This window comes from Pseudomonas cavernae, from assembly GCF_003595175.1.
Classification (GTDB): domain Bacteria; phylum Pseudomonadota; class Gammaproteobacteria; order Pseudomonadales; family Pseudomonadaceae; genus Aquipseudomonas; species Aquipseudomonas cavernae.
Genome location: NZ_CP032419.1, coordinates 734103 through 1188347 on the forward strand (window position 1 = coordinate 734103; position 454245 = coordinate 1188347).

Annotated in this window: 401 protein-coding genes, 7 tRNA genes, 3 rRNA genes, 1 other RNA gene, 8 pseudogenes and 1 riboswitch (2 of these 421 running past the window's edge); of the genes and pseudogenes, 220 read left to right on the top strand and 200 right to left on the bottom strand. The window is 64.0% G+C overall.

The window, feature by feature from the left end:
• From D3880_RS03425 to D3880_RS03450, 6 genes are all read left to right on the top strand, one after another.
• Positions 1-404 carry the 3' portion of a LuxR C-terminal-related transcriptional regulator gene (locus D3880_RS03425; RefSeq protein WP_119892128.1) on the top strand. The gene continues 433 nt to the left of window position 1, outside the view, so 404 of the gene's 837 nt are visible here — the last part of the coding sequence; its start codon lies off the left edge, out of view; its stop codon occupies positions 402-404.
• Positions 405-722: 318 nt separating this feature from the next.
• Entirely contained in the window at positions 723-1853 is a 1131-nt protein-coding gene (locus D3880_RS03430) for an ABC transporter ATP-binding protein (RefSeq protein ID WP_420800844.1), read from the top strand.
• 74 nt (positions 1854-1927) lie between these two features.
• Complete coding sequence (locus D3880_RS03435; protein ID WP_119892130.1) at positions 1928-3073, top strand: ABC transporter substrate-binding protein; 1146 nt, start codon at positions 1928-1930, stop codon at positions 3071-3073.
• 152 nt (positions 3074-3225) lie between these two features.
• Positions 3226-4137, top strand: coding sequence for an ABC transporter permease (locus D3880_RS03440; RefSeq protein WP_119892131.1), 912 nt, complete (start codon positions 3226-3228; stop codon positions 4135-4137).
• A gap of 1 nt (position 4138) precedes the next feature.
• The gene (locus D3880_RS03445; protein WP_119892132.1) at positions 4139-4954 is read left to right on the top strand and encodes an ABC transporter permease; all 816 of its coding nucleotides are present in this window, start codon (positions 4139-4141) and stop codon (positions 4952-4954) included.
• Between the two features lie 11 nt (positions 4955-4965).
• Positions 4966-6438, top strand: coding sequence for an aldehyde dehydrogenase family protein (locus D3880_RS03450; protein ID WP_119892133.1), 1473 nt, complete (start codon positions 4966-4968; stop codon positions 6436-6438).
• Between the two features lie 308 nt (positions 6439-6746).
• Here D3880_RS03450 and D3880_RS03455 read toward each other — a convergent pair whose 3' ends face one another.
• The 4 genes from D3880_RS03455 to D3880_RS03470 all read right to left on the bottom strand — a co-directional run bounded on the left by D3880_RS03455 (position 6747) and on the right by D3880_RS03470 (position 10520).
• Complete coding sequence (locus D3880_RS03455; RefSeq protein WP_119892134.1) at positions 6747-7115, bottom strand: VOC family protein; 369 nt, start codon at positions 7113-7115, stop codon at positions 6747-6749.
• Between the two features lie 126 nt (positions 7116-7241).
• Complete coding sequence (locus D3880_RS03460) at positions 7242-8480, bottom strand: TIGR03862 family flavoprotein (RefSeq protein WP_119892135.1); 1239 nt, start codon at positions 8478-8480, stop codon at positions 7242-7244.
• A gap of 370 nt (positions 8481-8850) precedes the next feature.
• Positions 8851-9585, bottom strand: coding sequence for a DUF429 domain-containing protein (locus tag D3880_RS03465; RefSeq protein WP_119892136.1), 735 nt, complete (start codon positions 9583-9585; stop codon positions 8851-8853).
• 2 nt (positions 9586-9587) lie between these two features.
• The gene (locus D3880_RS03470; RefSeq protein ID WP_119892137.1) at positions 9588-10520 is read right to left on the bottom strand and encodes a histone deacetylase family protein; all 933 of its coding nucleotides are present in this window, start codon (positions 10518-10520) and stop codon (positions 9588-9590) included.
• A gap of 69 nt (positions 10521-10589) precedes the next feature.
• Here D3880_RS03470 and D3880_RS03475 point away from each other — a divergent pair, with 69 nt between their 5' ends.
• Genes D3880_RS03475 through D3880_RS03490 form a run of 4 tightly spaced genes read left to right on the top strand, consistent with a single transcriptional unit; the run spans position 10590 to position 14222 of the window.
• Positions 10590-11150: a GNAT family N-acetyltransferase gene (locus D3880_RS03475; protein WP_119892138.1), complete on the top strand. Its 561-nt coding sequence runs from the start codon at positions 10590-10592 to the stop codon at positions 11148-11150.
• Positions 11147-12772 (top strand): SagB/ThcOx family dehydrogenase, encoded by a 1626-nt coding sequence (locus D3880_RS03480; RefSeq protein WP_119892139.1) that lies wholly within the window; start codon positions 11147-11149, stop codon positions 12770-12772. The genes D3880_RS03475 and D3880_RS03480 overlap by 4 nt, the downstream gene beginning before the upstream one ends.
• Positions 12769-13638 carry an acyl-CoA thioesterase II gene (tesB, locus tag D3880_RS03485; protein WP_119892140.1) on the top strand — a complete coding sequence of 290 codons (870 nt, stop codon included), beginning with the start codon at positions 12769-12771 and terminating at the stop codon, positions 13636-13638. The genes D3880_RS03480 and tesB overlap by 4 nt, the downstream gene beginning before the upstream one ends.
• Before the next feature lie 32 nt (positions 13639-13670).
• Positions 13671-14222: an HAD family hydrolase gene (locus D3880_RS03490; protein WP_119895651.1), complete on the top strand. Its 552-nt coding sequence runs from the start codon at positions 13671-13673 to the stop codon at positions 14220-14222.
• An 87-nt stretch (positions 14223-14309) separates the two neighbouring features.
• Here D3880_RS03490 and D3880_RS03495 read toward each other — a convergent pair whose 3' ends face one another.
• From D3880_RS03495 to D3880_RS03520, 6 genes are all read right to left on the bottom strand, one after another.
• Positions 14310-15143 (bottom strand): nucleoside-binding protein, encoded by an 834-nt coding sequence (locus D3880_RS03495; RefSeq protein WP_119892141.1) that lies wholly within the window; start codon positions 15141-15143, stop codon positions 14310-14312.
• Between the two features lie 330 nt (positions 15144-15473).
• Positions 15474-16427, bottom strand: coding sequence for a LysR family transcriptional regulator (locus tag D3880_RS03500; RefSeq protein WP_119892142.1), 954 nt, complete (start codon positions 16425-16427; stop codon positions 15474-15476).
• A complete protein-coding gene (locus D3880_RS03505) occupies positions 16424-17032 on the bottom strand; it encodes an IMPACT family protein (RefSeq protein WP_119892143.1) in 609 nt (202 codons plus the stop codon). The genes D3880_RS03500 and D3880_RS03505 overlap by 4 nt, the downstream gene beginning before the upstream one ends.
• Positions 17032-17700 carry a TetR/AcrR family transcriptional regulator gene (locus D3880_RS03510; protein ID WP_119892144.1) on the bottom strand — a complete coding sequence of 223 codons (669 nt, stop codon included), beginning with the start codon at positions 17698-17700 and terminating at the stop codon, positions 17032-17034. The genes D3880_RS03505 and D3880_RS03510 overlap by 1 nt, the downstream gene beginning before the upstream one ends.
• A 164-nt stretch (positions 17701-17864) precedes the next feature.
• Positions 17865-19844: an alkyl/aryl-sulfatase gene (locus D3880_RS03515; protein WP_119892145.1), complete on the bottom strand. Its 1980-nt coding sequence runs from the start codon at positions 19842-19844 to the stop codon at positions 17865-17867.
• A gap of 175 nt (positions 19845-20019) precedes the next feature.
• A complete protein-coding gene (locus D3880_RS03520; protein ID WP_119892146.1) occupies positions 20020-21222 on the bottom strand; it encodes an oxygenase MpaB family protein in 1203 nt (400 codons plus the stop codon).
• A 166-nt stretch (positions 21223-21388) separates the two neighbouring features.
• On the opposite strand from D3880_RS03520, the gene D3880_RS03525 reads away from it, so the two are divergent.
• Entirely contained in the window at positions 21389-22036 is a 648-nt protein-coding gene (locus D3880_RS03525; RefSeq protein WP_162934929.1) for a TetR/AcrR family transcriptional regulator, read from the top strand.
• A 177-nt stretch (positions 22037-22213) separates the two neighbouring features.
• On the opposite strand, the gene D3880_RS03530 is transcribed toward D3880_RS03525, so the two are convergent.
• From D3880_RS03530 to D3880_RS03540, 3 genes are all read right to left on the bottom strand, one after another.
• Positions 22214-23518, bottom strand: a complete 1305-nt coding sequence (locus D3880_RS03530) for an NTP/NDP exchange transporter (protein ID WP_119892148.1) — start codon at positions 23516-23518, stop codon at positions 22214-22216.
• A 305-nt stretch (positions 23519-23823) separates the two neighbouring features.
• Positions 23824-24756, bottom strand: a complete 933-nt coding sequence (locus tag D3880_RS03535) for an aldo/keto reductase (RefSeq protein WP_119892149.1) — start codon at positions 24754-24756, stop codon at positions 23824-23826.
• A 214-nt stretch (positions 24757-24970) separates the two neighbouring features.
• A complete protein-coding gene (locus D3880_RS03540) occupies positions 24971-25891 on the bottom strand; it encodes a LysR family transcriptional regulator (RefSeq protein WP_119892150.1) in 921 nt (306 codons plus the stop codon).
• A 170-nt stretch (positions 25892-26061) separates the two neighbouring features.
• On the opposite strand from D3880_RS03540, the gene aptA reads away from it, so the two are divergent.
• From aptA to D3880_RS03555, 3 genes are all read left to right on the top strand, one after another.
• The gene (gene aptA, locus D3880_RS03545; RefSeq protein ID WP_119892151.1) at positions 26062-27408 is read left to right on the top strand and encodes an omega-aminotransferase AptA; all 1347 of its coding nucleotides are present in this window, start codon (positions 26062-26064) and stop codon (positions 27406-27408) included.
• 164 nt (positions 27409-27572) lie between these two features.
• Positions 27573-29069, top strand: coding sequence for a CoA-acylating methylmalonate-semialdehyde dehydrogenase (locus D3880_RS03550; protein WP_119892152.1), 1497 nt, complete (start codon positions 27573-27575; stop codon positions 29067-29069).
• A gap of 215 nt (positions 29070-29284) precedes the next feature.
• Positions 29285-30067: a gamma-glutamyl-gamma-aminobutyrate hydrolase family protein gene (locus D3880_RS03555; protein WP_119892153.1), complete on the top strand. Its 783-nt coding sequence runs from the start codon at positions 29285-29287 to the stop codon at positions 30065-30067.
• A gap of 105 nt (positions 30068-30172) precedes the next feature.
• Here D3880_RS03555 and D3880_RS03560 read toward each other — a convergent pair whose 3' ends face one another.
• From D3880_RS03560 to D3880_RS03580, 5 genes are all read right to left on the bottom strand, one after another.
• Positions 30173-31003 (bottom strand): DUF2971 domain-containing protein, encoded by an 831-nt coding sequence (locus D3880_RS03560; RefSeq protein ID WP_119892154.1) that lies wholly within the window; start codon positions 31001-31003, stop codon positions 30173-30175.
• 58 nt (positions 31004-31061) lie between these two features.
• A complete protein-coding gene (locus D3880_RS03565; protein ID WP_119892155.1) occupies positions 31062-31610 on the bottom strand; it encodes an REP-associated tyrosine transposase in 549 nt (182 codons plus the stop codon).
• A 169-nt stretch (positions 31611-31779) separates the two neighbouring features.
• A complete protein-coding gene (fabV, locus tag D3880_RS03570) occupies positions 31780-32994 on the bottom strand; it encodes an enoyl-ACP reductase FabV (RefSeq protein WP_119892156.1) in 1215 nt (404 codons plus the stop codon).
• A gap of 401 nt (positions 32995-33395) precedes the next feature.
• Positions 33396-34199, bottom strand: coding sequence for an NYN domain-containing protein (locus D3880_RS03575; protein ID WP_119892157.1), 804 nt, complete (start codon positions 34197-34199; stop codon positions 33396-33398).
• Positions 34200-34428: 229 nt separating this feature from the next.
• Complete coding sequence (locus D3880_RS03580; protein WP_119892158.1) at positions 34429-34797, bottom strand: nuclear transport factor 2 family protein; 369 nt, start codon at positions 34795-34797, stop codon at positions 34429-34431.
• A gap of 501 nt (positions 34798-35298) precedes the next feature.
• Between D3880_RS03580 and D3880_RS03585 the strand changes: the two genes are divergently transcribed.
• Complete coding sequence (locus D3880_RS03585; RefSeq protein WP_119892159.1) at positions 35299-36114, top strand: gamma-glutamyl-gamma-aminobutyrate hydrolase family protein; 816 nt, start codon at positions 35299-35301, stop codon at positions 36112-36114.
• Between the two features lie 180 nt (positions 36115-36294).
• Here D3880_RS03585 and D3880_RS03590 read toward each other — a convergent pair whose 3' ends face one another.
• The 3 genes from D3880_RS03590 to D3880_RS03600 all read right to left on the bottom strand — a co-directional run bounded on the left by D3880_RS03590 (position 36295) and on the right by D3880_RS03600 (position 37824).
• A complete protein-coding gene (locus tag D3880_RS03590) occupies positions 36295-36639 on the bottom strand; it encodes a zinc ribbon domain-containing protein YjdM (protein WP_119892160.1) in 345 nt (114 codons plus the stop codon).
• Between the two features lie 70 nt (positions 36640-36709).
• The gene (locus D3880_RS03595; protein ID WP_177412154.1) at positions 36710-37090 is read right to left on the bottom strand and encodes a hypothetical protein; all 381 of its coding nucleotides are present in this window, start codon (positions 37088-37090) and stop codon (positions 36710-36712) included.
• A 248-nt stretch (positions 37091-37338) separates the two neighbouring features.
• The gene (locus D3880_RS03600) at positions 37339-37824 is read right to left on the bottom strand and encodes an LEA/WHy family protein (RefSeq protein ID WP_119892161.1); all 486 of its coding nucleotides are present in this window, start codon (positions 37822-37824) and stop codon (positions 37339-37341) included.
• Between the two features lie 568 nt (positions 37825-38392).
• Here D3880_RS03600 and D3880_RS03605 point away from each other — a divergent pair.
• Positions 38393-40009, top strand: coding sequence for a multiheme c-type cytochrome (locus D3880_RS03605; RefSeq protein ID WP_119892162.1), 1617 nt, complete (start codon positions 38393-38395; stop codon positions 40007-40009).
• 146 nt (positions 40010-40155) lie between these two features.
• On the opposite strand, the gene D3880_RS03610 is transcribed toward D3880_RS03605, so the two are convergent.
• The 4 genes and pseudogenes from D3880_RS03610 to D3880_RS03625 all read right to left on the bottom strand — a co-directional run bounded on the left by D3880_RS03610 (position 40156) and on the right by D3880_RS03625 (position 43127).
• Positions 40156-40926 (bottom strand): phytanoyl-CoA dioxygenase family protein, encoded by a 771-nt coding sequence (locus tag D3880_RS03610; protein ID WP_119892163.1) that lies wholly within the window; start codon positions 40924-40926, stop codon positions 40156-40158.
• 392 nt (positions 40927-41318) lie between these two features.
• Positions 41319-41729 (bottom strand): DUF4332 domain-containing protein, encoded by a 411-nt coding sequence (locus tag D3880_RS03615; RefSeq protein ID WP_119892164.1) that lies wholly within the window; start codon positions 41727-41729, stop codon positions 41319-41321.
• A 314-nt stretch (positions 41730-42043) separates the two neighbouring features.
• Positions 42044-42277: pseudogene (locus D3880_RS03620) on the bottom strand (helix-turn-helix domain-containing protein); the annotation flags it as partial.
• A gap of 289 nt (positions 42278-42566) precedes the next feature.
• Positions 42567-43127 (bottom strand): hypothetical protein, encoded by a 561-nt coding sequence (locus D3880_RS03625; RefSeq protein WP_119892165.1) that lies wholly within the window; start codon positions 43125-43127, stop codon positions 42567-42569.
• Between the two features lie 445 nt (positions 43128-43572).
• Here D3880_RS03625 and D3880_RS03630 point away from each other — a divergent pair, with 445 nt between their 5' ends.
• Positions 43573-45018 carry a high affinity choline transporter 1 gene (locus tag D3880_RS03630; protein WP_119892166.1) on the top strand — a complete coding sequence of 482 codons (1446 nt, stop codon included), beginning with the start codon at positions 43573-43575 and terminating at the stop codon, positions 45016-45018.
• Between the two features lie 204 nt (positions 45019-45222).
• On the opposite strand, the gene D3880_RS23170 is transcribed toward D3880_RS03630, so the two are convergent.
• Both D3880_RS23170 and D3880_RS03635 read right to left on the bottom strand, forming a co-directional pair.
• The gene (locus D3880_RS23170; protein WP_274381174.1) at positions 45223-45354 is read right to left on the bottom strand and encodes a hypothetical protein; all 132 of its coding nucleotides are present in this window, start codon (positions 45352-45354) and stop codon (positions 45223-45225) included.
• Positions 45355-45399: 45 nt separating this feature from the next.
• Entirely contained in the window at positions 45400-46221 is an 822-nt protein-coding gene (locus D3880_RS03635; RefSeq protein WP_119892167.1) for an outer membrane protein OmpK, read from the bottom strand.
• Positions 46222-46655: 434 nt separating this feature from the next.
• On the opposite strand from D3880_RS03635, the gene D3880_RS03640 reads away from it, so the two are divergent.
• From D3880_RS03640 to D3880_RS03650, 3 genes are all read left to right on the top strand, one after another.
• On the top strand, positions 46656-48059 hold the full coding sequence (locus tag D3880_RS03640) for a sodium:proton antiporter (protein WP_119892168.1): 1404 nt from the start codon (positions 46656-46658) through the stop codon (positions 48057-48059).
• Positions 48060-48263: 204 nt separating this feature from the next.
• On the top strand, positions 48264-49706 hold the full coding sequence (locus tag D3880_RS03645) for a mechanosensitive ion channel family protein (RefSeq protein WP_119892169.1): 1443 nt from the start codon (positions 48264-48266) through the stop codon (positions 49704-49706).
• A 273-nt stretch (positions 49707-49979) separates the two neighbouring features.
• Positions 49980-51041, top strand: coding sequence for an NAD(P)H-dependent flavin oxidoreductase (locus D3880_RS03650; protein WP_119892170.1), 1062 nt, complete (start codon positions 49980-49982; stop codon positions 51039-51041).
• Between the two features lie 358 nt (positions 51042-51399).
• On the opposite strand, the gene D3880_RS03655 is transcribed toward D3880_RS03650, so the two are convergent.
• Entirely contained in the window at positions 51400-51672 is a 273-nt protein-coding gene (locus D3880_RS03655) for an Ada metal-binding domain-containing protein (protein WP_119892171.1), read from the bottom strand.
• Positions 51669-52742 carry a bifunctional DNA-binding transcriptional regulator/O6-methylguanine-DNA methyltransferase Ada gene (gene ada, locus D3880_RS03660; protein WP_119892172.1) on the bottom strand — a complete coding sequence of 358 codons (1074 nt, stop codon included), beginning with the start codon at positions 52740-52742 and terminating at the stop codon, positions 51669-51671. The genes D3880_RS03655 and ada overlap by 4 nt, the downstream gene beginning before the upstream one ends.
• A 323-nt stretch (positions 52743-53065) precedes the next feature.
• On the opposite strand from ada, the gene D3880_RS03665 reads away from it, so the two are divergent.
• Both D3880_RS03665 and D3880_RS03670 read left to right on the top strand, forming a co-directional pair.
• Positions 53066-54265 carry an acyl-CoA dehydrogenase family protein gene (locus D3880_RS03665; RefSeq protein ID WP_119892173.1) on the top strand — a complete coding sequence of 400 codons (1200 nt, stop codon included), beginning with the start codon at positions 53066-53068 and terminating at the stop codon, positions 54263-54265.
• A gap of 10 nt (positions 54266-54275) precedes the next feature.
• Complete coding sequence (locus D3880_RS03670) at positions 54276-55400, top strand: acyl-CoA dehydrogenase family protein (RefSeq protein WP_119892174.1); 1125 nt, start codon at positions 54276-54278, stop codon at positions 55398-55400.
• A gap of 221 nt (positions 55401-55621) precedes the next feature.
• Here the strand turns inward: D3880_RS03670 and D3880_RS03675 are convergent, their stop codons facing one another.
• Entirely contained in the window at positions 55622-56530 is a 909-nt protein-coding gene (locus D3880_RS03675) for a LysR family transcriptional regulator (protein WP_119892175.1), read from the bottom strand.
• Positions 56531-56625: 95 nt separating this feature from the next.
• Between D3880_RS03675 and D3880_RS03680 the strand changes: the two genes are divergently transcribed.
• The 3 genes from D3880_RS03680 to ycaC all read left to right on the top strand — a co-directional run bounded on the left by D3880_RS03680 (position 56626) and on the right by ycaC (position 58973).
• Positions 56626-57492, top strand: coding sequence for a pirin family protein (locus D3880_RS03680; RefSeq protein WP_119892176.1), 867 nt, complete (start codon positions 56626-56628; stop codon positions 57490-57492).
• A gap of 107 nt (positions 57493-57599) precedes the next feature.
• Positions 57600-58289, top strand: a complete 690-nt coding sequence (locus D3880_RS03685) for a hydrolase (RefSeq protein ID WP_119892177.1) — start codon at positions 57600-57602, stop codon at positions 58287-58289.
• Between the two features lie 57 nt (positions 58290-58346).
• Positions 58347-58973, top strand: a complete 627-nt coding sequence (ycaC, locus tag D3880_RS03690; protein WP_119892178.1) for an isochorismate family cysteine hydrolase YcaC — start codon at positions 58347-58349, stop codon at positions 58971-58973.
• 259 nt (positions 58974-59232) lie between these two features.
• On the opposite strand, the gene D3880_RS03695 is transcribed toward ycaC, so the two are convergent.
• The 9 genes from D3880_RS03695 to D3880_RS03740 form a co-directional block, all read right to left on the bottom strand.
• The gene (locus tag D3880_RS03695) at positions 59233-61566 is read right to left on the bottom strand and encodes an FdhF/YdeP family oxidoreductase (protein ID WP_119892179.1); all 2334 of its coding nucleotides are present in this window, start codon (positions 61564-61566) and stop codon (positions 59233-59235) included.
• Positions 61563-62396 carry a formate dehydrogenase accessory sulfurtransferase FdhD gene (gene fdhD / locus D3880_RS03700; protein WP_119892180.1) on the bottom strand — a complete coding sequence of 278 codons (834 nt, stop codon included), beginning with the start codon at positions 62394-62396 and terminating at the stop codon, positions 61563-61565. Before fdhD ends, D3880_RS03695 begins: the two co-directional genes overlap by 4 nt.
• Positions 62397-62489: 93 nt before the next feature.
• Positions 62490-63383 carry a LysR family transcriptional regulator gene (locus D3880_RS03705; RefSeq protein WP_119892181.1) on the bottom strand — a complete coding sequence of 298 codons (894 nt, stop codon included), beginning with the start codon at positions 63381-63383 and terminating at the stop codon, positions 62490-62492.
• Between the two features lie 395 nt (positions 63384-63778).
• Entirely contained in the window at positions 63779-64930 is a 1152-nt protein-coding gene (locus tag D3880_RS03715) for an acyl-CoA dehydrogenase family protein (protein ID WP_119892183.1), read from the bottom strand.
• Positions 64931-65026: 96 nt separating this feature from the next.
• Complete coding sequence (locus D3880_RS03720) at positions 65027-65998, bottom strand: IS110 family RNA-guided transposase (RefSeq protein ID WP_119891558.1); 972 nt, start codon at positions 65996-65998, stop codon at positions 65027-65029.
• 337 nt (positions 65999-66335) lie between these two features.
• Entirely contained in the window at positions 66336-67424 is a 1089-nt protein-coding gene (locus D3880_RS03725; protein ID WP_119892184.1) for an enoyl-CoA hydratase/isomerase family protein, read from the bottom strand.
• Positions 67425-67426: 2 nt separating this feature from the next.
• Positions 67427-68317, bottom strand: a complete 891-nt coding sequence (mmsB, locus tag D3880_RS03730) for a 3-hydroxyisobutyrate dehydrogenase (RefSeq protein WP_119892185.1) — start codon at positions 68315-68317, stop codon at positions 67427-67429.
• Between the two features lie 134 nt (positions 68318-68451).
• Complete coding sequence (locus D3880_RS03735) at positions 68452-69225, bottom strand: enoyl-CoA hydratase (RefSeq protein ID WP_119892186.1); 774 nt, start codon at positions 69223-69225, stop codon at positions 68452-68454.
• Between the two features lie 200 nt (positions 69226-69425).
• Positions 69426-70949, bottom strand: a complete 1524-nt coding sequence (locus D3880_RS03740) for a CoA-acylating methylmalonate-semialdehyde dehydrogenase (RefSeq protein WP_119892187.1) — start codon at positions 70947-70949, stop codon at positions 69426-69428.
• A 143-nt stretch (positions 70950-71092) separates the two neighbouring features.
• Between D3880_RS03740 and D3880_RS03745 the strand changes: the two genes are divergently transcribed.
• Complete coding sequence (locus D3880_RS03745) at positions 71093-71992, top strand: LysR family transcriptional regulator (protein ID WP_119892188.1); 900 nt, start codon at positions 71093-71095, stop codon at positions 71990-71992.
• A 433-nt stretch (positions 71993-72425) separates the two neighbouring features.
• Here the strand turns inward: D3880_RS03745 and D3880_RS03755 are convergent, their stop codons facing one another.
• Together D3880_RS03755 and D3880_RS03760 are read right to left on the bottom strand one after the other, a co-directional pair.
• A complete protein-coding gene (locus D3880_RS03755; protein WP_119892189.1) occupies positions 72426-73514 on the bottom strand; it encodes a polyamine ABC transporter substrate-binding protein in 1089 nt (362 codons plus the stop codon).
• Positions 73515-73569: 55 nt separating this feature from the next.
• Positions 73570-74871 carry an NAD(P)/FAD-dependent oxidoreductase gene (locus D3880_RS03760; RefSeq protein WP_119892190.1) on the bottom strand — a complete coding sequence of 434 codons (1302 nt, stop codon included), beginning with the start codon at positions 74869-74871 and terminating at the stop codon, positions 73570-73572.
• 192 nt (positions 74872-75063) lie between these two features.
• On the opposite strand from D3880_RS03760, the gene D3880_RS03765 reads away from it, so the two are divergent.
• Entirely contained in the window at positions 75064-75984 is a 921-nt protein-coding gene (locus tag D3880_RS03765; RefSeq protein WP_119892191.1) for a LysR substrate-binding domain-containing protein, read from the top strand.
• Between the two features lie 10 nt (positions 75985-75994).
• On the opposite strand, the gene D3880_RS03770 is transcribed toward D3880_RS03765, so the two are convergent.
• Complete coding sequence (locus D3880_RS03770; RefSeq protein ID WP_119892192.1) at positions 75995-76387, bottom strand: GFA family protein; 393 nt, start codon at positions 76385-76387, stop codon at positions 75995-75997.
• Between the two features lie 499 nt (positions 76388-76886).
• Between D3880_RS03770 and D3880_RS22860 the strand changes: the two are divergent.
• Positions 76887-77135: pseudogene (locus tag D3880_RS22860) on the top strand (site-specific integrase); the annotation flags it as partial.
• A gap of 13 nt (positions 77136-77148) precedes the next feature.
• On the opposite strand, the gene D3880_RS03780 reads toward D3880_RS22860, so the two are convergent.
• From D3880_RS03780 to D3880_RS03800, 5 genes are read right to left on the bottom strand one after another with little or no spacing between them, the layout of a single operon-like run.
• Complete coding sequence (locus D3880_RS03780) at positions 77149-77613, bottom strand: methyltransferase family protein (protein ID WP_119892194.1); 465 nt, start codon at positions 77611-77613, stop codon at positions 77149-77151.
• Positions 77614-77617: 4 nt separating this feature from the next.
• Positions 77618-78271, bottom strand: coding sequence for a DsbA family protein (locus D3880_RS03785; protein ID WP_119892195.1), 654 nt, complete (start codon positions 78269-78271; stop codon positions 77618-77620).
• A complete protein-coding gene (locus D3880_RS03790) occupies positions 78268-78702 on the bottom strand; it encodes a disulfide bond formation protein B (RefSeq protein WP_119892196.1) in 435 nt (144 codons plus the stop codon). The genes D3880_RS03785 and D3880_RS03790 overlap by 4 nt, the downstream gene beginning before the upstream one ends.
• Positions 78702-79139, bottom strand: coding sequence for a copper chaperone PCu(A)C (locus D3880_RS03795; RefSeq protein ID WP_119892197.1), 438 nt, complete (start codon positions 79137-79139; stop codon positions 78702-78704). The genes D3880_RS03790 and D3880_RS03795 overlap by 1 nt, the downstream gene beginning before the upstream one ends.
• Before the next feature lie 22 nt (positions 79140-79161).
• Positions 79162-79965 (bottom strand): cation efflux transmembrane domain-containing protein, encoded by an 804-nt coding sequence (locus D3880_RS03800; protein WP_119895652.1) that lies wholly within the window; start codon positions 79963-79965, stop codon positions 79162-79164.
• Positions 79966-80033: 68 nt separating this feature from the next.
• Here D3880_RS03800 and D3880_RS03805 point away from each other — a divergent pair, with 68 nt between their 5' ends.
• Complete coding sequence (locus tag D3880_RS03805) at positions 80034-80441, top strand: MerR family transcriptional regulator (RefSeq protein ID WP_119892198.1); 408 nt, start codon at positions 80034-80036, stop codon at positions 80439-80441.
• Positions 80442-80627: 186 nt separating this feature from the next.
• Here D3880_RS03805 and D3880_RS03810 read toward each other — a convergent pair whose 3' ends face one another.
• Both D3880_RS03810 and D3880_RS03815 read right to left on the bottom strand, forming a co-directional pair.
• Positions 80628-83108 (bottom strand): putative bifunctional diguanylate cyclase/phosphodiesterase, encoded by a 2481-nt coding sequence (locus D3880_RS03810; RefSeq protein WP_238474398.1) that lies wholly within the window; start codon positions 83106-83108, stop codon positions 80628-80630.
• Between the two features lie 1325 nt (positions 83109-84433).
• Positions 84434-84919, bottom strand: a complete 486-nt coding sequence (locus tag D3880_RS03815; RefSeq protein ID WP_119892199.1) for an adenosine-specific kinase — start codon at positions 84917-84919, stop codon at positions 84434-84436.
• A gap of 433 nt (positions 84920-85352) precedes the next feature.
• Between D3880_RS03815 and D3880_RS03820 the strand changes: the two genes are divergently transcribed.
• The 4 genes from D3880_RS03820 (at position 85353) to D3880_RS03835 (ending at position 91025) form a co-directional block, all read left to right on the top strand.
• On the top strand, positions 85353-86021 hold the full coding sequence (locus D3880_RS03820) for an ABC transporter ATP-binding protein (RefSeq protein ID WP_119892200.1): 669 nt from the start codon (positions 85353-85355) through the stop codon (positions 86019-86021).
• Position 86022: 1 nt separating this feature from the next.
• Positions 86023-88500: an ABC transporter permease gene (locus D3880_RS03825; protein ID WP_119892201.1), complete on the top strand. Its 2478-nt coding sequence runs from the start codon at positions 86023-86025 to the stop codon at positions 88498-88500.
• Positions 88490-89566 (top strand): lipocalin-like domain-containing protein, encoded by a 1077-nt coding sequence (locus D3880_RS03830; RefSeq protein ID WP_119892202.1) that lies wholly within the window; start codon positions 88490-88492, stop codon positions 89564-89566. The genes D3880_RS03825 and D3880_RS03830 overlap by 11 nt, the downstream gene beginning before the upstream one ends.
• Positions 89567-89915: 349 nt before the next feature.
• A complete protein-coding gene (locus tag D3880_RS03835) occupies positions 89916-91025 on the top strand; it encodes a hypothetical protein (RefSeq protein WP_119892203.1) in 1110 nt (369 codons plus the stop codon).
• A gap of 284 nt (positions 91026-91309) precedes the next feature.
• Here the strand turns inward: D3880_RS03835 and D3880_RS03840 are convergent, their stop codons facing one another.
• The 6 genes from D3880_RS03840 to D3880_RS03870 form a co-directional block, all read right to left on the bottom strand.
• Positions 91310-93202, bottom strand: a complete 1893-nt coding sequence (locus tag D3880_RS03840) for an ABCB family ABC transporter ATP-binding protein/permease (protein ID WP_119892204.1) — start codon at positions 93200-93202, stop codon at positions 91310-91312.
• 532 nt (positions 93203-93734) lie between these two features.
• Positions 93735-94094, bottom strand: a complete 360-nt coding sequence (locus D3880_RS03845; RefSeq protein ID WP_119892205.1) for a cupin domain-containing protein — start codon at positions 94092-94094, stop codon at positions 93735-93737.
• A gap of 247 nt (positions 94095-94341) precedes the next feature.
• A complete protein-coding gene (locus D3880_RS03855) occupies positions 94342-95832 on the bottom strand; it encodes an aldehyde dehydrogenase (RefSeq protein ID WP_119892207.1) in 1491 nt (496 codons plus the stop codon).
• Between the two features lie 25 nt (positions 95833-95857).
• Positions 95858-96616, bottom strand: a complete 759-nt coding sequence (locus tag D3880_RS03860) for a gamma-glutamyl-gamma-aminobutyrate hydrolase family protein (protein WP_119892208.1) — start codon at positions 96614-96616, stop codon at positions 95858-95860.
• A gap of 139 nt (positions 96617-96755) precedes the next feature.
• Positions 96756-98069 carry an NAD(P)/FAD-dependent oxidoreductase gene (locus D3880_RS03865; protein WP_119892209.1) on the bottom strand — a complete coding sequence of 438 codons (1314 nt, stop codon included), beginning with the start codon at positions 98067-98069 and terminating at the stop codon, positions 96756-96758.
• A 100-nt stretch (positions 98070-98169) separates the two neighbouring features.
• Positions 98170-99534 (bottom strand): glutamine synthetase family protein, encoded by a 1365-nt coding sequence (locus D3880_RS03870; RefSeq protein WP_119892210.1) that lies wholly within the window; start codon positions 99532-99534, stop codon positions 98170-98172.
• Between the two features lie 552 nt (positions 99535-100086).
• Here D3880_RS03870 and D3880_RS03875 point away from each other — a divergent pair.
• The 16 genes and pseudogenes from D3880_RS03875 (at position 100087) to D3880_RS03935 (ending at position 113407) form a co-directional block, all read left to right on the top strand.
• Positions 100087-100554, top strand: a complete 468-nt coding sequence (locus D3880_RS03875; RefSeq protein WP_119892211.1) for an Lrp/AsnC family transcriptional regulator — start codon at positions 100087-100089, stop codon at positions 100552-100554.
• 386 nt (positions 100555-100940) lie between these two features.
• A complete protein-coding gene (locus tag D3880_RS03880) occupies positions 100941-102374 on the top strand; it encodes an APC family permease (RefSeq protein ID WP_119892212.1) in 1434 nt (477 codons plus the stop codon).
• Between the two features lie 32 nt (positions 102375-102406).
• Positions 102407-103246: a polysaccharide deacetylase family protein gene (locus D3880_RS03885; protein WP_119892213.1), complete on the top strand. Its 840-nt coding sequence runs from the start codon at positions 102407-102409 to the stop codon at positions 103244-103246.
• Positions 103243-104295, top strand: coding sequence for a C45 family autoproteolytic acyltransferase/hydrolase (locus D3880_RS03890; protein ID WP_218567591.1), 1053 nt, complete (start codon positions 103243-103245; stop codon positions 104293-104295). Before D3880_RS03885 ends, D3880_RS03890 begins: the two co-directional genes overlap by 4 nt.
• A 30-nt stretch (positions 104296-104325) precedes the next feature.
• Positions 104326-104742, top strand: coding sequence for a VOC family protein (locus D3880_RS22905; RefSeq protein ID WP_218567592.1), 417 nt, complete (start codon positions 104326-104328; stop codon positions 104740-104742).
• Positions 104743-104767: 25 nt separating this feature from the next.
• Positions 104768-105583 (top strand): SDR family NAD(P)-dependent oxidoreductase, encoded by an 816-nt coding sequence (locus D3880_RS03895; protein ID WP_119892214.1) that lies wholly within the window; start codon positions 104768-104770, stop codon positions 105581-105583.
• Positions 105584-105616: 33 nt separating this feature from the next.
• Positions 105617-106648, top strand: a complete 1032-nt coding sequence (locus tag D3880_RS03900) for an aromatic ring-hydroxylating oxygenase subunit alpha (RefSeq protein ID WP_119892215.1) — start codon at positions 105617-105619, stop codon at positions 106646-106648.
• Entirely contained in the window at positions 106645-107607 is a 963-nt protein-coding gene (locus D3880_RS03905) for a PDR/VanB family oxidoreductase (RefSeq protein ID WP_218567593.1), read from the top strand. The genes D3880_RS03900 and D3880_RS03905 overlap by 4 nt, the downstream gene beginning before the upstream one ends.
• 47 nt (positions 107608-107654) lie before the next feature.
• Entirely contained in the window at positions 107655-108548 is an 894-nt protein-coding gene (locus D3880_RS03910) for a cation diffusion facilitator family transporter (RefSeq protein WP_119892216.1), read from the top strand.
• 225 nt (positions 108549-108773) lie between these two features.
• The gene (locus D3880_RS03915) at positions 108774-109505 is read left to right on the top strand and encodes a TorF family putative porin (RefSeq protein WP_119892217.1); all 732 of its coding nucleotides are present in this window, start codon (positions 108774-108776) and stop codon (positions 109503-109505) included.
• A 476-nt stretch (positions 109506-109981) separates the two neighbouring features.
• A pseudogene (locus D3880_RS23010) lies at positions 109982-110230 on the top strand (PAS domain-containing protein); the annotation flags it as partial.
• 111 nt (positions 110231-110341) lie between these two features.
• Positions 110342-110521 (top strand): annotated as a pseudogene (locus D3880_RS23015) (methyl-accepting chemotaxis protein); the annotation flags it as partial.
• A 299-nt stretch (positions 110522-110820) separates the two neighbouring features.
• Positions 110821-111486, top strand: coding sequence for an eCIS core domain-containing protein (locus D3880_RS03925; RefSeq protein ID WP_238474399.1), 666 nt, complete (start codon positions 110821-110823; stop codon positions 111484-111486).
• A gap of 242 nt (positions 111487-111728) precedes the next feature.
• Complete coding sequence (locus tag D3880_RS22605) at positions 111729-112091, top strand: hypothetical protein (RefSeq protein WP_162934930.1); 363 nt, start codon at positions 111729-111731, stop codon at positions 112089-112091.
• An 88-nt stretch (positions 112092-112179) separates the two neighbouring features.
• Positions 112180-112626 carry a hypothetical protein gene (locus D3880_RS03930; protein WP_119892219.1) on the top strand — a complete coding sequence of 149 codons (447 nt, stop codon included), beginning with the start codon at positions 112180-112182 and terminating at the stop codon, positions 112624-112626.
• A 16-nt stretch (positions 112627-112642) separates the two neighbouring features.
• Positions 112643-113407, top strand: coding sequence for an alpha/beta hydrolase (locus D3880_RS03935; protein WP_119892220.1), 765 nt, complete (start codon positions 112643-112645; stop codon positions 113405-113407).
• 216 nt (positions 113408-113623) lie between these two features.
• Here the strand turns inward: D3880_RS03935 and D3880_RS03940 are convergent, their stop codons facing one another.
• Entirely contained in the window at positions 113624-113971 is a 348-nt protein-coding gene (locus D3880_RS03940) for a BON domain-containing protein (RefSeq protein ID WP_119892221.1), read from the bottom strand.
• Positions 113972-114755: 784 nt separating this feature from the next.
• Between D3880_RS03940 and D3880_RS03945 the strand changes: the two genes are divergently transcribed.
• Positions 114756-115472, top strand: coding sequence for a response regulator transcription factor (locus tag D3880_RS03945; protein ID WP_119892222.1), 717 nt, complete (start codon positions 114756-114758; stop codon positions 115470-115472).
• 293 nt (positions 115473-115765) lie between these two features.
• Here the strand turns inward: D3880_RS03945 and D3880_RS03950 are convergent, their stop codons facing one another.
• From D3880_RS03950 to D3880_RS03965, 4 genes and pseudogenes are all read right to left on the bottom strand, one after another.
• Positions 115766-122062: a beta strand repeat-containing protein gene (locus tag D3880_RS03950; RefSeq protein WP_119892223.1), complete on the bottom strand. Its 6297-nt coding sequence runs from the start codon at positions 122060-122062 to the stop codon at positions 115766-115768.
• A gap of 653 nt (positions 122063-122715) precedes the next feature.
• A complete protein-coding gene (locus D3880_RS03955; RefSeq protein WP_119892224.1) occupies positions 122716-123609 on the bottom strand; it encodes a polysaccharide deacetylase family protein in 894 nt (297 codons plus the stop codon).
• On the bottom strand, positions 123609-124481 hold the full coding sequence (locus D3880_RS03960) for a GNAT family N-acetyltransferase (protein ID WP_119892225.1): 873 nt from the start codon (positions 124479-124481) through the stop codon (positions 123609-123611). Before D3880_RS03960 ends, D3880_RS03955 begins: the two co-directional genes overlap by 1 nt.
• Positions 124482-124681: 200 nt before the next feature.
• Positions 124682-125082: pseudogene (locus tag D3880_RS03965) on the bottom strand (hypothetical protein).
• A gap of 444 nt (positions 125083-125526) precedes the next feature.
• Between D3880_RS03965 and D3880_RS03970 the strand changes: the two are divergent.
• From D3880_RS03970 to D3880_RS04000, 10 genes are all read left to right on the top strand, one after another.
• Positions 125527-125706 (top strand): hypothetical protein, encoded by a 180-nt coding sequence (locus tag D3880_RS03970; RefSeq protein WP_119892226.1) that lies wholly within the window; start codon positions 125527-125529, stop codon positions 125704-125706.
• Positions 125707-125994: 288 nt separating this feature from the next.
• On the top strand, positions 125995-126507 hold the full coding sequence (mobI, locus tag D3880_RS03975) for a conjugative transfer protein MobI(A/C) (RefSeq protein WP_119892227.1): 513 nt from the start codon (positions 125995-125997) through the stop codon (positions 126505-126507).
• Positions 126508-127209: 702 nt separating this feature from the next.
• Positions 127210-127362 carry a hypothetical protein gene (locus D3880_RS22610; RefSeq protein WP_162934931.1) on the top strand — a complete coding sequence of 51 codons (153 nt, stop codon included), beginning with the start codon at positions 127210-127212 and terminating at the stop codon, positions 127360-127362.
• A gap of 196 nt (positions 127363-127558) precedes the next feature.
• Positions 127559-127924: a hypothetical protein gene (locus D3880_RS03985; protein WP_162934932.1), complete on the top strand. Its 366-nt coding sequence runs from the start codon at positions 127559-127561 to the stop codon at positions 127922-127924.
• 371 nt (positions 127925-128295) lie between these two features.
• The gene (locus D3880_RS23020) at positions 128296-128484 is read left to right on the top strand and encodes a hypothetical protein (RefSeq protein WP_238474400.1); all 189 of its coding nucleotides are present in this window, start codon (positions 128296-128298) and stop codon (positions 128482-128484) included.
• Positions 128445-129371 (top strand): hypothetical protein, encoded by a 927-nt coding sequence (locus D3880_RS03990; RefSeq protein ID WP_238474401.1) that lies wholly within the window; start codon positions 128445-128447, stop codon positions 129369-129371. Before D3880_RS23020 ends, D3880_RS03990 begins: the two co-directional genes overlap by 40 nt.
• A gap of 178 nt (positions 129372-129549) precedes the next feature.
• The gene (locus D3880_RS22615; RefSeq protein WP_162934933.1) at positions 129550-129813 is read left to right on the top strand and encodes a hypothetical protein; all 264 of its coding nucleotides are present in this window, start codon (positions 129550-129552) and stop codon (positions 129811-129813) included.
• Positions 129814-130096: 283 nt separating this feature from the next.
• Positions 130097-130999, top strand: coding sequence for a hypothetical protein (locus D3880_RS03995; protein ID WP_119892230.1), 903 nt, complete (start codon positions 130097-130099; stop codon positions 130997-130999).
• Positions 130999-131460 (top strand): hypothetical protein, encoded by a 462-nt coding sequence (locus D3880_RS22620; protein WP_162934934.1) that lies wholly within the window; start codon positions 130999-131001, stop codon positions 131458-131460. Before D3880_RS03995 ends, D3880_RS22620 begins: the two co-directional genes overlap by 1 nt.
• 2 nt (positions 131461-131462) lie before the next feature.
• Complete coding sequence (locus D3880_RS04000; RefSeq protein ID WP_218567594.1) at positions 131463-133493, top strand: hypothetical protein; 2031 nt, start codon at positions 131463-131465, stop codon at positions 133491-133493.
• 829 nt (positions 133494-134322) lie between these two features.
• Here D3880_RS04000 and D3880_RS04010 read toward each other — a convergent pair.
• The 3 genes from D3880_RS04010 to D3880_RS04020 form a co-directional block, all read right to left on the bottom strand.
• On the bottom strand, positions 134323-135153 hold the full coding sequence (locus D3880_RS04010; RefSeq protein WP_218567595.1) for an MBL fold metallo-hydrolase: 831 nt from the start codon (positions 135151-135153) through the stop codon (positions 134323-134325).
• A gap of 114 nt (positions 135154-135267) precedes the next feature.
• Positions 135268-136182, bottom strand: coding sequence for a M24 family metallopeptidase (locus tag D3880_RS04015; RefSeq protein ID WP_119892233.1), 915 nt, complete (start codon positions 136180-136182; stop codon positions 135268-135270).
• A gap of 406 nt (positions 136183-136588) precedes the next feature.
• On the bottom strand, positions 136589-137923 hold the full coding sequence (locus D3880_RS04020) for a spinster family MFS transporter (protein WP_119892234.1): 1335 nt from the start codon (positions 137921-137923) through the stop codon (positions 136589-136591).
• Between the two features lie 309 nt (positions 137924-138232).
• Here D3880_RS04020 and D3880_RS04025 point away from each other — a divergent pair, with 309 nt between their 5' ends.
• The 11 genes from D3880_RS04025 (at position 138233) to D3880_RS04075 (ending at position 151549) form a co-directional block, all read left to right on the top strand.
• A complete protein-coding gene (locus D3880_RS04025) occupies positions 138233-138745 on the top strand; it encodes a 2,4'-dihydroxyacetophenone dioxygenase family protein (protein ID WP_119892235.1) in 513 nt (170 codons plus the stop codon).
• A 114-nt stretch (positions 138746-138859) separates the two neighbouring features.
• On the top strand, positions 138860-140728 hold the full coding sequence (locus D3880_RS04030) for a DUF1302 domain-containing protein (RefSeq protein ID WP_119892236.1): 1869 nt from the start codon (positions 138860-138862) through the stop codon (positions 140726-140728).
• A 12-nt stretch (positions 140729-140740) separates the two neighbouring features.
• A complete protein-coding gene (locus D3880_RS04035; RefSeq protein WP_119892237.1) occupies positions 140741-142108 on the top strand; it encodes a DUF1329 domain-containing protein in 1368 nt (455 codons plus the stop codon).
• Between the two features lie 233 nt (positions 142109-142341).
• Complete coding sequence (locus D3880_RS04040) at positions 142342-142902, top strand: carboxymuconolactone decarboxylase family protein (protein ID WP_119892238.1); 561 nt, start codon at positions 142342-142344, stop codon at positions 142900-142902.
• 53 nt (positions 142903-142955) lie between these two features.
• Positions 142956-143951 carry an aldo/keto reductase gene (locus D3880_RS04045; protein ID WP_238474436.1) on the top strand — a complete coding sequence of 332 codons (996 nt, stop codon included), beginning with the start codon at positions 142956-142958 and terminating at the stop codon, positions 143949-143951.
• A 32-nt stretch (positions 143952-143983) separates the two neighbouring features.
• On the top strand, positions 143984-144511 hold the full coding sequence (locus D3880_RS04050) for a VOC family protein (RefSeq protein ID WP_119892239.1): 528 nt from the start codon (positions 143984-143986) through the stop codon (positions 144509-144511).
• A 74-nt stretch (positions 144512-144585) separates the two neighbouring features.
• Positions 144586-145560 (top strand): quinone oxidoreductase family protein, encoded by a 975-nt coding sequence (locus D3880_RS04055; protein ID WP_119892240.1) that lies wholly within the window; start codon positions 144586-144588, stop codon positions 145558-145560.
• Between the two features lie 65 nt (positions 145561-145625).
• Positions 145626-146402, top strand: a complete 777-nt coding sequence (locus tag D3880_RS04060; protein WP_119892241.1) for an SDR family NAD(P)-dependent oxidoreductase — start codon at positions 145626-145628, stop codon at positions 146400-146402.
• A 364-nt stretch (positions 146403-146766) separates the two neighbouring features.
• On the top strand, positions 146767-147831 hold the full coding sequence (locus D3880_RS04065) for an AraC family transcriptional regulator (protein WP_119892242.1): 1065 nt from the start codon (positions 146767-146769) through the stop codon (positions 147829-147831).
• A gap of 897 nt (positions 147832-148728) precedes the next feature.
• Positions 148729-149556 (top strand): SDR family NAD(P)-dependent oxidoreductase, encoded by an 828-nt coding sequence (locus D3880_RS04070; RefSeq protein ID WP_119892243.1) that lies wholly within the window; start codon positions 148729-148731, stop codon positions 149554-149556.
• Positions 149557-149722: 166 nt separating this feature from the next.
• The gene (locus D3880_RS04075; protein WP_218567597.1) at positions 149723-151549 is read left to right on the top strand and encodes an FAD-dependent oxidoreductase; all 1827 of its coding nucleotides are present in this window, start codon (positions 149723-149725) and stop codon (positions 151547-151549) included.
• 426 nt (positions 151550-151975) lie between these two features.
• Here D3880_RS04075 and D3880_RS04080 read toward each other — a convergent pair whose 3' ends face one another.
• The 7 genes from D3880_RS04080 to ssrA form a co-directional block, all read right to left on the bottom strand.
• Positions 151976-152485: a ProQ/FinO family protein gene (locus D3880_RS04080; protein WP_119892244.1), complete on the bottom strand. Its 510-nt coding sequence runs from the start codon at positions 152483-152485 to the stop codon at positions 151976-151978.
• A 382-nt stretch (positions 152486-152867) separates the two neighbouring features.
• Positions 152868-153266, bottom strand: a complete 399-nt coding sequence (locus D3880_RS23025; protein WP_119892245.1) for a hypothetical protein — start codon at positions 153264-153266, stop codon at positions 152868-152870.
• A gap of 514 nt (positions 153267-153780) precedes the next feature.
• On the bottom strand, positions 153781-154677 hold the full coding sequence (gene trfA, locus D3880_RS04090) for a plasmid replication initiator TrfA (protein WP_119892246.1): 897 nt from the start codon (positions 154675-154677) through the stop codon (positions 153781-153783).
• A gap of 1 nt (position 154678) precedes the next feature.
• A complete protein-coding gene (locus tag D3880_RS04095; protein WP_119892247.1) occupies positions 154679-154894 on the bottom strand; it encodes a helix-turn-helix transcriptional regulator in 216 nt (71 codons plus the stop codon).
• Between the two features lie 88 nt (positions 154895-154982).
• A complete protein-coding gene (locus D3880_RS04100; RefSeq protein WP_162934937.1) occupies positions 154983-155711 on the bottom strand; it encodes a hypothetical protein in 729 nt (242 codons plus the stop codon).
• 57 nt (positions 155712-155768) lie between these two features.
• On the bottom strand, positions 155769-157007 hold the full coding sequence (locus tag D3880_RS04105) for a tyrosine-type recombinase/integrase (protein WP_119892249.1): 1239 nt from the start codon (positions 157005-157007) through the stop codon (positions 155769-155771).
• 166 nt (positions 157008-157173) lie between these two features.
• Positions 157174-157531: a transfer-messenger RNA gene (gene ssrA, locus D3880_RS04110) on the bottom strand.
• A 138-nt stretch (positions 157532-157669) separates the two neighbouring features.
• Between ssrA and D3880_RS04115 the strand changes: the two genes are divergently transcribed.
• Positions 157670-160582 carry an ATP-binding protein gene (locus D3880_RS04115; RefSeq protein WP_119892250.1) on the top strand — a complete coding sequence of 971 codons (2913 nt, stop codon included), beginning with the start codon at positions 157670-157672 and terminating at the stop codon, positions 160580-160582.
• A gap of 10 nt (positions 160583-160592) precedes the next feature.
• Here the strand turns inward: D3880_RS04115 and D3880_RS04120 are convergent, their stop codons facing one another.
• The 5 genes from D3880_RS04120 to D3880_RS04140 all read right to left on the bottom strand — a co-directional run bounded on the left by D3880_RS04120 (position 160593) and on the right by D3880_RS04140 (position 167267).
• Positions 160593-160838 carry a hypothetical protein gene (locus D3880_RS04120; RefSeq protein ID WP_119892251.1) on the bottom strand — a complete coding sequence of 82 codons (246 nt, stop codon included), beginning with the start codon at positions 160836-160838 and terminating at the stop codon, positions 160593-160595.
• Positions 160839-160895: 57 nt separating this feature from the next.
• Positions 160896-161165 carry a hypothetical protein gene (locus D3880_RS04125; protein ID WP_119892252.1) on the bottom strand — a complete coding sequence of 90 codons (270 nt, stop codon included), beginning with the start codon at positions 161163-161165 and terminating at the stop codon, positions 160896-160898.
• 161 nt (positions 161166-161326) lie between these two features.
• The gene (locus D3880_RS04130) at positions 161327-164140 is read right to left on the bottom strand and encodes an FAD-binding and (Fe-S)-binding domain-containing protein (RefSeq protein ID WP_119892253.1); all 2814 of its coding nucleotides are present in this window, start codon (positions 164138-164140) and stop codon (positions 161327-161329) included.
• 162 nt (positions 164141-164302) lie between these two features.
• Positions 164303-165448 (bottom strand): FMN-dependent L-lactate dehydrogenase LldD, encoded by a 1146-nt coding sequence (gene lldD / locus D3880_RS04135; protein WP_119892254.1) that lies wholly within the window; start codon positions 165446-165448, stop codon positions 164303-164305.
• 130 nt (positions 165449-165578) lie between these two features.
• Positions 165579-167267 carry a lactate permease LctP family transporter gene (locus D3880_RS04140; RefSeq protein WP_119892255.1) on the bottom strand — a complete coding sequence of 563 codons (1689 nt, stop codon included), beginning with the start codon at positions 167265-167267 and terminating at the stop codon, positions 165579-165581.
• Between the two features lie 304 nt (positions 167268-167571).
• Between D3880_RS04140 and D3880_RS04145 the strand changes: the two genes are divergently transcribed.
• A complete protein-coding gene (locus D3880_RS04145) occupies positions 167572-168342 on the top strand; it encodes a GntR family transcriptional regulator (protein WP_119892256.1) in 771 nt (256 codons plus the stop codon).
• On the opposite strand, the gene smpB is transcribed toward D3880_RS04145, so the two are convergent.
• Entirely contained in the window at positions 168343-168825 is a 483-nt protein-coding gene (smpB, locus tag D3880_RS04150) for an SsrA-binding protein SmpB (protein ID WP_119892257.1), read from the bottom strand.
• Between the two features lie 174 nt (positions 168826-168999).
• On the opposite strand from smpB, the gene D3880_RS04155 reads away from it, so the two are divergent.
• Together D3880_RS04155 and D3880_RS04160 are read left to right on the top strand one after the other, a co-directional pair.
• Positions 169000-169434 (top strand): type II toxin-antitoxin system RatA family toxin, encoded by a 435-nt coding sequence (locus tag D3880_RS04155; protein ID WP_119892258.1) that lies wholly within the window; start codon positions 169000-169002, stop codon positions 169432-169434.
• A gap of 3 nt (positions 169435-169437) precedes the next feature.
• Positions 169438-169749: an RnfH family protein gene (locus D3880_RS04160; protein ID WP_119892259.1), complete on the top strand. Its 312-nt coding sequence runs from the start codon at positions 169438-169440 to the stop codon at positions 169747-169749.
• A 59-nt stretch (positions 169750-169808) separates the two neighbouring features.
• Here the strand turns inward: D3880_RS04160 and D3880_RS04165 are convergent, their stop codons facing one another.
• A complete protein-coding gene (locus tag D3880_RS04165) occupies positions 169809-170336 on the bottom strand; it encodes an outer membrane protein assembly factor BamE (protein WP_119892260.1) in 528 nt (175 codons plus the stop codon).
• A 97-nt stretch (positions 170337-170433) separates the two neighbouring features.
• Here D3880_RS04165 and fur point away from each other — a divergent pair, with 97 nt between their 5' ends.
• The gene (gene fur, locus D3880_RS04170) at positions 170434-170838 is read left to right on the top strand and encodes a ferric iron uptake transcriptional regulator (protein WP_119892261.1); all 405 of its coding nucleotides are present in this window, start codon (positions 170434-170436) and stop codon (positions 170836-170838) included.
• Positions 170839-170911: 73 nt separating this feature from the next.
• On the opposite strand, the gene recN is transcribed toward fur, so the two are convergent.
• The gene (recN, locus tag D3880_RS04175; protein ID WP_119892262.1) at positions 170912-172585 is read right to left on the bottom strand and encodes a DNA repair protein RecN; all 1674 of its coding nucleotides are present in this window, start codon (positions 172583-172585) and stop codon (positions 170912-170914) included.
• Between the two features lie 157 nt (positions 172586-172742).
• On the opposite strand from recN, the gene grpE reads away from it, so the two are divergent.
• From grpE to D3880_RS04215, 8 genes are all read left to right on the top strand, one after another.
• Positions 172743-173312: a nucleotide exchange factor GrpE gene (gene grpE / locus D3880_RS04180; protein ID WP_119892263.1), complete on the top strand. Its 570-nt coding sequence runs from the start codon at positions 172743-172745 to the stop codon at positions 173310-173312.
• A gap of 99 nt (positions 173313-173411) precedes the next feature.
• Complete coding sequence (dnaK, locus tag D3880_RS04185; protein ID WP_119892264.1) at positions 173412-175328, top strand: molecular chaperone DnaK; 1917 nt, start codon at positions 173412-173414, stop codon at positions 175326-175328.
• A 114-nt stretch (positions 175329-175442) separates the two neighbouring features.
• On the top strand, positions 175443-176570 hold the full coding sequence (dnaJ, locus tag D3880_RS04190) for a molecular chaperone DnaJ (protein ID WP_119892265.1): 1128 nt from the start codon (positions 175443-175445) through the stop codon (positions 176568-176570).
• An 18-nt stretch (positions 176571-176588) separates the two neighbouring features.
• Positions 176589-177392, top strand: a complete 804-nt coding sequence (gene dapB / locus D3880_RS04195) for a 4-hydroxy-tetrahydrodipicolinate reductase (protein WP_119892266.1) — start codon at positions 176589-176591, stop codon at positions 177390-177392.
• A 184-nt stretch (positions 177393-177576) separates the two neighbouring features.
• Positions 177577-178713 carry a glutamine-hydrolyzing carbamoyl-phosphate synthase small subunit gene (carA, locus tag D3880_RS04200; RefSeq protein ID WP_119892267.1) on the top strand — a complete coding sequence of 379 codons (1137 nt, stop codon included), beginning with the start codon at positions 177577-177579 and terminating at the stop codon, positions 178711-178713.
• Positions 178714-178748: 35 nt separating this feature from the next.
• Entirely contained in the window at positions 178749-181970 is a 3222-nt protein-coding gene (gene carB, locus D3880_RS04205; RefSeq protein WP_119892268.1) for a carbamoyl-phosphate synthase large subunit, read from the top strand.
• Entirely contained in the window at positions 181967-182443 is a 477-nt protein-coding gene (greA, locus tag D3880_RS04210; RefSeq protein ID WP_119892269.1) for a transcription elongation factor GreA, read from the top strand. Before carB ends, greA begins: the two co-directional genes overlap by 4 nt.
• Positions 182421-182855: a DUF4149 domain-containing protein gene (locus tag D3880_RS04215; protein WP_119892270.1), complete on the top strand. Its 435-nt coding sequence runs from the start codon at positions 182421-182423 to the stop codon at positions 182853-182855. Before greA ends, D3880_RS04215 begins: the two co-directional genes overlap by 23 nt.
• A 17-nt stretch (positions 182856-182872) precedes the next feature.
• On the opposite strand, the gene yhbY is transcribed toward D3880_RS04215, so the two are convergent.
• Positions 182873-183187 (bottom strand): ribosome assembly RNA-binding protein YhbY, encoded by a 315-nt coding sequence (gene yhbY, locus D3880_RS04220; RefSeq protein WP_119892271.1) that lies wholly within the window; start codon positions 183185-183187, stop codon positions 182873-182875.
• Positions 183188-183275: 88 nt separating this feature from the next.
• Here yhbY and rlmE point away from each other — a divergent pair.
• The 18 genes and pseudogenes from rlmE to D3880_RS23030 all read left to right on the top strand — a co-directional run bounded on the left by rlmE (position 183276) and on the right by D3880_RS23030 (position 200770).
• Positions 183276-183904 (top strand): annotated as a pseudogene (gene rlmE / locus D3880_RS04225) (23S rRNA (uridine(2552)-2'-O)-methyltransferase RlmE).
• A gap of 174 nt (positions 183905-184078) precedes the next feature.
• Positions 184079-185995: an ATP-dependent zinc metalloprotease FtsH gene (gene ftsH / locus D3880_RS04230; RefSeq protein WP_162935039.1), complete on the top strand. Its 1917-nt coding sequence runs from the start codon at positions 184079-184081 to the stop codon at positions 185993-185995.
• Between the two features lie 8 nt (positions 185996-186003).
• Positions 186004-186855, top strand: coding sequence for a dihydropteroate synthase (gene folP / locus D3880_RS04235; protein WP_119895659.1), 852 nt, complete (start codon positions 186004-186006; stop codon positions 186853-186855).
• Positions 186856-186871: 16 nt separating this feature from the next.
• Positions 186872-188209 (top strand): phosphoglucosamine mutase, encoded by a 1338-nt coding sequence (glmM, locus tag D3880_RS04240; RefSeq protein ID WP_119895660.1) that lies wholly within the window; start codon positions 186872-186874, stop codon positions 188207-188209.
• A 64-nt stretch (positions 188210-188273) separates the two neighbouring features.
• Complete coding sequence (gene tpiA / locus D3880_RS04245) at positions 188274-189029, top strand: triose-phosphate isomerase (RefSeq protein WP_119892273.1); 756 nt, start codon at positions 188274-188276, stop codon at positions 189027-189029.
• Positions 188992-189420: a preprotein translocase subunit SecG gene (gene secG, locus D3880_RS04250; RefSeq protein ID WP_177412155.1), complete on the top strand. Its 429-nt coding sequence runs from the start codon at positions 188992-188994 to the stop codon at positions 189418-189420. Before tpiA ends, secG begins: the two co-directional genes overlap by 38 nt.
• Positions 189421-189429: 9 nt before the next feature.
• Positions 189430-189515, top strand: a tRNA-Leu gene (locus D3880_RS04255).
• Between the two features lie 96 nt (positions 189516-189611).
• A tRNA-Met gene (locus tag D3880_RS04260) sits at positions 189612-189688 on the top strand.
• A gap of 129 nt (positions 189689-189817) precedes the next feature.
• The gene (rimP, locus tag D3880_RS04265; protein ID WP_119892275.1) at positions 189818-190276 is read left to right on the top strand and encodes a ribosome maturation factor RimP; all 459 of its coding nucleotides are present in this window, start codon (positions 189818-189820) and stop codon (positions 190274-190276) included.
• Positions 190277-190323: 47 nt separating this feature from the next.
• A complete protein-coding gene (gene nusA / locus D3880_RS04270; protein ID WP_119892276.1) occupies positions 190324-191805 on the top strand; it encodes a transcription termination factor NusA in 1482 nt (493 codons plus the stop codon).
• A gap of 25 nt (positions 191806-191830) precedes the next feature.
• On the top strand, positions 191831-194323 hold the full coding sequence (gene infB / locus D3880_RS04275) for a translation initiation factor IF-2 (protein WP_119892277.1): 2493 nt from the start codon (positions 191831-191833) through the stop codon (positions 194321-194323).
• 107 nt (positions 194324-194430) lie between these two features.
• Positions 194431-194826, top strand: a complete 396-nt coding sequence (rbfA, locus tag D3880_RS04280; protein WP_119892278.1) for a 30S ribosome-binding factor RbfA — start codon at positions 194431-194433, stop codon at positions 194824-194826.
• A 3-nt stretch (positions 194827-194829) separates the two neighbouring features.
• A complete protein-coding gene (truB, locus tag D3880_RS04285) occupies positions 194830-195747 on the top strand; it encodes a tRNA pseudouridine(55) synthase TruB (protein WP_119892279.1) in 918 nt (305 codons plus the stop codon).
• 123 nt (positions 195748-195870) lie between these two features.
• Entirely contained in the window at positions 195871-196140 is a 270-nt protein-coding gene (rpsO, locus tag D3880_RS04290) for a 30S ribosomal protein S15 (RefSeq protein ID WP_119892280.1), read from the top strand.
• Positions 196141-196323: 183 nt separating this feature from the next.
• Positions 196324-198429, top strand: coding sequence for a polyribonucleotide nucleotidyltransferase (pnp, locus tag D3880_RS04295; RefSeq protein WP_119892281.1), 2106 nt, complete (start codon positions 196324-196326; stop codon positions 198427-198429).
• Between the two features lie 98 nt (positions 198430-198527).
• A complete protein-coding gene (locus D3880_RS04300; RefSeq protein ID WP_119892282.1) occupies positions 198528-199952 on the top strand; it encodes a tetratricopeptide repeat protein in 1425 nt (474 codons plus the stop codon).
• Positions 199953-200175: 223 nt separating this feature from the next.
• Positions 200176-200538, top strand: coding sequence for a BON domain-containing protein (locus tag D3880_RS04305; RefSeq protein ID WP_119892283.1), 363 nt, complete (start codon positions 200176-200178; stop codon positions 200536-200538).
• A gap of 112 nt (positions 200539-200650) precedes the next feature.
• Positions 200651-200770 carry a CsbD family protein gene (locus D3880_RS23030; protein ID WP_238474402.1) on the top strand — a complete coding sequence of 40 codons (120 nt, stop codon included), beginning with the start codon at positions 200651-200653 and terminating at the stop codon, positions 200768-200770.
• A 59-nt stretch (positions 200771-200829) separates the two neighbouring features.
• On the opposite strand, the gene D3880_RS04310 is transcribed toward D3880_RS23030, so the two are convergent.
• The 19 genes from D3880_RS04310 to dksA form a co-directional block, all read right to left on the bottom strand.
• Positions 200830-202284 (bottom strand): rhomboid family intramembrane serine protease, encoded by a 1455-nt coding sequence (locus tag D3880_RS04310; protein WP_119892284.1) that lies wholly within the window; start codon positions 202282-202284, stop codon positions 200830-200832.
• Positions 202285-202324: 40 nt separating this feature from the next.
• Complete coding sequence (locus D3880_RS04315) at positions 202325-202621, bottom strand: DUF2845 domain-containing protein (protein WP_119892285.1); 297 nt, start codon at positions 202619-202621, stop codon at positions 202325-202327.
• 38 nt (positions 202622-202659) lie between these two features.
• Positions 202660-202965 carry a DUF2845 domain-containing protein gene (locus tag D3880_RS04320; RefSeq protein WP_119892286.1) on the bottom strand — a complete coding sequence of 102 codons (306 nt, stop codon included), beginning with the start codon at positions 202963-202965 and terminating at the stop codon, positions 202660-202662.
• An 89-nt stretch (positions 202966-203054) separates the two neighbouring features.
• Positions 203055-206114 (bottom strand): DUF748 domain-containing protein, encoded by a 3060-nt coding sequence (locus D3880_RS04325; RefSeq protein WP_119892287.1) that lies wholly within the window; start codon positions 206112-206114, stop codon positions 203055-203057.
• Positions 206115-206190: 76 nt separating this feature from the next.
• Positions 206191-207207 (bottom strand): class I SAM-dependent rRNA methyltransferase, encoded by a 1017-nt coding sequence (locus D3880_RS04330; RefSeq protein WP_119892288.1) that lies wholly within the window; start codon positions 207205-207207, stop codon positions 206191-206193.
• Between the two features lie 83 nt (positions 207208-207290).
• Complete coding sequence (locus tag D3880_RS04335; protein WP_119892289.1) at positions 207291-208469, bottom strand: acetyl-CoA C-acetyltransferase; 1179 nt, start codon at positions 208467-208469, stop codon at positions 207291-207293.
• Positions 208470-208579: 110 nt separating this feature from the next.
• Entirely contained in the window at positions 208580-209458 is an 879-nt protein-coding gene (locus D3880_RS04340; RefSeq protein WP_119892290.1) for an oxygenase MpaB family protein, read from the bottom strand.
• A gap of 54 nt (positions 209459-209512) precedes the next feature.
• On the bottom strand, positions 209513-211450 hold the full coding sequence (acs, locus tag D3880_RS04345; protein WP_119892291.1) for an acetate--CoA ligase: 1938 nt from the start codon (positions 211448-211450) through the stop codon (positions 209513-209515).
• A 157-nt stretch (positions 211451-211607) separates the two neighbouring features.
• The gene (pgi, locus tag D3880_RS04350; RefSeq protein WP_119892292.1) at positions 211608-213272 is read right to left on the bottom strand and encodes a glucose-6-phosphate isomerase; all 1665 of its coding nucleotides are present in this window, start codon (positions 213270-213272) and stop codon (positions 211608-211610) included.
• Positions 213273-213357: 85 nt separating this feature from the next.
• On the bottom strand, positions 213358-213738 hold the full coding sequence (gene panD / locus D3880_RS04355; protein WP_119892293.1) for an aspartate 1-decarboxylase: 381 nt from the start codon (positions 213736-213738) through the stop codon (positions 213358-213360).
• An 84-nt stretch (positions 213739-213822) separates the two neighbouring features.
• A complete protein-coding gene (gene panC / locus D3880_RS04360; RefSeq protein ID WP_119892294.1) occupies positions 213823-214683 on the bottom strand; it encodes a pantoate--beta-alanine ligase in 861 nt (286 codons plus the stop codon).
• Positions 214680-215480, bottom strand: coding sequence for a 3-methyl-2-oxobutanoate hydroxymethyltransferase (gene panB, locus D3880_RS04365; RefSeq protein ID WP_119892295.1), 801 nt, complete (start codon positions 215478-215480; stop codon positions 214680-214682). Before panB ends, panC begins: the two co-directional genes overlap by 4 nt.
• A 135-nt stretch (positions 215481-215615) precedes the next feature.
• Positions 215616-216095 carry a 2-amino-4-hydroxy-6-hydroxymethyldihydropteridine diphosphokinase gene (gene folK / locus D3880_RS04370; RefSeq protein WP_119892296.1) on the bottom strand — a complete coding sequence of 160 codons (480 nt, stop codon included), beginning with the start codon at positions 216093-216095 and terminating at the stop codon, positions 215616-215618.
• Between the two features lies 1 nt (position 216096).
• On the bottom strand, positions 216097-217503 hold the full coding sequence (locus tag D3880_RS04375) for a polynucleotide adenylyltransferase PcnB (RefSeq protein ID WP_119892297.1): 1407 nt from the start codon (positions 217501-217503) through the stop codon (positions 216097-216099).
• 677 nt (positions 217504-218180) lie between these two features.
• Positions 218181-219617 carry a sigma-54-dependent transcriptional regulator gene (locus D3880_RS04380; RefSeq protein WP_119892298.1) on the bottom strand — a complete coding sequence of 479 codons (1437 nt, stop codon included), beginning with the start codon at positions 219615-219617 and terminating at the stop codon, positions 218181-218183.
• Between the two features lie 4 nt (positions 219618-219621).
• Positions 219622-222594: a sensor histidine kinase gene (locus tag D3880_RS04385; protein WP_119892299.1), complete on the bottom strand. Its 2973-nt coding sequence runs from the start codon at positions 222592-222594 to the stop codon at positions 219622-219624.
• Positions 222578-222754: a hypothetical protein gene (locus D3880_RS04390; RefSeq protein WP_010796831.1), complete on the bottom strand. Its 177-nt coding sequence runs from the start codon at positions 222752-222754 to the stop codon at positions 222578-222580. Before D3880_RS04390 ends, D3880_RS04385 begins: the two co-directional genes overlap by 17 nt.
• A gap of 83 nt (positions 222755-222837) precedes the next feature.
• A complete protein-coding gene (gluQRS, locus tag D3880_RS04395) occupies positions 222838-223725 on the bottom strand; it encodes a tRNA glutamyl-Q(34) synthetase GluQRS (RefSeq protein WP_119892300.1) in 888 nt (295 codons plus the stop codon).
• 45 nt (positions 223726-223770) lie between these two features.
• Positions 223771-224214, bottom strand: a complete 444-nt coding sequence (gene dksA / locus D3880_RS04400) for an RNA polymerase-binding protein DksA (RefSeq protein WP_119892301.1) — start codon at positions 224212-224214, stop codon at positions 223771-223773.
• A gap of 195 nt (positions 224215-224409) precedes the next feature.
• Between dksA and D3880_RS04405 the strand changes: the two genes are divergently transcribed.
• Both D3880_RS04405 and sfsA read left to right on the top strand, forming a co-directional pair.
• On the top strand, positions 224410-225591 hold the full coding sequence (locus D3880_RS04405) for a pyridoxal phosphate-dependent aminotransferase (protein WP_119892302.1): 1182 nt from the start codon (positions 224410-224412) through the stop codon (positions 225589-225591).
• Entirely contained in the window at positions 225581-226288 is a 708-nt protein-coding gene (gene sfsA, locus D3880_RS04410; RefSeq protein ID WP_119892303.1) for a DNA/RNA nuclease SfsA, read from the top strand. The genes D3880_RS04405 and sfsA overlap by 11 nt, the downstream gene beginning before the upstream one ends.
• A 54-nt stretch (positions 226289-226342) precedes the next feature.
• On the opposite strand, the gene D3880_RS04415 is transcribed toward sfsA, so the two are convergent.
• Positions 226343-226660 carry a Rieske (2Fe-2S) protein gene (locus tag D3880_RS04415; protein WP_119892304.1) on the bottom strand — a complete coding sequence of 106 codons (318 nt, stop codon included), beginning with the start codon at positions 226658-226660 and terminating at the stop codon, positions 226343-226345.
• Between the two features lie 81 nt (positions 226661-226741).
• The gene (locus tag D3880_RS04420) at positions 226742-228973 is read right to left on the bottom strand and encodes a TonB-dependent hemoglobin/transferrin/lactoferrin family receptor (protein WP_119892305.1); all 2232 of its coding nucleotides are present in this window, start codon (positions 228971-228973) and stop codon (positions 226742-226744) included.
• A gap of 218 nt (positions 228974-229191) precedes the next feature.
• Here D3880_RS04420 and D3880_RS04425 point away from each other — a divergent pair, with 218 nt between their 5' ends.
• From D3880_RS04425 to D3880_RS04450, 6 genes are all read left to right on the top strand, one after another.
• Complete coding sequence (locus D3880_RS04425) at positions 229192-229893, top strand: energy transducer TonB (protein WP_119892306.1); 702 nt, start codon at positions 229192-229194, stop codon at positions 229891-229893.
• 16 nt (positions 229894-229909) lie between these two features.
• Complete coding sequence (locus tag D3880_RS04430) at positions 229910-230986, top strand: hemin-degrading factor (RefSeq protein ID WP_119892307.1); 1077 nt, start codon at positions 229910-229912, stop codon at positions 230984-230986.
• A gap of 116 nt (positions 230987-231102) precedes the next feature.
• Positions 231103-232002, top strand: a complete 900-nt coding sequence (locus tag D3880_RS04435; protein ID WP_119892308.1) for a heme/hemin ABC transporter substrate-binding protein — start codon at positions 231103-231105, stop codon at positions 232000-232002.
• Positions 232003-232052: 50 nt separating this feature from the next.
• On the top strand, positions 232053-233036 hold the full coding sequence (locus D3880_RS04440) for a FecCD family ABC transporter permease (protein WP_162935040.1): 984 nt from the start codon (positions 232053-232055) through the stop codon (positions 233034-233036).
• Positions 233036-233803, top strand: coding sequence for a heme ABC transporter ATP-binding protein (locus tag D3880_RS04445; RefSeq protein WP_119892310.1), 768 nt, complete (start codon positions 233036-233038; stop codon positions 233801-233803). Before D3880_RS04440 ends, D3880_RS04445 begins: the two co-directional genes overlap by 1 nt.
• A gap of 42 nt (positions 233804-233845) precedes the next feature.
• Positions 233846-234724, top strand: coding sequence for a ChaN family lipoprotein (locus D3880_RS04450; protein WP_119892311.1), 879 nt, complete (start codon positions 233846-233848; stop codon positions 234722-234724).
• 281 nt (positions 234725-235005) lie between these two features.
• On the opposite strand, the gene D3880_RS04455 is transcribed toward D3880_RS04450, so the two are convergent.
• The 3 genes from D3880_RS04455 to D3880_RS04465 all read right to left on the bottom strand — a co-directional run bounded on the left by D3880_RS04455 (position 235006) and on the right by D3880_RS04465 (position 237881).
• On the bottom strand, positions 235006-235794 hold the full coding sequence (locus D3880_RS04455) for a Crp/Fnr family transcriptional regulator (RefSeq protein WP_119892312.1): 789 nt from the start codon (positions 235792-235794) through the stop codon (positions 235006-235008).
• A gap of 106 nt (positions 235795-235900) precedes the next feature.
• The gene (locus tag D3880_RS04460; RefSeq protein WP_119892313.1) at positions 235901-236173 is read right to left on the bottom strand and encodes a TfoX/Sxy family protein; all 273 of its coding nucleotides are present in this window, start codon (positions 236171-236173) and stop codon (positions 235901-235903) included.
• Positions 236174-236318: 145 nt separating this feature from the next.
• Positions 236319-237881, bottom strand: coding sequence for a bifunctional aminoglycoside phosphotransferase/ATP-binding protein (locus tag D3880_RS04465; protein ID WP_119892314.1), 1563 nt, complete (start codon positions 237879-237881; stop codon positions 236319-236321).
• Positions 237882-237997: 116 nt separating this feature from the next.
• Between D3880_RS04465 and mrcB the strand changes: the two genes are divergently transcribed.
• Genes mrcB through D3880_RS04480 form a run of 3 tightly spaced genes read left to right on the top strand, consistent with a single transcriptional unit; the run spans position 237998 to position 241453 of the window.
• On the top strand, positions 237998-240325 hold the full coding sequence (gene mrcB, locus D3880_RS04470) for a penicillin-binding protein 1B (protein WP_119892315.1): 2328 nt from the start codon (positions 237998-238000) through the stop codon (positions 240323-240325).
• 46 nt (positions 240326-240371) lie between these two features.
• On the top strand, positions 240372-241124 hold the full coding sequence (locus D3880_RS04475) for a tetratricopeptide repeat protein (RefSeq protein ID WP_119892316.1): 753 nt from the start codon (positions 240372-240374) through the stop codon (positions 241122-241124).
• The gene (locus tag D3880_RS04480) at positions 241124-241453 is read left to right on the top strand and encodes a YqcC family protein (RefSeq protein WP_119892317.1); all 330 of its coding nucleotides are present in this window, start codon (positions 241124-241126) and stop codon (positions 241451-241453) included. The genes D3880_RS04475 and D3880_RS04480 overlap by 1 nt, the downstream gene beginning before the upstream one ends.
• A gap of 16 nt (positions 241454-241469) precedes the next feature.
• On the opposite strand, the gene D3880_RS04485 is transcribed toward D3880_RS04480, so the two are convergent.
• On the bottom strand, positions 241470-241901 hold the full coding sequence (locus D3880_RS04485) for a DUF4124 domain-containing protein (protein WP_119892318.1): 432 nt from the start codon (positions 241899-241901) through the stop codon (positions 241470-241472).
• 415 nt (positions 241902-242316) lie between these two features.
• Between D3880_RS04485 and D3880_RS04490 the strand changes: the two genes are divergently transcribed.
• The 14 genes from D3880_RS04490 (at position 242317) to D3880_RS04560 (ending at position 257629) form a co-directional block, all read left to right on the top strand.
• Complete coding sequence (locus D3880_RS04490) at positions 242317-244041, top strand: acetolactate synthase 3 large subunit (protein ID WP_119892319.1); 1725 nt, start codon at positions 242317-242319, stop codon at positions 244039-244041.
• 2 nt (positions 244042-244043) lie between these two features.
• Positions 244044-244535, top strand: coding sequence for an acetolactate synthase small subunit (gene ilvN, locus D3880_RS04495; protein ID WP_119892320.1), 492 nt, complete (start codon positions 244044-244046; stop codon positions 244533-244535).
• Positions 244536-244580: 45 nt separating this feature from the next.
• Positions 244581-245597, top strand: a complete 1017-nt coding sequence (gene ilvC / locus D3880_RS04500) for a ketol-acid reductoisomerase (protein WP_119892321.1) — start codon at positions 244581-244583, stop codon at positions 245595-245597.
• Between the two features lie 150 nt (positions 245598-245747).
• Positions 245748-246563 carry a CDP-diacylglycerol--serine O-phosphatidyltransferase gene (pssA, locus tag D3880_RS04505; protein WP_119892322.1) on the top strand — a complete coding sequence of 272 codons (816 nt, stop codon included), beginning with the start codon at positions 245748-245750 and terminating at the stop codon, positions 246561-246563.
• Between the two features lie 62 nt (positions 246564-246625).
• Positions 246626-247630, top strand: coding sequence for a protein-methionine-sulfoxide reductase catalytic subunit MsrP (msrP, locus tag D3880_RS04510; RefSeq protein WP_119892323.1), 1005 nt, complete (start codon positions 246626-246628; stop codon positions 247628-247630).
• Positions 247630-248256: a protein-methionine-sulfoxide reductase heme-binding subunit MsrQ gene (msrQ, locus tag D3880_RS04515; protein WP_119892324.1), complete on the top strand. Its 627-nt coding sequence runs from the start codon at positions 247630-247632 to the stop codon at positions 248254-248256. Before msrP ends, msrQ begins: the two co-directional genes overlap by 1 nt.
• A 477-nt stretch (positions 248257-248733) precedes the next feature.
• A 16S ribosomal RNA gene (locus D3880_RS04525) occupies positions 248734-250270 on the top strand.
• Positions 250271-250363: 93 nt separating this feature from the next.
• Positions 250364-250440, top strand: a tRNA-Ile gene (locus tag D3880_RS04530).
• 30 nt (positions 250441-250470) lie between these two features.
• Positions 250471-250546 (top strand) — tRNA-Ala (locus D3880_RS04535).
• Positions 250547-250781: 235 nt separating this feature from the next.
• Positions 250782-253672: ribosomal RNA gene (locus tag D3880_RS04540) — 23S ribosomal RNA — on the top strand.
• A 149-nt stretch (positions 253673-253821) separates the two neighbouring features.
• Positions 253822-253937: ribosomal RNA gene (gene rrf, locus D3880_RS04545) — 5S ribosomal RNA — on the top strand.
• Together the 16S, 23S and 5S rRNA genes with 2 tRNA genes alongside form the textbook arrangement of a ribosomal RNA operon.
• 132 nt (positions 253938-254069) lie before the next feature.
• The gene (locus tag D3880_RS04550; RefSeq protein ID WP_119892325.1) at positions 254070-254729 is read left to right on the top strand and encodes a paraquat-inducible protein A; all 660 of its coding nucleotides are present in this window, start codon (positions 254070-254072) and stop codon (positions 254727-254729) included.
• Entirely contained in the window at positions 254716-255336 is a 621-nt protein-coding gene (locus D3880_RS04555; RefSeq protein ID WP_119892326.1) for a paraquat-inducible protein A, read from the top strand. Before D3880_RS04550 ends, D3880_RS04555 begins: the two co-directional genes overlap by 14 nt.
• A complete protein-coding gene (locus D3880_RS04560; RefSeq protein ID WP_119892327.1) occupies positions 255329-257629 on the top strand; it encodes a PqiB family protein in 2301 nt (766 codons plus the stop codon). The genes D3880_RS04555 and D3880_RS04560 overlap by 8 nt, the downstream gene beginning before the upstream one ends.
• Before the next feature lie 98 nt (positions 257630-257727).
• Here the strand turns inward: D3880_RS04560 and mksF are convergent, their stop codons facing one another.
• The 3 genes from mksF to mksB all read right to left on the bottom strand — a co-directional run bounded on the left by mksF (position 257728) and on the right by mksB (position 262618).
• Entirely contained in the window at positions 257728-260562 is a 2835-nt protein-coding gene (mksF, locus tag D3880_RS04565; protein WP_119892328.1) for an Mks condensin complex protein MksF, read from the bottom strand.
• The gene (gene mksE / locus D3880_RS04570) at positions 260559-261266 is read right to left on the bottom strand and encodes an Mks condensin complex protein MksE (protein WP_119892329.1); all 708 of its coding nucleotides are present in this window, start codon (positions 261264-261266) and stop codon (positions 260559-260561) included. The genes mksF and mksE overlap by 4 nt, the downstream gene beginning before the upstream one ends.
• Positions 261267-261376: 110 nt before the next feature.
• Positions 261377-262618, bottom strand: coding sequence for an Mks condensin complex protein MksB (gene mksB / locus D3880_RS04575; RefSeq protein WP_119892330.1), 1242 nt, complete (start codon positions 262616-262618; stop codon positions 261377-261379).
• A gap of 278 nt (positions 262619-262896) precedes the next feature.
• Here mksB and D3880_RS04580 point away from each other — a divergent pair, with 278 nt between their 5' ends.
• The 6 genes from D3880_RS04580 to rimI all read left to right on the top strand — a co-directional run bounded on the left by D3880_RS04580 (position 262897) and on the right by rimI (position 269454).
• Complete coding sequence (locus D3880_RS04580; RefSeq protein WP_119892331.1) at positions 262897-263949, top strand: DUF6160 family protein; 1053 nt, start codon at positions 262897-262899, stop codon at positions 263947-263949.
• A 2-nt stretch (positions 263950-263951) separates the two neighbouring features.
• A complete protein-coding gene (locus tag D3880_RS04585) occupies positions 263952-265148 on the top strand; it encodes a hypothetical protein (RefSeq protein WP_119892332.1) in 1197 nt (398 codons plus the stop codon).
• Entirely contained in the window at positions 265135-265743 is a 609-nt protein-coding gene (locus D3880_RS04590) for a DUF6160 family protein (RefSeq protein ID WP_119892333.1), read from the top strand. The genes D3880_RS04585 and D3880_RS04590 overlap by 14 nt, the downstream gene beginning before the upstream one ends.
• Positions 265744-265754: 11 nt before the next feature.
• Positions 265755-268106, top strand: a complete 2352-nt coding sequence (locus D3880_RS04595; protein WP_119895661.1) for a DUF6160 family protein — start codon at positions 265755-265757, stop codon at positions 268104-268106.
• A gap of 96 nt (positions 268107-268202) precedes the next feature.
• On the top strand, positions 268203-269009 hold the full coding sequence (locus D3880_RS04600; protein ID WP_119892334.1) for an energy transducer TonB: 807 nt from the start codon (positions 268203-268205) through the stop codon (positions 269007-269009).
• Positions 269002-269454 carry a ribosomal protein S18-alanine N-acetyltransferase gene (gene rimI, locus D3880_RS04605; RefSeq protein ID WP_119892335.1) on the top strand — a complete coding sequence of 151 codons (453 nt, stop codon included), beginning with the start codon at positions 269002-269004 and terminating at the stop codon, positions 269452-269454. Before D3880_RS04600 ends, rimI begins: the two co-directional genes overlap by 8 nt.
• A 27-nt stretch (positions 269455-269481) precedes the next feature.
• Here rimI and D3880_RS04610 read toward each other — a convergent pair whose 3' ends face one another.
• Positions 269482-269892 carry a serine kinase/phosphatase gene (locus D3880_RS04610; protein WP_119892336.1) on the bottom strand — a complete coding sequence of 137 codons (411 nt, stop codon included), beginning with the start codon at positions 269890-269892 and terminating at the stop codon, positions 269482-269484.
• A 154-nt stretch (positions 269893-270046) separates the two neighbouring features.
• On the opposite strand from D3880_RS04610, the gene D3880_RS04615 reads away from it, so the two are divergent.
• The 3 genes and pseudogenes from D3880_RS04615 (at position 270047) to D3880_RS04625 (ending at position 273032) form a co-directional block, all read left to right on the top strand.
• Complete coding sequence (locus D3880_RS04615) at positions 270047-271393, top strand: flavin monoamine oxidase family protein (RefSeq protein WP_119892337.1); 1347 nt, start codon at positions 270047-270049, stop codon at positions 271391-271393.
• Positions 271394-271479: 86 nt separating this feature from the next.
• On the top strand, positions 271480-272124 hold the full coding sequence (gene can, locus D3880_RS04620) for a carbonate dehydratase (RefSeq protein WP_119892338.1): 645 nt from the start codon (positions 271480-271482) through the stop codon (positions 272122-272124).
• Between the two features lie 3 nt (positions 272125-272127).
• Positions 272128-273032 (top strand): annotated as a pseudogene (locus D3880_RS04625) (DMT family transporter).
• Positions 273033-273049: 17 nt separating this feature from the next.
• On the opposite strand, the gene D3880_RS22865 reads toward D3880_RS04625, so the two are convergent.
• The 11 genes from D3880_RS22865 to D3880_RS04680 form a co-directional block, all read right to left on the bottom strand.
• Complete coding sequence (locus D3880_RS22865; protein ID WP_177412156.1) at positions 273050-273382, bottom strand: hypothetical protein; 333 nt, start codon at positions 273380-273382, stop codon at positions 273050-273052.
• A gap of 135 nt (positions 273383-273517) precedes the next feature.
• Positions 273518-273594 (bottom strand) — tRNA-Met (locus D3880_RS04635).
• A gap of 80 nt (positions 273595-273674) precedes the next feature.
• Positions 273675-274775: a redox-regulated ATPase YchF gene (ychF, locus tag D3880_RS04640; protein WP_119892339.1), complete on the bottom strand. Its 1101-nt coding sequence runs from the start codon at positions 274773-274775 to the stop codon at positions 273675-273677.
• 43 nt (positions 274776-274818) lie between these two features.
• Positions 274819-275403 (bottom strand): aminoacyl-tRNA hydrolase, encoded by a 585-nt coding sequence (gene pth / locus D3880_RS04645; RefSeq protein ID WP_119892340.1) that lies wholly within the window; start codon positions 275401-275403, stop codon positions 274819-274821.
• A gap of 30 nt (positions 275404-275433) precedes the next feature.
• On the bottom strand, positions 275434-276036 hold the full coding sequence (locus tag D3880_RS04650) for a 50S ribosomal protein L25/general stress protein Ctc (protein WP_119892341.1): 603 nt from the start codon (positions 276034-276036) through the stop codon (positions 275434-275436).
• Positions 276037-276158: 122 nt separating this feature from the next.
• Positions 276159-277100, bottom strand: coding sequence for a ribose-phosphate pyrophosphokinase (locus D3880_RS04655; protein ID WP_119892342.1), 942 nt, complete (start codon positions 277098-277100; stop codon positions 276159-276161).
• Between the two features lie 46 nt (positions 277101-277146).
• Positions 277147-277221: transfer RNA gene (locus tag D3880_RS04660), tRNA-Gln, on the bottom strand.
• 53 nt (positions 277222-277274) lie between these two features.
• A tRNA-Gln gene (locus D3880_RS04665) sits at positions 277275-277349 on the bottom strand.
• Positions 277350-277371: 22 nt separating this feature from the next.
• Positions 277372-278229 carry a 4-(cytidine 5'-diphospho)-2-C-methyl-D-erythritol kinase gene (gene ispE, locus D3880_RS04670; RefSeq protein ID WP_119892343.1) on the bottom strand — a complete coding sequence of 286 codons (858 nt, stop codon included), beginning with the start codon at positions 278227-278229 and terminating at the stop codon, positions 277372-277374.
• 1 nt (position 278230) lies between these two features.
• Positions 278231-278848, bottom strand: a complete 618-nt coding sequence (gene lolB / locus D3880_RS04675) for a lipoprotein insertase outer membrane protein LolB (protein WP_119892344.1) — start codon at positions 278846-278848, stop codon at positions 278231-278233.
• 4 nt (positions 278849-278852) lie between these two features.
• Positions 278853-280583, bottom strand: coding sequence for a tetratricopeptide repeat protein (locus D3880_RS04680; RefSeq protein WP_119892345.1), 1731 nt, complete (start codon positions 280581-280583; stop codon positions 278853-278855).
• A gap of 190 nt (positions 280584-280773) precedes the next feature.
• Between D3880_RS04680 and hemA the strand changes: the two genes are divergently transcribed.
• From hemA to D3880_RS04710, 6 genes are all read left to right on the top strand, one after another.
• Positions 280774-282042 (top strand): glutamyl-tRNA reductase, encoded by a 1269-nt coding sequence (gene hemA / locus D3880_RS04685; protein ID WP_119892346.1) that lies wholly within the window; start codon positions 280774-280776, stop codon positions 282040-282042.
• Complete coding sequence (prfA, locus tag D3880_RS04690; RefSeq protein ID WP_119892347.1) at positions 282039-283121, top strand: peptide chain release factor 1; 1083 nt, start codon at positions 282039-282041, stop codon at positions 283119-283121. The genes hemA and prfA overlap by 4 nt, the downstream gene beginning before the upstream one ends.
• Positions 283122-283205: 84 nt before the next feature.
• A complete protein-coding gene (gene prmC / locus D3880_RS04695) occupies positions 283206-284030 on the top strand; it encodes a peptide chain release factor N(5)-glutamine methyltransferase (protein ID WP_119892348.1) in 825 nt (274 codons plus the stop codon).
• Between the two features lie 17 nt (positions 284031-284047).
• A complete protein-coding gene (locus D3880_RS04700) occupies positions 284048-284803 on the top strand; it encodes a molybdopterin-synthase adenylyltransferase MoeB (protein ID WP_119895662.1) in 756 nt (251 codons plus the stop codon).
• On the top strand, positions 284796-285590 hold the full coding sequence (murI, locus tag D3880_RS04705) for a glutamate racemase (protein ID WP_119892349.1): 795 nt from the start codon (positions 284796-284798) through the stop codon (positions 285588-285590). Before D3880_RS04700 ends, murI begins: the two co-directional genes overlap by 8 nt.
• A gap of 110 nt (positions 285591-285700) precedes the next feature.
• Positions 285701-286216 (top strand): acyloxyacyl hydrolase, encoded by a 516-nt coding sequence (locus tag D3880_RS04710; RefSeq protein ID WP_119895663.1) that lies wholly within the window; start codon positions 285701-285703, stop codon positions 286214-286216.
• Positions 286217-286520: 304 nt separating this feature from the next.
• Here the strand turns inward: D3880_RS04710 and D3880_RS04715 are convergent, their stop codons facing one another.
• Both D3880_RS04715 and D3880_RS04720 read right to left on the bottom strand, forming a co-directional pair.
• Positions 286521-286838, bottom strand: coding sequence for a YkgJ family cysteine cluster protein (locus D3880_RS04715; RefSeq protein ID WP_119892350.1), 318 nt, complete (start codon positions 286836-286838; stop codon positions 286521-286523).
• A gap of 148 nt (positions 286839-286986) precedes the next feature.
• Complete coding sequence (locus D3880_RS04720) at positions 286987-287973, bottom strand: NAD(P)/FAD-dependent oxidoreductase (RefSeq protein WP_119892351.1); 987 nt, start codon at positions 287971-287973, stop codon at positions 286987-286989.
• A 191-nt stretch (positions 287974-288164) separates the two neighbouring features.
• Here D3880_RS04720 and D3880_RS04725 point away from each other — a divergent pair, with 191 nt between their 5' ends.
• The 3 genes from D3880_RS04725 (at position 288165) to D3880_RS04735 (ending at position 291653) form a co-directional block, all read left to right on the top strand.
• Complete coding sequence (locus D3880_RS04725; RefSeq protein WP_119892352.1) at positions 288165-289067, top strand: TIGR01777 family oxidoreductase; 903 nt, start codon at positions 288165-288167, stop codon at positions 289065-289067.
• A gap of 12 nt (positions 289068-289079) precedes the next feature.
• On the top strand, positions 289080-290108 hold the full coding sequence (gene hemH / locus D3880_RS04730) for a ferrochelatase (protein ID WP_119892353.1): 1029 nt from the start codon (positions 289080-289082) through the stop codon (positions 290106-290108).
• Positions 290109-290255: 147 nt separating this feature from the next.
• The gene (locus tag D3880_RS04735) at positions 290256-291653 is read left to right on the top strand and encodes a spinster family MFS transporter (protein ID WP_119892354.1); all 1398 of its coding nucleotides are present in this window, start codon (positions 290256-290258) and stop codon (positions 291651-291653) included.
• A gap of 53 nt (positions 291654-291706) precedes the next feature.
• On the opposite strand, the gene D3880_RS04740 is transcribed toward D3880_RS04735, so the two are convergent.
• Together D3880_RS04740 and upp are read right to left on the bottom strand one after the other, a co-directional pair.
• A complete protein-coding gene (locus tag D3880_RS04740; protein ID WP_119892355.1) occupies positions 291707-292984 on the bottom strand; it encodes a uracil-xanthine permease family protein in 1278 nt (425 codons plus the stop codon).
• Between the two features lie 3 nt (positions 292985-292987).
• Positions 292988-293626: a uracil phosphoribosyltransferase gene (gene upp, locus D3880_RS04745; protein WP_119892356.1), complete on the bottom strand. Its 639-nt coding sequence runs from the start codon at positions 293624-293626 to the stop codon at positions 292988-292990.
• Positions 293627-293900: 274 nt separating this feature from the next.
• Between upp and D3880_RS04750 the strand changes: the two genes are divergently transcribed.
• Together D3880_RS04750 and D3880_RS04755 are read left to right on the top strand one after the other, a co-directional pair.
• The gene (locus tag D3880_RS04750) at positions 293901-294458 is read left to right on the top strand and encodes a hypoxanthine-guanine phosphoribosyltransferase (protein ID WP_119892357.1); all 558 of its coding nucleotides are present in this window, start codon (positions 293901-293903) and stop codon (positions 294456-294458) included.
• Between the two features lie 3 nt (positions 294459-294461).
• Positions 294462-294935 (top strand): WbuC family cupin fold metalloprotein, encoded by a 474-nt coding sequence (locus D3880_RS04755; protein WP_119892358.1) that lies wholly within the window; start codon positions 294462-294464, stop codon positions 294933-294935.
• On the opposite strand, the gene dauA is transcribed toward D3880_RS04755, so the two are convergent.
• Complete coding sequence (gene dauA / locus D3880_RS04760) at positions 294902-296650, bottom strand: C4-dicarboxylic acid transporter DauA (protein WP_119892359.1); 1749 nt, start codon at positions 296648-296650, stop codon at positions 294902-294904. The two genes, D3880_RS04755 and dauA, sit on opposite strands and share 34 nt — an antisense overlap.
• Positions 296651-296778: 128 nt before the next feature.
• On the opposite strand from dauA, the gene D3880_RS04765 reads away from it, so the two are divergent.
• From D3880_RS04765 to D3880_RS04775, 3 genes are all read left to right on the top strand, one after another.
• On the top strand, positions 296779-297267 hold the full coding sequence (locus D3880_RS04765) for a hypothetical protein (protein ID WP_119892360.1): 489 nt from the start codon (positions 296779-296781) through the stop codon (positions 297265-297267).
• Positions 297268-297333: 66 nt separating this feature from the next.
• Positions 297334-297621 (top strand): PA4642 family protein, encoded by a 288-nt coding sequence (locus tag D3880_RS04770; RefSeq protein ID WP_119892361.1) that lies wholly within the window; start codon positions 297334-297336, stop codon positions 297619-297621.
• A gap of 98 nt (positions 297622-297719) precedes the next feature.
• Positions 297720-298124: a VOC family protein gene (locus tag D3880_RS04775; RefSeq protein ID WP_119892362.1), complete on the top strand. Its 405-nt coding sequence runs from the start codon at positions 297720-297722 to the stop codon at positions 298122-298124.
• 60 nt (positions 298125-298184) lie between these two features.
• Here D3880_RS04775 and mqo read toward each other — a convergent pair whose 3' ends face one another.
• The gene (mqo, locus tag D3880_RS04780; protein ID WP_119892363.1) at positions 298185-299699 is read right to left on the bottom strand and encodes a malate dehydrogenase (quinone); all 1515 of its coding nucleotides are present in this window, start codon (positions 299697-299699) and stop codon (positions 298185-298187) included.
• 316 nt (positions 299700-300015) lie between these two features.
• Complete coding sequence (locus D3880_RS04785) at positions 300016-300249, bottom strand: hypothetical protein (RefSeq protein ID WP_119892364.1); 234 nt, start codon at positions 300247-300249, stop codon at positions 300016-300018.
• Between the two features lie 175 nt (positions 300250-300424).
• On the opposite strand from D3880_RS04785, the gene D3880_RS04790 reads away from it, so the two are divergent.
• Positions 300425-301009, top strand: a complete 585-nt coding sequence (locus tag D3880_RS04790) for a YajG family lipoprotein (RefSeq protein ID WP_119892365.1) — start codon at positions 300425-300427, stop codon at positions 301007-301009.
• A gap of 55 nt (positions 301010-301064) precedes the next feature.
• Here D3880_RS04790 and D3880_RS04795 read toward each other — a convergent pair whose 3' ends face one another.
• Positions 301065-301271: a hypothetical protein gene (locus D3880_RS04795; RefSeq protein WP_119892366.1), complete on the bottom strand. Its 207-nt coding sequence runs from the start codon at positions 301269-301271 to the stop codon at positions 301065-301067.
• A gap of 219 nt (positions 301272-301490) precedes the next feature.
• Here D3880_RS04795 and D3880_RS04800 point away from each other — a divergent pair, with 219 nt between their 5' ends.
• Positions 301491-301775, top strand: coding sequence for a hypothetical protein (locus D3880_RS04800; RefSeq protein ID WP_119892367.1), 285 nt, complete (start codon positions 301491-301493; stop codon positions 301773-301775).
• A 220-nt stretch (positions 301776-301995) separates the two neighbouring features.
• On the opposite strand, the gene D3880_RS04805 is transcribed toward D3880_RS04800, so the two are convergent.
• Positions 301996-303159: a 1-acyl-sn-glycerol-3-phosphate acyltransferase gene (locus D3880_RS04805; protein ID WP_119892368.1), complete on the bottom strand. Its 1164-nt coding sequence runs from the start codon at positions 303157-303159 to the stop codon at positions 301996-301998.
• 110 nt (positions 303160-303269) lie between these two features.
• Between D3880_RS04805 and D3880_RS04810 the strand changes: the two genes are divergently transcribed.
• The 5 genes from D3880_RS04810 (at position 303270) to D3880_RS04830 (ending at position 306537) form a co-directional block, all read left to right on the top strand.
• Positions 303270-303452: a CPXCG motif-containing cysteine-rich protein gene (locus D3880_RS04810; protein ID WP_119892369.1), complete on the top strand. Its 183-nt coding sequence runs from the start codon at positions 303270-303272 to the stop codon at positions 303450-303452.
• Positions 303452-303712 carry a putative signal transducing protein gene (locus D3880_RS04815; RefSeq protein WP_119892370.1) on the top strand — a complete coding sequence of 87 codons (261 nt, stop codon included), beginning with the start codon at positions 303452-303454 and terminating at the stop codon, positions 303710-303712. The genes D3880_RS04810 and D3880_RS04815 overlap by 1 nt, the downstream gene beginning before the upstream one ends.
• Positions 303713-303762: 50 nt before the next feature.
• The gene (locus D3880_RS04820; RefSeq protein WP_119892371.1) at positions 303763-304380 is read left to right on the top strand and encodes an SOS response-associated peptidase; all 618 of its coding nucleotides are present in this window, start codon (positions 303763-303765) and stop codon (positions 304378-304380) included.
• Positions 304381-304664: 284 nt separating this feature from the next.
• Positions 304665-305486 (top strand): M48 family metallopeptidase, encoded by an 822-nt coding sequence (locus D3880_RS04825; RefSeq protein WP_119892372.1) that lies wholly within the window; start codon positions 304665-304667, stop codon positions 305484-305486.
• A gap of 64 nt (positions 305487-305550) precedes the next feature.
• On the top strand, positions 305551-306537 hold the full coding sequence (locus tag D3880_RS04830) for an NAD-dependent epimerase/dehydratase family protein (RefSeq protein WP_119892373.1): 987 nt from the start codon (positions 305551-305553) through the stop codon (positions 306535-306537).
• Between the two features lie 209 nt (positions 306538-306746).
• On the opposite strand, the gene D3880_RS04835 is transcribed toward D3880_RS04830, so the two are convergent.
• From D3880_RS04835 to D3880_RS04855, 5 genes are all read right to left on the bottom strand, one after another.
• Entirely contained in the window at positions 306747-307190 is a 444-nt protein-coding gene (locus tag D3880_RS04835) for a ketosteroid isomerase-related protein (RefSeq protein ID WP_119892374.1), read from the bottom strand.
• A 114-nt stretch (positions 307191-307304) separates the two neighbouring features.
• Entirely contained in the window at positions 307305-307886 is a 582-nt protein-coding gene (locus tag D3880_RS04840; RefSeq protein WP_177412190.1) for a TMEM165/GDT1 family protein, read from the bottom strand.
• A gap of 80 nt (positions 307887-307966) precedes the next feature.
• A riboswitch (yybP-ykoY riboswitch) is annotated at positions 307967-308098 on the bottom strand.
• 38 nt (positions 308099-308136) lie between these two features.
• On the bottom strand, positions 308137-309540 hold the full coding sequence (locus D3880_RS04845; RefSeq protein ID WP_238474437.1) for an amino acid permease: 1404 nt from the start codon (positions 309538-309540) through the stop codon (positions 308137-308139).
• Between the two features lie 266 nt (positions 309541-309806).
• Entirely contained in the window at positions 309807-310808 is a 1002-nt protein-coding gene (locus D3880_RS04850) for a class I SAM-dependent methyltransferase (protein ID WP_119892376.1), read from the bottom strand.
• A 288-nt stretch (positions 310809-311096) separates the two neighbouring features.
• On the bottom strand, positions 311097-312056 hold the full coding sequence (locus tag D3880_RS04855) for a 2-hydroxyacid dehydrogenase (RefSeq protein WP_119892377.1): 960 nt from the start codon (positions 312054-312056) through the stop codon (positions 311097-311099).
• A 153-nt stretch (positions 312057-312209) separates the two neighbouring features.
• Here D3880_RS04855 and D3880_RS04860 point away from each other — a divergent pair, with 153 nt between their 5' ends.
• Together D3880_RS04860 and D3880_RS04865 are read left to right on the top strand one after the other, a co-directional pair.
• Positions 312210-313787: a sensor domain-containing diguanylate cyclase gene (locus tag D3880_RS04860; RefSeq protein WP_119892378.1), complete on the top strand. Its 1578-nt coding sequence runs from the start codon at positions 312210-312212 to the stop codon at positions 313785-313787.
• Positions 313788-313892: 105 nt separating this feature from the next.
• Positions 313893-314522 (top strand): LysE family translocator, encoded by a 630-nt coding sequence (locus D3880_RS04865; RefSeq protein ID WP_119892379.1) that lies wholly within the window; start codon positions 313893-313895, stop codon positions 314520-314522.
• A gap of 425 nt (positions 314523-314947) precedes the next feature.
• Here the strand turns inward: D3880_RS04865 and mapR are convergent, their stop codons facing one another.
• Positions 314948-316357, bottom strand: a complete 1410-nt coding sequence (mapR, locus tag D3880_RS04870; protein WP_119892380.1) for a GntR family transcriptional regulator MpaR — start codon at positions 316355-316357, stop codon at positions 314948-314950.
• Between the two features lie 64 nt (positions 316358-316421).
• Complete coding sequence (gene ccoG, locus D3880_RS04875) at positions 316422-317837, bottom strand: cytochrome c oxidase accessory protein CcoG (RefSeq protein WP_119892381.1); 1416 nt, start codon at positions 317835-317837, stop codon at positions 316422-316424.
• A 394-nt stretch (positions 317838-318231) separates the two neighbouring features.
• Here ccoG and D3880_RS04880 point away from each other — a divergent pair, with 394 nt between their 5' ends.
• Both D3880_RS04880 and D3880_RS04885 read left to right on the top strand, forming a co-directional pair.
• Positions 318232-319902 carry a nitrite/sulfite reductase gene (locus tag D3880_RS04880; protein ID WP_119892382.1) on the top strand — a complete coding sequence of 557 codons (1671 nt, stop codon included), beginning with the start codon at positions 318232-318234 and terminating at the stop codon, positions 319900-319902.
• Complete coding sequence (locus D3880_RS04885; RefSeq protein WP_119892383.1) at positions 319899-320411, top strand: DUF934 domain-containing protein; 513 nt, start codon at positions 319899-319901, stop codon at positions 320409-320411. The genes D3880_RS04880 and D3880_RS04885 overlap by 4 nt, the downstream gene beginning before the upstream one ends.
• 327 nt (positions 320412-320738) lie before the next feature.
• Here the strand turns inward: D3880_RS04885 and D3880_RS04890 are convergent, their stop codons facing one another.
• Positions 320739-321914, bottom strand: a complete 1176-nt coding sequence (locus D3880_RS04890) for a thiolase family protein (protein ID WP_119892384.1) — start codon at positions 321912-321914, stop codon at positions 320739-320741.
• Between the two features lie 181 nt (positions 321915-322095).
• On the opposite strand from D3880_RS04890, the gene D3880_RS04895 reads away from it, so the two are divergent.
• From D3880_RS04895 to D3880_RS04910, 4 genes are all read left to right on the top strand, one after another.
• Positions 322096-323778, top strand: coding sequence for a fatty acid--CoA ligase (locus D3880_RS04895; RefSeq protein ID WP_119892385.1), 1683 nt, complete (start codon positions 322096-322098; stop codon positions 323776-323778).
• A 228-nt stretch (positions 323779-324006) separates the two neighbouring features.
• Positions 324007-325938 (top strand): DUF1302 domain-containing protein, encoded by a 1932-nt coding sequence (locus tag D3880_RS04900; RefSeq protein WP_119892386.1) that lies wholly within the window; start codon positions 324007-324009, stop codon positions 325936-325938.
• Between the two features lie 31 nt (positions 325939-325969).
• Positions 325970-327337, top strand: a complete 1368-nt coding sequence (locus D3880_RS04905; protein WP_119892387.1) for a DUF1329 domain-containing protein — start codon at positions 325970-325972, stop codon at positions 327335-327337.
• Between the two features lie 137 nt (positions 327338-327474).
• On the top strand, positions 327475-330204 hold the full coding sequence (locus D3880_RS04910) for a winged helix-turn-helix domain-containing protein (RefSeq protein ID WP_119892388.1): 2730 nt from the start codon (positions 327475-327477) through the stop codon (positions 330202-330204).
• Positions 330205-330420: 216 nt separating this feature from the next.
• On the opposite strand, the gene D3880_RS04915 is transcribed toward D3880_RS04910, so the two are convergent.
• A complete protein-coding gene (locus D3880_RS04915) occupies positions 330421-331335 on the bottom strand; it encodes a hypothetical protein (RefSeq protein WP_238474403.1) in 915 nt (304 codons plus the stop codon).
• 211 nt (positions 331336-331546) lie between these two features.
• Between D3880_RS04915 and D3880_RS04920 the strand changes: the two genes are divergently transcribed.
• Positions 331547-332488 carry an alpha/beta fold hydrolase gene (locus D3880_RS04920; protein ID WP_119892389.1) on the top strand — a complete coding sequence of 314 codons (942 nt, stop codon included), beginning with the start codon at positions 331547-331549 and terminating at the stop codon, positions 332486-332488.
• A gap of 68 nt (positions 332489-332556) precedes the next feature.
• On the opposite strand, the gene cls is transcribed toward D3880_RS04920, so the two are convergent.
• The 3 genes from cls to D3880_RS04935 all read right to left on the bottom strand — a co-directional run bounded on the left by cls (position 332557) and on the right by D3880_RS04935 (position 335758).
• Positions 332557-333951, bottom strand: a complete 1395-nt coding sequence (gene cls / locus D3880_RS04925) for a cardiolipin synthase (RefSeq protein WP_119892390.1) — start codon at positions 333949-333951, stop codon at positions 332557-332559.
• A 370-nt stretch (positions 333952-334321) separates the two neighbouring features.
• Positions 334322-334747 carry an organic hydroperoxide resistance protein gene (locus tag D3880_RS04930; RefSeq protein WP_119892391.1) on the bottom strand — a complete coding sequence of 142 codons (426 nt, stop codon included), beginning with the start codon at positions 334745-334747 and terminating at the stop codon, positions 334322-334324.
• 588 nt (positions 334748-335335) lie between these two features.
• Positions 335336-335758 carry a MerR family DNA-binding protein gene (locus tag D3880_RS04935; protein WP_119892392.1) on the bottom strand — a complete coding sequence of 141 codons (423 nt, stop codon included), beginning with the start codon at positions 335756-335758 and terminating at the stop codon, positions 335336-335338.
• 206 nt (positions 335759-335964) lie between these two features.
• Here D3880_RS04935 and D3880_RS04940 point away from each other — a divergent pair, with 206 nt between their 5' ends.
• Positions 335965-336591, top strand: a complete 627-nt coding sequence (locus D3880_RS04940; RefSeq protein ID WP_119892393.1) for a cation efflux transmembrane domain-containing protein — start codon at positions 335965-335967, stop codon at positions 336589-336591.
• A 54-nt stretch (positions 336592-336645) separates the two neighbouring features.
• On the opposite strand, the gene D3880_RS04945 is transcribed toward D3880_RS04940, so the two are convergent.
• The gene (locus D3880_RS04945) at positions 336646-337485 is read right to left on the bottom strand and encodes a metal-dependent hydrolase (RefSeq protein ID WP_119892394.1); all 840 of its coding nucleotides are present in this window, start codon (positions 337483-337485) and stop codon (positions 336646-336648) included.
• Positions 337486-337962: 477 nt separating this feature from the next.
• Between D3880_RS04945 and D3880_RS04950 the strand changes: the two genes are divergently transcribed.
• Entirely contained in the window at positions 337963-338934 is a 972-nt protein-coding gene (locus tag D3880_RS04950; protein ID WP_119892103.1) for an IS110 family RNA-guided transposase, read from the top strand.
• Positions 338935-339025: 91 nt separating this feature from the next.
• Here the strand turns inward: D3880_RS04950 and D3880_RS04955 are convergent, their stop codons facing one another.
• The gene (locus tag D3880_RS04955; protein ID WP_119892395.1) at positions 339026-339889 is read right to left on the bottom strand and encodes a metal-dependent hydrolase; all 864 of its coding nucleotides are present in this window, start codon (positions 339887-339889) and stop codon (positions 339026-339028) included.
• A 126-nt stretch (positions 339890-340015) separates the two neighbouring features.
• On the opposite strand from D3880_RS04955, the gene D3880_RS04960 reads away from it, so the two are divergent.
• Positions 340016-341035, top strand: coding sequence for an AraC family transcriptional regulator (locus tag D3880_RS04960; protein WP_119892396.1), 1020 nt, complete (start codon positions 340016-340018; stop codon positions 341033-341035).
• A 178-nt stretch (positions 341036-341213) separates the two neighbouring features.
• On the opposite strand, the gene D3880_RS04965 is transcribed toward D3880_RS04960, so the two are convergent.
• The gene (locus D3880_RS04965) at positions 341214-341660 is read right to left on the bottom strand and encodes a 3'-5' exonuclease family protein (RefSeq protein WP_119892397.1); all 447 of its coding nucleotides are present in this window, start codon (positions 341658-341660) and stop codon (positions 341214-341216) included.
• A gap of 178 nt (positions 341661-341838) precedes the next feature.
• On the opposite strand from D3880_RS04965, the pseudogene D3880_RS04970 reads away from it, so the two are divergent.
• A pseudogene (locus D3880_RS04970) lies at positions 341839-341904 on the top strand (MBL fold metallo-hydrolase); the annotation flags it as partial.
• An 857-nt stretch (positions 341905-342761) separates the two neighbouring features.
• Positions 342762-343493 (top strand): replication initiation protein, encoded by a 732-nt coding sequence (locus D3880_RS04980; RefSeq protein ID WP_238474438.1) that lies wholly within the window; start codon positions 342762-342764, stop codon positions 343491-343493.
• Positions 343494-343760: 267 nt separating this feature from the next.
• Here the strand turns inward: D3880_RS04980 and D3880_RS22630 are convergent, their stop codons facing one another.
• Positions 343761-344474, bottom strand: a complete 714-nt coding sequence (locus tag D3880_RS22630; protein WP_162934938.1) for a hypothetical protein — start codon at positions 344472-344474, stop codon at positions 343761-343763.
• An 853-nt stretch (positions 344475-345327) separates the two neighbouring features.
• Between D3880_RS22630 and D3880_RS04990 the strand changes: the two genes are divergently transcribed.
• The 3 genes from D3880_RS04990 (at position 345328) to D3880_RS05000 (ending at position 350520) form a co-directional block, all read left to right on the top strand.
• Entirely contained in the window at positions 345328-345927 is a 600-nt protein-coding gene (locus D3880_RS04990; RefSeq protein ID WP_119892401.1) for a type II secretion system protein N, read from the top strand.
• Positions 345928-346045: 118 nt separating this feature from the next.
• Positions 346046-347692 (top strand): DUF6531 domain-containing protein, encoded by a 1647-nt coding sequence (locus D3880_RS04995; protein ID WP_119892402.1) that lies wholly within the window; start codon positions 346046-346048, stop codon positions 347690-347692.
• Between the two features lie 17 nt (positions 347693-347709).
• A complete protein-coding gene (locus D3880_RS05000) occupies positions 347710-350520 on the top strand; it encodes an RHS repeat-associated core domain-containing protein (protein ID WP_119892403.1) in 2811 nt (936 codons plus the stop codon).
• Between the two features lie 799 nt (positions 350521-351319).
• Here D3880_RS05000 and D3880_RS05005 read toward each other — a convergent pair.
• Positions 351320-352315 carry a tyrosine-type recombinase/integrase gene (locus tag D3880_RS05005; RefSeq protein ID WP_238474404.1) on the bottom strand — a complete coding sequence of 332 codons (996 nt, stop codon included), beginning with the start codon at positions 352313-352315 and terminating at the stop codon, positions 351320-351322.
• 167 nt (positions 352316-352482) lie between these two features.
• Between D3880_RS05005 and D3880_RS05010 the strand changes: the two genes are divergently transcribed.
• Both D3880_RS05010 and D3880_RS05015 read left to right on the top strand, forming a co-directional pair.
• Positions 352483-353127 carry an MBL fold metallo-hydrolase gene (locus D3880_RS05010; protein ID WP_119892405.1) on the top strand — a complete coding sequence of 215 codons (645 nt, stop codon included), beginning with the start codon at positions 352483-352485 and terminating at the stop codon, positions 353125-353127.
• Between the two features lie 85 nt (positions 353128-353212).
• Positions 353213-353899, top strand: coding sequence for a YiaD family glycine zipper/OmpA-like lipoprotein (locus D3880_RS05015; protein WP_119892406.1), 687 nt, complete (start codon positions 353213-353215; stop codon positions 353897-353899).
• A 117-nt stretch (positions 353900-354016) separates the two neighbouring features.
• Here D3880_RS05015 and D3880_RS05020 read toward each other — a convergent pair whose 3' ends face one another.
• From D3880_RS05020 to D3880_RS05035, 4 genes are all read right to left on the bottom strand, one after another.
• Entirely contained in the window at positions 354017-354931 is a 915-nt protein-coding gene (locus D3880_RS05020) for an acyltransferase (RefSeq protein ID WP_119892407.1), read from the bottom strand.
• A 142-nt stretch (positions 354932-355073) separates the two neighbouring features.
• Positions 355074-357188 carry a phosphate acetyltransferase gene (pta, locus tag D3880_RS05025; RefSeq protein ID WP_119892408.1) on the bottom strand — a complete coding sequence of 705 codons (2115 nt, stop codon included), beginning with the start codon at positions 357186-357188 and terminating at the stop codon, positions 355074-355076.
• Between the two features lie 117 nt (positions 357189-357305).
• Positions 357306-358493, bottom strand: coding sequence for an acetate kinase (locus D3880_RS05030; RefSeq protein ID WP_119892409.1), 1188 nt, complete (start codon positions 358491-358493; stop codon positions 357306-357308).
• Positions 358494-358498: 5 nt separating this feature from the next.
• Positions 358499-358831 carry a DUF3565 domain-containing protein gene (locus tag D3880_RS05035; protein ID WP_119895665.1) on the bottom strand — a complete coding sequence of 111 codons (333 nt, stop codon included), beginning with the start codon at positions 358829-358831 and terminating at the stop codon, positions 358499-358501.
• Here D3880_RS05035 and D3880_RS05040 point away from each other — a divergent pair.
• The 5 genes from D3880_RS05040 (at position 358800) to D3880_RS05060 (ending at position 362626) form a co-directional block, all read left to right on the top strand.
• Positions 358800-359285 (top strand): FKBP-type peptidyl-prolyl cis-trans isomerase, encoded by a 486-nt coding sequence (locus tag D3880_RS05040; RefSeq protein ID WP_119892410.1) that lies wholly within the window; start codon positions 358800-358802, stop codon positions 359283-359285. The genes D3880_RS05035 and D3880_RS05040 overlap by 32 nt on opposite strands.
• A 72-nt stretch (positions 359286-359357) precedes the next feature.
• On the top strand, positions 359358-359840 hold the full coding sequence (locus tag D3880_RS05045) for a glutathione peroxidase (RefSeq protein WP_119892411.1): 483 nt from the start codon (positions 359358-359360) through the stop codon (positions 359838-359840).
• 135 nt (positions 359841-359975) lie between these two features.
• On the top strand, positions 359976-360713 hold the full coding sequence (locus tag D3880_RS05050) for a nitroreductase family protein (protein WP_119892412.1): 738 nt from the start codon (positions 359976-359978) through the stop codon (positions 360711-360713).
• A 158-nt stretch (positions 360714-360871) separates the two neighbouring features.
• Positions 360872-361462: a TetR/AcrR family transcriptional regulator gene (locus D3880_RS05055; RefSeq protein ID WP_238474405.1), complete on the top strand. Its 591-nt coding sequence runs from the start codon at positions 360872-360874 to the stop codon at positions 361460-361462.
• A gap of 57 nt (positions 361463-361519) precedes the next feature.
• The gene (locus D3880_RS05060) at positions 361520-362626 is read left to right on the top strand and encodes an NADH:flavin oxidoreductase (protein WP_119892414.1); all 1107 of its coding nucleotides are present in this window, start codon (positions 361520-361522) and stop codon (positions 362624-362626) included.
• Positions 362627-362944: 318 nt separating this feature from the next.
• On the opposite strand, the gene D3880_RS05065 is transcribed toward D3880_RS05060, so the two are convergent.
• Complete coding sequence (locus D3880_RS05065; RefSeq protein ID WP_420800845.1) at positions 362945-364129, bottom strand: glycosyltransferase family 4 protein; 1185 nt, start codon at positions 364127-364129, stop codon at positions 362945-362947.
• Between the two features lie 399 nt (positions 364130-364528).
• Between D3880_RS05065 and D3880_RS05070 the strand changes: the two genes are divergently transcribed.
• Entirely contained in the window at positions 364529-366316 is a 1788-nt protein-coding gene (locus D3880_RS05070; RefSeq protein ID WP_162934939.1) for an ATP-binding cassette domain-containing protein, read from the top strand.
• Positions 366317-366622: 306 nt separating this feature from the next.
• Here D3880_RS05070 and D3880_RS05075 read toward each other — a convergent pair whose 3' ends face one another.
• Complete coding sequence (locus tag D3880_RS05075; protein ID WP_119892417.1) at positions 366623-367723, bottom strand: CapA family protein; 1101 nt, start codon at positions 367721-367723, stop codon at positions 366623-366625.
• 344 nt (positions 367724-368067) lie between these two features.
• Positions 368068-369405 (bottom strand): amidohydrolase, encoded by a 1338-nt coding sequence (locus tag D3880_RS05080; RefSeq protein WP_119892418.1) that lies wholly within the window; start codon positions 369403-369405, stop codon positions 368068-368070.
• 90 nt (positions 369406-369495) lie between these two features.
• Here D3880_RS05080 and D3880_RS05085 point away from each other — a divergent pair, with 90 nt between their 5' ends.
• From D3880_RS05085 to D3880_RS05095, 3 genes are all read left to right on the top strand, one after another.
• Positions 369496-370431: a LysR family transcriptional regulator gene (locus D3880_RS05085; RefSeq protein WP_119892419.1), complete on the top strand. Its 936-nt coding sequence runs from the start codon at positions 369496-369498 to the stop codon at positions 370429-370431.
• 71 nt (positions 370432-370502) lie between these two features.
• Positions 370503-371213 (top strand): lipoate--protein ligase family protein, encoded by a 711-nt coding sequence (locus tag D3880_RS05090; protein ID WP_119892420.1) that lies wholly within the window; start codon positions 370503-370505, stop codon positions 371211-371213.
• A 116-nt stretch (positions 371214-371329) separates the two neighbouring features.
• A complete protein-coding gene (locus D3880_RS05095) occupies positions 371330-371947 on the top strand; it encodes an eCIS core domain-containing protein (protein WP_238474406.1) in 618 nt (205 codons plus the stop codon).
• A gap of 181 nt (positions 371948-372128) precedes the next feature.
• Here the strand turns inward: D3880_RS05095 and lpdA are convergent, their stop codons facing one another.
• The 4 genes from lpdA to D3880_RS05115 are packed head-to-tail and all read right to left on the bottom strand — an operon-like array spanning position 372129 to position 377101.
• The gene (gene lpdA, locus D3880_RS05100; protein WP_119892421.1) at positions 372129-373529 is read right to left on the bottom strand and encodes a dihydrolipoyl dehydrogenase; all 1401 of its coding nucleotides are present in this window, start codon (positions 373527-373529) and stop codon (positions 372129-372131) included.
• A 6-nt stretch (positions 373530-373535) separates the two neighbouring features.
• Entirely contained in the window at positions 373536-374819 is a 1284-nt protein-coding gene (locus D3880_RS05105; protein WP_119892422.1) for a dihydrolipoamide acetyltransferase family protein, read from the bottom strand.
• Positions 374820-375872 carry an alpha-ketoacid dehydrogenase subunit beta gene (locus D3880_RS05110; RefSeq protein ID WP_119892423.1) on the bottom strand — a complete coding sequence of 351 codons (1053 nt, stop codon included), beginning with the start codon at positions 375870-375872 and terminating at the stop codon, positions 374820-374822. It abuts the gene before it with no gap.
• On the bottom strand, positions 375869-377101 hold the full coding sequence (locus D3880_RS05115) for a 3-methyl-2-oxobutanoate dehydrogenase (2-methylpropanoyl-transferring) subunit alpha (protein ID WP_119892424.1): 1233 nt from the start codon (positions 377099-377101) through the stop codon (positions 375869-375871). The genes D3880_RS05110 and D3880_RS05115 overlap by 4 nt, the downstream gene beginning before the upstream one ends.
• Positions 377102-377402: 301 nt before the next feature.
• Between D3880_RS05115 and D3880_RS05120 the strand changes: the two genes are divergently transcribed.
• Both D3880_RS05120 and D3880_RS05125 read left to right on the top strand, forming a co-directional pair.
• Complete coding sequence (locus tag D3880_RS05120) at positions 377403-377864, top strand: Lrp/AsnC family transcriptional regulator (protein ID WP_119892425.1); 462 nt, start codon at positions 377403-377405, stop codon at positions 377862-377864.
• Positions 377865-378026: 162 nt separating this feature from the next.
• Positions 378027-379463, top strand: coding sequence for an IS1182 family transposase (locus D3880_RS05125; RefSeq protein ID WP_119892426.1), 1437 nt, complete (start codon positions 378027-378029; stop codon positions 379461-379463).
• A 330-nt stretch (positions 379464-379793) separates the two neighbouring features.
• On the opposite strand, the gene D3880_RS22910 is transcribed toward D3880_RS05125, so the two are convergent.
• The 7 genes from D3880_RS22910 to D3880_RS05155 all read right to left on the bottom strand — a co-directional run bounded on the left by D3880_RS22910 (position 379794) and on the right by D3880_RS05155 (position 386846).
• Positions 379794-380309, bottom strand: coding sequence for a hypothetical protein (locus D3880_RS22910; RefSeq protein ID WP_218567598.1), 516 nt, complete (start codon positions 380307-380309; stop codon positions 379794-379796).
• Between the two features lie 66 nt (positions 380310-380375).
• The gene (locus D3880_RS22915; protein ID WP_218567599.1) at positions 380376-381314 is read right to left on the bottom strand and encodes a TIR domain-containing protein; all 939 of its coding nucleotides are present in this window, start codon (positions 381312-381314) and stop codon (positions 380376-380378) included.
• Positions 381315-381712: 398 nt separating this feature from the next.
• Positions 381713-382837, bottom strand: coding sequence for an agmatine deiminase family protein (locus tag D3880_RS05135; RefSeq protein WP_119892427.1), 1125 nt, complete (start codon positions 382835-382837; stop codon positions 381713-381715).
• 111 nt (positions 382838-382948) lie between these two features.
• On the bottom strand, positions 382949-383680 hold the full coding sequence (locus D3880_RS05140; protein ID WP_119892428.1) for a TorF family putative porin: 732 nt from the start codon (positions 383678-383680) through the stop codon (positions 382949-382951).
• Between the two features lie 103 nt (positions 383681-383783).
• Entirely contained in the window at positions 383784-384878 is a 1095-nt protein-coding gene (locus D3880_RS05145; protein WP_119892429.1) for an extracellular solute-binding protein, read from the bottom strand.
• 2 nt (positions 384879-384880) lie between these two features.
• Positions 384881-385789 (bottom strand): N-carbamoylputrescine amidase, encoded by a 909-nt coding sequence (gene aguB / locus D3880_RS05150; RefSeq protein WP_119892430.1) that lies wholly within the window; start codon positions 385787-385789, stop codon positions 384881-384883.
• 4 nt (positions 385790-385793) lie between these two features.
• Positions 385794-386846 (bottom strand): agmatine deiminase family protein, encoded by a 1053-nt coding sequence (locus D3880_RS05155; protein WP_119892431.1) that lies wholly within the window; start codon positions 386844-386846, stop codon positions 385794-385796.
• Between the two features lie 134 nt (positions 386847-386980).
• On the opposite strand from D3880_RS05155, the gene D3880_RS05160 reads away from it, so the two are divergent.
• Positions 386981-387877: a LysR substrate-binding domain-containing protein gene (locus D3880_RS05160; protein WP_119892432.1), complete on the top strand. Its 897-nt coding sequence runs from the start codon at positions 386981-386983 to the stop codon at positions 387875-387877.
• A 141-nt stretch (positions 387878-388018) separates the two neighbouring features.
• Here D3880_RS05160 and D3880_RS05165 read toward each other — a convergent pair whose 3' ends face one another.
• Positions 388019-388570, bottom strand: coding sequence for a carboxymuconolactone decarboxylase family protein (locus D3880_RS05165; protein ID WP_119892433.1), 552 nt, complete (start codon positions 388568-388570; stop codon positions 388019-388021).
• A 73-nt stretch (positions 388571-388643) separates the two neighbouring features.
• Here D3880_RS05165 and D3880_RS05170 point away from each other — a divergent pair, with 73 nt between their 5' ends.
• Both D3880_RS05170 and D3880_RS22635 read left to right on the top strand, forming a co-directional pair.
• On the top strand, positions 388644-388979 hold the full coding sequence (locus D3880_RS05170; RefSeq protein WP_238474407.1) for a winged helix-turn-helix transcriptional regulator: 336 nt from the start codon (positions 388644-388646) through the stop codon (positions 388977-388979).
• A gap of 178 nt (positions 388980-389157) precedes the next feature.
• The gene (locus tag D3880_RS22635) at positions 389158-389337 is read left to right on the top strand and encodes a hypothetical protein (protein ID WP_162934940.1); all 180 of its coding nucleotides are present in this window, start codon (positions 389158-389160) and stop codon (positions 389335-389337) included.
• A gap of 19 nt (positions 389338-389356) precedes the next feature.
• Here the strand turns inward: D3880_RS22635 and D3880_RS05180 are convergent, their stop codons facing one another.
• The 3 genes from D3880_RS05180 to D3880_RS05190 form a co-directional block, all read right to left on the bottom strand.
• Entirely contained in the window at positions 389357-389674 is a 318-nt protein-coding gene (locus D3880_RS05180) for a hypothetical protein (protein ID WP_119892435.1), read from the bottom strand.
• A 177-nt stretch (positions 389675-389851) separates the two neighbouring features.
• Positions 389852-390631 (bottom strand): sulfate transporter CysZ, encoded by a 780-nt coding sequence (cysZ, locus tag D3880_RS05185; protein ID WP_119892436.1) that lies wholly within the window; start codon positions 390629-390631, stop codon positions 389852-389854.
• 61 nt (positions 390632-390692) lie between these two features.
• A complete protein-coding gene (locus tag D3880_RS05190; RefSeq protein ID WP_119892437.1) occupies positions 390693-392651 on the bottom strand; it encodes a sensor domain-containing diguanylate cyclase in 1959 nt (652 codons plus the stop codon).
• A 286-nt stretch (positions 392652-392937) separates the two neighbouring features.
• Here D3880_RS05190 and D3880_RS05195 point away from each other — a divergent pair, with 286 nt between their 5' ends.
• Both D3880_RS05195 and trxB read left to right on the top strand, forming a co-directional pair.
• Positions 392938-393537, top strand: coding sequence for a peroxiredoxin (locus tag D3880_RS05195; protein WP_119892438.1), 600 nt, complete (start codon positions 392938-392940; stop codon positions 393535-393537).
• A gap of 126 nt (positions 393538-393663) precedes the next feature.
• Entirely contained in the window at positions 393664-394611 is a 948-nt protein-coding gene (trxB, locus tag D3880_RS05200; RefSeq protein WP_119892439.1) for a thioredoxin-disulfide reductase, read from the top strand.
• A 278-nt stretch (positions 394612-394889) separates the two neighbouring features.
• Here the strand turns inward: trxB and D3880_RS05205 are convergent, their stop codons facing one another.
• The 6 genes from D3880_RS05205 to D3880_RS05230 all read right to left on the bottom strand — a co-directional run bounded on the left by D3880_RS05205 (position 394890) and on the right by D3880_RS05230 (position 398173).
• Positions 394890-395231, bottom strand: a complete 342-nt coding sequence (locus D3880_RS05205) for a HopJ type III effector protein (protein ID WP_119892440.1) — start codon at positions 395229-395231, stop codon at positions 394890-394892.
• Positions 395228-395539, bottom strand: a complete 312-nt coding sequence (locus tag D3880_RS05210) for a DUF1244 domain-containing protein (protein WP_119892441.1) — start codon at positions 395537-395539, stop codon at positions 395228-395230. The genes D3880_RS05205 and D3880_RS05210 overlap by 4 nt, the downstream gene beginning before the upstream one ends.
• A gap of 223 nt (positions 395540-395762) precedes the next feature.
• Entirely contained in the window at positions 395763-396134 is a 372-nt protein-coding gene (gene folX, locus D3880_RS05215; RefSeq protein ID WP_119892442.1) for a dihydroneopterin triphosphate 2'-epimerase, read from the bottom strand.
• Positions 396135-396136: 2 nt separating this feature from the next.
• Positions 396137-396697, bottom strand: coding sequence for a GTP cyclohydrolase I FolE (gene folE, locus D3880_RS05220; protein ID WP_218567600.1), 561 nt, complete (start codon positions 396695-396697; stop codon positions 396137-396139).
• 34 nt (positions 396698-396731) lie between these two features.
• Entirely contained in the window at positions 396732-397439 is a 708-nt protein-coding gene (gene folM, locus D3880_RS05225; protein WP_119892444.1) for a dihydromonapterin reductase, read from the bottom strand.
• A 125-nt stretch (positions 397440-397564) separates the two neighbouring features.
• Positions 397565-398173, bottom strand: coding sequence for a hypothetical protein (locus D3880_RS05230; protein WP_119892445.1), 609 nt, complete (start codon positions 398171-398173; stop codon positions 397565-397567).
• A 393-nt stretch (positions 398174-398566) separates the two neighbouring features.
• On the opposite strand from D3880_RS05230, the gene D3880_RS05235 reads away from it, so the two are divergent.
• Positions 398567-399019, top strand: coding sequence for a flavodoxin (locus D3880_RS05235; RefSeq protein ID WP_119895668.1), 453 nt, complete (start codon positions 398567-398569; stop codon positions 399017-399019).
• A complete protein-coding gene (locus D3880_RS05240) occupies positions 399019-399486 on the top strand; it encodes a cupin domain-containing protein (protein WP_119892446.1) in 468 nt (155 codons plus the stop codon). Before D3880_RS05235 ends, D3880_RS05240 begins: the two co-directional genes overlap by 1 nt.
• 67 nt (positions 399487-399553) lie before the next feature.
• On the opposite strand, the gene D3880_RS05245 is transcribed toward D3880_RS05240, so the two are convergent.
• On the bottom strand, positions 399554-400447 hold the full coding sequence (locus D3880_RS05245; RefSeq protein ID WP_119892447.1) for a LysR family transcriptional regulator: 894 nt from the start codon (positions 400445-400447) through the stop codon (positions 399554-399556).
• 228 nt (positions 400448-400675) lie between these two features.
• Here D3880_RS05245 and D3880_RS05250 point away from each other — a divergent pair, with 228 nt between their 5' ends.
• The 12 genes from D3880_RS05250 to D3880_RS05300 all read left to right on the top strand — a co-directional run bounded on the left by D3880_RS05250 (position 400676) and on the right by D3880_RS05300 (position 417054).
• Entirely contained in the window at positions 400676-401059 is a 384-nt protein-coding gene (locus D3880_RS05250; RefSeq protein ID WP_119892448.1) for a CidA/LrgA family protein, read from the top strand.
• Positions 401049-401735, top strand: coding sequence for an LrgB family protein (locus D3880_RS05255; RefSeq protein ID WP_119892449.1), 687 nt, complete (start codon positions 401049-401051; stop codon positions 401733-401735). Before D3880_RS05250 ends, D3880_RS05255 begins: the two co-directional genes overlap by 11 nt.
• Before the next feature lie 102 nt (positions 401736-401837).
• On the top strand, positions 401838-402620 hold the full coding sequence (locus tag D3880_RS05260; protein WP_119892450.1) for a class II aldolase/adducin family protein: 783 nt from the start codon (positions 401838-401840) through the stop codon (positions 402618-402620).
• Positions 402617-403516 (top strand): alpha/beta fold hydrolase, encoded by a 900-nt coding sequence (locus D3880_RS05265; RefSeq protein ID WP_119892451.1) that lies wholly within the window; start codon positions 402617-402619, stop codon positions 403514-403516. The genes D3880_RS05260 and D3880_RS05265 overlap by 4 nt, the downstream gene beginning before the upstream one ends.
• A 297-nt stretch (positions 403517-403813) precedes the next feature.
• Entirely contained in the window at positions 403814-404731 is a 918-nt protein-coding gene (locus D3880_RS05270) for an SDR family oxidoreductase (RefSeq protein WP_119892452.1), read from the top strand.
• 83 nt (positions 404732-404814) lie between these two features.
• Positions 404815-405585 carry a crotonase/enoyl-CoA hydratase family protein gene (locus D3880_RS05275; RefSeq protein ID WP_119892453.1) on the top strand — a complete coding sequence of 257 codons (771 nt, stop codon included), beginning with the start codon at positions 404815-404817 and terminating at the stop codon, positions 405583-405585.
• A gap of 824 nt (positions 405586-406409) precedes the next feature.
• Complete coding sequence (locus D3880_RS05280; RefSeq protein WP_119892454.1) at positions 406410-408239, top strand: DUF1302 domain-containing protein; 1830 nt, start codon at positions 406410-406412, stop codon at positions 408237-408239.
• A 19-nt stretch (positions 408240-408258) separates the two neighbouring features.
• Positions 408259-409632 carry a DUF1329 domain-containing protein gene (locus tag D3880_RS05285; protein WP_119892455.1) on the top strand — a complete coding sequence of 458 codons (1374 nt, stop codon included), beginning with the start codon at positions 408259-408261 and terminating at the stop codon, positions 409630-409632.
• A 142-nt stretch (positions 409633-409774) separates the two neighbouring features.
• Entirely contained in the window at positions 409775-412381 is a 2607-nt protein-coding gene (locus tag D3880_RS05290; RefSeq protein WP_119892456.1) for a LuxR C-terminal-related transcriptional regulator, read from the top strand.
• Between the two features lie 319 nt (positions 412382-412700).
• A complete protein-coding gene (locus D3880_RS22640) occupies positions 412701-412898 on the top strand; it encodes a hypothetical protein (protein ID WP_162934941.1) in 198 nt (65 codons plus the stop codon).
• Positions 412899-412962: 64 nt separating this feature from the next.
• Positions 412963-414330: a DUF1329 domain-containing protein gene (locus tag D3880_RS05295; protein WP_119892457.1), complete on the top strand. Its 1368-nt coding sequence runs from the start codon at positions 412963-412965 to the stop codon at positions 414328-414330.
• A 129-nt stretch (positions 414331-414459) separates the two neighbouring features.
• Entirely contained in the window at positions 414460-417054 is a 2595-nt protein-coding gene (locus D3880_RS05300) for a LuxR C-terminal-related transcriptional regulator (RefSeq protein WP_119892458.1), read from the top strand.
• Here the strand turns inward: D3880_RS05300 and D3880_RS05305 are convergent.
• Positions 417029-417829: a SirB1 family protein gene (locus tag D3880_RS05305; RefSeq protein ID WP_119892459.1), complete on the bottom strand. Its 801-nt coding sequence runs from the start codon at positions 417827-417829 to the stop codon at positions 417029-417031. The two genes, D3880_RS05300 and D3880_RS05305, sit on opposite strands and share 26 nt — an antisense overlap.
• Positions 417830-417951: 122 nt before the next feature.
• On the opposite strand from D3880_RS05305, the gene D3880_RS05310 reads away from it, so the two are divergent.
• The 4 genes from D3880_RS05310 (at position 417952) to D3880_RS05325 (ending at position 422564) form a co-directional block, all read left to right on the top strand.
• Complete coding sequence (locus D3880_RS05310) at positions 417952-418974, top strand: Leu/Phe/Val dehydrogenase (RefSeq protein ID WP_119892460.1); 1023 nt, start codon at positions 417952-417954, stop codon at positions 418972-418974.
• A gap of 218 nt (positions 418975-419192) precedes the next feature.
• Complete coding sequence (pdhA, locus tag D3880_RS05315) at positions 419193-420359, top strand: pyruvate dehydrogenase (acetyl-transferring) E1 component subunit alpha (protein ID WP_119892461.1); 1167 nt, start codon at positions 419193-419195, stop codon at positions 420357-420359.
• Positions 420352-421374 (top strand): alpha-ketoacid dehydrogenase subunit beta, encoded by a 1023-nt coding sequence (locus D3880_RS05320; RefSeq protein WP_119892462.1) that lies wholly within the window; start codon positions 420352-420354, stop codon positions 421372-421374. Before pdhA ends, D3880_RS05320 begins: the two co-directional genes overlap by 8 nt.
• Positions 421375-421454: 80 nt before the next feature.
• The gene (locus tag D3880_RS05325) at positions 421455-422564 is read left to right on the top strand and encodes a dihydrolipoamide acetyltransferase family protein (protein WP_119892463.1); all 1110 of its coding nucleotides are present in this window, start codon (positions 421455-421457) and stop codon (positions 422562-422564) included.
• Between the two features lie 189 nt (positions 422565-422753).
• Here D3880_RS05325 and D3880_RS05330 read toward each other — a convergent pair whose 3' ends face one another.
• The 4 genes from D3880_RS05330 to D3880_RS05345 form a co-directional block, all read right to left on the bottom strand.
• Positions 422754-423017 carry a YebG family protein gene (locus tag D3880_RS05330; protein ID WP_119892464.1) on the bottom strand — a complete coding sequence of 88 codons (264 nt, stop codon included), beginning with the start codon at positions 423015-423017 and terminating at the stop codon, positions 422754-422756.
• 183 nt (positions 423018-423200) lie between these two features.
• Positions 423201-424892, bottom strand: coding sequence for a GMC family oxidoreductase (locus D3880_RS05335; protein ID WP_119892465.1), 1692 nt, complete (start codon positions 424890-424892; stop codon positions 423201-423203).
• A 451-nt stretch (positions 424893-425343) separates the two neighbouring features.
• Complete coding sequence (locus D3880_RS05340) at positions 425344-425970, bottom strand: helix-turn-helix transcriptional regulator (RefSeq protein WP_119892466.1); 627 nt, start codon at positions 425968-425970, stop codon at positions 425344-425346.
• A 49-nt stretch (positions 425971-426019) separates the two neighbouring features.
• Positions 426020-426652: a hypothetical protein gene (locus D3880_RS05345; protein ID WP_119892467.1), complete on the bottom strand. Its 633-nt coding sequence runs from the start codon at positions 426650-426652 to the stop codon at positions 426020-426022.
• 354 nt (positions 426653-427006) lie between these two features.
• Between D3880_RS05345 and D3880_RS05350 the strand changes: the two genes are divergently transcribed.
• On the top strand, positions 427007-427474 hold the full coding sequence (locus D3880_RS05350) for an aminoacyl-tRNA deacylase (RefSeq protein ID WP_119892468.1): 468 nt from the start codon (positions 427007-427009) through the stop codon (positions 427472-427474).
• A gap of 358 nt (positions 427475-427832) precedes the next feature.
• Positions 427833-428333 (top strand): phosphate-starvation-inducible protein PsiE, encoded by a 501-nt coding sequence (locus tag D3880_RS05360; protein ID WP_119892469.1) that lies wholly within the window; start codon positions 427833-427835, stop codon positions 428331-428333.
• A 214-nt stretch (positions 428334-428547) separates the two neighbouring features.
• Here the strand turns inward: D3880_RS05360 and D3880_RS05370 are convergent, their stop codons facing one another.
• Positions 428548-428820, bottom strand: a complete 273-nt coding sequence (locus D3880_RS05370) for a DUF3509 domain-containing protein (protein WP_119892470.1) — start codon at positions 428818-428820, stop codon at positions 428548-428550.
• A 257-nt stretch (positions 428821-429077) separates the two neighbouring features.
• Here D3880_RS05370 and D3880_RS05375 point away from each other — a divergent pair, with 257 nt between their 5' ends.
• The 7 genes from D3880_RS05375 (at position 429078) to D3880_RS05405 (ending at position 435830) form a co-directional block, all read left to right on the top strand.
• On the top strand, positions 429078-431255 hold the full coding sequence (locus D3880_RS05375) for a TonB-dependent siderophore receptor (RefSeq protein WP_238474408.1): 2178 nt from the start codon (positions 429078-429080) through the stop codon (positions 431253-431255).
• A gap of 337 nt (positions 431256-431592) precedes the next feature.
• Positions 431593-431889, top strand: a complete 297-nt coding sequence (locus D3880_RS05380; protein WP_119892471.1) for a DUF3649 domain-containing protein — start codon at positions 431593-431595, stop codon at positions 431887-431889.
• Positions 431886-433409: a PepSY-associated TM helix domain-containing protein gene (locus D3880_RS05385; RefSeq protein WP_119892472.1), complete on the top strand. Its 1524-nt coding sequence runs from the start codon at positions 431886-431888 to the stop codon at positions 433407-433409. Before D3880_RS05380 ends, D3880_RS05385 begins: the two co-directional genes overlap by 4 nt.
• Positions 433409-433726, top strand: a complete 318-nt coding sequence (locus tag D3880_RS05390) for a DUF3325 domain-containing protein (protein ID WP_119892473.1) — start codon at positions 433409-433411, stop codon at positions 433724-433726. The genes D3880_RS05385 and D3880_RS05390 overlap by 1 nt, the downstream gene beginning before the upstream one ends.
• 189 nt (positions 433727-433915) lie before the next feature.
• Positions 433916-434200 (top strand): DUF3509 domain-containing protein, encoded by a 285-nt coding sequence (locus D3880_RS05395; protein WP_119892474.1) that lies wholly within the window; start codon positions 433916-433918, stop codon positions 434198-434200.
• 278 nt (positions 434201-434478) lie between these two features.
• On the top strand, positions 434479-434871 hold the full coding sequence (locus D3880_RS05400) for a PA2779 family protein (RefSeq protein ID WP_238474409.1): 393 nt from the start codon (positions 434479-434481) through the stop codon (positions 434869-434871).
• A 26-nt stretch (positions 434872-434897) separates the two neighbouring features.
• Positions 434898-435830, top strand: coding sequence for a PA2778 family cysteine peptidase (locus D3880_RS05405; protein ID WP_119895670.1), 933 nt, complete (start codon positions 434898-434900; stop codon positions 435828-435830).
• A gap of 302 nt (positions 435831-436132) precedes the next feature.
• On the opposite strand, the gene D3880_RS05410 is transcribed toward D3880_RS05405, so the two are convergent.
• Both D3880_RS05410 and D3880_RS05415 read right to left on the bottom strand, forming a co-directional pair.
• Positions 436133-437725: an AMP-binding protein gene (locus D3880_RS05410; protein WP_119892475.1), complete on the bottom strand. Its 1593-nt coding sequence runs from the start codon at positions 437723-437725 to the stop codon at positions 436133-436135.
• 344 nt (positions 437726-438069) lie between these two features.
• A complete protein-coding gene (locus D3880_RS05415) occupies positions 438070-438945 on the bottom strand; it encodes a helix-turn-helix domain-containing protein (RefSeq protein ID WP_119892476.1) in 876 nt (291 codons plus the stop codon).
• Between the two features lie 146 nt (positions 438946-439091).
• Between D3880_RS05415 and D3880_RS05420 the strand changes: the two genes are divergently transcribed.
• Positions 439092-439988 carry a DMT family transporter gene (locus D3880_RS05420; protein WP_119892477.1) on the top strand — a complete coding sequence of 299 codons (897 nt, stop codon included), beginning with the start codon at positions 439092-439094 and terminating at the stop codon, positions 439986-439988.
• Positions 439989-440180: 192 nt separating this feature from the next.
• On the opposite strand, the gene D3880_RS05425 is transcribed toward D3880_RS05420, so the two are convergent.
• From D3880_RS05425 to D3880_RS05500, 18 genes are all read right to left on the bottom strand, one after another.
• Positions 440181-441158, bottom strand: a complete 978-nt coding sequence (locus D3880_RS05425) for a 2-hydroxyacid dehydrogenase (RefSeq protein WP_119892478.1) — start codon at positions 441156-441158, stop codon at positions 440181-440183.
• A gap of 113 nt (positions 441159-441271) precedes the next feature.
• Positions 441272-441658, bottom strand: a complete 387-nt coding sequence (locus D3880_RS05430; protein ID WP_119892479.1) for a hypothetical protein — start codon at positions 441656-441658, stop codon at positions 441272-441274.
• Positions 441655-441783, bottom strand: coding sequence for an HIT family protein (locus tag D3880_RS23175; RefSeq protein ID WP_274381175.1), 129 nt, complete (start codon positions 441781-441783; stop codon positions 441655-441657). Before D3880_RS23175 ends, D3880_RS05430 begins: the two co-directional genes overlap by 4 nt.
• 178 nt (positions 441784-441961) lie before the next feature.
• Positions 441962-442615 (bottom strand): glutathione S-transferase family protein, encoded by a 654-nt coding sequence (locus D3880_RS05435; protein WP_119892480.1) that lies wholly within the window; start codon positions 442613-442615, stop codon positions 441962-441964.
• Positions 442616-442894: 279 nt separating this feature from the next.
• A complete protein-coding gene (locus tag D3880_RS05440; RefSeq protein WP_119895672.1) occupies positions 442895-443275 on the bottom strand; it encodes a VOC family protein in 381 nt (126 codons plus the stop codon).
• A gap of 154 nt (positions 443276-443429) precedes the next feature.
• Positions 443430-443864 (bottom strand): GFA family protein, encoded by a 435-nt coding sequence (locus D3880_RS05445; RefSeq protein WP_119892481.1) that lies wholly within the window; start codon positions 443862-443864, stop codon positions 443430-443432.
• A gap of 307 nt (positions 443865-444171) precedes the next feature.
• Positions 444172-444501 carry a hypothetical protein gene (locus D3880_RS05450; protein ID WP_119892482.1) on the bottom strand — a complete coding sequence of 110 codons (330 nt, stop codon included), beginning with the start codon at positions 444499-444501 and terminating at the stop codon, positions 444172-444174.
• Positions 444502-444722: 221 nt separating this feature from the next.
• Positions 444723-445034 (bottom strand): GFA family protein, encoded by a 312-nt coding sequence (locus D3880_RS05455; RefSeq protein WP_119892483.1) that lies wholly within the window; start codon positions 445032-445034, stop codon positions 444723-444725.
• A gap of 186 nt (positions 445035-445220) precedes the next feature.
• Positions 445221-446237, bottom strand: coding sequence for a 1-aminocyclopropane-1-carboxylate deaminase (locus tag D3880_RS05460; protein WP_218567608.1), 1017 nt, complete (start codon positions 446235-446237; stop codon positions 445221-445223).
• A gap of 175 nt (positions 446238-446412) precedes the next feature.
• A complete protein-coding gene (locus D3880_RS05465) occupies positions 446413-446730 on the bottom strand; it encodes a YybH family protein (RefSeq protein ID WP_420800846.1) in 318 nt (105 codons plus the stop codon).
• A 733-nt stretch (positions 446731-447463) separates the two neighbouring features.
• A complete protein-coding gene (locus D3880_RS22645; protein WP_162934942.1) occupies positions 447464-447835 on the bottom strand; it encodes a hypothetical protein in 372 nt (123 codons plus the stop codon).
• Between the two features lie 97 nt (positions 447836-447932).
• The gene (locus D3880_RS05475; protein WP_119892487.1) at positions 447933-448379 is read right to left on the bottom strand and encodes an SRPBCC family protein; all 447 of its coding nucleotides are present in this window, start codon (positions 448377-448379) and stop codon (positions 447933-447935) included.
• A gap of 177 nt (positions 448380-448556) precedes the next feature.
• On the bottom strand, positions 448557-448910 hold the full coding sequence (locus D3880_RS22650) for a hypothetical protein (protein ID WP_162934943.1): 354 nt from the start codon (positions 448908-448910) through the stop codon (positions 448557-448559).
• Between the two features lie 246 nt (positions 448911-449156).
• Positions 449157-449987, bottom strand: coding sequence for an SDR family oxidoreductase (locus D3880_RS05480; RefSeq protein WP_119892488.1), 831 nt, complete (start codon positions 449985-449987; stop codon positions 449157-449159).
• A gap of 350 nt (positions 449988-450337) precedes the next feature.
• Positions 450338-450802, bottom strand: coding sequence for a multidrug transporter (locus tag D3880_RS05485; RefSeq protein WP_119892489.1), 465 nt, complete (start codon positions 450800-450802; stop codon positions 450338-450340).
• 377 nt (positions 450803-451179) lie between these two features.
• On the bottom strand, positions 451180-452628 hold the full coding sequence (locus tag D3880_RS05490) for a mannose-1-phosphate guanylyltransferase/mannose-6-phosphate isomerase (RefSeq protein WP_119892490.1): 1449 nt from the start codon (positions 452626-452628) through the stop codon (positions 451180-451182).
• 137 nt (positions 452629-452765) lie between these two features.
• Positions 452766-453425, bottom strand: coding sequence for an alginate O-acetyltransferase AlgF (locus D3880_RS05495; RefSeq protein ID WP_119892491.1), 660 nt, complete (start codon positions 453423-453425; stop codon positions 452766-452768).
• A gap of 25 nt (positions 453426-453450) precedes the next feature.
• Positions 453451-454245, bottom strand: partial view of an alginate O-acetyltransferase gene (locus tag D3880_RS05500; RefSeq protein ID WP_119892492.1) — the 3' portion only. The gene runs 354 nt beyond the window's last position; only the last 795 of its 1149 coding nucleotides appear in the window; its start codon lies off the right edge, out of view; it ends in the stop codon at positions 453451-453453.

Genomic DNA, 454245 nt, shown 5'->3' on the forward strand with positions numbered 1-454245 from the left:
CCAGCCCGACCTACAGCCGCGATGAACTGCAGCTGCTCGACTGCGCTCAGCAGGTGGTCGAGGAAGTGGTGCAGGAGGCCTGGCAGCAGCGCCGCGATCAGCAGCCGCGCCCGGCGCAGGACCTGGATCACCAGATTCGCGCCGCCTTCGAGCAGTTCGGCGCGCACAGCCTCACCGCGCGTGAGCAGGAAATCGTCCAGTTGTTGCTGCGCGGCCACTCCAGCGCCTCGGTGGCCGAGCAACTGGCAATCAGCCCCGGCACGGTGAAGATCCACCGCAAGAACATCTACGCCAAGCTCGGCATCGGCAGCCAGGCCGAGCTACTCGGGCTGTTCATCCGCGAGCTGTCGGGATCGGCGGTGGAGGGCGAGTCGCCGTTGCCCGCGGGGGCGCTGTCCCAGTAGCGCGCCCTAGGGCGCTTTTCCTCGGCTATGCCCCCGTTACGTGTTGGGGCGTCGTAGCCCGGACGCAACCCGGGTACAGCATCCCTTGCCCGTGGGCTGTCAGCTCATGCCGAACCTGTAGGAGCGAATTCATTCGCGAAAGGGCTGGCATCGTCTTTATCCCTGGTTCGCGGATAAATCCGCTCCTACAAAAAGCACTAACCCATGCAACACGTGGCAGGGGCATAGCCTTTGCCTCGGCCCGCGCCTATCCCCCGAGGGATATATACAGGGCAAAACCGCGATTGCTAGTTTGAGCCCCACTAGCACTAATAAAGAGTGGGGCCTGCGGTGAACGATTCCAGCCAAGCGTTCGATATCGAGTTTCGCCAGGTGGTCAAGCGCTATGGCGCCGTGGCGGCGGTCAACGGCCTGAGTTTCAAGGTCAGGCGCGGCGCCTTCCACTCCTTTCTCGGCAGCTCCGGCTGCGGCAAGACCACCACCCTGCGGATGATCGCCGGCTTCGACCAGCCCAGCGAGGGCGAAGTGTTGCTGGCCGGCCAGCCGATGGCCGGGGTACCGGCCTACCAGCGTCCGGTGAACATGGTGTTCCAGAGTTACGCGCTGTTTCCCCATCTCTCGGTGCTGGAGAACATCGCCTACGGCCTGCGCTACCGCAGCTCGCGCCCGGACCGCGCCGAGCAGCGCCGCTTGGCCGAGCAGGCGCTGGAGATGGTGCGTCTGACCGGCTTCGGCGCGCGCAAGCCGCACGAGCTGTCCGGCGGCCAGCAGCAGCGCGTGGCGCTGGCGCGGGCACTGGTCAACAAACCGACTGTGTTGCTGCTCGATGAGCCGCTGGCGGCGCTGGACCGCAAGCTGCGCAAGGAGATGCAATCCGAGTTGCTGCGCCTGCAGCGCGAGGTCGGCATCACCTTCGTGCTGGTCACCCACGACCAGGAAGAGGCGCTGTCGATGAGCGACAGCATCAGCATCATGCAGGACGGCCTGATCATCCAGACCGCCAGCCCCGAGCAACTCTACGAGACTCCGGCCAGCCGCTACGTGGCGGACTTCATCGGCGAATCCAACCTGTTCGACGGCACCGTGCGCCGCATCGAGGGCGACCGCGTGGTGCTGCAGACCGCCCAGGGCCTGGAGCTGGCCAGTCCGCCGACCCCCAGCGGGCCGCCGCTCAAGGCCAGCGAGGCGGGCTGCATCGCGGTGCGCCCGGAACAGATCAGCATCGGCGCCGAGAGTGCGCCGTTGGCCCGCGAGATCAGCCTGCGCGGGCACGTCGAGGATCGCATCTACCTCGGCAACCTCACCGAATACCGGGTGCGCACCGAACCGTTCGGCATCGTCTGCGTGCGCGTGCCCTGTCATGGCGCGCAGGAGCGCGGCGCGTTCGAGCATGGCGCACCGGTGCGGGTGGGCTGGGACCAGGCCAGTGGCCTGGCGATGACGTTGTAGGCGCAGGGCCGCGATTTCCGCGCGGTTTCCGAGTAGGCAGAACAACAGCAACAGCTAACAGGCGGGAGAGTGCGATGGACGAACGTAAGAGCTTCATCAAGACGATGCGCAGCTGGCAGAACGGCTCCATCACCCGGCGCGAGTTTCTCGGTCGCACCGGCCTGGGCCTGGCCGCCGCGGTGGTCGCCAGCAATATGCCCGGTCTGCTGACCAGTAAGGCCTTCGCCGGCGAGAAGGGCTCGATCGGCGATCGCGTGGTGCTGGCCACCTGGCCGAACTACCACAACCCGGAGAACTTCACGGCCTTCGCCAAAGCCACCGGCGCCCAGGTCCAGGTCAACGTGTTCGGCTCCAACGAGGAGATGCTCGCCAAGCTGCAGGCCGGCGGCAGCGGCTGGGACGTGTTCGTGCCGACCAACTACACCATCAGCACCTATGCCGAGCTGGGCCTGATCGAGCCGCTGGACCTGGCCAAGCTGCCGAACTTCGACCCGGCCTCCTTCGAGAAACGCTTCATGGAGCAGGGCGTGATCAACGGCAAGGTCTATGCCGTGCCGAAGGATTGGGGCACCACCGGCTTCGTTTACGACGGCCAGAAGCTCAGCGCCAAGCCGAGCAGTTGGAAGGAGTTCTGGGAGCTGAGCCAGGGCACGGCGACCGGGCGGGTGATGGTTCACGATTACCAGCTGACCGTGATCGGCAACGCCCTGAAGTCCTTCGGCTACAGCTTCAACTCGCTGGATGCGAAGGAGTTGGCCGATGCCGAGAAGCTGCTGCTGGAGGTCAAGCCGCACCTGTTCGCGATCAACTCCGACTACCAGCCGTCGATGCGCAACGGCGATGCCTGGATGGCCATGTGCTGGACCGGCGACGCCAAGCAACTGCGCCGCGACATCCCGAGCATGCAGTACGTGCTGGGCCGCGAGGGCGGCGAGTTGTGGAGCGACTTCTTCGCCATTCCGAAGAGCGCCGAGCGCCGCGAGGCGGCCTATGCCTTCATCAACTTCCTGCTCGACCCGCAGGTGAATAAGCTGGAAGTCGAGGCCCACGGCTACCCGAGCGGCGACAAGCGGGTGGATGCCTTGCTGCCCAAGGCCATGCTCGATGACCCGATCATGTACCCGGCCGCCGAGGTGCTCAGCACCCTCGAGTTCGGCGCCGCGGCGACCCTCACCAGCCCGGCCCGCGCCGAGCTGATGGCGCGCTTCAAGGCGGCGTAGCGCCCGGCCGATTCGCTGGTTTCCCGCTCCCCGTGGGGAGCGGGCCAGGGAGAGGGGGAAGTCTTCGGACCCTCTCCCCAACCCGCTCCCTAGGAGGGCGAGGGGGCTGCTGGTGCGAGGCTTTCTGATCCATGCGGAGTAAGGATTCACCTATGCATATTGCCGTTAGCGCCCCGCTCCAGGCGGCGAGCGCCGCTGGGCCAGGCGTTGCCGGACAGAGCCTCGGCCGGCGCGTCACCTGGCTGTTGCTGTTGCCCTCGACCCTGTGGTTCCTGCTGCTGTTGCTGCTGCCGCTGTTGATCATCCTGGTGTTCAGCCTCGGCGAGCGCAGTGCGGTCGGCGGCTACAGCGCCGCGCTGACCCTGGACAATTACCTGAACCTCGGTGCGCGGGCCAAGGCCTTCTCCAATACCCTGGTGCTGGCGCCGGTGGGCACCCTGATCTGCCTGCTCGCGGCCTACCCGCTGGCCTATTTCCTGGCGGTGAAGGTCAAGCGCAACAAGTCGCTGCTGCTGACCCTGGTGATAGTGCCGTTCTGGACCAGCTTCCTGATCCGCACCTACGCCTGGATCTTCATCCTCAGCGGCAAGGGCATTCCGGCGCTGCTGGCCAGCGTCGGCCTGGACGACGTGCGTCTGATCAACACGCCGACCGCGGTGCTGATCGGCATCGTCTACGGCTACCTGCCGCTGATGGTGTTCCCCATCTACGTCAGCCTGGAGAAGCTCGACAAGCGCCTGCTGGAAGCCTCCGGCGATCTCGGCGCGGGCGCCTTCGAGACCTTCCGGCGCATCACCCTGCCGCTGTCGGCGCCGGGGGTGATCACCGGGGTGATGCTGGTGTTCATCCTGCTGATGGGCGAGTTCCTGATCCCGGCGATCCTCGGCGGCGGCAAGGTGTTCTTCGTCGGCAACGCGCTGGTCGACCTGTTCCTGCAATCGCGCAACTGGCCGTTCGGCAGCGCGGTGGCCATGACCCTGGTGGCGATGATGCTGGCGATCATCGCCCTCTACCTGAAGCTGGTGGAGCGCCTGGGCGGCAAGCAGTCGGACGGAGGGCTCTGAGATGTGGCTGAGAAGTTATTCGACTTCGGTCTACCTGTTCCTCTACGCGCCGATCGCGCTGATCATGCTGTTCAGCTTCAACGCCGGCCAGCATGCGGCGGCCTTCGAGTGCTGTTCGACGCAGTGGTTCGGCCGGGCGTTCGGCAACCCCTTCATCATGGAGGCGCTCGCCACCAGCCTGCTGATCGCGCTGAGTTCGGCGGTGATCGCCACGCTGTTCGGCACCCTCGCGGTGTTCGGCCTGCAGCGGGTCGGCAAACGCGTGCGCCTGCTGTTCGAGGCGCTGATCTACAGCGCCATCATCATCCCCGGCATCGTCATCGGCATCGCCACCCTGATCGCCTTCATCAGCCTGTTCGACCTGCTCAATCCGCTGCTGGCGGCGCTGGATCTGGGCATCCCGCGGCTGAACATGGGCTTCGCCACTGTGGTCGCGGCCCATTCGCTGTTCACCATGGCGTTGGTGATGGTGATCGTCCGCACCCGCGTCGAGGCGCTGGATCGCGCCCTGCTGGAGGCCTCGGCCGATCTCTATGCGCCGCCGCTGGAGACCTTCTGGCGGGTCACCTTGCCGCAGATCGCCCCGGCGGTGCTGGCCGGCTTCCTGCTGGCGTTCACCTTCAGCTTCGATGACTTCATCGTCGCCTTCTTCGTCGCCGGCTCCGAGACCACCCTGCCGATCTACATCTTCTCCTCGATCCGCCGTGGTGTGACGCCGGAGATCAATGCCATCTCCACGCTAATCATCTGCGTCTCGCTGGCACTGCTGTTCACCTCCCGTTACCTGCAAAACCGCCGTGCCGGCGTACATCCCTGATGGAGGGCTTTATGCGCGATCAGTTGTATATCAATGGCGAGTGGGTCAGCCCGGATCTGGGTGGTTACTTCGAGGTGCTCGACCCGGCCAGCGAGCAAGTCATCCAGCGTGTGCCAGCCGGCACCGAAGAGGACATCGACCATGCCGTACGCGCCGCCCGGCGGGCCTTCGAGCATGGCTGGGGGCAGACCAGCGGAGCCGAGCGGGCGGGCTGGCTGGAGGCGCTGGCGGATGAACTGGAGGCTGGCCAGGAGGCGCTGGCCCTGCTCGAGGTGCGCGACAACGGCAAGCCGCTGGCGGAAGCGCAGTGGGATATCGGCGATGCGATTGGCTGCTTTCGTTATTACGCCGAGCTGGCGCGGGAACTGGACAGCCGCCAGGACGAGGTGCTGGTGCTGCCGGATCAGCGTTTCCGCTGCCGGATCCGCCGTGAGCCGGTCGGCGTGGCGGGGCAGATCATCCCGTGGAACTACCCCTTGCTGATGGCCGCGTGGAAAGTCGCCCCGGCGCTGGCGGCGGGTGCCACCGTGGTGTTGAAGCCCTCCGAGCTGACGCCGCTGACGGCGCTGGAGCTGGCCGCGGCGGCCGACCGCATCGGCCTGCCGGCGGGGGTGCTGAACCTGGTGACCGGCCTCGGCGCCGAGGCCGGCGGCCCGCTCAGCCAGCACCCGATGGTGGACAAGCTGGCCTTCACCGGCAGCGTGCCGACCGGCGCGAAGATCATGTCGGCCGCCGCCGCGGACATCAAAAACATCAGCCTGGAGCTGGGCGGCAAGTCGGCCTTCATCGTCTTCGACGATGCCGATGTCGAGGCGGCCGTGGAGTGGATTCTGTTCGGCATCTTCTGGAACCAGGGCCAGGTCTGCAGCGCCACCTCACGCCTGCTGGTGCAGGAGGGCATCGCCACGCGGCTGCTCGAGCGGTTGGTCGAAGCCACCCGCAACATCCGCATCGGTCACGGCCTGGAGCCGGGCGTGCAACTCGGTCCGCTGATCAGCCAGGGCCAGCTGGACAAGGTCATCGGCTTCATCGAGCAGGCCAAGGCCAGCGGCGCGCGGCTGCTCACCGGCGGTCGGCGTCCGGCGCAGCTGGACAGGGGTTATTTCATCGAGCCGACGATCTTCGATGAGCCGGCGGAGAACAGCAGCATCTGGCGCGAGGAGGTGTTCGGCCCGCTGCTCTGCGTCAAACGCTTCAAGCGTGAGGAAGAGGCCGTGCGCCTGGCCAACGCCAGCCGCTTCGGCCTGGCCGGCGCGGTGATGAGCGGCGATCCAGCACGCGCGGCGCGGGTGGCCAACGCCCTGCGCGCCGGCATCGTCTGGGTCAACTGTTCGCAGCCGACCTTCAGCCAGGCGCCGTGGGGCGGCATGAAGCAGAGCGGCATCGGCCGCGAGCTGGGACGCTGGGGACTGGAGAATTACCTGGAAGTGAAACAGGTGACCGAGTACGTCGGCCGCGAACCCTGGGGCTGGTATCTGAAGTGAGGCAGTGGTCGGTGGTTGGGCAGCGCAGGTCCGTAGGCTGGTGCTGAACGAAGTGATGCCCAACAAGGAGTCGCAGGTGACTCCCAACGTTCGATCTCGAAACTGACTGGTTTCTCGCCGGCGCGGGAATGACTGGTGCAGGGCTGCCGATCCTTACCTCTGCGCTTAGAGCCTGCCTACGATCTGCTGCGCGTCGGTCAAACTGCGTTGAAAACGGCTTCGGAATGCTCATTTACAACGCGTAAACTCCGCTTCCTCAGCCGTTTTCGCCTTGTTTGACTCTAGCTCGCGAGATCGTAAACAGCCTCTTAAGTGTTCTGCGCGATGCGCCAGAGCACGCCGCTCGGGTCGATCAGCACGCAGTCGCGCATGCCCCAGGGCTGCTCCTGCGGCGGCACCAGGCGCACGCCATAGCGCTCGGCGAGGCGGGCCTCCTGGATCTGCTGCCACCAGGCGTCCAGGTCCTCGACCAGCAGATGCAGCATGCAGTTGTCGGCCCATTCGCGGACGTAATAGTTCTGCAGCAGGAAGGCGCAATGCTCGCCGTGACTGAAATAGGCCAGCTGCTCATCGGCCCAGCCGGGTTTGAAACCCAGGTCCTGGTAGAACTGCCGGCTGAGTTGGAAATCCTTGGCCGGCACGAAGGCCTTGAGTTCGACGCTGCGTAGTGGGTTCATCCTTGTCTCCTTTTTCAGCGCGGGCGCGGCATGGGTATCCGATTGTAGGTTGGGTTGAGGCGCTTGCGACGAAGCCCAACGGACGGCATTGACTCCAACGCCGTTGTCGATTCCCGCTCGTTGGGCTTACCTAGGTTTCAGCCACTCCAGCATGCCCAGCCCGGCCGTGCGGCCGCTGGCGAAGCAGGCGGTGAGCAGGTAGCCGCCGGTGGGCGCTTCCCAGTCGAGCATTTCGCCGGCGCAGAACACCCCGGGAAGCTGGCGCAGCATCAGGTGCTGGTCCAGCGCGGCGAAGGGCACGCCGCCGGCGCTGCTGATCGCCTCGTCCAGCGGCCGTGCCTTCAGCAAGGTCAGCGGCAGGGCCTTGATCGCGGCCGCCAGCTGCGCGGGATCGGCGTAGGCCTCGGCGCTGCTCAACTCGCGCAGCAGGCCGGCGCGCACGCCGTCGAGGCCGAGTTGGCCGCGCAGGTGGTTGCTGATCGACTTGCTGCCGCGCGGCTTGCGCAGGGCGGCTTCGACCTGCGCCGGGCTTTTCTGCGGCAGCAGATCGAGATAAATCGTCGCGCGGCCTTCGGCCGCGATCCGTTCGCGGATCGGCGCCGACAGTGAGTAGATCAGGCTGCCTTCGACGCCGCCGGTGGTGATGACAAACTCGCCCAGTCGTGCGGGCTCCTGATCCAGGCGGATGGCGCTGGACTTGACCGGCGCGCCGGCGAACTTCTCGGCGAACAGCGGGCTCCAGCCGCTCACCTCGAAGCCGCAGTTGCTCGGCTGCAGCGCCGCCACGGCGATGCCGCGTTGTTCCAGCAGCGGCACCCAGGTGCCGTCCGAACCGAGGCGTGCCCAACTGCCGCCGCCGAGGGCGAGCAGGGTGGAGTCGCTGCGCACGGCGATTTCCCCTGCGACCGTGGCGATGCGCAGGCTGCCATCGGCGTTCCAGCCCAGCCAGCGGCTGCGGGTGTGCAGGTTCACGCCATGCTCGCGCAGGCGCTTGAGCCAGGCGCGCAGCAGCGGCGCGGCCTTCATATCTGTGGGGAACACTCGCCCGGAGCTGCCGACGAAGGTGTTTATGCCCAGGCCGTGAATCCAGGCACACAGTCTATCGGCCCCGAACTTGGCCAGCAGCGGCTCGATCTGTTCGCGGCGCTCGCCGTAGCGGGAGAGGAAGGCCTGCTTGGGCTCGGAATGGGTGATATTCATCCCGCCCACTCCGGCCAGCAGGAACTTGCGCCCGACCGAGGGCATGGCGTCGTAGAGGTCGACCCTGACCCCGGCCAGCGCCAGCACCTCGGCGGCCATCAGCCCGGCGGGGCCGCCGCCGATGATGGTGGCGCGAGGGGCGGCAGGGGCGGCGGACTCGTTCATGGCGTAGGGCTGGCAGGTAATGGGGATGGCGCATTCTACCCGAGGCCGGTGGCTGTGCTGGTTGGGAATGCATGAACCCTGAAGGCTGAATGCATTCGCCCTTAGAACCTGTCTACGATCTGCTGCGCGTCGGTCAAACTGCGTTGAAAACGGCTTCGGAATGCTCATTTACAACGCGTAAACTCCGCTTCCTCAGCCGTTTTCGCCTTGTTTGACTCTAGCTCGCGAGATCGTAAACAGGTTCTTACAGAAGGCTATGTCCCAGTTACGTGTTGCGCAGCGCTTTTGTAGGGTGAGTTAGCCGCGAAGCGGAGTAACCCACCAGCGGCGCCAACGTTGGACGCCAGCGTCCGTCTACGGCTAACCCGCCCTACGAATCTAGAGCGAGGGGTTGAATTGACTCCAGGGTCGCCATCGGTCCTTCGCGCCAAACACCCTCGCTGTCGCGGAGCAGCGGTGCGCCCAGGGAGCGAACCGCCAGGCCGGCAACCTTCCCGTCGGCGGCCGCGGCGATCAGCGCGCAGAGACAGGCGTCGAGATGATCGTGACTTGGCGATTCCGGCAAGTTGCGCACGCCCAGCCGTTCCAGAATGGCCTTGCGCGCCTGCCGTCCTTGCGGCTTTGCCTTGTTCATCAGGCCGGGCGCCAAGCGTTTCCAGGCGTCACCCGGGTAGGCTTCGCTGACGCCGCCGGCGAAGTTGTCCGGGCTGACAGGCAGGTCGGCGTCAGCCAAGGCGCAGAACAGTTCGACGGACGAGCGCACGAAACCTGCAAAGGGGAGGTCGACCGGTGGCCTGTCGGGGGTCTTGCCCGCCGCGCCGCAGAGCCGTTCGCATTGGCGCATCCGTTCTCCGGGGTTGGCCAGGGCCTGCGGGCCATCCAGCATGGCCGAGCGGGCGGCTGCGAGTTCGGGTAAGAGCGCAGTGACGTCCAGTGGCGCAGGCGGCGCATCCCATTCCCAGTGCCAGAACTCGGCGACCAGGCTGCCATCTGCTTGTGCATGGAGCCCGCAGACATCGATGGGCCGGCGGCCCTTCGCGTAACGGTCGGTGAGGTCGGCGCCGAGATAATCCGCATATGGGTTGCCGGCGAAAGTGCTGTTCATCGCTATGCCCTCGCTATTGCGCGATGCTCCTCCTGCCACAGCCGCTGCGCGCTGTGATGCAGCAGGCCATGGCGTCGCGCCAGCGCCGCGCGGTCCTGGTCATAGCCGCCGCCGATCAGGCCGACCACCGGGATCTCGCGCTCGCGGCAGTGGCGCAGCACGGCCTCGTCGCGCGCCTCCACGCCGGCGTCGCTGAGGTTGAGGTGGCCGAGGGCGTCGCTCTGGTGCACGTCGACGCCGGCGTCGTAGAGCACCAGGTCCGGCTGATAGAGCGGCAGCAGGTAGTTGAGGCTGTCGTCGACCACCTTGAGGTAGGCGGCGTCACCCATGCCCATCGGCAGCGGGATGTCCCAGTCGCTCGTGGCCTTGCGCGCCGGGAAGTTGTTCTCGCAATGCAGCGACACGGTGACCGCGTCCGGCGTGTGTTCGAGGATGCGCGCGGTGCCGTCGCCCTGGTGCACGTCGCAGTCGAAGATCAGCACGCGACCGACCTTGCCGGCTTCCAGCAGGTAGCGGGCGATCACGGCCAGGTCGTTGAAGATGCAGAAACCCGAGGCGTGGTCGTAATGGGCGTGGTGGGTGCCGCCGGCCAGATGGCAGGCCAGTCCGTGTTCGAGCGCCAGTTCGGCGGCCAGCAGCGAGCCGCCCACCGCGCGCACGGTGCGCCGCGCCAGCGCTTCGCTCCAGGGCAGGCCTAGGCGGCGTTGCTCGCCGGCGTTGAGATCGCCGTCGAGGAAACGTTCGATATAGGCCGGGCAGTGGGCGAGGGCGAGCACCTCGCGCGGGCAGGGCTGGGGGCGCAGCAGATCGGCATCCGTGGTCAGGCCGCTGTCTACCAGGTGGTCGCGCAGCAGGCGGAATTTCTCCATCGGGAAGCGATGGTCGGCCGGGAAGGGCGGGCTGTAATCGTCGTGATAGACCAGCGGCAGGGGCATGGTTCGGCTCTCGCGGCAGCGTGGCAGGCAGTATGCTGTGGCGGTATTGGCCTGCTCAAGGAATCCGCGGTGGAAGCGATCGAACTGCACAGCCCGCGTCTGCGCCTGCGCGCCTGGCGTGACGCCGACCTGCCGGCCTTCGCCGCGCTGAATGCCGATCCGGCGGTGATGCGCCACTTTCCCGCCTGCTTGAGTCGCGACGAAAGCGACGCGCTGGCGGCACGCATCCGTGCGCACTTCGCCGCGCATGGCTTCGGCGCTTGGGCGCTGGAACGGCGCGACAGCGGCGCCTTCATCGGCTTCACCGGGTTGGCGCAGGTCGGCTTCGCGGCGCCTTTCAGCCCGGCGGTGGAGATCGGCTGGCGCCTGGCGCGGGCGCACTGGGGCCAGGGTTTCGCCCGCGAGGCGGCGCGGGCGGCGCTGGCCTGCGCCTTCGAGCGGCTGGGGTTGGACGAGGTGGTGGCGTTCACCACGCCGAGCAATCTGCCATCGCAGCGGGTGATGCAGGCCATCGGCATGCGCCACGATCCGGCCGACGACTTCGAGCACCCGCAGCTGCCGCCCGGCCATCCGCTGCGCCGGCATGTGCTGTACCGGCTGAGCCGTGAGCAATGGCGGGAGGGGCTATGAAGGCCAGCGACGCGGTGCGCGCCTATCACCAACTGAGCAAGCACCAGCCCGAGCGCTTCGCCCCCGGCCCCGGCCAGCTGGACTGGGCGAGCCAGCCGGTGGCCTTTCGGCGCTACAGCGGCACGCGGCTGCTCGAGCTGTGGCAGCGGCCGCTGGAGGAGTCGCCGGTCTATGACGCGGTGTTCGCCGGCCCGCTCGGTGCACCGGCGCCGCTGGATCGCGCCAGCCTGTCGCAATTGCTCTACGACAGCCTCGCCATCTCCGCCTGGAAGGCGGCGGGCGGCAGCCGCTGGGCGCTGCGGGTCAATCCGTCGTCCGGCAACCTGCACCCGACCGAGGCCTATCTGCTGCTGCCGCCGGGGGCTGTGGAAGACGCCGGCCTGCTCGCCCACTACACGGCCGATGCCCATGCCCTGGAGGTGCGCGCCGAGTTGCCGCCGGCGCTGGGTCAACAGCTGCAAGCGGCGCTGCCGGCCGGCGGCTGCCTGCTCGCCCTGGCCAGCATCCCCTGGCGCGAGGCGTGGAAATACGGCGAGCGCGCCTACCGCTACTGCCAGCACGACCTCGGCCACGCCCTGGCTTGCCTGGCCATCGCCGCCAGCGCCCTGGGCTGGCAGGTGCGCCTGTTACGCGGGATCGCCGAGCGCGAACTGGACACGCTGTTCGGTCTGGATCGCGACGGCTTCCACGAAGCCGAGGCGGTCGATGCGTTGCTGTGGATCGGCCCGCCGCAGGAGCGCGAGCCGCGCCTGCCGGCCAGCCTGCTGCGCGGCCTGGCGGCGCTGGCGTTGCACGGCACGCCGAATCGGCTGTCGCGCCAGTACCGCGACTGGCCGGAGCTGGCGCGGATTCAAGAACTCTGTCGCGCGCCGGCGCTGGCGCCATTGCCCTGGCAAACGCCGGCGGCGCCCGTGCGCGCGGACAATCCTGGCCTGCCGCTGCGCCCGCTGCTGCACCGGCGGCGCAGCGCCCAGGCCATGGATGGTAAGGCGGGCATTCACGCCGAACTGCTGTTCGCCTGGCTGCGCCGGCTGCTGCCGGCGCATTCGCCGGTGCCCTTGGCGCTGACCGGCGAGCCGCCACGGGTCGATCTGCTGCTGTTCGTCCACCGCGTCCAAGGTCTGGCGCCGGGGCTGTACTGGCTGGCGCGCGACACCGATGAGGCGCAGCCGGGCCTGCGCGCGGATTTCCTCTGGCAGCGCCTGGACGGCGAGCTGCCGCTCTATCGCCTGCTCGAGGGCGATGCCCGCGGCCTGGCCGGTTTCCTGTCCTGTGGTCAGGACATCGCCGGCGACGGCTGCGTCGCCCTGGCCATGCTGGCGCGCTTCGACCAGGCGCTGGCCGAAGGCGCCTGGCTCTATCCTCGGCTTTACTGGGAATGCGGGCAGATCGGCCAGCTGCTCTACCTGGAAGCTGAGGCGGCGGGGCTGTCCGCCACCGGCATCGGCTGCTTCTTCGATGATGCGGTGCATGAATTGCTGGCGCTTGCCGACAGCCGCTGGCAAAGCCTTTACCATTTCACCCTCGGCCGCGCGGTGTGGGACGATCGCCTGACGTCCCTGCCGGCCTATGCAGAATTACGCAGACCGCCCGCGAGCGGGAGCAGAGGAGAGGCTGTATGAGTCGAGTGCTGGATGATCTGGTGTCGTTGTTGAGTCTGGAGGCCATCGAGGAAAACCTGTTCCGCGGCATGAGCCAGGACCTGGGCTATCCGCAGCTGTTCGGCGGCCAAGTGCTGGGCCAGGCGCTGTCCGCCGCCAGCCAGACGGTGGAGCCCGCCCGTCATGTGCACTCGCTGCACGGCTATTTCCTGCGTCCCGGCGACGCCAGCCTGCCGGTGGTCTACAGCGTCGATCGCGTGCGCGACGGCGGCAGCTTCAGCACCCGCCGGGTCACCGCGATCCAGAAGGGCAAGCCGATCTTCTTCAGCAGCGCCTCGTTCCAATACGCCGAAGAGGGCTATGAGCACCAGATCGCCATGCCGCAGGTGCCGGGCCCGGAGAACCTGCCGTCGGAACTCGACCTGCTGCGCCAGCGCTCGCACCTGATCGCCGAGCGGATGCGCGACCAGATGCTCTGCGACCGCCCCATCGAGGTGCGCATGGTTGGCCAGCACGACCCCTACGATCCCCAGCCGGGCGAGCCGATCACCCATATGTGGTTCCGCGCCGACGGCAGCCTGCCGGAGAGCCCGGCGCTGCACAAATACATCCTCGCCTACGCCTCGGACATGAACTTTCTAGGCACCGCGCTGCAGCCGCATGGGGTGTCCTTCACCCAGAAGTTCATGCAGGTGGCGAGTCTCGACCATGCGCTGTGGTTCCACCGCGAGGTGCGTGCCGACGAGTGGCTGCTGTACAGCGTCGATAGCCCGTGGAGCGGCAATGCGCGTGGTTTCGTGCGCGGCAGCGTGTTCAATCGCGACGGCCAGCTGGTCGCCTCGACGGCCCAGGAAGGGCTGATCCGCAAGCGCGAGGACTGGCTGTGAAGCTGCACGCGGCCCGCCACTGGGTGTTCGACATGGACGGCACCCTGACCGTGGCGGTCCACGACTTCGCGGCGATCCGCCGGGCCCTGGGCATTCCGCCGGAGCACGACATCCTCCACCACCTGGCGGCCCTGCCGGAGGCGGAAGCGGCGGCCAAGCACGCCTGGCTGCTCGAGCACGAACGCGAGCTGGCCATCGGCTCGCAGGCCGCGCCGGGCGCGGTGGCGCTGGTGCGCGAACTGCACGAGCGCGGCTGCAAGCTCGGCATCCTCACCCGCAACGCCCATGAACTGGCGCTGTTGACCCTCGGGGCCATCGGCCTCGGCGACTGCTTCCTCAGCGCCGACGTGGTCGGCCGCGACGAGGCTCCGCCCAAGCCGGACCCCGGTGGCTTGCTGCACCTGGCCGAGCAGTGGAAGGTGGCGCCGAGCGAGCTGGTGATGGTCGGCGACTACCGCTTCGACCTCGACTGCGCGCGCGCGGCCGGCGCCTGCGGGGTGCTGGTCAACCTGGCGGAGAATCCCTGGCCGGAGTTGGCCGATGCCTTTGCCCGCGATTGTGGGGAATTGTTGGCGATGTTGTAGGGCTGCCGTCCCGCAACCCCCGGCCGCGGCCGGTAGAGGATCGGCTGGTGAGCGCAGCGATACCCACCACCCGGGCCATGCGCCTGCTCAGAAGGTGAGTTCCAGGTTCAGCGTCGGCGTCGAGGTGCGGCTGCCGCGCCCGCCGTCGACACCGAACTTGTTGTGCCAGTACTCGTAGCCGACGCCGAAATACAGGTTCGGCTTGGCGTTCTTGCCCGGCCGTGCGGCGACCATCAGCGCAGCGCGCATCAGGGTTTCCGGGGCGGTGTCCTTGTCGAAGTAGTCCTCGCCCTTGTCACCGACGTAGTTGACGAAGCCCTGGAACTTGGCCGCATGGTTGGCCACCTCGAACGGCCGCATCCAGGCCAGGCTGAGCATGTAGGTGGCGTCGAAGGTGTGGTCCGGGTGCTTGGCGCCGGGGATGCCGGAGTGGTTCTTCTCCTTGTAGTACATCAGGCTCAGGTCGGCGAAACCGACGGTGTTGAACTTCAGGGTCGGGCCGATCACCAGCGCGCGCTTCTTCGCCGAAGCCAGGTTGTTGTTGCGGCTGGCGTCGAAGCCCAGGGTCAGGGCGTAGTCCTTGACCAGCGCGTTGCTGAACGCCTGGTCGAACACCCGCGAGGCGAAGATCTGGTTGCGGTACACGCCGTAGACCTCACTGCCGCCGTGGTCGGTGCCCTTGCGCGGGTCGTTGCTGTCGGACAGCAGCACGTCGAGGTGGAAGTAGTTGCTGCCGTACTGGTAGCCGCTGGCATGGGTGAAGCTATAGATGCGCTTGGCGATGTTGTTGGGGTTGTTCGGGTTGGTGAACTCCTCGCCGTAGCGGAAGCCGACGCTGTTGTTCATCCACTCCAGGGCCGAAGCCTCCCCAGCGCCGACCAGGGCGAGCAGCAGGGCGGTGCCTTTCACTGTGTTGTTCATGCGGGCGGTGTTCCTTTCTTATTGGACTTGTAGGAGAGGTTGCAACGCTGGCTTCAGCCTCGATGGCCGCAGTATCGACACAATCCTCTGAGCACCAAAAGAACAGAATATCGAGCATGCCGATGCCGAAACGGCATCAGTGCTTTGACTGAAAAGTCAGGATTTTCAGCGGCTTGTCTAACTCGCGCGATTCAGGCCGCCGGAGCACTGTGGGGCGCATGGGCAGGTTGGATTGAGGCACGCAACGCCGAAGCCCAACGGACGATCGCAAGCGCAGCACCGTGGCCGAGCCGGGCGCCGCCGTTGGGCTTCGCTGCGCTCAGCGCCAACCTACGCACCAACCTGCGGGGCGAGGTCTTCGCGTTCCTGGCGCTCGCGCAGGCGGATTTCCTCGTCGAGCTGGCGGGCGAAGGCATCCACCGCCACCGGCAGGTGGCGGCCGTTGCGCACGTAGAGGCCGAGGTCGCTGAACACGCCGCCGCTTTCGCTCAGCGGGATGTGCTTCAGCTCGCCGTTGGCGAGGTCGGCCTCGATGCCGATGCGGGTCTGGAAGGCCACGCCGAGGCCGCGCTTGGCCAACTGGCAGGCCAGTTCCAGCGAGCTGCTCTCCAGGATCGGCCTGGCGGGCTGGCGCAGGCGGCGCAGCAGCGGGGCGAGCAGGTGGTGGATCGACAGTTCGCTCTTGGCCAGGATCAGGCCGTGCTCGGCGCAGCTGGCGAGGCTCGCTTCGTGGCGGGTCGCCAGGGGGTGGCCGGGGGCGACGATGGCGCCGAGGCGAAAGTGGCCGACGCTGAGCTGTTGCAACTCGGCGCTGCGCGGCAGAGCGAAGGCCAGGCCGAGGTCGGCGCCGCCGTCCAGCACCGCGTCGGGGATCGACTGCGAGCCGAGCAGGGTGACGCCGAAAGTCACCTGCGGGTAGCGCTCGCGCATGCTCTTGAGCACGCAGGGCAGCAGGTCGGCGGTGACGCCCTCCACCGTGGCGATCTCCACGTGGCCGGTGCGCAGGCCCTGCATGGCGTCCAGTTCCGAGCGCAGCCGCTCGGCATCCTGCAGCACCACGGTGACGTGGCTGGCGAATAGTTCGCCGGCCGCGGTCAGGCGCAGGCCGCCGGGCAGGCGCTCGAACAGCGGTGTGCCGAGTTCGTCCTCGAGCTTGAGGATCTGCCGGTTGACTGCCGAGGAGGCGACGTTCAGGCGCCGCGCCGCCTCGCGGATCGAGTTGCAGCGGCGGACCATGTCGAAATAGTGGATGGCCGGCGAGTGGATGCGCAGCTTGCGGCTCATGGGGCGTTGTCCTCTGGCGCGTCCAGCGCCTGTAACTGGCAGCGGCCGCGGCTGAGGTCGGCGAGCAGGCGTTGCAGCGGCTCGCGTTGCTCGGCGGGCAGGGCCAGGGTCAGGCGGGCGCCCGTGGCGTCGTAGGTCTCGCCTTCCGGCTGCGCCGCGAACTCGTCCAGGCGTGCCTTGAGCAGCGGCAACTCGGCGAAGCCCAGGTGACAGGTGAAGCGTTGCAGGCGCAGCAGCGGCGTGCACGCCCCACCCTGCAGGCACTTGGCCGCGCTGCCGCCATAGGCGCGTGCCAGGCCGCCGGTACCGAGCTGGATGCCGCCGTACCAGCGGATCACCAGCACCGCCACCTGGTCAAAGGCCTGGCCCTCGATGGCTGCGAGTATCGGCCGGCCGGCGCTGCCGCCGGGTTCGCCGTCGTCGCTGAAGCGGTATTGGCTGCCGACCCTCCAGGCCCAGCAGTTGTGCGAGGCGCCGGCCTCGCGGTGGGCGGCGATGAACGCCTGCGCCGCGGCCGCGCTGGCGACCGGCGCGGCGAGGGCGAGGAAGCGGCTCTTGCGGATCTCCTCGCGGTATTCGCAAGGGGCGACGAGGGTGAAGGCCATCAGGCGGCCGGCGGCGTCAGCCCGCAGCCCTTGAGGATGATATGGATGAGGTTGCGCGCGGCGTCCTCGAAATCGTCCTTGGTCAGGCGCTTGCGCCCGCTGACCCGGCAGATCTGCGCGGCGAAGTCGGCGTAGTGCTGGGTGCTGCCCCAGAGTAGGAAGATCAGGTGCATGGGGTCGATGGCGTCCATCTTGCCGGCGGCGATCCAGGCCTCGAACACCGCGGCGCGGCCGCGGAACCAGTCCTGGTAGTCCTGGTTGAAGTGCTGCTCGAGGCAGGCGCCGCCGCTGATCACCTCCATCGCGAAGATCTTCGAGGCCAGCGGTTGGCGCCGCGAGAACTCCAGCTTGGCGCGGATGTAGCGGGCCAGCGCGGCGCTCGGGTCGTCGTCGACGGTGAGGGTGTTGAAGGTGCTGTCCCAGAGTTCGAGGATGTTGCTCAGCACCGCGACATACAGGCCCAGCTTGTTGCTGAAGTAGTAGTGCAGGTTGGCTTTCGGCAGGCCGGCGCGCAGGGCGATGGCGTTCATGCTGGTGCCTTTGAAGCCATGCCGGGCGAACTCTTCCTCGGCCGCGGCGATGATGGCCTCTTCGTTCTTCTGCCGAATCCGCCCGGCCGGTTTGCCGGTGGCATGGGGGCTGTGTGCGGGCACTTGCAGGGTGGTCAAGACGAGCGGACTCCGGGGGGCATTGTGCTAGCACTGATACCCCATCTAGCGGTGCCGAAACAAGGGCGCAGCGCAGAAAAACGCGCGGCGCCGGCCGGTGAAGGCGGGCGCCGCGTGCTTGACAGGTTGCCGGTGCGCCTCAGGCACACACGGCACGAGTCGGCTTAAGGGGTGACGATGTTGAACTGCGGGTCGAAGCTGTCGAGCAGGCCGAGGAACTCGCCGAGCTTCTTGCCGTTGCCTTCGAGCTTGATGGCGCCCTGCTTGATGGCGGTGGGGAAGTCCAGCTGGCGGGCGCTGATTTGGTCCAGGGTGCTCTTGTCCAGCTTGACGGTGACATCGGCCTTGCCGTTGCGGCCCTCGATGTGGGTCAGCACGCCATTGCGCAGGCTCAGCGCATAGGACTTGTCGATGTCGCCGAAGTCCCAGTTCAGGGTCATGTCGTGGCCCTGGGCCTTGTCGCTGTCCAGGCGCACCGCCAGGTAGTCGAAGAACAGCCCGGCTTCCATGGCACGCACCAGGTCGATGCGCCCGGTCTGGGTGCCAGCCTTCGGCACACCGTTGCGCAGCTCCATCGTCGCGGTCAGGTACATGTTGCGCCACAGGGCGTTTTCGGTCTGGTAGCCGAGCTGCTCGAGGGCATCGGCCTGCAGGTTCTTGGCCGCCTGGTCGTCCGGTTGGGCGAATACCAGGTGGTTGCCGAGGGTCGCCGCCCAGCGGTAGTCGCCCTTGTCGATGGCGGTCTTGATCAGCTTCTTCACCGCGTCGGCGCCGCCGAGGGCCTCGACGTAGTGCGCGCCGGCATCGCTCGGGGTCAGCGGGTTGAGGTTGGCCGGGTTGGCGTCGTACCAGCCCAGGTAGCGCTGGTACACGGCGCGCGAGTTGTGGCTGAGCGAGCCGTAGTAGCTGCGCAGGTACCACTTGTTCTCCAGCTCGCCGGGCAGCTTGTCCATCTTCGCGGCGATCTCGGTGGGCGTCAGGCCCTTGTTCGCCAGGTTCAGCGTGCGGTTGTTGAGGAAGGCGTACATGTCGCGCTGGTCGGCGAGGAAGGTACGGATGCGCTCGCCGCCCCATACCGGCCAGTTGTGCGAGACGAACATCACGTCGGACTTGTCGGCGTAGCGCGTCAGGCTGGCGTCGATGTACTGCGACCAGGCCTTGGCGTCACGCACCAGGGCGCCGCGCGGGGTGAGGATGTTGTGCATCATCTGCGTGGTGTTCTCGGACATGCACAGCGCGCGCATTTCCGGGAAGAAGAAGTTCATCTCCGACGGCGCTTCGGTGCCCGGGGTGAGCTGGAACTCGACCTCGAGGCCGGCGATGGTGTGGGTTTCGTACTCCTTCTGGATCAGGTCGGTAGGCGCGATCAGCGTCAGGGTGCCGCCGACCGGCACGCTCTTGCCCATGCCCGCTTCGACCTGGCCCTGCTCGCCGCGCGGCAGCAGGCTGCCGAACTGGAACTGTGCGCGGCGCAGCATGGCGTTGCCGGCGAACACGTTTTCGCTGGCGACGTGCTCCATGAAGCCGGAGGGCGCGTAGATCCTCACCTTGCCGGCCTTGACGTCGGCCTCGTCGACCACGCCGCGCACGCCGCCGAAGTGGTCGGCATGGCTGTGGCTGTAGGCCACCGCCACCACCGGCTTCTTCGGCCGGTGCTGGAAATACAGCTCCATGCCGGCCTTGGCGGTCTCGCTGACGGCCAGCGGGTCGATGACGAACAGGCCGTCGTCGCCCTCGATGATGGTCATGTTCGACACGTCCATGCCGCGGATCTGGTAGATCTTCGGCGCCACCTCGAACAGGCCGGCGTACTTGTTCAGCTGGGCCAGGCGCCACAGGCTCGGGTTGACGCTGGCGGCGGCCTTGTCGTTGTCGAGGAACTGGTAGGCGTCGATGTCCCAGACCACCTTGCCCTCGGCGTTCTTGACCTGCCCGGTGAACGGTGCGATCAGCCCGCGGGTGGCGGTTTCGTAATCGAGGCGGTCGGAGAACGGCAGGGTCTTGAGCACTTCGGCGTTCTTCGCCGCGGTGATGGCGCTGGCCGGCTTGCTCGATTCGGCGGCCAGCAGCGGCTGGCTGAGGGTAGCGGCGATCAGGCTGGCCAGCAGGGTGCGGCGGTGGCGGGCAAAGCTAGACAGGGACATGGAGACTCCAAGGTTTTGTTGTTATCGCAAGCGACCTGAGAGCATAGACGGCTGCATGCGCTCCCCGGTTAGCGCCAAGGGCCAAAAAATATGCATGGTCGCCTGGCGTGGCCGGCCGAGCCGGGGCAGTTGTTACGCGGGGTTTCGCCGCCGGCCGGCCTGGCGCCTGGGCACTTTAACCCGGCAGGGTTTCCGCCGCTGGCGCGGCCAGATTGTTCTGGTAGGCGGTGGCGCCATCCACTGCGCGGTCGGCCTGGTCGAAGGCCAATAGGGTCTGTTCGATCTTCTGTCGGCGCAGCTCCGGGTTGCGCCGCTCAAGCTGGCGTTGCGCGCGATTCTTTTCGGTCAGGGCCGGCAGCATGGCTGCAGTCCAGTTCGGCTCGGCGCCCAGTTGGTCGGCGAGTTCGTCGCCATGGAACAGCCGGCAGACGCTGTGCATCAGCAGCACCGCGTCTGCCTCGGCCATCTGCAGGGCTGGCTGCAGGCGCTGGCCGAGGGCTTGCAGCATCTTGCCGGTGAGTTGCCGCGAATGTTGGTCCGGGGCGGCGATGCCGGCATCGATCAGGGCCAGCAGTTCGGCGCCGGACTGCTGGTCGTGGGCCAGGCGGTACAGGCGCGGGTCGACCCCGAGCAGGTGGGCGATCAACTGCCAGAGGTGATAGAGGTCGGCGAATTCCTCGGCATCGAAGTCGATACCAACCTTTTGCAGGGCGTTGAACGGCACATAGGTGAAGTCCAGCCAGGTGCGGGCCAAGTCGATCTGGTTGATCGGCATGCCCAGTGTCGCCCGCGGCCAGCCCTTGTTCAGCAGGCCGCCGCGCACCCGTGCGTGCAGCAGGCGCACCTGCAGGCTGTGGACGTAGCCGCGGCCACCTCGCGCCAGGCCGCCGGGGCGGGCGATTTGGTGGTTCCATACCGCGGTTTCCACCAGCCGGCGCTCGGCGCGGCTGTCCAGGCTGCCGGTGGCCATCAACACCTTGGCGATGGCCGGCGAGGCGTAAGTGTGGGCCAGCGAGCCGGGGCCGAGGGAGATGGTCAACCACTCCAGGCCGACCGACAGGTAGGCCTCGGCGCCCTTGCGGATGCGCCCGGCGTCGACCCATTCCGGCACGCTTTCAGCGTGTTCCAGAAGGGCACGCAGCGCCGGCGGCGCCTGTTCCAGGCTGGCCAGGCCATGGGCGATGCCCTGGCCGGCAGCGCGGTTCGCCTGCGCCAGGCCGCGCTGCTCGGCGACCACCGCGTCGGCCAGCGGGTCGCCGAGCATGGCCATCGCCAGTAGCAGCTCGAGCTTGTCGGCGCCGAAGCGCTCGAGGATGGCGCAGCGGTTGAGTACGGGGTGCGGGGCGCGGTCCAGCAGCTCGGTAGTGGTTACAGACATGGCGATGGCTCCGGGATGATGAGTTGTTGTTATGACGATCGCGGATAAAGTAAACGATACCGTTTCATTTGTCCCGATCCGCGCCCTAAATGCAAGCGCGCTCGCTGGTGCCCGTTCGGCGGAAATGCCACCATTCGCCGCACTTCAGTTCAGCCGGATATTTGCGATGGCAACAGAGACAGGCGCCGAACAAGCCGCGCCGCGCCGCAGCGGAAGGCCCTCGCTGGAAGAAGCCGAGCGCCTGACCGACCGGGTGCTCGACGCGGCGACCCGGCTGTTCATGGAGCAGGGCTTCGGCGCCACCAGCGTCGAGGCCATCGCCGCCGCGGCCGGCATTTCCAAGCGCACGTTCTACAGCCGCTACCCCGGCAAACCGCAGGTGTTCGAGGCGGTGATCCTGCGCTACGTGCGCCGTTACGTGCGCCCGGCCGAGGACGTCGCCCCCGCCGACCTGCCGCTGGAGGAGCGCCTGTACCGGGTGGCCACCCAGCTGCTGGGGTGGATTCTCGAGCCGGACGTGATCGCCCTGTACCGCCTGACCATCGCCGAGGTGGCGCGTTTTCCCGAGTTGGCGCGCAGCGTCGCCGACTTCGCCATCGCCGATGCGGTGCAGGCGCTGGAAGGTGTGTTCGCTGCGGCGGGCAGCGCAGAAGACGCTCATTTCGTCGCCGAGCAGTTCATGCAGGCGGTGGCGGCGTTCCCGTTCTTCGGTGCCGTGCAGGGGCGCGAGACGCCCGGCCTGGATGCCGCCAAGGAAGAGCGGGTGCGCCGCGCCATTGCCCTGTTCCTGCGCGGCTGGCAGCCGGGGCGCTAAGAGCCTGTTCAAGGTCTCGCCCGTGAGTATTTGTTGCCGGCGTAATGGTGGATAAGCACAGCGTTATCCACCCTACCCAGCCTGCCAGTCCGCGTAGGGTGGAAAACTGCGAAGCATTTTCCACCGATGGCCAAGGCCGGCTCTCGGATCGCGAGGCTTTGAACAGGTTCCAAGTCGCTAGGCCGGGCCGGTTTTCCGCCCGTTGCGGACATTGCGCGGCTGTCCGCCAGGGCCGCCCAGATACCAGCCCAGTCCGCCCCAGACCGCCGCGCACACCGCGCCGGCCAATGCCGCCAGCAGCACGCCGGCGTCGAGGCCGTCGAGCAGCGCCTTGGCCCAGGCGCTGAGGGCGTCGCCGGCGCGGTAGATCACCGTGTCGATGAAGTTCTTGGCCTTGTACTTGGTCTGCGCATCCAGCGGCGCGAACAGCATCTCGCGGCCGGGGCGGACGAAGGCGTATTCGCCAACCCGCCGCACCACCATCACCGCCGCCAGCACGGCGAAGGTCGGCGCCAGCGCCAGGGCGAGGAAACCCAGGCACACCAGCGCCGGCACTCCGGCGAGCATCGCGCGCAGGCCGTAGCGCTCCGCCAATCGCCCGGCGACGAACAGCTGCGCCGCCAGCGACAGCGCCTGCACGCTGAAATCCAGCAGGCTGAACACGCGGATCTGCGCCTCGCGTTCGGGGAACCTCTCGGCCACCAGGCGCGCCTGTTCGAAGTACAGGAAGGTGCTGGCGGTGGCGAGGAGGATGACGAAGGCGCCGACCGCCAGCAGATAGGGCGAGCGCAACACCAGGCCGATGCCGCTGAACGGGTTGCCGCTGACCGGCTGGCGCGGGTTCTCGCTCGGCGGCGCACCGGGGCGGCCGGCGCCGCCCTGTTCGCGCCAGGCCATCAGCCGGTACTTGGCCGGCAGGGTCGCGGCCAGCAGCGCGGCGGCCAGCAGGGTCAGGCCGCTCTGGCCGAGGCGCTCGATCAGCAGGGCGCCGAGCGCCGGCCCGGCCAGCCCGCCGCAACTGGCGCCGGCGGCGATGAAGGCGAACAGCCGGCGCGCCTGGACGGCGTCGAACACGTCGGCCATCAGGCTCCAGGCCACCGAGACGACGAACAGGTTGTACACCGAGATCCACACATAGAAGGCGCGCCCGCTCCACACCGAATCGCCGGCCTGGAACAGAGCGGCGAACAGCAACAGGTTGAGGATGAAGAAGCCGTACACCCAGTCGACATAGCGCCGCCGCGGCACCGTCGAGTTGAGCCAGGCGAACAGCGGCACCGCCAGCAGCATGGCCGCGAAGGTGGCGGTGAACAGCCATTGCAGGTTCTCCACCCCGCCGAGAATGCCCATCGCCTCGCGGATCGGCCGCAGCATGAAATAGCCGGCGAACAGGCAGAAGAACAGGGCGAAGCCGCCCAGCGCGGCGCCCAGCTCGTCGGGGCGGGCGTTGATGGTGCTGGTCAGGCGCTCAGTTAGGGGCATGCAGCGCTCCCTCTCCCTAACCCTCTCCCGTAAACGGGAGAGGGGACTGGCTGGTGCGGACGGTCAGGACCCGCGTTGTGGTGCGTTGCTCCCCTCTCCCATTGATGGGAGAGGGGCCGGGGGAGAGGGCGATAGGCAGCTGGCCCTTTCCCTCTCCCCGCCCTCTCCCGCACTGCTTTTATGAAGCAGGGAGAGGGAGCTATTCCGTCGCGCCTGGCCCTTAGCCGTAGGGTGGAAAACCGCGCAGCGTTTTCCACCAGAAACCGGTGGCTGTGAAAAGCGCCATCCGCCCTACGGAACCGCGCTCAGGCAAACGCCTGGACGATCTTCTCGCGCAGGGCCGCATCCGGCAGCGGCCCGCGGCCGGCGGCGAGGTTGTCGGCCATGTAGCGCGGCTTGGAGGTGGCCGGAATCACCGTGGTCACCGCCGGCTGGGCGAGGATGAACTTCAGCAGCAGCTGCGCCCAGGAACTCGCCTGCAGCGCGTTGGCCCAGTCCGGCAGCGGCTGGCCCTTGACCCGGCTGAGCAGCGCGGCGCGCTGGAACGGGCGGTTGATCAGGGTCGCCAGGCCGTGCTCGGCGCAGTAGGGCAGCAGGCGCCGCTCGGCGCCGCGCTCGCCCACCGAATAGTTGAACTGCACGAAGTCGATGCCCTTCTCGCGCTCGAGCACCGCGATCAGGTCGTCGTGCGCCGAGTCCACGTAGTGGGTGATGCCGATATAGCGCACCGTGCCCTGCTGCTTGAGTTCGCGCAGCAGGCCGAGTTGGGTCGCGCTGTCCTGCAGGTTGTGCACCTGCACCAGGTCGATGTGCTGGCGCTGCAGCGCCTCCTGGCTGAGCTGGAACTGCGCCGCCCCGCGCTCGCGGCCGGTGGACGACAGCTTGGTGGCGAGGAAGGCCTTGGCCTGGTTGTCGCTGCGCTTGAGCAGCTCGCCGGTGACCTGCTCGGCGGCGCCGTAGCTCGGTGCGGTGTCGATCAGCGTGGCGCCGCCGGCGAAGAAGGTCTGGATCACCTCCAGCAGCGGCGCCAGCTGCTCATCGGTGAGATCGACATTGAACACCCGCGAGGTGCCGAGGCCGATCACCGGCAGGCTTTCGCCGCTGCTGGGGATCTTGCGTTGCAGCAGCGGGGCGGGGGCGGCCCAGGTGGCATTCGGCAGCCAGGGCGAGAGGGCGGCAAGGGCGGCAAGGGCGGCGAGGCTGGCACCGCCCTGGATGAAGTGACGACGGCTAGGCATGGGGTCCTCCGTGGTGGCACTCGATGGAAGGGCAGGCGCCCGGCGGGGCGCCCCGTTCGAGAATAGACCCTCACCAGCAGGTGGCCGGATTGGCGCGTTGCGAGTCGTTTCGAGCGGAGCGTCTGTAGGAGCGAATTCATTCGCGATAACCGACAACAGCGAACCGTCGCCATCGCGAATGAATTCGCTCCTACCGGGCCGAGGGCAGCCCGACCTAGGTCGTCGCCGCCAGCGCCTCCAGGAAACTCTCCAGCACCAGATGCGGGCGCCGGCCCTTGCGCGTCACCGAGGCCAGGCTGAGGTCGTAGAAGCGCGTCGCCGGCTTCAGCGCGCGCAGGCGGCCCTGTCGCACCCAGAAGGCGGCGTAGTGATCCGGCAGGTAACCGATGTAGCGCCCGGTGAGGATCAGAAAGGCCATGCCCTCGCGGTCCGAGGCGCTGGCCGTGCAGTGCAGCGCCTGATAGTGGGCCTGGATCTCGCTGGGCAGGCGGAAGGTCGGGGCGATGGCGTCCTGGCCGTTCAGCCGTTCGTCGTCGAGCTGGGCGTCGTCGGCGTAGAACAGCGGGTGGCCGACCGCGCAGTACAGCAGCGAGCGCTCGCCATACAGCGGCTGGTATTCCAACCCGGACAGCGCGCCGGCCTGCGGTACCACGCCGACGTGCAGGCGGCCGTCGAGCACGCCCTGTTCCACCTCGCTGGGCGGGATCATGCGGATATTGATGCGCACGTCCGGGCCCTGCTCCTTGAGGCGCGACAGGGCGTGGGTGATGCGCATGTGCGGCAGGCTCACCAGGTTGTCGGTGAGGCCGATGTTCAGCTCGCCGCGCAGGTGGCGGTGCAGGCCGTTGACCTCGGTGCGGAAGCTCTCCAGCGCGCCGAGCAGTTGCAGCGCCGAATGGTAGACCTCGCGGCCTTCCTCGGTCAGGGCGAAGCCGGCGCGCCCGCGCTGGCACAGGCGCAGGCCGAGGCGCTGTTCGAGGTCGCTCATCTGCTGGCTGATCGCCGAGCGGCCGATGCCCAGCGCGCTCTCGGCGGCGGAGAAGCCGCCGCATTCGACCACGCTGCGGAAGATCCGCAGCAAGCGGATATCGAAGTCGCTGACCTGGGCCAGCGGGTCCTGCCGGTGCGTGCTCATTGTTTAGCAGTGCCTGATCTAAAGATTGGAAAATCTGAATTTTCCTGACTTTAGGCCCGTGGCACCTTGTCTGCAACAACCTGTGGGAGCGAATTCATTCGCGATGCGGGCAACACCAGCGCGAATGAATTCGCTCCTACACAGAACAACACCTGCCTCGAGAGGCCACCATGAACATGCCGCAGACCGCCACCCCGTCCATCGCCAGCCAGCTCAAGCTGGACGCGCACTGGATGCCGTTTTCCGCCAACCGCAACTTCCAGCGCGACCCGCGCTTCATCGTCGGCGCCGAAGGCAGCTGGCTGGTCGACGAGCATGGCCGCAAGATTTACGACAGCCTGTCCGGCCTGTGGACCTGCGGCGCCGGCCACTCGCGCAAGGAAATCCAGGAAGCCGTGGCCAAGCAGCTCGGCACCCTCGACTACTCGCCGGCCTTCCAATACGGCCACCCGTTGTCGTTCAAGCTGGCGGAGAAAATCGCCGAGCTGACGCCGGGCGAGCTCAACCACGTGTTCTTCACCGGCTCCGGCTCCGAATGTGCCGACACCGCGGTGAAGATGGCCCGCGCCTACTGGCGCCTGAAAGGCCAGGCCAGCAAGACCAAGCTGATCGGCCGCGCCCGTGGCTACCACGGCGTCAACATCGCCGGCACCAGCCTCGGTGGCATCAACGGTAACCGCAAGATGTACGGCAGCCTGATGGACGTCGACCACCTGCCGCACACCCTGCAGCCGGGCCTGGCGTTCACCAAGGGCATGGCCGAGACCGGCGGCGTCGAGCTGGCCAACGAGCTGCTCAAGCTGATCGAACTGCACGACGCCTCCAACATCGCAGCCGTTATTGTCGAACCGATGGCTGGCTCCGCCGGCGTGCTGGTGCCGCCGCTGGGCTACCTGCAGCGCCTGCGCGCGATCTGCGACCAGCACAACATCCTGCTGATCTTCGACGAAGTGATCACCGCCTTCGGCCGCATGGGCAAGGCCACCGGTGCCGAGTATTTCGGCGTCACCCCGGACATCATGAACGTGGCCAAACAGATCACCAACGGCGCCATCCCCATGGGCGCGGTGATCGCCTCGACGGAGATCTATCGGACCTTCATGGACCAGGCGACCCCGGAGTACGCGGTGGAATTCACCCACGGCTACACCTACTCGGCGCACCCGGTGGCCTGCGCCGCCGGCCTCGCCGCGCTGGACCTGTTGCAGAAGGAAAGCCTGATCCAGCAGTCGGCCGAGCTGGCCCCGCATTTCGAGAGCGCGCTGCATGGCCTCAAGGGCGCGAAGAATGTGGTCGACATCCGCAACTGCGGCCTGGCCGGCGCGATCCAGATCGCCCCGCGTGACGGCGACGCCATCGTCCGCCCGTTCGAGGCCGGCATGGCCCTGTGGAAAGCCGGCTTCTACGTGCGCTTCGGCGGCGACACCCTGCAGTTCGGGCCGACCTTCAACGCCAAGCGCGAAGACCTCGACCGCCTGTTCGACGCGGTCGGCGAAGCGCTCAACCAGATCGCCTAACAGCTCCCCTCGCCCATTGATGGGCGAGGGGCCGGGGGAGAGGGCCGGGCTTGCCGCAAGCGCGACCCTCTCCCTAACCCTCTCCCGTAAACGGGAGAGGGAACAACTCTGCGGTGGACGACCTCGCGTCGTCCCCACTCGAATCGCCCAATAAGGACCACCCCATGAGCACTATCCCGCACCTGATCCACGGCGTCCGCGTCGAAGACCACGGCCGCAGCGCCGCCGTCTACAACCCCGCCACCGGCGAGGCCATCCACCAGGTCGCGCTGGCCAGCCGCGCCACCGTGCAGCAGGCCATCGACTCGGCCAAGGCCGCCTTCCCGGCCTGGCGCAACACCCCGCCGGCCAAGCGCGCCCAGGTGATGTTCCGCTTCAAGCAGCTGCTGGAGCAGAACGAGGCGAAGATCGCCCAACTGATCAGCGAAGAGCACGGCAAGACCGTGGAAGACGCCGCCGGCGAACTCAAGCGCGGCATCGAGAACGTCGAGTACGCCTGCGCCGCGCCGGAAGTGCTGAAGGGTGAATACAGCCGCAACGTCGGCCCGAACATCGACGCCTGGAGCGACTTCCAGCCGCTCGGCGTGGTCGCCGGCATCACCCCGTTCAACTTCCCGGCCATGGTGCCGCTGTGGATGTATCCGCTGGCCATCGCCTGCGGCAACTGCTTCATCCTCAAGCCCTCCGAGCGCGACCCCAGCTCCACCCTGCTGATCGCCGAACTGCTGCATGAAGCCGGCCTGCCCAAGGGCGTGCTCAACGTCGTGCATGGCGACAAGGAAGCGGTCGACGCGCTGATCGAAGCACCGGAAGTCAAGGCCCTGAGCTTCGTCGGCTCGACCCCGATCGCCGAATACATCTATGCCGAAGGCACCAAGCGCGGCAAGCGCGTACAGGCCCTGGGCGGCGCCAAGAACCACGCGGTGCTGATGCCCGACGCCGACCTGGACAACGCCGTCAGCGCGCTGATGGGCGCCGCCTACGGCTCCTGCGGCGAGCGCTGCATGGCCATCTCGGTGGCCGTGTGTGTCGGCGAGCAGATCGCCGACGCCCTAGTCGAGAAGATCGTCCCGCAGATCCAGGCCCTGAAGATCGGTGCCGGCACCAATTGCGGCCTCGACATGGGCCCGCTGGTCACCGCCGCCGCCCGTGACAAGGTGGTCGGCTACATCGACGACGGCGTTGCCGCCGGCGCGCAACTGCTGGTGGACGGCCGCGGCCTGCGCGTCGCCGGCCATGAAGACGGCTACTTCCTCGGCGGCACGCTGTTCGACAAGGTCACCCCGGAGATGCGCATCTACCAGGAGGAAATCTTCGGCCCGGTGCTGTGCATCGTGCGGGTCAACAGCCTGGAACAGGCCATGCAGCTGATCAACGACCACGAATACGGCAACGGCACCTGCATCTTCACCCGCGACGGCGAAGCGGCGCGGCTGTTCTGCGACGAGATCGAAGTCGGCATGGTCGGCGTCAACGTGCCGCTGCCGGTCCCGGTCGCCTACCACAGCTTCGGCGGCTGGAAACGCTCGCTGTTCGGCGACCTCCACGCCTACGGCCCGGACGGCGTGCGCTTCTACACCCGCCGCAAGGCGATCACCCAGCGCTGGCCGCAACGCGCCACGCATGAGGCGGCGCAGTTCGCCTTCCCGAGCAACGGTTAAGCAACACCCAAGGCTGGTCGCAAGACCGGCCTTTTTTTCGCAATTAAACCCTGCCGCGCGGGCGCGGCATTGGTGCAGTGACCCTGCTGGCGTCAGCCGCTACCGGGAAACGGCACCCCTTGGGCGAGCGGGCTCGGACGCACCAGCGTCTGGCGAGGCCGCTGACCCAAGGGTAGCCCAGAGCAACTTTCGAAGAACAAGAGGAAACCCTTGCGATGAGCAAACCCCTGATTGGCCTCCCCCTGTGCCGCTGGCAGCTGACCGACCGTGACATTGGCTGGTTTCATCTGGTGGGCGAAAAGTACATCAGCTCGGTCACCGGTTTCGGTGCCTTCCCGCTGATGATCCCGGCCTTTGCCGATGAGCTGGACATGGATACCGTGCTGGATAGCGTCTCGGGCATCATGTTCGGCGGTTCGCTGTCCAACGTGCACCCGAGCTTCTATGGTGATTCGGCCGAAGGCGTAGGCCTGAGTGACAAGCCACGCGACGCCACCGTGCTGCGCCTGATGCGCGCCTGCCTGGAGCGCGGCATTCCTTTCCTCGGCATCTGCCGTGGCGCACAGGAAATGAACGTGCTGTTCGGCGGCACCCTGCATCGCCAGGTTCACGAAGTGCCGGGTCGCCTGGATCATCGCGAGGTCAAGGACGTGCCGGACGATGTGGCCTATGGCCCGATCCACAAGGTCGCCCTGACCGAGGGTGGCGTGTTGCACACGCTGCTGGGTGAGCGCGAAGTGGCGGTCAACTCGCTGCACGGCCAGGGTATCGATCGCCTTGGCGAAGGTCTGCAGATCGAGGCCGTTGCCGAAGATGGGCAGATCGAAGCGGTTAGCGTGATCGGCGCCAAAGCCTTTGCCCTCGGCGTGCAGTGGCACCCGGAATATCGCTACTGGGAAAATCCGCAGTACAACCTGTTGCTGCAGGCTTTTCATGATGCGGCGAAGGATTATCAGGCCAAGAAGTCTGAGAAACGCAGGGAGGCGGCGGTAGCCTGAGTGGAGGCGCTGCGTTGAGCTGTTGATGAACACAAAAGGCCAGTCGAGAGACTGGCCTTTTTGTTTGCAGTGATGGGTATCGCTGCGCTCAACCCATCCGGATGGCTATAAATCAACAATTTCAAACTCATAGTTCCTTTTGTTGATTCTTGCCAGTCTCACAGGGAGGCTCTGCTCTCTCATGATTTTCTTCATAAGTTTCTTGCTGTTTTCTGGCATCTTTTCGCCGACTACAACTTCTTTAATTGCGCTTGGTGAATATGTGGCTTGCCCGTCTAGCTCGGAGAAGAGGCGGAATTCAGATTCGTATTTCCAGGATATATGCTTGGTCATCAACAATTTAAGATACTGTTCTGTGGGTGGTGCGTTGATTGTGAGTTGCTCGTGCAGAAGTTTTACTATGTCTATTGTTGGTGGTTGGTGGCTGTAATTTATAGGGTGGGCTTGGACTTTTCGGTCAATGCTTTCAATAAGTTTCTCAGCGTGGAACTCGACTCTAAATCCTTTTAAGCCTTGGGCGTAGTGACTCCACATTAATATCTGTTTCTCGGAGAGAGGGTGTTTCTCTGTTTCGGAAAACAAGCAGCATATCCCTTTCTGTTTATGAATAGATGATGCGTAGGTAAAGATGTTTTGTGCTGTATTGCTGCAAAAAAAGCTGACAGCTTGGGCTGCTCCACTTTGCTGGGCAATGATTTCGATTATTTGTTTTGTCGTGCTAGATGCTTGGCTTTCTAGGGGGCGAAGAATGCTCTGAATAGCTTTGAGTGTTTCTTCTGGTTTTTCATAATTTGTATGGTAATCAAATATGCCTTCAAATGGGTCGTTGAAGTCTGAGGGCTTAGAAAACCACAAGTATGGATGCGTTATTGCTTCTAGGTTGTTGGTATTGAATGCGTAATATTTGTAAAATTTAGTATCGCTATTGATCGTCATGTTCAGAAGTCATCTGTCCGTAGGATGGGTTGAGCGTAGCGATACCCATCGATGAAGGCTATCTCCCATCACTGTTGCCGCGTTCGCCCACATCGCCTTCCATTTCTTCGCCACCCGCCCAATTCTCGGGCAACCACCCCTCGCGCACGTAGCGGCGAAACGACGACCACGGCCAATCCGCCACCCGCTCCACATGCCCGTGCTTGCGCGGGTTGTGGTGGATGTAATCGACGTGACGGGTGAAATCCTGGTCGTCGCGGATGCGGTGTTCCCAATAGCGGCGTTGCCAGATGCCGCGTTCGCCGCGGCGCTCGCGGCTGGGCGAGGTGGATTCGTTGTGGGGCAAGGCGCGGGAGAAGTGGGTTTTGATCAGGCGCCAGCGCAGGGCGTAGTCGGCATCGCCGTCGGGCAAGGTGCAGAGCGCGTGGAGGTGATCGGGGAGGATGGCGATGGCGTCGATGCGCCAGGGGTGGCGGCGCATGGTGTAGCGGAAGGCGGCGCGCAGTTGGTCGATGTGCTCGGTGAACAGACGGCTGCGGCGGTCGGCGAGGTTGAGGGTGAAGAACCAGGTGGCGCCTGGCGTGTGGTCGCGGCGGTATGAGGTCATGAGGGAGGCATCATTGCCTGGGTGGGTGGTTCATAAAGCAGGGCGATGGGTATCGCTTCGCTCAACCCATCCTACGGAGAATGCGCGAATGGTTTTGGGGCGGGAGTCAGAAAAGAAAAAGGCCAGTCGCGAGACTGGCCTTTTTCGTCGAGCAGCGGCTAGGGCGGGATCAGCCCTGCAGCTCGATCACGTCGAACTGCACCGCCGGGGAGACGTCGGCGTCGTAGTCGACGTCCTTGCGCTCGAAGCCGAACAGCTTGAGGAACTCGTGCTTGTAGCCGGCGTAGTCGGTGACCTGGAACAGGTTCTCGGTGGTCACCTGCGGCCACAGGGCCTTGCAGGCGTCCTGCACGTCGTCGCGCAGTTCCCAGTCGTCGAGGCGCAGGCGCTGTTCGGCGTCGGTTGCGCCCGGTTGGCCGTCCTCGCGGTACAGGGCGTCGCGGAACAGGCGGTTGAGCTGCTCGATGGTGCCTTCGTGCAGGCCCTTGTCCTTCATGATCTTGAAGACCATGGAGAGGTACAGCGGCATCACGGGGATCGCCGCGCTGGCCTGGGTGACCACCGATTTCAGCACCGCCACGTTGGCGCCGCCGCCGTTGAGTTTCTGCAGGCGCGCATCCAGGCGCAGGGCGGTGTTGTCGAGGTCGACCTTGGCCTGGCCGAGGGCGCCGTGCCAGTAGATCGGCCAGGTGATGGCGGTGCCGATGTAGCTGAACGCCACGGTGCGCGCGGCCGGCGCCAGCACGCCGGCTTGCTCGAGGGCGTCGATCCACAGTTCCCAGTCCTGGCCGCCCATGACGGTGACGGTGTCTTCGACTTCCTGCGCGCTGGCCGGCTCGATCGACGCCTGGATGATGGTGTCCTTGTTGGTGTCGATGGCGGTGGAGGTGTACGGCTCGCCGATCGGCTTGAGCGCCGAGCGCTTCACTTCACCGCTGCCCGGCAGCTTGCGCACCGGCGAGGCCAGCGAGTAGACCACCAGGTCGACCTGGCCGCCCATTTCGTTCTTGATCAGCTCGATGGCCTGGGCGCGCGCTTCGTCGGAGAAGGCGTCACCGTTGATCGAGCGGCTGTACAGGCCTTCGGCCTTGGCGAACTTGTCGAACGCCGCGGCGTTGTACCAGCCGGCGGTGCCGGGCTTGGTCTCGCTGCTGGGCTTCTCGAAGAACACGCCGAGGGTGTCGGCACCGAAGCCGAACGCGGCGGTGATCCGCGCGGCCAGGCCGTAGCCGCTGGAGGCGCCGATCACCAGGACCTTCTTCGGCCCGTCGGTGCGCACGCCGCGGGCGCGGGTGGCTTCGATCTGGTCGCGGATGTTGAGCTCGCAACCCTGCGGATGCGTGGTGGTGCAGATGAAGCCGCGGACTTTGGGATGGATGATCAACTTGTCTACCTCGTCTGGGAATGCGCCTGGCGGATCTGAACGCCTCTCGAGGAGGCCAAGCCATTCAGATGCCGACACGCGTCGTCGCGAAATGGGGACCCGAGTTTAGCGCAAGGCGTCGGGTTTACGGTCCAGTGCGGCCGGCGTTCGCCGCCGCATCGTGGATGTTGACGCCGGTTGGCGGCGATCCGACACGTATTGAGGGCTTGTCACGTTACGGGCTGATGGTTCCCTGCCCGGGGCCGGCCAGCCACGTAGGGTGGATGACGCTCTTTTCATCCACCGGCTTTTGGCGACCGCGTGGATGCCCACCGCGTGGAAAACGCTTCGCGGTTTTCCACCCTACGGATCTGGGGCGTCCGGGCGGCGTTCCCACGCGGGAGCGTGGGAACGATCAGTGATTATTTGCCCGGCTTGCGGTTGCGCACGTACAGGTCCTTGCCGCCGGTGGTGTTGCTGCCGCGGGCCTCCAGTTCGAAGCGCTTGGGCTGGGCCTTGATCAGTTCGCTGAGTTTCTTGAAGCCGTACAGGCGCGGGTCGAAGGCGGGGCTGAGTTTGCTGATGTTGGAGCCGACCGCGCCGAGCTGCACCCAGTCGTCCTCGTCGTCGGCGATGTCGTCGAGCACCTTGGCGATAAAGTCCACCGGCACCTTTTGCGCCTTCACCGGGGCGGTGGCGGGTTTGGCTTCCTGGGAGGCACCGTTCACAGGCGCAGTGGCGGGTTCCGGCGCTGGTTCGACGGCGTCGGCGCGGAGGATTTCCGTGTAGATGAACTTGTCGCAGGCGGAGACAAAGGGCTTGGGCGTCTTCTGTTCGCCGAAACCGTAGACGGTCAGGCCTTCCTCGCGCAGGCGCACGGCCAGGCGGGTGAAGTCGCTGTCGCTGGAGACCAGGCAGAAACCGTCGAAGCGCCGGGTGTAGAGCAGGTCCATGGCGTCGATGATCAGCGAGCTGTCGGTGGCGTTCTTGCCCTTGGTGTAGGCGAACTGCTGCATCGGCTGGATCGAGTGGTCGAGCAGCACCTTCTTCCAGCCGCCGAGGTTGGGCTGGGTCCAGTCGCCGTAGATGCGCTTGACGCTGGCGATGCCGTACTTGGCGATTTCCTCGAACAGCCCTTCGACGATGGCGGCGGGCGCGTTGTCGGCGTCTATCAGCACCGCCAGGTGCTTCTGCTGCCGGGAGGTTTGCGGCTTGTTGGTGGCCATGGCTCGTCCTTGCTGGGGGTTGAGCCGACCTTACTGCGAGCGGTAGGCGGAGCGCCACCGTCGCGGCGCGATTGATGAGGGTTCCCACGCTCCGACGTGGGACGCATCAGGGTGGGGCTGATGGGTATCGCTTGCGCTCAACCCATCCTACGGTTGCTCAGGAGCCGGGGGGTGTCAGGGCCACAACCCCACGCGTAGCGCGGGAGCGATCCATAGTCGCTGGTCGGGCTCAGTCGTGGTGGTAGGCCTTGTTGACTATCTGCCAGCGCTCGCCGAACTGGGCTAGGGTCAGGTAGTCGGTGAAGCGCAGGCCGAGGTAGAGCGCGGCCACCTTGACCGTCGCCACCCGGCCGGTGACGTCGGTGGCGACGATGCGCATGTCGAAGGGCTCGCCGTTTTCGGCGGGTTTGGGCGTGCTTTCCACCTCGCGCATCCAGGCGTCGAGGGAGTCGTGGCAGAACGCGTCGTTGAAGTAGCCGAAGAGAAACGCCTGGGGGTGGAAGGCCTGGCGCAGGCGGGCGGTGTCGCCCAGGTGCATGCCCTCGAAGTAGGTGTGCACCGTTTCGCCGATGGCGGTCAGGTCGCGGGTGGTTTGCATGGTTTGCCTCCGGATTGGCCGTATGGGTGGTCAGCGGCTCCCCGTGCCGCTGTCGGGCCGGCAATGCATGCGCCGCGTGGTCGCGCACCGGCTGATCCTCAACGATAGCTGCAGTGGCGAGCGGCGCCGTACCGCTGGGCGGCTCGTTGCGCAGCTGCACCCGGGAGGTTGTCGGCGTCTGGAACGGACAAAGCGGTCTGTTCAGGCTATCCGCTCGAGCGTCAAATATATTGGACTTTCATGAATTTCGATTTCACGAATAAATACTTATAAATCATATTGTTGCGATAGTTTTCGTGCACGGAATTGGCCATTATTCTCGACGAATTGGCGCGAATTCGTTTGACATATTTAACGGCTCTGGCAGGCTGGTGCTCAGGTTTCGACCGTGAACAGGCACTTTCGCCTGGTTCCCGGCAGTGCTCGAAACCTCAGGCAGCGCCAGTCTTCGGCCGCGCGCCTGCACAGCAACGACAAGCCGCGCTTGTCCCAAGGTGACATATGTCCAACAGCAACATTGGCTATAACAATTTGAAAATCCGCAAACCCGTCGTCCTCATGTCCATGGGCGTCCAGGAACGCAAGGGCCATGACTATCAGGTGATGACCCACAAATACATCGTGCCGCTGGTCGAGCTGTCCGGCTGTGTGCCGGTGCTGGTACCGACCTGCTGCGGCAGCGAAGACCTCGAGCAGTACTTGGACATGGCCGACGGCGTGTACCTCACCGGCGCCGGCAGCAACATCGACCCGGCGCTCTACGGCCAGGAAAACCTCACCCCGAGCAAGGCGCAGGACAAGGATCGCGATCTGTTCGATCTGCCGCTGATCCGCGCCGCCATCGCCCGCGGTCTGCCGATCTTCGGCATCTGCCGCGGCATGCAGGAAATCAACGTGGCGCTGGGTGGCGACATGTATCAGAAGCTCTACGAGGAGCCAGGTTTCAACGACCATCGCGAAAACACCGACGACCCGGTGGATGTCCAGTACAGCCCGGCCCACAGCGTGCGCCTGGTGCCGGACTCCTGGCTGGCGAAGCTGCTGCAGGGCGAGGAAATCCGCGTCAACTCGCTGCACGGTCAGGGCGTGAAGACGCTGGGCAAGGGTCTGGAGCCGTTGGCCCGCGCCGAGGACGGCCTGGTCGAGGCGATCCACGCGCCGAGCCTGTCGCCGTTCCTGTTCGCGGTGCAGTGGCACCCGGAATGGCAGGCGGCGAAGAACCCGGACTCGGTGAAGATGTTCCAGGCCTTCGGCGACGCTTGCCGTCAGCAAGTGCTGAAGAAGGCGCCGGCGCGCACCTTCCATACCGCGGCGTAAGCGGCTACTGCGCTTTTGAGGGTGCCCACCTCCCCGTGTGGGCAGCCTTGAACAAGAAAGCCCGGCTTAGGCCGGGCTTTTTTGTGAGCGGGTATTTTTCGTAGGGTGGAAAACCGCGAAGCGTTTTCCACCCAACAGCCGGTGGATGCAAACAGCGGCATCTACCCTCCACAGAGCGGCTCAGACCTTCTTCACGAACTCCGATTTCAGCTTCATCGCGCCGATGCCGTCGATCTTGCAGTCGATGTCGTGGTCGCCGTCGACCAGACGGATGCTTTTGACCTTGGTGCCGACCTTGACCACCAGTGACGAGCCCTTGACCTTGAGGTCCTTGATCACGGTGACAGTGTCGCCGTCCTGGAGGACGTTGCCGACCGCATCCTTGATCACCTTGTCGCCTTCGCCGGCGGCTTCCGCGCCGGCGCTGGCGGACCACTCGTGGGCGCACTCCGGGCAGATCAGCTGGGCGCCGTCTTCATAGGTGAATTCGGAATTGCATTTGGGGCAGGGCGGCAGAGTGCTCACAGCGGATCCTCAGGTGCGGGAAGGCTAAAGGCCGCAGATTATATAGGGTTTTGCCGGCCAAGACGCCGCGCTACCAGCGCGAGGAGCGGTAATAGTCCCGATGGTGGCGGTGATGCTTGAACTTGTGGTGCGGCGTGATGATCACCGAATAGGGGCGGTAGTACCGTGGATAAGGGCGGTAGTACACCTCGGGGCGGTAATACTGCGGATAGGGCTGGTAGTACTCCGGATAGGGTTGGTAATACACGGCCGGGGGTGGTGGCGGGCCCGCGTCTATGTACACCGGGGGCGGGGCGTAGCGGCTGTTGGCGACGATGGCGCCACCGATCACGGCACCGATTAGGACTCCGGCAATGGCGGCGTCGCGGTTGGAACCGTGCGCCGAGGCCTCGCCACTGGCCAATGACAGGCTGGCGACGAGTGCGCTGAGTAAGAAAATACGGCCAAGCATGATCGCATCTCCTTCGAGGTTGACGGCCTGGAATCAGGTATAGATTTAGACCGCAATCCAGGCGGGAACTCCTGAGATACCAGTGTAATCCTTTGGTAAATCAACCGATTTCAGGCCGATATGCGGACACGCGTGGCGCGTTGCGGATGGGGGTGTGGCCGCGGCTGTTCGCGATGCCGCGCGGAGTGTGCAGCACCGCTCGGCTCACGCGGCGATGGGGCTCGCTGCGCGCAACTCGGCCTAGGTTTTCAAGGGGCCGGCGCCGGTTGCGGCAGGCTGAGCACGCCGGTGTCGGAAAAGCGTTCGGTGCCCCACCAGCCGTTGCTCAGTTTGCCGCGCAGCACATAGGGCAGGTTCTGCCGTGGCGGATTGCCGGCCATGCCCCAGGCCTGCCGGAACACCGAGAGGGCGGAAATGCTCACCGGTACGCTGAGCACGCTTTCGCCGAAGCGCGGCACCTGGCCGCTCTGGTCGCTGACGCCGCTGGCCAGCGGCTGGTCGTTGACCTGCAGATCGAGGGCCACGCCGTTGTAGTCGATGGCGCGGTCGTTGGGGTTCTGCACCCGCAGCTTCACCGCGAAGCGCATTTCCAGGCCCTGCGCCGGCAGCGGCTCCAGCCCCACCAGATTGATGCGCACTGGGTCGTGCGGGCCGAGGGTGCTGCAGGCGGCGAGACTCAGGGTCAGCAGGCCGAGGGTCAGCAGGCGTGAAAACGGATACTGGGGGCGGGACATGCGCGGCTTTCCGTCACGGGGTGATGCCTAGAGTAAAGGCCAGAGCGGGCGGTGGGGCCTGCCGATGTTGCTTGCGCGCATGGCGATCCAGCCGGGGCTGTCATTCGGCATGGGGGCATCCAGGCACGCCGGCGCGCTGCTCGCGGGGCGCGACGAGGGGTGGCGAATCATGCGCGCAGGCGAAGCCCATAGGCCCATCTGATTGGCTATAGATGGCCGGGGAGATCTATAGCGATTGGTTATCTTGTTTTAAAAAGAATAATAAAAACAACGATATATATAGCAAGATATAGCTACTTTCAGATAGTGACCAAATATTGACTTGGCAGTGTTGCACAACTAATACATTAAGCACGCTCAAGCAATCGACGTGTTCGCGGCGCTTGAGCGGAGTGGCAGGCGGTTGTGCTGACTAGGGTCATGGCGCGAAGACTGGCAGGGCCTTTCTTCTGGTGTCGCTGGGCGCTTCTCTCACGCTTGCTCGGGCGGGTCGATGGCATGGCTACTGCCGCGCCATCCACAACATTCGGCAAGGCGTGCCGCGTCAGGACGCGTTGGGGGTGGTGAGATGGATCAGGTGGATGCTGCCGCAGAACGTACACAGCCAGCCTCGGCGCGCGCCGCCGCTATTGGGATCGCCAGTAGATCCTCCATCAGCCGTCTTCTGTACTTGCTCGCCTGCCTGTTCACGGCGGCGCTGGCCGCCGCCGGCGAGCCGCAGGGCAATGGCAACCAGGGCGATGACAAGTGGCTGGAGCCGGCACGCTCCAGGCTCATGGGGGAGGCTGGCGGGCTGCCGTTCTTCCCGCACCGGGCCAACACCACGGACAATGCCGTGCTGAAGGTGCAGGACTTCGACGATGCCCAGGTCTGTGGCGCCTGCCACACGGAGATCTACAAACAATGGCGCTCGTCGATGATGGCGCAGTCCTGGGAAGAGCCCCTCTATCGCGCCCTGCTCAAGCAGGCCAGCGAGGCCACCGACGGCAAGGTCGACAATTTCTGCACCGGTTGCCATACCCCGATCGGCCTCACCACCGGGCAGATCACCTCGGCAGTCAACCGCTCCTCGATCGAAGACAGCGCCAAGAATACCCCGATGCCTGGGGTGGACTGCGAGACCTGCCACAACATCAGCGCCCGCACCGGCCTGGACAATGGCGCCTATGTCCTGAGCCCGCGTGCAAACGGTAAGCCGACCAAGTTCGGCCCGCGCAAGGATGCCGTTTCGCCCTATCACGACACGGTGTATTCGCCGCTGCACACGCGTTCGGACTTCTGCGCGACCTGCCACAACGTCACCCACCCATTCAGCAGCGTGGCGGTCGAGCGCACCTATGACGAATGGCTGGAGAGCCCCTACAGCCTCAACGGCGAAACCTGTCAGAGCTGCCACATGCCGGGGTTCGCCGGCAAGGCGGCAGTCATGGGGCCAGACCGCGAGAATGTCGCCTCGCATTGGTTCAGCGGCGCCAACGCCACGCTGCTCACCTACCTCGGCCAGCACGAAAGCGCGCAGCGGGCGCGCGACATGCTCGCGCGCGCCGGCGAGATTCAGTTCCAGCCGCTGCCGGCCGCCGTCGCGCCCGGACGCTACACCACGGTGGCGGTCAAGGTGGCCAACGTCGGCGCCGGGCACAAGCTGCCGACCGGCTTTCCGGAAGGGCGGGAGATGTGGATCGACTTCCGCGTGCAGGACGCCAGCGGGCGCGAGATCTACCGCCTGGGTGCGGTCAAGGACGGCAAGACCGAGGACGGCACGCGCAACTTCAAGGTGCGCCTGGGCGACAAGGACGGCCATGAGCTGGATGTCGAGGTGTGGAACGCCACGCAAATCCTCTCGGACAGCCGCATCCTGCCCAAGGGCTACGATGTCCGCGAGTTCGCCTTCCTGGTGCCGGCCGATGCCGTCGGGCCGCTCAGTCTGAGCGCGGAGCTGAACTACTGGCCGTTCTCGCAGAAGCTCGCCGACTACTTGCTCGGCAAGGGCAAGTTGCAGGTGGAAATCACCCGGATGGCCAAGGCCACGCAGAGCCTGCCGCTGTCGGCCTATGTGGCGGAAGGCGGCCTGTCGGCGCCGTCGCCGTGCCCCGATCGCCGGACGGCCTGGGCGTCCGGCGGCCCGGTCCCGCTGTGCGTCCCCGAACGGCGCTGGGGAGAAGGCTTGCAGGCGCGTGCGCCCTAGCGGGCTGTCTCAGGATTAAGGCGGCTGGTGGGAGAATGTGGATAGCCCCCTGCGGGAGCCAGCTTGCTGGCGATCTTGGTCGTCCGTTGGCGGATCGTCCTGCAAGTCTGGCCACGACTCTGCGAGATAGCCCCCGAGGCTCCGTCTCAGTCGTACTCGGCCTCTGCATGTTCGCCGAGCAGACGCCGCTGGCGTGGGGTACAGGCGGCCAGTACCTCGGGGTTGAAGTGAAAGTGCAGATAGGGCGAGAACTTCTGCGCCACCATGCGCCGGCCGTAGTGCACCTGCAGCAGGTAGCGGGTGCGGTCGGCGGTGCGGTTGCGGCTGCCGGCGTGCCACAGCTCGCTGCGAAACAGCAGCGCGTCGCCGGCCCGGCACAGCACCGGCTCGGGCGTGCGCCCGTGCCAGTGCGTTTCGCCGGGCGCGGGCTTGCGTCCGGCGCGGTGGCTGCCGGGGATCACCAGGGTCGGGCAGAGGTTGGCGTCGATGTCGTTGAGGTACAGGTGTGCGGTGCAGATCTGCATCGGCAGCTCGAAGGTCGGATCGGCCAGCAGCGCCGCGGGCAGTTCCATGACCTGATAGTCCTGGTGCAGCGCGGCGCCGATGAAGCCGGGATGGCAGCGCCAGGCGGTCTGACCGATGACATGGCAGTCGGCGCCCAGGGCCGCTTCGGCCAGTTCGATCAGCCCCGGCAGGTCGAGATAGGCCAGCCACAGCGGATCGCGGTTGAACACGCATTTGTAGTGATCGAGCAGGCCGCTGTAGTCCCAGTGGATGGGCTTGAGTTGGTCGATCGCGTGGCGAAGTTCGCCGATCTGTTGGCTATCCAGCACGTTTCTCAGGAGTGCGTAGCCCTGGGTATGCAGCGCCTGCAGGCGCTCGGCGGTCAGGGCTGGGGCGGTGGCGGAGAGGTTCATGGCAGGCGTCCCTCGCGGCTTCTTCATTCATGCTGGCATGCGCGCACAGAACAAAAAAGCCGGATTCGTAGGGTGGGTTAGCCGCAGGCGTAACCCGCCGACCCTGCTGGTGCATAATTGCTTCTCACGTGACCACCTGTTTGAATTGCCACTGACCAGTCATTTGCATTCGATCTGACCACGCATTTGCAAACGGAATGACCACTTCCGCGAGCCACCCGCCCGGCTCAAAAAGTTGACGAACTAGCTCGGGGCGTGAAGCGGACTGTCGTGGTGGCTAACGTGCCGCTTAATTGGCTGCCAACTAAATGCAGTGTAATTGACAGCCCGAGTTGATGCGGCTGTTAGGTAGTTACGGTGGGCAATGCTTCGCTTTTGTCACCCCGCCCGGGCTACAGTATCTTTTCCAAAGCTTTGGCCTGTTTTATCCAGTCTTTCACCAATTCAAAGGAGGGTGCCCTACCTACCAATTTGATTTTCTTTTGTTCTATCAAATCCTCCAACTCAGAGTGCAAATGTTCTGGCCGTTGTTTGGCAAGATCGGGAACCGTTTTCACTCCATTAATGTGTTCTAATAGGTCGGATAAAACTCCACCGACCCCATGAATACGAGCCAGATCTGCGCGGTCGGCCAATGCTAAGAGCTTTGGCCTTGTCAGACCGCAGTGCTTTGCTAATTCGCTTCTCTCGTGGGGTGTCCGACATGCGTCTAAGAGTTGATCGCTATCGTGTATCCCTTGCTCCTTCAGTTTGCTTTCTAATTCAGAAGCCATGCCGACAAGCTTGTTCAGGGGAATAGCCATGACAAACCTCCAATCGGTTGATGGGGAATTACACTCATAACATGAAATACCAATTTCTCGGATTTCTTCGCTTCGTTGTTTTTCACCTCCTGATCCAGTCGGACGTCTAACTACTAGGCGGCATGCCCTGTCGCGTTTGCATGTCGTATAAAAACTTCGTCTCACGCCAAGTCGTTCATTCTTCTGGAGTTGGCGGGATAAACGCGACACTTTTCGGAACAAACGCGACAGGGCGAGAGAAGCTTTCGGGGCCGAGGTATGTTCCTTTCGGATGCACCTATGAACGTAGTAGCGCTACTGGCACCCAGCCAGGGTCAAGAAGTGCACTTCGTCCGAAACTGCCAGGGCGTCACGCCCTTCCAGCGTTTGAAGGCATGGATGAAGTTGGAGACTTCCCCATAGCCCAGGCGGGCGGCGATTTCTTCCAGGCGGATGCCGCCGGCGGCCAGCAGTTCCTCGGCCAAGATCTGGCGCACTTCATCCTGCAGCATGCGAAAGCTCGAGCCTTCTTCCTCCAGACGGCGGCGCAGGGTGCGCGAGGTTATGTGCCACGATCTCTGCCTGTCACGCGACTCACAGAGATGATGGTCTGGTCGGATGCCAACAGGTGGTCAGATGGAATGCAAACGTTTGGTCAAGTCCATGCAATTGCCCAACTGGACGCCGGAGTCTATGGCGGCACCGTTGCTGGGTTACGCCGCTACGCGGCTAACCCAGCCTACAACAGCTGTGTTCAACCCTTAGCCGATACATGGCCAAAAAAAGGCCAGCGCTAAGGCTGGCCCGAGTGACACCTCGCCCAGCGTTGTGCCCGCCGGGTCGTGGACTTGCGGATGTTTATTTGTACTTGGTGTTGAACAGGGCGATCTGCTTCACCGGCTTCGGCTCTTCCTTGGCCAGCACGTAGACCACGCGCTCGCCCTGCGGGCCGCCGCCGATGTCGTTGAAGCTGAAGGTCGGCTCGCCGATCTTGTTCATGTCGACCATGTCGCCGTAGCGGCTGAATACGTAGATGTGCCCGTCCTGACGGATCTCGCCGTAGAACTTCTCAGCCGGGGTCAGGGCGACGGTGAGGAACTGATAGGCGGCGGTCTGCGCCAGCGGCTTGGCCTGATCCTCGGCGCGCAGGGCGACGGCGATCGGCAGGCCGGACTTGGCGTCCTTCAGTTCGGTGTCCTTGATCACCGGCGCCTTGCCGGTGGCGACGAAGTCGCGGAACACCTGGTAGTCATCGAACAGGAACAGCTGGGTTTCGGTGCGGACCTGATACCAGTCTTCGTTATTCAGCGCCGAGGCGGCCGGCTTGGCGGCGGCGACCGGCGCGCTCGGGGTGGTGCTGCTGCAGGCGGCGAGGCTGGCCACCAACAGGGACAAGGACAGCAGTTTGGCGTAGTGCATGGGTTCCCCCTCCAGGGTATGAGGTGGACGCAAAATGCCGCACATCGATGACAAGGCGATGACCGTCAGGTGACGCTCGCGTGACGCTGTGCAGGATGTAAAACGCCCTTGCGGCTTGACTGTAAAAAATAACCAACTGGCAGTTGTCCGCGTTTTCTTTAAAAGCGCTTTTATTCAGGTGCTTGCGCGAATGTAACAAGGCGTGTTAGGCGCCGCTCGCCGTTTTTATGGCGATTTCTCTTTACAACCGTTTGACATATTTGACGCATTTGGCAGACTGCCCGGCGAGGTGCGAAGCGGATCGTTGTGGGCGGGGGAGATGCCTTCGGGCGCGCCCAGTGGCGAGACAGGTGCTTCACAACCAACAAAAACAATTTGCCCTTCGCGGCGGCCATGGCATCAGCCAGGGCAGGGGCCGCAGGGGCGTGCACTGAGAGCAGAACGAATGCTGATCTGGTTTGTTGCGGCCTACCTGTTGGTCACGGTGGGTATCGGTTTCTACGCTTCCACCCGTGTGAAAAACTCCAGCGACTTCGCTGCCGGCGGGCGCAGCATGGGCTTCCCCATCGTCGCCGCCATGGTCTTCGCCACCTGGTTCGGCTCCGAAGCCGTGCTGGGTATTCCGGCGAGCTTCATCGAGGAAGGTTTCGCCGGCATCATCGAGGACCCGTTCGGCTCCTTCGGCTGCCTGATGCTGGTCGGTCTGTTCATCGCGCGTCCGCTGTACCGCATGAATCTGCTGACCATCGGTGACTATTTCCGCAAGCGCTTCGGGCGGAATGTCGAGCTGATCACCAGCCTGGTGATCATCGCCTCCTACCTGGGCTGGATCGCCGCCCAGCTCACCGCGCTCGGCGTGGTGTTCAACGTGCTCTCCGACGGTTCCATCAGCACCACCCAGGGCATGCTGCTGGGCACCGTGATCGTGCTGGTCTACACCCTGTTCGGCGGCATGTGGTCGGTGGCGCTGACCGACTTCTTCCAGATGATCATCATCGTCGTCGGTCTGGTCTACCTGACCTGGCTGATCGGCGACATGGCCGGCGGTGCCGATGTGGTGATCGCCCATGCCGCGGATGCCGGCAAGTTCACTTTCATCAACAGCTTCGAGCCGAAGGACGTGGTCGCCTTCATCGGTGCGGCACTGACCATGATGCTCGGCTCGATTCCGCAGCAGGACGTGTATGCCCGGGTGATGTCGGCCAAGACCGAGAATATCGCCGCGCGCGCCTCGATGTTCGGCGCCGGCTTCTACCTGTGCTTCTGCATGCTGCCGATCTTCCTCACCTACGCCGCCTCGATGATCGACCCGGAAATGGTCAAACGCTGGCTGGCCGAGGATGCGCAGATGATCTTGCCGCACCTGATCCTCGAACGGACCCCGCTGTTCGCCCAGATCATGTTCTTCGGTGCACTGCTATCGGCGATCATGTCCACCGCCTCCGGTACCCTGCTGGCGCCGTCGGTGACCTTCACCGAGAACGTGCTCAAGCGCTTCCTGCCGGATATGAACGATAAGCAGTTCCTCTTGGCCATGCGTCTGACCATCGTCGCTTGCACCATCTTCACCAGCGTCTTCGCCCTGTACTCGGATGCGAGCATCTACGAGATGGTCGGCAACGCCTATAAGGTGACCCTGGTCGCCGCCGTGGTGCCGTTGCTCGCCGGGCTGTTCTGGAAGCGCGCGACCACCCAGGGCGCGCTGTTCGCCATCGCCTTCGGCCTGGTGTCGTGGGGTTACCTGGAATACAGCCTGACCGACGCCGCCTTCTGGCCGCCGCAACTGGCCGGCCTGCTGTTCAGCCTGGCGGGCATGCTGATCGGTTCGCTGCTGCCGCAGTTCATGGGCCGCCGTGACGCGCTGGCGCAGGGCAGCACGCAGACGGCCTGAGCCGCACTGCACTATTAAAAGGGGGCGAAGCGATTCGCCCCTTTTTTTTGTGGGCGCCCGAAACGCGTAGGACTAGTGGGTAGGTTGGGTTGAGACGCGCAGCGCCGAAGCCCAACGAATGAGCGGGCACCGGTGCCGGCAGCAGCTCCGCTGTTGGGTTTCGCTGCGCTCAACCCAACCTACCAGTGCGGTGCAACCCGGCGGCTACCAGGCCAGCCGTATCCCCAGGTTGCCGCCCCAATCCTCGCGCTCATGCGAGTCCAGATTGCGGCTGTGTTCGACACCCGGGTACAGGCTGACACGCTCGCCGAGCTGGCCGACCACCCCCGGCGCCAAGCTCCAGGCTGCTGCCCCGCAGGCGGCGCGGGACGCAGGCCGAGATCAGAAGTGCACTTTGGCCAGGAAGCTCAGGGCGCTCTGGTCGGTGCCGCCGAGGATCTCGTCGCCGAGGAAGCTGTTGTCGTCGATGGCGTACTTGTCCGACCAGTAGTCGTACTCGACGCCGACGTAGAACTTCTTCACCGCGCCCCAACCCATGGCCTTGCCCAGGTCGTACTTGATCTGCGGGTTGATGTGCAGGTTGGCGTGCATGTCGGTCGGCCGGCTGGTGGTGGCGTCCTTGTTGTTCCACACCCAGTCGATGAAGCCGTCGATCACCAGGTCGGAGTTGCCCACCGGGAGGGTGTAGGACCAGGTCGGGGTGACCTGCCACTGGCCGCTGGGCTGGCCGCTGATGCCGTCCGGTTTGCGGTAGTAGAAGTTCAGCTGGAAGTAGTCGAAGCCGGGGATGGCCAGGTCGAAGCCCGGGCCGAGCAGGTAGTTCTGCGTGCTGTTTTCGCCGCGCTCGTAGGTGCCGGCGAGCAGCACGTCCTTGATCGGGCCGAATTCCAGCTTCTGGTCGAAGACCTTGCCGAACGACAGGCGCGGGGAAATCTCGCCGTAATAGGTGTCCTTGCCGAGCTGGGAGTCGGCTTCGCCCTGATAGTTGATCTGGTCGACGAAGATGAACAGGTCGCCGAAGCTCCAGCCGCTGGCGTGCTCGAAGGTCCAGGTCTGCTGGGTCGGCGGGTTGACCTTGAAGTCCTTGCCCCACAGGAACGACAGGCTGTTGTCCTGCCACAGCAGCAGGTCGCCGGCCGCGGCCTGGCCGGTCGTGGCGAGCAGGCCGCCGGCGAGTATGAGGGCGGGGAGGGTATGGTTCATCGAGCTTTGGCTCCTAACGGGCATCGGTCTAGTGGTTAACCTGTCTCTGTGGTCAGGCTTTGCCGCGTTATTTTGCAAGAACGCGGCAAGAACGGCGGAAAAATTTCTGCCAAGTCCAACGAGTGCCGGTAAAGATCGCGGCTGGCGAGCAAGTTCTGCTTGGTTGGCGACTGGGGCGGTGGCAAGGCACTCATGGGGACACGCGCACAGTGAGCAAAGGGGGGCGGCCGCTGATCAAGTGGACAACGTCGCCTTGGCTTGGGCATCCAAGCGCTGATCGGTCGTGATGCGTCCTGCATGGGCGTGGCACTGGCCGGCAGGTTTGCTTTTTCGCGGCTTCAATGAAAAAGCCTGAAACGGCAAAAGCCCCGGCTTGATAGGCAATTTGTATTACCCTTCCGTCCGTCATTGGAGAAAAGCACTAGGGAGCTTTAATGAAGTCACTGCTGAAAATCTGCCTGGCCGTGCTGCTGTGGGTGCCGGTCTTGGCTCAGGCGGCAGACCTGGATGGCGCCAGCCTGAACCTGAACTGGGCGCTGCCGTTCGCCGGCATCCTGCTGTCGATCGCGCTGTTTCCGATCTTCGCCCCAGGCATCTGGCATCACCATTTTGGCAAGATCACCGCCTTCTGGACCCTGGGCTTCCTGCTGCCGTTTGCCGTCAGCTTCGGCGGCCATACCACCGCGGCGCTGGTGGTGCATGCGCTGCTCGCCGAGTACATCCCCTTCATCGTCCTGCTGTTCGCCCTCTACACCATCTCCGGCGGCATCCTGCTGTGGGGCAACCTGCACGGCTCGCCACGGTTGAACACCGGCCTGCTGGCGATCGGCACCCTGCTGGCCTCGCTGATGGGCACCACCGGCGCGGCCATGCTGCTGATCCGCCCGCTGCTGCGCGCCAATGACAACCGCCAGCACAAGGTGCACGTGGTGGTGTTCTTCATCTTCCTGGTCGCCAACGTCGGCGGCGGCCTGACCCCGCTGGGCGACCCGCCGCTGTTCCTCGGCTTCCTCAAGGGCGTGGATTTCATGTGGACGGTCGAGCACATGGCCGCACCGGTGGCGCTGCTGGCGCTGGTGCTGCTGGCGATCTTCTATCTGGTCGACCGCTACTTTTATGCCAAGGAAGACGAGCTACTGGCGCACGACCCGTCGCACGATGCACCGCTGAAACTGTACGGCAAGCGCAACCTGCTGCTGCTCGCCGGGGTGATCGGCGCGGTGCTGCTGTCCGGCGTATGGAAGCCGGGCATTCGCTTTGATGCCATGGGCACGCCGGTCGAGCTGCAGAACCTGGTGCGCGACGGCCTGCTGCTCGGCCTGGCGCTGCTGTCCCTGGCGATCACGCCGAAACAGGTGCGCGCCGGCAACGAGTTCAATTGGGAGCCGATGCTGGAGGTGGGCAAGCTGTTCGCCGGCATCTTCATCACCATCGCCCCGGCCATCGCCATCCTGCGCGCCGGCAGCCAGGGCCAGTTGGCCGGGCTGGTGGCGCTGGTCAGCGACTCCACCGGCGCGCCGCTGAACGCCATGTACTTCTGGATGAGCGGACTGCTGTCGGGCTTCCTCGACAATGCGCCGACCTACCTGGTGTTCTTCAACCTCGCCGCCGGCGACGCGCAGACCCTGATGCAGCAGCTGCCCGGCACCTTGCTGGCGATCTCCATGGGCGCGGTGTTCATGGGCGCGCTGACTTATATAGGCAATGCGCCGAACTTCATGGTCAAGGCCATCGCCGAGCAGCGCGGGGTCAAGATGCCGAGCTTCTTCGGTTTCCTGCTGTGGTCGTGCGTGATCCTGTTGCCGCTGTTCGCCGTGCTGACGCTGCTGTTCTTCTAACGCCTGACCTAGACTCTGCGGCAGGCGGCCGAGAGCGGCGCCGGTCATTGATTCGTAGGGTGGGTTAGCCGTAGGCGTGACCCACCGACCCTGCCGGACGCCGGGGGCCAGGGCGACAGCGCTGGTGGGTTACGCCGCTACGCGGCTAACCCGCCCTACAAAGCCGACTTTGCGGCACTTATTCAACCGGAAGGGAGAGGCGCGATGTTGGCATGGTTGGCGGAACATCCGTTATTGACTGCCGCCACGCTGCTCGCGCTCGACCTGCTGCTCTGGCAACTGCTGCCGGGCACGCAGCAGCGCTGGAAGCTGCTGCTGCGGATCGGCATCTTCCTCGGCTACAGCCTGCTGCTGTTCAACGCCGGCCTGAGCCCGCTGCAGGGCGCGCCGTGGCCCGAGCAGTTGCCCGCGCACCTGATCGCCACCGTGCTGCTAATCGCCTGGTGGCTGTTGGCCGCACGCACCCTGAGCCTCCTCATCGGCGCCATGCTGATGTCGCGGGTCGGACATGGCGGGCGCCTGCTGCAGGATGTGCTGGGAGCGATCATCTTCCTGATCGCCGTCATCGCCGCCGCCGCCTATGTCATGCAGCTGCCGGTGCGCGGCCTGCTGGTGACCTCCGGGGCGCTGGCGATCATCGTCGGCTTGGCGCTGCAGAGCACCCTCGGCGACGTGTTCTCCGGCATCGTGCTGAACACCACCAAGCCCTACCAGCTAGATGACGTCATCTCCATCGATGGCACCGAGGGCAAGGTGGTGGAGATCGACTGGCGCGCTACCCGCCTGCTGACCAGCCAGGGCAGTCTGGCGGTGATCCCCAACTCGCTGGCGGCCAAGGCCAAGATCCTCAACTTCAGCCGGCCGAGCGAGCTGCACGGCGTGGCCATCAGCCTCGAGTTCGCCCCCCAGGTGCGGCCGCGGCTGGTACTGGAGGCGCTGGAGCGGGCCCTGCAGGGCTGCCGCGACTTGCTGATCTCGCCCCAGCCCAGCGTCGCCATCAAGAAGACCGCCACCGGCACGCTGGAATACGAGGCCAGCGGCTTCGTCGCCGCGATGGCGCACAAGGGCGCGGTGCGCAATCAGCTCTATGACCTGGCCTACCGTCACCTGCAGGCCTGCGGCGTGCTGCTGTCGACGGCGCCGTCCGGCCTCTCGCAGGGGCGGGCGCTGCTGGAGAGCGTGAGCCTGTTCACCTCGCTCGGCGCTGACGAGAAACTGGCCCTGAGCGAGCACATGCGGCGCCAGGAGTTCGCCGCCGGCAGCATCGTGCTGGCCAGCGGGGCGGTCACCGACTACCTGTTGATCATCGAGTCCGGGGTGATCTCGGTGACCCTGAGCGGCGAGGGTGAAACCCTCGAGGCCGGGCGCATGGGCCCGGGCGAGGTGATCGGCGAGGCCGGCATCCTCGCCGAGGCAGCCTGGCCGGCGCAGTTCACCGCGCTGACGCCGTGCGTGCTCTACCGCATCGATAAGGAGGCGCTGGAGCCCTGCCTGCAGGCGCGCCGCGAAATCGGCGAGGCCATGGCCAAGCTGCTCAGCTACCGCCAGCAGCACAGCGAGGCGCTGCTGCACGACAAGCCGGTGGTGGTGGAGAAGGGCGGCTTCCTGCGTTGGTTGCGCAAGCGTGCCCGGCAGCGCTGGAGCTAAGAGCCTGTTCACGACCTCGGGCGTTCCTTCCCGTAGGATGGGTTGAGCAACGCGATACCCATCGACCGCCGGATATCTGATGGGTATCGCTGCGCTCAACCCATCCTACGACGCTAAACCGGAGCGCTGAGCTGGGGGGCACGAGTCGGTAGGGTGGAAAACCGCAAAGCCGGTGGCTGGATAAAGCGCCATCCACCCTACGGCTATCGGCGCATGGTGGCGGCTCGGCGCATTTGCGATAGTGCCGATCCCATCGTCGCAAGGAGCTCCCCGATGAGCACAACCGCCTGCCGTTTGCTCGGCATCCAACACCCGATCATCCAGGCGCCGATGGCCGGCGTCTCCACCCCACGGCTGGCGGCGGCGGTGTCCAATGCCGGCGGCCTGGGTTCGCTGGGCATCGGCGCCAGCACGGTGGCGCAGGTCCGCGCGCTGATCGCGGAAACCCGCGCGCTGACCGCCCAGCCGTTCAACCTCAACCTGTTCTGCCACCGCCCGGCACAGGCCGACCCGGCGCGCGAGGCCGCCTGGCTGGCGCACCTGCGGCCGTGGTTCGGCGAGTTCGGCGCCAGCCCGCCGGCGAGCCTGCACGAGCCCTATCCGAGCTTCGTCAACGACGCGGCGATGCTCGAACTGCTGCTGGCCGAGCGCCCGGCGGTGGTCAGCTTCCACTTCGGCCTGCCCGATGCGGAGGTCATCGCGGCCCTCAAGGCGGCCGGCATCGTGCTGATGGCCAGTGCCACCAGCCTGGAGGAGGCGGCTCAGGTCGAGCAGGCCGGCATCGACTTGCTGATCGCCCAGGGCGTCGAGGCCGGTGGCCATCGCGGCGTGTTTGCGCCCGAGCGCGGCGACGCCGGCATCGGCACCCTGGCGCTGGTGCGGCTGTTCGCCCAGCAGGCGCGGCTGCCGCTGATCGCCGCCGGTGGCATCATGGACGGCGCCGGTATCGCCGCCGCCCTGGCGCTGGGGGCGAGCGCCGCGCAGCTGGGCACCGCCTTCATTCTCTGCCCGGAATCTTCCGCCAACGCCGCCTACCGGGAGGCGCTGCACAGCCCGCGCGCGCAGCACACGGCGATCACCGCGGCGATCTCCGGACGGCCGGCGCGAGGCCTGGTCAACCGCATGCACACGGAGGTCGACGGGCCCGGCGCGCCGCCACTGCCCGATTATCCGATTGCCTATGACGCCGGCAAGGCCCTGCACGCCGCCGCCAGCGCCCAGGGCAACCACGAATTCGCCGCCCACTGGGCCGGCCAGGGCGCCCCGCTGTCCCGCGCGCTGCCGGCCGCCGAGCTGATGAGTGTACTGGTCGAGGAGTGGCGGCAGAGCCGCTGAAGGCCTGCTCACAGGCAGACTCGGATACCCCCCTTTCCCACGTGTAGGAGAGGGGCCGGGGGAGAGGGCGGATGGCAACTCGCCCTCTCCCCAGCCCTCTCCCGTAAACGGGAGAGGGGGCGGTTTGCGGCTGCTGGATGTGTCGGGTTGGGTGCCTGACAGGCCGAAGAAGCTGCGACCGAGCGGTGCGCGTTCGGTAGGAGCGAACTCATTCGCGACACGCTGCTATGGTGGGCGAGCCCTGCTCGCCACCTTTGATCCCCTCTCCCTGCGGGAGAGGGCTAGGGAGAGGGGCGGGCGTTCGGTTGGCGAGGTGTGCCTACCCGGACATGAGTCACGGCGCCAGCCCCCGACGCGCCTAATCCATGTCCCCAAGATCAGCCTTCCAACGCTTATAGGCCTCGGGCAAACAGCGCGCGCAGGGTCGATAACCGGCGGCGCAGGCGCTCACTTCGTCGAGAAAGAACACCCGATTACGCCGCAGGTCGTGGCCCTTGGCGATCAGGCGCAGCGCCACCGGGCAATCGAGGCGGCCATAGATGTGGCTGCGGCGATGGCCGCCGAGGCTGCCCGGCCGGTCACTGAGGAACGGCTGGCCGTCGGCGCCGAGCAGCGTCCACTGCCGGCTCATGCCGGCGTCTCACGCTCGAGCAGCGTGCGCTTGCGCTCCACCCCCCAGCGATAACCGGACAAGGCGCCGTCGCTGCGCACCACCCGATGGCAGGGAATCGCCACCGCCAGGTGGTTGGCGCCGCAGGCCTGGGCCACCGCGCGCACCGCCTTGGGCGCGCCGATGCGCGCGGCGATCTCGGCGTAGCTGGCCGTGCTGCCCAGCGGAATCTCCCGCAGCGCCTGCCAGACCCGTTGTTGGAAGGCGGTGCCGCGCACGTCCAGCGGCAGGTCGAGGCCCAGCGCCGGCGCCTCGATGAAACCGACCACCCGCGCGACCAGTTGCTCGAAGTCAGGCTCGCCGCCGATCAGATCGGCCCGCGGGAACTGGTCCTGCAGCTCACGCAGCAGCGCCTCCGGATCGTCGCCGAGGAGGATGGCGCATACCCCGCGTTCGCTCTGCGCCACCAGGATCGCGCCAAGCGAGCACTGGCCGATGGCGAAGCGGATCGCGGTGTCGACGCCGCCGGCGCGGTAGCTGCTGGGGGTCATCCCCAGCAGGCGGTCGGCGGCCTCGTAGAAGCGACTGTTGGAGTTGAAGCCGGCGTCGTACAGCGCCTCGGTGACCGAGCCGGCGTGGCCCAGGCGCTCGCGCACCTGGCGGGCGCGGTGGGCGCTGGCGTAGGCCTTGGGCGTCAGTCCGGTGACGGCCTTGAACACCCGATGGAAATGGTGCGGGCTGAGGCCGGCGGACGTGGCCAGCTGCCGCAGACCGGGCAGGTCGTCGGCCGTCTCGATCTGCCGGCAGGCGGCGGCGACCAGCGCCGCATGCTGCGCCGCGACGCTGACCTGATCGGCGGCGGCGCGCTTGCTCGGCCGATAGCCGGCGGCTTCGGCCTGGGCGGCGCTGGCGAAGAACTCGACGTTCTCCGGCCGTGGCCGGCGCGACGGGCTGCTCGGCCGGCAATACACCCCGGTGGTCTTCACCGCGTAGACGAACTGGCCGTCGGCCGCCGGGTCGCGGGCCAGCACGGCGGCCCAGCGCGGGTCGCGCTCGGTGGCGCTGGGCGGGAGTTGCTTGGCTGTCTTCATCGGGCTTCACCCTGGCGATCGTTCAGGTTGCCGCAAGGTTAGGCCGGCTGTCACCCCGGCGCACTCCGAGTCTTGCGCTCAAATTCGCCGCTGCGAAGCGCGGCACAGGGGCTGTTAGTTCAAACGAACGACGTTCATTGGACCGACGCACCCGCGTGGGCTAGCGTGCTTCAATCCGGGCTCCACTCGGCGGCAGTTCCGGCGCCGTGACAACGCTGTGATTCACCCACATGGGCAACGCTGCCCGTGTGTGGTGGTGCTCAACAACGGCAGTATCGAACGCTGAGCCCGCAAGGGCAGTTCGCTTAGCTGAAAGGTGTTCTATGAACCTCAACGAAAGCCCAGAAGACAAGACCTTCCGCCAGGAAGTGCGCGAGTTCGTCGCCGCCAACCTGCCGAGCGACATTAGCGGTAGGGTGCTGGCCTTCAAGCATCCGTCCAAGGACGACAGCTGCCGCTGGCAGAAAATCCTTGCCGAGCGCGGCTGGGGCGCGCCGGGCTGGCCGAAGCAGTTCGGCGGCTGTGGCTGGAACGCCAGCCAGAAGAACACCTTCGAGGAAGAGGTGTACAAGGCCGGCGCACCGCGGCAGATGCCGTTCGGCCTGGCGATGGTTGGCCCGGTGATCCAGAAGTTCGGCACTGTGCAGCAGCAGGATTACTTCCTCCCGCGCATCATCCGCCAGGACGACAACTGGTGTCAGGGCTACTCAGAGCCAGGCGCCGGTTCCGACCTCGCCTCGCTGAAAACCCGTGCCGAGCGCGACGGCGACGACTACCTCGTCAACGGCCAGAAGATCTGGACCTCGTTCGCCCACTGGGCCAACTGGATCTTCTGCCTGGTGCGCACCAACAGCGAAGGCCGCCAGCAGGAAGGCATCTCCTTCCTGCTGATCGACATGGCCAGCCCCGGCATCACCGTACGGCCGATCAAGACCCTGGATGGCGGCGTCGACGTCAACGAAGTGTTCTTCGACAACGTCCGCGTGCCGGTCAGCAACCTGGTCGGTGAAGAGAACAAGGGCTGGACCATCGCCAAGTTCCTGCTCGGCAACGAGCGCACCAGCATCGCCGGCGTCGGCAGCTGCAAGCGCTTCCTGACCCAGCTCAAGGAAATCGCCGGCAAAACGCTCAAGCACGGCAAGCCGATGCTCGAGGACCGCGTGTTCCGCGAGAAGATCGTGCGTGTCGAAATGGAACTGCACGCCCATGACTGGTCCCTGCAGCGCCTGCTCAGCCAACTGGCCAGCAACAGCCGTGGCGTCGGCATCGAGCCGTCGATCCTGAAGATCCGTGGTTCGGAAATCCAGCAGACCCTCACCGAGCTGATGATGGAATGCGCCGGCCCGTACGCCGTGCCGTTCGTGCCGCACGCCATGGACGGGGGTTTCGACGGTGAGACCGCCAACGGCGAACTGCTCAATGCCATGGCGCCGCACTACCTGGACTACCGCAAGATCTCCATCTACGGCGGCTCCAACGAAGTGCAGCGCAACATCATCGCCAAAATGACCATCGGTCTGTGAGGAAAACGGCATGGACTTCTCGTTGAACGACGAACAACAAATGCTGGCCGAAATGGTCGGCCGCTTCATCGAACGCGAATACGACTTCGAAAAACGGCGCAAGCTGGCCGACAGCGCCCAGGGCTGGTCGCAGGACAACTGGAATGCGCTGGCCGAGACCGGCCTGCTGGCCCTCAACGTGCCGGAAGACTTCGGCGGGCTGAACGCCTCGCCGGCGGAAAACCTGCTGGTGATGGAAGGCTTCGGCCGCGGCCTGCTGCTCGAGCCCTACCTGCCCACCGCCGTGGTCGGCGCCAGCCTGATCGGCAAACTCGGCAGCGCCGCCCAGCAGGCCGAGCTGCTGCCGGAACTGGCCGTCGGCAACCTGCGTGTGGCCCTCGCCGCGCTGGAGCCGCAAGCCCGCTTCGACCTGAACGACGTGGCCACCAGCGCCAAGGCGCAGGGTGACGGTTATGTGCTGAACGGCCAGAAAGCCGTCGTACTGCATGCCGACAGCGCGCAGAAACTGATCGTTTCCGCGCGCACCTCCGGCAGCCAGTTCGACAAGGCCGGCATCAGCCTGTTCCTGGTCAACACCCAGGTGGTCGGCGTCAGCCTGCGCACCTTCGCGGCGCTGGATGGCCAGCGCGTCTCCGAAGTGCAACTGGACAATGCGCCGGCCACCTTGCTCGGCCAGTTGGATGGCGGCTACGCCGACCTCGAGTGGGCGGTCGACCGCGCCATCTTCGCGCTGTGCGCCGAGGCCGTCGGGGTGATGGACAAGCTGACCGCTCTGACCATCGAATACCTGCAGACCCGCAAGCAGTTCGGCGTCGCCATCGGCAGCTTCCAGGCCCTGCAGCACAAGGCCGCGGACATGCTCGGCGCCGTCGAGCAGGCACGTTCGATCACCTACTTCGCCGCCGCCAACCTGGACAGCGAAGACCCGGTGCAGCGCCGTAAGGCGGTGTCTTCGGCCAAGGCATTGATCGGTCGCAGCGGCCGCCTGGTCAGCCAGACCGCCATCCAGCTGCACGGCGGCATGGGCATGACCGACGAGCTGTCTTGCGGCTGGTATGCCAAGCGCCTGCTGTGCATCGACATGAGCTGGGGCGACGCCGACCACCACGTCGAGCTGTACAGCGACGTGATGTAAGCCCGGACGGCGGCGCGGTTCTCGCGCCGCCGCTCCAGCGTTGTCTGCGGCGGGCCTTGGTGCCCGCCGTTTTTTTTGCCTGCGAGTGCATGGCCTGCGAGGCGGGACGGTTTGGTAGGTTGGGTTGAGCGAAGCGATACTCAACATCCCCGCCGTTGGGTATCGCCGCTGCGCGGTTCAACCCAACCTACGACCCGCGTTCACGCCCTACGGCTTGCGGCTCAGGAGATATCGCTGCGGGCGAATTCCTCGCCGAGGAAGTCCAGCAATGTGCGCACCGACGGCAGCAAGCCACGGCGCGAGGTGAACACCGCGTGGACGATGCCGGTGCGTGGCGCCCACTGCGGGATGATCTCGACCAGGCTGCCGGCTTCCAGGCTGGCGCGCGCCACCACTTCCGGCAGATGCACCACGCCGACCCCGGCCCGCGCCGCCTGGCAGAGGGCGACCAGGTCGTCGGTGACCAGCCGCGGCGTGTAGCGCACGGCGGCCTGCGCACCGTTGGGGCCGTGCAATTCCCAGGCATATTCGCGTTTCGCCGAGCCCCAGTGCAGGCTCGGCAGGTCGCTCAGATCCGCCGGCGTCAGCGGCCCGGGCCGCGCGGCGAGCAACTCCGGGCTGGCCACCAGGCACTGGCTGCTGTCGCCGAGCACCTTCATGACCAGGTCGCTGCTCTCCAGGGGCGGGAAGCGGATGCGCAGGGCGATGTCGATGCCTTCCTGGATCAGGTCGACCTGGCGGTTGGTGCTCTCCACCTGCAGGCTGATGCGCGGGTACTGGACCAGGAAGCGCGCCAGCATCGGCCCGACCCAGAAATTCAGCAGCGCGGTCGGGCAGCTCAGGCGCACCAGGCCCTGCGGCTCCGAGCGCGTGCGCTCGATCACCTCGCGGGCGGCCTCCGCCTCCACCAGCATGGCCAGGCAGTGGCGATGGTACTCCTGGCCCAGTTCGGTGACCGAGAAGTGCCGCGTCGAGCGCTGCAGCAGGCGCACGCCGAGGCGCTCCTCGAGCAGGGCGATGCGCCGGCTGAGCTTGGATTTCGGCGTGTTGAGCGCGCGTCCGGCGGGGGCGAAGCCGCCGTGTTCGACCACTTGGGCGAAGTAGTAGAGGTCGTTGAGGTCTTCCATCAGTGTTCTCCAAATAGAACTCTGCAGGCAATTTAGCCGATCTACCGGCCGCAGCGTTGCAGTTCTATCGTGTCTCCATCCACTACAGGAGGCACCCCATGAAGAAGATCCAAGGCATCTACAGCAGCCCCCGGCCGCACTGGGTGGGCGACGGTTTTCCGGTGCGCTCGCTGTTTTCCTACGACAGCCTCGGCTCGCACATCAGCCCGTTCCTGCTGCTCGACTATGCCGGGCCGCACGAGTTCGCCCCGGCGCAGCGGCCGCGTGGCGTCGGCCAGCACCCGCACCGCGGTTTCGAGACGGTGACCATCGTCTACCAGGGCGAACTGGAGCACCGCGACTCCACCGGCAGCGGCGGCAAGATCGGCCCCGGCGACGTGCAATGGATGACCGCCGCCGGCGGCATCCTCCACGAGGAGTTCCACTCCGAGGCCTTCACCCGCAGCGGTGGCACCCTGGAGATGGTCCAGCTGTGGGTCAACCTGCCGGCCCGCGACAAGCTCGCCGCGCCCGGCTACCAGACCCTCCTCGACGCCGACATCCCGCAGCTGGCGCTGCCCGATGAGGCCGGCAGCCTGCGTTTGATCGCCGGTGCCTACGGCGGCAACCAGGGCCCGGCGCAGACCTTCACGGCGATGGACGTGTGGGACATCCGTCTCAAGCGCGACAAGCCGGTGACCCTGCCGGTCGTCGCCGGCCGCAGCACGGCGCTGGTGGTGCTGCGTGGCAGCGTGCAGGTGAACGGCGAGCAGTTGGTGCGCGAGGCGCAACTGGTGCTGTTCGAGCGCGCCGGTGACGAACTGCAGCTGGAGGCCAATGGCGACGCCACAGTACTGCTGCTCAGCGGCGAGCCGATCGACGAACCGGTGGTCGGCTACGGCCCCTTCGTGATGAACAGCCAGGCGGAGATCGACCAGGCGATCAGCGATTTCCAGTCTGGTCGCTTCGGACGAATGGCCGGCTGAACGTCACATGCCGGACTCGGCCACCGCCTAGTCTGGATGCTTACCCGCGCAGGGAAGTGCGGGTTTCCCAACAGGCCGGAGCCGGCCTTTCAGTAGAGGACGTGGATATGAACAATTTCGCACAAGTGGCCAACTTCAACGGCAAGACCCCGAAGATCGATCCCAATAACGCCGCGATGCTGCTGATCGACCATCAGAGCGGCCTGTTCCAGACGGTCAAGGACATGCCGATGACCGAGCTGCGCGCCAACGCCATCACCCTGGCGAAGATTGCCAGCCTGGCAAAGATCCCGGTGATCACCACCGCCTCGGTGCCGCAGGGGCCGAACGGCCCGCTGATCCCCGAGATCCACGAGGCCGCGCCGCATGCCCAGTACGTGGCGCGCAAGGGCGAGATCAACGCTTGGGACAACCCGGAATTTGTCGCTGCGGTGGAGAAGACCGGCCGCAAGCAACTGATCATCGCCGGCACCATCACCAGCGTGTGCATGGCCTTCCCGAGCATCGCCGCGGTGAACGCCGGCTACCAGGTGTTCGCGGTGATCGACGCCTCCGGCACCTACTCGAAGATGGCCCAGGAAATCACCCTGGCGCGAATTGTCCAGGCCGGCGTGGTGCCCATGGACACGGCATCCGTCTGCTCCGAGGTCCAACAGACCTGGAACCGCCCGGACGCTGCCCAGTGGGCCGAGGCCTACAGTGCCGTCTTCCCGCACTACCAGCTGCTGATCGAGAGCTACATCAAGGCTCAGGCGGTGGTGAACAACCACGAGCAACTGGACTCCCAGCGCAAGTGACCCATGCGCCGTGCGCCGTCCGGCGCACGGCTTTCCCCTGAAGCAAGGAGATCCATCATGGCAACTCCCTACAAGCGTCTCGACAAGAACAACGCCGCCGTCCTCCTGGTCGATCACCAGACCGGCCTGCTGTCGCTGGTACGCGATATCGAACCGGACAAGTTCAAGAACAACGTGCTGGCGGTGGCTGACCTGGCCAAGTACTTCAAGCTGCCGACCATCCTCACCACCAGCTTCGAGAGCGGCCCCAACGGCCCGCTGGTGCCGGAGCTCAAGGCCGCCTTCCCGGAGGCGCCGTACATCGCCCGCCCCGGGCAGATCAATGCCTGGGACAACGAGGACTTCGTCAAGGCGGTGAAGGCCACCGGCAAGAAGCAGCTGATCATCGCCGGGGTGGTCACCGAGGTGTGCGTGGCCTTCCCGGCGCTGTCGGCGATCGAGGCGGGTTACGAGGTGTTCGTGGTCACCGACGCCTCCGGCACCTTCAACGAACTCACCCGCCACTCGGCCTGGGACCGCATGTCCGCCGCCGGCGCACAGCTGATGACCTGGTTCGGCCTGGCCTGCGAGCTGCACCGCGACTGGCGCAACGACATCGAAGGGCTGGGCACGCTGTTCTCCAACCACATCCCCGACTACCGCAACCTGATCACCAGCTACACCACCCTGACCGCCGGCAAGTAAGCGCCGGACCACACCACGCCGGCCCCGGAGCAGTCCGCGGCCGGCGTTGGGTCGTGTGGGACGTAGGGTGGACAACCGCGCAGCGTTGTCCACCAGCGGCGGTGGATGTGCAAAGCGACATCCACCCTACGGCTGTGAGGGCGGTATCTCGTGGCGCTTGTAGGATGGGTTGAGCTTGCGATACCCATGCTGCCGTGGGGCATCGCGATGGGTCTCGCTGCGCTCAATCCATCCTACGGGGCTGGTGCTGGCTGAGCGCTTACCCCTGCGCGAGTCGAATCGCGGCGTCGCCGCGGCTGGCCGCCAGCTTGATGGCGATGAACTTCGAGGTCGGCGTGTGACTGCCGGCGCCGATGCTGTCCAGCGGCACCAGTGGGTTGGTTTCCGGGTAGTAGGCGGCCGCCTGCCCCGGCGGGATGTCGAAGGCCAGCAGGGTGAAGCCCTGTACCCGGCGTTCGACGCCATCGTTCCACAGCGACAACAGATCGACCTTCTGCCCCGGTTCATAGCCCAGGCGGCGGATGTCCGCTTCGTTGACGAACAGCACCCGGCGCTGGCCCTTGACCCCGCGGTAGCGGTCGTCGAGGCCGTAGATGGTGGTGTTGTACTGGTCGTGGGAGCGCAGGCTCTGCAGGATCAGGTCCGGCTGCTCGCCGCTCTGCCGCACCTTGGCGTGCAGCAAGCTGGCCGGCAGGGCGTTGGCCATGAAGCGCGCCTTGCCGCCGGCGGTATTCCACTGCCGCGCGCCGGCCGAGTTGCCCAGATAGAAACCGCCGGGATGCTGCAGGCGCCGGTTGAAATCTTCGAAGCCGGGCAGGGTATCGGCGATCAGCTCGCGGATGCGCGCGTAGTCGGCGATCAGCGCGTCCCAGTCGACCGGGCGGTTACCGAGGGTGGCCTTGGCGATGCCGGCGACTATGGCCGGCTCCGAACGCATCAGCGCGGACAGGGGCTCGAGCTGGCCATGGGAGGCGTGGATCATGCTGAACGAGTCTTCCACCGTCACCGCCTGCGGGCCGCCGGCCTGCCGGTCGATGTCGGTACGCCCGAGGCAGGGCAGGATCAGCGCGTCGGCGCCGCAGGTCAGGTGGCTGCGGTTGAGCTTGGTGCTGATCTGCACGGTCAGCGCGCAGTTCTCCAGGGCCTGATGGGTGCGCGGGCTGTCCGGGGTGGCCTGGGCGAAGTTGCCGCCGAGGCCGATGAACACTTTCGCCTGGCCCTCGAGCATGGCGTTGATCGCTTCCACCGTGTTGTGGCCGTGCAGGCGTGGCACCTGGAACTGGAAGCGCCGCTCCAGCGCATCCAGCAGCGCCGCCGGTGGCCGCTCGTTGATGCCCATGGTGCGGTCGCCCTGCACGTTGCTGTGACCGCGCACCGGGCACAGGCCGGCGCCTGGGCGGCCGAGGTTGCCGCGCAGCAGCTGCAGGTTGCTGATCTCCTGGATGGTCGCCACCGAATGATGGTGCTGGGTGATGCCCATGGCCCAGCAGATGATCACCCGTTCGGCGTTGCGGTAGAGGCGCGCGGCCTGCTCGATCTCGGCCAGGCTGAGGCCGGATTGCTTGACCAGTGAATCCCAGGAGCTGGCGTCCAGTGCGGTCAGGTAGGCGTCGAGGCCGTCGGTATGCGCGGCGATGAAGGCCTGATCGAACACCGCCGGCGCACCGCTGGCCTCGGCCTCGCGTTGCCACTGCCACAGGAACTTGGCGATGCCGCGCAGGGCGGCCATGTCGCCGCCCAGGGCCGGGCGGAAGAACGCGGTGTTCAGCGGCGCGGAGCCGTTGCTGAGCATCTCCAGGGCATGCTGCGGGTGCTGGAAACGCTCCAGGCCGCGCTCCTTCAGCGGGTTGAAGCAGACCACCTGGGCGCCGCGTTTGACCGCCTCGCGCAGCGGCTCGAGCATGCGCGGGTGGTTGGTGCCGGGGTTCTGGCCGAGCACGAAGATGGCGTCGGCGTGCGCGAAGTCGGCGAAGGTCACCGTGCCCTTGCCGACCCCCACGCTCTCGCCGAGGGCCACGCCGCTGGCCTCGTGGCACATGTTCGAGCAGTCGGGGAAGTTGTTGGTGCCATAGGCGCGGACGAACAGCTGGTAGAGGAACGCCGCCTCGTTGCTGGCCCGCCCGGAGGTGTAGAACTCGGCCTGGTGCGGGCTTTCCAGGGCGTGCAGATGCTTGGCGATCAGGGCGAAGGCGGCGTCCCAGGCGACCGGCACGTAGTGGTCGCTGGCGCGGTCGTAGCGCATGGGCTCGGTCAGGCGGCCCTGGTACTCCAGCCAGTAATCGCTCTGCTCGCGCAGCTGGCTGACGCTGTAGCGGGCGAAGAAGGCGGCATCGACGCGGCGCTTGGTGGCTTCCCAGTTCACCGCCTTGGCGCCGTTCTCGCAGAACTTGATGTGGCCGTCTTCCGGCGAGTCGCCCCAGGCGCAGCCGGGGCAGTCGAAGCCGCCGTGCTGGTTGGTCTGCAGCAGGGCGCGCAGGTTCTTGAACGGCTGCTTACTGTCCAGCCAGGCGTGCGTCACGCTGCGCAGCGCACCCCAGCCGGCGGCGGCGCCCTTGTAGGGTTTGTAGCGCGGTTGTTCGGCTTGCAGGCTCATGGCAGGCTCTCGTGCGACTGCGGCGCCGGGCTGTAGACCCGCGGCGCGCTGTGGTGGGGCAGGTGGATCAGGTTGAGGCCGTGCTGGCGCGCCCATTGCACGCTCAGCGCGGTCGGCGCGGAGAGGCTGACCAGGGTGGTGAAGCCGGCCCGCAGCGCCTTGTGGATCAGCTCCAGGCTGCAGCGGCTGGTGACCACGGCGAAACCGCTGCGGCAGTCCAGGCCCTGGCGCTGCAGGGCGCCGATCAGCTTGTCGAGGGCGTTGTGGCGGCCGATGTCCTCGCGGCACAGGCGGATCTCACCCTGCTCATCGACGAACAGTGCGGCGTGCACGGCGCCGCTCTGCTGGGCGAGGTGCTGGGCCTGGCCGATGCGCTGGCGCAGGCCCTGCAACTGCGCCGCCGGCGGCAGCGGGCCGGGTTGCAGCGCGGCGAGTTGCGGCAGCGCCTGCTGCAGCGACTCGACGCCGCACAGGCCGCAGCCGCTGCTGCCGGCCAGCTGCCGGCGCTGCTGCTTGAGCGCCCAGAAGGCGCGGCTGCTGATCTGCAGTTCGGCGTGGCGGGCAGTGCCGCTGCCACTCAGCTTCAGGTCATAGATATCGTCGATGGAGGCCGCCAGGCCATTGCCGAGGCTGAAGCCGATGGCGAAGTCTTCCAGGGCGCTGGGCGAGACCATCATCACCGCCTGGTTGATGCCGTTGTAACTGAGCGCCAGCGCACACTCCTCGGCCAGCAGGGCGGTGGCCGCCGGGGCCGGGCTGGCGAGTTCGGCGTAGGCATAGCCGCTGGGTGGCAGCGGACTGGCGGGGCACAGGGAAAGAGGGCGCGACATGGGCTGAACCCCTGCGACAGATTGACTCGGCCAGCCTAAGCCCATGGGCGGCGGGCGTCTAATCAGTCGTGCCGATGCTCTGATCGAGCCGCTCTATCGCTCCTGCTCTTCCAGCAGCGTGCGCGCCGCCGCGAAGCAGGCTTCACCGAGGGCCGAACGCGGCGCGCTGCGGCGCAGGATCAGGCCCAGTGGTGCGAGGGTGCGCGCGTCCTCGATGGGCAGCAGGCGCAGGTGCTCGGTGAGCGCATCCAGCCCGCTGTTGAGCGGCATCACCGCGCAGCACAGGCCGGCGTTGACCGCCTGCAACAGGCTATGCACGGCGTCGCTTTCCAGCAGCGGGCTGGGGCTCAGGCCACGGCTGCGAAAGCCGTGGTCGATCGACTGGCGAAAGTGCATGCCGCTCGACAGCAGGCCCAGCGGCAGCTTTTCCAGTTCTTCCCAACTGAACGTCGCTTGTTCGAAGCCGAAGTGGCGGCGGTCATACAGCAGGCCCATGCGCGTGTCGGCCAGTTCCAGGCAGTCGAACTGGCTGCGGTCGAGCGGTTCGAGGTAGCCGAGGCCGAGGTCGAGCTGGTTGCGCGCCAGGCGTTCGAGGATCTGCTCGCTGCTCAAGGCGAACAGCTGGAAGCGCAGGTGCGGGTGCGCGTGGGCGAACAGGCCGAGCAGGCGCATCGGGTCGAAGCCGGCGAGCGGCACCAGGCCCAGGCGCAGGCTGCCGACCAGTTGGCCGCGACAGGCCGACGCCTCGGCGTACAGGCCGTCGTGGGCGGCCAGCAGGCTGCGCGCCCAGGCCAGGATGCGCTCGCCCTCGGCGGTGAAGCCCTCGAAGCGCTGGCCGCGGCGCACCAGTGCCAGGCCCAGTTCCTCCTCCAGATTTTTCAGGCGCATCGACAGGGTCGGCTGGGTCACATGGCAGCGCGCCGCCGCCTGGCCGAAGTGGCGGGTTTCATCCAGGGCGATGAGAAACTTCAGTTGCTTGATGTCCATGGGGCACCTGCTCGACGGGGCGCCAGTTTAAGGCCGGGGCACCCGGCGAGAGCAAGGCTTTGGCAGCCTGCCCGGCTTCGTGCTTAGAACCTGTCTCGGATCTGCTGCGCGTCGGCGATACGGCGTTAAAAACAGCCTCAGAATGCTCATTTACAACTCGTAAACTGCGCTTCTTCGGCTGTTTGACTCGCTCCGCTCGCCCTACGGGCCAGCCTGCGGCTGTTACTCCGCTTCGCTGCGTTGCGCCTTGTCTCGCTCTAGCTCGCGAGATCCGAAACAGGCTCTTACAGATGGGTAGGATGGGTTGAGCGCAGCGATACCCATCGCGATGCCCCAAGGCCGCATGGGTATCGCAAGCTCAACCCATCCTACGGGCCTCAACCCAACCTACGGGGTTACAGCGGGTAGTGGGCCAGCTCGCGGGCGATCAGCAGGCGCTGGATTTCGCTGGAGCCCTCGTAGATCTGGGTGATGCGCGCGTCGCGGTAGTAGCGCTCCATCGGGTAGTCCTCCAGATAGCCGTAGCCGCCGTGGATCTGCACGGCGCTGGAACACACCTGCTCGGCCATCTCCGAGGCGAACAGCTTGGCCTGCGAGGCTTCCGACAGACAGGGCAGGCCGGCAGTCTTCAGACGTGCGGCATGCAGGACCAGCAGCCGAGTGGCGTTCAGGCGCGTGTGCATGTCGGCGAGCAGGTTGGAGACGCTCTGGTGTTCGCTGATCGGCTTGCCGAACTGCACCCGCTCGCGGGCGTAGACCAGTGCCGCCTCGAACGCCGCGCGGGCGATGCCGAGGGCCTGGGCGGCGATGCCGATGCGCCCGCCTTCGAGGTTGGACAGGGCGATGGCCAGGCCCTTGCCGCGCTCGCCGAGCAGGTTGGCCGCGGGGATGCTGCAGTTGTTCAGGCTCACCGCGCAGGTGTCGGAGGCGCGGATGCCCAGTTTGTGTTCCTGGCGGTCGACGACGAAACCGGGGTTGTCGGTGGGCACCAGGAAGGCCGACAGGCCCTTCTTGCCCAGCTCCGGGTCGGTGACGGCGAAGACGATGGCCAGCTTGGCGCGCTTGCCGTTGGTGACGAACTGCTTGGCGCCGTTGAGCAGCCATTGGCCGTCCTGCAACTCGGCGCGGGTGCGCAGGTTGTGCGCTTCCGAGCCGGCCTGCGGTTCGGTCAGGCAGAAGCAGCCGATGGCCTGGCCGCTGGCCAGGCTCGGCAGCCATTCTTCCTTCTGTGCCTGGGTGCCGTAGCGCAGGATCGGCCCGCAGCCGACCGAGTTGTGCACGCTCATCATCGCGCCGGTCGCGCCGTCGCCGGCGGCGATCTCTTCCACCGCCAGGGCGTAGGCGACGTAGTCGACGTAGGAGCCGCCCCATTGCTCCGGCACCACCATGCCGAGCAGGCCCAGCTCGCCTATCTGCGCCACCAGGCCGTCGTCGATCCAGCCGGCTTTCTCCATGGCCTGGGCCTTGGGGGCGATCTCGCGGCGGGCGAACTCGCGGGCCATGTCGCGGATCATGCGTTGTTCTTCGCTTAGTTCGAGGTCATGCATGGGTCTCTCTCTTGTGCTGTGGCGTTGCTCAGGATTGCCGCTGGCTATGTCCCGCTTACGTATTAGGCATGGTTTTTGTGGATACCGTCTTGTCACTCAGTGGGCAAGGGCCAGGCGAGCATCAAAGGGTTGGCCCGACTTGAGTACGCCATAGGCGATGTGCAGCAGTTTGCGCATCGCCGCGCAGACGATCTGCTTGCCGGCTTTGCCGCGGGCTCGCAGGCGCTGTGCCAGGGCTTTGATGGCCGGATTGTGGGTCAGCGAGACGACCGCCGGCATGTACAGGCCGGTGCGCAGACGAGCCGAGCCCACGCGGGAGATGCGCACGTGGCCCTTGTGCTGGCCCGACTCCTGCAGCTTCGGGTTCAACCCGGCGAACGCGGTGATCGCCCGGGCATTCTTGAACTGTAGCGGATCGCCCAGCTCCGCCAGGAGCAAGGCGGCCGTCTGCTCGCCGATGCCATCGATGCTGACCAGCAGATCGCGCTTACCGCGCAGGCCCGGATCGTCATCGATGTGTGCCCGGATGGCCTGCAGGGTCTCGGCAATCTGCTGCTCGACATGCTCCAGCACCGAACGGATCGAATCCTGCACGCTGGCATCGGCGACATCCAGGCGATTGCGCTCCATCTGCTCGATCTCCTTGAGGTCCTGCAGACGCCGCACCAACGCGCGCAGGCGGCGTATCGCCGGTGGCTCAGGCTGCCAGGCGCGTAACTCATCCACGTGCCGCTGGCCGTAGCTGGCCATCAGCTTGGCGTCGACCTGGTCCGTCTTGACCCGCTGCAGCTGGCTCCGGGCGTAGCTGGCAAGCTGCGCGGGATTCATCACACAGACCCGGTAGCCCAGGCCGTGCAGGTGCTCGGCCAGCGCTTCGTGATAGGTGCCGGTGGCCTCCATCACGAGCCAGGCACCCGGCTCGGCGTACTGCTGCAGCCACTCCTGTAGTACCTGGAAACCGGCGGCGCTGTTGGCCAACTTGGCCTTAGTGCGGTACTTACCGTTGGTTTGCAGGGTGGCGATGTCGAAACTGTGCTTGGCGATGTCGATGCCGACGATGCTGGACATGAAGACTCCTCAGCTAATCCATTCAGGATGATCATCACTGCACCCGGCCCTACCTTGTGAATGCGAGCTCTCACCTGTCGTGGGCCCTAGATACCGTTCGGACTGTTCGAGTGAGTGTGGAGGGCTGGAGCTCTATCTACAAAGCTGGCTCAAGGCCTTAGGGTGGGTACGACTTCCAGGCCCTCCCCCGATGATCAGTCGGGGACTATCCCCCTCACGGGACGATAGTCGAGATACAAGGGTGGGTTAGCCGCGTAGCGGCGTAACCCACCAGCGGTGCCGCCCTGTACAGCGGTGTCCAACAGGGCTGGCGGGTTACGCCTTCGGCTAACCCACCCTACGCGCTGCGCTGGGACTTGCCGCTGGCCGCCTGGAAGCCGCTAAAGAAGTCGTTCACGCGCTCGGCGTCGAGTTGCGCCAGGGTCGGCGGATTCCAGCGCGGCGTCTTGTCCTTGTCGATCAGCAGCGCGCGCACGCCTTCGATGATGTCGCCCTTGGCGAACCACTGACGATCGAGGTGCAGTTCCAGTTCAAAACAGTCGCTCAAGGGCAGCTGGCGGCCGCGGCGCAGCAGTTCCAGGGTCACGCTCATGGCCAACGGCGAGCGGCTGTCCAGCAGCTTGGCGGTCTGCGCGGCCCAGTCCTGGAACTCCGGGCGGGTTTCCGCCAGCAGCGCGGCGCGAATCGCCGGCAGATCGGCCTGGGCGAAGTGCGCGTCGATGGCCGGCTGCAGGGCCTTGAGCTCGGCGCCCGGCAATTGGTTGCTGGCCAGGGTGGCGAGCAGGGTGCGCAGGGATTCCTGCGGGTGGGTGGTCCAGCTCAGCTGGTCGAGGCAGCGGTCGAACTCGGCGAGCAGTTCGCTGGGCAGGCACCAGTCGGCCAGCCGCGCATGCAGCGCATCGGCGGCGCGGATCTGCACGCCGGTGATGCCCAGGTACAGGCCCAGCTCGCCGGGCAGACGCGAGAGGAAGTAGCTGCCGCCGACATCCGGGAAGTAGCCGATGCCGGTCTCCGGCATGCCCATCCGTACCCGCTCGGTGACCACCCGCAGCGCGGCGCCCTGGGCCAGGCCCATGCCGCCGCCGAGGACGAAGCCGTCCATCAGCGCGACCAGGGGTTTCGGGTAGGCGTGGATGTTCTGGTCGAGGGCGTATTCCTCCTCGAAGAACACCGTGTGCAGATCGTCGCCGGCGCGGAAGCTGTCGTGCAGTGCGCGGATGTCGCCGCCGGCGCAGAAGGCCTTCTCGCCGCTGGCGCGCAGCACCACGGCGACGACCGTCGGGTCCACTGCCCAGGCGCGCAGTTGCTGGCTGAGGGCGCGGATCATCGGCAGGGTCAGGGCGTTCAGGCCGTCCGGCCGGTTCAGCGTCAGGTGGCCGATGCGGTTGCGCACCGTCGCCAGGACGGTGGCTGCGGACTCGCTCATGCTCAGCCCTCCTGACGGTACAGCTTGATGATGGCGGAGAAGTCCAGGCCGCCATGGCCCTGCTGGCTGAAGCTCTGGTACAGCTGCTGCGCCGTGGCGCCGAGCAGCACCGGCTGACGCGCCTGCTTGGCCGCTTCGGTGGCCAGACCAAGATCCTTGAGCATCAGATCGGTGCCGAAACCGCCGCTGTAGCCGCGCGCGGCGGGCACGTTGTCCATCACCTCGGGGAAGGGGTTGTAGCTGTCCGAGCTCCAGCAACGGCCGCTGGAGGTGTTGATCACCCCGGCCAGCACGCTGGCGTCCATGCCCAGGGCCACGCCCAGGGCCATGGCTTCGGCGACGCCGATCATCGAGATGCCCAGCAGCATGTTGTTGGCGACCTTGGCCACCTGGCCGTTGCCGGCGCCGCCGCAGTGGACGATGTTCTTGCCCATGGCGGCGAGGATCGGCTGGGCGTGGTCGAAGTCGGCCGCCTCGCCGCCGACCATGAAGGTCAGGGTGCCGGCCGCCGCGCCGCCGGTGCCACCGGAGACCGGGGCATCGAGCATCGGGTTGCCGCGGGCCACGGCGGCCTTGGCCACTTCGCGGGCGCTCATTGGGTCGATGGTCGAGGAGTCGATCAGCAACACGCCGGGCTGGACGTTGGCCAGCAGGCCGTCTTCGCCGAGATAGACGCCCTTCACGTGAGCGGCGGCCGGCAGCATGGTGATGATCAGCGCGACGTCGGTCTTGGCCAGCGCGGCAGGGGAGGCGGCGGCCGTGGCGCCGGCTTCGACCAGTCCGGACACGGCGGTGGCGGAGAGGTCGAACACGGTCAGCGCGTGGCCGGCCTTGAGCAGGTTGCGGGCCATGGGTGCACCCATGTTGCCGAGACCGAGAAAACCGATATGCATGATGGAATCCTTATTGGTGGGCTACGGGGGCCAGGCAGTCACGTAAGGTGGAAAACCGCGCAGCGTTTTCCACCATCGTGGTGGTGGATGTGCACAGCGACATCCACCCTACGGCCTGCGCTCCGACAAACCGCCTAGCGATGCTTGAACTGCGCCGGGCGCTTCTCGACGAAGGCGGCCATGCCTTCCTTCTGGTCGGCGGTGGCGAACACCGCGTGGAAGATCCGCCGCTCGAAGCGCAGGCCCTCGCTGAGGCTGCCCTCTAAGGCGCGGTTGACGCTTTCCTTGACCATCATGGTCGCCGGCAGGGATTTCGCGGCGATGCCCTGGGCGGCCTTGAGGGTTTCCTCGAGCAGTTGCTCGACCGGGATGACGCGGGCGACCAGGCCGGCGCGCTCGGCTTCCGCGGCGTCCATCTGCCGCCCGGTCAGGCACATCTCCATGGCCTTGGACTTGCCCAGGGCACGGGTCAGGCGCTGGGTGCCGCCAAGCGCCGGCAGCACGCCGAGGGTCAGTTCCGGCAGGCCGAAGCGGGCGTTGTCGGCGGCGTAGATGAAGTCGCACATCAGCGCCAGCTCGCAACCGCCGCCCAGGGCGTAGCCGGCCACCGCGGCGATCAGCGGCTTGCGGCGGTTGGCGATGCGGTCGGCGGCGGCGAAGAAGTCGTCGAGGTAGATCTGCGGAAAACTCAGCTCGGCCATTTCCTTGATGTCGGCGCCGGCTGCGAAGGCCTTAGGCGAGCCGGCGAGGACGATGCAGCCGATATGCGGATCGGCTTCCAGGCGATCCAGCGCCTGATTCAATTCGGCGATCAGCTGGCTGTTCAGGGCGTTGAGCGCCTTGGGGCGGTTCAGGGTGATCAGGCCGACGCGTCCCTGGATGTCCAGGAGCAGGGTTTCAAATTCCATGGTGCAAACTCCAGAAAAAGCTAGGTGCAAGTCAGGTGGTGCATGGTCTGGCATAGGGTGGGTTAGCCGAAGGCGTAACCCACCGACCGGCCGTCAGGCCGGCAATCGCGGTGCTCGATGACGCCGGTGGTGGGTTACGCCGCTGCGCGGCTAACCCACCCTACGGAAACACTCGTCTAGCGGGCTCCTCAGCCCGGCCATCACTTGAGGTTGATGGTGGTGTTCACCGGGCCGCCGACTTCGCTCTCGTCGAACCAGCGCTCGGTGACGGTCTTGGTCTGGGTGTAGAACTGCACCACCTGCTTGCCGTACGGGCCGAGGTCGCCGAGCTTGGAGGCGCGCGAGCCGGTGAAGGAGAACATCGGCACCGGCACCGGGATCGGCACGTTGATGCCCACCTGGCCGACGTCGATCTCTTCCTGGAAGTGCCGGGCGGCGGCGCCGGAGCGGGTGAAGAGCGCGGTGCCGTTGCCGTTCGGGTTGGCGTTGATCAGCTCGATGGCTTCGTCCAGGGTCGCGGCGTGCAGCACGCACAGTACCGGGCCGAAGATTTCTTCCTGGTAGATGCTCATCTGCGGGGTGACGCCGGAGAAGATGGTCGGGCCGACGAAATTGCCCTTGGCGTAGCCGGCGACCTGCGGCTGGCGGCCGTCCAGCACCAGCTGCGCGCCTTCGCCGACGCCGCGCTCGATCAGGCTGCTGACGCGGTCCAGCGCCGCGCAGGAGACCAGCGGGCCGACATCGGTGCCCGGCTCGACGCCGGCGCTGACCTTCAGGCTCTTGGCCTTGTCGACCAGCTCCGGCAGCCAGTTCTGTGCCTCGCCCACCAGGATCGCCACCGACAGTGCCATGCAGCGCTGGCCGGCCGCGCCGAACGCGGCGCCGGCGAGGTTGTTGAGGGTCTGCTCCTTGTGCGCGTCGGGCAGGATGATCGCGTGGTTCTTCGCCCCCATCATGCACTGCACGCGCTTGCCGTTGAACGAGGCGCGGTTGTAGACGTGGGTGCCGACCTTGGTCGAGCCGACGAAGGACACCGCCTTGATGTCCGGGTGATCGCAGATCAGGTTGACCGCCTCGGCGCCGCCGTGGATGACGTTGAGCACGCCGGCCGGCACCCCGGCTTCCAGCGCCAGTTCGGCCAGGCGCATGGTCACCATCGGGTCCTGCTCGGACGGCTTGAGGACGAAGGTGTTGCCGGTGGCGATGGCCATCGGGAACATCCACAGCGGGATCATCGCCGGGAAGTTGAACGGGGTGATGCCAGCGCACACGCCCAGCGGTTGCAGCAGGGTGTAGGTGTCGACGCCGCCGGCGACGTTGTTGGCCAGCTCGCCGAGCTGCAGGTTGCCGATCGCGGCCGCGTGTTCGACCACTTCCAGGCCACGGAACACGTCGCCCTCGGCGTCCGCCAGGGTCTTGCCCTGCTCGGCGGTGAGGATCGCCGCCAGTTCCTTCATGTTCTCGCGGATCAGCTGTTGGTACTTGAGGAAGATCCGCGCGCGCGCGCCGATCGGCGTCTTGCGCCAGGTCTTGAAGGCTTCCTTGGCGCTGGCCACGGCGGCGTGCATTTCCTCGACTGTGGCGAACGGCACGCGGGCGAGCACTTCCTGGGTGGCCGGGTTGATCACTTCGCGCCATTCGCGGCTGGCGGACTCGACCAGCTGGCCGCCGATCAGCAGCTTGACGGTGGGCACGGCGGTTTGGGTGTTGGCTTGCGCAGTCATTGGGGCTCCGGCCTTTCGAGGCGGTTGCTGAGGGCGGTCTCGTTCAGACCCGTGTTTCGATCCTAGCAGTGCGTTTTTGCTGGTAGCAATGCGGCTTTGTGCAAGGTTATTCTGCGTTTTTGCACAGGTAGCGGAGCCGCTGGATGGATTGGGACAACCTGCGCTATTTCCTCGAGCTGTCGCGCGCCGGCAAGTTGACCGCCGCCGCGCGCCGCCTGGGCGTCGACCACACCACGGTGGCGCGCCGCGTGCAGGCGCTGGAGAAGAGCCTGGATGCGCAGTTGTTCCTGCGCGGTACCGCGGGGTACAGCCTGACCGAGGCCGGGCGCGATCTGTTGCCGCAGGCCGAGGCCATGGAAAGCGCGTTCTCCGCCATCGAACAGGCCAAGGCCGAACACAGCGACACGCTGTCCGGCCAGGTGCGCATCGGCGTCACCGAGGGCTACGGTTCGCTGGTGCTCGCCCCACAACTGGCCGAGCTGACCCAGCGCTATCCGCATCTGGGCATCGATTTGCTGGCGGTGCCGCGCATGGTGCACCTGTCGCGCCACGAGGCGGACATCGTCATCACCCTCGAGCGCCCCGAGCGCGGGCCGTTCATCATCACCAAGCTGAGCGACTACGTGCTCAGGCTATATGCCTCGGCCGGCTACCTCGCGCAGCATGCGCCGATCCAGTCGCGCGAAGACCTGCGCGAGCATGCCTTCGTCAGCTACATCGAGGACCTGCTGTACAGCAAGGAGCTGTTCTACCTCGACGAGATCGGCCGGCCCCGCCACGTGGCGCTGCGCAGCACCAGCATCATCGCCCAGCAGCAGGCCTGCGCCGCCGGTGCCGGGATCGCCATCCTGCCGTCCTTCGCCGCCGACACCGACCCGCGCCTGCAGCCGGTACTGGGCGAGCAGGTCGAGTTCACCCGCACCTTCTGGATGCTAATGCCGATCGAGTTGAAGGACATCGCGCGGATGAAGACCACCTGGAACTTCCTGCGCGAGATGGCCGCGGCCAATCAGGGTCGGCTGCTGGGGCGGCAGCCGGGCTGAGCAGGGCATCGCGGCACATCGACTCCCTGTCGTTTAGCAGGCCGTTGAAAAATTACCTACGTTGCCGATACGGCGTTAAAAACGGCCTCAAAATGCTCATTTACAACACGTAAACTGCGCTTTTTCGGCCGTTTTTGCCTTGTCTCGGCTGCCTCGCCTACATTTTTCAACGGCCTGTTAGGCGTGCACCTGGGCCCCGGCCGCCTCGGACTGCACGTGGCTCGGCGAACGAGCCGCTGCGGGTGCATGGGCGGCGAGGATTAACTGGGCGTTCAGTAAAGGTGTTGATGGGTTGAGCTGAAAGCCTTGCCCCGCCTGGGTCGGAAAACAGAAAACCCTCGGGAAATGATTTCTCCGAGGGTTTTCTGTTTCTAGGCCCCGAGCTAGACGGGCTCAGTCGTTTACTTTCAACATCTTAAGCGAACGGCTTGGTCTAGGTCCCGGTTTTCAGCTTGGTCCACAGGCGGGTGTTCTGACGCACGATTTTGAATGGCAGCTCCTCTACGGTGAACAGCTTGTCCATCACATTCTTCGGCGGATAAACCGCCGGGTCCTGCTTCAGGGACGGGGTGACATAGACGTCCGCTGCCAGGTTGGGATTGGCGTAATGGATGGAGTTGCTGATATTGGCGATGACTTTGGGATCGAGCAGGTAATTCATGTAGGCGTAGCCGTTCTTTTCGTGCGGCGCGCTCTTGGGCATCACCACCATGTCGAACCACAGAGTCGAGCCTTCCTCGGGGATCGAATAGGCTATTTCCACCCCGTTGTTCGCCTCCTTGGCGCTGCTGGCCGCCTGCAGAATGTCGCCGTTGAAACCGATGACGGCGCAGATATCGCCGTTGGCCAGATCGGTGATGTACTTGGATTGGTGGAAGTACTGGATGTAGGGGCGGACCTTCATCAGCGCGTCCTCGGCCTTGGCGTAGTCCGCTGAGTCGCGGCTATGGTGGGGCAGCCCCAGGTAGTTGAGGGTGATCGGCAGGATCTGCGTGGGGTTGTCGATCATCGCCACGCCGCACTGGCTGAGCTTCTTGATGTTGTTCTCGTCCAACAACATGCTCCAGGAGCGGGTGATCTCGGTGCTACCGAATATCGCCTTGATCTTCTCGACGTTGTAGCCAATGCCGACCGTGCCCCACATGTAGGGGTAGCCATACTGGTTGCCCGGGTCGTTGACCTCCAGCACCTTCATAAGCACCGGATCGAGATTGCTCCAGTTAGGCAACTGGCTCTTGTCGAGCTTCTGAATCGCTCCCGCCTTGATCAGCTTGGAGAGGAAATGATTCGACGGGCTGACCACGTCATAGCCGGAAGTCCCGGTCATCAGCTTGGACTCGAGAACCTCGTTGCTGTCGTGGGTGTCGTAAGTCGCCTTGATTCCCGTGTCCCTGGTGAAATTGCTCAGGGTATCGGCGGCGATATAGCTGTTCCAGTTGGAGATGTTCACTTCTCCGGCAGCGTAAGTCGTTGCCGAAAAGGTGGTGAGCAATGCCGCGAGGTAGTTCTTGTTGACGTTCATGTTCGGTCACCTGCTTGTTGAAGAGCTTTCGTTCTTGTTGTGATAGCCGGGATTTCTAGATTTCCGTCCTTGCTCTAACTGCCTCCACTTGCATACGCAGCATTGCGCCGATGTCGAAGAATGGTCGGGGGGGTAACCAGCCGGGCTGGGCCCTGTCCATGACCGACTGCAATATTGGCGAATCGCCACCCGATGCCAGTTCGGCAAGCAGTCGCCCCCAGAGGGTGCCGCGCGCGACCCCCGAACCGTTGCATCCGGCCACGGCGAACAATCCCTCTTCGACTTTGGCGAAATAGGGCTGTCCGGAGCGCGAGGCGCTCAGGTGCCCGGTCCAGGTGTATTGGATGTCCTGCTCGGTAAACCAGGGGAAGCGTCGCTGCAAGCCGAGCAAATGGTGTTTGCGGCGGCTCAGGAGATCACTGCCGGACAAATCCCGGGTTCGGTATTCCGCGGTGTTGCGGATCAGCACGCGACGATCCGGGGTGAACCGCACGGTGGCTCCGAGCGGTCGGGTGGACAACACGCCCCAAGGCTCCACACAGCCGATGCTGCGGTATTCCTCGTCGCTCAACTGCCGGCTGAGACTGGCGCTGAGCTCCATCGGGAAGGTCCCGCTATCGCGGATGCCCACGCGGGGGAGAAAGGCATTCAGGCAGACCAGTACCTGCTTCGCCTCGATACTGCCGCCAGGGCTGTTGGCGCGCAGACGCCCGCCGTCCAGACGCTCCAGGCCGGTGATATCGGTATCCTCGTAGAGGGTCACAGTGTCTGGCAGCGCATCCAGCAGGCCCTTCACGTATTTCGCCGGCTGCAGCAGGGCGTTGCCGTTACCGCACCAGATTGCTGCCTGGTAATGCCGGGTGCCCAGTTTCTGTGCCAGGCGTTCGCCTTCCAGGAACTGTGCAGATGCGCCGACGGCCCGTAGCGTTTCCATCCGAGCCTCGACATGCGTCAGCTTGTGCGGATCGCTGACCGCGAAGAAATAGCCGGAGTCCCTGAATTCGCACTCGATGCCCAGACGGGCAATACGCTTGCTTACTTCCTCACTGGCGGTGCGCGAGATCGCAGTGTCCACTTCGTAACCGGCGAAGCCCTGGCTACCGACCAGTTCATCGACTCCAGGCTGTTCGTGGGCCACCACGAACCCGGAATTGCGCGCCGAGGCGCCCTGCGCCGCGCGCTGCCGGTCGACGATGACGATCCGGGCTTGCGGATGCATGTCAGCCAGCGCATGAGCGGCCGACAGCCCGGTGATACCCGCGCCAATCACCAGCCAGTCGACCTTTTCCACGCCGCTCAGACACTCGCGACGAGGCGAGTCTCCAGCCAGCGGGATCCAACCACACTCATTCTTCATAGCGTTGCCTCACATACTGTTGCCCAAGTCTAGCCAAGCAGCTGCCGTCTCTTGCGAGCGCGCCTGACGAAGGATGGCTACATGCGAGATAGGCATGAAGAGCTTTAGGGCGGCGGACTCTGGAGCTAGAATCTACGAGGCTCATGGTGATATAACCAACGCTATAAACTCATTGAGCCATTCTCAAAGCGCATGGATAAAATTCAACGCCTGCCTTCTCTCCAGGCCTTGCAGGCACTGGTGGCCGTGGCCGCTGCGGACAGCTTCACCCAGGCCGCCGAAGCGCTCTGCCTGACCCAGAGCGCAGTGAGCCGAAAGATTCAGCAACTGGAGAGTCACTTCGGCGTCCCCATGTTCGCGAGGAACAGCCGCAGCGTCCGCCTGACTGCGGAAGGCGAACAGGTTCTGGGCACCGCGCAGAAGATCCTGGAGCAACTGAAAGCACTGGAGAGCCGGATTTCCCCTCAGGAACGCCCCTTCCGCATACGCATGCATGTGTCGCTGGCGGTCCGCTGGTTGCTGCCGAAGCTGACCGATTTCTACAGGCGTTACCCGGACATATCCTTGTCCATCGAGACCGTTGCGACCGAAGTCGTCGAACCATCCAGCGACAGCGACGCCTACATCCTCTATCTGCCCGAGCCATCCAGTGATCCGACCTGCCTGAAGCTGTTCGAGGAGGCGCTGGTTCCGGTATGCGCTCCCGGTCTGGGCAGCTCAGCCCAGCCACTGCAGTCGATGGATGACCTGGTGCGCTTCCCTCTGCTCCATCGTTCGACGGACAAGCAGGACTGGAAACGTTGGCTGGCAGCCAATGGAGGCTCGCCGCTGGAGGGCTATAGGCAGATACCGTTCAACCTCGACGAGCTGGCTCTCGATGCGGCAGCACGGGGCCTGGGGGTGGCCATGACCGACATGACACTGGCCGAGGAGTCCATCGAACGCGGTGTGCTGGTCGTCCCGTTCGGCCGTCCCTTGAAGACTCGCGGGGTCTACTCGATGTACCTGCAGCCCTCAGCCGGCGCACATCCGGCACGCGCGCGGATCATGCAATGGTTTGCCGAGCAGACCGGCGAGCGCGCCCAGCCAACCGACCGACCAGCACAGCCATAAGAACCGCCAGTTACTCCTCAAAGCGACCCGTGGCGTCACGATCGCGCTCGTACCGTCTCGTGAGCGGAAACGGCGGCAACCAGGACTCGCGGCGGACGATCCAGCTTTCGTAGGTTGGCAGCAGTTGGTTAGGGGCATCCAGGGATCCCAGGTTCACTTCGATCTCGTCTGCGGTGCGGGCGAAAACGGACGAGCCGCAGCGGGGACAGAAGAACCGCCCGGCGTAGTCGCGCGTTTCACCATCGATCGTCACCGCATCCTGAGGGAACACCGCGGAAGCGTGAAAAAGCGCCCCGTGATGCTTGCGGCAGTCGAGACAGTGACAAAGGCCGACTCGGTATGGGAGTCCCGCCGCCACAATTCGGACGTTGCCGCAAAGGCAACCGCCGGTGAATCGGTCCATGCTGCGTCTCCTCTAGAATCGGTCGGAATCTTTGAAACGAACCCCCTCGGGCGTCCAGGAAAGAGGCGCCAGCCCTTTCGGCTGTAGGCTTTACAGCGTCGAGAAAACAAACCTTCGACTGCTCGTGCCGAATTCTGGTGGGCAGCAGGTCGATATCTATAAAGCCGGGCGGCCACGATGCTCTACCCACCGGACCACGACGGAGGCATTGCGCGACGCTGCGACGCTTGAGTATTTCGTTGATGACTGCAAGGCCGGTCTTCCCGAGTGACGCGCCGGCGTGACCCTCGCAAACGGCCAATATCGGTGGTGGTGAAAATAACAGTTAGACCACTGCAAAGGGTCGGAAGCAGCCATGTACCTAGACAGCTCCACTTTTGTCCTCCCGCAGCGAGGAGGACATGTCATGTACACCATAGCCACCAGTAGCAGTCAGCCTTGGAACAAGGGAAAGCTTGTCGGGCAGAAAGCTCCACTCCGACTCAGGGATACTTGAGCAATAGGGGGCAGACTACAGCTCGCGGATAGGGTACGAGATCTGGCCCTCTTCGACTTAGCAATCGACGGCAAGCTGCGCGCCTTCGTGATGCAACAGAAAACCCAGCGCCCCGTGCAATTTTAAATCACCGAGCAAACCCGCACTGCGCTGGAAGCCTGGATGCACCAGGCCCACCTCAGAAGTGAGAACTTCTTATTTCCGAGCCGGCTGCACCGCTCAGAACACCTCTCCACACGGCAATACGCACGTAGTGGAACTGACGTTAGAGCCAACGTCGTACTCGACCACAGTATTGATAGAAGTCTGCGCCGAAGAGAGCACTGAGTGCCCACTCTTCCGGGGCGATCTGGAAGCGGTTCATGTACAGGACGAAGCCCAGTACACCCAGCACTGCCGGCGGCCAGGCGAGGAACACCGACCAGGCCAGCAGGGCGGTGGCGAAACCCAGGTACATCGGGTTTCGCGTGTAGCGGTAGATGCCTGAGCTGACCAGTGCAGAGGCCGTCTCCGGCTTCAACGGGTTGACCGTGGTGCGGGCGCGTCGGAAGGACAGTACGCCGGCCAGACAGACGCCCACGCCCACCAGCAGCACGGCCAGGGCAGTGCCAAGGCGCCACTCGATGGCCAGCTCCAGGCGGCCTGGCAGCAGGTGGGCGACGAGCCACATCAACAGGCCGAACAGGGTGGCTACCAAGGGCGGCGGAATGCGGTTCTCTAGCCAGCGCATAGTGTCAGTTCCTGGCCTTGGCGATTTCGCTACTGACCAGCTCGCGCAGCGGCTCTGGACCGAACTCATCCAGTGGTCGGCCGTTGACGAAGAAAGTGGGGGTACCGCGAACACCCACGGTCTGGACATCCTGCATATCGGTCTTGAGTACGGCGTCGACTTCCGGCGAGTTCATATCGGCACGTGCCTTTTCGACGTCCAGGCCAACCGAGGCGGCTGCTTCCCAGGCTTTGGCAACCTTGGGGTCATCGTGCCAGCTCGGCTGAGCGACAAGCACTGCTTCCAGCACTTGCGGGAAGAGTTCCTGCTTGCGGGACGCCTCCAGCATCCGGGCAACCTCCTCGGAGCCCTGGTGGAACAGCACATAGCGCACCACTAAGCGCACATCACTTGGGTTCTCGGCGAGGATCTTTTTCACGATCGGGTAGAAGGCGCGGCAGGCCTCGCAGGACGGGTCGAAGAATTCGACTATGGTCACCGGCGCCTTCGCCGGGCCGAACACTGGCGAATGGAAGCGCACTAAGGCGCTGCTGCCTTGCGGGGTGGGCGCCGCCTGCTTCTGGGGCGGCGGGGTGGCCCCCTGGTAGAAGAATGCAGCAGCGGCGAAGGCGGCCAGCAGCAGGGCGCTGATGGCCAGTACCAGGGTACGGCGGTTCATTGGGCAGTTCTCCGACGGATGATGAGAAGCAGGATGGCGATCAGGACGAATGCACCCAGCGCCAGTAGTGGTAGCGGGATGCCTCCGAGGATGGTCATGTTGGCGTCCGAGCAGGACGGGCCGGTGGCACTGCAAGGCTGGATGCGCTGCGGAATCAGGCCGGCATACAGCAGGCTGTGAGCGAGGGCGAGCAATGCACCGATACCGGCAAGGGGTAGTGCGTAGCGCCAGACGTCGAAGTCTGAGCGATAGCAGGCCACGGCCAGGATCACTGCCAGGGGGAACATAAAGGCGCGCTGGAACCAGCACAGTACGCAAGGCGCCTGCCCCATAACCTCGCCAATGAACAGCGCGGCCAGGGTCGAGAACAGCGCAAGCAGCCAGGCCAGGAGCAGCAGCCCCCAGGGACCGGCCGGAGCCTTGATGGTCATTAGGCTCTCCTCAGGGCGGTTGGCAGTGCGGCAGTTAAAGTCACCGGCAGGCTCTGGCCATCGGCGAATTGCAGGTTCACTTCGACCTGATCACCCAGGGCTAGCTCACGTTGGCGGTGTATCAGCATCAGGTGATAGCCGCCGGAGGCAAAGGTCAGAGTGGCGCCAGCAGGTATCTCAAGCTGCTCGATAGGCTGCATGCTGGCCATGCCATTCTCCAGTGAGCTGCGGTGCATCATCACCTGAGCAAAGGCCGGGCTCTGCGCCCCACTCAACACCACCGGCTGGCTGCCGTTGTTGGTTAGGGTGAAATAGCCGGCGGCCGGCAGGTCCCCTGGCAGCAGACGCAGTTTCGCTTCACTCACCTGCAGATCGGCTGTGGCCGTAGTCGAGACGGACAGCAGCACGGCTGCGCCCAGTTGGACGAGTCGCCGCATCGGTGTTCTCCTTGTTGAAATCCTAGTGTTCTTGTTTCGGGCCGCAGCAGCCCTTTGCTGGAGTGGCCTGGGCCTGCGATTGGCTAGGTTCGGCGATCCCCAGTAACGGCTGTGTCGCGCTGGTGGCAGGTGTTTCAGCGCAGCAAGAGTTCGGTTCGGCTTGTGGCTCGCTGGCACAGCAGCTCGTACTCAGCGGGAGCTGCGGCGCGGGTGCGCTAGTCCGCCATTCCCTCCAAGCCTCGCGGATGACTTGCCTGGCGGAGTGCAGGAACAGAGCGGCAATGGCCAGGCCGACCAAGATGTCTGGCCACAGACTGCCGGTTAGCGCAACCAGGCCGGCGGCGGCGATCACGCTGCTGTTGGCCAGCAGATCGTTGCGCGAACAGAGCCAGGTCGAACGCATGTTCAGATCGTCGCTGCGATGGCGATAGAGCAGCGCGAAGCAGTAGCCATTGGCGAGCAGAGCGAGAGCACCGACGGTACCCATCCAATCGGCGGCGGGTACTTCCTGCAGCATCAGCTTGCGCAGGGCATCGGCCACTACCAGCAGTCCGAACAGCAGCATGAACCCACCCTTGAACAGCGCGGCGCCAGCCCGAGCTCGGGCGCCACGGTGCAGGACGAACAGCGTGAGGGCGTAGACGGAGGCATCGCCGAACATGTCCAGCGAGTCGCCGAGCAGAGCTGTGGAGTTAGCGATCCAGCCGGCGACGAACTCCACCAGGAACATGGCGGCATTGATGACCAGGACTATGTAGAGCACTCGGCTCTGTTTGGCGCGTAGCTGGGCCAGTTCTCCGGCCTTGTTCTCGCAGCAGCTGTCCATGATCAGTTCCTCGCTCATTCGATCTTGCCGTTAGAATGAGGGTTATAGCGACTATAAGGTCAAGCCCCATGAACGCGATGATTTTCACTGTGGGCCAACTGGCACGCGCCACCGACACCAAGGCGGTGACAATCCGCTATTACGAACAGCTAGGCCTGTTGCCTTCGGCCTCACGCAATGCCTCCGGATACCGCCAGTACACGGAAGAAGAGCGTGATCGTCTGCTGTTCATTCGTCGCAGCCGTGCTTTGGGCTTCAGCCTCGACGACATTCGCCAGCTACTGGGGTTTGCTGACCACCGGCAGGCGTCATGCGCTGCGGTGGATGCCAAGGTCGCGGAGCAGCTGGATCAAGTCAGACTGCGTATCCGCGATCTGCAAGGTCTTGAGCAGGAGCTTCAACGCCTGCTGTCCTGCTGTCATGGGGGGGTGATCGAGGAATGCCGGATCATCGAATCTCTGAGTCAACAGCGCTAAGCGGTGGGTGCCTGCTTTTGGCCGGTCTCTGTCTCTCGCGAACGTCCGTTGTGGGTCGAAAGGGATCCTCCTCAAGTGGCCGTTTTTGGCCGAATTGAGCCAGTCATGACAGGCGAAAATTGACCTGAAATGGACGTTCCCAGGTGTCTACGAAACCAGGGCGACTCAGTCTTGGTCCGTGTGAAATCAGTGCTCGGCCATTAATCTGTCGTGAACAAATTCCTTAAATTGTTCGGCTGGCAGTGGTGGGGAAAACAGATAGCCTTGGTAGGCCTGGCAGCCATGATTGACCAGAAAGGTGCGCTGAGCCTCTGTCTCCACACCTTCTGCAATCACCGCAAGACCCAAAATCTGGCCCAAACTTACAATCGCGCAGGCGATGGCAGCATCGTTAGGATCGATCAGCACATCCCTGATGAAGGACTGGTCGATTTTAAGTTGATCTAACGGAAGGCTCTTCAGGTAGGACAGCGACGAGTAGCCGGTTCCGAAGTCGTCTAAGGAAAGGCCTATGCCGTTCTCTTTCAATTCGACCATTTTGGCGATGGTATTTTCTATATCCTCTATCAGCAGGCCTTCGGTCAGTTCCAGTTTCAATTTCTTCGGATCGGCACCGGTGTATTTCAGTACTGACAGCACCTCCTCAACGAAGTCCGCATGATGAAACTGGCGGGCGCTGACATTCACTGCCATGCTCAGTCGGGCGGTTTCCGGATGCTTTGCCCAGGCCGCCAGCTGAGCGCAGGCGGTTTCCAGCGCCCAGCGGCCTAACGGCAGAATCAGCCCTGTTTCCTCTGCCAATGGAATGAACTCAGCTGGTGATACGGTTCCGCGTTCAGGATGCTGCCAGCGCATAAGTGCCTCTGCACCTATGATACGGCCCTCACTATTCACCTGCGGCTGGAAATGGAGAAGGAGTTCCTTGTTCTGCAAGCCTTGGCGTAAGTCTCCTTCCAGTCTGGCGCGTGCCGTGGCAACCGCCTGCATTTCCGGATCGAAGAAGCGCATGGTATTACGGCCCGCCGCCTTGGCGCGATACATCGCCAGGTCAGCGCGTTTCATAATATCGTCCACTGTGTTTAGCTGACCCTGGAACAGGGCAATGCCTAGGCTGGGGGTGCTATGGTGCTCATAACCATCCAGTGGGTAGGAAATGTTGAGCGAATTGAGAATTTTTTCGCCAATAGCCTTGGCCTGGATAGCTGCTTCTGGAGGATTCTCATTAAGACCTTCCAGTAAGACCACGAATTCGTCTCCGCCCAGGCGGGCCACTGTGTCGCTCTCGCGTATGCAGGAGGAGAGGCGCAGAGCAACTTGCCGCAGCAACATGTCGCCTCTGTCATGCCCCAGCGTATCGTTCAGTGCCTTGAAGTTATCTAGATCAATAAGTATTACCGCGCTCGTATGTAGACTGCGGGCGCTGCCCGCCAGCACGTGCTGTAATCGGTCCAACATAAGTCGCCTGTTGGCCAGTCCGGTCAACTGATCGTAGAAGGCCAAACGCTTGACCTCTTGCTCAGCTGCCTTGCGGTGGGTGATGTCAGTATTAATCGATAGAACAGACTGCGGTTGGCCACGGTCGTCTCTCACTAGGGTTCGGTGGCTTTCAAGCGTGATGGTGCGGCCATCCTGACGTCGAAGTGTGACCTCACCAGCCCAATCGCCAGTTTCTATCAAGCTACTAATGGCCGCATTGAAAGCGGCATGGCCTTGGTAGATTAACTCCTGTGCCGATTTGCCGAGTGCCTCTTCCTTTGACAAACCGTAGAGACGTTCAGCACTTTTGTTCCAGTACAAAATGCAGTGATCCATCCCGTGAACGACAATGGCATCCTGGGCCTTGTCCAGCAACGATGCTTGCTGACGGAACTGCTTCTCGCTTTCGCGCAGCTCTACAAGATAGCCCTCCCTTTCGGCTGTATGTGACTCCATTTCGCGCCTGATCTTGCGACCGTAAGCAACGGCCGCACTGACCATTAGTAGCACGAACGCCATGATCGCATACTCGACCTGGCGCAGTACTTCGACCGATTCCAGTTCTTCCTCTAGAAGCTTGCCTTGAATTAGGCCGACGCGCTCCCGCACGGTAGCGAGTGAGGCGAGCAACTTGGCATACTTCCTGTCCATTGTTGCCATGCGCTTGCCGGCATTGTCCGGCTGGCCCTCCCTGAAGTAGGAAAATATTAGCAAGGCCTCATCCACCATTTTGACCATCGCCGCGTCGACTGCGTCTACCTCATCCTTCAATGCAAGAGTGGAGGCTTGTATGTCTGCACTGTGCTCAACTTGATTAGCGATCCGAGCGTGTAGCTGTTCTTTGGCCATTGCCAAATGCTCGTTGAAGACGCGCAGCGCTTCACTCATGTTCCGTGATTCGCGTTCGACCTCATGTGTATCGAACACATTGTTGCCCGGTGCATTGACTTCGGAGGCCAAGCTGCCCAGCGTTGAATAGCTCGACAGCTGTTGGACCCACGACTGGTTTGCCTTGATGGAACGGTGATAAGTGTCGACAATCTGGTGATTCAAGAGCACGCCCAGCACAACAATCAGTACGTCGAAACCCGCAAGGAAAAAATACATATGATGCCATTTTTTCGAGCGCGAATTATTTGAGCTGGCGAGCATGGTTTTCTTTGCGGCGCTTTCACTTTTGAAAAAATCCATTTCACGGTCTCCAAATATAATCCCTCTAAATGGACCAATAAAAGCGGTTCTCGGAAACTAATTAACCTATTCTGCCGGCACCCTGGGCCTGATAACAAGTTGCACTTAGCATTAGCCAACCACTTTCGCTGCTCTGGGCTCACTTTGCTTTTCGTAAGCAGAAGTTCCCGAGACAAGCAATAGCTATCGGAGTTATACGTTTTATATATGTCAAGCAAACTAACTGTTCGTTACTAAGTAATGCATGCAGTAAACTAATTTTCAGAGTGAAACTTTTTTTCGAAAGCAGCCTCTTAACATTTCGGCGATAAAACGGAATTATTGTCAATTGTTGTGTTTAACATCATCGTTTTAGGCAGCGTTTTTCTTGCTGTCTCCCGGCACTCCGTTTTTGAACTGAACGCCGGCAATCACTTCTGCCAGACGTTCTGCTCCTTTAAATTTCCTCAGCCCCGCTCAGCGCTTAGGGCGAGCATAAAGACCATGGCCAGCATGCTCCGGCGTGAGACACATCCCCGCGTTTTCGCAGTGCCCAGCCGCACTGTAGCGAAAGTCGATTCGATCCTGAGTGATCCCCACAGACCTAGTCCCAACCCTGCGCCTGCAGGTGCACTTCCAGGCGCAGGGTTTGCTCCATTTCTTCCAGGGTGTCGCTGCGGATTTACGCCCTAGGCCGGATGCTTCACGCAGTACAGTCGGGTGACATAGGGCGCGTTGGGGGTCATTTCCACGCAGCCCCCTGACTGCCCGATCAGTTCCGACAGCAAACCAAGCATAGCTACTAATTTGCCATTATTCTGTCCACAGACAGCTCCTGACCGAGTGCAGCATGGGCCGCCAGAGTTCGGCTTTACCCTGCGATCAGCGTTTGGCATCGCGTCCGTCAGCATCTCATCGCCGGCCTGGCCCGTGAATCGCCCCGTGTTTCGGAGGCACTTGTGACCGTCCGCTTTGGGTTGAGGCTGTGTAAAAACGTTTGCTCAATTCCGAGGTTCGCGTTGCTACGCGAAATTTGCAGGAGTTTTCCCAGCTGACCTGTTTGGAATTCGCGAGAAAGCGCGAAATCTGCTCGCTTTTTGAGCCGCGCTCATCATCAAAAGCGTTTTTACACAGCCTCGGTTGTTTTGAGCCGCTCGGCTGACCCGCGTAAGTGGTCAACCCGTTGCCAATGCGTGGTCATATCGAATGCACATGACCGTTCAGTGGCAATGCAAACCGCTGGGCAAGTGAGGCGCAATTTCGTACTTGTTGATGCGGTCGAGTCTTCGGCCTCATCAACGGGGGGGATTGAGGATTTTTCATCCCGCCCCAGAGCCGGGCTGCAGTCACAGCTTGTAGCCGATCTGCCGCAACAAATTCTTGCGCCAGAGGATGTCGTCGTCGCCTTCGATGTCGTTGACCCGCAAGCCATCCACCACGCCCAAGATGCCGCGGCCCTGCTGCGTCTCGGCGACAATCACTTCGGTGGGATTGGCGGTGGCACAGAACACCCGGCAGACCTCCGGGACCATCTTGATGGCGTTCAACAGGTTCAGCGGGTAGAAGCCGTCGCCGAGGAAAATGATGAAGCTATGGCCGGCGGCAATGGCTTGGGCATTCTTCTGGGCCAGTTCGATCATCGCGGCATCGGTGCCAGACCAGCGCACCAGGCATTTGCCCGAGGCTTCGCAAAAGGCCAGGCCAAACTTGATGCCGGGTACGGCACCGACCAAGGCTTCGTGGATGTCCTCGACGGACTTGATGAAGTGCGTCTGGCCCAGAATGAAGTTCGTGGCTTCCGGCTTGTCGATTTTCACCGTGATGAGTTGCATCGCAAACCTCCCTTTTCCGATCGGGTTTAACGGCGCGCAAATCATGCAGTGCCCTGGCCCCGCCCCGCGTTGCCGGGCATCCGGCCCTGCTGGTCCCGGGCGGCACAATCAGCTGCGCTGGCGAATTAAGCATAGCCATGCCTTGGTCATGCCCCGGTTCAACTGTTGCCGGGCGGATGGGCGGCCAGCCGTTCTTGCAGCGGTCCGTGCCGTATGGACGGGCAGGGAAATCGCTGCGGCCGATCCCGACTAGTCTCAGCTAAAGGCACCTCGGCTGGATCGCGATTACTGAGAACCTGCCCCGGATCTGCCGCGCAGATCGGAAAAGGGTTCCCGGCAGCGCCGGGCTCTCCCCGGTCCAGTCGTGCCGCGGGGCGTTCTTGGCTGTTTGCCACAGCCATCGCCGGCACAGCCTCGATAGGGCCGCACACCGATGCTGAAGATCCAGGGCCTATGCAAAAGCTACCCGACTCCCCAGGGGCCGCTGGCGGTGCTGCGGGGCATCGACCTCGAGCTGGAGGAGGGCGGCAGCCTGGCGTTGATGGGCGAATCCGGCAGCGGCAAGAGCACCTTGCTGCACCTGGTGGCCGGCCTCGACCGCTTCGATGCCGGCAGCATCTGGGTGGCCGGGCGCTCGCTGGCCGCGCTCGATGAAAGCCAGTTGGCGGCCTGGCGGCGCAGCGGGGTCGGCCTGATCTTCCAGCAGTTCAACCTGATTGCCAGCTTGCGGGTCGAGGACAACCTGGCCTTCCAGGCTCGTCTGGCCGGCCGCCATGACCCGCACTGGCAGGCGCAGCTGGTCCAGCGGCTCGGCCTTGGCCAGCTGCTCAAGCGCTATCCCGAACAACTCTCCTGCGGGCAGCAGCAACGGGTGGCCTTGGGCCGAGCGCTGGCCGCCAGACCGCCGCTGTTGCTGGCTGACGAACCCACCGGCAGCCTGGATGAGGCGAGCGGTGACGAGGTGCTGGAGCTGCTGCTGCAACTGCTCGAAGGCAGCACCACCAGCCTGCTGATGGTGACCCATAGCCCGCGCATGGCGGCGCGCCTGCAGCGGCGCGTGAGCTTGCAGGGCGGCCGCCTATTGGCGCGAGGCGAGGCCTGACATGCGGATTTTCTACTGGACGCTGAGTGGTCTGTTCAGCCATTGGCGCCGGCATCCCGTGCAGTTCTTCAGTGTGCTGACCGGTCTGTGGCTGGCCACCAGCCTGTGGACGGGCGTGCAGGCGCTGAACAGCCAGGCCCGGGAAAGCTATGCGCGGGCCAGCCAGCTGCTGGCCGGCGCTGACCAATACGCGCTCAGTGCCCGCAACGGCGGGCTGTTTGCGCAGCAGTACTTCATTGAACTGCGACGTGCCGGCTGGCCGGTATCGCCACTCCTGCAGGGCCGTTTGCGCCTGCGGGGGCAGGCCGAACAGCGCCTGCAGCTGATTGGCATCGAACCCCTGACCTTGCCGGCCGACACCTCGCTGGCCGGGCAAGCGGTCGAGCGCCTGGACCTGGCCGCCTTTCTCGGCCAGCCCGGGCGCACCTGGATTGCCCCCGACACCCTCGCGGCCCTCGACCTGGCAGCCGGGGCGCAACCGCTGACCGAGGCCGGGCAAGCCTTGCCGCCGCTGGAGCTGCGGCCGCAGTTGGCGCCGGGCGTGCTGCTGGTGGATATCGGCGTCGCCCAACGCCTGCTCGACGCACCGCAGCAGCTGTCCCGGCTGCTGCTGGCCGGCGATTTCGCCCGCAGTAATCCGCGCCTGCCGCCGCAACTGGCCGAGCAACTGGTGCTGAACCGTCGCAGCGAAGCGGCCGATCTGGGCCGGCTCACCGACAGCTTCCACCTCAATCTCACCGCCCTCGGTTTGCTGGCCTTTGTCGTCGGGCTGTTCATCGTGCATGCCGCCATCGGCCTGGCGCTGGAGCAGCGCCGCGCACTGTTACGCACCCTGCGGGCCTGCGGGGTGAGTGCCCGCACCCTGCTGGGCGCCCTGGCCCTGGAGCTCTGCGGCCTGGCCTTGCTCGGCGGCCTGGCCGGCGTGCTCAGCGGTTACTGGCTGGCCAGCCTGCTGTTGCCGGATGTGGTGGCCAGCTTGCGTGGCCTGTATGGCGCCGAGGTCGCCGGGCAGCTCAGCCTCAGCCCGCAGTGGTGGCTGAGCGGGCTGGCCATGAGCCTGCTCGGTGCCTTGCTCGCCGGCGCCGGCAGCCTGCTCAGGGCCGCGCGCTTGCCGCTGCTGGCGTTGGCCCAGCCCGAGGCGTGGCAGCAGGCCCAGGCGCTCTGGTTGCGCCGCCAGGCCCTGCTGGCGGCGGCGCTCGCCTTGCTGGCGCTGGCCGCGCTGCTGGGCGGCAACAGCCTGATCGCCGGCTTCGTCCTGCTCGCCGCTTTGCTGCTGGCGGCGGCCCTGAGTTTGCCGCTGTGCCTGAACCTGCTGCTGGAGGGCCTGCTGCCGCGCTGCCGCTCACCGCTGGCGCAGTGGTTCGTCGCCGACAGTCGCCAGCAGCTGCCGGGTCTGGCGCTGGCGCTGATGGCCCTTCTGCTGGCGCTGGCGGCGAATATCGGCGTCGGCAGCATGACCGAGGGCTTTCGCCAGACCTTTGCCGGCTGGCTCGATCAGCGCCTGGCCGCCGAGCTGTACCTCACCCCGCAGGATCCGCAGCAGGCCCTGGCCATCGGCGCCTGGTTGGCCCGCCAGCCCCAGGTCAGCGCGGTACTGCCGAGCTGGCGGGTCGAGCTGCAGCTGCAGGGCTGGCCGGCGCAACTCAGCGGCATACTCGATCACCCGGCCTACCGCGCCCACTGGCCGCTGCTGAGCGCCAGCCCCGATGCCTGGGAGCAACTGGCCCGGCAACAGGCGCTGATGCTCAGCGAGCAGCTGGCGCGACGCTTGAACCTGCAGCTGGGCGAGCGCCTGAGCCTGCCAACCCCCAAAGGCGAATGGCCGCTGGTGGTCGCCGGCATCTACGCCGATTACGGCAATCCGAAAGGGCATCTGCTGGTCAATGCCGCGGGTTTGCAGCAGCACTGGCCGGGGCTGAGCCCGAGCAGCTACAGCCTGCACCTGCCTGCCGGCGAGGTCCCCGAGCTGATGCAGGCCCTGCAGCAGACCTTTGCCCTGGGCAGCGACCGGATCATCGATCAGAGCGAGCTCAAGGCCTGGTCGACCCGCGTGTTCGAACGCACCTTTGCCGCCACCGCGGCGCTCAACAGCCTGACCCTGGGAGTGGCCGGGGTGGCGCTGTTCATCAGCCTGCTGACCCTCGGCCAGGCGCGCCTGAGCCAACTGGCACCGCTCTGGGCGCTGGGGGTGAGTCGAGCGCAGCTGGCCTGGCTCAGTCTCGGCCAGACCCTGCTGCTGGCGCTGATCACGCTGCTGCTGGCGGTGCCGCTGGGGCTGGTGCTGGCCTGGTGCCTGGTCGCGGTGATCAACGTGCAGGCCTTTGGCTGGCGCCTGCCGCTGCATGTGTTTCCCTGGCAGCTCCTGCAACTGCTGGCCATGGCGGTGCTCGCCACGCTACTGGCCGCCGCCTGGCCGCTGTGGAAGCTCGGGCGGACCACCCCGGCCGAGTTGCTGAGGACCTTCGCCGATGAACGCTAGCCTGCGCCTGATGCTCCTCGCGGGCTTGCTGCTCGGCGCCTGCGATGCCGAACCGCCGCCGGCCGAGGGCTTTGCCGGGCTCGGCGGCGCCGCGGCGGGCTTTGCCCAGGTGACCCCGGGCCGGGCCTTCAGCTTCCCGGCCGATCACGGCGCGCACCCGGATTACCGCATCGAATGGTGGTATGTGACGGCCAATCTGGAGGATGAGCAGGGCCGTGCCTGGGGCGTGCAGTGGACGCTGTTCCGCAGTGCCTTGCAGCCCGGCTCCACGAGTGAGGGTTGGAGCAACCAGAACCTGTGGATGGGCCATGCCGGGCTGACCGGCCCATACGGCCATCGCTCCGCGGAAACCTTCGCCCGCGGCGGCATCGGCCAGGCCGGCGTCGACGCCTCGCCCTTCAAGGCCTGGATCGACGATTGGCAGTTCAGCAGCCGCAAGCCGGCGAACGCGGGGCTGGGCGAGCTGGATCTGCACGCCAAGGGCGGCGCCTTCAGCTATCGCCTGCGCCTGCTCAGCAGCCGCCCGCCGGTGCTGCACGGCGAGCGGGGCTTCAGCCAGAAGTCCGGACTGGGGCAGGCGTCCTACTACTACAGCCAGCCGTTCTTCCAGGCCCAGGGCACCATCCAGTTGCAAGGCCGCTCGTACCGAGTAAAGGGCCCGGCCTGGCTAGACCGTGAGTGGACCAGCCAGTACCTGGCGCCCGACCAGCGCGGCTGGGACTGGTTCTCCCTGCATCTGGATACGGGCGAGAAGCTCATGCTGTTCCAGCTGCGCCATGCCGACGGCGCCCACTACCGCGCCGGCACCTGGATCAGCGCCAGCGGCCAGCCCCGCGCGCTGGCTAGCCAGGACATCGTCATGACCCCCTTGCAGTACAGCCGGGTCGCCGGCCGTCGGCTACCGACCCGCTGGTCGCTGCGCATCGCCAGCGAGGGCTTCGCCATCAGCAGCACGCCGGTGCAGGAAAATGCCTGGATGGATACCCGCTTCCCCTACTGGGAGGGGCCCATCCGTTTCAGTGGCAGCCATCAGGGCGTGGGCTACCTGGAGCTGACGGGGTATTGAGGCAATGTTCTTCAGCAGGGCGCGGGCGATCGCCACGAACAAGGGGACTGCTTTATTTTCTGCTCTTCAACAGCCTGCCCCCGGTACGAGCCGAAACCGTACCTTCCCGCCGGACTCTCTTGCTCCCGGACTCGCCACCTATACTCAAAACACCCTGGGCGGACGTACTGGACGTCCCGTTGGAGAGGGGGCTGGCAAAGCTGCAAAAGTCCCGCAGCTGGCTAGGAGGAAGAAAGCAGGCCGTCGAGGTCTGCGGAGCAAGCAAACCCATATGAGCAGTGTGAAGGGCTCGGTTGAAACCTATCCGATGGCGGGGCGACCGCTGTCGGATCTGTTTTAGGGGCCTGCGATGTTGAGTCTGCGCGCCCTGATCGTCGCCTTGATGGTGGCGCTGACAGGGTGCGCCACACCGGATCGCGCCGCCGACCTGGCCCCGCCGATTGTGATCTCGGCGAGTACCTGGCGGCAGGTCGACAGCGACATAGTCGCCGCGTCGCAAGTCACGACAGGGCAGGCCCAATCCTACGCGCACGGCTCCATGCAGAGCTGGATGGACCTCGTCTACCGGCGCACCGATGCCGACTTCATCCCGTGGTTCTCCGGCTACTGGACCCAGAAATGGCTGTCCATGAAGGTGGCCTGGTACAAGCTGAGCGCAGAGGGAGAGACGGATCCGACCGTGAATCGACTGGCCATCTATCTGCAGGAGCAATATCAGGATCGCGTGCTGGAACCGGTCGCCAAGGAGATCGATCCCGACGTGGTCATGGCGCAGGCGACGCAATTCTACGTCCAGCACCTCGGCGCGCGACTCCAGGAAATTCCGCAGCGCTACGGTGTACCTCCAGATCAATTCGACCAGCGCCTCAAAGACATTCCAGCGATCGCGCTGGCGTCTCCCCCCGCCCACAGTGCTTCGCTCTACCAGATTGTCCACGCCGATCCGCTCGACAGGCTGCCGGCCTATGCGGCCCTGATTGATCGGATCCGCAATGCCCCCGGTGGTGCGGGAGACTGGTCAGCGGACGCAGGGATCTCCTCGGTGGCGAAACAGACCAGTGAAAAACTGGTGACCGAGCTCGCCACCAGCGGTGTCGCAAGCGCTGTCTCTGCGGTGCTCCCCCGGGTGGCCGGCATGTTCATTTCCCTGGGCGTGGCGGGTTTCAGCGCCATCGCGGGCGAGAACGAGCGATCGCAAACGGAAGCGCAATTTCGCCAAAGCCTGAACGCCGCCTTTGACGAAGAGTGGCTTGAGCTGATGCGCAACCCCGCCACCGGGGTGCTGGCAGGGGTCTATCACCTATCTGGACAAATCGAAGGCAGCCTCGCCGACAGCGCGACGCTGCCGCTCAAGTTCGAACCGCTACCGCGAGAAGCTCCCGTGCCGGGCGGGCAACTTCTTAAGGAAGGAAGAAGTGTCTACGGCGGCCCTACCGATGGCGGGAACGCGGATCAATAACCCGCACGGCCGCTGGCAGGCATCCCCAGCCCAGTGGGCTGTCAGCCCATGCCGAACCTGTAGGCGCGAATTCATTCGCGAAAGGCGTGGCAGCGCCTGTATCCCGGGTTCGCGGATAAATCCGCTCCTACGAAAAGCACTGAGCCAGGCCACACGCAACTGGGACATAGCCTGAAAAAGCCGGGGCGATTCAGACTCTAGCTCGCGAGATTGTAAACAGGCTCTCAGCCTCAGCCTCAGCCTCAGCCTCAGCCTGGCGGCGCGCGCCATGAGCGGCGGCACGCTTACCCGGGCTGTTCAGGCCGCGGCGATTCGGCGGCAGGCTCCTGCTGTTGCAGCCGCCACATCTGCGCGTAGCTGCCGCCGGCCGCCAGCAACTCGCGGTGGCTGCCGCTTTCGATGATGCGGCCGGCGTCCAGCACCAGGATGCGGTCGGCAGCCATCACCGTGGACAGCCGATGGGCGATCACCAATGTGGTGCGGCCGACCTGGATGCGCTCGAGCGCGGCCTGGATGGCCTTCTCCGACTTGGAGTCGAGCGCCGAGGTGGCCTCGTCGAAGATCAGGATCGCCGGGTTCTTCAGCAGGGCGCGGGCGATCGCCACGCGCTGCTTCTCGCCGCCGGACAGCTTGAGGCCGCGCTCGCCGACCTCGGTCTCGTAGCCATCCGGCAGGCGCAGGATGAACTCGTGGATATGCGCGGCGCGCGCGGCGGCCTCGATCTCCTCGCGGCTGGCCTCGGGGCGGCCGTAGCGGATGTTGTAGTAGATGCTGTCGTTGAACAGCACGGTGTCCTGCGGAACTATGGCGATGGCGCCGCGCACCGAGGCCTGGGTCAGCTCGCGCAGATCCTGGCCGTCGATGCGGATGTGCCCGCCGTCGACGTCGTAGAAGCGGTACAGCAGGCGCGCCAGGGTCGACTTGCCCGAGCCCGAATGGCCGACCACCGCCACGGTGCCGCCGGGCGGGATCTCGAAATCCACCCCATGCAGGATCTCCCGGCGCGGGTCGTAGCCGAAGTGCACGTTGTCGAAGCGCACCCGCGGCCGGCTGGTCACCAGCGGCTTGGCGTCCGGCGCGTCCTGCACGTCCTGGCGTTGATCGAGCAGGCCGAACAGCCGCTCCATATTGGTCAGCGCCTGTTTCACCTCGCGGTACATCATGCCCAGCACGAACAGCGGCGCCGACAGTTGCAGCAGGTAGGCGTTGACCAGCACCAGGTCGCCGATGGTCAGCTCGCCGCTCACCACGCCGGCGGCGGCCCGCCACATCATGGCCGTGACGCCGAGGGCGACCACTGCGGTCTGGCCGAGATTGAGCAGCGCCAGCGACTTGGTCGCCTTGACCCGGGCGTTCTCCAGGTGGCGCAGATTCTCGTCGTAGCGCGCCGCCTCGTGCGCCTCGTTGTTGAAGTACTTGACCGTCTCGTAGTTGAGCAGCGAGTCCACCGCGCGTTCGTTGGCGCGAGTATCGGCCTCCACCGCGGCGCGGTAGAAGCGCGTGCGCCACTCAGTCACGGCCAGGGTCCACAGGCCGTAGGCCAGCAGGGTGCCCAGGGTGATGAAGGCGAAGCCCCAGTCGTAGGCCCAGACCAGCACCACGGTCACCAGCAGCACCTCGAGCAGGGTCGGCACTATGGTGTAGAGCGTCCAGTCCAGCAGCTCGGAGATCGCGCTGCCGCCGCGCTCGACGTCGCGGGCCACACCGCCGGTACGGCGGCCGAGGTGGAACTTCAGGCTCAGGCCGTGCAGATGGCGGAACACCTGCAGGGTGATCTGCCGCGAGGCGCGCGCCATGACGCGGGCGAACACCACCTGGCGCAGTTCGCTGAACAGGGTGACGCCGATGCGCGAGGCGCCGTAGGCGAGCAGCAGGCCGACCGGCAGCATCAGCAGGCTGGGCGCGACATTCAGCCCATCGACTATCTGTTTGAGGGCGACCGGGACGTACAGGTTGACCAGCTTGGCGGCGAAGATCAGCGCCAGCGCCAGCGCGATGCGCCCGGCGTAGGGGCGCAGATAGGGCAGCAACGCGGCGACCACCGCGAAGTCGCCACGGGCGCTGGCCGCGCGTGCGACCGGCGCGGCGCCGGCTTCCTGGTCCTCGGCGGCGCCGGCTGGCGCATCGTCGGCGGAGCGGGCGGGCTGCGGCGCCGACTTATCGTCGAGCGCAGTCATCTGGCCACCTGTCCAGTTGGGCGAGCACGGAGCGGATACGCTAGAGCACCTGGCCGGCCGCTTTGTGCCTGGTAGCGCGCCCCGGCGATGGGCTCTGCGCTAAACCTCGACGTATTCATCGTTGCTCTCTGTTGGGAAAGGCACCCTTGAACGAGATCGGCCAGATGCAGCCGTATAAGCCCGTTCTATACCGAGGCTAGCCGAAGATGGTGCTGGCGGGGTTGCTGGGGCGACCGTCGTCCATGACTAGGGTCTGTTGACGTTTCGTCACGGCCGCGACGGAGCCTGTTTTTGCGCGGGGCTAGGCGCGAGACGCAAAGTTTGGTCGTTCCCAATGAGCGTCGAGCAACGACGCGCCGCGCAAAAACAGGCCCGTCCCTGCGGGTTGCGCGGCAAATGGCGCCATGCGTCGTTGCGGGACTTGGCAAGGGAACGACCATTCCCTGCGTCCCGCGCCTAGCCTGGCGCCATTTGGCGCGGCAACGCGGTTCGCGACGAAACGTCAACAGACCCTAGTGTGTCCAGAAAATTTCTAATTCTGTTCGAACATTACATAGACCTTGCGGCAGTTTTCTAGGACCTCCCAGATGCCGGAAAACCCTGCCGGAATGACAAATCGATCACCGGCGTGAACGACTTTCACATGGCCGCTGCCGTCATAAATCAAGGCGGAGCCGCTGAGTATTTCGCAGTATTCGTGCTCGGAGTAGGACACTTTCCAGCGCCCGGCTCCGCTCTCCCATACCCCCGCATTGAACTGTCCGCAGCTGCTGGCGTAATGGTTTTGAATGGTCTGTTTGGGGCTGCCGCTAAGCAGCCTTTCGGGCTTGGGCTGGCAAGGTTCGGCAGCGGTTTGTTGTTGGGAGAAGTCGATGATGCGGGTTACGGACATGGCGTTTCTCTGGGTTGTCGGTTAGCGGCTGTTGAAAAAAACGTAGGCGAGGCAGCCGAGACAAGGCAAAAACGGCCGAAAAAGCGCAGTTTACGTGCGGTAAATGAGCATTTTGAGGCCGTTTTTAACGCCGTATCGGCAACGCAGGTAGTTTTTCAACAGCCGGTCAGCGGGCGTGCCCCGGGGCGGCACGCCGATTCAACTGGTTGCGATTGTTCCGAGGCTTCGAGCGTGACGGGTGCGGGCGTCAGAGCTTGATCCAGGTGGCCTTCAGTTCGGTGTACTTGTCGAACGCATGCAGCGACTTGTCGCGGCCGTTGCCCGACTGCTTGAAGCCGCCGAACGGCGCGGTCATGTCGCCGCCGTCGTACTGGTTGATCCACACGCTGCCGGCGCGCAGCGCCTTGGCGGTCAGGTGGGCCTTGGACAGGTTGCTGGTCCACACCGCCGCGGCCAGGCCGAAGGGGCTGTCGTTGGCGATGCGCACGGCTTCCTCGGCGTCCTCGAAGGTGATCACCGACAGCACCGGGCCGAAGATTTCCTCGCGGGCGATGCGCATGGCGTTGCTGACGCCGTCGAAGATGGTCGGCTCGACATACACGCCGCCGGTCTCCTCCAGGGTGCGCCTGCCGCCGGCCACCAGCTTGGCGCCATCGGCGTGGCCGGCCTCGATGTAGGACAGCACGGTGTTCAGCTGCTGGCTGTCGACCAGCGCGCCGACGTTGGTTTGCGGGTCCAGCGGATTGCCCGGCTTCCAGCCCTTCAGCGCCTCGATCACCATGGGCAGGAACTGCGCCTTGATCGAGCGCTCGACCAGCAGGCGCGAACCGGCGGTGCACACCTCGCCCTGGTTGAAGGCGATGGCGCTGGCGGCGGCCTCGGCGGCGGCTTTCAGGTCCGGGGCGTCGGCGAACACGATGTTTGGGCTCTTGCCGCCGGCTTCCAGCCACACGCGCTTCATGTTCGACTCGCCGGCGTAGACCATCAGCTGTTTGGCGATCTTGGTCGAGCCGGTGAACACCAGGCAGTCGACGTCCATGTGCAGCGCCAGCGCCTTGCCGACGGTGTGGCCGTAGCCGGGCAGGACGTTGAACACGCCCTTGGGAATCCCGGCCTCGGTGGCCAGCTGGGCGATGCGGATGGCGGTCAGCGGCGATTTTTCCGACGGCTTGAGGATCACCGAGTTGCCGCTGGCCAGCGCCGGACCGAGCTTCCAGCAGCTCATCAGCAGCGGGAAGTTCCACGGCACGATGGCGGCGACCACGCCGATCGCCTCGCGGGTCACCAAGCCCAGCTCGTCGTGCGGAGTGGCGGCCACTTCGTCGTAGATCTTGTCGATCGCCTCGCCGCTCCAGCGGATGGCGCGGGCGGCGCCGGGCACATCGACACTCAAAGCGTCAGCAATGGGTTTGCCCATGTCCAGGGTTTCCAGCAGGGCCAGTTCCTCGCCGTGCTGCTCGATCAGCTCGGCGAAGCGGATCATCACGGCCTTGCGCTTGACCGGCGCCAGGCGTGACCAGACGCCGGATTCGAAGGTCTTGCGCGCATCCTGCACCGCCAGTTCGGCGTCGGCGAGGTCGCAGCTGGCCACCAGGCCGAGCCGGCAGCCGTCGACCGGACTGATGCACTCGAAGGTGGCGCCGGACACCGCCGCGCGATAGGCGCCGTGAATAAAGGCGCGGCCTTCGATGGTTAGGGCCTGGGCTTTGGCTTGCCAGTCGGCGAGGGAAAGGGTCATGTACTTGCTCCGGTAATGGGCTGGGTTAGGCGCAACGCTGCGCGGCGCGCTGGCGGCAGGCGGCGCCGAAGGCCTGGAAAATCGCCAGGTAGTCGGGGTGGTTGCGCACCTGCCACTCGGGGTGGAATTGCACGCCGAGGGCGAAGGCCTGAGCATCGATCACCGACACGGCTTCGATCAGCCCGTCCGGGGCCAGAGCCTCGACGCGCAGGCCCTCGGCCAGGCGGTCGATGCCCTGGCCATGGATCGAGTTGACCTGTATCTGGGCGGCCAGGCCCATGGCCTCGAGCAGGCCGCCGGGCTGCACCAGCAGCGCCTGGCGTGCGGCGTACTGCACCTCCAGCGGCTGCTCGGCGGGCTCGCGGTGATCGGCATAGCGGCCGACCTCGTGCACGCACTGGTGCAGGCTGCCGCCCAGCGCCACGTTGAGTTCCTGGAAGCCGCGGCAGATCGCCAACAGCGGCACACCGGCGCGCAGCGCCGCCTCGATCAGCGGCAGGTTGCTGGCGTCGCGGGCCGGGTCGTGCAGGGTGCCGGGGGCACTGGGCCGGCCCTGGTAATGCTGGGGTTCGACATTCGACGGCGAGCCGGTGAGCAGCAGGCCGTCGACGCTAGCGAGCAGGGTCGGAATGTCGATCAGCTCGGCCAGGGCCGGCACCACCAGCGGCAGGGCGCCGGCGCCCTGGACCACGGCCCTGACGTACTTGTCGCCGACGATATGGAAGGGGTGCAGGCCCAGCTGTTTGCTGCAGGCGCTGACCGCCACGATGGGGACGCAGGACATCGTTTACCTCATGCGGGTTGCCGGGCCTGCTCGGCCCGGCGTGGCTGTGTAGCCCGTAGGGTGGAGGTCGCTTTGCACATCCACCGGCTCTGGTGGAAAACGCTGCGCGGTTTTCCACCCTACGGCGATCGGTCAGTGCTCAGCGCAGCTTTTCGAGCAGCTGGTAGTACCACATGCCGGCCGCCAGCATCGGGTTGCCGAAGATGTCGCCCAGCGGCACCTTGATGTGCTTGCAGGCGGCGAAGGTATCGAAGCGGGCGAGGCTGCCGGTGATCGCCTCGGCCATGATCTCGCCCATGATGTGGCTGGTGGCCACGCCGTGCCCCGAATAGCCCTGGCAGTACCAGACGTGGTCCGACAGCTTGCCGAGCTGGGGGATGCGGTTCATCACTATGCCCATGGCGCAGCTCCACTGGAACTCGATGTCCACGCCCTTGAGCTGCGGGAAGGTGCGTTCGATGCAGGGGCGCAGTTCGGCGGCGATGTCCCGTGAGTCGCGCCCGGAATAGTTGGCGCCGCCGCCGAACAGCAGGCGGCCGTCGGCGGTCATGCGGTAGTAGTCGAGGACGAAACGGCAGTCGTAGACGGCCAGGTCCTGCGGGTTGAGCTGCTTGGCCAGGTCGCCCAGCGGCGCGGTGGTGACGATGCCGCCCATGGCCGGGAAGATCAGGCCCTTGAGCTGGCGCGCTTCGAGCTTGTGGTAGACGTCGCCGGCCAGCAGCACTTGCCTGGCGTTGATCCGGCCCTGCGCGGTGATCACCGCCGGGCGCGGCCCGTGGACGATGTCCAGCACCTCGGAGTGTTCGAAGATCAGTGCGCCCAGGCTTTCTGCCGCGCGCGCCTCGCCGATGCACAGGTTGAGCGGGTGCAGGTGCAGGTTGCGGGTGTTCTTCAGCGCGCCCAGGTACTGGTCGCTGGCCAGGTGGGCGCGGACCCCGGCGCGGTCGAGCAGGCTCACGCTGTCGCCCAGGCCGCGGCGCTGGGCCTCGTCATGGAAGCTGCGCAGCTCGTGCAGATGGGCGGGCTTCATCGCCGCGTGCAGATGGCCGTGCTTGAGGTCGCAGGCGATGCCGTACTTGGCGACTCGCGACTCGATGATTTCCTGGCCGCGCCAGCGCAGGCGCCAGATGAAGTCGTCCACCTCCGCGCCGAGCGACTTGCGCATCTGTTTGCGCATCGCCTCGTCGCCGGACAGGCTGCTGGTGACCTGGCCGCCGTTGCGGCCGCTGGCGCCCCAGCCGATCTTGTGGGTCTCGATCAGGGCGACCTTGAGGCCGCGCTCGGCCAGTTCCACGGCACTGGCCACGCCGGTGAAACCGCCACCGATGATGGCGACGTCGACGCTGACTTCACCCTGCAGGGCGGGGTAGTCGGTCTCATGCTTGAGGGTCGCGCTGTAGTAGGACGGCGCCCGCTCGGCGGCGGGGATGACGGGGTTCAGTGCAGCAGTCATAGCGGCTGTTCCTCTATACCTAGGGTGGAAAACCGCGAAGCGTTTTCCACCGAAAATCAGGCGAATCGGTGGACAAGCAGAGCGTTGTCCACCCTACGAATCACGTTTGAGTGAGATACCAGCGCCAGTCCTGCTCGCCGACTTCGGCCATGAATTGACGGTATTCAGCCTGCTTGACCGCCAGATAGACGCCGAGGAACTCGGGGCCGAAGGCCTCGCGGGCCCAGTTCGAGCGTTCGAGGGCGCTCAGCGAGCTGAGCCAGTCGGTGGGCAGCAGGGTGGTGGCCTGGGCGTAGCCGTTGCCTTCCACCGGCGCACCGGGATCGAGGCGTTCGCGGATGCCGCGATGGCTGGCCGCGAGGATGGCCGCCGCAGCCAGGTAGGGGTTGGCGTCGGCGCCGCAGATGCGATGCTCCACATGCCGGGTGTTGGCCGGGCCGCCCGGCACGCGCAGGCTCACGGTGCGGTTGTCGACGCCCCAGGTCGGCGCCAGCGGCGCGTAGCTGTTGGCCTGGAAGCGCCGGTAGGAGTTGGCGTTGGGGCAGAACAGCAGCAGCGAGTCCAGCAGCGATTCGAGCATGCCGCCCACCGCCTGGCGCAGCAGCGGCGTGCCGGCCTTGTCCTCGCTGGCGAACAGGTTGGCGCCGCTCTCGTCGGCCAGGCTGACGTGCATGTGCATGCCGGTGCCGGCGAGGTCGTCGAAGGGCTTGGCCATGAAGCAGGCGCGCATGCCGTGGGCATGGGCAATGCCCTTGACCAGGCGCTTGTAGCGCACCGCCTGATCCATGGCTTGCAGCGCGGGACCGTGCTCCAGGGTGATTTCCACCTGGCCGGGGGCGTATTCGGAAATCGCCGTGCGCGCCGGAATGCCCTGGGCCTTGCAGGCGGCGTAGAGGTCGGCGAGGAACGGCTCGAGCTGCTCCAGCTCGCGCAGGCCATAGACCTGGGTCTGCCGCGGCCGGCCGCCATCGGCGTCCAGCGCCGGCTGCGGCCGACCGTTGGCATCGTTGCGGGCATCGAGCAGGTAGAACTCCAGCTCGCAGGCCATCACCGGGTGGTAGCCAGCGGCCGCGAGCGCGTCGATGACCTTGATCAGTACATGGCGCGGGTCGGCGATGGTCGCCGGCAGTCCTTCGCTCGGGTGCATGCTGACCTGCACGGCGGCGGTCGGCACCTTGCGCCACGGCAGGCGCACCAGGCTGCCGGCCAGCGGGTAGGCGCGGCAGTCGATATCGCCGACGTCCCAGACCAGCCCGCTGTTTTCCACATCGTCGCCGCCGAGGGTCAGGCCGAGGATGGTGCTGGGCAGCGGCCGGCCGCTCTGGTAGACGGCCAGCAGCTCATCACGATGCAGCAGCTTGCCGCGTGGCACGCCGTTGGCGTCGAGGATGAACAGCTCGAACAGCTCGATATCGGGGTTGTTTGCCAGAAATGCCTGGGCTTCGGTTTCGGGGGCGAAGTGCATGGGGATCTCGTCAGCGCGATGGGCGCGCACAGGGTTCGGCCGTCAGGCGAGGCTGAACGGTTCAAGGATCGCAAGAGCGGTAGTGGTTTACGCGGATCAGGCGGCGACTAGGCGGGGAGGGCGCGCGTGGCGGCAATGCCACAGCGCCCAGAACGCGAGGATCAGGTTCGGCGCAGGGTCAAGCCGAGCGGCCTCGACGCCGGCGCGCGACCAGTGGCTGGCGGCGAAGGGCGTGGGTCGGAGAGGCGGTCGGGAGGCGGTCATGGGCAAGGCTTTGATTGTTGTTTGCGTAAAATGTACGGGGTATTTTTTGCGCAATCAACAAAAAAAGACACTATACTTTGCGCATAGTTAATAAATTTTCTGTAACTGATGCGCGTTATGCGTTTCGCTCATATGGAGCCCTGCCGGCTCTGCCGCGGCAGGGATTCGCGGCCGGCCCCTGATAACCCACCCCTGAATCTGCTAGCCTTTGAGCCGCTTTTAACCCAGGGGTTGTCCGCCGTCTGCAGAGCCGCGCAACCCTGCGTCACCCCATTGGAAGCCTTGAACATGTCTATTTCGACCCTCGATCCACTGGACTTCGAAATCGTCCGCGAGCTGCAGGAAGACGGCCGCCGTGCGTTCCGCGAAGTCGCGCGCAACCTCTCGGTTCCGGAGGCCACCATCCGCACGCGGGTCAAGCGCCTGCAAGACCAGGGCATCGTGCAGATCCTGGCGTTCACCAACCCGTCCAAGCTGGGGCATGCCAAGCTGGCGCTGCTGTTCGTCAACGTGGCGCCGCAGGATCACGACCGGGCGGTCGATACCCTGGGCCGCTGGCCGGAGGTCAGCTACCTGTCGACCACCATGGGCACCGCGGATATCTGCGTGCAGGTGCTGTGCCGCGACGACGATAGCCTGTGGGCGCTGCAGCAACGGGTGCGCAGCCTGCCTGGCATTCGCGACGTGAGGACGCTGCAGGAGGTGAAGGTGCACAAGATCCGTTTCACCATTCCGCCGGCCGACTCCGAAGGCTGATCACCGGGCGTCCTTTTCCCTTTCTGGCGGCGTCGCCCGCCTTCCTGCTCCCCCTGCCGTCGCGCCCACCACGGTGGCAGGGTGTCTGCTGCGCAATGCGCAGGCATAAAAATAAATAGCTGCGCAATGCGCATCTGGCTGAGGCATTTGCCCGGCTTCCTTCCTCCTTCCCGTCTGCCTTAAACCCTCAGAAAGCCCGCTAGAGCGGGCGCTAGCGCCTGGGCGCGGCCTCGCGTCGGCCATGCGCTGAGGTTGGTGTTTGCGTAATTTTAAGCGTTTTAAATTGCGCAATGCGCATCAATAGAAAATAAAAATATACGCATGCGCAAAAAACTGTCTTAGGATCTGCTCATCGAGACCCACTACAAAACCACAAGATGAGGGCGATGCAGATGCACCAGGCCAATCCCGGCACCGAGCCGACCGCGGTACTCGCTAAAACCATTCGCTGGTGGGACGGGGTGGCCATCACCCTCAGCCTGCCCGCGGCCCTGTTCGTCGGCCTCGGCTATTCGATCGGCGCGATCGGGGCCTGGGCGGCCATCGCCCTGTGGGCCGTGATCGCAGGCGTCGCCGTGCTGCATAACTGGCTGTATTCGGAAATGGGCGCCATGTTTGGCGAGAAGTCCGGCGGCATCGCGCTCTACGCCAACGAGGCCTGGAGCAAACGTTTTCCCAGCCTGGGTCCGCTGGCCACCTACGCCTACTGGTTCGCCTGGGCCACCGCCCCGGCGATCTGGGGCCTGGCGGTGGCGCAGATCCTTTCCGAGCAGTTCTGGCCGCACGTTACCTTCAGCTACAACCTGGGGCCGATCCAGTTGGGCCTGCCGCAGTTCATCGCCCTCGGCGTGGCGCTGATTTCCTGGGCGCTGAGCATGATCCAACTGCGCTTCACCATGGTGATCCTCACCGTGGCCGGCGTGCTGCTGATGATTCCGGTGCTGATCTTCGGCACCAGCTTCCTCACCGCCGATGCCTGGAGCACCGGCAGCTTCACCTGGCGCACCGGTGAGGGTGTCGTGGGCCTGCGCACCGTCCTCGCCTGGCTGTTCATCATGGCCTGGTCGGCCTATGCGGTGGAGGCCGCGGCTTCCTTTATTCCCGAGTTCCGCGACACCGTGGCCGATACCCGCAAGGCGCTGCGCATCTCCGCGCTGATCCTGCTGCTGGTGTTCACCCTGACCCCGCTGGGCCTGGCCGGTCTGCTCGGCGAGCAAGTGCTGGCGGACAAGCCCTACGGCTTCCTGCAGGCGGGCGCCGAAGTGCTGTTGGGCGGTGGCGCGGCGCTGATCACCCTGGTGCTGATCGCCGGCATCCTGGTGCTCTCGGTGATGGGCACCGCCGATGCCGGCCGGGCGCTGTACCAGAGCTCGCGTGACGGCCTCACCGTGCGCCAGTTCGGCACCCTCAACCGCGCCGGCGTGCCGGCCCGGGCGGTGACCGTGCAGCTGTTGATCAACATCCTGCTGGTGCTGCTGGTCGGCAACCCGCTGGCGGTCATCGTCGCCGGCAACGTCGGCTACATCCTCGCCCACCTGCTGGCGGTGTCCGGCTACGTGGTGCTGCGCTGGGATCGTCCGGACGCCCCGCGGCCGATTCGCCTGTCGCGCAACTGGGTCGGCATCGCCATCGCCCTGGCGCTGTTCGACGCGCTGATCCTGGTGGTCGGCATGACCAGCGCTGCCATCACCGGTTATGGCGGCCTCAAGGAAGTCCTGATCGCCGTGGCCGTGCTGACCATCTCCCAGGCGCTCTACTGGCTCAGACGCCTGCAGGATCGCGAGGACGCCGAGTCCCGCGTCGTGCACAAAGCCCCGTAACCGCTAGCAAACCCCGAAGAGGAGTGCGCCTGATGCGTGCAGATAACAACCCCCGGCTGCAGTGGCCGAACAAGAGACCGGTCGCCGTTTCGCTGACCTTCGATGTGGATGCCGAGGCCGGTTTGCTGGGCGACAGCCCGAGCTTCGCGCGGCGCCTGACCAGCCTGTCCGAGGGCCGCTTCGGCGTGACCCGCGGCGTGCCGCGGATCCTTGAGCTGCTGCGTCGGCACAAGATCCCGGCGACCTTCTTCGTGCCCGGCTACACCGCCCAGCAGCACCCGCACCTGGTGGAAATGCTGCTCAAGGAAGGCCACGAGATCGGTCACCACGGCCACATGCACCTGCGCAGCGACAAGGTCAGCGCCGAGCAGCAGAGCGAGGAGATGCAACTGGGCCTGGAGGCCCTGGCCAAGGCCGGCGCGCCGAAGCCGGCCGGCTACCGCTCGTCGTCCTGGGAGCTGACCCCGGAGACCTTCGAGCTGGTGCTGGCCAACGGCTTCGCCTACGACTCCAGCTGCATGGGCGACGACCGTCCCTACTACGAGCAGTGGAACGGCGCCTCGATCCTGGAAATCCCGGTGCACTGGTCGCTGGACGACTGGCCGATGTTCGGCTGGAGCATCGACAACGGCGGCAACTTCACCGCACCGCGCGCGCTGTTCGACAGCTGGCTGGCGGAGTACGAGTCGGCGCGCCGCGACGGCCGCCACACCAGCTTCACCATGCACCCGGAAGTGATCGGCCGCGCCGCGCGCTTCGAGCAACTGGAGCGTCTGGTCGAGCGCATGGTCGGCGACGGCGACGTGTGGTTCGCCCGTCTCGACGAGGTGGCCAAGCAGGTGGCCCCGCAACTGCAACAGGTGGCCAAATGAGCATCGTGTTCCGCTCCAGCGTCTGCGCGCCGCGCGAACGCGGCCGCGAATTCGGCGATGCTCACGCCCGCCAGATCGCCGCGACGGTGAACAACTACCGCGGCCTGTTCGAGCGCGTCGCCACCCGCAGCTACGACCTGCGCGCCCTCGGCGCCCAGGCGCTGCAACAGATTGCCGCCTTCGCCGCGCCGCTTCACGAGGAAATTCTCGGCATCGCCGAGGGCGCGGGGATCGACGCCGAGTATATCGGCGCGATCAATGCCCGCACCGAGATCCTCGCCTACCTCGGCGCACAACTGCGGGGCGAGTGTTCCACGGTGGTCCAGGCCAACCCGTTCGGCGCGCCGGTGACGGCGCAGACCTGGGACTGGTATGCCGAGTTCGCCGACACCTGGCTGACTTGGGAGATTCCCCATGCCGATGGCCGTCTGACCACCACCGTCACCGAGTTCGGCATAGTCGGCAAGCCGGGAGTGAACAACCGCGGTCTCGGTACCCACTTCAACATCCTTCACCACCAGCGCGACGGCGAGCACATCGGCGTGCCGGTGCATGTGCTGTCGCGCTGGATCCTCGACAGCTGCAGCGACATCAATCAGGCGATCCTGCTGTGCCATGACGCCGGGGTCTCTGCCTCCAGCGTGCTGACCCTGGTGGCGGCGGTGGACGGCGCCAGCGCTGCGGTCTCGGTGGAGCTGCACCCGGGCGGCCCGGCACTGGTGTTCCCGGACGACAACGGCCTGCTGATCCACACCAACCACTTCCTTGCTGAAGCGGTGCGGCCGTTCGACACCGAGCCTGCGGCCTATCCGGACACCCTGGTGCGCTACGACCTGTTGCGCCGGCGCCTGGCCGGGCGTACCGGGCTCAAGGCGCATGATCTGCTCACGGCACTGAACAGCCATCTGGGCAGCACCGGTGCACTGTGCTGCCATCCGGCGGCGGGTCTTCCGCAAACCGGCCAGTACGCGACCCTCGCCAGCATCACCCTCGACGTGGTCGGCGGCACCCTGCAGGCCCTGCCGGGCGGCCCCTGCCGCCACCTCTAACCCCACGACAACCAGAACGGAGCCATACCCATGCTCAAGCTCAAACGCCTCGACAACATGGACATCCTCACCAACAACGTGCAGCGCCTGGTGGACTTCTACCACGGCACCCTCGGACTGGGCTTCTTCCTGCCCTACGAGGCCGAGGAGCGCTGGGCCGCCATCGAAATGGGCAACGTCACCCTGTACATCTTCCACACCAACGACAGCACGCCGGTCGAGCGGCGCACCGCAGTGAACCTGGAAGACAAGCCAGGCTTCGACTCCTTCGCCTTCGAGGTGGAGAACCTCGATGCAGCCATCGCCTACCTCGACGGCAAGGTCGAGTGGGTCACCGCCGAGCCCATCGAGTGGCAGCACCCCAACGGCACCCACTACCGCTACCGCCCGATGTTCGACCCGGACGGCAACATGTTCTACGTCACCGAGCCGCACAAGACCGTCTGACCCCTCCCACTCCCGGAGAAACACCATGACCGTTTCAACCCAAGGGGCCCTGGCTACCCAGGCGCCCGAGGCAGTGCTCGCCCTTGCGCCGGACGCCAACCGGCTGAAAGGCCGCGTCGCCCTGATCACCGGTGCCGGCCGTGGCGCCGGCCGCGCCCATGCGCGCCTGCTGGCGGCCCGTGGCGCGGCGGTGGCGGTCGTCGATATCGATGAAGACGTCGCCCGCGCCACCTCCGCGGAAATCGCCGAGGCCGGCGGTCGTGCCATCGCCCTGGCCGCCGACATCACCGACCGCGCGCTGGCCGAGCGCTGCGTGGCGCAGGTCGCCGAGCAGCTCGGCGGCCTCGACATCCTGGTGCACAACGCCGGGCTGATCTATTCGATGACCGGCCTGGAGCAGACCGACGACGCCAACTTCGACCGCCTGCTGGCGATCAACGTGCACGCGCCGCTGTACCTGACCCGCGCGGCCCTGCCGCACCTGCGCCAGAGCCGTGCGCCACGGGTGATCTTCATCAACTCGCAGTGGGGCCAGGTGCCGGACGGCCATTCCTACGGCTACATGGTCAGCAAGGCCGCGCAGCTCGGCCTGATGAAGACCCTGGCCAAGGAGTTCGTCGGCGAAGGCATCCTGGTCAACGCCATCACCCCCGGCGCCATCCTCACCCGCATGGTGCCGGACCAGTACATCGAGCCCGAGAAAGCCAACATTCCCCTGGGCCGCCTGGTGCACCCGGAGGAGATCGCCGCCGCCGTCGCCTTCCTCGCCTCCGACGAGGCCGCGTTCATCGCCGGCCAGGCCATCCCCGTCAACGGCGGCGCGCTGCTGGTCGGCATCTAAGACAACAAGAAAGAATCCTGTGAGGAACAAGCCATGACTACTCAAGTTACCCAGCGCCAGCGCGCTGAACAGGCCATGCGCCGCCAATGGTTCCCGGTCGCCCGCTCGATGGATCTCGACAAGCCGCAGTCGGCCACCCTGCTCGGCGAGAAGCTGGTGGTGTACCGCACCGAATCCGGTCAGGCCGTGGTGCAAGCGGCGCGCTGCCCGCACCGGGGCGCCGACCTGTCCCTGGGGGAAGTGCACGGCGAAAACATCGCCTGCCCCTACCATGCCTGGCAGTTCTCCGCGCAGACCGGCAAGTGCAGCCACGTTCCCTCCCTCGAAGATCAGTGCAAGATCCCCCCAGGCGCCGCCATCCGCACCTACGCCTGCCAGGAGCGTTACGGGCATGTCTGGACGGCCCTGGAAGAGCCGCTGTTCGAGCTGTATGACCTGGCCGAATGGCGCGAGTTGAACCTCGAGTGGCTGGCCGCCGAGCCGCTGGATTCCCCCACGGGCGTGGCGGTGGCCATCGAGAACTTCGGTGACGTGGCGCACTTCGCCTACATCCATCGCGGCATGATGGGCCATGTGAACCCGACCGTTGAGCCGCTCAACGTGCGCCGCGACGGCCTGGACATCTGGATGGACCGGCCGCTGCAGTCCTGCGAGGGCGAGTGGGCCAGCGACGGCGACTGCATGATGGGCTACCACATCGTCGCGCCGGGGCTGGTCGCCATCACCTACGACTACGAGCGCCTGGGCAAGCGCGTGGTGGCGGGCTTCCCGTGCCCGGTGGCCTACGACCACGTGAAGATTTTCTGGGCCGTGGCCAACGACCGCGACTACAAGGGCGGTGACCTGCAGGAATGCCTGCGTGTCGAAGAGCTGCTCTACCTCGAGGATCTGCCGGTGGCTGCCACCATCACCCCGCGCGAGATCGACTGGGACGCGACGGTCGTCGAACACTCGGTGCCTTCCGACCTCTACACCCTCAACTACCGTCGTGCCTTCCGCGAGTTCATCGAGCGCGCCCACCAGCTGCCGGTACGCCTGGTTGACGAGCAGAGGGCGTCGTCGTGAGCGTCCTGGCTGCCCAGTTCGAGGTACAGATCACTGGCATGCGGCTGGAAGCCGAAGGCGTGATCTCCCTCGAGCTGCAGGCCAGCGACGCTGCGCCGCTGCCGGAGTGGAGCCCGGGGGCGCATATCGACCTGCTGCTGCCCTCCGGCCTGGTGCGCCAGTACTCGCTGTGCGGCGATCCGTTGGATCGCCAGCGCCTGCGCATCGGCGTGCTGCTGGAAAGCAAGGGCCGCGGCGGCTCGCAGGAAGTGCACGGCAGCCTGCGGGTCGGCCAGAAACTGGCGATCCGCGGCCCGCGCAACGCCTTTGCCCTGCAGGCCGGCGGGCCTTACCTGTTCGTCGCCGGCGGCATCGGCATCACCCCGATCCTGGCCATGGCCCGGGCGGCGCAACGCGCCGGCGCCGAGTGGCAACTGCTGTACGGCGGCCGCTCGCGGCGCTCCATGGCCTTTATCCCGGAGCTGCAAGCGCTGGGCGAGGGGCGGGTGGAAATTCTCCCGGCCGACGAGGTCGGCCTGCTCGATCTGGACGCGGTGTTGGCCGCGGCTGCCGCAGGGCAGCAGGTCTACAGTTGCGGCCCGGCGCCGCTGCTCGATGCCCTGAGCGCGCGCTTCGCCGCAGCCGGTCTGAGCGAGCGCCTGCACCTGGAGCGTTTCGCCCCGGCGGCGCCGGCGCCCGGCGCGGCGACGGGAGAAACCCTGAAGGTGATCCTCGCGCGCAGCGGTGCCGAGGTCGAAGTGCCGGCCGATTGCTCGATCATGGCCGCCCTGCGCGCCGCCGGGCACCAGGTCGCCTCGTCCTGCGAGCAGGGTATCTGCGGCATGTGCGAGACGCGGGTGCTGGACGGCGTGCCGGATCACCGCGACTCGCTGTTGACCGAAGGCGAGCGGGCGCGCGGCAACGTGATGATGCTCTGCGTCTCGCGCGCCCTGACCCCGACCCTGACCCTCGACCTGTAACCGGTTCCCCGGCTGTGTTCGTAACCCGCGATAGGAGCAAGTAGAACATGGCCGAGCAGCGCGCCTTGCAGGTCTCGATCCTGGCCACCGTGCTGCTGGCCAGTGCCGGCATCGCCTTCGGCCTGTACGCCGGTTCGCAGTCGATCGTCTTCGACGGCCTGTTCAATGCCATCGACTCGAGCATGGCGGTGCTTGCCCTGCTGGTTTCCCGCTTGCTGGTGAAGCAACCGGGCCGGCGTTTCCAGCAGGGTTACTGGCATATCGAGCCGATGGTACTGGCGCTCAATGGCAGCGTGCTGGTGATCCTCTGCGTCTACGCCTTGGTCAATTCACTCGGTGGCTTGATGCAGGGGGGCAAGGCGCTGGCGTTCGACAGCGCCATCCTCTACGCCGCGGTCACCGCGCTCGGTTCCGGCCTCATGTACGGCTATCAGCGCCGGCTCAATCGCCGCCTGCAATCCGCCCTGATCCAGCTGGATCAGCACAGCTGGCTGATGTCGACCGCCATCAGCCTGGCGCTGCTGCTCGCCTTCAGCGCCGGCTACCTGTTGCAGGGCAGCGATTACGCGGCGCTGACGCCCTATATCGATCCGCTGATCCTGGCGCTGCTGACCCTGGTACTGATTCCGGCTCCCGCCGCAACTGTGTGCAAGGCGGTCCAGCAGATCCTGCGCATCACCCCAGTCGAGCTGGACGGCGAGATCGCCGGGCTGATGGCGCGGATGAGCCAGCGCTACGGCTTCGAGGGCTTTTCCCACTGCGTCACCCAGATCGGCCGCGGCCTGTTCGTCGAGATCCATATCCTCCTGCCGGCGGTGATGAACCACTGGCCGGTCAGCGAGCTGGACCGCGTGCGCGCCGAGATCGCCGCCGCCATCGGTAGTGAAGGGCCAAACCGCTGGCTGGCGATCGGCTTCACCCGCGACAGGCGCTGGCTATGAAAGGCATCGGCGCCCACCCGCAGGCCCCGCCCTGAGTCCCGGCGGCTCAGCCGCCCCGCTGTCAGCCCCAGCAATTTCGGCGCGACCCGCATCGCGGGTCGCTGCCCGCGGCCGCGCGCCTGCCGGCGGCCACCCATCTCCAGCGGGAGAAAACCTGGCGCAGCACGGGGGATACGCCGCCGCGCCGGGCGCAAGCAATCCACTACAACAACAACGGAGACACCGATGAAACGCATGATCACACTCGGCTTGGCCGGCATCGTTCTGGCCCCCTGGACCCTGACCCAGGCCATCACCCTCAACGATGATTTCAGCCTGGCGCTGGAGGCCAGCCTGCTCAGCGACTACCGCTCGCGCGGCATTTCCCAGACCCAGGGTGATCCGGCTCTGCAGGGCTCGGCCACGCTGATGCATGCCAGTGGCCTGTATGCCGGGGCGTGGAGCTCCAACGTCGACTTCGGTTTCGACAGCAAGACCCGTCAGGAACTGGACTACTACGCCGGCTACTACTGGCAGGCGACCGACGATATCGCCCTGGATGTCGCCTATTACAAGTACACCTATCCCAAGCAGAGTGATCTCAACTACAGCGAGTACTTCGCCGAACTCAACCTCTACGGCGCACGCCTGGGCGGCTATTACTCCGACGATATCGCTGGCGACCAGAGCATGCTCTACAGCTACCTCGGCTACGGCACCGTGCTGCCCTACGAGGTCGGCCTGGACCTGCGCTACGGCCTGGCCGACTACAAGGACCCGGTATGGATTTCCAGCAACGGCAGCGCCCGCGACAGCTACCGCGAGTGGGAGGTCAAGCTGAGCAAGGAAGTCTTCGCCCTGAACTGGTCGCTGAGCTATATCGACACCGACCTGTCCCAGGCCGAATGCGCCAACTACATGGGCTTCGACGATGTCTGCTCGGCCACCGTGGTGGCTGGCGTCAGCAAATCCTTCTAAGTGTCGAGGTGCGCTGCCGGTGGGCGGCGCACCCGGGAGCGATCGCCATGTGGTTTGCCAAGGCAGACACGAAACTGGCCACTGAGCTGTCAGCGTTGATTGGCGCGCTGTTGGGCGGACAGCCAGTGGATCTGGGCTCCGTCACCGGCCTGTCCAAACAGCCGCAATTGCGTCAGGCATTCGAGCAACTGGGGCAGCATTTAAAGCAGCGCGAGGCAGAGCAGGCCGCCCAGGTTGAGCGCTGCCACGCCGAGCAAGTGACGGCGTTGGGATGCCAGTTGGATGCCGGCAAGCGCGAACAGTTACGCCTGAACCAATTGCTGGAGGATGCTCAGCAGCTGTTGGCACGACAACAGGCGCGACTCGCTGAGTGGGAACAAGAGGAGCAAGTCTGGGCGCTGACCCGGCAGAACCTCACCGAAGGCTGCTGGGAGCTGTTGGTCGTCAATGGCGACCCCGAACATCCGCAGAGTCAGATGCGCTGGACTGACCAGTTCCTCGCCTTGGTCGGCTACAGCCGCCAGGAGCTGCCGGACGGCTGGGACAGCTACAACCGCATTGCTCATGCGGATGATCTCAAGCAGGTCATGGGCAATTTCGAGGAGCTGGTGCACAGCCACGACAGCCACTCGTCCTACGTTGTCGAATACCGCATGCGCCACAAGAGTCGTGGCGATATCTGGTTTCGCGAGCGCGGCCGCTGCCTGCGCGACGAGCGTGGTGTGCTGCAGCGGGTGATCGGGGCGGTGCGTGATATCAGCGACGAGAAACAGGCCGAAGCGGCACGTGAGCGCGAGCAGGCGGCCATTCAGGCCACCTACGGGCAGATCGCCCGAGTCGTTGGCGTGATCAAGGGGATCGCCGAGCAGACCAATCTGCTGGCTCTCAATGCAGCCATCGAAGCCGCTCGTGCGGGGGAGGTGGGGCGCGGCTTCTCGGTGGTCGCCGACGAGGTGAAGAACCTGGCCCGGCGTACCCGCGATGCCACTCAAGAGATCCAAGAGATGCTTAAGCGGCACTAGCAGGCTGTGGTGGTTTGCCCCGGAATCCGCTGACGAGGCCCGCATCTGAAGATCGAGCCGAGGGCCGTAACCATGGCTCATATTCCCTACCAGGCCTATCGGGCTCTCCCTCGGCCTTCGAAACGGTGAAGAAGCAACGCCGTATCTGCCCTCCGATGCTCGCCGCGTTTTGACACGCCCTGGGCCAGAAACGGACGGCCAGCATAGGGGGCATGGCCTGAAAAACTGTGGAACCTAGGGCAACGAACGGTGGCCGCATCGGTCCAAGGCCTGGCTGGACTTAGGCTGCGGCGATGCCCAAAGTATCGTCTGCCGATCGCCATTGCCTCTGGGAGAAGCAATTGTTAGCTGTTTTTTTGCGTCAGGTTTTACGGTCAGCGCTCCTGCTCTGTTCCGTCTTCACTGCGTCCTCTGTTTTCGCCTGCCCGGCAGGGCAGTACGAAGTCTGCGTGGTCGCTTGTTTTTGTGCGCCGGGCTCCAAAGAGGACATCGGTGCGATCTCCGAGAACATGAGCCAAATGGCTGCCACTGGATTGCAGGCGTGGCTAGTGCAATCGCGCAACACCGCGGCAACTGGCGATACTCGGACAATCCCGCTGAATATCCGCGCCCAACTCGAACCCTACTACGACCTTCAAGTGCTCGATTCGGCTCGCTACAAGGTAGGCGATGATGTGGAGCTGAACGCCGCACACACCATGCTGCAGAATCCCGATGTGAATGCCGTCACCCTCATGGACATCATCGTCTTTCGGAGTCCGGATGATGCACTTAACAATGTCGCGCTGTGGGCGCACGAGTTGAAGCACGTGCAGCAGTACCTGCAATGGGGTGTTCGCGAGTTTGCCACGCGCTATACCCATGACTACAACGCCGTCGAGGCGCCTGCTTACGAGATTCAACGCCAGGTGGCTAGAGCGCTGAGAGCCAGCCTGGCCCCGTCCGAGGCCGCCCGCTAAACCTTGAGCTCAAAGGGTTAAACCTGGTCCGCCACTCCTGGATGGGTTGCCTGAAACGACCCTTTGTAGAAGCTTCTGAACGTCAGCCTGGGCCCAACGAGCTCAATGGACAGAAAGCTGGCACTTTACTAGCGTTGCTTGGGCTACTGCCGAATCGACGTGAGCAGCCTGGGTTTGCCGTCCACGCCGTGTTTCACCTCGAATAGTCTCGCCCAATAGTAGTTAGGCATTTAGGAGATAACATGCTCAAGTATGGAATTGTTTTAGGCATATTCTCAGCGGCGGCATCGGTGCTAGCGTTCGCCATTTTAAAGAAAGCTAGTATTTCGATACCAATTGGTTGTGGCCTCGTCTCCGGTTTAATAATGACCTACTGGTTTCCACGCAAACAGAAACGGGTTCCAACGCCGAGAGAATTTAAGACAGTAACGGGCATATATGGAATCTTTATGGCCATTGTTACTTTGTTGCCTCTATTGTCAGCCGCCAAATATACTCTTCCCGGGCTTCTTACTCTGGGCATGTATGTTTTGGCCTATCCGGTATTCTTCACGTTCATGTTTAATGAAAAGCATGTCACGGCACAGTTGCAAAAAAATGCCTAACAAGTCACTCCGTTCACTGGGACGGGCTAAAGCCCGCCCCGTGGCTTAATCGTTCGGCGTCGAAAGGTGCACGCGGCAGGAGGGTTAGATGAAGAAATTCTGGCTAGTGACTGTCCCGCGAGTGGTTCTAGGACTCATTTTTCTCGCTGGCGCTATCGACGGTTTCTTTTTCATTTTTACCGGCTCTCACCTCATTCATCCTCCCACATCGGACCCCGGACTCCAATTCGAGGCCGCGCTGAAGGCAACAGGTTTCTTCTGGCCGCTCATGAAAGTCGTGGAAATCGTCGGTGCATGCTGCCTACTCTCGAACCGGGCTCCTGCCTTCGGCCTGGCGATTCTTTCTCCGATCATGACCGTTGTCGTGCTGTTCCACTTGTTTCTCAATCCACAAGGTATTCCCGCCGCCATCGTGCTTCTCATCTGCGGCGCGCTGTTGCTGCGCGCGTATGCACCTCGGTATGCGGCTGTTTTCGGCTCGGGCGACGCCGAACCCGTCGTTCCAGCGGACACGCCGCAAGCGGCGCGCCGCTGAACTCTGCGTTAGCCGAATGTCGCGTACCTTGGTTTCTCTCTTCGCATTAGTTGCAGTCTTGTACTTGGGGCTCTGTGCCGCGCTGTTCGTGTTTCAACGCGCCCTCATCTACCACCCGCAACCACGCGCCATTGGGGCGCCCGCAACTCTTCTTAAGCTGTCAGTAGCCGACGCGGATGTACTGGTGTCAGTCAGGCCGCACGACGGCCCCAATGCTTTGATCTACTTCGGCGGCAATGCCGAGGACGTCTCCCTGAGCCTGCCCACGTTTTCGCAGGCTTTTCCGGATCATGCCATCTACTTGCTGCACTACAGAGGCTACGGTGGAAGTTCTGGGTCGCCATCTGAGGACTCGATTCAGCGCGATGCCCTGGCCTTGTTCGACCAGGTCTATGCCGCACACCCACGTATTGCGGTGGTGGGTCGCAGCTTGGGCTCGGGCGTCGCCGTTCGCCTCGCTAGCCAAAGGCCGGCATCGCGCCTGATCCTGATCACCCCCTACAACAGCCTTCAAGAACTCGCCGCAAACCAGTTCCCCTATTTCCCGGTGAAGTGGCTGCTACAGGACAAGTTTGAATCCTGGAAATACGCCTCTCGCATCGCTGTGCCGACACTCTTGATCGCGGCTGAGCACGACGAAGTCATACCGCGCTCAAGCACGCAGAAGCTCTACACGCATTTCGCCAACGGCGTGGCCTCGCTACGAGTCATACCGGGTACGGGCCACAATTCAATATCCGAGAGCCCCCAGTATCTCAAGGTGCTGGGCGCCGCGTTGTGAGTGCAGCGGCCCTTTCCCACGAGCGGCAGCCCACTGCCGGTCGTGGGCTGCCTTGCCTCTGTGACAGGCGGTCTTCAGCCCAGGCCTGCGCGCAGTCCCAAGCTAGACGAATCACCACTCGATTGGTCAAGGCTGTATGCCGGCCCTACGCGAGCGAATAGTCGCCCCGTCCCTCCTTGACCCACCAGGAGCGCGGCCCTCACAAGCTCGCCGTCGTCATCTGTCGTCCGACTTGGTTGACGATGGCGGCCGATACTCAGCGCTTTCCTCGGCGTTGGGCGCTTCGGGGAAATTCCCCGTGAACATATGGGTCTGCAAGTCGCTGGCATCGATTTCGAGGACGCCATGGACCGAACGGGCCAGCTCTATGGCCTGATCACACTGTTTATGGGTGTTCACGCGGCCGCTCAACGTCACCATGCCGGCATGGGTTTTGACATTGATATGTTGGCTGCGGGTCGATTCGGAAAATGCCAGGGTCGACTTCACTTTGGCGGTAATCCAAACGTCGTGAACAGCCATGCCTAGATCATGAGAGTAATGCTGGAAGGATTGAATTTTCATGGCAGGATCCTCAATCGCGGAATCAGGCGTACCTTCGGTCCCGCCTGCTGCGCTGCCCTCTGCCCGTCTGTCGAGCACCACGGATAACCTGGTTCGCCTTGGGGTACTCGCCACGCAAGCAAGCGCGCGGATTAATTATAGTCCGGCCCTGGCTTGCGGCCGGGGGAGCTGCCCCTTGCCGGATAGGCTGGCAAGGACAGCCTCGCCGGCAAAATTCTGCCGGCGGCCAGTGCTGCCGTCCGGGCTAGCCAGCGTTTTCAACCAGGTGCCTAGTGGAGTCCGAACGGCAAGCAGGGTTCGATCAGGTCGCAGTGCAGCAACCTTTCATGCCGAAGCGGTCGACCCGGGGCGGTTCAGTGAAGCTCGGGCCGCAAAAAAGTGCCTGCGATGTGCAAAAAACTCCTAACCCCCTCTTACGCCCGACAACTAGGGTTACGGTGGTGGTGAGGAGGGTTCATCCCAAGAGAAAGAATCCTTGTCCGATGATTGCTTTCGATCCAAAGCCACCATTAACCGATCATCCGTTTAATCGCGAGAATGACAGTTGTCAGGTCGTCAGAGGTCCAAAAATGGCCAAGCGCTTGCCTGGACTGCATCAGGACGGCTGGAATTCCTCCTGTTCTCCGCCTTGAACGGCTTGCCCAGTAGGAAAGGGGGATAGCCGCTTATCCTGCCATCTCCGCTCTAGGTCCGACGCGGCCGACACTTTGCCCGGAGTTCACTTATACAAAAACGGCTGTCCATCAACACGTATGGTTCATTTTTCAGGGGAGCGAGGAAGGTAATGCCTAGCCTCAGAAACCCGATACGCGTGATGCTGGTCGATTGTCGTCCCCTCGTTCTCATGGGCCTTCACGACCTGATCAATGCCAGGAAGCCCCGGATGGAAGTGAGCGGCCAGGCCACCACCTATGCCAATGCGCTGGATCTTGCCGATCAGTTGCGTCCCAATGTCATTTTTTTCAGTTTCTTTCCAGATGCGCTGGACCCGCTGGAGGTCATCACGGGACTCACCCGCAGCGCCGAAATGAAAGTGCTGGTGCTCAAGGGCCTGTACGAAGCTATCCCCGTTGCCCAAGCGATAGAGGCGGGCGCACGCGGCGTCGTGCTGGCGGAAGACCCGACGGAATCGATCACCCAGGCCATCATCAAGGTCCACCATCGCGACATCGGACTGGATAGAGCCTGGGCCGGTGGGCTTGCCGGCTATGCCGCGAACGGGCACATGCCCTTGAATGGCAAACTGGAGCAGGCGAAACAGGCGCAGCTGACGCTGCGCGAACGGGAACTGATTCGCGCCATCGTGGGGAACCCGTCCGCCAAATACTTGAGCATCGCCGCGCACCTGGGCATCAGCGAGCACACCGTGCACAACCACCTCAGCAGCATCTATCACAAGCTCAATCTCATCAACCGCATCGACTTGCTGATGTATGCGCTGAAACACGGGCTCACCAGCAACGAAGAACCGCCCAAGTCCACTTGGGTGGAATTGGACTGACTGGCGTGCGCCACGGTGCGGCGCACGCAGTCATCGGGCAGGGGACAAACGTGTTCTTGTGCGCCCGGCAATCCCGGCAATAGCATCTGCCCGACCCAAAACACCCTGGACCAATAGTTTTGATGTGCCGCAGCACCGGATGCTGTTTGCAGCGTTGGCGTGCTTGGCGTCAAGGGCTTCGCACCCCTTGAACCCGGGAAGCTCGTCTGGCCGCGTTGGCTCAGGAACGAAGCGGCCCAATGAAAACGGCCTGGCCCCCTTGCGGGAACCAGGCCGTCCACCCTCAATGGTGTTCAGACAATGTCAGTGCTTGCCATGTCGATCACACCGACCAACTGGATGATGTTGGTGATACCCGCGCCATCAGCATCCTGGGCCAGGTAGCCGTCGCCTCCGACCACGCCGAAGTAGTAGTCCGTCGTGCCGTCCAGCGCGGCATCGGCGGCGGCTGTGAACGCCGCCAGGTTGGTGGCCGGCGCCAGCACTTCGGTGTAGTTCGTTCCGGAACCCGCCGCCGTGAAGTCGAACTTGTCAATGCCGCTGGCAAAGCCGCCATCGATGACAGTCATGACCATGGAGAGCAACCCGTCGACGTCGGTGTCGCCGATCACGAACGTGTCCGCATTCGCTGAGGCCGTCACGCCGTCGCCGCCAACAATCGTCACGTCCAGGGTCTGCGTGGCCGTCGCGTCACCGTCGGCATCCGTCAGCACCACATCGAAGGTCAGGTGGGCGTCCGGTGTCGTCGAGGTCACGAAGCCGATGTTGACGATCTTGATGGGCTCGTTATTCCCCTCAGTCGTGGCGCCGCCGAAAGCTATCTGGGCATTGGCTGTTGCGCCCTCACTCCCCGGAGTCGCGGGATTGTCGATGGCCCCATTGAGCTGGTACCCGGTTCCGCTTACGCCTTGGGTCGATGTCACCACTTGCGCGCCCTGGATCGAGTAGTTCTCAGTGCCGAAGTTGTAGTCATTGCTCTCGAAGACCACGATGCCGTTTTGTGCCTTAGCCACGAATCCGTAGGCGGGCAGATTGGCATTGAAAACGTCGTCATTACCGGTTGAGTTTCCAACAATGAAGGTCCGATTGATGGTGTTCCCAAGGTCATCAACCAGCTTCAATACCACCAGCATGTCTTTGCCGGCACCAGGGCCGGCCTGTGTGAACTCGATAAAGATCGCCTTGCTCGTGGCCCTGGGGTTGACCGGGTTGTCGGGGTCTGCCGACGTTGCGAACCCCTTTGGATTTTCGGTGTAAAAGTCCAGATCAATCACCTCGTCCGATTGGAGCGTGTCGCTGGCAGCGCCAATCGAAGCCGATGAGACCGTGACATACCGTCGATCATTCGAGAACAAGCCTGCAACGCTGTCGTAAGCGAAGGTTTGGGGCGTCCCATTAATCACGCCGAATCCCTCGAACTGCACAAAGAAGTTGCTGGCAAGCGTCATCACCGAGACCGGCGGGTTCGATCCAACGGTCGCGGCTGAGTTGAGCGCATAGCCCTGAAGGGGGTTTCCAGGAGTCGAGGTATTCAGGATGCTGAAGCTCTCAATCTCCTGATCCAGTTTCAAGGTATAGGTGTCGGCCGCCTTGTCGAAGGTCAGCGTGCCGGTGGCGTTGGTGGTCGCTCCCTGCGCTGGATTGTTGGACACGTAGGTGAAGCCCACGTTGAACACCGCCTGGCTATCAGTCTCCGAGGCCCAACTCACCGATGTGTTGGTGATGACGTTCGCACCCACCGTGACGCCCGTGAGGGCCACGGACAGGAAGTCGGAGTTCGGCGTGAGGCCCGCTGGATCACTGTAAGGCGCCACATGCTTGTCCGCGCCAATCGAGTAGGCGAAGACGCCCGTTCCACCGACATCCGTCACAGGCGGCTCGTTGCTGGTGTTCGCGTAGACCAGACTCGACTTGGCCGTCACGACCGGCGTGTCGTCATCGACGTTGATGGAGAGCGTGCCATCGGCCGTGTCGCCATCGCCATCGGTCACCCGGTAGGTGATGGTGAACGCCTGGTTATTCTCGGTCAGGCCCGCCGCATGGAGGATCGGGTTGTCTTGCGCCACCGTGTAGGCGCCGGTTCCCGGAACCAGCGTCAAGGTCAGGACTGTGGTCAGAACGCCGTTCTGGGTTTGCTTGACCAGCAGGCTGGTGCCCGACAGTTCATAGCTGAAGCCCGTGGGTGCGCCGTTCGTCCGGTACGCCACTGCCGCACCTTCGTCGTCCTCGCCAAATGCGTGGCCCAAGATGCCGCTGAGGTTGGCCGAGTTCGCATCGTCGTTCGAGCCGCCCGGGTTGCCGCCCGTGAGCGCATCGTCGTCGAGCAGTACCGTGTTGTTGGCTGACACCGTCGGCCCGTCGTCCTGGAAGTTGATGCCGTCGCCAATGCCGATGTTGTGGGTGGCCACATCGCCGTCGCCATCGGTCACCGTCACCACGGCATCGAGCTTGCCGGTCAGGTCGAGCTCTTCGTCGTAGTTGTTCGGGAAGTCCGGGTGCTTGATCGAGTCGTACTGCGCCACCGCGACTTTGCCGTCGTTGTCGATCCTGATCGCGAAGATCACCGTGGCGCTGGCATTGCCGGCGCGCCCCGTCACATCGCCGTTGGCTTCCTTCCACAGATTGATCTGCGTGCCGTCGGTCGTATCCAGGCCCGAGTCCGAGCCGTTGCCGTTGACGATGGACAGCGTTACCGCCGTCGTCGCGCCCTCGTCGTCCTCGCCCGTGCTGGTGGTGGTGTCGGCCAGATTCACACCCGCGACCGCGCCGATCGGTGTGCCGTAGGTGCCCCCGAACGGGTCGGTGGCGGGCGGCACGTCGTCGTCCTCGGCGTTGGCGTCGTTCGCATCCAGGCCCAGCGATTCGTCCAGCACCGCGTTGTCGGCCGTGCGCGCGATCTGCGCCGTCGGTCCGTCGTCCTGGAAGTTGATGCCGTCGCCAATGCCGATGTTGTGGGTGGCCACATCGCCGTCGCCATCGGTCACCGTCACCACGGCATCGAGCTTGCCGGTCAGGTCGAGCTCTTCGTCGTAGTTGTTCGGGAAGTCCGGGTGCTTGATCGAGTCGTACTGCGCCACCGCGACCTTGCCGTCGTTGTCGATCCTGATCGCGAAGATCACCGTGGCGCTGGCATTGCCCGCGCGCCCCGTCACATCGCCGTTGGCTTCCTTCCACAGATTGATCTGCGTGCCGTCGGTCGTGTCGAGGCCCGAATCCGAGCCGTTGCCGTTGACGATGGACAGCGTCACCGCCGTCGTCGCGCCCTCGTCGTCCTCGCCCGTGCTGGTGGTGGTGTCGGCGAGATTCACACCCGCGACCGCGCCGATCGGCGCGCCGTAGGTGCCCGCGAACGGGTCGGTGGCGGGCGGCACGTCGTCGTCCTCGGCGTTGGCGTCGTTCGCATCCAGGCCCAGCGATTCGTCCAGCACCGCGTTGTCGGCCGTGCGCGCGATCTGCGCCGTCGGCCCGTCGTCCTGGAAGTTGATGCCGTCGCCAATGCCGATGTTGTGGGTGGCCACATCGCCGTCGCCATCGGTCACCGTCACCACGGCATCGAGCTTGCCGGTCAGGTCAAGCTCTTCGTCGTAGTTGTTCGGGAAGTTCGGGTGCTTGATCGAGTCGTACTGCGCCACCGCGACCTTGCCGTCGTTGTCGATCCTGATCGCGAAGATCACCGTGGCGCTGGCATTGCCGGCGCGCCCCGTCACATCGCCGTTGGCTTCCTTCCACAGATTGATCTGCGTGCCGTCGGTCGTATCCAGGCCCGAGTCCGAGCCGTTGCCGTTGACGATGGACAGCGTTACCGCCGTCGTCGCGCCCTCGTCGTCCTCGCCCGTGCTGGTGGTGGTGTCGGCCAGATTCACACCCGCGACCGCGCCGATCGGTGTGCCGTAGGTGCCCCCGAACGGGTCGGTGGCGGGCGGCACGTCGTCGTCCTCGGCGTTGGCGTCGTTCGCATCCAGGCCCAGCGATTCGTCCAGCACCGCGTTGTCGGCCGTGCGCGCGATCTGCGCCGTCGGTCCGTCGTCCTGGAAGTTGATGCCGTCGCCAATGCCGATGTTGTGGGTCGCCACATCGCCGTCGCCATCGGTCACCGTCACCACGGCATCGAGCTTGCCGGTCAGGTCAAGCTCTTCGTCGTAGTTGTTCGGGAAGTTCGGGTGCTTGATCGAGTCGTACTGCGCCACCGAGACCTTGCCGTCGTTGTCGATCCTGATCGCGAAGATCACCGTGGCGCCGGCATTGCCCGCGCGCCCCGTCACATCGCCGTTGGCTTCCTTCCACAGGTTGATCTGCGTGCCGTCGGTCGTGTCGAGGCCCGAATCCGAGCCGTTGCCGTTGACGATGGACAGCGTCACCGCCGTCGTCGCGCCCTCGTCGTCCTCGCCCGTGCTGGTGGTGGTGTCGGCCAGGTTCACACCCGCGACCGCGCCGATCGGTGCGCCGTAGGTGCCCGCGAACGGGTCGGTGGCGGGCGGCACGTCGTCGTCCTCGGCGTTGGCGTCGTTCGCATCCAGGCCCAGCGATTCGTCCAGCACCGCGTTGTCGGCCGTGCGCGCGATCTGCGCCGTCGGCCCGTCGTCCTGGAAGTTGATGCCGTCGCCAATGCCGATGTTGTGGGTGGCCACATCGCCGTCGCCATCGGTCACCGTCACCACGGCATCGAGCTTGCCGGTCAGGTCAAGCTCTTCGTCGTAGTTGTTCGGGAAGTCCGGGTGCTTGATCGAGTCGTACTGCGCCACCGCGACCTTGCCGTCGTTGTCGATCCTGATCGCGAAGATCACCGTGGCGCTGGCATTGCCCGCGCGCCCCGTCACATCGCCGTTGGCTTCCTTCCACAGATTGATCTGCGTGCCGTCGGTCGTATCGAGGCCCGAATCCGATCCGTTGCCGTTGACGATGGACAGCGTCACCGCCGTCGTCGCGCCCACGACATCGGTCCCGGTAGCCGTCGTCGTGTCGGCCAGATTCACGCCCGCGACCGCGCCGATCGGCGCGCCGTAGGAGCCCGCGAACGGGTCGGTGGCGGGCGGCACGTCGTCGTCCTCGGCGTTGGCGTCGTTCGCATCCACGCCCAGCGATTCGTCCAGCACCGCGTTGTCGGCCGTGCGCGCGATCTGCGCCGTCGGCCCGTCATCGTGGAACGTCAGCGCCGAGAACTGATTCGGTGTGACATTGGAATTGACCAGGGCGAAGCCGCCAATGTCGAAGGGGGCGTCGAAGTTGGTGTCGGTCGAACCGATGTTGTCGATCAGCACCCGGGAGTGTGGGCCGGCGGTGTTGTAGGCGATCAAGTCGTCGGCTTCCAGGCCTTTGATCACCACGGTGTCGGCGACGGAGAAGGTGACCGTGATGCCGCTCAACGTGGTGGGGGTCGTTCCAATAACGCCCTTGTCAAACACCAGGGTCTCACCCGGAACCGCATTCTTGCCGTGCCCGCTGGGCTGGGTGGTGATGGTGACCTTGGTGACGGCAACCGCCGTGTTGTTGTGCAGGTTGTCGATGAACGCAGTACCCGGATTGAAAGGCGTTGTGTAGGCGCTGATCTCCAGCGTGGATTTATCGCCCGAGGCCGACTGGACAACGGAAAAGCTGGCCCCATTGCTTTCGTAGAGCGAGGTGAAGGCGATGTTGGCCTCCACATCCGCTTCGTTCTGGTCCAGGTTGGGAACCGTGAAGTTGGTGTTGGCCCCCTTCGCGAAGGTGAAGTACAAGCCGGAGCCTTCCACGATTGACTGGTTGTTGGTGCCCAGGGTGGTGGGGCCGCCGCCCTGGCCGGTGTTGACGGTGTCGCCGCTGGTGATGGCGGAGGGATCGCTGGACTGGTTGATCGGGTTCTTGCCGGTGACGATGATCACCGCGTCGGTCGCGTTGGGGGTTCCATCGCCGTACATCAGGAACAGGTTCTGGCCTGAAGGCGCGCCTTGCAGCGAGAAGTCGCTGCGATTGCTGACCGTGACATGGAGATTGAACAGGCTCAAGGCGTCGTCGGGGTTGGTGGTATCCGGGTGCTTGATTTCCTCGTACTGCACCAGCCAGACCTTGGAGCCTACGGCGTTCAGATCGGAGGTCTGGACGGCACCGGAAGCGTCCGTGGGTTGCAGGTACGCGGCGAAGACGACGTCGCCGGTGGGGTTTGCCGAGCCGTCGGCATTGGCCTTGCGGCCGAAAACGACGTTGTTCTCATCAATGCCTAGGTCGGCGCCCGTATAGCTGTAGAGGAAAATTTTCGTGCCGTCGACGGTCAGCAGGGGGACGCCAGGCGCAGACAGTGCCTCTTCCCCAAGCAGCGGACCCCCCGTGGAATTGGTGAAGGCCAGATCGGTGACATCGGCCCCGAAACCGCTGAGCATGGAACTGCCATCAGGGTCGGTGGAGGTGCCGTTGCTCACGGATACGGTGGCGTTGATCCCGGTGAGATCATGCAGCACCACGGCACCCAAAAGAGTGTCGAATGCAGATACGCCGGTGTTGAGGAAGCCCAGACCATGTGCAACGTCGTTGCCTGTGAGGTCGCTGCCGCCGGCCGTCGCGTTCTGCGTACCCAACGTCTCGTCGATGATCAGTGTTCCGGTGATAGTGATAGCCATGACTTTCTCCCGAGAAATTCCGGTCATCGAGGCCTGACCGTTGACCTTTTTTTGCTACGGACGCCATTTTTTTGCCACGGACGCCATTTTTTGCTATGGGCGCCATTTTTTTGCTACAGGCCACGACTATGGATAAGCGCCGGGGATTGCGCATCGACCGATACTCCCAGCCGGGGTGGGAGTTTCAGACTACTTGGGCTGCGGAAACGGGATGTGGAAGCGATGGGGCGCCGCACATCCCATTGGTGAATGAGGACATGGCGCCGGTGCTCAACGCCGCCCGGGCTTTAACCGCCAGCGCGTCGAGCTGGACCTGAGCCAGTTCAGGCCGCCGGGTGCGGCTGGGCAGCTTTTTTGGCTGCGGCTAGTGCAGCCGTCCGGCCTAGCCCGCATTTTCAGCCAGGGGCCTACTGGAGTTCGAACTGCAAGCAGTGTTCGAGCAGGTCGCAGTGCAGCCACCTTTCATGCCGAAGGGGTCGACGCTGGGAGCCCGAGGGCGTAGTCGTCTGCCACGCGATAGGACGCAGGTGCGGAACGCCCACTGGGGCAGGGGATGCTGCACCCCGGATTGCATCCGGGCTACGACCTTTCCAACACGTAACTGGGACAGAGCCAAAAGAAAATGGGGCCGTGCCTTGCTGTCATCGAGCCCCCTAGGCGGGGAATTCGGCCAGCCAGTGCCTGGCAATCTCTTCCCGCTGGCAGATCCACACCGAGTCGTGGCCTTGCAGGTAATCGAGAAAGCGCGCCAGCGCCAGCGCCCGTGCGGGGTGGCCGCTGATCCGGCCATGCAGGCCGACGCTCATCATCTTCGGACGGTGCGCGCCCTCCAGCCACAGCAGGTCGAACGCATCCTTGAGCAGGCGGAAGAAGTCCTCCCCGGAAGCGAAACCGTTCGGCAGCAGATAGCGGGCGTCGTTGTTGACCAGGGTGTAGGGGATCACCAGGTGGGCGGGCGAACCTGGGAGCCAATAGGGCAGGTCATCGTTGTAGGCGTCCGAGCTGTAGAGCAGCCCGCCGTCCTCGCGCAACAGGCGACGGGTGTTCTGACTGACCCGCCCGGTGTACCAACCTATGGGGCGCTTGCCGCAGATCCGCTCGATCAGCTCGAGGGTCAGGCGGATATGGCGCCGCTCTTCGTCTTCGGGGATGTCGCGATAGTCCAGCCAACGGTAACCATGCCCGGCGACCTCGTGCCCGCCAGCGCCGAGCGCCTGGCCGATCTGCGGGTTGAGCTCCAGTGCCCGGCCGACGGCGAAGGCGGTCAGGGGCAGGCCGCGGGCGCTGAACAGCTCCAGGATGCGCCACACCCCTGCGCGCGAGCCGTATTCGTACATGCCCTCGACGCTCAGGTCCCGCTCGCCCGTGCGCGGCGGGCGGCCCGGCAGCTCGTGGAGATAGGCCTCCGACTGGGCGTCACCATTGAGGATGCACGACTCCGCACCCTCCTCGATGTTGAGCACGAACTGCACCGCGACGCGCGCCGCACCCGGCCAGCGCGGATGGGGTGGACAACCGCCGTAACCGACCAGATCGCGCGCGGCCATCAGCCCAGCTCGAAGGTGGTGACGCCGAAGACCCGCTCGTGCGCCAGAGCCGGCGGAGGGCCGAGGTACATGCGCGCGCAGCCGAACACCTCGGCCATCCCATGTCGATGCACGAGCGCCAGCGCGGCGGGGTTGTTCTCCGGGGCGTCGAGGAACAGCGGGCCGCCCGCGGCGAAGCCTGCCAGCTGCGCGTAGAGGGCATTGGCCGTCAAGGCGTCGTCGGCGAACAAGGGGCCGATCTTGCAGCCTTCCCGGCAGCGCCGGACCACGCCGTATCCGCTCAGCCTCCCGGCGCGCCGGCAACCCAGGGCGAGCGCATCGGGTTGGGCTATCCACCCGCTGAGGAAGGTCGGGCGCGCGGCGGGGAAGCAGGTGCGGTCGTAATCGAGCACCCGGTCGAACGCAAAGGCAGCCAGCGGGACTATGTCCTGGCCGTCAACCGGCGAGGTTGCCGGACGTTCGGGGATCTCGGTACGAAAACGCAGGTTGCGATGGGAGAAGACGAAGCCACCCTTGGCGTAGTAGTCCTGCATCGCGAAGACGCCATCCATGCCGATGCTCGCACCTGGGTGCAGGCGGGCGAGGAGGCGTTCGCGGCGGGCGTGCCAGATGGCATTGCCGAGCCCGCGGCCGCGATATTCGGGCCGCACGATGAAGAAACCCATGAAGCCGAATTCGCCCTTGTAGGACGTGATGGCACCGCCGCCGATCAGCTCGCCGTCAAGGTCCGCAGCGATGAAGGCCTCAGGGTCCGTAGCCCAGAACAGCTCGGCATCGTGAAGGCCGGGATTCCAGCCCTCGCGTGCCGCCCAGCCGACGAGCTGGTCCAGCTCGGTGCGGGTCATGTTGCGTATTACCAGCTGATTCGACACCGCGAGGTTCTCCTCAGTCGCTAGTCGAGCGTGCGGTCCATCCCCGGGGCCGGGGGATATCAGGGTGCGTGCAATCCGGAAGACCGGTGCCGGACGACCGGCGCAAGCGGGCCGCTATGGCGTGAGCCCTGTCTGGTCCGAATCTTTTTGGTATAGCGTCAACTCAAGTATCGATCCAGGCCATCGCAGGCAGGGACACCTCAGGCATCGCGCAAGAGGTCGTGGGCATCGAGCAGCCCGTAGGCAATCTCCGGACGCTGCTCCAACCCTCGGCGAATCGCCGCCGGGATCGACTGGCGGGTTTTGCGACAGAGTCCGGGCGGTTCGTCGATGTGAATACCGATGCGCGCATGCTGCGCACTTCGTTGAGACCTGGGGCGATTTCCAGGCGGATGCCTAACTGCTCGTGCATCCGCAGTTGCATCTGCTCGAGGTCGGCCAGGCTCTCGATATTTTCCAGCCGGTCGAGCAGGCGCCTTTCCTCCGGGCGGGTCAGGCGCAGGATGCGCAAATCAGCGCCGTGTGTGTCCAGCAGCCGCTCACGCCCGCAGTCGCAGGCCCCGGGCGGGCAGGGTTGGCGGATCGGGAATGAGGGCGTCACGGTCTTCGATCACAGCCACCCGGAGCCGCCATTGCCTATGGGGTATATATTAGCTAAGTGACTGATTTCTAATGATTATCTTGTTGAATTGACAGCTTTGATCTTGAGTTCAGGCAGGCGGGTGGCTTGAGCGCACATGGGTAATCCAAGACGGCGTTTGTTATTCCAAAAATTGCCATTGGCAGGCCTGGAATACCACGTGGAATACCATTCTGCGTAGATGTCGATGGAAGCTTGTGGACGTTGATGGCGCTGAAAGCCGCGTACTTACTGGATTTCAGGCACAAAAAAAGACGTCCGTGGACGTCTTTAGATGTTCATTTGGTGGGCCGGGGTCGTTTGAACCATGTTTGCAAAATATTGTTTTTAAAAGATTTTTAAATATCAAAAAACAATGGGGATACAAGTAGGGATACAAGCGGACGCGTAGTAAGAGAATGGGCATTGAAAATCTTCGCGGAGCGGGCCGGTTCAGCTCCCTATGGAAAGTCTGAAGAAGACTTCCTGATTTTGGCAAAATACCCCGGATTCCACCCGCTGAGTTTTCCGATGAAGCAGATGACCTTCGCCGATGCCGAGTACGCCGGCAAGCGCAAGCAGGCCCGCCTGAAAGCACAGGCGTAGGGCGACGATTGCCCAGGTGGGGGGCTGATCTCTGCCGGACTTGTCCCGTTCAAACGACACCAGATGAACACCGGATGACGACGTGCGGGGCGGAATTCAGTGAAATCCTGCGTGAGGAATGCCTTTAAGCGGCTAAACGACACCAGACGGCCGTCAGATGACGACGCGAGGACATTATTCGGGCTGGCAAGGGTCTTTAAAATCAGGACGGAAACCGTCCAGATAAGCGCGCACAGGCTATACCCCCGAGGCTCATCCTTGACCACCCAACCAGGAGAGGAGCCAATAATGCCCACCAGCTTCGACATTTCGCAGATCGTTACTGGCCTAGACGAGGCCTATGAGGCCCTGATGGACAACGCCAAAGCGCTTCAGGAAGCCTTTTTCATCGAGGCAAAGGAAAACCTGGAGGATGGCCGCAGCCATGTGCCCATTGTGATTGTCCTGAAGAAGAGCAATGGCAACTCCACCGCCATCAACTGGGCTCGCATGCTGGCAAAAAAAGGTGGCGACGGTAAGCCAACCAGGCCGTACCCACGAGCCATCACGCGGGGCACGGGCAGAGGCAAGCGATCCTTCTACTACCCGGTAGAGCGCTTTGCGTTCCTGCCGCAGAAGATGAGGAAGTTGGTTCTGTATTACGACGCAATTCTCGCGAGTATCCGGGAGCAGGCAAGCGCCATCCTTGATGAGCGCCGACGCATCGTGGCGATGGCCGACAAAATTTCGTCGGTAATGGAGCACTGCACTGCGGTGAGCGAGCGTGTGACGCTATCAAACCCTAGTGGCACTAGGCTGTGACGCTATCCGTGTGACGCTATATTTGGGCCGTGTGACGCTATCGGCCCAGTCGACCGGATTGCTGGCCCCGTGTGACGCTATCAAACCCTAGTGGCACTAGGCTGTGACGCTATCCGTGTGACGCTATATTTGGGTCGTGTGACGCTATCGGCTCAGCCGACCGGATTTCTGGGGCCGTGTGACGCTATCAAACCTTAGTGGCACTAGGCTGTGACGCTATCCGTGTGACGCTATATTTGGGCCGTGTGACGCTATCGGCCCAGTCGACCGGATTGCTGGCCCCGTGTGACGCTATCAAACCCTAGTGCCACTAGGCTGTGACGCTATCCTGCAAGCCCCCGAAGGCTGCGATCTGAAAACCGAAAAATCCAAACATAGCGCGCACCGCTCTAGAACGGATATTTGAGCGGAAATAGGGGGGGCTATTGGCAATTCAACCCTCGATTGCCATTAGTTAGTAATTGGCAATCCCCTTTTTTGAAACTGTGTCGCGCAGCGTGGGGTGAGGGAGGTTGGCTGTTGCGCGGTGATACTGATTGAGCGTGGGTGGCGCTTGGGAGTGAGGCAGAGGATGGGAGAATGCCAGCATAGAAATCCAGCTCAGGATCTGGTGAGCAGTGAGGTCGAAATTGACCTCCTGCAAATTTGCGAACGGATGGTCTAGCCGTGGAATCGGGGATGGGTCGAGGGGGAGAGATGGGTTTGGTAACGCTGCTGGCGATGCAGGTTGGAGTTTTGCTGCTGGCCCTTGCAATGTTTGTTCTGACGTATCTGGTGTCGCGTAGCTTGCTGCGAGAGGCGGCAGAGGACTGGAAGCGGATCGGTGTGCTTCTGGGCAAGGGTGAACGGAAATGATCTTCGCGCGGTTCTGGGATTTCGGTATTTGGACTGGAGCGATTGAAAGCCTGGTTTTCACCTGTGGGATTTTGGTCTTGCTGGCATCGGGCGTTCGAGTGGCGGCGATGGTGAGCCTGCTGACAGTGCGAGCGTTGGTGCGGGTAAGGGAGATGGGTAAGGCCAGGGAGTCGGCTGCTGAGTGACTGGAGTTCTCTTGGAGTTCAAGGTTTCTGACTGCGGCCGAGTATGGCCGCCGATTATCGCTGACGGAGTAATCCAGGGATTTGCAGGCAAAGGAAGCCGTAACCGAGTGGAGTTATTCCGGGTGACGGCGGATGGATTATACGGCCAGGGTATTTATTACCTGTGGTCTGATCTGGGTGGGATATCTATCACTGACGGCTATGCGAAGATTCACAGCGACAAGTACCTCTCTGGCGGAATCCAGTTCGTTCTCGAAGGCGTGGTCATGAAGACATTTGCCGGAGACGAGGTCAGGCAAGTACATGGTTACCCGGTCTCATATTGCCTGCTTAACAGGATCTCCTTTGAGCAGCAGAGGTTGATTGAGAGGGTGTGACTGTGTGTCGAGAGGATGGGGTTGGCGGCGCACCGGAGGGCGGCGCTATACGCGAGCTGTGTTCTCTCGATCAACCGCGCGTCTGCGCCGCAGATACTCCTCACGCGGCGATTGGTCAGGGGTGCAGAGTTAAATTGGATGGCCTGAAAGCTGGCTGGAGAGTAGCGATGGAACCCACTGAGCGACTCATGTTGGCTGTTGGCCTAGTACTCCTCGCACTGGGCATAGCTGCCCTTATTGGTTATCGGGTTGCTATTCGGCTCGATAAGCGTGAAGAAGAAAAGCGCAGCTCCTGACCGTCACTGGGTTGAGGCAATTCCCTTTATCTTCCTCGCAGTGATGGGAGGTAGTTAGGCCATTAAAGGTGCTGGTTGGACAGGGGCGCGAATCTGGGTCGCTACTCGCTGACCCAGTCGGCCACCGACCGCTTCAACGGCAAGCTCAAGACGCTCAACGACGCCATCGACCAGTGGGAGAAGGCCTGGGAAAAGGCCCATGACGACGGCAACGATACGCCGACGTGCAGCGCGCGGAATACTGCAAGGCGCGCGACGAGCTGATGATCTTCAGCGAGAGCCTGACCAAGTTCGTGCGCACCTACGAGTACATCGCTCAACTGGTGGAGTTCGGCGATCCGAGCCTGGAAGCCTTTGCCAGTTACGCCCGTCTGCTGCGCAAGCGTCTCAAGGGCATCACGCCCGAACAGGTGGACCTGGGCGACCTCAAGCTCAGCCACTACAAGATCAAGAAGGGTGACAACCTCGGCGGCGTTGCTGTGCAGGCGGAAACGCCCAGCCTCTACGGCATTACCGACAACGGCCTGCGCGCCGCCCAAGACCGCGAGAAGAAGTACCTCACCGAGCTGATCGAAAAGCTCAACAACGCTTTCGGCAAGGACATCACCGACACCGACCAGGTGGCCTTCGCCGTGCATGTGTCCGAGAAACTGCGTGCCGACAGCGTGGTGATGGCCCAAGTGCAGAACAACAGCATGGACCAGGCGATGAAGGCTGACCTGCCGATGAAGGCCATCCAGGCCATTGCTGGCGCCATGAGCAGCCTCACCAGCATGGCGACCAAGCTGCTCAGCGACGAGTCGACGCGGGAGGTGTTCCTGACGGTGGTGTATGAGTTGCTGAAGAAGGATGCGGGGGCGGAGTTGCTGGGATCTGCGAGGGGGGGTGAAGATTCCCGCTCTGCAGTGCGGCCAGGTGCACCAAACGTACACCAGATGACGACGCAGCTCTTCTCAGGCGGCCATGCCTCAGTGTGTGGAGCTTCAAATGGTCGTCAAATGACGACGGAGTGGGTCATGCCCGGCTCAGCCTTCCCAGGATGTGAACCAGCTATAGAAGGCGTAGCCCCCGCCCGCCGAAATTATGTATGTCAGCAGTGTCAGCCACGGGTAGGAGCCTTCAACACCAGCCCACCACTGCAGTTTGAATAGAAGCGCTCCAACCAGGACGCAGGCGAGAACACCAAGGCTGACGCCGAGTAGCCAGAACAACCGTTTGCCAAGGCTTGGGGCGCTGCCATCCCAATTTGAGCTGAGGCAGAACGGGCAGTGGTTGCTGCAAGGGTAGGGGCCACTGACGATGCCTCGTGCATAGGTAGTGCGTGGCACCATGAATTTGCTGCAGTTATGGCATTTGACGGTTGTGTATCCCATGGCGTCCACCGCTCATCTTGATTCGATGAGTCAAGGATCTCTCGCTCTCGCTCAAACCCAAGCAAAGCCTGCCGCTGAATACAGCAATGCGGTCGCCCGCGCCGCTCAAACGACAACCACTTCTGCCAATCCCAGGCGAAAAAATACATACCGGCTTCACCATCAGGTAGTGGCAGCGTCGATGCGCATGATCAACGCACTGATTGAGAAGGAGATTTGATTGAGTGCTGACCACTCAATTGCATTCGTGCTGAGCACCGTTTGCATGTTGCAGCAGTGACGACCGGCTGCACACGACCCAAAGTTGCCAGTGGGAACCGGCAGAAATCGGCCAGAAGCGGACGTTTTTAGAGCAGGGAAAATAAATCTGTCCCCTTTATTCGCTCGCCAGAGATAAGGCAGACTAGTTCAGAAGACGATTTGGCCGAAAGTCCGCGTAAAGCGAAAAAATTCGAGATAAAAATCCGAACTGCGATTTTGAGAAAAATCTGGGGTTGCTAGGGATGATTGAAAACAAGGACACCGATCCGAAGGCATTTGAACGATATTTTAAAGATATCGTTAAGCTTCACTATTCTCCTGCCAATTATAGAGACGTGCCAGATAACCAAGGCGGGGACTGTGGAATAGAATGCTACACGTTGGCGGGACACGCCTTTCAGTGCTATCTGCCTGAGCAAATCTCAGACATCAAGAAACTAGTGGCGGCGCAAAAAGACAAGATCAATAAGGATCTAAAAAAATTTCGCGACAATACAAAAAAACTTGAAAAGCTCTTTGGCTCAACCAAGATTTGCCGGTGGATACTCGCAACCTCAGCTCATAAATCAGCTGAAATCACAGCTTTCTGCGCTCAAAAATCACTCGAAATAAGAGAGCTAAATCTCAACTATGTCGCCAGTGATTTTGAAGTTCTGATACATACGGAAGCGGACTATCGACTAGAGGTAGAGGCTTTAAGCAAGCAAGCCTATCAGCTAAATATCGACTTCGAAAAAAATACCGCACAAAAAGTCGAGATCTGGATAGATCAAAACCTAACATTTCTCAATAATCTTGACAGAAAACTTCCCAAAGTAGTTGGTGATGAAGCCCAACGACAAAGAACAAAAAGCACTCTAGTGCACAAGTACTTGGATTATCAGAATCTTCTAAACAGACTTCTCCAAGACTGGGCTGATATCTACGAGGTCGTCATTACCGCCGTTCAAAATAGGCAAGAGTATCTAGAAACTCGCTTCTTGACTGCGCCAGAATTACTGCCTAACGAAGTGATCAAGGCGGAGCTTCAGAAGCTAGACGATGATCTATCCAGAGAAGTCATTACCCTGAAGAGAACTGATATAGAACTTATAAAGTTTGGAGTTGTTGCCGACTGGTTAATCCGCTGCCCTTTGGATTTCTGATGGAAATAGAAGATCTACTCAATAGTCCATTTTCCTTTAATCGAAGGAAAGTTTTCACTCCTTGTGAAACGAGACCTCTATGGAAAGGCGCTTTAGTGGTGTTGATCGTTGGAGTGACAGGCCGAGAGAAAAGATGCTCATTAAAAAAAATCCATACGGCTAATTGGCTGACAAAATCAAGAGAGCATCTTGACGAATTAAGTGATTGGTCACAGTCAAAGCTTCTCTTTGCTCCGAACATTAGGCTCGATCCATTCATTGATAAAGCCATTGAGTTAATAGCAGCCTCTGGATACGCCCGCAAAACTGATGGGAAAATAGAGCTAACCACTAAAGGTGAGCAGTTCTTTGAACAGCTAGAGTCTGACAAGGAACTAATGATAGAAGAGAAACTCGCCCTAAAAGTCTCAAAAAAATACTTATCCGAAGCCGCCGTAGAGCGCATTTTCAAGGCTAATTAGTGATGCTGGAAATAAAAAGGCTAAAGATCGTTGCTAAAACCTCTGCCGGTGACTTTGGGGTGGATATCCCCTTTAAAAGCGGACTATTCGTACTTAGAGTCGAAAACACTCACGGCAAATCAACGTGCATGAACGCTATTGCCTACGCATTAGGCATGGAAAAATCCCTAGGCCTTGCTGACGTTAAGCTACCGTTTCCACCATCCCTGACCAAAGAAATCGAAGATGAAAACGGTATCGAGTTACCTGTTATCTCTTCTATGGTGTTGCTGGAAATAGCAAATAACACGGGCGAGATCGCGACGATAAAACGTCAGATTCTTGGCGTGTCTGAAGATAATGTTGCGTTTATCTATCCCACTGGAATTGAAGAAATCAGCGAGGGCCTGAGCCAAAAACTGTTTCTGCATAGAGAGGGCGATACCACACGCGCTCTTGGGTTTTACTACTGGTTAAGTAGGTTTGTAGGATGGAGCTTGCCGACGGTGCCAACCATCGACGGCCGCGAGGCACCTCTTTATCCGGCCGTATTTTTTCCCACATGGTTCGTCGAACAGAAAAAAGGATGGACATCCATCCAAGCAACAACACCGCTATTCCTAAAAATAAAAGAAGCAAAGAAGCGGTCCATTGAATTTATTTTGGCATTAGAAACAAACTCGATAGTTAACAAAAAATTTCAAATAAAAAGCGCCCTTGACGACCTTGCCTATTCTTGGAAAATCTGCAAAAAAACACTTTCCATCGCGGCTGCAAAAATCGGCGGAGAGGTGAGCGGAATACCTGAAGCACCAGAAAACAATTTTGACCCTTTTAAAATAGATGTGGGTGTAAAGCATCTGGGTAAATGGCGATCAATTCAGTTCTTAAAGAGCGAAACAGAAGCCGAACTGGATATATTCATTAAAGAGCTCCAGCTGAATAACTCAACAGCATCAAATGACACGCTGAGCCTAAAAAGGATAGATGACTGTAAGGGTGAAATACGCGAGCTATCCTATGGCGCGAATAGAATTGAAGAAGAAATCAGTTACTGCAATCAACAAATTCTCTCTGCTAGCACTAGGATAAACGCTCTCAAAGAAGACAGAAGAAAATATGAGGACCTAACTAAAATAGGTAAGCTGGAAAGCATCGCTGGAAGCTCGCTCGAAAAAGATACTTGCCCGACTTGCACCCAAGAGATTTCAGAAAACCTAGCGAGCTTGAGCAACAGTGCGCCTCTGATGTCACTTGATGAGAGCCTTGATTACATCAAGGAACAAGGAAAGGTATTTGAAAGTGTTAGATATGGACTAATTAAGCGAAAGAGTCTACAAGAGCTTGAGCGGAACCAAATAAACAAAAAAATCACTGTACTAATCGATGAGGTCAGCAGGCTTCAAAAAGCCGCGCTACCCTCCGACGCCTTGGTGTTAGAGGAAAATCTTCGAAAGAAAATAAACTTAGAGAATCGGATCAAAGACTACTCTGACGGTATATCTGCCATTCTGCAGGCAAGGCTAGAGTTAGATACTCATTTTAAAAGCTACAAAAAGCTCGTCCAGCAAAGAAGAAGTCTACCTCAAAATATACTTTCTATAACAGATACGCAAAAACTTCAAAGGCTAGGCGTGCATGTTGTTTCTCTACTGTCAAATTTTGGCTTTTCAAGCTTCAAACCGGAATTGATTCAAATTTCTGAAGAAACTTACCTGCCTACCCGCGAAGGTTTTGATCTCGGGTTTGATACGTCAGCCAGTGATGGGATTCGTATAATCTGGAGTTATCTAATTGGTTTATTCCAACTGGCTAACGAATATCAGACAAATCATCCAGGCATCCTTATTTTCGACGAGCCTCGGCAGCAAGAAGCGAAAAAAGTAAGTTTCACCGCTCTTCTCAAGGCAGCTTCTATTGCCAGCACAGGAAAAGGTCAGATCATTCTCGCCACATCCGAAGATGAGGATGCGCTGATTAGGGCACTGGAAGGCAACCCGTATACTCTCCACTCCTTCCCGGCAGAGGATGGAAAGATATTGCGCAAGCTATAGATGTGTTTGGTATCGCTCATCTTGCGATGAAAACAGCGGCTTGAAGAGCGCGGCCTATCTTGGTTGGTCGAGGCTCCAATTGAGGGGCGAGAGCGAGCTTGGCCTTAACCAAGACTTAAAGGCCATTTCCGCTCTCGGTCAGATGAGGCCGGTTACGAACGTCCGCTCCTGGCCGCAAACGGCCATCACTACTTAGGCTGGCGACGCGGACGACTCCAGCCCTGGGCCTCTTGCAAATCCACCCCACCTATCTCTTCCCGCAAGATGCCGACCTCTCTTTGGGCCTCGAAAGAAAGGCGAGCTTTGCTCCCTCGGATCTCTCGCGCCTCGATCACGATTCCGTCGCGCTGCAGCTGTACGTCTCGGCTGGCCTGCACCTCGACGTAATCCCCGAAATCAGACTACCCACAGCCCGGGTGCTGAGCTCCTGAACGTCGTGCGATTCCTTGCTTGCTCTCAGTCAATTTCATGAGCTTCCCGTTCAAACTGCTCGCCTGATGGGTGCCCGTGCGCTCGGTTAGAAACCCGGCCAACTCACGCTTGAGCGGGCAGAAAGCCCGCGATCAGAAGTTCGTTCCAAATTTACTTCGGCACAAATCAAAAGTAACGGTGACGTACATAGGTACCAACCGCGATGATGATGATCGAAAGAATTATGAACGCGCCGCTCATTTTGGTGACCCCTAGAGTTCTTGTAGTGGGGGGCTAGAAAACGGATGCATTAGCTGCGCCAGCCCTTCTATCCGGATTGATGAGGCAAGTCAGCAGGAGCGTTGTATTGACGCAAACGCAGGTCGTTGACCGAAGTGCTGAGCACGACCTCTGGCACTTAACCTGTACCCGTGTAACGTTCCAGTTCGACGGGGTCGTGAGCGCAGAACAACTCGACCTCATTCCCATGGTGTGCGGCTAAGTGGCGTAGCCGAGCCTGGTTTCGAAGACGTTGGCAGCGAATCGTCTGTACCGCTGCCTCGAACACCACTAGGCCGGCTGGCGCTTGAGGTCGCGAGCTGATCTGGCTGTGGTGGTAGTACGCGTCCCCGCAGTGTAGGAGCCACTTGTCTCCTTGGCGGACAGCTACCCCGGAATGGCCGCGGGTATGGCCAACCAGTGGAATGAGGAGCACGTCAGTACTCAGCCCTGGTATCGCTTGAATGCTCCCGAAGCCAAACCAACTGTCCCCTTGTTCCTCGTGCACCACCCAATGAGGGCTGTGCTCGAACTGGGGTTGTCGGAAACGAACCCGATCGCGCATGCGTGGCTTCAATACTGGCTCTAGCTCGGGCTTGAAAACATGCACCTTCGCCGCTGGGAAGTCGCTCAGTCCTCCTGCATGATCCATATCCAAATGAGTCGGCACGATATGCCGCACGTCGCAGGGGTCGTAGCCGAGCGCACGCACCTGCGAAAGTGCCGTTTCCTCCATGGAAAGCTGTGGATGGATGATTGAAAGAAATCCAGAACCGAGACGGCGCCGCGGGTCGCGTACATCAGCCTGACCGATTCCCGTATCCACTAGTACTAGCGACTCTGGGGTTTCGATGAGCAAGCAGTGGCAGATTAGCTTGCCGGGCTTGCGCCAGCTGCCGTACCCGTTGATCAGCCTCTGGCAGGCAACACACATGGTTCCGCAGTTGAGGTGATGGATACGAATACTCATTACTATTCCTTGACTGCCAATCTTGCTGGCTAGCGCTACCGTTCATTGGGGTCCGCTCTGGCTGGGAGGTATGGACCTTCAAATACGGTCTTATGGACGTTGTGATCGCTGGTACTAGTTCGCCGCCGCCGCGGCCTGGCGTTGTTTGGCTTCCAGCACGTGGGGGACGTTATCGTCCAACCAGTAGCAGCGGCCGGGCTCAACAACCAAGATTTCTTCGAATTTGGCGCCGCCTCCGGCCCAGCCGATGTGGGGTTCGATGGCCCATAGTCCGAGCTTTCGACCGATGTGCTCGGGAGTCAGCGTGGCTGACAGCCCCATCTTCAAGAAAGCCATGTTGGTCTCTAGAGAGAACCAGCCGAAGGAACGATTACCGATGCGCAGGTGTTTGCCTTGTTTGGGTTTGACACGGAATACGCGATGGCCAAGTACGCAATGCGGATACTTGCTGTGGACGTTGTCATAACCGGCATCTTTGATGCGCCGATCGATATCCAGCCAAATTTCGCCAGCGGTCATCGTGCTGCCGAACATCTTGGGTAGGTCTTCCCGCAGCTGCAGCAGGAAGGTTTTAGCTTTTTCCATTTCTTCGTTGGGTTTGAGGCAGACGGTATAACCCACATCTCCGATGTAACCGTCCACCACGGGAGAAACGTCCAAGATCACTACGTGGTCTTCCTCAAGCACGCGATCACTGGGGTGGTAGTCGCTGTAGGATTGGTACTCGTCGAAGCGTGAGTGCGAACCGAACCAAGCAAAAGCGCGGTGTAGATAGCGCTCGGTGCCGTGATCCTTCAGATAATTTTCCAGCAGAGTGGCGGCTTCGAGTTCGGTCATGCCGACCCGTAGGAGTTTGCTGACATGAACAACTGCGTCATAGGCCAGACGCTGTGCGGCAAGGTGCCCGTCCAAGGTTTCCTTGGGTGGCAGCTCCTCGGCCGCGCCGACATGGCGCGACGAAACTTTGGAGAACCACCGGTACATCCGATCCAGCATTCCATTCGGTTCGAGTTCGTAACCTATAGGCATAATCCAGCCTCCATCCACACTGACTTCTATCGATGTTCAGGTACATTCAGTCGTACCTGATCGACGTGCGTAACAGGCATGAACTGCCTGTGGGTTTTCTGTTTGGATCTGGATGTTAAGGCGCGAGACTCACGACCAATGATGCCGGCCCGACATCTAATGGTGCTTTTCGGCCAAGCTGGTGATTGCCTCAAGGGGGCGGGGTGCTGATGGGGCCTGGATGCAGCAACCCCGCGGTTCTGGCGGGGCGCATTGATCAAATGCGAGGGGACGTGGGGGGCAGAGCGTGACTCCCATCCGATTCAGGGTGATCCCTCTGGCTGCTCAGGCGCACCGCCGCCCCCGCACCGTCAGTTTCAGCATGGCAATCCACCAGATCGCAAATGGCTTATCCGTCTTGGTACCGTTACGCGGCCGGTGTAGCTGGTCGCCAAAGCGCCAGGTCCGCATGGGTCTTGCGGTAATGGATCAGGCCTCGCCCCAACAGCAGCGCGCCCGCGCTTAGACCGATGAGGGAGACGATAACCATCGAGTAACGCACTGCCGCCGGGTCACGGAACCCGTAGTCGGTAATCAGCGCGACCGCAGTTGGACCAAGGCCCAGGCCAATCATGCTGGCGATCAGGCTATACAAAGCAATAGCTTGCCCGCGCATCTGGTTGGGCATGATTTCCTGCAGGGCTGCGGCTGCAACGCCGATAGGCATGCTCATGAAGAACACCGCTGGAACTTGTAGCACTGCAGCCAGGGTGCCATTCGGTGCCAATGGAGCAAAGGCTGTGGGAAGCCCCAATACTGCGGCAAACAGGCCTACACGCATCGAGGCATCGCGGTAACCTCGCTTGCGAAGATAGTCAGCCAAACGTCCACCACTCACCACGCCGAGGCAGCCAAACACCAACACGATGCTGCCGTAGATCATGCCAACTTCAGTGGGGGTCCAACCGTAGGTGCGGATGAAAAAGCTCGGCGCCCAAGCCCCCATGCCATAACCAACCAGCATCAGCAACGCGAAACCGAAGTTGTGCAGGAGTACGGTTCTGCGATTGGACATGATGTAGCGCCCCACGTCCTTGACCGGGATTGCTACGCCGGCGCCCGCACCGCGGCGGGCGGGCTCCTTGATGGCCAGCAGGGTCAGTGTGAACGCGATACCTAGCGCACCCAGGATGACGAAGATCATCTGCCAATGGCGTATCTCGCCCAGGACCGGCAGCACGATGTCGCCCTGCGCCGAAGCAAACTTGATGATGAGACCACCAAGCATATAGGCCGCACCGGAGCCCAGGTACACGCCCATGGCGTAGACGCTCATGGCCGTAGCACGTCGATCATCAGGAAAACTGTCGGCAATGAGCGAATAGGCTGCCGGGTTGAGTGCTGCCTCGCCGGCACCCACGCCGATACGTCCGATCAGGAAATGCCAGTAATTCTTGGCAAGGCCACAGAAGGCGGTGGCGGCGCTCCAGACCAGAATGCCAATGGCGATTAGTCCACGACGGCTCCGGGAGTCAGCGGCACGCCCCAGAGGCAGCCCACAAAGCGTGTAGAAGACAGCAAATGCTAGGCCCATTAGCAGACTGATTTGTGTGTCATTCAACAGCAGGTCGCGGCGGATCGGTTCGACCAAGAGGCTCAATATCTGTCGGTCCACGAACGACAAGATGTACGCAAGCATCAGGATGAACACCATGCTCCAGGCACGCTGAGGGGAGGGGTAACCAGTATTGTTATTGTTCATTTTTCGACCTATCGATGGGCGGGTGGGGCCGCAAGCTACGCCTCATAACGCGGGGCGTAGTGGGTATCGCAAACACTATTCGTGGCGCATATGGATCATGAGAAGTCGCGCTTATATCGTTCCAAAACGGCGCTCGTTCTCCATTTTATATATGCCACCCCCATTTCTCTGGCGCTAGTCGTTAAGCGACCGGGCTGTCCAGTTGGCTGAAAAGCACAATCAATTGGCGTAACTGAATAATTCCGAGGGCAGGCAGCTGTTTAGGCTTGGCGTCAAATAAAAACCCTCCTAAGGAGTGACGCCGTGGCAATGCCCATTTCCGTCTATAGCCATCACGAGCTACTGACGCTGAACACCAAAGAACTGCCGATTTACGAAGACGCAATGGCCCCGTATTTCCCAGGGGTAGATTTGCAGCCCCTGTATCTGGACCCCAGCTTGGGGGTCTGGGTGTTGCGGGTGATCTTCCATCCCGGGGTCACGCTGCCTTGCCACTACCACACCGGCACCGTTCACCTGTTCACGATGTCCGGCAAGTGGAACTACGTGGAGTATCCCGACCAGCCGCAAACCGCAGGCAGCTACCTGTTCGAGCCAGGCGGCTCGATTCACACCTTCATGACCCCGGCAGACAACACCGAGCCGACGGACACCTTCATGGTGGTGTACGGCGCGAACGTCAATTTTGATGCCCAAGGCAACTACCTCGGAATGATGGATGCCAACGACATCATGTTGGCCATCGAAAACCTGGTGCAGGCGCGAGGTTTGGAGCCGGCCAAGTACATCCGACCGCTACCGGCTGCGTACACCACAAAGTGAACCGCCGTACCTGGGCAAGGATGGCCCGGGTAGCTGCTGAGCGTCGCAAAAGGAATTAGTCGCTCAACACTGAACCTAGATCCATCTCCGCTTATAAGAATAATGAGGCGTGAAATGTATTCATCACAAAAGTTCGCGGGCATTAAAGCCAGCGCGCTGGCCGTCGCCGTTTGCTCGGCAATGGTGGGCAAAGCCAATGCTTTTACCTTCAACTATGGCGAGCTTGAAGGGCAGTTCGACTCCGCACTCTCGGTAGGTGCCAGCTGGGCCGCATCCGATCCAAAATCCAGCCTAATCGGCGTCAACAACGGCGGTACTGGCAGCAGTACAACCAGTGACGACGGCCGCCTTAACTTCAAGAAGGGCGAAACTTTCTCGAAGATTTTCAAGGGCGTGCACGACCTGGATCTGCGCTACCGAAACTACGGCTTCTTTGCGCGGGGCAAGTACTGGTACGACTTTGAACTCAAGGACGAAAGCCGCCCCTTCAAGGACATCGACGACACCAACCGTAAGCGTGGTGCACAGTCCTCCGGCGCCGAACTGCTGGATATGTTCGCCTATTACAACTACGACCTCGCCGGCATGTCCGGCTCGTTTCGGGTAGGCAAGCAGGTCGTTAGCTGGGGCGAAAGTACCTTCATCGGTGGCGGTATCAACTCCATCAACCCGGTGGACATATCGGCTCTGCGCCGTCCTGGCTCAGAGCTGAAAGAAGGTCTGATTCCGGTCGAGATGATCTATCTGACTCAGGGTCTGACCGAGAATACGTCGGTGGAAATGTTCTATCAGTTGGACTGGAAGCAAATCGTCCTGGACAACTGTGGCACCTACTTCGGCATCGACAATATGGCCGACGGCTGCCTTGCCAATACCGTGAGTGCCAACCTGACGGGCAATCCGGCGGCCGTTGCCGCGCTGACTCCTGAAGGCGTAGTCCTGACCCCGGAAGGCATTCAGATACCGCGAGCGGGCGACAATGACGCGCGCAACGGCGGGCAGTGGGGGGCGGCGTTGCGTTGGAACTCGTTGTTGCTGGATACCGAGTTCGCGGCCTACTTCATGAACTACCACAGTCGTTTGCCCTACTACAGCCTGATCACCGGCCCGCACACCGCCGACACTGGCTTTGCTGGCGCCCTGTGTTCCAACGCCGGGGTTGGCGGTGCCGCCTGCGCCGGTCTAGCCAATGCACTGGGTGGGGCCTACCGCCTGGGCACCTCGCAGTACTTCGTCGATTACCCTGAAGACGTTCGTCTATATGGCTTGAGCTTCGCCACCACGCTATCAATCGGTACTGCCATTCAGGGCGAACTCTCGTTCCGCCCCAATGCGCCATTACAGATCAGTGGCACCGACATGACCCTGGCGGCCCTGGGCACACCTGCTGTTTCGCCGGTTTACAGCACCGGTCTGTACGACGTAGCGAACAACCAGACCATCAGTGGCTACCAGCGCAAGGACATGACTCAGCTGCAGGCTGGTGCCACGCATATCTTCAACCGCGTCGCTGGCGCCGATCGCCTGATTCTGGTGGGTGAGGCGGCCGTAGTACACACCGGCGGGCTGGACAACAAGTTAGGTGTTCGCTTCGGTCGTGATGGCGCTTTTGGCCAAGGCGTGTTGGCTAACAATGCCCTGTGTACCGCATCGACCAACACCTCCAACCCGCAGTACTGCAACGACGAAGGTTTTACCACCTCAACGGCCTGGGGCTACCGCCTGCGCGGGGTCCTCGATTACCGCGATGTGCTGCCGAGCTTGAACATGCGCCCATCCCTGGCCTTCTCCCATGACGTGGACGGCTATGGTCCGTCGATCTCACCGTTCCTGGAAGACAGCAAGGCAATCAGCATCGGCGTCGATGGCGACTACGACAGCCTCTACACCATGAGCCTGTCGTACACCAATTACTTCGACGGCAAGTACAACACCCAAGTTGATCGTGACTTCGTCGCGCTGAGCTTCGGTGTCAACTTCTGAGGAGATACAGACATGAACAACTACAAGCATCTGTTCCAGGGGGTCAGCGTTGCGCTGACCTTGTTGAGCGTTAGCGCCATGGCAGCTGTCACCCCAGAGGTGGCCGATCAGTTGGGCAAGAAACTCACTCCGATGGGTGCCGAGCGTGCCGGCAATGCCGACGGTAGCATTCCCGAATGGACCGGTGGCCTGCCCACCAATATCGGTAGCGTGGATGAACGCGGATTTCGCCAGAACATCTTCAAGGATGAGAAGCCGCTACTGACCATCGATGCATCCAACTATGGGCAGTACAAAGACAAGCTCTCAGTTGGCCAGCAAGCGATGTTCACGCGCTACCCCAAAACTTTCAAGATGCACGTCTATCCGACGCATCGCACTCTGGCGCTCACCGACGATGTTTATGCCGACACAAAAAAGAACGCCACCACCACACAGCTGACGTCCGATGGTTTTGGCATTCAGAACTACTTCCGCGGTGTAGCCTTCCCGATTCCGCAAAATGGCAACGAGCTGATCTGGAACCACCTCACCCGTCCGATCGGCTCCGGCTACCGCCGCACCACCATCACGGCGGTACCGGAGGCCGACGGCAAGTTCACCGCCAATGCCATGCTGCAGGAGCTGCAGATTGCCTCGTATCTGACCGATTACGACAAGCTGGAAAACAAGAATCTGGCGGGTTTCTACAAGCTGCGCAACCTCTCTCCGGCCATCTATGCGGGTAACGTTTTCGTCACGCACGACTCGTTCAATCCGGTGGCCGAGCCGCGCTCGGCCTGGAGCTACAACGCAGGCCAGCGTCGGGTCCGCCGCGCACCGCAGATCGCCTATGACGGCCCTTCCTCGACCGGCGGCGCCCAGCACACTGCCGACAACTTCACCATGTTTAACGGCGCGACTGACCGCTACGACTGGAAGATCGTCGGTAAGCGCGAGATGTACATTCCGTACAACAACTACGCGCTGGAAGACCCGAAGCTCACGTATGACGACATCGTCAAGCCAGGCCACCTGAACCCCGAGTACGTACGCTACGAGTTGCATCGTGTCTGGGTCCTGGAAGCCACTTTGCGTGAAGGGAAGCGGCACATGTACGCCAAGCGCGAGATGTACCTCGACGAGGACAGCTGGTCCATTTCGCTGGTCGACCACTACGACAACCGCGGCAATTTCTGGCGCCTGTCGGAGGCGTATCTCACACAGCTGTATGACATCAAGGTCATGGCGATGCCTATCGAGAGTTGCTACGACATAGTCAACGGACGCTACTTCACCGCCGGCCTGCGCAACGAAGTTCCGACGAAAGCTGAATACAACGCCACTGCCGCATTTTCGAACTTCAGCCCCAACTCGCTGCGTACGAGTGGCGTGCGCTAAATCGTGAACAGCGGGGTGGGCCAGCCCCCCCCTGCGTCTGGGGACACGACAGCGATCGGTGGGGCAAACGGTATTGGTTATTGGCGGCAGCCAAATCATCTACGTCCCACTGCTCTTTATGTCCTCGAAAAGCGTTTACGTCACGGGTCAGTACCTCGCGGTGGACTCGGGAATCAACGGGCTGTAACGCCCACTTCACAGCACATTTTTGTAGTAGCCATAGGAAGCCCTTTATGAGCGTCAGCATCGCTTTGCCTGAAGATCACGAATTGCCCAAGGAAGTTGCCGCGCTGCTCAAGCAGCTCCCCCCGGCAAACATCTTCCGCATGATGGCCAATGCGCCGTCCAGCTTGGCTGGATTCATTCAGTTGGCCAGCTCCATCTTGATGAACAGCGAGTTCGATGCGCGCAAGCGTGAAATTGCCATCCTGCGCATCGGCAAGGTCACCGCCTCCATCTACGAATGGGAGCAGCACGTGCTGATCGCCCAGCGCGCCGGGGTGACTCCAGAAGAGATTGCCCAGATCGACGTCGACGGACCGGTCACAGGTTTGGATGAAGAGGGGCGCTTGCTCTGTCGCGTGGCCGAGGAAATTTCGCTCAACGTACGGCTCAGCGATGAAGCGCTGGCGCTGCTGCTGGAGCGCTACGGGCGGCGTCAGACCACCGAACTGATCCTCTGCTGCTCCTACTTCAACATGGTCAGTCGCTTCCTGGAGTCCACCCGCGTGGAGCTCGATGCCGACCTGAAGAAGCTGCATACCGAAAGCAACGGTCAGCTCAAGCTGGGTTAAACCGCTGCCCGGCACTTGATGCCGGGCAACCAAGATGAATGAGGTCTTTGGGCATGATCGCCAACAAACATCTGCGAACGCTGGGCCACGGCACCGGCATACAGACGCCGGTGATGTCGCTGGGCTGCTTCTCCATGAGCAACGCCTACGGACGGCGCGACGATAGCGAATCGCTGCGTGTGATCCACAGGGCGCTGGATGAGGGCATCAACCTGCTCGATACCGCGGACTACTACGGCTGGGGGCACAACGAAGAGCTGATAGCCAAGGCCATTGCCGGACGCCGCGCCGGCGTGCTGCTTTCGAGCAAATTCGGCTATGTGCCTAAGGCCAATCTGCCCTTCGGCTTGGACAGTCGTCCGGAATACGTCAAACAGGCCTGCGAAGCCTCGCTGTTCCGCCTGAATACGGACTGCATCGATCTGTACTTCCAGCACCGGCTGGATCCACAGGTACCGATCGAAGAAACAGTCGGAGCCATGGCGGAGCTTGTGCAGGAGGGCAAGGTACGTCGCCTGGGGCTGTGCGAGGTCTCGGAGCAAACCTTGCGCAAGGCCCATGCGGTACACCCCATTTCGGCGGTGCAGGTGGAGTACTCGCTGTGGACGCGTGAGATCGAGCAACAGCTCGGGTTCTATGATGAGCTCGGCGTGTCGGTGATGGCGTTCTCACCGCTGGCGCGGGGCATGCTTTCCGGTCAGCTGCGCAGCCTGGAGCAAATGGAAGCCAGCGACGTACGCCGATTCTCGCCGCGCTTCTACCCGGAAAACTTTCCCAAGAATCTGGCCCTGGTCGATCAGCTCGGCGAGATAGCCAAGCGCTTCGACTGCACCAGTGCGCAGCTCGCGCTGGCCTGGCTGTTCCGCCAGCACCCCAATGTGATTGCGATCTGCGGTAGCGACACCCTGCCATTTCTCGATGACAACCTCGGTGCGCTGGCCGTCGAGCTGGATGACGCCACGAGTGAAGTCATCAGCGCGCTGTTTCAGCCGGGCAAAGTTCATGGCGACCGTTATCACCCATTGTTGCAGCAGATGCTGGACAAGTAAGCGTTTCTACCTAGAACAAGCGGAGTATCAAGATGAGCAGAATCTTCGGAAAAGTTGCCCAGAACGGGTATGTGGTCAAGGACATCAAGGCGGCGATGGACCATTGGATCAACGTTCTCGGTGTGGGGCCCTGGTTCTATGTGGAAAAGGTTCCCACCGACTACTTCCGTCACCGTGGAGTCGATTCAGGTATGCAGTTCAGCGCTGCTTTGGCCAACTCCGGTGACCTGCAGATCGAGCTGATCCAGCAGCTTAACGATGAGCCATCGATGTACAAGGAATTCCTCGACGCTGGCAACGAGGGCCTGCAGCACGTCGCCTACTGGGTAACCAACTACGACGAGGTCTACAACAATGCCTTGGCCGCAGGCCTCAAGGTGGGTCACGAAGGTCAGATCGGCGGACCCCAGGGCCGCTTCTCCTACTTCGATACCGAGTTGCATCCCGGCTGTGTGGTCGAGCTGAGCGACATCAGCGGTCAGAAGGGCAAGTACTTCGAAATGATCAAGGCGGCATCGGTGAATTGGGACGGCAAAGATCCGATTCGCAAAGTCGGCTAGGCCACCCGCGCACCGTTTCGGGCTGCCGACCCGGTGGCCTGATCAACCTCAATGCTAGGTAAGGAAGATTTGATATGCGTGCACTCGTCAACGGCAACAAGGGCCCGGAAATTATTGAACTGGATGTTCCTAAACCGGGACCTAATCAGGTGCTGGTAAAGGTACACGCGTGTTCGCTGAACCGTGCGGATCTCCTGATTCTTAACGGAGCCACTCATGGTTTTCAGAGCGCCCAGGCCAATCAGCCGATGGGAATGGAGTGGTCTGGAGAGGTGGTCGAGCTCGGGGCTGGAGTCGAGCACTGGAAAGTCGGTGACAGGGTCATGTCGGCGGGCATGGGCGCGTTTGCAGAGTATGTTCTGGGTTTTGAATGGGTCATGTATCCGATTCCTGAAGGCATGAGCTACGAAGAAGCCACTACGCTGCCGGTGGCGATTCAGACCATGCACGATGCCCTCGCCACCAATGGTCAACTCAAAGTAGGTCAGAGCGTGCTGATTCAAGGCGCTAGCACGGCAGTGGGCCTCATGGGCATGCAGGTAGCCAAGCAGCTAGGCGCCAAGCTAGTGATCGGCACTTCCACGAACGAGGAGCGTCGTGCGCGTCTCAGCGATTTTGGTGCCGACCTGGCCCTCAACTCACGCGATCCGAACTGGGTGCAAGCAGTATTAGATGCCACCGCGGGGCAAGGTGTTGACCTGGTTATCGATCATGTCGCTGGTGACGTGATTAACGACACCATGCGTGCTACTAAAGTGGCCGGGCGTATCGTCAATATTGGTCGTCTGGCGGGTGAGTCAGGGCATTTTGACTTCGATCTCCACAACATGAAGCGCCTGACCTATGTGGGCGCCTCGTTCCGCACGCGCAATCCACTGGAAATTGTCCAGGTCATTCAAGCAGCCAAGTCCGCGCTGGGCTCAGCCATTGCTGCCAAGGCATTGCGAGTGCCCGTCGATGCGGTATTCGCCTTCGCCGACTTCGCTCAGGCACTGGAGCGCATGCAGCGCAACCACCACTTCGGGAAGATCGTATTGCAGGTTGTTTAGCCACCGCTGAGCAGTTGCCGAGAGGAACTCCAAAGGTCGGTACCAACCAGAGCAGGAGAGCAGTAATGAGCTTATTTGACGGCAAGATTGCGCTGGTCACCGGGGGCGCGGGGGGCATTGGCGCAGCCACGGTGAAGATGCTGGCGCAGCGTGGAGCGACGGTTATCGCTGCGGATATCGCCGACAATCCAGGATCGGCTTTGCGTGGGGTGGACGTCGAGTATGTGCAGCTGGACGTGTCCAGCGAAGCGCAATGGAAACAAGTCGTGGGATCGCTCGTTGAGCGTCACGGCGCGTTACATGTGTTGGTCAATGGAGCCGGCATTGAAGGCAAAGTTACTGCAGGCGGGCTGGAAAGCACGTCGCTGGAAGATTGGCGACGCGTGATGCACATCAATCTTGACGGCACCTTTCTTGGCTGCCGGGAAGTTATGCCGGTGATGAAGAGGCAGGGAAGTGGTTCGATCGTCAACATTTCTTCGCTCGCCTCGTATTACCCGACGCTGTACAGCGTGGCATATGGCGCGAGCAAAGGAGCGGTGACGCAGTTGACCAAATCGGTGGCTTTGGCAGGTAGCCAGGGTGCGAAGGTACGCTGCAACTCGGTGCACCCCGGCGTGATTGCAACGCAAATGATCGCCAACATCGCCCGTCAGTTGCAGCAGGCTGCGGATGAAAACACCACCTCGTCCATTCAGCGCTATGCCTCCAGTATTCCCTTGGGGCAAGCCGGTACCCCTGATGACGCGGCCGCGCTCATTGCGTTTCTGGCTTCGGATGAAGCGGCGTATATCACCGGTTCCGAGTTCGTCGTGGATGGGGGCTCGCACTTGCTGCGCTGATGGATGTCGGTGTGCTAGTGACCACGTCGCGGTGAATATTCGCCGATGCGCTGTTTCGGGCTCGGGCGATCTGGGTTGGACACAGGCCATCACAAAGCGGTATACGGAGCAGTGCGCGGCCAACCCCGCATCGACGCAGTGCGAGCCTTGCGGCGGCTTTTCCTTTTTAGTTTTCTGACGCCGACACTGTGGGACTCAGCTCGAATGGGTCGGGTAGCGCGGTCACCACATGATGCGCCAGCCAGAAGCTGACGCGTTCTCCTGCCCAGGTACGAGAATCAAAATCTGCCGGCGCTGGAGATCAATTTCAGCGTTGCTGGCGCACCACCGGAATGGTTAACGTACCGCAAAAAGGGACCGTTCCATGGAGCCGAGCAACACTAAAAACGAAGGTCATATTTCGATGACCACGCCGATGGTGACGCCTCACCTACCGGCGTTGTTGATGCAGGTATTACTTGAGCAGGGCTTGAACGCCAACGAGCTGCTCGATGAGACCGGTGTTGTGTTGGAGCATTTTTCTCAACCCCAACACCTATTCAGCTACCAGCAGCTAGCGACCATCATTACGCGTGGGTTGCGGCTGACCGGCAACCCCCGGCTGGGGTTGCTGTTCGGGCAGCGCGTGCGTCATTCGCATATGGCCGAATTAGGTGTCGCACTGTCTTGCGCGCCAAATATGGAGACGGTTTACCAGATCATGAAGCGCTACCAGAAAATCTTGGGGAGCGCTTTCAACATCCGCAAAGTCGATCATGCGAGCCATGTGGCGCTGATCGCCAATAAGCTCATTCCACTTGGTAGCAACTATCATTTCAATCAGGAGTCTTGGTTGTCCTCACTGGCCTGCAGTCTGGCACGCGCGCTCGAAACACCATTGTCGGCACTGAATTTCCAAGTGGAGTTCGACTATCCGGAGCCAAGCAACAGCGATCCCTTTTACGAGCTCTTCGGCGACAAAGTGCGGTTCTCGCAAAAACACAGCCAGCTACTCGTATCGCGGGAGCTAACCCATATACCGCTCACAACGGCATGCCCGACTTACCTGAAGCTGGCGCTCGAAGAGTGCGAACGAGCCTGTCAGCGAAGCCTCAGGCCGACTTCGCTTCCGGAACGTATCCGCAGCCATCTGCGCAACCTGTTGGATGCCCCCCCTACCGCCGATGAAGTGGCAAGCCATTTCAACATGTCCACGCGCACTCTCAATAGACGCCTGGAAGACCTTGACCTGCATTTCCGGCAGATCCTCAAGGAGGTCAAGTTCGATATGGCCAGCCAGTTACTGCGAACCACGGAGATGCCGATCGGGCTGGTAGCTCAGCGCTCAGGCTTTACCGAGGCCTCCAACTTCGTTAAAGCATTTCGCGAATGGTCGGGCACCACCCCCAGTCGTTACCGCAATCAGTTGCGGGCTACGGAGATGCATTGATTGAGATGCTTATCGGGCACCGACCAACCCCTCCGCGGGGAGATATGCACCGTCAGATGTTCGCTCCGGCTTCCTGGGCACTTGCTTCGCTGACCTGCCGTATGCGGTGAGTGCCGTCCCACGTCAGTGCAGCGAGTTGTACCTGTTCGAATTATTGCCCTGGGCGCCATTGAGGTCCGATAGCTCTCCCATGGTGCCGGGCATTGTGAAGGTAATCCCTCTGCTATGGAGCGCTATTGAACCAGTGTGCGGACGTTGCTCCGGGGAGCAGCATTTGCTCGCAGAGTGCGCTTTGGGCCACTCCCAATGGGTTGGCTGAAAAACACCAAAAGATGACGATACGCGAACACCAGTACTCCACGAGGCGCCTTACCATCTAGTCACATGACAACTTACGTGGGGCACCATCACGATGTTTAGCCCAAACGGGAAAGCGGTTCTGGCAACTGGCTCCGCAGCCGGAATTGGTGAAGTAGATGCCCTGTACATGACCCGGGAAGGTGCCACGCTGGCACTGGTAAATTGATGGGACGCCGCTGTAATCGCGCAGCTGCTTATGGCGTGAGCGTCCACCTAACCGCTACCGCAAGACTCTCAAGCATCAGCAATAGGTCCCATCATCTTGGCCGATTAGCACCAAAAACTGTCGTACTGGAAATATCCCCTCCCGCCCCCTCGCCCTAACATCTGGCAATCCCAGCCCGAAGCTCGGCCATCTACGGTCACTGAGCCAGAGGTGACGGAACAATAAGACTGCGGCGCCACATCCATAGCACCCAACCACAAGAGCTCGCCACCCCAACGTGCTGCCGGGACAGTTACAGGAGCGCCTTGCAACTACCGCACAAGCTGTGGCCGCCCTGCATCCGCTCCCTTCCAACAATAAGGAAAGACGTTATGACCACGCCCCAACCCCTGCCCCTGTCCGCCGAATCCCAGGGCCTTGCCCCCGGCCGAGGCCGTCTGGACGGCCGCAAAATCTTGGTGATCGGCGGCGGCCAGCGCGTATTCGACGTTGCCACCGACCCGGTCGGCAATGGCCGCGCCATGTGCCTGCTGTATGCCCGTGAGGGGGCCGCTGTGGCCGTGGCTGACGTCAATCTGGCAAGCGCCGAGGACACCCTGAGGCTGATCCAGGCTGAAGGCGGCAAGGGCTGCGCCATCGCCACGGATGTGCAGCAGGAAAGCCAGGTGATCGCCATGTTTGAAACTGCCCGCGCACAGATGGGCGGTCTCGATGGCGTAGTGTTCAATGTCGGCACTTTCTGCGCGCTGGGTATGGATATCTCGCTGGAGGAATGGAACCGACTGATCGCGATCAATCAGACCGGCGCCATGCTGTGTGGCCGCGAAGCCATTAAACGCATGGATGCGGGCGGATCGCTGGTTCTTACCTCCTCGGTCGCCGGCTTCAAGTTCGGTTCGCAAATGATCGCCTATGACACCACCAAGGCCAGTCTGATGGGCCTGCTGCGCTTCTTCGCCGGCGCCGGATCCATACGTCATATCCGCACCAACATGGTCGTTCCGGGCCTGGTCGACACCCCCAACGGCCGTAGCGCTGGTGCAGGCCGCGAATCGCGCGGGACCGGCGACATCTTGCCGTTCAAACGCCAGTGCACGGCATGGGAGATTGCCTATGCGTCACTGTTCTTCATGTCCAACGAGAGCGTTTATGTGACCGCTCAGTATCTGGCGGTCGATTCCGGCATCACTGGACTCTGAGTCTGCCGCAGCGGGGCTTCATGTCTTCGCCAAGGACATGAAGCCTTGATCTCAGCAGAGCCCAGACATTGCAGCACTAGAGAGGATGCGATCGCCGCCGCGAGTTTCGGAGCGAGAGGCAGTCGGCGATTGATCCCGCGGTTAGCGGAAAATGGGAGTCTAGGACGTGAGCAACACAGAGAAAAAATCCGCATCGTTTTCAAGAATCCTGATCGAAGCAGAAGACTTCGAAAACTACGGCGGCTGGGTCCTCGACTCTCAGTTTGAGACGGTAATGGGATCCCCGTATCTGCTTGCCCACGGGCTGGGCCGTCCAGTCGCCGACGCCACGACAAAGATCAACGTGACTCACGCTGGCGATTACGAGGTGTGGGTTCGTGCGAAGGACTGGGTGCCCTCACACCACCCTGGGCGCTTCACGCTCTCGATTAACGACAGCACACTCGACACGGAGTTCGGCGCAAATGGTCAGGACTGGTCATGGCAATGCGCAGGAAAGGTCTCACTACCGCAGGGTCAAACAACCCTGGCCCTGCATGACCTTACAGGCTTCGACGGACGATGCGATGCGATCTACCTCTGCACGGACGGTGTAGCGCCCCCCGACCAGGTGAACGAAGCCAGCTCTGCATGGCGGAAAGAATTGCGGGGGCTGCCCGAGCACCCTGTCGATGCCGGAGATTACGATGTAGTGGTAGTCGGAGGGGGGATCTCCGGCTGTGCGGCTGCTCTGACTGCAGCCCGCCTGGGCCAAAAGGTAGCCTTGATCCACGACCGCCCTGTTCTAGGTGGTAACGCAAGCATCGAAATTGGCTTGATGCCGAGAGGTTCACAAGGTGCTCTGCTTCAAGAGTTGGCTAAGCGCTCCGCGAACGGCGACCTAGCAGCCTTGTCGCTGCTTGAGGCCGAGCCTACCGCCACTGTGTTTCTTGAGCATCGGATCATCAGCGCAACCAAAGAGGGCTCCAAGGTTGCCGCTGTCCAAGCCGTGCAAGCTCGTGGCGGTACCGAGCGCCTTATCAAGGGCTCCTTATTCATCGACACCACTGGCACCGCGATCCTCGGCGTCTTCGTGGGGGCCGAAACGTTGTTCGGCCGGGAAGCCCGCGCCGAGTTCAATGAGCCCTACGCTCCCGAGACCGGTGATGACATGCACCATGGGAATACGGTGTTCTTCCGCACGCGGATGGCGGATCACCCAATACCGTTTCCAGAGGTTCCTTGGGCAACCGAAGTCGCAAAAGACTACGCCAATTTGAGCGGGCAACTGCTGGAGGCTGGGGAGGAGAACGGCCCTGGCCCGCAAGCTGGAAACAACCCAAGCACACCCGAGTTCAGATTCGGCAGTAAAGCCGATGTGTTCCCCGCGACGCACTTCTGGGAGTACGGCCAATGGCTGGATCCCTATACCGAAGGCGAGCTCATTCGTGACTACCTCATGCGGGCACTCTACGGAACGTTCTCCAACGTTAAGCGTCTTGAGCCTGAGAACTACGCAAACCTTGAGCTTGAATGGATGGCCTATGTAGCCGCCCAGGGTGAATTTCGCCGATACCGCGGTGACTACATCCTCACGGAGAATGACCTGCGGAACCATACGCAATTCCCCGACGCGCTGGTTCCTAACGATGGGGCATTCTGCATCCACTGCGCATGGGGTCCTGGAGAAGGGAAATACGATTTCCGCCTCAAAGATTGGATCTGGGACATGCGCGATCGGAAAGCCTACGAAATTCCTTTCCGTAGCCTTTATTCATCCAACATCGACAACCTGATGATGGCTGGCAAGCACATCAGCGTCACCCACGTTGCAGGCTCATCTACGAAGACGATGGGTAATGGCTCGCAACACGGTATCGCCGTCGCAGCTGCCGCATTCCTGTGCAACAAGTACAACTCAACACCTCGCGGTCTCTACGAGAACCACCTCAGCGAGCTGAAGGGGCTTGTTGCTGAACTCACAGCCTGCGATCACGAACATCCCTCCAAATGATTTTCAGGGGTCGGTGACAGCAATGCCCTCGGCCATCAGATTCGCAGAATGGACACAGCGGACAGCCTGCCAATCAGACATGGCGTGGGCTGGAGAAGGCAACCCGCCGCTCGACAAGAGAGGAAGTAACTCATGGTTCACAACACCTATGCGCAGAACAACACAGCGCTACTTTTGATCGACCCATACAACAACTTTCTGGCGGAGGGCGGCAAGGTCTGGCCGTTTATAGGGTGGACAACGTTTACTGGTCCACCAGCTGGTAACTGACCGCTTTTGGCCGAAAACAGTCGGTCGTGGCAGCCCGCTTCCGGCCATTAACGGCCCTTCGAATCGCCTCGCCATCAAGGGCGCTGGCCAGCAGTCCCTCGCTCGCCTTACCAGTGACTGAGGGGTTGGGTGACTCGATGTCGGCCGTGAGCGAAGTCAGCTCACGCTCTGTTGCGCAACGGTATCGGCGGCGGGGTCCTTGGGGCGGTCCTTCGGCTTCGACTGATTACGTCGCGCTTGCCCACGTTGCCGCGAAGCCTGCTGCTTGGCATGCAGCGCCTGCGCGGCCGTCACCGTACCAACGGCCTGACCGCTTAGGTCCAGACGAGGTACGTTCTCCGTCATGCTTGCCCAGTAGCGACTGCCCTTGCACCAAGTAGCGATGCCCTGCTTGAGCTGTTCGCTGGTCAGTCCGAGCAGCTCCAGGTGTTGCTCGGCATCCTTGAGGATGCCTTCCTTGAGCGGAACCTTGGGAGCTGGGTTGACCGGGAAGGCCAATGGAAAGTGCTTCTGCAATCGCCAGATCGCTTCCATTGCAGGGTCCTGCTCACGAGGCTTGGCCTGCGGGGCGGAGTCCCGCTTGCGCTGCTTTGGGCGATCATTCTGCACTTGTTGTTTTTCAGCCCGCAGGCGGTCACGTAGCTCAGCTAGTTGCTCAAAACCCATCGTTCAGTTCACAGCTTCATGGTTGATTCGTGGCGCAAGGTTATCCCATGCAGTCTTTTGGAACAGCCTAATCAGGCGGCGACACGATCAAATCAAGTGATCGCAGCATTCCAGTCGCTCGCCGACGAGCAATGGAACGGCAGGTATGCGGCAGTTCCGGACTGATTAAGGATAAAGGGCTGCTTATGGCCGGTTGATGCCGGTCAGATTTTATTTGGGAAGCGCTGAACAAACATCCGATTCATACCTCGTCGACGTTTTCAGCCTGATTTCTACGACCTAGTGGGCGAGCACTGCTAATTTCGGACCGGTTTGAGTCCTAGTTTCGCAGGTTGGCGGAGCATCGCCTATGTTGCAGGTGGATTGAACCCCTGGCTTCGCACTAGCGACGATAATAGCGGTGATCGTCCGCGTAGCGCTGCCGCATGGCCCGATCTCGGTGGCGCTCCCAATCACGATGACGTTCAGCTTCTCGGCGGGCTTGCTCTCTACGCCACTTTTCTCTACGCCAGTCGTCTCGGCGCCAATCGTCTCTACGATCGTGCCAACGACCGTCATGCCAGTATCGGTCGTCATGGGCAAGCAACGGCCCTGACTGCTTGCCGGCCATACTGGCCAAGGTCGGCCAAGGGTTGCCGGCAGCCTGGACCGGAGCCTGAACTGCTGCGACTTCAGTTGCGAAAACAGGAGTTGAGGTCTTCATCTGTGTTGCTGATGCCGAGCCCACTGCCGCGAATGCCAACAGCCCGAAGAGCACCATCCGTGGGTCATGGAGTTTCATGAGCGAAGACAACCTCTGATTGACATTTTGACGTGTGGCTATCTGGCTGCGGGAAAACTGCAGGTTCGCGCTTACCGAGTGGATGTGCCTATCCACATAGACCGATAAATAGGGAAAAGTTCTAGGGACCCGCTGCTTAAATATCCAACGGCCTCAGTGTTCGGCCCCTTTGAGGTTTGCTATCTCGATGTCCGCTCTTGGCCGTTCTCTGCCGGTCGCCTCTTCGGCGTGTATTGGTCAATTCGGATGTAAACGGTGGTCAGCATGAATGCAATAGCCGCCACGTTTGAATGTGATCGCTCAGCCAAGTGCGATGCAATTACGCAATTGAGTGCTGGCTTTGCAGAAAACGACTGTCCGTGTGGGATTAGAACTTGATTAAAGGTGATTAGTAAGGTGTCGGATTAGATGCTAAAGCCTGTGTGGTATAGGTTTCAGCTGGTGGGGTGAGACTCGCAGTGACGGTATTTGCTACCTGCAGAAACGGCATTGAAACCCCGTCATAACGGCATCGCTACCTGCTATGACGGCAATGTTTACCCGCTATAACGGTATTGTTTTGGCGTTTCGCGAGGTGGCGTTCCTGCGTGGGGCTTGGGCGCTTATCAACCCTGACTAACTCGCCCTTGATCTGAAACGCAAACTGTTGGCCGTGCTCGGCGCTGGCTAGGGCCAGCCTAACTAGAGCCCTGCGGAGTAGCTGTAGGAACTTGCTCTGGCTGACGGTTCTGCTGCCTGATAGTTTGCGCAGTGTTTCGACGCGCACCGGGTAGGGGGCTGCATGGGTCGAGTAGTACCCGTGCAGCCACTGCGCCAGCGGGCTCCCGCTCAGCGTGCATCTGACTCCCCAGTGAACCAGGGTGTACTGGTCGCCGGCGAACAGCCGGATGAGGCTGGGGTTGAAGCGCAGGACGAGCGGTTTGCTGCCGTCGAGGCATTCAGCATCAGTCAGGTTACCCTCGTACGCATACGAGGCTGTGCGAATCGATAACTCGCAGGTGTTGAGACGCAGCAGTCTGCGTTTCAGGCTGGCTCTGCTGGGGCCCGTGTCGGTGATGCCTAGGCACCTCAACAGAGCGTACATGCTCGTGTGGTACTCCTGATCCAGAGGGTGATTGCGCAGCAGGTGTAGCTGCGCAGCCCAGAGGTCGAGGTCGCTCTGATCGAGCTGCTCTCCGGTGTAGGTCAGGGCAATTCCAGCCTGCGAATTGATCGTCATCCCATCCAGCCTAACTCGCTGGCCCCTACCGATCACTGCAAACACAGCCGAGCGTAGGATTGCGTTGGGTAATGCGCGATAAGGTTCCCGCCAGTTCTGTAGGCGAGGTGCTGGAACATCAGCGGGGCGAGATGCGGATGCCGTAGCGCTAGCCTTGGCCTCCAGTTCCCTGGCCTTGGTCAGAGCCCCCATTTCAGCCGTTGTCCCGCTTCTCGATCTGAGCCCGTATCCAGGCTTCAACCTCGGCGACAACGTAGAAATTCGACGCCTGCCTGTGGGGGCCGTCTTTGATGGGCTTGGGGAAGGTGGCGTCTTTTTTGCGCAGCTTGTCCAGGCCAGACCTCGACAGATCGAGGTGCTCGATTAGGCTGGATTGGCGGATCAGGGTTTTCTGTGTGTCCAGATGCATGTGGCGTCTCCGTGGTGATGACGCTCGCTACGTTATGCATCTCGATATGCCTGCACACTACTGTCAGAGCGCGTGGCAATAGCAGTTTCTAGCTATCGTATTTGCTGACGGACGGCGCTTTGTAGCTGCGCAGCCATCCCCGCTCGTGTTCGTCTAGGCCGTGGCACCTGAATGTGCAGCCTGGCAGCTCAACGGAGTAGGGCAGTGTCCAGAGCTCACTTGGGGGGCAGATCGGTTCTCTTGCATTCTTGCTGGTCAGCTTCGGCGCAAGTTTGCCTAGCTCGTTTCCCAAGCTCAGTTGCTGCAGGTACGAATCCGGACTGATGGGCGTGGCGAGGTTTGCGGTCGACTGGACATGGATTTGGAGAGCCGCCCAGAAATGGGCTACGGGCATGTAGGCTGACCATGCTCGCCGGATAGATCTCTCTCCGGGGGCTATTCTGCCTCCTAACGAGTTTCGGGCCTCCTGGAAATACTGGGCCCCTAGGTGGATGGCTTTGTTGACGCTTGCATCTTCGCCACTGGCACTCAGCTTGATAAGATTCAGTAGGATCTCGCCGGCAACCGATCCTCTTATGGCGAGGCTTTCCATGGCATCCGTTCCTGCAGGGGCAGGGCTTTCGAGCAGATCCTTGAGCACCTCCACGGGGATTGATTCAAGCCCATCCTCTCTCGCACAGAGGAGCGTGTACTCGGCCATTTTTCGTGCGAGATATCCATTTCTCAGTTTTTCGTCTGCGGGGTGCAGCATGTATGCCGTAACTTCGAACGGAAGAAAGGCTGCGTCATAAGGTGCATGGAATTTCATCACTGGCATGCAGTATCGCTCACTCTCCGGGGCGGTGTGCTTCGATGAGTAGACTGGCGCTTGCGTTCACGCGCGCTTGATCTTCACCACGTTGCCAGCAGCCAGTCTGTGTAGATGATCGGCATACCACTGCATCATGATTTTGCGCTGCTCCAGGTAGGTGCTTTTGTCGTAGACGCCCCGAACGCCTTCTTTTACATGCGAGAGCTGAGCCTCAACGTGCTGTGAGTCAAATCCGTTTTCATTGAGGATGGTGCTGGCGAGATGGCGGAAGCCATGGCCTGTCTGTCGGCCTTCGTAACCCAGGCGACGCAAGGCCATCAGAAAAACGGTATTGCTACGTGGTTTGGTCGTGTCGCTGCGACCGGGAAAAAGTAGTGAGTAGCTTCCGGTGATATTGTGCAGGTCACGTAGCAAGTCAACGGCTTGGCTGGGTAGCGGTATGAGGTGTTCGCGACGGCGCTTCATGCGCTCGGCGGGAATCAGCCACAACCCGGCATCGAGGTTGAACTCCTGCCAACGTGCTTCGCGTAGCTCCGAGGGGCGGCAGGCAAGCATCGTGAGTAGCTGCAGGCCAATTCGCACGTCTGCCGCGTGAGGGTAGGAGCGGATGGCCCTCAGCAGTGCGGGTAGCTCCTCAAGGGATACATGGGCGAAATTTTCGACAGGCTTGGTCAGAAGGAACTTATGCAGGCCTTCGAGCGGGTTGTGAGTGGCGCGGCCGGTAACCCTGGCGAGATCGTAGACCTCTCTGCACATGCCGCGAACGCGACTCGTCTGCTCGACGATGCCGGTCTCTTCCATGCCGCGCAGGAAATTCATCCATTCCATTGGCAGAATGCTGATGAACGGGCGCTTACCGAACGCAGGAAAAACGTGCTTTTCCAGCGCCCCGATGGTTCGGATTGCAGTCCCTTCTGTCCAGGTCTTGCATTTGGCGCTGTACCACTCGCGCGCCAGACGCTCGAAGGTGTTGTTGGCTGCTTCTAGCTCGGCTGCTTTCTGGGCTTGTTTGGTTGCCAGAACGCTACCGCCTTTCGCGGTGTTGTCGCGCAGCTCGCGAACTTTGCGGCGGGCCTGTTCGCCGGTCAGTTGGTGGTCACCTGCACCGTAACCGCCAAGGCCTAGCCATGACCACTTGCCATCCGCCTTCTTGTAGCGCAACTGCCAAGACTTCGAGCCATCTGGCTTCACGCGAAAGTACAGGCCGTCACCGTCCAGCTCGCGGTATTCCTTTTGTTCAGGTTCTAGGCCGGAAAGCACGGTATCGGCCAGTGGACGCCGCTTGATCTGGCTGCGCTTCATCCTTGTATCCCTCCGGTTCATTTTTTATCAAAGGATACACGGCGGGATACACGGCGGGCAATTATGTAGGGAAGCGTATGGGGGCATTCAGAAACAAGAAAGCCCGCACGGGGCGGGCTTTTCAGGGGTGTTTCCGTTCATGTTGGAACATGTGGAAACTTGCATTTGGTGGAGCCGGGGGGATTTGAACCCCCGTCCGCCAGTTCTCCGCTGTTGGTTCTACATGCGTAGCCATCTCTATTGAGTTAACTCATCGCGACCCGAGTGGCAGGGTGCTTTGAGCGAGCTGCATAAGTTTTAGCCGTTACACCTGCAGCGAGCTTGGCGGCGATCCTGTTCTATCTGACTGACCAAATCTTCGGGTTTACAGGCATCCCCTAGGGTCAGCTAGCGGCCCTTAGGCGGCTAGAGCGTAGTTGTCGTCGTTGGCAACTATAAGTTTGCAACAGTGGATTTACGAGTTCTGTTACCAACTCGGCATGCCCCTCGAGTTTTGTTACCGGCGTCGAATCCTAATCGGCCCCAAAACACTGTGGTTACACAGTGGGATATGCAGTGTACGGCAAAGGTGCTGGCGCGTCGACCAGCATGGACGGCGGGCGGGCAGCGGTTATCATGCGGCTTTCGTCTGCTAACGCCGACATTCTGGAAGAGTCGTCGCCATGTCGCCTGCTTCGCGTTACCCCCTGCGCCGGTGGATCTGGCGCGCCTTCGTGCAGAGCGCCCTGATTCCGCTGATTCTGGTGGAGTCGGTGCTGATCGCCGTGTACCTGCTGACCAACAGTGCGATCCGCGATGCACAGCTGGACTATCTGCAGCAGCGTGCGGTGCAGGATCTGACCGCCGCGGTGCAGCGCGAGGGACAGATCATCGACGGCCGCTTGCAGGGCATCGAGGCACAAGTGCGCATCTACCGCGATGCGGTGGCCCAGGCTCTGGCGGATAAGGCCTACCAGCCGGATGCCCTGGAGCGTCAGCGCCATGCACTGACGGCTGACGGCGTGTTCTACAGTCGCAGCGACGATGGTCGCGCGGCGTCCTTCTATGCCAGCAGCACGCCGCTGGCCCGGCAGGACCACGCCAAGGCCCTGCGGCTAATGCGCGTCGACCCGCTGATGCGCTCGATCCAGGCCGCCAGCCCGCTGGTGTCGGCGGTCTACTTCAACAGCTGGGACAGCTACAACCGCATTTACCCGTTCTTCCTCACCCCGGATCGCTATCCCCATGACATGGTGATCCCCGACTACAACTTCTATTACCTCGCCGACGCCCGTCACAACCCCGAACGCAAGGTGGTGTGGACCGACGTTTACCTCGACCCGGCCGGTCTGGGCTGGATGATGTCGGCGATCGCGCCGGTGTATCGCGGTGACTTCCTCGAAGGGGTGGTGGGTCTGGATATCACTATCGGCAAGATGCTCGCCGAGATCGGCAGTTTGCAGGTGCCCTGGCAGGGCTACGCGATGCTGGTGAGCCGCGACAACAGCATCATGGCGCTGCCGGAGGCCGGCGAGGACGACTTCGGCCTCGACGAGCTGACCCAGCACGACTACCTCGAGGCCGTGCAGCGGGAGACCTTCAAACCCGCGGATTTCAACCTCGCGCAGCGCCGCGAGCTGCAGCCGCTGCTGCAGGCCATGGTGGCGAGCCCGAGCAGCGTGCAGGAAGTGCTGCTCGGCGGGCGCAAGCAACTGCTGGCCTGGAGCGAGATTCCGCAGACCGGCTGGCGCCTGCTGCTGGTGGTGGACGAGGCGAATATCTTCCAGGAGACCAACCGCCTGGCGGCCTATTACCAGCAGATCGGCTACCTGTTGATCGCCGGGCTGCTGTTCTTCTACGCCCTGTTCTTCGCCTGGATGTGGCGGCGCTCGCGGCGCCTGAGCGCACAGCTGGCCGAGCCGCTGCAAGGCATCGCCGGCATGCTGCGCGGTCTCGGCCAAGTCGGCCAGAAGACGCCGAGGCCAGCCACGCAGATTGACGAACTGGTCGGCATGGTCGCGGCGGTCGAACAGGCCGATGGCCAGCTGCAGGCCAGCGAGCTGGAGCGCGAGCAGGCCCAGCGCACGCTGCAACTGGTGCTGGAGTGCACCACCGAAAGCCTCTGGGAGCTGGATGGCGTGAAGCAGACGTTCAAGCTGGGCGAGCGTTTCCTCCGCCGCTTCGGTCTCGACCGCGATGAAATTCCGCTGGTCGAGTACAACCAGCGCGTGCATCCAGACGATCGCGACCGCCTGCGCGGCCTGCGCCTGCATTGCCGGGATGATGGCGAGGACAGCTTCGATGCCGAGTACCGCTTCGCCGATATCACCGGGCAGTACGCTTGGCTGCTCAGTCGTGGCCAGGTGGTGGAGCGCGACGCCGCGGGTTTGGCGGTCAAGGTGGCCGGCACCCACGTCGACATCACCCGGCTGAAACAGGTGCAGGATGACCTGCGCCGTACCAGCCTGGAGGCGCAGGCCGCCAGCCAGGCCAAGAGCCGCTTCCTCTCCAGCATGAGCCACGAGCTGCGTACGCCGCTCAATGCCATCCACGGCTTCGCCCAGCTGATCGAGCTGGAGGCGCAGGAGAAGCGCGATGCGCAGACCGAGCTCGGTTATGCGCGGGAGATCGTCAACGCCAGCCGTCATCTGACTTCGCTGGTGGATGACATCCTCGACCTGTCCAGCATCGAGAGCCGTCGTCAGCAGCTGCAGCTCAAGCCGGTGGACGTCGGCGCCTTGCTCGCCGGCTGTGCCGAGCTGGTGCAGCCGGAAGTGCAGCAGCGCCAGCAGCAACTGCAGGTGATGACGGTAGCGCCGCCACTCTATGTGCTCGCCGATGTGCGCCGCGTGCGCCAGGTGCTGCTCAACCTGCTGTCCAACGCGATCAAGTACAACGCCACGCAAGGGTTGGTCAGCCTCGGCTATGAGTTGCGAGCGGGCTGCGTGCGCCTATGGGTGGAGGACTGCGGCCCGGGGCTGAGCCCGGAGCAGCAGGCGCAGTTGTTCCAGCCGTTCCAGCGGCTGGGCTGGGAGAACTCGAGCATTCCCGGCGCCGGCATCGGCCTGGTGCTGTGCCGCGAACTGGCCGAACTGATGGACGGCGAGATCGGCTTCAGCAGTTCGCCGGGGGTCGGCAGCCGGTTCTGGATCGATCTGCCCAGTGCCGCCGCGCCGCAGGCAGCGGCGGATGCTCAGGCGCACAGCCCGGCGGCGCCACCACGGGCGCTGGCCCAGGTGCTGTGCATCGAGGACCATCCGGCCTGCCTGAAGGTGCTGCAGGAGGGCCTGCGCCAGTTCGCCGAGGTGCGCGGTGTGGCCTCGGTGCAGCGGGCGCTGGCTGCGCTGGATGAACGGGTGCCGGCCTTGCTGCTGCTCGACCTCGACCTGCCGGACGGCGACGGCCTGGAGGTGCTCGACCACCTGCGCCACAGCGTTCGCCTGCGCGAGGTGCCGGTGCTGGTCATCAGCGCCACGGCCGACGAGGCCGCCTTTGCCGAGGCGCGCCGACGCGGGGCCCAGGCTTGCCTGGCCAAGCCGGTGGACCTGCAGCAGGTGCGCCGGCTGGCGTTGTCGTTGCTCGGCCGGGCACCCTGAGGCGCGGCGCTTACTCGCTGGCTTGCAGCAGCTGCAGCGCTTCGCCGAGGACCTTCACCGACTCGGTGTGGTCGCCGGCCTTGTGCAGCGCTTCGCCTTCGGCGCGCAGGTTCTGCACCTGAGCCAGCACGGCGGGATCGCTGGGTGGGGCGGTTTTCAGCATCTGGTCGATCTGGGCCATGTCCGCTGGGCAGTGCATGGCCCAGAGCGGGGGGCTGAACAGCAGGGCGGCAAACACAAGGCTGAGACGGCGCATCGCGGTTCTCCAATCTGAATGAACGGGTCTTGAGTATAGGAAAGCCGGCGCTGCTGGTTAGCTGATGCCGCCTCCGCCTTTATCGCTGTTTTCCAGCACCTGCAGGGCCTTGTTGCTGTTGTTAATGCAGCCTTCGGTGTCACCTACGACCTTGGCTTCCTCGGCCTTGGCCTTGAGCTGCTCGACCTGCTGGGTGGCGGTATCGCCATTCGGCGCTTGGGTCGCCAGGGCGTCCTCCAGCTTCTGCAGGTTGATGTCGCACAGGTCGGCGGCGAACACCGGCGCGGTCAGCAAGGCCGCGACTATCAGCATCGCAAAGCGTTTCATGGTCGGTTCCTCTTGTCGGTTTACCCCAGTGCCCCAGTCGTGGGACAACCTCTGGGGTGCCGCTGTCGGCATACAAGGGTGGACTTGCGACTTTCCGGCTGGGTTCAGTTTTTTTGGGCCGACCAAGAAAGCCCCGCGCAGGCGGGGCCGAGTGCAGCGCCTCAGGGCGCGGCCTTGGGCCGGGTCACCCGGTCGACCAGATAGACCAGACCGTGGTAATCGATGCCGGAATGGCTGGACAGGCCGATCTCGCAGGTGCGGCTGGTGGAGATGCCTTCCGTGCAGGTCTGCACCGCATCTTTGAGGGTGCGCAGCGCGTGGTCGTTGAGCTCCGGGGTGGTGAAACCCTTGTCGCCGGCGAAGCCGCAGCAGTGGATGCCTTCCGGAATCACCACCTCGCGGGTGCAGCGGCGGACGATATCGATCAGCCCCTGGGCCTCGCCGAGGTGCTGGGTCGAGCAGGTGACGTGCACCGCCACCGGCTGCTGCTGCGGGCTGAACTCCAGGCGCTCGAGCAGCTGTTCGCGGATGAACTTCACCGGGTCGTGCAGCTGCAGGCGTGGGTCGAGGCCGTCCTGCAGCAGGCGCAGGGTGCAGGGGCTGGTGTCGCAGTAGACCGGGTCGAGGCCGCCGCGGCTGGCCTTCAGCAGCGCGGCGACCAGCTCCTGCTTCTTCGCCTCGGCCTGCGCCGGGTAGCCCTTGGAGGCGAACGGCTGACCGCAGCACAGGGCGTCCTGGTGGTCGGGGAACACCACCTGGAAGCCGGCCTTCTCCAGCAACTGGCGGGTCTTGGTGAACAGCGGCACCTGCTCGGCATCGCCGGCCGCCGGGCCCATGGCCCGGGAGACGCAGGCGGCCAGGTAGACCACCCGCGGCCGCGCATCGGCGACCGGCGCGGGCGGGGTGGCGAGGCGCAGCGGCTGCGGCATGGCCGGCGTCCACTGCGGCAGCTGGTTGCCGGACCAGCGGCGCAGCACGTCGGAAGTCTTCGCCAGCAGCGGCGCGCCGAGCAGCAGGCGCGCGCCATTGGCCGCGTGCAGGGCGGCGCGGGTGCCCTGCATCGCGGTATGGAAATGCTCGGCCAGCCAGGTTGCGGTGCGCTGGTGAGTGGCCTGCTCGGCGCGCAGCTGGCGCACCAGGTCGCCGGTGTTGATGTTCACCGGGCAGCGCTGCGCGCACAGGCCGGTGGCCGCGCAGGTGTCGAGGCCCTGGTACTGGTAATCGCGCTCCAGCTGCGTGGTGTCCTCGCCGGCGCGCCGCTTGGCCTGGATATCGCGCCAGATGACGATGCGCTGACGCGGGCTGAGGGTCAGGCCCTTGGACGGGCAGACCGGCTCGCAGAAGCCGCACTCGATGCACTTGTCGACGATGGCGTCGGCGGCCGGCAGCGGCTTCAAGTGCTTGAGGTGGATCTGCGCATTGCGGCTGAGCTGCACGTCCGGGTTGAGGATGCCGGCCGGGTCGAGCAGGGTCTTGATCCGCCACATCAGCTGGTAGGCGTCGCTGCCCCACTCCAGTTCGACGAAGGGCGCCATATTGCGCCCGGTGCCGTGCTCGGCCTTCAGCGAACCGCCGAACTCCACCGCCACCAGTTGCGCGACGTCGTCCATGAACGCCGCGTAGCGGGCAACCTGGGCGGGGTCGTCGAAGCCCTGGGTGAAGACGAAGTGCAGGTTGCCCTCCAGGGCGTGGCCGAAAATGATCGCCTCGGCATAGCCGTGCTTGTCGAACAACGCGAGCAGGCAGTTGACCCCGGCGGCCAGCCGTTCGACCGGGAAGGTCACGTCCTCGATGATCACCGTGGTGCCGGTCTCGCGCGCCGCGCCGACCGCCGGGAAGGTGTCCTTGCGGATGCGCCAGAGCTGGTTGTAGACGAGCGGGTCTTCGCTGAAGTCGACCTGCTTCTCCACCGGGAACTCGGCGAGCGACGCCATGATCTGCGCCAGCTGTTCGTGCAGCAGGCTCTGGCTGGCGGCGCGCGATTCGATCAGCAGCGCGCAGGCCTGGCCGGAGAGGTCCTTCACCCAAGCCGGCATGCCGGCCATGTTCTGCACCGAGCGCAGGCTGCGGCGGTCGAGCAGCTCCACCGCCGACACCGGCTGGCGCTTGAGCACCGGCACCGCCTGGCAGCAGGTCTCCACCGTGGGGAAGACGATCAGCGCGCTGGCCTTGTGCGGGTGGTCGGGCACGGTGTCATAGGTCACCGCGCTGATGAAGCCGAGGATGCCTTCGGAACCGACCATCAGGTGACTGAGGATGTCCAGCGGCCGGTCGTAATCGACCAGAGTGTTCAAAGACAGCCCGGTGGTGTTCTTCAGCCGGTACTTGTGACGAATCTTGGCCGCCAGCTCGGGGTTGGCGCGGGTCTCCCGGCCCAGTTCGGCGAGCTGTTCGAGCAGCGCGGCGTGGTGCTGTTCGAACGCCGCGACGCTGGCCGCGTCCTCGGTGTCCAGCACGCTGCCGTCGGCCAGCACCAGGCGGAGGCCGGCGAGGGTCTGGTAGCTGTTCTGCGCGGTGCCGCAGCACATGCCGCTGGCGTTGTTGGCGACTATGCCGCCGATCTTGCAGGCGTTGATCGAGGCCGGGTCGGGGCCGATCTTGCGGCCGAACGGGGCCAGCCAGGCGTTGGCCTGGGCGCCGATCACCCCCGGTTGCAGGCGGATCTGCGTGCCGCCTTCGCGGATGTCGCGGCCGTTCCAGTTGTCGCCGAGGACGATCAGCACCGAGTCGCTGATCGCCTGGCCGGACAGGCTGGTGCCGGCGGCGCGGAAGGTCACCGGCACCCGCTCGGCCTGCGCCAGTTGGAGCAGGGCGACCACTTCGGCCTCGCTCTCGACGCGCACCACCAGCTTGGGGATCAGCCGGTAGAAGCTGGCGTCGGTGCCGAAGGCCAGGGTGGACAGCGGGTCGTCGAAACGCCGCTCGCGCGGGATCAGGCGTTCGACGGCGGTCAGGAAGGCGGCGGGCAGGCTCATGCGTGCTCCAGGAATCACGGTAGGTGGGGGCCGCTCGTGACGGCTCCTCGGATTATGGTTGACTGCACCCTGCTGCCGTTCACGGCCTCGGGGCTGGGGAGCGGGTGGCTGGTGGGTTGCCCGCTCCACTCCCGCGCCCGGTAAGGCGCGGAAGTCCGGGCGTCAGACGCCCAGTTCGCGGACCAGCGAGTCGCGGCTGATCTCGGAAATCGACTTGGCGCCGGTGAGCACCATGGCTACGCGCATTTCTTTCTCGATCAGATCGAGCAGGTTGGTGACCCCGGCCTGGCCGGCGGCCGCCAGCGCGTAGACGAAGGCGCGGCCGAGCAGCACGGTGTCGGCGCCGAGGGCGAGCATGCGCACCACGTCGAGGCCGGTGCGGATGCCCGAGTCGGCGAGGATCGCCAGTTCGCCCTTCACCGCGTCGGCGATGGCCGGCAGCGCGCGGGCACTGGACAGCACGCCGTCCAGTTGGCGGCCGCCGTGGTTGGACACGACGATGCCGTCGGCGCCGAATTTCACCGCGTCCTTGGCGTCTTCCGGGTCGAGGATGCCCTTGATGACCATCGGGCCGTCCCAGAAGTCGCGGATCCACTCGAGATCCTTCCACGAGATCGACGGGTCGAAGTTGGCGCCCAGCCAACCGATGTAGTCGGCCAGGCCGGTCGGATTGCCGCGGTAGGTGGAGATGTTGCCGAGGTCGTGCGGGCGGCCGAGCAGGCCCACGTCCAGCGCCCAGGCCGGTCGGGTCACAGCCTGCAGCATGCGGCGCAGCGCGGCGTTCGGGCCGCTCATGCCGGAATGCGCGTCGCGGTAGCGCGCGCCGGGCACCGGCATGTCGACGGTGAACACCAGGGTAGTCACCCCGGCGGCCTTGGCGCGCTCCAGGGCGTTCCTCATGAAGCCGCGGTCCTTGAGCACGTAGAGCTGGAACCACATCGGCCGGTCGATGGCCGGGGCGACTTCCTCGATCGGGCACACCGACACGGTAGACAGGGTGAACGGCACGCCCTTGGCCGCGGCCGCGCGGGCTGCCTGCACCTCGCCGCGCCGTGCGTACATGCCAGTCAGGCCCACCGGCGCGAGCGCCACCGGCATCGCCAGGGTCTCGTTGAACAGGCGGGTTTCCAGGCTCAGCTCGGCCATGTTCTTCAGCACGCGCTGACGCAGGGCGATGCCGGCCAGGTCCTCGACGTTGCGCCGCAGTGTGTACTCGGCGTAGGCGCCGCCGTCGATGTAGTGGAACAGGAACGGCGGCAGCCTGCGTTGCGCGGCGGCGCGGTAGTCGGTAGAGGCAGAGATGATCATGGGCGTCTCATCGGTGGATGGTCGATGTCAGTTCCCTCTCCCGTATACGGGAGAGGGCTAGGGAGAGGGCGGCGGTGCTAATTACCCTCTCCCCCGGCCCCTCTCCCACGCATGAGAGAGGGGAGAGCACTCAATGCACCAGCATGCCGGTGAACACATAGGCTTGCGCCAGGGTGATCAGGCCGACGAAGGTGGCGAAGATCAGGCTGTGCTTGAGGGTGAAGCGGAACAGATCCGACTCGCGGCCGACCATGCCGGTGGCGGCGCAGGCTACGGCGATGGACTGCGGCGAGATCATCTTGCCGGTCACCCCGCCGCTGGTGTTGGCGGCGACCAGCAGGGTGTCGTTGACCCCGATCTGGTGCGCGGTGGTCGCCTGCAGCGAGCCGAACAGGGCGTTGGACGAGGTGTCCGAACCGGTCAAGAACACGCCCAGCCAGCCGAGGAACGGCGAGAAGAACGGGAACGCCGCACCGGTACCGGCGAGCACCAGGGCCATGGTGGTCGACATGCCGGAGAAGTTGGTGACGAAGGCGAAGGCCAACACCATGCCGATCGACAGGATCGGCCACTTCAGTTCGACGAAAGTTTCCTTGAGAGTGGTCAGACCAGTTTTGACGTGGATGCCGAGGATCACCATCGACAGCAGCGCCGAGAAGAAGATCGCGGTGCCGGTGGCGGATACCGGGTCGAGCTTGAATACCGCAGGAATCGCGGTGGGGTTGGCGACGATCGGCGCGACCTTCATCACCAGCTGATCGAGGTGCGGAATGGCGATCAGGAACACGAAACTGTCCAGCGCGCCGCCGGGAGCGAACATCGCCTTGAACGGTTTGAGGGTCCAGATGGTGACCAGCACGGTGAGCACCAGGAACGGCGACCAGGCTTTGAGAATCTGCCCGAAGTTGTACGGCGACGGCTCGGTGCTGCGCACCCCGCCAAAACCGCCGAGCGCCGCGCTGCCGTCTGCATTCACGCCGACGATGTCCTGCTCGCCCGCGACCTTCGGCTGCCAGACTTTGAGGAACAGGGTCAGGCACACCAGGCTGACCAGCGCCGAGGTGATGTCCGGCAGTTCCGGGCCGATGAAGTTGGAGGTGAAATACTGGGTCACGGCGAAACTGGAACCGGCGGCCAGGGCGGCTGGCCAGGTTTCCTTGATGCCGCGCCAGCCGTCCATCATCGCCACCAGCCAGAACGGCACGATGATCGACAGCAGCGGCAGTTGCCGGCCGGTCATGGCGCCGATCTTGAAGGCGTCGATGCCGGTGACCTGACCGGCGACGATGATCGGGATGCCCAGGGCGCCGAAGGCTACCGGCGCGGTGTTGGCGATCAGGCACAGGCCGGCAGCGTACAGCGGGTTGAAGCCGAGACCGACGAGCAGGGCGGCGGTGATCGCCACCGGCGCGCCGAAGCCGGCGGCACCCTCGAGGAAAGCACCGAACGAGAAGCCGATCAGCAGCACCTGCAGGCGCTGGTCACCGGTGATCGACAGCACCGAGCTGCGAATCACCTCGAACTGGCCGCTCTTCACCGTCAGTTTGTAGAGGAACACCGCGGCAACGATGATCCAGGCAATCGGCCAGAGACCGTAGGCGAAACCGTAGCCGGCGGCGGCGAAGGCCATGTCGGTGGGCATGCCGAAGGCGAAGATCGCCACTAGGATTGACAGCGCCAGGGTGATGGTCCCGGCGACATGCCCCTTCATGCGGAATACCGCCAGGGCGAGGAAAAAGAAAATGATCGGGATGAGGGCCGCGAAGGCCGACAGGCCGAGGCTGCCGAGGGGCGTGTAAAGCTGTTGCCAGGCTTGCATCGTGGGGTGGCTCCCTGATTGTTGTTGGGTGTGCCTGTGGGCCGGGGCTGCCTCGGCGCTTGTGGCGCGGGCGAATCGGATCTTGACCTCGGCGTGCGGTGTCGGCTAAATTGGTAATACCAATTTACAAAATCGACGACTCAGAGTAAAAGCTCGGCGGAAAGGCTGTCAATTTGTCGCACTACGACTTTGGTCGGGAGGCGCCTTGGTGGCGTCCTTCGCTATGGTCTGACCAATTTTGCTGGAGGCTGCGCAAAGCCGCGAAGTAGACGCGTGCATCGCTGCGGGCCGGGAGGGAAAGGTGATGAGCTTCAATCAGATCCAGCCGCGCCGTTTGTCGGACGATATCGTCGCGCGCCTCGAGTCGATGATCCTCGAAGGCACGCTCAAGCCGGGCGAGCGGTTGCCGGCGGAGCGTGCGCTGGCCGAGCAGTTCGGCGTGTCGCGACCGTCGCTGCGTGAAGCGATCCAGAAGCTGGCGGCCAAGGGCATGCTGATCAGTCGCCAGGGCGGCGGCAACTACGTGGTCGATACGCTCGGCTCGACCTTCAGCGATCCGCTGCTGCAGCTATTGGAGAGCAACCCCGAGGCGCAGCGCGACCTGCTGGAGTTCCGACATACTCTCGAAGGCTCCTGCGCCTACTACGCGGCACTGCGCGCCACCGCGCCGGACCATCAGCGCCTGCACGAGGCCTTCGCCGCACTGCAGGCCTGCTATGCGCGGGCGCCGAGCCCGAGCGGTCGCGCCGAGGAGGGCGCCGCCGATGCGCGCTTCCACCTGGCAATCGCCGAGGCCAGCCACAACGCCGTGCTGCTGCATACCATTCGCGGCCTGTTCGACCTGCTCAAGCGCAACGTGGTGACCAATATCGGCGGGATGTACGCGCAGCGTGGCGAAACCCGCGACATGCTGATGAGTCAGCACCGGGCGCTGTACGAGGCGATCATCGAGGGGCGCGCCGAGGCGGCACGGGAGATTTCCAGTCAGCACATCCATTACGTGCAGGAAGTGCTGTCCGAGGCGCGGCGTGAGGTCGAGCGGACGGCGCGGGCGCAGCGCCGCCAGGGCCTGTGACTAGTCGTCTTTGCCTTTACTGCGGACCGCGCGCTGGATTTCGCGATCGGAATCGCGCTCCTTCTCAGTGTGGCGCTTGTCGTATTCTTTCTTGCCCTTGCCGAGGGCGATTTCGCACTTGATCAAGTGGGCTTTCCAGTATAGCGACAGGGCCACGCAGGTGTAGCCCTTTTGCTGAACGTTGCCGAATAGCTTGCCCAGCTCGCGCTGATTGAGCAGCAGCTTGCGGGTGCGGATAGGATCGGCGATCACATGGGTGCTGGCGGTGGTCAACGGCGTAATGTGGCAGCCCATCAGCCACGCTTCGCCGTCCTTGAGCAGCACGTAGCTGTCGACCAGTTGGGCTTTACCGGCGCGCAGACTCTTCACTTCCCAGCCAGCCAGAACCAGGCCGGCCTCGTAGCGCTGCTCGACGAAATAATCGTGCAGTGCCTTTTTGTTCTGCGCGATGGTGCCTTGAGGGTGTTTCTTTTGCTTAGCCATAGGGCGCGCATTATAGGGAGATGCTCTCCGGCTGGCGACAGCCTAAGCTTGAGGCGGGTGGGTGAATCTCCGACAATGCGCGATCTTTTTTGACCTGTGCGGCGTTCTGCGTGGTGAGCGGCGGGTTTTGCTGCTCGGCCACGCTCGCTGTGCCGCTGTGGAAGTGAAAATGTCATGAGCACCCATATCCAACGCTCCGCCTTGTTGCCTTATCCGGCGCAGTTGTTGTTCGCGCTGGTCAACGATGTCGCGCGTTATCCGGAGTTTCTGCCCTGGTGCTCGGCGACCGAGGTGCTGGAGGTTAGCGACACGCACATGCTGGCCAGGCTGGCGGTGGCCAAGGGCGGGTTGTCGCAGCAGTTCGTCACCCGCAATGCCCTGGTGCCGGGGCAACGCATCGAAATGAATCTGGCGGAGGGGCCGTTCAGTGAATTGCACGGGGTCTGGCAGTTCAAGGCGTTGACCGACAAGGCTTGCAAGATCAGCCTCGATCTGTCCTTCGCTTATGCTGGCCCGGTGGTCAAAGCCACCCTGGGCCCGCTGTTCAATCAGGCGGCCAATACCTTGGTGGATGCCTTCTGTCAGCGCGCCAAACAGCTATACGGGTAGCGCGTGGTGGAAAAAAGCATCGCGGTGGAAGTCGTCTACGCCCTGGCAGATAAACAGGTATTAATGCGCTTGAGCCTGCCCTATGGCACCACGGTGCGTCAGGCGGCCGAGCGCTCCGGGCTGGATGCGCATTTCCCAGGGCTGGATCTGCGCGGTTGTCCGCTCGGCATTTTCGGCAAGGCGGTGGCCAGGCCGGAAGAGCGCGTGCTGGAAGAGGGCGAGCGCGTGGAGATCTACCGGCCGCTGATTGCCGACCCGAAAGAAGTGCGTAAGCAGCGTGCCGCTAAAGCGGCGCAGGCCAAGGCTGGCAGATAGGATTTTCAGGTACAAAAAAGCCCGGCACTTGGCCGGGCTTTTTATTGGCAGGGTTGGGCCTATTGCGGCGCGGTTTCCAGCGGTGCCGGCATCGGTACCGGAGTGGTTTCGACATCGTCCACTTCGCGCTGGATCTGCTCGAGCACCGAGCCCGGCTTGGCCGGCTCTTCGGCCTTGGGTGCTTCGGCGGGCTGAGCTTGCGGCGCCGCAGTGGGGCTACCGTCCTGGCCCATGATGGCCTGGTCGCGGCTGACGCCTGGCATGAAGTCGCCGGAGAGCCCTGCCAGTTGGTCGTTGTCGTTGAAGATGATGCTCATGCGCTCTTGCTGGCGCTGGCCGCCACCGGGCTGGATGCTGTACAGGTAATCCCAGCGGTTGGCGTGGAAAGTGTCACTGATCAGTGGGTTGCCCATGATAAACCGCACTTGCCGGCGGGTCATTCCAGGCTTCAGCTGGTCTATCATATCCTGAGTAACGACATTGCCCTGTTGAATGTCGATTTTGTAAACCCCGGGGAACGAACAGCCGGCGAGTGCGAGCAGTCCCACGAGGGTGAGACCAGTCAGCATGAGCTTGGTGTTTTGCATCGGTGGGTGACTTCCACTATCTTGGCTGGGCAACTTGACCACCGATCATACCCGTATTGAAGGCTGCTGCGAACCTGCGGCCACGAGAAAGCTGACCATGGTTGAAAATAGCGAACTACGCAAAGCTGGCCTGAAAGTGACCCTGCCACGGGTCAAGATCCTGCAGATGCTCGACTCCGCCGAGCATCGCCACATGAGTGCGGAAGATGTCTACAAGGCACTGATGGAGGCGGGTGAAGACGTTGGTCTGGCCACTGTCTATCGGGTGCTGACCCAGTTCGAGGCGGCGGGGCTGGTGGTGCGTCATAACTTCGATGGCGGTCACGCAGTGTTCGAGTTGGCCGACAGCGGTCACCACGACCACATGGTCTGCGTCGACAGCGGTGAAGTGGTCGAGTTCTTCGACACCGAGATCGAGAAGCGTCAGAAAGAGATCGTCAAGGAGCACGGCTTCGAACTGGTCGATCACAATCTGGTGCTGTACGTGCGCAAGAAGAAGTAAGGCTTCTTAAGCCGCTTGCGGACAAATAAAAAGGCGACCTCGGGTCGCCTTTTTGCTTTTTACGCGATGCCGGTCAGCTGTTGGCGCTGCTGACCATTTTTCGCGCATGGGCCAGGGATTCTTCGGTGAGGTCGACCCCGCCGAGCATGCGTGCAATCTCCTCGACGCGGCCGGCCGCGTCCAGCGCGGCCACGGCGGTGTGGGTGGCCTCCGTGCCGCGAGCCTTGTGCACGAACAGATGCTGATGGCCCTGGGCCGCCACTTGCGGCAGGTGGGTGACGGTCAGCACCTGGCCGCGCTCGCCAAGGCGGCGCAGTAGTTGGCCGACCACCTCGGCGGTGGGGCCGCCGATGCCGACGTCCACTTCGTCGAACACCAGGGTCGGCACTCGCGAGGTCTGCGCGGTGATCACCTGGATCGCCAGGCTGATGCGCGACAGCTCGCCGCCGGAGGCGACCTTGGCTAGGGCCTTGAGAGGCTGGCCGGGGTTGGCGCTGACCAGAAACTCAACCTGTTCCAGGCCATTGGGTTGCGGGTCGCCCTGTTCGCTGGTGCGCAGTTCGATGCTGAAGCGGCCGCCGGGCATGCCCAGGCGCTGCATTTCGCTTTCCACGGCGGTGGCCAGTGTGCCGGCGGCCTGCTGGCGCAGTTCGCTGAGCTGAGTGGCTTTCTCCTGATAGTGGCGGGCGTAGGCGGCCAGTTCTTCACTCAGGCGCTCTCCGGCCTGGTCGTCGGCGTTCAGGCCTTCCAGTTCCTCGAAGAGTTGTTGTTGCAGGCCGGTCAAGTCGACGGGCTGCACCCGGTGCTTGCGCGCCAGGGTGTAGATGCTGTCGAGGCGTTCCTCTAGCAGTTGCTGGCGTTGCGGGTCGGCGTCGAAATGATCGAGAAAGCGATTGAGTTCACCGACGGCTTCCTCGACCTGGATCTGTGCGCTGGCCAGCAGGTTGGTCGCTTCGCCGAGGGCGCCGGGCTGATGGGGAAAGGCGGTCAGCCGCTGCAGGCTGCCGGTCAGGGCCGAGAGCACATTGCCGGCATCGCTTTCGCTGCACAGTTCGAGCACTTGCCGGCAGGCGCCGAGCAGCCTCTCGGCGCTGGCCAGGGTTTTGTGCTCCTGCTCCAGCTGGTCCAGCTCATTTTCACCGAGTGCCAGGTTGTCCAGTTCCTCTAGCTGATAGCTGAGCAGTTGGTGGCGGGCGCGCTGTTCGTCGCTGGCGCTGGAAATGCGCTCCAGCTCTTGGCGGGTCTGGCGCCAGCGCTGGGCGGCGAGCTGGACCTGGCGGGCCAGTTCCTGACTGCCGGCGTACTCGTCGAGCAGGCGGCGATGGGTGTCCGGTTTCAGCAGCGACTGGTGCTCGTGCTGGTTGTGGATGTCGATCAGCAGTTCGCCAAGGGCCTTGAGATCGCCGAGCGGGCAGGGCGAGCCGTTGATGTAGCCGCGTGAGCGGCCTTCGGCGGTGATTACCCGCCGGAGGATGCACGGGCCGTCGTTGTCCAGGTCGCGTTCATCAAGCCAGGCGCGGGCTTCGGCAATGGCGGTGAGGTCGAAGCTGGCGAGGATGTCGGCCTTGTCCGCGCCGGGGCGGACCGCGCCGTTGTCGGCGCGATCGCCGAGGGCCAGGCTGAGAGCGTCGAGCATGATCGACTTGCCCGCGCCGGTTTCGCCGGTGATCACGCTCATGCCGCCATTCAGTTCGAGGTCGAGGTGTTCGACGATGGCGTAGTTGTGAATGGACAGATGAACCAGCATGGCGATCCCCTGAAGTGCAGTGGCTGTGTATTTATACAGTAGTCATTTTCCGCCTGACAACCAGTCGACGGCCCTTGAAGCGAAAAAATGCGCCCCCATATAGGCGGACAGAAGAGCGGGTTATTCACCCCGCGGCGATTTGAGAGAGGAGGAGCGCATGGCTGAAGAACAGACCCTGGACAACCAGAACCCCGAGGCAAGTCCCGCAGCGGAGGCAGTGTCGAGCGACGAGTTCGTCGCCCGCGTGCAGGCGCTGGAGGAGCAGCTGGCGGCGGCCCAGGATCAGTCGCTGCGCGTTGCGGCCGATCTGCAGAACGTGCGCCGGCGTGCCGAGCAGGATGTGGAGAAGGCGCGCAAGTTCGCCCTGGAGAAATTCGCCGGCGATCTGCTGCCGGTCATCGACAGCCTGGAGCGCGGTCTTGAGCTGTCCAATCCGGATGATGAGGCGCTGAAGTCGGTGCGTGAAGGCATTGAGCTGACCCTCAAGCTGTTCCACGACACCCTCAAGCGTTATCAGCTCGAGGCAGTGGATCCGCACGGCGCGCCGTTCAACCCCGAGCACCATCAGGCCATGGCCATGCAGGAAAGCACCCATGTCGAGCCGGGTAGCGTGCTCAAGGTGTTCCAGAAGGGTTATCTGCTCAACGGCCGTCTGCTGCGCCCCGCCATGGTGGTGGTGAGCAAGGCGCCGGAGGAAGCGCCGCCTTCGATTGATGAGCAGGCTTGAAATCAGCGAGCCGGCCCCCATCTGTTTAACCAAGCGAATTAGTGCTACCGCGGCCCTGCAACCAGGCCGCGATGAAAACCAAGTTTCGGGAGAGTGAAAATGGGCAAAATTATCGGTATCGACCTGGGGACCACCAACTCCTGCGTCTCCATTCTGGAAAACGGCAGTGTCAAGGTCATCGAGAACGCTGAAGGCGCGCGGACCACACCGTCGATCATCGCTTACACCAATGATGGCGAAACCCTGGTCGGTCAGTCGGCCAAGCGCCAGGCGGTGACCAACCCGCACAACACCCTGTACGCGGTGAAACGTTTGATCGGCCGTCGCTTCGAAGAAGGCGTGGTGCAGAAAGACATCCAGATGGTTCCGTACAAGATCGTCAAGGCCGACAACGGCGACGCCTGGGTGGAAGTGAAGGGCCAGAAGATGGCGCCGCCGCAAATCTCCGCGGAAGTGCTGAAGAAGATGAAGAAGACCGCCGAAGACTATCTCGGCGAGCCGGTCACCGAAGCGGTGATCACCGTGCCGGCCTACTTCAACGACAGCCAGCGCCAGGCCACCAAAGACGCCGGTCGCATCGCCGGCCTGGACGTCAAGCGCATCATCAACGAGCCGACCGCGGCCGCGCTGGCCTACGGTATGGACAAGGCCAAGGGCGATCACACCGTTATCGTTTATGACCTAGGCGGCGGTACCTTCGACGTGTCGGTGATCGAGATCGCCGAAGTTGACGGCGAGCACCAGTTCGAAGTGCTGGCCACCAACGGCGATACCTTCCTCGGTGGCGAAGACTTCGACATCCGCCTGATCGACTACCTGGTCGACGAGTTCAAGAAGGAAAGCGGCATCAACCTCAAGGGCGATCCGCTGGCCATGCAGCGCCTGAAAGAGGCGGCGGAGAAGGCCAAGATCGAGCTGTCCTCGAGCCAGCAGACCGACGTCAACCTGCCGTACATCACCGCCGATGCGTCCGGTCCGAAGCACCTGAACGTGAAGATTTCCCGCGCCAAGCTGGAGTCTCTAGTGGAAGATCTGGTGCAGCGCACCATCGAGCCGTGCCGCATCGCCCTGAAAGATGCCGGCATCGACGCGGCCACCATCCATGACGTGATCCTGGTCGGCGGCCAGACCCGCATGCCGCTGGTACAGAAACTGGTCTCCGATTTCTTCGGCAAAGAGCCGCGCAAGGACGTCAACCCGGACGAAGCCGTGGCCATGGGCGCCGCCATTCAAGGTGCGGTCCTGGCCGGCGATGTCAAGGACGTGCTGCTGCTCGACGTCAGCCCGCTGACCCTCGGCATCGAAACCATGGGTGGGGTGATGACCGCGCTGATCGAGAAGAACACCACCATCCCGACCAAGAAGTCGCAGGTGTTCTCGACGGCCGACGACAACCAGGCCGCGGTGACCATCCACGTGCTGCAGGGCGAGCGCAAGCAAGCCGCGCAGAACAAGTCGCTGGGCAAGTTCGACCTGGCCGAGATTCCGCCGGCGCCGCGCGGCGTGCCGCAGATCGAAGTGACCTTCGACATCGACGCCAACGGCATCCTGCACGTCGGCGCGAAAGACAAGGCCACCGGCAAGCAGCAGTCCATCGTGATCAAGGCCAACTCCGGTCTGTCCGAGGAAGAGATCGAGCAAATGGTGCGTGACGCCGAGGCCAACGCCGAGGAAGACCGCAAGTTCGAAGAGCTGGCCGGTGCTCGCAACCAGGGCGACGCGCTGGTCCACGCGACTCGCAAGATGCTCACCGAAGCCGGGGACAAGGCCACTGCCGACGAGAAGACCGCTATCGAGAAGGCTCTCGGCGAGCTGGACGCCGCCGTCAAAGGCGACGACAAGGCGCTGATCGAGGCGAAGATGAACGCCCTGTCCGAAGCCACCACGCCGCTGGCGCAGAAGATGTATGCCGAGCAGCCGCAAGGCGCCGAGGCGGCCCATGCTGCCGACGAGTCGAAAGGCGGCGCCGACGATGTGGTCGATGCCGAGTTCGAAGAGGTCAAGGACCACAAGTAAGGGTCACGCTTCCGCCCCAACCCGTCGCCATGCGGCGGGCACGATTCGCCGCGCGGGAGCCTTCTCCCGCGTCGGCGTATCTGGATGATGTGAATTTGAGAGTGCAGCAGAAATATGGCTAAGCGTGACTATTACGAAGTGCTCGGGGTCGAGCGCGGTGCCAGCGAGGCGGAGCTGAAGAAGGCTTACCGGCGCTTGGCAATGAAATACCATCCGGACCGTAATCCTGGCGATAAAGCTGCGGAGGAGCACTTCAAGGAGGCCAACGAGGCCTATGAAGTGTTGTCCGACGGCAGCAAGCGCGCGGCCTTCGACCAATACGGCCATGCCGGCGTCGATCCGAGCATGGGGGGTGGTGGTGCGGGCTTTGGCGGTGGTGCCAACTTCTCCGACATCTTCGGCGATGTGTTCAGCGATTTCTTCGGTGGCGGTCGCGGCGGCTCGCGCGGTGGCGTGCAGCGCGGCAGCGATCTGCGCTACACCCTCGAGCTGGATCTGGAAGAGGCGGTACGCGGCACCACGGTGACCATTCGCGTGCCGACCCTGGTCAACTGCAAGATTTGCGAGGGTTCCGGCGCCAAGAAGGGCACCAGTCCGGTGACCTGTACCACCTGCGGCGGTATCGGCCAGGTGCGCATGCAGCAAGGCTTCTTCTCGGTGCAGCAGACCTGTCCGCGCTGTCACGGTAGCGGCAAGATGATCACCGACCCCTGTGGCAGCTGCCATGGCCACGGCCGGGTGGAAGAGCACAAGACGCTGTCGGTCAAGGTGCCGGCTGGGGTCGACAACGGTGACCGCATTCGTCTCTCGGGCGAGGGCGAAGCTGGCGTACATGGCGGCCCGGCGGGCGACCTGTATGTGGTGGTCAACGTCCGCGAGCACTCGATCTTCCAGCGTGACGGCAAGCATCTGTACTGCGAAGTGCCGATCAGCTTCGCCGACGCGGCGCTGGGCGGCGAGCTGGAAGTGCCAACCCTGGATGGCCGAGTCAAGCTGAAGATTCCCGAGGGCACCCAGACCGGCAAGCTGTTTCGTCTGCGCGGCAAGGGTGTGGCTCCGGTGCGTGGTGGTGCCGCTGGCGATCTGATGTGCCGGGTCGCGGTGGAAACCCCGGTGCATCTGGACAGGCGTCAGCGCGAGTTGCTCGAAGAGTTTCGCGGCACGCTGCAAGGCGACACCTCGCACTCGCCCAAGGCCAGTGGCTGGTTCGAGGGTGTGAAGCGTTTCTTCGGTGATGTGTAAGCTGTTTGAGGAGCTGAAATGCGACGTATAGCCGTGATGGGCGCCGCTGGGCGCATGGGCAAGACCCTGATCGAGGCGATCCAGCAAGCCACCGACGCGGGGCTGACGGCGGCAATCGATCGCCCGGACAGCAGCCTGGTCGGCGCCGATGCCGGTGAGCTGGCGGCCATCGGGCGGATCGGTGTGCCGTTGTCGGCGGATCTGGCCAAGGTCGTCGGCGAGTTCGATGTGCTGATCGATTTCACCCATCCGTCGGTGACCCTGAAGAACCTGGAAGTCTGCCGCCAGGCCGGCAAGGCCATGGTCATCGGCACTACCGGCTTTTCCGTCGAGGAAAAACAGCGTCTGGCCGAGGCGGCCAAGGATATCCCGATTGTCTTCGCGGCCAACTTCAGCGTCGGCGTCAATCTCTGCCTGAAATTGCTGGATACCGCGGCGCGGGTGCTCGGCGACGAGGTGGATATCGAGATCATCGAGGCCCACCATCGGCACAAGGTCGACGCGCCGTCGGGTACTGCGCTGCGCATGGGCGAAGTGGTGGCCCAGGCGCTGGGGCGGGATCTGCAGCAGGTTGCCGTCTACGGTCGCGAAGGCCAGACCGGTGCTCGTCAGCGCGAAACCATCGGCTTCGCCACCGTGCGCGCCGGCGATGTAGTCGGCGACCATACCGTGCTGTTCGCTGCCGATGGCGAGCGCGTGGAAATCACCCACAAGGCCTCCAGTCGCATGACCTTTGCCAGGGGTGCAGTGCGGGCGGCGCAGTGGTTGGAGGGGCAGGAAGCGAGCCTGTACGACATGCAGGATGTGCTCGGCTTGCGCTGAGGGATGCCCGCCGGGCTAGATGGCGGTAGACCAAAAAGGCGTTTTTCTGTAAGCTGCGCGCTTTAGTGTATCCACTAAAAGTTACGCAGAATGAATCAAATAAAAAAGCGGGGTGACGGTTCGAACGTCATCCCGCTTTTTTACAATCTGCGTTTGCTTCAAGCCTTGATTACGGGAGGTCTTCTTGACTAAGCCAGCCATACTCGCCCTTGCCGATGGCAGCATCTTTCGCGGCGAAGCCATCGGCGCCGATGGCCACACTATCGGCGAGGTGGTGTTCAACACCGCCATGACCGGCTACCAGGAAATCCTTACCGACCCTTCCTATGCCCAGCAAATCGTCACCCTGACCTATCCGCACATCGGCAACACCGGCACCACGCCGGAAGACGCTGAGTCCAGCCGGGTGTGGGCGGCTGGCCTGATCATCCGCGACCTGCCGCTGCTGGCCAGCAACTGGCGCAACAAGCAGTCGCTGCCGGATTATCTGAAGGAAAACGGCACCGTCGCTATCGCCGGTATCGATACCCGTCGCCTGACTCGTATCCTGCGCGAAAAAGGCGCGCAGAACGGCTGCATCCTCGCCGGCGACGACATCAGCGAAGAAAAAGCCCTGGAACTGGCACGCAGTTTCCCCGGCCTGAAAGGCATGGACCTGGCCAAGGTGGTCACTACCGCCGAGCGCTACGAGTGGCGCTCCGGTGTGTGGGACCTGAAGGACGACAGCCACCCGCAAATCCCCGCGGCCGAGCTGAAGTACCACGTGGTCGCCTACGACTACGGCGTCAAGCTGAACATTTTGCGCATGCTGGTAGCGCGCGGCTGCCGCCTGACCGTGGTGCCGGCGCAGACCCCGGCCAGCGAAGTGCTGGCGCTGAATCCGGATGGCGTGTTCCTGTCCAATGGCCCAGGTGATCCGGAGCCCTGCGATTACGCGATCCAGGCGATCAAGGACGTGCTGCAGACCGAGATCCCGGTATTCGGCATCTGCCTCGGCCACCAGCTGCTGGCCCTGGCCTCCGGCGCTAAGACCGTGAAGATGGATCTGGGCCACCACGGCGCCAACCACCCGGTGCAGGATCTCGACAGCGGCGTGGTGATGATCACCAGCCAGAACCACGGTTTCGCCGTGGACGAGGCGACCCTGCCGGGCAACCTGCGCGCCACCCATAAGTCGCTGTTCGACGGCACTCTGCAGGGCGTCGAGCGCACCGACAAGGTGGCCTTCAGCTTCCAGGGTCACCCGGAAGCCAGCCCCGGTCCACATGATGTGGCCCCGCTGTTCGACCGCTTCATCGAAGCCATGGCCAAGCGCCGCTAAGCCTGCCGACTGACCCAAGGATTCGAGTAAGACACATGCCAAAACGTACAGACATCAAAAGCATCCTCATCCTCGGCGCTGGCCCCATCGTCATCGGCCAGGCCTGCGAGTTCGACTATTCCGGCGCCCAGGCCTGCAAGGCGCTGAAGGAAGAGGGTTTCCGCGTCATTCTGGTGAACTCCAACCCAGCCACCATCATGACCGACCCGGCCATGGCCGATGCCACCTACATCGAGCCGATCAAGTGGCAGACCGTGGCCAAGATCATCGAGAAGGAGCGCCCGGATGCGCTGCTGCCGACCATGGGTGGCCAGACCGCGCTGAACTGCGCGCTGGATCTGGAGCACCACGGTGTGTTGGCTAAGTTCGGCGTCGAAATGATCGGCGCCAACGCCGACACCATCGACAAGGCTGAAGACCGCTCGCGCTTCGACAGGGCGATGAAAGACATCGGCCTGGCCTGCCCGGTCTCCGGCATCGCCCACAGCATGGAAGATGCCTACGGGGTGCTGGAAAAGGTCGGCTTCCCGTGCATCATCCGGCCGTCCTTCACCATGGGCGGCACCGGCGGCGGCATCGCCTACAACCGTGAAGAGTTCGAGGAAATCTGCGCCCGTGGTCTGGACTTGTCGCCGACCAAGGAGTTGCTGATCGACGAGTCGCTGATCGGTTGGAAAGAGTACGAGATGGAAGTGGTCCGTGATAAGAAGGACAACTGCATCATCGTCTGCTCGATCGAGAACTTCGACCCGATGGGCGTGCATACCGGCGACTCCATCACCGTCGCTCCGGCGCAGACCCTGACCGACAAGGAATACCAGATCCTGCGCAACGCCTCGCTGGCGGTACTGCGCGAGATCGGCGTGGAAACCGGCGGCTCCAACGTGCAGTTCGGTATCTGCCCGAACACCGGGCGTATGGTGGTGATCGAGATGAACCCGCGCGTATCGCGCTCCTCGGCGCTGGCCTCCAAGGCCACCGGCTTCCCGATCGCCAAGATCGCCGCCAAGCTGGCGGTCGGTTACACCCTCGACGAGCTGCAGAACGATATCACCGGCGGTCGCACCCCGGCGTCGTTCGAGCCGGCGATCGACTACGTCGTCACCAAGATCCCGCGTTTCGCCTTCGAGAAATTCCCTAAGGCCGACGCCCGCCTGACCACCCAGATGAAGTCCGTCGGTGAAGTCATGGCCATCGGCCGCACCTTCCAGGAGTCGATGCAGAAAGCCCTGCGCGGTCTGGAAGTCGGTGCCAACGGTTTCGATCCGAAGCTCGATCTGAGCAATCCGGAGAGCGAGCACATCCTCAAGCGCGAACTGACCGTGCCGGGCGCGGAGCGCATCTGGTACGTCGCCGATGCCTTCCGCGCCGGCAAGAGCATCGAGGAAGTGTTTGAGCTGACCCGCATCGACGAGTGGTTCCTGGTGCAGATCGAGGACCTGGTCAAGGACGAGGCCAAGGTCAAGACCCTCGGCCTGTCCAGCATCGACGTCGAGTTGATGCGCAAGCTCAAGCGCAAGGGCTTCTCCGATGCGCGTCTGGCCAAGCTGCTCGGCGTCACCGAGAAGAACCTGCGCAGCCACCGCCACAAGCTGAAGGTGCTGCCGGTGTTCAAGCGCGTCGACACCTGCGCCGCCGAGTTCGCCACCGACACCGCCTACATGTACTCGACCTATGAGGAGGAGTGCGAGGCCAACCCGTCGAGCCGCGACAAGATCATGATCCTCGGCGGCGGCCCCAACCGTATCGGCCAGGGCATCGAGTTCGACTACTGCTGCGTGCACGCCGCGCTGGCGATGCGCGAAGACGGCTACGAGACCATCATGGTCAACTGCAACCCGGAAACCGTCTCCACCGACTACGACACCTCCGATCGCCTGTACTTCGAGCCGGTGACCCTGGAGGACGTGCTGGAGATCGTCCGCGTCGAGCAGCCAAAGGGCGTGATCGTCCAGTACGGCGGGCAGACCCCGCTGAAACTGTGCCGCGCCCTGGAAGAGGCCGGCGTGCCGATCATCGGCACCAGCCCGGATGCCATCGACCGCGCCGAAGACCGCGAGCGCTTCCAGCAGATGGTCCAGCGTCTCAACCTGCGTCAGCCGGCCAACGCCACCGCGCGCAGCGAAGAAGAGGCGATCCGCGCTTCCAAGGTCATCGGTTACCCGCTGGTGGTGCGCCCGTCCTACGTGCTCGGCGGCCGGGCGATGGAAATCGTCTACGAAGAAGACGAGCTGAAGCGCTACATGCGCGAAGCGGTGCAAGTGTCGAACGACAGCCCGGTGCTGCTCGATCACTTCCTCAATTGCGCCATCGAAGTGGATATCGATGCGGTGTGCGACGGCACCGACGTGGTGATCGGCGCGATCATGCAGCACATCGAGCAGGCCGGCGTGCATTCCGGCGACTCGGCGTGCTCGCTGCCGCCGTACTCGCTGCCCAAGCACATCCAGGACGAGATCCGCGAGCAGGTCAAGAAGATGGCTCTGGAGCTCGGCGTGGTCGGTCTGATGAATGTGCAGATGGCCGTGCAGGGCGAGGATATCTTCGTCATCGAGGTAAACCCGCGCGCCTCGCGGACCGTGCCGTTCGTCTCCAAGTGCATCGGTGAGTCGCTGGCCAAGGTCGCGGCGCGCGTCATGGCCGGCAAGACCCTGAGGGAGATCGGCTTCACCGCGGAAATCATCCCGCCGTTCTACAGCGTCAAGGAAGCGGTGTTCCCGTTCGCCAAGTTCCCCGGCGTCGACCCGATCCTCGGCCCGGAGATGAAATCCACCGGCGAGGTGATGGGCGTCGGCGACAGCTTCGCCGAAGCCTTCGCCAAGGCTCAGCTGGGCGCCAGCGAGCTGCTGCCGACCAGCGGCTGCGCCTTCATCAGTGTGCGCGAGGACGACAAACCGATGGTCGCGCAGGTCGCCCGCGATCTGGTCGAGCTCGGTTTCGAAGTGGTCGCCACCGCCGGTACTGCGCGCATCATCGAGGCCGCCGGCCTGCCGGTGCGCCGCGTGAACAAGGTGACCGAAGGTCGTCCGCACGTGGTCGACATGATCAAGAATGACCAGGTCACCCTGATCATCAACACCACCGAAGGCCGTCAGTCCATCGCTGACTCCTATTCCATCCGTCGTAACGCCCTGCAGCACAAGATCTGCTGCACCACCACGCTGGCCGGTGGGCAGGCGATCTGTGAAGCGCTCAAGTTCGGTCCCGAGAAGACTGTGCGCCGCTTGCAGGATCTCCATGCAGGAATCAAGGCATGAATAAATACCCAATGACCGTCCAGGGCGCTCGCGCTCTGGAAGAAGAGCTGACTCACCTGACCAAGGTCGTGCGTCCTAAGCTCAGTCAAGACATCGGCACCGCGCGTGAGCTCGGCGATCTCAAGGAAAATGCCGAGTATCACGCCGCCCGTGAGCAGCAGGGGATGGTCGAGGCGCGTATTCGCGATATCGAAGGACGCCTGCAGCACGCCGTGGTCATCGATGTCACGACCATAGCGCCCACGGGCAAGGTGATTTTCGGCACTACTGTCGAGATCGCCAACGTCGAAACCGACGAAAGCGTGACCTATCAGATCGTTGGTGAAGACGAAGCGGATATCAAGTTGAGCAAGATTTCGGTCGGCTCACCCATTGCCCGCGCCTTGGTCGGCAAGGATGAGGGCGATGTGGTGGCGGTGAAGACACCCGGTGGTCTGATCGAGTACGAGATTGTCGAAGTCCGCCATCTTTAAGCGCCAGCCGCTCAGGGCTGGGATCATCAGCTGGCAGCTGGCCCAGACCTTCTGGGTCGGCGGCCTGTGGCTGTTGCATTTCGTCATGCTGCCGGCGCTGGACAAAATCGGCTTGGCGCCGCTGCTGATCGAAGCGATTGCTGAGACCTTGAATCCTTTGTTGGTCGGTTTCGCGGCGTTTTGTGCACTGCTGCAGCTACTGGTTCTGTGGCCGGTGGTGGGGCTGCGCGGTCTCTGGCGGGATACCCGCGGTCAGTTGTTGCTGACCGTGTTGGCGATGGCGCTGGTTTACTTCGGCGTCCGTGAGTGGGCGCCGCAGGCCATGCGTTGGCTGCTCTTCAATTACTTGGTCTTGGCACTCTGTGGGTTGCTGCTGGTGCTGCAGCCGGTGCCGGGAAGTAGGGCGCGCTAAGCGCGCCACTGTGCGAATCAAAGGCCACTATAGCGGCTGATATTCGACAGATTTTTGTTCGGCTTGGGGTTCTTGCGGTAGAGCAGGGCCATCTTGCCGATCACTTGGACCAGGTCGGCGCGGCTGGCCTGGCAGAGCTCGCTGATGACCGCCAGGCGGTCTTCACGCTCGGCAATACGCAGTTGCACCTTGATCAGCTCGTGATCGTTGAGGGCGCGCTCTAGTTCGCCCAGTACGCCTTCGGTCAAACCATTGTCAGCCACGATCAATACTGGTTTCAGTTGGTGGCCGATAGATTTGTATTGTTTCTTCTGCTCCTGAGTGAGCGGCATAATCCGACCCCTGCGTCTGATCTTGTAAAAAACGGCGGCCAGTTTACCCGAACGCCAGGGAACCGCCAGTTAATCGCGAGGTATCCCCTTGGCCCGTTCCAAAACCAGTCCTCGTTGGCTGAAAGAGCACTTCGACGACCCTTACGTCAAAATGGCGCAAAAGGACGGTTATCGTTCGCGTGCCAGTTATAAGCTGTTGGAAATTCAAGAAAATGATCGCATCCTGCGGCCGGGCATGACCGTGGTCGATCTGGGCGCGGCGCCGGGCGGCTGGTCGCAAGTCACCAGTCGTGTGATCGGTGACAAAGGCACCTTAATCGCGTCCGATATCCTCGAAATGGACAGTATTCCCGATGTCACTTTCATTCAGGGAGATTTCACCGAGGATGCGGTATTCACGCAGATTCTCGAGGCGATCGGCGGTAAGCCGGTTGACCTTGTGATTTCCGATATGGCCCCAATATGAGTGTGCTGAGAGCTGCCGATCAGCCGCGCGCCATGTTCCTGTGTGAATTGGCGTTGGATTTGGCTGGCCGTGTACTGCGACCAGGCGGCGATTTCCTCATCAAGATTTTCCAAGGCGAAGGCTTCGATCTCTACCACAAACAAGTGCGCGAGATGTTCGACAAGGTGCAGATGCGCAAGCCCTTGTCCTCGCGTGACCGCTCCCGTGAGCAGTACCTGCTCGCTCGCGGCTACCGTGGCGGGCTAGAGTGAAACAAAGGGTGCCGGCCTCGGTCTAACCGGTCAGGGCGAGCCCCTCATAAAGGGTTACAGACCGCGCCTGCCAGGGGTAGGTGTTGTGTAGTAAGTTAGGCTGGTAAACAACCAGCGTCATGCGGGGCGCGTTCCGGGACGGGGCCTGCTTCAGAGGGTAGCTAATTGAACGACATGGCAAAGAACCTGATCCTGTGGCTGATCATCGCCGCTGTCCTAGTGACGGTGATGAACAACTTCTCCAGCCCGAGCGAGCCGCAGACCCTGAACTATTCGCAGTTCATCGAGCAGGTGAAGGACGGTGGCGTGCAGCGGGTGACTGTCGATGGCTACACCATCAGCGGTGTCGGCACCGATGGCAAGCCGTTCACCACGGTGCGGCCGATGATCGAAGACCGTGGTCTGATCGGCGACCTGATCAACAACAATGTGATCGTCGAGGGTAAGAAGCCCGAGCAGCAGAGTATCTGGACCCAGTTGCTGGTAGCCAGCTTCCCGATCCTGGTGATCATCGCGGTGTTCATGTTCTTCATGCGCCAGATGCAGGGCGGTGCCGGTGGCAAGGGTGGGCCGATGAGCTTTGGCAAGAGCAAGGCGCGTCTGCTTTCCGAGGATCAGGTCAAGACCACTCTGGCTGACGTCGCCGGTTGCGACGAGGCCAAGGAAGAGGTCGGCGAGCTGGTTGAGTTTCTCCGCGATCCGGGCAAGTTCCAGCGTTTGGGCGGGCGTATCCCGCGTGGCGTACTGATGGTCGGTCCGCCCGGCACCGGTAAGACGCTGATAGCTAAGGCCATCGCCGGTGAGGCCAAGGTGCCGTTCTTCACCATCTCCGGCTCCGATTTCGTGGAAATGTTCGTCGGTGTCGGCGCATCCCGTGTGCGCGATATGTTCGAGCAGGCCAAGAAGCATGCACCGTGCATCATCTTCATCGACGAGATCGACGCCGTCGGTCGCCATCGTGGCGCTGGTATGGGTGGCGGCCATGACGAACGTGAACAAACTCTCAACCAGTTGCTGGTGGAGATGGACGGCTTCGAGATGAACGATGGAATCATCGTCATCGCCGCCACCAACCGCCCGGACGTGCTCGATCCGGCGTTGCTGCGCCCCGGCCGTTTCGACCGCCAGGTGGTGGTCGGTCTGCCGGACATTCGCGGTCGCGAGCAGATTCTCAAAGTGCACATGCGCAAAGTGCCGGTCAGCGACGACGTCAAGCCGGCGGTGATTGCCCGCGGCACACCAGGCTTCTCCGGCGCCGATCTGGCCAACCTGGTCAACGAGGCGTCGCTGTTTGCCGCGCGTGCCGGCAAGCGCGTCGTCGAGATGAAGGAATTTGAGCTGGCTAAGGACAAGATCATGATGGGCGCTGAGCGCAAATCCATGGTGATGTCCGAGAAGGAGAAGCTCAACACGGCTTTCCACGAGGCTGGGCATGCCATCGTCGGGCGCTTGGTGCCCGAGCATGATCCGGTCTACAAGGTGTCGATCATCCCGCGAGGGCGGGCCTTGGGTGTGACCATGTTCCTGCCTGAGGAGGATCGTTACAGCCTGTCCAAGCGCGCGCTGATCAGTCAGATCTGCTCGCTGTACGGCGGGCGCATCGCTGAAGAAATGACCCTCGGCTTTGATGGCGTGACCACTGGTGCGTCCAACGACATCATGCGCGCCAGCCAAATCGCGCGGAACATGGTGACCAAGTGGGGTTTGTCGGAAAAACTCGGTCCGCTGATGTATGCCGAAGAAGAGGGTGAAGTGTTCCTCGGGCGCAGCATGGGTAGTCAGCACAGCAATGTCTCGGCTGATACCGCCAAGATGATCGATCAGGAGGTGCGCAGCATCATCGATCATTGCTATGGCACTGCCAAGCGACTGCTGGAAGATAATCGCGACAAGCTCAATGCGATGGCTGAAGCGCTGATGAAGTATGAAACCATCGATGCCGAGCAGATCGACGACATCATGGCCGGGCGTGAGCCGCGTGAGCCACGCGATTGGCAGGGCGGCGGCGACGATGCTGGCAAGCCTGTGGTTAGCGCTGAAACAATCGATCTTCTCGAGAAGCCAATTGGTGGCCCGGCTGCCGAGCACTAATGCCTTACATGTCCCTGATGCAACACCCCAACCGGCTGCCCTGTGGTAGCCGGTTTCTTGATTTAAGCCATCCTCAGGTGATGGGTATCCTCAATATCACTCCTGACTCCTTTTCCGATGGCGGACGCTTCAGTCGGCTCGACTTGGCGTTGCGACATGCCGAGTCCATGGTCAAGGCGGGTGCTAGTCTGATCGATGTCGGCGGCGAGTCCACTCGGCCTGGGGCGCGGCCGGTGTCATCGACGGAAGAGTTGGAACGGGTGGCGCCGGTTGTCGAGGCCATCGCGGCGGAGCTAGATGTGATCATCTCGGTGGATACTTCCACGCCGGCAGTAATCCGTGAGGTGGCGCGCCTTGGGGCTGGGTTGATCAATGACGTGCGCTCGCTGCAGCGTGACGGCGCCCTAGATGCGGCGGCGGCCAGCGGCCTGCCCGTGTGCTTGATGCACATGCGTGGCGAGCCCGGCACCATGCAGCAGAGTCCGCACTATGCGGATCTGCTGGGCGAGGTGCGGAATTTTCTGACAGAACGCATGGCGGCTTGCATTGCGGCAGGCATTCCGGCTGGGCGGGTGATCCTCGATCCCGGGTTCGGCTTCGCCAAGACCCTGGAGCACAACCTCAGCCTGTTCAAGCATCTGGAAAGCCTGCACGCGTTCGGGCGGCCTTTGCTGGTAGGTGTGTCGCGCAAGAGCATGATTGGCCAGGTGCTGGGGCAGGAGGTGGGTGAGCGGTTATATGGCAGCTTGGCCTTGGCGGCCTTGGCGGTGGCCAAGGGTGCCAGCATTCTGCGGGTGCACGATGTGGCCGAAACTATGGATGTGGTTCGGATGATTGCCGCGGTGCAAGCGGCCGGATAAGAAAGGCAGGGTGTTTATGAGTAGAAAATATTTCGGCACTGATGGGATTCGTGGTCGCGTTGGCGAATATCCGATCACGCCTGACTTCATGCTCAAGCTTGGTTGGGCGGCCGGCATGGCGTTTCGCCGTCAGGGCGCCTGTCGAGTGCTGATTGGCAAGGACACGCGGATTTCCGGTTACATGTTCGAGTCGGCGCTGGAGGCTGGTTTATCTGCGGCCGGTGCTGATGTCATGTTGCTTGGGCCGATGCCAACGCCGGCCATTGCCTATCTGACTCGCACCTTTCATGCCGAGGCGGGGATTGTTATCAGTGCTTCGCACAATCCGCACGACGATAACGGCATCAAATTCTTCTCTGGGAAAGGCACCAAGCTGCCTGACGCAGTTGAGCTGATGATCGAGGAGTTGCTTGATACGCCCATGACCGTGGTCGAGTCGGCAAAGTTGGGTAAGGTTTCGCGCATCAATGATGCTGCAGGACGCTATATCGAATTCTGCAAAGGCAGCGTGCCGAGCAATACCAGCTTTGCCGGGCTTAAGCTGGTGGTCGACTGTGCACATGGCGCGGCCTATAAAGTGGCGCCGAATGTATTCCGCGAGCTTGGTGCCGAGGTGTCGGTACTGGCGGCGCAGCCGAATGGCTTGAATATCAATGACGAGTGCGGCTCCACACACATTGCGTCTCTGCAGGCGGCGGTGGTCGCTCAGCAGGCGGACATTGGGATCGCCTTCGATGGTGATGCCGATCGCGTGCTGATGGTCGATCACACCGGTGCGGTGGTGGATGGCGATGAGCTGCTGTTTATCATCGCGCGGGACCTCCAGGAGCGTGGCAAGCTCCAGGGGGGGGTGGTCGGCACCCAGATGAGCAACCTGGGCTTGGAACTGGCGTTGGCGGATCTGGATATCCCGTTTGTGCGGGCCAAGGTCGGGGATCGTTACGTGATTGCCGAGCTGCTTGAGCGGGACTGGCAGTTGGGTGGGGAAAACTCTGGGCATTTGGTGTGTTTCCAGCATACAACGACCGGTGATGCGATCATTGCCGGGTTGCAGGTGTTGTTAGCACTCAAGCGGCGCGGGCAGCCTTTGGCAAAGGCCCGGCAGGGCTTGCGCAAGTGTCCGCAGGTGCTGGTCAATGTGCGCTTCGGTGGCGGCCATGACCCCATAGCGCATCCTGCGGTCAAGGATGCTTGTGCGCGCGTCACTGCGAGCATGAAGGGGCGTGGCCGGGTGTTGCTGCGCAAATCGGGTACCGAGCCGCTAGTGCGGGTCATGGTCGAGGGTGATGATGAGTCCCTGGTGCGTGGCTATGCTAATGAATTAGCTAAAGTTGTAGCAGAAGTCTGTGCCTGAACGGCTTGCTAGTCCCAGGGCTCTTGGGTAATATCTGCGCCCACTTTGACCTGCGAGGTAAAGCATGCGTCGCCCCTTGGTAGCTGGTAACTGGAAAATGCACGGTACCCGCACCAGCGTCGCAGAGCTGATCACAGGTCTTCGCCATTTGGCTTTGCCGGGCGGTGTTGAAGTCGCGGTTTTTCCGCCCTGCCTGTATATCAATCAGGTGATCACGGGGCTCGAAGGCAAGCCGATTGCCATCGGTGCGCAGAATTGCGCGGTTGAGCCCATGCAGGGCGCGTTGACCGGTGAGGTTGCCCCGAGTCAGCTAGCTGATGCGGGTTGTACTCTGGTGCTGGTTGGGCACTCCGAGCGTCGCCTGATTCTGGGGGAGCGGGATGAGTTGCTTGGTCGCAAGTTCGCCGCGGCGCAGTCTTGTGGGTTGATTCCGGTGCTCTGTGTCGGAGAAACCCTGGAGCAGCGTCAGGCGGGGCGGACCCTCGAGGTGGTTGGGCGGCAGCTCGGCAGTGTGATCGAGGGGCTTGGCGTCGGAGCTTTTGCGCGGGCGGTAGTGGCTTATGAGCCTGTCTGGGCTATTGGTACCGGCCTGACGGCTTCGCCGCAGCAGGCTCAAGAGGTGCATGCGGCGATTCGGGCGCAACTGGCGACTGAAAACTCGGAAGTCGCGCGTGGTGTAAGAATTTTGTATGGCGGCAGCGTGAAGGCGGCCAATGCGGCTGAATTGTTCGGCATGCCGGATATCGATGGGGGGCTCATTGGTGGGGCCTCTCTGAATGCGGATGAGTTCGGCGCGATTTGTCGTGCCGCAGGAAGCTGAAGAAATGCTGGAAACTGTCGTGGTTGTTTTGCATCTGTTGGCGGCGCTGTGTGTGGTCGTGCTGGTGCTGTTGCAGCAGGGGAAGGGGGCTGATGCTGGTGCCTCTTTCGGTTCGGGGGCTTCCGCCACCGTTTTTGGCAGTCAAGGTTCCTCTACCTTTTTGAGTCGCTTTACTGCTATACTGGCCGCCGCTTTTTTCATTACTAGCTTGGGCTTAGGCTACTTTGCTAAGGAAAAAGCTGAGGCGCTGACCGAGGTTGGTCTGCCTGATCCAGCGGTGCTTGAGGTTCCGCAGCAAAAACCGGCTACAGATGATGTGCCGGTGCTCGAAGAGCAAAAGCCGGCGGCCGGTAATGCGGCTGATGTGCCAAAAGCTCTGGAGCAAAAGTAAAACAGTTTTGCCGAGGTGGTGGAATTGGTAGACACGCTACCTTGAGGTGGTAGTGGCCATAGGCTGTAGGGGTTCGAGTCCCCTCCTCGGTACCAATTAACAAGAAAGCCCGCGATTGCGGGCTTTCTTGTTGGCAGGGGGTTGATTGACCCTTGGCAGGGTTCGGTCGTATACTTCGGCCCCAGCTTTGGCGCTGGGTGGAGCAGTCTGGTAGCTCGTCGGGCTCATAACCCGAAGGTCGTTGGTTCAAATCCAGCCCCCGCAACCAGTTGTAGCGGAGCCCCTTTTTAGGGGCTTTTTGTTAGCTGGACAGTCAGTAATCGTCTGTATTTTGCGGCGATTTGAAGGGATGGGCGTTTCGCCCATTTTTTATTTGCACAGCACACGAGAGGCTCAGGTGTCGAGCAAGCTAGAAGAGTTGCAGGCCTTGTTGGCCCCGGTAATCGAAGCGCTTGGCTATCAATGCTGGGGCATCGAGTTTCTTTCCCAAGGGCGGCATTCCCTGCTTCGCGTTTATATCGATCATGCCAATGGCATTTTGGTAGACGATTGCGAGATTGTTAGCCGTCAGGTGAGCGGTGTTCTCGATGTCGAGGACCCGATCAGTAGCGAATATACCCTTGAAGTTTCTTCTCCTGGTATGGATCGGCCGCTGTTCACGCTCGAACAGTTCGCTGCCCATGCCGGGGCGCAGGTGAAGATCAAGCTGCGCTCGCCCTATGACGGGCGGCGCAACTTCCAGGGCATCCTCCGCGGAGTGGAGGAGCAGGATGTTGTGGTGTTGGTGGACGAGCACGAATACCTGTTGCCGATCGACTCGATCGATAAGGCCAACATCGTCCCCAGTTTTGACTGAGACGCGGATCCCGCGGATCCAATGGATTGCGAAAGGCGAGGCGTACGATGAGCAAAGAAGTACTGCTAGTAGTTGAGTCGGTGTCCAACGAAAAGGGCGTACCGGCCAGCGTGATTTTTGAGGCGCTGGAGTTGGCTCTGGCCACTGCGACCAAAAAGCGCTTTGAGGACGAGGTCGAGTTGCGGGTGGCGATCAATCGCCACACCGGCAATTACGATACGTTCCGGTGCTGGACTGTGGTCGATGAAGAAGAGTTGGAAAATCCAGCCGCCGAGCTGACGGTCGAGCAGGCTCAGGAGCAGCAAGCAGGGGCCAAGCTGGGCGACATCATCGAAGAGAAGATCGAGTCGATCGAATTTGGGCGTATCGCTGCTCAGACGGCCAAGCAAGTGATCGTGCAGAAAGTGCGCGAGGCCGAGCGCGCGCAGGTGGTTGAAGCCTATCGCGAACGGCTCGGTGAGATCATTTCCGGCACCGTGAAGAAGGTGACTCGCGATAACGTCATCGTCGATCTTGGCAACAATGCCGAGGCGCTACTGGCGCGTGAGGACATCATCCCGCGTGAGACGTTCCGCGTCGGTGCCCGCGTGCGTGCCCTGCTGAAGGAAATCCGTACCGAGAACCGCGGTCCGCAGTTGATCCTCTCGCGTACCGCGCCGGAAATGCTGATTGAGCTGTTCCGCATCGAAGTACCGGAAATCGCCGAAGAGTTGATCGACGTGAAGGCGGCGTCCCGTGACCCGGGTTCGCGGGCCAAGATCGCCGTGCGCTCCAAGGACAAGCGCATCGACCCGCAGGGCGCGTGCATCGGCATGCGCGGTTCGCGCGTTCAGGCAGTGTCCGGCGAGTTGGGTGGCGAGCGAGTGGATATCGTGCTGTGGGACGACAATCCTGCGCAGTTCGTGATCAATGCCATGTCGCCGGCGGAAGTAGCGGCCATCATCGTTGACGAAGATGCCCATGCCATGGACATCGCTGTTGGCGAAGACAATCTGGCTCAGGCCATTGGCCGTGGCGGCCAGAATGTGCGGTTGGCTAGTCAGCTGACCGGCTGGACCCTGAACGTGATGACCGAGGCCGATATCCAGGCCAAGCAGCAGGCCGAAACCGGCGACATCATGCAGGCCTTCATCGACGAGTTGGAGGTTGACGAGGAGTTGGCCCAGGTCCTGGTCGAGGAAGGGTTCACCAGCCTGGAAGAAATCGCCTACGTGCCGATGGAAGAAATGCTCAGCATCGACGGTTTCGACGAAGACATCGTCAATGAGCTGCGTGCGCGAGCCAAGGATCGCCTGCTGACCAAGGCCATCGCCACGGAAGAAAAACTGGCTGATGCCCAGCCGGCTGAAGATCTGCTCTCGCTCGAGGGTATGGATAAAGCGCTTGCGCAAGAGTTGGCGGTGCGCGGCGTGATAAACCGCGAAGACCTGGCCGAGCAGTCGATCGACGACTTGCTCGACATCGACGGTATCGACGCAGAGCGTGCCGGCAAGTTGATCATGGCCGCCCGAGCCCACTGGTTCGAGTAAGTTTGCGGCCTGAGGAGAGAAGTGCATGACGCAAGTCACGGTGAAAGAACTGGCCCAAGTGGTCAACACACCGGTAGAGCGCCTGCTGCAGCAGATGCGTGAGGCGGGTTTACCGCACACGGGCGCCGAGCAAGTTGTGACCGATAACGAGAAGCAGGCCCTGTTGGCCCATCTCAAGAGCAGTCACGGCGAGAAGGTTGAAGAGCCGCGCAAGATTACCTTGCAGCGCAAGACCACCAGCACCCTGCGGGTAGCCGGTAGCAAGACCATCAGCGTTGAAGTGCGCAAGAAGAAAACCTTCGTTAAGCGCAGCTCGGAAGAGATCGAAGCCGAGAAGAAGCGCGAACTGGAAGAGCAGCAGCGTGCTGCAGCCGAAGAGGCTGCGCGTCTGCACGCAGCGGAAGAGGCTAAGCGCCAGGCTGCTGAGGAAGAAGCGCGTCGTCAGGCTACTTCTGCGGTCGCGGCGCCGGCAACGGTGAGTGATACGCCGGTCCTGGCGGCAGTCGAAGCTGCGCCTGCGGCGGTTGAGGAGCGCAAGAAGGACGAGGTGCGTCGTCCTGAGCGCGCCCGTGTGGATGACAGTGATCGCCGCGGTGAGCGTAAGAACTCCACGCACCGCCCGAGCCTCAAGGAAAAGGCCCCGACGCCGCGAGTGGCTCCGCGGACCACTGAGGAAGAGAGCGATGGTTTTCGTCGTGGTGGTCGTGGCAAGGCGAAGCTGAAGAAGCGCAATCAGCACGGCTTCCAGAGCCCGACCGGCCCGGTCGTGCGCGAGGTTGCGCTCGGTGAAACGATCACCGTGGGTGATTTGGCTCAGCAGATGTCGGTGAAGGCGGCCGAGGTCATCAAGTTCATGTTCAAGATGGGCACCCCGGTGACCATCAACCAGGTGCTTGACCAGGAAACCGCGCAGCTGATCGCCGAAGAGCTGGGCCATAAGGTCAAGCTGGTCAGCGATAACGTGCTGGAAGAACAACTGGCCGAGTCGCTGAAGTTTGAAGGCGAGGCTGTTGCCCGGGCGCCGGTAGTGACCGTTATGGGTCACGTCGACCACGGTAAGACCTCGCTGCTCGACTATATCCGTCGTGCCAAGGTGGCGGCGGGCGAGGCCGGCGGCATCACTCAGCACATCGGTGCTTACCACGTGGAAACCGACCGCGGCATGGTCACTTTCCTCGATACCCCAGGCCACGCCGCGTTCACCGCGATGCGGGCGCGTGGTGCCAAGGCGACCGATATCGTCATCCTGGTGGTGGCGGCGGACGACGGCGTGATGCCGCAGACCCAGGAAGCGGTCCAGCATGCCCGTGCGGCCGGTGTGCCACTGGTAGTAGCCGTGAACAAGATCGACAAGCAGGGCGCCGATCTCGACCGCATCAAGAATGACTTGGCGGCGCTGGATGTTATTCCGGAAGAGTGGGGTGGCAACACCCAGTTCGTTCCAGTCTCGGCCAAGGTCGGTACGGGTGTCGACGAGCTGCTCGAGGCGGTGCTGCTGCAGGCCGAGGTTCTCGAGCTGAAGGCAACCCCGACCGCGCCTGGGCGTGGTGTAGTGGTCGAGTCGCGTCTGGACAAGGGCCGCGGCCCGGTGGCGACCGTGCTGGTGCAGGACGGTACCCTGCGCCAGGGCGACATGGCACTGGTCGGTTCCAATTACGGGCGTATCCGCGCCATGCTCGACGAGAATGGCCAGCCAATCAAAGAGGCCGGCCCGGCGATCCCGGTCGAGATCCTCGGTCTGGACGGCACCCCGGATGCCGGTGACGAGCTGACCATCGTCTCCGACGAGAAGAAGGCGCGCGAAGTGGCGCTGTTCCGGCAGGGCAAGTTCCGCGAAGTCAAACTCGCGCGTGCGCAGGCCGGCAAGCTGGAAAACATCTTCGAAAGCATGGGCCAGGACGAGAAGAAGACGCTCAACATCGTCCTCAAGTCCGACGTCCGTGGTTCGTTGGAGGCGCTGCAAGGCTCCCTCGGTGGTCTGGGCAACGAGGAAGTCCAGGTACGGGTGGTGGCAGGCGGTGTCGGTGGTATCACCGAGAGCGATGCCAACCTGGCGCTGGCCTCCAATGCGGTGCTGTTCGGCTTCAACGTGCGGGCTGATGCTGGCGCGCGCAAGATCGTCGAGCAGGAAGGTCTGGACATGCGCTACTACAACGTCATCTACGACATCATTGAAGATGTTAAGAAGGCGCTGACCGGTATGCTCGGCAGCGATGTTCGCGAGAACATCCTGGGTATTGCCGAAGTGCGTGATGTGTTCCGTTCGCCGAAGTTTGGCGCGATCGCCGGCTGTATGGTGATCGAGGGCATCGTTCACCGTAACCGTCCGATCCGCGTACTACGTGAAGACGTGGTGATCTTCGAAGGCGAGCTGGAATCGCTGCGGCGCTTCAAGGACGACATGTCCGAAGTGCGCGCCGGCATGGAGTGCGGCATCGGCGTGAAGAGCTACAACGACGTCAAGGTCGGCGACAAGATCGAAGTGTTCGAGAAAGTCCAAGTGGCCCGCAGCCTCTAAGCCGCGAGCCGTAAGACGCAACGCCCGGTCCGGCTTCCGCTGGCCGGGCGTTTGCCGCTTCTAAACCGCCCGGGTTTTGCCCGCGTGGAGAGTGACAGGTAGTAACCATGGCAAAAGACTATAGCCGTACCCAACGCATCGGCGATCAGATGCAGCGCGAGCTATCCCAGCTGATCCGCCGCGAAGTCAAAGACCCACGCGTGGGGCTGGTGACCATCACCGCCGTCGAGGTGAGCCGCGATGTCGGCCACGCCAAGATTTTCATTACCGTGATGGGCCAAGAGGGTGATGAAGCAATCGCGCAGAACCTCAAGGCCCTCAATGATGCCGCCGGCTTCCTGCGCATGCAGCTGGGCCGTGCGATGAAGCTGCGCAGTGTGCCGCAGCTGCATTTCCACTACGACGAGAGTGTCATTCGCGGCACCCATCTGTCGGCGCTGATCGATCGTGCGATGGCTGAAGACAGTCAGCATCGCCCTGTTGATCCGGATGCCGAGGAGTAAGCAGTGGCTCAGGTTAAGCGTGTTCGCCGCAACGTCAGCGGCATCCTCCTGCTCGACAAGCCGCGTGGCCTCACTTCAAACGCCGCGCTGCAGAAGGTCCGCTGGCTGCTGAATGCCGAGAAGGCCGGCCATACCGGCAGTCTCGACCCGTTGGCCACCGGCGTGCTGCCGCTGTGCTTTGGCGAGGCGACCAAATTCTCGCAATACCTGCTGGATGCCGACAAGGGCTATGAAACCCTGATGCAGTTAGGGGTGGCCACCAGCACCGGCGATGCCGAAGGTGAAGTGCTGGAGCGTCGCGAGGTGACCGTTGGTCGTGCCGATATCGAGGCTGTGCTGCCGCGTTTTCGTGGTGAAATCAGTCAGATACCCCCGATGTACTCGGCCCTCAAACGCGATGGTCAGCCGCTGTACAAGCTGGCGCGGGCGGGTGAAGTAGTGGAGCGTGAGGCGCGTTCTGTTACTATTGCGCGCTTGGATTTGCTCAGTGTGGAGCAGTCGCAAGCGCGATTGGCCGTGGCCTGCAGCAAAGGCACCTATATCCGTACCTTGGTCGAAGACATCGGCCAGCTGCTTGGTTGCGGTGCCCATGTCGCCGAGTTGCGGCGTACCCAGGCCGGGCCCTTCCAGTTGGCGCAGACGGTCAGTCTGGAGACGCTGGAACAGGCCCATGCCGAGGGCGGCAACGAGGCGCTGGATCGTTTCCTGCTGCCATCCGATAGTGGCCTGGAACATTGGCCACTGCTGCAGTTCTCCGAGCACAGCAGTTATTACTGGCTGCATGGACAGCCGGTACGCGCACCGGAGGCGCCCAAGTTTGGCATGGTGCGGGTGCAAGATCACAACGGTCGCTTCATCGGTATCGGCGAAGTGAGCGAAGACGGGCGGATTGCGCCGCGTCGACTGATTCGGTCGGAATGACCGAACCCGCGTGCGGATTCGTCCGCTTGCGGGCAACGAGGGTGGCTGTTGGCAGGCACGGTCATTCCTTCATCCAAACACAGGAAGCGATTCCTGGCCTGTTCCATTTAGAGGAAGCCCATCATGGCACTCAGCGTTGAAGAAAAAGCCCAGATCGTTAACGAGTACAAGCAAGCTGAAGGCGACACCGGTTCTCCGGAAGTGCAAGTTGCACTGCTGTCCGCCAACATCAACAAGCTGCAAGGCCACTTCAAGGCCAACGGTAAAGACCACCACTCCCGTCGTGGTCTGATCCGTATGGTTAACCAGCGTCGCAAGCTGCTGGATTACCTGAAGGCCAAGGACACCACTCGTTACAGCGCCCTGATCGGTCGCCTGGGTCTGCGTCGCTAAGACGCGACCTGAGTTGGAAGCTGGGAGTTTGTTGCTGGAAGTCGGGTTTCACCGGGCTTCTGGTTGCGGGCTTCCAGCTTCTGGCTTTTTGCCTGGACGGTTTACGGGTCCGACACCTGTGACTGCCCCCGAATTTCGCAAGATGCACAGTTCCCCCAAGGCAACAGAGAGAAGGAAAACACCGTGAACCCGGTAATCAAGAAATTCCAGTTCGGTCAATCGACCGTCACCCTCGAGACGGGCCGTATCGCCCGTCAAGCCTCCGGCGCCGTGCTGGTCACCGTCGACAACGACGTTACCGTATTGGTCGCTGTGACCGGCGCCAAAACTGCCGACCCGAGCAAAGGCTTTTTCCCGCTCTCCGTGCATTACCAGGAAAAAACCTACGCCGCCGGCAAGATCCCCGGCGGTTTCTTCAAGCGTGAAGCGCGTCCTTCCGAGAAAGAGACCCTGACCTCGCGTCTGATCGACCGTCCGATCCGTCCGCTGTTCCCGGAAGGCTTCCAGAACGAAGTGCAGGTCATCTGCACCGTGGTTTCCACCAGCAAGAAAACCGATCCGGACATCGCCGCGATGATCGGTACCTCGGCCGCCCTGGCCATCTCCGGGATCCCGTTCGAGGGCCCGATCGGTGCCGCGCGCGTGGCCTTCCACCCGGAAACCGGCTACCTGTTGAACCCGACCTACGAGCAACTCAAGGCTTCCAGCCTGGACATGGTCGTGGCCGGCACTAAAGACGCGGTCCTGATGGTCGAATCGGAAGCCAAAGAGCTGACCGAAGACCAGATGCTCGGCGCCGTGCTCTTCGCCCATGACGAATTCCAGGCCGTGATCAAGGCCGTCAGCGAACTGGCTGCCGAAGCGGGTAAACCGACTTGGGACTGGCAGGCCAAACCGGCCAACACCCCACTGCTCGACGCCATCCGTGGCGAGTTCGGCGAAGCGATCTCCCAGGCCTACACCATCACCGTCAAGCACGAGCGTTATGGCCGTCTGGGCGAGTTGCGTGACCAGGTCGTCGCCAAGTTCTCCGGTGAAGAAGGCCAACCGTCTGCCGGTGAAGTCAAAGACGCCTTCGGCGAAATCGAATACCGCACCGTGCGCGAGAACATCGTTAATGGCAAACCGCGTATCGATGGCCGCGACACCCGTACCGTACGCGGCCTGAACATCGAAGTCGGCGTGCTCGACAAGACTCACGGTTCAGCGCTGTTCACCCGCGGTGAAACCCAGGCGCTGGTGGTGGCCACCCTCGGCACCGCGCGTGACGCCCAGCTGCTCGATACCCTCGAAGGCGAGCGCAAAGACCCCTTCATGCTGCACTACAACTTCCCGCCCTATTCGGTCGGTGAGTGTGGCCGCATGGGTGCTACCGGTCGTCGCGAAATCGGTCACGGCCGTCTGGCCCGCCGTAGCGTATCGGCCATGCTGCCGAGCGCCGACGAGTTCCCGTACACCATCCGCGTGGTCTCGGAGATCACCGAATCCAACGGTTCCAGCTCCATGGCTTCGGTCTGCGGCGCTTCCCTGGCACTGATGGACGCCGGTGTGCCGATGAAGGCACCGGTGGCCGGTATCGCCATGGGCCTGGTCAAGGAAGGCGAGAAGTTCGCCATCCTCACCGACATCCTCGGTGACGAAGACCACCTCGGCGACATGGACTTCAAAGTAGCCGGTACCGCCAAGGGCGTGACCGCGCTGCAGATGGACATCAAGATCAACGGCATCACCGAAGAGATCATGGAGATCGCTCTCCAGCAGGCACTGGAAGCACGCCTGAACATCCTCGGCCAGATGAACCAGGTAATCGCCCAGTCGCGCAGCGAGCTGTCCGAAAACGCCCCGACCATGCTGGCGATGAAGATCGACCAGGACAAGATCCGTGACGTGATCGGCAAGGGTGGCGCCACCATCCGCGGCATTTGCGAAGAGACCAAGGCCTCGATCGACATCGAAGACGACGGCTCGATCAAGATTTTCGGCGAAACCAAGGAAGCGGCCGAGGCTGCCAAACAGCGCGTACTGGCCATCACCGCGGAAGCCGAGATCGGCAAGATCTATGTCGGCAAGGTCGAGCGCATCGTCGACTTCGGCGCCTTCGTCAACATCCTGCCGGGCAAGGACGGTCTGGTGCACATCTCGATGTTGAGTGATCAGCGCGTCGAGAAGGTCACCGACGTGCTTAAGGAAGGTCAGGAGGTCAAGGTGCTGGTGCTGGACGTGGACAACCGCGGCCGCATCAAACTGTCGATCAAAGACGTAGCCGCTGCCGAGGCTTCCGGGGTTTAATCCCAGCTCAGGCTAGCCAGAAAAGAGGGCCCTCGTGGGCCCTCTTTTTTTTTGCCCGTACCCACCGTTCCCAATGCCTGCACAAGGACGTCCCGGCCATGGACAAGACCCTCTGCCACTACCATCCCGCGCAACCGGCGACCTGGCACTGCGTGCCCTGTCAGCGTCCCTATGGCGATTGCTGCATTCCGCTGAATGCCGATGCTCCGGAGGAAACGCCGCTCTGCCCGCTGTGCCGCGGCACGCTCGACTTTCTCGGCGCAGCCAATAGCGCGCAGCCGTTCTGGGAGCGCATTCCACGCTTCTTCGCCTACGCCCTGCAAAGCGGGCCGCTGGCCTTCAGTGCGTTGCTGGCCCTGACCAGCCTGTTCATGCCGCGCTCGATCCTGCTCTGGTTCATCCTCTTCAGCGTGGCGACCAAGTACTTCTACAGCGTGATCGAGGCCTGCAGCCAGGCCGAAAAGCAGGCACCGAGCCTGCTCAGTGCCTTTACCGGCGATGGTTTCGGCCTGTTCTTCAAGCAACTGGTGGTGTTCATCCTGGCTTTCGCCGCCCTCTGGCTGGCGGCCGACTTCGACAGCGAGGCGCTGTACTGGGCGGTCACCCTCGGCTTGCTGCTGGCGTTGCCGGCCAGCATCATCCGCCTGGCGCTGGACAAGACCTTGGGCGCGGCCTTGAGTCCGGACCAGGTCGGTCAAGTGATGAAGGCCATGGGTTGGCGTTACCTGATCCTCTGCGCCTTCCTGTTTATCCTCTGGCAATCGCCGAGTTGGGTCACCTACATGCTCTCCAGCGGTTTGCCGCGGGTGGTGCTGATGCCGGTGGCGGCCCTGCTGTTCGGTTATTTCGGCGTGGTGATGTGCGCCATGATGGGCTATGCGGTGTTCCAGTATCAGGGTGCACTCGGCTATGTGATCGCCGATGCGGAGGATCAGGCCGGCTTCCCCGCGGCCGAATACCTGCGCCGCCGCGCCCTGGCCGAGGCCGAGGTGCGGTTCAAGGAAGGCCAGAGCAGCCAGGCCCTAGAGACCCTCAGGCTGGCGTTGGAGCGCGACCCCGACGACCTCAAGTTGAACGAGCGCTTCCATCAGCTGCTCTATGGCTTGAACGCCCGTCAGCGCTGCCTGCATCACCTCAACCACTACCTGCCGTTGGCGGCGCGGCGCAATCCGCCGCTGGCGGCCACCGCGCTGCTCAATGCGCGGCAGTTGCAGGCGGACTTTCTGCCCGCCGATGCACTGGTCTGCGAGACCATAGCCGCCGCCCTGCTGGCGCGGCACAAGACCCGCGAGGCCCTGAGCCTGCTGCGTAACCTGCACCAGCGTTTCCCCGCCTATCCGCACATCCCCCGCGCCTATCTGCTGGCGGCCCGCGGTTTTGCCGAGAATCTCGGCCAGCTGGAGCCGGCGCAGCAGCTGCTGGCGTTCATCCGTGCGCGCTATCCGCAGTCGCCCTTGTTGGCCGAAGTCACCGCTCTGGAGGCGACTCTGACGCGCTTGGCAGAACAATCCTCAGGCGCATGAGGGCGGAAAAATCATGCAAGTTGCAGGTGAGAGGTTGGCTGGGTCTTGCAAACTGCACGATCAGGGTAGCCGCCGATATTTGTCAACTCGTTGAAAGTTAAGGGCTTTGTTTTTATCGAAAAGCTGGCACAGGGCTTGCGCTTGTTCCTATGTGACTGTTAGTCCCTATGCGACTGTTGCCAGGACCCGGCGCAGTTTTTTCAAGAAAACAGGAGTGACGCTAATGAACACGCCCTTCAACAAACTCGCGATTGCTGCCGCCACTGCTGGCGTACTGAGCCTGTCCATGGCGGGCGGAGCTATCGCTGCTCCGCAGAACACCCAACCGCCGATGGCGGCTACCGGAACTGTTGATAAAGCCCAGGAAGCCGTCTCCGATACCTGGATCACCAGCAAGGTCAAATCCACCTTCGTGGCGGATAAGGCCTTGAGTGCGCTGGATATCAAAGTCGAAACCAATCAAGGCGTGGTTTCCTTGTCTGGAGTAGTCGGCAATGATGCCGAGCGCGATTTGGCGATCGAAAAAACCAAGGCTATCAAGGGCGTCACGGATGTTTCGGCCGATGGTCTGAAAGCGACGGACTAAACCGACAAAGCCAGAATTTGAAGGTATGGCAGGGCATGGAGGCCCCGCCCCGGGAGGGCGAAACAGACGCTCCTGCTTTGGTTTGTCCAGTACCTATACGAGGATGACCTATATGGATACCGTCATCATCGGGGGTAAATGGAAGCAGCTCGCCGGCAAACTTCAAGAAGGTTACGGTTGGAGCAAAGAGCGGGCCGAGCAAAAGGTGCGCGATCTTAGCGGCCACCTTTGATCGACACGCAGCACAGCAACCCACCGGCTTGTCCCGGTGGGTTTTTCGTCTATGGAGGTTCAGCCGCGGCTCAGATGCTGCTGATAGAGCCCCAGTTGCTCAGTCTGCTCGGCGTGGGGATGGGCTTGGCGCAAGAAGGAGCTGAGCTCGCGGACCGCGACGAGATCGCGTTGCTGACCGAGTAACTTGGCTAGCTGTAGGGTCAAGGCTGGAAACTGGGTCGGCTGGTTGGGCAGTTGACTGAGTCTGCGCCAGGCCTTGAGCGCGTGGGAGTGGACGCCTGCGCGCACCAACCCCTGGAGCAGATGCAGCTGGATGGCGGGATGGCGCAGCAGCGGCTGTTCCGCCTCGTTCGAATCTTCCGCGAGCCGCTGCAGCAGGGGCCGGGCGGACGGCTCAGGCAGGCTGAACAGCTGCTTCAGCACGGCGCTCAGCAAGGCCTTGTCCTGGCGGCTCTTGGCCACGGGGTAGAGGCGCTCCAGCAGGGCCACGCGTGCGGGGTAGCGCTGCAGCAGGTCGAGCCCGCGCGGCACGGCCTGGTCGAGGGCGAAGCGGCTAATCAGCTGGTCGAGGCCGGCCAGTTCGCGCTTGAACGCGGCGTCCGGATCGTCCTTGTGCAGATAGGCGTCGTCGACCTTGAGCTGGCCGACCTGGCGGGGTAGCCAGACGGCAAGGAAGCCGGCGCCCATGCCGCCGAGGTGGGCGTAGTAGTTGACGTGATCGGTGGCCAGCAGCAAACCGTACAGCTCCTTGCCCATCCAGACCGGCAGGATCCACAGCGCCGGCGCGCGGAAATACCCGAACAGCGGGCCGAGCCAGTAGAAGAAGTTGATCCGGCGCAGGCCGTAGACGCCCAGGTACATGCCCATCAGCCCGGAAATCGCTCCGGAGGCACCGATGCCGGTGACCCACACCGGATCGAGCAGCCACCAGAGCAGGTGCGAGGCCAGGCCGCTGAGCAGGTACAGGCCGAGGTACAGCCAGCGGCCGAGGGCGATCTCCAGGGCGAAGCCGAAGATGAACAGGAACAGCATGTTGCCGGCCAGATGGCCGAAGTCGGCATGCAGGAACATCGCGCCGAACAGGCCCTGGACGCTGAATTTCGCCGGGATAAAGCCGAAGCGGTAGTTGCTGATGCGATCGCGCGCGGCCTCGGCGCGCTGGCGCGCTTGCTGCCAGGCCGGGTCGGCCTGATAGCTCGGGTCGTAATGCACGCGCTGCTCGAATTCGAGGTCGGTCAGGGCCAGGCCGGCCAGCTGGCTGCGTGGCAAGGCGGCGACAGCGCGCTGTTGGCTGGCGTCTAGCTCGCGGCGGCTGGCGAACGAGTCGAGAAACATCGCCCGCTCGCGGTTGAGCAGGCCGCCGTCGAGGTAGAGCTTGACCGCCTGCGCCTGGCGCGCCTGGTCGCCGCCCTGGTAGCCGAAGTAGATCAGCACATTGAGCAGGATCAGCAGCAGGGTCACGACCGGCGGCTTTTTCCAGTCCAGCGGGTGCTCGGCGGGGAGAATCAACATGCGCAGCCGTCCTTGGCGTGGGAGTTGGTGTGGACGCGGGTCAGTTGCCGCGCTTGCTCTCGATGTCCTGCAGGCGTCCGCCTTCGAAGCGCAGGAAGTAGATCATGCCACCGCTGCGCGGGCCGTAGACCCATTCCTCGACCTGTATCTCCGAGCGCCCGGAGTTGTTCTCGCTGTAGCCGATGAAATCGCGGCTGTCCGGCTTGCCGCATTTGGCGAGGACTTCCGAGGTGCGGTCGCCTTCGCTGGCGATACCCTTGTCGCAGCGCAGGGTGGAGGCAAAGGTCTCACCGGCGAGGAGCAGCAGCGGCAGGGCGAGTAGAGGGAGGGCTTTCATGGTTGGGCATCCTGTCCTGGGGTAGTCCGGCAAGCCTATCAGTTCCCGCGCTTGCTCTCGATATTGACCAGGCGATTGCCCTCGAAACGCAGGAAATAGAGCATGCCGCTGCGCGGGCCGTAGGACCATTCCTCGACCTTTACCTCCTGGCCGTAGCCGTAGTCGTCGAACACCTCGCGGTAGCCGAGGAAGTCGCGGCTGCGCGGCTGGCCGCACTTGCTCCGCACCTCGCTGATATGGTCGCCGAGGCTGATCAGCGCGCTGCCGCAGCGCAGGGTGGAGGCGGCCGAGGCCTGGCCGGCGAGCAGGAGCGAGGACAGGCTGAGGAGAGCGAGGCTTTTCACGCGGGCATCCGGGACGAGTGCTAGTGCCAGCCTATACCGTCGCCGCGGGCCTGTCAGCGTGTGCCCGGCCGGCGGCCGGGCACCAGGCTTCACTCGCTGTCTAGATGCAGGGCAGTGGCGACCTTGCCGCCGGCCTCGGCCTCGGCGAGGCTGACATCAATCAGGAAGATGCGTTCGTCCGACAAGCCACCCTTGTCGACCAGGTAGTTTTTCACGCTGGCGGCCCGGGACTGGGCCAGTTGGCGCAGCAGCAGCTCGCTCTGGCCCCAGGACTGCAGCACGGCCTCGCGCAGCTTCGCCGCGCGCTCGTCGCTGCCCAGCTCCTTCCACTCGGCCGGCGGCTGTTGCTTCAGGCGGGTGCGGTAGATCCCTTCGAGCAGGGCGTTCTGGTCATCCTCAGACACCTCCAGCTGACTGGCCTCGGCCGGCACCTTGTCGCCGCGGCGCTGGAGGATCTTGTAGTAGGTGGTCTGGTATTCGCGCTGCAGGCGCTGCTCGGCGAGCAACGCCCCATCGCTGCTCTGGGCGCTGATGCCTTCGACTTCCAGGCGCAACTGCGGGCGTTCCTTGAGCGCCTTGGCGAGGGTGTCGAGGGTGCCCTGCGAGGCGCTGTCCAGTTCGCTGCTGCCGGGGGCGAAGGGCACGTTGCTGAGGTCGACGTCGCTGCCGCCGCCGACCAGCCCGGCGATGAACTTGAACGGCGCCTGCACTGCGCGCAGCACCAGGTTGCGCAGGGTCTGCCAGACGATCGGCATGACGCTGAACTGGGGGTCGTTGAGGTCGCCGGCGACCGGCAGCTCGATCTTGATCTTGCCCTCGGTGTCCTTCAGCAGGGCCACGGCCAGGCGAATCGGCAGGTCGACGGCGTTCGGACTGTCGACCTTCTCGCCGAGCTGCAGTTGTTCGACCACCACCTTGTTTTCCGCCTTCAGCTGCTTCTTGGTGATCTGGTAGTGCAGGTCGAGATTGAGCCGGCCCTTGCGGATGCGGTAGCCGGCGAACTTGCCGGAATAGGGGGTGAGGGTGGTCAGTTCGACGCGCTTGAAGCTGGTGGTCAGATCGAGACTGTCCAGCGGGTCGAACGGATTGATGCTGCCGAGGATGCTCACCGGCGCATAGCGGTCGACCTTGCCCTTGATCGCCACCTTGGCCGCTTGCGGCTTGCGGCTGTCGAGGGTGCCGATACTGCCATTGAGCTGCTGGATGGCGGTGGCGAAGTTGGGCCGCAGGCTGAAGTCGGCGAAGTTGGCCGAGCCGTTGGCGATGCTGATTGCGCCGATACGGATGCCCAGCGGCTTGCCCGCCGGGTTGGCGGGCGCCGGTGACGGCGTTTGGCCGGCAGGCGTGGCGGGCTGCGGGATCAGCAAATCGTTGATGTTGGTGGTCTGGTCTTCGTTGATCATCACCCGCGCGTAGGGCTGGTCGAGGCTGACTTTGGCGATCTCCAGGTGGTCCTTGTGCTGGTAGTTGAGGCCCTCCAGCACCAGCGTTTGCCATTTAACGAAGTCGCGCTCCTTGAGGGTGTCGAGGGTGTGCAGCTGGTTGACCTCGGCGCGGCCGTTGACGGCGAAAGCTAGCGGCTCTGTGCTTTGCAGGTCGACATCGAGGTCGCTGCCGAGCAGGCCGCTGCGCAGTTCCAGGCGAATGAACGGGCTGATGTAGGCCTGCGCCACACGCAGGTCGATGTCGCGGGTGGCGACCTTGAGCTTGGCGCTGACCGGCTTGAGGTTGACCTCGCCCTCGGCGCTCAGCTGGCCCTGTTTGCCCAGCCCGGTCTCGAGCTTGAGGCCGAAGGGCGACTGGTTGAGGCTGTCGAAATTACGCAGATCGAGGCTCAGTGGGCCGACCTCCAGGACCACAGGCTCGGCCGGCTGGCGGTCGGCGAGGTGGATGCGGTAATCGCGTAGCTGGGTGTCGACCAGCAGCACCTGCCAGGGCTTGCTCGGTTCGGGCTCAGCTGGCGTCGGCGTCGGCGTCGGCGTCTGGGCTGGCGCGGCGGGAGGTGGAGTTGTTAGTGGTTGCTGGGCAGCGCCGGCGGCCATCGGGTGGCTCGCGGCTGGCGTCTCAGGAGTCGCGGGTGCCGGGGCGGCCTCTGCCGGAGCCTGGGCAGGGGCAGGGGCAGGGGCAGGGGGCTGTGGGCGCTGGTGCGCGGCGAACAGCTTCTGCCAGTCGAGCTGGCCATCCTTCTCGCGGGTGGCCCAGGTTTCCAGATTCTGGCTGCGGATCTTGCCGACGATTACCTGTTGCTTGGCCAGATCCAGGCTGGTTTCGCTGACTTCCAGGCGCTCCAGGCGCACCAAGGGCTTGTTGTCCGGGCTCTTGATGGCGAAGGGTGCCACAGTGATGGTGGCGTTGCTCAGCTTCAGCTCGGTGCCTTTGGTCAGGTTCAGCGAGTAGTCGCTATTGAGGCTGATCACGCCGTCCTCCAGTACTAGCGGCACGGCATCGCGCACGTAGGGCCAGAAGCCTTTCATCTTGCCGTCGGTGAGCTTGAGCTGGCCGCTGGAGGTGATCGGCGACAGGCTGACCTGACCATGCCAGTCGATGCGCCCACCGTGCGGGCCGATGGCCACTAGGCTCATGTCGGCATTGTCGTGGGGCAGGGTGCTGAGGTTCATCAATTCGAGGTTGAGCGAGTCGTAGGCGAACTCGACCGGCTCGCTGGGGCGCAGATCCTGGAAGTGCAGACCACCTTCGGTCAAAACGATGCGGTCGATGCGCAGCGGAAAGGGTTCGCTCGGCGGCTGTTCGGCGGGCTTCGGTTCGCTCGGCGGCAGCTCGAACAATTGGCTCAGGTTGAGCTTGCCGTCCTTGGCGAACAGCACCTCGGTGTGCGATTTCTCCAACTCGACCGCGGCCAGGTGCAGCGCGCCACTCCACAGGCTGTCCAGCTGCAGGTTGGCGTACAGGCGTTGGAAGCCGGCCTGCGCTTGCTCGGCTTCGCCGACATGCAGGCCCCAGAGGGTCAGTTCCAGGCTGAACGGGTTGAGTTCCAGGCGCTCCAAATGCGCTGGCACCGTCGCGTACTGGGCCAGTTGCTGGTTAGCCACGCGCAGGGCGATGCCTGGGAGGATCAGGAAGCCGAGCAGGCTGTAAAGGGCTAGGGCGATCAGCAGGGCGCCGGCGGCGCGTTTCAATCCTTTGGGCATGGTGCGGCGTCATCTTCCAGGCTGAGGTGCCGTGGAGTATGGCATGGCTGTGTGAGTGTGCGGCCCCTACACCCGCTCAAAAACGCAGGATCAGGGTCTTCAGCGGCGGCTGGCCGTCCATCGAGGGGAAGTCCGCGGCGGGGGGCAGGGGTTGGCAGTCGCGCACCGATCGGCCGAGTTTCTCGGCGCAGCGCAGCACCTGCTCGCGCCAGTCGTGCATTGCCACCTTCGCCAGGTTGTTGCAGCAGATCAGCACGCCGTTGGCGGCGGTGGCCAGCAGCGCCGGCTTGAGCAGACTCTGGTAATCGCGCAGCAGGTCGACGGTACCGAAGGTGCTCTTGGCCCAGGCCGGCGGGTCGAGGAACACCAGGTCGAACTGGCGCGCCTGCAGGCGTGGGTAGTGCGGCAGTTTGTGCCCGCGCCGCGCGCTGACGGGCAGGCCGGCCAACTGGCGGACGGCCGGGAAGTAATCGGACTGGACGAATTGCATGGCCGGCAGCTGCGGGTTGAGCGCGCCGTTCTCGCGGCCGACCGCCAGGTTGCCTTCGGCGAAGTCCAGGTTGACCACCGTGCTGGCGCCACCAGCCGCTGCGCTGAGACCGACGCCGCAGGTGTAGGCGAACAGGTTGAGCACCGATTTGCCGGCACTGTGGGCCTTGATCCAGCCACGGGCGTTGCGCAGGTCGAGGAACAGCAGTGGATCCTGGCCCGGATGGCGGCCGCGCACCCGGTAGTTGAGGCCCCATTCGTGGCCGATCAGGTCTTTCAGGGCGGCGGCGTCGGGCTGATACACCGGATCGCTGCGGTCGATGCGCGAGTTACCCTGCGAGCGGTCGTTGTAGACCAGCAGCAGGTCGAGGCCGAGGCTGCGCTCGATCTCCGCGTGCAGGGCCAGCAGGGCGTCGCGCTCGAGGGTTTGGTGGAAACTCTGCACCAGCAACTGCGGGCCGTAGCGGTCGACGGTCAGGCCCGGTGCGCCTTCCTGGCTGCCGTGGAACAGGCGGTAGCAGTCGGTGCCCTGGGCATGCAGTTCGGTGAGCAGGGCCTGGCGGGTATCGAAGGCGGCGCGCAGCGCCTGATTGAGAGAAGGCATGCGCGGCGTCTCGGTGAGAGGAGGCGCGCAGTTTATCAAGAAAAACGCCGGCACTTGGCCGGCGCTTCCTTGGCATCAGGGGATTAACGCTCAATCGCCAGCGCTACGCCCTGGCCGCCGCCGATGCACAGGGTGGCGAGTCCCTTCTTGGCGTCGCGCTTGAGCATCTCGTGCAGCAGGGTCACCAGCACGCGGCAGCCGGAGGCGCCGATCGGGTGGCCGAGGGCGATGGCGCCGCCATTGACGTTGACCTTGTCCGCGTCCCAGCCAAGCTCCTGGCCGACCGCCAGGGACTGCGCGGCGAAGGCTTCGTTGGCTTCGATCAGGTCGAGGTCAGCCAGCTGCCAGCCGGCCTTTTCCAGGCAGCGCTTGGTCGCCGAGACTGGGCCGATGCCCATGATCGCCGGGTCGACGCCGGCATTGGCGTAGCCGGCGATCTTCGCCAGCACCGGCAGGCCGAGGGCCTTGGCTTTCTCGGCACTCATCAGCAGCACGGCGGCGGCGCCGTCGTTGAGGCTGGAGGCGTTGCCGGCGGTGACGCTGCCGTCCTTCTTGAACGCCGGCTTGAGCTTGGCCAGGGATTCGGCGCTGGTGCCCGCGCGCGGCTGTTCATCGGTGGCGAAGGCCAGCGGCTCGCCTTTCTTCTGCGGAATCAGGATCGGGGTGATCTCATCATTGAAGCGTCCACCTTCGATGGCGGCCACGGCTTTCTGCTGCGAGGCGGCGGCGAAGGCGTCCTGCTGCTCGCGGCTGAGGCCGTACTTGGCCACCAGATTCTCGGCGGTGATGCCCATGTGGTAATCGTTGAAGGCGTCCCACAGGCCGTCCTGAATCATGGTGTCGATCAGTTTGGCGTGGCCCATGCGCAGGCCGGTACGGGCGCCAGGCATGACGTAGGGGGCGAGGCTCATGTTCTCCTGGCCGCCGGCGATGATCACCTCGGCGTCGCCACAGCGGATCGCCTGGGCACCCAGGTGCAGGGCCTTGAGGCCGGAGCCGCAGACCTTGTTGAGGGTCAGGGCCGGCACCGCATGCGGCAGGCCGGCGAGGATCGCCGCCTGGCGCGCCGGGTTCTGGCCGCTGCCGGCGGTCAACACCTGGCCGAAGATCACTTCATCCACCTCGGCGCCGTCCAGGCCGGTTTGCTCCAGCAGGCGGCGGATCACCGCGGCGCCCAGTTCCGGGGCCGGAATATTGGCCAGCGCGCCCTGGAAGCTGCCGATGGCGGTGCGGGTGGCGGCGACGATGACGACTTCTTGCATGACGCAGATCCTCAGGAAAAAGCGGGTCGAGCCGCGGCTGTCGTATGGTTAGGGCAATGGTTGCACAGGCATTTGTCGGTGGCCACCTCCCGGACTGGGTGGTCATGGCCTCAGCGGATGGGCGGCAGGCCCATGCGCCGCCGGGCGCGGTGCAGCGAGCCGTTGCGTACCGCCCAGCGCAGCAAGGGCACGCTGCCGCGCACCCCGGCGCGGATCAGTCGGCGTTGCAGCGGGCCTAGACGCAGGTCGAGCAGGTCGCCGGCCCAGTCCGGCAGCAGGTCGATGCCGGCGCGCAGCATCAAGGCGCTGTAGGGGCGGGCGAAGGCGCTCGGCGAGGGGGCGGCGAGCAGTACGCGGATTACCTCGCGGGTGCGCGAGTCGTAGCGCAATTGCGGGCGCATGGCCTGCAGGTAGTCCGCCACCGCCTGGCGCGAACGCGGCACGTCGTGGGCGCCGAGGCGTTCGGCGACCAGGGCGATTTCGGCGTAATAGCGGTCCTGCTCGTGACCCGGAAATTCCGGATTGCGGTAGCGCAGGTAGGACTTGAGGAAGCTGCTGACCTCGGCCACATGCACCCAGGTCAACAGGTCCGGGTCGTTGGCGGCATAGGGCCGGCCATCCGGCAGGGTGCCGACCACGCCTTCATGGATGCGCTGCACGCGGGCGATGAGCTTGTCCGCATCGGCGCGCGCGCCGTAGGTGGTGGTCGAGATGAACTGGCCGGTGCGGCGTAGGCGGCCGAGCATGTCCTCGCGGAAGTTGGAATGATCCCAGACCCCGGCCAAGGCCCGGGGGTGAAGCATCTGCAGAAGCAGCGCGCTGACGCCGCCGATCAGCATGGCGCTGAAGTCGCCATGCACCTGCCAGCATGCCGAGTCGGGGCCGAACAGCCCGGGGTCGCCGGCCGGCGACTCGAAGTCGACCCCGCCGAGGGCCAGGCCGCTGAGGTTGAGCACCTGGCTTTCGATGTGACGGCGGAGCGTTTCCATGGCGACGGCTGGCTTCCTTGCCCCTCTCCCGGGCAGGAGAGGGGGCGTTGCGGGTTAACGGTTGAGGCGCTTGCCGATCAGCCCATCGACCACCGAGGGGTCGGCCAGGGTCGAGGTGTCGCCGAGGCTGTCCAGTTCGTTGCAGGCGATCTTGCGCAGGATGCGCCGCATGATCTTGCCCGAGCGGGTTTTCGGCAAGGCCGGCGCCCACTGCAGCAGTTCAGGCTTGGCGAAGCTGCCGATTTCCTTGCCGACCAGCGCCAGCAGTTCCTGCTTCAGCGCCTCGCTCGGCTCGATGCCGTTCATCGGCGTGACGAAGGCGTAAATGCCCTGACCCTTCACGTCATGCGGATAGCCGACCACCGCCGCCTCGGCGACCGCATCATGCAGCACCAGGGCGCTTTCCACCTCGGCGGTGCCGATGCGGTGGCCGGAGACGTTGATCACGTCATCGACTCGGCCGGTGATCCAGTAGTAGCCGTCCTCGTCGCGGCGCGCGCCGTCGCCGGTGAAGTAGTAGCCGGGGTAAGCGCTGAAGTAGGTGTCGAGCATGCGCTGGTGGTCGCCGTAGACGCTGCGGATCTGGCTCGGCCAGCTGGCCTTGATCGCCAGTACGCCTGAGCCTGCGCCGGCAATTTCCTGGCCCTGTTCATCCAGCAGCACCGGCTGTACGCCGAAGAACGGGCGGGTCGCCGAGCCGGGCTTGAGGGTAGTGGCGCCGGGCAGCGGGGTGATCATGATGGCGCCGGTTTCGGTCTGCCACCAGGTGTCGACGATCGGGCAGCGGGTTTCGCCGACCACGTGGTAGTACCACTCCCAGGCTTCCGGGTTGATCGGCTCGCCCACCGTGCCGAGCAGGCGCAGACTGCTGCGCGAAGTCTTCTCCACCGGCGCGGTGCCTTCGCGCATCAGCGCGCGCAGGGCAGTCGGCGCGGTGTAGAAGGTGTTCACCTGATGCTTGTCGATTACTTGCCAGAAGCGCGAGGCGTCCGGGTAGTTCGGCACGCCCTCGAAGATCAGGCTGGTGGCGCCGTTGGCCAGCGGGCCGTAGACGATGTAGCTGTGGCCGGTGACCCAGCCGACGTCGGCGGTGCACCAGTAGATGTCGCCGTCGTGGTAGTCGAACACGTACTTGTGGGTCATCGCCGCCTGCAGCAGGTAGCCGCCACTGGTGTGCAGCACGCCCTTGGGTTTGCCGGTACTGCCGGAGGTGTAGAGGATAAACAGCGGGTCTTCCGCGTCCATCGGCTCCGGCGGGCAGTCGCCGTCCACCGTGCGCAGCGCTTCGTGGTACCAGAGGTCGCGGCCCTCGGCCCAGGCGATCTTGCCCTGGGTGCGCTCGACCACCACTACCGTGCTGACGTTCGGGCAGCTCTGCAGGGCCTTGTCGACGTTGGTCTTGAGCGGGATGTACTTGCCGCCGCGCACACCCTCGTCGGCGGTGATCACGGTGCGGCAGTCGGCATCGAGGATGCGGTCGCGCAGGGCATCCGGCGAGAAGCCGCCGAACACCACCGAATGCACCGCGCCGATGCGCGCGCAGGCGAGCATGGCGTAGGCCGCCTCCGGCACCATCGGCATGTAGATGCACACCCGGTCACCCTTGCTCACGCCGCGCTGCTTGAGCACGTTGGCCAGGCGGCAGACGTGGGAGTGCAACTTGTTGTAGGTGATGTGCGCCGATTCGCTGGGGTTGTCACCCTCCCAGATGAAGGCGATCTGTTCGCCGCGCTCGGCCAGATGGCGGTCGATGCAGTTGTAACTGACATTCAGCTGGCCGCCCTTGAACCAGGTGGCCTGGCCCTTGTGCATGTCGCCGTGGTGCACGCTGTGCCAGGGCTTGAACCAATCGAGGAAGGCTTTCGCCTGTTCGCCCCAGAAGATTTCGGGCGCCTCGACGGATTGCCGGTACAGGCGCTGGTAGTCGTCTTCATTCAGATGCGCGCGTTTGCGCACCGCATCGGGGACTGGGTGGCTGCTGATTTCAAACATGGCGAGTCCTCCTTGTTGTATGCCGCATTTGCCGTTAAGGGTGCACCCAGGCAGTTGCTTGGTTCAACCCGGGCCGGTGTTTCCCCAACTTTAGAACACCGCAGAAAGCACGAACCCGGCACGGGGCCGGGTTCGCAAGGTTTCCGCCGAGAGGACCTCAGCCGCGGTGACGGCCGCGGAAGAAGTCGATCAGGCCCTGGGTCGAGGCATCCTCAGCCGGCTGCTCGTTGCTGCCGGTGAGGCGCTGATACACGCTCTTACCCAGCTCCTTGCCCAGTTCGACGCCCCACTGGTCGAAGGCGTTGATGCCCCAGATCACGCTTTGGGCGAACACTTTGTGCTCGTACATCGCCACCAGCGCGCCCAGCCGGCGCGGGCTGATGCGTTCGAGCACCAGGGTGTTGCTCGGCCGATTGCCGGGAATCACCTTGTGTGGCGCCAGGCGCTGCACTTCGTCTTCCGGCAGGCATTTGCCGCGCAGTTCCTCCTCGGCTTCCGCGCGGGTCTTGCCGAGCATCAGCGCCTGGCTCTGCGACAGGCAGTTGGCATACAGCCACTGGTGGTGGTCGGCCACCGGGTTGTAGCTGACCACCGGCACGATGAAGTCCGCCGGAATCAGCTGGGTGCCCTGGTGCAGCAGCTGGTGGTAAGCGTGCTGGCCGTTGCAGCCGACGCCGCCCCAGATCACCGGGCCGGTATCACAGCTCACCGGACTGCCGTCCTGGCGCACGGATTTGCCGTTGGACTCCATGTCCAGCTGCTGCAGGTGCTTGGTGATGTTCCGCAGGTAGTGATCGTAGGGCAGGATCGCGTGGCTCTGCGCGCCCCAGAAGTTGCCATACCACACGCCGAGCAGGGCTAGCAGCACTGGCATGTTGCGTTCGAAGGGGGCGGTGAGGAAGTGCTGGTCCATGCTGTAGGCACCGGACAGCAGTTCCTTGAAGTTGGACATGCCGATGGCCAGGGCGATCGGTAGGCCAATCGCCGACCACAGCGAGTAGCGGCCGCCGACCCAGTCCCACATCGGGAAGATGTTTTCCTCGCGGATACCGAACTCGACGGCGGCCTCGCGATTGCTGGAAACGGCGATGAAGTGCTTGTACAAGTCCGCCTGCGAGCCGCCCTGGGCCAGGTACCAGCTGCGCGCGGCCTGGGCGTTCTTCAGTGTCTCGAGGGTGCTGAAGGACTTCGACGAGACGATGAACAGCGTGGTTTCCGCGCGCAGGCTGGCCGACAGTTCATGGAACTCGCTGCCGTCGATATTGGCCAGGTAATGGCAGCGCACCCCGCGCTGGGCAAACGGCAGCAGGGCCTCGGAGACCAGTTGCGGGCCGAGGAAGGAGCCGCCGATGCCGATGTTCACCACATCGGTGATCGGTTTCTCGCTGTAACCGCGCCACAGGCCGTCATGGATGCGCCCGACCAGTTCGGTCATCTGATTGAGCACGCGGTGCACTTCCGGCATCACGTTGACGCCATTCACCGGCAGACGGTCGGCCACCGGCCGGCGCAGCGCGGTGTGCAGGGCCGGGCGGCCCTCGGAGGCGTTGAGCAGCTCGCCGTTGAACAGCGCCTCGATCGCCTCCTGCAGCTTGGCCTCGCGCGCCAGGCGCACCAACAGCTCGCGGGTCTGACGGTCGATCAAGTTCTTTGAGTAGTCGAGGAACAGGCCGCTGCTGCTCAGGGAGAATTCCTTGAAACGCTCGCTGTCTTGGCTGAAGGCTTCGCGCATGCTGAAGTCCTGCATCGCCAGCCGATGCTGGGCGAGCGCCTGCCAGGCGGACAGGGTGGTGACATCGAGCGGGGTTTGGTAATACGCCATGGCCTGCGGGTTCCTTGAGCAAGAGCGAGTTTTGGACAGTAAAAAGCCCGGAACGCTCCGGGCTTTCAGTCTAGCGGTTTGCGGTCTAGGCGACCTGCACCGGGATGGCGTTGCTGGTGTGGCTCAGCTGGTTGCCCGGCGCCATGTACAGCATGCGCGGCTTGAAGCTGGCCAACTCGGCCTCACTGTAGTGGGCATAGGCGCAGATGATCACGCGATCACCGACTTTGGCCTTGTGCGCGGCGGCGCCGTTCACCGAGATGATCTTCGAGCCTTCCTCGCCGCGGATCGCGTAGGTGGTGAAGCGCTCACCGTTGTCGATGTTGTAGATCTGGATCTGCTCATATTCGCGGATGCCGGCGAGGTTCAGCCATTCACCGTCGATGGCGCAGGAGCCTTCGTAATCCAGCACAGCGTGAGTGACCTCGGCGCGGTGCAGTTTGGCCTTGAGCATGATGGCGTGCATGGCGTTTTCCTCTGTCGGGGCCGCAAACGGCGGCTGAGTTTGCCCGAACCCCGATGGTCGATCAAGGTCGCGGCTGGTCGGATTTCAGTGGGTTTCTTCGAGGTCGAGCGTGAGGTTGTCGATCAGCCGGGTGGTGCCGAGGAAGGCGGCGGCGGCGATCACCAACTGGCGGTCTTCGGCGGTCGCCGGGCGCAGGCTGTCGGCCTGGCAGATTTCCAGATAGTCGGGGCGAAAGCCGGCCTGTGCCAAGGTGCCTTTCGCGCTGGCGATCAGCTGCGGGTAAGCGCGTTCGCCGGCCTTGATGCTGGTGGCCATCTGGCTCAGGCAGCGATAGAGCGACGGGGCAACGGCGCGTTGCTCGGCGCTCAGATATCCATTGCGCGAAGACAGCGCCAGGCCGTCCTCGGCGCGCACAGTCGGCACGCCGAGGATCTGGATCGGCATGTTGAGGTCGCGCACCAAGGTGCGGATCACCGCCAGTTGCTGGAAGTCTTTCTGGCCGAATGCGGCGAGATCCGGTTGGACCATGTGGAACAGTTTGGTCACCACGGTGGCGACGCCATCGAAATGGCCGGGCCGGCTGGCACCGCACAGGCCGGCGGAGACACCGCTGACACTGACCAGGGTCTGGCTGTGCATGCCCTGCGGGTACATTTCTTCAACCGAGGGAGCGAACAGCAGGTCGCAACCGGCCTCGAGGAGTTTCTCCTGGTCGGCGGCGAGGGTGCGCGGGTAGCTGGCGAGATCTTCGTTGGGGCCGAACTGCAGCGGGTTGACGAAGATGCTGGCGACCACGAAGTCGACGCGCTGGACGGCCTTCTCCACCAGGGCGACGTGCCCGGCGTGCAGGTTACCCATGGTGGGTACCAGGCCGATGCCCTTGCCTTCTGCGCGTGCCTGGGCGACCGCTGCACGCAATTCGCGGACGGTGGTAACGGTGTTCATGCGGAGAATCCGTGTTCGGCGGCGGGGAAGGAAACCTCTTTGACCGCTTTGACATAGGCGGCGAGGGCGGCTTGGATCGAGGTCTGGCCGTCCATGAAGTTCTTCACGAACTTGGGCGCGCGGCCGGTCAGCGACAGCCCGAGCATGTCGTGCAGGACCAGCACCTGGCCGTCGGTGGCGCTGCCGGCGCCAATGCCGATCACCGGAATCTTCACCGCCTGGGTGATTTCCGCCGCCAATTCGCTCGGCACGCACTCCAGCAGCAGCATGGCCGCGCCGGCCTGCTCCAGGGCGATGGCGTCGGCGCGCAGTTGGCGGGCCTGGGCTTCGCCGCGGCCTTGAACCTTATAGCCGCCGAACAGGTTGACCGACTGCGGCGTCAGGCCCATGTGCATGCACACCGGCACGCCATTCTCGGCAAGGCGCTGCACGGCGTCAGCTAGGGTCACGCCACCCTCAAGCTTGACCATGTGCGCGCCGGCCTGCATGACCCGGGCGCTGTTGGCCAGGGTTTGCTCGAGGGTGGCATAGCTCATGAAAGACAGATCGGTGACGATCAGCGCGCCCTGGTTGCCACGTTTCACGCAAGCGGTGTGGTAGGCCATCTCGTCGATGCTCACCGGCAGGGTGCTGTCCTGGCCCTGGACCACCATGCCCAGCGAGTCACCCACCAGCAGCACCTCGACCCCGGCCTGGCAGGCGGCATGGGCGAAGGTAGCGTCATAGGCTGTGAGCATGGCGATTTTCTCGCCTTTCTGCTTCAGCTCTTGCAGTGTGGTTACAGTAACGGCAGGCATGGATGTGATCCTCAATCGGGCCGCGTGCGCACCAGCGCGGGGCAAGGGGACGCCTATAGTCCTGATGGGGGGGCGGGAAGTCAATTGCAGGTGTTACCGACTTGTTACTGGCGTTACCGCCAGTGCGCGCCGGCTCTACAGGCGTTCCAGCCCCACGAAAGGGCAGGCCTGCAGCAGCGCACTGAGCCGGCGGCCATCGGGGAGCAGCAGGTCGGTGGCGATCTCCGCCAGCGGGTAGAGGACGAACGGGCGGGCGTGCATGTGGTAGTGCGGCACCTGCAGGCGCGGCTCGTCGAGCAGGCGCTGACCGAACAGCAGGATATCCAGGTCCAGAGTGCGCGGCCCCCAGCGTTCGGCCTTGCGTTGGCGACCCTGGTCCAGCTCGATGGCTTGCAGGGCGTCGAGCAGCTGCAGCGGGGCGAGGGTGGTATCCAGCGCCGCCACGGCATTTACATAGCGCGGCTGGTCGGTCGGCCCCAGCGGGTCGCTGGCATAGAAGGAGGAAACCTCGAGCAGCTGCGACTGCGGCAATGCGGCCAGGGCCGCCAGGGCGGCACGCAGCTGTTCGAGGGGAGTGGCCAGATTGCTGCCGAGGCCGATGTAGACCCGTTCCATTTTATTCGCCTGCCGGCGTACCGGTGCCGTCACCGCCGCGGCGACGGCGGCTGCCGCCACGGCGGCGCTTGCGTGGCGCGCCACTGCTGTCGCTGGGGCTGCTGGTGAGGTCGCGAATCATGCGTCGACGTTCGCTGTCACTGGCGTCCTGATAATCGGTCCACCAGTCGCCCAGGCCACCGGTGTCGTCGCCGGCGCTTTCACGCAGCAGGAGGAAATCGTAACCGGCGCGGAAACGCGGGTTTTCCAGCAGCAGGTCGGCGCGCTTGCCGCTACGCCGCGGCAGGCGTTCCTGCATGTCCCAGATCTCGCGGATCGGCATGGTGAAGCGCTTGGGCACGGCGATGCGCTGGCACTGCTCGCTGATCAGCTCGTGCGCCGCTTCCTGCACGGCCGGAATCGGCGCCAGGCCACGCGCTTGCAGTTGCGCGGCGCGGGCCGGCAAGGCTGGCCAGAGCAGGGCGGCAAACAGGAAGGCCGGGGTCACCGGCTTGCCTTGCTGGATGCGCAGGTCAGTGTTGGCCAGGGCCTGGCGGATCAGCCGCTCGGTGTATCCCGGGTTGTGCTTGAGGGCAGCGGCGCTGGCCGGGAACAGCGGGGCGAACAGCCCGTAGTGAAGCAGCAGTTCGAAGGTGCGTTCGGCGTAACCGGCGAGGAACAGCTTAAGCACTTCGTCGAACAGTCGCGCCGCGGGAATGTCACGCAGCATCGGCGCCAGTTTCACAATCGGGGCGGCGCTGTGCTTCTCGATCTCGAAGCCCAACTTGGCAGCGAAACGCACGGCGCGGAGCATCCGCACCGGATCTTCCAGGTAGCGCTGTTCAGGGTCGCCGATCAGGCGGATCAAACGGTTGCGGATGTCATGGACGCCGCGGGCATAGTCGAGGATGCGCTCGCCGGTGACATCGAAATACAGGGCATTGATAGTGAAGTCGCGGCGCTGGGCGTCCTCTTCCAGGCTGCCGTAAACGTTGTCGCGCAAAATCCTGCCGCTTTCGTTGCGGGCGGCCAGGTGGCTGTTCTCGTCTTCGTCACCTTGCGGGTGGCCGGCGCGGAACGTCGCGACCTCGATGATTTCGCGGCCGAAATGCACATGCACCAGCTTGAAGCGGCGGCCAATCACGCGTGCGTTGCGGAACTCGGCACGCACCTGCTCGGGGGTGGCGCTGGTGGCCACGTCGAAATCCTTGGGCTCGAGATCCAGCAGCAGATCACGCACGCAGCCGCCAACCAGATAAGCCTGATAGCCGGCATGCTGCAGGCGCTCGACGACGCTGGTCGCATGACGGCTGATGTTCTGGCCGCGACGCAGCGGATGCTGGCGGTTGCTCAGCACTTCGGGGGTGCTACGCGTGTGTTTGGCGCGGCGCAGGGGAGAACGCAAAGACTGGAACAGCTTTTTCAGCATGGGATGCACTGTTTGACGGGGTGGTCGGCCAGAATAGGAGATGACCGCATGATAGGCGCGGATTCTAGCATTGACTCGGGGGATGGTGTACGAGACAGCGGCGGGGAGTTGAAGCTACTGGGGGAGCCGAGGCTCCCCCCCAAGTAGGTGCGTGCTTTGTTTTTATTATTATTTCGGGCTTGTTGTTTTTGTTTGTTGACCCGTTCCATTCGCCCAGTGGCTTCAGGAAAAACTCCCAAACTGGGAGTCAGTAGCAAACGGATTGCTTTGGAAGCTGATGCAGCCATTATCGTCAATTGATCCAACCAGTTCGGGCGCTGCTTTAGAGCAGTTTTATTGTTCTCGGTCTGGTTGTGGGGCGAACCCCAACGGCTAGTCCTCTCCAAAAGAATCAGTTAGCTGCGTCCCCTGCGTTGTTGTTTTTGTTATGCCGGAGTCGGTACGTGTTGTTTTTATTGTGTTGGGCATTGCTTGTTATTGTTGTTGTGCCAGATATAAAGCAGAAGCCGTGCCAGTTTTTGCGATTCCTTGTAAAACAATGGCTTGCGAGTTTTTTGGTGATTGGATGGGCAGAAAAAAGCCGGGTTCGCGTTACCGTAAGACCCGGCTTTGTTACGTGATGTTTGTCGCGGTAACAGAGGAGGAAGCAAAACGTTCCCGCTCTGTCACCGTGCCCATCAGTTGTCGACGGCGGTGCCGGTCTTGCGCCGCGGGATGCCCAGGCGTTGGCGGCGTTCCCACAGGCACTTGCGGCTGATCCCCAGCTTGCGTGCCAGTTCGGTCTCGGTCATGTGATCTTGGTGCTCGAGAACGAAATGCTGGAAGTAGTCCTCCAGCGACAGGTCCTCGGTGGGTTCGTTGGCGTTGCTGCCGGTGTGGCTGGGCGCCGGGAGGCTGAAGTCCTCGTCTTCCAAGTCGTCCAGTTCGATATCGATGCCCAGCAGCTCGGCGGAAATCTCCGCGCTCTCGCAAAGGATCACCGCGCGCTCGATGGCGTTCTCCAGCTCGCGCACGTTACCCGGCCACGAATAGTGGCGGATGGCCTGTTCGGCGTCATGGGCGAAGCGCATCTCGCCGCGGCCCATCTGCGTGGCCTGACGGGCCAGGAACAGCTTGGCGATTTCGTTGACGTCACTGCCGCGCTCGCGCAGCGGCGGCAGTTTCAGGGCGATCACGTGCAGGCGGTAATACAGGTCTTCGCGGAACTGGCCGACCTTGGCGAGGCTCTTGAGATCGCGGTGGGTGGCGGCGATCAGGCGCACGTCGACTTTCTGCGACTGCACCGAGCCGACTCTGCGGATCTCGCCTTCCTGCAGGACGCGCAACAGGCGGGCCTGGGCTTCCAGCGGCAGTTCGCCGATCTCGTCGAGGAACAGGGTGCCACCGTCGGCGGCTTCTACCAGACCGGTGCGGCCGGCGCTGGCGCCGGTGAAGGCACCCTTCTCATGGCCGAACAGTTCGGACTCGATCAGGGTTTCCGGGATCGCCGCGCAGTTCACCGAGATCAGCGGTGCCTTGGCACGCCGGGACAGGTTGTGCAGCGCGCGCGCGACTAGCTCCTTGCCGGTGCCGGACTCGCCCTGAATTAGCACGGTTGAGTCGGTGGGGGCGACTTTGCGGATCTTGCTGTACAGCTCTAGCATGGGTGGGCAGGAACCGATGATGCCGATCTCACCCTGGCTGCTTTCTGGTGTCTTGCCGTTGCCGCGGCTGGCGGAAGGGGCGGCGTTGCCGCGCTCGTTCGCCGGTACGCTCAGGCTTTCCTGACGTTCGCGCAAGATGCGCGCCACGGCCTGGAGCATTTCGTCGTGGTCGAAGGGTTTGGCGATGTAGTCGACGGCGCCCATCTTCATCGAGTCCACCGCCGAACGCAGGCTGGCGTAGCTGGTCATGATCAGCACCGGCGTGCCCTGGCCGAGCTTGATCAGTTCGGTACCGGGAGCGCCGGGCAGGCGCAGGTCGCTGACGATCAGGTCGAAACCGGTAATGCTGAAGCGCTCCTGGGCTTCCTGTACCGAGCCGGCTTCGCTGACTTCGTACTGGTTGCGCTCCAACAGGCGGCGCAGCGCCGAGCGGATGATGGTTTCGTCTTCGACGATCAGAATATGTGGCATGAATTCAGCTCTCTCGACGGTCTCTGGTCACTGCGGACGTCGCTTCGACATGGCGAGGCAAAGTTACCCGGATGCGGGTGCCGCGCTGCTGCTCGGAATCGGCCGGGCTGTCGATGGTGATCTGGCCATAATGCTCTTCCACGATCGAATAGACCAGTGCAAGCCCCAGCCCGGTGCCCTTGCCCGGGTCCTTGGTGGTGAAGAAGGGCTCGAATAGGCGATCCATGATGGCTTTCGGAATGCCGCTGCCCTCGTCCTCGACGATCAGGTCGACGGTGTGCTCGGAAGCCTCGCTCTTGACCCGAATAGCGCCATTTGGCGGTGAGGCGTCGCGAGCATTCGACAGCAGGTTGATCAGCACCTGGGCTAGGCGCTGCGGATCGCCGACGACCCAGTGCTCAGGCTCGCACAGGTTGTAGAACTGGATCTCGAGGCTGCGGCGGTTGAGCGACAGCAGGCCGATGGCGTCCTGGGCGACATCGGCCAGGCACACCGGCTCTTCTTCGTATTGGTGGCCGCCGGCGTGGGCGAAGCTCATCAGCGACTGGACGATGCGCGATACGCGTTTGGTCTGTTCGATGATTTGGCTGCTGATCTCGCTCAGCTCGCCGTCGCCTTCGCGCTCTTCGCGCAGGTTCTGCGCCAGGCAGGCGATGCCGGTGATCGGGTTGCCGATCTCGTGGGCCACCCCGGCGGCCAGTCGACCGATGCTGGCCAGACGCTCGGAGTGCACCAGCTTGTCTTCCAGCATCTGCGTGTCGGTGAGGTCCTCGACCAGCAGCACCAGGCCGGTGTTGCCGGGTGCCAGCGGCTCTTCGATGGCGGCCTTGTGCAGGTTGAACCAACGGGTCTGGCCGTCGAGCGTCAGGCGCTGCTTGTGCTGGTGCTCGTCGGGCAGGTTGATGAAGCCTTCCAGCAGGCCTTTCCAGGGTTCGACGATGGTGGTCAGGCGCGAGCCGACCAGGCGTTGCGCGGGGATGCCGGTGAGCTCTTCCATGGCCCGGTTCCACATGAGGATTTCCTGATCCTTGGCCAGCGAGCACACGCCCATCGGCAGTTCCTGCAGGGTCTGGCGGTGGTAGCGGCGCAAGGCATCGAGTTCGGCGGCCAAGCCGGTGAGGCGCGAGTGGTAATCCTCCAGGCGGCTCTCGATGAAGTGGATATCCTCGGTGACGTAGCCTTCGCTGCCGGACTTGTAGGGCAGGAACGACTCGACGATGTCCTGCGCCACGTTGGGGCCCATCAGGCCGGAGAGGTTGGCCTCGATGCGGTCGCGCAGGCGGCGCAGGGCGTAGGGGCGGTTTTCGTCGAACGGTAGGTGCAGGTCGCGCAGCGCCTGTTCCACTTCGCGCTGGGCGGTCTTGGCGCCGAGCGGCTTGGCCAGCTGGGTGGCGAACTCCTGCGGCGAGGTGGCCAGCAGTTCGCGGCGTTGTGGGCGGCGCACATTGTCCACGGCGCAGGCTTCGGCGGCGCTCTGTTCCTCGCTGCTGGTCTCGCTGAACAGTGACACCAGGGTGAACACCAGGACGTTGGCGGCCAGTGAACCGATCGCGGCGAGGTGCCAGCTGGTGTCGTCGAGCACGTAGATGAGGTTGAACAGCGGCAGGTAGATGCCCTGGATGTTGCCCAGCAGCGGCAGCAGCATGCTCACCATCCACACGCCGATGCCGGTTAGCAGGCCGGCGATGAAGCCGCGACGGTTGGCGGTCGGCCAGTACAGCACGGAGAGCACGCCGGGGAGGAACTGCAGGGTGGCGACGAAGGCGACGATGCCGAGGTTGGCCAGGTCCTGTTCGGCGCCGAGCAATAGATAGAAGCCATAGCCGGCGGCGATGATGGCGATGATCAGGGCGCGCCGCGTCCACTTCAGCCAGCGGTAGATGTTGCCCTCGGCCGGCGGCTGATACAGCGGCAGGACCAGGTGGTTGAGGGCCATGCCGGACAGCGCCAGGGTGGTGACGATGATCAGGCCGCTGGAGGCCGAGAGGCCGCCGACGTAGGCCAGCAGGGTCAGCGCCTGGTTGTTTTCGGCGATCCCGACGCCGAGGGTGAAGTACTCCGGGTTGGTGGTGGCGCCGAGCTTCAGACCGGCCCAGAGGATCAGCGGCACCGACAGGCTGACCAGCAGCAGATACAGCGGCAGGCCCCAGCTGGCGCTGACCAGCGCGCGCGGGTTGAGGTTTTCGGTGAAAGTCATATGGAACATGTGTGGCATGACAATCGCCGAGGCGAAGAACACCAGTAGCAGGGTGCGCCACGGGCCTTCCTGCAATGGCGTATGCAGGGCGGCGAGGGCGCTTTGGTTTTGCAGCAGCCACAGCTCCAGTTCCTGCGGCCCACCGAACACATGGTAAAGCGCGTAGAGACCGATGCCGGCGAGTGCCAGCAGCTTGACCACCGACTCGAAGGCGAGGGCGAACACCAGGCCTTCGTGCTTCTCGCGGGTGGCGATGTGGCGGGCACCGAAGAGGATGGTGAAGAGGATGATCAGCCCGCAGTAGCTCAACGCCACCCGCGCATGCACCGGTTCGCGGGTGAGGATGCCGATCGAGTCGGCGATCGCCTGCATCTGCAGGGCCAGCAGCGGCAGCACGCCGATCAGCATGAACAGGGTGGTCAGGGCGCCGGCCCAGGTGCTGCGAAAGCGAAAGGCGAACAGGTCGGCCAGCGACGACAGCTGATAGGTGCGGGTGATGCGCAGGATCGGGTAGAGCAGCACCGGTGCCAGCAGGAAGGCGCCGGACACGCCGAGGTAGCTGGCGAGGAAGCCGAAGCCGTACTGATAGGCCATCCCCACCGTGCCGTAGAAGGCCCAGGCGCTGGCATAGACGCCGAGCGACAGGGTATAGGTCAACGGGTGCGAGATGATGCGCCGCGGTACCAGGCCGCGTTCGCTGAGCCAGGCGACGCCGAACAGGGCAAGCAGATAGAGGGCGCTGATCAGGATCAGCTGGGTGAGGCTAAAGCTCGTCAGCATCGCGTTGACTCTGCAGGATGAAGGTCACCACGATGAGGATCAGCCAGAGCAGGTAGGGGCGATACCAGGCGCCGGTCGGGTCGATCCACCAATCCATGATGGCGGGGGAAAACAGGTAGATCCCCACCACCAGGAGCAAGACCAGTCGATAGATGTACATGCGGCACTCTCGTCGGGATTGCGGCGATGGTAATGGACTTGCGCGACCAGCGGCTAGCGCGACGCGGGCCGTCGGTGCTGGGGCTAGCGCAGCTGCGCTTCGGCCAGGGTGCGGCTGCGCGGGATCAGCGTGGCGTCCCAGTGAGCGATGGCCCAGGCCAGCAGCTCCTGGGCGGAACAGTTGTCGAGTTCGGCCGACGGCTGTTGGCCGAGCGTGTGTAGCGCGCGCAGCAGCAGCGGGCCGGCCTGATCGGCGGGCAAGGGCGGCGAGCGGTAGGATTTGCCGAGCTTGTGGCCGTCCGGCTGGATGATCAGCGGCACGTGCAGGTAGCGTGGCTGCGCCAGGCCGAGCAGCTCCTGCAGGTACAGCTGGCGCGGGGTGGAATCGAGCAGGTCGGCGCCGCGCACCACATCGGTCACCCCTTGCCAGGCATCGTCGAGCACCACGGCCAACTGGTAGGCATACAGGCCGTCGCGGCGGTGGATGACGAAATCGCCGACCTCGCGGCCGAGCTGCTGGCGGAATTTGCCTTGCACGCGGTCGACGAAGTGGTACTCCAGCTCCGGCACGCGCAGACGGATCGCGGCGTCGTGGGTGGCGTGTTGCAGGTTGCGGCAGGTGCCCGGGTAGATGCCGTGGTTGCCTTCCAGCTGCTTGCGCGAGCAGGTGCAGGCGTAGGCCAGGCCGTGTTGCAGCAAGCGCTCGATGATTGCGTCGTAGGCGGCATGACGTTCGCTCTGGCGCACCATCTCACCGTCCCACTCGAAGCCGTAGGCTTCCAGCGTCCGGAGAATGGCGTCCTGCGAGCCAGGCGCTTCGCGCGGCGGGTCGAGATCTTCCATGCGCAGTAGCCAGCGGCCGCCACAGGCGCGGGCATCCAGGTAGGAGGCCAGTGCCGCGACCAGCGAGCCGAAGTGCAGGAAACCGCTAGGGGTGGGGGCGAAGCGCCCGATATAGGCTGAGGAAGTCATCAGGGGTATAAACGAAGCGGGGCGCCTAAGCGCCCCGCTGCCGGATCAGGATCCGACCTGTTTTTCCTTGATTTCCGCCAAGGTCTTGCAGTCGATGCACAGGGTGGCGGTGGGGCGGGCTTCCAGGCGGCGGATGCCGATTTCGACGCCGCAGGAATCACACCAGCCGTACTCGTTGTCTTCGATCAGTTGCAGGGTTTCGTCGATCTTCTTGATCAGCTTGCGCTCACGATCGCGGGCCCGCAGTTCCAAGCTGAATTCTTCTTCCTGGCTGGCGCGGTCGGCGGGGTCAGGGAAGTTCGCGGCTTCGTCCTGCATGTGATGCACGGTCCGGTCGACCTCCTGCATCAGCTCCAGTTTCCACTTGGTGAGAATGTCGGTGAAGTGAGCGCGCATGGCGTCGCTCATGTATTCCTCACCCTTGGTCTCTTTGTAGGGCACAAAGCCGCGAGTCAGATGACTGCTCTTTTCTTTTGCTTTGATGGGCATGGATGACCGCCTTTTAATCTCACTGATCCATTGCGCAGGATGATGTCCATTGCCGTCTATTTCCCGGCCCTGCGGCTGCAAGCGGGCGAACTTACCAGATCGATTCCGCCCGCGCCACTCCCGGTTGTCGAGGTTGCTGCTGTTTGTTCGAGCGGTCAGATAGAATCCGCTCCTCCGCCCTATAAAGGAAGGCCCATGGCCCATCCCTACAGTGCGCGCAGCCGCGCCATCGAACCCTTTCACGTCATGGCCCTGCTGGCCCGCGCCAATCAGTTGCAGGCCCAAGGGCATGACGTCATTCACCTGGAGATCGGCGAACCGGACTTCACCACCGCCGCGCCTATCATCGCCGCCGGTCAGGCTGCCCTGGCCGCCGGGCATACGCGCTATACCGCGGCGCGTGGGCTGCCGGCGCTGCGCGAGGCGATCTCCGGGTTCTATGCCGAACGCTATCGGTTAAGGATAGACCCGGAACGCATTCTGATTACGCCCGGCGGTTCCGGCGCCTTGTTGTTGGCCGCCAGCCTGTTGGTGGACCCCGGCAAGCACTGGCTGCTGGCCGACCCCGGCTATCCCTGCAATCGGCATTTCCTGCGGCTGGTCGAAGGCGCCGCGCAGCTGGTGCCGGTGGGGCCGGAGGTGCGCTATCAGCTGACCGCCGACCTGGTCGAGCGTTACTGGGACCAAGACAGCGTCGGCGCGCTGGTCGCCTCGCCGGCCAACCCGACCGGCACCCTGCTGCACCGCGACGAGCTGGCCAGCCTGTCCGCCGCACTGAAGGCGCGTGGCGGGCACCTGGTGGTGGATGAGATCTACCACGGTCTGACTTACGGCGCTGAGGCGGCCAGCGTGCTGGAGGTGGACGATGACGCCTTCGTGCTGAACAGCTTTTCCAAGTATTTCGGCATGACCGGCTGGCGCCTGGGCTGGCTGGTGGCGCCGGCGGCCGCGGTGCCGGAGCTGGAGAAACTGGCGCAGAACCTCTATATCAGCGCCCCGAGCATGGCCCAACACGCCGCGCTGGCCTGCTTCGAGCCGGCGACCCTGGCGATCCTCGAGCAGCGCCGCGAGGAGTTCGAGCGCCGCCGCGACTATCTGCTGCCGGCCTTGCGCGAGTTGGGTTTCCGCATCGCCGTCGAACCGGAAGGGGCGTTCTACCTGTACGCCGACATCGGTGCCTTCGGCGGCGACGCCTATGCCTTCTGCCAGCATTTCATCGAAACCGAGCATGTGGCGTTCACCCCGGGGCTGGATTTCGGCCGTTACCAGGCCGGCCACCACGTGCGTTTCGCCTACACCCAGAGCCTGCCGCGCCTGCAGGAAGCGGTCGAGCGCATCGCCCGTGGCCTGCAGAGTTGGCGCTCCGATGCAGTTTGACCCGCCGCTCGAGGAGGGCCGCCTGCTACGCCGGTACAAGCGCTTTCTCGCCGATATCGAGACCCTTCAGGGCGAGCGGCTGACCATTCATTGCCCGAACACCGGCTCGATGCTCAACTGCCTGAGCGAGGGTTGCCGGGTCTGGTTCAGCCGCTCCAGCGACCCCAAACGCAAGCTGCCGGGCACCTGGGAATTGAGCGAGACGCCGCAGCGGCGACTGGCCTGCGTCAACACCGCGCGGGCCAATGCCCTGGTCGAGGAAGCCTTGCGTGGCGGACTGATCGCCGAGTTAGCCGGCTTCACCGCGCTCAAGCGCGAGGTGGCCTATGGCGTGGAAAACAGCCGGGCGGATTTTCGCCTGGACTATCCCGGCGGGCCGGCCTTCGTCGAAGTGAAGAGCGTCACCCTCGGCTTCGATGGCTCGCCGCTGGCAGCCTTCCCCGATGCGGTGACCAGCCGCGGCAGCAAGCACCTGCGCGAGTTGGCCGCGCTGGCCCAGCAGGGCGTGCGTGCGGTTCAGCTGTATTGCGTCAACCTGTCCGGCATCGACGCGGTGCGCCCGGCCGCGGAGATCGACCCGGCCTATGCGGCGGCCTTGCTGCAGGCCAAGGAGGCGGGGGTGGAGGTACTGGCCTACGGCGCCGAGCTCAGCCCGCAGGCGATCCGCTTGGTTCGCCGGCTCGAGGTCTGTCTGTAGCCCGGAGGCAATCCGGGGGCATGGCGGTATCGGTTTCCCCGGATTGCATCCGGGCTACGGCTCGATCCAAATCCCTCTGGCATCTTCCCGGCATTCCAGCGCCCGCAGCGATTGCCCTTCGCAGGGCCCGGCCACGCAGTCGCCGGACTCGATGAGAAACAGCGCGCCGTGACGGGCGCACTGGATCAAGCTGCCGCTGGGCTCGAGGAACTGGTCGGCCGCCCACTCCAGGGGAGTGCCGCGGTGCGGGCAGCGATTGGCGTAGGCGTGCACCCGGCCATGGCGACGCACGGCGAGCAGTTGCAAGCCTGCAACGAGAAAGCCCCGGCTCTGGCCTTCGGCCAGCGCATCCGGGGCGCAGAGCAATTGCATCGGCGTCTCCTGTGAGCGGCGGGCATTATCCCGTACGGTGAGGAGTTGCCAAGAGGGCGCGCGTCCTTGCGCGAAACGGGCTCAGATTTCCCACACCAGGTTGACCGCCGCATGGCGGCCCGGCTGGGTGAAGCGGCCGAGGCTCGGGCTGCTGCTGTCCAGGCCCTGGACGTCGCCCCATTGCCAGTACTGTTTGTCGGTCAGGTTGAACAGGCCGGCGTTGACCGAGAGCTGCTCGCTGACCTGCCACCAGCCGTTGAGGTCGAGGGTGCCGTAACCGGGGGTCTCGAACTGTTCGCGGATGCGCAGCGCGGCACTCTGGCTCTGGTCGACGCGGGTCTTGGCGGCCACCAGGGTCCAGGCGAGGTCACCACCGAAGCGGCCGCTCGGTGCGGCATAGCCGAGGCCGAGCACCGCCTTGAGCGGGTCGACGCTGTTGATCGGCGCGCCGTTTTCCTCGTTCTTGCCGCGGGCGTAGGCGATCGCGCCGTGCAGGCGGCTGCCGGCCGGCAGGCCGAACTGGTCGAGGAACAGCTCACCGCGCGCTTCCGCGCCACGGATGCTGACCTTGCTGAGGTTCTGCGCCTGATAGGTCAGCAGGCCGGCGCCGGTCGGGTCGCTGGTGGTCACCGAGTCGATGAAGTCCTTGTAGCGGTTGTAGAACAGGGCGACGCCGAAGCTGCCGACGGTGTACTCGCCGCGCAGGCCGATCTCGTAACTGTCGCTGGTTTCCGCCTTCAGGTCGGGGTTGGCGATGGTCTGGTAGCCCAGCTGCACGTTGACGAACTCACCGAAGATATCCACCGCCTCCGGCGCCTTGAAACCGGCCGCGTACTGGCCATAGAGACTGTGCGCATCGTCCAGCTGATAGGTCACGCCGAGTTTCGGTGACAGCGCGTGGTCGTTGAAGTCGGACGGGGTGGTATCCAGCGGGTGGGCATTGAGGTACTCGGCGGTGACGTCCGGCTTGAGCTGGTAGTAGTCGTAGCGCAGGCCGGGCAGCAGGGTCCAGCGGCCGATTTCGATGCTGTCCTGCACGAACAGGGCGTATTCCTCGGTGGTCGGGTCCGGAAAATCGCTGAGCGGGAAGGTTTCCGCGCCGAACGCCGGCGGCGTCGGCAGGCCGGTGTCGGCGAACACTTCGCTGCCGGTGCGCAGGTCGCTGCTGTCCAGGCGTTTGACATCGACGCCATAGATCAGGTGGTGGTTGGCCGCGCCGGTGCTGAACTGTTTGTCCAACTTGGCATTCAGCGCCCACAGCTGCTCCTGATAGTTAGAGTCGCGGCTGCGGTCACGGAAACGGCCGCCACTGAAGCGCTGCTGCAAGGTCTGCTGGCGGATCTCGCTGTCCTGGTAGCTCAGTTGCCAGTCGAGGCTGTCGGCGATCGCGCTGTCCAGGACCAGCAGGTGCTGCAGGCTGACGCGTTCGCGGTCGGTGCTGTCCTGGGCATCCGAGGTGCGGATGGCCGCCGTGCGGCTGTATTCGCTGAGCACCTGGGTGTCGACGTCGGCCTCGTAGCGTTCGTAGGTCAGTTGCAGGCGGTCGCTGTCGGCATAGTTCCAGCCGCCTTTGACCAGCAGGTTCTGCGCCCGGTAGTCCTGCGGGTTGGCCTCCTCGCGGGTTAGGCCGATGCCGCCCTGGCCGCCGAAGGTCTCCAGTTCCTGACCGTCGCGGCGGCCGAGATGCAGCAGGCCGTCGACTTGGCCCTGGCGGCCGGCCAGCGTGGTGCTGCGCAGCCAGCTGTCATCGGCGCCGTCGTAGCCGGCCTTGATCCGCGCGTAGGCGTCGTCGCCTTCATCCAGGTAATCCGCCGCATCCTTGGTGAGGAAGCTCACCGCGCCGCCGATGGCGTCGCTGCCATACAGCGAGGAGGCCGGGCCGCGGATGATTTCCACCTGCTTGACGGTGTCCGGATCGATGTAATTGCGCCGGGCATCCATGAAGGGGCCGAAGTTGAAGGCGTCCGGCACGCCGACACCGTCCACCTGGGTGAGTACGCGGTTGCCGCCGATGCCGCGGATGGTGAAGCCGGACAGGCCGAAGCGGCTGCCGGTGCCGCTCACCGATACCCCCGGCTCGTAGCGCACCAGATCCTGGATGTTGTTCACGTTCTGCTGGTCGATTTCCCGTTCGCTGTGGACCGAAACGGTGCTCGGCACCTGGCCGAGAGCCTGCGCGTTGCGGGTCGCGGTGACCGTGACGGTATCGAACTGGGTAGCGGTTTTCGCCGCTTCCGCAGCCAGGACCAGGGACGGCGAGAGCAGCAGCAAGGCCAGCAAGGGCCGGCGGGCGAAGGGCGGACGGATGGACATGGACGACTCCTGGTGGATAACCCGCCGCGCCGTTGCGAAGCCCGTTCTGCTGCGGGTTTGGCCTGGCGTTCTGGTGAGCACCGGGACGCTCATCCCTATGCGAAGGGAGTGGCGGCAGCGGGCGGCAGTAGTGGTTGGGTGGCGGCGCAAAACCTTAAAGAGCTTGACGAGCAAATGCAAACAATTATCAAATAGATTATCGTTTAGTGGTGTTGCCCATGCCAAGGATGCCCTTCTATCTGTCGCTTTCTCTGGCTCTGCATGCCGGCCTCGGCTGGCTATTGCAGGGTCAATGGCTGGCGCATGGGCAGCCTTATGCGCCGAGCCGGCCGGCGGTGATCCAGATCAGCCTGGCGCCGCTCGCCGCGCCGCCACCGCTGGCGCCGGTTCAGCCGCAGGTGGCGACCACGCCGCCCAGCCCAACCCAGCCCAGCTCGGCCAGGCCCACACCAGTCAAACCGCCGGCCAAGCCCGCCGTGGCCAAGGCGCCAGCACCAGCGCCGCGGCCACGAGCGCTGGTGCGAGCGGAGAACCGTGCGCCAGCGGCTGCAGCACGTCCGGCCAGTGCCGCGCTGGCAGCGGCGAGTCCGAGTGTGGCGGCGCCGCGCCCGGCCGCGCCGGTTGTCGAGGAGGTGCTGAGCCGTGAACCGTCGTTCCGCCAGCCGCCGCAACAGCCGAGCTATCCAGCGCAGGCGCGGCGGCGCAATCAACAGGGCGTGGTGCTGGTCGAGGTGCGCCTGGACGCCCGGGGCGAGCAGCGGGAGCTGAGGCTGCTGCGCTCCTCCGGGGTCGACAGCCTGGACCGCGCCGCCTTGACCGCCGTCGCCGGCTGGCGCTTCCACCCGCAAAGCCAGAACGGCCAGGCGGTGCCCAGCCGCGTGCAAATCCCCATTCAATTCGCCCTGACGGCGAGCCGATGAGCAACCAGGAGTTACCATGACCAGTCAAACCCAACCCCAGTCGGCCACCCTGGCCAATCCGCTGTACCAGGCCTGGCAGGTGCTGCGCAGCGAACAGCCGAAGCTGCGCGCCCGTGATGCGGCGGAACGCCTGGCCGTGAGCGAGGGCGAACTGACCGCCAGCCGTCTGGGCGTGGATGCCGTGCGCCTGAACCCGGACTGGGCGGCCTTGCTGCCGGCGCTCGGCGAGCTGGGCTACATCATGGCCCTGACCCGCAATGAGCATTGTGTGCACGAGCGCAAGGGCTACTACCGCGAAGTGTCGGTGATGGCCGGCGGGCAGATGGGCCTGGTGGTGTCGGCCGATATCGACCTGCGCCTGTTTCTCGGCGGTTGGGCCAGCGTGTTCGCCATCGAAGAGCAGACCGCCCGCGGCCTGCAGCGCAGCATCCAGGTGTTCGACCGCCAAGGGCTGGCCGTGCACAAGGTGTTTCTCACCGAGGACAGCGAAGTGGCGGCCTGGGCGCCACTGGTGCAGCGTTTCCGCGCCGCAGAACAGAGCGCCGAACTGGCTCTGCAGCCGTTGCCCGCGCGTCCGGCGGAGCGGGCCGATGTGGAGATCGGCGTCGGCGCGCTGCGCGAGGGCTGGTCGAGCCTGAAGGATACCCACCACTTCTTCGCCCTGCTGAAAAAGCATGGCGTCAGCCGTACCCAGGCCCTGCGCCTGGCCGGCGGCGAGTGGGCCGAAGCGCTGGACGTGCGCGAACTGCCGAAGCTGATGGAGGAGGCCGGTCGTCGCCAGGTGCCGATCATGGTCTTCGTCGGTAACCAGCACTGCATCCAAATCCACTCCGGGCCGGTGAGCAACCTGCGCTGGCTGGACAGTTGGTTCAACGTGCTCGACCCGGAGTTCAACCTGCACCTCAAGACGCCCGGCGTCACCGCGCTGTGGCGGGTACGCAAGCCCAGCAGCGATGGCGTGATCACCAGCTGGGAAGCCTTCGATGCCGAGGGCGAGCTGGTGCTGCAGCTGTTCGGTGCGCGCAAGCCGGGGATTCCCGAGCGTCAAGACTGGCGCGAGCTGGCCGAAGCCACGCCGGCCCTGGCGGGCTGAACTGCTGCCCGCGGTCCCTTGTCTGCCGGCGCAGGCCGATTGCGTCGTCCTTCCTGCCGGCCCGGGCCTAAATGGCGCCGGGCCGGTTTACCGAATCTTGCTGGAGTCGCTGCACCATGCGTCTTAACTTCTGTCTGGCCGGCCTCTGCGCCGGCCTTCTATTCAGCCGGCTGGCCGGCGCTGCCGAACCGCTGCCGCCACGTTGGGTCAGCGCCGGCGGCTCGCTCAGCGAATGGGTGGTGGCGCTGGGGGGCGAATCCCGATTGGTGGGAGTGGATACCACCAGCCAGCATCCGGCTGCCTTGAAGGCCCTGCCGAGCATCGGCTACCAGCGCCAGTTGGCGGCCGAGGGCATCCTCACCCTGCGCCCGGACATGCTGATCGGCACTGAAGAAATGGGCCCGCCGCCGGTGTTGGACCAGCTCAGGGCTGCCGGCGTGCGTATCGAGACGCTGCCGGCCAAGGCCGACCTGGCTAGCCTGGAACATAATCTGACCCGGCTTGGCGAGCTGCTGGGCGACCCGGCGCGCGCCGCCCAGGTGCTGGCCGAGTATCGCCTGCGCCTGCAAGCGCAGGCCGCCTGGGTCGCCAACGCCCGACGCAGCCAGGACCCGCCGCGGGTCTTGCTGCTGCTCGGCCATGCCGGCAGCAGCCCGATGGCGGCCGGGCGGGATACCGTGGCGGCGTGGCTGATCGAGCAGGCCGGTGGCCGCAACGTCAGCCCACACAACGGCTATAAGGCGATTTCCACCGAGGCGCTGATGGCGCTCGACCCGCAGGTGGTGATCTTCGCCGACCGCAGCCTGAGTGGCGAGGCGGCCAAGCAGGCCTTGCTCAAACAGAATCCGGCCCTGGCGGCGACGCCGGCCGCGCGCGACGAGCGCCTGCTGGCGCTGGACCCGACCCTGCTGGTGGGTGGCTTGGGCCCGCGCTTGCCGGAAGGGCTGGCGCGGCTGTCGGCGGCCTTCTATCCTGCCGCGCACGCCCCGACCGGAAAAGCCAAGAGCCAGCCATGAGGCCCGTCCTAACACCGCGCGCGCTGTTTATCGCATTGGGCCTGGCGCTGCTGCTGGCGCTCTGGCTGTCGCTGGCCTTGGGGCCGGTGAGCCTGCCGCTGGCCGATACCCTGCGCGCCGCCTTGCGCCTGCTCGGCTTGCCGCTGAGCGGTGCCGGGCTGGAGCAGGCCGAGCTGATCCTCGGCCAGATCCGCCTGCCGCGCACCCTGCTGGGGCTGGCGGTGGGCGCCGTGCTGGCGCTGTCCGGCGTCGCCATGCAGGGCTTGTTTCGCAACCCGCTGGCGGATCCCGGCTTGGTCGGGGTGTCCAGTGGCGCGGCACTGGGGGCGGCCATCGCCATCGTTGGCGGCACGGCGTTCGGCGGCCTGCCCGAGGCCTTCGCCCCCTATCTGCTGTCGCTGTGTGCCTTCGCCGGCGGCCTGGGGGTGACCGCCCTGGTCTATCGCCTCGGCCGCCGCGACGGGCAGACCAGCGTGGCGACCATGCTGCTCGCCGGCATCGCCCTGACCGCCCTGGCCGGAGCGGCGATCGGCCTGTTCACCTACCTGGCCGATGATGCCACCCTGCGCACCCTGACGTTCTGGAACCTCGGCAGCCTCAATGGTGCCAGCTACGCCCGGCTGTGGCCGCTGCTGCTGGTGACCGCCGGCGTGGCGCTGTGGCTGCCGCGCCGCGCCAAGGCGCTGAATGCCCTGCTGCTCGGCGAGTCGGAGGCGCGTCACCTGGGCTTCGCGGTCGAGCGGTTGAAGCGTGAGCTGGTGTTCTGCACCGCCCTCGGCGTCGGCGCCGCGGTGGCGGCGGCGGGCATGATCGGCTTCATCGGCCTGGTGGTGCCGCATCTGGTGCGCCTGCTGGTCGGTCCCGATCACCGCGTGCTGTTGCCGGCCTCGGCTTTGGCCGGCGCCAGTCTGCTGCTGTTTGCCGATCTGCTCGCGCGTCTGGCGCTGGCGCCGGCGGAACTGCCAATCGGCATAGTCACCGCGCTGATCGGCGCGCCCTTCTTCCTTTATCTGTTGCTGCGGGGGCGAGCCTGATGCTGCGTGCGGAAAATCTGAGCGTCAGGCGCGGGGCGTCTACTGTCCTCGCGGATATCCAGCTCGAGCTGCAGCCCGGCGAGGTGCTCGGCGTGCTCGGCCCCAACGGCGCGGGCAAGAGCACCCTGCTCGGTGCGCTCTGCGGCGAGCTGAGTCCGTCTGCCGGCCAGGTCCATTTGCACCAGCGGGCGCTGGCCGAGTGGTCGGGACCGGAGCGGGCGCAACGTCTGGCGGTGCTGCCGCAAAGCTCGACGCTGAATTTCGCCTTTCGCGTCGAGGCGGTGGTGGGTATGGGCCGGCTGCCGCATGCCAGCGGTCGCCAGCGGGATGAGGAAATCATCGGTGCGGCGCTGCGCGCCGCCGATGCCGCGCATTTGGCCGGGCGCAGCTACCTGGAATTGTCCGGCGGTGAACGCCAGCGCGTGCATCTGGCGCGGGTGTTGGCGCAGCTGTGGCCGGGGGCGCAGGGCCAGTGCCTGCTGCTGGACGAGCCGACCTCGATGCTCGACCCACTGCACCAACACACCACCTTGCAGGCCGTGCGTAGCTTTGCCGAGCGCGGCGCGGCGGTGCTGGTGATTCTGCACGACCTCAATCTGGCGGCGCGCTATTGCGACCGCATCCTGCTGCTCGAACGGGGCCGCGCCCATGCTCTCGGCAGCCCGGAGCAGGTGCTGCGGGCCGAGCCGCTGCAGGCGGTATTCGGCCTGGAAGTGCTGGTGCAGCAGCACCCCGAGCGCGGCCATCCGCTGATCGTCGCGCGCTGAGCGGTCACGCCTTGCGCCTATCCCCACTCTAGAGGTACTCCTGTGCGTCTTGCTCTGTTGCTTTGTCTGACCCTGTTGGCGGCCTGCCAGTCCGTTCCCCCGTTACCGACCTGGCAGAGCCCGGAAGGCCGTGAACATGCCGAACTCGGGGTGATTCGCGACCTGCGCAGTGGCGAGCTGTTGACTCCGCAGCAACTGGTCGAGCGTTTGGCCGCCGCGCCGCGGGTGCTGGTCGGCGAGCAGCACGACAATCCCGATCACCATGCCCTGCAGCTGTGGCTACTCAAGGCCCTCGCCGAGCGCCGGGTGCAGGGCAGCCTGCTGCTGGAAATGCTCAATCCCGACCAACAGGCCAAGGTCGAGCAGGTGCGCGCCGAGCTGAAGGCGGGGCAGCCGCCGGCCGACTTGGCGAGCGCGCTGGCCTGGCAGAAGAACTGGGATTGGGCGCTCTATGGCCTGATCGTCAGCTATGCCCTGGCGCAGCCTTATCCGCTATTGGCGGCGAACCTGGATCGCAGCGAAATCCTGCGCATCTACCGTGAGCAACCGCTGCTCAATGGCAAAGTGTCCACCGCGCCAGGCGTGCGCGAGCCGTTGCTGGCACAGGTCCGCGAATCGCATTGCGGCCTGCTGCCCGAAGCGCAGCTGCCCGCCATGCTCGCCGTGCAGCAGCAGCGCGACCGGCGCATGGCCGAGCGTCTGCTGGCGGCGCCGCCCCCGGCGCTGCTGTTCGCCGGCGCCTTCCATGTGCGCCGCGATCTCGGCGTGCCGCTGCATCTGACCGACCTCGGCGCGGCGAGCGGCAATCTGGTGCTGGTATTGGCGGAAGTGGGTAAGCCGGTTGAGGCCGAGCAGGCCGATTTTGTCTGGTACACCGCCGCGCTGCCGGTGCAGGACCACTGCGCCAAACTGCGGCGCTGAGCCACTCAAAGATTGGCCGCCCGCGTGGGCGGCCTTTTCTTGCGGGCAAAAAAAAGACCCGGCAGAGCCGGGTCAAAAACCGTGATTAGCCTGATGAGGAGATAATCTGAAAAGTCCGACTGGATAGTCTCTCAGCTTATCGGCTGATCTCGCGATCAGTTGAGAGAATAATAACAATTCTCATTTCTAAGTCAACACGCCGTTGCTAGTTTTTTGCTTAGCGCCTACCTGAAGCAAAGAACCCGGCATCGCGCCGGGTTCTGCCGAGCGTGGCAAGCTGATCAGGCGGTGCGCAGTTGGGTGACTTCCTTGTTCAGCAGGTCGATGCGCCGGGCCATGCTCTCGATCAGGCTGTGGGCGATGCGCGGGTTGCTCTGCATCAGGCTGAGGAACTGCTCCTTGGGAATCACCATCACCGTGCAGGGCTCGCTGGCCAGCACCGTGGCGCTGCGCTTTTCTCGGGTGAACACGGCCATGGCACCGAAGATTTCATCTTTCTGCACGTCGCCGACCTTGTGGCCATCGACATAGGCCTCGGCGTGGCCTTCGATGATGATGAACACGTGATTGGCCTCGTCGCCCTGGTGGATCAGCTCTTCGCCGGCGGCGAAATGCTGGAAGCCGGTGGCCGGGCGGATGTCCGGCTGCTTGAGGTGGGCGAGGGCGTCGGAGAGCAGGGCGGTGTGGCCGATCAGGTACTGGATCAGCAGCTCCTGGCGCTGCTCGCTGGCGTAGATGTGCTGGAGCACCTCGTGACGCGCATAGGGGATCAGGCTCAGCGGTTCTTCGCTGCTGTAGCGGCAGCTCGGCAGTTCGATGCCCTGGCGCAGGCCAACCAGATCGCCTTCCTGCAGATAGAACAGTGGGCGCTCGTCGACCAGCGCATGCAGCAGGCCATTTTCGATGATGAACACCTGATCGTGCGGCAATTCCTGCACCAGATCATCCGTGCGTTCGATGCGCAGCGGCTCGCCGGCGGGAGCTAGGCCTTCCAGGAGTTGGTTGGGGATGCTTTGCAGGCGGTTGATCAGTTGGTCGGCGTAGGCCGGTTGCTCCCCGAGTAGATACATACGGTAATTCCTTGAACTGGCTGGGCTGACGAGAATCCACGAACGTCCCTGAAACAATAGGCTGTGCCCCCCTTGCGCGTAAATCGCTCAGCGCAGAGGTTGTGAGCTAGCTCTTATTGTCGGCTGGCGGAGCATCCAGTTGGCCATTCAACGCGGCCTTATGGTCGGCAGGCAACTGGTTCCAATGGACGTCAAGCAGTGCCCCTTCAATCGCATAGAGCAGCACTTTGGAGGCGCGAAAGCCGCGTGCCTGCACGGCCCGGTAGGCACCGACCGCGCCGAGGCGGCGCAGGTCGGTGGCGCTGTGGATGCCTGCCGCATGTAGCCACTGAGCCGAGGTTTTGCCGAGGTTTTTCAGGTGTTGTAGTTCGTCGTTCATGACGCCTCCTTGCCCCACCGGACGGCTGTCCCGAGGTCAAGTGCTCGGGCAGTCTGCTGGAGAGTGTAGCGGTCGGCGGGCAAAACGCGGTGACGGGCGTCGGGAGGTGCGGCAGGGTCGGCCTGCCGCGGATTTTGCGGCGCGTTTAAAGCCCCGGCAGGCGTTGCCGAATCCCGCTGATCAGGCTATCCAGGCTGGCGCTCTCGTGGGTGTTGACGCGCTTGCAGTGGGTCAGCTCCTCGGCGCCCAGGGCCTCGCGACTGGCCTGTTGCGCCTGGATGACCTCGAGGGTGGCGTCGGACGGATCTTGTCCGGCGTTCTGGCGCTGGGCCAGCCATTCGACGATCACTTCCTGCGGCGCCTGGCAGTCGAGAATCAGGAATGGCACGCCGGCGCTTTCGGCCGCCAGGCAGGCGGCCTGGCGTTGCGCTTGTTGCAGATAGGCCGCGTCGATCACCACCGGAAAGCCGGCGTGCAAGGCGCCTGCGGCCAGTTGATGCAGGCGCTGGTAGGTCGCGGCGCTGGCGTCTGGGTTATAGATGCCGCCGTGCAGCTGGCCCTGAGCGGTCGCGGGCTGCTCGCCGAACAGGCGCTTGCGCTCGACGTCCGAACGCAGGCGGATGGCGCCCAGGGCCTCAACCAGGCGCACGGCGACATGGCTCTTGCCGACGGCGGAAACGCCATGGGTAATGGCCAGTAGGCGCGAAGGAATGGCGCTGTAGCTCTCCGCCAGGGCGGCATAGCTGCGGTACTGGCGCAGGATCACCGCGCGCTGCACGGCATCCTGCTCCTGACCGAGGCGGAACAGGTTGACCTTGGCGCGTACCAGGGCGCGGTAGGCCTTGTAGAAGTTGAGCAGCTCCAGCGCGGCGTAGTCGCCGGTGTGCTCCAGCCAGGTGCTGACGAAGCGGCGCGCCAGCGGCTTGAGGTTGCGGTCTTCCAGGTCCATGGCGAGGAAGGCGGCGTCCGAGGCGATGTCGATCATGCGGAATGGCTCGTTGAATTCGATGCAGTCGAACAGCACCACCTCACCGTCCAGCAGGGTGGCGTTGCCCAAGTGGATATCGCCGTGGCATTCACGGATCGAGCCGTTGGCCGCGCGCTGGGCCAGCAGCGGTTCGAGGCGGCTGAAGCTGGCCTCGGTCCAGGCCTCGAGGGCGTCCAGCTGTTGCAGGTCGAGCTTGTCGCTGAGCAGTGGGCGGATCTGCGCGAAATTCTGCCGCATCGGCGCGACGATCGCCTGCGGCGAGCACAGCGGATGGCTGGCCGGCACGGCCGGGGTCTGGGCGTGGAAGTCGGCGATCTGCTTGGCCAGCGCGTCGATGTGCGCGGAGGTCAGCTCGCGGCGCGCCTGCACTTCGCTGAGCAACTGGCTCTGCGGGAACTGGCGCATCTTCAGCGCGTATTCGATGGCCGGGCCGGCGCCGGCCAGTTGCGGCGCCTCGGCGCTGCCGGTGATTGGCAGCACTTCCAGGTACAGGCCTTCAGTCAGACGCTGGTTGAGGCGCAGCTCCTCGCCACAGAAGTGCTGGCGGGCGGCCAGGTCGGTGAAGTCGAGAAAGCCGAAGTTCACCGGCTTCTTAATCTTGTAGGCATAGGGGCCGGTCAGCAGTACCCAGGAAATATGCGTCTCGATGACCTGGAACGCCTCAACCGGGTGCGGATAAAGGGCGGGGTTCTGCAGCGCGGCGATCAGGGTCTGGCTCACGGTCGATCCTTGAGTACGGACTGAATGGAAAGGCGCATTATGGCCTCTGAGGGAGGCTGTGCAAACCGCCGGAGGGTGCCTGCCGGCCCTGGACAAAGTGCGTATAATGCGCCGCCATGACACGCTCCCGATCTTCCCGCTCCCCCCGTTCGCGCGCTAAGCGCTCCTCTTCCGGCATGCGCCCCTGGCTGGGTTGGGCCCTCAAGCTCGGCCTGGTTGGCCTGGTGCTGCTGGCCGGTTTCGCCGTTTACCTGGATGCCGTGGTGCAGGAGAAGTTCTCCGGCAAGCGCTGGACCATCCCGGCCAAGGTCTACGCCCGCCCGCTCGAGCTGTTCGTCGGCCAGAAGCTGACCAAGGGCGACTTCCTCACCGAACTGGATGCCCTCGGCTATCGCCGCGAGTCGTCGGCCAGTGGCCCCGGCGCGACGGTGGTGGCGGGCAATAATGTCGAACTGCATACCCGTGGCTTCCAGTTCTACGAGGGCGCCGAGTCGGCGCAGCGGGTGCGCGTGCGCTTCTCCGGCGATTATGTCGCCGCCCTCAGTCAGGGCAATGACGCCGAACTGGCCGTCGCTCGCCTGGAGCCGTTGCTGATCGGCGGCCTGTATCCGGCCCACAACGAGGACCGCATCCTCATCAAGCTGGATCAGGTGCCGCCTTATCTGGTCGACACCCTGGTGGCGGTGGAGGATCGCGAGTTCTTCAATCACCACGGGGTTTCGCCGAAGTCCATCGCCCGCGCCATGTGGGTCAACGCCAGCAGCGGGCATCTGCGCCAGGGCGGTAGCACCCTGACCCAGCAGTTGGTGAAGAACTTCTACCTGACCAGCGAACGCAGCCTCGTGCGCAAGGCGACCGAGGCCATGATGGCGGTTTTGCTGGAGCTGCATTACGACAAGCAGGAAATACTCGAGGCCTACCTCAACGAGGTGTTTCTCGGTCAGGACGGTCAGCGTGCGGTGCATGGCTTCGGCCTGGCCAGCCAGTACTTCTTCAGTCGGCCGTTGGCCGAGCTGAAGTTGCATCAGGTGGCGATGCTGGTCGCCATGGTCAAGGGGCCGACCTACTACAACCCGCGGCGCAATCCCGAACGCGCCTTGGTGCGCCGCAACCTGGTGCTCGATCTGCTGGCCGAACAGGGCGTGGTGACAGCCGAGGAGGCGGATGCGGCGAAAAAACTGCCGCTGGGCGTGACTGCGCGCGGCAGCATGGCCGACAGCTCCTATCCGGCGTTTCTCGACCTGGTCAAGCGTCAACTGCGCCAGGACTACCGTGACGAGGACTTGACCGAAGAAGGCCTGCGCATCTTCACCAGCTTCGACCCGATTCTACAGCTCAAGGCCGAGGGTGCCCTGGGCGCGACCCTGAAGGGCTTGAGCGGGCGCAAGGGCGTCGACCAGGTGGAAGCGGCGATGGTCGTGACCAATCCCGAAACCGGCGAAGTACAGGCGATGATCGGCAGTCGCCAGCCGCGCTTCGCCGGCTTCAACCGGGCGCTGGACGCGGTGCGGCCGATTGGCTCGCTGATCAAACCGGCGGTTTACCTGACGGCGCTGGAGCGACCCAGTCAGTACACTCTGACCAGTTGGCTGGCCGACGAGCCGTTCTCGGTCAAGGGCCAGGATGGTCAAGTCTGGCGGCCGCAGAATTACGACCACAAGGCGCACGGCACTATTTATCTGTATCAGGGCCTGGCCAACTCCTACAACCTGTCCACCGCCAAGCTGGGCCTGGAAGTCGGCGTGCCGAACGTGCTCAAGACCCTCGCCCGCCTCGGTGTGTCGCGCGAGTGGCCGGCTTACCCATCGATGCTGCTGGGTGCCGGCTCGCTCAGCCCGGTGGAAGTGGCGACCATGTACCAGACCCTCGCCAATGGCGGCTTCAATACCCCGCTGCGGGGCATTCGCAGCGTGCTGACGGCCGACGGGCAGCCGCTCAAGCGCTATCCCTTCCAGGTCCAGCAGCGCTTCGATCCCGGCGCCATTTACCTGGTGCAGAATGCCATGCAGCGGGTCATGCGCGAGGGCACCGGGCGTTCGGTGTACAGCCAGTTGTCCAGCTCGCTGAATCTGGCCGGCAAGACCGGGACCAGCAACGACTCGCGCGACAGCTGGTTCGCCGGCTTCAGTCAGGATTTGCTCGCGGTGGTCTGGCTGGGCCGTGACGACAACGGCCCGACGCCGCTGACCGGTGCCACCGGTGCGCTGCAGGTGTGGACCGGCTTCATGCGTCGCGCCGATCCGTTGCCGCTGAACATGCCGTTGCCGGACAACGTGGTGCAGGCCTGGATCGACGCCGGCACCGGTCAGGGTTCGGCTGCCGGCTGCCCGAATGCGGTGCAGATGCCGTATATTCGTGGTAGTGAACCGACGCCTGGTCCGGCTTGCGGACTCGAGGCGCCGGTGGACGCGGTGATGGACTGGGTGCGCGGGTGGATGAATTGAGCGCGTGGGCGAATAGATCGCCGTCAAGTGACGAGGGTGTGCAGTAGTGAATAAGTGGTTGATTCCTGCGCTGGTGTCCAGCGCATTGTTGAGTGGCTGCGCGTCGCCCCAGCGTGGCTCTATCCCGGTGGTGGATTCGGGGACCTCAATCACTGAAGAGCAGGTCGATGGCGGGGGTTATCGTCAAGCTGCGTCGCAACCGCAGGCGCAATCGCTGCCGCAGGATGCGGGGGTGGTGGTGATGGTGCCTGGCGCGAGCAATGGCGGCTCATCCAGCCAGGCGCTCCCGGCTGCCAGTGCACCGATTTCCGGGTCGATCGATGGCGGTCCGGTTACCCCGGGACCGATCGCTCCGGGTCCAGGCGCAACTGCGCCGGGCGCCAATGTTTCCAACTCACCGCCCAGCTACGGCGCACCGGCTCCGACTGCCCCCAGTGGCATTCCTGCCGCCGGCGGTCTGGCGGCCGACGAGCAGCTCGATGGGCCGGTGTTGGCATTGCTGACCACTGCGCAACAACAGCAGGGCGGTGGCGATCTGAATGGCGCCGCGTCCAGCCTGGAGCGGGCCCAGCGCATTGCGCCACGCGAACCGCAGGTGCTTTATCGTCTGGCTGAAGTACGCCTGGCCCAGGGCGATGCCGCCCAAGCCGAGCAGCTCGCCCAGCGTGGTCTGAGCTATGCCGGCGGACGCCCGGCCCTGCAGGCCAGCCTCTGGGGTTTGATTGCTCAGGCCCGTGAGCGTCAAGGCAATGCCGCCGGCGCCGCGCAAGCCCGCGAGCGGGCACGGGCCAATCTCTGATGGATACTCGGTTGCCAGTCCTGGCGGAGCAACTGCTGCTGATCGAGCGGGAGTTGCGCTTGCAGGGCTGGTGGGCGGATGAGCCGCCCAGTGCTGAGGCGCTGGCCAGCCAGGAGCCGTTCTGTGTCGACAGTCTCGCCTTCGAGGAATGGCTGCAGTGGATCTTCCTGCCGCGCATGAAGAGCATTGTCGAGCAGGGTGGGCCGTTGCCTGGGGTTTCCGGTATTCGACCGATGGCCGAGGTGGTCTATCGCGAGCATCCGCTACAGGCCAAGGCGTTGCTCAAGTTGCTGGATGATTTCGACCGTCTGATCAAAGGGGCGATCTAAGACCGCCCGAGTCGGCTTACTGGCAGTTTTCCTTGATCGCCTTTTCCGCTTCACTGATCCGCGTTTGACGCTCTTCTTCGCTTAGACGACGTACTTCACCATCGGCTTCGGTCACGCGCAGGCGCGGATTGTTCTGCAACTGGGCCAGATTGGTGCGCATGTTCTCACAGTATTGCTTGCGCTCCGCTTCCTTGGTTGCCACCTCTTTCTTGACTTTGGCGTCGATGGCTTGCTGTTCGGCGTCGCTGGTCTGGGCGGGCTGACTGGCGGGAACTGGTGGCTTGGGCGGGGGAGCGACGGTATTGACCGGGGTGGCAGCCTGGCCTTGAGGCGGTTGCGAGCCGAAGTGGGTCGTGCCTTTGTCATCGACCCATTTGTAAACCTGGCTGGCCATGGCGGTAGCACTCAGGGCGAGCAACAAACTGCCGGTGAGTATCATGCGACGCATGCTGTTTCCTTTTATGAGCGGCTTATGAGCGGCGGGAGTCTGGCTACTATAACCAAAACCCGTTGATCGTCATCCTGCGTTATGTCACAGCGATAGTGGGAATTAGGCCTAGGTATGACTTGACTTGGCCTGATCGAATCCGAACAATTCAACGTTCGCTGTAGTGGGCCAGCCGCAAGCCAGCTTTTCTCAGCAGACCATGAGGTGCACACCCGCGCCGACCTGCTTTACCCGCACCGCGTTACCTCGCGCTGGGTGGGAGAATCCCGCAACACTAGGGACGATCCCAATACTTGCTCAGTCAGTAGCTGACGTAGTCGGCGACCACCCGTCGCTCATGCTCTCTGCTTGGCAGTAAACCTATTTGATTGCCGTCTAGCTTTGACGGTCTTCTGGCGTTCTAGAGGTGAAAAACGTGGAGCTTTTAACCGGCGCTGAAATGGTCGTCCGCTCGTTGCGTGACGAAGGCGTTAAGTACATCTATGGGTACCCTGGCGGTGCCCTGCTGCATATCTACGACGCACTGTTCAAAGAGCATGATGTGACCCACATCCTGGTCCGTCACGAACAGGCGGCTACCCATATGGCCGATGGTTATGCGCGTGCCACCGGCAAGCCGGGCGTCGTGCTGGTCACCTCCGGCCCGGGCGCGACCAACGCCATTACCGGTATCGCCACTGCTTATATGGACTCGATCCCGATGGTGGTGATTTCCGGTCAGGTACCGAGCAACATGGTCGGCACCGATGCCTTCCAGGAAACCGACATGGTCGGTATCTCCCGGCCGATCGTGAAGCACAGCTTCATCATCAAGCACCCGTCGGAAATTCCGGAAGTCATCAAGAAGGCCTTCTATCTGGCTCAGTCCGGCCGTCCAGGTCCGGTGGTGGTGGACATTCCCAAGGACATGGGCGACCCGACCCAGAAGTTCGAATACGCCTATCCCAAGAAGGTCAAGCTGCGCTCGTACAGCCCGGCGGTTCGTGGCCATTCTGGCCAGATCCGCAAGGCTGCCGAAATGCTCCTGGCCGCTAAGCGCCCGATCCTTTACGCCGGTGGCGGGGTGATCATGGGCGGCGCGGCCGAGCCGCTGACCGAGCTGGCGCAGATTCTCAACCTGCCGGTGACCAATACCCTGATGGGCCTTGGCGCTTTCCCGGGTACCGACCGCCAGTTTGTAGGCATGCTCGGCATGCACGGTAGCTACACTGCCAACCTGGCCATGCACCATGCCGACGTGATTTTGGCGGTGGGTGCGCGTTTCGACGATCGGGTGATCAACGGTCCGAGCAAGTTCTGCCCGAATGCCAAGATCATCCATGTCGACATCGACCCGGCCTCGATCTCCAAGACCATCAAGGCCGACATCCCAATCGTCGGCCCGGTGGACAGCGTGCTGACCGAGATGGTCGCGATCCTCAAGGAAATCGGCCAGAGCCCGAGCAAAGAGGTGGTCGCCAGCTGGTGGAAGCAGATCGACGAATGGCGTGGTACTCGCGGCCTGTTCCCGTACGACAAGGGTGATGGCTCGATCATCAAGCCGCAAACCGTTATCGAAACCCTGTGGGAAGTGACCAAAGGCGATGCCTACGTCACCTCCGATGTTGGCCAGCACCAGATGTTCGCCGCGCAGTACTACCGCTTCGACAAGCCCAATCGCTGGATCAACTCCGGCGGTCTCGGCACCATGGGCTTCGGCTTCCCGGCGGCGATGGGCATCAAGCTGAACTTCCCGGAGCAAGATGTGGCTTGCGTGACCGGTGAAGGCAGCATCCAGATGAACATTCAAGAGCTGTCCACCTGCCTGCAATACGACCTGCCGGTGAAGATCATCAATCTCAACAACGGCGCGCTGGGTATGGTGCGTCAGTGGCAGGACATGCAGTACAGCAGCCGCTACTCGCACTCCTACATGGAATCGCTGCCGGACTTCGTCAAGCTGGCCGAGGCCTATGGTCACGTCGGGATGCGTATCACCGACCTGAAAGACCTTAAGCCGAAAATGGAAGAAGCCTTCGCCCTGAAGAATCGCCTGGTATTCCTCGACATCCAGGTCGACACCAGCGAGCACGTCTACCCGATGCAAATCAGAGACGGCTCGATGCGCGATATGTGGCTGAGCAAGACGGAGCGGACCTGAGCATGCGACACATCATCTCCCTGTTGCTGGAAAACGAGCCGGGCGCCCTGTCACGCGTGGTGGGTCTGTTCTCCCAGCGCAACTACAACATCGAAAGCCTGACCGTGGCGCCGACCGAAGACCCGACCCTGTCGCGTCTGACGCTGACTACTGTCGGCCATGACGAGGTGATCGAGCAGATCACCAAGAACCTCAACAAGTTGATCGAAGTGGTTAAGCTGGTGAACCTGTCGGAGAGCGCGCACATCGAGCGCGAGCTGATGCTGGTCAAGGTCAAGGCCACCGGCGCTCAGCGCGCCGAGATCAAGCGCACCACCGACATCTTCCGTGGGCAGATCGTCGACGTGACTAGCAGCGTCTACACCATCCAGCTGGCCGGTACCAGCGATAAACTGGACAGCTTCATCCAGGCCATTGGCACCGCGTCGATCCTGGAAACCGTACGCAGTGGCGTCACCGGCATTGCCCGTGGCGACAAAGTGCTCAGCATCTAACTCTTTAGCGAACGGCCCACGAGGCCAGAAAATAGGGGAATTCCCATGAAAGTGTTTTACGACAAAGACTGTGACCTCTCGATCATCCAGGGCAAGAAAGTCGCCATCATCGGCTACGGCTCCCAGGGCCATGCCCAGGCGTGCAATCTGAAAGATTCCGGCGTTGACGTTACCGTAGGTCTGCGCAAAGGCTCCGCCACCGTAGCCAAGGCTGAGGCCCATGGCCTGAAAGTCACCGACGTGGCCACTGCCGTCGCTGCTGCCGACCTGGTGATGATCCTCACGCCGGACGAGTTCCAGTCCAAGCTGTACAAGGAAGAAGTCGAGCCGAACCTGAAGAAGGGCGCCACCCTGGCCTTCTCCCATGGTTTTGCCATCCACTACAACCAGGTCGTACCGCGTGCCGACCTCGACGTGATCATGATCGCGCCGAAAGCTCCGGGCCACACCGTGCGTTCCGAGTTCGTCAAAGGCGGCGGCATCCCTGATCTGATCGCCATCTACCAGGACGCTTCCGGCAATGCCAAGAACGTCGCCCTGTCTTACGCTGCTGGCGTCGGTGGCGGCCGTACCGGCATCATCGAAACCACCTTCAAGGACGAGACCGAAACCGACCTGTTCGGTGAGCAGGCCGTTCTCTGTGGTGGTTGCGTTGAGCTGGTCAAGGCTGGCTTCGATACACTGGTGGAAGCGGGTTACGCCCCGGAAATGGCCTACTTCGAGTGCCTGCACGAGCTGAAGCTGATCGTCGACCTGATGTTCGAGGGCGGCATCGCCAACATGAACTACTCGATCTCCAACAACGCCGAATACGGTGAGTACGTCACCGGTCCGGAAGTGATCAACGCCGAGTCCCGCCAGGCCATGCGCAACGCTCTGAAGCGCATCCAGAACGGCGAGTACGCGAAGATGTTCATCCAGGAAGGGGCTTCGAACTACGCTTCGATGACTGCTTACCGCCGCAACAATGCCGCTCACGGCATTGAAGTGGTTGGCGAGAAGCTGCGCGCGATGATGCCGTGGATCGCTGCCAACAAGATCGTCGACAAGAGTAAAAACTAAGCGCTTGTCGATGGGGAGAAAACGCGGCTTAGGCCGCGTTTTTTCATTCTGCGGCAGGGCTTCTGGTATAAAGCCTGGGAGCTGTCGCGGGGTGGCAAACCTCGCGGCAACCGCTTTGTCGAAAACTCAAACCGTTGCAAGGTATTGTCCATGAACGAACGTCCCGAGGAGCCGAATCCGGCTTCCGACGAAGAAAGCCTGCTGCCGATCGATGAGCATATTGAGGAGGGCCACGATGCCGAAGGGCGCAAGGTCCGTCATCGCGGCATCTATCTGTTGCCCAACCTGTTTACCACGGCCAATCTCTTCGCCGGTTTCTATTCCGTCATCAATGCCATGAGTGGCAACTTCTCGGTGGCGGCAGCGGCCATTTTCGTCGCGATGGTTCTGGATAGCCTGGACGGCCGTGTCGCGCGCCTGACCAATACCCAGAGTGCCTTCGGCGCCGAGTACGACTCGCTGTCGGACATGGTCGCCTTCGGTCTGGCTCCCGCTCTGCTGGCCTTCGAGTGGGCGTTGGCGGATTTGCGCAGCGTCGGCCTGGCGGTTGCCTTCATCTATGTGGCTGGTGCGGCCCTGCGTTTGGCGCGTTTCAACACCCAGATCGGCAAGGTCGACAAGCGTTACTTCATCGGTCTGGCCAGTCCGGCCGCCGCCGGCGTGGTGGCTGGTACCGTGTGGGCCTTCAGTGATTTCGGCATCAAGGGCTCGAACATGTCGTTCATCGTCGCTCTGCTGGTGGCCGCTGCTGGTGCATTGATGGTCAGCAACATCAAGTACCACAGCTTCAAAGACCTCGATCTCAAAGGTCGGGTGCCCTTCGTCGCGATCCTGGTTGTGGTGCTGGCGTTCGCCGTGGTCTTCAGCGACCCGCCACGCATCCTGCTGCTGATCTTCCTGGCCTACGCTGCCTCCGGCCCGGTGCAATACTTGTTGCAGCTGCGCCGTCGCAAACAGGTCGAGTGATGTAATTTCCCTCCGGCTCCGCAGTCTATAACGCACACCTCGTCGTTAGCTGCGGAGTCACCATGCTAATCCGAACACCTTTTCCTTCCGCCTCGCATGAACACGAGGTCACCCCCGAATCCGTTTATCTGTCGCGGCGCAGCCTCCTGGCCGCGGCGGGTGGTCTCGCGGCTCTTTCGGCCTGGCCGAGCCTGGCTGTCGAGTCCGCGCGTTACGCTGATGTCGAGCCGGTCCAGGCGCCTACCTGGTTTGCTGACAAGCTGCCGGGCATCCGCTGGCAGGCGGTGACGGCCGGTGAGGAGGCGCTAACGCCTTTCAAGGACGCCACCCATCACAACAACTATTACGAATTCGGTACTAGCAAGACCGATCCGGCCAGGTATGCCGACGCCTTGGTGACTGAGCCTTGGAGCGTCCTGATCGATGGCGAGGTCGCCAAGCCGGGGCGTTATGCGCTGGAGGATCTGCTCAAGCCGTTCCAGTTGGAAGAGCGTATCTACAGGCTGCGATGTGTCGAAGGCTGGTCGATGGTCATCCCTTGGTTGGGCTTCCCGCTGGCGGATTTGCTTAAGCGGGTCGAGCCGACGGGGCAGGCTAAGTTCGTGCGCTTTGAAACCCTGGTCGACCCGGAGCACATGCCGGGCCAGCGCTCTGGCTTTTCCCTGCTCGATTGGCCTTATGTGGAAGGCTTGCGTTTGGATGAGGCGATGCATCCGCTGGCCATCCTGGCGGTGGGCATGTACGGTCGCATTCTGCCCAATCAGAATGGTGCGCCCCTGCGTTTAGTGGTGCCTTGGAAATACGGCTTCAAAGGCATCAAGTCGATCGTTCGTATCAGCCTGACTGCGGATCAGCCGAAAACCACCTGGGAGACCATTGCGCCGGAGGAGTATGGCTTTTATGCCAGCGTCAATCCGCAGGTAGACCATCCGCGCTGGAGTCAGGCGCATGAGCGGCGCCTGCCAGGCGGTTTGTTCAGCCCCAATATCATCCCGACGCGGTTGTTCAACGGTTACGATGAGGTGGCCGGCTTGTATAGCAATCTCGATCTGCGGAAGTACTACTGATGCGTTATCGACTCTGGCGAATGTTGGTTTTCCTCTTGGCGCCGCTGCCTCTGTTGGGCTGGGGCTATCAGGCCTGGATCTTTGCCTTGGGTGCCGACCCAGGGAAAGCGCTGGTTGATCGTTTAGGGCTGGCGGCGTTGTGCTTCTTGCTCTTCACCTTAGCGATGACGCCCTTGCAGCGTCTCACGCGTTGGGGCGGCTGGGTCGCGGTGCGCCGGCAGTTGGGGCTGTGGTGTTTCACCTATGCGGTGCTGCATATCTCAGGGTATGTGGTTTTCTTGCTGGGACTGGATATGGGGCAGCTGCTGATTGATCTGGGTAAGCGCCCTTATATCTTTGTCGGCGCCTTGGCGTTTATCGGCTTGCTGGCCTTGGCCCTGACGTCCAACCGCTTCAGCATCCGACGCCTGGGTAAGCGTTGGAAAGCGCTGCATCGAGCGATCTATGTGATTTTGTGCTTGGTTCTACTGCACATGCTTTGGGTGGTGCGCGCCGATTTGGCTGAGTGGTCTGCCTATGCGGCTGTGGGTGCTTTCCTGCTGCTATTGCGCACGCCCGCTATTGCCGCCTTGCTATCTCAGCTGTTTGCCCAGCCTGCAGCGGAAATGACGAAAAGATTTCAATAAGCTGTTGACGGGAGTTTTAGTGGGCCTATAATGCGCACCACTTCCGGCGCAGTCCTTATGTAAAAGATCTTGATAATCAATAGGTTATAGAGATTTTCAAGGGGCTGGAGGTGGTTCGATCGGGTTGATCGAAAGCGGTGCAGGAGGAGGTTGACAGCGGTTTGAAACGCTGTAGAATTCGCCTCCCGCTGACGAGATGCTGAAGGCTGATCGGAAGCGCAAGCGATTGAAGTAGAAAAGAAATTTTCGAAATCGCTTGACGGAATGAGGGGCTGCTGTAAAATGCGCGCCTCGGTTGAGACGAAAGACTTAACCAACTGTTCTTTAACAACTGAATCAAGCAATTCGTGTGGGTGCTTGTGAGGTAAGACTGATAGTCACCTGATTATCAGCATCACAAGTAACACTCGTGAATTCGAGAGTTTATTTGCGATTGCTGAGCCAAGTTTAGGGTTTTCACAAAACCCAAGCAGTATTGAACTGAAGAGTTTGATCATGGCTCAGATTGAACGCTGGCGGCAGGCCTAACACATGCAAGTCGAGCGGCAGCGGGTCCTTCGGGATGCCGGCGAGCGGCGGACGGGTGAGTAATGCCTAGGAATCTGCCTGTTAGTGGGGGATAACGTTCGGAAACGGACGCTAATACCGCATACGTCCTACGGGAGAAAGTGGGGGATCTTCGGACCTCACGCTAACAGATGAGCCTAGGTCGGATTAGCTAGTAGGTGAGGTAAAGGCTCACCTAGGCGACGATCCGTAACTGGTCTGAGAGGATGATCAGTCACACTGGAACTGAGACACGGTCCAGACTCCTACGGGAGGCAGCAGTGGGGAATATTGGACAATGGGCGAAAGCCTGATCCAGCCATGCCGCGTGTGTGAAGAAGGTCTTCGGATTGTAAAGCACTTTAAGTTGGGAGGAAGGGTACTTACCTAATACGTGAGTATTTTGACGTTACCGACAGAATAAGCACCGGCTAACTTCGTGCCAGCAGCCGCGGTAATACGAAGGGTGCAAGCGTTAATCGGAATTACTGGGCGTAAAGCGCGCGTAGGTGGTTTGGTAAGTTGGATGTGAAAGCCCCGGGCTCAACCTGGGAACTGCATCCAAAACTGCCTGACTAGAGTACGGTAGAGGGTGGTGGAATTTCCTGTGTAGCGGTGAAATGCGTAGATATAGGAAGGAACACCAGTGGCGAAGGCGACCACCTGGACTGATACTGACACTGAGGTGCGAAAGCGTGGGGAGCAAACAGGATTAGATACCCTGGTAGTCCACGCCGTAAACGATGTCGACTAGCCGTTGGGTTCCTTGAGAACTTAGTGGCGCAGCTAACGCATTAAGTCGACCGCCTGGGGAGTACGGCCGCAAGGTTAAAACTCAAATGAATTGACGGGGGCCCGCACAAGCGGTGGAGCATGTGGTTTAATTCGAAGCAACGCGAAGAACCTTACCTGGCCTTGACATCTACAGAACTTTCCAGAGATGGATTGGTGCCTTCGGGAACTGTAAGACAGGTGCTGCATGGCTGTCGTCAGCTCGTGTCGTGAGATGTTGGGTTAAGTCCCGTAACGAGCGCAACCCTTGTCCTTAGTTACCAGCACGTTATGGTGGGCACTCTAAGGAGACTGCCGGTGACAAACCGGAGGAAGGTGGGGATGACGTCAAGTCATCATGGCCCTTACGGCCAGGGCTACACACGTGCTACAATGGTCGGTACAGAGGGTTGCCAAGCCGCGAGGTGGAGCTAATCCCACAAAACCGATCGTAGTCCGGATCGCAGTCTGCAACTCGACTGCGTGAAGTCGGAATCGCTAGTAATCGTGAATCAGAATGTCACGGTGAATACGTTCCCGGGCCTTGTACACACCGCCCGTCACACCATGGGAGTGGGTTGCACCAGAAGTAGCTAGTCTAACCGCAAGGGGGACGGTTACCACGGTGTGATTCATGACTGGGGTGAAGTCGTAACAAGGTAGCCGTAGGGGAACCTGCGGCTGGATCACCTCCTTAATCGACGACATCAGCTTTCTCATAAGCTCCCACACGAATTGCTTGATTCACTTGCGAAAAGCGATTGGGTTTAGACCCGAGAGTGAGACGATTGGGTCTGTAGCTCAGTTGGTTAGAGCGCACCCCTGATAAGGGTGAGGTCGGCAGTTCGAATCTGCCCAGACCCACCAATTGTCAAGGGATGTGGCCGGTCATTAGATGGGGCCATAGCTCAGCTGGGAGAGCGCCTGCTTTGCACGCAGGAGGTCAGGAGTTCGATCCTCCTTGGCTCCACCATTATCACGCAATCGCTGAAAGCTCAGAATTGAATGCTTAAAGAGTGAGCCTTGAATTCTGGTCTTTGCGCCAGTAACTGTTCTTTAAAAATTTGGGTATGTGATAGAAGTAGACTGAATAATCTCTTTCACTGGTGATTATTCAAGTCAAGGTAAAATTTGCGAGTTCAAGCGCGAATTTTCGGCGAATGTCGTCTTCACGTTCGAGACAGTAACCAGATTGCTTGGGGTTATATGGTCAAGTGAAGAAGCGCATACGGTGGATGCCTTGGCAGTCAGAGGCGATGAAAGACGTGGTAGCCTGCGATAAGCTTCGGGGAGTCGGCAAACAGACTTTGATCCGGAGATCTCTGAATGGGGGAACCCAGCCATCATAAGATGGTTATCTTGTACTGAATCCATAGGTGCAAGAGGCGAACCAGGGGAACTGAAACATCTAAGTACCCTGAGGAAAAGAAATCAACCGAGATTCCCTTAGTAGTGGCGAGCGAACGGGGATTAGCCCTTAAGCTTCATTGATTCTAATAGAACGCTCTGGAAAGTGCGGCCATAGTGGGTGATAGCCCCGTATATGAAAGGATCTTTGAAGTGAAATCGAGTAGGACGGAGCACGAGAAACTTTGTCTGAATATGGGGGGACCATCCTCCAAGGCTAAATACTACTGACTGACCGATAGTGAACTAGTACCGTGAGGGAAAGGCGAAAAGAACCCCGGAGAGGGGAGTGAAATAGATCCTGAAACCGTATGCGTACAAGCAGTGGGAGCCTACTTTGTTAGGTGACTGCGTACCTTTTGTATAATGGGTCAGCGACTTATATTCAGTGGCGAGCTTAACCGAATAGGGGAGGCGTAGCGAAAGCGAGTCTTAATAGGGCGTTTAGTCGCTGGGTATAGACCCGAAACCGGGCGATCTATCCATGGGCAGGTTGAAGGTTAGGTAACACTGACTGGAGGACCGAACCGACTACCGTTGAAAAGTTAGCGGATGACCTGTGGATCGGAGTGAAAGGCTAATCAAGCTCGGAGATAGCTGGTTCTCCTCGAAAGCTATTTAGGTAGCGCCTCGTGTATCACTGCTGGGGGTAGAGCACTGTTTCGGCTAGGGGGTCATCCCGACTTACCAAACCGATGCAAACTCCGAATACCAGCAAGTGTCAGCACGGGAGACACACGGCGGGTGCTAACGTCCGTCGTGAAAAGGGAAACAACCCAGACCGTCAGCTAAGGTCCCAAAGTTATGGTTAAGTGGGAAACGATGTGGGAAGGCTTAGACAGCTAGGAGGTTGGCTTAGAAGCAGCCACCCTTTAAAGAAAGCGTAATAGCTCACTAGTCGAGTCGGCCTGCGCGGAAGATGTAACGGGGCTCAAACCATACACCGAAGCTACGGGTTCGTCGTAAGACGAGCGGTAGAGGAGCGTTCTGTAAGCCTGTGAAGGTGAGTTGAGAAGCTTGCTGGAGGTATCAGAAGTGCGAATGCTGACATGAGTAACGACAATGGGTGTGAAAAACACCCACGCCGAAAGACCAAGGGTTCCTGCGCAACGTTAATCGACGCAGGGTTAGTCGGTCCCTAAGGCGAGGCTGAAAAGCGTAGTCGATGGGAAACAGGTTAATATTCCTGTACTTCTAGTTACTGCGATGGAGGGACGGAGAAGGCTAGGCCAGCTTGGCGTTGGTTGTCCAAGTTTAAGGTTGTAGGCTGAGGTCTTAGGTAAATCCGGGATCTTAAGGCTGAGAACTGATGACGAGTGCTCTTTTAGAGCGCGAAGTGGTTGATGCCATGCTTCCAAGAAAAGCTTCTAAGCTTCAGGTAACTAGGAACCGTACCCCAAACCGACACAGGTGGTTGGGTAGAGAATACCAAGGCGCTTGAGAGAACTCGGGTGAAGGAACTAGGCAAAATGGCACCGTAACTTCGGGAGAAGGTGCGCCGGTGAGGGTGAACGATTTACTCGGTAAGCCCATGCCGGTCGAAGATACCAGGCCGCTGCGACTGTTTATTAAAAACACAGCACTCTGCAAACACGAAAGTGGACGTATAGGGTGTGACGCCTGCCCGGTGCCGGAAGGTTAATTGATGGGGTTAGCGCAAGCGAAGCTCTTGATCGAAGCCCCGGTAAACGGCGGCCGTAACTATAACGGTCCTAAGGTAGCGAAATTCCTTGTCGGGTAAGTTCCGACCTGCACGAATGGCGTAACGATGGCGGCGCTGTCTCCACCCGAGACTCAGTGAAATTGAAATCGCTGTGAAGATGCAGTGTATCCGCGGCTAGACGGAAAGACCCCGTGAACCTTTACTGTAGCTTTGCACTGGACTTTGAGCCTGCTTGTGTAGGATAGGTGGGAGGCTTTGAAGCGTGGACGCCAGTTCGCGTGGAGCCATCCTTGAAATACCACCCTGGCATGCTTGAGGTTCTAACTCTGGTCCGTCATCCGGATCGAGGACAGTGTATGGTGGGCAGTTTGACTGGGGCGGTCTCCTCCTAAAGAGTAACGGAGGAGTACGAAGGTGCGCTCAGACCGGTCGGAAATCGGTCGTAGAGTATAAAGGCAAAAGCGCGCTTGACTGCGAGACAGACACGTCGAGCAGGTACGAAAGTAGGTCTTAGTGATCCGGTGGTTCTGTATGGAAGGGCCATCGCTCAACGGATAAAAGGTACTCCGGGGATAACAGGCTGATACCGCCCAAGAGTTCATATCGACGGCGGTGTTTGGCACCTCGATGTCGGCTCATCACATCCTGGGGCTGAAGCCGGTCCCAAGGGTATGGCTGTTCGCCATTTAAAGTGGTACGCGAGCTGGGTTTAGAACGTCGTGAGACAGTTCGGTCCCTATCTGCCGTGGACGTTTGAGATTTGAGAGGGGCTGACCTTAGTACGAGAGGACCGGGTTGGACGAACCTCTGGTGTTCCGGTTGTCACGCCAGTGGCATTGCCGGGTAGCTATGTTCGGAAAAGATAACCGCTGAAAGCATCTAAGCGGGAAACTTGCCTCAAGATGAGATCTCACTGGAGCCTTGAGCTCCCTGAAGGGCCGTCGAAGACTACGACGTTGATAGGTTGGGTGTGTAAGCGCTGTGAGGCGTTGAGCTAACCAATACTAATTGCCCGTGAGGCTTGACCATATAACACCCAAACAATCTGACGATTGTGGTGTTGGACGGTGAAGTCGACAAATACCGAAAGTTCGACAGAACTCGCTTAATACCCGCCGCAAGGCACTGTCACATACCCATTCGGGATGGCGTCTCACCACGACATCCCAACCCAATTGCTTGACGACCATAGAGAGTTGGAACCACCTGATCCCATCCCGAACTCAGTAGTGAAACGACTCATCGCCGATGGTAGTGTGGGGTCTCCCCATGTGAGAGTAGGTCATCGTCAAGCTCCTATCCCAAACCCCCAGCCCGCGACAGCAGGCTGGGGGTTTGTCTTTGCGCGCGGGGAAGTAATCGCGCGATGGACAGACCGCCCACGGCCTCGTCTAAAATAGACACGAACCTCCATGAGCCCTTATGTATGCCAGATCCGGCCGATTCTCGCGGATTGTCTGAGCTCCCCCTGGAGGAGCTAATCGCCTGCCATGAATGTGACCTGCTGATGTGCAAGCCCCTGCTTGCCGATGGTGAGCGGGCGGAGTGTCCGCGTTGTGGTTATGAGTTGTTTGCCCATCGTCACCAGGTCATACGCCGCAGCCTAGCGTTGGTGCTGGCGGCCTTGCTGCTCTACGTGCCGGCGAATTTCCTCCCGATCATGCAGCTCAATCTGCTCGGACAGGCCAGTCAGGACACTGTCTGGAGTGGAGTGTTGGGCCTATACGACAGCGGCATGCAGGGGCTCGCGCTGTTGGTATTTCTCTGCAGCATGGGGATTCCGCTGCTCAAGCTGCTGTGTCAGTTGTGCGTGTTGCTGAGCATCCGCTGGGACGTCGGCCGCAGCTATGGCCTGCTGATTTATCGGATCTACCAGCACCTGCGCGAGTGGGGGATGCTCGAGGTCTATATGATGGGCACCCTGGTGGCGATCGTGAAGCTGCTCGATCTGGCCGACCTCAGCCTGGGCATCGGCTTGGCGTGCTTTGCGGGCCTGTTGCTGCTGCAGGTCTGGCTGGAGGTGACTATGTCGCCGCATCAGATCTGGGAAGCCTTGTCGGGGGAGAATGCACTTGCGCGCCATTGATGCGGGGATTGTGATTTGCCCGGAATGTCACCAGCTGAACCGTCAGGCGGCGGATGCTGGCAGGCAATACTGCACGCGTTGCGGCGCGGTGGTTCATGGGCGGCGACCAAATAGCCTGGTGCGCACCTGGGCCTTGTTGATTACCGCGGCGATTCTGTACATCCCGGCCAATCTGCTGCCGATCATGACGGTGAGCTCACTGGGCAAGGGCGACCCGTCGACCATCATGGCTGGCGTGATCGAGTTGATTAAATTCGGCATGTGGCCGATTGCGGCGGTGGTGTTTGTCGCTAGCATTCTGGTGCCGACCTTCAAGCTGGTGGGGATTTCCTTGCTGCTGTATTCGGTGCAGCGGCATCAGCCGATGTCGGAGCGGCAACGCATCCTTATGTATCGCTTTATCGAATGGATTGGCCGCTGGTCGATGCTCGACATCTTTGTCATCGCGATTCTGGTGACCCTGGTGAAATTCGGCAGTCTGGCCACTATCGAACCGAATTTTGGTGCCGTGGCCTTTGCCAGCGTGGTGGTTCTGACCATGCTGGCGGCCCTCACCTTTGAACCGCGCATGATTTGGGATAACACGGAGACGGATAACCATGACTGACCTGCCAGCGGCAAAGGTTCGGCCAGCCTCCAATTGGTCGGCCATCTGGGTTCTGCCCTTGATTGCCTTGTTGATCGGCGGTTGGCTCGGGTGGCGCGCCTACACCCAGGCCGGGATCGACATCGAGGTGTTCTTCGAGTCCGGCGATGGCCTCCAGGCCGGCAAGACCGAGGTGATGTACAAGGGCATGCCGATCGGCAAGGTCAAGGCCTTGGCCCTGGACAGCACTGGGGAAAAGCGCGGGGTGATCGCGACCATCGAGATGAACAAGGAGGTCGAGCCGCACCTGCGCAGCAATACCCGCTTCTGGCTGGTCAAGCCGAGCGTGACGCTGGCCGGCATCACCGGCCTGGAAACCCTGGTCTCCGGCAACTACATCGCGGTCAGCCCGGAGGACGGCGAGCCCACCCTGAAGTTCAAGGCGCTGGACGCGCCGCCGCCGCTGCCGGACGACCTCCCCGGCCTGCACCTGGTCCTGAAGGCCGAGCGCCTCGGCTCGCTGAACCGCGACAGCCCGGTGTTCTACAAGCAGATCCAGGTCGGGCGGGTGAAGAGCTACACCTTGGCCGAGGATCAGAGCACCGTCGAAATCAAGGTCTTCATCGAGCCGGCCTACACCAACCTGGTGCGCAAACACACGCGGTTCTGGAACGCCAGCGGGGTGACCGTCAATGCCGACCTCTCCGGGCTCAAGGTGCGCACCGAGTCGCTGGCCAGCATCGTCGCCGGCGGCATCGCCTTTGCCACCCCGGAGCACCGGTCCGACAGCCCGCCCACCGACCCGAACATTCCCTTCCGCCTCTACGAGGACTTCGATGCGGCGCAGGCCGGGATCAAGGTCACCGTGGCGCTGAGCGACTTCGACGGGCTGCAGGCCGGGCGTACCCCAGTCATGTTCAGCGGTATCCAGGTCGGTACGCTGAAGATGCTCAAGCTCAACGATGATGCGAAGAGCGCCACCGCCGAGTTGACCATGGCACCGCAGGCCGAGGACTATCTGGTCGAGGGCACCGAGTTCTGGGTGGTCAAACCGTCCATCTCGTTGGGTGGCATCACCGGCCTGGAGGCGCTGGTCAAGGGCAACTACATCGCCGTGCGCCCCGGTGCCAAGGGTGAGGAGCCGCGCCGCGAGTTCGTCGCCCTCAGCAAGGCGCCGCCGCTGAATCTGGATGCGCCCGGCCTGCATCTGGTGCTGTTCAGCGACAGCCTCGGCTCGCTACAGGTCGGCAGTCCGGTGCTCTATCGCCAGCTCAAGGTCGGCTCGGTGCAGAGTTTCCAGCTGTCTAGGGACCGCCGTCAGGTGCTGCTGGGCGTGCACATCGAGCCGGAGTATGCCGGCCTGGTGAACAGTTCGACGCGTTTCTGGAACGCCAGTGGCATCACCCTCAGTGGCGGCCTGAGCGGTATCGAGGTCAAGAGCGAGTCATTGCAAAGCCTGCTGGCCGGCGGTATTGCCTTTGAAACCCCGAACTTGAAGGCGCCGGTGACCAAGCGTATTCAGCGCTTCCACCTGAACCCGGACCGCGAAAAGGCCCTGCAAAGCGGTCAGGCGATCCAGATTCGCGTTGACAGCGGCGACGGTTTGCGCCCCGGCATGCCGATTCGCTACAAAGGCCTGGATGTCGGCAAGGTCGAGACCGTCGAGCTGACCGATGACCTGCAGGGCGTGATTCTCGGCGCACGCATCACCGAAGGCGGCGAGCGCATCGCCCGTGCCGGCAGCCAGTTCTGGGTGGTCAAGCCGGAAATCGGCCTGATCCGTACGGCCAATCTGGATACCCTGATCAGCGGGCAATACCTGCAGGTGCAACCGGCGAGCAAGCCCGGCGCCGTGCAGACCCGTTTCACCGCGCTCGGCCAGGCGCCGAGTCAGGCGGAGCGCGAAGCCGGGTTGAGCCTGGTGCTCAGCGCTTCGCGGCTGGGCTCGGTCAAGGAAGGCGTGCCGGTGACGTTCCGCGAAGTGCGGGTGGGCAAGGTGACCGGTTTCGAGCTGGGTGCCCAGGCCGATCAGGTGCTGATCCGGGTGCTCATCGAGCCGCGCTATGCGCCCCTGGTACGCTTCGGCAGCCGTTTCTGGAACGCCAGCGGCATCGGCGTCGAGGCCGGGTTGTTCAAGGGCGTGCAGGTGCGCACCGAATCGCTGGAGGCCCTGGTCGCGGGCGGTATCGCCTTCGCCACCCCGGAGGGCGTGCAGATGGGCGCACCGGCCAAGCCTGGACAGACGTTCGTGTTGTTCCCCGAGGTCGAGGACGAGTGGCTGCGCTGGGCGCCGCGGATTTCGCTCGCCAAGTGAGCCAATGCCAGGCGCCGCGTTGGCGGCCAGGCAAGAAAAACGCCGCTTACCGAGAAAGGTAAGCGGCGTTTTTTATGGCGCCCGTCTGAGTCGGTGCATCACGTCTCGGCGCGCTCCAGCGCTGGCTCCATGACGCTCGTCTTGGCCGTTTGGCGCGGCTTGATGAACTTCCAGTCGGCCTCATCGATGTAGATGCCGCTCGGCCCGCTGCCGCCTTCCAGGTCGATGGCCACATGCGCCGAGACCTGCGGCTTGACCGAGGCGAGGATCGGCACGAAGCCTAGCTGCAGGCTGGTCTCGATCAATGCCTGCTGGTTGCGCTCGTCGATGTCGGCGGCTTCATCGAGGTAGTAGGGCAGGCGCACGCGCCCGGCCTGCTCGCGGTCCATCAGGTGCAGCAACAGGTACATGTTGGTCAGCGCCTTGATGGTCATGGTCGTGCCGTTGGAGGCGGCGCCGTCGATGTCGGTGTGGATCACCGGCTGGCCGCCAACCTTGGTGATCTCGAAGGCCAGCTCGAACAGATCCTTGAGCCCCAGCTGGTTGTGGTTGGCCGCCACCAGGCGGGCCAGGTACTCCTTGGCCTCTTCGTTCTTGGCATCCTGGTCGCTGGACTGCGACAGGTCGAACACCGACAGGGTCTCGCCTTCCTCGTACTGGCCGGCGCTGTGGATGATCTGGTCGATGTGCTTGAGCGCCTCGCGGTTCGGGGCGAGGACGATGCGGAAGCTCTCCAGGTTGGACACCTGGCGACGGTTGATCTCGCGGTTGAACAGCGCCAGCTGGTGTTCCAGGTTGTCGTAGTCGCTGCGGATGTTGCGCAGCGTGCGGGCGATGTCGGTGACCGCCGCACGTCTGGCCTTCGCTAGAGTGAGCGCCTCGTCCTGGCGGTGCGCGTAGGCGTTGATCAGCAGCTGCAGGCGGCGCTCGACGTCGTCCTCGCTGTCGAACTTGGCCACGCCCTTGAGGCGGATCTGCGCGTACAGCGCCTCGATCTGGCCGTCGACGCGCTGCAGCGCCTGCCAGCTGTCCTGGTAGTCGTTGAGCAGCGGCAACAGGTTGTCCAGCGAATCGTCCACCGGGTCCATGAACGGAGTGCCGAACGGCAGGTCGGCCGGCAGCAGCTGGCGGCGGCGCAGGGCGTCTTCCAGGGTGCGCTGCTTGGCCTCTAGGTCGGCCAGCTGGCGGCCGACCAGTTGCAGCTTGGCGGACAGCTGCTGCACCCGCTCGGTGAAGGCATCGCTGGCGCGCTTGAGCTCGTCCTGGGCGGCCTCCAGCACGGCCAGCTGCTCCAGCTTGCCGGCTTCCTCGGCGCTCAGGGTCTGGCTGCGGCGGAAGTCCTCCAGCGCCTTCTGCGCATCCAGTACGGTCTGGTACAGCTGCTCGGCCTGGGTCTTGCTGGCGGCGCGGTCGGCAGCCACCGCCTGCTGGGTCTTGAGCTGTTTCAGTTCCTTGTCCAGGCGCTCCTTCTGGTCGCGCAGGGCGGCGCGGTCGGCCAGGGCCTGCAGCGCCGGCGGTTCGATATGGCTGAGGTCGATGGACAGGCCGGGCACCTCGAAATGGTTGCCCTTGAACTGTTCCAACACCTTTTCGACGGCCTTGACCCAGGCATCGCCGTCGTCCAGCTGGATGCCCTTGTCGCCCAGCGGCAGGCTGAACAGGGCGCCGTTGAACAGGCGCATCAGACGGTCGACATCGGCTTGCGAGAATTCCTCGCGCAGGCGCGCGTAGCTGTTGTTGTCGGCGTGCTCGAGTTGCTGCTTGACCGACTTCAGGCGTTTTTCCAGGTCGCGCAGGCGCTCGTCGAGGTCTTCGGCGGAGAACTGCCGCGACTGCGCCAGGGCGCCGGCCAGTTCGTCGTGGGCGTCCTTGGCGGCCAGCAGCTGGGCTTCCAGCACTTTCACATCGTCGACCAGGGCGAAGCGGTTCTTCAGCACCGCCAACTCGCCGAGCCAGCGCTGGATCTCGCTGATCTCGCGCTCCAGGCGCATCAGTTCGGCGGTGCCGCTGCGCTGCTCGTGCTGCAGGCCGTCCTGCTCGCGGCGGTAGTGTTCGGCCTGGATCACCAGCTCTTCCTTGCGCGCGCCGGCGTAGTCCTGCCAGGTGCCGAGCAGCGAATCGAGCAGCGGCGACAGGCGGTGCAGCTTGCCGCGCTGCAGCTCGCGCTGGGCCACGCCGGCGGCCAGCGCCTCGACCAGTGGGCCGGCGGCGACCAGCGCCTGGTAGTCGCTCTCCATGCGCCGCACGTCGCGGAACGCCTCCTCGGTGGCGGCGATGTAGTCGACGCTGCCGGAGCGCAGGCTGTGCTCGAAGGCGTCGAGGAACAGCTGCTTGAGCTTGGCCGCGGTGATCTCTCTCATGTGTAAGAGGTTGATAAACAGCGCGCGGAAGGTCTTCAGGCTCTGCTCGCTGGTGGAGCGCAGCGGGATCAGGGTCAGGTCCAGCGGTATCGAGGTGTGGCCACCGACCAGCAGGCGGCGCAGTTCCTCGGGCTTGAGCTCATGGGCCTTGAGGCCTTCGCGCTCGAGGTTGTTGAACAGTTCGCGCTGGCGCAGGCAGGTGCCGTTCTTCTGGTAGTGCTCCAGATCCAGCTCGCCCTGATAGGCGAAGAACTGGTGGCCGAAGCCGCCGCCCGGGCCGCGGCCGGCCACGCCGATCACGTGCGGGCCGTGGGGCAGGGCGACTTCGACGAGGATGTAGCTGGTGTCCGTGGCGAAGTAGAACTTGCGCGACTGCTCGAGGCTGTACTTGCCGAAGCTCATGTCCGACATGCGCGCCAGGATCGGGAACTGCAGGGCGTTGATCGACGCAGATTTGCCGAGGTTGTTGGCGCCGTAGACCGACAGCGGGTTCTCCAGGGGGAACAGGCCGAGGCTGTAGCCGGCGGTGTTGAGCAGGGCGAAGCGGCGGATGCCGTAACGTTCCGTGGTCATGCTTCGGCCTCCAGCAGGGCTTGTTCTTCGGCGATGGCGCGGGCCAGGGCGTCGGCCTCGGATTTGTCCGGCTCGGTTGCCGTCGCGGTGTCGATGATGACGATCTCGTCCTCGTCGGCGTCGTCCAGCAGCACCGGAGTCGGCAGCGGCAGGGCGCTGCTGTGCAGGGTGGCGGCGAGGTCGCGATCCTGCTGCACGCTCAGGCACACATCGAGGAAGCGGTGCATCGGCGGCAGGAAGCGGTACACGCCGTTGTCATCAAAAGCGAAGCCGAGCTGGCTGAGGCGGCGCATGACCTTCTCTTCCAGTTCCTCCTGGCTGGTGACTTCGGCCTGCAGGAACAGGTCGCGGTATTTCTCCAGCAGCGGCGGCAGCTCGTCGCGGCCGAGGCTGCCGCCGTCCAGCACGGCCAGCGGGTCGCGGCCCTGGTCGGCGAGATGCTCGACGAGGATGAAGGTGAACAGCGCCAGGCGCTGGGCGGTCTTGTTCACCTGCGCGCCCATCTGCTCGGGGACGAAGTAGTAGAAGCCGCGGCGGTCGCAGACCAGCTCGAAGCCGAGCGCGCGGAACAGCGCGCGGTACTGGTCCTGCAGGTTGGTCAGCTGGGCGTACAGCTCGGCGTCGCGCTGGTTGACGTGGTAGCCCTTGAACAGCTCGCGGAAGATCGGCGCCAGCTGGGTCAGTTCTTTGAGGTCGAGGTTCATGCGGTCACTCGCACAGGATCGTAGGGTGGAAAACCGCGAAGCGTTTTCCACCAGAAGGTTCGGGGTGCTGGGTGGTGGACAAGCAAAGCGTTGTCCACCCTACGGAGGGCTTATCCATGGGAACGGCCCACCAGCGCATAGGAGCTTAGGTTGACCTGATGCTCGCGGGTCAGGTAGTCGCGGCGCTCCAGGCGCTCGCGTTCGAATCGCGCATCGCGGGAGAGCCGCGAGAACCAGTAGAGCAGCTCGTCGGTGGCGCCGTCCGGCTCCTGCTCCAGCAGCCAGACCATCAGGTCCGGCAGCGGCAGGGCCTGTTCGCAGCGCTCGAGCATTTCCCGCGCGGTCTTCGGCGCGCGCGGCGCTTCGCCCTTGCGCGTGGCGCTGGCCTTGGGGAACTGTGCCGGCTTCGGTTCGAAGCGGGCGAGGGCGTAGACATAGGCTTCGACCTGCGAAGCGCTGCCGAGGAAGGTGCTCTGCGGCCGGCTGAACAGCGGCAGCGCGGCCTGCGGCACCGCGTCCAGGCCCTTGCGCCGGATCGCCGCCAAGGCCAGCGCGGCGCCGCGGGTCACGGCGTTGTGCCGGCGCGCTTCCTCGCGCAGCGGCAGCAGCAGCTCGCGGGCACGGCGCAGGGTCAGCTGGGCGGTGGTCTGCATCTCGAGGATGCGTGCGTGGGTGCGCAGCAGCAGGTCGTCGTCGACCAACTGGCCGAGGCGCTGCTGGTCGCCGAGCAGCTTCAGCAGCACCTGCTCGACGCGGCGCACGCCCTGCTCGAAGGCGCCGTCGGCGGCGACCAGCTGGATCATCGGCTCGACGTACTCGTCCCAGGTCGCCAGCACTTCGGCGTAACGCTGGCGCAGGGGAATCTGCCGGTCGCTGGTCTTGGCCCGCTCGGCGACGGCGACCAGCGCCTGTTCGTCGTTGGCCAGCTTCTTCAGCACATCCCTGACGCGCATGTCCAGCAGGCGCAACTGGCGCGCCAGGTCGCCGGCGTCGCGGACCTCGAAGGCATCCTGGATATAGCCGGCCAGGCGCTCCAGATGGCGCAGGTAGGCCTCGATCTCCAGGCACAAACCCAAGCGGTGCTCGCGCCGCAGGTAGGCGAGGAAGTCGTGGATCTGCGCGTTCAGCTCGAAGCGGTTCGGGCTCTTGGCCACCGGGACGAGGATGTCCAGGCGAATCCACTGATCGAGCAGGGTGGTGATGTCGGTCGGCGTGCTGTCTGGCAATTGCGCGGCGAGTTGGCCGCGCAGCTCGATCAGGCTCAGGGTGCCCTGGTCAAAGCGTTCGCACAGCGGCTCGAGCAACGTCCAGTGTTCGGCGAGGGCGCGCAGTACGCGCTTGGGGTCGATCATCGAAAGGCCGCGGGTTTGCCTGTGGAAAAAGAAAGGCCGGATTGTACTGCATCAGCCGGCTCTGGCTTCATCCTCGACCGATCAGAGGCAGGGACGCCCGTACGGTGTTACGCCATTGTGGCGATGGGTAACAGGGGCCGCGCCGCGGTGAGCGGACTTGCCGCGCGATTCTCGACTATGGGTCGGGCCTGTGCTCGGCGGCGCTGCTTATAGTGCGTACACGGGTTCGAGTTGTCAGTGCCCGACCCACACAAGAACAAGAATAAGCAGGTGTTCGTATGCCGCTGTCCTTTCGCCCTCTTGTCTGCCTCGTCGTCCTGTTCGCCGCCAGCCTGCTGGCCGCCAGCGCCCAGGCGCGGCTGGAGGCGCTGGATGATCAGCAACTGGCGGATGTCACCGGTCAGGCCTTCATCAACCTGACCACCGATAGCGCCAACGGCATCAACTACTCGCGCATCAATTTCGGCATGGATGTGAACACCCAGCTGAATATCAACAAGCTCGAGCTGGGTAACTATGGGCGCACCGGCGAGCCCGCCGCGGCGGACCTCTCGATCAACAACTTCGCCCTCGGCACGGTGAATGCCGACGACAGCATCAACCCGTTCCTGATCAAGAACCCCTACCTGGAACTGGCCTACAAGGACAGCAAGGTGGTCGGCGTGCGCATCGGCTTCGGCGAGGCGCAGGGCTTCCTGTCCGGCGATATCAACAGCTTCACCGGCAACCTGGCGATCGACATCTACGGCAAGGGCAACTACCTGGGACCGAAGATCAGCTGTGAATGGTATGACGTCCTCTGCGGAACCGCGAAAGCGCTGGTCACCGGCGCGTGGTCCGACACCGTGTTCAAGGCCCAGGCCGAGCTGGTCTGCGGGCCGAACATGGCCAACTGCAATGCGGGCGATCCCGACCCCCTGCGCGCGCTTTATGCAGGCCTGAAGGACGGCACCACCCTGTCGATGCCGGACAGCGGCGCGGTCGCCAACTTCTTGGTGGGGATATTCAAGTCCAGCAATTGTGACCTGCTCGGCGTGACCACCTGCTTCAAACTGTCCGATTACAAGACCCTGCCGGTCGGCACCTTCGACACCAATACCAACCAGTTCACCGACACCGCCAAGGGCGTATTCATCTCCATGCAGACCGAGAACCTGAACTGGCGCGACCCGCAGAATGCCAGCCAGTTCATCACCGCCCTGGCCGGCGCCTTCATGAACATGCCGCGCAACGCCGACGGTTCCGGCGCGGTGACCCTCAGCTTCGAGCAGGCCCTGCAAGGGGCGGTTCGCCAGGACACCTGCCTGGGTTCGGCGACGCACGGGTGCTGAGCATGCGCATACTGACTGTCACCGCCTTGACGCTAGTAGCTCTGGGCGCCCAGGCCGAACTGCGCGAGCTGGATGACGGGCAGATGGCCGACGTCCAGGGCGCCGGCTTCGGTTTCGTCCTCGAACAAATATTGATGGATGCCAGCAACGCCCAGATCACCGTCAACGACATCAACCGGGTCAGCGGCAGCACCCAGGAAAACATGCCGATCAAGGTCACCGAGTTCTATCTGGGCGCCAGCGGCAGCAACAAGGGCGCCAACCTGGCGCCGGTCACGGTCGGCCGCCTCAACCACCCCTTTACCCTCGGCCTGGACAAGGGCGAAGACCTGCGCACCCTGAGCGAGACCTATGCGCTGCAAAGCAAGACGGTCACCGAGGGCGGGGCGACCAAGACCGTGCAGTACCGGGCGCCGACCGGCAGTAGCCAGTGGCTGCAGACCACCCCAAGCGACGTCGCGGTGCTCGGCCTGACCTTCCCCGAGCGCCTGCAGAGCGGCGGTGGTGACTGCATCAGCGGCTCTGCGCGGGCGGGCAGCAACTGTTCCAGCCGCGCCGGCGAGAAGGCCGACCTCGGGGTGCGCCTGGACTTTGAAGTGGTCAAGGACAGCCGCACCGACGTGCTCAATATCGACATCGGCGAGCTGGCGATGGACGGCTCCTATCTGCGCCTGTGGGGCGATAAGACCCGCGCCCAGCTGGTCGGCGAGGCGCGGCTCAACTTGTTCGCCAAGACCCTCGACATCAGCGCCTGCACCAGGCTCAGCGGCCAGGCCGATTGTGCCCCCAGCGCCGCACTGGCCGGCACCATCTACACCACCAACAGCTTCGCCAACATCGCCCTCGGCTTCGGCAAGCTGCAGCCGCTCCTGCTGGACGTCAACAGCAATGGCCAGTTCGTCCTCGAGCTGCCCAGCCCGGTGAACACCAGCCTGACTCAGACCCAGCGCAACGCCCAGGCGGCGGATTACTACGCCAATACGCCGCGCACCAGCCTGGTGTTCGACAACCTCAACGTCGGTCTCGGCCGCCCGCCAGCCGGCGGCTTTGCCAACATGCCGGCTGCCGCCCTGAATTCGAGCGGCAAGGCCATCGTCGGCTCCGGCGGGATGGTAGGTGGCGGCTACAACTTCGGCCGTAACGAAATCTCCGGGCTGACCATCAATTATATGAAGGCGACTAGCCATGATCTGCGCTAGAGCGGTATTCGCATTGCTGCTGGTGCCGGCGTTGGTGAGCGCCGAACTGCAGCCGCTGGAAGACACCACCCTCAGCCAGTTGAGCGGCCAGGGCGGGGTCTATCTGTCCGGTGAGTTCAGCATCAACAAGGACGGTGGCGCGCTGTGGGGGACCCCGGCCAACAACAACCCGGCGCAGTGGACCGCCAGCCAGCGCAGTTGCGCCAGCGGCGGCAGCGGCGCGGCGGCCGAAGCCTGCGGCATGCGTCTGGCGATCCGCTCCGAAGCCAACGGCGGCTGGTACGTGTTGGACAACCTCAAGGGCATTTTCAGCTTCGAGGGCCTGACCCTGCGCACCCGCACGATCAACAGCGGCTTCAACGGCGACGGCGTCGGCTTCAACCAGGACGTGCTGGAGTTCGGCCTGCCCAGTGAGCTGCGCTACAAGCAGGGCAGCTTCGCCTTCGGCGTGGCCAACCAGGGCGGCTGGCGCAACAACGCCAGCAGCGCCGCCAACGGCGGAGACCCCAGCTACCAGCAGACCAACATCTACTCGGCGAAGATCGACGGCAGCATCCGCATGCAAGGCAACGTGCTGGTGTTTCCGAAGAACTGAGGGTGGCATTCATGCGTAGAACACTGCTTCTTTTGCCGCTGCTGTTCAGCCCGCTGCTGCAGGCCATGCAGGCGCTGGACGACGAGTCGCTGTCTGGGGTGTCCGGGCGCGACGGCATCAGCATGGAAACCACCGGCAGCGGCTGGTCGGCCAACAGTGTCAGCTACAGCGAGGACGGCCAGAGCCTCAGTCTCAAGGGCGTCAGCAACCGCCCGCAGAGCGGCAATGCGACCTCGACCACGAAGATCGATGCGCTGGCCAACCAGTTGCAGATCGAGCACAGCGCCAGCCCGCAGGTCCTCAGCGTCGACAACGTCGAGATGGCCGGCAGCAGCAAGAGCTTCGGCGCTTTCAAGGCCTTCTATACCCTCGGCGCCAGCCTCAAGCTCAAGGGCGGCGGGGCCAGCGGCGTGAGCGGCTTCACCGTGGATGCCAGCCGCCTGTCGCTGAGCGATGTGACCTTCTATTACCGTGACAACGGCCTCGACCTGATCGTCGGCGGCCTGTCCTTCGACGCCTACCTGAACAACGTCTATGCCGACATCGTCAGCGGCGGCAGCGGCCAGGAGGTCAAGCTCGAACTGGGCAGCTCGCGCTTCGTCGGCCAGCTCGGCAGCCTCCGCCTGGACCTGGCGCACAGCGACCCGGCCGGCGTAGCCGTGACCCCGAACACCCCGGACACTCGCGATCCCAACTCCAATCGCAGCTTCGGCCAGCTCAAGCTGGACCTCAATCTCGGTGGCAGCCTCAGCCTCGGCGGCGGGGGCGCCAGTGGCGAGGGCCTGCGGCTGCGGCCGAACATCAGCATCGCCAACAGCCTGTTCGAATACCGCGACGACGGCGTGCTGCGCGCCGAGAACTTCGCCGGCGTGCTCAGCAGCAGCGCCGGCCTGACCCTCGACCTCGAGCAGGACGCCGGCGGCAGCTACGCCAAGCTCGCCTTCGCCGACCTGCGCCTGAACGCCACCCTCGGCGGCCTGATCATCGGCAATCCGGCCAACCAGAAGCTCGGCAGCCTGGCCATCGACCTCAACTTCCAGGACCAGGGCGCGCGGCAGAACTGGCTGAAGCTGCGTCCGGGCGGCGATCCTTCATCCGGGCTCAAGGGGGTGAGTGCCGACCTCAGCTGGAATATGCTCAACAGCTCGGTGTCGCTCACCGATAACGGCAACAGCCTGTGGTTCAGCGGCCTGCGCACCCACGGTACGGGGCTGGTCAGTCTCGATCTGACCAAGAATTGCGCCGCCGCCGGTCCCGGCTGCCACCCGAGCGTCTGGGGCGGTGCCGACCAGGGTAGTTACACCGGCCACTTCGACGGCCTGCGCCTGGGCCTGAACAACGTCAAGGGCAGCTACAGCTTCGATGGTCTGCGTGTCGGCACTCCCACCGCGCCTTTGCAGGGCGGCACCGAGTTGCTGGTGCTGCTGGGCGTGTTCCCGGCCTATGACTTCACCCTCAACGGCCAGCTGACCCTGCAACCCGGCGGTTCGCTGGGCGACGGCCTGCGCTACAACGCCGATTTCTACGTCAGCGAGGCGCGCGCGGCACTCACCGTCGACGAGACCGGCAAGGGCCTGTGGCTGGCCGGCACCAGCTACGAGATGCACTTTCGCGGCGGCTCGCTGGACATCAGCAGCGCCGGCACGGATGGCAAGGGCGGCATCGAGCTGCGCAAGGGCACCTCCTGGTCGAAGCTGGATGTCGCCGATGTTCGTTGGGGCGACCGCGCCAGCGGCACCAGCCTCGGCCGCATCGTGTTGAAGAGTTACGAGCAGGGCTCGACCCTGGCGCTCAGCTCGGGCGGCGCCGGCGCCCTGTGTGTCGGCGGTTCGGGCAGCACCGGCGCGGCGTGCACGGCCAGTGGCGGGCGCTGGGAGGATCGCGGCAACGAAGGGGTGTCGGTCAAGCTGAAGAGCGTGCTGGTGCGTGACTCCAGCGGTAACCCGGCCAATAGCGTGGCGACCACCGACAAGCGCAACCAGCTGATCTGGGAGACCAATCGCGCCAAGGATGGTAACGGCAAGGACATCAACGGCAGCGGCAGTCAGTTGGTGATCGACAACTTCTATACCGCCGATGGCGACGTGGCCAATCCGAGCAAGAACGATTACGGCCTGCAGGTCGACCTCAGCCTCGACGTGGCGTCGACCAAGGTCAAGCTCAAGAGCGGGCCGAATGCCGGCAGCAACGTCAGCCCGGACCCGCTGGGTTTCGCCGTCAACGGCCAGGTGCGCTTCAAGGAAATCAACGTCGACCGCCTGCAGAACGTCCATCCGGCCGGCGGCGCCACCACCGCCATGTACGGCATCAAGGCGCAGAACGCCGATATCCGCGCCAACCTCACCGCCACGCCAATCAACTAGTTCCGGCGTTCGCCACCGTTCGGTGACGTCATCCTTCCCGGCCACGGCGTTTCCCGCCACAATTGCCGCCGTCATGCAGCCACAAGTGGTGGGGATTTGATTACCGAGCAGCGTCGTCGCGCCTATTTGACCGCCATGCAGGTCAGCAGCTGGCTGCCGCGGGTGGAGCTGCCGTTCGCGGCGCCGTCGCGTGCCGAGCTGCTGGCGCCGCTGGTGCAGCCGAGCGAGGCCGAAGCCGTTCCGGCAACCGTCGAGGTCGTCGCCGCACCAGCGCCGGCGCCAATGGCCGAGGTGGCGAATGTCGGCGCACGGCCGGAACTGCCGCGGCCCGGTGTGGCGCGCACTGTGGCCGCAGTGTCAGCAGCGCCGAGCGCCGAATTGGAAGCCGCCGAAGCGCCGGTCAAGCCCGTGCGCCAGGCGCCGCCGCGCTTCGCCCTGCAATTGCTGCGCGCCGGTCAGTGCCTGCTGCTGGTCGAGTTGCCCACCGGCGAGCCGTTGCAGAGCCGCGATCCGGCCTACCTGCTGCTCAAGGACCTGCTGCGCGCCGCCGGCCTGCCGGACAGCCCGCAGCTGCTCGGCGAGCCGGTACGCTGGCCACTGATGACCCGCGGCTCGCTGGATCAGGGCCCGCAGGCGGCGCTGGAATACGTGCAAAGCTTCGTCGCCGCCCAGCTGGAGCAGCAAGAAGCCTGCGCCTGCCTGTGGCTGGTCGGCCTGCCGGCGGTGCGCTTCGCCGGCGAAGCGGATGCCGAGGCGTTCAACCGCGAACTGCAGGTCGAAGGCCTGGGCGCCGCCTGGGCGCTGCCGGGGCTGGAGCTGTTGATGGATGAGCCGGCGCGCAAGGCCGAGCTGTGGCGCGCCATGCGCCGGGTGATGGGGCGGTGGAAGAGCGTAAATGACTGATGCTGTATCGTTCCGCCGGATGACCGCGGCGGACCTGGAAACCGTACTGAAAATCGAATATGCCGCCTTCAGCCACCCCTGGACCCGCGGGATTTTCCAGGATGCGCTGAATTCCTACGACTGCTGGTTGATGTTCGAGGGCGGCCAGCAGGTCGGTCATGGGGTGATCAACGTGATCATCGACGAGGCGCATCTGCTGAATATCACCGTCAAGCCGGAAAGCCAGGGCCGCGGCCTCGGCCTGCGCCTGCTCGAGCACCTGATGCGCCGGGCCATGGAACTCAAGGCCGGGGTGTGCTTCCTCGAAGTGCGCGCCAGCAACCAGAGCGCTTACCGCTTGTACGAGCGCTACGGCTTCAACGAGGTCGGCCGTCGGCGTGATTACTACCCGGCAGTCGGCGGCCGCGAGGATGCCCTGGTGATGGCCTGTACCCTGATCGATTGACCACTAAGCCGCGCGGCGCCGTTGCGTTCATTCGGGCAGCGGGTTGCGCTGGCGCGCCTCATTGAGCGCGTCCTCCCGTTCGGCTTCCTCGAGCTCTCCGCCGGCGCCAATTTCATCTGCTCCGACTATGCGCATCTCGGTATCTGTCGGCCGGTTTTCACCCGGTTCGTCAGGCGAGCGGGCACCGTCTTCGGCAATCAGAATTTGCGGGTCGAGATCGTCGGCGATCGCCTCATGGTCAGGCGTGGCGGCGCCGGTGAGGCCGGCCTGGCGCACGCGATGCGGGGGGAGTTCCCGCTCGACTGCAGATTCCGGACGGGTGTCGCCGATCCGCCCGCGGTCCGGGTCGGGTTCCAGATCCAACTCCTCTACCGAGTCCATATAGTCTTCGCTGTCATCGATCGGTTGCGGGTCTTTCGCTGAGCGTGGCTGAGTCATGCTGCTGCTCCGCTCTGTAGCAGGTGTTACAGGGTTGACCCCTGGCCGCGCGGAGAGATTCCCCTGGCCGCCCGGTGTTCCGGCCGCGACGCCTTTTGTTGTAATTTGGAACGTCAGTGCTATTTGCTGATAACGCAACCGGGGAAGGGCAGGGATGAGTCGTATCGATGCGATAGTCGTCGGGGCCGGGATTTCCGGGCTGACCGCCGCCTGGCGGCTGGCCCAGGCCGGCAAGCGGGTGCGGGTGCTGGAAGCCAACGATCGGGTCGGCGGGCGCACTCTCAATCATCGCTTCACGAGCGGTGAGGTGGTGGAGGTCGGCGGCCAATGGGTGGGGCCGACCCAGGCGCGCATCCTCGGCCTGCTCAACGAACTGCAGCTGGAGACCTTCCCGTTGTGGAACCAGGGCGACAACCTGACCCTATTCGGCGGCAAGCTCAAATCCTATCGCGGCACCATCCCGCGCTTCGCCCCGCATGTGCTGCTCGATGTCCTGCAGGCGCAAGTGCGTCTGGACCGCCTGGCCAAGCAGATTCCCCTCGACGACCCCAGCCGCCATCCGCGCGCCGGCGAATGGGATCGCATGACCTTCGCCGAGTGGATCCGTCGCAGCCTGAAGACCGGTCAGGGCCGCCAAGTGCTGGAGCTGGTCAGCGGCGCGGTGTTCGCCGCCGCGCCGCACGACCTGTCGTTCCTCCATGTGCTGTTCTACATCCGCAGCGGCACTGACCTCGACACCCTGCTCGGGGTCGCCAACGGCGCCCAGCAGGATCGCATCCTCGGCGGCTCGCAGCGCATCTGTGAGGAGCTGGCGGCGCGCCTCGGCGACGCGGTGCGGCTCGGGCAGCCGGTGCGTGCGCTGCGCCAGGACGAGGCGGGCGTCGAGCTGCTCACCGACAGCGCCAGCCACCAGTCCGCGCGGGTGATCATGGCCATACCGCCGACCCTGTTGCTGCGCATCACCCAGGAGCCGCTGTTGCCGGGCTGGCGTGACCAGTTGTTGCAGCGTCTGCCGCAGGGCGCGGTGATCAAGTGCATGGCCCTGTACGAGACGCCGTTCTGGCGCGCGCGTGGCCTGTCCGGGCAGGCCACCAGCGAGCGGGGGCCGGTGCGCCTGACCTTCGACAACAGCGTGCCGGGGTCGAGCAAGGGCGTGCTGATGGGCTTCATCGAGGGCGACGAGGCGCGCCAGTGGAGCGCCGCGGCCGCCGACGAGCGGCGCGCCGCGGTACTGGAATGCTTCGCCCGCTATTTCGGCGCCGAGGCGCAGCAGCCGCGGGAATACGTCGACCAGTGCTGGGCCGACGAGCCCTTCGCTCGCGGCTGCTATGCCGCGCTGTTCCCGCCGGGGCTCTGGAGCAACGGCGCGGCGCGCCTGCGTCAGCCTGTCGGCCGCCTGCACTTCGCCGGCACCGAGACGGCCACGCGCTGGATGGGCTATTTCGACGGCGCGGTGCAGGCCGGCGAGCGGGCGGCGGCGGAAGTCTTGGCGCTGGATTGAATGCGCTGCTGTGACGCTTGCGGCGGCCGGCTTGTCAAAGCAGCGCACCCTTCGTATGGTGCGCCAGTCAGTAGAGGAGGAATGTGATGAGCGACCTGCAGCAGCTGTTAGACAACAACGCCCGTTGGGCCGAAGCCATCAAGCAGGAAGACCCGCAGTTCTTCGAGAAGCTGGCCAAGCAACAGGCGCCGGAATACCTGTGGATCGGCTGCTCGGATGCGCGGGTGCCGGCCAATGAGATCGTCGGCATGCTGCCGGGCGATCTGTTCGTCCATCGCAACGTCGCCAACGTGGTGCTGCACACCGACCTCAACTGCCTGTCGGTGATCCAGTACGCGGTCGACGTGCTCAAGGTCAAACACATCTTGGTCACCGGCCACTACGGCTGCGGCGGCGTGCGCGCGGCCATGCAGGACACCCAGTTCGGTCTGATCGACGGCTGGCTGCGCAGCATTCGCGACCTCTGTTACGAGCAGCGCGAACATCTCGCCCAGTTCGCCACCGAGGAAGAGCGGGTCGACCGCCTCTGCGAGTTGAATGTGGTGCAGCAGGTGGCCAACGTCAGCCACACCACCATCGTGCAGAACGCCTGGCATCGCGGTCAGAGCCTGGCGGTGCATGGCTGCATCTACGGCATCAAGGATGGCCGCTGGAAGAACCTCAACGTCACCGTCAGCGGTCTCGAACAACTGCCACCACAATACCGCCTGCGTCCGCTCGGCCAAAGCTGACGGATGCCCCTGAAGGACTCGCCGGCTTGGGCCTGGGCCGGGCTGGTGCTGGCCAGTCTGTGCTGGGCCGGCAATGCCCTGGTGGCGCGCGCCTTCCACGCCAGCATCCCACCTTTCACCCTGGCGTTCTGGCGCTGGAGCCTGGCGCTGACGCTGCTGCTGCCGTTCGTCGCCGTGCCGCTCTGGCGTCATCGCCGGCAACTGCGGGGTGCCGGTTGGCGCCTGTGGCTGCTGGGGGCGCTGGGCATCGCTGGCTACAACTGCTTTCTCTACAGCGCCGCGCACAGCACGGTGGCACTCAACCTGACGCTGCTCAACACCTGCCTGCCGCTGGCGATGTTCCTCGGCTCCGGCCTGCTGCTCGGCGCATGGCCGGCGCGGCGCGCCTGGTTGGGCATCGCGGTGGCCACTATCGGTCTGCTGTGGCTGATCGCCCGCGGTGATTGGGCGACCCTGGCCGGGTTGTCCTTCAACCCCGGCGACTTGCTGATGCTGCTGGCGGTGCTCGACTGGGGCTCTACACCCTGTTGCTGCGGCGCTGGGCCGGCTATTTGCAGCTGCCGCCGCTGGCCTTGCTGGGGGCGCTGATGCTCTGTGGCGTGCCGCTGCTGCTGCCGTTCTATCTGCTGGAGCTAAGCCGCGGCGCGCACTTCGCCCTGAGCCCGGCGAACCTGGCCGCCATTGGCTATACCGCGCTGTGCGCGTCGCTGCTGGCCTACCTGCTGTGGAACCATGGCGTACACGTATTGGGCGCCGCGCGCGCGGCGTTGAGCAATTACCTGATGCCGCTGTTCGCCGCGCTGCTTGGCTGGGCGCTGCTCGGTGAGGGCTTGCAGGCGTACCACTGGAGCGGTGGTGCGCTGATCTTCGCCGGCCTGCTGCTGGCGACTCGGCCGCAATCGGGTTGAGCGCGGCCGGCTGGGTTTCAGCCGCGACGGGACAAGCTGCTCGCTGGTTTGGCTTGCAGCGCCATGGGTTGCTGCAGGGCGGGTAGGGCGGCCCCGAACTTTGGCGTCAGGCTGCCGTTCAGCAGATTGCCGGCGAAGTTGCCCAGCAGCAGGCTGAGCAGCAGCCAAGTGAGCATCAAGGCCATGCCGCCCAGCCAGACGCCGAGAGCGATCTGCAAGACCAGATGACGTGGTCGCGCTTGCCGCTGCGGCGCGGGCTGGCGGTAGTCGTACAACTCGTCGTCGGTGGCGAGGCGGTCGTCTTCGCGGGCGCTGAAACTTTCAAGGCGTGTTCGCTTGTCGCGTTCCATCTGGGTATCCGGCTGGCTGTAGTTGATACTGGGTTGGATTGCCCATTGTGCGCCATGGTTCGCCCGGCGGGGGCGGCGGGCACGAATGGCAGGCAATAAAAAAGGGCCTAGCTTGCGCTAGGCCCTTTTCTTGTTTGGTGGCTACGCAGGGACTTGAACCCCGGACCCCAGCATTATGAATGCCGTGCTCTAACCAACTGAGCTACGTAGCCATTTGAGGCGCGCATTATTCTCGTGACGGGGCAGGCTGTCAAGCCTTGGCGAAGGAGATTTTTCGCGCGCGATCAAATGCTTAGACGTTGAAGCGGAAATGCATGACATCGCCATCCTTGACGATGTAGTCCTTGCCTTCCAGGCGCCATTTGCCGGCTTCCTTGGCCCCGGCTTCGCCCTTGTACTGGATGAAGTCGTTGTAGGCGATCACTTCGGCGCGGATGAAGCCTTTTTCGAAGTCGGTATGGATCACTGCGGCCGCCTGCGGGGCGGTGGCGCCGACGCGCACGGTCCAGGCCCGCACTTCTTTGACCCCGGCGGTGAAGTAGGTCTGCAGGTTGAGCAGTTCATAGCCAGCGCGGATCACGCGGTTCAGGCCCGGCTCTTCGAAGCCGAGGGATTCGAGGAACATGTCCTTCTCCTCGCCGTCGTCCAGCTCGGCGATTTCCGCTTCGATCTTGTTGCACACCGGCACCACGAGGGCGCCTTCTTCGGCGGCGATGGCCTTTACCACGTCGAGCAGCGGGTTGTTGTCGAAGCCATCTTCCGCGACGTTGGCGATGTACATCACCGGCTTGCTGGTCAGCAGGTGGAAACCGCGTACCAGCTGCTTCTCGTCATCCCCCAGGGCCTTCAGCAGGGTGCGCGCCGGCTTGCCTTCGGTGAAGTGCGGGATCAGCTTCTCGAGCAGGGCCTTCTGCGCCACGGCTTCCTTGTCGCCACCCTTGGCGTTGCGGCTGACCTTCTGCAGTTGCTTCTCGCAGCTGTCGAGGTCGGCGAAGATCAGTTCCAGCTCGATGATTTCGATGTCGCGCTTGGGGTCGACGCTGTTCGACACGTGGATGACGTTGTCGTCCTCGAAGCAGCGCACCACATGGGCGATCGCGTCGGTTTCGCGAATGTTGGCCAGGAACTTGTTGCCCAGGCCTTCACCCTTGGAGGCGCCCGCGACCAGGCCGGCGATATCGACGAACTCCATGGTGGTCGGCAGCACCCGCTCGGGCTTGACGATCTCGGCCAGCGCATTCAGACGGGCGTCGGGCATCGGCACGATGCCGCTGTTCGGCTCGATGGTGCAGAAGGGGAAGTTCTCCGCGCTGATGCCGGCTTTGGTCAGGGCATTGAACAGGGTGGACTTACCGACATTGGGCAGGCCGACGATGCCGCAGTTGAATCCCATGGTGTATCCCTCGCGCAGATAAGGCGGAAAACAAGAATGTGGTTCAGGCTTTCTGGCTGTGCAGCTGTTTCATCGCGCGGTTCCATTCCCCGGCGAGGATGTCCGGCAGCACGCCGAGAGCGAAATCGATGCTGGCGTCCAGCATTTCCTGCTCGGCGCGCGGCGCGCGACCGAGAACGAAACCGGTGACCTGGCTGCTGTGGCCGGGATGGCCGATGCCCAGGCGCAGGCGGTGAAAGGTATTCTGATTGCCGAGCTGCGCGATGATGTCGCGCAGTCCGTTGTGCCCACCATGGCCGCCGCCCTGCTTGAGCTTGGCGACGCCGGGGGGGAGGTCGAGTTCGTCGTGGGCCACCAGGATGGCTTCCGGGGCGATCCGATAGAAACCCGCCAGCGCCGCCACGGCCTGGCCGCTGCGGTTCATGTAGGTGGTGGGAATCAACAGCCGAACATCGCGGCCCTGATGGCTGAATTTGCCCGCCAGGCCGAAAAACTTGCGTTCAACGCTGAGGTTGGCGTGCTGGCTGGCCGCCAGGCGCTCAACAAAAAGGGCCCCTGCGTTATGCCGGGTCTGGTCGTATTCGGGGCCCGGATTACCCAGGCCGACGATCAGTTGTACGGCAGTCACGACAGGAGCCCCCTTCAGGCCAGACGAGTATTACTCGGCTGCGCCTTCTTCTTTCGCCACGCGAGAAGCGTGGATGTTGGCCACAGCCAGGTCATTGCCGTGAGCCAGGGCGACCAGCTGAACACCGGCCGGCGCTTTCAGGTCGGACAGGTGAACGGTTTGGCCGACTTCGACTTTGGCCAGGTCGACTTCGATGAATTCCGGCAGGTCTTTCGGCAGGCAGGAAACTTCGACTTCGGAGATGGTGTGGGACACTTCGCCGCCTTGCTGCTTCACGCCAACGGAGGTTTCCTCGTTGATGAAGTGCAGCGGGACGTGAGCGGTCAGTTTCTGGCCGGCAACCACGCGCTGGAAGTCAGCGTGCATCACGTAGCCTTTCGCCGGGTGACGCTGCAGGGCCTTGATCACGACGTTTTCGGCTTGGCCGTCGACGCTCAGGCTGATCACGTGGCTGAAAGCAGCCTCGTTTTCCAGCAGTTTGGCCACTTCTTTGGCCAGCAGGCTGATGGATTGCGGGGCCTTGTCACCGCCGTAGATTACGGCAGGAACCAGGCTGGCGAGGCGACGCAGGCGGCGGCTCGCACCTTTCCCCAGGTCGGCTCGCGCTTCGGCATTCAGGTTAAAGTCAGTCATTTGAATCTCCAAAATAGCAACAACGCCCGCAACGCTTGCGACCGGCGTTCGGGCGGTTGGCAAAAAAGCCCCGCACTAGGCGGGGCGCTTTTCGTTCGGCGCGATGGGCTAAGGGTGGACCCTTAGCGGAACATCGCGCTGATCGATTCTTCGTTGCTGATGCGACGAACGGCTTCGGCGACGACCGGGGCAATATCCAGTTGGCGGATACGGTTACAGGCCTGGGCCGCAGCGGACAGCGGGATGGTGTTGGTCACCACCAGTTCGTCCAGCATGGAATTTTCAATGTTCTCGATGGCGCGGCCGGACAGCACCGGGTGGGTGCAGTAGGCGAATACCTTGGCGGCGCCGTGCTCTTTCAGGGCTTTCGCCGCATGGCAGAGAGTACCGGCGGTGTCGACCATGTCATCGACGAGGATGCAGGTACGGCCTTCGACATCACCGATGATGTGCATCACTTCCGACTGGTTGGCTTTCTCGCGACGCTTGTCGATGATCGCCAGGTCTACACCCAGGGATTTCGCCACGGCACGGGCGCGGACCACGCCGCCGATGTCCGGGGAGACGATCATCAGATTTTCGAAGCGCTGGTCTTCGATGTCATCCACCAGTACTGGCGAACCGTAGATATTGTCCACGGGGATGTCGAAGAAGCCTTGGATCTGATCGGCGTGCAGATCGACGGTGAGTACCCGGTCGATGCCGACGACGGTAAGCATGTCAGCCACGACTTTGGCGCTGATTGCCACGCGGGCGGAGCGCGGACGGCGATCCTGGCGGGCATAGCCGAAGTAGGGGATGACGGCAGTGATTCGAGAGGCCGAGGAGCGGCGGAAGGCGTCGGCCATTACCACCAGTTCCATCAGGTTATCGTTGGTTGGCGCGCACGTCGGTTGAATCAGGAAGACGTCCTTACCGCGAACATTTTCGTTGATTTCGATACTGATTTCGCCGTCGGAGAATTTACCGACAGAGGCATCGCCGAGGGGAATGTGCAGCTGACGTACGATACGTCGCGCCAGATCGGGGTTAGCATTCCCCGTAAAGACCATCATCTTGGACACGCGCAGTACCTGCCGGCTGAGGGTATACCTGGATGAGTATAGAAAATGGCAGGGGCGGCTGGATTCGAACCAACGCATGGCAGGATCAAAACCTGCTGCCTTACCGCTTGGCGACGCCCCTGTATCGTGTGTAACCCAATGCTTTTAGTCGTGCATTCACGCTGATGGCGTTAATGGCAGGGGCGGCTGGATTCGAACCAACGCATGGCAGGATCAAAACCTGCTGCCTTACCGCTTGGCGACGCCCCTACTACGACTAACTGTTACGCATTCACTTCTTGGCCAGTGTGTCGAGCTTGCGATGCAACATCGAAATGTTGCGGCCTTGAGCGACAAAACTCGGCAAAGTGGCTGGAAGTTGGCGGGCGACTTTATCAGCATCGCCCTTGTTTGGGAAGCTCCCAAACACGCAAGCACCAGTGCCAGTTAGTCTGCTTGGAACAAATTTGTTCATCAAGATCAGGGCGTTACGAACTTCTGGGTAACGCTTCTGGACAACTGGCAGGCAGTCGTTATGACCACCCCCCTCAAGAAGGCTGCGAACTTTAATGGGCGGCGTATCACGTGTCAACTCAGGGTCGGAGAAAACTTCCGCTGTGCTGACAAGGACTTGCGGAATGGCGACGAGGAACCAGGGTTCGCTGAGCTCAACCGGAGTGAGGTGTTCGCCAACGCCTTCGGCAAAGGCGGCGCGGCCGCGGACGAAGACTGGCACGTCGGCGCCGAGGCCGAGGCCGAGATTGGCCAGGCGGTCTTCATCCCAGCCGAGCTGCCACAGGTGGTTGAGACCCAGCAGGGTGGTGGCGGCGTTCGAGCTGCCACCGCCGATACCGCCGCCCATGGGCAGGCGCTTGTCCAGCCAGATGTCGGCGCCGAGCGGACAGTTGCTCTGCTGTTGCAGCTGGCGCGCGGCGCGCACGATCAGGTTGCTGTCGTGCGGCACGCCGGGGATGTCCGTGTGCAGGCGGATTTCGCCGTCGTCGCGTGGGGCGAAGCTGAGTTCGTCGCCGTAGTCGAGGAACTGAAACAGGGTTTGCAGTTCGTGATACCCATCGGCACGGCGGCCGAGGATGTGCAGCATCAGGTTGAGTTTGGCCGGCGCCGGCAGGGTCAGGGGCTTGCCGGGCATGTCACAGGCCGAGCTGGCGTGGTTGCCAGTCCTTGATCACCAGGGTCACGTCGAGATTGTGGCCGCGCAGCTTCATGCGCTCCGGCAGCCAGTAGCCATTCTGCTCGGCGTAGCTGAGGTACTCGACCTGCCAGTCGTCCTGTTCCAGGCGGGACAGGCGGCTGTCGCTGTCGAGGGTCAGCTGGCTCCGGCTGTCCGGTGCCGGCAGGCCGCGGATCCACCAGATCAGATGGGAAACCGGCAGCTTCCAGCCGAGCTGCTCTTCCAGCAGCGCTTCCGGCGAGTCGGCCTGGTAGCGGCCCTGGTTGGCGACCTCCAGCACCACGTCGCCGGCATGCCCGGTCAGGCGGGCGGCGCCGCGGCCGAGCGGGCCGGACAGGCGGATGTCGTAGTAATCCTTGCGCTGTAGCCAGAACAGCGTGCCGCTACCGGAGTCCTTAGGCGCGCGGATGCCCACTTTGCCGCTGATCTGCCAGCCATCGAGGCTGCCGGTCTGCTGCTTGTGGCTTTGCCAGCGCGCCGGATCGCCGGTGCCTTGCAGGGATTCGTGGGGGGGCAGGCCGGCACAGCCGCTGAGCAGGGCGAGCAAGCTGGCGGCAAGGAGATGACGCGCGCGCATGGGATTAGGGTTTCTCGGAGCCGGTCAGGCGCAACAGGGTGTTGCGCAGGATGCTGTTGTCGGGTTGTTCTTGCAGGGCGGTGGCCCAGACTTTCCGGGCCTCACGCTGTTTGCCGTTGGCCCACAGCACCTCGCCGAGGTGGGCGGCGACTTCCGGGTCGGGGAAGCGCTCGACGGCCTGGCGCAGCAGGCGTTCGGCTTCGCCGAGGTTGCCCTGACGGTAGTTGGCCCAGCCGAGGCTGTCGAGAATCGCCGGGTCGTCCGGGCTGAGCCGGTAGGCCTGCTCGATCAGGGCCTTGCCTTCGGCGTAGCGGGTGGTGCGGTCGACCAGGGTATAGCCGAGGGCGTTGAGGGCCATGGCGTTGTCCGGTTCACGGTCGAGGATGAAACGCAGATCTTCCTCCAACTGGCCGAGGTCGTCGCGCTTTTCCGCCAGCATCGAGCGGGTGTAGAGCAGGTTGAGGTCGTCCGGGAACTGCTCCAGCGCCTGCTGGATCACCCGCCAGGCGGCGTCGTACTGCTCGCGGTTGGACAGGGCTTCGGCTTCGATCAGGTACAGCTGGATGGCGACGTCGGGCTGGCTGTCGCGGGCCTTGGCCAGCAGCGTCGAGGCCTCGGCGCCGCGGCCGCGCTCGAACAGCAGCTCGGCCTGGCGTTGTTGTGCCGGCAGGTAATCGTTGCCGGCGCCGACCATGCCATATTCGGTCAGGGCGCTGTCGGTATCGCCCAATTGCTCATAGGCGCGGCCGAGATTGAGGTGGGCGGCATCGACATGGCTGCGGCGCTCGACCAGTTCTTCCAGGTAGACGATGGCTTCCTTCCAGGCCTTGGCTTCCAGGCACACGAGGGCCAGCGAAAAGCGCAGGTCGTCATCATCCGGGGCCTGTTGCAGCAAGGTGGTGAACTCTGCCTTGGCGTCGTCGAGGCGGTCCTGCTCGACCAGCAGGCGCGCGTAGGACAGGCGCAGGCGCTTGTCGTCGGGATGTTGCTTGATGCCTTTTTCCAGCAGCGGCAGCGCTTCCTGGCCGCGCTGCATGCTTTGTAGCAGGCGGGCGCGCAGCAGCAGCGGGGCGACATCATGGCTGGCCGCCGGCTGCTCTTCGAGCAGTTTCAGGGCTTCGTCCGGGTGACCGTCCTGCTGCAGCAGCAGGGCCTTGCCGAACAACAGTTGGCCGTTGTCCGGATACTTCACCAGCAGGCGATCGAAGCTCTGCAATAGACCGGCACGGGTATCCGCATCGGTTTCCGCGGCGGACAGGGCGAGAAAGTCGAAATGGGTGTCGCCCTGGCCTTTGAGCACGCGCTCCATGTAGGTCATGGACTCGTCGTAGCGACCGGCGCGGGCCAGCTGGATGGCGGCAGCGCGCTGGGCGTCGAGGTTGTCCGGGGCGTTCCTGGCCCAGATCAGCGCGGTGTCGAGGGCCGCCTGGTCGGCGCCGAGGTATTCGGCGATGCGGAAACCGCGTTCGGCGACGCCGGCATCCTGGGTCTTGTTGGCCTGCTCGACATAGTTGCTCAGCGCGATGTCGAAGCGGTTGCGCTGCCCGGCCAGTTCGGCGGTGAGTAGGGCATAGAGGGTGTCCTCGCTGAACGAGCCATAGACCTGCGGCTTGCTCTCGGCGGCGGTCGCGCCGGCGTCTTCGCCCGGGGGGCTGCCGGCGGGCGACGAGGGGCTCAGGGATTGGCAGCCACCGAGAAAGGCCAGGGCGGCGAGCAAGGCGAAAGATCTATTCATAGAGGAAAGGGCGACTTACCTGCGGTTGACGCATCATGACACAAGCCGGAGGGCAAACCCATGGGGCTAGGGATTGCCTGTAGTTCGGTATCAGCTTGACCCGAAGGTTAGGACAATCCGCCACAGTGGTTGTTCTCCCTCTGGCGAAGTAGGAGAATTACCGGCTTCCCGTTTTTGTCAGCGACCCTGCATGGCCTTTCTTGCCCTCGGTATCAACCATAAGACCGCCTCGGTGGAGATCCGCGAACGCGTGGCTTTCAGTCCCGAGCAGTTGGTTGAGGCCCTGCAGCAGCTTTGCCTGCGCACGTCCAGCCGTGAAGCGGCGATTCTGTCGACCTGCAACCGCAGCGAGCTGTACCTGGAGCAGGACGGCCTCAGCGCCGATCAGGTGCTGGCCTGGCTGGCCGACTATCACCAGCTTAGCCTCGATGAGCTGCGCGCCTGTGCCTATGTACATGAGGACGACTCGGCGGTGCGGCACATGATGCGCGTGGCCTCCGGGCTCGACTCCATGGTCCTCGGTGAGCCGCAGATTCTCGGTCAGATGAAGTCTGCCTTCGCCGTGGCGCGTGAGGCCGGCACTATCGGTCCGCTGCTCGGCCGGCTGTTCCAGGCCACCTTCAGCACCGCCAAGCTGGTACGCACCGACACCGCGATCGGCGAGAACCCGGTGTCGGTGGCATTCGCCGCGGTGAGCCTGGCCAGGCAGATCTTCAGCAACCTGCATCGCAGCCAGGCGCTGCTGATCGGCGCCGGCGAGACCATCAGCCTGGTCGCCCGTCATCTGCACGACCAGGGCGTCAGACGCATAGTCGTCGCCAACCGCACCCTCGAGCGCGCCAGCCAGCTGGCCGAACAGTTCGGCGCCCATGCGGTGCTGCTGGCGGACATCCCGCAGGAGCTGGTGCACAGCGATATCGTCATCAGCTCGACCGCCAGCCAGCTGCCGATTCTCGGCAAGGGCGCGGTGGAAAGCGCGCTGAAGCAGCGCAAGCATAAGCCGATCTTCATGGTCGATATCGCCGTGCCGCGTGATATCGAGGCCGAAGTCGGCGAGTTGGACGACGTCTACCTGTATACCGTCGACGACCTGCACGAAGTCATCGCCCAGAATCTCAAGAGCCGTCAGGGCGCCGCCCAGGCCGCCGAGGAGCTGGTCGCTGCCGGTACCGACGATTTCATGGTGCGTCTGCGCGAGCTGGCCGCGGTGGATGTGCTCAAGGCTTACCGCCAGCAAGCCGAACGCCTGCGCGACGAAGAACTGCTCAAGGCCCAGCGCCTGCTGGCCAATGGCGGCTCGGCCGACGAGGTGCTGGCGATGCTGGCGCGCGGGCTGACCAACAAACTGTTGCATGCCCCCAGCGTGCAGTTGAAGAAACTCTCCGCCGACGGCCGCATCGATGCGTTGGCCGTGGCCCAGGAGCTGTTTAGCCTCGACGAGGGCGATCCAAAATCATGAAAGCTTCACTGCTGAACAAACTGGACACGCTGCAGGATCGCTTCGAGGAGCTCACCGCGCTGCTCGGCGACGCCGAGGTGATCAGCGAGCAGAGCAAGTTCCGCGCCTACTCCAAGGAGTACGCCGAGGTCGAGCCGGTGGTGATGGCCTTCAGAGACTATCGCAAGGTGCAGGACGACCTGCAGGGCGCCCAGGCGCTGCTCAAGGACAGCGACCCGGAAATGCGGGCGATGGCCGAGGAGGAGGTCGACCAGGCCAAGGAGCAGCTGGTCGAGCTGGAAAGCCGCCTGCAGCGCATGCTGCTGCCCAAAGACCCGAATGATGGGCGCAACGTGTTCCTCGAGATCCGCGCCGGCACCGGTGGCGACGAGGCGGCGATCTTCTCCGGCGACCTGTTCCGCATGTACTCGCGCTATGCCGAGCGCCGTGGTTGGCGGGTCGAGGTGCTCTCCGAGAACGAGGGCGAGCACGGCGGCTTCAAGGAAGTCATCGCCCGTGTCGAGGGCGACAATGTCTACGCCAAGCTCAAGTTCGAGTCCGGCGCCCACCGCGTCCAGCGCGTGCCGGAGACCGAGTCGCAGGGCCGCATCCACACCTCCGCCTGCACCGTGGCGGTGTTGCCGGAGCCGGACGAACAGTTGGCCATCGAGATCAATCCGGCCGACCTGCGCGTCGACACTTACCGTTCCTCCGGGGCCGGCGGTCAGCACGTGAACAAGACCGACTCGGCGATCCGCATCACCCACATTCCCAGCGGCATAGTCGTCGAGTGCCAGGAAGAGCGCTCGCAGCACAAGAACCGCGCCAAGGCCATGGCCTGGCTGGCGGCCAAACTGCAGGACCAGCAGGACGCCGCCGCGCACAAGGAAATCTCCGAGACGCGCAAGCTGCTGGTCGGCTCCGGCGACCGTTCCGAGCGCATCCGTACCTACAACTATCCGCAGGGGCGGGTCACCGATCACCGCATCAACCTGACCCTCTACAGCCTCGACGAAGTGCTCGCCGGCGGTGTCGATGCGGTGATTGAGCCGCTGCTCAGCGAATACCAGGCCGACCAGTTGGCGGCGTTGGGCGATTGATCCTGTAGGGTGGATGACGCTTTTTTCATCCACCAATGTCCGCTCGGTGGATCGATAAGGCGTGGTCCACCCTACGAGAGAGTCATGGCTACCATCGAAACCCTGCTCAACAGCGCCGAGCTGCCGGATTCGCCCAGCGCCCGGCTGGACGCCGAATTGCTCCTGGCCGCGGCACTGGGCAAGTCGCGCAGTTACCTGCGTACCTGGCCGGAGCGCGAGGTGCCGGAGGCCCAGGCCGAGCGTTTTCGCGCCGACCTGCAACGTCGCCGCGCCGGCGAGCCGGTGGCCTATATCCTCGGCCGCCAGGGCTTCTGGAGCCTGGAGCTGGAAGTCGCCGCGCACACCCTGATTCCGCGCCCGGACACCGAACTGTTGGTGGAGACCACCCTGGCCCTGTTGCCGGCGACTCCGGCGCGCGTCCTCGATCTGGGTACCGGCACCGGCGCCATCGCCCTGGCCCTGGCCAGCGAACGGCCGGGCTGGCGGGTCACCGGTGTCGACCGGGTGAGCGAGGCGGTGGCGCTGGCTGAGCGCAATCGCCAGCGCCTCGGCCTGAGCAACGCCGAGTTCCGCGAGAGCCAGTGGTTTTCCGCTCTGGCTGGTGAGCGCTACCAGGCGATCGTCAGCAATCCGCCCTATATTGCCGCGGACGACCGCCACCTCGGTGAGGGCGACGTGCGCTTCGAACCGGCCAGTGCGCTGGTGGCCGGGGCCGATGGCCTCGACGATATTCGCGTGATCATAGACCAGGCGCCGGCGCATCTGGAAACGGGCGGCTGGCTGCTGCTCGAACACGGTTTCGACCAGGCCGCGGCGGTGCGCGCGCTGCTGGTGGCGGCGGGTTTCAGCGCGGTGGAAAGCCGCCGCGATCTCGGCGGACATGAACGTATCAGCTTGGGGCGCTTGTGATGGTGGCAATGGACGACATGCTCAGCGATCAGGAACTGCTGCGCTACAGCCGGCAGATTCTGCTGGCGCAGATCGATATCGACGGCCAGCTGCGCCTCAAGCACAGCCGCGCGCTGATCGTCGGCCTCGGCGGCCTCGGCTCGCCGGTGGCGTTGTATCTGGCGGCGGCCGGGGTCGGCGAACTGCACCTGGCCGACTTCGACACGGTCGACCTGACCAACCTGCAACGGCAGATCGCCCACGACAGCCAGAGCATCGGCCTGGCCAAGGTCGACTCGGCGATGGCGCGCCTGACCTCGCTCAACCCCGAGGTGCGCCTGCAGGCGCATCGTGCGGCGCTGGATGAGGACTCGCTGGCCGCGGCGGTGGCGGCGGTGGATCTGGTGCTCGACTGCTCGGACAACTTCGCCACCCGCGAGGCGGTCAACGCCGCCTGCGTGGCGGCGCGCAAGCCGCTGGTCAGCGGTGCGGCGATCCGGCTGGAAGGCCAACTCTCGGTATTCGACCCGCGCCGCGCAGACAGCCCGTGCTACCACTGCCTGTACGGCCACGGCAGCGAGGCCGAGCTGACCTGCAGCGAAGCCGGGGTGGTCGGCCCGTTGGTCGGTCTGGTCGGCAGCCTGCAGGCGCTGGAGGCGCTCAAGTTGCTGGCCGGCTTCGGCGAGCCGCTGGTCGGCCGCCTGCTGCTGATCGATGCGCTGGGCAGCCGCTTCCGCGAGCTGCGGGTCAAGCGCGACCCGGCCTGCGCGGTGTGTGGCGCGGCCCATGAGTGATCGCGCGCCGGTCGGCGTGTTCGATTCCGGGGTCGGCGGCTTATCGGTACTGGGCGAGATCCGCCGCCTGCTGCCCAACGAGTCGCTGCTGTATGTCGCCGACAGCGGCCATGTGCCCTACGGCGAGAAGTCGCCGGAATTCATCCGTTTACGCAGCCAGAAGATTGCCGCGTTTCTTCTCGAGCAGGGGGCCAAGGCCCTGGTGCTGGCCTGCAACACGGCGACGGCAGCGGCGGTCGCCGAACTGCGCGCGCGTTACCCGCATCTGCCGATCATCGGCATGGAACCGGCGGTCAAGCCGGCGGCGGCGGCGACCCGCAGCGGTGTGGTCGGCGTACTGGCCACCACCGGCACGCTGAAAAGTGCCAAGTTCGCCGCCTTGCTCGACCGTTTCGCCAGCGATGTGCGGGTGATCACCCGGCCCTGCCCAGGGCTGGTCGAGCTGATCGAGGCCGGCGAATTGAGCGGGTCGGCCACCTGCGCCTTGCTGCGCGAGTTCGTCGAGCCGTTGCTGGCCGAGGGTTGCGACACCCTGATCCTCGGCTGCACTCACTATCCCTTCATCAAGCCGCTGCTGCGCGAACTGGTGCCGGAGTCGGTCAGCCTGATCGACACCGGCGCGGCGGTGGCGCGCCATCTGCAGCGCCTGCTGGCCGAGCGTGCGCTGTTGACGGCGGGGCCAGCCTTGGCGGCACGGTTCTGGTCGAGCGCTGATCCGCAGCAGCTGCGGGAGGTGCTGCCGCTGCTCTGGGGGCAGGCAGCGGCGGTCGAAATCTTGCCGGTTTAGCTAGGGTTTGCGGGATATAGGCGATAGTCGACTATCGTTTAGAGCGAATCTTTCTATACTTCCTCTAACTCGCAGGTTTAGCGTTTTTGCTGACGAAAAAGGATGTTCCCATCATGAAGTTACCTTCCTTGGCTGCGCTTGCAGTTTTGTCTTTGGGGTTTGTGGGGGGGGCGCAGGCGGCTGACATCACCTTCGCCGTGGGCCAGAGCAGCGAATCGACCATGGTGTACCGGCTGGGTGCCCAATTCGACTTCGATCGCAGTTGGTGGCAGAGCTCTGTCGGCCGCCTAACCGGCTACTGGGATGCCGGTTACACCTACTGGGATGGCGACGAGTCCTCCAGCAATCACAGCCTGTCCTTCGCCCCGGTGTTCGTCTACGAGTTCGCCGGCGAGACGGTGAAACCCTATATCGAGGGTGGCATCGGGGTGGCGCTGTTCGCCGACACGGATATGGAGGAGCACGATCTCGGTTCCTCGTTCCAGTTCGAGGATCGTCTCGGCGTCGGCCTGCGCTTCGCCGGGCAGGAAGTTGGCCTGCGCGCCATCCACTATTCCAACGCCGGGCTGCAAACACCGAACGATGGGGTGGAGGCCTATACCCTGCATTACCGGCTGAGCTTCTAAGAGCCTGTCTACGATCTGCTGCGCGTCGGCCCAACTGCGTTGAAAACGGCTTCGGAAAGCGGCGTGCCGCTAACGCGCTTTAGCGCAGCCCGAAGGGCGAGTGAATCGAGTCATGCTCATTTACAACTCGTAAACTCCGCTTCCTCAGCCGTTTTCGCCTTGTTTGACTCTAGCTCGCGAGATCGTAAACAGGCTCTAAGCGCTTAGCCCCCATAAACAACCGGGTCAAGAGCCCGGTTTTTTATGGGGGCGCTAATTGACTGGTTTGTCCTGCCGCAAGGGCGCTGCCGGCAATGCTGCCGGGTCAGCGATAAATGCCGGTCATTCCGCGACGCTCGTCGAGGCACTCGGCCGAACTCATCTCGAACTCGCGGCAGATCAGCGGCCGTTGCTCGTAGATGCTGCACAGCATGCTGTCGCGATCCAGCGCAGCGCACCAGCCGTCGTCCAGGCGGCGCATCACCTCACCGCCCCAGGCGTCGGTTTCGATAAAACGTTGGGGGACGCCGGTATCGGTGATCAGCAGGACTTCCAGTTGGCAGCAGCAGGCCGCGCAGTTGGAGCAGTGGGCGACCGGCTCGCTGGGCAGTTGGGTATGGGGGATCTGGGCGCTGTTGGTCATGGGCGCGCAGTGTAAGGCAGGCACGTCTGAGTGTGGGGGCAAGCCGACCGGCGAGGCTGATCGAGACGGGCTGGCGCCGCGTCGATCAGCGGGGGATGCCAGGGGTGGCGCCAGCTGTAGCCCGCAGGAGAGTTTGGCGGCCAGGGGATTATCGCAGGTGTTCGAGCAAGCGGCGGGCGGCTTCCTGGCCGCTGAGCCAGGCGCCTTCGACGCGACCGGACAGGCACCAGTCGCCGCAGGCGTAGAGGCCGAGGTCGGCATCTGCCAGCGCGCCCCATTCATGAGCGCTTACCGGGCGGGCGTAGAGCCAGCGGTGGGCGAGGGCAAAGGCCGGGGGCGGAACCGCACAGCCGATCAGCTCGGCGAAGGCGCCGTGTAGCTGTTCGATCACCTGTTCCTTGGGCAGGTCGAGGTGCTGCTTGCTCCACTCGTTGCTGGCGTGCAGTACCCAGGTGTCGAACTTGCCGTCGCGCCCTGGTTTGCTGCGGTTGCGGGCCAGCCAGCTGAGCGGGCCGTCCTGCACGAAGCAGGCTTCGATCGGGGTGTCCAGCGCACTGTCGAAAGCCATGGCTACCGCCCAGGTCGGCTCCATGGCCACGCTGGCGGCGGCGCCGGCCAGCTTCGGTGCAGCCGCCAGCAGGGTCGACGCCTGCGGCGCCGGGGTGGCGATGATCACTTGGCTGAACGGGCCGTGGCTCTCGCCCTCGGTGTCCTGCAGCTGCCAGTGCCGGGTGCCGCGGAACACTTCGCTGATGCGGCAGGAAAAGGTCACCGGCAGGGCGCCGAGCAGGGCGCGGGTGATCGAGCTCATGCGCGGGGTGCCGACCCAGCGGGTCTGTTCATCCGGCGAGTAGCTCAGCTGGCCGTCGCTGAAGTTGTACAGGCTGGGCGTCCACTCGGCGACCCAGCCGCGGTTGTGCCAGCTCTGCACGGTTTCCAGGAAACGCCGGTCGCGGGCGGTGAAGTATTGCGCGCCGAGATCGAGAGCGCCCGCGTCGCTGCGGCGGCTGGCCATGCGGCCGCCGCTGCCGCGACTCTTGTCGAACAGCTGGACGGCCTGGCCGGCGCTGGTCAGGGCCTGGGCGGCCGAGAGGCCGGCAAGGCCGGTTCCGATAATGGCGATGGTCGAACTCATGGTCTGCCTCGTTGGCTCTAGCGACAGGCTAAGTTTTAGACATTATCCCGCCAGCCTTATTGTGAGTATGCGCCGTCGGCGGTGATCGCGTCGTGCTCATGTAGGACGGTAAGTCGTCCGAAAAAAGGCACGCATTGGCGTCATAAACCACGCTTACCTCTACTGAGCCTAGGCCATGCGAGGAGAATGCCATGCACATATTGTTGACCGGTGGTACAGGTTTGATCGGTCGCGCCCTGTGTCGTCACTGGTTGGCGCAGGGGCAGCGGATCAGCGTCTGGAGTCGCCGCCCGCAGCAGGTCGCCAGCCTCTGCGGCGCGCAGGTGCGCGGCATCGGCCGGCTCGAGGAGCTGACCGATGAGCCGCTGGATGCGGTGATCAACCTGGCAGGCGCGCCGATTGCCGAGCGGCCATGGACGCACAAGCGCAAGGCGTTACTCTGGTCCAGCCGGATCGCGCTGACCGAGCAACTGGTGGCCTGGCTGGAGGGCCGCGCACAGAAGCCGGCGGTGCTGGTGTCCGGTTCGGCGGTGGGCTGGTACGGCGACGGTGGCGAGCGCGAGTTGACCGAAGGCATGCCGCCGGTCAGCGAGGATTTCGGCAGTCAACTGTGCGTGGCCTGGGAGGAAAGCGCGCAGCGCGCGAGCGCATTGGGCATCCGCGTGGTGCTGGTGCGCACCGGTTTGGTGCTGGCCCGCGACGGTGGTTTCCTCAAGCGCCTGCTGCCGCCGTTCCGCCTCGGCCTCGGTGGGCCGATCGGCAACGGTCGGCAATGGATGCCGTGGGTTCACCTGGACGACGAAATTGCCGCGATAGATTTTCTCATGCGCCATGAGAGCGCCGAGGGTCCTTATAATGCCTGCGCGCCGCAGCCGGTGCGCAACAAGGCCTTCGCCCGCGCGCTCGGCCGTGCCGTGCGGCGTCCGGCGCTGTTGCCGGTGCCGGCGCTGGTGCTGCGCATCGGCCTGGGCGAGCTGGCCGGGCTGTTGCTCGGCGGCCAGCGGGCGATGCCGGTGCGCCTGGCACAGGCCGGCTTCGTTTTTCACTTTACCGATTTGGATCGGGCCCTCGCCAACGTGCTGGAGCCCCGCTGACTAGGATTGCGCATGACCGACCACGCCCTGCTGCTCGTCAACCTGGGTTCGCCCGCCTCCACCGACGTGGCCGATGTGCGCCGTTACCTCGATCAGTTCCTCATGGACCCTTACGTGGTCGACCTGCCCTGGCCGCTGCGGCGCCTGCTGGTGTCGCTGATCCTACTCAAGCGCCCGGCGCAGTCGGCGCATGCCTATGCCTCGATCTGGTGGCCGGAGGGCTCGCCGCTGATCGTCATCAGCCGCCAGTTGCAGGAGGCGATGCGCGCGCACTGGCCGCACGGGCCGGTGGAACTGGCCATGCGCTATGGCGAGCCCTCGATCGAACCGGCGCTGCGTAAGCTGGTCGGGCAGGGGGTGAAACAGGTGACCTTCGCGCCGCTCTATCCGCAGTTCGCCGAGAGCACCACCACTACCGCCATCACCGAGGCGCGGCGGGTGATCGCCGCGCACCGCCTGCCGCTTGAGGTGCGGGTGCTGGCGCCGTTCTACGCCCAGCCGGACTATCTCGAGGCCCTGGTGGCCAGTGCCCAGCCCTATCTGCAGAAAGATTTCGATCACCTGCTGCTGAGCTTCCACGGCCTGCCGGAGCGGCATATCCGCAAGCTGGTCAAGCCGCTCGATCCGCAGCACGACTTGCGCGCGGTGGACAGCCGCGACGTGCGCGACGAGGTGCTGGCGCGCTGTTACCGCAGCCAGTGCCTGCGCACCGCCGAGCTGTTCGCCGCGCGCGCCGGTCTGCGCCGGGAACAGTGGTCGGTGTCCTTCCAGTCGCGCCTGGGCCGCGACAAGTGGATCGAGCCCTACACCGAAACCCGCCTCGACGAGCTGGCTCGGCAGGGGGTGAAGAAGCTCCTGGTGATGTGCCCGGCCTTCGTCGCCGACTGCATCGAGACCCTGGAAGAGATCGGCATGCGCGGCCGCGAGCAGTTCGAAGCGGCGGGTGGTATCGAGCTGCAACTGGTGCCTTGTCTGAACAGCCAGCAGCAGTGGACGGCGGCGCTGGCTAAACTGGCTGAGGGTGCCAGCGGCAGTCTGTGACTGCCGGGTCATTCGTGCGAGGGCAGTGCACCGATTCAGTCTGTTGATAATCCCTTGGAGCGATATTAAAAAATCCTTATATCGGCCTAAGCTGGCGTCACCTTCCAACCGTCGCGCACCGCGTCAGCGGTGCCGAGGAGAATGCCAGTGCACAACAACAATAACGACTATCCCTCCAGCCTTTCGGCCTGGACCACGGTATCCATCCTCATGGTGGCCTACGTGCTGTCCTTCATCGACCGGCAGATCCTCAACCTGCTGGTCGGCCCGATCCGCCGCGACCTGATGATCAGCGACACCGAGATGAGCCTGCTGATGGGCTTGTCCTTCGCCATCTTCTACACCGTTTGCGGCATTCCCCTCGGGCGCTTGGCCGACACTAAGAGCCGGCGCGGCCTGATCGCCCTCGGCGTGCTGTTCTGGAGCGCCGCCACCGCCGCTTGCGGCATGGCGCGGCTGTACTGGCAGTTCCTGCTGTGCCGCATCGGCGTCGGCGTCGGCGAGGCGGCGTTGTCGCCGGCCGCCTATTCGTTGATCGCCGACAGCTTCCCCAGCGAGCGTCGCGCCACCGCCATCAGCGTGTATTCCATGGGCGTGTATATCGGCTCCGGCCTGGCCTTCCTGCTCGGCGGCCTGGTGATCAAGTTCGCCTCGGCGCAGGGCGATGTGGTCCTGCCGCTGCTCGGTGAAGTGCGGCCCTGGCAGATGATCTTCCTGATCCTCGGCGCCGCCGGCCTGGCCTTCAGCTTGCTGATGTTGGCCGTGCGTGAGCCGACGCGGCGTGGCGTCGGTGCCGGCGTGGCAGTACCGCTGAGCGAAGTCGGCCGCTATATCCGCAGCAATCGCAAGACCGTGCTCTGTCACAACCTCGGCTTCGCCGGCCTGGCCTTCGCCGGCTACGGCAGCGCCGCCTGGATTCCGTCCTTCTTCATCCGCACCTATGGCTGGGACGCCGGCCATGTCGGGGTGGTCTATGGCAGCCTGGTCGCCGTATTCGGTTGCCTGGGCGTGGTGAGCGGCGGCCGCCTGGCCGACTGGATGGCCAAGCGTGGACGCACCGATGCCAACATGCGCGTCGGTCTGTACGCCGCCCTCGGTGCGCTGCCGTCGGTGCTGCTGTTCCCACTGGCGGACAGCGGCAATCTGGCCGCGCTGTTGATGGTGCCGTCGATCTTCTTCCTCGCCATGCCCTTCGGCGTCGCGCCGGCGGCGATCCAGGAAGTCATGCCGAACTCCATGCGCGGCCAGGCTTCGGCCATCTACCTGTTCGTGATCACCTTGCTCGGGCTCGGCGTTGGCCCGACCGCGGTGGCGCTGGTGACCGACTATGTGTTCGGCGACGACAACGCGCTGCGCTATTCGCTGCTGAGCGTCGGCTGCGTCGTGGTGTTGTGCTCAATCGTCCTGCTGAGCAAAGGTTTGCAGCCGTACCGCGACAGCCTGCAGCGCCTGCAGCAGTGGGGCATCACCCCGGCCAGTGCTGAAACCAGCGCGCCACAGCGGCGCAGCGCCACGCTGCTGCGGCCGGGCCTTAGCAGCAAATAAACCCGGCCCCGAACGAAAAGCCCCGCAGTGCGGGGCTTTTTTGTCGTTGCGGCTCAGCTGTCCGGCTGTTCGCCCGGCACCTTGTGTTTCCAGGTCTGGTGCCCGGGCAACAGCAAATTGAGGGCGATGGCGACCACCGCGCAGAGGGCGATGCCCTTGAGGCCGAAGTCGTCGGCGCCGGTGCCGCTGCCGATCAGCATGCCGCCGATGCCGAACACCAGGGTCACCGAGACGATCACCAGGTTGCGGGCCTCGGCCAGGTCGACCTGGTGGCGGATCATGGTGTTCATCCCCACCGCGGCGATGGAGCCGAACAGCAGGCAGAGGATGCCGCCCATCACCGGCACCGGAATGCTCTGCAGGATGGCGCCGAACTTGCCGATGAAGGCCAGGCCGATGGCGAAGCAGGCCGCCCAGGTCATGATCTTCGGGTTGTAGTTCTTGGTCAGCATCACCGCGCCGGTGACTTCCGCATAGGTGGTGTTCGGCGGGCCGCCGAACAGGCCGGCGGCCGAAGTGGCCAGGCCGTCGCCGAGCAGGGTGCGGTGCAGGCCAGGCTTCTTCAGGTAGTCGCGGCCGGTCACGCTGCCCACCGCGATCACCCCGCCGATGTGCTCGATGGCCGGCGCCAGGGCCACCGGCACGATGAACAGGATCGCCTGCCAGTTGAATTCCGGGGCGGTGAACTTCGGCAGTTCCAGCCAGGGCGCGGCGGCGATCTTGGCGGTGTCGACCACGCCGAAATAGAACGACAGGGCGAAACCCACCAGCACCCCGGAGATGATCGGCACCAGGCGGAAGAAGCCCTTGCCGAACACCGCGACGATCAGGGTGATGAGCAGCGCCGGCATGGAGATCAGCAGCGCGGTGCGGTAGGGCACCAGTTCGCTGCCGTCACCGCCCTTGCCCATCGCCATGTTGGCGGCGATTGGCGCCATCGCCAGGCCGATGGCGATGATCACCGGGCCGATCACCACCGGCGGCAGCAGGCGGTCGATGAAACCGATGCCCTTGAGCTTCACCGCCAGGCCGAGGAAGGTGTAGACGAAGCCGGCGGCGACCACCCCGCCCATGGTCGCGGCCAGGCCGAACTGGCCCTTGGCGAGGATGATCGGGGTGATGAAGGCAAACGAGGAGGCGAGGAACACCGGCACCTGGCGGCCGGTCACCGACTGGAACAGCAGGGTGCCGAGGCCGGCGGTGAACAGCGCGACGTTGGGGTCGAGGCCGGTGATCAGCGGCATCAGCACCAGCGCGCCGAAGGCGACGAACAGCATCTGCGCGCCGGAAATCACCTGGCGCCAGAGGGGGTCGTTGAATTCGCTGCTCATCGATCAGGCGTCCTTCTGCTTGGTGCCGAAGATCTTGTCGCCGGCATCGCCGAGGCCGGGAATGATGTAGCCGTGCTCGTTCAGGCGCTCATCGATGGAGGCGGTGAAGATCATCACGTCCGGGTGGGCGGCGTTGACCGTCTTGATCCCTTCCGGCGCGGCGACCAGCACCATGGCGCGGATTTCCTTGCAGCCGGCGCGCTTGAGCAGGTCGATGGTGGCGACCAGCGAGCCGCCGGTGGCCAGCATCGGGTCGATGATCAGCGCTAGGCGTTCGTCGATCTCCGGCGCCAGCTTCTCCAGGTAGGTGTGCGCCTCCAGGGTCTCCTCGTTGCGCGCGACCCCGACGGCGCTGACCTTGGCCCCGGGGATCAGGCTGAGCACGCCGTCGAGCATGCCGATGCCGGCGCGCAGGATCGGCACCACGGTGATCTTCTTGCCGGCGATCTTCTCCACCGTGACGGTGCCGCACCAGCCTTGAATGTCGTAGCTCTCCAGCGGCAGATCCTGGGTCGCCTCGTAGGTGAGCAGGGCGCCCACTTCCTGGGCCAATTCGCGGAAGTTCTTCGTACTGATGTCGGCGCGGCGCATCAGGCCGAGCTTGTGGCGGATCAGCGGGTGGCGGATCTCACGGATGGGCATGGCAGGGGTCTCCGGCGGGCGGGCAAAAAAATTGCGTTAGAGTAAAGCATTCGCTATGCCAAATGAGGGCTGAGGGGCAGGTCATGAAGATTTTCTGGCCGGGTGGACAGAAATGCCCGCGCCAGCTGCCGCTGAGTATGGCTGACGCTGGTCCGCCGGGGGTTGCTCCGGGGCAAGCGGATGAGTACCTTTGCCGACTTTTATTTTGACGCCCTGATCAACTTCTTCGGAAGACGACAGCGCCGCTCCCGCAGAGTTGATGAGAGGAAATACCATGTCCGTTGATCTCGCCCACATCCGCCAGGTGATGGCGGAGGCCGATTGCCTGTATCCCGAGGCCGAAGTCGAAGCTGCCATCGACCACGTCGCCGCGGCGATCAATGGCGAGCTGGCCGAGCGCAATCCGGTGGTGTTCTGCGTGATGAACGGCGGCCTGATCTTCGCCGGCAAGCTGCTGCCGAAGCTCGGCTTTCCGCTCGAACTGTCCTACCTGCACGCCACCCGCTACCGCAGTGAAACCACCGGCGGCGAGCTGTTCTGGAAAGCCAAACCGGAGCTGTCGTTCATCGACCGCGACGTGCTGATCATCGACGACATCCTCGATGAGGGGCACACCCTCGGCGCCATCGTCGATTTCTGCCAGCACGCCGGCGCCGCCAACGTGCATATCGCCGTGTTGATCGACAAGACCCACGACCGCAAGGCGCGCCAGGACCTCAAGGCCAACTACGTCGGCCTGCCCTGCATCGACCGTTATATCTTCGGCTACGGCATGGACTACAAGGGTTACTGGCGCAACGCGCCGGGCATCTATGCGGTCAAGGGACTGTAAGGCATGAGCACACCGCGCTTTCTCGACCAACCGCTGTTCAGCGAACTGGCTGCCCAGGCGCAGGCCAACCCGCGTGGTCGCCAGCACCATAACTTTCATGCCATGGAAGAGCCCTGCCACCGCCTGGCCGTTGGCCTGCAGCCGCATACTTACATCGCACCGCATCGCCACCTCTCCGTCGACAAGGCGGAAACCCTGCTGGTGCTCAAGGGTCGCCTGGGTCTGCTGATCTTCGACGAGGCGGGCGAAGTGAGCGCAACACGGGAACTGGCCGCTGGTGGCGAGTGCGTCGGCGTCGACCTGCCGCCCGGCGTGTTCCATTCCTTCGTGGTGTTGGAAGCCGACAGCCTGCTGTTCGAGTGCAAGGCCGGGCCATACCGGCCCGTTGGCGAAGGCGAACAGGCGCCTTGGGCGCCGCGCGAAGGTGAGGCCGGCGCCCCGGCCTACTTGGCCTGGATGCGTTCGCTGTTCGCCTGAGCCGGCTCCGGGTTCAACCAGTGCAAGGCCTTCTCGCGCGCCTGTTGCAGGTTGCGGACGAAGGCCAGCAGGCCGTCGGCGCGCTGCACCCCGGCGCGCCGCAACTTCAGGCGCACCTGCGCGGTGGTGCCGACCAGAATCAGGCCGATGCCCTGCTGACGGTAATCGCGCAACACGTTGTCCAGCGCCGCCAGGGCGGTCATGTCCAGCAGCGGCACCGCGCTCATCTCCACCACCACGACTTTCACTTCCGGGTTGAAGCGGCGCAGCACGCTCAGCGCTTTTTCCGCGGCGCCGAAAAACAGCGGGCCGCGGATGGCATAGGCCTGCACATGTGCGGGCAGGTCGTGGAGCTCCCGATACAGGCGCTTGGGCAATTCGGCGGTATCGGTCAGGTCGCTGATGCGCTTGATGAACAGGCCGGCCGCCAGCAGTAGGCCGACGCCCACCGCCAGGACCATGTCGAACAGCACGGTGAGCGACAGACAGGTCAGCAGCACCAGCACGTCGTTGCGCGGGGCGATGCGCAGGGTGTGCAGCACATGGCGGGCCTCGCTCATGTTCCACGCCACCATCAGCAGCAGGGCCGCCAGCGCGGCCATCGGCAGATAGCTGAACAGCGGCGCGAGCAGCAGAATGGCGACCAGCACCACGCCGGCATGGATGATCGCCGCCAGCGGCGAACAGGCGCCGGCGCGGATGTTGGCGGCGCTGCGAGCGATGGCGGCAGTGGCGGTGATGCCGCCGAACAGCGGGGCGGCCAGATTGCCCAGGCCCTGGCCGAGCAGTTCGGCGTTCGGTTCGTGCTTGCTGCCGGTCATGCCGTCGCCAACCACGGCGCACAGCAGCGATTCGATGGCGCCGAGGATGGCGATGGCGAAGGCCGGGGAGAGCAGTTGGCGAAACAGCTCGAAGGACAGGCGTAGCGGCTGACCGTTAGCGTCGGGCAGCTGCCAGGGCCAGGCCAGGCTCGGCAGGAAGGGAGGGATGCCGGCATGGGTCACGCCGTCGAGGCTGTAGCTGAAGCGTTCGCCGAGGGTCGCCACCGGCAGGCCGCTGCGCTCCAGCAGCAGGCCGAACAGCGCGCCGACCGCGAGGGCGACTAGGTGCCCTGGCACCTTAGGCACCCAGCGCGGCCAGAGGATCAGCACCGCCAGGCAGACCAGCGCCACCAGGGCATCGCCGGCATGGGCACTGGGCAGGGCCAGCGCCAGCGCCTGCAACTGCTCCACATAGTTCTGCGGCTGGCCGCCCGGCTGCAGGCCGAGCAGGTCCTTGAGCTGCAGAGTGGCGATGACGATGCCGATGCCGGCGGTAAAGCCCAGCGTCACCGGATAGGGGATGAACTGGATCAGCTTGCCGGCGCGCAGCAGGCCGAGGCTGATGAGGATCAGCCCGGCCAGCATGGTGCACAGCAGCAGGCCGCCGAGGCCGAACTGCTGGGTGATCGGCAGCAGGATCACCACGAACGCGGCAGTCGGGCCGCTGACGTTGAAGCGCGAGCCGCCGGTCAGGGCGATCAGCGGGGCGGCGATCAGCACCGTGTACAGGCCATGCTGCGGCGCCACCCCGACGGCGATCGCCAGGGCCATGGCCAGGGGAATGGCGATGATGCCGACGGTAAGGCCGGCACTGATATCGCCGCGCAGGGCGCTCCAGCCATAACCGGCGCGCAGCACCTGGCGCCAGGCGGCGAACAGCGGTGGCAGAGTCATAGTCCTTCCCCCAGACAATTGCCGGCAGTATAGGTGGCAGAGCCTGGCCCGTGGCGTCGACTCTGGTCGGCTGTCGGCGGGGCAAACCCGCATGCTAGAGTGCGCCGCTGAGTTGCTCGGAGCCGAAGATGTTTACCTCGCCCCCTTTCCTCGCCGGCCTGCTGCTGGCCATCAGCCTACCGCTGGCCGCCGCGGACAGCCGCCCCCTGCACGCGCAGTTCCTGCCGCCCGACGACTTCTCCCTGCGCCAGGAGCAGCCGGAGTTGCAGCAGCTGTTGCAGATCACCGAGTACGCGGTGGTGGTCGGCAGCCAGCGTCAGTCCAACCAGCAACCGATCCCCATCTCCTCGCCACTGCTGTTGCGGCTGAAGGGCAAGCCGCTGAACCAGGGCGCCAATGTCAGCCAGGTGCTGATTCACTTCGATGGCGAGGCGAAAAGCCAGAAGAAGCCCAGCTACGACCCCAAGACTCGGATACTCAGCCTGAACTATCCGCTGGCCCAGTACCGGGTGCTGATCGACCTGCTGCGCCACGAGCGGGTGTACTGTCAGTTCCTCAGCTACCCCAACGGCCATGTCTGGGCCGACCTGCATACCGGCACGCAGCGCGCGCGTTGAGCCGCGCAGGGGCGTGGGGGTAAACTGCGCGCCCGAAGTTATCCGGTCAGTGGGTGGGAGTGAGCGATGCGCAAAGACAAGAAGCAGGTGATTGGCGAAGAGATCGGCGACGAACAGATCAAGCTGTTCCTCGCAGTGGAGCCGGGCGATGACACGCCGCCGTCGCTGCACAAGCTGATCAAGGCTTATCGTGGTCTGCGCATCGACGACTTCGAGCGTTTCGTCGCCTTCTTCGTCGAAGCCGGCTACGACCTGAACGCCACGGATGCTCAGGGCCAGGACTTCATCGCCCTGATCCAGGACCAGCGCCAGGCCGAGCCCTATATCGAAGTGGTCAAAGCCGCCCGCGGTTAAGTCGCAATTCCTTTAAAAAGCCCGCGCATAGCCGCGGGCTTTTTGCTTTACGGCTCCTAAACTGGGCGTTCCAGTCTTTGCTTTGCCGGGAGGTCCGTATGCAAGTTCAACCCTACCTGTTCTTCGACGGTCGCTGCGAAGAGGCTATGGCGTTCTATGCCCAGGCCATAGGCGCCGAAACCACCTTCCTGATGCGCTTCAAGGAGGCGCCGCCGGGTCAAGGTGAAGGATGCGCGAACATGGACCCGGAAAAAATCATGCACGCCAACCTGCAGATCGGCGACAGCCAGTTGATGCTGTCCGACGGTTCTCCTCCGGGCACGGCATTCACCGGCTTCAGCCTCTCGGTCAGCGCCGCCACGGCGCAGGAGGCCGAGCAGCGCTTCAACGCCCTGGCCGCAGGCGGTCAGGTGACCATGCCGCTGCAGAAAACCTTCTGGGCCCAGGCCTTCGGCATGTTAGTCGACCGTTTTGGCGTGAGCTGGATGGTCAATTGCGAGTAACAGTTGCAGGCATAAAAAAACCGCCCAGGAGGGCGGTTTTTTATTTCAGCGGCCAGTGTTTCAGACGCTGGTGGCGGCCACGTCGCGCTTGGCCGTCAGTTGCAGACGCTCGTCGCTGCACGCGCTGATCTCGCGGTACAGCGTCGCATCGGCTTCCAGCACCTTCTCGCGGGCCGGGAAGATTTCCGCCAGCTTGCCGGCCCATTCGCTGCGCGCCTTGCCGGCGAAGCAGCGTTCGATCAGTTCGAGCATGATCGACACGGTCACCGAAGCGCCCGGCGAAGCTCCGAGCAGGGCGGCGATGGAGCCGTCCTCGGCCGCCACCAGTTCGGTACCGAACTGCAGGATGCCGCCTTTCTGCGGGTCCTTCTTGATGATCTGCACGCGCTGACCGGCGATTTCCAGGCGCCAGTCTTCGGCCTTGGCCTCGGGGTAGAACTTGCGCAGGGCGTCCAGGCGCTGCTCTTCGGACTGCAGCACTTCCTTGATCAGATAGCGGGTCAGGTCCAGGTTGTCGCGCGCCACTGCCAGCATCGGACCGAGGTTGCCCGGGCGGACCGACAGCGGCAGGTCGAGGAACGAGCCGTGCTTGAGGAACTTGGTGCTGAAGCCGGCGTACGGCCCGAACAGCAGGGAGGTCTTGCCGTCCACCACGCGGGTGTCCAGGTGCGGCACGGACATTGGTGGTGCGCCGACTTCGGCCTGGCTATAGACCTTGGCCTGGTGCCGCTTGACGATCTCCGGGTTGTCGCAGCGCAGCCACTGGCCGCTCACCGGGAAGCCGCCGAAGCCTTTGCTTTCTGGAATGCCGGACATCTGCAGCAGCGGCAGGGCGCCACCGCCGGCGCCGAGGAACACGAAGCGCGCTTGTACCTCACGGGCCTGGCCGCTCTGGGTGTCCTTGATGCTGACGCGCCAGCCGTTGTCGCTGCGCTGCAGGCCGACGACCTTCTGGTTGCACTTGACCTCGGCAGCGCTCTGCTTGTTCAGATAGTCGAGCAGCTGGCCGGTCAGGGCACCGAAGTTGACGTCGGTGCCGCCGAGCACGCGGGTCGCGGCGATCGGCTCGTCGGTCGAGCGGCCCGGCATCATCAGCGGCATCCACTCGGCCATGGTGGCGCGTTCTTCGGTGTATTCCATCTCGGTGAAGGCATGGTGCTTGCGCATCGCCTCGAAACGGGTCTTGAGGAAGCGGATGCCCTTGTCGCCACGCACGAAGCTCAGGTGCGGAATTGGGTTGATAAAGGCTTTCGGTGGGCCAAAGGAGCCTTTGCCGATCAGGTAGGACCAGAACTGCTTCGACACCTCGAACTGGGTGTTGATATGCACGGCCTTCTTGATCTCGACCGAACCGTCCGCCGCTTCCGGCGTGTAGTTCAGCTCGCACAGGCCGGCGTGGCCGGTGCCGGCGTTGTTCCAGGGGTTCGAGCTTTCGACCGCTCCGGATTCCTGCAGCTCGACGATTTCCAGTTTCATGCTGGGGTCGAGCTCTTTCAGCAGCACGGCCAAGGTGGCACTCATGATGCCGGCACCTACCAGCACCGCGTCCACGGTTTCCAAATCGTTTTGCGCCATTTGTTTCGCCACACTCTTGTGAAGTAGATACAACCCGTTTTTTCACGCTCTTTTGGAGTCGTGAACCTCAAAGGTTCGTGTGCGGCCGGGGCGCTGTCGGCACCTGAGCGGCGTTGTGCGCCAGCGGTGAAGACAGTCGGCAACCGGTGGGGGCAGCACGAAGTGGGCGACTCTCTGTGGGGCGAAGCGAAGCCGGTGCAGAGCGCATCGGCGTGGAGGCGGGGCCCGATCAGGAGACGTCCTTATAATCGGGGCGCGATTATAACGGTGAAATAGGCAAAGTTGGGCGTTTGCCGAGACTTTTCTTTGCCGTCGGTCAAGCCGTCAGCGGCGCGCGCTGCGGGGGTGGCGGGCTAGCCGGCTGAGGGCGGGCATTGGCCGGCAGCGGGCGCTGCAGCCAGGCGAGACGGCATTCGCCGACGGCCACCCAGTCGCTGCCCGGTGGCGCGGTGCGGGACTGGCGCAGCGCCCGGCAGATGCCCTGGGCATCCAGCAGGGCATAGCTGCGCATGGGGTGGGGCCGGCGAAACAGCAGCTGCAGCAGGGACATGGTCGGGCTCGGCAGGGGCGTCTGCCGAGGGTTATCCCATGCCGGCGTGACAGGGGTGTGACAGGAACCCGTACGCGGCGATTGGGTCAACATGCTCAGCGCTGTGAGACGCCGGTGGCACTGGTATACTGCCGCCGATTTTTACGCCCGGTCACCCTATTCTGGAGAGATGAGCATGTTGCATCGCCTGTTGCTTGGTTTGATCGCTGTCACCGGCCTGACGCTGGGCGGTTGTGCCCTCAGCCCGCAACAACTGAGCCCGCAACCGAAACTGACCTCATCGCTCGTCGCCGTGGGTCACGGCCAGCCGGTAGTGGTGCGGGTGGTCGATGGCCGGCCTTCGCCGTCGCTCGGCACCCGCGGCGGTCTGTATGCGGAAACCAGCGCCATCACCGTTTCCAGTGCCGATATCGTGCCCAAGCTGCAGGCCCAGGCCGAGGCCGCGGTGCGTCTGCTTGGCTTCACGCCGACACCGAACGCCTATAACGCGCCGCAACTGACCCTGACCCTGGCCGAACTGAAATACCAGTCGCCGAAAGACAACCTGTACGTCACCGAGGCGAACATTAGCGCGTCGATCCGTGCCGACGTGCAGAACGCCACCCGCCGCTACAGCGGCCGTTACGGGGCCTCGCTGAATCAGCGCTTCGGCACCGCGCCGAACGAGCAGACCAACACCAAACTGGTGGGCGATGTGCTCAGCGACGCGCTGACCCGTGCGTTCAAGGACCCGACCATCGGTCAGCTACTGATGCAGTGAGTCATGGCGCCTTACGAAAAAGCCTGGTTTGACCGGGCTTTTTTGTGCATGAAATTCAGCTTGCCGCGTCATACAGGAGCGGCTGGGACAGGCCGGTGCGCGGATCGGTCTCCGGCCAGTCGTAATGCTCGTGGCCGCCGAGGGCGCAGTACACCAGCCAGTTGCGATCCTGCACGTTGAAGGCCAGGGCGTCGATCAGCGCTTCCTGCTCTTCGCTGTGGGCGATGCGGTAGAGATGATCCTGGTTGTGGGCATGCAACATGTTCGGCTCCTGTCGGATAGGGGACGCCAGAGTGCCGGGCGGGCGTGACAGGGCGGTGACAACGGTTGGCAAGCGGCCCGACATTCGTCGGAATCGCCCGCTGCCGGGTTACCGCTCGGGTAGACTGCGCCGCCATATACTGGCCGCCGGTTCAACGCTGGCTTGTGCTTTCCGAGGTAGCGCGGTACCCACCGTTTTACCCCTGAGCGGAGTTCGATGATGTCGCTACAGGTGCTCTGGAGCCTCTTACAGGCTCATCCCGCCCAATCGATCAACAGCCTGGCGCTGTTCTTCGCCATCGCCGGCAGCTGGCTGCTGCTCGCCACCCGCCTGCGCGAGCGCCGTGCCTTGGCGCGTCTGGCCGCCGACAGCGAGTTGCAGGCGCTGGAGGAGGCTTCGCTGCTGGATGAACGCACCCTGCGCATCAACCGCTTCTTCAGCGCCTTCGGCTGGTTGTGCCTGGCGCTGGCGTTGCTGGTGTCCGCGGTCAGCACCCAGCTCTGAGAACCTGTCTCGGATCTGCTGCGCGTCGGCGATACGGCGTTAAAAACAGTCTCAGAATGCTCATTTACAACTTGTAAACTGCGCTTCTTCGACTGTTTTTGCCTTGTCTCGCTCTAGCTCGCGAGATCCGAAAAAGGTTATGAGGCGCTGATCGCGCAGACAAGAACGGCGACCCGAGGGTCGCCGTTTTGCGTTAGAACCTACTCAGGAGAACAGGTTCTTACAGCTCCAGCCCGGCCTTGATCCGGTACTGGTTCCGCACCGGATTGGCGTATTGCAGGATCAGGTAGGGGCGCTGCTCGGTCGGGCAGGCGTCCAGGCGTTTCTGCCATTCGCGTTGCGCGGCGGCCAGCTCGGCGGCGGGGAACAGCTCGGCGGCGCTCGGCACCGCCAGCGCCGGATCGCGCTCGCTCCACTGGGCATAGGCCAGGTAGTGCACCGGGAACAGCCGGTAGCTGGTGAGGATCTGCCGATCAATGTCCTGGGCCAGCTGCTTGGCGTCCTCCGCCGGTGCGCTGAGCGGCGCGCAGAAGCTGATGTGCACCCGGCCCTTGTAGCCGGTGATGCCGAGGGCAATGCTCTGGTCGTCCTCGCCCGGCACCTTGGTGTAGCTGCCGGTGCTGGCGCGGATATACAGCTCGCGGGCCTTGGCCTGGTCGCAGGGATCGTATTCGTAGCTGATCGACACCGGGGTGAGTTTCAGCTCGCCGATCACCGCGGCGAACGGCTCGTCCTTGCGGCTCATGTGGAACATCTTGAGGATCGCCGAATCGGTGCGGTCGTCACCGTCTTTGGCGCGTCCCTCGGCCTGGGCGATCCATACCGATTCACCATCCGCGCGGATCGAATGATTGATGTAGGCCGACAGCAGCTGGAAGGCCGCCAGCTTGTCGCGGCGGTTGCTCAGCGAACGGTGCACGATGAAGCTCTTGTTCAGGCGCATCAGGTCGCTGACGAAGGGCTTCTGCAGCAGGTTGTCGCCGATGGCGATGCGCGGGGTCGGCAACCCGGCGTGGTACACCGCGTAGTTGACGAAGGCCGGGTCCATGACGATATCGCGGTGGTTGGCGAGGAACAGGTAGGCGCTGCCGGCCTGCAACTGTTCGACGCCGGAATAGCTGATGCCGTCGGTGGCGCGTTCGATGGTGCGGTCGACGTAGGGCTCGACCTTGTCCTGCAGTTTGACCACCGAATCGATGCCGTTGAACTCGCGACGCAGGCGATGAGCTATAAGAGGTTTAAGCAGCCAGCCGAACGATCCGGCCAGGCGCGGAAAGCGGAAGTGCGTGATGATGTCGAGGAAGGCCTGATCCGCCAGCAGGCGCGCCAGCACGGCCGGGACTTCGGCATCGGCGTAGGGTCGGATGGCATCGAATTCGCCCATCTTGTTCTCTTGTTGTGAATGCAGGGATGAAGGAAGCAGGAGAAAATGCCCCTAGGACGGGGTCGAAAATAGACCGGCGAGTATACGTCAAAGTCACAGGAGCGGCCGTGATGCTGGAAGTGCAAGCCTATCAATGCCCCTACTGCAGCGAGTGGGTGGAGGCTCTGCTCGACCTCTCGGGCGGCGACCAGCAGTACATCGAGGACTGCCCGGTGTGCTGCCAGCCGATTGTCTTCGACCTGCGCACCGACGGCGTGGACTGGTCTTTGGACGTGCGCGCGGAGAATGACTGATGCAGCGAATCTATGAGCCGCAGGATCTGATCGAGGCCGAGTTGCTGGTCGGCATGCTCGCCAGCGAGGGGGTCGAGGCACATCTCACCGGCGGCCATCTGCTCGGCGCGGTGGGCGAACTGCCGATCGGTGGCCTGCTCGGCCTGCTGGTGGTCAACGAGCAGGCCGAGCGCGCGCGCGGCCTGATCGCCGCGTACAATGCCGCCCAGCCGCTGCCGGGCGACGAACCCGAGAGTTTCCCCGGCGTGCTGCTCTGCTGAGGCCGTTCCGGCCATCCGTCTTTCCCTGTTTAGAAGAGTTCTGCCCGCCCATGTGTGGACGTTATGCCTTGTTCCGCTGGTCGCCCGCCTTCGCGGCGCTGCCCGGGTTCCCGGCGGATCAGCAGCCGGCCTGGAGCATCGCTCCGAATAGTCAGGTGCTGTTGCTGCGCAGCCTCGACGCCCAGCAGCAGCTGGCGCGGGTGCGCTGGGGGCTGACGCCGGCCTGGCTGACCGACCTGAGCAAGACCCCGGCGCAGGCCCGCGCCGAGACCCTGGCCGAGCAGCCGATGTTCCGCGAGGCGTTTCGCCTGCGCCGCGGCCTGCTGCCGGCCAACGGCTTCTACGAGTGGCGCGGCAGCACGCGCAAGCGCCCCTACTGGCTGACGGGCGAGGCGCCGACGCTGTACTTCGCGGCGATCTGGGAGAGCTATCCGGTCGGCGGTCACAACTATCTGAGCGCCGCGCTGGTGACCCAGGCGGCAGCCAACCTGCGCCGGCCGCTGATCCTCGACGAGGCGGGGCAGGCCGCCTGGCTGGCGCCTGATACCCCGCTGCCGGAGTTGCACGCGTTGCTCTGCCGGCCACAGCCACCGCTGCGCGAACGGCCGCTGGCCACCCTGGTCAACGATCCCAGGTTGGATGGGCCGGAGTGCTTGACCCCGGCGTAGATGGCTGCCGCGTGCCGCGAAGCTTCGTAGGGCGGACTCAGGCGCGCAGCGAACAGTCCGCCATTCGCGGGCTATGAGCGTCCACCGGCGTACTGCTGCGCGAGTACCCCATGGCTGAGTGCGTTCGGTAGCCGGTTATCGGCACGGCGATAAAAGTTCCTGAGCGGGCGGGTGCAAAAAGCGCTTCCCGTTGGTCTATCTGTGCGGGGTGCACGCCGATCGCTTGTCCGGTCGACTGGCGGCGGCCTAGCATCTAGTCCTCGTTCATCTGGAGATTCATCATCATGGCTTCGTTGTTTCGTCTGTGCGGTCTGGCTGCGGCGCTGTTGCTAGCCGGCTGCCAGGCTGTCAATACCACCAGCGGCGGCGCCGTCGGCGTCGAGCGCAAGCAGTACATGTTCAGCATGTTGTCGACCGATCAGGTCAACCAGATGTATGCGCAGTCCTATCAGCAAACCCTGTCGGAAGCCTCGAGCAAGGGCGTGCTGGACAAGAACAGCGCCCAGGCCCGCCAGGTCGATACAGTCGCCCGCCGGCTGATCGCTCAGGCGCCGGTGTTCCGCCCGGATTCGGCACAGTGGGACTGGCAGATCAACCTGATCGACAGCAAGGAGCTGAATGCCAACTGCGGCCCGGGTGGCAAGATCATCGTCTACAGCGGCCTGATCGATCAGCTGAAACTGAGCGACGACGAGTTGGCCGCGGTGATGGGCCACGAGATCGCCCACGCCCTGCGCGAACATGGTCGCGAGGCGATGTCCCGGGCCTATGCGATACAGATGGGCGAGAGCCTGGGCGGCGCGCTGCTTGGCCTCGGCCAGGGCGGTATGCAGATGGCCGATCAGGTGGTGCAGTACAGCCTGACCCTGCCCAACAGCCGTGGCAACGAGAACGAGGCCGACCTGATTGGCCTGGAGCTGGCGGCGCGCGCCGGCTACAACCCCAACGCCGCGTTGACTCTGTGGCAGAAGATGAGCAAGGCCGGTGGCAGCGCGCCACCGGAACTCCTCAGTACCCACCCGGCGGACAGCACGCGGATGACCAACCTGCAGGCGGCGATTCCCAAGGTGATGCCGTTGTACGAGCAGGCCAAAGGCCATCAATGACCGCTGGCCTATCTAGAGTGGCCGTCCTAGACTGCTCGCTTCGAGTTGAGGCCAAGGAGCTGGTGTGAAGATTGGCGTACTGGGAGCGACCGGCTTGCTCGGTCATCATGCCGCCCGTGCCGTGCGCGCGGGCGGCCATCAACTGGTGCTGATCCATCGGCCTTCTTCGCGGATCGAGCGCCTGGTCTATCTCGAGCCGGAGTGCCGCTCCGCCGATTTGCTCGACCATCAGGCCTTGACCCGGGCGCTGAGCGGCCTGGACGGGGTGATCTTCAGTGCCGGCTATTACCCGACCAAGCCGCGCCGCTGGCAGGACGAGGTGGCCAGTGCGCTGAACCAGAGCAACCACTTCTACGCCGCCTGCCTGGCGGCGCGGGTGCCGCGGATTCTCTATGTCGGGGCGGCCATCGCCTTGCCGCGCCATCCGCAGGGGCTGCCCGGCCATGAAGGGCTGTTCTACGAGGACATGCCGCGCTGGCGCAACGACTACCTGCTGTGCAAGTGGGCGCTCGACGAACAGGCCAGTGAGCAGGCGCGCAACGGCTTGCCGGTGGTGATCGGAATTCCCGGCATGTGCCTCGGCGAGTTCGATGTCGGCCCGACTACCGGCCGCCTGATCACCGCCATCGGCAATGGTGTGATGCGCCGCTACGTGCCGGGGCGGCGCAACCTGATCGATGCCGCCGACGCCGGTCGTGGCCTGCTGCTGGCGCTGGAGAGGGGTCGAGTCGGCGAGCGCTATCTGCTTATCGGGCACAACCTCGACATGCGTGAACTCACCGAGCGGATCGCCACGCGGCTTGGTGTGGCACCGCCGCAACCGCTGTCGCTGAGCGCGGCCAAGCTGCTGGCCGGCCTCGGGCGCCTGCGGTATCGGTTGACCGGCAAGCTCGCCATGCTGGACGACACCACCATCGCGGTGATGGCCGGCGGCCAATTCCTAGATGGACGCAAAGCCCGCGACGAGTTGGGCTTTGTCGCCGAAACCAGTCTGGATGCGACGCTGGAACGGACCATCCAATGGTTCCGCGACAACGGCTATCTGCGCTGAGAACCTGTTTACGCTCTGCTGCGCGTCGGCCATTACGGCGTTGCAATCGGGCTCGAGCTGCTCATTTACACCGCGTAAACTCCGTTTCTTCGCCTAATTTATTCGCTGACGCTCACCCTTCGGGCCAGCCTGCGGCTGTTACTCCCGTTGGTCGTTGCGCCTTGTCTGGCTCTAGCTCGCGAGATCGTAAACAGGCTCTGAGAGCGGTTTCAGGGTAAGGCGATTTCCGCGAAAGGCCGCGGCTCCATGCCCAGTTGGGCACGGAAGCTCTCCATGTCGAACATGGTGCAGATCTCTTCGACCAGGCCGCTGCTGCTGATGGTCCAGCAGGCCATCGCGGAAATGCTCAGCACCTTGTCGCTCGGCGGGTAGCCGAGCGCGGGCTTCTCGATGGTGCCGATCAGGGTGCTCCAGCTGAATACCTTGTTGCCTTCGGCCAGGCACTCCTCGATCACCACTTCCAGGTCCGGCATGGCCTGGCGGATCTCCTGCACCATCTGGCAAAAGCCGACGCTGTCCAGCGGGCGGCCGACAAACGAGCTCTTGTAGAGGAAGGCTTTGCTGTGCAGCTGTTCGGTGAGGGCCAGCCGGCCCTTGTTCCATGACAGGTCGATGTGATGGCGGACCAGCCGTTTCATGTCATCCAGCGTCATCTGTTCACTCCCTGAAGGCGCCGCTGAGCGCAGGTGAAACGCACTCTAGCAGGGCGCTTTCGGGAGGCATTGGCCGAAACGCCAGCCAGCTGGCGCCGGGATAGCGTCAGGCTCTCAGAGCAGGCCGCTGAGTTTCAGAGCCTCATAGCCGGCATACAGCGCCAGGGCGGCGAAGGCGGCGGCGGCCACGCGGCGGATCAGCGCCAGCGGCAGGCGTTCGGCGGCGAAATTGCCGGCCAGCACCACCGGCACGTTGGCCAGCAGCATGCCCAGCGTGGTGCCGATCACTACCATCAGCAGGTGTGGGTACTGCGCGGCCAGCATCACGGTGGCGATCTGGGTCTTGTCGCCCATCTCGGCCAGGAAGAAGGCGATCAGGGTGGTGAGGAACGGCCCGTAGCGCTTGAGCTGCGAGGCTTCGTCGTCGTCCAGTTTGTCTGGGACCAGCGTCCACAGTGCCACGGCGGCGAAGGAGGCGGCGAGAGTCCAGCTCAGGGTGGCGGCGGAGAACAGGCTGGCGACCCAGCTGCCGATGGCGCCGGCGGCGAAATGGTTGGCCAGGGTGGCGGCGATGATGCCGGCGATGATCGGCCAGGGCTTGCGAAAGCGCGCGGCCAGCAGCAGGGCGAGCAGTTGCGTCTTGTCGCCGATTTCCGCGAGGGCGACGATTCCGGTGGGGACCAGCAGGGATTCCAACATCAGGTTTCCTAAGGGGCGGGTCGACTAATCACATATGACACGCGCGCCTGCCCACCCCGGGTCAGGTCGTTCGTGTCATAGGTCTTGTCAAACCGCGAGCCTGTCTCGGCAGGCTTGGGTCGCGTGCGCCATGGTCTGTGGACCAAGTATGTTGACGCACGCCATACGAGCAGGGCGCTCGTGGGAGACTACTCCCCTAGGACGGGGCGCATTGTGCCCAAAGCGCGTGCATTGGGCAACTTGTTGCTCACTCTTGCTCGTGGGCCGAGCGCACGTTCATCTCCTCGTAGCGGACGAAACGCGCGCCCTTCTTCAGGCGATAACCCCACCAGATGGCGAGAAACAGCGGCAGGCTGATGTAGGTGGCGGTCAGCCCGGCCCAGTCGATCCGCTCGCCGACGAAGGCCTGGTAGTTCTGCCCGAGGGTGATCACCAGGCACAGGCAGAAGGCGAACAGCGGGCCGAACGGGAACCACTTGGCGCGGTAGGGCAGCTCGTTGAGGTCGCCGCCCTGCAGGATGAAGCCCTTGCGGAAGCGGTAGTGCGACACGGCGATGCCGAGCCAGACGATGAAGCCGCACATGCCGGAGGTATTGAGCAGCCAGGTGTAGACCGTCTTGTCGCCGGCGAAGCTGGAGAGGAAGCACAGCGCGCCGATCAGCGTGGTGGCGTACAGCGCGTTGCGCGGCACGCCGTTCTGCGACAGACGGCCGAACAGCTTCGGCGCCTTGTGCTGCACGGCCATGGTGTAGAGCATGCGCGCCGAGGCGTACATGCCGGAGTTGCCGGCCGAGAGAATCGCCGAGAGGATCACCGCGTTCATCACCCCGGCCGCGGCGGCCAGGCCGGCGCGCTCGAACAGCAGGGTGAAGGGCGAGGTGCTGATGTTGTCGTCGCCGGTCTTCAGCAGGTTGGGGTCGGTGTAGGGGATCAGCATGCCGATGACGAAGATCGACAGGATGTAGAACATCAGGATGCGCCAGAACACCTGGCGGATGGCCACCGGAATGGTCTTCTGCGGGTTCTCCGATTCGCCGGCGGCGATGCCGATCAGTTCGGTGCCCTGGAACGAGAAGCCGGCGATCATCGCCACCCCGACCATGGCCTGCAGACCGCCGACAAAGGGCGCGTCGCCGCTGGTGAAGTTGCTGAACCCGGGCGTGTCGATGCCGCTCATGATGCCGAAGATGCTCGCCAGGCCGACGCCGATGAAGATCACCACGGCGATCACCTTGATCAGCGCGAACCAGAACTCGCTCTCGCCGAAGCCCTTCACCGAGAAGAAGTTGAGCAGGAACATCAGGCCGAGAAACACGGCGCTCCAGTACAGGCCGGGCACGTCGGGAAACCAGAAGCTCATCACCAGTTGCGCCGCCACCAGCTCGGCGGCGATGGTCACTGCCCAGTTGTACCAGTAGTTCCAGCCCATGGCGAAGCCGAAACCCTCGTCGATGAAGCGGCTGCCGTAGGTGCAGAAGGAGCCGGAGTCGGGGATGTAGGCGGCCAGTTCGCCGAGACTGGTCATCAGGAAGAACACCATCAGGCCGATCAGCGCATAGGCCAGCAGCGCGCCGCCGGGGCCGGCGGTGGCCACCGTGCTGCCGGAGGCGACGAACAACCCGGTGCCGATCGAGCCGCCGATGGCGATCATGTTCAGGTGGCGCGGCTTCAGCGAGCGCTTGAGGTGCTGCGGGGTCGTTTCCGGCGATTTGGCGAAGGTCAGTTCGGCTTCATTGGCGGCGGTTTTCACGGCGGTCCTCGCATGTCTGGGGCGCGCGGTGGTGCGCCGATCCGTTGGCTAGTGGAGTGTGCGTGCTGACGACGCAAAAGCAAGTTGGCGGACGCCAACCCTGTAGGCGCGAATTCATTCGCGATTGCCGGCAACGCCTGGCGAAGGCTCATCGCGAATGAATTCGCCTACGCCTTGCGCCGCGCGCGGTAGATGCGGAAGCCGTTGCCGGCGGCCAGGGTCTGGCAGGCGCCGAGGTGTTCCTCGATCAGCGGCGGGTATTTGAGGAAGCTGTTGGCCACCAGACGCAATTCGCCGCCGGCCTGCAGATGACGATTGGCCTGGCGCAGCAGCTGCTCGCTGGCCAGGTAGTGGGTGTGCACGCCCTCGTGGAACGGCGGGTTGCTGACGATGGCGCTGAGGCCGACGGGCGCGGCGTCGATACCGTCGCCGTTCAGCACCTCGGCCTCCAGGCCGTTGGCGACCAGGGTCAGGCGGCTGCTGGCGGCGGCGAAGGCGTCGACATCCAGCAAGGTCACGCGGCTGGCCGGGTAGCGGCGCTTGAGCACCGCGCCGAGCACTCCGGCGCCGCAGCCGAAGTCGAGCAGATGGCCGCTCGGCAGGCCGTCCAAGTGCTCCAGCAGCAGCGCGGTGCCACGATCCAGGCGCCCGTGGCTGAACACCCCGGGCAGGCTGACGACCTGCAGCGGGCCGTCTGCCAGCGGCAGTTGGTAATGCTTGGCCAGGGCTTCAAGATCCGGTGTGGCCGGCGCCTGCTCGATGTGCACCTGCCAGAGCTGGCAGTGGCGGGCGCTGTCCAGCTTGCGCGGCTTGCCGAAGGGTTGCAGCTGCTTGGCCGCACGCTCGATGCCGGCGCGCTTCTCGCCGACCAGAAACAGCTCGGCGCCAGGCAGGCGCGCGGCCAGGGCCGTCAGCAGGTAGTCGGTGAGCTCGCGGGATTTCGGCAGGAACAGCACGGCGGCACTGAAGTCCGCGGCTGGCGGCGTCACCCCGAACTGGCAGCGGCCGGCGAAACGCAGGTCGAGTCGCGCCTGTTCGCCAGCGTGCCAGCTCCAGCCATGGGCCTGTGGCAACTGGCCGAGCAGGTCGTCGGCCGGCAGGCCGGCGAGCAGGACTTTGTCGCTGAACAGTTCGGCCTGGCGCAGCAGCACTTCGCTTCGCGGGTCCATGAGCGCTCCTTCTCCGTAAAAGCCGCGCAGCTTAACAGGTTGTCGTAGAACTGCTGCGCTTGGCTATACGGCGTTGAAATCAGCCTCAGAAGCTGCTTGCGGCTAACGCGCTTTAGCGCGGCCCCGAAAGGGCGAGCGAAGCGAGTCATGCGTATTTACAATTGTAAACTCCGCTTCTTCGGCTGATTTATTCGCTGGCGCTCACCCTTCGGGCCAGCCTGCGGCTGTTACTCCCGTTGGTGGTTGCGCCTTGTCTAGCCTTCGCTCGCGACGTTCTACAACCACCTGTTAGCTGACCAGGCGCCGTGCTGCACCGGCGAAGAACGCCTCGGCGTTCTCGGTCAGTTGCTCGACGATGCGCTGCCGCGCCTCACGGCTGCCCCAGGCGCTGTGCGGGGTGACGATCAGCCGCGGAATGTCGCCTGCCAGCAGCGGATTGCCCGCGCGCGGCGGCTCCTGGCTGAGCACGTCGGTGGCGGCGCCGCCCAGGTGGCCGCTGCGCAGGACGTCGGCCAGCGCCTGCTCGTCGACCAGGCCGCCACGCGCGGTGTTGATCAGAAAGGCGCCGGGTTTCATCAGTTGCAGTTCGTCGGCGCCGATCAGGTTGTGGGTGTGCTCGGTGAGCGGGCAGTGCAGGGTCAGGGCATCCACCTGCGGCAGCAGTTCATCGAGCGCCACGCGGTCGGCTCGTGTTGGGCGGCCGGGCAATTGGCCGAGCAGCACGCGCATGCCGAAAGCTTCGGCCAGGCGGGCGACCGCGCCACCGAGCTCGCCGTGGCCGAGCAGGCCGAGGGTCTTGCCCTCCAGTTCGACGATGGGGTAGTCCAGCAGGCAGAACTGCCGGGCCTGCTGCCAGCGGCCGTCGCGCACCGCGTCGTGGTAGTCCGGTAGACGGGTGGCGAGGGCCAGCAGCAGCATCAGGGTGTGCTGGGCCACCGAGGGCGTGCCGTAGCCCTGGCAGTTGCAGACGCTGACGCCATGGGCACGGGCGGCATCCAGGTCGATATTATTGGTGCCGGTGGCGGCGACCAGCACCAGCTTGAGTTGCGGGCAGGCGATGAAGGTGGCGGCGCTCAGCGGCGCCTTGTTGCAGATCGCCACCTGCGCGCCTTGCAGGCGCGCGTCGATCTGCTCGGGCGCGCTTTCGTCATGCAGGATCAGCTCGCCGAACACCTGGCGCAGCGGGCCGAGGTCGAGATCGCCGAGATCGAGGGAGGCATAGTCGAGAAACACGGCACGGCTGTTCATGGGGCGGGGTTCCTGTTCGAGTGAAGCCTGGCAAGCCTGCGCTACAGGATAACCGCTTGCTCGCGCCAGGCCATTGCACCTTCGGTGGTATGAGCGCGGCAGCCAGTCGCTTATTATGCGACCAACACGCAGCCGGTACTCCAGCAGTGGCCCATGACTGATCCGCATCCCCGCCCTCCGCGCGTCCTGCGCCTGCTAGATCCACATGCGGTGCTGCCACTGGCACGCGTGTTCGTCGTGCTGGTCGGCCTGTCGCTGATCGCCGGCGTCGCCTGGATGATCTGGAATGCCCGCAGTGTTCAGCTCGAGGAGTCGCAGAAAGAGACCGCGAACCTCGCCTACGCCCTGGCCCGGCACGCCCAGGATACCGTGAAAAAGGTCGACACCATGCTCGTCGGCCTGGTCGAGCGCCTGGACGTGGACGGCATGGCACCCCAGGCGCTGCAACGCTTGCAGCGTCTGCTGCGGCTGCTGGTCGACGCATCACCGGAGCTGCATGGCCTGTTCGCCTACGACCGCGACGGCCGTTGGCTGAGCAGCTCCTTCGAGCAGAGCGCGGCCGCGGCCAACACCAGCGACCGCGAGTATTTCCGTTACCACCGCGACAACCCCGACCGTGGCCCGCATATCGGCGCCCCGGTGCGCAGCCGCATCACCGGGGCCTGGGTGATTCCGATCTCGCGCCGCCTCGAGGATGCCCACGGGCGGTTCGCCGGCGTCGTCCTCGCTACTGTGGACATGGGCTATTTCCAGCGCTTCTACGGCACGTTCGACATCAACCGGCGTGGCGCCCTGTCCCTGACCCTGGACAATGGCACGGTGCTGGTGCGCCACCCCTATATGGAGCGCCTGATCGGCGCCAGCCTGGCCACGGGGCCGATCTTCCGCGAGCACTTGCCGCGCAGCCCGGTCGGCAATGCGACACTCACCTCCGTGGTGGACGGCGAAGTACGCCTGTACAGCTATCGCCATCTGGAGCACTACCCGCTGGTGGCCACGGCGGCGCTGTCGCAGGCCGAGGTGCTGGCCAACTGGCGCCAGGATGCCTATGTGCAACTGGGTGTGGCCACCGCGCTGGCGCTGTTGCTGGGTCTGCTCGGCTTTCATCTGACCCGCCTGATCAAGGCCGGGCTGGCCACCGAGGCGGAGCTGCTCGGCGCCCGCGACAGTCTGGCGGCGCTCAACCAGCGCCTGGAGAAGCTGGCCCTGGAGGACGAGCTGACCGGCCTGGCCAACCGCCGCCAGTTCATGGCCGCGCTGGACGAGGAGGTGCTGCGCGCCGCCCGGCATCAGCGGCCACTGGCGCTGCTCATGCTGGATGTCGACCATTTCAAGCAGTTCAACGACCTGTACGGTCACAGCGCCGGCGATCAGTGCCTGCGCAGCGTGGCGCAGGTCATCCGTGGCGGGCAGAAGCGCCCGGGCGATCTGGCCGCGCGCTATGGCGGCGAGGAGTTCTGCGTGCTGCTGCCAGAAACCGACATGGCGGGCGCCCTGGTGGTTGCCGAACAGATCCGCCAGACCCTGGAGAGCCAGGGCCTGGTCCATGCCGGCAGCCCGCTGGGGCTGGTCACTTTGAGTGCCGGCGTGCATGCCTTGATCCCGACCGGCGAGGCCGAGAGCGCCGCGCAACTGCTGCACTGTGCCGACCGCGCGCTGTACCGGGCCAAGGCCAAGGGCCGCAACCGGGTCTGTGGCTTCGATGTCAGCCTGTTCAAGGAAAAGCTCTGAGCGCAGCCCGCCACCGGCGTGAGCGGGTCAGTGCGCGGCCAACTGTATCTGTCGATCCTGACGCACCGGGGCTAAGCTGGCCGTCTGTTGATGCTGGAGAACCTCATGTACTGGACGGAATTTCTCACCGTGGCGCTGGTCCACCTGCTGGCCGTGGCCAGCCCGGGGCCGGACTTCGCCATCGTGGTGCGCGAGAGCGTGGCCAACGGCCGCCGCGCCGGTACCTGGACGGCGCTGGGGGTCGGCGGCGGGATCTTCGTGCATGTCGGCTATTCGCTGCTGGGCATCGGCCTGATCGTGTCGCAGTCGGTCCTGCTGTTCAACGCGCTGAAATGGCTGGCGGCGGCCTACCTGCTGTACATCGGCATCAAGGCGCTGCGCGCCAAGCCGGCGACGACCAGCCTCGAGTCGTCCACCGACGCGCCGTTGGAGCGCAGCGCGCGCGGCGCCTTCGTCACCGGCTTCGTCACCAACGGTCTGAATCCCAAGGCCACGCTGTTCTTCCTCTCGCTGTTCACCGTGGTGATCGACCCGCACACCCCGCTGCTGGTGCAGGCCGGTTACGGCGTCTACCTGGCGCTGGCCACCGCGCTGTGGTTCTGCCTGGTGGCGCGGCTGTTTAGCCAGGCGCGGGTGCGTGCCGGTTTCGCCCGCATGGGCCACTGGTTCGACCGGGCGATGGGTGCGGTGCTGATCGCCCTGGGCGTCAAGCTGGCGTTTACCCAGCTGCGCTGAGGTGATCACGGAGCGCTAGCTGGTAGGGTGGCGTTGAGCGCAGCGATACCCACGCGGTTGCCGCTGATGGGTATCGCTGCGCTCAACCCATCCTACGGTCCTACCAAGCCTGCGCCCGTGAGTATTTTCTGCCGGCGTAAGGGTGGATAAGCAAAGCGGTATCCACCCTACCAAGCCTGCCAGTCCGTGTAGGGTGGAAAACTGCGGAGCATTTTCCACCGATGGCCAGGTCCGGCGCTCGGCTCGCGAGACGTTGAACAGGTTCTAAGAACCTGTCTACGATCTGCTGCGCGTCGGTCAAACTGCGTTGAAAACGGCTTCGGAATGCTCATTTACAACGCGTAAACTCCGCTTCCTCAGCCGTTTTCGCCTTGTTTGACTCTAGCTCGCGAGATCGTAAACAGGTTCTAACTCGCAATCGCGGCTCAAAACGCCGCGAGAATCCGCCCGAGCACTTCCATCGCCCGTTCGCTCTGCGCCGTCCAGGGGTGGCCGTGGTTCAGCCGCGCGCAGTTGCGAAAGCCGCGGGTGGCGGAGAAGATCGGCCCCGGGGCGAGGCTGATGCCCTGGGCCAGGGCCAACTGGAACAGCTGCAGGGAATCCACCGCCTCGGGGAATTCGAACCACAGGAAGTAGCCGCCGCTGGGCCGGCTGACCCGCGTGCCGGGCGGGAAATGCCGGGCGGCGGAGGCGAGCATGGCATCCTGCTGGCTTTCCAGGGCGTGGCGCAGCTTGCGCAGGTGGCGGTCGTAGCCGCCGTGCTGCAGGTAGTCGGCGATCGCCGCTTGGGCCGGCACCGAGGGCGAGATGGTGGTCATCAGCTTGAGCCGGCTGATCTGCTCGGCATAGCGGCCGCCGGCCACCCAGCCGACCCGGTAACCCGGCGCCAGGCTCTTGGAAAACGAGCCGCAGTGCATCACCAGGCCGTCGCGGTCGAAGCTCTTCACCGGCTTCGGCGGCTGGCTGCCATAGTACAGCTCGGCGTACACGTCGTCCTCGATCAGCGGCACCTGATGCTGCTGCAGCAACTCATACAGCGCGCGTTTCTTCTCCTCGCTCATGCTCGCGCCGAGCGGGTTCTGCAGGCTGCTCATGAACCAGCAGGCCTTGACCGGCAGGCGCGCCAGGCTGTCGGCCAGGGTCGCCAGGTCGATGCCTTCGCGCGGGTGCACGGGGATTTCCACCGCCTGCAGCTGCAGGCGTTCGAGCACCTGCAGGGTGGCGTAGAAGGCTGGCGCCTCGATGGCCACCAGGTCGCCGGGGCTGGTCACGCATTGCAGACACAGGTTGAGCGCCTCCAGCGCGCCGTTGCTGATCACCAACTCCTCCAGCGCCAGGCGCACACCGCTGACCATGTAGCGCAGGGCGATCTGCCGGCGCAGATCGGGGTTGCCGGCGGTCATGTCGGCGATCACCGCGTGCGCCGGCATGTCGCGTAGGGCGTGGGCCATCGAGCGGGCCAGGCGCGGCAGGGGGAACAGTTCGGGGCTGGGGAAGGCCGAGCCGAAGGGCACGGTGTGCGGGTCCTTCAGCGAGTCGAGCACGGAGAACACCAGTTCGCTGACATCCACCGCGGTGGTGCGCGCGCTCTGGGCGCTGGTTTCCTGCTCGGCCAGTGGGTGCTGCGCGAGTTCGCGGACGAAGTAGCCGGAGCGCGGCCGGGCGCTGATCAGCCCGCGGTCCTCCAGCAGGTAGTAAGCCTGGAACACGGTGGACGGGCTGACCCCGTAGGTACGGCTGGCATGCCGCACCGAGGGCACCTTGTCGCCGGGGGCGAGCATCCCGGAGCGGATCAGTTGGGCAATCTGGTCGGCGAATTTCTCGTAGCGTTTCATCGTATCCGTGCGGGCGGCCAGCAGGTGCCCACACTCTACGGCGAGTGGCACGGCCATGCGATGGTCAGCGCAGCCGCGGGACGATGAAGATGCTGTCGGCCTGCGCCCGTTCATCCGCCATGGCCAGGTTGCGCACCTGGAAATGCAGCGGCGTGGTACCGCCCGGCGCCTGCGCGGCGGTCAGGGTCACACTCACCGGCACCTCGAGGATTTCCCCCGCCGCCAGGCTCAACTGGCGCGGGCCATCGAGGCGCAAGTGCGCCTCATCCAGCAGGCTCAGGGCATAGCGCTGCGGTTGCTGGGTCTTGTTGATCAGCTTCAGGCGGTAGACGTTCTCGATCTGTCCGGCGGCGTTCTCGCGGAACAGGCTGCGGTCCTTGGCGACCTCGAGGGACACCAGCGGGCGCTCGTCCAGGGCCCAGACGAAGGTACCGAGCATCAGCAGCAGGGCGCCGGCGTAGCCGAGCAGGCGTGGGCGCAGCAGGTGGCTGGTGCCGCCGTGCAGCACGCGTTCGGAGGCGTAGCGCACCAGGCCGCGGGCGTAGCCCATCTTGTCCATGATCGAGTCGCAGGCGTCGATGCAGGCGGCGCAGCCGATGCAGTCGACCTGCAGACCGTCGCGGATGTCGATGCCGGTGGGGCAGACCTGCACGCACAGCTGGCAGTCGATGCAGTCGCCCAGGCCTTCGGCGCGGTGGTTGCTGTCCTTCTTGCGCGGGCCGCGGCGCTCACCGCGGGCGGCATCGTAGGCGACGGTCAGGGTGTCGCGGTCGAACATCACGCTCTGGAAGCGCGCATAGGGGCACATATGCACGCAGACCTTCTCGCGCAGCCAGCCGGCGTTGAGGTAGGTGGCGGTGGTGAAGAACAGGATCCAGAACAGCGTGGCGCCTTCCAGTTGCAGGCGCAGCAGTTCCAGTGCCAGCGGGCGGATCGGCGTGAAGTAGCCGACGAAGGTCAGCGCCGTGGCCAGGCTCACCGCCAGCCAGAGGAAATGTTTGGCGCTGCGGCGCAGCAGCTTGGTCGGCGACCAGGGTGCGGCATCCAGGCGGATGCGCTGGTGGCGCTCGCCCTCGGTGTGCCGCTCCACCCACATGAAGATCCAGGTCCACACGCTCTGCGGACAGCTGTAGCCGCACCAGACGCGGCCGGCGAACACGGTGATGGCGAACAGGCCGAAGGCGCAGATGATCAGCAGTGCCGACAGCAGGATGAAGTCCTGCGGCCAGAAGGTCGCGCCGAAGATGTAGTAGCGGTGTTCGGCGAGGTTCCACAGCACCGCCTGGCGGCCGTCCCAGTCCAGCCAGGCGGTGCCGAAGAACAGCAGGAGCAGCAGGCCGGCGCCGTAGCGGCGCAGGTTGCGGAAACGCCCGCTGAAACTGCGGGTGTGGATCGGCCCGCCGGCCAGGGATGGCGTCAGGCGGACGGGTTGGCGCGGGTCGATACTCTCGACGATCTGCGCGGGGATGCGCTCGCTCATGGGCTGTAGGGCTCTTCAGGCTTCAACTGGCGGGCACTATGCGAGCACGGCTGTGTCGATAACAGACTCAGGTTGATGGATAAAAACCAGATCAGATGGCGACCAAGAGCAGTGAAGTATGTGCTGGTGGTCAGATTCGTGGGTTAGCCGTAGGCGTAACCCACCGACCAGGTTGGACGCCGATGTCCAGGGCGGCGCCGCTGGTGGGTTACGCCGCTGCGCGGCTAACCCACCCGACAAAAGCTGTGCTGGGGCGTGGCTTTTGCTGTTGCTGGGTTTCGTGCCGCAGCCCAGCCTAGGTCATCTGCTCCGTATTTTTCTGCTCGATCTGCGGCTGTTTTGCCTGGTTGGTCTTGCGCATAGTGCCTAGGCATCCAGATGTGCGAGGCAGCCGATGTATCAATACGACCATTACGACCATGCGCTGGTGCGCGAGCGCGTCGCGCAGTTCCGCGATCAGGTCCGCCGCCGCCTGGGCGACGAGCTGAGCGAGGAGGAGTTCCTGCCGCTGCGCCTGCAGAACGGCCTGTACCTGCAGAAGCATGCTTACATGCTGCGCGTGGCGATTCCCTACGGCACCCTGTCGGCGCGGCAGCTGCGCACCCTGGCGCAGATCGCCCGCGCGCATGACCGCGGCTACGGCCACTTCACCACGCGGCAGAACCTCCAGTTCAACTGGATCGAGCTGGAGCAGGTGCCGGACATCCTCGAACAGCTGGCCGCGGTGGAGATGCACGCGATCCAGACCTCCGGCAACTGCGTGCGCAACGTCACCACCGAGGCCTTCGCCGGGGTGGCCGCCGACGAGCTGGTCGACCCGCGACCGCTGGCGGAAATCCTGCGTCAATGGTCGACGGTCAACCCGGAATTCCTGTTCCTGCCGCGCAAGTTCAAGATCGCCCTGAACGCCGCCGAGCAGGATCGCGCGGCGGTGCAGGTGCACGATATCGGCATCAACCTGTACCGCGACGACGCGGGCGAACTGCTGCTGCGCGTGCTGGTCGGCGGCGGTTTGGGGCGCACGCCGATCATCGGCAGCACGATCCGCGACGGTCTGCCGTGGCGCCATCTGCTCAGCTATGTCGAGGCGATCCTGCGGGTGTACAACCGCCACGGCCGGCGCGACAACAAGTACAAGGCGCGGATCAAGATCCTGGTCAAGGCGCTGGGTATCGAGGCCTTCGCCCGCGAGGTGGAAGAGGAGTGGGCGCAGATCAAGGACGGCCCGGCCGAGCTGACGCCCGAGGAATACGCGCGGGTCGCCGGCCAGTTCCAGCCACCGGCCTATGCGCCGCAGGCCGGCATCGACCTGGAGTTCGGCAGCCAATTGCAGCGCGAGCCGGCGTTCGCCCGCTGGGCCTCGCGCAATGTGCAGCCGCACAAGGTGGCCGGCTACGCCAGCGTGGTGCTGTCGACCAAGCCGGGCCCGAACGCGCCGCCCGGCGATGTCACCGCCGCGCAGATGGAGGCGGTGGCCGATTGGGCCGAGCAGTTCGGCTTCGGCGAAATCCGCGTCAGCCACGAGCAGAATCTGGTGTTACCGGACGTGCGCCAGACCGAGCTGTTCGCCCTCTGGCAGCAGGCCCGCGCGGCCGGGCTGGCGACGCCGAACATCGGCCTGCTCAGCGACATCATCGCCTGCCCGGGCGGCGACTACTGCTCGCTGGCCAACGCCAAGTCGATCCCCATCGCCCAGGCGATCCAGCAGCGTTTCGAGGACCTCGACTACCTGCACGACATCGGTGCGCTGAGCCTGAACATCTCCGGCTGCATGAACGCCTGCGGCCACCACCACATCGGCAATATCGGCATCCTCGGCGTGGATAAGAACGGCAGCGAGTGGTACCAGATCACCCTCGGCGGCGCCCAGGGCAATGCCAGCGCGCTGGGCAAGGTGATAGGCCCGGCGTTCAGCGCCGAGGAGGTGGCGGAGGTGATCGAGCGGGTCATTCAGGTCTATCTCGAACAGCGCGACGAGGGCGAGCCGTTCGTCGACACCTGCGCGCGCATCGGCCTGGAGCCGTTCAAGGCGCGGGTCTATCGCCAGCAGGAGCAGCCGGCATGAACAACTTGATCAAGCTGCTGGACGGTGTGGCGCAAATCGTCACCGACGATCCTTGGCGGCTGGTGCGCGAGGCGCAGGCGGCGGACGAGCCGGCGGGGCCGCTGATCCTGCCGCTGGAGCTGTGGCGCACGCGGCAGAGCGCCGCGGTGCTGGCCGGGCTGGCCGTCAGTGCCGACGGCCTGTGGTTGGCACCGGACGACGATGCGGAAAGCCTGGGCGAGCTGTTGCCGGCGCTGCCGCTGCTCGCCGTGGACTTTCCCAGCTTCCGCGACGGTCGCGGCTACAGCCAGGCCTACCTGCTGCGTTCGCGCCTGGGCTGGCGCGGCGAGTTGCGCGCGGTCGGCGACGTGCTGCGCGACCAGCTCAGCCACATGCGCCAGTGCGGTTTCGATGCCTTCGCCGTGCGCGCCGACAAGTCGGTGGACGATGCCCTGCTCGGCCTGGCCGGCATGAGCGTGCTCTATGGCCGCTCGGTGATCGAGCCGCGGCCGCTATTCCGCCGCCGCTGAGGGGTAGAGCCGTAGGTTGGGTTGAGCGCAGCGATACCCAAGGAACCGATGCCGATGGGTATCGCTGCGCTCAACCCATCCTACTCAGGCGCCTCGAGGTTATCCGCGCAGGTGGCTGAGCCGTGTAGGTCAAACACAGGCTATGTCCTCGTCACGTGTCACAACCACCGCGCCGCTCCGGCTCCTGGGGGAGAGGGAAATCAGGCCGGGAAAGGCGTTGACCTGAGCGCTCCGCCCCTCTCCCTAGCCCTCTCCCTCGGAGGGGCGAGGGGATAAAAACAAAAAGCCCCGCATCGGCGGGGCTTTTTGGTCTTTACGGTGAGGTGATCAGAGCAGTTCGACCGCCACCGCCGTCGCTTCGCCGCCGCCGATGCACAGCGAGGCCACGCCGCGCTTGCCGCCGGTGTTCTTCAGGGCGTTGATCAGGGTGATGATGATCCTCGAGCCGGTCGAGCCAACCGGGTGGCCCTGGGCGCAAGCGCCGCCATAGACGTTGACCTTGGCGTGATCGAGGCCGTGTTCGCGCATGGCCAGCATGGTGACCATGGCGAAGGCTTCGTTGATCTCGAACAGGTCGACGTCGTCCTTGCTCCAGCCGGTCTTCTTGAACAGGTTGGTCATGGCGCCGATCGGGGCGAGGGTGAACTCGCTCGGGTCCTGGCTCTGGGTGGCGTGGCCGACGATCTTGGCCAGCGGCTTGAGGCCGCGCTTGGTGGCTTCCTCGGCAGTCATCAGCACCAGGGCGCTGGCGCCGTCGGAGATCGAGCTGGCGTTGGCGGCGGTGATGGTGCCGTCTTTCTTGAACGCCGGCTTGAGGCCGGGGATCTTGTCCAGGTTGGCGTTCAGCGGTTGCTCGTCGTCCTTGACCAGGACTTCGCCCTTGCGGCTGCTGACGGTCACCGGGACGATCTCGGCGGCCAGTGCACCATTCTTGATCGCCGTCTGGGCGCGCTGCAGCGACTCGATGGCGTAGGCGTCCATCTCTTCACGGCCGATGCCGTGCTTGTCGGCGGTCTCCTGGGCGAAGGAGCCCATCAGGCGGCCGCTGCGGGCGTCTTCCAGACCGTCGAGGAACATGTGGTCCTTGATCTCGCCATGGCCCATGCGCAGGCCGCTGCGGGCCTTCTCGAGGACATAGGGGGCGTTGGACATGCTTTCCATGCCGCCGGCGACCATCACCTGGTTGGTGCCGGCCTTGAGCAGGTCGTGGGCGAGCATCACCGCCTTCATGCCCGAACCGCAGAGTTTGTTGATGGTGGTGCAGCCGGCGGTGCTGGGCAGGCCGGCATTCAGGGCGGCCTGGCGGGCCGGACCTTGCTTGAGACCGGCGGGCAGCACGCAGCCCATGATCACTTCCTGCACGTCGGCCGGCGCGATGCCGGCGCGGGCCACGGCTTCGCGAATGGCGATGGCACCCAGCTCGACGGCGCTGACGCTGGACAGGCTGCCCTGGAACCCGCCCATGGGGGTACGGGCACCACTGACAATGACGATATCGGACATCACAAACTTCCTCTGCGGATGGAAGGCCGCGACCGGCCTAACTACCCGGATTCTACCCCGTGACCAAAAGTGGCAGAAGAGTCACTCGGCAAATCATTCTTTTGACTGATTTATGTACAGGCACAGGGCTCTAGAGTGCGCCACAGTCATATAACAACAAGCATGCGTGCAGGTAATTCCCATGTTGCAGACCCGTGTCATCCAACCCGCAGACAACGCTTACCAATACCCGTTGCTGATCAAGCGCCTGTTGCTGTCCGGCAGCCGCTACGAGAAGACCCGCGAGATCGTCTATCGCGACAGCGTGCGCTACAGCTACGCCACCTTCAACGAGCGGGTTGCGCGCCTGGCCAACGTGCTCAGCGCGGCCGGGGTCAAGGCCGGCGATACCGTGGCGGTGATGGACTGGGACAGCCACCGCTACCTGGAGTGCATGTTCGCCATCCCGATGATCGGCGCGGTGCTGCACACCATCAACATCCGCCTCTCGCCCGAGCAGATTCTGTTCACCATGAATCATGCCGAGGACAAGTTTGTGCTGGTCAACAGCGAGTTCGTGGCGCTCTACCAGGGCATCGCCAGTCAGCTGAGCACCGTCGAGAAGACCCTGTTGCTCACCGACGCGGCCGACAAGCACGCCGCTCTGCCCAACCTGGTCGGCGAATACGAGAGCCTGCTGGCGGCGGCCAGCCCGCACTACGCCTTCCCCGATTTCGACGAGAACTCGGTGGCCACCACCTTCTATACCACCGGCACCACCGGCAACCCGAAAGGCGTGTACTTCAGTCACCGCCAGTTGGTGCTGCACACCCTGTCGATGGCCGCGACGGTCGGCAGCCTGGACAGCATCCGCCTGATGGGCAACGACGATGTGTACATGCCGATCACCCCGATGTTCCACGTGCACGCCTGGGGCGTGCCCTACGTGGCCACCATGCTCGGGGTCAAGCAGGTCTATCCGGGGCGCTACGAGCCGGACATGCTGTGCCGCCTGATTCGCGAGGAGAGCGTGACCTTCTCCCACTGCGTGCCCACCATCCTGCAGATGGTGCTCAATGCGCCCACCGCCCAGGGCCACGATTTCGGCGGTTTGAAGATGATCATCGGCGGCAGCGCGCTGAACCGCTCGCTGTACGACCTCGCCAAATCGCGCGGCATCCAGCTGACCGCCGCCTATGGCATGTCCGAGACCTGCCCGCTGATCTCCTGCGGTTATCTCAACGAGCAGCTGCAGGCCGGCAGCGAGGACGAGCGCACCAGCTACCGGATCAAGGCCGGCATCCCGGTGCCGCTGGTCGAGGCGGCGATCATGGACGACCACGGCCAGTTCCTGCCGGCCGATGGCGAGTCGCAGGGTGAGTTGGTGCTGCGTGCGCCCTGGCTGACCGCGGGTTACTTCCGCGAACCGGAGAAGGGCGCCGAGCTGTGGCAGGGCGGCTGGATGCACACCGGCGACGTGGCCACCCTCGACAGCATGGGCTTCATCGAGATCCGCGATCGCATCAAGGACGTGATCAAGACCGGCGGCGAGTGGTTGTCCTCGCTGGAGCTGGAGGACCTGATCAGCCGGCATGCCGCGGTGCGCGAAGTGGCGGTGGTCGGCGTGCCCGATCCGCAGTGGGGCGAGCGGCCGTTTGCCCTCTTGGTGCTGCGTGAAGGTGCCGCCCTGGAGGCCAAGGGGCTGAAGGAGCATCTCAAGCCTTTCGTCGAACAAGGGCTGATCAACAAGTGGGCGATTCCCTCACAGATCGCCTTCGTTACCGAAATTCCCAAGACCAGTGTGGGCAAGCTGGATAAGAAACGCATTCGTGCCGATATCGCCCAATGGCAGGCCAGCGGTAGCACCTTCCTCTCCACGCTTTAAGCATTTCGGCCGCCCTGCGCCTGGGCGGCCGTCCTCCCAAACAAGCGTTTGCCTGGTTTTTTGCTCCTTTTGGGTGAGTTTGGTCTAGGGTTAGCCCTGGGCATGGGGTTTTAACCCGCGGGCTAGAGTGGTTGGCTGTGCAAATCACACTTTAGGCTGATCAAGAGGTAGTAACCCCTGGTTATAGTCCGCCTCATCCATAACAAAAAAACACATGGAGTAGCGTCGATGACAACAACAAGAGCGTTCTGGCGCCTGGCGAAATTGCCGCTGGCCGTCAGCCTGGCTTCCACCCTCGCGTCCCCGGCATTCGCCGTTAACTTCAACATCGGTGAAATCGAAGGTCAGTTCGACTCTGCGCTGTCCGTGGGCGCCAGCTGGTCGATGCGTGGCGCCGATCCGGATCTGATCGGGGTCAACAACGGCGGCGATGGCCTGTCGCAAACCTCCGATGACGGCCACCTGAACTTCAAGAAGGGCGAAACCTTTTCGAAGATCTTCAAGGGCATCCACGACCTCGAGCTGAAATACGGCGACACCGGCGTGTTCGTCCGCGGCAAGTACTGGTACGACTTCGAGCTGAAGGACGAGAGCCGCCTGTTCAAGGACATCGACGACGACGGCCGTAAGGAAGGCGCCAAGTCTTCCGGCGCGCAGATTCTCGACGCCTTCGTCTACCACAACTACGACATTGCCGATCAGCCGGGCTCCGTGCGTCTGGGCAAGCAGGTGGTGAGCTGGGGCGAGAGCACCTTCATCGGTAACAGCATCAACTCGATCAACCCGGTCGACGTCTCCGCCTTCCGCCGTCCCGGCGCCGAGATCAAGGAAGGCCTGATCCCGGTCAACATGTTCTATGTGTCGCAGAGCCTGACCGAGAACCTCTCCACCGAAGCCTTCTATCAGCTGGAGTGGGATCAGACCGTTATCGACAACTGCGGCACCTTCTTCTCCCAGCCGGACGTGGTGGCCGATGGCTGTGACGATAACCTGGCCGTGCTGCGCACCCAGCAAGCCCTGGCTGGGGCGCTTGGCCCGCTGGCACGGCCGGTAACCGGCGTGCTGCAGAACAATGGCGTGAGCTGGGGCAACCCCGATGAAGGGGTGATCGTGCGCCGTGGTCCCGACCGCGACGCGGATGACGATGGCCAGTGGGGCATGGCGTTCCGCTATCTGTTCGAGCCGCTGGATACCGAGTTCGGCGCCTACTTCATGAACTACCACAGCCGCGCGCCGGTCTTCAGCGGCTCGGCTGCGCCTGCCAGCACCTTCGGCCTGCTCAATCCGCGCAACCCGAGTGGGCTTGGCCCGCAACTGGTGGCAGCTGGCGTTCCAGCACGGCTGGCCGGGGCGGTCGCCACGCAGGTGGCGCCTCTGATCGTAGCCGGCAATTCCCAGTACTTCATCGAGTACCCGGAAGACATCAAGCTTTACGGTCTGAGCTTCGCCACCACCCTGCCCACCGGCACCGCTTGGAGCGGCGAGGTGAGCTATCGTCCGAATGCTCCGGTGCAGCTGAACACCACCGATATCCTGTTCGCCGGCCTGACTCCGCTCAACCCGAGCGTGTCGGTCCTGTCAGGCTCGCCGGGTACTGACCTGCACGGTTATCGCCGCAAGGAAATCACCCAGTTCCAGACCACCTTCACGCATTTCGTCGATCAGGTGATGGGCGCCGAGCGTCTGACCCTGGTGGGCGAGGTCGGCGTGGTCCGCACCGGTGGACTGGAGAGCACCAGCGAGGCGCGCTATGGCCGCGACCCGGTATTCGGGCCCGGTCCGCTGCCGGCCGGGCAGTGTCAGATCCTCAATGCCGGCACTCTGGGTAGCGCGACCGCCGAAAACGTCAGCAAATACTGCGAAGACGACGGCTTCGTCACCAGCACCGCCTGGGGTTATCGCGCCCGCGCGATCTGGGACTACAACGACGCATTCGCCGGGGTGAACCTCAAGCCGAGCGTCAGCTGGTCCCACGATGTCGACGGCTATGGCCCCAACGGCCTGTTCGGCGAAGGCAACAAGGCGGTCAGCCTGGGTCTGGATGCCGAATACCAGAATACCTACACCACCAGCCTGTCCTACACCGATTTCTTCGGTGGCACCTACAACACCTCGATCGATCGCGACTTCCTGGCGCTCAGCTTCGGCGTGAACTTCTAAGCAGACCAGAAATAGAAGGATGACCATGACTATGCAAACAACAAAAAGTCTGCTGCAAACCGGTGTCCTGGCGCTGTCGCTGCTGGCCACCAGCGTGATGGCGGCGGTGTCCGCCGACGAGGCGGCCAAGCTCGGTAACACCCTGACCCCGCTGGGCGCGGAGAAGGCCGGCAATGCCGACGGCAGTATCCCGGCCTGGACCGGCGGCTTGCCGCAGAATGCCGGCAGCGTCGATGACAAGGGTTTCCTCGCCGATCCGTTCGCCAGCGAGAAACCGCTGTTCACCATCACCGCGCAGAACGTCGAGCAGTACAAGGACAAGCTGACCCCCGGTCAGCTGGCGATGTTCAAGCGCTACCCGGACACCTACAAGATTCCGGTGTTTACCACGCATCGTTCGGCAACCGTGCCGGCGGCCGTGCTCGCGGATACCAAGTACAACGCCACTCATACCAAGCTGGTCCAGGGCGGCAACGGTCTGGAGGATTTCAAGACCGCCAACCCCTTCCCGATTCCGCAGAACGGCTTGGAGGTGATCTGGAACCAGATCACCCGTTACCGCGGCGGCAGCGTGCGGCGTCTGGTGACCCAGGCCACGCCGCAGCCGAACGGCTCCTACGCGCTGGTGTATTTCCAGGACGAGTTCACCTTCCGCACCAGCCTGAAGGACTACAACGCCGGCAAGCCGAGCAACGTGCTGTTCTACTTCAAGCAGCGGGTCACCGCGCCGTCGCGTCTGGCCGGTAACGTGCTGCTGGTGCACGAGACCCTCGACCAGGTCAAAGAGCCGCGTCTGGCCTGGCTGTACAACGCCGGTCAGCGCCGTGTGCGCCGAGCTCCGCAGGTGTCCTACGACGGCCCGGGTACCGCCTCCGACGGTTTGCGCACCTCGGACAACTTCGATATGTACAACGGCGCACCGGATCGCTACGACTGGAAGCTGGTCGGCAAGCAGGAGCTGTACATCCCGTACAACAGCTACAAGCTGGACTCGCCGAAGCTCAAGTACAGCGACATCATCAAGGCCGGCCACATTAACCAGGATCTTTCTCGCTACGAACTGCACCGCGTCTGGCATGTCACCGCGACCCTGAAACCGGGTGAGCGGCACATCTACGCCAAGCGTGACATGTACATCGACGAGGACACCTGGCAAGCCGTGGAGATCGATCACTACGACGGTCGCGGCACCCTGTGGCGCGTGGCGGAAGCCCATTCGCAGTTCTACTACGACCATCAGGTGCCGTGGTACACAGTGGAAACCCTGTACGACCTGCAGTCCGGTCGCTACCTGGCGCTGGGCATGAAGAACGAGGAGAAACAGTCCTACGACTACGGCTACAGCGCCTCGGAAAGCGACTTCACTCCGGCCGCCCTGCGCCAGGCCGGCGTGCGTTAAGTTCCAACTCCGCGTGTGTTTTAACCGGCCTTCGGGCCGGTTTTTTATTGCCTGCGATAAGCAGCGCTTCAAATGCCGGAGCCAAGCGTCTAGGCTGCGAGCGTCCCCATTGCCGATGCAGTAACCAGAACCGGGTAATGCCAGACCTCTCCAGCTCCACCAGCTTTGCCTATCCCGCGGTCACCACGGTCGACGGGCGCTTTTTCCGCCCGCCGCTGCCGGCGGGCCATGTGCCGCGCCCGGGTCTGTGCGCGCGGCTATCCGCCGGGCTGCACGGCCGCTTGCTGCTGGTCTGCGCGCCGGCCGGGTTTGGCAAGAGTTCGCTGGCCAGCGAGTTCTGCCAGCAGTTGCCGGCGCAGTGGCGCAGCCTGTGGCTGGGCCTGAGTCGCCGCGACAGCGATCCGGGGCGCTTTCTCGAGCGCCTGCTCGGCGGCCTGCAGCAGATCTTCCCGGGGCTGGGCGATGAGGCACTGGGGCTGCTGCGCATGCGCCAGCGCCACCAGCCGTTCGCCTTCGAGGAGTGGCTGGACGGCCTGCTCGACGAGCTGGCCGGGCGTCTCGACCCGGCGGCGCCGTTGCTGCTGGTGCTCGACGATTATCACTTGGCCCAGGGCGCGGTGCTCGACCGCTGCCTGCAGTTCTTCCTCAACCACCTGCCGGCCGGCCTGCTCCTGCTGGTCACCAGCCGCCAGCGCCCGGACTGGCACTTGGCGCGCCTGCGCCTGTCGCAGCAACTGCTCGAGCTGCAGGAGCAGGACCTGCGCCTGACGGCCGAGGAGTCCGTCGAGCTGCTGGTCAGCCAGGGTGCCGATCTGCGCGGCGAGGCCCTGCAGGCGCTGCTGCAACGCAGCGAAGGCTGGGTCGCCGGGCTGCGCCTGTGGCTGCTGGCCGCCGCGCAGGAACCGGCCGGTCTGGCGCCGGCAGTGCACGGCGCCGACGGGCTGATTCGCGACTATCTGCTGGAGGAAGTGATCGAGCGGCAAAGCAGCGAGGTGCAGGCGTTCCTCTACGACACCGCCTGCCTCGACCGCTTCTGCGCCGAGCTCTGCGATGCCGTGCGCGACAGCCACGACAGCGCGGCGATCCTCCGCCACCTGCAGGCGCATCAGGTGTTCCTGGTGCCGCTCGACGAGCAAGGCCAGTGGTTCCGTTATCACCACCTGTTCTCCGATCTGCTGCGCGCGCGGCCGCTGGAGGCGCCGCTGCAGCCGCCGGCGCGCCTGCACCTGCGCGCCTGCCGCTGGTTCAGTGGCCAGGGCCTGCTCGACGAGGCGATCGACCAGGCCCTGCGCGCCGGCCAGCCGGATGTCGCCGCCAGCCTGGTGCAGAACCTCTCCGAGGCGCAGCTGCTCGGCGAACAGAACGTGGCGATGCTGCTGCGCTGGAAGATGGACCTGCCGGAAAGCCTGCTGAGCAGCACGCCGCGGCTGATCGTGTTGTACGCCTGGGCGCTGGCCCTGGCCTGCCAGCTGGACGCCGCCGAGGAGCTGGCCAGCCAGTTGGCGCGCTTCCTGCCGGCGCCGTCGCCGCGCGCGCAACGCTCGATGTTGGCGCAGTGGCTGGCCCTGAGCGGGGTGATTGCCCGCGGCCGCGGCGACATCGGCACGGCCGAGCGCTATTGCGGTGAAGCGCTGACCAGCATGCCGCAAGAGCGCACCGGGCAGCGGCAGATGTGCCTGTCGACCCTGGCTAACCTGGCGGTGGTGCGCGGCGACCTGTGGCGCGCCCGCGGCCTCAACCGCGAGGCTCTGGAGTTGGCCCAGCGGGTTGGCAATCCGCTGTTCGAGGCGCTCGCGCATTACGACCGGGCGCGCGTGCTGCAGGCGCGCGGCGAGGTGCTGCGCGCCCTCGATGAAGTGCGCCACGGCCTCGAGCGCTTGCGCGATCTGCCGGCGCAGCGCCTGTATGCGGTGCGCGCACGCCTGACCCTGTATGAAGGTTTCCTCCTGGCCCTGCGCCTGCAGCCGGATGCGGCGCGCGTGCGCCTGCAGGCCGGAATCGCCGAGGCGCGCGCCTGTCGCGACCTCAGCCTGTTGACCGGCTACTACCTGCTGGCCGGCTTGGCGGGGCGCGAAGGCCATTATGCCGAGGCCTTCGCCCAGCTGGCCGAGGCCGAGCGCTTGATGCACGTCTGGGACGTGCCGCCGGTCTACTACCTGGCCATGCTGACCCTGGCCAAATGCGAGCTATGGCTGCCGCAGGGCCAGCTGGAGCTGGCCGGTCTGTGGCTGACCCGGTTGGCGGAAACCTATTGCGGCGAACAAGCCGCCAGTGCTCCGGAATTCCACCCGCAACTGCCGCTGCATCTGGAATTGCAGCAGGCGGCGCTGGAGCGTATCCAGGGCCAGCTGCCCGCCGCCGAGCGCCGCTTGCGCGCGCTCAGCCAGCAGGCGCAGGCCCGCGGCGGGCAGATCATGCGGGTGAGCGCCGAAGTTCGGCTGATCCTCCAGTGGCTGCGCGCCGGGCAGTTGCGCGAAGCGCAGCAGCACTTGGCCCTGTGCCTGGAGGCGGCGGCGGGTGGCGCCTTGCTGCCGTTCCAGGAGCTGCTGGAGCAGCAGCCGCAGTGGCTGCGCGAGCAGCTGCTCGGTGCGCCGGCCTGCGCGGTAGGCGAGGCGCTGCTGGCGCTGTTGCCGGCTCAGGAAGAGGACGGCGCTGTTCCGGCGATGACCGCCGAGGCGCTGAGTTCGCGCGAACTGGCGGTGCTGAAGCTGATCGCCCAGGGCTGCTCGAACCAGGAGATCAGCGATCGCCTGTTCATCTCCCTGCACACGGTCAAGACCCACGCCCGCCATATCAACAGCAAGCTTGGCGTCGAGCGCCGCACCCAGGCGGTGGCCCGTGCCAAGGCCCTCGGTCTACTGCGTTAGGTCGCGCAAGGCGTAGGCTGGAAAGCCGCGCAGCGTTTTCCAGCGAAGAGTCGCCGGATGGGAAAGGCGCCATCCCCCTACAGCTTCTCCGGCACGCTCAGAGCCTGTCTTGGATCTGCTGCGCGTCGGCGATACCGCGTTAAAAACAGCCTCGGAAAGCAGCTTGCTGCTAACGCGCTTCAGCGCGACCCGGAGGGCGAGTGCAACGAGTCATGCTCATTTACAACTCGTAAACTCCGCTTCCTCGGCTGTTTTTGCCTTGTCTCGCTCTAGCTCGCGAGATCCGAGACAAGCTCTCAGGTCGAGCTTGGGCGCAGGCGCCGGTTTCACGGCCTTGGCCGCGGCCAGCTGGCGTTCCACATCGGCCTGAATCGCGGCCAACACCGGCTGCAACTCGCTCATGCTGGCGCGCACTTCCGGGTAGGGGTGCTGCTCGGCCAGCTGGCTGACGCGGGCGAGCAACTGCGGCCGTACCTCGGCGCCGAGATGGACGAACAGCTCGGGCAGCAGCTTGCCGAGCTCGGCGGCGTAGAGCACCAGATCCTCGCGGCCGAACTGCTTGGTCAGGCCCAGGTAGTCGAGGGCGCTGGAGGTCAGCATGGCCGCCGCCGCCTTGGTTTCCTGCAGGCCCTGCAGGCGCACCGGGCGGCTTTGCTCGGCTTGCGCCAGGGTCATCCAGAACTCGGTGGTGAGGGTGAACAGCACCGCCTGCTGGCGCAGCGAGTAGGTCATCAGCCCGAGCGCCTCGGCGCCGTAGGGTTGCTGGGCGGCGCGGAAGTCGAAGTACAGGCGCATCAGTTCCTTGAGCTGGAACAGCACCTCGCGCGCCTCGTTCTGGCGCAGCTCCAGCGGCATATAGATGTTCAGCTGCGGGCGGAAATTCTCCTCGCTGACCATGCGCCGGTAGATCGGCCCGGTGAATTCGCCGCTGCGCCGGGGCAGGGCATTGGCCTGGCTGCCATCGACCTGTTTGAGCGCCTCCAGCAGCTGGTGGTAGTCGCCGCTGCGCCAGGGCCGCTCAATGTCCGGAATCTTCTGGCCGAGGTAGAACAGCTCGGCGGCGGCCAGTGGGCGCAGGAACACCAGCAGAAGGATGGCCAGCGGCCAGAGTGGGCGGCGTAGGAGCGTCATCGCGAAGGAGATTCCGGCGGCAAACAGGGCAGGGCAAGAAGAGTACCCAGCCCACCCGCAGTCGTCACCCAGAGCCTTGGTTGGGAGGCGATGGCTGGCGGTCGGCTGGCCAGCCACGCTCAACCTAGGTTGGGGCGTCAAGGCCGGTGCGGCGTGCTTTGCTAGGCAGGTTGTCACTCCATATCAACAAGAACATTGCCGAGGTGCCTGCATGTCTGCTTCCAGCCTTCCCCTGACGCCGCCGCTGGCGGCCGGTTTCGCTCGCCTGGGCTTCGGCGCCTTGCCGCTCGAGCGGCTGAAGGCGCGCTACGCCAATGCCGAGAGCGGCTCGCGCTTCATCGAACTGGACGGCTTCAACATCCACTACCGCGACGAAGGCAGCCGCGACAAGCCGGCACTGGTGCTGATCCACGGCGTGGTGGCCTCGCTGCACACCTGGGACGGCTGGGTGCAGGCCTTCGCCCCGCACTACCGGATCATCCGTTTCGACGTGCCCGGCTTCGGCCTCACCGGCCCGGCGCGCGACGGCCAGTACAGCGGCGAGCGCATGGTGCGGATCTTCGAGCTGCTGCTCGACTATCTGGGGGTGGACAAGGCGGTGGTGGCCGGCAACTCGCTGGGCGGTTACATCGCCTGGAACTTCGCCCTGGCCCAGCCGCAGCGGGTGGCCAAGCTGATTCTCATCGATCCGGCCGGCTACGAAATGAAGAAGGTGCCGTGGATGATCGCCTCCGCCGCCTTGCCCGGCGCGACCCTGGCGATGCCGCTGTGGATGCCGCGCGCGCTGATCGCCCAGGGCATCAAGGAAGTCTATGGCGAGCCGGGGCGAATCAAGCCCGGGGTGGTCGATCGCTACTACGACCTCAGCCGTCGGCCCGGCAATCGGCGGGCGATGATGGATATCTTCCGCGTGCTGCTCAAGGTCAACCGCGAGGAGCTGCACAGCACCGCGCAACGGGTGGCCAAGCTCAAGATGCCGACCCTGCTGATGTGGGGCGACCGCGACCGCTGGATTTCACCCAAGCACGTGCCGCTGTGGCAGCGCGATGTGCCGGGCCTGCAGGTCAAGACCTACCCGGGTGTCGGCCATATCCCCATGGAAGAGATTCCCGAGCAGAGCGCGGCGGACGCCATGCGTTTCCTCCAGGGCTGAGGGCCAGCTCCCCGGGAGCGCTGTTCGTGTGGCCTCTGGGGATCGTAGGTGATGGCCGGGCGCCGGGCTCACAGCCAGTACTCCCAGAGGCGGCCGAACAACTCCTTGGCGCGCACCGCGAGCGAGCGGCGCTGCCAGCTTGCCAGGCTGATCGGGTTCGATTGCGCCAGGTCGGCCTGGAACGCCGCGCGCATCTTGTCGCCGAAGCCGCTGCCGAGCACCACGACATTGACCTCCTGGTTGTGCAGAAAGCTGCGCCAGTCGAGGTTGGTCGAGCCGACCGTGGACCACACCCCGTCGATCACCGCGGTCTTCACATGCAGCAAGGCATCGCGGCGCTCGTACAGCTTGACCCCGGCCTGCAGCAGTTCGGTGTAGTGGGCGCGGCCGGCGTGGAATACCAGCCAGGAATCGGTGCTGCTGGGCAGCACCAGTTTCACGTCGACGCCGCGCGCCACCGCGTCCTTGAGCGCTTCCAGCAGCTGCTGGTCGGGCACGAAGTAGGCGTTGGTCAGCCAAATCTCGGTTTGTGCGCTGCGCAGGGCCGAGATCAGCGTGGCGTAGATCAGGCTGTAGGGTTCGTCCGGCGAGCTGCCGATGGCGCGCACCACCTCGTGGCCCTTGCGCTCGGCCGGCGGGAAGTAGTGGCGGGGCGTCAACGCCGGGCCTTTCTGCTTGGCCCAGGTGCCGATGAACAGCTTCTGCAACTCAGCGACCACCGGCCCTTCGAGCCGCAAATGGGTGTCGCGCCAGGGCAGCTGACCACCGGGCCGCACTGGCGTGGGCCGCTTGAACGAGCCGCCGGAATACACGCTGCTGATGTTGATGCCGCCGAGGAAGGCGATGCGTCCATCGACCACCAACAGCTTGCGGTGGTCGCGCTGGTTCACCTCCCAGCCGGCCTTGGCGGTCAGTGGATTGACCGGGTTGAACTCCAGCACCTGGATGCCGGCGTCGCGCAGGCGGGTGAAAAACTTGGGCGGCGTGCCGAGGGTGCCGACGCTGTCATGGATCAGGTTGACCTGCACGCCGGCCTGCTGCTTGGCGATCAGCGTCGCGGCGAAGCGCTGGCCGACTTCGTCGTCTTCGAGGATGTAGGTTTCCATGTTGATGTGGTCGCGCGCGGCGTCGATCGCGGCGAACATCGCTTGGTAGGTGCGCGGGCCGTCCTGCAGCAGCTCGACCTGGTTGCCAGCGGTCAGTGGACTGCCGACCACGGCTTCCTCGATCGCCAGGTGCAGGTCGAAGATGTTGGTCTCCTTACCGCTGGCCTCGAGCCGCTCGAGGATCGCCTTGCTGTGCGCGGCCGACAGCGGCCCGCGGGCGCCATCGATCTGCACCGGCCTGGCTGGGCGGTGCGCCATGTCCGGCACTATGGTCGGCAACGAACTGCAAGCGGCGAGTAGCACCAGGCCCAGCACCAGCGCAACACGCGCAAGAGATGGCAAGCGCAGCAGATTCATTCGGCATCCTCCTGGCATGGGAGGGGTACCGCGGCGCAACTGGCGGGGCCGTGGCGGCCCGGCGGGTGACGGTATGTTTATCAGCGTAGCGGTTGAAAAGAATCACCGCGTCGCGCGGCTGTCGGCGTTCTTGCGCACGTCCTTTACAAGCTGAAGTGATCTGCCGCTGCAAAGAACAAGGGAGGCCAGGTGCCTCCCTGGTTCTTTGCATTGCCGCCGAGCTGGGCTCAGAACCTGTTTACGATCTCGCGAGCTAGAGTCAAACAAGGCGAAAACGGCTGAGGAAGCGGAGTTTACGCGTTGTAAATGAGCATTCCGAAGCCGTTTTCAACGCAGTTTGACTGACGCGCAGCAGATCGTAGACAGGTTCTCAGACCAGGGTCAGGGTCACATTGATATTGCCCTGGGTCGCATTCGAATAAGGGCAGACGATGTGGGCCTTGCCGACCAGGTCCTGGGCCGTCTGGCGGTCGATGCCCGGCAGGCTGATCTTCAGTTCCACCTCGATGCCGAAACCGGTGGGCAACACCCCGATGCCGACTATGCCCTCGATCGAGGACTCCTCGGACAGGGCGATCTTCTCCTTGCCGGCGACGAACTTCAGGGCGCCGAGGAAGCAGGCGGAGTAACCCGCGGCGAACAGCTGCTCGGGATTGGTCCCGTGGCCGCCCGCACCACCCAGTTCCTTCGGCGTGGTCAGTTTCACGTCCAGCACACCGTCGGATGACACCGCGCGACCTTCGCGGCCGCCATAGGCTTCGGCGTATGCACGATAGAGCGCTTTTTCTATAGGCATGACTGATCTCCTTGCTAGGGGGAGGGACGCAGCCCCATGGCGCGCTGGGGCTGTTCCGGGAGGAACGCTGAACAAGCCTAGCAGGCTGTTGAAAGACGGTCGGCTCGGCGGCGGGTTGGGGCGGCGTGCGTACGGGCTTGGTATAAGGCGGCGCACCGCTCTGGGCTACTGTTTGGGGGGCGGTCGGCGGTCTTGGCCGGGCCGCGGGTCCTGTTCGATTCGATGTGCTTGCTCATGGTGGCCCCGGAGTTCATCGCGAAACCCGCGAAATTGTCTGGAGCCGGGATGAAGACCAGGGTAGCCAACGCGCGCAGCGTCGGTGCGCTGCCGCGCTTATGGACGGCGGCGCCATCGGAACATGTGGTGCTAGTGGAGGTGGTTGAAAAACCACTGCGCTCGGCTCTACGGCGTTGCAATCAGCCTCGGAAGCCGCTTGTGGCTAACGCGCTTTAGCTCGGCCCCCGAAGGAGCGAGCGAAGCGAGTCATGCTTACTCATACCTCGTGTCGCTCCACGAGCATCCGCCATGTTGGGCCGCCGCATTACGGATAATGGCAGCGCCTTTGTATCGCCCGGTGTTTCCCTGGTTTTAGCCTTCCGCGTGCGCGCAACAGCTGCGACTGTCCAACGCTTCCAGCAGCCGGCAGTGTTCGGCGTGTGCGCTGTGGCAGCCGGCGATCTTGCGCAGCTCGGCCTGCATCGCCTGGAGGTCGCGAATCCGCGCTTCGATGCTGCTCAGGTGCTGCTGGGCCAGCCGGTCGGCCTGGTCGCAGGGGCTCTGCGGTTGGTCGGCCAGGGCCAGCAGGGCCTTGATCTCCTCTAGGCTGAAGCCCAGTTCGCGACCGCGGCGGATGAAGCGCAGGCGCCGCACGTCGGCTTCGGCGTAGTGGCGATAACCGGAGGCGCTGCGCTGCGGTTCGGGCAGCAGGCCGCTGCGCTCGTAGAAGCGGATGGTTTCCAGATTGACCCCGCTTTCGCGGCTGAGGGCGCTGATGGTGAAGGGCTTGGCCATGGCTTGACTCCGTAGTTACTACAGGGTTTAGCGTACACCTCAGAACCTGTTCAAAGTCTGCTATGCGTCGGCCATGCGGCGTTAAAAATGGCTTCGGACTGCTCATTTACAGCTCGTAAACTGCGCGTCCTCAGCCATTTTTGCCTTGTCTGACCTTAGCTCGCGAGCCTTTGAACAGGTTCTTACCCCTCTAGGAGAGAACCGTTATGGGCGCACATTGCTGCAATCACGAGACCGCCGCGCAGACCAACATCCGCTCGGCGCGCTACCGCAAGATCCTGTGGCTCGCCTTGGCGGTCAATCTCGGCATGTTCCTGGTGGAAATCGGTGCCGGGGTGCGCGCCGGTTCGGTCTCGCTGCTGGCGGACTCGCTGGACTTCGCCGGCGATGCGGCCAACTACGGCATCAGCCTCTGGGTGCTCGGCCTCGGCGTGGCGCTGCGGGCCAAGGCCTCACTGTTCAAGGCGGCGTGCATGCTGCTATTCGGTGTGGGCGTGCTGGCCAGCGCGCTCTGGCAATGGCTCAGCGGCGGTGTGCCGGATGCGCCGACCATGGGCGTGATCGGCACCCTGGCGCTGCTCGCCAACCTGGCCGTGGCGGCATTGCTCTACGCCTACCGGGAGGGCGACAGCAACATGCGCAGCGTCTGGCTGTGCACGCGCAACGATGCCCTGGGCAACCTCGCCGTGCTGCTGGCGGCGCTGGGGGTGTTCGGCACCGGCAGCGCCTGGCCGGATCTACTGGTCGCCAGCATCATGGCCAGCCTGGCGCTGACCGCCGCCGTGCAGGTGCTGCGTCAGGCCCGCCAGGAGCTGGCCGCGGTCGCCACGTAGGGCAGGGGAGCCGGCCGCACGCAGGCACCATCGCCCCTGTGCGGCCGGGCAGGCTCAGTTGGCGGCGGCCAGGGCCTGCGGCTCGAACTCGACGCGGGTTTGGTGCAGCAACTCGAGGTTGTTGTGCTGCCAGGGGTGGAAGTCGGCCTTGAAGAAGTCCAGATAGGGCCTGACCAGCTGGCGGAAGATGCCGTCCTTGCCCCAAGTCCACTTCAGACCATCGCGCCAGACCCGCCAGTTCCACAGCAGACCGTCGCGTTGGAGCATGTGGATCAGGCCGCGGCTGGTGTCGAGCATGAAGAAGAAGGTGCCCATCAGCATCGCCCGGCGCAGCAGCTTGCGGTTGCCGCACACCTGGTTGTAGACGTCGAAGGCCACCGCCTTGTGCTCGGTTTCCTCCAGTGCGTGCCAGCGCCACAGGCGCTGCAGGACCGGGTGGGCACCCTGCAGGTGTTCCGGGTTCTGCAGCAGGCCGTCGGCCATGATCGCGGTGATGTGCTCCAGCGCCGCGGTGGCCGCCAGTTGGCGCTTGGCCGAGAACTTCTTCTGCGTGTAGCGGATGCGCACCTGGGCGCGGCGCTCCAGGCGGGTGATGTCGTAGCCGAGGTCACGCAGGCGGTTGCTGTATTCCAGGTGTTCGCGGCTGTGGTGGCCTTCCTGGCCGATGAAGCCGCGGATCTGCTCCTTCAGCACCGGGTCGTCGATCTGGTCGCGGAACTGGCGCACCGAGTCGATGAAGAAGCGCTCGCCATCGGGGAACATCACCGACATGGCGTCGAACAGGTGCGACTTGAACGCGTCGCCGCCGTGCCAGTGGCGCGGCAGCGGATTGGGCAGATCGAAGTCCATGTGCCGTGGACGGATGACCAAACCTGCGGGGGTGGTGCTAGCCATGTGGACTCCCTGAGTCGCTGTTGATCCATGGCTGCACTATGGGGCGGGGCCGGCGAGCGGCAAAGGTTATGACCAGCCAATCTGCGAGTCATTTATGGCCACCGGCAGGCGGTTCGATTTTCGCTATGTGTAGGGTGGGTTAGCCGCAGGCGTAACCCACCGACCGGCCATCAGGCCGGCAATGGCGACGCTCTGTGGCATCGATGGTGGGTTACGCCGCTGCGCGGCTAACCCACCCTTGTATCTCGACTATCGTCCCGTGAGGGGGATAGTCCCCGACTGATCATCGGGGGAGGGCCTGGAAGTCGTACCCACCCTAAGGCCTCGAGCCAGCTTTGTAGATAGTGCTCCAGCCCTCCACACTCACTCGAACAGTCCGAACGGTATCTAGGGCCCACGACAGGTGAGAGCTCGCATTCACAAGGTAGGGCCGGGTGCAGTGATGATCATCCTGAATGGATTAGCTGAGGAGTCTTCATGTCCAGCATCGTCGGCATCGACATCGCCAAGCACAGTTTCGACATCGCCACCCTGCAAACCAACGGTAAGTACCGCACTAAGGCCAAGTTGGCCAACAGCGCCGCCGGTTTCCAGGTACTCCAGGAGTGGCTGCAGCAGTACGCCGAGCCGGGTGCCTGGCTCGTGATGGAGGCCACCGGCACCTATCACGAGGCGCTGGCCGAGCACCTGCACGGCCTGGGCTACCGGGTCTGTGTGATGAATCCCGCGCAGCTTGCCAGCTACGCCCGGAGCCAGCTGCAGCGGGTCAAGACGGACCAGGTCGACGCCAAGCTGATGGCCAGCTACGGCCAGCGGCACGTGGATGAGTTACGCGCCTGGCAGCCCGAGCCACCGGCGATACGCCGCCTGCGCGCGTTGGTGCGGCGTCTGCAGGACCTCAAGGAGATCGAGCAGATGGAGCGCAATCGCCTGGATGTCGCCGATGCCAGCGTGCAGGATTCGATCCGTTCGGTGCTGGAGCATGTCGAGCAGCAGATTGCCGAGACCCTGAAGGCGATTCGGGACCACCTCGACGACGACCCGGACCTGTGCAGTAAGCGCGATCTGCTGGTCAGCATCGATGGCATCGGCGAGCAGACGGCCGCCTTGCTCCTGGCGGAGCTGGGCGATCCGCTGCAGTTCAAGAATGCCCGGGCAATTACCGCGTTCGCCGGGCTGAACCCGAAGCTGCAGGAGTCGGGCCAGCACAAGGGCCGCGTGCGCATCTCCCGCGTGGGCTCGGCTCGTCTGCGCACCGGCCTGTACATGCCGGCGGTCGTCTCGCTGAGCCACAATCCGGCCATCAAAGCCCTGGCACAGCGCCTGCGAGCCCGCGGCAAGGCCGGCAAGCAGATCGTCTGCGCGGCGATGCGCAAACTGCTGCACATCGCCTATGGCGTACTCAAGTCGGGCCAACCCTTTGATGCTCGCCTGGCCCTTGCCCACTGAGTGACAAGACGGTATCTACGAAAACGCCGAGCTGCTGTATGCGGGGCTCTTTGCCGCCTGGCAGCCGGCAGGCCAGGGCGGGATGGTGCGATCAGGCCAGCTCCGGCCGCTCATCGAACTCGCGGCGGTACTGCTCGACCAGCTGCAGGTTGTCGTGCTGCCAGGGGTGGAAGTCGCCGCGGTAAAAGTCCAGGTAGACCCCGACCAGCTCGCGGTAGATGCCGTGCTTGCCCCACAGCCAGTTCAGGCCGTCGCGCCAGACCCGCCAGTTCCACAGCAGGCCGTCGCGCTTGAGCATGTGGATCAGGCCCTTGAGGGTGTCGACGGTGAAGAAGAAGGTGCTCTGCAGCATCGCCCGCCGGCGCAGCCAGGGGTCGGCGCAGACCGCCTGGTAGACATCGAAGGCCACCGCCTTGTGTTCGCTTTCCTCCAGCGCATGCCAGCGCCACAGGCGCGCCACCGCCGGGTCGGCCCCCGCCGGGTCGGCCCCCGCCGGGTCGGCCCCCGCCAGCCAGCGCGGGTTGCGCAGCACCGCGTCGGCCATGATCGCCGTCAGGTGCTCCACCGAACAGGTGGCGGCCAGCTGCAGCCTGGCCGGCAGGTGCTTGCGGATGAAACCGAGGCGGCGCTGCAGGCCGCGCTCCAGGTAGTCGACGTCGTAGCCGAGCGCGCGCAGACGCTCGCTGTACTGCGCGTGTTCGCGGCTGTGATGGCCTTCCTGGCCGATGAAGCCGCGGATCTGCTGCTGTAGCAGCGGATCGTCGATCTGTGCGCGGAACAGTCGCACCGAGTCGATGAAGAAGCGCTTGCCGTCGGGAAACAGCACCGACATGGCGTCGAACAGGTGGGTCTTGAAGGCATTGCCGCTGTGCCAGTGGCGCGGCATCGGCTGCGTCAGGCCGAAATCCGGCTGGCGAGGGCGAATTTCCAAACCTTTAGGTGTGGGACTGGCCATGCGGACTTCCTCAGTATTCTGGGACGCTGGTCCGACTATGGGCTTGTCGGCATCGGTCGACAAGGCGATAGCGGCCAATCGGCGTGGCAGATCCGGCCATTTGTCCTGCATTTATAAGAGCCGACCATGAAACAGCCGCTCAACTTCAGCGCCGAACTGGTACCCCTGGCCTATGTCGAGGCCCTGCTGCAACTGGCCGGGGAGTGGGGCATCGCCCGCGCCGAACTGCTCGCCGCCGCACGCCTGAAGCCCGAGGTGCTGGGCAACCCGAACGGGCGCCTGTCGTTCATCGACTTCAACCTGCTGGTCAGCGCGGTGATGCTGCGCAGCGACGAGCCGGCCCTGGGCCTGGTGCTCGGCCAGCGCCTGAACGTCTCGACCCACGGCATCCTCGGCTATGCGGTGCTGTCCAGCGCCAACCTCGGCAAGGCCATCCAGTTCGCCCTCAAATACTACCGGGTGCTTGGCCTGACCTTCGAGCTGGAGATGGTCGAGGACGGCGACTGTGTCGAGCTGCGCGCCAGCGAGTCGATGCCGCTGGGCGCGCTCAACCGCTTCGCCGCCGAGAGCCTGCTGACCAGCCTGTACACCATCGCGCGCTTCCTGGTCGGCGGCGAGCTGCAGGGTGTGCAGGTCGGTTTCGCCTATCCGCCACCGTCCTATGCGCCGCGCTACCAGGCGGTATTCGCCGCGCCGGTGGCCTTCGAGCAGCCCTACCACCGCCTGAGCCTGCCGCGCGCCTATCTGCAGCGGCCGATGGCGCTGGCCAACCCGGCCACGGTGCAGATGTGCGAGCAGCAGTGCGAGGCGCTGCTGGCCAGCCTGGATGTGCAGGACGCCCTGCTCACCCGCGTGCGCCGCCTGCTGCTGGCCCGCCCCGGCGACTTCCCCGACCTCGACAGCGCCGCCCGCGCGCTGCACACCAGCGGCCGCAGCCTGCGCCGGCATCTGGCGGACATGGGCACTAGCTACCAGCAGGTGCTCGACGACGTGCGCAAGCGCTTGGCGCTGGAGTACCTCGGCACCACCCACCTGCCGCTGTTCGAGATCGCCAGCCTGCTCGGCTTCAGCGACCCCTCGAACTTCCGCCGGGCGTTCAAGAAATGGACGGGCAAGTTGCCGAGCGACTATCGGGCCGAGGCCTGATCAGCTCCGCGAGTGCTCTGGATTATTCCCCTGCGGGCCGGCGCGGGAATGACGAGCTGAGGGAAGGCTCTCCGCCCCCACCGTCGTCCCCGCGAAGGCGGGGACCCTGTAGCCCGGAGGCAATCCGGGAGGCGGGACTGTGTGTTTCCCCGGATTACCTCCGGCTACGCACTGTAGGCTATTCCGCCGCCGTTTCGCACAGCGCACACAGTAGGCGTGCATCGAGCAGGGCGTGATGCGGCACCGCGTCGGCCGGCAGCGCCGCGAGCGGGTCGTCGACCTGCCGGCAGCCCGTGACGTTGGCCGGCAGGCCCGCCGGGCCCAGCAGTTCGAGCAACAGCGGCCAATCCCAGGCGAGTGCGTCGCCGACGATTTCCACCTCGCCCAGCCCCGCGAGAAAACCGTGCAGCGCCTGGCAGGCTGCGCGGCTGGGCATGCCGTAGCGCTGGCCATCCAGTTGCGGCAAGACGATGTCCCTGACGAAGTCGGAGCAGTCGTCCTCGTGCCAGGTGTCAGTCAGCTCAACGTAGAACTCGGCGCCGGCCGAGTCGACCAGGGCCAGGGAGATCAACTGCCGGGCCGGGCTCAGCTGAGTGAACTCGGTGTCGATATAGATCGCGCGCATGGGGCGCTCCCGTTTAGCCCAGGCCTTGGTTGCGGCCTGAGTGTTGAAAGTCCGGGGCCGATGGGGCCAAGCTTTACCCCCGATTTTAACCCGCCACAGCTGTAGGCCTGTCGTCCTGCTTGTCGCCATCGTCAAGCGCAGTGCGGCAAAATGTGCCATTCATCTGCAAGGAATCCCCATGGACGCCGCAAAACCCGCGCTAATTCGCGAAACTTTCCCGGTCGGCCCGCTGCAGTGCAACTGCATTCATGGATAAGTTTTTAGGTAGCTGATTTTAAAGGGATTTTGTTGTTTTTATATTTAGAATCAACAGGTTGTGTTGTTGCAGTGTGATGCAATAACACGCGCTTTTTTGCAGTGTTTGGCGCATTGGGTGTGCCAGTTTTGTGCCAAAGAGAAGGAGTGATTCTTCCCCCCTGAGAAGCGATACCTCACGTCCTTTGCCTGGTTGTTGCTAGATACAGAAGGCCTGCCTGGTAGTCAGCGGTTCTTCCCCGCTTCATGCAGATTTCATCTGTGGCACGCCTGCCTCCCCTATGAACTGGCTAGCACTGTCAATTGGTAAGAAATCCCCGCAAACCGTACCGTGAGTCCTGTAGCGCGTTGCATGAATCTGGCGGCATTCGCAAACCAATGCAGCCAAGAGCACGAATCGTGATCTGGCTGATACGAGTGCCAGGCCATGCAAGCTCTGCTTACCGTCGATCAGCTTTCCCTCTATCTGCAAAAGTCAGTAGCGAGCATCCGTAGTGACGTTACGCGCAATCCCTTAGCTCTTCCTCCGATTTGCCGGCTGCCGGGCACTAAAAGGTTGCTGTGGCGGGTGGAGGATGTGGAGAAGTGGCTGGCAGAGCATGTAGTCATCGCGGACGTAACTGTTCCTTCTACCGCTTCGGAGTCTGTTAGACGGGGACGCCCAACCAAGGCAGAGCAGGTTAGCCGTCAGCGGCGTGTGGTTCGATGAACCAAGAGCGTTCTGCTGTTCCGGTTTCGCTTGCAGCTCGCCTGGAGTGCATCCGGAGATCTGCGCCGGTTAAGGAGCGGGTTCAGCCCGCTCCTCGTCGACTGTTCTTGCCAGGCCTCCATGAATTTTACCGGGCAATGCCTAACCATATTGCACGCTCCAGTTTGTTTGCCCCTGTGGCGCGGGGAGCGAAGCAGATGCACAAGGCGACCGTGCTGGTCAGTCGAAAGGATGCAGTCCTAACTTACTGGGGCGAGCAGTTGGATGAGACTCAGGCTGATGTTTGGATGCAGTTGATGTACGAGGCCATAAAGGCTCCGCTGGGGGAGCCAGTGCCTATCAATCGTGCCAAGTTGCTGAAAGCAATCGGTAGGAAAACCGGAAATTACGAGTATCAATGGCTGCACCGAACGATGAAGGCTTTGACCTTTGCGATGCTTGTTGTCGAGACGACCAAGCAAGGCAAACCCAAGCTTGATGTCGGTAAAGCCGAGTCTCTGCACATGCTCGACAAGTTCGCTTATGACCCCGCGCGTGAGTGCTACACGATCTCTATCGACCCGAGGTGGCAGCTCCTTTATGGAAACAGCGAATATGCGTTGATCGACTGGGAGAAGCGATTGCGGATTCGCAAGGGGCAGGACATCGCCAAGGCTTTGCAGCGATTGGTGTGTACCTCTGATGAATCTGTGCAGCGCTTTCGATTGAGCTGGCTGAAGGAGCGTTTGCAGTATTTCAGCCCGATGTGCAAGTTCAGAATGTCACTCAAGGCTGCCATGCAAGAGCTGGAGCGCGTTGAGATCATTGCTGCTGCGCGCATCGAGATGAGTTCCAAGGGGGAAGAGCAGGTTGTGTGGGTGCGGCTGTAGCGCAGCGCAGCCATCGGGGTTGCATTCCACCAGCATCGGGGTTGGATTCCACCAGCATCGGGGTTGGATTCCATTTTAATCGGGGTTGCGTTCCACCGGCATCGGGGTTGCATTCGTTCCCTTGCACTGTAAGCCCCGGCTGGCGTGGGTTGTAGAGGTGATAAATGCTCTCTACCTTTCTTCTACCCTATATCTACCAATCAAGCCTGTGGATAACTTTTTCTCCGAGCAGGTGGTCCTCCGGGTATTAGCTGCATTCGCTCATGGCTACAGGCGCGCGAACTCTAGCGAAGTGACCCAGGCGGGCTTAAGAGCAATCCGCGCTCTCTCTATCTCGATGATCTCTTGTCTCACGGCTTCAAATACCCCAAGTGCAGTAAGCCTACTCTTTGCTTCGGTCGTTTCTAAGTTTTTAAGGGTTTGTTCATATGCATTGTGGGCTCTTGAAAAACCATTTCCGTCCGAGAATCTTGAATAAGGATCTGTGATTGACAAAAACCTATATATTGAAAGTGACGAAAGCAGGGAGCTTTCTCCATGGACGAGGATTGTCATAAAAAATTTGTTTATTGCATTTTCTATAGAGTCTTTTTCTGAAATTTTGCATGTATTTTTGATGTTTTCTGATAGATTTTGGGTGTCTCCCCATAGGGCAGTCCATAGTCCTTCTGGTCCACTCCAGTACTTATTTTCGATATTGCCAAAAATTTGGTCAAGCATTTTTAGTATCTGATCAGGATGGCGGCTGACATTGCCTTTGAAGTACTTGTAAAGCCGGTTGGAGTCAACTAAGTCTGGCCAGCTAAGATTTGAGGCATTCTCTTGAATCCATATACTGAATTGGTGAGGGTTTTTAGCTCTAACCTCAATTCTTAGTGTGTTCATGAGTGCGATTGTTCGCAGTTTTATTTGGATTTTTCTGTTTGTTGGTGCTGGCATATGGCGGGTCGTAATGCGTTGGTTGGTAGTCAATATATTCATCGGCTGTTGCGTTGGTCAACAGTGCTTTGCGTTGTGTTGCACGAAACGAATTTGATACGTGCCTAGTTGCAAGCAAGTGACGTGAGAGTGACGTATAAGTGCGCAGGGATGACGTAAAAATGCATGTTAATTGCAGGAGAATGACAAGGCCTCTTGCGATTGTCGTCTTAGAATTAAGGGCAGGATGTGTGAGGTAGGCCTACCGTCTACTTCACCACCTGCTTTATTCGCCTATGGCTCAACAGGATTTTCGCGGTGCGAAATATGGAGGGAGAAAACGTTGTCCAGTCAGAAGCTACGGCCGTTTGACGTGGTCGCCCACATTGAGGATGAGGAGACTATTCGGGCCTACCTGCAGGCCGCTCTTGATGATCCTACGCCAGGGACTCTATGGCTTGCCCTGGACAACGTGGCTAAGGCGCGGGAGAGGATTTCGGCCAATAAACAGGTTCGCGATTAGCAAACCTATCTAGGCTACCTTTTGGCTCAGGCTACAGACCATGCTCAAGTTTGACTGCCCAAGTGGCTGCAGGGGGCAAAGCGTCCAATGACCTTGATTGAGGGCTTGGATTGCGTTCAGCACCGCTGGTGGGATTTCTGCTGGGTTACGCTGGCACTGCTTCTTTTTGTTGATGTTAGACAGTCATATGCGTAATTGCATTTACTTGGCCGCTTAGTTGCACTCGTGCTTACCACCACTTGCATCCGACTTGACCAGTAGAAGGTGGAGACGCGATGGGCAGAGATCGACCCATTGCGGACCTCGCACTGCTTGCGGCTATGTAGGTAGGCAGGGTTCTTGCCGGGCATTACAGTGTTAGTCGTTTTCTCAGCAAAAGGGATTTGCGACTGAATGAAGCGCGTAGCTATGCGACTGTGGTACTACCGCCTCACGCCGCTGCTGGCATTCGGCGCGGTCTGTTTGCTTATGATATTCAGCCTGGTTCACCAGCTTCAGCAATGGAGAGCGCTCCTGACTGAGCAACCTCAAACCGTCGCAACGTCGCCCGCTCCTAGCCGTGGTGCCGTTGACCTGGTGCAGCTCAGTGGACTGTTCGGGACTGCCGCCGCACCTAATGCTCCGCCCCGTAGTACCAGCTTGCCTTTGACGCTCATGGGAAGTTTTGTGAGTGCCCAAGGAGACCGCTCTACTGCACTGATCAAGGTGTCCGGCAAGCCATCGCAACGCGTTCTCGTGGGGCAAGAGGTGATGCCGGGGATCCGCCTTGAGAGCGTTCATCCCCAACATGCGGTCATTCTGCGTGAAGGCGTCACGGAGCTATTGCTCTTTCCCCGAGCGAAGGAAGCGCGTCTGAGTCTTCGTGGCGGAGATCAAGCCGCGTATCCGGCGTTCAGCACTGCACAGCTGGGCAAGCTACCCGCAGTGCAGATGGCTAAGCAGGCCCGGCGCAGATTCGAGCTCCTGCTGCAAGGTATGAACTCCGAGCAATAACGACTTGCCAGGTGTGTGGCGCGAAACATTTTGCGAGGTAGTTGGCATTCCCAGGTGGAAGGACTGCAAATCGCTATCTAGCCTCTCAGCACACCACATCCACGGCAGGATATTGAACATGGACCGTTCCCCTCGCGGGCTATTGCTCGGTTTGGCATTCTTCGCTTGCACACTCACCCACCCTTCCAGCTTCGCCGCTTCCAACTGCACGACCGGCGGTGTGAGCTTCTTCGGTACTGAAGTCTATGCCGCTCCTCAAACGCCGAATGGTTTGGGCGAGTACCTGTACAACATCGCGGGTTTGCAATGCTCTGGAGGTGTTGTAATCAAGTGGACCGAGACCAGCGCTTGGTACACGCCCGATCAGATGCTCGATACCCTCAAGTCGAGCAATCCAAATCTGAAGCGCGCGTTCTCCAATACGTGCAAAACCCACGCAGTGTTGCTGCATGACAACTTCACCGGCTCGGTCGATGGAGTCGCAGCCAGCAGCTATGCGGTTGCCAAGCAAACGCACTTCGATGTGTTTGCAGGCCCCGTGTTCTATCCTCGCCCGGCTGAGCTGCTCTGCCCAGAGACCGCCGGCTTGGGGGCGCCTGATTTACCGGGTACCTGCCCCGTCCAGTCTGCCGAACCAGCGTTAGCCAGCCCCGGCGCACCCAGCCTCAGCAAAGCCGATCCGGTCAATGTGTCGAACGGCAACAGCTACCAAGTCGAGATGGACTACCCGGGCCAGCCGGGCTCGCAGATGAACTTCGCCCGGTACTACAACAGCCGGACCGCGAACTGGACTCACACGTACTCGGCCAAGCTGAAGATTGCACCCACCAAGGTGATGCTGATCAACACCGATGGTCGCGAAAGCCTCTTCACTCGCAGTGGCAGTGTGGTCACCGCCTCCCCGAAAGAACTGGGCGTGCTCGAGCAGACAGCTTCCGGCTGGCGTTACGACAACACCTACAACGAGCACCTGCACTTCAACACCTCCGGGCAGCTGACTCGTATCGACCGCGCCAATGGCTCTTACGAGACCCTGACCTACGGCACGAACAACATCGTGATCACCGACTCGCTCGCCCGCACCATGACGCTCACCTTCAATACGGCGAAGCGCCTGACCGGGTTGACGGCAGGCTCGCTCTCGGTGGCATACACCTACAGCACTGCTGGACGGGTGACCACGGTAACCCGCACTCAGGGCGGGCAGAGCAAGTCCCGCACCTACCACTATGAAGACACGCGAGAAGGCGGCTGGCTCACCGGCATTACCGATGAACGCAATATCCGCTATGTCACTTGGGCCTACGACGCTCAAGGGCGGGTGATCCGCAACGAGTTGAACGGCGTTCAGAACAAGTACCTGTTCGCCTACAACGGCAACGGCTCGACAACGGTCACCAACCCCCTGAACAAGCAGGCTACCTATACCTTCCAGGCTGTTGCGGGTGCCCAGCGCATCACCTCGTTGGCGGGCGCTGCTTCGGCCAACTGCCCGAGCAGTAATTCCACGTTCACGTACAACACCCGCGGCTTGATCGCGACCCGTACGGACAACAAGGGCTACGTCACTACCTATACCTACGACGCTCGTGGTTTGGAGAACTCACGGACCGAAGCATCTGGGACGCCGCAGGCCCGCACCATTACCACCGAATGGCATACGACTTTCTATAAGCCAGTGACGATTACCGAGCCGGAACGTGTTCTGCACTTCGAATACGACACCCAAGGAAACGTGCTCAGCCAAACCATCACTGCGCTCTGATCAGAAGGAACTGAATCATGAAGATCGTGCATCGCACTAACTTGCTCGGTGTGGCTCTGGCAGCAGCGTTGGGCCTTTCCACAGCCCAAGCCACAGACCGCAGTTGGAATTACACCTACAACAGCCTTGGCCTGGTCGAAACTGCCGATGGCCCGCGCACTGACGTCAACGACGTCACCACGTACGCGTATGACGCCCAGGGCCGCTTGACCCAGGTGACCAACGCGCTAGGCCACATCACTCAACTGTCGAGCTTCAACAGTTATGGCAGTCCGCAAACGGTGGTCGATGCAAACAACGTCACCTCCACGCTGACCTATACCCCACAGGGGTGGTTGGCTTCAGTCAGTTCCGGCGGCAGCACCACCAGTTTCGAGCATGACGCCATTGGCCAGATCACCAAGGTCACCCGCGGCGACGGCAGCTTCCTGCAGTACACGTGGAACGGTGCCCGTCGGTTGACCGCCATTACCAATAACTTGGGTGAGAAGATCGAGTACGACTACGACCTTATGGGCAACCGTACGGCCCAACGGCTGAAGAATGCTTCCAGCACCCTCACTCAGCAGCAGACTTGGGCCTACGACGAACTCGGTCGCCTACTCCGATCGATTGGAGCGCAGAGTCAGACTCAACAGTTTGGCTACGACCTCAATGACAACCCCATTCTCAGCACCACGCCCAAGCTGCATAGCACCACCAGCAGCTATGACGCGCTCAATCGCCTGGTATCCAACACCGATCCCCTCAATGGGGTCACAGCCCTGGGCTATGACGGTCAGGACAACCTGACTCAGGTTACCGACCCTCGCGGTGTGGTGACCCAGTATCAGTACGACGGCTTGGGCAACCTGACCCAACTGATCAGCCCGGACAGCGGAACCACCACCTACACACACGACGCCGCCGGCAATGTGATCAGTAGGACCGATGCTCGTGGGGTGGTCACAACCTACAGCTACGATGCGCTCAACCGTCTAACGGGTCGTCAGTACCCCGCGACTCCGGCGCTCAACGTGCAGTACCACTACGACATGACGGCTGGCGGCAACCACGGCGTTGGGCGCCTGACCGCCGTGCAGGACGCTAGCGGCGTGCTGGGTTACCACTACGATGCCCGCGGTAATTTGGTGGAGCAGATCCGTTCGATGGATGTGGCGGGCAACCCTGCCTACGACAGCCTGGAATATGCCTATGACGGTGCAAATCAACTGACCAGCATCGCTTATCCGGCGGGTTTTGCGGTGGAGTACCAGCGCAACAGCGCTGGCCAGGTCAGCGAAGTGGACATTGTTGTTAACGGCCAGACTCCCTCCGCCTTTGCCACCGGCATCAGCTATCTGCCGTTCGGTCCACTGAACGGCCTGACCTGGGCCAATGGTCTGACCCTCTCGCGGAGCTACGACCAGGACTACCGGCTCACCCAGCAGAGCGTCGGCCCATGGCAAGCCACGTATGGTTACGACGCCAACAGCAACATCGAGAGTCTGCAAAGCGGGCTGTTCGGTGACCTACTGTACGGTTACGACGCGCTGGACCGGCTAACCAGCGAGGAGCACGCCACCGAGCGGAAAGGCTACGGCTACGACGCGGTTGGCAATCGGACATCCAAGACTGTCACCGTTCTAGACAACGGTGTGCCGCAGAGCAGCACCACCAGCACGTTGAGCTATGCCTCCACTAGCAATCGGCTGACTCAGATCGATAGCCAGGCAGTGACCAGCGACGCAACGGGTAATCTCACTCAGGACCGCGCCAACCGCGAACTGGAGTACGACGCTCAAGGGCGTTTGGCCAAGGTCAAGATCAGTGGCGGTGTCGTCGCCGAGTACCGCTACAACGCTCTCGGTCAGCGCACCCACAAAATCACCGGCTCGACGATTACCACCTTTCTCTACGGTCCGAATGGACAACTGCTCGGCGAAACCAGTTACAGCACTGCAGGCGCCAAGCTCGGTAGCCAGTACTACTTGTGGCTGGATAGTCTGCCCATTGGGGGGCTGACCCTGACCTACGATGCCAATGGTGCCGTCACCGCTAGCACTGCTTTCTATCTGCACGCCGACCACCTCAATACCCCACGCCTGGCGACCAACCAGGCTGGCCAGGAAGTCTGGCGCTGGAAATCCGATGCTTTCGGAAATGATGCAACAACGGGCTCGCTGAGCATCAATCTCCGTTTCCCAGGGCAGTACTTCGACAGCGAAAGTGGGCTGTCTTACAACTACTTCCGCGATTACGACCCGCAGACCGGGCGCTATGTCGAGAGTGATCCGATTGGGTTGAATGGGGGGCTGAATACCTATGGGTATGTGGAGGGGAATCCGTTTAAGTTTACTGACCAGTACGGTTTAGCCGCCGAAGGGGCTGTTGCTGGAGGAGTTCTTGGCGGGGCCACAGGAGCATTGGTCTGCGGTGCGGCAGCAGGCGCGCTTTGCTCCCCAGCAGGTCCTGGCGCACTAGCTTGTGCCGCTCCGGCGGCAGCCGAATGTGGTGCGTGGGGTGCTGCGGGAGGTGCCGCAGCTGGCAGTCTGATTCAAGACACATACAACATGTGTCGAAACCTATTTAATGAATCATCTGATGATAACAGTGGTGCAGATACAGCTCCTGATGCACCGTACCCAGAGAACCCTGATAACTCTCGTGATAAATTCCGCCCTGTAAAAGGTACTGGAGCCAAGGTCAATTCTGATGATGGCTCTGTCTGGGAGCGTGACACATCTAGTCATGGAGGGGATCAATGGAAACGGTGGCCCGACAAAAAATCGTGGGAGAAAGGGAAAACACCAAATAGTGTTTGGCCGGACGGCAGAGTGAGAAAGTAATATGCATAATACGACGCCATACTCCTTTGACATACTATTCAAGCGAGCTATCAAAGAGTGGCCAATTGAGGTTGATCTAAAGATCACTCCCCCTGGTCTTATTAGCACACCTCTTTATAGTGTCGAAGGTTTAGGAAAGCTAGCTGATGATTTGGGGGAGAGACATATAGGCTCCCAAGAGGAAGTGCTCATGCGCAACCTGCATGACGCTATATGCTCAGTTCTGCATCAAATAGCTCTCTTTTCAACGAGAGTCAGAGTTCAGGACTTAAGGCAGGAGACCGTCAAGTCAAAGCTCGGGGTTTCATTGAAAGAGGCGCTGAACAATCAAGATTTAGGCTGGGACGAGCAAGATCTGAAATTGATATCAGATTACTTAAGATTCGAAGGTGAAAGTCCGTAGCCTTGTAGAGCGGGTCACCTGACCCGCGTGTAACAGACCGCTACGGCTTACCTTCTAGCCGTAGCGCGCCATCCCAAATCCCCGATGTGTCCCTCCGGGCTCCAATTGTCTTACCTGCAGAGTGGCGGCGTCTCGCGCCCTGGCGTCGTGGAGTCTGCTCAATCCTGAAGACTCACTCACGCTAGCCGTATCAACTTATGCAGCAGGGTGTTCAGGCTTTTTCGGTTTTAAGTATCACGTTCCGCCAGCAGGGTGTTCAGGTTGGGGCAGCGCCTACACCTGTGGGGGCCGGAAGATTTAATACGGCCTGCTGGTTAGGGTTGATACCCTGTGCCGGAAAGAACTGAACGCCTTGCTGGTCATCGCCCCCTTGCGGTGAGCAAACCTTTCGCGCCATTAAGTAAGTTTTTTTGCAAGGTCTTCGGTTCGGGGGTGGTAGTAGCGCATTAGCATTCGTGTGTCCTGGTGACCGGTAATCTTGGTTAGCTCGTGCAGCGGGAAAATTTCGGCCAGGCGCGAGGTGGCTTCATGGCGTAGGTCATGGAAGCGCAGATCCATCAGAAACGGGTCGTCGCTGATGCGCTTGTCGATCTTATCCTGAGAGAGCTTCTTCTGTTTGAGGTGGAGGCTTAGCCCTATTGTGTATGTGCTACGTGCATCGGCGATAGCGTCCGCGAATGCCTTGGTGATTGAGTCCGGCCGGCTCTTAAAGCAGCGTCCATCGTCTCGTTCGGTGAGACTTTCCAGTATCTCCACTGCCTTGCTGGAAAGGGGCACGCCACGGGCAGAGCCGTTCTTGGTTACGGGAAGTAGGGCGACCCGCTTGTCCAGGTTTACGTTGGTGCGAAGCAGGCCAGTTATTTCGCTACGGCGCATCGCCGATTCCACGGCGAAGGCGACAATCTTTGGCAGCTCGGCCGAGCGAGAGTGGCGGCAGATCATTTCCAGCTCGTCCAGGTGCTCGCATACCAGCTTCCCGTCTTTGCGCGTCCACACATCTGCGCTGAGGATTCGCCGTTCGCGGGCATCATCCACGCTCGGTTGGCGGATCAGTTCGACGGGGTTGCTCAGTGATTCCATGCGCCACTCTTTGCGGGCGATAGTGAATACGTGAGAGATCAGGGCCAGCTCGCGGCGCACGGTGGAGGGAGCCATGCCTTCTTCGAGGCGCATGTCACGGTAAGTGGCCATGTCGGAGCCACGAATGCTGGCAAGCGAGCGAAGTGCCAGTGGGTGGCGTTGCATGGCCTGGATGCGCGATAGCTCGGAGGCGCTGCTGCGCTTCTTGCTAGTCACCTCCTTGGCGTACAACTCCAGCGCGCTGGAGAAAGAGGTGGCCTCGGCTTCGTTGCGGCTGACGAATATGCCGGCATCCATTTCGCGCTCGATCATGGTCGCCCAGGTTTTTGCCTCTGCCAGGGTATTGAATGTGCGGGTCTGTTGGGGCCACCCTTTACGTCTGATTTGGGCGTGCCACTGGTAAGGGCCTTTCTTCCTGAACGTCGCCATCTTCAACCGCACTGTGCCAAAATTGTGCCATCAATCCTACAGGAACACCCATGGAAGCCGCAAAGACCGCGCTAATCCGCGAAACATTCTCCGTAGGGCCTTTGCAGTGCAACTGCACCATCATCGGCGACCCTGTGACCAAGCAGGCCATCGTGGTCGATCCGGGCGGCAATCCCGAGCTGATCATGGCGCGCCTGGAGGCGCACGGCCTCAAGGTGGTGAGCATCATCCACACCCATGCGCATCTCGATCACTTCCTCGCCTCCGGGCAGATGAAGGAGCAGACCGGCGCGACCCTGCACCTGCACCAGGGCGACCAGTTCCTCTGGGACAACCTGGAGATGCAGTGCAACATGTTCGGCGTGCCCTACAGCCCGGTGCCGGCGCCGGACCAGTGGCTCAAGGACGACGAAGAGCTGGCCTGCGGCTGCGGCGTGGCGCTGCACACCCCCGGGCACACGCCGGGCTCGATGAGCTTCTGGTTCCCCGCGGCCAAGCTGCTGATCGCCGGCGACACCCTGTTCAAGCGCGGCATCGGCCGCACCGACCTGTGGGGCGGCGACTACGCCACCATCGAGCGCTCGATCAAGCAGCGCCTGTACAGCCTCGACGAGGAGGCCACGGTGGTCACCGGTCACGGCCCGGACACCCGCCTCGGCGACGAGATGCGCGAGAATCCCTTTATTCGCGCCTGAGGCGTTGGCCACGGAATTTCTGGCCGCAAATAGGTTCTAATCGCCAGCCGCCGAGAGCGGCGAAAAATATCCAGGAGTCCAGTCCATGTTCGTTTCGCGTCGTTTGATCATCGCCGCCACCGCCGTTGCCCTGCTGGCCGGCTGCGCCTCGCAGAATCCCTATGACACCCAGGAGCCGAGCTCCAACAAGACCGCCAAGTACGGCGCGCTCGGCGCCCTGGCCGGTGCGGTGGCCGGTGCGGCGATCAACCACGACAACCGTGGCAAGGGCGCGCTGATCGGTGCCGCCGTCGCCGGTGCCGCCGGTGCCGGCTATGGCTACTACGCCGACAAGCAGGAAGCCGAGTTGCGCCGCAGCATGCAGGGCACCGGTGTGGAAGTGCAGCGCCAGGGCGACACCATCCAGCTGATCATGCCGGGCAACATCACCTTCGCCACCGACTCGGCGAATATCGCCAGCAGCTTCTACAGCCCGCTGAACAACCTGGCGAACTCGTTCAAGCAATACAACCAGAACAGCATCGAAGTGGTCGGCCACACCGACAGCACCGGCAGCCATGCGCACAACATGGACCTGTCGCAGCGCCGCGCGCAGAGCGTGGCCGGTTACCTGACCGCCCAGGGCGTCGATGCCTCGCGAGTCAGCACCCGCGGCATGGGCCCTGACCAGCCGGTGGCCAGCAACGCCACGACCGATGGCCGAGCGCAGAACCGTCGGGTCGAAGTGACCCTGCGGCCGCTGCCAGGCGCGCAGGGCGCACAGGTTCAGTAACGGGTCGTTGGGACGGGCCGCGTTGCCGGTGTTTCCCTCTCCCCCAGCCCCTCTCCCATAAATGGGAGGGGAGCACAAAAAAGCCCGCCGATTGGCGGGCTTTTTCATGGGCGCGGTTCAGTTTTTGGCGGCCGGCGGGTATTCCCGGTGCAGGCGCTCGAGCTCCTGGTCTTTGGCCTGCCACAGTTGGTTGACCCACTGCTGGAAGGCCAGGCGATGGGCCTCGTCGTTGTTGTAGTCGTTGCCGAGGAACTGTTGCGGGATGTCCTGGCGGTGGTAGCGCACCACCACCTGGCGCACCTTGCCGCAGAGGAAGTCCCAGAAGCTCGGGTTGCCGTCGGGGTAGTGGATGGTGATGTGCACCAGCGATTTCAGCTGGTCGCCCATGGCGTCGAGGACGAAGCCGATGCCGCCGGCCTTGGGTTTGAGCAGGTAGCGGAACGGCGAGCCCTGCTCGTCGTGCTTGGCCTGGGTGAAGCGGGTGCCCTCGAGGAAGTTGAAGATCGCCACCGGCACGTCGCGGAATTTTTCGCAGGCCTGGCGCGTGGTCAGGGTGTCCTGCCCTTGTTTCTCCGGGTGCCGGGCCAGGTAAGCCTTGCTGTAACGCTTCATGAAGGGGAAATCCAGCGCCCACCAACACAGGCCAATCACCGGCACCCAGATCAGTTCCTGTTTGAGGAAGAATTTGAAGAACGGCATGCGCCGGTTCAGCGTGTGCTGCAGGACGATGATGTCGACCCAGCTCTGGTGGTTGCTGGTCACCAGGTACCAGCCGTCGTGCTTCAACTGCTCGCGACCGTTGAGGTTCCAGGCGGTCTTCTGCGTCAGCCACATCCAGCCGCTGTTGCCGGCGATCCAGGCTTCGGCGACCCAGTTCGACAGCTGGTTCAACGCCTTGCGCATCGTCTTGACCGGCACGCACAGCTTGATCAGCGCGATGAGGAACAGGAACCAGCACCAGATCAGGGTGTTGGCGATCAGCAGCAGCGCGGCCAGGGTGCCGCGCAGCGGGGCAGGCAGAAAGCTCAGCATGAGGGACTCAGACCTCTAGGTAGGGCGCACGGCGGGCGCGCCGGGGTGATGAAGCGGCCATGTTCCCTGGCCGTGGAGCATTTTGGCGCGCAATAGTTAACGCTTGTGCACTGAACTGCAAGCCTGGGTCCGGACCGGACAGTCACGCTTGATCACCCTTGGCCGCGGCCTGCATGGCGGCTGCTTGAATAACGGTAAGCGCGATGGTGTAGACGATGTCGTCGACCAGCGCGCCGCGCGACAGGTCGTTCACCGGCTTGCGCAGGCCCTGCAGCATCGGCCCGACGCTGATGCAGTTGGCGCTGCGCTGCACCGCCTTGTAGGTGGTGTTGCCGGTGTTCAGGTCGGGGAACACGAACACCGTGGCGCGCCCGGCCACCGGGCTGTCCGGCGCCTTCTGGCGGCCGACACTGGCGATCGCCGCGGCGTCGTACTGCAGCGGGCCGTCGAGCAGCAGCTGCGGGCGCGCGCTGCGGGCCAGCTGAGTGGCCGCGCGCACCTTGTCGACTTCCGCGCCGCTGCCGGAATCGCCGGTGGAATAACTGAGCATCGCCACCCGCGGTTCGATGCCGAAGGCGCTGGCCGAGTCGGCGCTCTGCAGGGCGATCTCCGCCAGTTCCTCGGCCGTCGGGTCGGGGTTCACCGCGCAGTCGCCGTAGACCACCACCTGGTCCGGCAGGAGCATGAAGAACACCGAGGACACCAACTGGTAGCCGGGCGCGGTCTTGATCAGCTGCAGCGCCGGGCGGATGGTATTGGCGGTGGTGTGGATGGCGCCGCTGACCAGGCCGTCGACCTCCTCCAGGGCCAGCATCATGGTGCCGAGCATCACCGTGTCGTCCAGCTGCGCCAGGGCCATCGGTGCGTTGAGGCCCTTGCTCTTGCGCAGCTCGACCATCGGCGCCACGTAACGCGCGCGGATCAGGTCGGGATCGAGGATTTCCAATCCGGCGGGCAGCTCGATGCCGTGCGCGGTGGCCACGGCCTGGACGTCCTCGGGCTTGGCCAGCAACACGCAGCGGGCGATGCCGCGCGCCTGGCAGATCGCGGCCGCCTGCACGGTGCGCGGCTCGCTGCCCTCGGGCAGGACGATGCGCTTGTTGGCTGCCTGCGCACGCTTGACCAGCTGGTAGCGGAACGCCGGCGGCGACATGCGCAGCTCGCGCGGCTCGCCGCAGCGGGCGCGCAGCCATTCGTAGTCGATATGCCCGGCGACGAAGTCGGCGACCCGCTCGGCGCGTTCGCGGTCGTCCACCGGGATTTCCTTGTTCAGGCGGTTGAGGTTGGTCGCCGTGTCGTAGGAGCCGGTCTGCACGGTGAGCACCGGCAGGCCGCTGTGCAGGGCGCCGCTACAGAGTTCCATGATCCGTGGGTCGGGTTGGAAGTCGCTGCACAGCAGCAGGCCGGCCAGCGGCACGCCGTTCATCGCCGCCAGGCTGGCGGCGAGGATGATGTCGTCGCGGTCGCCGGGGGTGACCACCAGCACGCCGGGCTTGAGCAGTTGCACGGTGTTGGCCACGGCGCGGGCGCACAGCACGATGTTGAGCATGCGCCGCTGCTCGTAGTCGCCGGCGTTGAGCACCCGTGCGCCGAGCAGGTCGGCGATGTCGCGGGTGCGCGGGGCGTTCAGCTCGGCCTGCCAGGGCACGCAGCCGAGCAGGCGGAAGGCCTCGGTCCTGAGCAGCGGCGAGAGCTCGCGCAGGCGCTCGGCGAAGGCCGCGACGCCGTCGCCGTCGCGCACCTTGTTGATGATCACGCCGAGCACCTTCGGGTCCTGCGGGCCGCCAAACAACTGGGCCTGGATCTCGATGCGGTCGGCCAGCTCGCCGAGCGGCTCGTCCTCCGGCGCCGACACCAGGATCACCTCGGCATCCAGGCTCTTGGCCAGGTGGAAGTTGACCCGCGCCGCGTAGCTGGCGTGGCGGGTCGGCACCATGCCCTCGACTATGACCACGTCCTTGTCCTGCGCCGCCTGCTGGTAAAGGCTGATGATCTGCTCCAGCAACTCGTCGAGCTGGCCGTCGCCGAGCATGCGTTCGACCTGCGTCAGCGCCAGCGGCTTGGGCGAGTGCAGGCCGTGGGTGCGGGCGATCAGCTCGCTGGAGCGCTCCGGGCCCTGGTCGCCAGCATGCGGCTGGGCGATCGGCTTGAAGAAGCCGACCTTCAGGCCGGCGCGCTCGAGGGCGCCGACCAGGCCCAGGCTGGTGGAGGTGAGGCCGACACCGAAGCCGGTGGGGGCGAGGAAGAAGGTTTGCATGGCGCTTCCTTGGTGGGGCAAACGGGTGGTGATCAGAGCGGTAGGGTGGAAAACCGCGAAGCCTTTTCCACCACCATAGCGGTGGATGTAAAAAGCGACATCCACCCTACGGCCCATTCAGCCATCGAGCAGGGCCAGGGTATCCAGGGCGATCTGCCGCTCTTCGTTGGTCGGCACCACCAGCACCCGCGGGTGGCCGTAACTCTGGATCGCCCCGGCGACGCCGCGGATGCAGCGGGCGTTGGCCTCCTTGTCGAGGCTGAGGCCGAGCAGCTTGAGGTGCGCCACGGTCTTGCTGCGCACCAGCGGCGAATTCTCGCCGATGCCGCCGGTGAAGATCAGGCCGTCCAGCTGCGGCAGGGCACAGCTCATGGCCGCCAGAGATTTCGCCAGGCGATAGCAGAACACCTCGATGGCCAGGGTGGCGCCGGCGTGACCCTGGTCGCGCGCCTGCTCCAGGCTGCGCATATCGTTGGACAGCCCGGACAGGCCGAGTAGGCCGCTCTCGTGGTTGAGCAGACGCTCGATCCGCTCCAGGTTCCAACCCAGGGTGCGGGCCAGGTGGCTATGCAGGTTGGGGTCGACATCGCCGCTGCGGGTGCCCATCGCCAGGCCTTCCAGCGGAGTCAGGCCCATGCTGGTGTCGCGGCTCTGGCCGTTGACTATGGCGCAGGTCGAACAGCCATTGCCCAGGTGCGCCGACAGCCAGCTGCTGTCGCCGCTCGACAGTCCGGCCATGTCCGCGGCACGGTGGCTGACATAGCGGTGGCTGGTGCCGTGGAAGCCGTAGCGGCGCACGCCGTGCTGGCGGTACAGCGCCTCCGGCAGGGCATAGCGGTAGGCGTGTTCGGGCAGGGTCTGGTGGAAGGCGGTGTCGAACACCGCCACCTGCGGCAGGTTGGGGTAGAGCTTGAGCGCCGCCTCGATGCCGAGCAGGTTGGCCGGGTTGTGCAGCGGTGCCAGCGGCGCGGTGGCGCGGATCGCCTCGAGCACCGCGGCGTCGATGCGCTGGGCGCGGGTGAAGCGCTCGCCGCCATGCACCACCCGATGGCCGATACCATGCAGTTTGCCGCCGGCCGCGCCCTGGACCAGCGGCAGCAGTTGCGACAGGGCGGCGCGATGATCGGCATTGGGGATCATCAGGCTGTCCTTTTCACCGCCACGTTGCCACTGCAGCACGGCGTCGTGATGCCCCAGGCATTCGGCGATACCGCTGAGGGTGAATTGCGAGTGGGCTTCGTTGACCAGGGCGAACTTGATCGACGAGCTGCCGCAGTTGATCACCAGGATGTTGCGTGCCGGCATCTGTACTACTCCTTATCGGCGTTGCGCTCCTGAGCACACCAGCCGCAGATAAACGCTGAGCCGAGCTGGGCGCTGCGCAGCTTCGGGTCCTGTACCCAGGCCCGCGATTGCCAGGGCGGCTGGTGGCGCAGATGTTGAGTATGACCGCAGGACAGCACGGCTACCCAATGGCCGTCTTCATCCTGTTTGAAGTCGATGATTTGTGCGCTGCCGGCCTCGGGCCGTCCGTCCGCCGGCGGTTCGCTTTCAGCCGCCTGCTTGGTTAAACTTGCCCGTTCCTCATTCTTTCGCAAAGGTTTCGCCCTCATGCTGATCGCCGCCAACAAGGCCGTCTCCATCGACTATACCCTCACCAACGACGCCGGTGAGGTTATCGACAGCTCCGCAGGCGGCGCCCCGTTGGTCTACCTGCACGGTGCCGGCAACATCATCGTCGGTCTGGAAAAAGCCCTGGTCGGCAAGCAAGCCGGCGACGAGCTGAGCGTGGCCATCGAACCGGAAGAAGCCTACGGCGAATACAGCGCCGAGCTGGTCAGCACCCTCAACCGCAGCATGTTCGAAGGTGTCGACGAGCTGGAAGTCGGCATGCAGTTCCACGCCTCGGCGCCGAACGGCAGCATGCAGATCGTCACCATCCGCGACATCGAAGGCGACGACGTGATCGTCGACGGCAACCACCCGCTGGCCGGTCAGCGCCTGAACTTCCAGGTCAAGGTCGTCGCCGTGCGCGAGGCCAGCGCCGAAGAGCTCGCCCATGGTCATATTCATGGCGAAGGTGGTCACCACCATTGATTCAGCTGCTAAGCTGAGTTCACTGGAAAGGCGCCCACGGGCGCCTTTTTTGTCCGCTATGGGGAGATCGACATGAGTGCCTTTCACGACATCAATCTACGCGCGCTGGACGGTCAGGATTTGCCGCTGGCGCCCTTCAAGGGCCAGGTGGTGCTGGTGGTCAATGTCGCCTCGAAGTGTGGGTTGACGCCGCAGTACGCCGGCCTGGAAAACCTCTACCAGCAGTACCGCGAGCAGGGCTTTAGCGTGCTGGGGTTGCCGTGCAACCAGTTCGCCGCCCAGGAGCCGGGCAGCGACGAGGAAATCCGCGAGTTCTGCAGCCTCAACTACGGCGTCAGCTTCCCGCTGGGCAGCAAGCTGGAGGTCAATGGTTCCGCCCGCCATCCGCTGTATCGCCTGCTGGTGGGCGAGGGTGCGGAGTTTCCCGGCGACATCACCTGGAACTTCGAGAAGTTCCTCGTCGGTCAGGATGGTCGCGTGCTGGGACGCTTCTCGCCGCGCACCGCGCCGGACGATCCGGCGCTGATCCAGGCGATCGAGAAGGCCCTCGGCTGATCGACGTTTCCGGCCGGCGCAATGCCGGCCGGAACTAGGCCTTTTGCGCCAAAACCTCCTTTTGTCCCTTCCCGCGCTTGTCGCTCGCCATGGTCGGCGGGCTTAATTGAGCCCTTGCATCAAGGATGCCGACCCATGACCAGCTTCTCCACCGATGATTCCATTGCCCACGCCTCGCCGGCCGCCCTGCGCGCGCTAATCGAAAGCCGCCGCTCGGTGCGCCGCTTCACCGCCGAGCCGGTGCCGGACGAGGTGGTTCGCGACTGCCTGGAAATGGCGGTGCTGGCGCCCAGTTCCTGCAACCTGCAGCCCTGGAGCTTTCAGGTGATCCGCGACCCGGCACTGCTCAAGCGCTTGGTGCCGGTGTGCATGGGCCAGAACGCGGCCAAGGCGCCGCTGCTGATCGCCGTGCTGGCGCGCCCGGACACCTGGCGCGAGGCCTGCGCCAACATCCTCGAGTACTGGCCGCAGGAGAAGATTCCGGAAATCACCCGCGCGTTCTATACCGGCAAGGCGCTGTTCCAGTACAACCAGGGGCCGCTGGGCCTGCTCGGCCTGTTCAAACGCCAGCTGGTGCGCTTGGTCGGCCTGCGCAAGGCGCTGATGCGCAAGCCGAACAGCCAGGCCGAGATGCGCGTGTGGGCGGTGAAGTCCACCGCGCTGGCCGCCTCCAACCTGATGCTGGCGTTCCAGAGCCACGGCTACACCTCCTGCCCGATGGAGGGCTTCGACGAGGTGCGCCTGCGCAAGGTGCTGGACATCCCGCGCCAGGCGATCCCGATCATGCTCCTCGCGGTCGGCCGCCAGGGCGAACGGGCGATCTACAACCCGCGCCTGCGCTTCCCGCTGGAGCAGCACGTCACCTGGTTGTGACGGCTGGCGACGCCCCTCTCCCATGAATGGGAGAGGGGGCAGGCCGTGCGCTTGGATTGTCCGCGTGCCGACTTCCACAAGGCGCGCGGCTTCTGATCCGCAATCACTTAGGTCAATAGTGCTGGGCGGGCGAGACGACCGGTCATATTCTGCCGGCCATGAACACCAGCATCCGACTCGACAAGCGTGACCTGATCCTCGCCAAAGGCGCCGAGGTGATGACCCGGCGCGGTTATCACGGCACCGGCGTGCAGGAGATCGTCCAGACCGCGGGCATCCCCAAGGGCTCCTTCTACCACTACTTCGCCAGCAAGGAAGATTTCGCCCTGCAGGCGCTGGAGCACGTCTACACCCCGCGGTTGACACGTTACGCCCAGGCCCTGGGCAATCCGCAACTGAGCCCGCGGACGCGCATCCTCGGCTACTACCGCGAGCTGCTGGCGCATTTCGAACGCCAGGAAAAGCTCGAGTACCACTGCTTCATCGGCAGCCTGAGTTTCGAGATGGCCGAACTGCTGCCGGCCGTCGGCGCGCAGGTGGAAGCGGTGATGCTGCGCTCGGTGGCGACTCTCCAGCGCTGTCTGGAACAAGCCCAGGCCGCCGGCGAACTGCCGGCCGATGAGGACTGCGCCAATCTGGCGGTGTTCATCGGCAGCGCCTGGCAAGGCGCGCTGGCCCGCCTGAAAGTCGGCAACACTGCGCCCATCCATGCCTTCGTCGAGCGCCTGGAGCGTTTGCTCCGGGCCTGATTTTAAAACGCCCTTAACGAGACGACCGGTCATCTGGCCGGCATTCAGGAGACTCGCATGACCGTACAAGCGCTGTTCGAACCCTTCCGCCTCGGCAATCTGGAGCTGCCGACCCGTGTGGTCATGGCGCCGATGACCCGTAACCTGACGCCCGGCGGCATACCACACGCTCAGGTGGTCGAGTACTACCGCCGCCGCGCCGCCGCCGGCGTCGGCCTGATCGTCACCGAAGGCACCACCGTCGGCCACCAGGCCGCCAACGGCTACCCGCACGTGCCGCGTTTCTACGGTGAGGACGCCCTGGCCGGCTGGAAGCAGGTGGTCGACGCCGTGCACGCCGAAGGCGGCAAGATCGTTCCGCAGCTCTGGCACGTCGGCGCGGTGCGTCGCCTGGGCGTCGAGCCGGACGCCAGCGTTCCCGGTTACGGCCCGAGCGGCAAGAGCAAGGATGGCGTGGAAATCGTCCACGAGATGACCCAGCAGGACATCGACGAGGTCATCGCCGCCTTCGCCCAGGCCGCCAAGGACGCCCAGGCCATCGGCATGGACGGCGTGGAGATCCACGGCGCCCACGGCTACCTGATCGACCAGTTCTTCTGGGACGGCAGCAACAAGCGCACCGACCAGTACGGCGGCAGCCTGGCCAACCGCTCGCGCTTCGCGATCGAACTGATCCAGGCCGTGCGTGCCGCGGTTGGCCCGGACTTCACCATCATCTTCCGCTTCTCGCAGTGGAAACAGCAGGACTACAGCGCCCGCCTGGTGCAGACCGCGGCCGAGCTGGAAGCTTTCCTCAAGCCGCTTTCCGAGGCCGGCGTGGACATCTTCCACTGCTCCAACCGCCGCTTCTGGGAGCCGGAATTCGAGGGTTCCGACCTCAACCTGGCCGGTTGGACGCGCAAGCTGACCGGCAAGCCGACCATCACCGTCGGCAGCGTCGGCCTGTCCGGCAGCGAGTTCGTGCAGTTCTTCACCAACACCGAGGAAGTGGCGCAGCCGGCCGGCATCGAGGCCCTGCTCGAGCGCCTGAACAAGCAGGAGTTCGACCTGGTGGCGGTCGGCCGTGCGCTGTTGGTCGACCCGGATTGGGCGCTGAAGGTGCGTGAAGGCCGTCAGCAGGACATCCTGCCGTTCAGCCGCGCGGCGCTGGCCTCGCTGGTCTGATCCTGTTCAACCCCCGGTGCGCGGTTCGATCCGCGTACCTGCTTCTGGCCCCGGCGATCCCGGGGCTTTTTTTTATGGCTGTGCCCCCGTTAGGTGTCGCTGCATTAGGCCTTTGCTTTTGTCTCCTCGCCCCCCGGGGAGAGGGTTAGGGAGAGGGGGGCGGTCAGGTCAACGATGGGGAGGATGGGTTGAGCGCAGCGATACCCATCGGTGCCTGTTTTGGGTATCGCTGCGCTCAACCCAACCTACGGTTCTGCTATCCCCTCTCCCATAAATGGGAGAGGGGAGCCGGAGCGGCGTATCGTTCTGGCTGCTGGTTCAGGGCATCTGGCTGGGCTGGGCGGCGGGCAGCGCCTCGGCGAGCCGGCAGGCGCCATGCAGGTAGTCCTCGAAGCGCTGCACTATCGCCGCCCAACCCTCCCGCCCGGCATGCTGGCGGGCATTCAGACGCACCCGGCGCAGGGTTTCCGCGTCGTCCAGCAACCAGCCGGCCGCCTCGCAGAACCCGGCTTCGTCGCCCGGGCTGGCCACCGCACCGTTGTGGCCGTGGCGGATATGCTGGGCGGCGGCGGCCTGGTCGTAGGCCACCACCGCCAGCCCCGAGGCCAGCGCCTCGAGCACCACATTGCCGAAGGTGTCGGTGAGGCTGGGGAACAGGAACAGATCGCCCGAGGCGAAGTGCCGGGCCAGCTCCTCGCCGCGCTGCACGCCGCAGAACAAGGCCTGTGGCAACGCCTGTTCGAGCGTCGCGCGTTGCGGGCCGTCACCGACCACCACGAGCTTCATGCGCCGCTGCGGATGGGCGGCCTGCAGGGCCTGGAAGCTGCGACCGAGCAGGCCGAGGTTCTTCTCCGGCGCCAGCCGGCCGACGTGCAGCACCACCAGATCGTCATCACCCAGGCCCCAGTCGGCGCGCAACGCGGAGCAGCGCTTGGCCGGGTGGAACAGCTGGCTGTCGACTCCGTGCAGGAGCAGCTCGACGCGCTGGAAGTCGCGGCGCTGCAACTCCAGACGTTGGCTGCCGCTGGGCACCAGGGTCAGCTGCGAGCGGTTGTGGAACCAGCGCAGATAGCCGGTGAGCAGGCGCGTCAGCCAGCCCAGGCCGTAGTGTTCACCGTACAGCTGGAAGTTGGTGTGAAAACCGCTGATCACCGGAATTTGCAGGCGCCGCGCGGCACGCAGGGCGGCCAGGCCAAGCGGTCCTTCGGTAGCGATGTACAGCACGTCCGGGCGTTGGCGTTTCCAGCGGCGCAACAGCTTGTGCATGGACACCAGGCCCAGCTGCAGGCCGGGATAGCCGGGCACCGGCCAGCCGCGCACCAGTAGCAGGTCATCGTGGCTCTTCACCCCGCGCTCGTCGCTCCGGCGCGGACGGACCAGCTGCAGCCGATGGCCGCGTTGCTGCAGGCCGGCGCACAGGTGGCCGAGGGTGTGGGCCACGCCGTTGATTTCCGGGGTGAAGGTGTCACTGATCAGGGCGATATGCAGGGCAGGTAGGCTCATGGCCTCAGTCTCGGCTGAGGCCGTGTCGCCCATGTGGCAATCCTGTGGCGGTTAGATGACGACGGTTGGCCGGCCAAGCGCCGAGGTGCCGCCGCAGGGCCGGTGTCGTCTGCTCGAGATTGCGCCTAGGCTCAATGAGCTGCCCCATCCATGGCCAGGCAATCGATAGCGCCCCGCTCGTCATGCTAACGAGCGGCGAGGCGAGAGGTACGGGGTGGCAATATGAGCCCGGCATGTCGGGCGACCTAGACGCAGACGGCAGGCTCACTCGAAGTCAGCGAACCAGGCCGCGTGCCGGTGCGTTTCAGGGTGAAATGGCTTATGTCCAACGCGTCAGGCACACGGCCTTCCGGCAGTCTCATCAGGCTGTATCGTGACCTTTGGCGTTATGCCGGCGGGATGCGCAAGATCGTCGTCTGCGCCTTTGGCCTGTTACTGGCGTCGCAGTTATTCAAGCTGGCGGTGCCCTGGCTTACCGGCAACGCGATCAACACGCTGCAGCAGCAGGGGCTGGCCGGGCTCGATAAGGCCGGACTGTGGCTCGCGCTGGTGTTGGCGGCGACGACAGGCAGTTGGTTGCTGCACGGCCCCGGTCGGGTGCTGGAGCGCAATGTGGCCCTGCGGGTGCGCCAGCGCCTGTCCGCCGAGCTGGTCGACAAGCTGTTCTCCTTGCCCCTGGCCTGGCATGAGCGCTATCACTCCGGGGAGACCGCGCATCGACTGCGCCAGTGCAGCAACGCGCTGTACAACTTCGCGCAAAGCCAGTTCATCTATCTGCAGAATGCGGTGAAGTTGATCGGCCCGGTGATCGCGCTGTGGCTGATCGCGCCTTATGTGGGCGCGGCGGCGATCGTCGGCTATGGCGTGATCGCTGTGGTGATCACGCGCTTCGACCGCCGCATGATCGTGCTGGCGCACCGCGAGAATGAAACCGAGCGGCGTTACAGTGCGGCCCAGCTCGATGCCCTCGGCAATATTTTCTCGGTGTTCGCCCTGCGCTTGCAGAAGGGGCTATCCGCGTTGATCGATCAGCGCCTGCTGGCCATCTACGAGCCGCTGCGTTCGTCGATCGTGCTCAACGAGTGGAAGTGGTGCAGCGTCGATATTCTCAGCGTGGCGCTGAGCTGTGGCCTGGTGGCGTTGTATGCGCTGCTGGCCTTGCAGGGTGTGCACGATATCGCGCTGATGTCCTCGGTCACCGCGACGCCGACGCTGCCGCTGGGCAATCTGTTCATGGTCTACCAGTACGCCGCCGAGGCCGGCGGGGTGATCACCGCCATCGCCGCGCATTTTCAAAGTTTTGCCCGGCAGCAGGCCGACTACGCCAGCGGCGACGCGATCCGTGATGCCGCCGACTCGCATCTTGACGATGACCACTTCGCCCCAGCGCCGGCCTGGCAAGCGCTGCACATCGACGATCTGAGTTTCTATCACCCGCGCGATCTGCAGCTGCAAAGCGCGTCGACTAACGACGCGCAGCGGCGTCCCAGCTTGGCCGTTGCGCAGCTGACGCTGGAACGCGGCAAGCGTTATGCGCTGATCGGCGGCAGCGGCTCGGGTAAAAGTACCCTGCTGCGGCTGCTCTCCGGCTTGTATCTGGCCGAGCACATCGGCATGCGTATCGACGGTCAAGCGCGGATCAGTTCCGCCACGGAGAGCTCGGCGTTGTTGCGCACGATCGCGACGTTGATTCCGCAAGAGTCCGAGCTGTTCGAGGGCTCGCTGGGGGAAAACTTGCTGATTGCCGAGCGCCGTGGCGGCGTTGCGTCCGAGCGCGAGCTCCAGCAGGCCTTGGCCGTGGTGCGCGCGGACCGCTTTATTGCTGCCGACACGGGCTTGGCGACCCGCGTGGCCGAACGTGGCGCCAACTGGTCGGGCGGCCAACGCCAGCGCTTGGCCCTGGCGCGTGGGGTGTTGGCGGCCAGCGAGTGCGGGCTCTTGCTGCTCGACGAGCCGACCGCCAGCCTCGACCCGGAAACCGAACAGGCGGTGTATGCCAATCTGTTCGCGACCTTCCGCGACAGCTGCGTGGTGTCGTCGATCCACCGCTTGAACCTGCTCGAGCACTTCGATGAAGTCCTGCTGATGCAAGGCGGCGCGTTGATTGCCCGCGGTAGCGTCGACGCATTAAGCCGCTCATCGGCGGAGTTTCGCGCCCTGCTGGCGGCGCAGCGGGCTGCGCAGTGACCGGCAGGGCGCGGCTTGCTCCGTGCCCCGGCGATCCCGGGGCTTGTTTATGGCTATGGACCAGTTAAGTGTTGCGCACCGCTTTGGTAGGGCGGGTTAGCCGCGTAGCGGCGTAACCCGCCAGCGGTGCCGCCCCGGGCTCCGGTGTTCGGCAGGGTTGGTGGGTTACGCCTTCGGCTAACCCACCCTACGAATCTGCGTTCTTTTTTCAGGCCACCCCGGTAATTCGTGAAGAACCTTTTTATGCCTTGGTTTAGGGCCGTGGGCCAGGCAGCGCAAGCCAGGCTTGGCGTTGCTCGCATGCGCCTACCATTGCAGCGTGAAGGCATTGTCCGGGCCCGATTGGAGGCGGCTGCCCAAGCGTGCGCATTCGCGCGCCAGGGTGTGGTGCAGCCATTGCCGGTCCTCCTCGTCGGCGCGGCACAGGTGCAGGCGCTGCAGGCGGGTGGGGACCAGTTCGAGCGCCTGCAGGCGGCCGTCCACGCCCAGCGCGGCGAAGTACAGCAGGCCCAGGTCGCCACGAAAGGCGTCGTAGCCCTCGATGCCTTCGTAGTCGTTGAGCAGGTCGCCGCAGCCATACAGGATCAGGCGTTCGCGGTACACCTCGATGCCCTTGACGTGGTGCGAGGAATGCCCGTGCACCAGGTCGACGCCGGCCTCATCGATCAAGGCATGGGCGAAGCGCAGCTGTTCCGCTGGGATATCGAAGCCCCAGTTGCCGCCCCAGTGAATCGACACCAGCAGCCGATCTCCCGGGCCTTTGCTCGCGCGCAACCGCTTGACCAGCGGGCCCAGGCTGTGCGGCGACAGGTCCGCCAGTCGCGCCACCCCGGCACGCTTATCGGTGGCGGCCCAGTCCGCTGGAATGCCGCTGTCGGCCGCGCCGAGGCCGAATACCAGCAAGCGCCCGCCGCCAGGCAGCGGCAGCACGGCGGGCGCCTCGGCCGCTGGCCGGTCGCACCCGGCGCCGGCGCCGCGCATGCCATGGCGCGCCAGCGTCGCCAGGGTATCGACCAGGCCGGCGACGCCCCAGTCCAGCACATGGTTGTTGGCCAGCGTGCAGCAATCGATGCCGGCCGCGCGGATGGCCGGGAAATTCTCCGGGCTCATGCGGTAATTGATGCCCTTGGGCGCCGGCCGGCCGCGACGGGACACCGCCGTCTCCAGATTGATCAGGCGGACGTCGGGCTGACGCCGTTCGAGCTCGGCCAACGCATCACCCCAGACATAGGCGAAATCGACGAGGTGGGGAATCGGGCCGCTGTATCTTTCTGCCAGCCGCACGTAATCGCCGGCATTCTTCACGTAATCTTCGTACAGCCGCGGATCGCCGGGATGCGGCAGGATGGCGTCGATGCCGCGGGCGGTCATGACATCGCCGGCGAGGAACAGCTTCAGCGTATCCATGGCAGCCTCCTGGCGATCCGCAATCAGGCAATCGGACAGTTCCCGATCAGCTCACTTTGCGACCGCCATCGCTGCTTGCCAACAGTGGCGCGACGACTTCCCGGGCACACCGGAGATACGAGGGGGGTTATGCACGCCATACGGCGATACTCGCTGGATGCCGAGCGTCAGCTGCTCGACCAGGTGCCCGGCGGCCATGGCGACTGCGCGCCGCAGTGCCCGGCATTGCGGCGCCGGCTTGCTCCCCGATGTGCAGCCGCGAGCTGCGCACGGGGCTATTTCCCTCGCCTCTTTCGGGAGAGGGAAAAGCGCTTGCGGGGTGACCCAAGCAGAGCCTGCGGCGCTCACTGGCCCGCGTTGAAGAACGCCAGCAGCGTCGCACTCATCGCCCGCGCGCCGGCGGCGATGGCCGGCAGTTCGACGACGAACCGTGAGGTGTGATTCATCGCCGGCGGCAACTGCTGCTTCTCGACCAGGGTCTTGTAGGCATCCGGCTTGCCCGAGCCGACCGCGATGAACAGCACCGGGGTGTCCGGATAGGGGCTGGCGAGCATGTGAAAGTCCTCTGAGCCCATGACCGGCGGCATCCCGGGGAGTACCTTGTCGGCGCCCAGCTGCGCCACCAGCGCCGCCTGGGCCTGCTCGGTCTGCGCCTTGGCGTTGATCACCGGGGTGGAATAGCCCTTCATGGTGTATTTCGCCGCATAGCCTTCCGGCACGTCGTTCATCACCAGCACACCGGAGGTGACCGATTTGATCCCGGCGATCAGCCGCTCGCGTACCTGCTGGTCGTACCAGCGCAGGTTGAGCTTGAGCACCGCACGATCGGGAATCACGTTGTTGTTGACGCCCGCCTGCACGGCGGCGACGGTGAGCACGGCGGGCTTGGCCTGGTCGACCATGCGGCTGACCACGGTCTGGTAACCCATCACCGCCATCGCCGCCATCACCACCGGGTCCTTGGTCACGTGCGGGGTCGAGCCGTGGCCACCGATACCCGGCAGCTCGACGTCGATCTGGTCGGTCCCGGCCATGCGCGGCCCGTCACGCAGGCTGACGCTGCCCGCCGGGACGACCGGCGAGACGTGCGCGGCGACCAGTACATCGGGTTTCGGGGCGAAGTCGTAGAGGCCGCCGTTGACCATCGCCACGGCGCCTTCGAGGATTTCCTCGGCCGGCTGGGCGACCAGCACCAGGGTGCCGGACCACTGATCCTTGAGCTGCGCCATGACCTTGGCCACTTCCAGCAGCCAGGTGGTGTGCGCATCGTGGCCACAGGCGTGCATCACCGGTTGGCTGGGGTTGTTCAGCCAGGGGGTGACCTTGGTGCTCTGGTAGGGCAGGCCGGTCTCTTCCTTGATCGGCAGGGCATCCATGTCGGCGCGGTACATCACCACCGGCCCCGGGCCGTTGCGCAGGATGCCGACCACCCCGGTGGTGCCGATCGCGGTCTTCACCTCGAAGCCCTGTTCGCGCAGGGTCTTGGCCACCAGCGCGGCGGTCTCCGTTTCCTGGAAGGCCATTTCGGGATTGCGGTGCAGCTGCTTGAACACCTCGACCAGCTGCGCTTCGTCTTGCTGCACGAGGCCGTCGATGCGCTTGTTCAGATCGGGAGTGGCGGCTTGGGCCGAAGCGGCACAGAGACTCAGGGCGAGGGCGCTGAGTAAGGGATGAAATGACATGACGACAATCCATTAGTTGTTGTTGTGCTAGCCAGTCTGCAAAGGCTGCGGTAAAAGCGTCCAATGCAAAGATAATCAGGAATTGATGCATTGGCTGACTTAATAGACCTCAAGCGCATCCGCCATCTGGTGTTTCTCGGCGAGGAACTGCACTTCTCCCGCGCCGCCGAGCGGGCGAATTTGTCGCAGACCGCCTTCAGTCGCAGCATTCAGGCGTTGGAGGCGGAATTGGGCGTGCGTCTGTTCGATCGCGACACCCGTTCGGTCGCCCTGACCGCGGCCGGGCGCCAGCTGCTGGCACGCGCCCGCGAGCTGCTGAGCAGCGCCAGCCGGCTGAGCGCCGAGGCCAACCACATCGCCCATGCCGAAGGCGGCGAGCTGAATTTCGGCGCCGGCATGATGGCCGCCAACCTGTACCTGCAGGACGCCCTGACCACGTTGCGTCAGCGCCTCCCCAAGCTGATGGTGAAGGTCGAGGTGAACCACTGGCACCACCTGATCCAGCATCTCGACCAGGAGCAGATCGAGTTCTTCGTCGCCTACACCAACGAGCCCATGAGTGACCCGCGCTTCGCCGTCACGCCGTTGCCGGCGCAACCGGCGTCGATCTTCTGTCGCCGCGATCACCCTTTGGCCCAGCAGCAGACACCCATCACCCGCCTGCAACTCGCCGCCTATCCCTGGAGTTCTGTGCGTGCCAGCGATACGCTGCCCGCCCAGCTGCGCGCGGGGCTGGACTTGCCGGCCGGCACGCCGGTGCCGCTGGCGCTGAGCTGCAACGACCTCAGCCTGCTGCGCGAAACCACTCTGGCCAGCGATGCCCTGTTGTTCACTTGGCGGGCCTGGCTGGAACCCGACCTGTACAGTGGCGCCCTCGTCGACCTGGCGGGTCGGCTGCAGCCGGCGCTGCCGCCGTTGAACCTCACCTGTGCGATCGTCTGCCATGCTGGACGCAGCCTGTCGCCGATCGCCCGCCAGGCCATCGAGCTGATCCAGGCCAGTGCCCAGCGCCTGGCTGGCGGCTGAGCCGCGCTGTCCTGAGCGGCGCGAGAAGCCGGAATAGTCCCTTCGCAGAGGGACCAGACAAAAGGAACGGCATGCAAGCGATACAGCGATTCTCGGTGCAAGCGGGGCTGGATGCCGAACGCCAGCTGCTCGACCAGGTGCACGGCGGCCATGGCGACTGCGCGCTGCTGTGCTGGCGCCCGGAGGAACAGGCGCTGGTGATGCCGCGCAAGTTCAGCCGCCTGGACGGCTTCGCCGCGGCCTGTGGGCTCAGCGAGGCGCAGGGCTGGCCGGTGGCGCTGCGCGATACCGGCGGCGAGCCGGTGCCGCAGTCGGCGGCGGTGCTGAATGTCGCCCTGGTCTACGCCGTGCCGCCGCAGGACAAGGAACTGACCCGCCTGGAAAGCGCCTACCTGCGTCTGTGCCAGCCGTTCTGTGCCTGGCTGGCCGCGCAGGGCCTGGAGCCGGGCGTGGGTGCGGTGGACGGCGCCTTCTGCGACGGCCGCTACAACATCACCCTGCAGGCGCGCAAACTGGCCGGCACCGCCCAGCGCTGGTGCCGCCGGCCGAGCGACGGCCGCGCCGTGGTCCTGGCCCATGCCGCGGTGCTGATGGACAACCAGCGCGCGGCCATGGTCGAACTGGTCAATGCCTTCTACCAGGGCTGCGGGCTGGACGAGCGCTGCCGCGCCGCCAGCCACATCGCCCTGGACGAAAGCCTGGCCGCGCCCTGGGCGGCCATCGACAGCCTGCGCGAGCATTACCGCCACGAGTTGGCCGTGGTTGGCCTGAGCCTGAAATAGGGCGCCGCGCGCATCCGCATGAGGTAGAGCGGACGCGCCGCCTCGCGGCAGCCCGCCGTAACTTCGCTAAGCCCAAGGTATCTTCGTGCCGATTGTCGTTTTATCTGGGAGAGCAAATGCTAACTGCGTCTTTGCCTAAGCCTTTGCGGCTTACGCTACTGTTCTTCTCATTCGGCACTTCGCCCGCTGTTTTTGCCTGCCCGGCAGGACAGATCGAAGTCTGTGCGACCGCTTGCGTGTGTGTTCCGAACTACGGCGAGGTGCTGGGGCCGATCCACGAGGAAATGACCCAAATAACCGCCCCTGTCTTGCAGGAATGGCTAGTGCAGTCACGCAACTCTGCTGCACGTGAAGGCACTCAGACCATCCCGCTGAATATTAGAAGCCAGCTCGAACAATATTATGAAAGTCGAGTGCTTGATGCCGTGCGCTACAAGGTTGGCGACAGCGGCGAGTTAAGCGCTGCACGCACCATGCTGCAGAATCCAGAGATCACTGCGGTCACCCTCATCGATATCATTGTCTTCAGGTCTGAGGAGGACGCGCTGAACAATGTCGCGCTCTGGGCGCATGAGTTAAAGCATGTGCAGCAGTACCAGGATTGGGGTGTTCAAGAGTTTGCCATTCGCTACAGCCGCGACTACAACGCCGTCGAAGCGCCCGCGTACGAAATCCAGAATAAAGTCGCCAGCTCACTTAGAGAAGGCGCAGCCCAGCCCCCGCTTCCTCAATAGCCCAACTCAAGCCTCGCAGTCTGCTTCGGTGACTACTGCCTTTCGCGGAGGGCCGGAGTCGACCTCAGTGGGAATCCTTGCTGCGTTCAATGTCCTTCTGGCTGATTCAGGCGCGGATTTGGTCCGCGCTGCCTTTCCTTGGCGAGGCAGCGACTTGTGCTTCCCAGGCCGCGCCCCGGTTTCAGATATGCAACGCATGCCCCAGCGCACGCAGCGCCGCTTCCTGCACCGCCTCGCCGAGGGTCGGGTGGGCGTGGATAGTGCCGGCGATGTCTTCCAGACAGGCTCCCATCTCCAGCGACTGGACGAACGCCGTGGACAGCTCCGAGACCGCCTTGCCCACGGCTTGCCAGCCGAGAATCAGGTGATTGTCGCGGCGCGCCACCACGCGGACGAAGCCCTCGCCGGACTCCAGGGTCATCGCCCGGCCGTTGGCGGCGAACGGGAAGCTGCTGACGATGCAGTCCACCCCGGTCGCTTTGGCCTGCTCCGGGGTCTGGCCGACCACCACCACTTCCGGGTCGGTGAAGCACACCGCCGGGATCGCCGTCGGCGCGAATTCGCGGCGCTTGCCGGCGATCATCTCGGCGACCATCTCGCCCTGGGCCATGGCCCGGTGCGCCAGCATCGGTTCGCCGGCCAGGTCGCCGATCGCCCAGACGTTGCGCATCGAGGTGCGGCACTGCGCGTCGATCTTCACGGCGCGGCCGTGCATGTCCAGGTGCAGGGCTTCGAGGTTCCAGCCGCTGGCGTTGGGGTGGCGGCCGACGGCGATCAGCACCTGGTCGGTCTCGATCACCCGCTGCGCGCCCTGATCGTCGCGCACGCGCAGGCCGTGGCCGCCCGGTTCCAGGCCCATCACGCTGTGGCCGAGGTAGAGCTCGACCCCCAGCTTGCGCAGCGCGGCGGCGACCGGTTTGGTCAGTTCCTCGTCGTAGCTGGGCAGGATGCGCGGCTGGGCTTCAACCACCGTCACCTCGACGCCCAGCTTGCGGTAGGCGGTGCCCAGCTCCAGGCCGATGTAGCCGCCACCGACCACCGCCAGGCGCTTGGGCAGTGCCCGGGGCGCCAGCGCCTCGGTGGACGAGATGACGTTGCCGCCGACCGGCAGGAACGGCAGTTCCACCGACTTCGAGCCGGTGGCCAGCAGCATGTGTTCGCAGTGGATCTGCTGAGTGCCGCCCGCGGCGAGATCAACTTCCACCGTCTTGCCGTCGACGATCTTCGCCCAGCCCTCCACCACGCTGAGGCCATGCTTCTTCAGCAACGCGGCGACGCCGGTAGTCAGGCGGTCGACGATGCCGTCTTTCCATTCCACGGTGCGCTGGATGTCGATGCTCGGCGCTTGCACGCTGATGCCCAGCGCCGAGGTGCCGGCGTACTCGCGGGCCTTGAGGTACTCCTCGGCGGCGTGGATCAGCGCCTTGGACGGGATGCAGCCGATGTTCAGACAGGTGCCACCCAGGGCGGCGCCCTCCACCAGCACGGTGCGGATGCCGAGCTGGCCGGCGCGGATGGCGGCGACGTAGCCGCCGGGGCCGCCGCCGACGATCAGCAGCGTGGTTTCAGTGACGTGAGCCATCGACGCTTACTCCAGGAACAGGGTGGCGGGGTGTTCGAGCAGGCCGCGCACGGCCTGGATGAAGGCTGCCGCATCCATGCCGTCGACCACGCGGTGATCGAAGGACGAGGACAGGTTCATCATCTTGCGCACCACGATCTGGCCATTGACCACCATCGGCCGCTCGACCATGCGGTTGACCCCGACGATCGCCACTTCCGGATGGTTGATCACCGGCGTGCTGGCAATGCCGCCCAGCGCGCCGAGGCTGCTCAGGGTGATGGTCGAGCCGGACAGTTCCTCGCGGCTGGCCTTGCCACTGCGCGCGGCGTCCGCCAGGCGTGCCACTTCCGCGGAGTTGCCCCACAGGTCGCGGGATTCGGCGTGGCGCAGCACCGGCACCATCAGGCCGCTGTCGCTCTGCGTGGCGACGCCCAGGTGCACCGCGCCGTAGCGGGTGACCACGTCGGCCTCATCGTCGTAGCGGGCGTTGAGCTGCGGGAACTCGCGCAGGGCGACCACCATCGCGCGGGCGATGAAGGGCAGCAGGGTCAGTTTGCCGCGTGCCGCGCCGTACTTGCCGTTGAGGTGCTGGCGCAGGGCTTCGAGGTCGGTGACGTCGATTTCCTCGACATAGCTGAAGTGCGGAATGCGCCGCTTGGCCTCGGCCATCTTCTGCGCGATCTTGCGGCGCAGACCGATCACCGGGATCTTCTGCTCGTCGTGGCGCGCGGCGTAGCCGGAGGCCACGGTGGCGCCGCCGTGGGTCAGGTAGAGCTCCAGGTCGTCGGGGAGGATGCGCCCGGCGGGGCCGCTGCCCTGTACGAACTGCAACTCGACGCCCAGGTCGCGGGCGCGCTGGCGGATCGCCGGGGAGGCCAGCGGTTTTTCCCCCGGCGCCCGGCGGACGGCCGGCGTCGGCGCTGGGCGGGCTGCCGGGGCGAGCGGCTTGGGCTCCACGCGGGCCTCGGGCTTCGCGGGTTGCGGGGTGGCTTCGGGCTTGGCTGCCGGCTGGGCTGGCGCTGCCTCCTGGGTCTTCGGCGGCGTGGCTTCCTTGAGGTTGCCCTGGCCTTCCACTTCCAGGCGGATCAGTTCGCCGCCCACGGCCAGCACCTGGCCCGGCTCCCCGCCGAGGGCGAGGATCTTCCCGGCTACCGGCGAGGGAATCTCCACCGTGGCCTTGTCGGTCATGACTTCGGCCAGCACTTGGTCCTCATGAACCTCGTCGCCGACCTGTACGTGCCACTCCACCAGCTCGACTTCGGCGATGCCTTCGCCGATATCCGGCATCTTGATGACGTGAATGCCCATTCAGACCTCCATGGCACGCTTGAAGGCGGCGCCAACCCGCGCCGGCCCGGGGAAGTAGTCCCATTCCTGGGCGTGCGGGTAGGGGGTGTCCCAGCCGGTCACGCGCGCGATGGGCGATTCGAGGTGGTGGAAGCAGTGCTCCTGGACCAGCGACATCAGCTCGGCGCCATAGCCGCAGGTGCGGGTGGCCTCGTGGACGATGACGCAGCGCCCGGTCTTCTTCACCGACGCGACGATGGTGTCCAGGTCCAGCGGCCAGAGACTGCGCAGATCGATGATCTCGGCATCGATACCGGTCTCCTCGGCCGCGGTCTGCGCCACGTAGACGGTGGTGCCGTAGGTCAGCACGGTGAGTTCCGCGCCGGGTCGGGCGATCACCGCCTTGTCCAGCGGCACGCTGTAGTAGCCCTCCGGCACCTGGCTGGCCGGGTGCTTGGACCAGGGCGTCACCGGGCGGTCGTGGTGACCGTCGAACGGGCCGTTATACAGGCGCTTGGGTTCGAGGAAGATCACCGGGTCATCGTTCTCGATGCAGGCGATCAACAGGCCCTTGGCGTCGTAGGGGTTGGACGGCATCACCGTGCGCAGGCCGCAGACCTGGGTGAACATCGCCTCGGGGCTCTGGCTGTGGGTCTGGCCGCCGTAGATGCCGCCGCCGCAGGGCATGCGCACCACCATCGGCACGATGAAGTCGTTCACCGAGCGGTAGCGGATGCGCGCCGCCTCGGACACCAGCTGGTCGGTGGCCGGGTAGACGTAGTCGGCGAACTGGATTTCCACCACCGGGCGCAGGCCGTAGGCACCCATGCCGACGGCGGCGCCGATGATGCCGCTCTCCGAAATCGGCGCGTCGAACACCCGCGAGCTGCCGTACTTCTTCTGCAGGCCCTCGGTGCAGCGGAACACGCCGCCGAAGTAGCCGACGTCCTGGCCGAACACCACGACGTTGTCGTCGCGTTCGAGCATGACATCCATCGCCGAGCGCAGCGCCTGGATCATGGTCATGCTGGTTACTGCCTGGGCGTTTTCCGTTTGCGGGTTCATGGCATTCATACCCCGAGCTCCTGACGCTGCCGGCGCAGATGCTCCGGCAGGTCCTTGTAGACGTCGTCGAACATGCTGGCAGCGCTGAAGACGTGGCCGTCCACCAGCGAGCCGTGGCTTTCGGCTTCCTTCTGCGCGGCGATCACTTCGGCTTCCAGTTCCTTGTGCAGCGCGTCGTGCTGCTCATCCGACCAGATGCCGAGGGTGACCATGTGCTGCTTGAGGCGGGCGATCGGGTCGCCGAGCGGGAAGTTGGTCCAGTCGTCGGCCGGGCGGTACTTCGACGGATCGTCGGACGTGGAGTGCGGGCCGGCTCGGTAGGTGACCCACTCGATTAGGCTCGGGCCGAGGTTGCGGCGGGCGCGTTCGGCGGCCCACTGCGAGGCGGCGTAGACGGCGAGGAAGTCGTTGCCGTCGACGCGCAGCGAGGCGATCCCGCAACCGACCCCACGGTTGGCGAAGGTGGTGCCTTCACCGCCGGCGATGGCCTGGAAAGTGGAGATCGCCCACTGGTTGTTGACCACGTTGAGGATCACCGGCGCGCGGTAGACGTGGGCGAAGGTCAGGGCAGTGTGGAAGTCCGCCTCGGCGGTGGCGCCGTCGCCGATCCAGGCCGAGGCGATCTTGGTATCGCCCTTGATCGCCGAGGCCATGCCCCAGCCGACCGCCTGGATGAACTGGGTGGCGAGGTTGCCGGAAATCGAGAAGAAGCCGTACTCGCGGCTGGAGTACATGATCGGCAGCTGGCGACCCTTGAGCGGGTCGGCCTCGTTGGAGAGCAGCTGGCAGATCATGTCCTTCAGCGGGTAGTTCCGCGTGATCAGGATGCCCTGCTGGCGATAGGTCGGGAAGCACATGTCGCCGTCCTTCAGCGCCATGGTGTGGGCGGTGGCGATGGCTTCCTCGCCCAGGCACTGCATGTAGAAGGACATCTTCTTCTGCCGTTGCGCGGTGGTCATGCGCGCGTCGAAGATGCGCGTCTTGAGCATGGCGCGCAGGCCGGTCTCCAGCTGCTCGCGGCTCAGCCCCGGGTTCCAGTCGCCGAGCGCCTGGCCGTCATCGTCGAGCACGCGCACCAGGCTGTAGGCGAGGTCGGCGGTCTGCGCCGGCTCCACGTCGATGGCCGGCTTGCGTACCTCGCCGGCCGCGGACAGGTGCAGGTAGGAAAAGTCGGTCTTGCAGCCGGGACGGCCGGTGGGTTCCGGGACGTGCAAGCGCAGGGGAGCGTAATCGGTCATGGCGTGCCTCCGGCCTTTGCGGCCCAAGGAAGGGATCGGAAAGGGCTCAGCGAACGGGCGCGGCGGAGAACGGACTGGGCGGGTGCAGCCCGGGCTGGGCAGCGGCGAAAAAACGGTGCGCGCGGACGCGGCAGAGGAGCGGGGTGTGCGTGACGTCACTCATGGTGAGGTCCTCATCGTTTGTTCTTGTGAATTCAGTATATGCCTCGGTAGCTGGTTTTTTGCGCCAAATTGACTCGGCTGTAGCGGCTTGATTAGTATGTTTGAACTAACAAAGCCATAAACGGTAGAACAGCTAACCATGGCCGAACTCGACCGCATCGACCTCAAGATTCTCCGCGCTCTGGCCGAGGATGGCCGCCTGAGCTGGCGCGACCTGGCCATCAAGGTGGGCCTGTCGCTGACCCCGACGCTGCGCCGGGTGCGGCGCCTGGAGGAAGAGCATTACATCCAGGGTTACTTCGCCCGCCTCGACGAGGAGCGCCTGTCCGGGGCGATGAGCGTGTTCGTCTCAGTCTCCTTAGAAAAGCAGACCGGCGACTACCTCGCTCGGTTCGAAGAACGCATAGTCGAGGCGCCGCAAGTGATGAGCTGCTTCCAGATGACCGGCGACGCCGACTACATGCTGCGCGTGGTGGTCAAGGATCTGGCCGCCTACCAGGCCTTCCTCACCAACACCCTGACCTGCATCCCCGGCGTCGCCGGGATCAAGTCGGCCTTCGCCCTGAAGTCGGTGATGCTGCGCTCGGCGCCGCCGCTCTGATTGCTCGCTGGCAAGGCAGGACGGTGGTTATTTCTGGGTGACTCACTGCGCTCGCTCTTCGGGCCGAAAGCGGTCACCCGCGAATGCCTGCTCTCGACCCAGGCTGTGTGAAAATGCCGGTATCGCCTAAATTTGATGAATCGATGTCAGCGGGGGCTGCACATGAAGCGATTCATCGAGGGGGAAAGTCGGGCACAGGTGAGTTTGCTTCCAGAGTGCTTGGATGACTACATTACCGACGAGAACCCAATCCGTGTGGTTGAAGCGTTCGTCGAGCAGCTCGATCTGGCTGGGCTGGAGTTTTCCGGTGCAACTCCTGCCACAACGGGGCGTCCGTCCTACCATCCCGCGGTGTTGCTGAAGATCTACCTCTACGGTTACCTCAACCGCATTCAATCCAGCCGTCGCCTAGAGCGCGAATGTCAGCGCAACCTCGAACTGATGTGGCTAACTGAACGGTTGGCGCCAGACTTCAAAACCATTGCCGACTTCCGGCGCGATAACGGCAAAGCCACCCGCAATGTCTGTCGGCAGTTTGTTGTGCTGTGCCGCAACCTTGACCTGTTCTCACAGTCGATCGTGGCCATCGATGGCAGCAAGTTCAAGGCCGTCAACAATCGCGACCGGAACTTCACCAAGGCCAAGTTGCGCGCACGAATGGAGCAGATCGAGAAGAGTATTGATAGGTATCTGGCGGCGATGGACACCGCCGACCGAACCCAGTCCGATGTCGTCGAGGCGAAGACGAGCCGTCTCCAGGACAAGATCGAGAAGCTCAAACAGCAAATGCAGGCGCTCAAGGAGATGGAACAACAGCTACACCAAGCGCCGGATGGACAGGTATCTCTCACTGATCCCGATGCTCGCGCCATGGCCACCAGCGGCCGAGGCACCGGAGTGGTCGGCTACAACGTACAGACCGCCGTGGACGCTAAACATCACCTGATTGTCGCCCACGAAGTGACCAACGTTGGCCATGACCGAACTGCGCTGGCCATGATGGCCGAGCAAGCGCGGAGCGCCACCGGAGTCGAAGCCCTCACGGTCGTAGCCGACCGCGGCTATTTCAGTGGCGAAGAAATTCTCGCCTGCGAGCAGTCCGGCATAACCACCTACGTACCCAAGCCACTGACGTCGAACAGCAAGGCTGACGGTCGCTTCGGCAAGCAGGACTTCGTGTATGCGCCCGAGAAGAACGAATACCGCTGCCCCGCTGGGGAAAGCTTGATCTACCGCTACACGAACCTCGAGGCCGGGCTGACGACGCATGCCTACTGGAGTTCGAACTGCAAGCAGTGTTCGATCCGGTCGCAGTGCACCAGCCTTTCATATCGAAGAGTTCGGCGCTGGGAGCACGAGGGCGTCATCGATGCCATGCAACAGCGACTGGATCACCAGCCCGGGATGATGGGCGTGCGTCGTCAGACCGTTGAGCACCCGTTTGGAACGCTTAAATACTGGATGGGCTCGACGCATTTCCTGACAAGAACGCTGGCGCGTGTGAGCACCGAGATGAGCCTGCATGTACTCGCCTACAACTTCAAACGACTGGTGAGCATCCTCGGCATCGCAGGAGCACTGGAAGCAATGCGGGCCTAAAGAGTGATGGCCTTTTTCCGCCCTCTATAAGCCTTCTGAGAGGGGTTTCAACCGACGTCAGGGCTTACCTCCGCCTCTTACGGCGATCTGCGGTGATCGGTTGCTTTGGCTGCCAAGGCGTGACCGGCTCTGGAAGTTGGTCGAGTTGCTGGCTGTTTTCACACAGCCTGGACCCATAGCGGACACTAACGCCTTAGTTAACCGGCGCCGTAGGCGCAGGCCGGAGGGTACCAATACAGGCCATGACAATGCGAAGCATGGCCTGTGTTAGCGTCCGCTTTGAACGACCAGTTAGGCTGGGATGCAAAAGCACAGCTCCCACACGGTGGACTAGTTCTGCTCCGGCGACATGACTGCTCCTATGCTAAGTAGGCCGAGCCCGGGAGGTGGCATGGGGTGGATATCGGAAGATAACAGCTTGAGTTCCGCTTCTCTTATCTGACGCTTTCCGTTGGCTTGCGTCTTCTCAAAGCGCTTTTCTTCAGCACTCCTTTTCTTGAGCGCACTAGCCATTCTGTCGTATGCATACTCAGACATGGGCTCACTCTTAAGTGCACGCTCCAAGTACGTAATTGCTTCACTGGGTAGACCTTTGTTGTTAAGCAGGTTTCCAATGTTTGAAACTATCCATTGCGAGGAGTCCTCTGGCTTCATGAGAGCTTCAGCTTTTCGGTATGCTTGGAGTGCTTGATCGTAGAGATCAAGGCGCAGGCAAGAGTTGCCAAGGTAGCCGAGATACTCAATGGACTTCGGGTTCTCGATCGAAAGGTTCCAGAGAAGTGCAACAGCAATTTCATGAAGATCTATTTCTTGGGCTAGCCGTGCGTATTTATACCGAAGTGCCACGTGGGTCGGATGATTGACGAAGCATTTCTGAATAATCTGAAGTGCCTCTGCGGTTTTTGTCTCGCGTTAAAATGCTTCGGCAAGATCGATCGCCACATCTGGAAATTGCTCGGGACCAAACTTCTGTAACTCAGCGATCGCGCTTTCGTTGTCTTGGGAATCGCTGTGGCAAAGAGCAATAGCCCGACTAATCGATGCGTCCTTGGGGTATTTCGTTTGCGCATTAGCGAGGATGGACATGGCTGCATTAGCACGCTTCACAAATCGAAGTATGTGAGCCACATTCACCTGAATATTAGGCTTGTCTGAGTGTGCTTCAGCGAAGGCAGTGAGGGGACTTATGTCGGTCTCGCCTCCGAGGTGATATTCGCATACCAAGACCCAGGCCTGATGTATCAGTGCATCATCGCCGGTTTGTTTTGGAATCTCCTCAAGAAGAGATTTCCGCGCCTCTGAATATTTTTTATCAAAGAACTCATTAAACCAAGAGCGATTTACGCTGGGCTCGCTGTTCTCGGAATTGACCATACTAACTAGGCGGCCTGGTACAAAACCTAGAGACCGCATCTGGGTTCGTATTTGATTGCACGCTGCTCCTGTTGCAGCCTGCATGCTTCCGTCTGATCTGTTTTCCTCGTATTTTCCGGGGGTGATCCCGAGGAGATCGCTTGGTAGATGCAATTCTCCGTTCATCGGCAGGAGAAAATAAACTCTATCTCGGCCGAGTTTTCCAATAAACAGACCGAACTCAAAAAGCACGTTGTCACGCACGGTGGCAGATGAAGTACTTCGGATTTTGATCAAATCATCTGGAGAAAAAACGAATACTGCAAAGTCGCTTTCTTGCAGAGCCTTCGAAAGCGACTCAATTGTCGTTTTGGAAAGCTCAAATACACCCTGATCCCAAACGGTGACTTCAGCATCATGGAGGAGGTTTTGTTGTACTGCGTAAGCAACATTCAGGCCCTCCACAGAGGATCCTATAAAAACGCGAGGCTTGGCCATAATGGGGTCCAGAGTGTTGAGATGGTTGCGTGATCGGGAATCCTAACTATAAGTAGGCGACAGATGCGAAGTGATTTTTACACCACTTGTGTCGCATAACGTCCCTTGCTCACCTGTACGCCCTTGACCCCATTGAGCCGATCACTCGAAACGCGACATGAAGCTGATGGGAAAGCGACAACAGTAGGCGGGAGGTTAGGAAGTCGTTTGCTAAATGTCTATGGTCGGTGTCGGCGCAAGCGTCGTCACCCAGCGAGTGCCCGCTTTTGGCCGATCTCTGTCTCTCGCGAACGTCCGTTGTGGGTCGACTCCGGCCTGTCACGACCGGCAACAGTCGACAGAAGCGGACCTTCAAGAGATCCGCAAGGCCAGGAGCGGCCGGGACAAGGCCGGGAACCTCAAGTGAGCGGAAGATTCTTGGTGACGCAATGAATACCGCCGCCGCCGGCGGCGATCGGGTCGATATTCACCTGTTCCACCACCCGTCCCGGATAGAGCTTGGTCAGCAGGTCCTTACAGTATTTGTCCGCCGCCGCGTCGCCGAACTGCGGGGCGATCACGGCGCCGTTGATCGGCAGGTAGTTGATGTAGCCCGGCGCGAAATCCGGGTTGTTGCGGCTGTACTGGTTGCTGCGCACCGTCAGGGGCGGCGGCAGGGTGTGGACCACCAGCTTGCGTCCATCGGCATCGGTGGCCGCGTTGAGGATTTCCAGGTGCTTGCGGGTCACGGCGTAGTCGTAGGACTTGGGGTCGTTGTCCAGGTTGGCGATCACCACGCCGGGTTTGACGAAGCGCGCATAGAAGTCGACGTGGGCGTCGGGGATGTCCTTGTTCTTGATGCCCGGCAGCCAGATGATCTTGCGCAGGCCGAGGTTGGCCTTCAGCTCGGCCTCGATCTGCGCCTTGCTCATACCCGGGTTGCGGTTGCTGTTGACCCAGCAGCTCTCGGTGATGATCGCGGTGCCGTGGCCGTCCACCTCGATGCCACCGCCTTCACCCACCAGCGCGCTGCGAATGTAACTGGCCTCCAGCTCGTAGCTCAGGGTGGCGGCCGCACGGGTGTCGTTGCTCGCCGGCTGCTTGTCACCCCAGCCGTTGAAGTTGAAGTCCACCAGGCCCAGGCCACCCGCTCCGTCGACCACGAAGCAGCCACCGTAGTCACGCACCCAGACGTCATCCAGCGGCATGGTCAGGAACTCGATGTTGGTGGTGCCGCATTTGCTCCTCGCCTGGGATAGCTGGTTGGCCCGGCACAGGACGGTTACCGGCTGGTACTTGGCGATGGTCTTGGCGAGCAGGGCGATGGTGTTGTTGACGGCAGTCTCCCAGCCCTCCCAGACGCGGGAAGAAGCCGCGAAGGCCAGGATCACCCGCTCCTGCGGGCCGTGTTCGTCGGGCATGTACCAACTCGCGGCCAGGGCGGCGGGAACGCGGGCCGCGCCGAAACCGAGGCCGAGCGAGGCGACGGCGCCGATGCCGCTGGCGGCCATCAGCTGTTTGATGAAGTCACGACGTGTAGACATGGTGGGTCCCTCTTCTGGTGGGGGGGTGTGATGCCGCCGCAACCGGTCGGCTCGCCATCAATGGCTTGCTGCTCCCTGGCACGACGGACGGGCCGGCGGCCCGTCGCCGGCTCAAAAGGTCTTGTTGGCGCCCAGCACCAGGGTGGCCGAGCAAACGTCGTCGAAGCCCATGTAGTTGGCGCATTCGCTGTCCGCGAGATCGGTATCGACGTAGCTGGCCGACCAGTTCAGGCCGAGCAGTTCCTTGCTCAGCTTGAGCTGCCATTCGCGGTAGCTGCTGCGGGTGTCGCCGGCGCCATCGAGCAGCAGCGGATCCTTGGGGTCGACCTTGCCGTAGCGCAGGTCCAGGGCCACGTCCGCCGGCAGCAGGGTGCCGTAGCCGACGTAGCTGTACAGGTAGCTCTGGTCGCCACCGAGGTTGTCGGAGTAGTAGGCACCCAGCTTGGCGCCATAGGCGGTCAGCTGGCTGAAGTACTCGCCGTAGTTGAGCTCGCTCTGCCGCGGGTACTCGTACTTGTAGTAGGCGGTGTCCAGGCTGATGTCGTCGCTGATCTGCCAGTTGTAGCCGGCGTAGTAGTCCAGCTCCTGGCGCGTCTTGCTGCTCAGGCCGAAGTCGACGTTGGAACTCCACACCCCGGCATACAGGCCGCTGCTGTGGCTGAGGGTGGCCGAGCCCTGCAGCGCCGGGTCGTTCTGGGTCTGCGAGATGCCGCGGGTGCGGTAGTCGCTGTAGACGCCGGCATCCAGGTACAGGGCGAAGTCTTGGTTCAGCTCGATGGCCTGGCTCAGCCCCCAGGGGGCGAGTAGGACGATGGCCAGGGCGGCCTTGGACGGGTACTGCATGGAGAGGCTCCTTTCTTGTTGTTGTGGGCAAGGCGCTGCCATGCCGCGCCGACTGGCGCGGCGGCAGTTGGGGCTCGGGTGGTCGGCCGCGGGGGCCGGAGCGTCAGTGGCTGGCGGTCTTGAAGGTGGTCCAGGCACGCATGCGCGCGCGCATCGAGCGCTGCGGGATGTCCTTGCCGGGAATCAGCCGCGCGTAGGTGGCTTCGTCGACGTAGATGTCCGGGTTGTTGCGCATGTCTGCATCGACCATCGGCCTGGCCTTGGCGTTGGAGGTCGGGTAGCCGGTGAAGTTGCTGATCGCCGCCATGTTCTCCGGCCGCATGACGAAGTTGATGAAGGTGTAGGCGTACTCCGGATGCCTGGCATCCACCGGGATGGCCATGGTGTCCATCCACACCGTGGTGCCTTCGCGCGGGATGTGGAAGCGGAAGTCCGCCGGCTTGCCGGCACCGCTGGCGGCGCGCTGGGCCTGGGTGAAGTCGCCGCTGTAGCCGAGCGACAGGCACAGGTCGCCGTTGACCAGGTCGGTGACCGGCTGCGACTGGAACTTGCGGATGTAGGGCTTGATCGCCAGCAGCAGCTCGCTGGCCGCCTTCAGGTCGGCCGGCTCGGCGCTGCGTGGCGTACGGCCGAGGTAGTTGAGCGCCACGGCCATGACCTCGTCCGGCGAGTCAATCATGGAGATGCCGCAGTCGGCGAACTTGGCCGCGTTCTCCGGCTTGAACAGCAGGTCCAGGCTGTTCACTGGCGCGCCGGGCATGCGCTTCTCGACCATCGCGGCGTTGTAGGTGATGCCGATGCTGCCCCAGGTGTAGGGCACGGTGGCGTGCCGCGAGTAGGGATACTTGGTCTGCAGGCTACGCAGGCCGGGCTCGATGTCGGCCAGGTGCTGGAGCTTCTCCGGATCGAGCTTCTGCAGGGCGCCAGCGCGCATCAGGCGCTCGGCCACGGTGTCGCCGGGGAAGATCAGGTCATAGCCGCTGTTGCCGGACATCATCTTGGCCTCCAGCATCTCGCTGCCTTCCATGACGTCGTAGATCACCTTGATACCGGTCTCCTTGGTGAAGTTGGCCAGGGTGTCCTCGGCGAAGTAGTCCGCCCAGTTGTACAGGCGCAGGGTCTTGTCCTCGGCGGCGGCCGAGGCCTGGGCGCAGCACAGCGCCAATGCAGCGATCAGCAGTGGATTCTTGGTATTCATCGTCAGACTCCCCGGGCGTTCCAGTGGCTATGAGTTTGGCGGCCATCCAGGCCCAGCAGCGGTCCGTACATCTCCGGGCGGCGATCGCGGTAGATGCCCCAGGTCAGGCGCTCCTCGCGCATAGCGGCGAGGTCCAGATCGCGCACCAGCACACCGCTGGTGTCGCGGTCGGCCTCCGCCAGCAGTTTGCCCTTGTGATCGGTGATGAAGGACGAGCCGTAGAAACTCATCTGCAGGTCCGGGTCGGTAGTCGCCACCTCGCGGCCGACGCGGTTGGCTGCGATCACCGGGACGATGTTGGCGGCGGCGTGGCCGCGCTGGGTCAGCTGCCAGTGGTCGCGCGAATCCAGTGCGGCGGCGCCCGGCTCGGAGCCGATGGCGGTCGGATAGAGCAGCACCTCGGCGCCCATCAGCGCCAGGCAGCGGGCAGTCTCGGGGAACCACTGGTCCCAGCAGATGCCGACACCGATGCGGCCATAGGCGGTGTCCCAGACACGGAAGCCGGTGTCGCCGGGGCTGAAGTACTCCTTCTCCTGGTAGCCGATGGCGTTGGGGATGTGGGTCTTGCGGTACACACCGAGCAGGCGGCCGTCGGCATCGGCCACGGCCAGGGAGTTGAAGTAGGCGTTGCCGGCCTTCTCGAACCAGGACAGCGGCAGGACCACGCCCAGTTCGCCGGCCAGCGCGGCGAAGCGCTTGAGCAGCGGGCTGTGCGCGTACTCCTCGGCCAGCGCCAGGTGCTTGTGATCCTGTTCGATGCAGAAATACGGAGTGGCGAACAGCTCCTGCAGCAGGATCAGCCGGGCGCCGCGGGCTGCAGCCTCGCGCACCAGCTGCTCGGCGCGGTCGAGGTTGTCTTTCAGGTCCCAGCTGCAGGCGAACTGGGTGGTGGCGACGGTCAGTCTGCTCATGGCCTCACCCCTTCAGCGGCCAGCGCGGCTGCTGCTGGGTGATGCAATGCACCCCGCCACCGCCGTGGGCCAGCTGGTTGATCCGCACCGGCACCACTTCGCGACCGGGGAAGGCCATGCGCAGGGTGGCCGCCGCCTGGTCGTCGGCGGCGATGCCGTAGGCCGGCATGATGATGGCGCCGTTGCAGATATAGAAGTTGGTGTAGGAGGCACAGAATACCTCGGCCTCGGTATCCACCGCCTCGCTGGCCTCGAACAGTTCGAGCAGCTCGAAGGAGCGCCCCTTGGCGTCGGTGGCCAGCTCCAGGGCGCGGCGGTTCTCGCGGATCACTTCGGCATACACCGAGGACTGGTCGCGGGTGGCATCGACCAGCAGCGCACCGGGACGGGCGAAGGCACACACGCCATCGACGTGGCCGTCGGTCATGTCGCCGGTGACGTACTGCGGATCGCCCGGCAGCCAGATGGTCTTCTTCACGCCCAGCAGGCGGGCGAAGATCTCTTCCATCTCGGCCTTGCTCATGCCCGGGTTGCGGTTGGGGTTGAGCAGCACCGACTCGGTGGTGATTAGCGTGCCTTCGCCGTCCACATGGATGGCGCCGCCCTCGTTGCTCAGCGGCGTACCGAAGCACTCCAGTCCCAGACCATTGAGGATGCGCCGCGCCAGGCCCTCGTCGAGACCGTGCTCGGACTTGCCGCCCCAGGCATTGAAGCGCCAGCTGACGCCGGCCAGGCCCAACTGCGGGTGACAGACGAAGCTCGGACCCGAATCGCGGCACCAGCTGTCGTCCACCGCCAGCTCGATCAGCTCGACACCCTCCCCGCACAGCTCGCGGGCCCGGAACACCGCCGAAGGATCGACCACCATCTTCACCGGCTCGAAGCGGGCGATGGCGTTGGCCACCCGGGCGAAGTCGACCTGCACCTCGGCCAGGGTCACGCCCCAGCCAGACTCCCACAGCGACTGATTGTGCGGCCAGACCATCCAGGTGGCGGCGTGCGGGGCCCATTCGGCGGGCATGAACCAAGCGTTTGGAGCGACTGCGTTCTGTTGCATACAAGTGCCTTTCAGTTAAGTCTTTGTTATCACTGAAAACCGCAGATGCGGTGATGGCTTGCATGCTAGGCCTGTAAAAACGTCGTAACAAACGATAGATTTTGCACAATCCTGATTAGCTGGGCTTATCAATCATGCTCAAACACTGGCCTCCCCTGAACGCCCTGCGCGGCTTCGAAGCCGCAGCCCGCCTGGGCAGCTTCCACAAGGCTGCCGAAGAGTTGCACCTGACCCAGTCGGCCATCAGTCAGCAGATCCGCAGCCTGGAAAGCTTCCTCGAACAGCCATTGTTCTTCCGCAACGGCCGCAGCGTGGCGCTGACCGATGCCGGCTTCGACCTGCTCAGCACCACCCAGGCGCTGCTGCAGCAGTTGGCCGTGGGTATCCGCCGCCTGGAGCAGTACCGCAAGCCCAACCAGTTGGTGGTCAACACCACCCCAGCCTTTGCCCGCCACTGGCTGGTGCCGCACCTGGCGGACTTCCACCAGCGCCACCCGCAGATCGACCTCTGGTTGCTGACCACCGACGAGACGCCGGACATGGCCACCCAGACCATCGACATCGCCGTGCGCGACGACCTCAGCGCCCAGGCCGAATGCAGCTTTCGCGTGCTGCTGGAAGATCGCCTGTACCCCGCTTGCCATCCCGGCCTGCTGGAACTGGCAGCGGATGCACGGACCACCCTGCATGGCGAGCGCGAGATGGACTGGAGCCACTGGCAGGTGCAGGGCGGCGCCGATGTCGGCCAGCACAGCCAGGGGCTGAACTTTTCCGATCCCGGCCTGCTGCTGGATGCCGCCAGCCAAGGGCTGGGGATAGCCCTGGTCAGCCAGCTGCTGGCCGGCCGCGCGCGGGATCAGGGTCTGCTGGTGCCGCTGGCGGAGCAGACGGTGCGCGGTCCGAACTGGACCTGGCTGGTGCACCGCGATAGCCAGGGCGACCCGCTCACCCGCAGTTTCTGCGACTGGCTGGTCGGGGCCCTTGAGGAAGATTCAAAGGGGGTCGAGCCGCCGCTGGGACAGGGCTACTGAATCCGTTTGATTCGTGAACGGTGCTATGGCCGCCGTGGTTCGAAAGCTGCAAGTCCGAAGCGTCCGCTTCGGCCAGAAGCGGACGCTCGCTTCTTACTGAAAACCTCTCCCCTGATGAGAAGAGGCTTCAGGAGGCTCCCTTCAGTTTTGGTACTCACTGAATTTCGCAGAGTTGGGCTCAAGGGGAAGGGCCAATCCATTAGCGATGTACGAAACAGTGCGATAGAAACCCGCGAGCATCATGACTTCCAAGATCTGGTTATTGTCGAAATGCTCGCTGATCCTTGCGAACTCTTCGTCGCTCAGCGCCGCTCGCTCATGCAGGGCATCGATTGTCTCAAGCAGCGCGGCCTCATCATCTCTCCACTGCCCCGAGCGCAAAGGTACTTCCAGGGTTCCGGTGACCTCATCCCTTGTGAGCCCAGCAGCTTGGCCAAAAGCCCATACGTGCACCCCCCACTCGTACTCACATCCTGTCCGCGCGCAAATCCTGTTAATGGCCAGCTCCCGTTGACGAAGAGTCAGCAGTGTTCCCTCAAGCAGCGATCCGCCCCTGAATTTACGCCACGCGCGGTCACTACTTGCGATAGTTGTGAACAGCAGTAGTGGTGGGACGCCAGTCCCCATGATCTTGTCAAAAACGGCTTGGACTTCATCCGGATAGGGTTGATTAAGTGGGTTGATTCTCGCCATGGTATCCTCCGCTATTGAAAGTGTAGCGATCTCTTTATGCTACAAAATCAGTAGCACTGCAAGGCGGATAGAGATGACTGATGACGAACAACATTTTTCGTCAAAGATGGAGGGGCGCCGCCCGATCATGGCGCTTCTGGAACTGCTTGGACAAAAGTGGGCGCTGCGGATTCTCTGGGAGCTTCGAGATGGCGCGCTGAGTTCACGAGCATTACGTACCGCCGCAGGAAATATTTCACCCACAGTACTGCAAGCAAGGGTCAACGACCTGCGTGATGCCGGCCTGATTGTGTTGGGCGATCAAGGGTACTCGCTGACATTGTTAGGCGTAGAGCTTCAGGGGGCATTTGCTCCGCTATATCAGTTTGCGGGTCGATGGGCCGATGCATTGAAGCAGGACGCCCCCTAGTCGTCCGCTGCTCCCCATACTGCTTATGGAAAAGGGGACTGGAAAAGGGGACAGATTTATTTATAAAGCAGACCGGCCGCTTCTGGCTGCTCGCCACTGGCAACTTCGGGGCGATCGCTGCCAGTTGGTGGACAAGCAAAGCGTTGTCCACCCTACAGTCCCGGATTCCACCATTGAAATGTCCAGGCTACCTTGCTACCGCTACCGTTGCGAGGGCAGCACCCGCTACAGCACGGGGCATGCCTACAACATGGCGGGCCTAGGATCGAACTGCTACGCGGACACCATCGATATCGCCCCGTCCTGCCCGCCCGAGCAGGTTGTCGCCGAGGCCACGGCGTTCGTGGTGTGCCAGTAGCCCCGCGACGGGCTGGGGCTCAGGCGCTGTGCTGCGGGAGCTTGATCGGCTGGTCGCGTTCGGGTGCGTCTTCGGCCTGGTTGTCCGGCGCGTCGTCACCCTCCGCCGGTTCGCCGTCCAGCCATTGCTCGGTGGATTTCTGCGCCTGGTCGATCTGTTTGTTGAGTTCCTTGGCCGTTTCGTTCAGCGCGTTGCGGGCAGCCTGTTCGACTTCCTGCTGGGCTTTCTCGGCGAGTTTCTGGGCGGCGTCTTCGGCGGCTTCGCAGCCGGCCAGCAGGGCCAGAGCGGCGACGCAGGCGACCCGCAGCGAGCGAGCGGTGAGCGGGGAAAAGGACATGGTGACTTGCTCCATAGAGATGGCACGGCGTGGCCGTGACGAACAGGGGGCCGATGGTACGGTTTGGACAACAGGTGAGACATCTAGGGTGGAAAACCCGCGAAGCGGTTTCCCACCGAGAGAGATCCAGGCTTCCTCGCTGCTGTATCAGTTAGCAGGAAGGGGGCGCTTGCGGCGTCAGCGTGCAGGCTGGTCAGACGGCGTTCCGGCCTCGGGCTTGAGCGCCAGTTCGCCGCGCTCGCGGACCCAGAACAGCGTGGCGCCAGCCACCGCCGCCGGCATCACCAGGACGTTGACCACCGGCACCAGCAGCGCCAGGTAGGTGACGCCGCCGAAGCCGAGGCTCTGCCAGCGTTTCTCGCGCAGCCAGGCGAGCATCTCGTTCCAGCCGAGCTTGTGGTTGTCGGCGGGATAGTCGATGTACTGGATGGCCATCATCCACACGCCGAACAGCAGCCACAGCGGCGCGGCGATCAGGTTGACCCCGGGGATCAGCGAGAGGATGAACAGGCCCACGGCGCGCGGCAGGAAGTAGCCGAGTTTGCGTGCCTCGCGGCCGAGGGTGCGCGGCACCATGGCCAGCAGTTCGCCCCAGCGGAAGGGCGGGAAGTCGTCCTGGCCGCGCACCACCACTTCCACCTTTTCGGCGAGAAAACCGTTGAGCGGGGCGGCGATGATGTTGGCCAGCATGGTGAAGCTGAAGAACACCATCAGCAGCACCAGGGCGACGAACAGCGGCCACAGCAGGTAGTCGAGAAAGCCCAGCCAGTCCGGCAGGCTGGGCATCAGGGCGTCGACCCAGCCGCTGAACTGGCGCACGGCAAAGCCGACCAGGGCGGCGAACAGCAGCAGGTTGAGGGTCAACGGCAGCAGCACGAACAGGCGCAGGCCGGGGCTGAGGACCAGCTTCAGGCCTTCGCGCAGGTATTGCGGGCCGCTCAGCGCAGGGGCAGGCATAGGGTTCTCCCATGGATAAATTCGCGCCGACCTTACCGGCTTTACCCTATGGCGCCTAGCGCTAGGGCTGATAGACGCAGGCCCGGTTGCGCTGCTGCTTGGCCTGGTACATGGCGCTGTCGGCGGCCTTGGTCAAGGCTTCCGGGCTGTCGGCGTGCTCGGGGTAGAGGGCGATGCCGATACTCAGGGTTACAAAATCGATCTGCACCCCGCTCAGTTCGATCGGCGTCGCCAGGGCGCCGAGCAGGCGCTCGGCGAGCTTGCTGGCGGCTGCGCGCGAGGTGGCGGGCAGCAGCATGATGAATTCGTCGCCGCCGACCCGGAAGAAACGGTCGGGCTGGCGCAGGGTCTGGCGCAGGCGCGCGCCGATGGCGATCAGCAGGGCGTCGCCGGCATCGTGGCCATAACGGTCGTTGACTTCCTTGAAGCGGTCGAGGTCGATGAACAGCAGCGCCAGCGGATTGTGCGTGCGCTGGGCGGCATCCAGAGCGGCCTTCAACTGTTCGTCGAAGGCCTTGCGGTTGCCCAGCCCGGTCAGCGGGTCACGGTAGGCCATGTCGAGCAGCTGGTTCTGGTAGGCCACCTGATCGCTGATGTCGCGCAGGATGCCGCGGTAGCCGGCGAAGCGACCTTGGCTGTCGCGGACAAAGGCGAAGCTGGTTTCGAAGTAGCCGAGGCTGCCGTCCTGGCGCTTGAGTGGCGCGGCGAAGATGGTTGCACCTTGCTCGCTGAGGGCCTTGAGCAGGTGCGTCTGCGCGCGTTCGACCTCGGCGGCGCTGAGTATGTCGCGGAACGAATGGCCGAGCAGCTGTTCATCCGGATAGCCAAGCAGCGCTTGTACGGCGCGGTTGATGCGAATGATCCGGCCGTGCTCGTCGAGCTCGAAATAGCCGTCGTGGATGGTGTCGAGAATCGCCCGGTCGCGCGCCTCGCTCTGCTCCAGGCGTTCGAGCATGCGGTTGAGCTCGCCGCTCAGTTGCCCGAGTTCGTCATCGCCGTGGTCACTCAGGCGCGGCAACGAGGCCGCGCCGCCGATCCGCGCGATTTCCGCGTGCAGGCGCTGCACGCGGCTCAGCACCCAGCGCTCCAGGCCCAGGTAGATCAGCAGCAGCGCCACCAGCGCGGCGGTGACGGCGAGCAGGAGGAAGAAGTGGATCGCCTGCCGGCCTTGCTGGTACAGCGTGCGCGGCTGGCTGATCTGCATGCGCAGTTCCGGCTCGCCGCGCAAGTTGTGGAACTGCAGTTCGATCCGCTGTTGCTGCGGCCCCAGGAGCCGGCGCGGGCTGATCTGGATCAGCTGCAGGAAGGCACTTCTATCGCGCAGCGGGGCTTGCCAATGCTCGCCGGGGTGGGGTGCGGGCGGCAGCAGCTGCAAGGTGCCGCCCATCTGGGTCTGCAGCTCGGCGAGGCGCTGGGCATCGAGGAAGAGCCCGGCCAGGACATTGCCGATCGGGGCGGCGCTGCCCTGGTTGTTGCTGATCGGGCTGCTGACCAGAATGAGCGGAATACCCTGGATCAGCAGAATCTGGGCGCTGGTTTGCTCGACGCTGGCATGCTTATCGAGCAGGCCCAGTTGGCGGCTGCGCTCGAGGATGGCCTGGCGCAGGCTTTCCAGGCTAGGCGGATGTTGTGTGCCGAGCGCTGGCAGCTCGGGCAAGTCGGGCGGCACCCACTGCTCGCCGAAGACCCGTCCCTGGTTATCGGCATAGACCATGAAATCGAAGCCGAGGTTGATCAGCGAGTCGGGGTCGAGATTGCGCCGGGCGAACTTCTCGCGGCTCAAGCCTTGGGCGAACTCATAGCTGTCATCCCACCAGGCATAGCTGCGCAGCAGGTCGAGGTTGCGCCTGACGGTGTTGTCGATATTGATGCTCAGGCTCTTCGCCTCATTGACCAGCAGCTGGCCATCCTGGCTGTCGAAGCGGCTGAGCAGCAGGTGCTGCGACAGGCTGTTGACGATCAGCAGGGTCAACAGCACGAGGGGGATGAACAGCCAAAGCAGGCGTGTGCGTAGGGTCATTCGGGGCAACTGCAGGCTGTGCCTGCGATCAGGGTGTTCATCTAGAGTCCCCCTGTTTGCCGTGGCGTCCTTTGATCTATGACAAGGCAGGTGCAGCTAGGCGCCGTCACAATTCAACCCATAGAACTCCGCTCTGCGCAGTATAGACAGGCGGCTGCGGCACTTTGCGCATATAGGGTTTGCCTATGGCGCGGATTGGAAATCGGCACTTCCGCCGCGTCGCCGCCCTGGGTAGTCTTGCCGACAATTCTTCGGACCCTGAGTTCAAGCCTTTCAGGAGTGGTTCATGAGCGTATTGGTTAACAAGCAAGCACCGGATTTCACCGCCGCCGCGGTACTCGGCGACGGTTCGATGGTCGAGGATTTCCAACTCTCGGCGCTGCGCGGCAAATATGTCGTGCTGTTCTTCTGGCCGCTGGACTTCACCTTCGTCTGCCCGTCGGAAATCATCGCTCACCACAACCGTATGGATAAATTCCGTGAGTTGGGTGTGGAAGTGGTTGGCGTGTCGATCGACTCGCAGTTCACCCACTACGCCTGGCGCAACACGCCGGTGGAGCAGGGCGGCATCGGCGCGGTCGAGTTCACCATGGTCGCCGACGTCAAGCATGAGATCACCCGTGCCTACGGCATCGAGCACGATGACGGCGTGGCCCTGCGCGCGACCTTCCTGATCGACCGCGCCGGCGTGGTGCAGCACCAGGTGGTCAACAACTTGCCGCTCGGCCGCGAGGTCGACGAAGTGATCCGCCTGGTCGAGGCCCTGCAATTCACCGAAGCGCACGGCGAAGTCTGCCCGGCCGGCTGGCGCAAGGGCCAGAAAGGCATGAAGGCCGACGCCGCGGGCGTCGCCGCCTACCTGGCCGAGAACGCCAACGCCCTGTGATTCGCCGGCGGGCCAGCGCGGCCCGCCCTTACCCGTTTACGGGGCCACCGCCGTTTACGAGCCTTCCCCAAGTGCTTTGGTAGTCCCTTTTTATTTGTGCCGACGTGCAGTCGGGAGGAGTCAGTCATGTCTGAAGTTCGTCACGCGCGGGTCATCATTCTCGGTTCCGGCCCCGCCGGTTACAGCGCCGCGGTGTATGCCGCGCGGGCCAACTTGAAGCCGCTGCTGATCACCGGCATGCAGGCCGGCGGCCAGCTGACCACCACCACCGAGGTCGACAACTGGCCGGGCGATGTCCACGGCCTGACCGGCCCGGCGCTGATGGAGCGGATGCAGCAGCATGCCGAGCGCTTCGAGACCGAGATCGTCTTCGACCATATCAACGCCGTCGACCTGGCCGGCAAACCCTTCACCCTGGTCGGCGACAGCGGCACTTACAGCTGCGACGCGCTGATCATCGCCACCGGCGCCTGCGCCCGTTACCTCGGCCTGCCCTCGGAAGAGGCGTTCATGGGCAAGGGCGTATCGGCCTGCGCCACCTGCGACGGCTTCTTCTACCGCAACCGCGAGGTGGCGGTGGTCGGTGGCGGCAACACCGCCGTGGAAGAGGCGCTGTACCTGGCCAATATCGCCAGCAAGGTGACCCTGGTGCACCGTCGCGACAGCTTCCGTTCGGAGAAGATCCTCCAGGACAAGCTGATGGCCCGTGTGGCCGAAGGCAAGATCGAGCTCAAGCTGAATGCCGAGGTCGACGAAGTGCTCGGCGACGCCATGGGCGTCACCGGTGTGCGCCTGAAGCAGCGCGACGGCGGCAGCGAGGAGATCAAGGTCGACGGCCTGTTCGTCGCCATCGGCCATACGCCGAACACCGCGCTGTTCGAGGGCCAACTGGCGCTCAAGGACGGCTATCTGGTGGTCAACGGCGGGCGTGACGGCAATGCCACCGCCACCAGCGTGGCCGGCGTGTTCGCCGCCGGCGACGTGGCCGATCATGTCTACCGTCAGGCCATCACCTCCGCCGGCGCCGGCTGCATGGCGGCGCTGGATGTCGAGCGCTATCTCGACGGCCAGTAAGCATCAGCGCCTAACAAAAAGCCCCGCCTAGAGCGGGGCTTTTTGTTGGGCAAGCAGGGCAGTCAAACCCAGATATTCATCACTAGCGTCCATGCACCCAGGCGGTGGTACTGCTTGTGGGCGCTGATCGGCAGCGCGTCCTGGTCGACGCTCAGCTTTGCAGGGTGGGTTAGCCGTGTAGCGGCGTAACCCACCAGCGGTGTCGCCTCGGACACTGGCGTCCCGCAGGGTTGGTGGGTTACGCCTACGGCTAACCCGCCCTACGCAGGCCGCGTAGCTCAGGCCTTGCGCGTGAGCGGCTGGGCCTCGAAGCGCACGCCGCTCATGCCGGTCTCCATCAGCGCGCGGATGTTGCCGTGGTCGCTGTCATCCGGCGTCGCCAGCACGCTGCGATAGTGTTCGCCGAAGGCTTGCAGGGCCTCCTCCAGGCTCAGGCCTTCGAGCAGGGCCAGGCCGAGGGTCTTGCACGAGCCTTCGTTCTGCCCGGCGGCGTTGCTCACCGCGCCGTTGACGAAGGCGCTCGGCTGGTAGTCGTAGTGCGCGGCGATGAACGCCAGGGTGGCGGCGAACAGGTGCTGGTCGCTGTGCAGGCTGGCGCGGAAATCGCTCAAGGCGCTCATGGCTTGCTGCGCTCCTGGTTCTGGGTGGTCTGGTCGAAGGCGGCCTGTTGCTCGGCGCTGGCCTCTTTCTGGTATTTGCTTTTCCACTCGCTGTACGGCATGCCGTAGACCTCTTCGCGCGCCTGTTCGAGGCTGACCTCGATGCCGCTGTTGTCGGCGGCGGCCTTGTACCACTTGGACAGGCAGTTGCGGCAGAAGCCGGCGAGGTTCATCAGGTCGATGTTCTGCACGTCCGAGCGCGCACGCAGGTGCATCACCAGCTGGCGAAACGCCGCGGCTTCCAGTTCGAGTTGCTGTTGTTCGGTCATGCTGGGCCTCCTTAAAGGCAGGTTTGGCGATTATCAGAAAAGAAAGGGTTTAGAGCCTGTTCAAGGTCACTCCGGTGACCGCTTCGTGTCGGCGTAATGGTGGATAAGCAAAGCGTTATCCACCCTACAAAGTCTGAACGTTGGCGTAGGGTGGAAAACTGCGAAGCATTTTCCACCGATGGGCAATGACAGGTGCTGGTCTCACGAGACATTGAACCGGCTCTCAGCGGTGGCCGGCCAGGGTGATCGACACCGACTCGGCGAAGCGCAGGGCGTGCGGCTTGTCGACTTCCACCTCGGCGTAGCGCACCTGCGGGTGTTGCATCACCAGGTCGAGGATCTCCTGGGTCAGGCGTTCGAGCAGGGCGAAGCGGTTGCCTTCGACGTGCTGGATGATCGCCTTGGTGATGGTGCGGTAGTTCAAGGCGTGGTCGATGACATTGTCGCGCACGGCATCCACCGCCGGGTAGAGGATGGTCAGGTTGATCAGCACATCCTGCTTGTTGTTGATCTCCTCTTCCTTGATGCCGATGTAGGTGCGCAGGCGCAGGTCCTTGACCCGAATCCGCGCCATTCCCGGTTCCAGTCGCGCCATAGTCAGTTGCTCCGTCCAATCAGTTTGAGGAATTCGTCGCGGGTGCGGGCCGAGTCGCGGAAGGCGCCGAGCATCACCGAGGTGACCATCGACGAGTTCTGCTTCTCCACCCCGCGCATCATCATGCACATGTGCTGCGCCTCGATCACCACGGCGACGCCGGCGGCGTCGGTGACCTGCTGGATCGCCTCGGCGATCTGCCGGGTCAGGTTCTCCTGGATCTGCAGGCGCCGCGCGTACATGTCGACGATGCGCGCGACCTTCGACAGGCCGAGCACTTTGCCGGTGGGAATATAGGCGACATGGGCCTTGCCGATGAAGGGCAGCAGGTGGTGTTCGCACAGCGAGTAGAGCTCGACGTCCTTGACCATCACCATCTCGTCGTTGTCCGAGGCGAACAGCGCGCCGTTGACGACCTCCTTGAGGTTCTGCGCGTAGCCGTGACACAGGTACTGCATGGCCTTGGCCGCGCGTTGCGGGGTGTCCTGCAGGCCTTCGCGGTCGGGGTTCTCGCCGAGGCCGAGGAGGATCTCGCGGTATTGCCGGTGCAGTTCGGGGTTCATGGCACGGGTCCTTGGCATGGGCGCTTGAGGCCGGTTATTTGAGGTGGCGGCCGCCGTTGACGGTCAGCGTGGTACCGGTGACGTAGGGGTTGTCGAGCAGGTAGCGCAGGCTCTGGTAGATCACCTCGGCACCCGGCTCGATGCCGAGGGCGGACTTGGCCAGGGTCTTGGCGCGGTAGGCGTCGTCGTCGCCCTCGTTGAACAGGATCAGCGCCGGGGCGATGCCGTTGACCTTGATCGCCGGCGCGTACTTGGCCGCGAACGACAGGGTCAGGTTGTCCAGCCCGGCCTTGCTGGCGCAGTAGGCGACGCGGTTGGCGCTGCCCGTGCGCGCCACGTCGTCGCTGAGGTGCACGATGTCGGCGGGCGTCGAGCGTCGCAGCAGCTCGGCGCAGTGCAGGTTGATCAGGTAGGGCGCGAGCATGTGCACGTTGAACAGGCGCTGGAAAGTCGCCGCCTCATCGCCCGGCATATCGACCTGCCACTCGGCGGCGTTGTGGACGATGGCGCGCAGGCTGTCGGTGTGCGCCTTGAGTTCGGCGATGAAGGCGAGGATGCCGGCCTCGCTGGCAAAGTCCGCCTGCAGGCAGATGGCGCCGCGCTCACGCAGGCGCTGCAGGCTGGCGCGTGGGGTGCGGTAGCTGACGATCACCGCGTGGCCGTCATCGAGCAGACGCTCGGCGCAGTGCAGGCCGAGGCGCTGGCTGGCGCCGGTGATCAGGATCGGGGCGGAAAGCTGCATGCACGGCTCGTCGGGGCTGGACAAAGGGCGACCCGGCAGGCCGGGCGGCGGACTGGGTCACGTTACCGCAGTCCGCTGCCGCGCACAAAAGCTGCGGGTTTAGCCCTGTGCCGCTGGCGGGTGCCTTACGCCATGCCCTCGCTCAGCTCATTCAGCTGTGGGTGATGGTCGAGCATGAATTGGCGCAGGCGTTCGTGCTGGCGGGTCTTGCGCAAGCTCAGGCGATAGGCGACCAGCTGTTGCTCGGTCTTGCGGGTGAGGATGCCGCGCAGTTCGATCGGCTCGTCGCCGTGCACCGGCATCCACAGGGTGAAGCGTTTCGGTGGTGCCGGCAGGCCGCGGACTTCGACCAGCAGACCGCTCAGCGACAGGGAGTGCAGCCACAGGCCGCTCGGCAGCCCCTCGGCGTCGAGCAACTCCAGGGGCTCATTGAACGGCAGGCGCCAGGGGCGGTCGGCGGCGGCCTGCTCGACTATGGTCGGCAGGCCCAGCTGCAGATGCAGGGTGTGAAATTCATCCTCCACCAGCAACACCGGGAAGGAGACGCGTTGGCTGTCGATATGGGCCTCGATGGTCACCTGCTCGTGGGCTGCGAGACGGGCCAGCAGCTCTTTGGTCCTCTCGCCGCCATCCACTATCAAGGCAGATGCGGAAGGCAGCGGCGCGTGCGGGCCACTGGGCAGGCTGCGAATGAAGTCCAGCTCCTCCTGAGTCAGGATCGAATCGTCTTGCATCTATCGGGCTCATGCAGATGAGGAAGACAGGGTACGACCGCAAGAAAGCCGATTGGTTGACCCCAGGCAATATTGGCTGCGATTTGGGCCGGCTGGCGCGAAAGTCCACTCGATGGCCGAGCGCTGCCGCCCCACCTCTCGGGGGAGCGCGGCGGCGTCCAGGCGTCTTATCCATCAGGGTAGTTGATTCGAGTGTGCCGGCGCGCGGCGATCGATAAATACTTGGGAACCGGTTGTCATCTTTGCGGGATTTGCCGGGAACGGGCGCACTTTGCGAGCTGCCGGCTGTCGTCCAGGCGCTCGTTCCGTGCGCTCCAGGGCAGGGCGGCGGGCAGCGCAGGCTGCTCTTGCGGCATAATGTTCGGCCTTGTCATCTTGCTTCGGGAGCTGTTCATGAAAGTCGCCATCCTCTCCGGTTCGGTCTATGGCACCGCCGAGGAAGTTGCCCGCCACGCCGAACGCGTGCTCAAGGCCGCCGGTTTCGACGCCTGGCACAACCCGCGGGCGAGCCTCGACGAACTGCTGGCCTTCGCCCCCGAGGCCTTCCTGGCGGTGACCTCGACCACCGGCATGGGCGAGCTGCCGGACAATCTGCAGCCGCTGTACCACGCCATCCGCGATCGCTTTCCGGCCTGGAGCGGCTTGCCCGGTGGGGTGATCGGCCTGGGCGATTCCAGCTATGGCGATACCTACTGCGGCGGCGGCGAGCTGGTGCGCGAGCTGTTCGCCGAGCTGGGCATCCGCGAGGTGCAGGCGATGCTGCGCCTGGACGCCAGCGAGACGGTCACCCCGGAAACCGACGCCGAGCCCTGGCTGGCCGACTTCGCCAGGGCGCTCCACGGCTGATGGAGCCGCGCGCCGCCGAACTGATCCGCGAGCTGGGGCTGCTCGCGCACCCGGAGGGCGGCTATTACCGGCGCCTGTTCGAGTCCGCACAGCGCTTGGCCGATGGCCGGCGCTGCAGCAGCGCGATCGTCTTCCTGCTGCCGGCCGGGGTGAATGGTCGCTGGCATCGAGTGGATGCCGACGAGCTCTGGCACTTCTATGAAGGCGCGCCGCTGGAGCTGCTGATCGCCGACACGCCGGACCTGGTGCGCAGCGAGCGGCTCGGCCTGGTCGCCCCTGAGCAGTTGCCGCAGCGTGCGGTGCCGGCCAACGCCTGGCAGGCGGCGCGCAGCCTCGGCGAGTACACGCTGGTCGGCTGCACGGTGGCGCCGGAGTTCCAGTTTTCCACCTTCCAACTGCTCGCCGAGGATGCCGAGGCGCAGCGCCAGTGGCCGCGGCTGGTCGGCGAGTACGCCGATTTCCTCTAAAAGGGCGGGTGAACCCACTGCTTCCGGGGCGGCTGTGATCGATGGGTAGCGCTGCCCTCAACCCATCCTACGCGGGCTCTTCTAGCAGCGAGCTCTCCTTGATCAGCTCCAGCCAGGCCTGTGCCGCGCGTGATAGGTAGGCGCCGCTGCGCCAGATGAAGGCGATGTCCCAGCGCAGGTCCGGCTCGCGCAGGCGCAGGCAGGCGACGCCGGGGCGCAGCAGGCCGCGCGCCACCACGCGCGGCAGCAGCACCGTGCCTTGGCCGGCGGCGACCAGTGCGGCGAGGAAGTCGGCCTGGCCGCTGCGGCCGGCCTCGCGCGGGGTGAAGCCGGCCTGCCGGCAGGCCTGCAGCAGACGGTCGTTGAGGATGAAGCTCTGTTGGTAGAGCAGGAACGGCGTGTCGGCCAGTTGCGCCAGGGCGATGTCGGCCAGTCCGGCCAGCGGATGGGCGCTGGGCAGCAGCACTTCCAGCGGTTCGTTGCAGAACGGCTGCAGGTCGAAGGCCGGGTCGCCCTGGGTCAGGCTACCGCCCAGCTCCAGTTCGCCGCTGAGCACCAGTTGCTCGATGCTCTTGCTGCCGCCTTCCTGCAGGTGCACGGCGATGTTCGGGTAGCGCCGCCGGTATTCGGCGAACAGGCTGGCGAACAGCGCGTCGCTGCCGAGCAACGGCAGGCCCAGGCGCAGTTCGCCGCGGGCCATCTGACTGAGGTCATCCAGCTCGCTGTGCAGTTCCTGCTGCAGGCGCAGCATCTCCTCGGCGCGGCGCAGCACCACGGCGCCAGCATCGGTCAGGCGGATTTGCGGGCCCTGACGTTCGAGCAACTGCACGCCGAGGCGCTGTTCGAGCTGGGCGACCTGCTTGCTGACCGCCGATTGGCTGGCATACAGGACCTTGGCGGCCTGGGTGAAGCCGCCCTGACGCACTACTGCGACGAAGCTACGCAGCTGTTTGAATTCCATTTTGGAATGCCTTCAAGTCGAACAATTCGCTTTTGTGATGATAGCTGCGAACGTAGCCTGAGAACCTGTTCAGGATCTCGCGAGCTAAGGCCAGACAAGGCGAAAATGGCTGAGGAAGCGGAGTTTACGAGTTGTAAATGAGCATTCCGAAGCCATTTTCAACGCCGTATGGCCGACGCGCAGCAGATCGTGGATAGGTTCTCGCCAGTTGCATCGAGGATTGCCGCCATGTACCGAGTTTCCCTGCGCTTCACCCGTCTGTGCCTGGAACTGGCCGTGCTGATCGGCCTGTACGGTCTCGGCACGCTGCTGGCCGGCTGGCTGGGCTGGCCGATTCCCGGCGGGGTGATCGGCCTGGCGTTGCTGTTGCTGGCCTTTGCCAGCGGCTGGCTGAAGCCGGCGGCGCTAAAGCTGGGGGCCGGCCTGCTGCTGGCTGAAATGCTGCTGTTCTTCATCCCGGCGCTGATGAGCCTGCTCGACTACGGCAGCCTGGTGCGCCAGGACGGCTGGCGGATTCTGCTGGTGATCGGCGTCAGCACCCTGCTGGTGATGCTCAGCACGGCGCTGGCGGTGGAGTGGGTGTGTCGCTGGAGGGCGCGTCATGACTGTTGAGTTGCAGGCCTGGTTGTGGCTGGCGCTGACCCTCGGCGTGTATGTCCTCAGTCGCTGGCTGTACCGGCGCAGCGGCCGCTACCTGCTGTCGCCGCTGCTGCTGGTGCCGGCCGTGTTGCTGGCCGTGGCGCTGCCGCTGCACACCCGCTACGCCGAGTATTCCGCCCTGACCCATTGGCTGATGGCACTGCTCGGCCCGGCCACCGTGGCCTTTGCCGTGCCGATCTGGCAGCAGCGCGCGATGCTCGCCCGCCATTGGCCGGCGCTGCTGGCCGGCATGCTGGTCGGCAGCACGGTGGCGATGGCCAGCTCCTGGGGCCTGGCCAATGCGCTGGCGCTGGATCAGCAGGTGCAGCTGTCGTTGCTGCCGCGCTCGATCAGCACGCCGTTCGCCATGCCGCTGGCCGCCGATCTCGGCGGCGTGCCGGGGCTGACCGCGGTGTTCGTGCTGGTCACCGGGGTGTTCGGTGCCGCCGCCGGTGGCCTGCTGCTCAAGTGGCTGCCGCTGAAGAGCAGCCTGGCCCGCGGCGCGCTGTTCGGCGTCGGCGCGCATGCTGCAGGCGCCAGCCGCGCCAGCGAGATCGGCCGCGAGGAGGGCTCGGTGGCCGGTCTGGTGATGGTCCTGATGGGCCTGCTCAATCTGTTCGCCGCGCCGTTGCTCAGCCACCTGCTGTGACCCGCTCGGCCAGCAAGCTGGCCGCCAAGGCGACTACCGCAGTCCGCCACCCTCGCTAGACTCAACGGGCACACCCACAACTACAACATCGAGGTGAATGCCGTGACCGCTGCTCATGCTCTGCCCGTCGCCAACGTCAAGGACCAAGTGTCCGCCGCCGAATGGCAGACCCGTGTCGACCTCGCCGCCTGCTACCGGCTGATCGCCCTGCATGGCTGGGACGACCTGATCTTCACCCACATCTCGGCGAAGATCCCCGGCACCGAGGAGTTCCTGATCAACCCGTTCGGGATGATGTTCCATGAGATCACCGCGTCCAGCCTGATCAAGATCGACCTGGCCGGCAACAAGCTGATGGACAGCCCGTTCAACATCAACCCGGCCGGCTACACCATTCACAGCGCCGTGCACGAGGTGCGCCACGAAGTGGCCTGTGTGGTGCACATCCACACCGCCGCCGGCATCGCCGTGTCGGCGCAGAAGCAGGGCCTGCTGCCGCTGTCGCAGCAGTCGTTGTTCGTGCTCTCCAGCCTGGCTTATCACGGCTACGAGGGGGTGGCGCTGCACCACGAGGAGAAGGCCCGGCTGCAGGCTGACCTGGGCGCGGCCAACTTCATGATCCTGCCCAACCACGGCCTGCTCACCGCGGCCAACAGCATCGCCGACGCCTTCCTGATGATGTTCACCCTGCAGCGCGCCTGCGAGATCCAGGTGATGGCGCAGAGCGGCGGCGCCGAGCTGATCCACATCCCGCAGCAGATCCTCGATGGCGCCAAGGCTATGGCGGCCGGGGTGACCGGAAGCAAACAGGGCATGGGCGGCGCGCTGGCCTGGCCGGCGCTGCTTCGCAAGCTCGATCAGCAGATGCCCGGCTACGCCGAGTGAAACTGCCCGGCATCGCCCTGGCCGATTGGCGCGCCCAGGGTCAGAGCTTCAGCTACCAGGGCCATGCCATCCGCTACTGGACGGCGGGCGAGGGCGCGCCGCTGCTGCTGCTCCACGGTTTTCCCACCGCCAGTTGGGACTGGCACTACCTGTGGGCACCGCTGGCGGCGCGCTACCGGCTGATCGCCTGCGACATGCTCGGCTTCGGCGACTCGGCCAAGCCGCGCGGCCATGACTACCGCCTGCTCGAGCAGGCGGATATCCAGCAGGCCTTGCTGCAGCACCTCGGCGTCGAGCAGCCGGTGCACGTGCTGGCCCACGATTACGGCGACAGCGTCGCCCAGGAACTGCTGGCGCGCCACGAGGACGGCCACTTCGCCATGGCCAGCTGCGTGTTCCTCAACGGCGGGCTGTTCCCCGAGACCCACCGGCCGGCGCTGATCCAGAAGCTGTTACTGAGTCCGTTCGGCGCCCTGGTCGGTCGGCGATTCAACCGGCGCAAACTGGCCGCCAACTTCGCCCGGATCTTCGGTCCCGAGACCCAGCCTGCGGAAAGCGAAGTGGACGATTTCTGGCGCCTGATCACCCAGAACGACGGGCAAGGGGTGATGCACCGGCTGATCCGCTACCTGCCCGAGCGCGCTCAGCAGCGCGAGCGCTGGCTGGTGGCGATGCAGCGCACGCAAGTGCCGCTGCGGGTGATCGACGGTGCGGTCGACCCGATTTCCGGGGTGCACATGGTGGCGCGCTATCGCGAGCTGATCGCGGACGCCGACACCGTGCTGCTCGACGACATCGGCCATTACCCGCAGGTCGAGGCGCCGGAGCGGGTGCTCAAGCATTACCTGGAGTTTCGCGCGCGGATCGCCAAGCGCACGGCGGTGATAGATACCTAGGGTGGAAAACCGCGGAGCGTTTTCCACCACCAGCCGGTGGATGTGAAAAGCGACATCCACCCTACGGACTGACAGGCGAACTCCGTAGGATGGGTTGAGCAACGCGATACCCATCTTGCCGACGGACCACCGCGCGTTGGGTATCGCTGCGCTCAACGCTAACCTACGAAAGGCAGCGGCGTTGCCCTGTATCGCCGCACCTTATCGACCTTTATTCAGCAGCCACCCGGTTGCTTGTGGACCTGCCGGAGCAAGCCGACACTTGGCCTTTTACCAACCTGCCCAGGAGTTCGCCTTATGAGTGATGCCATCCGTTTTGAAGACCAGGTCGTCATCGTCACCGGCGCCGGTGGTGGCCTCGGCCGCGCCCATGCGCTGCTGTTCGCCAAACATGGCGCCAAGGTGGTGGTCAACGACCTCGGTGGCAGCACCCATGGCGAAGGCGCCAACGCCTCGGCGGCCGACCGCGTGGTGGCGGAGATCCGCGAAGCCGGCGGCACCGCGGTGGCCAACCATGACTCGGTGACCGACGGCGACAAGATTGTGCAGAACGCCCTGGACGCCTTCGGCCGCGTCGATGTGGTGGTCAACAACGCCGGCATCCTGCGCGACAAGACCTTCGCCAAGATGGAAGACGCCGACTGGGACCTGGTCTACAAGGTCCATGTCGAAGGCGCCTACAAGGTCACCCACGCCGCCTGGCCGCACCTGCGCGAGCAGAACTTCGGCCGCGTCATCTTCACCGCGTCGACCTCCGGCATCTACGGCAACTTCGGCCAGTCCAACTACGGCATGGCCAAGCTCGGCCTGTACGGCCTGACCCGCACCCTGGCCATCGAAGGCCGCAAGAACAACATCTTGGTCAACGCCATCGCCCCCACCGGCGGCACCCGCATGACCGAAGGGCTTATCCCGCCGGCGGTGTTCGAGCAGCTCAAGCCAGAACTGATCAGCCCGCTGGTGGTGTACCTCGGCAGCGCCGCCTGCGAAGAAACCGGCGGCCTGTTCGAAGTCGGCGGCGGCTGGGTCGGCAAGGTGCGCTGGGAGCGTAGCAACGGCGTCGGCTTCAACCCGCTGCAGGGTTTCAGCCCGGAGGACGTGGCCGCCAGCTGGGCGCAGATCGGCGACTTCGCCGGCGCCAGCCACCCCGCCGACACCAGCCAGGCGCTGGGCGCGATGCTCGCCAACCTGCAGAAGTACGTGAAGCTCGGCTGATCCTTCGGCGTGCTTCCGAAAGGCCGGCTCTTTAGTCGGCCTTTTTGTTTTATGGTGCGGGCAAAACCGCCAGGAGAGTCGCCATGAGCGTGATCATCGAGAAGAACGGCCCGGTCACCACCCTGATCATCGACCGGCCGCAGGTACGCAACGCCGTCGACCGGCCGACCGCCGAGGCGCTGGCCGCGGCCCTGCGCGCCTTCGAGGCGGACGCCGAGGCGCGGGTGGCGGTGCTCACCGGTGCCGGCGGCAGCTTCTGCGCCGGCGCCGACCTCGGCGCGGTGGCGGCCGACGCCACTCGCGCCAATCGCCTCGAGGCCGACGGCGACGGGCCGATGGGGCCGAGCCGCATGCAGCTGAGCAAGCCGCTGATCGCCGCCGTCGAAGGCCATGCAGTGGCCGGCGGCCTGGAGCTGGCGTTGCTCGCCGACCTGCGGGTGATGGCCGCGGATGCGGTGCTCGGGGTGTTCTGCCGGCGCTTCGGCGTGCCGCTGATCGACGGCGGCACCGTGCGCCTGCCGCGCATCGTCGGCCAAAGTCGGGCGCTCGACCTGATCCTCACCGGCCGCCCGGTGCAGGCCGAGGAGGCGCTGGCCATCGGCCTGGTCAACCGGGTGGTGGCGCCGGGCACGGCGCGCGCGGCGGCCGAGCAGCTGGCGCGGGAGATCGCCGCCTTCCCGCAGCGCTGCCTGCTGGCCGACCGCGCCAGTGCCTATAAACAGTGGGAGTTGCCGTTCGCGCAGGCGCTGGCCCATGAATTCCAGGGTGGCCTGGCGGTGATCGAAAGTGGCGAGACCCAGGCCGGTGCCCAGCGTTTCAAGGGCGGAGAGGGGCGGCACGGCCGCTTTGAGTGAGAGCCTGTTCACGATCTGCTGCGCGTCGGCCATACGGCGTTAAAAATGGCCTCGGCAAGCCGCTTGCGGCTAACGCGCTTTAGCGCGGCCCCGAAGGGGCGAGCGAAGCGAGTCATGCTCATTTACAGCTCGTAAACTCCGCTCCCTCGGCCATTTGACTCGCTACGCTCGCCCTTCGGGCCAGCCTTCGGCTGCTACTCCCGTTGGTCGTTGTGCCTTGTCTGGCTCTAGCTCGCGAGATCGTGAACAGGTTCTGAGGTCGCGCCGTAGGATGGGTTGAGGAGCGCAGCGACGATACCCATCGAGCCGATGCCGATGGATATTGCTTCGCCCAACCCATCCTAGGGTGCTGTGAGTGAGGGCGCGGTGGCCTGCGCTGTTTGCCATGGCGCTCGTTGGGTATCGCTCCGCTCAACACCAACCTACGGCGCGGTGCTGCTCATCTCCGGAGGATGGGTTGAGCAATGCGCTACCCATCACCCTGCGTGCTATTTGCCTGTACCAAGACCCGCCACACCCGCGCCTCACTTCATAAGCCCTTCCATCACGTCCGCCAGCGCATTGCCAGGCGGCGGCGCCGATCCGCCTGCGGCTTTCTGCCGTCTGAGCGGCGGGGCGGTAACAGGCTAAGGCATGCCCCTCGGGGTTGAGTGGAAACTTCCCAGATTTCGGCCCAAGCCGCCGCGAAGGGTGGCGGCACGGATGAAAAACGCGGGCGTTGATCCTTTCGAGCGACACGGAAAAATCCGCCATTGGTGCGCTTATCCCACTCTGGCGCTCTGGGTAGGGTGCTATCGCAGTTTGACCCTTTCATGGAGTGCCGTATGACAAAAACAACAAGGCCCGGAATCTTCCAGCCGCAGACGCTGGCGCTGGCCGTCGCACTGGGTGTGAGCGCCCAGGCGCAAGCGGTGAATTTCAATATCGGGGAAATCGAGGGGCAGTTCGATTCGTCGCTGTCGGTGGGCGCCAGCTGGAGCACCGCCAAGGCCGACAAGGATCTGATCGGCGCGGCGAACGGTGGCACCGGCTTCACCCAGACCGGTGACGACGGCCATCTCAACTTCAAGCGCGGCGAAACCTTCTCGAAGATCTTCAAGGGCATCCACGACCTCGAGCTGAAATACGGCGATGCCGGCGTGTTCCTGCGTGGCAAGTACTGGTACGACTTCGAGCTGAAGGATGAGAGCCGCCTGTTCAAGGACATCAGCGACGACGGCCGCAAGGAAGGCGCCAAGTCCGCCGGCTACCAGTTGCTCGATGCCTTCGCCTATTACAACTACAACCTCGCCGATAAGCCCGGCACCGTGCGCCTGGGCAAGCAGGTGGTGAGCTGGGGCGAGAGCACCTTCATCGGCAACTCGATCAATAGCATCAACCCGATCGACGCCGCCGCCTTCCGCCGGCCCGGCGCGGAGATCAAGGAAGGCCTGATTCCGGTCAACATGTTCTACCTGGCGCAGAGCCTGACCGAGAACCTGTCGGCCGAGGCCTTCTACCAGCTGGAATGGGACCAGACCGTCGTCGACAACTGCGGCACCTTCTTCTCCTCGGCCGACGTGCTCGCCGATGGTTGCGACAACAACTTCACCATTCTCGATCCGGCGACCATCAACGCCTTACGCGCGCCGGGGACCTTGGCGTTGCTGAACTCGCGGGGCGTCAATGTGGTGCCGGAAGGCCTCATCGTCCCCCGTGGCGGCGACCGCGATGCGGACGACTCCGGCCAGTTCGGCACCGCCCTGCGCTGGCTGGGCGACGAGACCGAGTACGCGGCCTATTTCCTCAACTACCACAGCCGTACGCCTAACTTGAGCATGAAGAATGCCACCTCCGCGGACATTGTCCGGGCCTTCACCACCGCCGGCGGGGCATTGGCCCAGCCGATCCTGCTCGGGCGCGGCAGCTACTTCCTCGAATACCCCGAGGACATCCAGCTCTACGGCCTGAGCTTCTCCACCACGCTGCCCACCGGCACCGCCTGGAACGGCGAAATCAGCTACCGGCCGAACATGCCGCTGCAAATCAACGGCACCGACATGACGGCCAAACTGGCCACCGTTCCTGCGGGGGCTTTCGCCGGGGCTGGCGGTGGCGCCGCCGGGGTAGGTGCGGCAGCGGCCACGGGCGGATTCGAGAGCCGCGGTTACAACCGCAAGGAAGTCACTCAGGCACAGACCACCCTGACCCACTTCTTCGACCAGGTATTGGGCGCCGACCGCCTGACCCTGGTGGGCGAGGTCGGCTACACCCGCATCGGCGCGCTGGAGAATCCGAACGAGGTGGCCTACGGCCGTGATTCCATCTACGGCTCGCCCCATGGCACCGCGGCGTCCAACGTGCAGGCCTTGCGGGCTTACGGCACCCACGGTTTCTTCACCTCGTCGTCCTGGGGCTATCGCGCTCGCGGCATCCTCGACTACTCCGACGTGTTCGCCGGCATCAACCTCAAGCCGAACCTGGCCTGGTCACACGACGTGGACGGCTATGGCCCGGTCTTCAACGAAGGCTCCAAGGCGGTCAGCGTCGGCGTCGATGCCGATTACCAGAACACCTACACCGCTAGCCTCAGTTACACCGATTTCTTCGGTGGCGATTTCAACACCCAGACCGACCGCGATTTCATCGCGCTCAGCGTCGGCGTGAACTTCTAAGGTCAGGGAGAACAATCAGATGACAATCCGCAAGAGCATGCTGCAGTGCAGCGCCCTGGCTCTGAGCCTGCTGGCTGCCAACGTGATGGCGGCGGTCAGCGCCGACCAGGTCGGCAAACTCGGTTCCACCCTGACGCCGCTGGGCGGTGAGCAGGCCGGTAACGCCGATGGCACCATCCCGGCCTGGGACGGCGGCCTCAAGCCCGGCGCTGCGCCGGTGACTCCGAACGGCTTCCTCGGCGACCCGTACGCCGGCGAGAAACCGCTGTTCACCATCACCGCGCAGAACCTCGACCAGTACAAGTCCAAGCTGTCCGAGGGCCAGTTGGCGATGTTCAAGCGTTATCCGGAAACCTACGTGATGCCGGTGTACACCACCCATCGCTCGGTTTCGGTGCCGGAGAACATCAACCAGGCGGCCAAGATCAGCGCGCAGAAAACCATGCTGATGGAAGGCGGTAACGGCCTGAAGGGCTTCACCGACAGCCGCTACTACGCGTTCCCGATCCCGCAGAACGGTCTGGAAGTGGTGTGGAACCACATCACCCGTTACCGCGGCGGCAACCTGCGCCGCACCATCGCCCAGGCTACTCCGCAAACCAACGGCTCCTACACCGTGGTTTACTTTGAGGACGAAGTCTCGTTCCCTGACGGGATGTCCGGCCTGACGCCGGAAAAAGCCGCCAATGCGCTGCTGTTCTTCAAGCAGCGGGTGACGGCGCCGGCGCGTCTGGCCGGTAACGTGCTGCTGGTTCACGATTCGCTTGACCAGGTCGCCGAGCCGCGCATGGCGTGGATCTACAACGCCGGTCAGCGCCGCGTGCGCCGCGCCCCGCAGGTGGCCTACGACGGTCCGGGTACCGCCTCCGACGGTCTGCGTACCTCCGACAACTTCGACATGTACAACGGCGCGCCGGATCGCTACGACTGGAAACTGATCGGCAAGAAGGAGCTGTACATCCCGTACAACAACTTCCGCATGGGTCTGCCGACGGTCAAGTACAGCGACATCCTCAAGGCCGGCCACACCAACCAGCAACTGGCGCGCTACGAGCTGCACCGCGTCTGGGAAGTGGAAGCCACGCTGAAGAGCGGCGAGCGCAACATCTACGGCAAGCGTCGCTTCTTCCTCGACGAGGACAGCTGGCAGATCGCCGTGTCCGAGCACTATGACGGTCGCGGTCAACTGTGGCGCATCGGTCAGGCCATGCTGACGCAGCACTTCGAGGCGCAAACCCCGTCCTACGCCTTCGAAGCCCTCTACGACATCATTAGCGGTCGCTACCTGGCGATCGGCATGAACAACGAAGAGAAGCAGGCCTTCCAGTTCGGCATCAAGACCTCGGCGGCGGACTACACCCCGGCAGCGTTGCGCAGCACCGGCGTGCGCTAAAGGGTTGAGGGGTTCGAAAAAGGCGACCGCAAGGTCGCCTTTTTTATTTCTGGATATTCATGGCACCAAGGTTGAGGCGGCGGGTCGGCGCTCTGTGGTTAACATGACGAACCGCTGGAATAACAACAAGAGAGTGCATGCGATGAGCGGTCCGTCTAGCGTTAGAGCGTTCAAGTGTCAGCTGACTCCACGCCTCAAAAGCCCACTGCCGCGCCTGCCGGTTAACCATGTGCCGCGGCCGCGGCTGAGCCGGGCGCTGCTCGCCAGCGAATGCCGGCTGACCCTGCTCAGCGCGCCGGCCGGGTTCGGCAAGAGCGTGCTGCTCAACGAGTGTGCCCGCCAGGCGCCGGCAGGTACCCGCTTGGTCTGGCTCGACCTCAGTGGTCGCGCGCTAACCCTGGCCGAGCTGCTCGCTCGTCTGGCCGCCGCCCTGCAGCAGACGCCCGGGGCGGGCGAACCCTACGACGAGCTGTGCAACTTGCTCAGCCGACTCGAACAACCGCTGTGGATCGTGCTGGACGACTACCCGCGACAACCCTGCGCGGTGCTGGATGAGTGTCTCGATCGCCTGCTCGGACAGGCATTGCCGGGTCTGCGCTGGTGGATCAGCGGGCGTCGGCGACCGGACTGGAACCTGCCGCGCCTGTTGCTGCAAGACGACTTGCTGGAGCTGGACGCCTATGCCCTGGCGCTGCAGGAAGAAGAACTGCTGCGGCTGCTGGACGAGCTGGGCCTGGAGTTGCCGACTGAGCTCTGCGCCCGCTTGCTGCATGACTACGAGGGCTGGCTGGCGGGCATCAGCCTGCTGCTGTTGAAGGCCGACGTGCCAAGCCTGCGCGAGCGCCTGGGCGCCGGCACGCCGGTGCTGCAGGACTACATCGGCCGCGAAGTGCTCAGCGACCTGCCAGCCATGCTCAGCCGCGCGCTGTTGGTGCTGGCGCATATGCCGCGCTTTTCCACCGCCCTGTGTGAGCAACTGCTGGAGGAGTGCGGCGGCGAGATTCTCGGCGAGTTGCGCAGCCGCCAGCTGGTCATCCACGGCCTCGACAGCCGTGGCGAATGGTGCCGCCTGTGGCGGCCACTGGCGTTGATCCTCAAGCAGTTGCCCGGCGGCATGCCGGCGCCGACCCAGGCCCACCTGCGTGCCTGCCAATGGTTCTACCAGCGCGGCGAAGTGCGCGATGCCGTCGAACACGCTCTGTGGGCGGAGCAACCCGAGGTGGCGGCCAGCTACCTGCAGTGCTTCGGCCATGGACAGCTGCTGGTCGGGCACAGCGTCACCCAGTTCCTGCACTGGCGCGACGAACTGCCGAGCCACCTGTTCGCCAGCACGCCGCGCTTGATCACCTTGCTTGGCTGGGCGTTGATCATCTGCGCGCGACTGGACGAGGTGGATCAGTGCATGGCCAGCCTGGCGAACTTCCTGCCCCAGGCCGATGCCCGTCGGCAGCATCAGTTGCTGGCGCAATGGCAGGCGGTGCAGGGCGTGCTGCAGCGCCAGCGCGGGCAGCCCAGCGCCCGCCAGCACTGCCTGGAGGCGCTGGAGGTGCTGTCGACCACGTCTTGGTCGCAGCGCGTGCTCTGCTATCAGGCCCTGGCCCAGCAGGCGCTGGCGCTGGGCGAACTGGACGAGGCGCGGCGCTGCAGCGACGCGGGCCTGAAGCTGGCCAGGCTCAAGGGCAGCCTGGTGTTCGAGGGCTTGCTCAACGTCGATCAGCTCCATCTGCTGGCCATGCGCGGCGAGTTCGAGCACGGTGTGGAACTGGCCGAGCAGGCCTTGCAGCAGGTGTCCATGGCTTTGCGCCAGGGCCCGGTGCTGGCGCGTTTGCGCCTGTTGCATGGCAGTCTGCTGGCCAGCCAGGGCCGCACGGAGGAGGCGTATGCCGCCTACCGGGCCGGCCTGCAGGAGGCGGAAGTCTGTGAGGATGCCTACCTGTTGTTCGGCTACCTGGGCCTGGCCGAGTTGGCCGCCGTTACCGGTGATCATGACCAGGCCTTCCAGCTGCTGCGCGAGGCCGAGCGGCAGATGCAGTGGCTGCAGGTCTCGGAGGAGCGTTACCGCGGCGTGCTGCAGCTGGCCGATGGAGCGCTGTGCCTGCGCCGGGGCGACGGGCAGGCGGCGCGGGAGATCCTGCAGCCCTTGTTCGAGCGCTACGACAGCCAGGATCTGCTGGCGCCTTCCGGCTTCTATGACCTGTTGCCGCGTCTGCGGCATTACCTGGCTCTGGTCGATCTGCGCCAGGGGTTGCTCGAGCCAGCCCTGGAGGCCTTGGTCGCGCTGCGCGACGAGTCCCTGCGCCGGGATCACCTGGCCCTCGCCTGTGAGTGTCGCTTCAGCCTGGTCGAGGCCCTGCTGGCCAGCAGCCGCGAGAGCGAGGCCGAGCAAGAGCTGCGCAGCGCCCTGAGCGAGGCGCAGCGCCTGCAGTTGTTCCGCCCGCTGCAGGAGCTGTATCAGCGTCAGCCCGGCTTGCTGATGCGCCATGCCACGCCGGATCAGCGTCTGCGCTTGCAACAGGAACACGCCCCGGACGAGATGCCGGTCAAGGACAGCGTCGCGCTGTTGAGTGCGCGCGAGCTGGAGGTGCTGACGCTGATCGCCCAGGGCCGCTCCAACCTGGAGATCGCCGAGCGCCTGTTCATCTCTCTGCACACGGTGAAGACCCACGCCCGGCGCATCAACGGCAAGCTCAAGGTCGAGCGGCGCACCCAGGCGGTGGCGCAGGCCAAGGCGCTGGGATTGCTGGACTGAGTCGCAGGGGGCCGTTGAGGCCCCCGACCTATTGCGCCGCTCTGGCGTGCTGTTTGACTTGCCGTTCTTTTCCACCCCACCGGCCAAGCGCTTCACCCAATCATTCGGCTTGGAAATGATGCGACAGCGGTCTTGCTTATGCGCTGCCGCCCTGCCGGTTATTGCCTGGCCGTCCTCCCCAGCCCCGACGCGGCGTGCGGTGCCGGGGTGAACAGGGCGAAAATCGGCTGCCAGTCATACTTTGGATTGATAGCGAAAATCCATCCTTCGCCCGCTTATCCATCCACGGAGCGCTGGGTAGGGTGAAGGCGTAACCGGAGTGCCCGATGCCAACAATAAAAACGGTCGCCGCTTCGCCCATATCCCTGGTCATGGCGTTCGCCTTCCCAGCGTGATCTGCGATAAGCGCGACGTTGATCGTCGTCATCCATTCCTCGAACCCGTCCGCACCGACGCTTCCGCGATCCGGCGCGGACAGCCCGCCGCCAGCAGCCCTTTCGGTATCGGCGGTGTGTAAAACCGCCCAGGTGATTGCGATGGCTCGCGTTCTGCCTCGGCACGCTCTTCTGAGAGGAAACACCATGTACCTGCGTAAGACTCTGCAATGCGGCGCCCTGGCCCTGAGCCTGGTGGCCGCCAATGTGATGGCCGCGGCAAGCGCCGAGGACGCGGCCAAGCTCGGCACCAGCCTGACCCCGCTGGGCGGCGAGAAGGCCGGCAACGCCGACGGCAGCATCCCGGCCTGGACCGGCGGCCTGGCCAAGGACGCCGCGCCGGTGGACGCCAAGGGCTTCATCGGCGATCCGTTCGCCAGCGAGAAGCCGCTGTTCGTGATCACCGCGCAGAACGTCGAGCAGTACAAGGACAAACTGTCCGAGGGCGAAGTGGCGATGTTCAAGCGCTACCCGGACACCTACAAGATGCCGGTGTACACCAGCCATCGCAGCGCAGCGGTGCCCGAGAAGATCGCCGAGGCCGCCAAGACCAGCGCGCTGAAGACTAGCCTGGGTAGTGACGGCTACGGGCTGGAAAACTTCCCCAGCCACTACTATCCGTTCCCGCTGCCGAAGAACGGTGTGGAGGTGCTCTGGAACCACATGGCCCGCTACCGTGGCGGCAGCACGCTGCGCGTCAATGTGCAGACCCCGGTGCAGACCAATGGCACGTTCACCCCAGTGGTGATCGATGAAGTGGTGGCCTACCCGAGCGACCTGCCGGAGCTGTCTGCGGACAAGGCCGCGAACCTGCTGTTGATGGGCAAGCAGACCGTCACCGCGCCGGCGCGCCTGGCCGGCACCGTGGTGCTGCTGCACGACACCATCGACCCGGGCAAGGGCCCGCGCAAGGCCTGGATCTACAACGCCGGCCAGCGTCGCGTGCGCGCCGCGCCGCAGGTCGCCTACGACGGTCCGGGTACCGCGGCCGATGGCCTGCGTACCTCGGACAACCTTGACATGTTCAACGGCTCACCGGATCGCTATGACTGGAAACTGGTCGGCAAGAAGGAGCTGTACATCCCGTATAACAACTATCGTCTGGCGTCGCCACAGCTCAAGTACAGCGATATCCTCAAGACCGGGCACATCAATCAGGACCTGACCCGCTACGAGTTGCACCGCGTCTGGGAAGTGGAGGCCACGCTGAAGCAGGGCGAGCGCAATATCTACGCCAAGCGGCGCTTCTTCATCGACGAGGATACCTGGCAGATCGCCGTGTCCGAGTTGTATGACGGTCGCGGTCAACTGTGGCGCGTCGGTCAGAACATGTTGATGCAGCAGTACCAGGCCCAGGTGCCGTGGACCGCGATGGAAAGCCTCAACGACCTGATCGCCGGGCGTTACATCACCTCGCTGATGGCCAACGAGCAGAGCCATCCCAGCCAGTTCGGTATCAAGGTGGCGGTAACCGACTTCACCCCGGCGGCGCTGCGCAACGCCGGTGTGCGTTAAGCGCGCGAGCTAAGTTGAAAAGGCGACCTGCGGGTCGCCTTTTTTATGGGCGGCACAATCGTGTCAATCGGGGCGGTATCATGGGCGCGGGGCGCCGCCGGTGCCCAGTCGTCCGAGAGAGCCCGGGGAATGAGTCAGCCAGTCGTCGTTGCCAGTCGCCAGCCACGCCTGCCGGTCGCGCACGTGCCGCGCCCGCGCCTGTACCAGCCGCTACTGGCGAGCGACTGCCGGCTGAACCTGATCTGCGCGCCCGCCGGTTTCGGCAAGAGCGTGCTGCTCAGCGAGTGCGCCCGGCAGATCCCGAGCGGCACGCGCCTGCTTTGGCTCGACCTTGGCGGCCGCGCGTTGAGCCCTGCCGGCTTGCTTGAGCGGCTGGCGGGCGCCCTGCGCCTGCCGGTGCAGCCGGGGGAGCCGGGCGAAGTGCTGGCCGCCCTGCTCGAACGCGTCGAGCAGCGGCTGTGGATCGTCCTCGACGACTACCCGCGCCAGCCTTGTGCCGAACTCGACGACTGCCTCGATCGGCTGTTCGACCACATCCCGCCGAACCTGCGCTGGTTCGTCGCCTGCCGGCGGCGGCCGAACTGGAATCTGCCGCGCCTGCTGCTGCTCGGCGAGCTGCTGGAACTGGATGCGCAGACCTTGGCGCTGGACGCGGCCGAGCTGCACCAACTGCTGGCGGCGCACGGGCTGAAGCTGCCGGCCGAATTGGAAGAGCGCCTGCTGCACGACTACGAGGGCTGGCCGGCCGTGATCAGCCTGCTGCTGCTCAAGACCGCGCCGGCGCAACTGCACGAGCGCCTACTCGTCGGTACGGCGCTGCTGCGCGAATACCTCGACCGCGAAGTCCTCAACGGCCTGACCGAGGCGCTCCGCGAGGCCCTGCTGATGCTCGCCCATCTGCCGCGTTTCTCCGAGGCGCTGGGCCTGCACCTGCTGGCGACAGCGAGCGGCGAAGTGCTCGACGAACTGCGCAACCGTCAGTTGCTGATCGGCGACGACCCGGACAGCTCCGGCGAGCAGTGGCGCCTGTGGCGGCCGCTGGCGCACTGTCTCCAACGCGTGCCTGGCGCGGCACCGGCGGCCGACGTCCACCAGCGCGCTGCGCAGTGGTTGTTCGAGCATGGCCAAGTGCGCGAGGCGATCGACCAAGCGCTGGCGGCGGATCTGCCGGATCTGGCCGCGGGCTATCTGCTGAGCTTCGACCAGAAACAGCTGTTGATCGAGCGCAGCGCCAGCCAGTTCCTGCAATGGCGCGACGAGCTGCCGCGTACGCTGTTCGCCAGCTCGCCGCGGCTGATCTTCATGCTGGCCTGGACCCTGCTGTTCCGTGGTCGGCTCGACGAGGTCGACGAATGCCTGACCGATCTGGTTCGCTTCCTGCCCCAGGCCGACAGCGGCCGGCAGATGCAGTTGCTGGCCGAGTGGCAGGCCGTGCAGGGTGCCTTGCATCGCCAGCGTGGGCTGCCGGCGGCGCGTGAGTATTGCCTGGCCGCACTCGCGGCCCTGGCGCCGGCGAGCTGGGCGCCGCGCATGCTGTGCATGCAGACCCTGGCGCAACACGCGCTGGCAATCCAGGCGCTGGATCAGGCCGAAGAACTGCTGGCCGAGGGCGTGCGCCAGGCACGCCTCAACGGCAGCCTGGCCTACGAGGCGCTGCTCAACCTCGACCGTATCCACCTGCTGACCATGCGTGGCGACTTCGTTCAGGGCCTCGAACTGGTCGACCAGTCGATGCAGCAGGTGGCCGCCGGCATGCTCCGCGGGCCGGTGATGGCGCGCCTGCGTCTGTTGCGCGGCGCCTTGCTGATCGTCCTGGGGCGCGCCGAGGAGGCTCGCGTCGATCTGCGCGAGGGCATGCAGGAGGCCGAGCGCTACGAGGATGTGTTCCAGCTGTTCGGCTACTTCGGGCTGGCCGAAATGGCGGCCGAGGCGGGTGACACCGCCCAGGCCGCGCAACTGTTGCAGGAGGGCGAGCGCCTGCTGCACTGGCTCAAGGTGCCCGAAGTGCGCTACCGCGGCATGCTGGAACTGGCCACTGGCGCGCTCAACCTGCGCCTGGGTGATTTGCCGGCCGCGCGGGAGGTCCTATGCCGGCTGCTCGAGCGTTATAAACAGCAAGGCCTGCTGGCACCGTCCGGCTTCTATGGCCTGTTGCCCCGCGCGCACCACCGGCTGGCGTTGGTCGATCTGCGCCAGGGCCAGGTCGAAGCTGCGCTTGCGGCGCTGGTCGCGTTGCGCGACGAGTGCCTGGGCAACGGTCAGCTCGGCCTGGCCTGCGAATGCCGCTTCAGCCTGGCCGAGGCGCTGTTGGTGGCGGGGCGAGCCGAGGCGGCCGAACAGGAACTGCGCCTGGGGCTCGCGGAGGCGCAGCGCATGCGCATGGTTCGCCCGTTGCAAGCATTGTTCGCGCGGCAGCCGGAGCTGCTGCTCGCGCATGCCAGCGAGGAACAGCAGCAACTGCTGCTGCGCGCGCGTTTGCCGGCGGACGACAGTGGCGAGCTGCTCAGCGCGCGCGAGCTGGAGGTGCTGCGGCTGATCGCCGCCGGGTTGTCCAACCAGGAAATCGCCGCGCGCCTGTTCATCTCGTTGCACACGGTGAAGACCCACGCCCATCGCATCAACGCCAAACTCAAGGTGGAGCGGCGCACCCAGGCGGTGGCGCAGGCCAAGCTGCGCGGCTTGCTGGAGGGCGCGGCGCTCAGTGCAGCGCCGGGGTCTGACTGATCTGCTGCAGGCGCTGGCTCAGCTGCAGGCGCTGCGCCGGGTCGTCGGTCAGCAGCAGGGCGTGTTCGAGGTCGTAGCGCTCGGCCTGCGGGCAGTCCAGCTGGCGATACAGTTCGGCACGGGCCAGGTGGTCGAGCGCGGTGGGCGGGCCGAGTTGCAGGACCCGCTCGGCGTCCTTCAGCGCGGCGAGGTGATCCTCGGCCTGCAGGTGCAGCAGGCGCAGGTTGCGCGACAGGCGCTGCAGCATCTGCCGCGCCTCGCAGGGTTGCAGGTGCGCGGCGGATAGCTCGGCGCGCGGCCCCAGCTGGCGCAGCAACAGCTCGCGGCAGTCGTGGGTGTAGAGGCGCCGGCCGCTGCAGGGGTCGAGCAGGTGATCGGCGCCCGGCACGCGCAGCAGGAAGCGCCCGGGGAAGTTCACCCCCAGCAGCGGAATCTCCAGCCGCCGCGCCAGTTCCAGGGCGATCAGCGCCAGCGACAGCGGCTGTCCGCGGCGGCGCTGGAGCACCCGATGCAGCAGGGCCGTCTGCGGGCGCAGGGGCAGGTCATCGTCTTCGTGGAAGTCCAACTCGTTGAGACGCCGCAGCAGCGGTTGCGCCAGTTCCTGCACCGGCCACTCGGGCAAGCCGACCCGCACTTGCTGTAGCAGGTTGCCGAGGGCGTTGAGCACGCGCGGCGGTTGCACGTCGTCGTGCTCGGCGGCAATCCACAGGGCCGCTTCGAAGAGGCTGGCAGGCTCTCGCTCGAGGCAGGCGAAGCAGCTTTGGCGCGGGGTCATCGAGGTCTCCGGTTGATTCTTGGTTTGTAGTCAACGGCTCAACTTTCGTCCACTACCGCGCGCGCTCCGGCCTCGGCGCGGCCGCCTATACTCGGGGTAATCATGAGCAAGGGAGCCCCGCCATGTTTGCCATCATGGAAGCCGCCCGGCTAGAAGCGCTGCACCTGGCGCACGATCCGGCCACCGGCCTCAAGGCGATCATCGCCATCCACAGCACCAAGCTCGGCCCCGCGTTGGGCGGTTGTCGCTATCTCGCCTATCCCGATGATGTCAGCGCCCTGCGCGATGCCGTGCGCCTGGCCCAGGGCATGAGCTACAAGGCGGCGCTGGCCGGCCTCGATCAAGGCGGCGGCAAGGCGGTGATCATCCGCCCACCGCATCTGGACAACCGCGCCGCGCTGTTCGAGGCATTCGGCCGCTTCATCGAAACCCTCAAGGGCCGCTACATCACCGCCGTCGACAGCGGCACCTCCAGCGCCGACATGGACTGCATCGCCCAGCAGACCCGGCATGTCACCAGTACCAGCAGCGCCGGCGACCCCTCGCCGCACACGGCCATGGGCGTGTTCGCCGGCATCCGCGCCACCGCCCTGGCGCGCCTCGGCAGCGACGATCTGGAAGGCCTGCGGGTAGCGGTGCAGGGCCTCGGCCATGTCGGCTATGCGCTGGCCGAACAACTGCACGCCGCCGGGGCCGAGCTGCTGGTCAGCGATCTCGACGCGGGCCGGGTGCGTCTGGCGGTCGAACAACTCGGCGCCCAGCCGGTGGCCTCCGAGGCGCTGCTCAGCACCCCATGCGACATCCTCGCGCCGTGCGGCCTGGGCGGGGTGCTGAATGCCCAGACCGCCGGCCAGCTGCACTGCGCGGCGGTGGCCGGCGCCGCCAACAACCAGCTGGTTGCCATCGAGATCGCCGACGAACTGGAGGCGCGCGGGATTCTCTACGCCCCGGATTACGTGGTTAATTCGGGCGGGCTGATTTATGTGGCGCTCAAGCACCGCGACGAGAGCCTGGTGAACATCACCGCGCGGCTGTCGCGCATCAGTCTGCGCCTGACCGAGATCTTCGCCCACGCCCAGGCCGACAAGCGCTCCCCCGCGCGCGTCGCCGACGACCTGGCGGAGCGTCTGCTATACGGTAATTGATCCTTCCCCGGTTCCGCGGGAAGCTGGCTCGACGAGCCAAAAGAGGATCGCGACGGACTTTACCCCAGCCCGCACGGTCCGACAGTTAAGGCCTCTCTCCTTAACCAGAGGGGCTCAGCGCGGCGCTTGGCCTACCCGGCCGGCCGCCGCGCACAACCCCTGACGCCACAAGCGTCGGGAACCCGTGGCGCACCCACAAGGTGTAGGGGAGTCTGGCAATGCATAACAAGATCGACCTCCAGTACACCCGTTATCTCGACCCCGATGGCCGCCTCAGCGGCGCACTGCCCGGCTGGGCCGACGACTTCAACCTGCTCACCCGCCTGTACCGGCAAATGGTCCTGACCCGCTTGTTCGACCAGAAGGCGGTGGCCCTGCAGCGCACCGGGCGGATCGGCACCTACGCGCCGACCCTCGGCCAGGAGGCCATCGGCGTCGCCATCGGCAGCCTGATGCGCGGCGAGGACGTGCTGGTGCCGTACTACCGCGACACCGCCGTGCAGCTGATGCGCGGGGTGAAGATGGAGGAAATCCTCCTCTACTGGGGCGGCGACGAGCGCGGCAGCGCCTACCTCGACCCGGCGGTGGCCGAGGACTTCCCGATCTGCGTGCCGATCGCCACCCAGGCGCTGCACGCCTGCGGGGTGGCCAGCGCCTTCAAGATCCGCGGCCAGCATCGGGTCACCGTCACCACCTGCGGCGACGGTGCCACCAGCAAGGGCGACTTTCTCGAGGCGCTCAACGTCGCCGGCGCCTGGCAACTGCCGGTGGTGTTCGTGGTCAACAACAACCAGTGGGCCATCTCCACGCCGCGGCGCATTCAGAGCGGTGCGCCGACCCTGGCGCAGAAGGCCATCGGCGCCGGCTTCCACGGCGAACAGGTGGACGGCAACGACATCCTCGCCGTCTACGATCGCCTGCAGCAGGCCATCGAACGCGCCCGCCAGGGCAAGGGTCCGGTGCTGATCGAGTGCCTGAGCTACCGCCTCGGCGACCACACCACCGCCGACGACGCCACCCGTTACCGCAGCGCCGACGAGGTCAAGCAGGCCTGGCAGGAAGAGCCGATCAAGCGCCTGCAGAGCTTCCTCGCCGCCCAGGGTGTGTGGGACGAAGGCCGCGAGCAGAAGCTGATCGGCGAGTGCCAGGCCCTGGTGCAGCAGGCCGTGGATGCCTTCGAGGCGGCCGGCCTGCAGCCGCTCGAGTCGGTCATCGACCAGGTCTACGCGCGCTGGCCGGCGGCGCTGGCCGAGCAGCGCGAGATGCTGCTGGAACGGGCCGTTCGTCGCGAGGCGCCTAGCGCCTCACCCTCTCTCCCGCAAGCGGGCGAGGGCCATCAGTCGCGACCTGCGGCCGCCAGTGTCGGAGGTGCCCATCATGAATGACCTGAGCTCCAAGATCGCCACGCCGACCCTGGTCGAGAAGAAAGCCGGCCTGCTGGACGCGGTCAACCTGGCCCTGCACCGGGCCATGCGCGAGGACGCCAATGTCGTCGTGCTCGGCGAGGACGTCGGCGTCAACGGCGGGGTGTTCCGCGCCACCGCCGGCTTGCGCGAGGCCTTCGGCTTCAAGCGGGTGATCGACACGCCGCTGGCCGAGAACATGCTCGGCGGCCTGGCCGTCGGCATGGCCGCCCAGGGCCTGAAACCCGTGGTCGAGATCCAGTTTCTCGGCTTCATCTATGCGGCCATGGAGCAGTTGGTGTCCCACGCCAGCCGCCTGCGCAACCGCACCCGTGGCCGCCTGACTTGCCCAATGGTGCTGCGCAGTCCGATGGGCGCCGGCATCCGCGCGCCGGAGCATCACAGCGAAAGCACCGAGGCGCTGTTCGCCCACGTTCCGGGGCTGCGCGTGGTGATCCCGTCGTCGCCGGCGCGCGCCTATGGCCTGCTGCTGGCCGCCATCGACGATCCCGATCCGGTGATCTTCCTCGAGCCGACCCGCTTGTACCGGCTCAACCCGCAACCGCTGCTGGACGATGGTCGGCGCCTGCCGCTGGACACCTGCTTCACCCTGCGCGAGGGCAGCGATCTGACTCTGATCAGCTGGGGCGCCAGTGTCCACGAGACCTTGCAGGCCGCCGAACGGCTGGCCGAGCAGGGCGTCTCGGCCGAGGTGATCGACGTCGCCTGCGTCAAGCCGCTGGATCTCGATACCCTCGAGGCCTCGGTGCGCAAGACCGGGCGCTGCGTGATAGTCCACGAGGCGCCGCGCTCCTACGGGGTCGGCGCGGAGATCGCCGCCAGCCTCTACGAGCGTGCGCTGCTGGATTTGCAGGCGCCGATCCAGCGGGTCACCGCGCCGGACATCCCGCCGCCGTTGTATCGCCTGGAGCAGCTGTACATCCCCGGCGTCGAGGACATCTTGGCGGCCTGCGAAACGGTGCTGAACTACGCCTGAACCCATTCATGGAGGGCGGGTGCAACCCGTCGTTGAGCACGGTTGCACCTGTCCTGCGGAGCAGAATCCGGAGAACAACAATGAAATATTTCAAACTGCCCGATCTGGGTGAAGGCCTGCAGGAAGCCGAGATCGTCGAGTGGCACGTCAAGCCCGGTGAGACGGTCAAGGCCGACCAGTTGCTGGTCTCGGTGGAAACCGCCAAGGCGCTGGTGGACATCCCCGCGCCCTATGACGGCGTGGTGGCGAAGACCTTCGGCAAGGAGGGTGATCTGCTGCATGTCGGTGAGCCGTTGCTCGGCTACGAGGGCGAGGACGACGCCGGCACCGTGGTCGGGCGCCTGGAAGGCGGCGGCAGCAGTCAGCAGGACAGCTTCTTCGTCGGCGCCGCGCCTTCGACTCGCGCGCACCTGGCGCCGCGGGCAACTCCGGCGGTGCGCCAGTTGGCGCGGCAGCTGGGCGTCGAACTGAGCGGCCTGGTCGGCAGCGGCCCGGACGGTCTGGTCAGCCGCGCCGACGTCGAAGCCGCGGCGCAACAGTCGCGCGACCGTTTCGGTGGGGAAAAACTCCGTGGCGTGCGGCGCAGCATGGCGATCAATATGGCCAGGTCGCACGCCGAAGTGGTGCCGGTGACCATCTACGGCGACGCCGACCTGCACCGCTGGGGCGCGGCGCGCGACCCGCTGGTCCGCCTGGCCAAGGCCATCGCCGCCGCCTGTGCGGTCGAGCCGATCCTCAATGCCTGGTTCGACGGCAAACTGCTGTCGCTCAAGCAGCACGCCAAGCTCGACCTCGGCATCGCCGTCGACACCCCGGACGGCCTGTTCGTGCCGGTGCTACGTGATGTCGGCGGGCGCAGTGCGGAGGATCTGAAGCAAGGCATGAGCCGCCTGCGCGCGGATGTGCAGGCGCGTTCGATCCCGCCGCAGGAGATGATGGGTGCGACCATCACCCTGTCCAACTTCGGCAGCTTGTTCGGCCGTTACGCCAACCCGGTGGTGGTGCCGCCGCAGGTGGCGATCATCGGCGCCGGTGGCATCCGCGACGAGCCGGTGGCCTGGGACGGGCAGGTGGCGATCCACCCGATCCTGCCGCTGTCGCTGACCTTCGACCACCGCGTGGCCACCGGCGGCGAGGCCGCGCGTTTCCTGCGGGCGCTGGTGGAGGCGCTGGAGCAGCCAGACCTTTGAACCTTGTTCAGCTGAAATGACACAGCCCCTCACGTGCAAGCAGAGAGGTCTTTTGTTGGTACGAGGTCGCTCGCCGTAGGATGGAGCAACGCGATACCCATCGCGATCTAGGCGTTGGGTATCGCTACGCTCCACCCAACCTACGGGATTACTAGGGGACGAGGTCGCCTTGCGCTCCGCCCGCAGGCCTCAGGCTCCGCTGCCCGGCTCGAGCAACTCGCGCAGCGCTTCCGGCTGGCTCTTGAAGGCCTTGGCGAGCAGGTCGCGGTGTTTGGCCAGGTAGATGCCGACTTCCTCGCCCTGCTGTTCGTTCAGCGACGGCACAGCCTTGTGCAGCACTTCGGTGAGCAGTTCGGCCAGTTCGAGCATCTTGTCATGACGATCCGCTTCGGCCTTATCCATGAACAAACGCTCCGGGTCCCGGCTGCTGCGATACACCACTTCGACGGCCATTCATCACCTCACCTTCATGCTGATCAGTTAAACCAATACTGTTGTTATATACAGTTGTTGCGAGCATAAAGCAGTGGAAGGCTTTTAGCCAGCAGCGGTCTTCGTGGCAAGTCTTTATCCCGGAGAAAGCAAAAAGGGGCGACCCATGGCCGCCCCTTTTGGTTGTCGCTTCAGCGTTTGCCGTTAGCCTGCCAGCGCGGCTTCCGGGGTAGCCGCGGCGCTGCCATTCGCGCCTGCCGCGGCGCGGATCAGGTCGGCGGCCTTCTCGCCGATCATGATGGTCGGCGCGTTGGTGTTGCCGCCCACCTGCGTCGGCATGACCGAGGCGTCTGCCACGCGCAGGCCTTCCACGCCGCGCACCCGCAGTTGCGGGTCGACCACCGAGTTGACGTCGCTGCCCATGCGGCAGGTGCCGACCGGGTGATAGACGTTGTCGGCATGCTCGCGAATCATCTGTTCCACGGCGCGGTCGTCGCTGCCGTCGAACTTCAGGTGGCCGTGGAACAGTGGCTTGCCGCCGAAGCGGGTGAGTGCCGGCTGCTCCAAAATGCTGTTCACGATCTTCGCGCCCTTGAGCATGGTCTGCATGTCGCGATCGTCCTTGAGCAGGTTGAACTCGATCAGCGGAGCGTCGCGCATGTCGGCGGACTTCAGGCGGACTTCGCCGCGGCTGTGCGGACGCAGCACGCAGACGTGCACCGAGTAGCCGGAGCCGTAGTGGAAGGTGCGGCCGTGGTTGTCGCCGGAGGACATCACGAAGTGCAGCTGCACGTCTGGTTCGGCCAGGCTCGGGTCGGTCTTCAGGAAGGCGCCGGCCTCGGTGAAGGTGCGGGTGAACAGGCCGCCGCGTTCGCGACGGTACTTGAGCAGCTGCCAGGCGTAGCTGAGCATGCCGCGCACGGTGACGCCGAACAGGTCGGTGCTGAACTTGCGCTTGTGCAGGATCAGGTCGGGATGCTCCTGCAGGTTCTTGCCGACTTCCGGCGAGTCCTGCACCACTTCGATGCCCATCTCCTTCAGGTGCCGGGCCGGGCCGACGCCGGAGGCCAGCAGCAGTTGCGGGGAGACCAGGCTGCCGGCGCTGACGATCACTTCGCGGCGGGCATGCAGGACCACTTCCTGGCCGTTGCGCTCGACCAGCACGCCGACCGCGCGCTTGCCCTCGAACACGATGCGCAGCGCGCGGGTGTTGGTCAGCACATTCAGGTTCTGGCGGCCGCCGTTGTGGGTGCTGTCCTCGACCTTGCCCTGGTGCAGGTAGGCGCGCGCGGAGTTCCAGCGTTCGCCGTTGCGCTGGGTGACCTGGAAGTAGCCGACGCCTTCCTGTTTCGGGCCGTTGAAATCATGGTTGTACGGGTGGCCGGCGCTGGCGGCGGCCTCGATGAAGTGGCGTGCGTAGGAGCAGGGCGCGCGCGGGTCGGTCACGTGCAGCGGGCCGCTGCCGCCGTGCAGCGGATCGTCGTCGCGGCCGGCGACCCGTTCGTTGTTCTCGGAACGCTTGAAGTAGGGCAGCACGTCCTGCCAGCTCCAGCCGTCGCAGCCCAGCTTGGCCCAGCGGTCATAGTCGGACGGGGTGCCGCGCAGGTAGAGCATGCCGTTGATCGACGAGCTGCCGCCCAGGCCGCGGCCGCGCGGCACGTAGCTGGCACGCTCGGCCATGCTCGGCTGCGGCTCGGTTTCGTAGGCGTAGTTGAACTCGCCCTGGCGCGGGATGACCAGGGCGATACCCACCGGGGTGGTGATCTTGGCGTTGTGATCATGACCGCCGGTTTCCAGCAGGGCGATGGTTTCGCTGCCGCTGTCGGCCAGCCGTCCGGCAACCGCGCAGCCTGCCGAGCCGGCACCCACCACGATGTAGTCAAAAGTGTTGTCCATCTGTTTCTCCTAGTGTGTGGGCTGCGCGCCGCGCGATCTTTTCGATCGGTGCGGGCGGTGTTTGGAGACCACCTGGGCCATCAGGCGTTAAACACTGCCTCGGAGGCCGCTTGCGGCTAACGCCTTTCAGTACGGCCCCGAAGCCATGCTCATAACCACGCGTAAACTGCGCTTCCTCGCCCGATTGACGAGCTACGCCCGCCCGGCGAGTCGGCCTACGGTTGACCCTGGCTCGCAGGATAGTGAACAGGCGCTAAGGGCTGTGCATGTATCTCGAGCATGAGGTTCATTATTAGTGGCCGATGATCTAGCACCATCGTTCCTTTGAACCATTTCAGCGCCCAGCCGTCTGGATGACCTGAATGCGTCGGCCTAGCGGCGGGGATGCGCGCAGTCGCGCGCCGAGGAGCGAGGGACAAAACAACCGGCGGCTCGGCTTGTGCGGCCGCACTCACGCGGCTTGGCCTTTTTTGCCGGTCAGGTGGAAGCGGCAGACCTGACCGCCGCGCAGCATGCACTCGAGGTGCTCTACGTCGCCGTCGCCGAGGGCGCCGATCAGCGCCAGGTCGAGCTCGCAGACTTCCGGATGAGCCTTGGCCAGATGGTGGAACACGCAGTTGTGCGCGACTATTTCCGGCTCGCCGGTCGAGCGGAAGAACACCTCGGCCTCGTAGCCGGCGTCGTTCATGTGGCTGGCGATGCGTTCTTCGGTGACCGTCTGCTGTTCCAAGCCGGCGGCCAGCTTGCGACCGAGGCTGCGCATCAGTTGGACGAGCTTGTCGTGGCCGATGATGGCTGCCACTTCATCGATCAACAGGTCGGCCAGCAGCTGGTATTGGCGGGGAAACAGTTCCCGGCCGCGTGGTGAGAGTTGGTACAGCTGCTGCGGGCGCCGGCCGGTGGGCCGGGTTTCACCGCGCAGGATCAGGCCGTCGCGTTCCAGCGCGGCGAGATGCTGGCGGATCGCGGTGCGGGTCACCGTCAGGTGGCTGGCCAGCTCATCGATGCTCATGCCTGCCGCTTGGTACAGCAGGGCGCTGAGCAGATCCTGTTGGGTGCGACCCATTCCCTGAAGCATTCACCTACCTCGTCGGCAAAGAGGGGCGTCGGAACGCCCCCGGTTGGTCTCAGAATTTGTCCGGGAACTGCTTGACCAGGGCCGCCGTCAAGGTGTCCGCGAGGACCAGCATGTGTTCGCGCATGGCCTTCCAGGTTTTCGCTTCCGCGGCGTAGTCCTGCTTGCCCAGCTGATCGACCTGGGCGATGTGGTGTCCGCCGTGCGCGCTGAGCATCGTGACCAGGGTGTTCTCCGGCAGGTTCGGGTTGGCCGTGGCGAGGAACTTGGCAATGGCCTTGGCATTGCCGGTCAGCTCGCCAACGGCGGCCTTCTTGCCCGCCGCATTCTTGGCGACAGCCGCATCGCTGTAGTGCTTGACGGCGCCCCAGTGCCCGGCCAGCAGCTTGAGCATCTGATCGGCGGCCGGCTGGCCGTACAGCGGCGCGAGGCTGTTGGCGATCGCCGTGGCATTGGCCACCACCTCGGTGACCGCGGTATCGGCCTGCTTGCGCTCGCCCTGCTGGTTGGCGATCACGTAGTTGCGCACCCAGAAGATGTGCTCTACCCAGAGATCCCGCAGCGCCAGGCGGGTGCTGAGGGCGGCGGAGTCCATGCCGGGTGTGCTGTGGCCTTGCTCCATCTGGCTCCAGACGGGTTGGGCGCACAAGGTCAGCAGCAGCAAAGCCAGGGTCCTGATAGTCATGGCGGTATCCTCATGTGATGGATTGTCCTACAAAATCAATTAAAGCATAAATAAATGCCATTATTGGTAAAATGATGAATCCAGAGTCGGTCTAAGAGGAAGGTTCTTTCGCGGGAGCCTTGCGCAGGGCCGCAACCTGCCGCCACCCGCCGTGCGGTACGGTGGCGCCGCACCCGTTGCACTAGACTGGAATCAGGGCACCGGCATGGATCGGTGCCAGGCGGGGAACGGGAGGTTCCCCTTGTGCGCAACCGCTCAGGTTGCCCTTCGGGCCGGTGCCTAACCGGCTGGCGCTGCTTTCATCGGGACCATGATTTCGGCGTCGTTCCTCAGGCCCACGGCAGGAGGTGCATCATGACCATGGCCACCCGTTTGCAAAGCTATCTGGCGCTGAAGCATTCGCGCTACGACATGCTCCTGCATGATCCATCCATGACTAGCCGCGAGGCGGCACGGCGCGCCGGAGTGCCGCCGCAGCTGATGGCCAAGCCGGTGATTCTGGATGACTTCCAGGGCCATTGGCTGATGGCGGTGGTTCCCGCGACCCGCCAGGTGGATCTGCAGAAAGTCCACAAACTCACCAAGCGGCATTGGCGGCTGGCGCGGGAAAGCGAATTCAGCAGCAGCTTCAGCGACTGCGACATCGGCGCGATTCCCGCCGTGGGCAATGCTTTCGGCATCGAAACGTTGGTCGACCAGTCGTTGGCGGGCCTCAAGGATGTGTATTTCGAAGCTGGCGATCATGAAGCGCTGGTGCATATGAGCAGCGAGCAGTATCTCAAGCTGATGCCCAACGCCCAGTTCGCCCCGCTCTGCGAATGACGCGCTCCGGGGTGGTGCCAACGGCCTGGCACCACCCACAGTTGCCGGTTGATCTGCTCAGCCGGGCGCTGTTCTGCGCCTGGCGGGGTGGTGTCTTTTCCCGCGCTTGAGCCTTCACACTAGATTCTGTACGGAAACTGCCTGCGCTCGGTGATGCTGCGTTAAAAAGTGGCTCGGAATGCTCATTTACAGCTCGTAAACTCCGCTTCCTCGCCACTTTTTGCCTTGCCTGACCTTCGCTCGGCGACTTTTCGTACAGAACCTAATTCCAGCTGGCCTTGTTACTGCATAACCGTCACCTGCGGGCGGCAACATGGTCGGCCTGATGTTCAAGGACGTTGTTCGAGGAGCTGCAAGCGTGAAAATCAACTGGGCCGAATCCCTGCGCGAAAGCGTGCATGAGCTGGCGGAGTCGCTGGGCAACCTGCTGGTCGAGAGCTTCCACTACCTGGCGTTGTTCGCCATCGGCGGCATTACCGCCTGGGCGGCGGTGGTGGCGTTCCTGCAGATGGTGGAGAAGGGCCATATCGCCGTGGATGACATCCTGCTGCTGTTCATCTACCTCGAACTCGGTGCCATGGTCGGCATCTACTTCAAGACCAACCACATGCCGGTGCGCTTCCTGATCTATGTGGCGATCACCGCGCTGACGCGCCTGCTGATTTCCGATGTGTCGCACCACAATGGCTCCGGCATGGGTGTGGTGTATGTCTCCGGGGCGATTCTGCTGCTGGCGCTGTCGATCCTGGTGGTGCGCTACGCCTCGTCGCAATTCCCCTCGGTATCGACCGAGAAGCCTGGGCGTCGGCGCCTCAAGCGCGAGCAGGCGCCGGAGGAGGGCGAGCCGGGCGAGGCGTGACGGCGCTTTAGGTTCTGTACGAAAACTGCCTGCGGGCTTCGCGCGTGATGCTGCGTTAAAAAGTGGCTCGGAAAGCGGCTCACCGCTAACGCACTTTAGTGCGGCCCCGAAGGGGCGAGCGAAGCGAGTACTGCTCATTTACAACTCGTAAACTCCGCGTCCTCGCCACTTTTTGCCTTGCCTGACCTTCGCTCGGCGACTTTTCGTACAGAACCTAGCGCGTCGCCGCGGAGGCTGCTCGGGTTGCCGCGCGGATCTTCCGCGGGGCCGGGTGGTGCTCGGCGACGATGCCGAAGCGCACGCTCGCGATCAGCAAGCGCAAGCGCTGCGGGTCGTTGCGCTGGGCCGGGCTGATCAGCCGTTTGGCCACCAGGCCGCGGTCGTTGGAGAGGGTCAGCATGATGCTGCCGTCCGGGCGTTCGACACAGAAATTGACCCGGTATTGGCGGTGGAAGGCCGCGGTCAGTCGCTGAAACGGATTGTCCATGGTGCTCTCCCTGGTTTGTGGGCACTTAGGAAAGTGACTGACTGACGCGGCCAAAGTTCGCCCCAGCGGACAGCCGGCTGGTTCCTGCCGGCCTTGCTCTGATCCCTCATTACCGCTGCTCCCTATCAGCCTGAGCGGCAGGCTGATGACCCGAGGGCGGCATTAAATCATTTACAAGTGCGAATGGTTCGTAAAGACTTACGAGAATGTTTCGCGTCTGCGATCCGCCCGCATAACCCCTCAGAAGGATTCCCCCGATGTTCCCGCTTGCCTGCCGTAAGCCCATGGCCGCCGCTGTGCGTGCCGCCCTGTTCAGTGTCGGACTGCCGCTGGCGGTCGGCCCGACGGCTGCCTACGCGGCTACGGAGGCGCAGGGCAAGTCCGGGGCGGAGGCCGGCAAAGGGGAGATCCAGCTGCAAGACGTTCACGTCGATGGCGTGCTCGACAGCCAGAGCGCCTTCGCGCCGGTGGCCGGCTACGTGGCCGAGCGTCAGTCCAGCGGCACCAAGACCGACACGCCGATCCTGGAAACCCCGCAGTCGGTGTCGGTGATCACCGCCGACCGCATGCGCGACCAGGGCGTGCAGAGCGTGCAGGACGCGCTGCGCTACACCGCCGGGGTACGTGGCGAGACCTACGGCCTCGACAGCCGTGGCGACTGGAGCACCATCCGCGGCAGCGAGCCGGTGATCTTCCAGGACGGCCTGCAGCAGACCTTCGGCTTCTACGCCAGCTCGCGGCCTGACCCTTACACCCTGGAACGCATCGAAGTGCTCAAGGGCCCCTCGTCGATGCTCTACGGGCAGAGCTCGGTGGGCGGCATCGTCAACCTGGTGAGCAAGCGTCCGCAGGCCGACCAGCAGGGCCAAGTGCAGGCGCAGTACGGCAGCTTCGACCGTGCCCAGCTGGCCACCGATGTCACCGGCGCGCTGAACGAGGACGGCTCGCTGCTCTACCGGGTGATCGCCATCGGCCGTGACAGCAACACCCAGGTCGATCACGTCGGCGACGACCGCAAGGTGCTCGCGCCGTCCCTCACCTGGCGCCCCACCGACAGCACCGAGTGGACCGTCCTGGCCAACTACCAGAAGGACGAATCCGGCTCCACCGCCCAGTTCCTGCCGCACGCCGGCACCGTGCTGCCGGCGCCCAACGGCCGCATCGACAGCGACCGGTTCATGAGCGAGCCGGGCTTCGACGAATACAACACCGAGCAGAAGTCGGTGACCTCGCTGTTCTCCCACCAGCTCGACGATGTCTGGACCCTGCGCCAGAACCTGCGCTACGCGAAGAGCAAGGTCAGCTACCAGACCCAGTACCCGGCGTTCCCGCCGACCATCAACGCCGACGGCCGCACCATCGACCGGGTGTACTGGATGGCCAAGCCGGAACTCAAGTACTGGACCGCCGACAACCAGGCCGAGGCGCACTTCAGCAATGGCCGCCTGGAGCAGACCCTGCTGATGGGCCTCGACTACCAGCACGCGGTGACCAACCGCGACTGGCAATATGGCGCGGCCACGCCGCTGGACCTCTATGCGCCGGTCTACACCGGTTTCACCCCGCCGGGGCCGTGGATCTCCGACCCGGAACAGACCGTGGCGCAGAAGGGCCTGTATGTGCAGGACCAGCTGAAGTGGGACGAGCACTGGCTGCTGACCCTCGGCCTGCGCAAGGACTTCGCCGAAACCCGCGTCGAAGGCTCCGAGACGCAGAAGGACGACAAGGTCACCGGCCGCGCCGGCCTGACCTACCTGTTCGACAACGGCCTGGCGCCCTATATCAGCTACAACGAATCCTTCGTGCCGACCGTCGGCCTCGATGGCTTGGGCCAGGCGTTCAAGCCGACCGAAGGCAAGCAGTGGGAACTGGGGCTCAAGTACCAGCCGCCGGGTAGCAGCAGCCTGTTCACCGCGGCGGTCTACGACCTGCGCGAGGAAAACCGCAAGGTCCCCGACCCGACCAGCCCGCGCGGCGAAACGCAGGCCGGCGAGACGCGCGCCCGCGGCCTGGAACTGGAGGCGCAGGCCGGCATCACCCGCAACTGGGACCTGATCGCCAGCTACACCTACACCGACACCGAGGTGCTCAAGGGCACCCCAGGCTTCGACGATGGCAAGCGCCTGCCCAGCGTGCCGGAGCACATGGCCTCGCTGTGGAACGTCTATCGCTTCAGCATCGGCGACCTCTCCGGCTTCAGCGTCGGCGCCGGCGTGCGCTACGTCGGCTCCAGCTGGGACGGCACCGACAGCCTGAAAACCCCGGGTACCACCCTGTACGACGCCATGCTCGGTTACCGCTACGCCAACTGGGACTTCCAGCTCACCGGCAGCAACCTCGAGGACGAGACCTACTACACCACCTGCCTGGCACGCGGTGACTGCTTTACCGGCACGCGGCGGACCATCACCGGCACCGTGGCCTACAACTTCTGAGAGCCTGTCGCGGATCTGCTGCGCGTCGGCCATACGGCGTTAAAAATGGCGATGTCCCAGTTCCGTGTCGCCTGGGGTGGTGCTTTTGGTAGGAGCGGATTTATCCGCGAACCAGGGATAAGGGCGGTGCCAAGCCTTTCGCGAATGAATTCGCTCCTACAGGTGCGGCATGGGCTGACAGCCCGCAGGGCAGGGGATGCTGCACCGCGGATTGCATCCGCGCTACGACATCTCCAACCCATAACTCGGACATAGCGTTAAAAATGGCTCGAGCTCGCGAGATCCGCGACAGCCGCTAAACAAGGCCCGGGTAGTCGGGCCGGATAAGGAAATTACCGTGAGCAAAGCGCAAACCTCCACGCGCTGGGAGATCACCGCGCGGGTATTGGCGGCAATCTTCGGCGGCTACGCGCTGGCCTATGCGGCCACCGCGTTCTTGACCGTCTATCTGCCGTTGCTGCGTGCCGACCGGGTGGTGTTCGCCAGCCTGGTCAGCTTCGCCATCTGGACCGGAGTGGTGATCTACGTGTTCGCCGTCCGCCGCATTGGCCGCGCCTGGCTGGTGCTGCTCGGCCTGATCCTGGTGATGGCCCTGGCGGCCTTTCTACCCAGCGAATTGCGGGGGCGCCCATGAGTCTCAGACAGAGCATGGCCGGTCTGCATACCTGGGGCGGCCTGCTGCCCAGCTGGCTGCTGTACGTGATCCTCTTCGCCGGCAGCCTGGCCTGTTTCGACAAGGAACTCGAGCGCTGGATGCGCCCGGCGCTGCATGTGCCCACTGCCAGCAGCATGAGCGCCGATCAGGTGCGCGGCTGGCTGCAGCAGAACGTCAGCGAGCCGCTACATGCCTTCTGGTTGCAGGGGCCGACCGAGCGCGAGCCCTACTGGCGGCTCGGCTGGGAAGTGGACAAGACCGAGCAGATCCACAACGTCGCCTTCGATCCGGCAACCGCGGCGCCGATGGCGGAAACCCTCGGCGGCAACTTCTTCTTCATCCTGCACTACAACCTGCACGCCGGCACGCTCGGCATGTACATCGTCGGCCTCGCCGGCATGTTCATGCTGGTGGCGCTGGTCAGCGGGGTGATCATCCACCGGCGCATCTTCAAGGATTTCTTCACCCTGCGGCCGAACGCCAATGGCCAGCGCGCCTGGCTGGACGCGCACAACCTGTTCGGCGTGCTCGGTTTCCCGTTCCACCTGGTGCTGACCTACACCGGCGTCGCGGTGTTCGTGTCGTCCTATATGCCGGCCGGCGCGCAGGTCGCCTACCGGGGCGATGTCGGGCGCTTCTTCACCGAGGTGATGGGCGCGTACGACCGCGAAGGCATCGGCCAGGCGGCGACCAGCCGGGCGTCGCTCGACGAGTTGATCGCCCGGTCGCGCGCGCATTGGCAGGGCGCCGAGGTGGGCTGGACCAGTGTCCACCATCCGGGCGATGTCGCCGCGGTGGTCGACGTGCGCCAGCGCAACGAGTCGCGCATCGGCCCGCCCCAGGCCACCCTGAGCTACGACGAAGCCAGCGGCGCACTGGTCAACGAGCAGCAGGTCTCCAGCGGCTATCGCGCCTATATCTGGCTGGCCGGACTGCACATGGCCCAGTTCGGCGGTGTGCTGGTGCGTTTCCTGTATTTCCTCATGGGCCTGGCGGGTTGCGCCATGCTGGTCGGCGGCCTGCAGGTCTGGCTGGCCAAGCGCGAGGTGCGCGGCAGTCGCGGTCTCGGCCTGGTACGGGCGCTGAACGGTGCGGTGCTCGGCGGCCTGCCGGTGGCCAGTCTGGCGCTACTGTGGGGCAACCGCCTGCTGCCGGCCGGTTTGGCCGAGCGGGCGGCGGCCGAAGCCTACGTGTTCGTCGGTGCCTGGCTGCTGCTGGCGCTGTGGGCGGTGCTGCGGCGCCACAGCGGCCAGGTTGCCCGTGATGTGCTGGCGGCGGTGGCCGTGCTGGCGCTGGGCCTGCCACTGCTCAATGCGCTGACCACCGGGCAGGGCCATCTGGCTGCGACCCTGGTGCGTGGCGACTGGGCGCTGGCCGGCATCGACCTGAGCCTGCTCGTCAGCGGCCTGTTGTGCGCTTGGCAGGCCTGGCGCCGGCGCGCGCCGCAAGCCGTGCAGGCGCCGCGGGCGCGCCGGCAACTGGCCGAGGAGGGCGTCTGATGCTGTGGAGCAGTTTTACCCTGGCGTTTATGGCGATGACCCAACTGAGCCTGGCCATGAACCGCCATGCCAAGGCGGCATACGGCGTTGCCCCGTCGCCGCGCCGGGTGCTGCTGATGCGCCTGCTCGCCGTCGTTTGCATCGCCTATGCCTTGCGTTTCTGTGTGCGGCAGCTGGGCGGCGAGATCGGGGCGGTGATCTGGCTGGGTCAGCTGATGCTCGCCGGCCTGCTGCTGGTCGGCCTGCTGGCCTGGCGCCCGCGCTGGGCGTTGCCACTGTCCGGGTTGCTGCTGTTGAGCGGCGCTCTAGGTCTATGAAGCCCCAGTGGGTACCCACAAATGGGGCAATTGCCGCTGCGTTGCGCCGTCGTTGTTCGTCGGCGGGCGGCGCTGGCTGTTGCTCGGGCCTTGCCCTAGAAGGCTGCCGACCGTTGGTCGCGAGCTGGCAGAAGTTGGCCTTGGGCTTGCTCCTCTCTCGATCAGACTCAACGCTGCAGGTACATCGTCATGGTCAATCCGTTCAAATTCGTCAGTGATTCCTTCAAGGATGAATTCCAGGTGCGCTTCAGCATCGGCAGCCCGGACGGCAGCACCACGCTGTCGCTGTGCGACGCACAGGGCACGGTGGCACAGCGGCTGCTCAGCTGCGAGCAGCTGAACGATCCAGCCAAGCTGGAGCAGGCGATCCAGAGCATCCGCTTCGGCCTGGCGATCGACCGCGGACAGGGCCGCGCCGGTCTGGATGAGCTCAGCCAGCCGGCCGCCCACGAGGCGCTGGGCAGCGCACACTGAGCGGCAGGCCAGGGCTCCCTGATTTTTTGCGCGCGCGGGCTCAGGCTTCGTCGTCGTGGGCAGTTAGAGCCTGTTTACGATCTGCTGCGCGTCGGCCATACGGCGTTAAAAATGGCCTCGGGATGCTCATTTACAGCTCGTAAACTCCGCTCCCTCGGCCATTTTTGCCTTGTCTGGCTCTAGCTCGCGAGATCGTAAACAGACTCTTGGGCACGGGCGCCAGGAACCGCCGGCGTGCGCTAATGTCTAGGCAGGGTCATCAAACAAGGAGAAACCCTATGTCTGCCTTCATGCGTCGTCTGGCTGCCGCCCTGGCGGTCGTGCATTTCCTGTTGTTCGCCCAGATTCCCCTGGCCCAGGCCGCCATGCTCGGCACCCCGCAGGTACTGCACGAGCAGCAGCAACAGGTCGACCGCCAGCAACTGCGGGCGATGCTCGACGACCAGCAGGTGCAGCAGAAACTCGAGTCCATGGGCGTCGAACGCGCCCAGGTGGAGGCGCGCATCGCCAGTCTGACGCCGGCCGAGTTGGCGCAGTTCAACCAGCAGTTGCAGCAAGAGCCGGCAGGCGCCGGCGTGGTCGGCATCATCGTGCTGTTCCTGGTGATCTTCATCATCACCGACATGCTCTGCGCCACCGACATCTTCACCTTCATCAAGTGCATCCGTTGAGTCTGCTGCGTGCGGCCGCCCTGCTGATGGCGGGGCTGCTGCTCGGCGGCTGCGCCGGGCAGGTGCAGTTGCCCGCGCACAGCCAAGTCCTGCCGCGGTCGGTGGAACTGGGCCAAGTGCCGTTCTTCCCGCAGGAGGCCTACCAGTGCGGCCCCGCGGCACTGGCCACCATGCTGGTGCAGCGCGGCGTGGCCACCACGCCGAGCCTGCTCAAGCCGCAGGTCTACCTGCCCGAGCGCCAGGGCAGCCTCAAGCTCGAACTGGTCGCCGCGGCGCGCCAGCACGGCCTGCTGGTCTACCCGCTGGCGCCGACGCTGGATGCCCTGCTGACCCAGGTGGCGGCCGGCAACCCGGTACTGGTGATGCAGAACCTGCGCTTCGACTGGTGGCCGCAGTGGCACTTCGCGGTGCTGGTCGGCTATGACCGGGTCGAGCAGCAACTGATCCTGCGCTCGGCCACCAGCAAGCGCTGGCGCACCGACTTCAAGAGTTTCGACGCCACCTGGCGGCGCGCCGAGCGCTGGGCGGTGGTGACCGTGCCAGCCGAGCGCCTGCCGGCCGAGGCGCAATTGCAGCCCTGGTTGCAGGCGGCCAGCGATCTGGAGGAAACCGGCCAGCGCCGGGTCGCCGAGCGCGCCTACCGCACCGCCGCCACGCATTGGCCGCACGAGCCGATGCCGGCCTTCGCCCTGGCCAATGCGCGCTATGCCGAGGGCGACCGCAACGGCGCGCAACAGGCGCTGCGCGACAGCCTGCAGCGCCAGCCGGATTTCGCCCTCGGCTGGTTCAATCTCTCGGAAGTGCTCAACGAACAGGGCTGCGCCCAGCAGGCCAGCGCCGCCCGCGCCTGCGCGCAGCAGTTGGCGCCGCAGGATTCTCGCCTGGCGGCGCCGCTGGCGCCGGCCCCCGACAAATCGGCAAGCGCCTGCAGCGCGGTGCCGGCTTGCCCGGTGCGCTAGGGCGTCCCTCACCCTAGCCCTCTCCGATGGGAGAGGGGACTGATCGGCGCGGCGTGGCGGTGCAACCCGCCAGTGCGGGTCTGCGGCAGTCCGTAGGATGGGTTGAGCGTAGCGATACCCATCATTGCGCTTCGATGGGTATCGCAGGCTCAACCCATCCTACAAAGCAGTCCGTGGCTCGGCACCATTCTCAGGAAACGGTGTAGCCCTGAAAAGGAATAATCCTCGAGCAGCCTTGCGCCCGCTGTAGGGCGGGCGCAACCCGCCAGTTCCGGCCTGCGACGGGTTGCCCCAGCTACGGCCTAACGAATCGCCGCCTCGGCCGCCAGCTGCTTGCGCAGTTCGGCCTTGGCGATTTTCTCCAGGGTCACGCGCGGGAAGTCGTCGACGATGCGGATGCCGGCCGGCACCTTGAAGTCGGCCAACTGGCTGCGGCACTGGGCGAACAGGCGCTCGATGAATTCGTCGTGGCGGTCGGCGTCGATCTCGCTGGCCACGGCGACGAAGGCGTAGGGCACCTCGTCGAGCATGGCGTGGCGCTGGGCCACCACCGCCACCTCGACCACGCCCGGCACGCCGAGCAGCACGCGCTCGATTTCCGAGGCGGCGACGTTCTCGCCGCCGACCTTGAGCATGTCCTTGTCGCGGTCGGCGAACTTGATCGAGCCGTCCTCCAGCAGCGTCACCCGGTCGCCGCTGAGGAACCAGCCCTGCGCGTCGAAGCTCGCCGCGGTGGCCGCCGGGTCGTCCAAATATTCCTTGAACAGCGACACCCCGCGCAGCCCCAGCACCCGCAGGTGGCCGCTGGCGCCGACCTCGACCGGCTGGCCGTCATCGTCGACCACGCAGATCTGGTAGGTGCTGGCGGCGCGGCCGATGCTCATCTCGGTGTTGGGCAGGCCGGTGAGGCCTATGATCGGGTGCGAGATGGTTTCGGTCATGCCCCACCAGCCGATGGTCTTGATGCCGAATGGCTGCGCCAGCGCCGGATCGCACATGGCGGTGCCCCACAGCCGGAAGTAATGCCGTTCCGGCTTCGGTTGGGCGAGCAGGGCACGCATGAAGAAGGGGACGGCCGAATGCCAAGTGCAGCGGTTGCGTACGGCCACGTCCCAGAAGCGGCTGGCGGAGAAGCGCGGCTGCAGCACCAGGGTGCCACCGACCCACAGCGAGGTGAGGAAGCTGTAGCCCAGCGCGTTGGTGTGAAACAGCGGCATCACCGCGAGGTGGATATCGTCGCTGCGCAGGTCCTGGTGGTAGGCGTTGACCCGCGCGGCCCACAGCGCGTTGCCGTGGGTCAGCACCACGCCCTTCGGCCGCGAGGTGGTGCCCGAGGTGTACTGCACATACATCGGCCGCAGCGGATCGGCGGCCACCCGGCGGCGCTGGGCGGCCGGCTCCGGGGCGAGCAGTTCGGCATAGGGCACCACGCCGCTGGGCAACTCGGCCGGTTCGCCGGCGTTGTGCGCGGTGCAGGCCAGCCAGCGCAGCTTGTCGCGCACCCGCGCCAGGCTGGCGATCAGGCTCGGCTGGCTGATCGCCACGCGGCAGTCGCTGTGAGTCACGAAGTAGTGCATCTCCTCGGCCGATGAGCGGGTGTTGGTGTTCACCGCAATCGCGCCCAACTCGCCGCAGGCGGCCCAGGTGAGGAGGAATTCCGGGCAGTTCTCCAGATGAATCAGCACCCGGTCGCCGCTGCGCACGCCGAGGGCTTCCAGGGCCGCGGCGACCCGTCCGACGGCGTGGTCGAACTGCGCGTAGCTGTAGGTTTCGGCGGGGCGATCGAAGGGCTCCCAGATCAGCAGCGGTTTGCGGGCGTTGGCTTGGGCCTGGGTCTCCAGCAGCCAGTTGAAGTCTTGGCCGGCGAAGGGATTGCAGGGTTGATGCGCGGACATGGGGCCTCTCAGTTTGTTGTTTTTGGTGGAGGTGGCCGGATTCTTACACCCGTGCAGGGGGCGGCAATGCAAAATTTTGTATCTGCCGGAGGCTTGGCCATTAAGTTGCCAGGCGCCGGCGAGGCCACAGGCTAGAACCCCCGTAGGGTGGGTTGGCGGCGCAAGACGCAGGGTTCAAGGCTGGCAGAGGAAGCCGGGGCGCCGCGTAACCCACCGCACGCAGATGCAGGCCGACACCGCGGTGGGTTACGGCGCATCACTAGCCCACAGACATCGAAGCGATATGCCGGGCGCCTAACCCACCCTATGCGCTTCTGCGAGGGCGAGAGGGGCGGACAGGGCTCTCAGCCGCCGAGAGCCGTGCGGTATTCACCCGGCGTGGCGCCGAGGGCGGCGCGGAAGCGATTGCTGAAGTGACTGGCGCTGGCGAAGCCGCAGGCCAGGGCGATTTCGCCGAGTGGCAGGCCGGTTTCGCGCAGTAACTGGCGGGCCCGCGCCAAGCGCCGGGCCAGCAGGTAGCGATGCGGCGGCACGCCGAAGCTTTCGCGGAACATGCGCGCGAAGTGGTATGCGGACAGCGCCACCAACGCGGCCAGTTCACCGAGGCTGAGTGCTTGGTCGAGGTGCTGTTCGATGTAGTCCTGCAGCAGGCGGCGCTGGTGTGGTGCCAGGCCGCCCTGCAGACGCAGGCCCTCGCGCCTGCCGACCTGGGTGAGCAGGGTATGGCTGAGCAGCTCGTGGGCCAGGCTGCTGGTCAGCAGGCGCTCGCCCGGCTCGTGCCAATTCAAGGCGACCAGCTGGCGGAAACGCCGCGCCTGCTGTGGATCGTCGAGGAAGGTGCCTTCCCGCAGCTGCAACTCGCGCGGTTCGCGGTCGAGCAGTTGCACGGCGCCGAGGGCGAAGCGTTCGGGGCTGATGTACAGGTGCGCCAGGCGGATCTCGCCGTTGATCACCCAGGCCGACTCGTGGCCGGCCGGGAGGATGCACAGCTTGTCCGGCGCGCCCTTGCTGTCCGGGCGCTCGCGGCGGAAGGTGCCGGTGCCGCCGGCCAGGTAGCAGGACAGCGTGTGCTGGCTCGGTCCCTGGTACTCGCGGGCGTCGTGATGATTGCTCCACAGCGCCGCGCCGAGGCCGTCGCCCAGCTCGGCGACGGCCTCGAGGCGGGCGTGAGGCGAGCTGCTGAGCGACTGGAAAACCTGATTTTGTTCGAGTTGCGACATGGCCGGAGTCTGCGCCGGAGCTGGGTCACCCATGCTACCGCGCGCGGGGGCGAGCGCCAGCCCGCCGGGGCAAATAAGCGCAAGTTTATGCAAGTCGGGCCTAAGCGGGTGGCGCAGACTGCCGGTCATCGCTGCCGGAGTCCGCCATGAATCTCGCCCTGTATTTGCTCACCGTCCTGATCTGGGGCACCACCTGGATCGCCATCAAGCTGCAACTGGAAGTGGTCGCCATTCCGGCGTCCATCGCCTACCGCTTCGCCCTGGCGGCGCTGCTGCTGTTCGCCGTGCTGCTGGTAAGTCGGCGTTTGCAGAAGCTCGATCTGCGCGGTCAGCTGATCTGTCTGGCCCAGGGCCTGTGCCTGTTCTGTGTGAACTTCATGTGCTTCTACACCGCCAGCCAGTGGATCCCCAGCGGCCTGATCGCCGTGGTGTTCTCCACCGCCACGCTGTGGAACGCGCTGAACGCGCGGGTCTTCTTCAAGCAGCGGATCGCCGCCAACGTGCTCGCCGGCGGCGCGCTGGGGCTGCTCGGCCTGGGCCTGCTGTTCTGGCCGGAGCTGGCCGGCCACCACGCCAGCCGGGAAACCCTGATCGGCCTGGCCCTGGCGCTGTTCGGCACGCTGTGCTTTTCCGCCGGCAACCTGCTCTCCAGCCTGCAGCAGAAGGCCGGCCTCAAGCCGCTGACCACCAACGCCTGGGGCATGCTCTATGGCGCGCTGATGCTGGCCGGCTACTGCCTGGTCAGTGGCACGCCGTTCGCCTTCCAGTGGAGCACAGGCTACGTCGGCTCGCTGCTGTACCTGGCGATCCCCGGCTCGGTGATCGGCTTCACCGCCTACCTGACCCTGGTCGGACGCCTGGGTCCGGAGCGCGCGGCCTATTGCACGGTGCTGTTCCCGGTGGTGGCGCTGAACATCTCGGCCTTGGTCGAGGGCTACCAGTGGACGGCGCCGGCGCTGCTCGGGCTGGTACTGGTGATGCTCGGCAACGTGCTGGTGTTTCGTAAGCCCAAGGCGGCGACCCCGGTGCCGAAGCTGGCGTAGGGTGGAAAACCGCGAAGCGTTTTCCACCACCAGTGGGTGGATGTGAAAAACGACATCCACCCTACGAGAAGCGGCGCCACACCTGCGGGTCGCATGTAACACGTAGGATGGGTTGAGCGCAGCGATACCCATCAATAACGGCCCGCGTGGGTATCGCTGCGCTTAACCCACCCTACATTAGCCGGCGGCTGTTCAGACCCCGCGCCACACCTGCGGATTGACCAGATCGCGCGGGCGCTCGCCGGCCAGTGCGGCGAGCAGGTTGTCCACGGCGCGGTCGGCCATCGCCTGACGGGTTTCGTGGGTGGCCGAGCCGATGTGCGGCAGGGTCACCACCTGGCCCATGGCGAACAGCGGCGAATCGCGCAGCGGTTCCTGCTCGTAGACATCCAGCCCGGCGCCGCGAATCCGCCCCTGCTGCAGGGCCTCGATCAGCGCCGCCTCGTCGAGCACCGCGCCGCGGGCGATGTTGACCAGGATCGCTCCTGGCTTCATCAGCGCCAGTTCGCGGCGGCCGATCAGCTGGCGGGTCTGCGCGCTCAGCGGCACCACTATGCAGACGAAGTCGGCCTCGGCCAGCAACGCGTCGAGGCCGCGGTACTGCGCGCCGAGTTCCTGCTCCAGCGCCGGCTTGCGGCTGTTGCCGCTGTACAGCACCGGCATGTTGAAGCCGAAACGGCCGCGCCGGGCGATGGCCGCGCCGATGTTGCCGAGGCCGATGATGCCCAGGGTCTTGCCATGCACGTCGCAGCCGAACAGGCTTGGGTCGACCGTGCGCTGCCACTGGCCGGCCTTGGTCCAGGCATCCAGCTCGGCGACCCGCCGGGCGGCGCTCATCAGCAGGGCGAAGCCGAGATCGGCGGTGCTTTCGGTGAGCACGTCCGGGGTGTTGGTCAGCAGGATGCCGCGCTCGTTCAGGTAATCGAGCTCGTAGTTGTCGTAGCCGACCGAGATGCTCGAGATCACCTGCAGCTGCTCGGCCGCCTGCAAATTAGCCCGCCCCAGACGGCGACCGACGCCGAGCAGGCCGTGGGCGCGGGGCAGGGCGGCGGCGAACTGGGCCTCGACATCGCCGCCATCGGCGCCCGGCACTATCAGTTCGACATGCGCCTGCAGACGCTCGATGACCGCCGGATTGAGGCGGCTGAAGGCAAGCACGGTGTTTTTCATCGGCACACTCGTAACGGGGAAAACAGGCCCCGCACGTTAGCATCCCCAGGGTCGCTGCGGAGCGGCGACAACGCTCTAGCGTGCGGTTATCGGCGCATTTCCATGTCGTGCGCTCAAGAGCCGAAGCGGGCGAACAGCCGCGGCGAGAACAGCAGCCACAGGCACAGCGGATACAGCAGGTAATGCAGGCCGAACAGCAGCAGGCCCATCGGGCTGGGGGCGTCCTGCAGGCTCATCATCACCAGCAGCCCGAGGTAGAGCAGGCCCAGCCCGCCGCCATAGAGGCCGAGCAGGCGCCAACGCTCGCCCGCCAACGGCGCGCGCTTGACCCGCAGGGCGAAGCACAGCGCCAGTCCGGCGGCGACCAGCGCGGCGATGCACAGGCTGGCGGCCACCCCACCGAGGCGCACGAAGCTGCGCAGTAGCAGATTGAGCAGCACCACCGCGAGCACCCCGGCGAGGGCGTAGTGGCGGATGGCAACGCTAGCGCTGGTGCTCATCGGTGCGGCTCCTGGGTGGCAGTCGGCTGGCTGTCGAGGAAGGCCGGCACCCGCTCCGACGCGTAGACCCGGTGCGTGGGCACCTGGCCGCTGGCGATGCGGCAGAACCGGTAGGCGGTACTCATGGCGTCATTCCCTGATCGATGGACAGCCGCCAGCCTAACCCCAGGCGGCGGGCAAGGACAGGCGCAGCGCCAGCCGCTCGCCCAGCCCGGCGGCGGCTGCCTCGGCGAGTATCGCGGCGAGAAAGGCGGGCGCGAGCGGGACGAAGCCGCCCTGGCGGTACAGCGCCGCGCTCGGCGCTCAGTCCCGCGCGGGCGCACCCAGCGGGAACAGCTCGCGATAGGGCCGGGCCTCGTCCACCGCGCGGGCGAACGAGGGGCGGGCGAGCAGGCGCTGGCGATAGGCACGCAGGTTGGCGAACGCCGTATCGATGGGGCGCACCCAGTCGGCATAGAACAGCGCCGGCGCGGCGGCGCAGTCGGCGAGGCCGAATGTGTCCCCGGCCGCCCATTCGCGTTCGGCCATGTGCGCGTCGAGCCAGGCGTACGCGGTGTCGAGCAGCGCACCGGCGTCGGCGACGCCCTGGCGGTCGTGTTGGTCTTCGTCGCGGAAGCTGTCGAACACGAACTTCTGCATCGGCGTCATCACGTAGTTGTCGAAGAAGCGGTCGAGCAGGCGCACGTCCAGCGCCGCCCGCGGGTCCGCCGGGAGCATGCGCACGGGGCCGGGATGATGGAGGTCGAGGTACTCGATGATGATGCTCGACTCGGGCACCGTGCGGCCCCGGTCCAGCAGCAGCGGCATACGCTTGAGCGGCCACAACGCGGCGTGCTCGGCGGCCACGGCCGGGTTGTCTGGACCCAGCTGACAGAGCTCGAATGGCAGCTCGTTTTCGTACAGGGCGATCAGGACTTTCTGGCAGTAGGAGGAAAAGGGATGGGCATAGAGTTTCATGTCGCGTTCATCTCCCAAGTGGTGGCGGCCGGACGACGCCATCTGCGCACGGCCCTGGTGCGAGTGAAGGGCGTGGGCGTTAGGTTCTGTACGAAAACTACCTACGCTCGGTGATGCTGCGTTAAAAACAGGCTCGGACTGCTCATTTACAACTCGTAAACTCCGCGTCCTCGCCATTTGACTCGCTGCGCTCGCCCTGCGGGCCAGCCTGCGGCTGTTACTCCGCTTCGCTGCGTTGCGCCTTGCCTAACCTTCGCTCGGTGACTTTTCGTACAGAACCTAGCGCATCGAGTGCAGCCCAATCAGATTGCCCTCGGTATCGGTGACCAGCGCGATGAAGCCGTACTGGCCGATGGCGAATTTCTCTCGCATCACCGTGCCGCCATTGGCCACCACCCGGCCGGCCTCGGTGGCGCAGTCCTCGCACATGAAATAGACCAGCGTGCCGCCGATACCGGTCGGCCCGTCCGCCATCCTCACCAGCGCGCCTGAGGCGCCGTTACTGTCGTCCATCGGCCCGGGGAAGGCCCACAACTCCAGCGCCGGGTCGGGGCTTTCCAGCTTCTCCAGCTGCGTCGCGAACACCGCCTGGTAAAAGGCCTTGGCGCGCGGCATGTCCTGTACGTAGATCTCGAACCAACCAACGGGTTTGCTGAACATGGCGTCCTCCACTGGAAACAGGGTGCTGACGGAGCCCATCGAGGGCTTGCATCACACAGTCGAACGGCGCGCGGCGGAATAGACAGTGGTGGAAGAAAAAAGCTCAGGTGGCGGCAGGGTGGAAGCAACCACAGGTTGGAACGCCGGCTGGCGCCTACTCGTCCAGGCTGATGCCGGAGCCGCCCATCTCCTTGGGGAAGTCCTTCAGTTTCGGCAGCCCGTCCTTGATGTGCAGCACCGTCTCCTGGTAGTTCACGTGCACCGTCGGCTGGTAGTCGAGCGCCGGAATCACCGCGGCATACACGTCGGTTAGACCCATGCCGGGGTGCTCGCTGAACAGGTGGCCGCCGCAGCTCTTGCACCACTTGCGATAGCTGTTCGGCGTCTTGTGGTAGGTGCCGATGTTGTCCGCGCCCTGGGTGACCTGCACCGCGTCCGGTTGCCACAGGGTGAACGCGTTGACCGGCCCGGCCGACCAGTGCCGGCAGGACTCGCAGTGGCAATAACCCATTGCCACCGGCTCACCGGTCACGGTGAAACGGACCGCGCCGCAGAAGCAGCTGCCCTGGTAGGTGTTTGCGTTGCTCATGAGTTATCTCCTCGACGAAGGAAGACGCATCCTTGTGGGCGATGTGTCCACGGTGCCGGCAGGGGCGGGGGCGCCAACCGAGGAGCAAAAGTGTAGTTCGTCGGGCGGGGTGCAACCCGACATGAGGCATTGCACCCACCCTACGTGCTGGGACATGGAATGTCAGGTGGGGAAGCTCAACTGCCGGGAAATGCCAAAGTGCTCATTGAGCCAGCCGAGTCGTTCGTCGAGGAACAATAAATCTGCCCCCTTTACTGTCCGTATCGCACGGGCGCCGGCCCGTTTTCAGCGCCGCCCGCACGACCGATCAATCATCGTCATCGCACTTGACCTCCTTCTTGTACTCGTCACGCTTGGCCTCGATCTTGACCTTGCAATCGCCGTCCCAGTATTCGTCTTTCCACCTGCCGCGCGGCCACCAGGCGCCGCGGCCGTTCGGGCATTTGATCTCTTCCTTGTACTCGCCGTCGTCGGACTCGCGTTTGACCCGGCACGGGCCATCCCGGAACTCGTCTTCCCAGTCGTCATCCCGGCCATAGCCACGCTCGTCGCGCCAATGGTCGGCCGCTGCCGGAGTCGGCATGGCGACGCCCATGACGGCGACCAGCAACAGACCAAGAATTGGTTTCACGCTCATCTCTCCACCTCTGCAATTCTTGCCGCTGCGGGAGGGGCCGAACCTGTTCGCAACCCGCTCCAACTTCTTAGTCATGGCGGTGAACTCGCCCAGCGATACGACAACGTTCTCGGGCCGGTTGCTCCGTTAGCAGGGTGAAAAGAGTGGGCTAATCGTCGGGCAGGTTCGCGAGCAGGGCTCGCTCCTACGTGGAGAAGAAAGAGGAAATGAAGGGGACAGATTTATTTGGCTACCGCCGATGCCGGTTCAATGCTGAATAATTTTTGCTTGAAAAAAGCGGCCTTGATTATTGAAGTAAACATGCAGATGCAGAAATAGTGCTCGTTGCGCTTGGTGTTGAACAAATATTTGGTCAGCTCCAGCTCACCAGAAAGAAGGCGAAACGCTTCTGGTTTTACTATTGCCGGCCAAAATTGGTTTCTTGAGCAGATTGAACAGTTGCATCTATATGTCGCAGCACTCAGATCAATGTCTGCCTCAAAGCGAACCGCGCCGCAATGACAACTGCCTTTATATTTTTCAGCATTCTTCACTCCTCACCGAGATTCTCCATGAGGCCTTACGCGAGTCTTGAAGCGCTGAGGAAAGCGTGCCCGCGCTTTACGAGGTCGCCCTCCACGACCATGTTAGATTCTTTCATAGCCGGATTTTTTCATTTCCGTGACTGTTTCTCCTCAGTGGTTTAACTCCTCAATCGCGCTTACGACCATCGAGAGAATTCAGCCGTTTCGATAGATATAGCTATATGCGTTAATCGCTGGAACACCACCAAGATGTGCATAGAGAACCTTCGACCCCGCTGGGAAAAATCCCTTGCGGACGAGATCAATGAGGCCCTGCATGGATTTCCCCTCATAGACCGGGTCCGTCATCATGCCTTCCATGCGAGCGCATAACCGAATGGCTGCATTGGTCTCTTCTGATGGAATGCCATAAGCCGGATAGGCGTATTCTTCCCTAAGGATCACATCGTCAGCTGTGATTTCCTGGCTCAGCCCAACCAGACTGGCCGTATGCTGAGCGATTGCCAACACTTGCGTTCTGGTTTGTTCGGGTGTGGCGGAGGCGTCGATACCAATCACATTGCGAGCACGACCATCCTTGGCGAATCCCACCAGCATGCCCGCATGCGTGGAACCGGTCACGGTGCAGACGATAATGTAATCAAATTTGATCCCCATCTTAGCCTCTTGCTCGCGCACTTCTTCGGCGAAGCCGACATAGCCGAGACCGCCATATTTGTGCACGGACGCACCGGCGGGAATGGCATACGGTTTGCCTCCTTTCGCCTTGACGTCTTCTAGCGCCCGCTCCCAGCTCTCGCGGATGCCGATATCGAAACCTTCGTCGACGAGTTCAATCTCCGCTCCCATCACGCGGCTCATCAGGATATTCCCAACCCGGTCGTAGACCGCATCCTGGAATGGCACCCAGCTTTCTTGGACGAGACGGCACTTCATGCCGAGTTTGGCAGCGACAGCCGCAACCTGGCGCGTGTGGTTTGACTGGACGCCACCGATGGTTACCAGCGTGTCTGCATGCGAGGCAATGGCATCGGGAACGATATATTCCAGCTTGCGGATTTTATTGCCGCCAAACGCCAGTCCAGAGTTGCAATCCTCTCGTTTGGCATAGAGCTGGATATTGCCACCGAGGTACTCTGATAGACGATTCAGTTTCTCAATTGGCGTTGGGCCGAACGTGAGTGGATAGCGTTCAAATTTATCCAGCATGATAGTTCTCTCGATTACGCATGAATCATTTTTAGTCTAGCAGGACACGTGAGAGAGTTGCGCGTCAGCCACCGCTTGAAGGAAGCGCAGAATGAGTGGCTACAAAATCTAGCGCCCCACAGAAACGGCGCGAGGTACAAGCGTCCGGCGACCGAAGGGCGCGAATTTGATGTGATTGTTAGACCTGTGGCTCAAGTAATTCGTGCCCGTATGAGTTATCGATGACACAGACCCGAGTGCCATTTGCATTCCTTTTAAAAACATACGTCGCTTTGCGTTCCATGTCGGGCTGCCCTTTTGCCGTAACAAGAGTCTTAGCCAGAACTAAAGCAGTATCTCCCGCTTCAAGAATTTCCAGGCCGGCCTGTTTCACCTCAAGAGTATGCTCGAAGTAAGTCGCAATGGCTTCAAACGCTTTTCTGATTTGCTCTTTACCGACGGCATTCTTGCCGGGTTTAACAACCAAAACAGCATCATCAGCATAGATATCGACCAAGGTGTCAAAGTCTTCTTGATTTATGGCTGTATCTGCTTTGTTGATTAGCGACTCTACTGGTGCTGCTGCATTCTTCGCCTCTATATCTAATGGATTGCCTAACGTTTTAGTTAACCGGCAGGCACAAGACGCGAAAATAGGCGAAGCCGCCGCGCCTTGTAGACTGTCCGATTGAGCGAGGGGTTAGGTTCTTCGTATGGGAGGTGATGAATATATTGTTGAGGGGTGTTCATGAACAATGACATAAGTATCGCCTCTTTTTTCCCAAACTTCTGAGATGCGTGCGTCAATTTCATGACCGGTTCCATCAGCAAAGCCATAACTTAGGTGAAATGGGTAGTTTGTAACAACGACGTTTCCGTTGCATAGGATTTTAAAATTAATTGGACCTGTGCGACAAACATTGATGGCTGCTAATTCTGGATATATCGTACTGCGCATGCGTGAGAAATTTTGAAAACCCTCAATAGGTGGGAGGGTGTCATAAATTTGTACATCAGCGTCTGGAGCGTAAAGCTTTGACAAGGCTTCATAATTAGGTCGTCCGGTTTCGCTAGACCACGCTAAACAGAAGCCATCTACACGGTTTTCCCATTCTTGGATGTCTATTGAGCGCATATTTATTGAACCTAACGATTAGGTTAAGAGGTCGCGGTACGCGGTCCCAGAGAGCAAAGCGAACGGCTTGAGCGAATAGTTATATTCTTTGTCGAGCGCTCGCTGATAACCCCCATTAATTTGCTCTTAGTCTGACGTGCATATAGGGCTTAGCCTGAGAAAAAAGAGATCTGGCTTGCTCATGTGTTTCTCTGTATGCATTTATTTTTATGTCTACTTTCTTTTCGTATTGACCATATTGGGTTAAGCAAATGCTAATGAGTTTTGAGAGGGTATTATTGTCGATTTTATTTGCTTCATAAATGTTAATAATTGCATCGCCTGGCTTTCCTGCGACCTTTAGGTATGCACAGTCCTTTTTTTCTTCACAGAGGCCCGATACCACCAGCTCATCGATAAGCTTTCCCCCAATATCATGTGCTTCCTCTGGGTATGGATATACGCAGCCAGCTAACAGCAGAGGAAAGAGTATATAAAATGCTTTCATTTGGATCCGAGTAATTAAGGGTATAACGCTTGAGTTAAGGCCGCGACCCGTCAGGGACGTCGGCCTTCAACGAATTGTTGGGCACCTACCGCACCGATTACTCTCGGATTTCTGGCTCGACGAGTTTCGCAAGTAGCATGAGTGATTGCTGCCACCCGAGGTAGCACGCTTCTACAGGTATTACCTCGGGAAGACCTTCCTGTACGATATTTAGTTCAGTTCCGCAGGACACCGCTTTCAGGGTGACTGTCGTTTGCATGACTCCTGAAAGATTAGGATCGTCGAATTTGTCGGTATAGCGAATCAGTTCGTTCTGCACCAGCTCAAGATATTCACCTCCAAAGGAGTGGCTCTGTTCAGTGGTGAAGTTTGTGAATGACATTTTGTAAGTACCGCCAACTCTGGCCTCCATGTGATGAACCTTGCCAGTAAATCCGTTCGGCGGAAGCCACTTCGCCATTGCATCGGAATTGAGGAAGGCACGGTAGACACGTTCTGGCGGTGCACTCAAAACGCGATGAAGACGTACTGTATTGGTAGCCATGCCATTTCTCTCCATTCCTTGTTGAATTTCTATGTATGTTCCTGCAAGGCTCTTCGATAGTGCTCGCAGGTGCCCAGCGTTTAGGTTAAGGGGCCGGCTTTAGCCGGTCCCAGTAAGCGAAGCGAACGATTTGAGCGCCGAGTTAGAATGAGACTTATAACATTCAGGGTGACACATCTAAAATACTGGAAAACTAGATTCATCTTCATATATAAAAGGGGCGATTGAAATGGATCGTATTTTCTCTGGTTCGCTACCGCCTATTCCTGCGCAGTTAGAGAAAAAATAAAGCTTACCAGAAGCTCCAAGGCTCAGATGTTTTTCAAATTCATTCTCTGGGTGCAATGGGTGGAAGTAATTTTGGTATTGCACGTATTCCCCAACTCTCCCTAGTACATTGTAGACGGATCGCTCAATAGAGTCGTTTATTCCAAAATGTGTTAGTTCGCCGGCTTCTGTTTTTCTAATGACGACCCAGAGTTTTGCGGACCGGGTAACCCGGTATCTGTTATCGCCGACTGGAACGTGCATGATTAACTCCTGTATCTAACTATAAATAGACACCACATGGTGTGTTTAAACGCACCAGTTGGTGCATAACATTCCTTGTCATCTCTGGCGCTCCCTGCCTAACCCGCGATTTCCAGTGTAGTACTGGTGTGTTCGGGCGTTATGCACCCTAAATGGCCAGCCCTGGCTGCCGAATTAGGGCTGGCAGCAGTCCGGTCGACGCTAGTGTTTGGCCATCGCGCTGTCCACCGGGCATCCGGGCGGGGATCAGAGCCGCCGATCCAAGCCGAAGCGCTTCTTCAGCACGGCTTCCAGCACGGCCTTGGGCAGCAGTGCGGCGAGCAGCGGCATGGCGCGGCTGCCGTTGCCGAGGCGCAGCAGGCGTGGGCGTTTGTGGCGCTGCACGGCTGCGAGCAGGTCGCGGGCGAAGTCGCTGGCGGGGGTGGGGTGGTCTTGCGAGGCGTTGGCGCGGGCGCGGATGCCGGCGCGGATCGGCCACCAGGGCGAGTCTTCGCTGAGCAGTTGTTCGGCCTCGCGGCTGGCGTTGTTGCCGAAGCTCGACTCTATGGCGCCGGGCTGCACTTCCATGACGTCGATGGCGAACGGCGCCAGTTCCAGACGCAGGGCGTCGGACAGCGCGTGGACCGCCGCTTTCGAGGCGCAGTAGGCGCCGGCGAAGGGGGTGACGAGGATGCCGGAGACGCTGCCGATATTCACCACCAGGCCGCGCTTGGCGCGCAGCAGCGGGAACAGCGCGCGGGTCAGGCCGATCACGGCGAACACGTTGGTTTCGAACTGGCGGCGCAGGGCGTCGGCGCCGCCATCCAGCAGCGGGCCCATGGCACCGTAGCCGGCGTTGTTGATCAGCACGTCGAGGCCGCCGGCCTCGCGTTGCAGGCGCTCGGCCAGTTGGCTGACGGCGACGGCGTCGTTGACGTCCAGTTGCACGCCGACGAAGCCGGCGGCATTCAGGGCGGCGACGTCCTCGGTTCTGCGCGCGCTGGCCCAGACTTCGTAGCCGGCGCCCTGGAAGGCGTCGGCGAGGGCGCGGCCGATGCCGCTGGAGCAACCGGTGATCAGGGCGATGGGTTGGGGCATGGGCGATCCTTGGCGAAGAGCTGGTTATGGATTTCTAACGTTTACCTTTTGGGGGATAGGCATGGTGCGCGTGATGCGGCCCTCTCCCCCGGCCCCTCTCCCATAAATGGGCGAGGGGAGCAAAGCAGATGCCTGCGGTGGTAGGGGTGGGTTAGCCGTAGGCGTAACCCGCCAAGCCTGCCGGACGCCGGACTCCCGGGCAACAACGCCGGTGGGTTACGCCGCTACGCGGCTAACCCGCCCTACAAAAGCGCTGCTCAACACTTAAAAAGGAGAGGGCGCTGTCCGGGCGCAGGGCTTGGCTCCGCACCGCCGTGCTCCCCTCGTCCGTTTCTGGGAGCGAGCCCGCTTCAATCGGCAAAGCTGCCCTGCAGGCGTTCGGCGCGGAATTCCAGGGTGGCCGGGCGGTAGCCGGGGCGCAGCGGTGGCAGCGGCAGGCAGTCGTGCCAGCTGGCGCCGGGCAGCAGTTCGCCGGGGCCGCGGTAGCGCGGGGCATCGTAGAGGGTTTCCGCCAGGTTGACGCTGTCGCCCGGCGCATAAGCGGCGACTTTCCAGCGCAGTTCCTGCAGCGGTGTGCGGCTGCCGTTCTTCAGGCTGAGCGCCAGCGGGCGGTCGGCCGGGCACTGCTCGGGGGCGTAGACGAGGCGCAGTTCGAGGTGGGCCAGTTGGCGGGCTTCGCGCTGGTCGAGCCAGTACATCCAGGCGCCGATCAGCAGCAGGCCGATCAGCGCGGCACCGGAAATCGGCATGGCCTTGGCCGGATAGCGGATCAGCAGGATCAGCCAGGTGAGGACGAGCAGGGCGCCGATCAGCATGGCGGGTTTCCTGCCGGGGATGCGAAGGGATGCATGGACGGGCCTCCTGCCTGGGGGAGGTTTCATCCTAGAGGGGCGTGCGGGGCGAGGAAAGCCCCGCGCCCGGCTGCGGAGCACGGCCAGTCCCTGGCCCGCCTGCGATTCGGGGCCGCTAGCGCGGATACAGTCCGCCCCCGGATTGCCTCCGGGCTGCCGGGTCCCCAGCTTCGCGGGGCGACGGTGGGGGCGCAGAGCGTCCCGTTACCCCCCGTCACTGCCGCGAAGGCGGGAGTCCAGAGCACCTGCGCGAGGGCCAGGACTGGCGCGCAGGGGTGGAATCCCCCCCTTGCACCAGCACATGGGATCTACCTGACAGGCGCGGCGCCCGCCGGCAAGGTTCAGCGGGCGCTGGGGATGCCGGGTTGGTCGGTGTGCGCCTCGCTGCGGCCATAGACGTCGTCCAGGCGGGTGATGTCGTCCTCGCCGAGGTAGCTGCCGGTCTGCACTTCGATGAGCACCAGCGGGATCTTGCCGGGGTTGGTCAGGCGGTGCACCGAGCCGATGGGGATGTAGGTGGACTGGTTCTCGGTGAGCAGGAACACCTTGTCGTCGCAGGTCACCTGCGCCGTGCCGGACACCACGATCCAGTGCTCGGCGCGGTGGTGGTGCATCTGCAGCGACAGCTGGGCGCCGGGCTTGACGGTGATGTGTTTGACCTGGAAGCGCCCGCCCATGTCCACCGAGTCGTAGAAGCCCCATGGCCGGTACACCTGGCAGTGGTTTTCGGTCTCGCTGCGGCCCTGGGCCTTGAGGGTGTCGACCAGTTGCTTGACCTCCTGCGCGCGGTCCTTGTGGGCGATCATGATGGCGTCCTTGGTCTCGACCACCACGACGTTCTCCAGGCCGATCAGCGAGACCAGCTTGCCGTTGCCGTGCACCAGGCAGTTGTGGCTGTCCTGCAGCACCACGTCGCCCTTGGTGACGTTGCCGGCGGCGTCCTTCTCGTGCACGTCCCAGATCGACGACCAGCAGCCGACATCGCTCCAGCCAGCGGAGAGTGGCACCACGCAGGCGCGCGCGGTCTTTTCCATCACCGCATAGTCGATGGAGTTTTCCGGGCAGCAGGCGAAAGCGGACTCGTCGATTTCGATCAGGTCGCCGTTGTGCTGGCTGCGCTCCAGGGCCAGCAGGCAGGTGTCGTAGATATCGGCGTCGTGCTGCTTGAGTTCGTCGAGGAAGCGGCTGGCGCGGAACAGGAACATGCCGCTGTTCCAGAAGTAGTCACCGGACTCGACGAAGGCGCGGGCGCGTTGTGCGTCGGGCTTCTCGACGAACTGGGCGACGCGGCTGACCCCCTCTGGCAGGCCCTGGTCAGGTTCGCCGCGGATGTAGCCGTAGCCGGTTTCCGGCCTGCTCGCCGGCACGCCGAACAGCACCATCTCGCCGTTTTCGGCGGCGCTGCTGGCCTGCGCCAGGGCGCGCCGGAAGGCCGCCTGGTCCTCGAGTACATGGTCGGAGGGGAGGACCAGCAGCAGTTCGTCGCGGCCCTCATTGACCAGCAGCATGGCGGCGATCGCCACGGCCGGCGCGGTGTTGCGGCCGAAGGGCTCGAGCAGGATCGCCTGGGTGGCGAGCTTGAGGAGGTCGAGTTGTTCGCGGACGATGAAGCGGTGGTCCTTGTTGCACACCACCACCGGCGCCTGCATGCCGGCGAACGCCAGGCGTTCGAGGGTCTGCTGGAACAGGGTGTGCTCGCCGGTGAGGGCGAGGAACTGCTTGGGAAACTGCCGGCGTGAAAGTGGCCACAGCCGTGAACCGCAACCACCGGAGAGAATGACGGGAATCATGGTGTTTCTCCTGAATTGTCCTTGAAGGGTTTCGTTGCGTTTTTCGCGCCCCGCACTGCGTTCCAGCGGGGCGGCCTTGTTGTTTGCCTTGCTCCCCTCGCCCATTGATGGGAGAGGGGACTGGTCCGAGGGGGTGGTCAGTTCGCCGCCAGCGGGCGCTTGACCCATACCGGCGCGAGCTTGCCGGCGCTGCCGGTGACGAACAGGCACACCACTTCGCCGCGATCGAGGGCCACCGGCTTGAGGTCGCTGACTTTCTGGGTGCCGGCGAACAGCGCCAGGTTGACCTTGACCGGGTTGATTTCCCGATCGCCGTAGCTCTGCGGGGCGACGTTCTCCACCACCGCGGTCTTGCCATCGGCGGTCTTCAGGCTCAGCGGCGTGTCGCTGAGGTTCTGCACCCGCAGCAGGGCCTTCTGTTTGTTGCGGTAGGGTTTTTCTTCCACCAGGCGCGGCTGGCCGTTGGGCAGGTTGACCAGGGTGTAGTAACGGCCCGCGCCGAGCTGGAGCGACACGCTCTGGCTGCCGACCTGGGCGCTGTAACTGCCGCCGGGGAGGAAGCTGAACTCGGTGCTGGCCAGCGGGCCGACGTCGTCGAGCTTGGCGGTGCCGACGTTGGCGCTGACCTCCTGGTTGCTGGCGTTGTACAGGCGCACGAAGGTCGAGCCCTTGGGCGCGGCGGGGCCGTAAAGGACGGCGTCGTCGGCCTGGGCCTGCCAGCTGAAGAGGCTGGCGAGCAGCAGGGCGCCGCTGGCGATGAGGCGTTGGCTCCTGAACGGGTGGGTGGTCGGTTTCATTGTCGGTTCTCCTTGAGGCGCCGGATCATTTGGCCGTGGCGGCCAGACGTTGACCCGCCGTGGCGGTGGATGTGAGCCGGGCGAACCAGGCCGGATCGAGTTGGCTCAGGTCGGGGGGCATCGGCAGGTAGCGTTCGGGGAACTCCCAGATCAGCAGTCGCGGTGGGGAACCCTTGAACGCGTCGGTTTGCAGGTACTCGAGCATCGGCAGCAGCGGCCCTCGGCCGTTCTCGGCGTAGTTGAGGATGTCGCTGCCGAGGGCCTGGCGCAGGGCGCCGAGGAAGTTCCAGTTGGGGTCGGCGCTGTAGCTGGTGCCGACCAGCACCACCGGAATCTGGCTGTCGGCGAACAGCGCCGTGGCGTCGTCGCCCTGGCGGGTGCCGACCGCGTGGGTGCGGCGTGGCTGCAGGCAGTCCGGCGCTGGTAGCCATGCGCTGAACAGCGGGTCGAGCGGCAGGAAGTTGGTCAGGTCGCCCTGATAGGGCTTGGCCGCGTCGAGCTCGGTGACGAAGCGCTGCGGCTCGCCGGCCAGCGGCGCATGGCGCTGCACGGTCTGGGCCAGATGCTGGGCCACCCACTCGGCGCCGTGCGGGGTCCAGTGGGTGTCGGTGCGCAGGAACAGCGCGCCATTGGCCTTGGCCTGCTGCAGGCTGGCGAGCAGGTCGGGGGCGAGGATGCCGGCGCGCTGCGCCGCGCGGTGCAGCCGTCGATACAACGCTTGCTGTTGTTGTGCCGGTTGTTCCTCGCCGACATGTTCCGGGTACAGGCGCGCCTTGGCCGGGACTATCGCCAGCAACAGTTTCACCCCGTGCCGCTGGAG

Coding starts and splice junctions, on each gene's coding strand:
- D3880_RS05010 (WP_119892405.1), top strand. CDS start 352,483: ATGGAAGCCGCAAAGACCGCGCTAATCCGCGAAACATTCTCCGTAGGG.
- D3880_RS05240 (WP_119892446.1), top strand. CDS start 399,019: ATGGAGCCGCGCGCCGCCGAACTGATCCGCGAGCTGGGGCTGCTCGCG.
- D3880_RS03455 (WP_119892134.1), bottom strand. CDS start 7,115: ATGAACCCACTACGCAGCGTCGAACTCAAGGCCTTCGTGCCGGCCAAG.
- D3880_RS03680 (WP_119892176.1), top strand. CDS start 56,626: ATGAAGAAGATCCAAGGCATCTACAGCAGCCCCCGGCCGCACTGGGTG.
- D3880_RS04610 (WP_119892336.1), bottom strand. CDS start 269,892: ATGACTCAGCCACGCTCAGCGAAAGACCCGCAACCGATCGATGACAGC.
- D3880_RS03995 (WP_119892230.1), top strand. CDS start 130,097: ATGATTGAAAACAAGGACACCGATCCGAAGGCATTTGAACGATATTTT.
- D3880_RS03540 (WP_119892150.1), bottom strand. CDS start 25,891: ATGAGCACGCACCGGCAGGACCCGCTGGCCCAGGTCAGCGACTTCGAT.
- D3880_RS04100 (WP_162934937.1), bottom strand. CDS start 155,711: ATGCCAGTGATGAAATTCCATGCACCTTATGACGCAGCCTTTCTTCCG.
- dksA (WP_119892301.1), bottom strand. CDS start 224,214: ATGCCCATCAAAGCAAAAGAAAAGAGCAGTCATCTGACTCGCGGCTTT.
- dnaJ (WP_119892265.1), top strand. CDS start 175,443: ATGGCTAAGCGTGACTATTACGAAGTGCTCGGGGTCGAGCGCGGTGCC.
- D3880_RS03870 (WP_119892210.1), bottom strand. CDS start 99,534: ATGCACTTCGCCCCCGAAACCGAAGCCCAGGCATTTCTGGCAAACAAC.
- D3880_RS04815 (WP_119892370.1), top strand. CDS start 303,452: ATGCAGCGAATCTATGAGCCGCAGGATCTGATCGAGGCCGAGTTGCTG.
- D3880_RS05475 (WP_119892487.1), bottom strand. CDS start 448,379: ATGGCTACCAATACAGTACGTCTTCATCGCGTTTTGAGTGCACCGCCA.
- D3880_RS04725 (WP_119892352.1), top strand. CDS start 288,165: ATGCACATATTGTTGACCGGTGGTACAGGTTTGATCGGTCGCGCCCTG.
- D3880_RS04325 (WP_119892287.1), bottom strand. CDS start 206,114: ATGCCCAAAGGATTGAAACGCGCCGCCGGCGCCCTGCTGATCGCCCTA.
- D3880_RS05195 (WP_119892438.1), top strand. CDS start 392,938: ATGAGCGTATTGGTTAACAAGCAAGCACCGGATTTCACCGCCGCCGCG.
- D3880_RS04485 (WP_119892318.1), bottom strand. CDS start 241,901: ATGCGTCGCATGATACTCACCGGCAGTTTGTTGCTCGCCCTGAGTGCT.
- D3880_RS05430 (WP_119892479.1), bottom strand. CDS start 441,658: ATGAGCACCAGCGCTAGCGTTGCCATCCGCCACTACGCCCTCGCCGGG.
- D3880_RS04455 (WP_119892312.1), bottom strand. CDS start 235,794: ATGTATCTACTCGGGGAGCAACCGGCCTACGCCGACCAACTGATCAAC.
- acs (WP_119892291.1), bottom strand. CDS start 211,450: ATGTTTGAAATCAGCAGCCACCCAGTCCCCGATGCGGTGCGCAAACGC.
- D3880_RS03515 (WP_119892145.1), bottom strand. CDS start 19,844: ATGTCCCTGTCTAGCTTTGCCCGCCACCGCCGCACCCTGCTGGCCAGC.
- D3880_RS03520 (WP_119892146.1), bottom strand. CDS start 21,222: ATGTCTGTAACCACTACCGAGCTGCTGGACCGCGCCCCGCACCCCGTA.
- D3880_RS04030 (WP_119892236.1), top strand. CDS start 138,860: ATGTATTCATCACAAAAGTTCGCGGGCATTAAAGCCAGCGCGCTGGCC.
- folM (WP_119892444.1), bottom strand. CDS start 397,439: ATGCAGCTTTCCGCCCCGATCCTGATCACCGGCGCCAGCCAGCGCCTC.
- prfA (WP_119892347.1), top strand. CDS start 282,039: ATGAAAGCTTCACTGCTGAACAAACTGGACACGCTGCAGGATCGCTTC.
- D3880_RS03560 (WP_119892154.1), bottom strand. CDS start 31,003: ATGACGATCAATAGCGATACTAAATTTTACAAATATTACGCATTCAAT.
- D3880_RS04125 (WP_119892252.1), bottom strand. CDS start 161,165: ATGAAACGCTTTGCGATGCTGATAGTCGCGGCCTTGCTGACCGCGCCG.
- D3880_RS03445 (WP_119892132.1), top strand. CDS start 4,139: ATGTGGCTGAGAAGTTATTCGACTTCGGTCTACCTGTTCCTCTACGCG.
- ycaC (WP_119892178.1), top strand. CDS start 58,347: ATGGCAACTCCCTACAAGCGTCTCGACAAGAACAACGCCGCCGTCCTC.
- D3880_RS03505 (WP_119892143.1), bottom strand. CDS start 17,032: ATGGCCTTCACCCTCGTCGCCCCTTGCGAATACCGCGAGGAGATCCGC.
- D3880_RS04000 (WP_218567594.1), top strand. CDS start 131,463: ATGCTGGAAATAAAAAGGCTAAAGATCGTTGCTAAAACCTCTGCCGGT.
- D3880_RS04590 (WP_119892333.1), top strand. CDS start 265,135: ATGATCTGCGCTAGAGCGGTATTCGCATTGCTGCTGGTGCCGGCGTTG.
- lldD (WP_119892254.1), bottom strand. CDS start 165,448: ATGATCATCTCTGCCTCTACCGACTACCGCGCCGCCGCGCAACGCAGG.
- msrQ (WP_119892324.1), top strand. CDS start 247,630: ATGCGTTATCGACTCTGGCGAATGTTGGTTTTCCTCTTGGCGCCGCTG.
- D3880_RS05305 (WP_119892459.1), bottom strand. CDS start 417,829: ATGACCCCGCGCCAAAGCTGCTTCGCCTGCCTCGAGCGAGAGCCTGCC.
- D3880_RS05420 (WP_119892477.1), top strand. CDS start 439,092: ATGAATCTCGCCCTGTATTTGCTCACCGTCCTGATCTGGGGCACCACC.
- D3880_RS03720 (WP_119891558.1), bottom strand. CDS start 65,998: ATGTCCAGCATCGTCGGCATCGACATCGCCAAGCACAGTTTCGACATC.
- D3880_RS03840 (WP_119892204.1), bottom strand. CDS start 93,202: ATGACTGCGCTCGACGATAAGTCGGCGCCGCAGCCCGCCCGCTCCGCC.
- D3880_RS03940 (WP_119892221.1), bottom strand. CDS start 113,971: ATGAAAATTCAATCCTTCCAGCATTACTCTCATGATCTAGGCATGGCT.
- D3880_RS03735 (WP_119892186.1), bottom strand. CDS start 69,225: ATGGAATTTGAAACCCTGCTCCTGGACATCCAGGGACGCGTCGGCCTG.
- D3880_RS23025 (WP_119892245.1), bottom strand. CDS start 153,266: ATGAAACTCCATGACCCACGGATGGTGCTCTTCGGGCTGTTGGCATTC.
- aguB (WP_119892430.1), bottom strand. CDS start 385,789: ATGAGCAGACTGACCGTCGCCACCACCCAGTTCGCCTGCAGCTGGGAC.
- D3880_RS03765 (WP_119892191.1), top strand. CDS start 75,064: ATGGATAAAATTCAACGCCTGCCTTCTCTCCAGGCCTTGCAGGCACTG.
- D3880_RS05335 (WP_119892465.1), bottom strand. CDS start 424,892: ATGGACAACACTTTTGACTACATCGTGGTGGGTGCCGGCTCGGCAGGC.
- pssA (WP_119892322.1), top strand. CDS start 245,748: ATGAACGAACGTCCCGAGGAGCCGAATCCGGCTTCCGACGAAGAAAGC.
- D3880_RS05255 (WP_119892449.1), top strand. CDS start 401,049: ATGACTGTTGAGTTGCAGGCCTGGTTGTGGCTGGCGCTGACCCTCGGC.
- D3880_RS04335 (WP_119892289.1), bottom strand. CDS start 208,469: ATGCAAGAAGTCGTCATCGTCGCCGCCACCCGCACCGCCATCGGCAGC.
- D3880_RS22630 (WP_162934938.1), bottom strand. CDS start 344,474: ATGAATATATTGACTACCAACCAACGCATTACGACCCGCCATATGCCA.
- D3880_RS05155 (WP_119892431.1), bottom strand. CDS start 386,846: ATGCAACAGAACGCAGTCGCTCCAAACGCTTGGTTCATGCCCGCCGAA.
- D3880_RS04820 (WP_119892371.1), top strand. CDS start 303,763: ATGTGTGGACGTTATGCCTTGTTCCGCTGGTCGCCCGCCTTCGCGGCG.
- D3880_RS04105 (WP_119892249.1), bottom strand. CDS start 157,007: ATGAAGCGCAGCCAGATCAAGCGGCGTCCACTGGCCGATACCGTGCTT.
- fdhD (WP_119892180.1), bottom strand. CDS start 62,396: ATGTCGCGCCCTCTTTCCCTGTGCCCCGCCAGTCCGCTGCCACCCAGC.
- D3880_RS05345 (WP_119892467.1), bottom strand. CDS start 426,652: ATGACTATCAGGACCCTGGCTTTGCTGCTGCTGACCTTGTGCGCCCAA.
- D3880_RS05110 (WP_119892423.1), bottom strand. CDS start 375,872: ATGAATGCCATGAACCCGCAAACGGAAAACGCCCAGGCAGTAACCAGC.
- D3880_RS05055 (WP_238474405.1), top strand. CDS start 360,872: ATGAACACCAGCATCCGACTCGACAAGCGTGACCTGATCCTCGCCAAA.
- D3880_RS05060 (WP_119892414.1), top strand. CDS start 361,520: ATGACCGTACAAGCGCTGTTCGAACCCTTCCGCCTCGGCAATCTGGAG.
- D3880_RS04550 (WP_119892325.1), top strand. CDS start 254,070: ATGCCAGATCCGGCCGATTCTCGCGGATTGTCTGAGCTCCCCCTGGAG.
- D3880_RS22635 (WP_162934940.1), top strand. CDS start 389,158: ATGTCCAGGCTACCTTGCTACCGCTACCGTTGCGAGGGCAGCACCCGC.
- D3880_RS05050 (WP_119892412.1), top strand. CDS start 359,976: ATGACCAGCTTCTCCACCGATGATTCCATTGCCCACGCCTCGCCGGCC.
- D3880_RS04950 (WP_119892103.1), top strand. CDS start 337,963: ATGTCCAGCATCGTCGGCATCGACATCGCCAAGCACAGTTTCGACATC.
- greA (WP_119892269.1), top strand. CDS start 181,967: ATGAATAAATACCCAATGACCGTCCAGGGCGCTCGCGCTCTGGAAGAA.
- D3880_RS04095 (WP_119892247.1), bottom strand. CDS start 154,894: ATGCATCTGGACACACAGAAAACCCTGATCCGCCAATCCAGCCTAATC.
- D3880_RS04615 (WP_119892337.1), top strand. CDS start 270,047: ATGAGTCGTATCGATGCGATAGTCGTCGGGGCCGGGATTTCCGGGCTG.
- D3880_RS03780 (WP_119892194.1), bottom strand. CDS start 77,613: ATGCGCTGGCTAGAGAACCGCATTCCGCCGCCCTTGGTAGCCACCCTG.
- rimI (WP_119892335.1), top strand. CDS start 269,002: ATGACTGATGCTGTATCGTTCCGCCGGATGACCGCGGCGGACCTGGAA.
- D3880_RS03595 (WP_177412154.1), bottom strand. CDS start 37,090: ATGCTTGGCCGTATTTTCTTACTCAGCGCACTCGTCGCCAGCCTGTCA.
- D3880_RS03715 (WP_119892183.1), bottom strand. CDS start 64,930: ATGCATGACCTCGAACTAAGCGAAGAACAACGCATGATCCGCGACATG.
- D3880_RS03875 (WP_119892211.1), top strand. CDS start 100,087: ATGTCTATTTCGACCCTCGATCCACTGGACTTCGAAATCGTCCGCGAG.
- smpB (WP_119892257.1), bottom strand. CDS start 168,825: ATGGCTAAGCAAAAGAAACACCCTCAAGGCACCATCGCGCAGAACAAA.
- D3880_RS05140 (WP_119892428.1), bottom strand. CDS start 383,680: ATGCAGTACCCGTCCAAGGCCGCCCTGGCCATCGTCCTACTCGCCCCC.
- D3880_RS03525 (WP_162934929.1), top strand. CDS start 21,389: ATGGCAACAGAGACAGGCGCCGAACAAGCCGCGCCGCGCCGCAGCGGA.
- D3880_RS03670 (WP_119892174.1), top strand. CDS start 54,276: ATGGACTTCTCGTTGAACGACGAACAACAAATGCTGGCCGAAATGGTC.
- D3880_RS04120 (WP_119892251.1), bottom strand. CDS start 160,838: ATGCGCCGTCTCAGCCTTGTGTTTGCCGCCCTGCTGTTCAGCCCCCCG.
- mapR (WP_119892380.1), bottom strand. CDS start 316,357: ATGAAACGCTACGAGAAATTCGCCGACCAGATTGCCCAACTGATCCGC.
- D3880_RS04860 (WP_119892378.1), top strand. CDS start 312,210: ATGACTGATCCGCATCCCCGCCCTCCGCGCGTCCTGCGCCTGCTAGAT.
- D3880_RS03655 (WP_119892171.1), bottom strand. CDS start 51,672: ATGAGCCGGCAGTGGACGCTGCTCGGCGCCGACGGCCAGCCGTTCCTC.
- D3880_RS04880 (WP_119892382.1), top strand. CDS start 318,232: ATGTATCAATACGACCATTACGACCATGCGCTGGTGCGCGAGCGCGTC.
- D3880_RS03460 (WP_119892135.1), bottom strand. CDS start 8,480: ATGAACGAGTCCGCCGCCCCTGCCGCCCCTCGCGCCACCATCATCGGC.
- D3880_RS05080 (WP_119892418.1), bottom strand. CDS start 369,405: ATGTCATTTCATCCCTTACTCAGCGCCCTCGCCCTGAGTCTCTGTGCC.
- infB (WP_119892277.1), top strand. CDS start 191,831: ATGACGCAAGTCACGGTGAAAGAACTGGCCCAAGTGGTCAACACACCG.
- D3880_RS03945 (WP_119892222.1), top strand. CDS start 114,756: ATGCCTAGCCTCAGAAACCCGATACGCGTGATGCTGGTCGATTGTCGT.
- mksE (WP_119892329.1), bottom strand. CDS start 261,266: ATGAACCTCGACCTCAAAGAACTGACCCAGCTGGCGCCGATCTTCCGC.
- D3880_RS05145 (WP_119892429.1), bottom strand. CDS start 384,878: ATGAATACCAAGAATCCACTGCTGATCGCTGCATTGGCGCTGTGCTGC.
- D3880_RS04310 (WP_119892284.1), bottom strand. CDS start 202,284: ATGTTGATTCTCCCCGCCGAGCACCCGCTGGACTGGAAAAAGCCGCCG.
- D3880_RS05000 (WP_119892403.1), top strand. CDS start 347,710: ATGAAGATCGTGCATCGCACTAACTTGCTCGGTGTGGCTCTGGCAGCA.
- rbfA (WP_119892278.1), top strand. CDS start 194,431: ATGGCAAAAGACTATAGCCGTACCCAACGCATCGGCGATCAGATGCAG.
- D3880_RS04750 (WP_119892357.1), top strand. CDS start 293,901: ATGTCCGTTGATCTCGCCCACATCCGCCAGGTGATGGCGGAGGCCGAT.
- D3880_RS04560 (WP_119892327.1), top strand. CDS start 255,329: ATGACTGACCTGCCAGCGGCAAAGGTTCGGCCAGCCTCCAATTGGTCG.
- D3880_RS05400 (WP_238474409.1), top strand. CDS start 434,479: ATGTCTGCCTTCATGCGTCGTCTGGCTGCCGCCCTGGCGGTCGTGCAT.
- D3880_RS04050 (WP_119892239.1), top strand. CDS start 143,984: ATGAGCAGAATCTTCGGAAAAGTTGCCCAGAACGGGTATGTGGTCAAG.
- panD (WP_119892293.1), bottom strand. CDS start 213,738: ATGCACGCCATCATGCTCAAGGCCAAACTGCACCGCGCCGAGGTCACT.
- D3880_RS04020 (WP_119892234.1), bottom strand. CDS start 137,923: ATGAACAATAACAATACTGGTTACCCCTCCCCTCAGCGTGCCTGGAGC.
- D3880_RS04130 (WP_119892253.1), bottom strand. CDS start 164,140: ATGAGCCTGCCCGCCGCCTTCCTGACCGCCGTCGAACGCCTGATCCCG.
- D3880_RS05245 (WP_119892447.1), bottom strand. CDS start 400,447: ATGGAATTCAAACAGCTGCGTAGCTTCGTCGCAGTAGTGCGTCAGGGC.
- D3880_RS22615 (WP_162934933.1), top strand. CDS start 129,550: ATGAATTTGCTGCAGTTATGGCATTTGACGGTTGTGTATCCCATGGCG.
- ftsH (WP_162935039.1), top strand. CDS start 184,079: ATGGCAAAGAACCTGATCCTGTGGCTGATCATCGCCGCTGTCCTAGTG.
- D3880_RS04165 (WP_119892260.1), bottom strand. CDS start 170,336: ATGCAAAACACCAAGCTCATGCTGACTGGTCTCACCCTCGTGGGACTG.
- D3880_RS05230 (WP_119892445.1), bottom strand. CDS start 398,173: ATGCAAGACGATTCGATCCTGACTCAGGAGGAGCTGGACTTCATTCGC.
- D3880_RS05405 (WP_119895670.1), top strand. CDS start 434,898: ATGGCGGGGCTGCTGCTCGGCGGCTGCGCCGGGCAGGTGCAGTTGCCC.
- D3880_RS03900 (WP_119892215.1), top strand. CDS start 105,617: ATGACTACTCAAGTTACCCAGCGCCAGCGCGCTGAACAGGCCATGCGC.
- D3880_RS05045 (WP_119892411.1), top strand. CDS start 359,358: ATGAGTGCCTTTCACGACATCAATCTACGCGCGCTGGACGGTCAGGAT.
- D3880_RS05285 (WP_119892455.1), top strand. CDS start 408,259: ATGACAATCCGCAAGAGCATGCTGCAGTGCAGCGCCCTGGCTCTGAGC.
- gluQRS (WP_119892300.1), bottom strand. CDS start 223,725: ATGACTTCCTCAGCCTATATCGGGCGCTTCGCCCCCACCCCTAGCGGT.
- D3880_RS05490 (WP_119892490.1), bottom strand. CDS start 452,628: ATGATTCCCGTCATTCTCTCCGGTGGTTGCGGTTCACGGCTGTGGCCA.
- D3880_RS03610 (WP_119892163.1), bottom strand. CDS start 40,926: ATGAACCTCTCCGCCACCGCCCCAGCCCTGACCGCCGAGCGCCTGCAG.
- D3880_RS03580 (WP_119892158.1), bottom strand. CDS start 34,797: ATGCAAACCACCCGCGACCTGACCGCCATCGGCGAAACGGTGCACACC.
- D3880_RS03745 (WP_119892188.1), top strand. CDS start 71,093: ATGGATTGGGACAACCTGCGCTATTTCCTCGAGCTGTCGCGCGCCGGC.
- D3880_RS05015 (WP_119892406.1), top strand. CDS start 353,213: ATGTTCGTTTCGCGTCGTTTGATCATCGCCGCCACCGCCGTTGCCCTG.
- D3880_RS04990 (WP_119892401.1), top strand. CDS start 345,328: ATGAAGCGCGTAGCTATGCGACTGTGGTACTACCGCCTCACGCCGCTG.
- D3880_RS04805 (WP_119892368.1), bottom strand. CDS start 303,159: ATGGGCGAATTCGATGCCATCCGACCCTACGCCGATGCCGAAGTCCCG.
- D3880_RS05190 (WP_119892437.1), bottom strand. CDS start 392,651: ATGACCCTACGCACACGCCTGCTTTGGCTGTTCATCCCCCTCGTGCTG.
- D3880_RS03640 (WP_119892168.1), top strand. CDS start 46,656: ATGAAGTCACTGCTGAAAATCTGCCTGGCCGTGCTGCTGTGGGTGCCG.
- D3880_RS04775 (WP_119892362.1), top strand. CDS start 297,720: ATGCAAGTTCAACCCTACCTGTTCTTCGACGGTCGCTGCGAAGAGGCT.
- D3880_RS04740 (WP_119892355.1), bottom strand. CDS start 292,984: ATGAGCAGCGAATTCAACGACCCCCTCTGGCGCCAGGTGATTTCCGGC.
- D3880_RS03650 (WP_119892170.1), top strand. CDS start 49,980: ATGAGCACAACCGCCTGCCGTTTGCTCGGCATCCAACACCCGATCATC.
- D3880_RS23175 (WP_274381175.1), bottom strand. CDS start 441,783: ATGAGTACCGCCTACCGGTTCTGCCGCATCGCCAGCGGCCAGGTGCCC.
- D3880_RS05125 (WP_119892426.1), top strand. CDS start 378,027: ATGAAGCGATTCATCGAGGGGGAAAGTCGGGCACAGGTGAGTTTGCTT.
- panC (WP_119892294.1), bottom strand. CDS start 214,683: ATGAACACCGTTACCACCGTCCGCGAATTGCGTGCAGCGGTCGCCCAG.
- D3880_RS04145 (WP_119892256.1), top strand. CDS start 167,572: ATGAGCTTCAATCAGATCCAGCCGCGCCGTTTGTCGGACGATATCGTC.
- D3880_RS04380 (WP_119892298.1), bottom strand. CDS start 219,617: ATGCCACATATTCTGATCGTCGAAGACGAAACCATCATCCGCTCGGCG.
- D3880_RS03635 (WP_119892167.1), bottom strand. CDS start 46,221: ATGAACCATACCCTCCCCGCCCTCATACTCGCCGGCGGCCTGCTCGCC.
- hemH (WP_119892353.1), top strand. CDS start 289,080: ATGACCGACCACGCCCTGCTGCTCGTCAACCTGGGTTCGCCCGCCTCC.
- D3880_RS22650 (WP_162934943.1), bottom strand. CDS start 448,910: ATGCACGTTCCAGTCGGCGATAACAGATACCGGGTTACCCGGTCCGCA.
- D3880_RS03930 (WP_119892219.1), top strand. CDS start 112,180: ATGAAGAAATTCTGGCTAGTGACTGTCCCGCGAGTGGTTCTAGGACTC.
- D3880_RS04835 (WP_119892374.1), bottom strand. CDS start 307,190: ATGACGCTGGATGACATGAAACGGCTGGTCCGCCATCACATCGACCTG.
- tpiA (WP_119892273.1), top strand. CDS start 188,274: ATGCGTCGCCCCTTGGTAGCTGGTAACTGGAAAATGCACGGTACCCGC.
- recN (WP_119892262.1), bottom strand. CDS start 172,585: ATGCTGGTTCATCTGTCCATTCACAACTACGCCATCGTCGAACACCTC.
- D3880_RS03790 (WP_119892196.1), bottom strand. CDS start 78,702: ATGACCATCAAGGCTCCGGCCGGTCCCTGGGGGCTGCTGCTCCTGGCC.
- D3880_RS04340 (WP_119892290.1), bottom strand. CDS start 209,458: ATGGAAACGCTCCGCCGTCACATCGAAAGCCAGGTGCTCAACCTCAGC.
- D3880_RS03665 (WP_119892173.1), top strand. CDS start 53,066: ATGAACCTCAACGAAAGCCCAGAAGACAAGACCTTCCGCCAGGAAGTG.
- D3880_RS04140 (WP_119892255.1), bottom strand. CDS start 167,267: ATGCAAGCCTGGCAACAGCTTTACACGCCCCTCGGCAGCCTCGGCCTG.
- D3880_RS04920 (WP_119892389.1), top strand. CDS start 331,547: ATGTCTGCTTCCAGCCTTCCCCTGACGCCGCCGCTGGCGGCCGGTTTC.
- trfA (WP_119892246.1), bottom strand. CDS start 154,677: ATGGGGGCTCTGACCAAGGCCAGGGAACTGGAGGCCAAGGCTAGCGCT.
- D3880_RS05280 (WP_119892454.1), top strand. CDS start 406,410: ATGACAAAAACAACAAGGCCCGGAATCTTCCAGCCGCAGACGCTGGCG.
- D3880_RS03575 (WP_119892157.1), bottom strand. CDS start 34,199: ATGGCCACCAACAAGCCGCAAACCTCCCGGCAGCAGAAGCACCTGGCG.
- hemA (WP_119892346.1), top strand. CDS start 280,774: ATGGCCTTTCTTGCCCTCGGTATCAACCATAAGACCGCCTCGGTGGAG.
- D3880_RS04480 (WP_119892317.1), top strand. CDS start 241,124: ATGGATACTCGGTTGCCAGTCCTGGCGGAGCAACTGCTGCTGATCGAG.
- D3880_RS03740 (WP_119892187.1), bottom strand. CDS start 70,949: ATGACTGCGCAAGCCAACACCCAAACCGCCGTGCCCACCGTCAAGCTG.
- D3880_RS04115 (WP_119892250.1), top strand. CDS start 157,670: ATGTCGCCTGCTTCGCGTTACCCCCTGCGCCGGTGGATCTGGCGCGCC.
- D3880_RS05040 (WP_119892410.1), top strand. CDS start 358,800: ATGCTGATCGCCGCCAACAAGGCCGTCTCCATCGACTATACCCTCACC.
- D3880_RS05350 (WP_119892468.1), top strand. CDS start 427,007: ATGACCATGGCCACCCGTTTGCAAAGCTATCTGGCGCTGAAGCATTCG.
- D3880_RS05035 (WP_119895665.1), bottom strand. CDS start 358,831: ATGGAGACGGCCTTGTTGGCGGCGATCAGCATGAGGGCGAAACCTTTG.
- D3880_RS03725 (WP_119892184.1), bottom strand. CDS start 67,424: ATGAGCGAGTCCGCAGCCACCGTCCTGGCGACGGTGCGCAACCGCATC.
- D3880_RS05250 (WP_119892448.1), top strand. CDS start 400,676: ATGTACCGAGTTTCCCTGCGCTTCACCCGTCTGTGCCTGGAACTGGCC.
- sfsA (WP_119892303.1), top strand. CDS start 225,581: ATGCAGTTTGACCCGCCGCTCGAGGAGGGCCGCCTGCTACGCCGGTAC.
- can (WP_119892338.1), top strand. CDS start 271,480: ATGAGCGACCTGCAGCAGCTGTTAGACAACAACGCCCGTTGGGCCGAA.
- D3880_RS04825 (WP_119892372.1), top strand. CDS start 304,665: ATGGCTTCGTTGTTTCGTCTGTGCGGTCTGGCTGCGGCGCTGTTGCTA.
- D3880_RS03955 (WP_119892224.1), bottom strand. CDS start 123,609: ATGGCCGCGCGCGATCTGGTCGGTTACGGCGGTTGTCCACCCCATCCG.
- D3880_RS05180 (WP_119892435.1), bottom strand. CDS start 389,674: ATGTCCTTTTCCCCGCTCACCGCTCGCTCGCTGCGGGTCGCCTGCGTC.
- D3880_RS04585 (WP_119892332.1), top strand. CDS start 263,952: ATGCGCATACTGACTGTCACCGCCTTGACGCTAGTAGCTCTGGGCGCC.
- D3880_RS23030 (WP_238474402.1), top strand. CDS start 200,651: ATGGATACCGTCATCATCGGGGGTAAATGGAAGCAGCTCGCCGGCAAA.
- D3880_RS04885 (WP_119892383.1), top strand. CDS start 319,899: ATGAACAACTTGATCAAGCTGCTGGACGGTGTGGCGCAAATCGTCACC.
- D3880_RS05485 (WP_119892489.1), bottom strand. CDS start 450,802: ATGCTGATCGGCGCCCTGCTCGTCCTCACCTGGCTGATCCTGCTGATC.
- D3880_RS05370 (WP_119892470.1), bottom strand. CDS start 428,820: ATGGACAATCCGTTTCAGCGACTGACCGCGGCCTTCCACCGCCAATAC.
- D3880_RS04035 (WP_119892237.1), top strand. CDS start 140,741: ATGAACAACTACAAGCATCTGTTCCAGGGGGTCAGCGTTGCGCTGACC.
- D3880_RS04650 (WP_119892341.1), bottom strand. CDS start 276,036: ATGACTGACTTTAACCTGAATGCCGAAGCGCGAGCCGACCTGGGGAAA.
- D3880_RS05075 (WP_119892417.1), bottom strand. CDS start 367,723: ATGGATACGCTGAAGCTGTTCCTCGCCGGCGATGTCATGACCGCCCGC.
- D3880_RS05385 (WP_119892472.1), top strand. CDS start 431,886: ATGAGTCTCAGACAGAGCATGGCCGGTCTGCATACCTGGGGCGGCCTG.
- D3880_RS05030 (WP_119892409.1), bottom strand. CDS start 358,493: ATGCCGGCACGCAACATCCTGGTGATCAACTGCGGCAGCTCGTCGATC.
- mrcB (WP_119892315.1), top strand. CDS start 237,998: ATGACACGCTCCCGATCTTCCCGCTCCCCCCGTTCGCGCGCTAAGCGC.
- D3880_RS04405 (WP_119892302.1), top strand. CDS start 224,410: ATGGCCCATCCCTACAGTGCGCGCAGCCGCGCCATCGAACCCTTTCAC.
- D3880_RS05440 (WP_119895672.1), bottom strand. CDS start 443,275: ATGTTCAGCAAACCCGTTGGTTGGTTCGAGATCTACGTACAGGACATG.
- D3880_RS05375 (WP_238474408.1), top strand. CDS start 429,078: ATGTTCCCGCTTGCCTGCCGTAAGCCCATGGCCGCCGCTGTGCGTGCC.
- cysZ (WP_119892436.1), bottom strand. CDS start 390,631: ATGCCTGCCCCTGCGCTGAGCGGCCCGCAATACCTGCGCGAAGGCCTG.
- D3880_RS04015 (WP_119892233.1), bottom strand. CDS start 136,182: ATGCCTATAGGTTACGAACTCGAACCGAATGGAATGCTGGATCGGATG.
- D3880_RS04755 (WP_119892358.1), top strand. CDS start 294,462: ATGAGCACACCGCGCTTTCTCGACCAACCGCTGTTCAGCGAACTGGCT.
- D3880_RS04995 (WP_119892402.1), top strand. CDS start 346,046: ATGGACCGTTCCCCTCGCGGGCTATTGCTCGGTTTGGCATTCTTCGCT.
- D3880_RS03865 (WP_119892209.1), bottom strand. CDS start 98,069: ATGACTGCTGCACTGAACCCCGTCATCCCCGCCGCCGAGCGGGCGCCG.
- D3880_RS03705 (WP_119892181.1), bottom strand. CDS start 63,383: ATGGACATCAAGCAACTGAAGTTTCTCATCGCCCTGGATGAAACCCGC.
- pgi (WP_119892292.1), bottom strand. CDS start 213,272: ATGGCGTATTACCAAACCCCGCTCGATGTCACCACCCTGTCCGCCTGG.
- D3880_RS04300 (WP_119892282.1), top strand. CDS start 198,528: ATGGACAAGACCCTCTGCCACTACCATCCCGCGCAACCGGCGACCTGG.
- D3880_RS05205 (WP_119892440.1), bottom strand. CDS start 395,231: ATGAGCGCCTTGAGCGATTTCCGCGCCAGCCTGCACAGCGACCAGCAC.
- folX (WP_119892442.1), bottom strand. CDS start 396,134: ATGGCGCGACTGGAACCGGGAATGGCGCGGATTCGGGTCAAGGACCTG.
- D3880_RS03440 (WP_119892131.1), top strand. CDS start 3,226: ATGCATATTGCCGTTAGCGCCCCGCTCCAGGCGGCGAGCGCCGCTGGG.
- secG (WP_177412155.1), top strand. CDS start 188,992: ATGAGTTCGGCGCGATTTGTCGTGCCGCAGGAAGCTGAAGAAATGCTG.
- D3880_RS03550 (WP_119892152.1), top strand. CDS start 27,573: ATGAGCACTATCCCGCACCTGATCCACGGCGTCCGCGTCGAAGACCAC.
- D3880_RS04415 (WP_119892304.1), bottom strand. CDS start 226,660: ATGCAATTGCTCTGCGCCCCGGATGCGCTGGCCGAAGGCCAGAGCCGG.
- D3880_RS22865 (WP_177412156.1), bottom strand. CDS start 273,382: ATGGAACGCGACAAGCGAACACGCCTTGAAAGTTTCAGCGCCCGCGAA.
- D3880_RS03630 (WP_119892166.1), top strand. CDS start 43,573: ATGCTGATCTGGTTTGTTGCGGCCTACCTGTTGGTCACGGTGGGTATC.
- D3880_RS05340 (WP_119892466.1), bottom strand. CDS start 425,970: ATGCTTCAGGGAATGGGTCGCACCCAACAGGATCTGCTCAGCGCCCTG.
- D3880_RS04940 (WP_119892393.1), top strand. CDS start 335,965: ATGGGCGCACATTGCTGCAATCACGAGACCGCCGCGCAGACCAACATC.
- D3880_RS03760 (WP_119892190.1), bottom strand. CDS start 74,871: ATGAAGAATGAGTGTGGTTGGATCCCGCTGGCTGGAGACTCGCCTCGT.
- mksF (WP_119892328.1), bottom strand. CDS start 260,562: ATGACCACGGAACGTTACGGCATCCGCCGCTTCGCCCTGCTCAACACC.
- D3880_RS03605 (WP_119892162.1), top strand. CDS start 38,393: ATGGATCAGGTGGATGCTGCCGCAGAACGTACACAGCCAGCCTCGGCG.
- trxB (WP_119892439.1), top strand. CDS start 393,664: ATGTCTGAAGTTCGTCACGCGCGGGTCATCATTCTCGGTTCCGGCCCC.
- folE (WP_218567600.1), bottom strand. CDS start 396,697: ATGAACCCCGAACTGCACCGGCAATACCGCGAGATCCTCCTCGGCCTC.
- D3880_RS05325 (WP_119892463.1), top strand. CDS start 421,455: ATGAAATATTTCAAACTGCCCGATCTGGGTGAAGGCCTGCAGGAAGCC.
- D3880_RS05320 (WP_119892462.1), top strand. CDS start 420,352: ATGAATGACCTGAGCTCCAAGATCGCCACGCCGACCCTGGTCGAGAAG.
- D3880_RS03770 (WP_119892192.1), bottom strand. CDS start 76,387: ATGGACCGATTCACCGGCGGTTGCCTTTGCGGCAACGTCCGAATTGTG.
- D3880_RS04905 (WP_119892387.1), top strand. CDS start 325,970: ATGCAAACAACAAAAAGTCTGCTGCAAACCGGTGTCCTGGCGCTGTCG.
- D3880_RS04305 (WP_119892283.1), top strand. CDS start 200,176: ATGAACACGCCCTTCAACAAACTCGCGATTGCTGCCGCCACTGCTGGC.
- D3880_RS04720 (WP_119892351.1), bottom strand. CDS start 287,973: ATGAGTTCGACCATCGCCATTATCGGAACCGGCCTTGCCGGCCTCTCG.
- D3880_RS03855 (WP_119892207.1), bottom strand. CDS start 95,832: ATGACCCTTTCCCTCGCCGACTGGCAAGCCAAAGCCCAGGCCCTAACC.
- D3880_RS05160 (WP_119892432.1), top strand. CDS start 386,981: ATGCTCAAACACTGGCCTCCCCTGAACGCCCTGCGCGGCTTCGAAGCC.
- D3880_RS22645 (WP_162934942.1), bottom strand. CDS start 447,835: ATGAAAGCATTTTATATACTCTTTCCTCTGCTGTTAGCTGGCTGCGTA.
- D3880_RS05120 (WP_119892425.1), top strand. CDS start 377,403: ATGGCCGAACTCGACCGCATCGACCTCAAGATTCTCCGCGCTCTGGCC.
- D3880_RS03450 (WP_119892133.1), top strand. CDS start 4,966: ATGCGCGATCAGTTGTATATCAATGGCGAGTGGGTCAGCCCGGATCTG.
- D3880_RS05165 (WP_119892433.1), bottom strand. CDS start 388,570: ATGGCGAGAATCAACCCACTTAATCAACCCTATCCGGATGAAGTCCAA.
- dauA (WP_119892359.1), bottom strand. CDS start 296,650: ATGACTCTGCCACCGCTGTTCGCCGCCTGGCGCCAGGTGCTGCGCGCC.
- dapB (WP_119892266.1), top strand. CDS start 176,589: ATGCGACGTATAGCCGTGATGGGCGCCGCTGGGCGCATGGGCAAGACC.
- D3880_RS04390 (WP_010796831.1), bottom strand. CDS start 222,754: ATGTACATCTATCGACTGGTCTTGCTCCTGGTGGTGGGGATCTACCTG.
- D3880_RS03800 (WP_119895652.1), bottom strand. CDS start 79,965: ATGGACAGCTGCTGCGAGAACAAGGCCGGAGAACTGGCCCAGCTACGC.
- D3880_RS03810 (WP_238474398.1), bottom strand. CDS start 83,108: ATGGATTTTTTCAAAAGTGAAAGCGCCGCAAAGAAAACCATGCTCGCC.
- D3880_RS04060 (WP_119892241.1), top strand. CDS start 145,626: ATGAGCTTATTTGACGGCAAGATTGCGCTGGTCACCGGGGGCGCGGGG.
- D3880_RS05435 (WP_119892480.1), bottom strand. CDS start 442,615: ATGAAACTCTATGCCCATCCCTTTTCCTCCTACTGCCAGAAAGTCCTG.
- D3880_RS04155 (WP_119892258.1), top strand. CDS start 169,000: ATGAGCACCCATATCCAACGCTCCGCCTTGTTGCCTTATCCGGCGCAG.
- D3880_RS05135 (WP_119892427.1), bottom strand. CDS start 382,837: ATGTCTACACGTCGTGACTTCATCAAACAGCTGATGGCCGCCAGCGGC.
- D3880_RS05270 (WP_119892452.1), top strand. CDS start 403,814: ATGAGTGATGCCATCCGTTTTGAAGACCAGGTCGTCATCGTCACCGGC.
- msrP (WP_119892323.1), top strand. CDS start 246,626: ATGCTAATCCGAACACCTTTTCCTTCCGCCTCGCATGAACACGAGGTC.
- glmM (WP_119895660.1), top strand. CDS start 186,872: ATGAGTAGAAAATATTTCGGCACTGATGGGATTCGTGGTCGCGTTGGC.
- D3880_RS03890 (WP_218567591.1), top strand. CDS start 103,243: ATGAGCATCGTGTTCCGCTCCAGCGTCTGCGCGCCGCGCGAACGCGGC.
- D3880_RS05105 (WP_119892422.1), bottom strand. CDS start 374,819: ATGGGCATTCACGTCATCAAGATGCCGGATATCGGCGAAGGCATCGCC.
- ccoG (WP_119892381.1), bottom strand. CDS start 317,837: ATGAGCGAGCGCATCCCCGCGCAGATCGTCGAGAGTATCGACCCGCGC.
- D3880_RS05300 (WP_119892458.1), top strand. CDS start 414,460: ATGAGTCAGCCAGTCGTCGTTGCCAGTCGCCAGCCACGCCTGCCGGTC.
- D3880_RS22915 (WP_218567599.1), bottom strand. CDS start 381,314: ATGGCCAAGCCTCGCGTTTTTATAGGATCCTCTGTGGAGGGCCTGAAT.
- D3880_RS04810 (WP_119892369.1), top strand. CDS start 303,270: ATGCTGGAAGTGCAAGCCTATCAATGCCCCTACTGCAGCGAGTGGGTG.
- D3880_RS04845 (WP_238474437.1), bottom strand. CDS start 309,540: ATGATCGCCATCGGCGGCTCGATCGGCACCGGGTTGTTCGTCGCCTCC.
- D3880_RS04460 (WP_119892313.1), bottom strand. CDS start 236,173: ATGAACGACGAACTACAACACCTGAAAAACCTCGGCAAAACCTCGGCT.
- D3880_RS04445 (WP_119892310.1), top strand. CDS start 233,036: ATGCTGCGTGCGGAAAATCTGAGCGTCAGGCGCGGGGCGTCTACTGTC.
- ychF (WP_119892339.1), bottom strand. CDS start 274,775: ATGGGATTCAACTGCGGCATCGTCGGCCTGCCCAATGTCGGTAAGTCC.
- D3880_RS05425 (WP_119892478.1), bottom strand. CDS start 441,158: ATGAAAAACACCGTGCTTGCCTTCAGCCGCCTCAATCCGGCGGTCATC.
- D3880_RS03925 (WP_238474399.1), top strand. CDS start 110,821: ATGCCCAAAGTATCGTCTGCCGATCGCCATTGCCTCTGGGAGAAGCAA.
- D3880_RS04055 (WP_119892240.1), top strand. CDS start 144,586: ATGCGTGCACTCGTCAACGGCAACAAGGGCCCGGAAATTATTGAACTG.
- D3880_RS05090 (WP_119892420.1), top strand. CDS start 370,503: ATGCAAGCGATACAGCGATTCTCGGTGCAAGCGGGGCTGGATGCCGAA.
- D3880_RS04855 (WP_119892377.1), bottom strand. CDS start 312,056: ATGAACAGCCGTGCCGTGTTTCTCGACTATGCCTCCCTCGATCTCGGC.
- D3880_RS05290 (WP_119892456.1), top strand. CDS start 409,775: ATGAGCGGTCCGTCTAGCGTTAGAGCGTTCAAGTGTCAGCTGACTCCA.
- mobI (WP_119892227.1), top strand. CDS start 125,995: ATGCCCACCAGCTTCGACATTTCGCAGATCGTTACTGGCCTAGACGAG.
- D3880_RS04430 (WP_119892307.1), top strand. CDS start 229,910: ATGACCAGTCAAACCCAACCCCAGTCGGCCACCCTGGCCAATCCGCTG.
- D3880_RS04070 (WP_119892243.1), top strand. CDS start 148,729: ATGACCACGCCCCAACCCCTGCCCCTGTCCGCCGAATCCCAGGGCCTT.
- D3880_RS05410 (WP_119892475.1), bottom strand. CDS start 437,725: ATGTCCGCGCATCAACCCTGCAATCCCTTCGCCGGCCAAGACTTCAAC.
- D3880_RS03625 (WP_119892165.1), bottom strand. CDS start 43,127: ATGCACTACGCCAAACTGCTGTCCTTGTCCCTGTTGGTGGCCAGCCTC.
- D3880_RS04935 (WP_119892392.1), bottom strand. CDS start 335,758: ATGGCCAAGCCCTTCACCATCAGCGCCCTCAGCCGCGAAAGCGGGGTC.
- D3880_RS04375 (WP_119892297.1), bottom strand. CDS start 217,503: ATGCTGAAAAAGCTGTTCCAGTCTTTGCGTTCTCCCCTGCGCCGCGCC.
- D3880_RS04865 (WP_119892379.1), top strand. CDS start 313,893: ATGTACTGGACGGAATTTCTCACCGTGGCGCTGGTCCACCTGCTGGCC.
- murI (WP_119892349.1), top strand. CDS start 284,796: ATGAGTGATCGCGCGCCGGTCGGCGTGTTCGATTCCGGGGTCGGCGGC.
- D3880_RS04315 (WP_119892285.1), bottom strand. CDS start 202,621: ATGAAAGCCCTCCCTCTACTCGCCCTGCCGCTGCTGCTCCTCGCCGGT.
- nusA (WP_119892276.1), top strand. CDS start 190,324: ATGAGCAAAGAAGTACTGCTAGTAGTTGAGTCGGTGTCCAACGAAAAG.
- D3880_RS03480 (WP_119892139.1), top strand. CDS start 11,147: ATGAAGGCCAGCGACGCGGTGCGCGCCTATCACCAACTGAGCAAGCAC.
- D3880_RS05115 (WP_119892424.1), bottom strand. CDS start 377,101: ATGACCGATTACGCTCCCCTGCGCTTGCACGTCCCGGAACCCACCGGC.
- D3880_RS04045 (WP_238474436.1), top strand. CDS start 142,956: ATGATCGCCAACAAACATCTGCGAACGCTGGGCCACGGCACCGGCATA.
- D3880_RS04945 (WP_119892394.1), bottom strand. CDS start 337,485: ATGGCTAGCACCACCCCCGCAGGTTTGGTCATCCGTCCACGGCACATG.
- D3880_RS03880 (WP_119892212.1), top strand. CDS start 100,941: ATGCAGATGCACCAGGCCAATCCCGGCACCGAGCCGACCGCGGTACTC.
- D3880_RS03805 (WP_119892198.1), top strand. CDS start 80,034: ATGAACGCGATGATTTTCACTGTGGGCCAACTGGCACGCGCCACCGAC.
- D3880_RS04785 (WP_119892364.1), bottom strand. CDS start 300,249: ATGTCCCTGCTGCAGCTGCTGTTTCGCCGGCCCCACCCCATGCGCAGC.
- D3880_RS05310 (WP_119892460.1), top strand. CDS start 417,952: ATGTTTGCCATCATGGAAGCCGCCCGGCTAGAAGCGCTGCACCTGGCG.
- D3880_RS04915 (WP_238474403.1), bottom strand. CDS start 331,335: ATGACGCTCCTACGCCGCCCACTCTGGCCGCTGGCCATCCTTCTGCTG.
- D3880_RS05295 (WP_119892457.1), top strand. CDS start 412,963: ATGTACCTGCGTAAGACTCTGCAATGCGGCGCCCTGGCCCTGAGCCTG.
- D3880_RS03465 (WP_119892136.1), bottom strand. CDS start 9,585: ATGAACAGCACTTTCGCCGGCAACCCATATGCGGATTATCTCGGCGCC.
- D3880_RS05415 (WP_119892476.1), bottom strand. CDS start 438,945: ATGTCGCAACTCGAACAAAATCAGGTTTTCCAGTCGCTCAGCAGCTCG.
- D3880_RS03600 (WP_119892161.1), bottom strand. CDS start 37,824: ATGTCCCGCCCCCAGTATCCGTTTTCACGCCTGCTGACCCTCGGCCTG.
- D3880_RS04595 (WP_119895661.1), top strand. CDS start 265,755: ATGCGTAGAACACTGCTTCTTTTGCCGCTGCTGTTCAGCCCGCTGCTG.
- D3880_RS04765 (WP_119892360.1), top strand. CDS start 296,779: ATGTTTACCTCGCCCCCTTTCCTCGCCGGCCTGCTGCTGGCCATCAGC.
- D3880_RS05095 (WP_238474406.1), top strand. CDS start 371,330: ATGCTAACTGCGTCTTTGCCTAAGCCTTTGCGGCTTACGCTACTGTTC.
- D3880_RS03695 (WP_119892179.1), bottom strand. CDS start 61,566: ATGAGCCTGCAAGCCGAACAACCGCGCTACAAACCCTACAAGGGCGCC.
- D3880_RS05495 (WP_119892491.1), bottom strand. CDS start 453,425: ATGAAACCGACCACCCACCCGTTCAGGAGCCAACGCCTCATCGCCAGC.
- D3880_RS03795 (WP_119892197.1), bottom strand. CDS start 79,139: ATGCGGCGACTCGTCCAACTGGGCGCAGCCGTGCTGCTGTCCGTCTCG.
- D3880_RS04930 (WP_119892391.1), bottom strand. CDS start 334,747: ATGCCTATAGAAAAAGCGCTCTATCGTGCATACGCCGAAGCCTATGGC.
- D3880_RS04790 (WP_119892365.1), top strand. CDS start 300,425: ATGTTGCATCGCCTGTTGCTTGGTTTGATCGCTGTCACCGGCCTGACG.
- panB (WP_119892295.1), bottom strand. CDS start 215,480: ATGCCTGCCGTTACTGTAACCACACTGCAAGAGCTGAAGCAGAAAGGC.
- D3880_RS05070 (WP_162934939.1), top strand. CDS start 364,529: ATGCGCAAGATCGTCGTCTGCGCCTTTGGCCTGTTACTGGCGTCGCAG.
- D3880_RS03615 (WP_119892164.1), bottom strand. CDS start 41,729: ATGGCTATTCCCCTGAACAAGCTTGTCGGCATGGCTTCTGAATTAGAA.
- D3880_RS04980 (WP_238474438.1), top strand. CDS start 342,762: ATGCCTAACCATATTGCACGCTCCAGTTTGTTTGCCCCTGTGGCGCGG.
- D3880_RS04770 (WP_119892361.1), top strand. CDS start 297,334: ATGCGCAAAGACAAGAAGCAGGTGATTGGCGAAGAGATCGGCGACGAA.
- fur (WP_119892261.1), top strand. CDS start 170,434: ATGGTTGAAAATAGCGAACTACGCAAAGCTGGCCTGAAAGTGACCCTG.
- cls (WP_119892390.1), bottom strand. CDS start 333,951: ATGAATCTGCTGCGCTTGCCATCTCTTGCGCGTGTTGCGCTGGTGCTG.
- D3880_RS03500 (WP_119892142.1), bottom strand. CDS start 16,427: ATGAGCCGCAAGCTGCGCATCCACTCGCCGGCCATCCACTATTTCGAC.
- D3880_RS05445 (WP_119892481.1), bottom strand. CDS start 443,864: ATGAGCAACGCAAACACCTACCAGGGCAGCTGCTTCTGCGGCGCGGTC.
- D3880_RS03585 (WP_119892159.1), top strand. CDS start 35,299: ATGTCCAACAGCAACATTGGCTATAACAATTTGAAAATCCGCAAACCC.
- D3880_RS04420 (WP_119892305.1), bottom strand. CDS start 228,973: ATGTCCATCCGTCCGCCCTTCGCCCGCCGGCCCTTGCTGGCCTTGCTG.
- D3880_RS04955 (WP_119892395.1), bottom strand. CDS start 339,889: ATGGCCAGTCCCACACCTAAAGGTTTGGAAATTCGCCCTCGCCAGCCG.
- pdhA (WP_119892461.1), top strand. CDS start 419,193: ATGCATAACAAGATCGACCTCCAGTACACCCGTTATCTCGACCCCGAT.
- D3880_RS04010 (WP_218567595.1), bottom strand. CDS start 135,153: ATGAGTATTCGTATCCATCACCTCAACTGCGGAACCATGTGTGTTGCC.
- D3880_RS04850 (WP_119892376.1), bottom strand. CDS start 310,808: ATGGACCCGCGAAGCGAAGTGCTGCTGCGCCAGGCCGAACTGTTCAGC.
- prmC (WP_119892348.1), top strand. CDS start 283,206: ATGGCTACCATCGAAACCCTGCTCAACAGCGCCGAGCTGCCGGATTCG.
- D3880_RS03785 (WP_119892195.1), bottom strand. CDS start 78,271: ATGAACCGCCGTACCCTGGTACTGGCCATCAGCGCCCTGCTGCTGGCC.
- D3880_RS04715 (WP_119892350.1), bottom strand. CDS start 286,838: ATGACCAACAGCGCCCAGATCCCCCATACCCAACTGCCCAGCGAGCCG.
- D3880_RS05235 (WP_119895668.1), top strand. CDS start 398,567: ATGAAAGTCGCCATCCTCTCCGGTTCGGTCTATGGCACCGCCGAGGAA.
- ada (WP_119892172.1), bottom strand. CDS start 52,742: ATGAAGACAGCCAAGCAACTCCCGCCCAGCGCCACCGAGCGCGACCCG.
- D3880_RS03815 (WP_119892199.1), bottom strand. CDS start 84,919: ATGCAACTCATCACGGTGAAAATCGACAAGCCGGAAGCCACGAACTTC.
- D3880_RS03845 (WP_119892205.1), bottom strand. CDS start 94,094: ATGTCCGTAACCCGCATCATCGACTTCTCCCAACAACAAACCGCTGCC.
- D3880_RS05005 (WP_238474404.1), bottom strand. CDS start 352,315: ATGATCGAGCGCGAAATGGATGCCGGCATATTCGTCAGCCGCAACGAA.
- D3880_RS04890 (WP_119892384.1), bottom strand. CDS start 321,914: ATGTCCGATATCGTCATTGTCAGTGGTGCCCGTACCCCCATGGGCGGG.
- D3880_RS03935 (WP_119892220.1), top strand. CDS start 112,643: ATGTCGCGTACCTTGGTTTCTCTCTTCGCATTAGTTGCAGTCTTGTAC.
- D3880_RS03565 (WP_119892155.1), bottom strand. CDS start 31,610: ATGACCTCATACCGCCGCGACCACACGCCAGGCGCCACCTGGTTCTTC.
- D3880_RS03860 (WP_119892208.1), bottom strand. CDS start 96,616: ATGTCCTGCGTCCCCATCGTGGCGGTCAGCGCCTGCAGCAAACAGCTG.
- D3880_RS04040 (WP_119892238.1), top strand. CDS start 142,342: ATGAGCGTCAGCATCGCTTTGCCTGAAGATCACGAATTGCCCAAGGAA.
- D3880_RS05065 (WP_420800845.1), bottom strand. CDS start 364,129: ATGAGCCTACCTGCCCTGCATATCGCCCTGATCAGTGACACCTTCACC.
- ilvC (WP_119892321.1), top strand. CDS start 244,581: ATGAAAGTGTTTTACGACAAAGACTGTGACCTCTCGATCATCCAGGGC.
- D3880_RS03685 (WP_119892177.1), top strand. CDS start 57,600: ATGAACAATTTCGCACAAGTGGCCAACTTCAACGGCAAGACCCCGAAG.
- D3880_RS03830 (WP_119892202.1), top strand. CDS start 88,490: ATGAACGCTAGCCTGCGCCTGATGCTCCTCGCGGGCTTGCTGCTCGGC.
- D3880_RS04580 (WP_119892331.1), top strand. CDS start 262,897: ATGCCGCTGTCCTTTCGCCCTCTTGTCTGCCTCGTCGTCCTGTTCGCC.
- carB (WP_119892268.1), top strand. CDS start 178,749: ATGCCAAAACGTACAGACATCAAAAGCATCCTCATCCTCGGCGCTGGC.
- D3880_RS04960 (WP_119892396.1), top strand. CDS start 340,016: ATGAAACAGCCGCTCAACTTCAGCGCCGAACTGGTACCCCTGGCCTAT.
- mqo (WP_119892363.1), bottom strand. CDS start 299,699: ATGGCGCAAAACGATTTGGAAACCGTGGACGCGGTGCTGGTAGGTGCC.
- lolB (WP_119892344.1), bottom strand. CDS start 278,848: ATGCGCGCGCGTCATCTCCTTGCCGCCAGCTTGCTCGCCCTGCTCAGC.
- D3880_RS03950 (WP_119892223.1), bottom strand. CDS start 122,062: ATGGCTATCACTATCACCGGAACACTGATCATCGACGAGACGTTGGGT.
- D3880_RS05275 (WP_119892453.1), top strand. CDS start 404,815: ATGAGCGTGATCATCGAGAAGAACGGCCCGGTCACCACCCTGATCATC.
- D3880_RS05395 (WP_119892474.1), top strand. CDS start 433,916: ATGGTCAATCCGTTCAAATTCGTCAGTGATTCCTTCAAGGATGAATTC.
- dnaK (WP_119892264.1), top strand. CDS start 173,412: ATGGGCAAAATTATCGGTATCGACCTGGGGACCACCAACTCCTGCGTC.
- D3880_RS04900 (WP_119892386.1), top strand. CDS start 324,007: ATGACAACAACAAGAGCGTTCTGGCGCCTGGCGAAATTGCCGCTGGCC.
- D3880_RS05210 (WP_119892441.1), bottom strand. CDS start 395,539: ATGACCGAACAACAGCAACTCGAACTGGAAGCCGCGGCGTTTCGCCAG.
- D3880_RS03435 (WP_119892130.1), top strand. CDS start 1,928: ATGGACGAACGTAAGAGCTTCATCAAGACGATGCGCAGCTGGCAGAAC.
- D3880_RS04435 (WP_119892308.1), top strand. CDS start 231,103: ATGCGTCTTAACTTCTGTCTGGCCGGCCTCTGCGCCGGCCTTCTATTC.
- mmsB (WP_119892185.1), bottom strand. CDS start 68,317: ATGCATATCGGTTTTCTCGGTCTCGGCAACATGGGTGCACCCATGGCC.
- D3880_RS03495 (WP_119892141.1), bottom strand. CDS start 15,143: ATGAACAACACAGTGAAAGGCACCGCCCTGCTGCTCGCCCTGGTCGGC.
- D3880_RS04330 (WP_119892288.1), bottom strand. CDS start 207,207: ATGCCTTCTCTCAATCAGGCGCTGCGCGCCGCCTTCGATACCCGCCAG.
- D3880_RS05450 (WP_119892482.1), bottom strand. CDS start 444,501: ATGAGCGTGAAACCAATTCTTGGTCTGTTGCTGGTCGCCGTCATGGGC.
- D3880_RS22905 (WP_218567592.1), top strand. CDS start 104,326: ATGCTCAAGCTCAAACGCCTCGACAACATGGACATCCTCACCAACAAC.
- D3880_RS22605 (WP_162934930.1), top strand. CDS start 111,729: ATGCTCAAGTATGGAATTGTTTTAGGCATATTCTCAGCGGCGGCATCG.
- D3880_RS03530 (WP_119892148.1), bottom strand. CDS start 23,518: ATGCCCCTAACTGAGCGCCTGACCAGCACCATCAACGCCCGCCCCGAC.
- ispE (WP_119892343.1), bottom strand. CDS start 278,229: ATGCCCGGCAAGCCCCTGACCCTGCCGGCGCCGGCCAAACTCAACCTG.
- D3880_RS04895 (WP_119892385.1), top strand. CDS start 322,096: ATGTTGCAGACCCGTGTCATCCAACCCGCAGACAACGCTTACCAATAC.
- tesB (WP_119892140.1), top strand. CDS start 12,769: ATGAGTCGAGTGCTGGATGATCTGGTGTCGTTGTTGAGTCTGGAGGCC.
- folP (WP_119895659.1), top strand. CDS start 186,004: ATGTCCCTGATGCAACACCCCAACCGGCTGCCCTGTGGTAGCCGGTTT.
- D3880_RS03910 (WP_119892216.1), top strand. CDS start 107,655: ATGGCCGAGCAGCGCGCCTTGCAGGTCTCGATCCTGGCCACCGTGCTG.
- D3880_RS04080 (WP_119892244.1), bottom strand. CDS start 152,485: ATGGGTTTTGAGCAACTAGCTGAGCTACGTGACCGCCTGCGGGCTGAA.
- D3880_RS04910 (WP_119892388.1), top strand. CDS start 327,475: ATGCCAGACCTCTCCAGCTCCACCAGCTTTGCCTATCCCGCGGTCACC.
- D3880_RS04965 (WP_119892397.1), bottom strand. CDS start 341,660: ATGCGCGCGATCTATATCGACACCGAGTTCACTCAGCTGAGCCCGGCC.
- D3880_RS05480 (WP_119892488.1), bottom strand. CDS start 449,987: ATGCCCCAACCCATCGCCCTGATCACCGGTTGCTCCAGCGGCATCGGC.
- D3880_RS03820 (WP_119892200.1), top strand. CDS start 85,353: ATGCTGAAGATCCAGGGCCTATGCAAAAGCTACCCGACTCCCCAGGGG.
- folK (WP_119892296.1), bottom strand. CDS start 216,095: ATGGAACGGGTCTACATCGGCCTCGGCAGCAATCTGGCCACTCCCCTC.
- D3880_RS05390 (WP_119892473.1), top strand. CDS start 433,409: ATGCTGTGGAGCAGTTTTACCCTGGCGTTTATGGCGATGACCCAACTG.
- D3880_RS04680 (WP_119892345.1), bottom strand. CDS start 280,583: ATGAATAGATCTTTCGCCTTGCTCGCCGCCCTGGCCTTTCTCGGTGGC.
- D3880_RS05020 (WP_119892407.1), bottom strand. CDS start 354,931: ATGCTGAGCTTTCTGCCTGCCCCGCTGCGCGGCACCCTGGCCGCGCTG.
- D3880_RS04795 (WP_119892366.1), bottom strand. CDS start 301,271: ATGTTGCATGCCCACAACCAGGATCATCTCTACCGCATCGCCCACAGC.
- D3880_RS03535 (WP_119892149.1), bottom strand. CDS start 24,756: ATGCCTAGCCGTCGTCACTTCATCCAGGGCGGTGCCAGCCTCGCCGCC.
- D3880_RS04425 (WP_119892306.1), top strand. CDS start 229,192: ATGCCAAGGATGCCCTTCTATCTGTCGCTTTCTCTGGCTCTGCATGCC.
- upp (WP_119892356.1), bottom strand. CDS start 293,626: ATGCCCATCCGTGAGATCCGCCACCCGCTGATCCGCCACAAGCTCGGC.
- D3880_RS03490 (WP_119895651.1), top strand. CDS start 13,671: ATGGACGGCACCCTGACCGTGGCGGTCCACGACTTCGCGGCGATCCGC.
- yhbY (WP_119892271.1), bottom strand. CDS start 183,187: ATGCCGCTCACTCAGGAGCAGAAGAAACAATACAAATCTATCGGCCAC.
- D3880_RS03470 (WP_119892137.1), bottom strand. CDS start 10,520: ATGCCCCTGCCGCTGGTCTATCACGACGATTACAGCCCGCCCTTCCCG.
- D3880_RS04025 (WP_119892235.1), top strand. CDS start 138,233: ATGCCCATTTCCGTCTATAGCCATCACGAGCTACTGACGCTGAACACC.
- D3880_RS03915 (WP_119892217.1), top strand. CDS start 108,774: ATGAAACGCATGATCACACTCGGCTTGGCCGGCATCGTTCTGGCCCCC.
- D3880_RS04385 (WP_119892299.1), bottom strand. CDS start 222,594: ATGCTGACGAGCTTTAGCCTCACCCAGCTGATCCTGATCAGCGCCCTC.
- D3880_RS22620 (WP_162934934.1), top strand. CDS start 130,999: ATGGAAATAGAAGATCTACTCAATAGTCCATTTTCCTTTAATCGAAGG.
- D3880_RS05330 (WP_119892464.1), bottom strand. CDS start 423,017: ATGGCCGTCGAAGTGGTGTATCGCAGCAGCCGGGACCCGGAGCGTTTG.
- aptA (WP_119892151.1), top strand. CDS start 26,062: ATGAACATGCCGCAGACCGCCACCCCGTCCATCGCCAGCCAGCTCAAG.
- D3880_RS05170 (WP_238474407.1), top strand. CDS start 388,644: ATGACTGATGACGAACAACATTTTTCGTCAAAGATGGAGGGGCGCCGC.
- D3880_RS03645 (WP_119892169.1), top strand. CDS start 48,264: ATGTTGGCATGGTTGGCGGAACATCCGTTATTGACTGCCGCCACGCTG.
- ilvN (WP_119892320.1), top strand. CDS start 244,044: ATGCGACACATCATCTCCCTGTTGCTGGAAAACGAGCCGGGCGCCCTG.
- D3880_RS04800 (WP_119892367.1), top strand. CDS start 301,491: ATGTCGCTACAGGTGCTCTGGAGCCTCTTACAGGCTCATCCCGCCCAA.
- pta (WP_119892408.1), bottom strand. CDS start 357,188: ATGCAAACCTTCTTCCTCGCCCCCACCGGCTTCGGTGTCGGCCTCACC.
- mksB (WP_119892330.1), bottom strand. CDS start 262,618: ATGATCGACCCCAAGCGCGTACTGCGCGCCCTCGCCGAACACTGGACG.
- lpdA (WP_119892421.1), bottom strand. CDS start 373,529: ATGGCTCACGTCACTGAAACCACGCTGCTGATCGTCGGCGGCGGCCCC.
- D3880_RS03885 (WP_119892213.1), top strand. CDS start 102,407: ATGCGTGCAGATAACAACCCCCGGCTGCAGTGGCCGAACAAGAGACCG.
- D3880_RS03895 (WP_119892214.1), top strand. CDS start 104,768: ATGACCGTTTCAACCCAAGGGGCCCTGGCTACCCAGGCGCCCGAGGCA.
- D3880_RS04065 (WP_119892242.1), top strand. CDS start 146,767: ATGGAGCCGAGCAACACTAAAAACGAAGGTCATATTTCGATGACCACG.
- D3880_RS04700 (WP_119895662.1), top strand. CDS start 284,048: ATGCTCAGCGATCAGGAACTGCTGCGCTACAGCCGGCAGATTCTGCTG.
- D3880_RS03835 (WP_119892203.1), top strand. CDS start 89,916: ATGTTGAGTCTGCGCGCCCTGATCGTCGCCTTGATGGTGGCGCTGACA.
- grpE (WP_119892263.1), top strand. CDS start 172,743: ATGGCTGAAGAACAGACCCTGGACAACCAGAACCCCGAGGCAAGTCCC.
- rpsO (WP_119892280.1), top strand. CDS start 195,871: ATGGCACTCAGCGTTGAAGAAAAAGCCCAGATCGTTAACGAGTACAAG.
- D3880_RS03555 (WP_119892153.1), top strand. CDS start 29,285: ATGAGCAAACCCCTGATTGGCCTCCCCCTGTGCCGCTGGCAGCTGACC.
- D3880_RS03755 (WP_119892189.1), bottom strand. CDS start 73,514: ATGAACGTCAACAAGAACTACCTCGCGGCATTGCTCACCACCTTTTCG.
- D3880_RS03825 (WP_119892201.1), top strand. CDS start 86,023: ATGCGGATTTTCTACTGGACGCTGAGTGGTCTGTTCAGCCATTGGCGC.